Annotated in this window: 418 protein-coding genes, 1 tRNA gene and 7 pseudogenes (2 of these 426 only partly in view); 198 read left to right on the top strand and 228 right to left on the bottom strand. The window is 54.2% G+C overall.

From position 1 onward, the window contains the following. Positions 1-346: the start of an SDR family oxidoreductase gene (locus tag AWR26_RS14145; protein ID WP_064566789.1), read on the bottom strand. 626 nt of this gene lie to the left of the window's left edge; 346 of the gene's 972 nt are visible here — the first part of the coding sequence; its start codon is at positions 344-346; its stop codon lies off the left edge, out of view. 249 nt (positions 347-595) lie between these two features. Between AWR26_RS14145 and AWR26_RS14140 the strand changes: the two genes are divergently transcribed. Continuing rightward, on the top strand, positions 596-844 hold the full coding sequence (locus AWR26_RS14140; protein WP_064566787.1) for a biofilm development regulator YmgB/AriR family protein: 249 nt from the start codon (positions 596-598) through the stop codon (positions 842-844). Between the two features lie 64 nt (positions 845-908). On the opposite strand, the gene AWR26_RS14135 is transcribed toward AWR26_RS14140, so the two are convergent. From AWR26_RS14135 to manA, 3 genes are all read right to left on the bottom strand, one after another. Beyond that, entirely contained in the window at positions 909-1,181 is a 273-nt protein-coding gene (locus AWR26_RS14135) for a hypothetical protein (protein ID WP_064566786.1), read from the bottom strand. Between the two features lie 133 nt (positions 1,182-1,314). Continuing rightward, on the bottom strand, positions 1,315-2,853 hold the full coding sequence (locus AWR26_RS14130) for a YdgA family protein (RefSeq protein WP_064566784.1): 1,539 nt from the start codon (positions 2,851-2,853) through the stop codon (positions 1,315-1,317). Positions 2,854-2,954: 101 nt separating this feature from the next. After that, positions 2,955-4,133: a mannose-6-phosphate isomerase gene (manA, locus tag AWR26_RS14125; RefSeq protein WP_064566782.1), complete on the bottom strand. Its 1,179-nt coding sequence runs from the start codon at positions 4,131-4,133 to the stop codon at positions 2,955-2,957. A gap of 198 nt (positions 4,134-4,331) precedes the next feature. On the opposite strand from manA, the gene fumA reads away from it, so the two are divergent. After that, a complete protein-coding gene (fumA, locus tag AWR26_RS14120) occupies positions 4,332-5,978 on the top strand; it encodes a class I fumarate hydratase FumA (protein ID WP_064566780.1) in 1,647 nt (548 codons plus the stop codon). A 162-nt stretch (positions 5,979-6,140) separates the two neighbouring features. Next, a complete protein-coding gene (gene fumC, locus AWR26_RS14115; protein WP_064566778.1) occupies positions 6,141-7,541 on the top strand; it encodes a class II fumarate hydratase in 1,401 nt (466 codons plus the stop codon). On the opposite strand, the gene tus is transcribed toward fumC, so the two are convergent. From tus to rstA, 3 genes are all read right to left on the bottom strand, one after another. Further along, a complete protein-coding gene (gene tus / locus AWR26_RS14110; RefSeq protein WP_064566776.1) occupies positions 7,538-8,467 on the bottom strand; it encodes a DNA replication terminus site-binding protein in 930 nt (309 codons plus the stop codon). The genes fumC and tus overlap by 4 nt on opposite strands. Positions 8,468-8,546: 79 nt before the next feature. Then, positions 8,547-9,842 carry a two-component system sensor histidine kinase RstB gene (gene rstB / locus AWR26_RS14105; protein ID WP_064566774.1) on the bottom strand — a complete coding sequence of 432 codons (1,296 nt, stop codon included), beginning with the start codon at positions 9,840-9,842 and terminating at the stop codon, positions 8,547-8,549. Between the two features lie 21 nt (positions 9,843-9,863). Next, a complete protein-coding gene (gene rstA, locus AWR26_RS14100; protein WP_064566771.1) occupies positions 9,864-10,580 on the bottom strand; it encodes a two-component system response regulator RstA in 717 nt (238 codons plus the stop codon). A gap of 127 nt (positions 10,581-10,707) precedes the next feature. On the opposite strand from rstA, the gene AWR26_RS14095 reads away from it, so the two are divergent. Then, positions 10,708-11,043 carry a GlpM family protein gene (locus AWR26_RS14095; RefSeq protein ID WP_064566768.1) on the top strand — a complete coding sequence of 112 codons (336 nt, stop codon included), beginning with the start codon at positions 10,708-10,710 and terminating at the stop codon, positions 11,041-11,043. Here the strand turns inward: AWR26_RS14095 and AWR26_RS14090 are convergent. Next, on the bottom strand, positions 11,040-12,422 hold the full coding sequence (locus AWR26_RS14090) for an amino acid permease (protein WP_064566765.1): 1,383 nt from the start codon (positions 12,420-12,422) through the stop codon (positions 11,040-11,042). The genes AWR26_RS14095 and AWR26_RS14090 overlap by 4 nt on opposite strands. Positions 12,423-12,617: 195 nt before the next feature. Beyond that, positions 12,618-13,562, bottom strand: coding sequence for a DUF1471 family protein YdgH (gene ydgH, locus AWR26_RS14085; protein ID WP_064566762.1), 945 nt, complete (start codon positions 13,560-13,562; stop codon positions 12,618-12,620). Between the two features lie 510 nt (positions 13,563-14,072). Between ydgH and pntA the strand changes: the two genes are divergently transcribed. The 3 genes from pntA (at position 14,073) to AWR26_RS14070 (ending at position 18,218) form a co-directional block, all read left to right on the top strand. Continuing rightward, positions 14,073-15,602, top strand: coding sequence for a Re/Si-specific NAD(P)(+) transhydrogenase subunit alpha (gene pntA / locus AWR26_RS14080; protein WP_064566758.1), 1,530 nt, complete (start codon positions 14,073-14,075; stop codon positions 15,600-15,602). Positions 15,603-15,612: 10 nt separating this feature from the next. Next, complete coding sequence (gene pntB, locus AWR26_RS14075) at positions 15,613-17,001, top strand: Re/Si-specific NAD(P)(+) transhydrogenase subunit beta (RefSeq protein ID WP_043953678.1); 1,389 nt, start codon at positions 15,613-15,615, stop codon at positions 16,999-17,001. Between the two features lie 107 nt (positions 17,002-17,108). After that, entirely contained in the window at positions 17,109-18,218 is a 1,110-nt protein-coding gene (locus AWR26_RS14070; RefSeq protein ID WP_064566754.1) for a mechanosensitive ion channel family protein, read from the top strand. 77 nt (positions 18,219-18,295) lie between these two features. Here AWR26_RS14070 and uspE read toward each other — a convergent pair whose 3' ends face one another. From uspE to ogt, 3 genes are all read right to left on the bottom strand, one after another. Then, positions 18,296-19,243, bottom strand: coding sequence for a universal stress protein UspE (gene uspE, locus AWR26_RS14065; RefSeq protein WP_043953676.1), 948 nt, complete (start codon positions 19,241-19,243; stop codon positions 18,296-18,298). Positions 19,244-19,389: 146 nt separating this feature from the next. Then, entirely contained in the window at positions 19,390-20,142 is a 753-nt protein-coding gene (gene fnr / locus AWR26_RS14060; RefSeq protein WP_139227885.1) for a fumarate/nitrate reduction transcriptional regulator Fnr, read from the bottom strand. 208 nt (positions 20,143-20,350) lie between these two features. Beyond that, positions 20,351-20,866: a methylated-DNA--[protein]-cysteine S-methyltransferase gene (ogt, locus tag AWR26_RS14055; protein ID WP_064566750.1), complete on the bottom strand. Its 516-nt coding sequence runs from the start codon at positions 20,864-20,866 to the stop codon at positions 20,351-20,353. A gap of 529 nt (positions 20,867-21,395) precedes the next feature. Between ogt and smrA the strand changes: the two genes are divergently transcribed. Beyond that, the gene (smrA, locus tag AWR26_RS14050; protein WP_035889274.1) at positions 21,396-21,959 is read left to right on the top strand and encodes a DNA endonuclease SmrA; all 564 of its coding nucleotides are present in this window, start codon (positions 21,396-21,398) and stop codon (positions 21,957-21,959) included. A gap of 60 nt (positions 21,960-22,019) precedes the next feature. On the opposite strand, the gene AWR26_RS14045 is transcribed toward smrA, so the two are convergent. Beyond that, the gene (locus AWR26_RS14045) at positions 22,020-22,565 is read right to left on the bottom strand and encodes a hypothetical protein (protein WP_064566747.1); all 546 of its coding nucleotides are present in this window, start codon (positions 22,563-22,565) and stop codon (positions 22,020-22,022) included. A gap of 166 nt (positions 22,566-22,731) precedes the next feature. Next, positions 22,732-23,059 (bottom strand): annotated as a pseudogene (locus tag AWR26_RS14040) (DUF4113 domain-containing protein); the annotation flags it as partial. A 162-nt stretch (positions 23,060-23,221) separates the two neighbouring features. Here AWR26_RS14040 and AWR26_RS14035 point away from each other — a divergent pair. The 4 genes from AWR26_RS14035 to AWR26_RS14020 are packed head-to-tail and all read left to right on the top strand — an operon-like array spanning position 23,222 to position 27,474. Next, positions 23,222-23,857, top strand: coding sequence for a TorD/DmsD family molecular chaperone (locus AWR26_RS14035; protein ID WP_064566745.1), 636 nt, complete (start codon positions 23,222-23,224; stop codon positions 23,855-23,857). Then, positions 23,850-26,147 (top strand): molybdopterin-dependent oxidoreductase, encoded by a 2,298-nt coding sequence (locus AWR26_RS14030; RefSeq protein ID WP_064566742.1) that lies wholly within the window; start codon positions 23,850-23,852, stop codon positions 26,145-26,147. The genes AWR26_RS14035 and AWR26_RS14030 overlap by 8 nt, the downstream gene beginning before the upstream one ends. Next, the gene (locus AWR26_RS14025) at positions 26,144-26,698 is read left to right on the top strand and encodes a 4Fe-4S dicluster domain-containing protein (protein WP_064566739.1); all 555 of its coding nucleotides are present in this window, start codon (positions 26,144-26,146) and stop codon (positions 26,696-26,698) included. Before AWR26_RS14030 ends, AWR26_RS14025 begins: the two co-directional genes overlap by 4 nt. A 2-nt stretch (positions 26,699-26,700) precedes the next feature. Further along, a complete protein-coding gene (locus AWR26_RS14020; protein ID WP_064566736.1) occupies positions 26,701-27,474 on the top strand; it encodes a dimethyl sulfoxide reductase anchor subunit family protein in 774 nt (257 codons plus the stop codon). 444 nt (positions 27,475-27,918) lie between these two features. On the opposite strand, the gene AWR26_RS25760 is transcribed toward AWR26_RS14020, so the two are convergent. Further along, positions 27,919-28,146: a hypothetical protein gene (locus AWR26_RS25760; protein ID WP_035890158.1), complete on the bottom strand. Its 228-nt coding sequence runs from the start codon at positions 28,144-28,146 to the stop codon at positions 27,919-27,921. 395 nt (positions 28,147-28,541) lie between these two features. Further along, positions 28,542-28,760: a cold shock domain-containing protein gene (locus tag AWR26_RS14015; protein WP_007374827.1), complete on the bottom strand. Its 219-nt coding sequence runs from the start codon at positions 28,758-28,760 to the stop codon at positions 28,542-28,544. Positions 28,761-29,040: 280 nt separating this feature from the next. Between AWR26_RS14015 and cspF the strand changes: the two genes are divergently transcribed. From cspF to AWR26_RS14005, 3 genes are all read left to right on the top strand, one after another. Next, positions 29,041-29,253, top strand: coding sequence for a cold shock-like protein CspF (gene cspF / locus AWR26_RS14010; protein ID WP_071892700.1), 213 nt, complete (start codon positions 29,041-29,043; stop codon positions 29,251-29,253). A 75-nt stretch (positions 29,254-29,328) separates the two neighbouring features. Next, entirely contained in the window at positions 29,329-29,499 is a 171-nt protein-coding gene (locus tag AWR26_RS25755) for a YnfU family zinc-binding protein (protein ID WP_319636982.1), read from the top strand. Between the two features lie 156 nt (positions 29,500-29,655). After that, positions 29,656-38,244, top strand: coding sequence for a GH36-type glycosyl hydrolase domain-containing protein (locus AWR26_RS14005; RefSeq protein ID WP_064566733.1), 8,589 nt, complete (start codon positions 29,656-29,658; stop codon positions 38,242-38,244). A 13-nt stretch (positions 38,245-38,257) separates the two neighbouring features. Here the strand turns inward: AWR26_RS14005 and AWR26_RS14000 are convergent, their stop codons facing one another. Then, entirely contained in the window at positions 38,258-38,491 is a 234-nt protein-coding gene (locus tag AWR26_RS14000; protein WP_007374831.1) for a hypothetical protein, read from the bottom strand. Between the two features lie 298 nt (positions 38,492-38,789). Here AWR26_RS14000 and lpxP point away from each other — a divergent pair, with 298 nt between their 5' ends. The 3 genes from lpxP to AWR26_RS13985 all read left to right on the top strand — a co-directional run bounded on the left by lpxP (position 38,790) and on the right by AWR26_RS13985 (position 41,849). Further along, a complete protein-coding gene (lpxP, locus tag AWR26_RS13995; RefSeq protein WP_064566727.1) occupies positions 38,790-39,698 on the top strand; it encodes a kdo(2)-lipid IV(A) palmitoleoyltransferase in 909 nt (302 codons plus the stop codon). Between the two features lie 466 nt (positions 39,699-40,164). Then, on the top strand, positions 40,165-40,584 hold the full coding sequence (locus AWR26_RS13990; RefSeq protein WP_064569021.1) for a translesion error-prone DNA polymerase V autoproteolytic subunit: 420 nt from the start codon (positions 40,165-40,167) through the stop codon (positions 40,582-40,584). 2 nt (positions 40,585-40,586) lie between these two features. Further along, complete coding sequence (locus tag AWR26_RS13985; protein WP_064566724.1) at positions 40,587-41,849, top strand: Y-family DNA polymerase; 1,263 nt, start codon at positions 40,587-40,589, stop codon at positions 41,847-41,849. A gap of 38 nt (positions 41,850-41,887) precedes the next feature. On the opposite strand, the pseudogene AWR26_RS25750 reads toward AWR26_RS13985, so the two are convergent. After that, positions 41,888-42,128: pseudogene (locus tag AWR26_RS25750) on the bottom strand (IS3 family transposase); the annotation flags it as partial. 346 nt (positions 42,129-42,474) lie between these two features. Next, positions 42,475-42,909 (bottom strand): hypothetical protein, encoded by a 435-nt coding sequence (locus AWR26_RS13980; protein WP_064566721.1) that lies wholly within the window; start codon positions 42,907-42,909, stop codon positions 42,475-42,477. 396 nt (positions 42,910-43,305) lie between these two features. Here AWR26_RS13980 and AWR26_RS13975 point away from each other — a divergent pair, with 396 nt between their 5' ends. Then, entirely contained in the window at positions 43,306-44,388 is a 1,083-nt protein-coding gene (locus AWR26_RS13975; protein WP_074922483.1) for an AI-2E family transporter, read from the top strand. Here the strand turns inward: AWR26_RS13975 and AWR26_RS13970 are convergent. Further along, positions 44,382-45,800 (bottom strand): alpha,alpha-trehalose-phosphate synthase (UDP-forming), encoded by a 1,419-nt coding sequence (locus AWR26_RS13970; protein ID WP_064566719.1) that lies wholly within the window; start codon positions 45,798-45,800, stop codon positions 44,382-44,384. The two genes, AWR26_RS13975 and AWR26_RS13970, sit on opposite strands and share 7 nt — an antisense overlap. A 444-nt stretch (positions 45,801-46,244) precedes the next feature. Between AWR26_RS13970 and mdtJ the strand changes: the two genes are divergently transcribed. The 3 genes from mdtJ to AWR26_RS13955 all read left to right on the top strand — a co-directional run bounded on the left by mdtJ (position 46,245) and on the right by AWR26_RS13955 (position 49,183). Next, positions 46,245-46,598, top strand: coding sequence for a multidrug/spermidine efflux SMR transporter subunit MdtJ (gene mdtJ, locus AWR26_RS13965; protein WP_064566715.1), 354 nt, complete (start codon positions 46,245-46,247; stop codon positions 46,596-46,598). Next, positions 46,585-46,914: a multidrug/spermidine efflux SMR transporter subunit MdtI gene (gene mdtI / locus AWR26_RS13960; RefSeq protein ID WP_064566713.1), complete on the top strand. Its 330-nt coding sequence runs from the start codon at positions 46,585-46,587 to the stop codon at positions 46,912-46,914. Before mdtJ ends, mdtI begins: the two co-directional genes overlap by 14 nt. Positions 46,915-47,020: 106 nt before the next feature. Continuing rightward, the gene (locus tag AWR26_RS13955; RefSeq protein WP_064566710.1) at positions 47,021-49,183 is read left to right on the top strand and encodes a putative bifunctional diguanylate cyclase/phosphodiesterase; all 2,163 of its coding nucleotides are present in this window, start codon (positions 47,021-47,023) and stop codon (positions 49,181-49,183) included. 1 nt (position 49,184) lies between these two features. Here the strand turns inward: AWR26_RS13955 and AWR26_RS13950 are convergent, their stop codons facing one another. The 4 genes from AWR26_RS13950 to AWR26_RS13940 form a co-directional block, all read right to left on the bottom strand. Beyond that, the gene (locus tag AWR26_RS13950) at positions 49,185-50,012 is read right to left on the bottom strand and encodes a trypsin-like serine peptidase (protein ID WP_064566707.1); all 828 of its coding nucleotides are present in this window, start codon (positions 50,010-50,012) and stop codon (positions 49,185-49,187) included. 94 nt (positions 50,013-50,106) lie between these two features. Next, positions 50,107-50,190, bottom strand: coding sequence for a small membrane protein YdgU (gene ydgU / locus AWR26_RS25960; RefSeq protein WP_090120058.1), 84 nt, complete (start codon positions 50,188-50,190; stop codon positions 50,107-50,109). A gap of 94 nt (positions 50,191-50,284) precedes the next feature. Next, positions 50,285-50,617 (bottom strand): acid resistance repetitive basic protein Asr, encoded by a 333-nt coding sequence (asr, locus tag AWR26_RS13945; protein WP_064566704.1) that lies wholly within the window; start codon positions 50,615-50,617, stop codon positions 50,285-50,287. 164 nt (positions 50,618-50,781) lie between these two features. Beyond that, complete coding sequence (locus tag AWR26_RS13940) at positions 50,782-52,266, bottom strand: carboxypeptidase M32 (RefSeq protein WP_064566702.1); 1,485 nt, start codon at positions 52,264-52,266, stop codon at positions 50,782-50,784. A 123-nt stretch (positions 52,267-52,389) separates the two neighbouring features. Between AWR26_RS13940 and AWR26_RS25745 the strand changes: the two genes are divergently transcribed. Next, positions 52,390-52,491 carry a KPN_01571 family protein gene (locus AWR26_RS25745; protein WP_227121068.1) on the top strand — a complete coding sequence of 34 codons (102 nt, stop codon included), beginning with the start codon at positions 52,390-52,392 and terminating at the stop codon, positions 52,489-52,491. A gap of 62 nt (positions 52,492-52,553) precedes the next feature. Here the strand turns inward: AWR26_RS25745 and AWR26_RS13935 are convergent, their stop codons facing one another. Then, positions 52,554-53,804 (bottom strand): MFS transporter, encoded by a 1,251-nt coding sequence (locus AWR26_RS13935; protein ID WP_064566699.1) that lies wholly within the window; start codon positions 53,802-53,804, stop codon positions 52,554-52,556. A gap of 119 nt (positions 53,805-53,923) precedes the next feature. Here AWR26_RS13935 and AWR26_RS13930 point away from each other — a divergent pair, with 119 nt between their 5' ends. From AWR26_RS13930 to bioD, 3 genes are all read left to right on the top strand, one after another. Further along, the gene (locus AWR26_RS13930; RefSeq protein WP_064566696.1) at positions 53,924-54,820 is read left to right on the top strand and encodes a LysR family transcriptional regulator; all 897 of its coding nucleotides are present in this window, start codon (positions 53,924-53,926) and stop codon (positions 54,818-54,820) included. 129 nt (positions 54,821-54,949) lie between these two features. Then, positions 54,950-56,170 carry a sugar metabolism global transcriptional regulator Mlc gene (mlc, locus tag AWR26_RS13925; RefSeq protein ID WP_064566694.1) on the top strand — a complete coding sequence of 407 codons (1,221 nt, stop codon included), beginning with the start codon at positions 54,950-54,952 and terminating at the stop codon, positions 56,168-56,170. A 125-nt stretch (positions 56,171-56,295) separates the two neighbouring features. Beyond that, positions 56,296-56,991: a dethiobiotin synthase gene (gene bioD, locus AWR26_RS13920; RefSeq protein ID WP_064566691.1), complete on the top strand. Its 696-nt coding sequence runs from the start codon at positions 56,296-56,298 to the stop codon at positions 56,989-56,991. A gap of 28 nt (positions 56,992-57,019) precedes the next feature. On the opposite strand, the gene osmV is transcribed toward bioD, so the two are convergent. From osmV to AWR26_RS13875, 9 genes are all read right to left on the bottom strand, one after another. Continuing rightward, positions 57,020-58,165 (bottom strand): osmoprotectant ABC transporter ATP-binding protein OsmV, encoded by a 1,146-nt coding sequence (osmV, locus tag AWR26_RS13915; RefSeq protein WP_043953658.1) that lies wholly within the window; start codon positions 58,163-58,165, stop codon positions 57,020-57,022. Then, positions 58,165-58,812 carry an osmoprotectant ABC transporter permease OsmW gene (gene osmW, locus AWR26_RS13910; RefSeq protein WP_064566688.1) on the bottom strand — a complete coding sequence of 216 codons (648 nt, stop codon included), beginning with the start codon at positions 58,810-58,812 and terminating at the stop codon, positions 58,165-58,167. Before osmW ends, osmV begins: the two co-directional genes overlap by 1 nt. Before the next feature lie 9 nt (positions 58,813-58,821). Next, positions 58,822-59,724: an osmoprotectant ABC transporter substrate-binding protein OsmX gene (osmX, locus tag AWR26_RS13905; RefSeq protein ID WP_064566686.1), complete on the bottom strand. Its 903-nt coding sequence runs from the start codon at positions 59,722-59,724 to the stop codon at positions 58,822-58,824. Positions 59,725-59,744: 20 nt separating this feature from the next. Continuing rightward, positions 59,745-60,455 carry an osmoprotectant ABC transporter permease OsmY gene (gene osmY, locus AWR26_RS13900; RefSeq protein ID WP_064566683.1) on the bottom strand — a complete coding sequence of 237 codons (711 nt, stop codon included), beginning with the start codon at positions 60,453-60,455 and terminating at the stop codon, positions 59,745-59,747. A 284-nt stretch (positions 60,456-60,739) separates the two neighbouring features. Beyond that, positions 60,740-61,351 (bottom strand): Tat proofreading chaperone DmsD, encoded by a 612-nt coding sequence (gene dmsD, locus AWR26_RS13895; RefSeq protein WP_064566681.1) that lies wholly within the window; start codon positions 61,349-61,351, stop codon positions 60,740-60,742. A gap of 85 nt (positions 61,352-61,436) precedes the next feature. Next, entirely contained in the window at positions 61,437-62,294 is an 858-nt protein-coding gene (locus AWR26_RS13890) for a dimethyl sulfoxide reductase anchor subunit family protein (RefSeq protein WP_064566677.1), read from the bottom strand. Position 62,295: 1 nt separating this feature from the next. Next, positions 62,296-62,913, bottom strand: a complete 618-nt coding sequence (locus tag AWR26_RS13885; RefSeq protein WP_043953652.1) for a DMSO/selenate family reductase complex B subunit — start codon at positions 62,911-62,913, stop codon at positions 62,296-62,298. Between the two features lie 10 nt (positions 62,914-62,923). Then, the gene (gene ynfE, locus AWR26_RS13880; protein ID WP_064566674.1) at positions 62,924-65,362 is read right to left on the bottom strand and encodes a selenate/tellurate reductase subunit YnfE; all 2,439 of its coding nucleotides are present in this window, start codon (positions 65,360-65,362) and stop codon (positions 62,924-62,926) included. A gap of 154 nt (positions 65,363-65,516) precedes the next feature. After that, a complete protein-coding gene (locus AWR26_RS13875) occupies positions 65,517-65,798 on the bottom strand; it encodes a DUF1161 domain-containing protein (RefSeq protein ID WP_035885791.1) in 282 nt (93 codons plus the stop codon). 283 nt (positions 65,799-66,081) lie between these two features. Here AWR26_RS13875 and AWR26_RS13870 point away from each other — a divergent pair, with 283 nt between their 5' ends. Together AWR26_RS13870 and chrA are read left to right on the top strand one after the other, a co-directional pair. Beyond that, a complete protein-coding gene (locus tag AWR26_RS13870; protein ID WP_175518621.1) occupies positions 66,082-66,792 on the top strand; it encodes a YnfC family lipoprotein in 711 nt (236 codons plus the stop codon). Between the two features lie 257 nt (positions 66,793-67,049). Beyond that, positions 67,050-68,414: a chromate efflux transporter gene (gene chrA, locus AWR26_RS13865; RefSeq protein WP_064566671.1), complete on the top strand. Its 1,365-nt coding sequence runs from the start codon at positions 67,050-67,052 to the stop codon at positions 68,412-68,414. Positions 68,415-68,565: 151 nt separating this feature from the next. On the opposite strand, the gene AWR26_RS13860 is transcribed toward chrA, so the two are convergent. After that, on the bottom strand, positions 68,566-68,904 hold the full coding sequence (locus AWR26_RS13860; RefSeq protein WP_043953649.1) for a DUF1283 family protein: 339 nt from the start codon (positions 68,902-68,904) through the stop codon (positions 68,566-68,568). 148 nt (positions 68,905-69,052) lie between these two features. On the opposite strand from AWR26_RS13860, the gene AWR26_RS13855 reads away from it, so the two are divergent. From AWR26_RS13855 to AWR26_RS13835, 5 genes are all read left to right on the top strand, one after another. Continuing rightward, positions 69,053-69,379 (top strand): YnfA family protein, encoded by a 327-nt coding sequence (locus AWR26_RS13855; protein ID WP_043953648.1) that lies wholly within the window; start codon positions 69,053-69,055, stop codon positions 69,377-69,379. A gap of 116 nt (positions 69,380-69,495) precedes the next feature. After that, complete coding sequence (manD, locus tag AWR26_RS13850) at positions 69,496-70,710, top strand: D-mannonate dehydratase ManD (protein WP_064566668.1); 1,215 nt, start codon at positions 69,496-69,498, stop codon at positions 70,708-70,710. A 14-nt stretch (positions 70,711-70,724) separates the two neighbouring features. Further along, a complete protein-coding gene (locus tag AWR26_RS13845; protein ID WP_064566665.1) occupies positions 70,725-71,741 on the top strand; it encodes a Zn-dependent oxidoreductase in 1,017 nt (338 codons plus the stop codon). A gap of 56 nt (positions 71,742-71,797) precedes the next feature. Then, entirely contained in the window at positions 71,798-73,171 is a 1,374-nt protein-coding gene (locus AWR26_RS13840) for an MFS transporter (RefSeq protein WP_064566662.1), read from the top strand. A gap of 176 nt (positions 73,172-73,347) precedes the next feature. Continuing rightward, the gene (locus AWR26_RS13835; RefSeq protein ID WP_064566659.1) at positions 73,348-74,811 is read left to right on the top strand and encodes a mannitol dehydrogenase family protein; all 1,464 of its coding nucleotides are present in this window, start codon (positions 73,348-73,350) and stop codon (positions 74,809-74,811) included. Between the two features lie 63 nt (positions 74,812-74,874). Here AWR26_RS13835 and ydfZ read toward each other — a convergent pair whose 3' ends face one another. Beyond that, a complete protein-coding gene (gene ydfZ, locus AWR26_RS13830; protein WP_007374899.1) occupies positions 74,875-75,078 on the bottom strand; it encodes a putative selenium delivery protein YdfZ in 204 nt (67 codons plus the stop codon). Between the two features lie 712 nt (positions 75,079-75,790). Between ydfZ and AWR26_RS13825 the strand changes: the two genes are divergently transcribed. Next, complete coding sequence (locus tag AWR26_RS13825; protein ID WP_064566657.1) at positions 75,791-76,627, top strand: DUF1796 family putative cysteine peptidase; 837 nt, start codon at positions 75,791-75,793, stop codon at positions 76,625-76,627. Positions 76,628-76,707: 80 nt separating this feature from the next. Here the strand turns inward: AWR26_RS13825 and AWR26_RS13820 are convergent, their stop codons facing one another. Then, positions 76,708-77,394, bottom strand: a complete 687-nt coding sequence (locus AWR26_RS13820; protein WP_064566654.1) for a GntR family transcriptional regulator — start codon at positions 77,392-77,394, stop codon at positions 76,708-76,710. A gap of 89 nt (positions 77,395-77,483) precedes the next feature. Further along, complete coding sequence (ydfG, locus tag AWR26_RS13815) at positions 77,484-78,233, bottom strand: bifunctional NADP-dependent 3-hydroxy acid dehydrogenase/3-hydroxypropionate dehydrogenase YdfG (RefSeq protein WP_007374903.1); 750 nt, start codon at positions 78,231-78,233, stop codon at positions 77,484-77,486. Positions 78,234-78,420: 187 nt separating this feature from the next. Here ydfG and dcp point away from each other — a divergent pair, with 187 nt between their 5' ends. After that, entirely contained in the window at positions 78,421-80,466 is a 2,046-nt protein-coding gene (dcp, locus tag AWR26_RS13810) for a peptidyl-dipeptidase Dcp (protein ID WP_064566651.1), read from the top strand. 444 nt (positions 80,467-80,910) lie between these two features. Continuing rightward, positions 80,911-81,129: a hypothetical protein gene (locus AWR26_RS13805; RefSeq protein WP_007374905.1), complete on the top strand. Its 219-nt coding sequence runs from the start codon at positions 80,911-80,913 to the stop codon at positions 81,127-81,129. Between the two features lie 675 nt (positions 81,130-81,804). On the opposite strand, the gene mgtS is transcribed toward AWR26_RS13805, so the two are convergent. Continuing rightward, the gene (gene mgtS, locus AWR26_RS13800) at positions 81,805-81,900 is read right to left on the bottom strand and encodes a protein MgtS (RefSeq protein ID WP_035885781.1); all 96 of its coding nucleotides are present in this window, start codon (positions 81,898-81,900) and stop codon (positions 81,805-81,807) included. 107 nt (positions 81,901-82,007) lie between these two features. Continuing rightward, the gene (gene ftrA / locus AWR26_RS13795; protein WP_064566648.1) at positions 82,008-83,012 is read right to left on the bottom strand and encodes a transcriptional regulator FtrA; all 1,005 of its coding nucleotides are present in this window, start codon (positions 83,010-83,012) and stop codon (positions 82,008-82,010) included. Between the two features lie 67 nt (positions 83,013-83,079). On the opposite strand from ftrA, the gene AWR26_RS13790 reads away from it, so the two are divergent. Both AWR26_RS13790 and AWR26_RS13785 read left to right on the top strand, forming a co-directional pair. Beyond that, entirely contained in the window at positions 83,080-83,493 is a 414-nt protein-coding gene (locus AWR26_RS13790) for a rhodanese-like domain-containing protein (RefSeq protein WP_064566645.1), read from the top strand. Between the two features lie 186 nt (positions 83,494-83,679). Next, entirely contained in the window at positions 83,680-84,783 is a 1,104-nt protein-coding gene (locus tag AWR26_RS13785; RefSeq protein WP_064566642.1) for a cobalamin-independent methionine synthase II family protein, read from the top strand. Positions 84,784-84,837: 54 nt separating this feature from the next. Here AWR26_RS13785 and ydeE read toward each other — a convergent pair whose 3' ends face one another. After that, positions 84,838-86,025 (bottom strand): efflux MFS transporter YdeE, encoded by a 1,188-nt coding sequence (gene ydeE, locus AWR26_RS13780; protein ID WP_064569018.1) that lies wholly within the window; start codon positions 86,023-86,025, stop codon positions 84,838-84,840. A gap of 190 nt (positions 86,026-86,215) precedes the next feature. Between ydeE and eamA the strand changes: the two genes are divergently transcribed. Next, complete coding sequence (gene eamA, locus AWR26_RS13775) at positions 86,216-87,109, top strand: O-acetylserine/cysteine exporter (RefSeq protein ID WP_064566640.1); 894 nt, start codon at positions 86,216-86,218, stop codon at positions 87,107-87,109. 67 nt (positions 87,110-87,176) lie between these two features. Here eamA and marB read toward each other — a convergent pair whose 3' ends face one another. The 3 genes from marB to marR are packed head-to-tail and all read right to left on the bottom strand — an operon-like array spanning position 87,177 to position 88,260. Continuing rightward, on the bottom strand, positions 87,177-87,392 hold the full coding sequence (marB, locus tag AWR26_RS13770) for a multiple antibiotic resistance protein MarB (RefSeq protein WP_043953637.1): 216 nt from the start codon (positions 87,390-87,392) through the stop codon (positions 87,177-87,179). 34 nt (positions 87,393-87,426) lie between these two features. Next, positions 87,427-87,807, bottom strand: a complete 381-nt coding sequence (gene marA / locus AWR26_RS13765; protein ID WP_007374914.1) for an MDR efflux pump AcrAB transcriptional activator MarA — start codon at positions 87,805-87,807, stop codon at positions 87,427-87,429. A gap of 18 nt (positions 87,808-87,825) precedes the next feature. Further along, positions 87,826-88,260, bottom strand: a complete 435-nt coding sequence (marR, locus tag AWR26_RS13760; RefSeq protein ID WP_007374915.1) for a multiple antibiotic resistance transcriptional regulator MarR — start codon at positions 88,258-88,260, stop codon at positions 87,826-87,828. A 244-nt stretch (positions 88,261-88,504) separates the two neighbouring features. On the opposite strand from marR, the gene AWR26_RS13755 reads away from it, so the two are divergent. Continuing rightward, on the top strand, positions 88,505-89,179 hold the full coding sequence (locus AWR26_RS13755; protein WP_043953636.1) for a MarC family NAAT transporter: 675 nt from the start codon (positions 88,505-88,507) through the stop codon (positions 89,177-89,179). Continuing rightward, on the top strand, positions 89,179-90,333 hold the full coding sequence (locus tag AWR26_RS13750) for an alpha/beta hydrolase (RefSeq protein ID WP_064566638.1): 1,155 nt from the start codon (positions 89,179-89,181) through the stop codon (positions 90,331-90,333). The genes AWR26_RS13755 and AWR26_RS13750 overlap by 1 nt, the downstream gene beginning before the upstream one ends. Before the next feature lie 12 nt (positions 90,334-90,345). Here AWR26_RS13750 and AWR26_RS13745 read toward each other — a convergent pair whose 3' ends face one another. After that, positions 90,346-91,548: a sugar transporter gene (locus AWR26_RS13745; protein ID WP_064566637.1), complete on the bottom strand. Its 1,203-nt coding sequence runs from the start codon at positions 91,546-91,548 to the stop codon at positions 90,346-90,348. Positions 91,549-91,720: 172 nt separating this feature from the next. On the opposite strand from AWR26_RS13745, the gene AWR26_RS13740 reads away from it, so the two are divergent. Next, complete coding sequence (locus AWR26_RS13740; RefSeq protein WP_064566636.1) at positions 91,721-92,512, top strand: PhzF family phenazine biosynthesis protein; 792 nt, start codon at positions 91,721-91,723, stop codon at positions 92,510-92,512. 206 nt (positions 92,513-92,718) lie between these two features. Here AWR26_RS13740 and AWR26_RS13735 read toward each other — a convergent pair whose 3' ends face one another. Then, the gene (locus AWR26_RS13735; protein WP_064566634.1) at positions 92,719-93,663 is read right to left on the bottom strand and encodes an L-lactate dehydrogenase; all 945 of its coding nucleotides are present in this window, start codon (positions 93,661-93,663) and stop codon (positions 92,719-92,721) included. 152 nt (positions 93,664-93,815) lie between these two features. Here AWR26_RS13735 and AWR26_RS13730 point away from each other — a divergent pair, with 152 nt between their 5' ends. Continuing rightward, on the top strand, positions 93,816-94,271 hold the full coding sequence (locus tag AWR26_RS13730) for a GNAT family N-acetyltransferase (protein WP_064566632.1): 456 nt from the start codon (positions 93,816-93,818) through the stop codon (positions 94,269-94,271). Positions 94,272-94,333: 62 nt separating this feature from the next. On the opposite strand, the gene AWR26_RS13725 is transcribed toward AWR26_RS13730, so the two are convergent. Next, positions 94,334-95,131 carry a helix-turn-helix domain-containing protein gene (locus AWR26_RS13725; RefSeq protein WP_064566630.1) on the bottom strand — a complete coding sequence of 266 codons (798 nt, stop codon included), beginning with the start codon at positions 95,129-95,131 and terminating at the stop codon, positions 94,334-94,336. A gap of 209 nt (positions 95,132-95,340) precedes the next feature. Here AWR26_RS13725 and cfa point away from each other — a divergent pair. From cfa to AWR26_RS13700, 5 genes and pseudogenes are all read left to right on the top strand, one after another. Beyond that, positions 95,341-96,488 (top strand): annotated as a pseudogene (gene cfa / locus AWR26_RS13720) (cyclopropane fatty acyl phospholipid synthase). Positions 96,489-96,569: 81 nt separating this feature from the next. Continuing rightward, a complete protein-coding gene (locus AWR26_RS13715; RefSeq protein WP_064566628.1) occupies positions 96,570-97,289 on the top strand; it encodes a (Fe-S)-binding protein in 720 nt (239 codons plus the stop codon). A 9-nt stretch (positions 97,290-97,298) separates the two neighbouring features. Next, positions 97,299-98,732, top strand: coding sequence for a LutB/LldF family L-lactate oxidation iron-sulfur protein (locus AWR26_RS13710; RefSeq protein WP_064566626.1), 1,434 nt, complete (start codon positions 97,299-97,301; stop codon positions 98,730-98,732). Further along, positions 98,732-99,427: a LutC/YkgG family protein gene (locus tag AWR26_RS13705; protein ID WP_064566625.1), complete on the top strand. Its 696-nt coding sequence runs from the start codon at positions 98,732-98,734 to the stop codon at positions 99,425-99,427. Before AWR26_RS13710 ends, AWR26_RS13705 begins: the two co-directional genes overlap by 1 nt. Positions 99,428-99,535: 108 nt before the next feature. Next, a complete protein-coding gene (locus AWR26_RS13700; protein WP_082934103.1) occupies positions 99,536-99,910 on the top strand; it encodes a helix-turn-helix transcriptional regulator in 375 nt (124 codons plus the stop codon). A gap of 32 nt (positions 99,911-99,942) precedes the next feature. Here the strand turns inward: AWR26_RS13700 and AWR26_RS13695 are convergent, their stop codons facing one another. Together AWR26_RS13695 and AWR26_RS13690 are read right to left on the bottom strand one after the other, a co-directional pair. Further along, entirely contained in the window at positions 99,943-100,977 is a 1,035-nt protein-coding gene (locus AWR26_RS13695; protein WP_064566623.1) for a hypothetical protein, read from the bottom strand. Positions 100,978-101,164: 187 nt separating this feature from the next. Next, a complete protein-coding gene (locus tag AWR26_RS13690; protein WP_139227886.1) occupies positions 101,165-101,707 on the bottom strand; it encodes a GNAT family N-acetyltransferase in 543 nt (180 codons plus the stop codon). 279 nt (positions 101,708-101,986) lie between these two features. Here AWR26_RS13690 and AWR26_RS13685 point away from each other — a divergent pair, with 279 nt between their 5' ends. Then, entirely contained in the window at positions 101,987-102,418 is a 432-nt protein-coding gene (locus AWR26_RS13685) for a hypothetical protein (RefSeq protein ID WP_227121007.1), read from the top strand. A 272-nt stretch (positions 102,419-102,690) separates the two neighbouring features. On the opposite strand, the gene AWR26_RS13680 is transcribed toward AWR26_RS13685, so the two are convergent. From AWR26_RS13680 to AWR26_RS13665, 4 genes are all read right to left on the bottom strand, one after another. Continuing rightward, positions 102,691-102,831, bottom strand: coding sequence for a hypothetical protein (locus AWR26_RS13680; RefSeq protein ID WP_156525211.1), 141 nt, complete (start codon positions 102,829-102,831; stop codon positions 102,691-102,693). A 52-nt stretch (positions 102,832-102,883) separates the two neighbouring features. Next, positions 102,884-103,387 (bottom strand): hypothetical protein, encoded by a 504-nt coding sequence (locus AWR26_RS13675; protein WP_139227887.1) that lies wholly within the window; start codon positions 103,385-103,387, stop codon positions 102,884-102,886. Between the two features lie 257 nt (positions 103,388-103,644). Next, entirely contained in the window at positions 103,645-105,600 is a 1,956-nt protein-coding gene (locus tag AWR26_RS13670; protein WP_064566620.1) for a glycoside hydrolase family 127 protein, read from the bottom strand. 10 nt (positions 105,601-105,610) lie between these two features. Continuing rightward, positions 105,611-107,011 carry an MFS transporter gene (locus tag AWR26_RS13665; protein WP_064566618.1) on the bottom strand — a complete coding sequence of 467 codons (1,401 nt, stop codon included), beginning with the start codon at positions 107,009-107,011 and terminating at the stop codon, positions 105,611-105,613. Positions 107,012-107,250: 239 nt separating this feature from the next. On the opposite strand from AWR26_RS13665, the gene AWR26_RS13660 reads away from it, so the two are divergent. Further along, positions 107,251-108,069: a helix-turn-helix transcriptional regulator gene (locus tag AWR26_RS13660; protein WP_064566616.1), complete on the top strand. Its 819-nt coding sequence runs from the start codon at positions 107,251-107,253 to the stop codon at positions 108,067-108,069. A 279-nt stretch (positions 108,070-108,348) separates the two neighbouring features. Here the strand turns inward: AWR26_RS13660 and AWR26_RS13655 are convergent, their stop codons facing one another. The 3 genes from AWR26_RS13655 to AWR26_RS13645 form a co-directional block, all read right to left on the bottom strand. Next, the gene (locus AWR26_RS13655) at positions 108,349-108,876 is read right to left on the bottom strand and encodes a carboxymuconolactone decarboxylase family protein (RefSeq protein WP_064566614.1); all 528 of its coding nucleotides are present in this window, start codon (positions 108,874-108,876) and stop codon (positions 108,349-108,351) included. A 51-nt stretch (positions 108,877-108,927) separates the two neighbouring features. Then, positions 108,928-110,598, bottom strand: coding sequence for a carboxylesterase/lipase family protein (locus AWR26_RS13650; RefSeq protein WP_064566612.1), 1,671 nt, complete (start codon positions 110,596-110,598; stop codon positions 108,928-108,930). A 71-nt stretch (positions 110,599-110,669) separates the two neighbouring features. Continuing rightward, the gene (locus tag AWR26_RS13645) at positions 110,670-111,446 is read right to left on the bottom strand and encodes a cyclase family protein (RefSeq protein WP_064566610.1); all 777 of its coding nucleotides are present in this window, start codon (positions 111,444-111,446) and stop codon (positions 110,670-110,672) included. A 171-nt stretch (positions 111,447-111,617) separates the two neighbouring features. Here AWR26_RS13645 and AWR26_RS13640 point away from each other — a divergent pair, with 171 nt between their 5' ends. Next, complete coding sequence (locus AWR26_RS13640; protein WP_167351149.1) at positions 111,618-112,211, top strand: TetR/AcrR family transcriptional regulator; 594 nt, start codon at positions 111,618-111,620, stop codon at positions 112,209-112,211. A gap of 206 nt (positions 112,212-112,417) precedes the next feature. On the opposite strand, the gene ptrR is transcribed toward AWR26_RS13640, so the two are convergent. Continuing rightward, entirely contained in the window at positions 112,418-113,293 is an 876-nt protein-coding gene (gene ptrR, locus AWR26_RS13635; protein ID WP_064566605.1) for a putrescine utilization regulator PtrR, read from the bottom strand. A 105-nt stretch (positions 113,294-113,398) separates the two neighbouring features. On the opposite strand from ptrR, the gene sad reads away from it, so the two are divergent. The 10 genes from sad (at position 113,399) to AWR26_RS13585 (ending at position 124,613) form a co-directional block, all read left to right on the top strand. Further along, complete coding sequence (gene sad / locus AWR26_RS13630; RefSeq protein ID WP_064566603.1) at positions 113,399-114,787, top strand: succinate-semialdehyde dehydrogenase; 1,389 nt, start codon at positions 113,399-113,401, stop codon at positions 114,785-114,787. A 100-nt stretch (positions 114,788-114,887) separates the two neighbouring features. Then, on the top strand, positions 114,888-116,477 hold the full coding sequence (locus AWR26_RS13625) for a methyl-accepting chemotaxis protein (RefSeq protein ID WP_064566601.1): 1,590 nt from the start codon (positions 114,888-114,890) through the stop codon (positions 116,475-116,477). 61 nt (positions 116,478-116,538) lie between these two features. Beyond that, complete coding sequence (gene glsB / locus AWR26_RS13620; protein WP_064566599.1) at positions 116,539-117,465, top strand: glutaminase B; 927 nt, start codon at positions 116,539-116,541, stop codon at positions 117,463-117,465. Further along, positions 117,465-117,827 carry a DUF4186 domain-containing protein gene (locus tag AWR26_RS13615; protein ID WP_043953605.1) on the top strand — a complete coding sequence of 121 codons (363 nt, stop codon included), beginning with the start codon at positions 117,465-117,467 and terminating at the stop codon, positions 117,825-117,827. Before glsB ends, AWR26_RS13615 begins: the two co-directional genes overlap by 1 nt. An 83-nt stretch (positions 117,828-117,910) precedes the next feature. Continuing rightward, entirely contained in the window at positions 117,911-119,347 is a 1,437-nt protein-coding gene (locus AWR26_RS13610) for a GGDEF domain-containing protein (RefSeq protein ID WP_064566597.1), read from the top strand. 201 nt (positions 119,348-119,548) lie between these two features. Beyond that, positions 119,549-120,541 carry a sensor domain-containing diguanylate cyclase gene (locus AWR26_RS13605; RefSeq protein WP_064566595.1) on the top strand — a complete coding sequence of 331 codons (993 nt, stop codon included), beginning with the start codon at positions 119,549-119,551 and terminating at the stop codon, positions 120,539-120,541. Positions 120,542-120,645: 104 nt separating this feature from the next. Further along, positions 120,646-121,617 (top strand): sensor domain-containing diguanylate cyclase, encoded by a 972-nt coding sequence (locus AWR26_RS13600; protein ID WP_064566593.1) that lies wholly within the window; start codon positions 120,646-120,648, stop codon positions 121,615-121,617. Between the two features lie 80 nt (positions 121,618-121,697). Further along, the gene (locus AWR26_RS13595) at positions 121,698-121,898 is read left to right on the top strand and encodes a hypothetical protein (protein ID WP_064566591.1); all 201 of its coding nucleotides are present in this window, start codon (positions 121,698-121,700) and stop codon (positions 121,896-121,898) included. Positions 121,899-122,013: 115 nt separating this feature from the next. After that, positions 122,014-123,465, top strand: a complete 1,452-nt coding sequence (locus AWR26_RS13590) for a tagaturonate reductase (RefSeq protein WP_064566590.1) — start codon at positions 122,014-122,016, stop codon at positions 123,463-123,465. Between the two features lie 233 nt (positions 123,466-123,698). Beyond that, on the top strand, positions 123,699-124,613 hold the full coding sequence (locus AWR26_RS13585; protein ID WP_064566588.1) for a bestrophin family protein: 915 nt from the start codon (positions 123,699-123,701) through the stop codon (positions 124,611-124,613). Positions 124,614-124,799: 186 nt separating this feature from the next. Here the strand turns inward: AWR26_RS13585 and pdxR are convergent, their stop codons facing one another. After that, a complete protein-coding gene (pdxR, locus tag AWR26_RS13580) occupies positions 124,800-126,200 on the bottom strand; it encodes a MocR-like pyridoxine biosynthesis transcription factor PdxR (RefSeq protein ID WP_064566586.1) in 1,401 nt (466 codons plus the stop codon). Positions 126,201-126,291: 91 nt separating this feature from the next. Here pdxR and AWR26_RS13575 point away from each other — a divergent pair, with 91 nt between their 5' ends. Continuing rightward, entirely contained in the window at positions 126,292-126,771 is a 480-nt protein-coding gene (locus AWR26_RS13575; protein WP_064566584.1) for a carboxymuconolactone decarboxylase family protein, read from the top strand. Here AWR26_RS13575 and AWR26_RS13570 read toward each other — a convergent pair whose 3' ends face one another. Beyond that, the gene (locus AWR26_RS13570; protein ID WP_064566581.1) at positions 126,772-127,659 is read right to left on the bottom strand and encodes a LysR family transcriptional regulator; all 888 of its coding nucleotides are present in this window, start codon (positions 127,657-127,659) and stop codon (positions 126,772-126,774) included. It lies immediately after the preceding gene. 100 nt (positions 127,660-127,759) lie between these two features. Here AWR26_RS13570 and AWR26_RS13565 point away from each other — a divergent pair, with 100 nt between their 5' ends. Then, entirely contained in the window at positions 127,760-129,178 is a 1,419-nt protein-coding gene (locus AWR26_RS13565) for an aldehyde dehydrogenase family protein (RefSeq protein WP_064566579.1), read from the top strand. Positions 129,179-129,208: 30 nt separating this feature from the next. Here AWR26_RS13565 and AWR26_RS13560 read toward each other — a convergent pair whose 3' ends face one another. The 6 genes from AWR26_RS13560 to nifL form a co-directional block, all read right to left on the bottom strand. Next, positions 129,209-130,774 (bottom strand): methyl-accepting chemotaxis protein, encoded by a 1,566-nt coding sequence (locus AWR26_RS13560; RefSeq protein WP_064566578.1) that lies wholly within the window; start codon positions 130,772-130,774, stop codon positions 129,209-129,211. Between the two features lie 260 nt (positions 130,775-131,034). After that, entirely contained in the window at positions 131,035-132,273 is a 1,239-nt protein-coding gene (locus AWR26_RS13555; RefSeq protein WP_064566576.1) for an EAL and HDOD domain-containing protein, read from the bottom strand. 198 nt (positions 132,274-132,471) lie between these two features. Next, a complete protein-coding gene (locus tag AWR26_RS13550) occupies positions 132,472-132,981 on the bottom strand; it encodes a nitrogen fixation protein NifQ (RefSeq protein WP_043956870.1) in 510 nt (169 codons plus the stop codon). Then, on the bottom strand, positions 132,981-134,387 hold the full coding sequence (gene nifB / locus AWR26_RS13545; RefSeq protein WP_064566575.1) for a nitrogenase cofactor biosynthesis protein NifB: 1,407 nt from the start codon (positions 134,385-134,387) through the stop codon (positions 132,981-132,983). Before nifB ends, AWR26_RS13550 begins: the two co-directional genes overlap by 1 nt. Positions 134,388-134,553: 166 nt before the next feature. Then, entirely contained in the window at positions 134,554-136,128 is a 1,575-nt protein-coding gene (gene nifA / locus AWR26_RS13540; RefSeq protein ID WP_064566574.1) for a nif-specific transcriptional activator NifA, read from the bottom strand. Continuing rightward, the gene (gene nifL, locus AWR26_RS13535) at positions 136,125-137,612 is read right to left on the bottom strand and encodes a nitrogen fixation negative regulator NifL (RefSeq protein WP_064566572.1); all 1,488 of its coding nucleotides are present in this window, start codon (positions 137,610-137,612) and stop codon (positions 136,125-136,127) included. The genes nifA and nifL overlap by 4 nt, the downstream gene beginning before the upstream one ends. Before the next feature lie 357 nt (positions 137,613-137,969). Between nifL and AWR26_RS13530 the strand changes: the two genes are divergently transcribed. Beyond that, positions 137,970-138,500, top strand: coding sequence for a flavodoxin (locus AWR26_RS13530; RefSeq protein ID WP_064566570.1), 531 nt, complete (start codon positions 137,970-137,972; stop codon positions 138,498-138,500). Positions 138,501-138,603: 103 nt separating this feature from the next. Here the strand turns inward: AWR26_RS13530 and nifM are convergent, their stop codons facing one another. From nifM to nifH, 14 genes are all read right to left on the bottom strand, one after another. Next, entirely contained in the window at positions 138,604-139,398 is a 795-nt protein-coding gene (gene nifM / locus AWR26_RS13525; protein ID WP_064566567.1) for a nitrogen fixation protein NifM, read from the bottom strand. Beyond that, on the bottom strand, positions 139,395-139,838 hold the full coding sequence (locus AWR26_RS13520; protein WP_064566565.1) for a nitrogen fixation protein NifZ: 444 nt from the start codon (positions 139,836-139,838) through the stop codon (positions 139,395-139,397). The genes nifM and AWR26_RS13520 overlap by 4 nt, the downstream gene beginning before the upstream one ends. Further along, entirely contained in the window at positions 139,835-140,092 is a 258-nt protein-coding gene (locus AWR26_RS13515; RefSeq protein ID WP_064566563.1) for a nitrogenase-stabilizing/protective protein NifW, read from the bottom strand. Before AWR26_RS13515 ends, AWR26_RS13520 begins: the two co-directional genes overlap by 4 nt. Positions 140,093-140,094: 2 nt before the next feature. After that, on the bottom strand, positions 140,095-141,234 hold the full coding sequence (gene nifV, locus AWR26_RS13510) for a homocitrate synthase (RefSeq protein ID WP_064566561.1): 1,140 nt from the start codon (positions 141,232-141,234) through the stop codon (positions 140,095-140,097). A 10-nt stretch (positions 141,235-141,244) separates the two neighbouring features. Next, complete coding sequence (gene nifS / locus AWR26_RS13505) at positions 141,245-142,447, bottom strand: cysteine desulfurase NifS (protein ID WP_064566559.1); 1,203 nt, start codon at positions 142,445-142,447, stop codon at positions 141,245-141,247. A 15-nt stretch (positions 142,448-142,462) separates the two neighbouring features. Continuing rightward, positions 142,463-143,302: a Fe-S cluster assembly protein NifU gene (gene nifU, locus AWR26_RS13500; RefSeq protein WP_064566557.1), complete on the bottom strand. Its 840-nt coding sequence runs from the start codon at positions 143,300-143,302 to the stop codon at positions 142,463-142,465. Between the two features lie 207 nt (positions 143,303-143,509). Then, positions 143,510-143,974, bottom strand: coding sequence for a NifB/NifX family molybdenum-iron cluster-binding protein (locus AWR26_RS13495; protein WP_064566555.1), 465 nt, complete (start codon positions 143,972-143,974; stop codon positions 143,510-143,512). Beyond that, entirely contained in the window at positions 143,961-145,346 is a 1,386-nt protein-coding gene (gene nifN, locus AWR26_RS13490; protein ID WP_064566553.1) for a nitrogenase iron-molybdenum cofactor biosynthesis protein NifN, read from the bottom strand. The genes AWR26_RS13495 and nifN overlap by 14 nt, the downstream gene beginning before the upstream one ends. Before the next feature lie 10 nt (positions 145,347-145,356). Then, positions 145,357-146,730 (bottom strand): nitrogenase iron-molybdenum cofactor biosynthesis protein NifE, encoded by a 1,374-nt coding sequence (gene nifE / locus AWR26_RS13485; protein ID WP_035885756.1) that lies wholly within the window; start codon positions 146,728-146,730, stop codon positions 145,357-145,359. 155 nt (positions 146,731-146,885) lie between these two features. Next, a complete protein-coding gene (locus AWR26_RS13480; RefSeq protein WP_064566551.1) occupies positions 146,886-147,548 on the bottom strand; it encodes a NifB/NifX family molybdenum-iron cluster-binding protein in 663 nt (220 codons plus the stop codon). 11 nt (positions 147,549-147,559) lie between these two features. Continuing rightward, positions 147,560-147,778, bottom strand: coding sequence for a putative nitrogen fixation protein NifT (gene nifT, locus AWR26_RS13475; protein ID WP_064566549.1), 219 nt, complete (start codon positions 147,776-147,778; stop codon positions 147,560-147,562). A gap of 40 nt (positions 147,779-147,818) precedes the next feature. After that, the gene (gene nifK / locus AWR26_RS13470; RefSeq protein ID WP_064566547.1) at positions 147,819-149,381 is read right to left on the bottom strand and encodes a nitrogenase molybdenum-iron protein subunit beta; all 1,563 of its coding nucleotides are present in this window, start codon (positions 149,379-149,381) and stop codon (positions 147,819-147,821) included. A 55-nt stretch (positions 149,382-149,436) separates the two neighbouring features. Continuing rightward, a complete protein-coding gene (gene nifD / locus AWR26_RS13465) occupies positions 149,437-150,885 on the bottom strand; it encodes a nitrogenase molybdenum-iron protein alpha chain (protein WP_043953578.1) in 1,449 nt (482 codons plus the stop codon). 27 nt (positions 150,886-150,912) lie between these two features. Beyond that, on the bottom strand, positions 150,913-151,794 hold the full coding sequence (gene nifH / locus AWR26_RS13460; RefSeq protein WP_064566545.1) for a nitrogenase iron protein: 882 nt from the start codon (positions 151,792-151,794) through the stop codon (positions 150,913-150,915). Between the two features lie 386 nt (positions 151,795-152,180). Between nifH and nifJ (AWR26_RS13455) the strand changes: the two genes are divergently transcribed. Then, positions 152,181-155,693 (top strand): pyruvate:ferredoxin (flavodoxin) oxidoreductase, encoded by a 3,513-nt coding sequence (gene nifJ / locus AWR26_RS13455; protein ID WP_064566543.1) that lies wholly within the window; start codon positions 152,181-152,183, stop codon positions 155,691-155,693. 80 nt (positions 155,694-155,773) lie between these two features. On the opposite strand, the gene AWR26_RS13450 is transcribed toward nifJ (AWR26_RS13455), so the two are convergent. Next, positions 155,774-156,181 carry a hypothetical protein gene (locus tag AWR26_RS13450; RefSeq protein WP_064566541.1) on the bottom strand — a complete coding sequence of 136 codons (408 nt, stop codon included), beginning with the start codon at positions 156,179-156,181 and terminating at the stop codon, positions 155,774-155,776. Between the two features lie 196 nt (positions 156,182-156,377). Between AWR26_RS13450 and AWR26_RS13445 the strand changes: the two genes are divergently transcribed. Continuing rightward, the gene (locus AWR26_RS13445; RefSeq protein WP_064566539.1) at positions 156,378-157,220 is read left to right on the top strand and encodes an HAD family hydrolase; all 843 of its coding nucleotides are present in this window, start codon (positions 156,378-156,380) and stop codon (positions 157,218-157,220) included. A gap of 150 nt (positions 157,221-157,370) precedes the next feature. Here the strand turns inward: AWR26_RS13445 and AWR26_RS13440 are convergent, their stop codons facing one another. After that, entirely contained in the window at positions 157,371-158,843 is a 1,473-nt protein-coding gene (locus AWR26_RS13440; protein WP_064566537.1) for an amidase, read from the bottom strand. Between the two features lie 14 nt (positions 158,844-158,857). Next, positions 158,858-160,177 carry an MFS transporter gene (locus AWR26_RS13435; protein WP_064566535.1) on the bottom strand — a complete coding sequence of 440 codons (1,320 nt, stop codon included), beginning with the start codon at positions 160,175-160,177 and terminating at the stop codon, positions 158,858-158,860. A 497-nt stretch (positions 160,178-160,674) separates the two neighbouring features. Between AWR26_RS13435 and AWR26_RS13430 the strand changes: the two genes are divergently transcribed. Together AWR26_RS13430 and AWR26_RS13425 are read left to right on the top strand one after the other, a co-directional pair. Continuing rightward, positions 160,675-161,586 carry a LysR family transcriptional regulator gene (locus AWR26_RS13430; protein WP_064566533.1) on the top strand — a complete coding sequence of 304 codons (912 nt, stop codon included), beginning with the start codon at positions 160,675-160,677 and terminating at the stop codon, positions 161,584-161,586. Between the two features lie 27 nt (positions 161,587-161,613). Then, positions 161,614-162,111, top strand: coding sequence for a cupin domain-containing protein (locus AWR26_RS13425; protein ID WP_064566531.1), 498 nt, complete (start codon positions 161,614-161,616; stop codon positions 162,109-162,111). Between the two features lie 58 nt (positions 162,112-162,169). Here the strand turns inward: AWR26_RS13425 and AWR26_RS13420 are convergent, their stop codons facing one another. After that, entirely contained in the window at positions 162,170-163,210 is a 1,041-nt protein-coding gene (locus AWR26_RS13420) for a 3-oxoacyl-ACP synthase III family protein (protein WP_074922486.1), read from the bottom strand. A gap of 434 nt (positions 163,211-163,644) precedes the next feature. After that, positions 163,645-164,373, bottom strand: a complete 729-nt coding sequence (locus AWR26_RS13415; RefSeq protein ID WP_064566527.1) for a metallophosphoesterase — start codon at positions 164,371-164,373, stop codon at positions 163,645-163,647. A gap of 273 nt (positions 164,374-164,646) precedes the next feature. Here AWR26_RS13415 and AWR26_RS13410 point away from each other — a divergent pair, with 273 nt between their 5' ends. Next, positions 164,647-165,183: a hypothetical protein gene (locus tag AWR26_RS13410; protein WP_064566525.1), complete on the top strand. Its 537-nt coding sequence runs from the start codon at positions 164,647-164,649 to the stop codon at positions 165,181-165,183. Between the two features lie 13 nt (positions 165,184-165,196). Here the strand turns inward: AWR26_RS13410 and AWR26_RS13405 are convergent, their stop codons facing one another. Next, a complete protein-coding gene (locus AWR26_RS13405; RefSeq protein WP_064566523.1) occupies positions 165,197-166,087 on the bottom strand; it encodes a LysR family transcriptional regulator in 891 nt (296 codons plus the stop codon). Between the two features lie 97 nt (positions 166,088-166,184). Here AWR26_RS13405 and AWR26_RS13400 point away from each other — a divergent pair, with 97 nt between their 5' ends. Next, the gene (locus AWR26_RS13400) at positions 166,185-167,009 is read left to right on the top strand and encodes an SDR family oxidoreductase (RefSeq protein ID WP_064566520.1); all 825 of its coding nucleotides are present in this window, start codon (positions 166,185-166,187) and stop codon (positions 167,007-167,009) included. Position 167,010: 1 nt separating this feature from the next. Here AWR26_RS13400 and AWR26_RS13395 read toward each other — a convergent pair whose 3' ends face one another. Beyond that, complete coding sequence (locus AWR26_RS13395) at positions 167,011-167,955, bottom strand: zinc-dependent alcohol dehydrogenase family protein (RefSeq protein WP_064566518.1); 945 nt, start codon at positions 167,953-167,955, stop codon at positions 167,011-167,013. A 44-nt stretch (positions 167,956-167,999) separates the two neighbouring features. Here AWR26_RS13395 and bla point away from each other — a divergent pair, with 44 nt between their 5' ends. From bla to glgX, 5 genes and pseudogenes are all read left to right on the top strand, one after another. Further along, complete coding sequence (bla, locus tag AWR26_RS13390) at positions 168,000-168,869, top strand: class A beta-lactamase (RefSeq protein ID WP_064566516.1); 870 nt, start codon at positions 168,000-168,002, stop codon at positions 168,867-168,869. A 17-nt stretch (positions 168,870-168,886) separates the two neighbouring features. Next, positions 168,887-168,970 (top strand): annotated as a pseudogene (locus AWR26_RS13385) (formate dehydrogenase cytochrome b556 subunit); the annotation flags it as partial. A 117-nt stretch (positions 168,971-169,087) separates the two neighbouring features. Next, on the top strand, positions 169,088-170,869 hold the full coding sequence (treZ, locus tag AWR26_RS13380) for a malto-oligosyltrehalose trehalohydrolase (RefSeq protein WP_064566514.1): 1,782 nt from the start codon (positions 169,088-169,090) through the stop codon (positions 170,867-170,869). Then, positions 170,866-173,376 carry a malto-oligosyltrehalose synthase gene (treY, locus tag AWR26_RS13375; protein WP_064566512.1) on the top strand — a complete coding sequence of 837 codons (2,511 nt, stop codon included), beginning with the start codon at positions 170,866-170,868 and terminating at the stop codon, positions 173,374-173,376. Before treZ ends, treY begins: the two co-directional genes overlap by 4 nt. Before the next feature lie 54 nt (positions 173,377-173,430). Further along, the gene (gene glgX, locus AWR26_RS13370; protein ID WP_064566510.1) at positions 173,431-175,497 is read left to right on the top strand and encodes a glycogen debranching protein GlgX; all 2,067 of its coding nucleotides are present in this window, start codon (positions 173,431-173,433) and stop codon (positions 175,495-175,497) included. Between the two features lie 42 nt (positions 175,498-175,539). On the opposite strand, the gene tehA is transcribed toward glgX, so the two are convergent. Then, complete coding sequence (tehA, locus tag AWR26_RS13365) at positions 175,540-176,493, bottom strand: dicarboxylate transporter/tellurite-resistance protein TehA (RefSeq protein WP_064566508.1); 954 nt, start codon at positions 176,491-176,493, stop codon at positions 175,540-175,542. A gap of 219 nt (positions 176,494-176,712) precedes the next feature. Here tehA and yahO point away from each other — a divergent pair, with 219 nt between their 5' ends. The 5 genes from yahO to AWR26_RS13340 all read left to right on the top strand — a co-directional run bounded on the left by yahO (position 176,713) and on the right by AWR26_RS13340 (position 180,801). Continuing rightward, on the top strand, positions 176,713-176,988 hold the full coding sequence (gene yahO, locus AWR26_RS13360) for a DUF1471 family periplasmic protein YahO (protein WP_007374995.1): 276 nt from the start codon (positions 176,713-176,715) through the stop codon (positions 176,986-176,988). Between the two features lie 191 nt (positions 176,989-177,179). Next, positions 177,180-178,364 (top strand): FRG domain-containing protein, encoded by a 1,185-nt coding sequence (locus AWR26_RS13355; protein ID WP_064566506.1) that lies wholly within the window; start codon positions 177,180-177,182, stop codon positions 178,362-178,364. Positions 178,365-178,382: 18 nt separating this feature from the next. Further along, a complete protein-coding gene (locus AWR26_RS13350; protein WP_139227888.1) occupies positions 178,383-179,675 on the top strand; it encodes a hypothetical protein in 1,293 nt (430 codons plus the stop codon). Between the two features lie 110 nt (positions 179,676-179,785). Then, complete coding sequence (locus AWR26_RS13345; protein WP_064566502.1) at positions 179,786-180,235, top strand: hypothetical protein; 450 nt, start codon at positions 179,786-179,788, stop codon at positions 180,233-180,235. Between the two features lie 5 nt (positions 180,236-180,240). Continuing rightward, complete coding sequence (locus tag AWR26_RS13340) at positions 180,241-180,801, top strand: RNA polymerase sigma factor (protein WP_064566500.1); 561 nt, start codon at positions 180,241-180,243, stop codon at positions 180,799-180,801. 45 nt (positions 180,802-180,846) lie between these two features. Here AWR26_RS13340 and AWR26_RS13335 read toward each other — a convergent pair whose 3' ends face one another. Genes AWR26_RS13335 through AWR26_RS13325 form a run of 3 tightly spaced genes read right to left on the bottom strand, consistent with a single transcriptional unit; the run spans position 180,847 to position 183,354 of the window. Next, complete coding sequence (locus tag AWR26_RS13335; RefSeq protein ID WP_064566499.1) at positions 180,847-181,719, bottom strand: hypothetical protein; 873 nt, start codon at positions 181,717-181,719, stop codon at positions 180,847-180,849. 41 nt (positions 181,720-181,760) lie between these two features. Next, positions 181,761-183,059, bottom strand: a complete 1,299-nt coding sequence (locus AWR26_RS13330) for a glycoside hydrolase family 10 protein (RefSeq protein ID WP_082934102.1) — start codon at positions 183,057-183,059, stop codon at positions 181,761-181,763. 4 nt (positions 183,060-183,063) lie between these two features. Beyond that, positions 183,064-183,354 carry a VF530 family protein gene (locus AWR26_RS13325; protein ID WP_043953555.1) on the bottom strand — a complete coding sequence of 97 codons (291 nt, stop codon included), beginning with the start codon at positions 183,352-183,354 and terminating at the stop codon, positions 183,064-183,066. Positions 183,355-183,431: 77 nt separating this feature from the next. Here AWR26_RS13325 and AWR26_RS13320 point away from each other — a divergent pair, with 77 nt between their 5' ends. After that, the gene (locus AWR26_RS13320; RefSeq protein ID WP_074922488.1) at positions 183,432-183,611 is read left to right on the top strand and encodes a hypothetical protein; all 180 of its coding nucleotides are present in this window, start codon (positions 183,432-183,434) and stop codon (positions 183,609-183,611) included. Here the strand turns inward: AWR26_RS13320 and lysC are convergent. Beyond that, on the bottom strand, positions 183,588-184,949 hold the full coding sequence (lysC, locus tag AWR26_RS13315; protein WP_064566495.1) for a lysine-sensitive aspartokinase 3: 1,362 nt from the start codon (positions 184,947-184,949) through the stop codon (positions 183,588-183,590). The two genes, AWR26_RS13320 and lysC, sit on opposite strands and share 24 nt — an antisense overlap. A 689-nt stretch (positions 184,950-185,638) precedes the next feature. Here lysC and AWR26_RS13310 point away from each other — a divergent pair. Beyond that, positions 185,639-187,021, top strand: a complete 1,383-nt coding sequence (locus AWR26_RS13310; protein WP_175518622.1) for a diaminobutyrate--2-oxoglutarate transaminase — start codon at positions 185,639-185,641, stop codon at positions 187,019-187,021. 13 nt (positions 187,022-187,034) lie between these two features. Next, positions 187,035-188,498 carry a pyridoxal phosphate-dependent decarboxylase family protein gene (locus AWR26_RS13305; protein ID WP_064566491.1) on the top strand — a complete coding sequence of 488 codons (1,464 nt, stop codon included), beginning with the start codon at positions 187,035-187,037 and terminating at the stop codon, positions 188,496-188,498. A 52-nt stretch (positions 188,499-188,550) separates the two neighbouring features. Here AWR26_RS13305 and AWR26_RS13300 read toward each other — a convergent pair whose 3' ends face one another. Both AWR26_RS13300 and AWR26_RS13295 read right to left on the bottom strand, forming a co-directional pair. Next, complete coding sequence (locus AWR26_RS13300) at positions 188,551-188,952, bottom strand: cell envelope integrity TolA C-terminal domain-containing protein (RefSeq protein WP_007375014.1); 402 nt, start codon at positions 188,950-188,952, stop codon at positions 188,551-188,553. Positions 188,953-188,976: 24 nt separating this feature from the next. After that, positions 188,977-190,011: a HoxN/HupN/NixA family nickel/cobalt transporter gene (locus AWR26_RS13295; RefSeq protein ID WP_064566489.1), complete on the bottom strand. Its 1,035-nt coding sequence runs from the start codon at positions 190,009-190,011 to the stop codon at positions 188,977-188,979. Positions 190,012-190,323: 312 nt separating this feature from the next. Between AWR26_RS13295 and AWR26_RS13290 the strand changes: the two genes are divergently transcribed. After that, positions 190,324-191,280, top strand: a complete 957-nt coding sequence (locus AWR26_RS13290) for a D-2-hydroxyacid dehydrogenase family protein (RefSeq protein ID WP_064566487.1) — start codon at positions 190,324-190,326, stop codon at positions 191,278-191,280. 33 nt (positions 191,281-191,313) lie between these two features. Here the strand turns inward: AWR26_RS13290 and AWR26_RS13285 are convergent, their stop codons facing one another. Beyond that, positions 191,314-191,862, bottom strand: a complete 549-nt coding sequence (locus tag AWR26_RS13285; protein ID WP_064566485.1) for a winged helix DNA-binding protein — start codon at positions 191,860-191,862, stop codon at positions 191,314-191,316. Between the two features lie 253 nt (positions 191,863-192,115). Here AWR26_RS13285 and AWR26_RS13280 point away from each other — a divergent pair, with 253 nt between their 5' ends. The 3 genes from AWR26_RS13280 to AWR26_RS13270 are packed head-to-tail and all read left to right on the top strand — an operon-like array spanning position 192,116 to position 194,843. Continuing rightward, entirely contained in the window at positions 192,116-192,838 is a 723-nt protein-coding gene (locus AWR26_RS13280) for a DUF969 domain-containing protein (RefSeq protein ID WP_007375021.1), read from the top strand. After that, positions 192,835-193,821 (top strand): DUF979 domain-containing protein, encoded by a 987-nt coding sequence (locus AWR26_RS13275; RefSeq protein ID WP_064566483.1) that lies wholly within the window; start codon positions 192,835-192,837, stop codon positions 193,819-193,821. Before AWR26_RS13280 ends, AWR26_RS13275 begins: the two co-directional genes overlap by 4 nt. Before the next feature lie 26 nt (positions 193,822-193,847). Further along, positions 193,848-194,843, top strand: a complete 996-nt coding sequence (locus AWR26_RS13270; protein WP_064566481.1) for a DUF2891 domain-containing protein — start codon at positions 193,848-193,850, stop codon at positions 194,841-194,843. A gap of 75 nt (positions 194,844-194,918) precedes the next feature. Here the strand turns inward: AWR26_RS13270 and AWR26_RS13265 are convergent, their stop codons facing one another. Then, entirely contained in the window at positions 194,919-196,004 is a 1,086-nt protein-coding gene (locus tag AWR26_RS13265; RefSeq protein WP_064566479.1) for an MFS transporter, read from the bottom strand. 1 nt (position 196,005) lies between these two features. Here AWR26_RS13265 and AWR26_RS13260 point away from each other — a divergent pair. The 3 genes and pseudogenes from AWR26_RS13260 to AWR26_RS25740 form a co-directional block, all read left to right on the top strand. Further along, positions 196,006-196,164, top strand: a pseudogene (locus AWR26_RS13260) (alpha/beta hydrolase); the annotation flags it as partial. Positions 196,165-196,401: 237 nt separating this feature from the next. Beyond that, positions 196,402-196,926: an NAD(P)H-dependent oxidoreductase gene (locus AWR26_RS13255; RefSeq protein ID WP_064566477.1), complete on the top strand. Its 525-nt coding sequence runs from the start codon at positions 196,402-196,404 to the stop codon at positions 196,924-196,926. Positions 196,927-197,105: 179 nt separating this feature from the next. Then, positions 197,106-197,254, top strand: a pseudogene (locus tag AWR26_RS25740) (IS3 family transposase); the annotation flags it as partial. Positions 197,255-197,446: 192 nt separating this feature from the next. Here AWR26_RS25740 and AWR26_RS13250 read toward each other — a convergent pair. Further along, on the bottom strand, positions 197,447-197,824 hold the full coding sequence (locus AWR26_RS13250; protein ID WP_074922493.1) for a nuclear transport factor 2 family protein: 378 nt from the start codon (positions 197,822-197,824) through the stop codon (positions 197,447-197,449). Between the two features lie 185 nt (positions 197,825-198,009). Between AWR26_RS13250 and AWR26_RS13245 the strand changes: the two genes are divergently transcribed. Continuing rightward, positions 198,010-198,984: a hypothetical protein gene (locus tag AWR26_RS13245; protein WP_043953538.1), complete on the top strand. Its 975-nt coding sequence runs from the start codon at positions 198,010-198,012 to the stop codon at positions 198,982-198,984. Beyond that, a complete protein-coding gene (locus AWR26_RS13240) occupies positions 198,985-199,590 on the top strand; it encodes a hypothetical protein (RefSeq protein WP_064566475.1) in 606 nt (201 codons plus the stop codon). 75 nt (positions 199,591-199,665) lie between these two features. Here the strand turns inward: AWR26_RS13240 and AWR26_RS13235 are convergent, their stop codons facing one another. Then, positions 199,666-200,781, bottom strand: coding sequence for an endonuclease/exonuclease/phosphatase family protein (locus tag AWR26_RS13235; protein WP_064569014.1), 1,116 nt, complete (start codon positions 200,779-200,781; stop codon positions 199,666-199,668). A gap of 155 nt (positions 200,782-200,936) precedes the next feature. After that, positions 200,937-202,844 (bottom strand): sigma-54-dependent Fis family transcriptional regulator, encoded by a 1,908-nt coding sequence (locus tag AWR26_RS13230; protein WP_064566473.1) that lies wholly within the window; start codon positions 202,842-202,844, stop codon positions 200,937-200,939. A 235-nt stretch (positions 202,845-203,079) separates the two neighbouring features. On the opposite strand from AWR26_RS13230, the gene AWR26_RS13225 reads away from it, so the two are divergent. The 3 genes from AWR26_RS13225 to AWR26_RS13215 are packed head-to-tail and all read left to right on the top strand — an operon-like array spanning position 203,080 to position 206,569. After that, entirely contained in the window at positions 203,080-204,276 is a 1,197-nt protein-coding gene (locus tag AWR26_RS13225; protein ID WP_064566471.1) for a CaiB/BaiF CoA transferase family protein, read from the top strand. Positions 204,277-204,286: 10 nt separating this feature from the next. Then, positions 204,287-205,204 carry a hydroxymethylglutaryl-CoA lyase gene (locus AWR26_RS13220; RefSeq protein WP_064569013.1) on the top strand — a complete coding sequence of 306 codons (918 nt, stop codon included), beginning with the start codon at positions 204,287-204,289 and terminating at the stop codon, positions 205,202-205,204. An 18-nt stretch (positions 205,205-205,222) separates the two neighbouring features. Continuing rightward, entirely contained in the window at positions 205,223-206,569 is a 1,347-nt protein-coding gene (locus tag AWR26_RS13215) for an MFS transporter (RefSeq protein ID WP_064566468.1), read from the top strand. Between the two features lie 24 nt (positions 206,570-206,593). Here AWR26_RS13215 and AWR26_RS13210 read toward each other — a convergent pair whose 3' ends face one another. After that, positions 206,594-207,505 (bottom strand): LysR family transcriptional regulator, encoded by a 912-nt coding sequence (locus AWR26_RS13210; RefSeq protein ID WP_064566466.1) that lies wholly within the window; start codon positions 207,503-207,505, stop codon positions 206,594-206,596. Positions 207,506-207,636: 131 nt separating this feature from the next. Here AWR26_RS13210 and AWR26_RS13205 point away from each other — a divergent pair, with 131 nt between their 5' ends. Continuing rightward, positions 207,637-209,022: an MFS transporter gene (locus AWR26_RS13205; protein ID WP_064566463.1), complete on the top strand. Its 1,386-nt coding sequence runs from the start codon at positions 207,637-207,639 to the stop codon at positions 209,020-209,022. Here the strand turns inward: AWR26_RS13205 and AWR26_RS13200 are convergent. From AWR26_RS13200 to AWR26_RS13185, 4 genes are all read right to left on the bottom strand, one after another. Beyond that, positions 208,995-209,618: a class I SAM-dependent DNA methyltransferase gene (locus tag AWR26_RS13200; RefSeq protein WP_064566461.1), complete on the bottom strand. Its 624-nt coding sequence runs from the start codon at positions 209,616-209,618 to the stop codon at positions 208,995-208,997. The genes AWR26_RS13205 and AWR26_RS13200 overlap by 28 nt on opposite strands. Then, positions 209,615-210,157, bottom strand: a complete 543-nt coding sequence (locus tag AWR26_RS13195; protein ID WP_206062528.1) for an NUDIX domain-containing protein — start codon at positions 210,155-210,157, stop codon at positions 209,615-209,617. Before AWR26_RS13195 ends, AWR26_RS13200 begins: the two co-directional genes overlap by 4 nt. 2 nt (positions 210,158-210,159) lie before the next feature. Next, positions 210,160-210,642, bottom strand: coding sequence for a GNAT family N-acetyltransferase (locus AWR26_RS13190; protein WP_064569012.1), 483 nt, complete (start codon positions 210,640-210,642; stop codon positions 210,160-210,162). A gap of 174 nt (positions 210,643-210,816) precedes the next feature. Next, positions 210,817-210,984, bottom strand: coding sequence for a hypothetical protein (locus AWR26_RS13185; RefSeq protein ID WP_167351148.1), 168 nt, complete (start codon positions 210,982-210,984; stop codon positions 210,817-210,819). Positions 210,985-211,432: 448 nt separating this feature from the next. Between AWR26_RS13185 and AWR26_RS13180 the strand changes: the two genes are divergently transcribed. Beyond that, positions 211,433-212,053, top strand: a complete 621-nt coding sequence (locus tag AWR26_RS13180) for a response regulator transcription factor (RefSeq protein ID WP_007375046.1) — start codon at positions 211,433-211,435, stop codon at positions 212,051-212,053. Here the strand turns inward: AWR26_RS13180 and AWR26_RS13175 are convergent. From AWR26_RS13175 to AWR26_RS13155, 5 genes are read right to left on the bottom strand one after another with little or no spacing between them, the layout of a single operon-like run. Continuing rightward, a complete protein-coding gene (locus tag AWR26_RS13175; RefSeq protein WP_064566457.1) occupies positions 212,050-217,602 on the bottom strand; it encodes an AAA family ATPase in 5,553 nt (1,850 codons plus the stop codon). The genes AWR26_RS13180 and AWR26_RS13175 overlap by 4 nt on opposite strands. Then, positions 217,599-217,985, bottom strand: coding sequence for a response regulator transcription factor (locus tag AWR26_RS13170; RefSeq protein ID WP_064566455.1), 387 nt, complete (start codon positions 217,983-217,985; stop codon positions 217,599-217,601). Before AWR26_RS13170 ends, AWR26_RS13175 begins: the two co-directional genes overlap by 4 nt. A 16-nt stretch (positions 217,986-218,001) precedes the next feature. Continuing rightward, positions 218,002-218,268: a XapX domain-containing protein gene (locus tag AWR26_RS13165; RefSeq protein ID WP_064566453.1), complete on the bottom strand. Its 267-nt coding sequence runs from the start codon at positions 218,266-218,268 to the stop codon at positions 218,002-218,004. 4 nt (positions 218,269-218,272) lie between these two features. Then, positions 218,273-218,443: a DUF1427 family protein gene (locus tag AWR26_RS13160; RefSeq protein ID WP_071892697.1), complete on the bottom strand. Its 171-nt coding sequence runs from the start codon at positions 218,441-218,443 to the stop codon at positions 218,273-218,275. 57 nt (positions 218,444-218,500) lie between these two features. Further along, positions 218,501-219,187 carry a hydrolase gene (locus tag AWR26_RS13155; protein ID WP_007375051.1) on the bottom strand — a complete coding sequence of 229 codons (687 nt, stop codon included), beginning with the start codon at positions 219,185-219,187 and terminating at the stop codon, positions 218,501-218,503. A gap of 234 nt (positions 219,188-219,421) precedes the next feature. On the opposite strand from AWR26_RS13155, the gene AWR26_RS13150 reads away from it, so the two are divergent. Genes AWR26_RS13150 through AWR26_RS13135 form a run of 4 tightly spaced genes read left to right on the top strand, consistent with a single transcriptional unit; the run spans position 219,422 to position 224,192 of the window. Next, positions 219,422-221,296, top strand: coding sequence for an amidohydrolase (locus AWR26_RS13150; protein WP_064566450.1), 1,875 nt, complete (start codon positions 219,422-219,424; stop codon positions 221,294-221,296). A 4-nt stretch (positions 221,297-221,300) separates the two neighbouring features. Further along, the gene (locus tag AWR26_RS13145) at positions 221,301-221,711 is read left to right on the top strand and encodes a DoxX family protein (protein ID WP_064566448.1); all 411 of its coding nucleotides are present in this window, start codon (positions 221,301-221,303) and stop codon (positions 221,709-221,711) included. Beyond that, entirely contained in the window at positions 221,708-223,333 is a 1,626-nt protein-coding gene (locus AWR26_RS13140; RefSeq protein WP_064566446.1) for an MFS transporter, read from the top strand. The genes AWR26_RS13145 and AWR26_RS13140 overlap by 4 nt, the downstream gene beginning before the upstream one ends. A gap of 37 nt (positions 223,334-223,370) precedes the next feature. Further along, positions 223,371-224,192 carry an alpha/beta fold hydrolase gene (locus tag AWR26_RS13135; protein ID WP_064566444.1) on the top strand — a complete coding sequence of 274 codons (822 nt, stop codon included), beginning with the start codon at positions 223,371-223,373 and terminating at the stop codon, positions 224,190-224,192. A 39-nt stretch (positions 224,193-224,231) separates the two neighbouring features. Here AWR26_RS13135 and AWR26_RS13130 read toward each other — a convergent pair whose 3' ends face one another. Then, the gene (locus AWR26_RS13130) at positions 224,232-226,013 is read right to left on the bottom strand and encodes a thiamine pyrophosphate-requiring protein (protein WP_175518618.1); all 1,782 of its coding nucleotides are present in this window, start codon (positions 226,011-226,013) and stop codon (positions 224,232-224,234) included. A gap of 106 nt (positions 226,014-226,119) precedes the next feature. On the opposite strand from AWR26_RS13130, the gene AWR26_RS13125 reads away from it, so the two are divergent. Further along, the gene (locus tag AWR26_RS13125; RefSeq protein WP_064566440.1) at positions 226,120-226,542 is read left to right on the top strand and encodes a GNAT family N-acetyltransferase; all 423 of its coding nucleotides are present in this window, start codon (positions 226,120-226,122) and stop codon (positions 226,540-226,542) included. A 2-nt stretch (positions 226,543-226,544) separates the two neighbouring features. On the opposite strand, the gene AWR26_RS13120 is transcribed toward AWR26_RS13125, so the two are convergent. Beyond that, complete coding sequence (locus AWR26_RS13120) at positions 226,545-226,874, bottom strand: YciI family protein (protein ID WP_064566438.1); 330 nt, start codon at positions 226,872-226,874, stop codon at positions 226,545-226,547. A 101-nt stretch (positions 226,875-226,975) separates the two neighbouring features. Between AWR26_RS13120 and AWR26_RS13115 the strand changes: the two genes are divergently transcribed. Further along, positions 226,976-227,869, top strand: a complete 894-nt coding sequence (locus tag AWR26_RS13115) for a LysR family transcriptional regulator (protein ID WP_082934100.1) — start codon at positions 226,976-226,978, stop codon at positions 227,867-227,869. 165 nt (positions 227,870-228,034) lie between these two features. Here AWR26_RS13115 and AWR26_RS13110 read toward each other — a convergent pair whose 3' ends face one another. From AWR26_RS13110 to AWR26_RS13100, 3 genes are all read right to left on the bottom strand, one after another. Next, a complete protein-coding gene (locus AWR26_RS13110) occupies positions 228,035-229,606 on the bottom strand; it encodes a GGDEF domain-containing protein (protein ID WP_064566436.1) in 1,572 nt (523 codons plus the stop codon). Between the two features lie 71 nt (positions 229,607-229,677). Continuing rightward, positions 229,678-230,919: a diguanylate phosphodiesterase gene (locus tag AWR26_RS13105; RefSeq protein ID WP_064566434.1), complete on the bottom strand. Its 1,242-nt coding sequence runs from the start codon at positions 230,917-230,919 to the stop codon at positions 229,678-229,680. A 105-nt stretch (positions 230,920-231,024) separates the two neighbouring features. Next, on the bottom strand, positions 231,025-231,672 hold the full coding sequence (locus AWR26_RS13100) for a GntR family transcriptional regulator (RefSeq protein WP_064566432.1): 648 nt from the start codon (positions 231,670-231,672) through the stop codon (positions 231,025-231,027). A 254-nt stretch (positions 231,673-231,926) separates the two neighbouring features. Between AWR26_RS13100 and AWR26_RS13095 the strand changes: the two genes are divergently transcribed. The 9 genes from AWR26_RS13095 (at position 231,927) to AWR26_RS13055 (ending at position 242,883) form a co-directional block, all read left to right on the top strand. Next, positions 231,927-233,291: an MmgE/PrpD family protein gene (locus AWR26_RS13095; RefSeq protein ID WP_064566430.1), complete on the top strand. Its 1,365-nt coding sequence runs from the start codon at positions 231,927-231,929 to the stop codon at positions 233,289-233,291. A gap of 24 nt (positions 233,292-233,315) precedes the next feature. Continuing rightward, on the top strand, positions 233,316-234,638 hold the full coding sequence (locus AWR26_RS13090) for an MmgE/PrpD family protein (protein ID WP_064566427.1): 1,323 nt from the start codon (positions 233,316-233,318) through the stop codon (positions 234,636-234,638). An 11-nt stretch (positions 234,639-234,649) separates the two neighbouring features. Beyond that, positions 234,650-235,405: a sulfite exporter TauE/SafE family protein gene (locus AWR26_RS13085; protein WP_064566426.1), complete on the top strand. Its 756-nt coding sequence runs from the start codon at positions 234,650-234,652 to the stop codon at positions 235,403-235,405. A gap of 155 nt (positions 235,406-235,560) precedes the next feature. After that, on the top strand, positions 235,561-236,607 hold the full coding sequence (locus AWR26_RS13080) for an amino acid ABC transporter substrate-binding protein (RefSeq protein ID WP_064566424.1): 1,047 nt from the start codon (positions 235,561-235,563) through the stop codon (positions 236,605-236,607). 58 nt (positions 236,608-236,665) lie between these two features. Next, positions 236,666-237,886 (top strand): amino acid ABC transporter permease, encoded by a 1,221-nt coding sequence (locus tag AWR26_RS13075; RefSeq protein ID WP_064566422.1) that lies wholly within the window; start codon positions 236,666-236,668, stop codon positions 237,884-237,886. 9 nt (positions 237,887-237,895) lie between these two features. Further along, positions 237,896-238,963: an amino acid ABC transporter permease gene (locus AWR26_RS13070; RefSeq protein ID WP_064566420.1), complete on the top strand. Its 1,068-nt coding sequence runs from the start codon at positions 237,896-237,898 to the stop codon at positions 238,961-238,963. Further along, positions 238,963-239,721: an amino acid ABC transporter ATP-binding protein gene (locus tag AWR26_RS13065; RefSeq protein ID WP_007375069.1), complete on the top strand. Its 759-nt coding sequence runs from the start codon at positions 238,963-238,965 to the stop codon at positions 239,719-239,721. The genes AWR26_RS13070 and AWR26_RS13065 overlap by 1 nt, the downstream gene beginning before the upstream one ends. 488 nt (positions 239,722-240,209) lie before the next feature. Then, on the top strand, positions 240,210-241,748 hold the full coding sequence (locus tag AWR26_RS13060) for a methyl-accepting chemotaxis protein (RefSeq protein ID WP_064566418.1): 1,539 nt from the start codon (positions 240,210-240,212) through the stop codon (positions 241,746-241,748). Positions 241,749-241,797: 49 nt separating this feature from the next. Further along, positions 241,798-242,883 (top strand): mannuronate-specific alginate lyase, encoded by a 1,086-nt coding sequence (locus AWR26_RS13055; RefSeq protein WP_064566417.1) that lies wholly within the window; start codon positions 241,798-241,800, stop codon positions 242,881-242,883. A 5-nt stretch (positions 242,884-242,888) separates the two neighbouring features. Here the strand turns inward: AWR26_RS13055 and AWR26_RS13050 are convergent, their stop codons facing one another. The 7 genes and pseudogenes from AWR26_RS13050 to AWR26_RS25725 all read right to left on the bottom strand — a co-directional run bounded on the left by AWR26_RS13050 (position 242,889) and on the right by AWR26_RS25725 (position 249,799). Then, positions 242,889-243,686 carry a hypothetical protein gene (locus AWR26_RS13050; protein ID WP_064566415.1) on the bottom strand — a complete coding sequence of 266 codons (798 nt, stop codon included), beginning with the start codon at positions 243,684-243,686 and terminating at the stop codon, positions 242,889-242,891. Between the two features lie 30 nt (positions 243,687-243,716). Then, positions 243,717-244,877, bottom strand: coding sequence for an MFS transporter (locus AWR26_RS13045; RefSeq protein WP_064566413.1), 1,161 nt, complete (start codon positions 244,875-244,877; stop codon positions 243,717-243,719). 3 nt (positions 244,878-244,880) lie between these two features. Beyond that, entirely contained in the window at positions 244,881-245,705 is an 825-nt protein-coding gene (locus tag AWR26_RS13040) for a hypothetical protein (protein WP_064569010.1), read from the bottom strand. 738 nt (positions 245,706-246,443) lie between these two features. Continuing rightward, positions 246,444-246,959: pseudogene (locus AWR26_RS25735) on the bottom strand (radical SAM protein); the annotation flags it as partial. Between the two features lie 185 nt (positions 246,960-247,144). Beyond that, a complete protein-coding gene (locus AWR26_RS13030) occupies positions 247,145-248,419 on the bottom strand; it encodes a glycosyltransferase family 2 protein (RefSeq protein WP_064566411.1) in 1,275 nt (424 codons plus the stop codon). Next, on the bottom strand, positions 248,412-249,137 hold the full coding sequence (locus AWR26_RS25730; RefSeq protein WP_244256187.1) for a glycosyltransferase family protein: 726 nt from the start codon (positions 249,135-249,137) through the stop codon (positions 248,412-248,414). The genes AWR26_RS13030 and AWR26_RS25730 overlap by 8 nt, the downstream gene beginning before the upstream one ends. After that, complete coding sequence (locus AWR26_RS25725) at positions 249,110-249,799, bottom strand: hypothetical protein (protein WP_244256186.1); 690 nt, start codon at positions 249,797-249,799, stop codon at positions 249,110-249,112. The genes AWR26_RS25730 and AWR26_RS25725 overlap by 28 nt, the downstream gene beginning before the upstream one ends. Before the next feature lie 393 nt (positions 249,800-250,192). Between AWR26_RS25725 and sra the strand changes: the two genes are divergently transcribed. From sra to AWR26_RS13010, 3 genes are all read left to right on the top strand, one after another. Beyond that, positions 250,193-250,330, top strand: a complete 138-nt coding sequence (gene sra / locus AWR26_RS13020) for a stationary-phase-induced ribosome-associated protein (protein ID WP_064566409.1) — start codon at positions 250,193-250,195, stop codon at positions 250,328-250,330. Between the two features lie 177 nt (positions 250,331-250,507). Then, positions 250,508-252,211: an NAD-dependent malic enzyme gene (locus AWR26_RS13015; protein WP_064566408.1), complete on the top strand. Its 1,704-nt coding sequence runs from the start codon at positions 250,508-250,510 to the stop codon at positions 252,209-252,211. Between the two features lie 305 nt (positions 252,212-252,516). Continuing rightward, positions 252,517-254,223 (top strand): ABC-F family ATP-binding cassette domain-containing protein, encoded by a 1,707-nt coding sequence (locus tag AWR26_RS13010; RefSeq protein WP_064566402.1) that lies wholly within the window; start codon positions 252,517-252,519, stop codon positions 254,221-254,223. 63 nt (positions 254,224-254,286) lie between these two features. On the opposite strand, the gene AWR26_RS13005 is transcribed toward AWR26_RS13010, so the two are convergent. After that, positions 254,287-254,889 carry an inorganic diphosphatase gene (locus AWR26_RS13005; RefSeq protein WP_007375082.1) on the bottom strand — a complete coding sequence of 201 codons (603 nt, stop codon included), beginning with the start codon at positions 254,887-254,889 and terminating at the stop codon, positions 254,287-254,289. A gap of 280 nt (positions 254,890-255,169) precedes the next feature. On the opposite strand from AWR26_RS13005, the gene adhP reads away from it, so the two are divergent. From adhP to AWR26_RS12965, 8 genes are all read left to right on the top strand, one after another. Further along, positions 255,170-256,180, top strand: coding sequence for an alcohol dehydrogenase AdhP (gene adhP / locus AWR26_RS13000; protein ID WP_035885700.1), 1,011 nt, complete (start codon positions 255,170-255,172; stop codon positions 256,178-256,180). 64 nt (positions 256,181-256,244) lie between these two features. Continuing rightward, positions 256,245-256,679: a VOC family protein gene (locus AWR26_RS12995; protein ID WP_064569009.1), complete on the top strand. Its 435-nt coding sequence runs from the start codon at positions 256,245-256,247 to the stop codon at positions 256,677-256,679. A gap of 142 nt (positions 256,680-256,821) precedes the next feature. Then, positions 256,822-258,444, top strand: coding sequence for a TIGR04028 family ABC transporter substrate-binding protein (locus AWR26_RS12990; protein WP_064566400.1), 1,623 nt, complete (start codon positions 256,822-256,824; stop codon positions 258,442-258,444). Positions 258,445-258,454: 10 nt separating this feature from the next. Then, the gene (locus tag AWR26_RS12985) at positions 258,455-259,399 is read left to right on the top strand and encodes an ABC transporter permease (RefSeq protein WP_064566398.1); all 945 of its coding nucleotides are present in this window, start codon (positions 258,455-258,457) and stop codon (positions 259,397-259,399) included. Further along, positions 259,396-260,247, top strand: coding sequence for an ABC transporter permease (locus AWR26_RS12980; RefSeq protein ID WP_064566396.1), 852 nt, complete (start codon positions 259,396-259,398; stop codon positions 260,245-260,247). Before AWR26_RS12985 ends, AWR26_RS12980 begins: the two co-directional genes overlap by 4 nt. Then, positions 260,244-261,851 carry a dipeptide ABC transporter ATP-binding protein gene (locus AWR26_RS12975; RefSeq protein WP_064566394.1) on the top strand — a complete coding sequence of 536 codons (1,608 nt, stop codon included), beginning with the start codon at positions 260,244-260,246 and terminating at the stop codon, positions 261,849-261,851. Before AWR26_RS12980 ends, AWR26_RS12975 begins: the two co-directional genes overlap by 4 nt. After that, entirely contained in the window at positions 261,848-262,837 is a 990-nt protein-coding gene (locus AWR26_RS12970; RefSeq protein WP_064566392.1) for a putative FMN-dependent luciferase-like monooxygenase, read from the top strand. The genes AWR26_RS12975 and AWR26_RS12970 overlap by 4 nt, the downstream gene beginning before the upstream one ends. Before the next feature lie 9 nt (positions 262,838-262,846). After that, a complete protein-coding gene (locus AWR26_RS12965) occupies positions 262,847-263,938 on the top strand; it encodes an alkylhydroperoxidase domain protein (protein ID WP_064566390.1) in 1,092 nt (363 codons plus the stop codon). Between the two features lie 52 nt (positions 263,939-263,990). On the opposite strand, the gene araJ is transcribed toward AWR26_RS12965, so the two are convergent. The 4 genes from araJ to fdnG all read right to left on the bottom strand — a co-directional run bounded on the left by araJ (position 263,991) and on the right by fdnG (position 269,993). Next, positions 263,991-265,163, bottom strand: a complete 1,173-nt coding sequence (gene araJ / locus AWR26_RS12960) for an MFS transporter AraJ (protein ID WP_064566388.1) — start codon at positions 265,161-265,163, stop codon at positions 263,991-263,993. 236 nt (positions 265,164-265,399) lie between these two features. Next, a complete protein-coding gene (fdnI, locus tag AWR26_RS12955; protein ID WP_064566386.1) occupies positions 265,400-266,056 on the bottom strand; it encodes a formate dehydrogenase-N subunit gamma in 657 nt (218 codons plus the stop codon). Continuing rightward, a complete protein-coding gene (fdxH, locus tag AWR26_RS12950; protein ID WP_064566384.1) occupies positions 266,049-266,933 on the bottom strand; it encodes a formate dehydrogenase subunit beta in 885 nt (294 codons plus the stop codon). The genes fdnI and fdxH overlap by 8 nt, the downstream gene beginning before the upstream one ends. A 12-nt stretch (positions 266,934-266,945) precedes the next feature. Beyond that, the gene (fdnG, locus tag AWR26_RS12945; RefSeq protein ID WP_139227889.1) at positions 266,946-269,993 is read right to left on the bottom strand and encodes a formate dehydrogenase-N subunit alpha; all 3,048 of its coding nucleotides are present in this window, start codon (positions 269,991-269,993) and stop codon (positions 266,946-266,948) included. 221 nt (positions 269,994-270,214) lie between these two features. Between fdnG and yddG the strand changes: the two genes are divergently transcribed. Beyond that, complete coding sequence (yddG, locus tag AWR26_RS12940) at positions 270,215-271,108, top strand: aromatic amino acid DMT transporter YddG (protein WP_064566378.1); 894 nt, start codon at positions 270,215-270,217, stop codon at positions 271,106-271,108. Between the two features lie 11 nt (positions 271,109-271,119). On the opposite strand, the gene AWR26_RS12935 is transcribed toward yddG, so the two are convergent. After that, a complete protein-coding gene (locus AWR26_RS12935; RefSeq protein ID WP_064566376.1) occupies positions 271,120-272,607 on the bottom strand; it encodes a SmvA family efflux MFS transporter in 1,488 nt (495 codons plus the stop codon). A gap of 119 nt (positions 272,608-272,726) precedes the next feature. Between AWR26_RS12935 and AWR26_RS12930 the strand changes: the two genes are divergently transcribed. After that, positions 272,727-273,302 (top strand): TetR family transcriptional regulator, encoded by a 576-nt coding sequence (locus AWR26_RS12930; RefSeq protein ID WP_064566374.1) that lies wholly within the window; start codon positions 272,727-272,729, stop codon positions 273,300-273,302. On the opposite strand, the gene nhoA is transcribed toward AWR26_RS12930, so the two are convergent. The 4 genes from nhoA to AWR26_RS12910 form a co-directional block, all read right to left on the bottom strand. Beyond that, positions 273,299-274,141: an N-hydroxyarylamine O-acetyltransferase gene (gene nhoA / locus AWR26_RS12925; RefSeq protein ID WP_064566373.1), complete on the bottom strand. Its 843-nt coding sequence runs from the start codon at positions 274,139-274,141 to the stop codon at positions 273,299-273,301. The two genes, AWR26_RS12930 and nhoA, sit on opposite strands and share 4 nt — an antisense overlap. A gap of 72 nt (positions 274,142-274,213) precedes the next feature. After that, positions 274,214-275,869, bottom strand: a complete 1,656-nt coding sequence (locus AWR26_RS12920; protein WP_064566371.1) for an ABC transporter permease — start codon at positions 275,867-275,869, stop codon at positions 274,214-274,216. 47 nt (positions 275,870-275,916) lie between these two features. Then, positions 275,917-276,882: an ABC transporter substrate-binding protein gene (locus AWR26_RS12915; RefSeq protein ID WP_064566369.1), complete on the bottom strand. Its 966-nt coding sequence runs from the start codon at positions 276,880-276,882 to the stop codon at positions 275,917-275,919. Next, positions 276,879-277,580: an ABC transporter ATP-binding protein gene (locus AWR26_RS12910; RefSeq protein WP_064566367.1), complete on the bottom strand. Its 702-nt coding sequence runs from the start codon at positions 277,578-277,580 to the stop codon at positions 276,879-276,881. The genes AWR26_RS12915 and AWR26_RS12910 overlap by 4 nt, the downstream gene beginning before the upstream one ends. Before the next feature lie 236 nt (positions 277,581-277,816). Here AWR26_RS12910 and AWR26_RS12905 point away from each other — a divergent pair, with 236 nt between their 5' ends. Together AWR26_RS12905 and AWR26_RS12900 are read left to right on the top strand one after the other, a co-directional pair. Beyond that, entirely contained in the window at positions 277,817-279,595 is a 1,779-nt protein-coding gene (locus tag AWR26_RS12905; protein ID WP_064566365.1) for a sensor domain-containing diguanylate cyclase, read from the top strand. A 79-nt stretch (positions 279,596-279,674) separates the two neighbouring features. Next, positions 279,675-280,247, top strand: a complete 573-nt coding sequence (locus tag AWR26_RS12900; RefSeq protein ID WP_064566363.1) for a flavin reductase family protein — start codon at positions 279,675-279,677, stop codon at positions 280,245-280,247. A 354-nt stretch (positions 280,248-280,601) separates the two neighbouring features. Here AWR26_RS12900 and AWR26_RS12895 read toward each other — a convergent pair whose 3' ends face one another. The 15 genes from AWR26_RS12895 to AWR26_RS12825 form a co-directional block, all read right to left on the bottom strand. After that, entirely contained in the window at positions 280,602-280,793 is a 192-nt protein-coding gene (locus AWR26_RS12895) for a bacteriocin (RefSeq protein ID WP_064566362.1), read from the bottom strand. Positions 280,794-280,936: 143 nt separating this feature from the next. Then, entirely contained in the window at positions 280,937-281,173 is a 237-nt protein-coding gene (locus AWR26_RS12890) for a hypothetical protein (RefSeq protein WP_064566360.1), read from the bottom strand. A gap of 120 nt (positions 281,174-281,293) precedes the next feature. After that, complete coding sequence (locus AWR26_RS12885; protein ID WP_064566357.1) at positions 281,294-281,530, bottom strand: hypothetical protein; 237 nt, start codon at positions 281,528-281,530, stop codon at positions 281,294-281,296. Between the two features lie 137 nt (positions 281,531-281,667). Then, a complete protein-coding gene (locus AWR26_RS12880; protein ID WP_064566355.1) occupies positions 281,668-281,925 on the bottom strand; it encodes a hypothetical protein in 258 nt (85 codons plus the stop codon). A 115-nt stretch (positions 281,926-282,040) separates the two neighbouring features. Further along, positions 282,041-282,280 carry a hypothetical protein gene (locus AWR26_RS12875; protein ID WP_064566353.1) on the bottom strand — a complete coding sequence of 80 codons (240 nt, stop codon included), beginning with the start codon at positions 282,278-282,280 and terminating at the stop codon, positions 282,041-282,043. A 418-nt stretch (positions 282,281-282,698) separates the two neighbouring features. Then, positions 282,699-282,938, bottom strand: a complete 240-nt coding sequence (locus AWR26_RS12870; protein ID WP_064566351.1) for a hypothetical protein — start codon at positions 282,936-282,938, stop codon at positions 282,699-282,701. A gap of 330 nt (positions 282,939-283,268) precedes the next feature. Then, a complete protein-coding gene (locus tag AWR26_RS12865) occupies positions 283,269-283,505 on the bottom strand; it encodes a hypothetical protein (RefSeq protein WP_064566349.1) in 237 nt (78 codons plus the stop codon). Between the two features lie 181 nt (positions 283,506-283,686). Next, positions 283,687-285,786, bottom strand: a complete 2,100-nt coding sequence (locus tag AWR26_RS12860; protein WP_064566347.1) for a peptidase domain-containing ABC transporter — start codon at positions 285,784-285,786, stop codon at positions 283,687-283,689. Beyond that, entirely contained in the window at positions 285,779-287,053 is a 1,275-nt protein-coding gene (locus tag AWR26_RS12855; RefSeq protein ID WP_064566346.1) for an HlyD family secretion protein, read from the bottom strand. The genes AWR26_RS12860 and AWR26_RS12855 overlap by 8 nt, the downstream gene beginning before the upstream one ends. Positions 287,054-287,829: 776 nt before the next feature. Then, positions 287,830-288,060 carry a tautomerase PptA gene (pptA, locus tag AWR26_RS12850; protein WP_064566344.1) on the bottom strand — a complete coding sequence of 77 codons (231 nt, stop codon included), beginning with the start codon at positions 288,058-288,060 and terminating at the stop codon, positions 287,830-287,832. Between the two features lie 59 nt (positions 288,061-288,119). Then, positions 288,120-289,163 carry an acyltransferase gene (locus tag AWR26_RS12845; protein WP_064566342.1) on the bottom strand — a complete coding sequence of 348 codons (1,044 nt, stop codon included), beginning with the start codon at positions 289,161-289,163 and terminating at the stop codon, positions 288,120-288,122. A gap of 11 nt (positions 289,164-289,174) precedes the next feature. Next, positions 289,175-289,831, bottom strand: coding sequence for an SGNH/GDSL hydrolase family protein (locus AWR26_RS12840; protein WP_035885677.1), 657 nt, complete (start codon positions 289,829-289,831; stop codon positions 289,175-289,177). A gap of 196 nt (positions 289,832-290,027) precedes the next feature. Beyond that, a complete protein-coding gene (locus AWR26_RS12835) occupies positions 290,028-290,648 on the bottom strand; it encodes a glutathione S-transferase family protein (RefSeq protein ID WP_064566341.1) in 621 nt (206 codons plus the stop codon). Positions 290,649-290,679: 31 nt separating this feature from the next. Continuing rightward, positions 290,680-291,207 carry an AAA family ATPase gene (locus AWR26_RS12830; RefSeq protein ID WP_064566339.1) on the bottom strand — a complete coding sequence of 176 codons (528 nt, stop codon included), beginning with the start codon at positions 291,205-291,207 and terminating at the stop codon, positions 290,680-290,682. A gap of 4 nt (positions 291,208-291,211) precedes the next feature. Further along, on the bottom strand, positions 291,212-292,225 hold the full coding sequence (locus AWR26_RS12825; RefSeq protein WP_035885674.1) for a LacI family DNA-binding transcriptional regulator: 1,014 nt from the start codon (positions 292,223-292,225) through the stop codon (positions 291,212-291,214). A 309-nt stretch (positions 292,226-292,534) separates the two neighbouring features. On the opposite strand from AWR26_RS12825, the gene AWR26_RS12820 reads away from it, so the two are divergent. The 4 genes from AWR26_RS12820 (at position 292,535) to pqqU (ending at position 299,419) form a co-directional block, all read left to right on the top strand. After that, positions 292,535-293,731, top strand: coding sequence for an L-talarate/galactarate dehydratase (locus AWR26_RS12820; RefSeq protein WP_007375123.1), 1,197 nt, complete (start codon positions 292,535-292,537; stop codon positions 293,729-293,731). 80 nt (positions 293,732-293,811) lie between these two features. After that, entirely contained in the window at positions 293,812-295,122 is a 1,311-nt protein-coding gene (locus AWR26_RS12815; RefSeq protein WP_064566337.1) for an MFS transporter, read from the top strand. 447 nt (positions 295,123-295,569) lie between these two features. Next, complete coding sequence (gene ansP / locus AWR26_RS12810; RefSeq protein ID WP_064566335.1) at positions 295,570-297,039, top strand: L-asparagine permease; 1,470 nt, start codon at positions 295,570-295,572, stop codon at positions 297,037-297,039. A 265-nt stretch (positions 297,040-297,304) separates the two neighbouring features. Next, positions 297,305-299,419, top strand: a complete 2,115-nt coding sequence (pqqU, locus tag AWR26_RS12805) for a TonB-dependent receptor PqqU (RefSeq protein ID WP_064566333.1) — start codon at positions 297,305-297,307, stop codon at positions 299,417-299,419. Positions 299,420-299,514: 95 nt separating this feature from the next. Here the strand turns inward: pqqU and AWR26_RS12800 are convergent, their stop codons facing one another. From AWR26_RS12800 to AWR26_RS12785, 4 genes are all read right to left on the bottom strand, one after another. Next, a complete protein-coding gene (locus AWR26_RS12800; RefSeq protein WP_064566331.1) occupies positions 299,515-301,452 on the bottom strand; it encodes a methyl-accepting chemotaxis protein in 1,938 nt (645 codons plus the stop codon). Between the two features lie 194 nt (positions 301,453-301,646). After that, on the bottom strand, positions 301,647-302,303 hold the full coding sequence (locus tag AWR26_RS12795; protein WP_007372109.1) for a GntR family transcriptional regulator: 657 nt from the start codon (positions 302,301-302,303) through the stop codon (positions 301,647-301,649). Between the two features lie 248 nt (positions 302,304-302,551). Then, the gene (locus tag AWR26_RS12790) at positions 302,552-303,589 is read right to left on the bottom strand and encodes an NADP-dependent oxidoreductase (protein ID WP_064566329.1); all 1,038 of its coding nucleotides are present in this window, start codon (positions 303,587-303,589) and stop codon (positions 302,552-302,554) included. Between the two features lie 67 nt (positions 303,590-303,656). Further along, a complete protein-coding gene (locus AWR26_RS12785; RefSeq protein WP_064566327.1) occupies positions 303,657-304,232 on the bottom strand; it encodes a helix-turn-helix domain-containing protein in 576 nt (191 codons plus the stop codon). A gap of 37 nt (positions 304,233-304,269) precedes the next feature. On the opposite strand from AWR26_RS12785, the gene AWR26_RS12780 reads away from it, so the two are divergent. Together AWR26_RS12780 and AWR26_RS12775 are read left to right on the top strand one after the other, a co-directional pair. Then, on the top strand, positions 304,270-304,785 hold the full coding sequence (locus tag AWR26_RS12780) for a GNAT family N-acetyltransferase (protein WP_064566325.1): 516 nt from the start codon (positions 304,270-304,272) through the stop codon (positions 304,783-304,785). Continuing rightward, the gene (locus AWR26_RS12775) at positions 304,785-305,234 is read left to right on the top strand and encodes a DMT family transporter (RefSeq protein WP_064566323.1); all 450 of its coding nucleotides are present in this window, start codon (positions 304,785-304,787) and stop codon (positions 305,232-305,234) included. Before AWR26_RS12780 ends, AWR26_RS12775 begins: the two co-directional genes overlap by 1 nt. Here the strand turns inward: AWR26_RS12775 and AWR26_RS12770 are convergent, their stop codons facing one another. Both AWR26_RS12770 and AWR26_RS12765 read right to left on the bottom strand, forming a co-directional pair. Further along, a complete protein-coding gene (locus AWR26_RS12770; RefSeq protein ID WP_064566321.1) occupies positions 305,235-305,468 on the bottom strand; it encodes a YdcY family protein in 234 nt (77 codons plus the stop codon). Positions 305,469-305,478: 10 nt separating this feature from the next. Next, on the bottom strand, positions 305,479-307,077 hold the full coding sequence (locus tag AWR26_RS12765; protein ID WP_064566319.1) for an ABC transporter substrate-binding protein: 1,599 nt from the start codon (positions 307,075-307,077) through the stop codon (positions 305,479-305,481). A 279-nt stretch (positions 307,078-307,356) separates the two neighbouring features. Between AWR26_RS12765 and AWR26_RS12760 the strand changes: the two genes are divergently transcribed. The 3 genes from AWR26_RS12760 to AWR26_RS12750 are packed head-to-tail and all read left to right on the top strand — an operon-like array spanning position 307,357 to position 313,860. After that, positions 307,357-308,703 (top strand): SrfA family protein, encoded by a 1,347-nt coding sequence (locus AWR26_RS12760; protein WP_064566317.1) that lies wholly within the window; start codon positions 307,357-307,359, stop codon positions 308,701-308,703. 4 nt (positions 308,704-308,707) lie between these two features. Then, the gene (locus tag AWR26_RS12755) at positions 308,708-311,689 is read left to right on the top strand and encodes a virulence factor SrfB (RefSeq protein ID WP_064566315.1); all 2,982 of its coding nucleotides are present in this window, start codon (positions 308,708-308,710) and stop codon (positions 311,687-311,689) included. Continuing rightward, on the top strand, positions 311,686-313,860 hold the full coding sequence (locus AWR26_RS12750) for a virulence factor SrfC family protein (RefSeq protein WP_064566313.1): 2,175 nt from the start codon (positions 311,686-311,688) through the stop codon (positions 313,858-313,860). Before AWR26_RS12755 ends, AWR26_RS12750 begins: the two co-directional genes overlap by 4 nt. Before the next feature lie 56 nt (positions 313,861-313,916). Here the strand turns inward: AWR26_RS12750 and AWR26_RS12745 are convergent, their stop codons facing one another. The 4 genes from AWR26_RS12745 to AWR26_RS12730 form a co-directional block, all read right to left on the bottom strand. After that, positions 313,917-314,678 (bottom strand): alpha/beta fold hydrolase, encoded by a 762-nt coding sequence (locus AWR26_RS12745; protein ID WP_064566311.1) that lies wholly within the window; start codon positions 314,676-314,678, stop codon positions 313,917-313,919. Between the two features lie 66 nt (positions 314,679-314,744). After that, the gene (locus AWR26_RS12740) at positions 314,745-314,918 is read right to left on the bottom strand and encodes a GhoT/OrtT family toxin (RefSeq protein WP_064566309.1); all 174 of its coding nucleotides are present in this window, start codon (positions 314,916-314,918) and stop codon (positions 314,745-314,747) included. A gap of 88 nt (positions 314,919-315,006) precedes the next feature. Further along, positions 315,007-315,180: a GhoT/OrtT family toxin gene (locus AWR26_RS12735; RefSeq protein WP_064569008.1), complete on the bottom strand. Its 174-nt coding sequence runs from the start codon at positions 315,178-315,180 to the stop codon at positions 315,007-315,009. 160 nt (positions 315,181-315,340) lie between these two features. Next, positions 315,341-315,622, bottom strand: a complete 282-nt coding sequence (locus AWR26_RS12730) for a hypothetical protein (RefSeq protein WP_405055570.1) — start codon at positions 315,620-315,622, stop codon at positions 315,341-315,343. A 246-nt stretch (positions 315,623-315,868) separates the two neighbouring features. Here AWR26_RS12730 and AWR26_RS12725 point away from each other — a divergent pair, with 246 nt between their 5' ends. Continuing rightward, the gene (locus AWR26_RS12725; RefSeq protein WP_064566305.1) at positions 315,869-316,306 is read left to right on the top strand and encodes an ECs1072 family phage-associated protein; all 438 of its coding nucleotides are present in this window, start codon (positions 315,869-315,871) and stop codon (positions 316,304-316,306) included. A 56-nt stretch (positions 316,307-316,362) separates the two neighbouring features. Here AWR26_RS12725 and AWR26_RS12720 read toward each other — a convergent pair whose 3' ends face one another. The 7 genes from AWR26_RS12720 to AWR26_RS12690 form a co-directional block, all read right to left on the bottom strand. Further along, positions 316,363-316,584 carry a hypothetical protein gene (locus tag AWR26_RS12720; protein ID WP_064566303.1) on the bottom strand — a complete coding sequence of 74 codons (222 nt, stop codon included), beginning with the start codon at positions 316,582-316,584 and terminating at the stop codon, positions 316,363-316,365. Between the two features lie 271 nt (positions 316,585-316,855). Next, positions 316,856-318,280 (bottom strand): aminobutyraldehyde dehydrogenase, encoded by a 1,425-nt coding sequence (patD, locus tag AWR26_RS12715; RefSeq protein WP_064566301.1) that lies wholly within the window; start codon positions 318,278-318,280, stop codon positions 316,856-316,858. Between the two features lie 24 nt (positions 318,281-318,304). Next, complete coding sequence (locus AWR26_RS12710) at positions 318,305-319,111, bottom strand: ABC transporter permease (protein ID WP_064566299.1); 807 nt, start codon at positions 319,109-319,111, stop codon at positions 318,305-318,307. Continuing rightward, positions 319,101-320,036 carry an ABC transporter permease gene (locus AWR26_RS12705; RefSeq protein WP_064566297.1) on the bottom strand — a complete coding sequence of 312 codons (936 nt, stop codon included), beginning with the start codon at positions 320,034-320,036 and terminating at the stop codon, positions 319,101-319,103. Before AWR26_RS12705 ends, AWR26_RS12710 begins: the two co-directional genes overlap by 11 nt. Before the next feature lies 1 nt (position 320,037). Next, entirely contained in the window at positions 320,038-321,051 is a 1,014-nt protein-coding gene (locus AWR26_RS12700) for an ABC transporter ATP-binding protein (RefSeq protein ID WP_064566295.1), read from the bottom strand. 17 nt (positions 321,052-321,068) lie between these two features. Then, positions 321,069-322,211: a putative ABC transporter substrate-binding protein YdcS gene (gene ydcS, locus AWR26_RS12695; RefSeq protein WP_064566293.1), complete on the bottom strand. Its 1,143-nt coding sequence runs from the start codon at positions 322,209-322,211 to the stop codon at positions 321,069-321,071. 346 nt (positions 322,212-322,557) lie between these two features. After that, positions 322,558-323,964 carry an aminotransferase-like domain-containing protein gene (locus AWR26_RS12690; RefSeq protein WP_064566291.1) on the bottom strand — a complete coding sequence of 469 codons (1,407 nt, stop codon included), beginning with the start codon at positions 323,962-323,964 and terminating at the stop codon, positions 322,558-322,560. A gap of 66 nt (positions 323,965-324,030) precedes the next feature. Here AWR26_RS12690 and AWR26_RS12685 point away from each other — a divergent pair, with 66 nt between their 5' ends. From AWR26_RS12685 to AWR26_RS12670, 4 genes are all read left to right on the top strand, one after another. Further along, the gene (locus AWR26_RS12685) at positions 324,031-324,861 is read left to right on the top strand and encodes a hypothetical protein (protein WP_139227890.1); all 831 of its coding nucleotides are present in this window, start codon (positions 324,031-324,033) and stop codon (positions 324,859-324,861) included. A gap of 196 nt (positions 324,862-325,057) precedes the next feature. Further along, positions 325,058-326,395 carry a cytochrome ubiquinol oxidase subunit I gene (locus tag AWR26_RS12680; protein ID WP_064566286.1) on the top strand — a complete coding sequence of 446 codons (1,338 nt, stop codon included), beginning with the start codon at positions 325,058-325,060 and terminating at the stop codon, positions 326,393-326,395. Further along, entirely contained in the window at positions 326,395-327,405 is a 1,011-nt protein-coding gene (gene cydB / locus AWR26_RS12675) for a cytochrome d ubiquinol oxidase subunit II (RefSeq protein ID WP_064566284.1), read from the top strand. Before AWR26_RS12680 ends, cydB begins: the two co-directional genes overlap by 1 nt. Further along, on the top strand, positions 327,405-327,533 hold the full coding sequence (locus AWR26_RS12670; protein ID WP_064566282.1) for a DUF2474 domain-containing protein: 129 nt from the start codon (positions 327,405-327,407) through the stop codon (positions 327,531-327,533). Before cydB ends, AWR26_RS12670 begins: the two co-directional genes overlap by 1 nt. Before the next feature lie 66 nt (positions 327,534-327,599). On the opposite strand, the gene AWR26_RS12665 is transcribed toward AWR26_RS12670, so the two are convergent. Beyond that, a complete protein-coding gene (locus AWR26_RS12665) occupies positions 327,600-328,514 on the bottom strand; it encodes a LysR family transcriptional regulator (protein ID WP_064566280.1) in 915 nt (304 codons plus the stop codon). Between the two features lie 101 nt (positions 328,515-328,615). Here AWR26_RS12665 and AWR26_RS12660 point away from each other — a divergent pair, with 101 nt between their 5' ends. After that, positions 328,616-329,599: an NAD(P)H-binding protein gene (locus tag AWR26_RS12660; RefSeq protein ID WP_064566278.1), complete on the top strand. Its 984-nt coding sequence runs from the start codon at positions 328,616-328,618 to the stop codon at positions 329,597-329,599. A 122-nt stretch (positions 329,600-329,721) separates the two neighbouring features. Here the strand turns inward: AWR26_RS12660 and AWR26_RS12655 are convergent, their stop codons facing one another. Further along, positions 329,722-330,633: a LysR substrate-binding domain-containing protein gene (locus AWR26_RS12655; RefSeq protein ID WP_064566276.1), complete on the bottom strand. Its 912-nt coding sequence runs from the start codon at positions 330,631-330,633 to the stop codon at positions 329,722-329,724. Positions 330,634-330,769: 136 nt separating this feature from the next. On the opposite strand from AWR26_RS12655, the gene AWR26_RS12650 reads away from it, so the two are divergent. Beyond that, entirely contained in the window at positions 330,770-331,531 is a 762-nt protein-coding gene (locus AWR26_RS12650) for a sulfite exporter TauE/SafE family protein (RefSeq protein WP_064566273.1), read from the top strand. A 58-nt stretch (positions 331,532-331,589) separates the two neighbouring features. Here AWR26_RS12650 and AWR26_RS12645 read toward each other — a convergent pair whose 3' ends face one another. Further along, positions 331,590-332,174 carry a TetR/AcrR family transcriptional regulator gene (locus tag AWR26_RS12645; RefSeq protein ID WP_064566271.1) on the bottom strand — a complete coding sequence of 195 codons (585 nt, stop codon included), beginning with the start codon at positions 332,172-332,174 and terminating at the stop codon, positions 331,590-331,592. 119 nt (positions 332,175-332,293) lie between these two features. On the opposite strand from AWR26_RS12645, the gene AWR26_RS12640 reads away from it, so the two are divergent. Beyond that, positions 332,294-332,689: a RidA family protein gene (locus AWR26_RS12640; protein ID WP_064566269.1), complete on the top strand. Its 396-nt coding sequence runs from the start codon at positions 332,294-332,296 to the stop codon at positions 332,687-332,689. Between the two features lie 174 nt (positions 332,690-332,863). Here the strand turns inward: AWR26_RS12640 and acnB are convergent, their stop codons facing one another. The 11 genes from acnB to AWR26_RS12585 all read right to left on the bottom strand — a co-directional run bounded on the left by acnB (position 332,864) and on the right by AWR26_RS12585 (position 344,736). Then, on the bottom strand, positions 332,864-335,458 hold the full coding sequence (gene acnB / locus AWR26_RS12635; RefSeq protein WP_064566267.1) for a bifunctional aconitate hydratase 2/2-methylisocitrate dehydratase: 2,595 nt from the start codon (positions 335,456-335,458) through the stop codon (positions 332,864-332,866). A 62-nt stretch (positions 335,459-335,520) separates the two neighbouring features. Then, positions 335,521-336,084: an RBBP9/YdeN family alpha/beta hydrolase gene (locus AWR26_RS12630; RefSeq protein WP_064566266.1), complete on the bottom strand. Its 564-nt coding sequence runs from the start codon at positions 336,082-336,084 to the stop codon at positions 335,521-335,523. Positions 336,085-336,118: 34 nt separating this feature from the next. Then, positions 336,119-336,991, bottom strand: a complete 873-nt coding sequence (gene citG / locus AWR26_RS12625) for a triphosphoribosyl-dephospho-CoA synthase CitG (protein ID WP_064566264.1) — start codon at positions 336,989-336,991, stop codon at positions 336,119-336,121. Further along, positions 336,966-337,511: a citrate lyase holo-[acyl-carrier protein] synthase gene (gene citX, locus AWR26_RS12620; protein ID WP_064566262.1), complete on the bottom strand. Its 546-nt coding sequence runs from the start codon at positions 337,509-337,511 to the stop codon at positions 336,966-336,968. Before citX ends, citG begins: the two co-directional genes overlap by 26 nt. Next, the gene (gene citF / locus AWR26_RS12615; protein ID WP_064566260.1) at positions 337,511-339,031 is read right to left on the bottom strand and encodes a citrate lyase subunit alpha; all 1,521 of its coding nucleotides are present in this window, start codon (positions 339,029-339,031) and stop codon (positions 337,511-337,513) included. The genes citX and citF overlap by 1 nt, the downstream gene beginning before the upstream one ends. Before the next feature lie 17 nt (positions 339,032-339,048). Beyond that, the gene (gene citE, locus AWR26_RS12610; protein WP_064566258.1) at positions 339,049-339,924 is read right to left on the bottom strand and encodes a citrate (pro-3S)-lyase subunit beta; all 876 of its coding nucleotides are present in this window, start codon (positions 339,922-339,924) and stop codon (positions 339,049-339,051) included. Beyond that, positions 339,921-340,214, bottom strand: a complete 294-nt coding sequence (gene citD / locus AWR26_RS12605; protein WP_007372056.1) for a citrate lyase acyl carrier protein — start codon at positions 340,212-340,214, stop codon at positions 339,921-339,923. Before citD ends, citE begins: the two co-directional genes overlap by 4 nt. Position 340,215: 1 nt before the next feature. Next, positions 340,216-341,313 (bottom strand): [citrate (pro-3S)-lyase] ligase, encoded by a 1,098-nt coding sequence (gene citC, locus AWR26_RS12600; RefSeq protein ID WP_064566256.1) that lies wholly within the window; start codon positions 341,311-341,313, stop codon positions 340,216-340,218. Between the two features lie 59 nt (positions 341,314-341,372). Further along, entirely contained in the window at positions 341,373-342,236 is an 864-nt protein-coding gene (locus AWR26_RS12595) for a fumarylacetoacetate hydrolase family protein (protein ID WP_007372054.1), read from the bottom strand. A gap of 72 nt (positions 342,237-342,308) precedes the next feature. Then, positions 342,309-343,553: an MFS transporter gene (locus AWR26_RS12590; RefSeq protein ID WP_064566254.1), complete on the bottom strand. Its 1,245-nt coding sequence runs from the start codon at positions 343,551-343,553 to the stop codon at positions 342,309-342,311. Between the two features lie 94 nt (positions 343,554-343,647). Next, positions 343,648-344,736 (bottom strand): 4-oxalomesaconate tautomerase, encoded by a 1,089-nt coding sequence (locus AWR26_RS12585; RefSeq protein WP_064566252.1) that lies wholly within the window; start codon positions 344,734-344,736, stop codon positions 343,648-343,650. 155 nt (positions 344,737-344,891) lie between these two features. Here AWR26_RS12585 and AWR26_RS12580 point away from each other — a divergent pair, with 155 nt between their 5' ends. Both AWR26_RS12580 and AWR26_RS12575 read left to right on the top strand, forming a co-directional pair. Next, the gene (locus AWR26_RS12580; protein ID WP_064566250.1) at positions 344,892-345,818 is read left to right on the top strand and encodes a LysR family transcriptional regulator; all 927 of its coding nucleotides are present in this window, start codon (positions 344,892-344,894) and stop codon (positions 345,816-345,818) included. Between the two features lie 150 nt (positions 345,819-345,968). After that, on the top strand, positions 345,969-347,189 hold the full coding sequence (locus tag AWR26_RS12575; protein ID WP_064566249.1) for an MFS transporter: 1,221 nt from the start codon (positions 345,969-345,971) through the stop codon (positions 347,187-347,189). A gap of 212 nt (positions 347,190-347,401) precedes the next feature. On the opposite strand, the gene AWR26_RS12570 is transcribed toward AWR26_RS12575, so the two are convergent. From AWR26_RS12570 to AWR26_RS12555, 4 genes are all read right to left on the bottom strand, one after another. Beyond that, positions 347,402-347,878 (bottom strand): GNAT family N-acetyltransferase, encoded by a 477-nt coding sequence (locus tag AWR26_RS12570; protein ID WP_064566247.1) that lies wholly within the window; start codon positions 347,876-347,878, stop codon positions 347,402-347,404. A gap of 278 nt (positions 347,879-348,156) precedes the next feature. Then, positions 348,157-348,612, bottom strand: a complete 456-nt coding sequence (locus AWR26_RS12565) for a hypothetical protein (RefSeq protein ID WP_064566245.1) — start codon at positions 348,610-348,612, stop codon at positions 348,157-348,159. A 372-nt stretch (positions 348,613-348,984) separates the two neighbouring features. Then, positions 348,985-349,806, bottom strand: coding sequence for a hypothetical protein (locus AWR26_RS12560; RefSeq protein ID WP_064566243.1), 822 nt, complete (start codon positions 349,804-349,806; stop codon positions 348,985-348,987). Between the two features lie 538 nt (positions 349,807-350,344). Next, the gene (locus tag AWR26_RS12555; protein ID WP_064566241.1) at positions 350,345-351,025 is read right to left on the bottom strand and encodes a nitroreductase; all 681 of its coding nucleotides are present in this window, start codon (positions 351,023-351,025) and stop codon (positions 350,345-350,347) included. 93 nt (positions 351,026-351,118) lie between these two features. Here AWR26_RS12555 and AWR26_RS12550 point away from each other — a divergent pair, with 93 nt between their 5' ends. Beyond that, the gene (locus AWR26_RS12550) at positions 351,119-352,081 is read left to right on the top strand and encodes a LysR family transcriptional regulator (RefSeq protein ID WP_064566239.1); all 963 of its coding nucleotides are present in this window, start codon (positions 351,119-351,121) and stop codon (positions 352,079-352,081) included. 70 nt (positions 352,082-352,151) lie between these two features. Beyond that, positions 352,152-352,406 (top strand): hypothetical protein, encoded by a 255-nt coding sequence (locus AWR26_RS12545; RefSeq protein WP_064566237.1) that lies wholly within the window; start codon positions 352,152-352,154, stop codon positions 352,404-352,406. A 30-nt stretch (positions 352,407-352,436) separates the two neighbouring features. Here the strand turns inward: AWR26_RS12545 and AWR26_RS12540 are convergent, their stop codons facing one another. Next, positions 352,437-354,395, bottom strand: coding sequence for a peptidase U32 family protein (locus AWR26_RS12540; protein ID WP_064566235.1), 1,959 nt, complete (start codon positions 354,393-354,395; stop codon positions 352,437-352,439). 218 nt (positions 354,396-354,613) lie between these two features. After that, positions 354,614-355,207: a helix-turn-helix domain-containing protein gene (locus tag AWR26_RS12535; protein ID WP_064566233.1), complete on the bottom strand. Its 594-nt coding sequence runs from the start codon at positions 355,205-355,207 to the stop codon at positions 354,614-354,616. 76 nt (positions 355,208-355,283) lie between these two features. On the opposite strand from AWR26_RS12535, the gene AWR26_RS12530 reads away from it, so the two are divergent. After that, entirely contained in the window at positions 355,284-356,468 is a 1,185-nt protein-coding gene (locus AWR26_RS12530; RefSeq protein WP_064566231.1) for a benzoate/H(+) symporter BenE family transporter, read from the top strand. Here AWR26_RS12530 and AWR26_RS12525 read toward each other — a convergent pair. After that, positions 356,445-357,320 (bottom strand): helix-turn-helix domain-containing protein, encoded by an 876-nt coding sequence (locus AWR26_RS12525; protein ID WP_064566229.1) that lies wholly within the window; start codon positions 357,318-357,320, stop codon positions 356,445-356,447. The two genes, AWR26_RS12530 and AWR26_RS12525, sit on opposite strands and share 24 nt — an antisense overlap. Before the next feature lie 173 nt (positions 357,321-357,493). On the opposite strand from AWR26_RS12525, the gene AWR26_RS12520 reads away from it, so the two are divergent. Continuing rightward, positions 357,494-358,408: a DMT family transporter gene (locus tag AWR26_RS12520; protein ID WP_064566227.1), complete on the top strand. Its 915-nt coding sequence runs from the start codon at positions 357,494-357,496 to the stop codon at positions 358,406-358,408. 104 nt (positions 358,409-358,512) lie between these two features. Here the strand turns inward: AWR26_RS12520 and AWR26_RS12515 are convergent, their stop codons facing one another. The 3 genes from AWR26_RS12515 to AWR26_RS12505 form a co-directional block, all read right to left on the bottom strand. Beyond that, positions 358,513-359,175, bottom strand: a complete 663-nt coding sequence (locus tag AWR26_RS12515) for a DUF2931 family protein (protein ID WP_064566225.1) — start codon at positions 359,173-359,175, stop codon at positions 358,513-358,515. Between the two features lie 209 nt (positions 359,176-359,384). Then, positions 359,385-360,056, bottom strand: coding sequence for a DUF3313 domain-containing protein (locus AWR26_RS12510; RefSeq protein WP_064566223.1), 672 nt, complete (start codon positions 360,054-360,056; stop codon positions 359,385-359,387). 122 nt (positions 360,057-360,178) lie between these two features. Continuing rightward, a complete protein-coding gene (locus AWR26_RS12505; RefSeq protein WP_064566221.1) occupies positions 360,179-361,774 on the bottom strand; it encodes an ABC transporter substrate-binding protein in 1,596 nt (531 codons plus the stop codon). Positions 361,775-361,880: 106 nt separating this feature from the next. On the opposite strand from AWR26_RS12505, the gene pepT reads away from it, so the two are divergent. Then, complete coding sequence (gene pepT / locus AWR26_RS12500) at positions 361,881-363,110, top strand: peptidase T (protein ID WP_064566218.1); 1,230 nt, start codon at positions 361,881-361,883, stop codon at positions 363,108-363,110. 105 nt (positions 363,111-363,215) lie between these two features. Here the strand turns inward: pepT and tehB are convergent, their stop codons facing one another. Beyond that, complete coding sequence (gene tehB / locus AWR26_RS12495; RefSeq protein WP_007372028.1) at positions 363,216-363,812, bottom strand: tellurite resistance methyltransferase TehB; 597 nt, start codon at positions 363,810-363,812, stop codon at positions 363,216-363,218. Between the two features lie 115 nt (positions 363,813-363,927). On the opposite strand from tehB, the gene ydcK reads away from it, so the two are divergent. The 7 genes from ydcK (at position 363,928) to AWR26_RS12460 (ending at position 370,722) form a co-directional block, all read left to right on the top strand. Beyond that, complete coding sequence (ydcK, locus tag AWR26_RS12490; protein ID WP_064566216.1) at positions 363,928-364,908, top strand: YdcK family protein; 981 nt, start codon at positions 363,928-363,930, stop codon at positions 364,906-364,908. 229 nt (positions 364,909-365,137) lie between these two features. Then, positions 365,138-366,760 (top strand): glycoside hydrolase family 19 protein, encoded by a 1,623-nt coding sequence (locus tag AWR26_RS12485; RefSeq protein ID WP_064569007.1) that lies wholly within the window; start codon positions 365,138-365,140, stop codon positions 366,758-366,760. 244 nt (positions 366,761-367,004) lie between these two features. Then, on the top strand, positions 367,005-367,763 hold the full coding sequence (locus tag AWR26_RS12480) for an SDR family oxidoreductase (RefSeq protein ID WP_064566215.1): 759 nt from the start codon (positions 367,005-367,007) through the stop codon (positions 367,761-367,763). A 108-nt stretch (positions 367,764-367,871) separates the two neighbouring features. Beyond that, on the top strand, positions 367,872-368,924 hold the full coding sequence (locus AWR26_RS12475; RefSeq protein ID WP_064566207.1) for a catalase family peroxidase: 1,053 nt from the start codon (positions 367,872-367,874) through the stop codon (positions 368,922-368,924). After that, positions 368,924-369,463 carry a cytochrome b gene (locus tag AWR26_RS12470; protein ID WP_064566204.1) on the top strand — a complete coding sequence of 180 codons (540 nt, stop codon included), beginning with the start codon at positions 368,924-368,926 and terminating at the stop codon, positions 369,461-369,463. Before AWR26_RS12475 ends, AWR26_RS12470 begins: the two co-directional genes overlap by 1 nt. A gap of 9 nt (positions 369,464-369,472) precedes the next feature. Then, positions 369,473-369,979 (top strand): RNA polymerase sigma factor, encoded by a 507-nt coding sequence (locus AWR26_RS12465; RefSeq protein WP_064566202.1) that lies wholly within the window; start codon positions 369,473-369,475, stop codon positions 369,977-369,979. Next, complete coding sequence (locus AWR26_RS12460) at positions 369,976-370,722, top strand: anti-sigma factor family protein (RefSeq protein WP_064566200.1); 747 nt, start codon at positions 369,976-369,978, stop codon at positions 370,720-370,722. Before AWR26_RS12465 ends, AWR26_RS12460 begins: the two co-directional genes overlap by 4 nt. Here the strand turns inward: AWR26_RS12460 and AWR26_RS12455 are convergent. Continuing rightward, complete coding sequence (locus AWR26_RS12455) at positions 370,719-371,246, bottom strand: nuclear transport factor 2 family protein (protein ID WP_064566197.1); 528 nt, start codon at positions 371,244-371,246, stop codon at positions 370,719-370,721. The genes AWR26_RS12460 and AWR26_RS12455 overlap by 4 nt on opposite strands. Positions 371,247-371,362: 116 nt before the next feature. On the opposite strand from AWR26_RS12455, the gene AWR26_RS12450 reads away from it, so the two are divergent. Then, positions 371,363-372,256 (top strand): LysR family transcriptional regulator, encoded by an 894-nt coding sequence (locus AWR26_RS12450; RefSeq protein WP_064566195.1) that lies wholly within the window; start codon positions 371,363-371,365, stop codon positions 372,254-372,256. Here AWR26_RS12450 and rimL read toward each other — a convergent pair. Together rimL and AWR26_RS12440 are read right to left on the bottom strand one after the other, a co-directional pair. Then, entirely contained in the window at positions 372,253-372,819 is a 567-nt protein-coding gene (rimL, locus tag AWR26_RS12445) for a 50S ribosomal protein L7/L12-serine acetyltransferase (protein WP_064566193.1), read from the bottom strand. The two genes, AWR26_RS12450 and rimL, sit on opposite strands and share 4 nt — an antisense overlap. Before the next feature lie 45 nt (positions 372,820-372,864). Then, entirely contained in the window at positions 372,865-374,520 is a 1,656-nt protein-coding gene (locus AWR26_RS12440) for a glucan biosynthesis protein D (protein ID WP_064566192.1), read from the bottom strand. 330 nt (positions 374,521-374,850) lie between these two features. Here AWR26_RS12440 and AWR26_RS12435 point away from each other — a divergent pair, with 330 nt between their 5' ends. Continuing rightward, positions 374,851-375,915, top strand: a complete 1,065-nt coding sequence (locus AWR26_RS12435) for a methyltransferase (RefSeq protein WP_322788455.1) — start codon at positions 374,851-374,853, stop codon at positions 375,913-375,915. Positions 375,916-375,976: 61 nt separating this feature from the next. Here the strand turns inward: AWR26_RS12435 and AWR26_RS12430 are convergent, their stop codons facing one another. Then, the gene (locus tag AWR26_RS12430) at positions 375,977-376,756 is read right to left on the bottom strand and encodes an ABC transporter substrate-binding protein (RefSeq protein ID WP_064566187.1); all 780 of its coding nucleotides are present in this window, start codon (positions 376,754-376,756) and stop codon (positions 375,977-375,979) included. Between the two features lie 12 nt (positions 376,757-376,768). Continuing rightward, entirely contained in the window at positions 376,769-377,938 is a 1,170-nt protein-coding gene (locus tag AWR26_RS12425) for a pyridoxal phosphate-dependent aminotransferase (RefSeq protein WP_064566185.1), read from the bottom strand. 111 nt (positions 377,939-378,049) lie between these two features. On the opposite strand from AWR26_RS12425, the gene AWR26_RS12420 reads away from it, so the two are divergent. After that, a complete protein-coding gene (locus AWR26_RS12420) occupies positions 378,050-378,901 on the top strand; it encodes a LysR family transcriptional regulator (RefSeq protein ID WP_064566183.1) in 852 nt (283 codons plus the stop codon). On the opposite strand, the gene AWR26_RS12415 is transcribed toward AWR26_RS12420, so the two are convergent. Further along, complete coding sequence (locus AWR26_RS12415; RefSeq protein WP_064566179.1) at positions 378,888-380,396, bottom strand: carboxylesterase/lipase family protein; 1,509 nt, start codon at positions 380,394-380,396, stop codon at positions 378,888-378,890. The two genes, AWR26_RS12420 and AWR26_RS12415, sit on opposite strands and share 14 nt — an antisense overlap. Before the next feature lie 45 nt (positions 380,397-380,441). Continuing rightward, positions 380,442-381,785 carry a 2-oxoadipate dioxygenase/decarboxylase HglS gene (gene hglS / locus AWR26_RS12410; protein ID WP_064566178.1) on the bottom strand — a complete coding sequence of 448 codons (1,344 nt, stop codon included), beginning with the start codon at positions 381,783-381,785 and terminating at the stop codon, positions 380,442-380,444. Between the two features lie 298 nt (positions 381,786-382,083). Between hglS and AWR26_RS12405 the strand changes: the two genes are divergently transcribed. The 4 genes from AWR26_RS12405 (at position 382,084) to AWR26_RS12390 (ending at position 388,945) form a co-directional block, all read left to right on the top strand. Continuing rightward, on the top strand, positions 382,084-383,007 hold the full coding sequence (locus tag AWR26_RS12405; RefSeq protein ID WP_064566175.1) for a LysR substrate-binding domain-containing protein: 924 nt from the start codon (positions 382,084-382,086) through the stop codon (positions 383,005-383,007). A gap of 142 nt (positions 383,008-383,149) precedes the next feature. Next, a complete protein-coding gene (locus AWR26_RS12400) occupies positions 383,150-385,447 on the top strand; it encodes an FdhF/YdeP family oxidoreductase (protein ID WP_064566172.1) in 2,298 nt (765 codons plus the stop codon). 256 nt (positions 385,448-385,703) lie between these two features. Beyond that, a complete protein-coding gene (locus AWR26_RS12395) occupies positions 385,704-388,085 on the top strand; it encodes a membrane-bound PQQ-dependent dehydrogenase, glucose/quinate/shikimate family (protein WP_064566170.1) in 2,382 nt (793 codons plus the stop codon). A 173-nt stretch (positions 388,086-388,258) separates the two neighbouring features. After that, on the top strand, positions 388,259-388,945 hold the full coding sequence (locus tag AWR26_RS12390; RefSeq protein ID WP_064566168.1) for a DUF2076 domain-containing protein: 687 nt from the start codon (positions 388,259-388,261) through the stop codon (positions 388,943-388,945). 58 nt (positions 388,946-389,003) lie between these two features. Here AWR26_RS12390 and AWR26_RS12385 read toward each other — a convergent pair whose 3' ends face one another. From AWR26_RS12385 to AWR26_RS12375, 3 genes are all read right to left on the bottom strand, one after another. Then, positions 389,004-390,689, bottom strand: coding sequence for a methyl-accepting chemotaxis protein (locus AWR26_RS12385; RefSeq protein WP_064566167.1), 1,686 nt, complete (start codon positions 390,687-390,689; stop codon positions 389,004-389,006). A 153-nt stretch (positions 390,690-390,842) separates the two neighbouring features. Continuing rightward, positions 390,843-391,961 (bottom strand): S-(hydroxymethyl)glutathione dehydrogenase/class III alcohol dehydrogenase, encoded by a 1,119-nt coding sequence (locus AWR26_RS12380; protein WP_007372008.1) that lies wholly within the window; start codon positions 391,959-391,961, stop codon positions 390,843-390,845. A gap of 32 nt (positions 391,962-391,993) precedes the next feature. Beyond that, on the bottom strand, positions 391,994-392,269 hold the full coding sequence (locus AWR26_RS12375) for a metal/formaldehyde-sensitive transcriptional repressor (RefSeq protein WP_007372007.1): 276 nt from the start codon (positions 392,267-392,269) through the stop codon (positions 391,994-391,996). Positions 392,270-392,801: 532 nt separating this feature from the next. Between AWR26_RS12375 and AWR26_RS12370 the strand changes: the two genes are divergently transcribed. Further along, positions 392,802-393,143: a hypothetical protein gene (locus AWR26_RS12370; RefSeq protein WP_064566165.1), complete on the top strand. Its 342-nt coding sequence runs from the start codon at positions 392,802-392,804 to the stop codon at positions 393,141-393,143. A 124-nt stretch (positions 393,144-393,267) separates the two neighbouring features. On the opposite strand, the gene AWR26_RS12365 is transcribed toward AWR26_RS12370, so the two are convergent. Both AWR26_RS12365 and cybB read right to left on the bottom strand, forming a co-directional pair. Next, positions 393,268-394,593, bottom strand: coding sequence for an MFS transporter (locus AWR26_RS12365; RefSeq protein WP_064566163.1), 1,326 nt, complete (start codon positions 394,591-394,593; stop codon positions 393,268-393,270). A 221-nt stretch (positions 394,594-394,814) separates the two neighbouring features. Further along, positions 394,815-395,345, bottom strand: a complete 531-nt coding sequence (gene cybB / locus AWR26_RS12360; RefSeq protein ID WP_064566161.1) for a cytochrome b561 — start codon at positions 395,343-395,345, stop codon at positions 394,815-394,817. A gap of 187 nt (positions 395,346-395,532) precedes the next feature. Here cybB and gap point away from each other — a divergent pair, with 187 nt between their 5' ends. Both gap and AWR26_RS12350 read left to right on the top strand, forming a co-directional pair. Then, entirely contained in the window at positions 395,533-396,534 is a 1,002-nt protein-coding gene (gene gap / locus AWR26_RS12355; RefSeq protein WP_007372003.1) for a type I glyceraldehyde-3-phosphate dehydrogenase, read from the top strand. Positions 396,535-396,623: 89 nt separating this feature from the next. Continuing rightward, positions 396,624-397,550, top strand: a complete 927-nt coding sequence (locus tag AWR26_RS12350; protein ID WP_064566159.1) for an alpha/beta hydrolase — start codon at positions 396,624-396,626, stop codon at positions 397,548-397,550. Positions 397,551-397,584: 34 nt separating this feature from the next. On the opposite strand, the gene aldA is transcribed toward AWR26_RS12350, so the two are convergent. From aldA to AWR26_RS12335, 3 genes are all read right to left on the bottom strand, one after another. Then, positions 397,585-399,024, bottom strand: a complete 1,440-nt coding sequence (aldA, locus tag AWR26_RS12345) for an aldehyde dehydrogenase (RefSeq protein ID WP_064566157.1) — start codon at positions 399,022-399,024, stop codon at positions 397,585-397,587. Positions 399,025-399,222: 198 nt separating this feature from the next. Then, positions 399,223-400,023: a YdcF family protein gene (locus tag AWR26_RS12340; protein WP_064566155.1), complete on the bottom strand. Its 801-nt coding sequence runs from the start codon at positions 400,021-400,023 to the stop codon at positions 399,223-399,225. A 265-nt stretch (positions 400,024-400,288) separates the two neighbouring features. Beyond that, positions 400,289-401,290 carry a YopJ family acetyltransferase gene (locus AWR26_RS12335; protein WP_064566153.1) on the bottom strand — a complete coding sequence of 334 codons (1,002 nt, stop codon included), beginning with the start codon at positions 401,288-401,290 and terminating at the stop codon, positions 400,289-400,291. A 589-nt stretch (positions 401,291-401,879) separates the two neighbouring features. Here AWR26_RS12335 and AWR26_RS12330 point away from each other — a divergent pair. The 4 genes from AWR26_RS12330 to AWR26_RS12315 are packed head-to-tail and all read left to right on the top strand — an operon-like array spanning position 401,880 to position 406,694. Then, complete coding sequence (locus tag AWR26_RS12330; protein ID WP_064566151.1) at positions 401,880-403,532, top strand: MFS transporter; 1,653 nt, start codon at positions 401,880-401,882, stop codon at positions 403,530-403,532. A gap of 19 nt (positions 403,533-403,551) precedes the next feature. Next, positions 403,552-404,634 carry an HlyD family secretion protein gene (locus AWR26_RS12325; RefSeq protein ID WP_064566149.1) on the top strand — a complete coding sequence of 361 codons (1,083 nt, stop codon included), beginning with the start codon at positions 403,552-403,554 and terminating at the stop codon, positions 404,632-404,634. Continuing rightward, positions 404,631-406,007, top strand: coding sequence for an efflux transporter outer membrane subunit (locus AWR26_RS12320; RefSeq protein WP_064566147.1), 1,377 nt, complete (start codon positions 404,631-404,633; stop codon positions 406,005-406,007). Before AWR26_RS12325 ends, AWR26_RS12320 begins: the two co-directional genes overlap by 4 nt. 24 nt (positions 406,008-406,031) lie before the next feature. Continuing rightward, a complete protein-coding gene (locus AWR26_RS12315) occupies positions 406,032-406,694 on the top strand; it encodes an O-methyltransferase (protein WP_064566145.1) in 663 nt (220 codons plus the stop codon). 90 nt (positions 406,695-406,784) lie between these two features. Here AWR26_RS12315 and hrpA read toward each other — a convergent pair whose 3' ends face one another. Continuing rightward, positions 406,785-410,687 (bottom strand): ATP-dependent RNA helicase HrpA, encoded by a 3,903-nt coding sequence (gene hrpA, locus AWR26_RS12310; RefSeq protein WP_064566143.1) that lies wholly within the window; start codon positions 410,685-410,687, stop codon positions 406,785-406,787. Positions 410,688-410,885: 198 nt separating this feature from the next. Between hrpA and azoR the strand changes: the two genes are divergently transcribed. After that, positions 410,886-411,491, top strand: coding sequence for an FMN-dependent NADH-azoreductase (azoR, locus tag AWR26_RS12305; RefSeq protein WP_007371993.1), 606 nt, complete (start codon positions 410,886-410,888; stop codon positions 411,489-411,491). A 44-nt stretch (positions 411,492-411,535) separates the two neighbouring features. Here azoR and AWR26_RS12300 read toward each other — a convergent pair whose 3' ends face one another. Further along, positions 411,536-411,967, bottom strand: a complete 432-nt coding sequence (locus tag AWR26_RS12300) for a MarR family winged helix-turn-helix transcriptional regulator (RefSeq protein WP_064566141.1) — start codon at positions 411,965-411,967, stop codon at positions 411,536-411,538. A 229-nt stretch (positions 411,968-412,196) separates the two neighbouring features. Between AWR26_RS12300 and AWR26_RS12295 the strand changes: the two genes are divergently transcribed. Beyond that, positions 412,197-413,111, top strand: a complete 915-nt coding sequence (locus AWR26_RS12295; RefSeq protein WP_064566140.1) for a LysR family transcriptional regulator — start codon at positions 412,197-412,199, stop codon at positions 413,109-413,111. Here AWR26_RS12295 and AWR26_RS12290 read toward each other — a convergent pair. The 3 genes from AWR26_RS12290 to AWR26_RS12280 are packed head-to-tail and all read right to left on the bottom strand — an operon-like array spanning position 413,071 to position 416,247. Continuing rightward, positions 413,071-413,409: a YdbL family protein gene (locus AWR26_RS12290; protein ID WP_064566139.1), complete on the bottom strand. Its 339-nt coding sequence runs from the start codon at positions 413,407-413,409 to the stop codon at positions 413,071-413,073. The two genes, AWR26_RS12295 and AWR26_RS12290, sit on opposite strands and share 41 nt — an antisense overlap. Before the next feature lie 10 nt (positions 413,410-413,419). Further along, a complete protein-coding gene (locus tag AWR26_RS12285; RefSeq protein WP_007371989.1) occupies positions 413,420-413,611 on the bottom strand; it encodes a YnbE family lipoprotein in 192 nt (63 codons plus the stop codon). Then, on the bottom strand, positions 413,608-416,247 hold the full coding sequence (locus AWR26_RS12280; protein WP_064566137.1) for a YdbH family protein: 2,640 nt from the start codon (positions 416,245-416,247) through the stop codon (positions 413,608-413,610). The genes AWR26_RS12285 and AWR26_RS12280 overlap by 4 nt, the downstream gene beginning before the upstream one ends. Positions 416,248-416,418: 171 nt before the next feature. Here AWR26_RS12280 and AWR26_RS12275 point away from each other — a divergent pair, with 171 nt between their 5' ends. The 3 genes from AWR26_RS12275 (at position 416,419) to hslJ (ending at position 418,270) form a co-directional block, all read left to right on the top strand. Next, positions 416,419-416,604 carry a hypothetical protein gene (locus AWR26_RS12275; protein WP_064566136.1) on the top strand — a complete coding sequence of 62 codons (186 nt, stop codon included), beginning with the start codon at positions 416,419-416,421 and terminating at the stop codon, positions 416,602-416,604. 134 nt (positions 416,605-416,738) lie between these two features. Then, positions 416,739-417,728 (top strand): 2-hydroxyacid dehydrogenase, encoded by a 990-nt coding sequence (locus AWR26_RS12270; protein WP_043953528.1) that lies wholly within the window; start codon positions 416,739-416,741, stop codon positions 417,726-417,728. Positions 417,729-417,841: 113 nt separating this feature from the next. Then, complete coding sequence (gene hslJ / locus AWR26_RS12265) at positions 417,842-418,270, top strand: heat shock protein HslJ (RefSeq protein WP_043953527.1); 429 nt, start codon at positions 417,842-417,844, stop codon at positions 418,268-418,270. Here hslJ and AWR26_RS12260 read toward each other — a convergent pair. The 4 genes from AWR26_RS12260 to cspE form a co-directional block, all read right to left on the bottom strand. Next, the gene (locus AWR26_RS12260; RefSeq protein WP_007371984.1) at positions 418,264-418,530 is read right to left on the bottom strand and encodes a putative hemolysin; all 267 of its coding nucleotides are present in this window, start codon (positions 418,528-418,530) and stop codon (positions 418,264-418,266) included. The two genes, hslJ and AWR26_RS12260, sit on opposite strands and share 7 nt — an antisense overlap. A 325-nt stretch (positions 418,531-418,855) precedes the next feature. After that, a complete protein-coding gene (locus tag AWR26_RS12255) occupies positions 418,856-419,065 on the bottom strand; it encodes a hypothetical protein (RefSeq protein ID WP_139227891.1) in 210 nt (69 codons plus the stop codon). Positions 419,066-419,379: 314 nt separating this feature from the next. Next, a tRNA-Asp gene (locus AWR26_RS12250) sits at positions 419,380-419,457 on the bottom strand. A gap of 10 nt (positions 419,458-419,467) precedes the next feature. Continuing rightward, positions 419,468-419,680, bottom strand: coding sequence for a transcription antiterminator/RNA stability regulator CspE (cspE, locus tag AWR26_RS12245; protein WP_043953526.1), 213 nt, complete (start codon positions 419,678-419,680; stop codon positions 419,468-419,470). 918 nt (positions 419,681-420,598) lie between these two features. Between cspE and nifJ (AWR26_RS12240) the strand changes: the two genes are divergently transcribed. The 4 genes from nifJ (AWR26_RS12240) (at position 420,599) to ttcA (ending at position 426,006) form a co-directional block, all read left to right on the top strand. Continuing rightward, positions 420,599-424,123 carry a pyruvate:ferredoxin (flavodoxin) oxidoreductase gene (gene nifJ, locus AWR26_RS12240; RefSeq protein ID WP_064566131.1) on the top strand — a complete coding sequence of 1,175 codons (3,525 nt, stop codon included), beginning with the start codon at positions 420,599-420,601 and terminating at the stop codon, positions 424,121-424,123. Positions 424,124-424,244: 121 nt separating this feature from the next. Further along, positions 424,245-424,457, top strand: coding sequence for a KTSC domain-containing protein (locus tag AWR26_RS12235; protein ID WP_007371979.1), 213 nt, complete (start codon positions 424,245-424,247; stop codon positions 424,455-424,457). Between the two features lie 69 nt (positions 424,458-424,526). Further along, on the top strand, positions 424,527-424,850 hold the full coding sequence (locus tag AWR26_RS12230) for an antibiotic biosynthesis monooxygenase family protein (RefSeq protein ID WP_064566129.1): 324 nt from the start codon (positions 424,527-424,529) through the stop codon (positions 424,848-424,850). Positions 424,851-425,070: 220 nt separating this feature from the next. Continuing rightward, positions 425,071-426,006, top strand: coding sequence for a tRNA 2-thiocytidine(32) synthetase TtcA (gene ttcA, locus AWR26_RS12225; RefSeq protein ID WP_064566127.1), 936 nt, complete (start codon positions 425,071-425,073; stop codon positions 426,004-426,006). A gap of 36 nt (positions 426,007-426,042) precedes the next feature. On the opposite strand, the gene dbpA is transcribed toward ttcA, so the two are convergent. The 4 genes from dbpA to AWR26_RS12210 all read right to left on the bottom strand — a co-directional run bounded on the left by dbpA (position 426,043) and on the right by AWR26_RS12210 (position 430,204). Beyond that, positions 426,043-427,413, bottom strand: a complete 1,371-nt coding sequence (dbpA, locus tag AWR26_RS12220; RefSeq protein WP_064566125.1) for an ATP-dependent RNA helicase DbpA — start codon at positions 427,411-427,413, stop codon at positions 426,043-426,045. A 29-nt stretch (positions 427,414-427,442) separates the two neighbouring features. Beyond that, positions 427,443-427,613 (bottom strand): proline-rich small protein YnaL, encoded by a 171-nt coding sequence (gene ynaL / locus AWR26_RS25955; RefSeq protein WP_455428493.1) that lies wholly within the window; start codon positions 427,611-427,613, stop codon positions 427,443-427,445. Positions 427,614-427,882: 269 nt separating this feature from the next. Further along, the gene (gene zntB, locus AWR26_RS12215; protein WP_064566123.1) at positions 427,883-428,866 is read right to left on the bottom strand and encodes a zinc transporter ZntB; all 984 of its coding nucleotides are present in this window, start codon (positions 428,864-428,866) and stop codon (positions 427,883-427,885) included. 147 nt (positions 428,867-429,013) lie between these two features. Then, positions 429,014-430,204, bottom strand: a complete 1,191-nt coding sequence (locus AWR26_RS12210; protein ID WP_064566121.1) for a methyl-accepting chemotaxis protein — start codon at positions 430,202-430,204, stop codon at positions 429,014-429,016. A 437-nt stretch (positions 430,205-430,641) separates the two neighbouring features. Here AWR26_RS12210 and AWR26_RS12205 point away from each other — a divergent pair, with 437 nt between their 5' ends. Beyond that, a complete protein-coding gene (locus tag AWR26_RS12205) occupies positions 430,642-432,777 on the top strand; it encodes a putative bifunctional diguanylate cyclase/phosphodiesterase (RefSeq protein ID WP_064566119.1) in 2,136 nt (711 codons plus the stop codon). Between the two features lie 96 nt (positions 432,778-432,873). Further along, positions 432,874-434,097, top strand: coding sequence for a GGDEF domain-containing protein (locus AWR26_RS12200; RefSeq protein WP_064566117.1), 1,224 nt, complete (start codon positions 432,874-432,876; stop codon positions 434,095-434,097). A 51-nt stretch (positions 434,098-434,148) separates the two neighbouring features. Here AWR26_RS12200 and AWR26_RS12195 read toward each other — a convergent pair whose 3' ends face one another. Together AWR26_RS12195 and AWR26_RS12190 are read right to left on the bottom strand one after the other, a co-directional pair. Beyond that, positions 434,149-434,337 carry a YdiH family protein gene (locus tag AWR26_RS12195; RefSeq protein ID WP_064566115.1) on the bottom strand — a complete coding sequence of 63 codons (189 nt, stop codon included), beginning with the start codon at positions 434,335-434,337 and terminating at the stop codon, positions 434,149-434,151. A 423-nt stretch (positions 434,338-434,760) separates the two neighbouring features. Next, entirely contained in the window at positions 434,761-436,377 is a 1,617-nt protein-coding gene (locus tag AWR26_RS12190) for a peptide ABC transporter substrate-binding protein (RefSeq protein WP_064566113.1), read from the bottom strand. A 189-nt stretch (positions 436,378-436,566) separates the two neighbouring features. Here AWR26_RS12190 and mpaA point away from each other — a divergent pair, with 189 nt between their 5' ends. Further along, positions 436,567-437,280, top strand: coding sequence for a murein tripeptide amidase MpaA (gene mpaA / locus AWR26_RS12185; RefSeq protein ID WP_064566111.1), 714 nt, complete (start codon positions 436,567-436,569; stop codon positions 437,278-437,280). On the opposite strand, the gene ycjG is transcribed toward mpaA, so the two are convergent. Beyond that, the gene (gene ycjG / locus AWR26_RS12180) at positions 437,271-438,236 is read right to left on the bottom strand and encodes an L-Ala-D/L-Glu epimerase (RefSeq protein ID WP_064566109.1); all 966 of its coding nucleotides are present in this window, start codon (positions 438,234-438,236) and stop codon (positions 437,271-437,273) included. The genes mpaA and ycjG overlap by 10 nt on opposite strands. Positions 438,237-438,352: 116 nt before the next feature. Between ycjG and tpx the strand changes: the two genes are divergently transcribed. Further along, positions 438,353-438,859 (top strand): thiol peroxidase, encoded by a 507-nt coding sequence (gene tpx, locus AWR26_RS12175; RefSeq protein ID WP_064566107.1) that lies wholly within the window; start codon positions 438,353-438,355, stop codon positions 438,857-438,859. A gap of 38 nt (positions 438,860-438,897) precedes the next feature. Here tpx and tyrR read toward each other — a convergent pair whose 3' ends face one another. The 7 genes from tyrR to pspA form a co-directional block, all read right to left on the bottom strand. Then, entirely contained in the window at positions 438,898-440,439 is a 1,542-nt protein-coding gene (gene tyrR / locus AWR26_RS12170) for a transcriptional regulator TyrR (protein WP_064566105.1), read from the bottom strand. Positions 440,440-440,582: 143 nt separating this feature from the next. Continuing rightward, positions 440,583-441,632: a YcjF family protein gene (locus AWR26_RS12165; protein ID WP_064566103.1), complete on the bottom strand. Its 1,050-nt coding sequence runs from the start codon at positions 441,630-441,632 to the stop codon at positions 440,583-440,585. Further along, entirely contained in the window at positions 441,629-443,026 is a 1,398-nt protein-coding gene (locus tag AWR26_RS12160; RefSeq protein ID WP_064569006.1) for a YcjX family GTP-binding protein, read from the bottom strand. Before AWR26_RS12160 ends, AWR26_RS12165 begins: the two co-directional genes overlap by 4 nt. A 40-nt stretch (positions 443,027-443,066) precedes the next feature. Continuing rightward, on the bottom strand, positions 443,067-443,303 hold the full coding sequence (pspD, locus tag AWR26_RS12155; protein WP_007371961.1) for a phage shock protein PspD: 237 nt from the start codon (positions 443,301-443,303) through the stop codon (positions 443,067-443,069). A 10-nt stretch (positions 443,304-443,313) separates the two neighbouring features. Next, positions 443,314-443,673: an envelope stress response membrane protein PspC gene (gene pspC / locus AWR26_RS12150; RefSeq protein WP_064566101.1), complete on the bottom strand. Its 360-nt coding sequence runs from the start codon at positions 443,671-443,673 to the stop codon at positions 443,314-443,316. Next, positions 443,673-443,894, bottom strand: a complete 222-nt coding sequence (gene pspB, locus AWR26_RS12145; RefSeq protein WP_064566099.1) for an envelope stress response membrane protein PspB — start codon at positions 443,892-443,894, stop codon at positions 443,673-443,675. Before pspB ends, pspC begins: the two co-directional genes overlap by 1 nt. A gap of 50 nt (positions 443,895-443,944) precedes the next feature. After that, complete coding sequence (gene pspA, locus AWR26_RS12140) at positions 443,945-444,613, bottom strand: phage shock protein PspA (protein WP_035885550.1); 669 nt, start codon at positions 444,611-444,613, stop codon at positions 443,945-443,947. Between the two features lie 167 nt (positions 444,614-444,780). Here pspA and pspF point away from each other — a divergent pair, with 167 nt between their 5' ends. The 10 genes from pspF (at position 444,781) to pdeR (ending at position 457,749) form a co-directional block, all read left to right on the top strand. Continuing rightward, the gene (pspF, locus tag AWR26_RS12135; protein WP_167351147.1) at positions 444,781-445,767 is read left to right on the top strand and encodes a phage shock protein operon transcriptional activator; all 987 of its coding nucleotides are present in this window, start codon (positions 444,781-444,783) and stop codon (positions 445,765-445,767) included. 98 nt (positions 445,768-445,865) lie between these two features. After that, the gene (gene sapA, locus AWR26_RS12130) at positions 445,866-447,506 is read left to right on the top strand and encodes an ABC transporter substrate-binding protein SapA (protein WP_064566097.1); all 1,641 of its coding nucleotides are present in this window, start codon (positions 445,866-445,868) and stop codon (positions 447,504-447,506) included. Further along, positions 447,503-448,468, top strand: coding sequence for a putrescine export ABC transporter permease SapB (sapB, locus tag AWR26_RS12125; protein WP_064566095.1), 966 nt, complete (start codon positions 447,503-447,505; stop codon positions 448,466-448,468). The genes sapA and sapB overlap by 4 nt, the downstream gene beginning before the upstream one ends. Then, positions 448,455-449,345, top strand: a complete 891-nt coding sequence (sapC, locus tag AWR26_RS12120; protein WP_064566093.1) for a putrescine export ABC transporter permease SapC — start codon at positions 448,455-448,457, stop codon at positions 449,343-449,345. The genes sapB and sapC overlap by 14 nt, the downstream gene beginning before the upstream one ends. Beyond that, a complete protein-coding gene (gene sapD, locus AWR26_RS12115) occupies positions 449,345-450,337 on the top strand; it encodes a putrescine export ABC transporter ATP-binding protein SapD (protein ID WP_064566092.1) in 993 nt (330 codons plus the stop codon). The genes sapC and sapD overlap by 1 nt, the downstream gene beginning before the upstream one ends. Continuing rightward, positions 450,337-451,143: a putrescine export ABC transporter ATP-binding protein SapF gene (gene sapF, locus AWR26_RS12110; RefSeq protein WP_064569005.1), complete on the top strand. Its 807-nt coding sequence runs from the start codon at positions 450,337-450,339 to the stop codon at positions 451,141-451,143. The genes sapD and sapF overlap by 1 nt, the downstream gene beginning before the upstream one ends. Positions 451,144-451,265: 122 nt before the next feature. Beyond that, positions 451,266-452,054 (top strand): enoyl-ACP reductase FabI, encoded by a 789-nt coding sequence (fabI, locus tag AWR26_RS12105; protein WP_007371951.1) that lies wholly within the window; start codon positions 451,266-451,268, stop codon positions 452,052-452,054. A 179-nt stretch (positions 452,055-452,233) separates the two neighbouring features. Then, a complete protein-coding gene (locus tag AWR26_RS12100; protein ID WP_064566088.1) occupies positions 452,234-453,406 on the top strand; it encodes a carboxymuconolactone decarboxylase family protein in 1,173 nt (390 codons plus the stop codon). A gap of 122 nt (positions 453,407-453,528) precedes the next feature. Further along, positions 453,529-455,463, top strand: a complete 1,935-nt coding sequence (locus AWR26_RS12095) for an exoribonuclease II (protein ID WP_064566086.1) — start codon at positions 453,529-453,531, stop codon at positions 455,461-455,463. A 294-nt stretch (positions 455,464-455,757) separates the two neighbouring features. Continuing rightward, complete coding sequence (pdeR, locus tag AWR26_RS12090; RefSeq protein ID WP_064566084.1) at positions 455,758-457,749, top strand: cyclic di-GMP phosphodiesterase; 1,992 nt, start codon at positions 455,758-455,760, stop codon at positions 457,747-457,749. Here pdeR and AWR26_RS12085 read toward each other — a convergent pair. Continuing rightward, positions 457,746-458,615 carry a crotonase/enoyl-CoA hydratase family protein gene (locus tag AWR26_RS12085; protein WP_064566082.1) on the bottom strand — a complete coding sequence of 290 codons (870 nt, stop codon included), beginning with the start codon at positions 458,613-458,615 and terminating at the stop codon, positions 457,746-457,748. The genes pdeR and AWR26_RS12085 overlap by 4 nt on opposite strands. A 192-nt stretch (positions 458,616-458,807) precedes the next feature. Here AWR26_RS12085 and yciZ point away from each other — a divergent pair, with 192 nt between their 5' ends. The 3 genes from yciZ (at position 458,808) to osmB (ending at position 460,310) form a co-directional block, all read left to right on the top strand. After that, the gene (gene yciZ / locus AWR26_RS12080) at positions 458,808-458,990 is read left to right on the top strand and encodes a protein YciZ/DeoL (protein ID WP_043953500.1); all 183 of its coding nucleotides are present in this window, start codon (positions 458,808-458,810) and stop codon (positions 458,988-458,990) included. A gap of 87 nt (positions 458,991-459,077) precedes the next feature. Continuing rightward, positions 459,078-459,836 (top strand): DNA-binding transcriptional regulator YciT, encoded by a 759-nt coding sequence (yciT, locus tag AWR26_RS12075; RefSeq protein WP_064566080.1) that lies wholly within the window; start codon positions 459,078-459,080, stop codon positions 459,834-459,836. A 255-nt stretch (positions 459,837-460,091) separates the two neighbouring features. Next, positions 460,092-460,310 carry an osmotically-inducible lipoprotein OsmB gene (gene osmB / locus AWR26_RS12070; RefSeq protein ID WP_035885807.1) on the top strand — a complete coding sequence of 73 codons (219 nt, stop codon included), beginning with the start codon at positions 460,092-460,094 and terminating at the stop codon, positions 460,308-460,310. A 107-nt stretch (positions 460,311-460,417) separates the two neighbouring features. Here osmB and yciH read toward each other — a convergent pair whose 3' ends face one another. Then, complete coding sequence (gene yciH, locus AWR26_RS12065) at positions 460,418-460,744, bottom strand: stress response translation initiation inhibitor YciH (protein ID WP_064566077.1); 327 nt, start codon at positions 460,742-460,744, stop codon at positions 460,418-460,420. Then, positions 460,744-461,373: the 3' portion of an orotidine-5'-phosphate decarboxylase gene (gene pyrF, locus AWR26_RS12060; RefSeq protein ID WP_064566075.1), read on the bottom strand. It continues 108 nt past the right edge of the window; the window shows 630 of its 738 coding nt (coding positions 109-738); its start codon lies beyond the right edge, outside the window; its stop codon occupies positions 460,744-460,746. The genes yciH and pyrF overlap by 1 nt, the downstream gene beginning before the upstream one ends.

Below are 461,373 nucleotides of genomic sequence, written 5' to 3'. Positions count from 1 at the left end.
CATATACATAGCCCAAATAGGTGACGTCCGTGACGCGGCGAAACTCCTCGTCACTGGTGTCATTAAACGGTGCCAGCACCGTACACATCGCACAGTTGACCCAGACATCGGGCGTTCCAAGTGCCGCGGCAATGTGCTCGGCGGCGCTCTGTAACTGATGGCTATCGGCAACGTCGGCACTCATGCCGATCGCCCGCGCACCATGGGTTTGCAGCGCAGTAACCGTGGCCTGCAACCCGGCCGGGCTGCGCGCAATCACGCCAACGTCATAACCTCGCAGCGCAAAATATTCCGCCGTGGCGCGCCCCACACCTGCTGTTCCTCCGGTAATCACCACTACTGGCATTTTTTTCTCCCGCTGGTCAAAAACTCTCATTCATTTATAGACGCCGTGGCGCAGAAGCCCTAAGCGAAACGGGTTTCAATTCTGGTGGGGGAAATTTGTACCGGTAAAAAATTGTCGCCAGAGAAATAGATAAAAAATTGTTATGCAATAAGTTGCACAGGCGAAAAAGCGTGACTATTTTTTATTGTCGAATCAGAACCCTCCCGCCATACCGTGGAGGCCGGGCTCTCTTTTTTATTCAGGATTACTATGCAGACGACAACCACAGAAGAGCAACTTAATGCGTATTTCGGAGCAGATGTACGCACTTATGAAGCGGAAAAGGAAATAATCCACGATATCATGCATAACCTGCGGTTAAATAATATAGAGGTCAGTAATAAGCATCTGATTCTGGCGCTCATCGGGCTGCTGGAAACAGAAGATGATGTGGTCAGACAGGATATCTATCGCAATGCATTAGAACTGGTCGTGCAGAAAACGCCCGACGATCTGTGATCAAAAAAAGGTGCGTCCTCGATTCGCCTTCGCCTGCCGCGAAGGCGTTTTTTTGCCTGCAGGATTAATGTCTGGGCAGAGTATTTTCTGATGAAAATCCGCTTATGGAAAACGGGTTGCTGCGGCGCGTAGTGTTCGTGTTGCTCTGGTAGTGGTAGACGGCATGGATGGCCGCCTGAAGCGCGTGGCGTCGTTCATCATCACCCGCTACCTGCAGTTGCTGCTGGAGCTGCTGCACAAGCGCGGCGAAAGAGAGGCGACTCTCTGACTCCAGCAATGCCATCACGGCGTCTTTCAGCACTGTATCGACAAGATCTTCATACGGCTTTTTACGCATTCAGCCTCACAAAATCAGCGGCCTGGCAGGAACCTGAAATATATATCACTGCACTGTATGAGTTGTACACGTTGATGCGGAGAAGTATGTGGCTGTCTGGCAAAAATTAACCCCTCCGCAGAGGGGTTAGGGATTACTGCTGCGGCGCTGCTGGTACTTCCGGCACCGGAGGAACGGCGTCGTCCGGCTGCGCAGGCTGAAGCGACGGCAGACCAAACATACCGACAAACTCGTCGAGCGGCATTTTTTCGCCATTCAGCGTCACCTGACCGTTCGCGTATTGCAGGCTGGTGAGAATATTGTTGTTCTCAAGCGTGGTGATACGGAACATCTGGCCCATCGCCGCCAGCCCTTTAACTTGCTGGTTAGCCAGTTTCGCGGCTTCGTCCTGCTGATAACCTTCCAGTTTCGCGACCTGGGTCATCAGTTCAGTCGCCATGTCCACAGGGATCACCAGTTTGCCATCCAGCGATTTCACCGTGCGATCCACTTCGTCGGCCAGCGTTTGCGGCGCGCCGGTAGCAGTGGAGGGATCTTTCAGGAACAGTGACAGATTGAAGGTGGCTTCGCCTTTGGCATTTTTCCAGCTTAACGGCGCAACGGTAATCACCGGTTCACCTTTCAGCAGCAACGGTACGGCATTGAGGAAGGCTTCCGTCGCTTTTTGCTGGTAGAGTTCCGGGTTTTGCACCACTTCCGGCTGCGCCATCAGCGCGCGCGTCTGCGCATTGTACTGCTCGCTGAACTGATGCCACGCCTGGCCGTCGATCTGGCCCACTTTTAGCGTCAGGTTGCCGCTGCCCAGATCCTGGCCCTGAACTTTCAGGCTGTTAAGGGTGTAATCGAGCTGGCTGTTGATGTTTTTCTTGTCATCCGCCACGTCGGATTTGGCCGTTAAGTTCATGCCTTCCAGCACGGCCAGCTCTTTGTTTTCCACCGAAATAGAGAGCTTATCGAGCGAGAGTTTCTGGCTGCCGGTGCGCTCATCAAAAGCCGCGATTTCGCTTTTGCCGTCGGTTTTCAGTTGGTTAAATGACAGTTGCACGCGCTGGCCGTACTCATTCACCGCATCAACCAGCCCGCTCTGCGCCTCTCCGCTCAGGGAGAGCGCGTTGCCATCTTTATCCGCGCTGAAACGGAACTGGCCGCCGCTGAAGGCGACTTTCTCGCCCTCTTTTTCTGAGCTGAGCGGGAGCAGAGTAATATCGCTGCGCGTATCGCCGCCGTAGCCAATGCGGGTTTCGGCATAAAACGGCGATTCCCCTTTGGCGATGTCGAACAGCGCTTTGGTGACATCGTTATTAACCAGTTGCGTATGTACGGAGGCCATTGCCGGGGCCAGGCTGAACGACTTAAGCTGCGCCAGCGGGAAAGGGCCGTGATCGACGGTTTCTTGCAGAACAATGTTCTGGCCCGGTTTCAGCCAGGTATTGGTGGTGCCATCAACTGGCTTGATATGCAGCGTAAAATGGCTGGAGAAGAGGCCGCGCTGATAATCCTGCGCGGAAAGCTCGACGTTGGCCTCCGGCGCGTTGTGCTTAATCTGCGCATTGGCGTCGTTCACGAGCTCTGCCAGACGGCTTTCAAGCTGTTTTCCCGTATACCAGGCACCGCCGGTCCAGACGACACCCAGTGCAACAATGATCCCTGCGGCAACCAACGTTTTTTTCATAGTGTTTATCCATAAAAAATGAAGCCAGGCGGTGGTGGCCGCCTGGACTGTCGAAATAGGTTACTGCAAGCTTAGCAATCCTTATTAAAAAGTTCAGTAACTTAGTTGAGTTTATTGAACACGCGCGCCACTCTTCCGGTGCCGCGGACGGCGACTGGCGATTCATCAGCAGCAATGAATGCCGACTCGCCGGGTTTCAGTACCAGGCGGTCGCTGCCTTTGCTGAGCACCGCTTCGCCTTCGACGCAAAAGACAATCGCCGCACTCTGCTGCGCCAGCGTGGTTTCAGCGGCAGAGAGATCGTGAAGCGAGAACGCAAAATCATCAACCGGGATCGGGAAATCCAGCTCCGCGCCCTGGCGCACCGGTTCGGTGAGCAGCGTGGCGGCTGGTTTCGGTGTGAATTTGACGTTCGCCACCAGTTCCGGAATATCAATGTATTTCGGCGTTAATCCGGCGCGCAGAACGTTATCAGAGTTCGCCATCACTTCCAGCGCTACGCCTTGCAGATAGGCATGCGGCGTTTCGGCGAACAGAAACATCGCTTCGCCTGGATTCAGTTTCACTACGTTGAGCAGCAGTGGAGAGAAGAGGCCGCTGTCATCGGGGTAGAATTCAGCAATCGTGCGGATCGTCTGCCACGGCTCGCCCTGTTTTTCTTCCAGCACGGATTTCAGCACCGCCAGCGCGCGGGATTTTTCGTCACCCTGCATGTTGAGCAGCGCGGCAAACAGCTCGCTCAATCTCTCCGCGCCTGGCGCCTGCAAGAAGTGGGCGATAGCCGGATGCGCGCCCGCGACGGGTTGCAGCAGCGAGACAATGTCGGAGAACTCGCGGAAGGCATTCATAGCCAGGAACGGCGTCAGGGCGAACACCAGTTCCGGCTTATGGTTCGGATCTTTGTAGTTACGTTCCGCGGCGTCCAGCGGAATGCCTGCGGCGTTCTCTTTGGCAAAGCCGATTTCTGAGTTTTTCTTGTTGGGATGAACCTGAATCGACAGCGGCTGGTCGGCGCACAGCACTTTAAATAAAAATGGCAGTTCACCGAAACGCTCTGCCACCGCCTGGCCGAGCAGGCGGTTTTTGTCCTGCTCGATCACCTCACGCAACGCGCGGGTCTGACCGCTGGCGTCCTGCACTTTTGAGCTGCTCTTCGGGTGTGCGCCCATCCACAACTCTGCCATCGGCAGGTTTTGCGGATTCGCCACGCCGTAGAGATCCGTTAACGCAGTTTTACTTCCCCAGGCGTAGTTCTGCACCGAGTTGATGAGTTTTTGCATTATCAAGCCCTTTCTAAGTAATGAAATTCTGGCGTCATTAAAGCAACAAACCCGGCAGAAGTAACCTGTGGGGATAAAAAGTCGTATTAGTCTCAGTTTTTGTTAAAAAATTGTGTAGGATATGGTAACTCGCTTTAACACAGGCAGAGGGAATGGCTGCCTGAACAATAACCAGATCGTGCCGTAAGTGAGAGAACAATGTCGAATAAACCCTTTTACTATCAGGATCCTTTCCCACTCGGAAAGGACGAAACCGAATACTATCTGCTCAGCCGTGACTATGTTTCTGTTGCCGAGTTTGACGGCCAGCAAATCCTCAAAGTTGACCCGCAGGCGCTGACGTTACTGGCGCAACATGCCTTCCACGATGCCGCATTTTTACTCCGCCCGGCGCACCAGCAGCAAGTTGCCGCTATTCTCGACGATCCCGAAGCCAGCGAAAACGATAAATATGTCGCACTGCAGTTCCTGCGCAACTCTGAGATTGCCTCGCGCGGCGTTTTGCCGACCTGCCAGGATACCGGCACGGCGATTATCATGGGTAAAAAAGGGCAGCGCGTATGGACCGGCGGCGGTGATGAAGCGGCGCTGGCCCGTGGCGTCTATAACACCTTTATCAACGATAACCTGCGCTATTCGCAGAATGCGCCGCTGGATATGTACAAAGAGGTCAACACCGGCACTAACCTGCCGGCGCAGATCGATCTCTACAGCGTGGATGGCGATGAATATAAGTTCCTGTGTATTGCCAAGGGCGGCGGTTCGGCCAATAAAACCTATCTCTACCAGGAAACCAAAGCGCTGATCACCCCGGCGAAGCTGAAAAATTACCTTGTTGAGAAGATGCGCACTCTGGGGACGGCTGCATGTCCGCCTTATCACATTGCGTTCGTGATCGGCGGTACATCGGCGGAAGCGACGCTGAAAACGGTCAAACTGGCGTCAACCAAATATTACGACGCGCTGCCGACGGAAGGTAATGAGCACGGCCAGGCATTCCGCGATGTGCAACTGGAGCAGGAACTGCTGGTGGAAGCGCAGAATCTCGGTCTGGGCGCGCAGTTTGGCGGCAAATACTTTGCCCATGATATTCGCGTGATCCGTCTGCCGCGCCACGGCGCATCCTGTCCGGTGGGGATGGGCGTTTCCTGTTCGGCCGATCGTAACATCAAAGGCAAGATCAACCGTGACGGGATCTGGCTGGAGCGGCTGGAGCAGAATCCTGGCAAATACATTCCCGAAGCGCTGCGCCAGGCGGGCGAAGGCGAGGCGGTGAAAGTGGATCTCAACCGTCCGATGAAAGAGATCCTGGCGCAGTTGTCGCAGTATCCGGTCTCCACGCGCCTGTCGCTCAGCGGTACGATCATTGTCGCGCGCGATATTGCGCATGCGAAACTGAAAGAGCTGATGGACAGCGGCGAGCATCTGCCGGAGTACGTGAAAAATCACCCGATTTATTACGCTGGTCCGGCGAAAACGCCGGAAGGTTACGCCTCGGGTTCCCTCGGCCCAACCACCGCAGGGCGGATGGATTCCTACGTCGATCAGTTGCAGTCACAGGGCGGCAGCATGATCATGCTGGCGAAAGGCAACCGCAGCCAGCAGGTGACGGATGCCTGCCATAAACATGGCGGTTTTTACCTTGGCAGCATTGGCGGCCCGGCGGCTATTCTCGCGCAGAACAGCATCAAGCATCTGGAGTGCGTGGCTTATCCGGAGCTGGGAATGGAAGCCATCTGGAAGATTGAAGTGGAGGATTTCCCGGCCTTTATCCTTGTCGATGACAAAGGTAACGACTTCTTCCAGCAGATCCAGTCCGGCCAGTGTGCCCGCTGTGTGAAATAATTCAGACCGCCCCGAGGGGCGGTTTTTTGTTTCCATGATGATCCGGCAGACCGGTTTCAGCACAAAGCAGTAAACAACATCATAAATAGCATCAATACTTTTACTTGTTTGCAGGTGAGCAATGTCAGCACTCAACACCACTTTGTAGCCAAGGAGAAAGTAATGACAACGCATCGCAGTGAGAAAGATTCGATGGGCGCCATCGATGTTCCGGCCGATAAACTGTGGGGAGCGCAAACCCAGCGGTCGCTGGAGCATTTCCGCATTTCCACCGAGAAGATGCCGGTCTCGCTGATCCACGCGCTGGCGCTGACCAAGCGTGCAGCGGCGAAGGTGAACCAGGATCTGGGGCTGTTGCCTGAAGAGAAGGCCCGCGCGATTATCGCGGCGGCAGATGAAGTATTGGCGGGGAAACATCCCGATGAGTTTCCGCTCGCCATCTGGCAGACTGGCTCCGGCACGCAGAGCAATATGAACATGAACGAGGTGCTGGCGAATCGCGGCAGCGAGATCCTCGGCGGCGTGCGCGGTATGGATCGCAAAATTCATCCCAACGACGACGTCAACAAAAGCCAGAGCTCCAATGACGTTTTTCCTACCGCAATGCATGTTGCGGCGGTGATTGGCGTGCGCGAACATCTGCTGCCGCAATTGCAGGTGCTGAAAAACACGCTTGCGGAGAAATCCCGCGCTTTCGCTGATATCGTGAAAATCGGCCGCACTCATTTACAGGATGCCACGCCGCTGACGCTTGGCCAGGAGATCTCCGGTTGGGTTGCGATGCTGGAACACAACCTGAAGCATATCGAATTAAGTTTGCCGCACTTAAGCGAGCTGGCGCTGGGCGGCACTGCGGTAGGCACGGGGCTGAATACGCACCCGGAATATGCAGAGCGAGTGGCGAAAGAGCTGGCGAGTTTCACGCAACAACCGTTTGTCACCGCGCCCAATAAATTTGAGGCGCTGGCCACCTGTGATGCGCTGGTGCAGGCTCACGGCGCGTTAAAAGGGCTGGCGGCATCGCTGATGAAAATCGCTAACGATGTGCGCTGGCTGGCTTCCGGTCCGCGCTGCGGCATCGGCGAAATCGCCATTCCGGAAAACGAACCCGGTAGCTCGATCATGCCGGGCAAAGTTAACCCGACGCAGTGCGAAGCGATGACCATGTTGTGCAGCCAGGTGCTGGGCAATGATGTGGCGATCAACATTGGCGGCGCATCCGGCAACTTCGAGCTGAATGTGTTCCGCCCGCTGATTATCCATAATTTCCTGCAATCGGTGCGTTTGCTGGCGGACGGAATGGAGAGCTTCAACGCGCATTGTGCGGTGGGTATTGAGCCCAATCGTGCGCGTATCGATCAGTTGCTCAATGAGTCGTTAATGCTGGTGACGGCGCTGAATACGCATATCGGTTACGACAAAGCGGCAGAAATTGCCAAAAAGGCCCATAAAGAGGGGCTGACACTGAAAGCCTCGGCGCTGGCGCTCGGCTATCTGACCGAGGCCGAGTTTGACAGTTGGGTACGCCCGGAGTCGATGGTCGGCAGCATGAAACAGGATTAACCCGCCAGATAGAGGTGCAGCCGTGGGATCAACAGCGTCAGCGGCTGCGCCTGCGGTTTGAAACGGTGCTGTATATTGTCGGCGTTGTAATCCAGCAGTTCGCCAATATCCGGCACCATCCCGCCATTTTCCTCTGAAACCAGCACAATCATCGGTGTCGGGCAGGCGTACTGCACCTGCTTTTGCGAACCGGAATACCAGATGCGCGCAATCGGCTGTACCTTCACCGGACGTTTAATTTTCAGCCGCGCCTGTTTGGGCAGTGCGGCAATATCGTTGTACTCCTGTTCGACTTTCGCCAGCCACTGCTCCCGCGTGAAGGCGGAAACAGCGCGCGGCGATTTCAGGCTTTTCTCCAGTTGTGCCAGCACCTCATCGCGGGTGAGGTTTTTGATGATGTGCTTATTGGCCCAGCCGAAACGGATGGTAGCGGGAGAATGAATCAGCGTCAGCGTGCGGTAGGCATTGAGGGTGATCAGACCCGGTAAATGACGATGTACCCACTCAAAACGGGCAGCGGGCACCAGCCCGGATTCCACGGCGACAATCTGTTCGAAGGTCTGTTTCAGCGAATTGATCGCGCTGATGCGCTGTTCCAGCGCCTGACGCGTCGCCTCGTTGGTTTGATAACACAGTACGCCCGGCAGCCGCACTGCGGCTTTGCTGCTGCGGTTTTCCGACTGCTGCTGAATAAACAGATGCGTGTAGTGGTTGAGCGCCAGCTCTGCCGCGCGACGGCCAATATGTTGTTTGACGTGAATAGTTGACAGGGGATCGTGCTCCGCGCCTTTGGCAATTTCCGGCAAAGTGAAGACGCGCCCGGCCATCAGACGGCACTCCGCCAGCGCTGCTTTCAATGCGCCGAGTTCATGTTCAAGCTGACGAAAAGTGGTGTTCAGACGTTCGATAAGATCCAGCGCCGCCATTTTGGTCTCTCCATTAGTTACAACATACTTTTGAATTTATAGCACAGGTGCCCGCATCCGGCTACTGTGTCGCGGCGGTTCAGGAGGGCAGTGAAATGTGGTGGTAGATGGGCCAGCTAAAAGTAAATTGCGCGCCGCCCAACTCGCTTTGCGAGCAGCTGACTTCGCCGCCGAACGCCTGGGCTATTGAATGCACAATGGCCAGCCCCAGGCCACAGCCGCCGGTGGCGCGATCGCGGCTGGGATCGAGGCGGACAAAAGGTTCGAACACACGCTGGCGCTCTTCGGGCGCAATACCAGGACCATCATCTTCCACGGTCATGCTGGCCTGCGAGCCCTGGCGCTGTAAGGTGACTCTCACGGTTTGCTGGCTGTAACGCAGCGCATTGTTTACCAGATTATCCAGCACGCGTTCCATCAGACGCATATCGAGCGCGCCATACTCTTCACCCGGCGTGGTGCTCAGCAACAGCGTGTGTTGCGGGTTCATGCTACGGGCATCATCCATATAGCTGTGAAACCAGGCGGGCAGATCCGGGGTGGTGAGTTTCAGCTCGGTTTGCGGGCGATCGAGCCGGGCATAGGTCAGCAGTTCTTCAATTAATGCTTCCAGTTGCCCAATATCACGGTTCAGCGCCGCATGCTCGGTTTCACTCAGGTTATCGCTCATCTCCAGCCGGTAACGCAGCCTGACCAGCGGCGTGCGTAGCTCATGGGCAATACCGTCAATCAACTGTTTTTTACTGGCGATCAGCGCATTGATGTTATCGGCCATCTGGTTAAAGGCGATGCCGAGCCGCTCAAAGCTGGAGTTACTGTCGAAATGAATACGTTCCTCAAGATGGCCTTCACCAAAACGCTGCGCGGCAGATTCCAGCCGCAGCATCTCCTGCCAGTGCGGGCGCATCCAGATAAACACCGGAAAAGCGAGTGAGATGGCAATCAGCGCCATCAGCGACATATCCAGCAGCCGCGTCTCATGCAGGAAAAAGAGATAGGGCACCGGGCCGACAGCCAGCACGTAATGGCTGCGGGGAATGCGCTGGATAAAGGTATATTCAGAATCCAGCGCCACAATATCGCCTTCGCGCAGCCGTTGGGCTGCGGGTTCTTCAAGGGTGAATTTATTCATCGGTTCAATGCGCAGATTGAACGACAAATTCAGATCCAGCTCCTTCAGCGTCTTGGCCCATTGATGCGGCGGGATCTCGCGCAGTTCGCTGCGCATTAAATAGAGGGAGCTTTTCATCAGGTCGTCCAGCGACTGACGTCCCGCGCGCTCGGCGGTAAATTTGTAAACCAGACCCACCAGCATCGTCATGACCAGAAAACAGACGAACAGCAAAAGGTAAAACTGGACGAACAGTTTTTTCATCGTGACACCTGGTTAAGAGCTTCAGTTGTCCCACGCGTGCGGCGCGAACAGGTAGCCTTTGTTACGGACGGTTTTGATGCGATAAGGTTCGGTGGCGCTGTCGAGCAGCTTTTTCCGCAGTCGGGAGATCGCCACATCAACGCTGCGATCCATACCGTCATAGCTGACGCCGCGCAGGTTTTTCAACAGCGCATCCCGGTCCATGATCTGTCCGGCGTGGGTTGCCAGTTCCCACAGCAGCTCGAAATCCGCCGTTGAGAGCGAAACCTGCTCGCCTGCCAACATCACCTGGCGGTTAACCGGATCGATCGACAACGTGCCGAAGCTGATGGCTTTATGCTGCTTCAGCGACGGGGTCGCGGGTTCCGCCGCGACACCAGTGCGCTGTCGCAAGTGCAACCGCAGCCGGGCCAGCAGCACCGCAGGTGGCGTGGTTTTGAGGATGTAGTCGTTTGCGCCCATCTCCAGCGACAGAATATGGTTCATATCACTGTCGAGCGAGGTGAGCAGCACAATCGGGCCATTCCACTGGCTTCGCAGGTCGCGGCACAGCGTCATACCATCTTTACCCGGCAGCATAATATCCAGCAGCACCAGCTCCGGTTTCTCGCGGGCGATCACCTCTTCGGCGCGATCGCCGCGGGGTTCGACAATGACATCCATATCGTGTTTGCCCAGATAAGCCGCAATCAGTGCGCCGACTTCCGGGTCGTCTTCCACAAAAACGATCTTATTCATATGCCAGTGTTATCGATAAAAACGTAAACATACACCGCCTTGCGGTAAGCTGCCATTACTCTTTTCTAAACGATATGCGCTCAGTTATGCTGTAGGTCGTTGTTGTTAAAGTATTAAAGGGAAAATTATGGGGTTGTTTTTTAAAGCCGCGCTGGGCGCGCTGGTGGTGCTGTTGATCGGCGTATTAGCAAAAACAAAAAATTACTATATTGCCGGGCTGATTCCCCTGTTCCCGACCTTTGCGTTGATCGCCCACTATATCGTCGCGACCGAGCGCGGCGTGGAAGCGTTGCGCACTACCATCGTGTTCGGTATGTGGGCGATCATTCCCTATTTTGTCTATCTACTGTCGCTGTGGTATTTCACCGGTATGATGCGCGTCTGGCCGGCGCTGGGCTGCGCAGTCTTGTGCTGGTGCCTCAGCGCCTGGCTGTTAATTTTTGTCTGGAGCCGAACCCATTAACGCACCAGCATCCAGGTTGCCGGAACAGCGGCAATCAGCAGCAGGCCGATCAGCGCTTTTTCCCGCTGTTTCAGCGCGTCGGTCATTTCGTGCGTGCGACGGGCATACATAAAGACCAGCAGGCCTGGGGCGTAAAGCACCACGGAGAGTAGCAGGTGCATCGGCCCGGAGGCGTACAGCAACCACAGCCCGTACAGACAGGCACCAATGGCGACCGCCTGATGCAGCGGGCGACGGGCCATTTTCAGCAGGAAGGCGCCGACGAGGAAGTAGGGGACCAGAATCATCTCGGAGGCGATGGTCAGCAGCGTGTTGTAATCCGAGCCGGTAAGCCAGATCAGCACCAGGCATACCTGCACGCTGCTGTTGGTCAGCCACAGCGAGGCGGCTGGCGCGCTGTTTTTATTCTGCTGCGCAAAAATCCGCGGGAAGGCTTTATGCGTTGCCGCCAGCAGCGGAACTTCGGCGGCCATAATGGTCCAGCTCAGATATGCGCCGCAAACGGAGATAATCAATCCGGCGGCAATCACCACTTCACCCCAGCTACCGAGCAGCTTGACCATCAGCCCGGCCATTGATGGGTTGCGCATTTCGGCCAGTTCCGGACGTGGAACCACACCGAGCGAAAGCAGGGTGACCAGCAGGTAGACCGTCAGCGCCGCCAGCACCGCCAGCAGAGTGGCGCGACCGACATCCTGTTTATTACGCGCTCTGGCTGAGACGACTACGGCGCCTTCCACACCGATAAACACCCACAGAGTGATCAGCATGGTGTTTTTCACCTGTTCCCAGACGGGAACACCGAGCGCGATGCCGCTGAAGTCCAGGCGGAATTTGTCGAGGTTAAAGGCCAGTGCCGCCAGCACGACAAATAATCCAAGCGGCACCAGTTTCGCCAGCGTGGCAGCGAGATTAATGCTTGCCGCGGTCTGCACGCCGCGCAGGACCAGCGCGTGAACAATCCACAGCAACGCAGACGCACCGAGGATCGATTGCCAGGTATTGCCATCGCCAAACAGACGCAGCGTGGGAGTATCGGTAAAGAAACTCAGCGCGGAAAAGACAATCACCAGATAAGAGACGTTAGCAATCACCGCACACAGCCAGTATCCCCAGGCCGAGCAGAAGCCGATCAGCTCGCCGAACCCTTCGCGGGCGTAGGTAAAAATACCGCCATCCAGATCCGGACGGATACGGGTCAAAATCAGCATCGCAAAGGCGAGCAGCAGTATTCCTGCGCCAGTGATCGCCCAGCCGATGATCAACGCCGCCGGACTGGCGACTTCCGCCATATTCTGCGGCAGGCTAAATACGCCAGCGCCGAGCATGGAGCTCAAAACCAGCGCAGTTAAAGCGCTAAGGCCTAGTTTTTTTTCCATTGTTATCCTGTCAACAAATACGGCTAATCCAGAATAATTATTTTGCCGTGGCGCATAAATATGGTGGATATCACTGAGGCGCGGGATTTTACGGAGTGTCGTGAGGGCATGCAATGCTGTCGGTGACAATTTTGCGAAAAAGCGGGAAAAAAGCGAAAAAAAAGGCGGCCGTAGCCGCCTGATTCAGGAATGCGCTTACTTGTAGAGATCGGCGCTGATGGTCATGTTGTTGCCGCTTTCTGACCACTGGCGCGTGATGTGGTAATACTTCGCGCCTTTCTGCGCGGCGCGTTTAGCAACCTGATAGGAGATTTCCGTCATGTTGCCGTAGTTGCCGGTAAACTTGATGCTGTCGAACGGTACCATCTGCGCAGCCGTGATCTTGTTCAGTTCTTCGACTTTAGTGCCGTCAGGTAACGTGACACTGTAACGCCCGCCGGATGTGGATTGCGTTTCAAAGAAACGGCCAACGCCCACGCCCGGAGTTGCATCGCTGGCAACGCCCGGGATTTCCACTTTCTTCGCTTCTTCACCGCCTTTAGCCAGCGCAGCGCGGCCCGCCTCGGAATCACGCGGAATCGCATCGGCACTCTGGATAACGCGTTTTTTGGCGTCAGCTTTATAGATGAAAGCGGTGATCATCTGATTGCCGCCCTGGTTCGCATCGACCTGGCGAACAATATAGAAAGACGCGGCGCCTTTTGCGCTGGCGGCTTTGGTGATGGCGTCGTTAACTTCCGGCTGCGTGCGGTAGAAGCCCTGAACGGTGACGGTATCGTACGGCTCAAGCGCGATGGCAACATCTTTCGGTAATTCTGTTACGCCGTTGATCACGCGGAAGGCCGGACGTTCTGCTTTTGGTGCGTCGGCTTTATAAAGATCGGCGGTGACGCGCTGGTTGCCGCTGTTGCCCGCATCAGAGGTATCTACAACGTAAAATGCCGCTGCGCCTTCTTTATCCGCGCGTTTGGATGCCGCGTCGACGGCATCGCCAATGGCATTAAAGCGACCGGTAATGACGACGCGATCGTAAGGTTTTACTGCCGCTGCTTGCTCCGGTGTTAACTCCGTGGCCGCGTTCGCTGTCATCACTGTGGCAGATAAAAGAGCTGACGCCAGGAGGGTGTACTTAAGCTTCATAAAAATAGTCCTTCGCCTTGCGCAAACCATAAACTGGTGTTGTTGTTGGGAAAACGTCGGTGATTATTGCATTTAAACAGCGCTACTGTCTGCGTCATTTTTCACTGACTGTGCGGTGAGGAGGCAAATAATGATAACCTTTAGTGATATGTTGAAAAAACAGACGCTTGACCAGCAAAAGCGATATAGCATACAACTTTTAACGTTAATACATTGTTAAATGGCGACTCTTCGCTGGAGATTAATCGTGTTTTGCCGCTTCGCTTGAGCGGAATATCGGCCTGTTATAGCGAATTTAAGGAAAATAACCCTGCCAGAATCCCTCTACCATTCATATTCGCGGATAAAAGCACAATTTCTCTTTTTCGGCTGTGGATCACAGGCGTTATTTTCAGTAGGTTATAGAAAGTTTGTTACTGTTTTATTTTCCGGGGCTTTTGTGAAAACAGAGGTATAACGCCTTCGGGACGACTGACAAACCATCATCTAAATCCGATGGAAGGGAAAACTATGCGTATTGGTGTACCTAAAGAACGGTTGGCCAATGAAACCCGCGTTGCGGCGACACCGAAAACGGTCGAGCAATTGCTTAAATTGGGTTTCAGCGTTGCGGTTGAAAGCGGCGCGGGCAAGCTGGCAAGTTTTGATGACGATGCGTTTACTCTGGCAGGGGCAACGATAGTCGATAGCAGCAACGTCTGGCATTCCGACGTGATCCTGAAAGTGAACGCGCCGGACGATGAAGAGATCGCGCTGCTCAATCCAGGCACGACGCTGGTCAGCTTTATCTGGCCTGCGCAGAATCCTGCGCTGATGGAGAAGCTGGCGGCGCGCAACGTGACCGTGATGGCGATGGATTCCGTACCGCGTATTTCGCGCGCGCAGTCGCTGGATGCGCTCAGCTCAATGGCGAATATCGCGGGTTACCGCGCCATTGTTGAAGCCGCGCATGAGTTTGGTCGCTTCTTTACCGGGCAGATCACTGCGGCAGGGAAAGTGCCGCCGGCAAAAGTGATGGTTATCGGCGCGGGCGTGGCCGGTCTGGCCGCCATCGGCGCCGCCAACAGCCTTGGCGCGATTGTCCGTGCGTTCGACACCCGCCCGGAAGTGAAGGAGCAGGTGCAAAGTATGGGCGCCGAATTCCTTGAACTCGATTTCGAAGAGGAAGCGGGCAGCGGCGACGGCTACGCAAAAGTGATGTCCGAAGCCTTTATCAAGGCGGAAATGGAACTGTTTGCCGCGCAGGCGAAAGATGTCGATATCATCGTCACTACCGCGCTTATCCCTGGCAAACCGGCACCGAAGCTGATTACTCGTGAAATGGTCGATTCCATGAAGCCAGGCAGCGTGATCGTCGATCTGGCGGCGCAAAACGGCGGTAACTGCGAATACACCGTGCCGAATGAAATCAGTACCACGGCCAACGGCGTAAAAGTGATTGGTTACACCGATCTGCCAGGCCGCTTGCCGACGCAGTCCTCCCAGCTTTACGGCACCAACCTGGTGAACCTGCTGAAACTGCTGTGCGTGGAAAAAGACGGCAACGTAGTGGTCAACTTTGATGATGTCGTGGTGCGCGGTGTCACCGTCGTTCGCGACGGCGAAATCACCTGGCCGGCTCCGCCGATTCAGGTTTCCGCGCAGCCGCAGGCAGCGCCGAAAGCGGCAGCAGCGCCGAAAGAAGAGGCCAAACCGGTCTCGCCGTGGCGTAAATATGCGCTGATGGCGCTGGCAATTATTCTGTTTGGCTGGCTGGCGGATGTCGCGCCGAAAGAGTTCCTCGGCCACTTTACTGTCTTCGCGCTTTCTTGCGTGGTGGGTTACTACGTGGTGTGGAACGTGTCGCACGCGCTGCATACGCCGCTAATGTCGGTAACCAACGCAATTTCCGGCATTATTGTCGTCGGCGCGCTGTTGCAGATCGGCCATGGCGGCTGGGTCAGCTTCTTAAGCTTTATTGCGGTACTGATTGCCAGCATTAATATTTTTGGTGGTTTCACCGTCACTCAGCGCATGCTGAAAATGTTCCGGAAGAACTAAGGGGTAACAAATGTCTGGAGGATTAGTTACTGCTGCATACATTGTTGCCGCGATCCTGTTTATTTTCAGCCTGGCGGGGCTTTCTAAGCATGAAACCTCCCAGCAGGGCAATAACTTCGGTATCGCCGGGATGGCAATTGCGCTGATCGCCACCATCTTTGGCCCGGATACCGGCAACGTTGCCTGGATTCTGGTGGCCATGATCATCGGTGGCGCGATCGGTATTCGCCTGGCGAAGAAAGTTGAAATGACCGAGATGCCAGAACTGGTCGCGGTGCTGCACAGCTTCGTTGGTCTGGCGGCGGTGCTGGTCGGCTTTAACAGCTACCTGTACCACGATGCGGGCCTGGCGCCGGTGCTGGTGAACATTCATCTGACCGAAGTGTTCCTTGGCATCTTTATTGGTGCGGTGACCTTTACCGGTTCCATCGTGGCGTTCGGCAAGTTGCGCGGCAAGATCTCTTCTAAACCGCTGATGCTGCCGCATCGTCACAAAATGAACCTTGCGGCGCTGGTTGTCTCTTTTGTTCTGCTGCTGGTGTTTGTGCGTACCGATAGCGTCGGCCTGCAAGTTCTGGCACTGCTGCTGATGACGATCATCGCGCTGGTGTTCGGCTGGCATCTGGTGGCGTCCATCGGCGGCGCGGATATGCCGGTGGTGGTTTCCATGCTGAACTCCTACTCCGGTTGGGCGGCGGCGGCGGCGGGCTTTATGCTCAGCAACGACCTGCTGATCGTGACCGGTGCGCTGGTCGGTTCGTCGGGTGCGATCCTCTCTTACATTATGTGTAAGGCGATGAACCGCTCCTTTATCAGCGTAATTGCCGGTGGTTTTGGTACCGACGGTTCTTCATCCGGCGGTGATGAAGAAGTGGGCGAGCACCGCGAAATCAACGCGGAAGAGACAGCCGAGCTGCTGAAAAATTCGCACTCGGTGATCATCACCCCGGGCTATGGTATGGCGGTGGCGCAGGCGCAGTATCCGGTGGCGGAAATCACCGAAAAACTGCGCGCGCGCGGCGTGAAAGTGCGCTTTGGTATTCACCCGGTTGCCGGGCGTCTGCCGGGCCATATGAACGTGCTGCTGGCGGAAGCGAAAGTGCCATACGACATCGTGCTGGAAATGGATGAGATCAACGATGATTTCGCCGATACCGACACGGTGCTGGTGATCGGTGCTAACGATACCGTTAACCCGGCCGCGCAGGACGATCCGAAGAGCCCCATTGCCGGGATGCCGGTGCTGGAAGTGTGGAAAGCGCAAAACGTGATTGTCTTCAAACGTTCGATGAACACCGGCTATGCTGGCGTGCAGAACCCGCTGTTCTTCAAAGAGAATACGCAGATGCTGTTTGGCGATGCCAAAGCCAGCGTCGATGCTATTCTGAAAGCGCTGTAAGTTATACCGCTTATAAATACCGCTCCCCGGAGCGGTATTTTTTTGCCCGTAACCGGTATGAGCACAGCGACTATACTTCTTTCTTCATGTTCTTATGTGGAGGAAGGATGACGTTTTTGCCTCATTTTGACTTTATATCCTTATTGATGTCGCCCGCATTCTGGGCGGGTCTGGCGACAGTGGTAGTGGTCACGTTGGTGGTTTACTGGCTGTTTACGCGCTTACTGAAGATGGTGATGAAGGGGGCGCACAACTGGAGCGAGAAACAGCGCGGTGTTGGCAAAATGCAGCATGTGCTGGTTGATATGCTCAGCCGTACCAGTCAATTTCTGCTCTTTATTGCTGCATTACTCTTCAGTCTGCGTTTCATCGATCTCCCCGACCGCCTGTTTAACACCCTCGGACACGCCTGGTTTTTAGTGCTGGCGATTCAGATTGCCATCTGGCTTGATCAGGGCGTGGTGTCGTGGATGCGCCATTTGATGTATACGCCTGGCGCAAGCCGAAACCCGGTGACCATGGTGATTGCCGGTTTGTTACTGCGCATGATGCTGTGGACCATCATGCTGTTGTCGATTCTGGCGAACGCGGGGGTCAATATCACCGCGCTGGTAGCCAGCCTCGGCGTGGGCGGTATTGCGATTGCGCTTGCTGTGCAGACTATCCTCAGCGACGTTTTTGCCTCGCTCTCCATTGGCTTCGATAAGCCCTTCGAAATTGGCGATTTCGTGGTGTTTAACGATGTTGCCGGCACCATTGAACATATTGGTCTTAAAACCACGCGTATTCGCAGCCTGAGCGGCGAACAAATCGTCTGCGGCAATGCGATTTTGCTGCAACAAACGCTGCATAACTATAAGCGCATGCAGACGCGGCGTATCGTTTTCACCTTCGGGCTGGCCGTTAGTACGCCACCGGACAAACTGCGGAAAGTGAGTGAAATGGTGCGGGCCATCATTACCGATGTGGGTGAAACGAAGTTTGACCGCGCACATTTTCAGGGATTCGCCGCCGATCGGCTGAATATTGAAGTCGTGCATATCGTCAACACGGCGGATTACAACAAGTACATGGATATTCAGCAGGAAATCAATATCCGCATTATGGAAAAGCTGGCAGAAGAGGGGATCGCGCTGGCGCTGCCGTGTGTGGTGGTAAAAGGTGGGCTGGCGGTAGAAAATCCGGCGGCTGAGCAACGCGGTGAACAGGCAGTATAAAAAAGCCGCCTTGCTGAAGTGAACCCCGAACGTTGAATACGTCAACAAATGGGGTTCACTTCATGGCGGGTTTTTATTTAATCGTCTTCTTCGTCCAGTTCGATCGGGCTTTGGTAATCATCCGGTTTGATGACCAACAGGTCGCAGCGCAGATGATCGATCACCTGTTCGGCTGTATTACCGAGGAACGCCGCAGAAATCCCGGTTCGCCCGATGGTACCCAGTACCACAATCCCGGCCTGTAAGTGCTCGGCCAGGTCCGGGATCACCTCTTCCGGTAACCCTTTCTCTACATGCGTTAATTTTTCATCAATGCCGAATTTCTGCCGCAGCGCTTTCATGGCCAGCAGATGCTGACCCCGAATCGCGTCGTTGTACACGCTGGGATCAAATTCCGGCAGTTCGATGGCGATATTGATTGGTGTAACGGGATAAGCGCCGACAAGATGCACTTCGGTATGGTTGACCTGTTCGGCCAACTGCAACGTCTCTTTGACCAGTTTTTCGTTCAGCGAATTGTGGTATAGCTCTTCACTGGCGAGATTGACCGCCACCACGGCGCGACCGCCTTCCGGCCAGGGCTGATCTTTGACCATCCATACCGGGCAAGGACATTTGCGCAACAGATGCCAGTCCGTTGGGGTGAAAATCACCGATTCCAGCCGATCGTGCTGGTGGGTCATTTTCAGCAATAAATCATGACCGCCGGAAATCACTTCCTGGATGATGGCCTCGAAGGGACGATTATGCCACACCACTTTGATCTCAATCGGCACGCCCGCATCAATGTAGAATTTCGCCTGCTCACGGATCCACGCGGTACGCTGGCTGATAACGCCTTGCCGCATAGCGGTGCGTTCATCGGGGGACAGAAGGGTGGTCATTTCGTAAGAGAAATCATAGATTGGCAAAAAGGCTTTAATGCGGCCACCAATCCGTTGATGCAAATACACAGCACGCCGTAATGCTGGCTGATCGTCCTGGTTAGGGTCGATGGCGACCAACATGTTTTGATACTTAGCCATACAGGGTCTCCTTACATCTGTCACCACAGTCTGTAAATAAAAGATAACCTATAAGCACTGAATGAAACAGGGAAAACCTTTTGCCAGATCAATAAATCACGAAAATTACACAGTCCGGCAAAAGGTCTGAAGGCAGGAGAAAAAACTCAGGCGACGTTGCGCGCGTGGCCAGCCAGCTGCGCCAGCATATCGCTGTTTTCAATGGTGATATATTTCCCTTTCACCGCCAGCATTCCGCTCTTCTGGAAACGACCGAGCAGACGGCTAATGGTTTCTACCGTCAGTCCCAGATAGTTACCAATATCGCCACGGGTCATGGTCAGACGGAATTCACGCGGTGAGAAGCCACGCTGGGCAAAACGACGCGAGAGATTGTAGATAAACGCCGCCAGACGCTCTTCGGCATTTTTCTTCGACAGCAGCAGGATCATATCCTGATCGCCTTTGATCTCGCCGCTCATCAGACGCATCATCTGCTGACGCAGGTTCGGCATTTTGCCGGAGAGATCGTCCAGCGTCTCAAACGGGATTTCGCAGACCATCGAGGTTTCCAGCGCCTGTGCAAAGCTGGGATGATGAGCGGTACCAATCGCGTCGAAGCCGACCAGATCGCCCGCCAGATGGAACCCGGTGATCTGCTCGTCGCCCTGTTCGGTAATGGTGTAGCTCTTAATCGTACCGGAACGAATTGCGTACAGCGATTTCAGTTCATCCCCTGCTTTAAACAGCGTCTGACCTTTCTGGATGGGCTTTTTACGCTCAATAATGTTGTCGAGCTGATCCAGCTCGTGCTCATTGAGAGTAAAAGGGATACAAAGCTGGCTAATGCTGCAATCCTGGCAATGGATTGCACATCCGCCTGACTGAATGCGTCGTATAATTCGCTTTTCCGGGATCATAGGTCTGCTCAAGCCGTAATTGATATTTGTCAATTTTAACATCTTTTTCTTGAGCACGTAAGCCTGGTAAAACGTCAATTCACGATTATTAAAACAGGCGGGCAAGCAGCAACAAGATGAATCTACATCATCTCGTTGAAATTCCTTCACTTCGCTAAGGATTTTATCGCAATGCTTCCTGATAAGAAGCCTTTTTATGCGCTTTTTCTCACAATAGCAGGTAGCCTTCGTGGCGTAACAGCCACTCTTTGCGCTGTACGCCGCCCGCATAGCCGGTCAGGGTGCCATTGCTGCCGATGACACGGTGACAGGGTACGACAATACTGACCGGGTTTGAACCATTGGCGGCTCCCACCGCCCGCGCCGCCGTTGCGCGTCCCAGCGTTTTTGCCAACTGGCCATAATGCACCACCTGGCCACACGGGATCGTGCGCAACGCTTGCCATACCTCGCGCTGAAAGGGGGTACCGGCGGTCGCCGTGGGGAGGGTGTCGATAACAGCCAGATCGCCGTCAAAGTAGTCCTGCAATTTCTGGCTTAATCCACCAGGATCCGTTGCGGCGATGCGCTGATAGCCTTCACCGCGATAATGAATATCCAGTAGCTTATTCATGCGATCGCTGTGCTCTTCCCACTCTACGGCGCGCAGATGAAAATTTTCGTCGCACACTATCCATAGCGGGCCAAGCGGGGTGGATATTTTGTCCTCAAGTAACGTTAACATTTGGCGTCCTTATCCGCGGCAAAGTTTGCCAATCCTAGCAGACGTCTTGCAGTGCCACCATACCCCAAAAGTACGTTTATTCCGCTATGTCAAGGCGGGAAGCAAAATAATAAACAGAGAATGTCTCGTTATTTAATAGATCATATATTATCTCTTTCCAGGGATAAAAAAATAGAGCCTGCCGACATCCGTCAGGCTCTACAGTACACACAATGACGCTTCCTTTCGTTATTTCCTGCAGTGTCCTCCGTGTGCGGTAAATATAGTTATAGCGGTGCTTAAAAATATTTCCAGCATGAAATGGTGATTGATTTCACGATATTTTAACTAAAATCCAGGTCGCTTCTTTGATAATAATTTGCGTTAAGTTCAATTAATACTTGCAGATTTATTATGGTTATTTTTACTGCAATTAAACAGGCGAAAGCATTAACTGTTTGTCAGACTTAAGGTAAATCCTCGCGGGCCATTGTGGGGGCGCTGTACGCCCGTTATAGTACATAAGCAGAAGTTGATGGAGGACTGCCTGATGAACCCTGACGACAAATCGCTTTTTCTTGACGCCATGGAGGACGTTCAGCCCCTGAAGCGCTGTGCAGATGTACACTGGCAGCGAACACCTAATCCTCGCGCGCAGCAGCGTATCGACACCCTGCAGCTCGATAATTTTCTCACCACCGGTTTTCTTGACATTATTCCTCTCGGTACGCCACTGGAGTTTAAACGCGAAGGGTTGCAGAACGGCGTGCTGGATAAGCTACGGCAGGGGAAATACAGCCAGCAGGCAAGCCTTAATCTGCTACGCCAGCCGGTTGAGCAATGCCGTCAAATGCTGTTCCGCTTTATGCACCAGGCGCGGCTTGATGGTTTGCGTAATGTACTCATTATTCATGGCAAAGGGCGGGAAGATGGCTCGCATCCGAATATTGTGCGTAGTTATCTGGCGCGCTGGCTGACCGAGTTTGATGACGTTCAGGCCTTTTGCGCGGCGCTGCCGCATCACGGTGGCAATGGTGCCTGCTATGTGGCGTTGCGTAAGTCGGAGCAGGCAAAGCAGGATAACTGGGAGCGCCACGCCAAACGCAGCCGCTGAGGGTCTGGCGTGATTTGTATGTTGCCTTTCGCTGGCGGGTTTTTGCACGGAACCCGCTGATTAATATAAGTGACTAATATCCGTCATTTTTGCCTGCGCTGGCGAATACTCCGACGGTCTGAATTTTATCCGCTGTCTGGCGATATTCTCGGCCTGCTGATGACCGCCCATAAAATCTCTGGCGTTTCGACCTTCAGTAATCCCGTAACGTCGTTTGTAGTAAAAATTAAATGTTTGGGGAATAACGCCGGAATAGTACTGGGCTGAATATTCAGCGGTGCCGCCCCGGGTTTTTATAAAATTAACGATAGCATTGCCAATATCGCTACTGGGTGAAGAACAGCGCAGGTAACTCTGTTTTCCATCGCCGCCAAAAACCACACCGTGCAGGCTTTTCATCGCGATCCCTTTCTGTTCCAGCGCGCACTGAATATCTTCCAGGTTCTGTTGCAGCGCCAGAGCTGTATCAAAATGCGCACATAGCAGATAATCGTGCTGATCGGATAATGCATACAATCCCAAACAACTTTGTACCGCTGGCATAGAAAGGTCTAAACCTTCGCGTTTAAAAATACCATATTGTCCTTGAAATACGACGACTCTCATCTCAGTAGCTCCATTACGTAGTGAATATTATTTTTCAGATCCACAAATCTTTTTAATAATACAAAGAGTATGATTTTTGTCGCTTAATAAGAATAATATTTATGTCTTTTTTCTCTTAAATAAATAGATTGAAAGAACGTCTGTGTGAATCTATCGGCAGCGTTTTTTATTTGACGATCGGTATATCAACGTAGCGTGTTGTATAACCTGGCGATAGCATTTCCCGCTTCATGGTCCAGCTTTTTTGAATGCCTTGCCCGGCAAACCAGACGGTGCCTCGTGGGAACAGCCAGCCTGCCGCTGGCCTGCGAGTCACAGAAGGTTTTATTTTCGTCATGTGAGCTGGTGCTTATAAAAACGCTTATTACGCAGCAGCGTTTTCTTTCAGCCCGGTGTTTCTCCACCGCGCGCTCCGCATAGGCGCATACCGCCTGATACATATCGTTATATTGAGTGATGCGGTGACCAAATGAGCGGCTACAGATGATCTGCTGAACTTCGACCTGTTCCACGCTTTAATCGTGAGCGCCAGCACACTGCGTGACGATTTATCCCCCAGGCCTTAAAAAAACAATAAAAACGTATTCATGATCAAAAAACATCCTCTGCCGGTAGTTTTACAGTGAGATTATTCTTAAGAATATAGGATATTTCATATGGTTTTTTCGTCAGCCAGGGAAGAGCAGGGTGAAACACTTCCTCCCTCTTTATCAGCCTTACCCGTGTCCTTTTCTCGTGAAGAATGGATAGCCACAGGGATCTGTCTTCGCGACTTTTTTGCTTTCCCGCAATCAGGCTCGCTGGCTGAAATCAGTAACAGACTCCGGGATTTGTGCCTGCCCTATCCGGGGTTACCCGCAATCCCTACCTCCGGGGACTGGCTTGAGGTCGAATACGATTTTAATCGGCTATTTGTAGGTCCCATGGCTTTGCTGGCTCCGCCTTATGCTTCCGTATATCTGCATACAGAGCCGCAAGTCATGGGGAAAAGTACGCTCGAAATACGCAAGTGTTATCACGAACTGGGTTTCGAAGTTTCACTGGAAAATAAATTTCCTGATGATTCAATTAGTTATGAGGTTGAGGCCTGTTTGCTACTGGTATCGTTACCTGAACTGACGCCAGAACAGAGAGAAGTACTGAGCTGGCTGACGCATCAGCACCTGAGTAAATGGTTGCCGAACTTTATTACCCGTATCAAAGCCCATGTATCAACGCCGCTGATTGCCTCAGTTGCTGACGTACTTTCGCTTTGGTTTTTCGATTTACAGCGGAGAATTCTCCATGACTGACACACCTGATTCCCCCGCCAGGCGGCGCTTTATCAAAAACCTTGCCATCGCAGGCGTTGCTACCAGCCTGCCAGGCGGTCTGTTGATCCCTCGCCGGGCTGCAGCACAGCCCCCGATACCTTACAATCCTGATAACTACACCCTTTATCGAAATTCCTGTCCCCGCAATTGCTATGACACCTGCAGCCTGAGAACTCACGTTAAAGACGGTGTCATCCACTATATTGACGGAGCAAAAGAGTCGACTTTCACGCATGGTCAACCCTGCATAAAAGGTTTGACCTATCCCCGCCGGGTCTACAGTCCTGACCGGATTAAATACCCAATGATTCAGGATGGGCGAGGCTCCGGTAAATGGCGCCGCATCTCCTGGGAAGACGCAATGGAACGCATTGCCAGCAAAATTCTGGAGATTAAAAAGAAAGATGGCTCGCTTCTGGGGCTGGGTCTCACGAAATATTCAGGTAATTTGGGCATTCTGAATTACGGTGTTGAAGGCATGATGTCCTCGCTGGGTTACACCACCCGTTTTGTCGGCACTCCCTGCTGGCCTGCAGGAATTGATGCCCAGAGCTATGACATGGGGGATATGTGGTGTAACGATCCCGAAGATATGGTCAAGTCCAGGTACATCATTATCTGGGGCGCTAACCCTGCCTGGTGTTCCATGCATAGCATGAAATACATCTATCAGGCGCGGGAGCGTGGAGCCAGAGTGGTTGTTATTGATCCCCTCCTGACGCAGACAGCAGCCAAAGCAGATTTGTACTTGCGGATAAAACCAGCCTCCGATGGCGCGCTGGCGCTGGGTATGGCTCGCCACTTATTAGACAACGGTCTGGTGGATAAAGACTTTACTACCCAGTATGCCGTCGGTTTTTCTGATTTTGCACAGTATTTAGAGGAAAACATCACCCTGGAGTGGGCAGCGGAGCAGTGTGGCCTTCCTGCCGACACCATTCGTCAGCTTGCAGAAGATTTTGCTGCAGTAAAACCAGCGACTATCTGGATCGGTTACGGTATGCAACGCCATATCAATGGAGGCGCAAATGTGCGTGCCATTGATGCACTGGTCGCCATGACGGGGAATATCGGTCTGGAAGGGGGAGGCGCACGTTATGGTCACCTTTATACCTGGGGATTCAATTATCACGCCATGCTGCAAAAACAACCTGAGGGATCGGTTGGGTTTACTGGGCAGAAAGGACCAAAAGGTGAGTTTGATTTTGCGGCAAAAACGGAAGCCAGCTATACCGACCGCAGTGTGAATATAAACAAAACCGCCCAGGCGATACTGGACACGAATGATCCGCCCATCCGTATGTTGTGGGTGGCGTGTAAGAACCCCCTATCACAGGATTTTGATCATAATAAAATGCTTAAGGCTTTCAAAAAGCTGGAGATGGTGGTGTGCGTGGACCATTTTTTCAATAAAACCGTGGAGCAGGCCGATATTGTTTTACCTGCCACAACTCAAATGGAGGAGTGGAATGTCTCGGTATCGTACTGGCATTACTGGTTAACCATTAACCAGCCGGCGATTAAACCAATGTATGAGTCGAAATCGGATATTGAGATAGCGGCGGCTCTATCCCGAACAATGAATCGCTTGTCCCCGGGCTCCTGTACATTCCCGCAGGAGATTGACAGTAAAGAGTGGGTAGCGAAAGAATTTAACGATGGGATCTACAAACTGTTTGGTATCTCATCCTGGGAAGAGCTGCTCAATGGTCCTGTCAAAGCTAAACTGCCACATCCTGCGGCCTGGCACGACTTCAAGTTCAAAACACCATCCGGTAAATATGAATTTGCTTCGGCGCTGAGTCAGGAGAACGGCCACTCACGCTTACCTGAATATAAACCAGGCAGGGCGAAGACCCATCCATTCCAGCTTTTTACTCCTCATGCATTATTTGGCATCCATTCACAGTTCATTAATCTGGACTGGATGAAAGTGTTTTACCCGGAACCATTTGTTTACCTCCATCCCGCAGCGGCACAACGCAAAGGTATCAGGGAACTGGACTGGGTTCGTGTCTTTAATGGCATTGGTGACGTAACTGTCAGGGCCAGACTTACCACGAACGTACCGAAAGATATGCTGGTGATGTATGAGGCCTGGTTCCCGAAAAAGAGTTTTAACGTTCAGAATGTGGTCGACGATACCTCATCAGATATGGGGCAAATGAAAACCGGTTCACCGGGTTCCGCCATCCATTGTCAGTTTGCTGATATAGAGTTAACAACAATGTCAGCACAGGATAAATCGGTACAAGGAGCAAAAGCATGAGACGTGCATTCTTGGTCGATAGTGAAAAATGTATCGGGTGCCGTGGCTGTGCCATGGCCTGTAAAAGTTTTAATCAACTGGAGCCGGATCTGTTCTGGCGCTATGTCTACCCCCTGGGGAATTCCATCTATCCGCACGAAGAAAGGGCTTTCTACTCGCTGGCATGCAACCACTGCGAGCATCCCGCCTGTCTGGATGCGTGCCCGGTTGAGGCCTATACCCTGCGCGAAGATGGTATCGTCGTACATGATCCTGCTCGCTGTATAGGCTGTAAAAACTGCCTGCGCAGTTGTCCTTATGGCGCCCCCAGATTTAACGAAGTCACTCATAAAGCTGAAAAATGCAGTATGTGTTATGAGCGGTTAGATGCAGGTTTACAAACAGCCTGCATTGATGCCTGCCCTGTCGGCGCATTAACCATGATCGATCTGGATGGAGAGGGTGCCCCCGGAAATGCCATACAGTATCCCCCCGGCTACCCTGTTATGCCATCCCTGAACCCCGGGACCCGCTTCATTATGCCCCGCACACCGCATCAGGCTGGAGAATAATCATGGAACACTATGAGTTACCACTGGTTTTCTTTACATCGCTGAGCCAGACGTCTGTCGGAATGGCCCTGTTTCTTGCCTGGCGGCGCATTTATAACCGTGATATCCCGCAGCGCAGGTCATGGTTTATTACGGGCGTGGTTCTGGGCGTATCCCTGATTGGAGCAACCTTCCATCTGGCCGATCCGTTCCATGGCTATAACGCTTTTATCAACTTAAGACATTCATGGCTTAGCAGGGAAATTCTGGCAGCAAGCCTTTTTGCCGTAACGATTGCGCTGGCACTGTTCACCGATGGCAAAGTCGTGACCGTGATTGCAGCGGCAGTGATGGGGATCATTCTGATTGCAGTGCAGGGGCTGACATATGCAGCACCCGCAATGATCGCCATCAATAACGGGCTGCCGATGATTCTCTACCTGTTAACGGCATGGGTAATGGGGGCGGCAATGCTCCCGTTGCTGGATAAGTCTCCGGCACTTTCCCCCTTACGCCAGGGGCTGGTGTTGCTGATTCTGGCCATGGTTATCGCACCGGTTATCTGGCGCAGCGGTGGGACGATTGCACGTATGACCGCAGAACAATGGAGCACATCTCCTTTTTTCTGGTCCGGCTTAATCTGTTTCGCGCTAACGCTCGTCTTGTCCTGTCAGCGTCAGAAAGTGTCGGTTTCCATTGCAACGGTTATCATTGCACTTTCAGGTATTATCCTGAGTCGACTGACATTCTTTGGTGATACGGTGAGTACTATTATTAATATAGGTCAGCCGTACTGAGCCCGCATCAACCGGCTTTCTGAATTTATACCGGTCATATTTCCTGTGAAAAAGCCCCTGCATTGCTGCAGGGGCTTATATATATGATGCCGGGTGCCTCCCGGTAAGCCTTTGGGTAACCCCCCGTGGCTCGCTGCTTCAGTCGTGCATGATGAGCATTCCAGCAAAAGTGTCATCAGGTTAATTAGCCCCGCCGCTTAGGAGGATTCACCATAAAAGGCAAGATAGCATGAAGGGAATTAGAGCGATATCGACAATTTGTCAGTACGCAAAGAATGATTTTCACTTCTCAGGGTAAGCGCTTATAAAATTTTGAATGTGTTATAAAAAAAGCCTGCAGTTAGCAGGCGATAAAGGTTTTTTACTCATTTTTTTAGTTGTATCTGTTGAATAGGGTAAGTGAGCGTGCGCAATTAAATGTAAAGCAGAGAACTTAATGAAATGCTATAAATATTTCCTGGCAGCATCAAGTATCTCCTGTGAAGTCAATTCCCTGTCAGAAGCCACGTGAACAACACCATGATCTCCGGTCAAAGATGGAAAGCCTGCTGACATAATCCGAAGATGAGTTTCTTCACCGTTTGGATATTCCTGCTTAATAGAGGATATACCTTCAAGAACGGTCATGACCTTACAGGACTCAGCATTAAAAAAAACAAGGACTTTTATCATCTGTTGGTTTTTCCATAAGGCAATCTCTTCGATACAGGAAATAATTTTTTTGTGATCAACCTGCGCCTGCGCCGACTATGTGATATTTACAAAAATCTGCAATTTTCTTTTTTAATTTTGAAGGATGAAGAAAATTAAAACAAAGTAGAATCAAGGACGTGATGCTTTCGGAGGCTGCCTGGCCTCTTACGCACTTTATTATTTAACAAGCAGTTAGCTTCTGCTTTTAGACTTTTCATGCAGCAGACCTGCACTTCATCACATCGGTCAGCACACTCGTAGATGTGCAAAAATATGCTGACCTGATATTAAGAATAAACTGCCTTATCTACATTAATTTATGGATCTGTCTACTCAGGAGTAATCCGTCATCGTTGTCGCAGATCCACAAAGATTTATTTATCGCAAAGTATTACGTTTGCCGCAGCAGGACCTTTGTCTCCACTGTGTATTGCGAATTCAACTTTCTGCCCTTCAAATAAGGTTTTAAAGTTGTCTCCGTTAAGCGCTGAAAAATGAACAAAGATATCTTTGCTTCCATCAAGAGGAGAGATGAAACCAAAACCTTTGTCTTCGTTAAACCATTTTACAAGGCCTTTAATTCTTGAGGTCATACTGATTCCCGTTACAAATTATAATATTGATAGTAAACGTATAGTATTAAACGTATGGACTCAAAAGAGGGGATATCAGCGATAACGCCTGGTAATGAGGACTGCCCGGAAAATGTTTAACGTTCGTTTGTACATCGAACTGATGGGATTCATTAAGGCACGGGAAGTCAGAATAAGCAAATTATATTTTAGCCGTCCAGAGGGCCTGCAAGGAAAATTAAAAGTGGCAAGATAATTTTTTCAGGGTATAGTCTTTGCGTGTTTTCAATAAGGAATTGACTTGTCCCATAAAATGACAGGAATTGTCAAAAGTTTTGACATTCTCAGCGGTAAAGGTTTCATCACCCCTTCAGATGGCAGAAAAGACGTTCTGCTTCATATTTCAGCCGTTAATTCACGCGAATCGGAATTACCCATTCCCGGAAGCCGTATTGAATTTTGTCGGATTCACGGTCTCAGGGGGCCTGTGGCGGCGAACATCTATCTTTCCTGAATTTCAGTGCACCAAAATAAATAGATTAAAACTTAACCAAGTGTGATACGGTGAGGCTCATTCATTGAAAGGTTAATGATTATGTCCATTATCGATTACGCAATGAAACTCTTCAGCGGTGCTTCTACCGCCACTGCCGCCTGCCCTGTTTGTGGCTTAAAATCAGCTCAACCGGTGTCAAAAATCCGTGGCAATCAGGCCATGCTGTGCCCAGGGTGTAAGGCCCTGTTTATCTCCCGACGCTAGTCCGACCGAAAAACCTCAAACAGAGCCCATATTTTATACCTAAGTTAAATTCCAGCAGATGTTAAATCCCTGATGCCTTACGCCCATCCTGAGAGAACGTTTCTGAACTGATTTCGCAACTGCTCCTGCGCGCTAACGTCGCATCAGAGCAACGCTATGAAAATGAACCCCAGAGCGTGGTTTAACCACTCCCGTATTCCTACGAATGACGCCGAAAACATGACGTTTTCTGCGAACGATCCTGACGGTGAAAGCAATCCGCGGTCAGAACTCTTTTCGACTGCCCAGATGGAACGCTACGGTCAGAAACTGGCACGTACACATAAGTTATCGCCGGATAAACTTCCTTATTACCTGCTGAAAAGGCTCGGCGACAATGAGATCGTCATCACGCAAATCTGCTATGAGCTTAACGCGGGTAAAAAGACGAGTATCATGCCCGCCGGGGAATGGTTGCTGGACAATTATTATCTGATTGAGGAGCAAATCCGCAGTGTCCGCCAGCATTTGCCGAAAAGCTTTGGTAAAGGTCTCCCGTCGCTGATGGCACCGCTGAATTGTCCACGAATTTACAATATTGCATCAGAGGCCATTGCTCACGGTGATGGGCGCTGGGATACCGCCAGCCTGACCAGCTACCTCACAGCCTATCAACAGGTGACACCGCTGACATTAGGTGAAGTCTGGGCATTACCGGGGATGCTGCGCCTGGCGCTGATTGAAAATCTTCGTCGTATCAGCATAGAAGTGATAAAAGCTCAGCAGGACAGAAACCTGGCAGATACATGGATAACCAGGATTTTCGAATGTGCAGAGAACGAGCCTGGTGATTTAATCATGGTGGTGGCCGATATGGCGCGCTCTCGTCCTCCGTTAACCAGTGCGTTTGTCGCAGAACTGGTGCGGCGCCTGCAGGGGCATGGCAACGCGCTGTCGTTACCTCTTACCTGGGTTGATCAGTGCCTCCGGGAACAGGGAGTCACCACTGACATTCTCATTCATAGCTTCAATCAACAGCTTGCCGCCAGCCAGCTATCCGTCAGTAACAGCATCGCGGGCCTGCGATTACTGAGCGAAACGGACTGGGCTGATTTCGCCGAAACGATAAGTGTCGTCGAACAGGCATTACGCAATGATCCTGCCGGTATCTATCCCCGGATGCACTTTAATACCCGGGATCATTACCGCCACGTTGTTGAGATCCTGGCCCGAGACAGTGGTCTCAGTGAGCCTGAGGTTGCGGGCAGGGTGCTGGCGCTTTCGGGGGAGAGTGCTCCCGACACACAGGAACATCACGTTGGCTATTATCTGGCGGGCGAAGGTCGACAGCAGCTGGAGATTCATCTGTTGGCAGACACCTCCAGGCTCATACGTTTGCGGCACAGTTTCAACAGAATAACCCTGTTGTCCTGGCTTGGAAGCCTGGCGTTGTTGACAACTGCAACGACAGCGGCAGTTTTGCACGAAACTGCTCTGCAGGGCGCAGACTGGCTGTTGATCGTGGTGGCATTGCCTCTGATTATCGCTTTAACTCAGTTAATGAGTGATTTGCTCAGTGACGCAACCACCCGTTTTCGCGTTCCTCATCCATTGCCAGGGATGGATTTTTCAACCGGCATTCCTGCTGACAGCGCAACCATGATCGCCATCCCCTGCATGCTGACCAGCCACGATAGTTTCAGCAAGCTCCTCACCAGCCTTGAAGTCTGCTGGCTGGGGAATCAAAACGAAAATCTCAGGTTCGCTCTGCTCACTGATTTCGCTGATTCTGAGAATGAACCCTCGCCGGAAAATAACGCTCTGCTCAGACAGGCTATCGCCGATATGCAGGCGCTTAATCGCCGCTATCCCTCCAGCCGCCCACGTTTCTATCTGCTACACCGGCAACCTGAATGGAACCCCTCTGAAGGAACGTGGATGGGCTATGAACGCAAGCGGGGAAAACTGGCGTTGCTGAACAGCTGGTTGCGTCATCCGGGGACTCAATTCGTCAGTGTTGCGGATATACCTGCTCATCTTTTACCGGGTCACATTAAATACGTCATTACACTGGACAGTGATACGGTGCTGCCACGCGATACGGCACACAAGCTGGTCGCGACAATGGCGCATCCGCTGAATAAGCCAGAGTATGATCCGCTACGCCAGAGGGTCATTAAAGGATTCGGCATCCTGCAACCCGGCCTCGCGGAGGAGATACCACGCAACGGTCAGGGACGTTATGCCGCCATACGCAGTAACGTGCCTGGTAATAATCCTTATTCGATGATGTCTTCGGATATCTATCAGGATCTTTTTGGGGAAGGATCGTTCGTCGGTAAAGGGATTTATGATGTCGATATCTTTGTGCTGGCCACTGCCAACACTTGCCCGGAAAATCTGGTTCTCAGCCATGATTTACTTGAAGGGTGCTATGCACGATCGGGGCTACTGAGTGAGGTCTTACTTTACGAACAGTACCCCAATAATTACCTTTCGGACGTCGCGCGTCGTTCACGCTGGATCCGGGGCGACTGGCAACTGCTTAACTGGCTGAAGCCACGCGTCAGAAAAACGGATGGAACCCGGGATAAGAATCCGCTGTCCACACTTTCTTACTGGAAATTACTCGATAATTTGCGTCGCAGTCTGGTCGCTCCTTCTTTACTGGTATTGCTGTTCTTCTCCCTGATTTGGGTACCCAATCCATTTTACTGGCTTGGCGTACTGGCACTGATATGGCTGTTACCTGCCATCCCCAGCATCGTCCACAACTTTCTGCATAAACCTCTGCGTCGTCGTCTGAAGCTGCATCTGTTACTGGTTGGGGCAGGCGCGCTGAAGCGTTTGTCGGGCATCGGCCTTAATTTTGCGATACTGCCGCATGAAGCCGGATATTCGCTCAAGGCGATTGCCGTGACGCTATGGCGACTGGGGGTCAGCAGGCGTCATCTCAGCCAGTGGGTCAGTCACAGCCTGGACAGCAATCAGGACAAACCCTCTGTTGTACGTTTTTATCAGGCGATGTGGCTGAATGTTGCAGCTGGCGTAACGCTTACAATACTGACCGGACAATTTGCACCGCCACTGCTGGCAATTGCTTTGCCGATCGGTTTGTTATGGTGTCTGGCACCGCTGCTGATGAGCTGGCTGAGTCGCCAGCCTGTGCGTAAGGTGTTTTTGCCAAATCAGGAACAAAAACAGTTGTTACGCCAGACGAGTCGTGAAATCTGGGCATTTTTTGAGACCTTTGCCACAGAAAAAGAAAACTGGCTTCCACCCGATAACTACCAGGAAATACCGCAACCGATGGTGGCCCATCGGACTTCTCCTACCAATATTGGCCTTTCCCTTATGGCTAACCTGACAGCCTGGGACTTTGGCTACCTGCCCGGCGGAGAGGTGCTCCGGCGCGTGTCGCTCACCCTCGACACACTGGATAAAATGGAGCATTACCGGGGCCATCTCTATAACTGGTATGACACCCGTACGCTGGTCCCTCTCAGCCCACGCTATGTTTCAAGTGTCGACAGCGGAAACATGGCGGGGCATTTGTTGACACTGCGTGAAGGGCTGTCCGCCATGCGTCATCAGCCCGTTTTAAACACCCAACGGATACTGGCAGGGCTGAACGATACGCTGGATATTCTGGAAAAACAGTGGGGCCAGAACCCGCCTGATAGCCTGCGGCTGCTGCGCAACCACTGCCTGAGCGCGGTATCGCTACCTCCGCAGGCGTTTTTCAGCGAGCTGAAAAAAATGCGCACCCAGTGCAACCATTTGACAACGCAATGTCATCAGGGATCTCCTCTTCAGATGCGCTGGGCAGGGCATCTGGAGCATCAACTGGTACAGCTTTGCCATGAGTGGTCGCTGCTGCTTGGCTGGCTACCTGCCTCCTGGAACGAACAGCCGCTGCCGACGCTGAGCGAGCTTGCCCGTGCGACATTTACCGGTAAGGGAACATCTCCGGCATCAGCGACGAAGCAGGCCCGGATGCGGCTGAATATTATCACCGAGCTTGAACAGCGGCTGAATGAGCATGCCCGGATGGATTTCGCCTTTCTGTACAGCGAAGCAACCAGTCTGCTCAGTGTCGGTTATAACTGTGACACGAATACGCCTGATAAGAGCCATTACGATCTTCTGCCCTCTGAAATTCGCCTGACCAGTTTTCTCGCTATTGCGACTAATCAGCTACCTCTTAAAAGCTGGTACGCGCTGGGGCGGCTGTTTACCACGATTGATAATGAAACTGCCCTGATGTCATGGAGCGGGTCTATGTTTGAATACCTGATGCCGAATCTGGTGATGCCCACCTGGCCTGGCAGTCTGCTCGATGAGATGAGTCAGTCGGCGGTTATGCGCCAGATTCACTGGGGGAAAGAACGCGGGGTGCCATGGGGCGTTTCAGAGTCTGGTTATCATGCTTTTGATGTTCAGCATAATTATCAATATCAGGCATTTGGCGTGCCGGGGCTCGGTCTGCGCAGGGGACTTGCCGATGACATGGTGGTCGCCCCGTACGCCACGCTGCTGGCGCTGATAGTCTCACCACAGAGAGCCTGTGAGAATCTGCTCAGACTGCAAAAAAATGGCGCACGTGGCGAATATGGTTTTTACGAAGCGCTGGACTATACCCCTTCACGCCTCGCAACCGGTCAGCTTTATGCGGTGGTGCAGTCATGGATGGCACATCACCAGGGCATGGCTTTTCAGGCGCTGGCCCATGTGCTGCTTGATGCCCCCATGGCTGAGCGATTCATGTCCAGTACAGTTTTCCGGTCAGCGAGTCTGCTGTTACAGGAGCGCGTGCCGGATGCGGTCGATCTCTACAGCCCACGCCGTCATTTTGAATCTCATGAGGGCAGGGTCAAACCCGTTCGCTATGAACCCCGAATTTTCAATGAGGTGGACACGCCCGCCCCGGATATTCAGTTGCTGTCCAACAGCCATTACCATCTGATGTTGACAGCGGGAGGGGGAGGTTACAGTCGCTGGAATAATATTGCTCTCACGCGCTGGCGCAGTGATACCACGCGCGATAACTGGGGAACATTCTGCTATATCCGCGATATGCAGACGGGCGACGTGTGGAGCAATACCTGGCAGCCGACAGGCAACGCCAGCGAACACGACGAGGAAGTGATCTTCACCGATGCGAGCGCTGAATTCAGACGCACCTTCGCTGGGCTCAGCGTCAAAACTCAGGTTGTGATCTCCCCGGAGGATGATATTGAGCTGCGACGGCTCACACTGATTCATCGTGGTCGCCAGCCCCGGGCCCTGGCGCTGACAACCTATGCCGAAGTGGTACTGGCACCTGATGCCAGCGATCTGGCACACCCGGCATTCAGCAATTTATTTATTCAGACTGAGCTGAATCCTGAGCGTGACGCTATTCTTTGCCACCGGCGCCCGCGCTCACCGGATGAGCCGAGTCCCTGCCTGTTTCACATGATGGTGGTGCATGGCGATAACCGTCATAACGTCTCGTTTGAAACGGACCGGGCAAAATTTCTTGGTCGTGGCAGAACCCCCGCTAACGCCCAGGCAATAGAGGGCGGAGGGGCGCTCAGCAACACGTCGGGGCCAGTACTGGACCCTATACTGGCGATACGCAACACCATCATTCTGCAGCCGGGGCAGCCGGTCACGATTGACATTATTTATGGTGTCAGTGATACCCGTCAGCAGAGTCTGGCGTTGCTGGAGAAATATCGCGATTACCCTATTGCCGATCGCGTCTTTGAACTGGCCTGGTCGCACAGTCTGGTGGTATTACGCCAGATGAACGCCAGTGAAGATGATGCCACTTTGTTTAACCGTCTCGCCAGCGCAGTGCTTTACCCTGTCCAGGAGCTGCGCGCCGAAGGTCAGATGATCAGCCGTAACCGGCGTGGTCAGTCCGGTCTGTGGGGCTGGGCAATTTCAGGCGATCTGCCAATAGTGCTGCTTAGTATTACCAGTGAGGAAAGTATCGCCTCCGTTACCACACTGATTCAGGCACACCGGTACTGGAGACAGAAAGGACTGGATGTTGATTTGGTGATCCTGAATAACAGCCCCGGTGGCTACCAGCAGGGATTACAAAATAAGATTATGGATTTAATTTATGCCGGGTCTGAAGCCAGTCTGCTGGATAAAACGGGCGGGCTTTTTGTCCGTAATGGCGAGCACCTCTCCGCTGAGGATAAGTTGCTTTTGATGAGCGTGGCCTGTCTTTATCTTGATGACCGCGCAGGTGGAATTAATGAGCAGCTTAACCAGCGTATTCATACCCTGAAACCTCCAGCAAGAGCATTCATTCCGCGTGCTGTGCGGGAGCGTAATCAACATACGGACTGGATCCCCGATATCAGTCAGTTAAGTCATTTCAATGGGTACGGTGGATTTTCGCAGGATGGTCGGGAGTATCAGATTGTCCTGCGGGAAAATGCGCTGACACCGGCACCCTGGTCAAACGTACTGGCAAATTCCCGTTTTGGCAGTGTGATTTCAGAGGCAGGACAGGCTTACACCTGGTATGAGAATGCGCATGAATACCGGTTAACACCGTGGGAGAACGATCCGGTGAGCGATCGCAGCGGCGAGGCGTTTTATCTGCGCGATGAAGAGAGCGGTGAGTGTTGGTCACCGACGGCTTTGCCGGTTCGCGGACACGGTGATTATCTGACCCGCCATGGTTTTGGTTACAGCGTTTTTGCCCATCGTGAGAACGGTATAGACAGCGAGTTGACGGTCCTGGTTGCCGAAGAGGCGCCGGTAAAACTGGCGCTCCTGACGCTCAGTAATACGTCGGGACGAACTCGTAAACTCTCTGTCACTGGCTATGTGGAGTGGACACTCGGAGAAGCCCGAACGCGCTCAGCTCCTCACATCGTGACACAGGCGGCCAGTATCCCTGGCGGCTGCGGGGTGCTGGCGAACAATTTTTACGGTGATAACGGTGGCGGGCGTACTGCATTTTTTGCCGTCAGCGGTAATGATTGTTCACTGACAGGTGACCGTCGCGAGTTTATCGGCCGTAATGGTTCCCTGCACGATCCGTCTGCTATGAAACTGCGCAAACTTTCCGGTAAGACGGGAGCAGGGTTGGATCCCTGCGGGGCGGTACAATCGGCGGTCACATTAATTGATGGGGATCAGAGGACGTTTATTTTTATCCTCGGCGCAGATGAGAATCACGCACGTGCTCAGGAGACGCTTGCCCATTATATGAATGAGAATACGGTCCGCCAGGCGCTAAACCGGGTTCACAACCACTGGCACAATGTGCTCGATAAAATCGTGGTTAACACCCCCGACACTTCCGTAAATTTACTGGTTAATGGCTGGCTAATGTATCAGACAGTCGCCTGTCGCCTTATGGCCCGCAGTGGTTACTATCAGTCTGGCGGCGCATTTGGTTTTCGCGATCAACTGCAGGATACACTGGCACTGAGTCATGCCGATCCGAACCGGATGCGTGAACAGATAATACTGTGTGCATCACGGCAATTTATCGAGGGGGATGTGCAACACTGGTGGCACCCTCCACATGGCAACGGTGTTCGTACCCGCTGTTCTGATGACTACCTGTGGCTCCCACTTGCCGTTTGTCACTATGTTGAAACGACGGGGGATAAGGATGTCCTGGAAAGACTCATCCCTTATCTGGAGGGACGCCCGCTTCAGCCTGGTGAAGAGTCAGTCTATGACACGCCGGTCATCAGCGGCACCGAAGAGACACTCTGGTTACACTGCGTCAAAGCGATTCAACATGGTCTGCGGTTCGGAGGGCATGGCCTGCCGCTGATGGGGGCAGGTGACTGGAATGACGGGATGAACCAGGTAGGTATCGAAGGCAAAGGTGAAAGCGTCTGGCTGGGCTTCTTCCTGTACGATATTTTGCAGCGGTTTGCAGCGCTGGCGGAGCGCAAGCAGGATGACACTGTCGCCTCGATGTGTCGTTCACAGGCCCTGCGCCTGCAAAACAATCTTGAAGCCCATGCCTGGGATGGCGAATGGTATCGGCGCGGGTATTTTGACGATGGTACGCCCCTGGGGGCGAAAGCCTCGCAGGACTGCCGGATTGATGCGATAGCCCAGAGCTGGTCTGTATTGTCCGGAGCCGCAAGCCCGGTCCGCTGCTCGCAAGCTATGCAGGCGCTGGATAAGTACCTTGTGGATAATGAGGGGGGATTGATAAAGCTTTTAACGCCGCCTTTCGATGGACACGGTCCTAATCCGGGTTACATTCAGGGGTATCTGCCCGGTGTACGGGAGAACGGGGGGCAGTATACTCATGGCGCTATCTGGGCAGTGATGGCATTTGCCCGGATGGGGAATGCAGAACGCGCCTGGCAACTCTGGTCAATGCTCAACCCGATAAATCATACCCTGAATGCGGACTCGGTCGGGATCTATAAAGCTGAGCCTTATGTTATGAGTGCTGATGTCTACAGTGTCGCTCCTCATACCGGACGAGCAGGATGGAGCTGGTATACCGGTTCCGCAGGCTGGGCCTTGCGTTTACTTACTGAGGAATTACTGGGGATAAAACGCTCCGGTGCTGCCTTTACTGTTCATGCCCGGTTGCCAGATGAGTGGCCGTCTTTTTCTATGAGATATCAATATGGCGAAAGCCATTATCAGATTAGTGTCTCACGCGGCGAAGGAGAATATCGGGTTACGCTGGATGGCGTTCTCCTCCCTGATGACAGAATCCCACTGCGGGATGATGGACAAAACCATTCAGTTGAAATCATTCAGAACGGATACTGATTTCAGACGCGCATTAACGTCTGCCGTTAATGCGCTGATTATCCCTGAGAACATCAATCGCAGTCTGCATAGCGACTTTGTCATCCCGCCTTTTTTGTTTGCCCTGCATAACCTGAAGGTATTCAAGCAACGTTCGGGTATTAATCGGTCGGCCCTGTTTACCCACAGCCAGCACGGCTTCACCAAGAATAATTTTCACGGGCGGCAACTGTGCCGGATACCAATCAAGAGTGTCTTCTGATTTCATCATAAATTTCTCATGGAAGGGTATTGTATCATAAATCAGACATTCACCTTTTCGCTTTTGAGTATCTTGAGGATGATGAATCCAGAGGAGAACTTCCTGCACGTCAATAATCAGCTCATAAATTTACTGGTTCACTATTTTATCCCGGTTCTCCATATCTTTTACCATTACGTGCAGGATTGTTTTATTTTCTGAATTTAAACAGTCTTCAACTGTCTAAAATGATATGTATCGCTAAAGATCAATTCTTCATTATTTTCCTTATGCGTTACAACTTTCATTAGCGTTAAGGAAATTTATGTCACAACCCTTTCATCATAATTTACTCTATCCCCGCTACTGGTTTACCTGGTCTGGTTTGGGCCTGCTGTGGCTTATCGTTCAACTTCCTTACCCGGCCTTACATATTCTGGGCTCTGCTCTTGGGAAAATATCCAGACCCTTTCTGAAGCGCCGGGAACGTATTGCGATTAAAAATATTGAACTCTGCTTTCCCGAAATGACACCTTTTGCCCGAAGCCAGATGGTCAATAAAAACTTTGTTTCTCTTGGTCTGGGGCTGATGGAAACGGGTATGGCCTGGTTCTGGAGCGATGCGAGAATCAAGAAATGGTTTGATGTCGAAGGGATTGAAAACCTGACCAATGCAACCAGAGGAGTAATGGTTGTCGGGATTCATTTCATGTCTCTTGAATTGTGCGGAAGAGTCATGGGGTTATGTCACCCTATGATGGCAACGTATCGCCCACACAATAATCCATTGATGGAATGGGTTCAGACAAAAGGGCGTATGCGTTCAAATAAAGCGATGATTAATCGACGTAATTTATCTGGCTTTGTTCATGCTCTTAAAGCCGGTGAAGCTGTGTGGTTTGCACCTGATCAAGATTATGGGCCTAAGGGTAGCGTTTTCGCCCCCTTTTTCTCCGTAAAAAAGGCCGCCACGACGAATGGAACGTATGCATTGTCAAAACTCGCTGGTGCAGATTTGATCACTCTTAGCATGATCCGACGGAGCGATAAAAAAGGTTATCAGATGTATATCAGTAATCCGTTATCAAGCTATCCCGAGGGCGACGAGGTCGTCGCAGCCGGTTACATGAATAAAATCATCGAAAATGAAATCCTCCGTGCCCCTGAGCAATACCTGTGGATGCATCGCCGGTTTAAAACCCGTCCAGCAGGAGAAACATCCTTATACGAATAATCACATCAACCTGTGACCCACATCGGATACCTCCTTACTGGCAACCGATGGTAGTAGCTGAATTACGAGTCGGTAAAACGGCGTTACGTGTATTTTCACAATATGAGAGCATTTTAAAATGCTTCTTGATTCGATATCCCGCCCTTTCAGCATCAGACCATGCTGCCTTAACCAGCAATTGCTGGTGGAAAACCTATGGTGTGAACCACGCACAATTACCTGGGCGATGCTTCCCGTACTTCATTCAGGGTTCTGAACAGATAAAAATCCAGAAACACGTATATTAGGCGGGAACTGACTCTCCCTGAAGTGTTATGTATACAACCTGATGAAATTAAATGATTTTTATTTAGTGAGGGAAAGGAAATATATTTTTGATCACTACCATAATCGTACCCTTTTCTTGATCTCCGTTATCGATATACAATACTGTATATGCATACAGTGATTGATAATGGTGATTATCATGCAGTTTTTCACACCCGGCGAGCTACGCCAGATAGTGGCATTACCGATGTTTAGTGAGCGTGTTCCCTGCGGCTTTCCGAGCCCGGCGCAAGACTATGTTGAGCGGCGTATCGATCTGAATGAACTAATGATTCAGCATCCGAGTGCAACCTATTTTGTGAAATCCAGCGGCGACTCAATGGTTGATGCCGGAATCGGTGAAGGGGATTTACTGGTGGTGGACAGTTCCCGCAGAGCGGTGCATGGCAGCATCGTTATTGCCGCCATTGATGGAGAATTCACGGTTAAACGCCTGCAACTGCACCCCATTGTTATGCTTAAGCCGGAAAATAGTGCTTATGCGCCGATCATGATCGGTAGCGAAGACAATCTGGATATTTTCGGCGTGGTGACCTATATCGTGAAATCTGTGAGTTGATCATGTTTGCACTCTGTGATGTGAACGCTTTCTACGCCTCCTGCGAAACCGTATTTCGCCCAGACTTGAAGGGCCGACCGGTGGTTGTTTTGTCAAATAATGACGGTTGTGTTATTGCCCGTTCTGCTGAAGCAAAGCCTTTTGTGAAAATGGGGGAACCGTACTTCAAACAGAAAGATTTTTTAAGACATCATGGCGTGGTGTGTTTCAGTAGTAACTATGAACTCTACGCGGATATGTCCAACCGGGTGATGACAACGCTTGAAGAGATGGTCCCTCGTTGCGAAATATACTCAATTGATGAGCTTTTTTGTGATTTGACTGGCGTACGTCATTGCCGCGATCTGACGGAATTTGGCCGTGAGATCAGAAGTACGGTACTCCAGCGTACCCATCTGACAATTGGCGTCGGGATAGCGCAGACGAAAACCTTGGCTAAGCTGGCAAATCACGCGGCAAAACGATGGCAGAAACAGACGGGAGGGGTAGTTGATCTCTCCAGCGTTGAGCGTCAGCGTAAACTGATGGCGGCCTTGCCTGTGAGTGAAGTCTGGGGAATAGGGCGGCGCATCTCGAAAAAGCTGGAAGAGATGGGAATTAAGAACGTGCTGCAACTGGCAGATACCGATATTCGCTTTATCAGAAAGCATTTCAGCGTTGTTCTGGAGAGAACGGTGCGTGAGTTGCGGGGGGAAGCGTGCCTTGAGCTGGAAGAGTTTGCGCCGGTAAAACATGAAATCATCTGTTCTCGTTCGTTCGACGGGCGGATCACTGAGTATGAAGAAATGCGCCAGGCCGTTTGCAGCTATGCCTCCCGGGCGGCGGAGAAACTCCGCGGCGATCACCAATATTGTCGGTTTATCTCCGCCTTTGTGAAAACATCGCCTTTTGGCCCGGAACCGTATTACGGAAACAGCGCCTCGATCAAGCTGCTAACGCCGACTCAGGACAGTCGGGATATTATCAGCGCGGCGATACGCTGCCTGGATGTTATCTGGAAAGACGGTCATCGTTATCAGAAAGCGGGAGTAATGCTGGGTGATTTTTATAGTCAAGGTATCGCGCAACTGAATCTGTTTGACGAAAATGCACCGCGGAAAAATAGCCAAAAGTTGATGGATGTACTGGACCGTCTAAATGCTGAAGACGGACGTGGAACGTTGTATTTCGCCGGGCAGGGCATCCAGCAGCAGTGGCAGATGAAGCGGGAGATGCTTTCGCCGTGTTACACCACACGATATGCCGATCTACTCAGAGTTAAGTGAGATCAGGGTGTTGCCAGGGCCAGAACAGAGTGTCGCGGTCAACAAAAATTGGCCACGGCTTTAGAGTTTTCCAGAACAATCGCTCTGATTCATTCGGCGTCAAACCACCGTCATAGTGATGAGATCTTCATATCCCGTGATGTAATTTGTTATCGCTGTGCTGGCTTCACGAAAGTTTGCGTACCCATATTCTGGCGCCCACTCTATTTTCAGGCTGCTGAAGAATCGATCCATTAGACTCTTATTCCGGCATTTTCCTCTGCGACTCAGGTTTTGCTTTTATCGATAGGCTGCTGGCAGCTAATAAAATTAAGCTCTTTCATTAGCGTTGTTGCTCCTGGCGGCTCAGTTTTACACCTTTGGAATATTACGTGCGTCTGCAGAGCCGTTACTTTCTCTCACGGACAAAGCTGAGTAACGCCGCACGCGTGCTATCAGGTTTCTTTGGCTGCCGCCAGGCCTCTAAAAATTTTATAGAGTCCATATGACTTAGATTATGGGCTTAACGAAGAGAGCAAGCCGCTTGCGGCAGAAAATAATGAAGCTACTGAAGTCATATGAAATTTATGCGGCGGGGATGCCAGACAGTGTTAACCACCGCCTGGCAGCATGTACTGGCGATAGCTTAAAAAATGCGCGTCCAGCGGATATCGTTGGCGGGCGGTACCGCGCCGGAAACCGGATCGCTATGACCAAAAATACGCGTGTTGTGCCAAATCTGATTATTCTGCGCCGCTATCCGTACATTCGCGGCAAATTCTGCGATGCCCGGACCGCAAGAGGAAATATAAATTCTTGCCGGAGCGGCGTTGTTCGCCATATTTCCCTGAACCAGCGCAAGAAAGGTTTCGGCATCAACATCAACAACGCCCGGAGCTGCGTTGCCAATTTCCGTACCATTACCATGGGCAATAACCACAATAGTCTCGCCGTTGATAATATTTAAATTCATGGAACTGACCTGTGCCCACGTATAGCGATTTGTGATGGGGTTCCAGGCGGCATTCAGTTGCGTGTTAACAATATCGGCATCGGTAGACATGAGCATTACAATGGTCATACTGTATCTCCTCTCTGTGAAATATAACCCTTTGATTTAAAGGAACTTCTATGCTTATTGCGGCAATGAACAGAAAACGGATAAAACAACCCGACAATGCGTTACTGCGTCGCCAATATTAACCAACTGATTTTTCCCCACCAGTTAGCCAGATAGCCGATGCACTATTCCTGGTGTTGTCTGGCGCAATTCGGTGGCGTCATCATAAGCGGCAATAGGGCATCGATTTATCGTCTCATTCTTAAATACGCGTTGAGTACGAAAATCCTGATGACGTGCAGTTGATAAAAAAGGGAAAGATTATTCGCGGTGTACAACCATCAGCGCAGGGGATTGTTTTTACAATCAATGGGTAACGCACTACACTTAATGGTTGTTTCTCCATTGGACGGGCCGATGTCAACACTTAAAAGTAATCAGTTCTTTTTCATCATTTTATTATTGCTGGTCAGCGTGGCGTTTTTCGGCCTGATCCAACCCTATTATTCCGCGATTATCTGGGCTGTCATCCTGGCGCTGATTTTCTATCCGCTGCGCATGCGGCTCTCGGTATGGCTGCGCGGGCGTAACGGTATCGCTTCGCTTGTCACCGTGCTGCTGATTTGCGTGATTGTATTTATCCCGATGATGATGGTGCTCTCTTCACTGGCCGTGGAGATCAACAGCCTGTACCAGCGTCTGCAAAATAACGCGACCGATCTGCCGCAGCTATTAAGTAATGGCATTGCACATCTGCCGGACTGGGCGAAGGGCTATCTGCGCGACAATGATTTTGATTCGGTGAATGCGATCCGGGAAAAACTCTCCGGCGTGGCGCTGAGTGTCGGGCGCTACCTGGCTGGCAGCGCGGTGATCATTGGCAAAGGCACGTTGGGCATTACCGTTAGCTTCTGTTTGATGGTTTATCTGCTGTTCTTCCTGCTGAAAGATGGCGCCACGCTGGTGCGCCGGATCTACGAAGTTATGCCGCTGACGGCGACCATTAAGCGTCGCCTGTTCTTGAAATTCGCCGGTGTGGCGCGCGCTACGGTAAAAGGAACGCTGGTGGTCGCCATCGTCCAGGGTGCGCTGGGCGGCATCGGTTTCTGGTTTGCCGGTTTCAACGGCAGCCTGCTGTGGGCGGCGCTGATGGCATTCCTGTCGTTAATCCCGGCAGTGGGAACGGCGATTGTTTGGATCCCGGCAGTGATTTTTCTCTATTCAACCGACGAGTTTGTTACGGCAACCGTGCTGACGCTCTACTTCGTGATCGTCGTTGGCCTCGCCGACAACCTTCTGCGCCCGCTGCTGGTAGGGAAAGATACCCGCATGCCGGATTATTTGATCCTGTTGACCACGCTGGGGGGCCTGCAATTCTTCGGCATTAATGGCTTTGTCCTTGGGCCAATGATTGCCGCGCTGTTTATCGCCTCGTGGAATTTGCTGGCGGAAGCGCGGGCGAGCGTTGCAAAAAACGGCCCGCCAACGCCGCCTCAATAAAGGCGCTGCGCGGTAAAAATGCCGTAATGGGTGCAGGCAAACCGTGGTGGGGCGACCACTGCAGTGGCTGTCAGCGCCCGGATAAAGGTGTCTCCCCACCAGTGGCAGTCATACCGCTTCACTTTTTCCAGCAGTCGGCTGTGCCGCCTTTTACGCTCCGCCAGCGGCATGCTCAGCGCGGAATGTAATGCCTCGCTGATAGCGCAGGCATCGTAAGGATTGACCAGCAGCGCATCGCTTAATTGCTCTGCCGCGCCGGTGAATTGTGAAAGGATCAGTACGCCAGGATCGGCCGGGTCTTGCGCGAGGATAAACGCTTTTGCGCCCAGATGCATGCCGTCAGAAAGCGGGGTAAACAGCGCCACCTGCGCATGGCGGTAGAGGGTGTTAATCAACTGCCGCGAGCAGAGATTATTGTGGATGTAGTTCACCGGATACCATGAAAAATCGCCGTATTGTCCGTTGATTTCCCCGCAAAAACGCTCCAGTTTGCTGCATAACTCTGGCGTGGCCAGTGGGTATTCCTGCAAGGGATCAGCCAGTTGCACTAAGCTGACGTTACGCCGGAATGCCGGGTATTGCGTAAGGAACGTACGCAGCGCATCAAGGCGATAATCGATACCGCTTATATCACTAATCACGTCGTGGCTGATAATGGTGCTGCGCAGGTTATCCGTAGGCACGGCGTCTGTTTGCGGCAGTGCGACGTGCTCATCGCGCGCCCTGTCCGTCGCAATGCCGCAGGGGAAAATACCGACTGTCAGGATGTGGCCGTTGACTTTGAGCGTCTCTTCCGTCAGGCGTTCCGCGCGGTAGTGGCGCAGCAGGTAGGCAATAAAATTGTTCACATCGTTGCTGGACTGAAAACCCAGCAGGTCATAGTGCAGAAAACAGTTAAGTAGCCAGTCGTGCTCGGGGAGCGTGCGAAAAACGTCGCCGGGCGGGAAGGGCTGGTGCAAAAAGAAGCCGCAGCGGTGGGTTGCGCCGGTTTCTCTCATCTCGCGGCCGACGGGCAGCAGATGATAATCCTGTACCCAAATCACATCGTCCGGGCGGGTTTCCGCCATCACCCGTTCTGCCACCATTCGCGTATAGGTTTTGTAGGTAATAAACCACTCTTTCTGGTAGCGGGCTAAGTCGGGACGGTTATGGAAAACCGGCCATAAAACGCGATGCACATAGCCGTGGTAAACATTGTCATATTCGTTGGGCGTCATTTCCCAGCTATGTAGCGTGAAGGTGTCGTACCGCTGCTGCGTCTGAATGCGCTGTTTTTGGTTTCTGGCGACAGCGCCATTCCAGCCAAACCAAAGACCGGGGTGTTTATCCATTACGCCGCGCAGGGCATCTGTTAAGAGATCGCGGGTCTCGGCGGTGGCCGCGCGATTGGCAACAATCACTAACCGTGACATATATTTCCTCATCGTGACTTTTATCGGCTGATGAGGATTATTTACCGCCTCACATAAAGGCGGTATAAAAAGAAAACCACGCGTTGTAAAAATAATATAAATCCGGCGGCAGAGTAAAGAATTGAAAAGCTTTTGAGTAAAATCCTGGGCTGTGATAGAAATAAGCGGTGTTTAACGACTGAGGACAATTTTCATCCGCACGATGAGAAGCAATTCGCGGATAATTGTAATAATATGGACATCCTGTTCAGCTTTTTAAATTCTGTTTTTTCCCGTCACTACTCCTCCTGCTGCCCGCTTGCGGGTGAACAATACTGGCGCTCGGCGCTGTAGTCTCCTCCTGCCTGAGCTGGCGCACTGCGTCCGGCTGATATTACTGTTTTTCCGGTTTTCCGCACTGCGGTAAGCCGCGCAAGGATATTTATTCTCAAGCAGGAGAAAAAAATGATTTATTGGATATTACTGGCTTTCGCGATTGTTGCTGAAATAACCGGCACATTGTCAATGAAATGGGCCAGCGTCAATGATAGCCAGGCCGGGTTTATTTTGATGCTGGCAATGATTGCGCTGTCGTATATATTTCTGTCGTTTGCGGTGAAAAAAATTGCTCTCGGTGTGGCGTATGCATTGTGGGAAGGCGTTGGCATATTATTAATTACTCTCTTCAGCGTATTTCTTTTTGACGAACAACTCTCGCTATTAAAAGTGGCCGGGCTGGCAACGTTGGTGATGGGGATTGTGCTGATTAAATCCGGGACGCGTAAACCGCGTCAGGAGCGAAATCATGCTGCACTTTGAGTGGATCCACGCTCTCTGGCTGGCAATGGCGATTGGGCTGGAAATTGTGGCGAATATCTTGCTGAAATTCTCTGACGGTTTTCGTCGCAAACTGTACGGTTGCGGGTCGCTGTTGGCAGTGCTGGCGGCGTTTAGCGCGCTGTCACAGGCGGTGAAAGGGATCGATCTTTCTGTGGCCTATGCGCTGTGGGGCGGATTTGGTATTGTCGCTACGCTGGCGGCGGGCTGGATCCTCTTCGGCCAGCGCCTGAACCGTAAAGGCTGGTTTGGTCTGCTGCTGTTAATTGTGGGTATGCTGCTGATTAAACTCGCATGATGTGACGCTGCCCGTGTTTATGGGCAGCGAATTTTGCAGTCTGTATTACGCTTTACTCAATAACTAACGAAACGCGACTTTTTCAGGCCACCTCAGGGGGCGGTGAATGTTCAATCCGTTTAGCTGGCGCAATATTCCCAGCGCAAGGACGTTATTTGTCATGACCTTTATGGCGGGGATTGGCTTAATCGTCTCCGTTGTTTCACTGCTTTACCTCTCGTTGCATTTAATCAGCAGCAAAGCCAATGAAATTGATGAACACCGCACTGCGCTGTCGGTGCAGGGCGCGATTCAGACGTCGGTTAACCGAATCCGCTCGCTGGTGATTGATAATGGCGTCTGGGACGATGCGGTGCGGGAAGTTTATCGGCCGCAACTGAATACGCAGTGGTTGTACAACACGTGGGGTGCTGGTTATAAAATCAACAACCTGTATGACGGCACCTTTGTGCTGGATGAGCAATTCAATGTGCTATGGGGCGCGTTTCGCAGCCAACTTTTCACGGAGCGCGATCTCACTTTTTTTGGCCGTGGGTTGCGGGCGCTGATCCGCGGTCATATCCAGCAACTTCAGTCCGGGAAAGAGGTCTACGCCGGAATTACGCAGACCCGGGATGGCGTAGCGTTTATCAGTATCGGGCTGGTGCGTCCGATGGTGGGCCGTCTTGAGGTTTACGACGGCACTCGCCGCTATCTGGTGATTACCCGCCATCTGGATGCGCAGATCCTCAGCGATCTTGGCAAAACCTTCCAGATTACCGATTTACGCCTGTCGCCGCAGAAAACTGCCGCCAGCAGTGTTCCGCTGCGCGACTCGGCGGGCGAGGCGCTCGGCTATCTGAGCTGGACGCCGCGTCTGCCGGGCGCAGAAGCCGCGCAGGCAGCGGCGTCGAATATCCGCCAGATTGCGATGCTGGCGTCCGGGTTGATCCTGCTGTTTATCGTGCTGAGCAGCGCCGGGCTGTACAAACTGGCGCGCGGGGAAAGGCTGGCGCGCAAAATCGCCCTGACGGACTGGCTTAGCCGGTTACCCAACCGCCGGGCACTGATCGAAAATATCGAAAAACTGGGCGCGATGGGCCATCCGGACATGATAAGCGTGGTGTTTATCGACCTGGATGGTTTTAAAGATGTGAATGATATCTACGGGCACGACGTTGGCGACCGATTGATTGTCACCATTGCCCAGACCCTGCGCGAGAAAGTACCGACCGATGGCATGCTGGCGCGGATGGGCGGTGACGAGTTTGCCATGACCCTGAGCGGGCCGTGGTCGGTGGAGAAGGCCACCGACTTTGCCAATAACGTCCTGCAATATCTGAATCATCCCGTGCGTATTGGTAAACGCACCATCCATATTGGCGCCAGTATCGGCATCGCCAGCGGCACGCTGCTGGAGTGCTCCAGTTCCGAGTTGTTTCGCCGCGCGGATATTGCAATGTATCACTCGAAAATTACCGGCAAAGACAGGTTGACGCACTATGACGCGGCGCTGAACAGCGCCCGCGAGCGGCAATTGTTGATTGAAAGTGATATCCGCGACGGGCTGGAGCGCGAGGAGTTTGATGTCTGGTATCAACCCATTGTTGATGCCCGAAGCCAGATGATGGTGGGGATCGAAGCACTGGCGCGCTGGCCGCGCCGTCCTGCCGGAGAGTTAAAACCGGATGAATTTATTCCGATTGCAGAGACCAGCGGGCTGATTTACTCGCTGGGACAGTTTGTCTTGCGCCGCGCTTGCAGCGATTTTCAGTCGATAGAGGATCTGAAATTATCGGTGAATATCTCGCCAGCGCAGTTTCGCGATCCGGAGTTTGAAAACAAAGTCTCCAGCGTGCTGGAGACCTGTCGCTTTCCGGCGCACCGCCTGCAACTGGAAGTGACGGAAACCTACGTGCTGGAAAATCCCGAGCGCGCCCGTTCAGCCATTGCCAACTTAAAAGCGCTGGGCACGGCGGTGGCGCTGGATGACTTTGGGACCGGTTACTCCAGCATTGGCTATCTGCGACGTTTTAATTTCGACACCATCAAAATTGATAAATCCCTTGCCGGTCTGGTGGATGACGATGAGCAGGCGTCGGCGCTGGTGAGCGGAACTATCCGTATCGCCAGCGCGCTGGGCATGCAGGTGGTGGCGGAAGGGGTGGAGAATGAAAAGCAGATGAAACTGTTAAGGCTGGCCGGTTGCGACCAGCTACAGGGATATTACTTCAGTGAACCGATGCCGCTGCACGATATCCTGCAACTTCGTTTGCAGCGGCTGGGCTGAATTACTCGCTCTCTTTGGCCAGCGCTTCCAGCTTGTCACGAAAACCGGTTACGGAGATGGCGCGGTTATCGGCGCGCCAGCGATCTTTTGCCGCCGGCGCCGAGCTTTGGACGGCAATCAACTGCCAGCCTGCATCGGTTTTCAGCATCAGCGGTGAACCGCTGTCGCCGGGCAGGGTGTCGCACTGATGCGACAGCACACTACTTTGCGCCCAGCCGGTGACCGTACAATCCTGGTGGCTGTAGAGCGTATCCAGATGATCTTCCGGGTAGCCTGCCTGCGTCACTTTCCGGTTGGCCGTTTTCAGCGCCGCCGTCAGTTCGTCTTTATCGCCAACAAAGATCGGTAGCGGTGTAATGCCGGACGGCGGATAACGCAGGACGATCAGACCGAAATCCCACGATGCGGCGGCAGAGGGAACGATCCAGCCATCGCCATCGGGTTTCAGACGATGACCGAGCGAGGCGTCAACACGCCCTTCGATACCGTGAATTTCATAGCGCCAGGTCCCTTTTTGCGAAACAAAACGCAGCGCGACGGCTTTGTCTGCTTTCCCGTTCGGCGGCGTCAGCAGGCAGTGTCCGGCGGTCAGCGCCAGATGCGGAGAGATAAGGGTGGCAGTACACAGATTGCCGCTGGCGGTTTCCAGTTGGCCGATAGCATCCCACGGCGCTTTGGTCGGCGTGGGAACCGGGACGCGATCGTCATGACCAAAAAAAAGCGTTTTTACATCACGGGCGTTAACCGCGTCATCCTCGCCATCGTCAGCATGACCAGCCGCGGAAAACAGAAACAGCGATCCCAGCATCAGCACAACAGTTTTTCGCATATCACACTCTGGTGGGTAATTATGATTATTAACGTAAGCCCAGATAAATATAGACGGGACGCGAGGAAAGTGGGAGTAAAATCAGCGTGCTACATCAGTAAAGATAGAAACGGATGGCAATAAGCGCGCAAATAATCAGCATTAACAGAATCAGCTCAAAACGATAACGTCGCAGCATATGCCCTCCAGAGAAAAACGGCGCCTCACCCGAAGGGTTCAGCGCCGACTTGTCACAGCGTACCGTTAAGGACGCCGGAATCAGACACGTTTACTTATGCAGCCGGTTGTGCAGCCGGTTTAGTTGCAGTGTGTTTAACGTGTTTTTTGTGTTTTTTAGCAGCCTGTGCTTTCTGCTCTACTGCCGGTTTAGCTGCTTTTTTGTGATGTTTTTTCACTTTTGCAGCCTGAGCTTTCTGCTCTGCAGCTTTTTTGTGTTTCTTGTGCATTTTTTTAGCCGGAGCTTTAGTTGCGGTAGCAGCCGGTGCAGCGGTGGTAGCAGTCGGAGCAGCAGCCGGAGCCTGAGTGGTGGCAGCAGTGTCAGCAGCGAATGCAACGGAAGACAGACCCATAGCAGCGGCAACGACCAGAGCTAATACTTTTTTCATTCCGATATCCTCGAATTGGTTTCATCATTCAACCCCACTGCGGGGCCGTTGAAAGAACTATATCCCTGTAAATGCGAGGTTTCCGTGAGTGATTGGTATCGGCGTGTAACGGAATGTACAAAGGTGATGTACCGCGCCGAAACGGGGGTTCCGGCGCGACGCCATCAGAGATAACGGCGGATCAAATGCTGGCGGAAATAATCGGCGTTCAACGCTTCACCTGTTGCATTTTCAATGAGTTGCGAGGTGCTGAAGCGGCTACCGTGCTGCCAGATATTCTGCCGCAGCCAGTCGAACAGGGCGCTAAAATCACCTTGCGCAATGGCTTCATCAAGCGCTGGCAGAGCCACGCGTGCCGCATGGAAGAGCTGCGCGGCGTACATGGCACCCAGCGTGTAGGAGGGGAAGTAACCGAATCCGCCGTCGGTCCAGTGAATGTCCTGCATGCAGCCATTGCGGTAATTGCCTTCGGTAGAAAGCCCCAGCCAGGCCTGCATTTTTTCATTCCACAGCGCCGGAATATCTTCCACTTCAATATCGCCGTCGATCAGTGCGCGTTCGATTTCGTAACGCAGGATCACGTGCGCCGGATAGCTGACTTCATCGGCCTCAACGCGGATATAGCCCGGTTTTACCCGCTGATTCCAGGCAATAAAATTACCCTCTTCAAAGGCCGGTTGCATACCAAAGCGCTCGACAATCGCCGGTTGCAGGCGGCGCAGGAACGCGTCGCTGCGCCCAAGTTGCATTTCAAAGAACAGACTTTGCGATTCATGAATCGCCGTGGATCGCGCCAGCGCGATCGGCTGACCGGCCCAGGCGCGCGGCAGGTTTTGCTCGTAGCGGGCGTGACCGGTTTCATGCACCACGCCGAACAGCGCACTCAGTAGCTCATTTTCGTCGTAGCGCGTGGTAATGCGCACATCTTCCGGTACGCCGCCGCAGAAGGGATGTGCGCTGACATCAAGACGCCCGCCGTTGAAATCGAAGCCCAGTTCCTGCATTGCCTGCAATCCCAGCTCGCGCTGCACCGCCTGCGGGAACGGCCCCTGTGGCGCAATCAGCGTCTGCTGCGCCTGTTTCGCCACCGCGCGATTCAGCAGATCCGGCAGCCAGCTTTTCACCTCGCCAAACAGCTCATCCAGGCGGGCGCTGGTCATGTCCGGTTCAAATTTGTCGAGCAGCGCATCATACGGTGAACACCCTTTGGCCGCCGCGCGTAGGCGGGCCTCTTCGCGGGCAAGCTTGACCACCTCTTTCAGGTTGGCGCTGAAACCTGCCCAGTCATTCGCCGGACGCTGCGTGCGCCAGGCGTGCTCGCATTTGCTGCCTGCCAGCGACTGTGCTTCGACCAGCGCTTCCGGGAGCAGCGCTGCCTGCTGGTAGTGACGCGTCATTTCACGCAGGTTTGCCTGTTCAATATCGTCCAGCGTCTCCTGCTTTGCCGCCTGTATCCACTGGCCGACACGCTTATCCGTCAGAATCTGGTGTTGCAGTACGCTGAGTTCAGCCAGCGCTTCGCCGCGTGCGGCGCTGCCGCCTGGCGGCATCATGGTGAACATATCCCAACTGGCGATGGCGGAGAGGTGGGAGAAGCGCGACAGGCGCTGGAAAGTGCGGGTGAGTTGCTGGTAGTTCTGCTTGTCCATAATGCCTCGGTTTTCGTTAGCGTTTTTTCTCTAACTACCTGAAACAGTAGTCCGGCTTTCATTTTGCCAGTTTGTACCATAATAGAAGTATAAGGTTTTTACACCCACAGAAGAGACAACAGAGTGACAACCATAAATCCTTTTATCTGGATCATTTTTGCTCTGATGGCGCTGGATGCCGTGCGTGAACTGGTTGGCGCAACCTCGATTTTTAGCCTTTTTTAACGCACATCCGCACGGAGCAAAAAAAAGCCCCGCATATGCGAGGCTCTTCTTTCGTCGTTGCATTAACGCAAACGGGAGTGGAGCCTGATGCCCACCAGAATGGCAATCAGCAGCATCAACGTAATAAAGCCGCCGACGCCATTCCAGCCATAGCTGTGCCAGAAAAAACCGCCCAGCGTCCCGGCCACGCTGGAACCCAGATAGTAGCTGAATAAATAGAGCGACGAGGCCTGGCCTTTAGCGCGCCGCGCGCGCGGACCGATCCAACTGCTGGCGACGGAGTGCGCGGCAAAGAAACCGGCGGTAAATAACAGCATGCCCGGAAAAATCAGCCACAGCGAAGAGAAAAGGGTCAGCAGCAGCCCGAACAGCATGATGACAGAGGAGCCGATCATCACCGGTCCGCGCCCATATTTGCTGGTCATCGCCCCCGCGCGCGGCGAGCTCCAGGTGCCGGTCAAATAGGCCACTGACAGCAGGCCGACGACCGCCTGGCTCAGCGACCACGGCGACAGCATCAGGCGGTAACCGATGTAGTTAAACAGCGTAACGAACGATCCCATCAGCAAAAAGCCTTCCAGGAACAGCATCGGCAGCCCTTTATCGCGAAAGTGCAGACGGAGGTTGATCAGCAAGGTTTTCGGGCGCAGCGGAGTGGGGTGAAAATGGCGCGATTCCGGCAGGATTTTCCAGAACATCAGCGCCGATGCCAGCGCACAGCAGCCAATCCCCGCGACTGCGATTCGCCAGTTAAAGAAGTCGGTAAACACACCGCTAAGCAGACGGCCGCTCATGCCGCCAATCGAGTTGCCGCTAATGTACAGCCCCATTGAGAAGGCGACAAAGCTCGGATGGATCTCCTCGCTTAAATAGGTCATCCCGACTGCCGCCACGCCGCTCAGCGACAGACCGACCAGCGCGCGCATTACCAGAATACCGTGCCAGCTTGTCATCATCGTTGACAACAGGGTACAGCAGGAAGCGAGCAGCAAGGCGGTAACCATCACTTTTTTGCGCCCGATGGCGTCCGAAAGCGGGCCGGTAAACAGCAGGCCAATCGCCAGCATGGCGGTGGAAATCGACAGTGAAATACTGCTGCTGGCTGGAGAGACGCCAAATTCATGGGACAACACCGGCAAAATCGGCTGCACGCAATAGAGCAGGGCAAAGGTTGCCAGTCCGGCGGAGAAGAGCGCCAGCGTGACGCGCATGAATTGGGGAGTACCACGTTTAATAAATTGTCCCGGCAACGCGACAGGAATTTCGTTGACAACACTTGCCGGTTCGGTGTCAACGGTTGTTGTACGACTCACTAGAGATCCTTACATTTCATACCCGTGATTCTGGCGACGGGCTTACCACAGACATAAGGGTATGAAAGGCGTAATATTCTGTCTAATATATTAATAATCTCAAATAATACTTTTAAAATATGAATATCGAACTGCGTCATCTGCGTTACTTTATCGCCGTTGCCGAGGAGTTACATTTTGGCCACGCTGCGGCGCGGCTTAATATCTCCCAACCGCCTTTGAGCCAGCAGATCCAGTTGCTCGAACAGCAGGTCGGCGCGCGTCTTCTGGCACGTACCAACCGCAGCGTCGCGCTGACGCCTGCTGGCAAACAGTTTCTTGCCGACAGTCGGCAGATTTTAAGCCTGGTCGATGAGGCCGCCGCTCGTGCCGCCCGGCTGCATCAAGGGGAAACCGGTGAATTGCGCATCGGCTTCACCTCGTCGGCGCCGTTTATTAAGGCGGTTTCCGATACGCTCTCATCGTTTCGCCAGCGCTACCCGGATGTGCATATTCAGACGCGGGAGATCAACACCCGCGAACAAATTTCTCCCCTGAATGAAGGCTCGCTGGATCTGGGGCTGATGCGTAATACGCCGCTACCTGAAACGCTGGCATGGGAGGTGATTTTGCGTGAACCGCTGCTGGCGATGATCCACCGTGACCACCCGCTGGCGGCGCGCAAGGCGGTGTCGCTGAAGGAACTGGCGCAGGAGCCGTTTGTCTTTTTCGATCCGCACGTCGGCACCGGTCTGTACGACGAGATCCTCGGGCTGATGCGGCGCTATCAGTTAATCCCCACCATAACCCAGGAAGTGGGCGAAGCGATGACGATTATCGGCCTGGTGGCGGCCGGGCTGGGCGTCTCGATCCTCCCGGCGTCGTTTCACCGGGTGCAGCTCAATGAAATGTGCTGGGTGCCGATTATTGAAGCGGATGCGGTTTCCGAAATGTGGCTGGTGTGGGCAAAACATCATGAACAGGGGACAGCAGCTGCGCGTTTCAAACAGCTACTCCTGCGTGCCGCAATCGGCTGATTTTTACACATAAGTCCTTGCAAAATGTGCTGTAACTCACAAGCCTGGGTAAAAATTTGACGGCAACTATTGAAGTGCTTCACCATAGCAAAACGTTTATTTCGAAGCGCGAAAATAAGGGAGTCAGAGGTGGTTGCTGATAGTCAGCCTGGGCATATTGATCAGATTAAGCAGACCAACGCAGGGGCGGTTTATCGCCTTATTGATCAGCTTGGCCCGGTTTCGCGCATCGATTTATCGCGTCTGGCGCAGCTCGCGCCGGCGAGCATTACCAAAATTGTGCGTGAAATGCTGGAAGCGCATCTGGTGCAGGAGACGGAGATCCAGGAGCCGGGTAGCCGCGGGCGTCCGGCGGTCGGTCTGGTGGTAGAAACCGAAGCCTGGCACTATCTCTCGCTGCGTATTAGCCGCGGTGAAATCTTTCTCTCGCTGCGCGATCTCAGCAGCAAGCTGGTGGTGGAAGACCGGCTTGAACTGCCGCTGGTCGATGAGATGTCGCTGCTGGAGCGCATTATTCACCTTATCGACAGCTTTTTTACCCGCCACCAGAACCGGCTGGAGCGCCTGACCTCAATTGCCATCACGCTGCCGGGAATCATTGATACTGAGAATGGTATCGTTCACCGCATGCCGTTTTACACCGAAGTGAAAGATATGCCGCTGGGTGAAACGCTGGAGAAGCATACCGGCGTGCCGGTTTACGTGCAGCATGACATCAGCGCTTGGACCATGGCCGAAGCGCTATTCGGCGCTTCACGCGGCGCGCGGGATGTGATTCAGGTGGTGATCGACCACAACGTTGGCGCCGGGGTGATCACTGACGGACGCTTGCTGCACGCGGGCAGCAGTAGCCTGGTGGAGATTGGACACACGCAGGTGGACCCTTACGGTAAGCGCTGCTATTGCGGCAACAATGGCTGCCTTGAAACCATTGCCAGCGTTGAAAGCGTGCTGGAACTGGCGCAGTTACGTATGAGCCAGTCGATGAGCTCGATGCTGCATCAGAAGCCGTTAACGGTGGAGTGGTTATGCCAGGCGGCACAGCAGGGCGATCTGCTGGCGAAAGATATCATCAACGGCGTCGGCGCCAATATTGGCCGTATCCTCGCCATTATGGTGAATTTGTTCAACCCGCAAAAAATACTCATTGGCTCGCCGCTGAGCAAAGCGGCAGACATTCTCTTTCCCGCTATTGCCGATTGCATCCGCCAGCAGGCGTTACCGGCATACAGCCAGCATATTTCCGTTGAGAGCACCCAGTTCACCAATCAGGGCACAATGGCCGGTGCTGCGCTGGTAAAAGACGCGATGTATAACGGATCTTTGCTTATCCGTTTGTTGCAGGGATAACATTTTTACACTGTCGCCGCAAAAATTGCGCTACCTCAAGCTGGGTCGGTGATACTTATCTTAGACTTTCTCCACTGAATTATTCTCCTGGTTTATATTTTCGTAGAACAACGGTGGAAATCGAGATGCTTAAGCGTTTCTTTGTAACGGGTACAGACACTTCTGTCGGGAAGACAGTGGCATCCCGCGCGCTTCTCCAGGCGCTGGCTGCCAGCGGCAAAACAGTGGCAGGTTACAAACCTGTTGCTAAAGGAAGCAAAGAGACGCCGGAAGGATTGCGCAACAAAGACGCGCTGGTACTGCAAAGCGTTTCCTCGCTGGATTTACCTTATCAGGCGATAAACCCGATTGCCCTGAGCGAAGAGGAAAGTAGCGTTGCGCATAGTTGCCCCATCAATTACAGCCTGCTTTCCAACGGACTGCTCAACCTGTGCGAAAAGGTCGATCATGTGGTGGTCGAGGGAACCGGCGGCTGGCGCAGCCTGATGAATGATTTGCGCCCGCTCTCCGAGTGGGTGGTGCAGGAGCAGATGGCGGTGGTGATGGTGGTGGGTATTCAGGAAGGCTGCATTAACCACGCTTTGCTGACCGCGCAGGCGATTGCCAGCGATGGCCTGCCGCTGATTGGCTGGGTGGCGAACCGTATCAACCCGGGGCTGGCGCATTACGCTGAAATTATCAATGTGCTGAGCAAAAAACTGCCTGCACCGCTGGTGGGTGAGTTACCTTATCTGCCGCGCGCCGAGCAGCGCGATCTGGCGCAATACATCAATTTGCAGATGGCGACCGGCATGTTAGTTGCCGACCGCATCCTCGCCTGAAAAAAGCCCCTCATCGGAGGGGCTTTTGTTACGCATCATGAATATTCAGTACCCGGCGCGTTCTGCCCGAACTTAAATACTCTGCAATATAGTCCTGCGAAATTTCACCATTATAACGACCATCCTCATCGACAATCGGCATCCAGCTGGTGTTGCTTTCGTACAGCCGTGACAGCACCACGCGCAGGTTATCCTCCGCTTTCCCGGTAATGCGGAACGGATGTAGCAAATCGGAACAACTGCCTGGCGCGTTTCGTGCTTCGCGACGTTTAACAAAGCCCAGCGGTTTACCCGCCGAATCCACGACGGTAATGGCGCGAATATCGTTGTCATCCATAGTGGCAAAGGCTTCCGTCGCCGGAGTCGATTCCCGCACTGTGATCGTCGGCTGTTGATCGGTGACGTCGCCTGCGGAAACCAGCAGCAGCCGCTTCAGCGTGCGATCCTGGCCGACAAACGAACCGACAAATTCATTGGCCGGTTTGGCCAGCAGCTCATCCGGGCTGGCGCACTGTACGATGCGTCCCTGGCGGAACACGGCAATACGATCGCCGAGTTTCAGCGCTTCATCGATATCGTGGCTGACCAGCATGACGGTTTTTTTCAACTTGCGCTGCATCTCAAGGAACTGGTTCTGGATCACTTCACGGTTGATAGGGTCGACCGCGCCGAAAGGCTCATCCATCAGCAGTACCGGCGGATCGGCCGCCAGTGCGCGGATCACGCCAATACGCTGCTGCTGGCCGCCGGACATTTCGCGCGGGTAGCGATGAAGGAATTTTTTCGCATCCAGCGCCACCATCTCCATCAACTCTTCAGCACGGCTTTTACAGCGCGCTTTATCCCAGCCCAGCATGCGCGGCACCACGGTGATGTTCTCTTCGATGGTCATATTGGGAAACAGACCAATCTGCTGAATTACGTAACCAATATTGCGCCGCAGGGTGACGGTATCCATGGCGCTGGTGTCTTCACCATTGATGAAAATCGAGCCGCTGCTCGGTGCAATCAGGCGGTTGATCATCTTTAGCGTGGTGGTTTTACCGCAGCCGGAAGGGCCGAGCAGTACGCACATTTCACCTTCCGGTACAGTCAGATTGACGTTATCGACAGCCTTCACTGTCTGGCCGTTTTTCTGCGTAAATTGTTTGGTCAGATTTTCCAGTTTAATCATTAGCGAATCCCCTTCGGCGTCAGCACAATTTGTAAGCGGTGCAATAACCAGTCGAGCACAATCGCGAGCACGCAAATCATCAGCGCCCCGGCAATTAACATACGAATGTCGCTGCTGCCAATGCCGTTCAGCAACAGCAATCCCAGGCCGCCTGCGCCAATAACGGCGGCAATGGCCATCACGCCGATATTCATCACCACTGCCGTACGGATACCACCGAAAATCACCGGCAGTGCCATCGGAATTTCGACCCAGCGCAGGCGTTGCCAGAAGGTCATGCCGATGCCGCGTCCGGCTTCGCGCAGCCCCGGCGGCAGGCTGTCCAGCGCCGTGTGGGTATTACGCACAATCGGCAACAGTGAATAGAGAAAAACGGCGGTAATGGCAGGCAGGGCGCCAATCCCCTGACCGATCAGCGAAAACAGCGGGATCATCAGCCCGAACAGAGCAATTGACGGAATGGTCAGCACCAGCGTTGCCAACCCGAGAACCGGCGTCGCCAGCCACTTATGGCGCACAATCAGAATGCCAAGCGGAACGCCGATGATAATCGCCAGGCCAACGGCCAGCAGTACCAGCCACAAATGCTGGAAGGTAAGGCTCGCCAGATAGCCCGCGTTGTCCATCATGTAATGAATCGTCTCCATAGGCTCTCCTTACAACAACCCTTTTTCATGCAGGAAATCGTGGGCGACTTGCTGCGGTGTCTGGTGGTCAATATCCACTTTGGCGTTAAGCGTCATAATGGCGTCGTTATTTAATAGCCCCGAAAGAGTATTCAGCGCCTCTTCCAGCCCTGGATTGGCTTTCAGCGTATCTTCACGTACCACGGGCGTGACCGCGTAACTCGGGAAGAAACCTTTGTCATCTTCCAGCACTTTGAGATCGAAGCCTTTTACGCGCCCGTCGGTGGTGTAAACCAGCCCGGCATCGACAAAGCCATCGCGGATGGCGTTATAAACAAGACCAGGATCCATCTGGCGAATTTGCGGGCGATCCAGCGCCATCCCATAGGCCTGTTGCAGGGGTTTCATACCGTCGCTACGCCCAGCGAACTCCAGATCCAGCCCCAGCAGCCAGTTGTGCCTGGGATCGGTTTTACGGATCTGTTCAATTTTCGCCACCATCTGCGACATGGTGGTGATGTGTTCGGCTTCTGCCCGTTTACGCTGCATGGCAAAGGCGTAGGTGTTGTTCATGTTGGCCGGTTTCAGCCATACCAGTCCGTGTTTGGCGTCGAGGCGTTTTACCGTATCGTAAGACTCCTGTGGCGACATGCGCTGGTTAATGTGGTTGAAGATAATCAGCGAGGTGCCGGTGTACTCCCAGGTCATATCAATTTGTTTGTTGATCATCGCATTACGTGAGATCACCGTGGCGATATTGGTCTGCGGCTGTACCTGGAAACCGCGTTTTTGCAGATACTGCACGGTCATCGCCGACAAGATGTTCTGCTCGGTAAAACTTTTGGTCGCCAGAATCAACGGCGCGGCGTGCGCACTGGCGGAAAATAAGGCCGCAGCGGCAAGCGCGCCGAGCAAGCGGGTCAATCGTTTCATCAGGTTCCCTCTTGTTGTTATCAGGCCGTGTGCGGGCTAAGGAAGCGGCCCAGCGCCGCCAGCAGGGTGTCGAGGATCAGGGCGAACAGCGCGGTGGCCGCAGCGCCTAAAATCAGCGTTGGAAAATCGTTCAGGTAGATTCCCGGAAAGATCAGCTCGCCGTAGCTGCTGGCACCAATCAGGAACGCCAGCGGCGCCGTTCCGACGTTGATGGCGGTGGCAATACGCACCCCGGAGAGGATCACCGGCATGGCATTGGGGATCTCCACCTGGCGCAAACGTTGCCATTTGGTCATACCGATGCCGTTCGCCGCTTCAATTAACGACGCAGGCACCGAACACAGCCCGGCGTAGGTGTTACGCACAATCGGCAGCAGCGAGGCGAGGAACAGAGCAATGATCGCCGGTGTATCGCCAATGCCGATCAGCACCATTGCCAGCGCCAGAACGGCAAGCGGCGGCAACGTGTTGCCGACATTAAAGATTTGCATCACATATTCCGCCACGCCGCGTGCCGCAGGACGGCTGAGCGCGATACCGCTCGGAATGCCCACCAGCAGGGCGAAGAACAGTGAGCTGAAGACCAGAATCAGGTGCTGCTGTCCGAGATAAAGCAGATCGACCTGGCGGGTTTTGAGGGTGTCCAGACCAATTCCCCAGGTCAACAGAGCCAGAACAATGGCGATCCCGACGATAAACAGCAGGGCGCGATGAAGCACGGATAGTTGCATTGCAGTGTATCTCCCTGATTGCATGCGTTATGGCAACGGGCGTTGCGTGTTGTTATGCCATGTTTGGCAGGGTGCATGACCTATAGCAAGCGCCTGGGAAGGATTCCAGTTCAGGGGGGATTTCCTTTCCGCCCGGCCGGAGCCAGGTGTGACGCCAGACCTGATGAGGCCACGGTTGCGAACCGTAAGTAATGAATTGTCTTAAAAACGCAGTATCAAAGTGACGTTGTCACATGCAGATGAAAGGGAAGTGTGAAAATCCCGGCGGTTACACCGGGAAAGGATTAACGAAACAGCGGTTTTTGTGCGACCGGAATCAGTAAGTGAGATTGCCACTGCGCGAGCGTCAATTGAGCCAGTTTTCCAGCTGCGCGCCAGAATGGATGCTGCGCTTCGTCGGTAAACACCGTCAGAAAACGCCCGGCCCACGGCAGCAGATGCCAGGCCAGTAGCCGATCGCAGGCGGAGGTATTTCCTTCTTCAGCCAGCCACGCCGCCAGTAACAGCAGAGTGCCGAAGTGATCCTCCGGTTCATTTTGCTGGCTGTCGAAGGCGATATTGTTTTCCCGCATCCACTGGCGCAGCGCCAGTGTGGAATCGCCAAACAGCACAGATTCTTTATCCAGCCATACGGAACCCCACGGCGGCGCAGGCAGCGCCCACGGGCCAATAAACAGGCGCTGCCAGGCTTCAGACAGCGGTTCGTCACAGGGCGCGGCGAACTCAGCCACCAGCGGGGCAAGGTCGGTTTGCGGGAGCGGCCACTGTTCTGCCCAGTCGCCCCGCGTGAACGCGGCAACCAGCGGCTGGCACTGCTCGCTCTGCGGCGGGTAGTAAAACAGCGCGCCCAGAACGCGGGCGGTCACGATAAAATTTTCACTGGTTAGGTCAGTCATGTTTGATCCTGAAAAATTGCCGGATGGCGCAGTGTTTATCCGGCCTGCGCATCATGCGGTACACGCAGGCCGGGTGCGAACATTATCAGCCGGCAACGGCGACGCCCACGGTCATATGCAGCCCATAAAACAGACCGCGCCCGATCACCTCCCCGGCGGCGACCAGCACGATGCCAAGCAGCAGGCTAAGCACCTGCGGCTGTTTACGCATCACCAGCGGGCAGATCCAGCAGCCCAGACCGAGCGCAACCAGCAGCAGTCGCACCACCTGCAACATAGCGTAATCCGGTACCAGCGCGACCGCCTGCTGGACGGAACTGTGGATCTCGCCCAGTTGCTGGCTTTGCAGCATCACTACGGCAATGCTGGCGATAAACGCCGCAACGCTTAACGCGGCGAAGCGCGAGGCGCGAAAACGGATACCCGCCAGACGCAGTAGCAGCGCGGCCAGCAGCGGGCCGCCCACCAGCATGGTCAGGAAAAATGCTGCCGTGGTGTAGCCGTTATGCCAGGTCGGCACGGTGTCGATTTGATAGACCCGCGTCATTGCCCAGACAAACAGCACGCCAAGCAACATGCTGATCGCCAGCCAGATGCGGCTTATAGTGGCGGGCATTTTCCCCAGCCAGCTTACCAGCCACCAGAACCCCCCGACGGCGAAGAACAGAGAACCGGCGGCGATTTCATTACTGAGCGCCGATGCACCGACGCGGTTCAGCGAGTTAAAGGCGCGTAGCGGCGAACCGAGGTGCATCATCGAGGCGATAAAACCCATGCCCATCAGCACCCAGAGGAGAACCTGGCTGCGCACAATGCGCACTTGCCCGATACGATCGTCGTTGGCGTTCATCCAGACGATACCGCTTACAATCAGGCCGCCAGCCACACACTGGCCCAGTACCGTGAACAGTACCAGCGGCCACTCATGCCATCCGTTTCCCATCTTATACCTCCTGCGGATTGGCCAGATAGCCGGTGGTATCACCCGTCGGGCGGCTATTGGCGTTAGGTTTGATCACGATATTCGGCCGGGTAAAGTGCGCTGCCGGGAAAGGGGCGACGGCGGCAAGCGAACCGTGTTGTTTACGCAGTTCCTCGATTGGGCCGAAATCCAGCGCGCGCAGCGGGCAGGATTCGACGCAGATGGGTTTTTTCCCTTCTGCGACACGATCGTGGCAGCCGTCGCATTTGGTCATGTGTCCCTTCGCGGCATTGTATTGCGGCGCGCCGTAGGGGCAGGCCATATGGCAGTAACGGCAGCCGATGCAGACATCTTCGTCCACCACCACAAAACCATCTTCACGCTTATGCATCGCGCCGCTTGGGCAGACTTTGGTGCAGGCCGGATCTTCACAATGGTTGCAGGAGATCGAGAGGTAGTAAGCAAAGACGTTCTGGTGCCAGATACCGTTATCTTCCTGCCAGTTGCCGCCAGCATATTCATACACGCGGCGGAAGCTGACGTCCGGGGTTAAATCTTTGTAATCTTTACAGGCCAGCTCGCAGGTTTTGCAACCGGTGCAACGGCTGGAGTCAATAAAAAATCCATACTGAGTTGTCATCGGTTACTCCTCAAACCTTCTGAATGTCGACCAGATTGGTGTGCTGCGGATTGCCTTTCGCCAGCGGCGACGGGCGGTGGGTGGTCAGCGTATTCACGCAGCCACCATGATCGACACGGTCACCGTCCATGTTGGCCTGGTGCCAGGCGCCCTGGCCCATGGCGCTGACGCCCGGCATGATGCGCGGCGTCACTTTCGCTGCTATGCGCACTTCACCGCGCTCGTTAAAGACGCGCACCATATCGCCATGCTTGATACCGCGACGCTCAGCATCAATAGGGTTGATCCACACTTCCTGGCGGCAGGCCTCTTTCAGCACATCAATGTTGCCGTAGCTGGAGTGCGTACGGGCTTTGTAGTGGAACCCGAACAGTTGCAACGGGAATTTCTCGCGCGCCGGATCGTCCCAGCCTTCAAAGGTTGAGGCGTAAACCGGCAGCGGACTGATGACTTCGTCTTTCTCCAGCTCCCAGCTACTGGCGATGTTCGCCAGTTGGCTGGAGTAGATTTCAATTTTGCCAGAGGGCGTTTTCAGCGGGTTAGCGACCGGATCATCGCGGAATTTTTTGTAAGCGACAAAGTGTCCGTTCGGATCTTTGCGCTTATAAATCCCCATCGCTTTGAGCGCTTCATAGGAGGGCAACTGCGGATCTCTGGCGACCATTTTGGCGTACAGATATTTCAGCCACTCTTGCTGGGTACGGCCTTCGGTGAATTTCTGGTAGATATCCGGCCCCAGACGACGGGCGATTTCGCTGGTAATCCAGTAGATCGGTTTGCGCTCGAATTTCGGCGCGGTGACCGGCTGCAGGAAGATCAGATAGCCCATATTCCCTGCGTAGTCGTTCGGAATAATGTCTTCCTGTTCAACGGTCATGAGATCCGGCAGCAGAATGTCGGCATACATCGCCGAAGAGGTCATAAAGTTCTCAATGACCACAATCATTTCGCATTTGCTGTCGTCCTGCAGGATGTCGTGGGTTCGGTTGATATCGCCGTGCTGATTGGTGATGGTGTTACCGGCGTAGTTCCAGATAAATTTGATCGGCACATCGAGTTTATCTTTGCCGCGCACACCGTCGCGTTTGGCGGTCATTTCCGGGCCGCGGGCAATGGCATCCGTCCAGGTAAAGCAGGAAATCGCCGTTTTCACCGGGTTTTCCGGCATCGGCATACGTTCGATGGTAATGGTGTAAGTGGATTCACGTGCGCCGCTGTTGCCGCCGTTAATGCCCACGTTACCGGTGAGGATCGGCAGCATGGCGATGGCACGCGAAGTTAACTCGCCGTTGGCCTGACGCTGCGGCCCCCAGCCCTGACAAATATAGGCCGGTTTGGCGCTGCCAATTTCCCGCGCCAGCTTAATAATTTTATCGGCCGGAATACCAGTAATGCGCGATGCCCACTGCGGCGTTTTGGCGATACCATCTTCGCCCTGACCGAGAATATACGCTTTGTAGTGGCTGTTGGCAGGCGCATCGGCGGGCAGGGTTTTCTCATCGTAACCGACACAATATTTATCGAGGAATGGCTGGTCGACGAGGTTTTCACTGATCAATACCCAGGCCATGCCCGCGACCAGCGCGGCATCGGTACCCGGACGAATCGGCACCCACTCATCTTCACGGCCGGCAGCCGTATCGGTATAGCGTGGATCGATAACAATCATCCGCGCATTCGAGCGTTCACGCGCCTGTTCAAGAAAGTAAGTGATACCGCCGCCGCTCATGCGGGTTTCCGCCGGGTTATTGCCGAACATCACCACCAGTTTGGTGTTTTCGATATCCGAGGTGCTGTTGCCGTCGTTGGAGCCGTAGGTATAAGGCATCGCGCAGGAGATTTGCGCGGTGCTGTAAGTACCGTACTGGTTAAGAAAACCGCCGTACAGCGCCATCAGACGGGCAATGACCGAGGCGGAGGGCGAAGAGCGGGTAATATTGCCGCCAACGATGCCGGAAGAGTAGTTAATGTAAACCGCTTCGTTACCGTATTTCTGCACCACGCTTTTCAGGCTGTTGGCAATCGTATCGAGGGCTTCGTCCCAGCTAATGCGCACGAATTTGCCTTCACCGCGTTTACCCACGCGCTTCATCGGGTAATTAAGACGATCCGGATGATTGATGCGGCGGCGAATCGAACGCCCGCGCAGGCAGGCGCGGACCTGATGGTTACCGTAAATATCATCGCCGGTATTATCAGTTTCCACCCAGTACACTTCATCATCGCGCACATGTAAGCGTAAAGCGCAGCGGCTACCACAGTTTACTGAGCAGGCGCCCCAGACGACTTTATCGGGTGCGGGTTGCATGGCTTGTTGTACGGCGGCAGCGGCTGAGCGCATGCCGAAAGGAAGGGAGATTGCACCCGCTGCGAGTGCAAGCGATCCCAACGCAGTAGATTTCACCAACGTTCGTCGGCTGATCCCCCCCTGGTGTTCAGTGTCGGACATAGCTCACTCCATTATTATTTATAATAAAAAGAAATTACCCGCTCATATTAAAAGCAGGCTAACGAAGTGCTTATGGTAACTCTTTGGGGGTACGTAATTTTTAACCACGATCAACTGCAGGGGAGACCCCCCAGATATTCAGGGGGGTTATATTTTATTGCGTGCCGGCGCCCTGATCGTTCTGTGGGGTAGCGCCGCTGTTGCGGGTGTAGAGAATTTTGTAGGTGTCATTCGCACAGTGGCCCACCACTTGCGAACCGGCCTGGTCTGCCTGGTCATTCGGTACAATTGTCAGGCTGAATCCCGATTCCGGGACGCCATTATTAATGATGCGCTGCTGGATATCCGCCTTGACCCGCTCGCATGAATCGGGCGCAGCAAAGGCAGGAACCGCGCCCGCCAGCAGTAATGCACATAACCAACGTGAATATTGCATTCTCATCTCCTTCAGTTTTGCCCGCAGTAAGCTTAGCAGTTTCCGCATCAGGTCCGGTTAAATCTCTGAATTATCTGACGATGCGATCGCAGATTCGGCAGAAACGCTATCTGCGGCGGTACACATAGCCGTCGTCGTTTTACGACCGCTCCGGCTACTAAATTTGGTGGGCAGTCGCTATGCGCTGGCCGGTTTTAGGCCGTAAGACAAATAAGTGGTTGCCCGAATATGTAAAGATTTTGCTAAGATAGGCGCAATCCAGAAGAAAAATGTGGTGAACCCATTGAAAAAACAGCTATTGCTCATCGCTGTGGCGGCATTGCTTGCCGGATGTGATGACGCGAAGGAACCGGTATCGTTTACGCCAGAAATGGCGAGCTTCTCCAATGAATTCGATTTTGATCCGCTACGTGGCCCGGTGAAAGAGTTCAGCCAGACACTGTTAAATGAGAAGGGTGAAGTCACAAAACGCGTCAGCGGAACGATGTCGAAAGAGGGCTGTTTCGATACGCTGGAACTGCACGATCTGGAGAACAACAGCGGCGTCGCGCTGGTGCTGGATGCCAATTATTATCTCGATGCGGAAACGAAAGAGAAGCGGCTGCGCTTGCAGGGTAAATGCCAGTTAGCTGAGTTTCCGGCGGCGGGCGTGACGTGGGACACCGATGACAACGGTTTTGTCGTGCTGGCGACCGGGAAAGAGATGGAAGTGAAATACCGTTACGATGAGGAGGGTTACCCGCTGGGCAAATCCACGACCTCGAAGGACGAGCATCTGACGGTGGCCTCTACACCCTCGAAAGACAAACGGAAAAAACTCGATTACACATCGCTCAGCACGCTGAATGACAAGCCGCTCGGCAGCGTGAAACAGACCTGCGACTACGACAGCCACGATAATCCGTTGAGCTGCACGCTGGACGTTGTCGATCTGAGCGTTTCCCCGCAAGTTACCCACAAATACAGCATCAAAAATACCATCGCCTATTATTGATCCAGGCCACCGCCGCGCTGAGTGCGCGGTAGTGGCAGACGGTTCCTGACCGTCATGGCAATGAGCCCCTGAGGCGGTTGGTTGAGGGGCGCGTAACAGTGGTTTTATCGCAAAATAATCTGGCTATTGGCGGAGTTCAGCCACCAGAGGTGGCGGCGTTGAACGGGCAAACATCATGGACGATGACAAGCTGCCGGAGACAGCATCGACACTGTTTGACCGCCTGTAAATGACTTTCCAAATGAGATCCGCGCACCATGAGTAAAAGCCCGTTGCTCGCTATGGTCGATACAGAAAGCCCTCAGCAAGTCAGTTTCCGGGAAGCATTTTTATTCTGGCTGAAGCTGGGATTTATCAGTTTTGGCGGCCCGGCAGGACAAATATCCATCATGCATCAGGAACTGGTGGAGAACCGGCACTGGATCTCCGAACAACGTTTCCTGCACGCATTGAACTACTGCATGGTCCTGCCAGGACCTGAAGCGCAGCAGCTGGCTACGTATATCGGCTGGCTGATGCATCGTACCTGGGGCGGTATTGTGGCTGGGGCATTGTTTGTTCTGCCGTCACTGTTGGTGCTAATCGCGCTTTCCTGGATTTATATCGCCTGGGGCGAGCAACCTGTCGTGATGGGATTATTTTATGGTATCAAACCCGCGATCACCGCGATTGTCGTACAGGCGGCACACCGCATCGGTACCAGAGCGTTACGCAATAATACCCAGTGGGCCATTGCCGCAGCCGCTTTTGTGGCGATCTTTGCTTTCAATATCCCGTTCCCGATTATCGTCTTGTCGGCCGCGCTCATCGGTTTCATCGGCGGGCGTTTCTCCCCGGAGAGGTTCAAAGGGGGCGGTGCGCATAGCGGAACCGACAAATCTTACGGCTCCGCCATGATTGATGATGATACACCGACACCGGAACATGCCGTTTTCAAATGGTCACGGTTGATGTGGATAGTGATTGCTGGCGCTCTTTTGTGGCTGCTGCCGATGGGGACGCTTTATCTCACTCTGGGCCGGGAAGATACCCTAACGCAAATGGGCTGGTTCTTTACCAAAGCCGCGCTGCTCACCTTTGGTGGGGCTTATGCCGTACTGCCTTATATTTATCAGGGGGCAGTCGTTAATTATCACTGGCTAACCCCTACGCAGATGATTGACGGTCTGGCGTTGGGAGAAACCACTCCCGGTCCTTTAATTATGGTTGTCGCCTTTGTCGGATTTGTCGGCGGATATGCCAATACCGTGTTTGGGCCGGAGCATCTTTTCCTCGGGGGCGTGATTGCCGCAATAGTGGTGACCTGGTTCACTTTTCTGCCCTCTTTTTTATTTATTTTTGCCGGTGGACCTTTTATTGAAACAACGCACAACGATATCAAATTCACCGCGCCACTCACGGCGATAACAGCCGCTGTCGTCGGCGTCATTCTCAATCTGGCGCTGTTCTTTGGTTATCATGTGCTGTGGCCACAAGGGTTAGCTGGCCACGTTGACTGGGTGGCGGCCCTGATTGCTCTGGCTGCGGCTATGGCTCTGTTTCGCTTTAAAGCCAAAGTGACGCATGTCATCGCCGGTTGCGCGATTGTGGGCCTGGCTCTTCATCTGCTGTTTCTTTCATAAGCCTGCAGTCGGCAAGATTTTTTACCTGATATCTGGCCTGGTGTAAGCCCCGGCAGTACCACAGAAAAGTTATCAGGCGCCGGGCAACGCGCAGAGATTTATGGGCAAGAGGATGAAGGCGGAAGACGGGCGCGGTGTGCGCCCGTTGCAATTACTGAATTTGGCGACCGGTACGACGATCGAGGCAGCGCTGGGTATTGGGTTCCCAGTACGCGTTAAAGTTGCTGCTTTTCTGGCAGTTGTCCTGAGCGTCAAACGCCACGTCGGCTTTGTCCCACTCTTTTTCGACGCGTTTATTCACTTTATGACGCAGCGTACGGGTGTCATTCCATTGCTCTTTTTCCATCGCCGCAGATTGACGAGTTTGTGCGTTGTCGCCCGATTCGATAATCAGACGGTTGGTTTCTGCCATTGCGGAGGTGGTGTACACGATGGCACCCAGCGTCAGCATTGCGGTCAGGCACAGGCGTTTGCTAAGTGTAGTTGTCATTGCGATATCCTTAAATTGAGGGAGAAACGGGTAGCCCACATCTCTCTATTCTATGCGATCTCAGCCTGCCAGCATACCGGGGCGGCGCTCACTCTCAGAACATTATCGGGTATGATGGTTCAACCAATCCTGAATAATAGTGCCAGAAATGCTCAAAACGACGCTGCTTTTTTTTGCTACCGCGCTGTGTGAAATCCTGGGTTGCTTCCTGCCGTGGCTGTGGTTAAAACGCGGCGCGACGCCGCTTCTGCTGGTGCCTGCGGCGCTGGCGTTGGCGCTGTTTGTCTGGCTGTTAACGTTGCATCCGGCGGCCAGCGGCCGAGTTTATGCGGCTTACGGTGGTGTGTATGTTTGCACGGCGCTTATCTGGCTGCGTGTGGTGGATGGCGTGAAGCTAAGTCTTTATGACTGGCTGGGTGCCGTTGTGGCAATGTGCGGTATGTTAATCATTGTCGCTGGATGGGGGCGTGCTTAGTTTATTCGTTAATATTCTGTGATCGTCTGCGTGTTTTTTGATCGTTATACTTGTATGGTAGTTGCCTGATTGCGTAAGTTTTCCGCATCACATTAGGTTGATGCAAGGAAACCCGCATGAAAATCACTGGCGCTGATGTCTTTGTTACCTGCCCGGGGCGCAACTTTGTCACGTTAAAAATCACCACCGAAGAGGGGATCGTCGGCCTTGGCGACGCCACGTTGAATGGCCGCGAACTCTCCGTTGCTTCCTACCTGAAAGATCATTTGTGCCCGCAACTTATTGGCCGCGACGCGCAACGCATTGAAGATATCTGGCAGTTTTTCTACAAAGGCGCTTACTGGCGGCGCGGTCCGGTGACCATGTCGGCTATCTCCGCCATCGATATGGCGCTGTGGGACATTAAAGCCAAAGCCGCCAATATGCCGCTCTACCAGTTGCTTGGTGGCGCTTCCCGTGAAGGAGTGATGGTTTATTGCCACACCACCGGCCACACCATTGATGAGGTGCTGGAAGATTACGCGCGGCATAAGGAGATGGGGTTTAAAGCCATCCGCGTGCAGTGCGGCGTGCCGGGAATGAAAACCACCTACGGCATGGCAAAAGGCAAAGGCCAGGCGTATGAACCGGCCACCAAAGGCCGATGGCCGGAAGAGCAACTCTGGTCGACGGAAAAATACCTCGATTTCACACCGAAACTGTTTGACGCCGTGCGCAGCCAATTCGGTTTCAACGAACATCTGCTGCATGACATGCACCACCGCCTGACGCCAATTGAAGCCGCGCGTTTCGGCAAAAGCATCGAACCTTTTCGCCTGTTCTGGATGGAAGATCCCACCCCGGCTGAAAACCAGGCGTGCTTCCGCTTGATCCGCCAACACACCGTCACACCGATTGCCGTCGGCGAAGTGTTCAACAGTATCTGGGATTGCAAGCAACTGATTGAAGAACAGTTGATCGACTATATCCGCGCCACGATCACTCATGCCGGTGGCATTACGGGTATGCGGCGCATTGCGGATTTTGCCTCGCTTTATCAGGTACGTACCGGCTCGCACGGCCCGTCAGATCTTTCGCCGATTTGCCATGCGGCAGCCCTCCATTTTGATCTGTGGGTGCCCAACTTTGGCGTGCAGGAATATATGGGTTACTCCGAACAGATGCTGGAGGTTTTCCCGCACAGTTGGCGCTTTGATCAAGGCTATATGCACCCCGGCGATCAACCTGGTCTGGGCATCGGCTTTGACGAAAAACGGGCGGCGAAATACCCCTACGATCCCGCGTATCTGCCGGTTGCGCGGCTGGAAGATGGCACGTTGTGGAACTGGTAACAGAGGAAAGCAAAATGAAAAGTGTGGTGATTGAACAACCCAACCAATTGACGCTCGCTGAACGCCCTTTGCCGCAACCCGCCGCCGGTGAGGTGCGCGTTAAGGTCAAACTCGCCGGGATCTGCGGCTCCGACAGCCATATCTATCGCGGACACAATCCGTTCGCCAAATATCCGCGCGTCATCGGCCACGAATTCTACGGTCTGATCGATGCCGTCGGTGAAGGTGTGTCGGCGGAAAGGATAGGCGAACGCGTGGTGGTTGACCCGGTGATCAGCTGCGGTCATTGCTATCCGTGCTCCGTTGGCAAACCGAACGTCTGCAACGAACTGGTGGTACTGGGTGTGCATCGCGACGGCGGTTTTAGCGAATACGCCACTGTTCCGGCACGTAACGCCTGGGCCGTTCCGGCGGCAATCCCGGATGAGAATGCGGTAATGATCGAGCCGTTTACCATCGCGGCTAACGTCACAGGCCAGGTGAAACCAGCGGAGAAAGACATTGCGCTGATTTATGGTGCCGGGCCGATGGGATTAACCACGCTGCAGGCGCTGAAAAATGTCTACAACGTGCAACAGGTGATTGTTGCCGATCGTATCGAAGAGCGTCTGGTAATGGCGCAGCGCAATGGCGCGGACTGGGTGATTAACAACAGCCAGCAGCCGTTGGCGGAAACGCTGGCAGAGAAGGGCATTAAACCGACGCTGATCGTTGATGCGGCGTGTCAGCCATCCATTCTACAGGAGGCGATTACGCTGGCCTCTCCGGCCGCGCGTATTGTGATCATGGGATTTTCCAGCGAACCCAGCCAGATAATCCAGCAGGGCATCACGGGTAAAGAGCTGTCTATTTTCTCTTCGCGTCTTAACGCGGGCAAATTCCCGGTGGTGATCGACTGGCTGGCTCGCGCCTTGATCGATCCAACGAAGTTAGTGACGCATAAATTTGACTATCAACATGTCACCGATGCGATTGAACTGTTTGAAAAAGATCAGCGGCACTGCTGTAAGGTCTTATTAACGTTCAATTAATTACAACGAAAAATGCGGTTGAGCGGTACGCATACTTCTTTTTCGAGATAGCCATTATGACGCAAGTTAACACTGAAAGAACGACCTCTGATCTGGTGAAAGCCGCCGTTTCCGGCTGGCTGGGTACTGCGCTTGAGTTTATGGATTTCCAGCTTTATTCGCTGGGCGCGGCGCTGGTTTTTCATGAGATCTTCTTCCCGGAGCAATCGGCGGCGATGGCGCTGATCCTCGCAATGGGAACCTACGGAGCGGGTTATGTGGCGCGCATTATCGGCGCGTTTATCTTCGGTAAAATGGGCGATCGCATAGGCCGCAAAAAAGTGTTGTTCATCACCATCACGATGATGGGCATTTGTACCACCTTGATTGGCGTATTACCGACCTATGCGCAGATCGGCATTTTTGCGCCGGTACTGCTGGTAACACTGCGTATTATTCAGGGCCTTGGCGCAGGCGCAGAAATATCCGGTGCCGGAACCATGCTGGCGGAATATGCGCCGAAAGGGAAACGCGGCATTATCTCTTCGCTGGTTGCGATGGGCACCAACTGCGGCACCCTGAGCGCAACGGCGATCTGGGCGGTGATGTTCTTCGCGTTGGATCGCGAAGCGCTGCTCGCCTGGGGCTGGCGGGTGCCGTTTATCGCCAGCGTAGTGGTGATGATTTTCGCCATCTGGCTGCGTTTGAACCTGAAAGAGAGCCCGGTTTTCGAGAAGGTACACGAAGGCGCGTGCACACCGAAAAACCAAAGTGCGGAAATGGGGCTCGGCGCGATGTTCAGCAGCAAAACTTTCTGGCTGGCGACCGGTTTGCGCTTTGGTCAGGCCGGTAACTCCGGGTTAATCCAGACCTTCCTCGCGGGTTATCTGGTACAAACCCTGCTGTTTGAAAAACGCATCCCGACCGATGCGCTGATGATCAGTTCGATTGTTGGCTTTCTTACCATTCCGTTCCTGGGCTGGCTGTCCGACAAAGTGGGGCGTCGTTTACCCTATATCTGCCTCTGTATTTCGGCGATCATTCTCGCGTACCCGATGATGGCGATCATCGTCGATAAGAGCTACAACCCCGGCGTGATTATGCTGTCGATTATCGTCATTCATAACGTTGCCGTGCTCGGGTTATTCGCGCTGGAAAACATCACCATGGCGGAGATGTTTGGTTCGCGTAATCGCTTCACGCGGATGGCTATTTCGAAAGAGGCGGGCGGGTTGGTGGCCGTCGGATTCGGGCCAGTACTGGCGGGGATCTTCTGCAATATGACTGGCTCCTGGTGGCCGATAGTCGTCATGCTGGTGGCTTACTCGCTGATTGGTTTGCTCTCCGCCGTGCTGATGCCGGAAGTGCGCGACCGCGATTTGAATATTCTGCAAGACGCGGCTGAACCGCGTGCGGCGGCCCAGCCGGTGGGCAACCGTAACTATATCTGAACCCCTGTGATCGCCGGAACAGTTCGCTAAGCCAGGGCTAAGCTAAAGGGATTTTGACACATTTGGTTACCATTCTAGTTAGTGTAGTCCGCAAATGCTGTCGTAAATCAACGTCTGATTTGCGACAGCCCGTAATCTATTGAACCACTGTTTCACTTAATAAGATGAGTCCCACCATGGAAAACAGGCTATTAAAGGCGAAAGCCACGTTACCTACTTACGATCGTAACAAACTGGTTCCACGCATTGTACATTTGGGGTTTGGCGCTTTTCACCGCGCTCACCAGTCGGTGTATGCGGATATTCTGGCCGCAGAGCACGGCAGCGACTGGGGTTATTGCGAGGTCAATCTGATCGGCGGTGAGCAGCAAATTGCTGACCTGAAACAGCAGGATAATCTGTACACCGTGGCGGAAATGTCTGCCGACGCGTGGACCGCGCGGGTAGTTGGCGTGGTGAAACGCGCGCTGCACGCGCAGGTTGATGGCCTGGAAACCGTACTGGCCGCCATGTGCGAGCCGCAGGTGGCGATTGTCTCACTGACCATCACCGAAAAAGGGTATTGCCACTCGCCGGCGACCGGCAAACTGATGCTCGATCATCCGTTAATCGTTGGCGACCTGCAAAACCCGCAGCAGCCGAAATCTGCAGTTGGCGTGGTGGTGGAAGCGCTGGCGCGTCGTAAAGCGGCAGGGCTGGCGGCATTCAGCGTGATGTCCTGCGATAACATGCCGGAAAATGGCCACGTTACCCGTAATGTGGTGTGCGCTTATGCCCGTGCAGTGAATGAGGAACTGGCAGACTGGATTGACGCCAACGTGACGTTCCCGTCAACCATGGTGGACCGTATTGTTCCGGCAGTAACGGCGGAAACGCTGGATAAAATCGAACAGCTTACCGGCGTGCGCGATCCGGCAGGCGTGGCCTGTGAACCGTTCCGCCAGTGGGTGATTGAAGATAACTTTGTTGCGGGTCGTCCGGCATGGGAAAAAGCGGGCGCCGAACTGGTTGCCGACGTCGTGCCGTTCGAAGAGATGAAATTGCGCATGCTGAACGGCAGCCACTCCTTCCTCGCTTATCTGGGCTACCTGGCCGGTTATCAGCACATCAACGAATGTATGGACGACGATAACTATCGCCGCGCGGCGCACGCGCTGATGCTGAAAGAGCAGGCACCGACGCTGAAAGTGAAGGGCGTTGACCTTGCGCGTTACGCCGATCTGCTGATTGCGCGTTACAGCAACACTGCACTGCGTCACCGTACCTGGCAGATCGCAATGGACGGCAGCCAGAAATTACCGCAGCGTATGCTCGATTCCGTACGCTGGCACTTAGCGCATCAGGATTCCTTTGCGCTGCTGGCGCTGGGCGTGGCGGGCTGGATGCGCTACGTCGGCGGTGTTGATGAACAAGGTCAAGCGATCGAAGTGTGCGATCCGCTGCTGACGGTGATTCAGGGTGCGGTTAACGCAAGCGCGGAAGGTGAAGCGCGTGTTCAGGCACTGTTGGGCATCGAAGCGATTTTTGGCAACGAACTGCCGAAAGAAGCGGCCTTTGTGGCGCAGGTACAGAACGCGTATCGTTCACTGCTGGAGAAAGGGGCGAAAGCGACAGTGGCAGAATACGCCGCAGCGCTGTAAATCATCGAAAGAATGCCGCCCCGGCGGCATTCTTTTTTGCCGTTATGCGGCCATTTTCACCATTTAGTGCAGACCAAGCCGAATCAGTTCAACCGGTTCGAATTTACCTTCACAACCTTCCACTTCTACCGTTTTGCTGCGACGCAGTTGCGCGGCGTCCAGCCCGGCTGCGTGAATCGCAATAATTTTGCCGGTACGGCCCGTACCATTAATCATTACGCGGCTGCCAGTGGTAATCGCATTACGGTTACGATCATAAGTCACCATGGTGGTTTCTCCTTATTGATATCCAAAAAACGAAACGGGGCAGAAGATGTCCCCGCTACGGACGCCTTATAAATACGCTCCTGAGATAACGAGTTTTTGTTTTTGATCAACATCACACTTTTTTGCAGAAAAAATTTTTGGCATTACGCGATGACAACCGCCTTAAATCAATCTGCTATAGGTAAAAACCTCGCGTTTATTTCCCTGATCCCCTTTTGCTTCATCAATGATAAAAAGCTTTTAAGATTTTCCTGATTACTACCTGCCGCGCGATAACGCGTACACTCTGTAACGATATGTTAGTGACTGTTTCGGATTTTTTATTCTTTTTAGCGCGGTAGAATCCTGCGTCGGGTTTCTTTTGAATAAAAAAGAGGGCGAATGTTTTAAATAAAAACGGAGCGACAGGGGCGTGCAGGAAGCCTGGTTTTGTCGGCATGTGATAAATGCCGATAGATTAATTTGCCGCTGGCTATTCGGTGCTGAATTTTCTGCCAGTAACAACAGAATAAAGATATATCTGGAATTATCACCAGTTGAAATTATTCCATTAATGTCGGCTGTTCATTAACGAACAGGCGAGGCACATGAACGCCTTTTATAATGTGGTTTTATTTTAACTCATTGATGTAAATAACAATTTTAATGGCGATGAGATGTCTTATCGCTTCATTTTAATGGTGTTATAACGATACGGGATGGGGATGACATAATGAAAAGTGAACTCATCAGACAACAGGTGAGAAATCATCTTAAGTCGCTTAAACGCACAATTACGCATCTGCGGAAGAAATGGAAATATCGTCACAGCGGGGATGCGGACGTCTACTGGATTTCCCTCGGAGAAAATTGCCTGCCGGACGATATTCTCCGTCGGCACAACAGAAAATCGTTCAGCTCTATTTTTTCCTCCGGGCGTTCTAATATAGAATATATTCTTCAGATGGAAAAAGATAATTACCAGAATTTACTCGACAAAACGTATTTGCAGCATTTCCCCGATGGCGACCATTCTGTTGTGCGCTCCACCTATTATAAGGATTGCGTGGGCCAGTACAGCGAAAGACATATGCTGGGATTTGAATTTACGCATCACGATCCCCTCGGCATTTCCGCCGATAAGCAGACATTCAAACGGCGCATTGAGCGTCAGCTCGCCTGGCGAGGAAATAAAAATTTTGTCTTCCTTTACCATCACCGCGTCACGGCGAATTCCGATCTTGCTCTACTAAGAGAGCATCTGAATGAGCTGCTGTCGTTGTACAACGCGAAAGGTTGCGAGTGTGAAGTTGTGCTTTTCTATCAGAATATTGTCCCGCAGGAGACACAGAAGCGGATCGATTTCACACCGCATCACTCCGGCTTACTGGAGTTCGCCTGTCATACCCATGAGATCTGGGGTGGAGAGGATCAGGATACATTCTGGGCGCGAAAAGACGATCGCCTGTTTGTCGAAATGTTTGACACCGTAGACCGGTACAATCTGAGCAAAGGCGAAACTCGCCCGGCACCGACGCCCGTCGCGACAGACACCGGAATGCCGGTTTAGCCGCTGACGCGAGATCTATCCAGAGGCGGTGAGCTGCTGTGATGGTGGTTCACCGCCAATGTCTGTGGCCGGCGAGGAGGTTAATCCTCGCTGAACCAGTCGCGATTTTCCTGGCGAATGGTTTTTACTGATTCACTGATCTCCTGCAAGTGCAGGCTCATGGCGTGGTCGACTGCGTCAGGGTCACGTTTTTCCAGCGCGGAAAAGATATCCATATGCTGGCGCAGTAGCATTTCCGGCGGCGAAACGTGGTCAAGACTCATATAGCGTACGCGGTCGATGGTGGCTTTGATGTTTTCGATGGTGTCCCACGCCAGCTGGCAATCGGCGATCAGCGCCAGCTTCTGGTGGAAATTGTCGTCCAGCTCGAAGAAATCATTCAGTTGCTTGCGCTCAATGGCGGTGCGCTGTTGATTGAGGTTTTGCTCAAGCTGGTAGCAGGCGCTGTCATCAATCAGCGCAGCTGCGCGGCGGGCGACGGCGCATTCGATCGCCTGGCGCACGAAACAGCCATTACGCACCTGCGTCATGGAAATTTTGTTAACGTAACTGCCGCGCTGCGGGCGGATCTGAATCAGGCCATTTTCCGCCAGCTTAATAAAGGCTTCACGCACCGGCTGACGCGAAACGTCGAAACGCACCGACACCTCTTTTTCCGACAACGGCGTACCCGGTGGGATCAGGCAATGCACAATATCCCGCCGTAGAATGCGGTAAATTTGTTGATTTACGGGCTGTGTAGGGTTGAGTTGCGTTTCAGCGGCCATTCGCTCTTACTTTTTAAAGGGTTAACCCGGCTACCATACCATTTATTTACGTTACATCCCATACCCGGCCCGCAGGCCGGGTGGGAAAGTTAACCCTGACGGTGAACGCTTAAGCCCGCATACGTCTGGCTTACCGGCATCATCTCAAGGGTGTTGATGTTGACATGCTTCGGCAGCGTCGCCACCCACCAGACCGCTTCAGTGACATCTTCCGGCGTCAGCGCAGTGGTATTCTCGTAGGTTTTTCCAGCTTTGGCGTCATCGCCTTTAAAGCGCACGTTCGAAAACTCCGTACCGCCGACCAGCCCCGGCTCAATATTGGTCACGCGTACCGCCGTACCGCTCAGATCGGTACGCAGGTTAAGGCTGAACTGGCGGACAAACGCTTTGCTCGCGCCGTAGACGTTGCCGCCCGCGTACGGCCAGCTTCCCGCCGTTGAACCGATATTGATGATATGGCCGCGATTACGCTCCACCATGCCCGGCAGCACCGCGCGCGTCATGTAAACCAGACCTTTGTTGTTGGTGTCGATCATCGTTTCCCAGTCATCGACGCTGGCTTTATGCGCAGGCTCAAGCCCCAGCGCCAGGCCAGCATTGTTGACCAGCACATCAATGTCGCGCCACTGTGCTGGCAAGGAAGCCATCAACTCGTCAATTGCCGCACGGTTGCGAACATCGAGCTGCGCGATGTAGAGGTTATCCCCCAGCTCATCTTTCAGCTCCTGTAAACGTTCCTGGCGACGACCGGTGGCGATCACTTTGTGGCCGTTCTGAATAAAACGGCGTGTGATACCTTCGCCAAAACCTGCCGTTGCCCCGGTAACCAGAATAATCATCTCACTGTTCCTCAACGCTTTTTGTGGTGTGAACTCTAGCATGACCGCATGTTTGCGGTAACACAAGTTATCCCGACTTACAGTGTGGCAAAAAACGCGCGCTTGTGCGGCGGCAGAGAGAGAAATGATTGCGATGCGCGCAGCGGATGCCTACTCTGAAAAGATTCACCGTGTTCAGGAGCGAAACATGTCGGTTACCAATCCCTTTTTCTCTGCAAGTCCGCTGCCGTATCAGGCACCGCCGTTTGATGTGATTACTGATGAACACTATCGCCCGGCATTTGACGAAGGTGTGCGGCAAAAGCGTGCGGAGATCGCCGCCATCACGGCGAACCCGGCTGCCGCCGATTTTGACAATACGCTGCTGGCGCTGGAGCAGAGCGGCCACCTGCTGAATCAGGTGACCAGCGTCTTTTTCGCCATGACCTCCGCGCATACCAATGATTTTTTACAGCAGCTCGATGAGGCGTTTTCCACCGAGCTGGCGGAACTGGCGAACGATATTTACCTTGATGATGCGTTGTTTGCCCGCGTGGAAAGCGTATGGTGTCAGCGTGAAGCGCTGGGGCTGGATGCAGAATCGCTGCGCCTTGTCGAAACGACGTACCAGAAGTTTGTTCTCGCAGGCGCGATGCTGAGCGCAGAAGATAAAACAACGCTGAAAGCGCTGAATACTGAAGCGGCGGGGCTGACCAGCCAGTTTAACCAGCGTTTGCTGGCCGCAGATAAAGCGGGTGGACTGGTGGTGGATTATGTCCATCAACTCGACGGCTTAAGTGCCGAAGAGATCGCCTCGGCCGCCGAGGCGGCGAAGGCAAAAGGGCTGGAAAACCGCTGGCTGCTCACGCTGCTTAATACCACCCAGCAACCGGCGCTGGCCGCGCTGCGCGATCGCCAGACCCGTGAAAATCTGTTTACCGCTGGCTGGCTGCGCACCCAGCGAGGGGATGCCAATGATACCCGTGCGATTGTGCTGCGTCTGGTGCAGCTTCGCGCGCAGCAGGCGAAACTGCTTGGCTTTAACGATTTCGCCAGCTGGAAAATCGCCGATCAGATGGCCGGTACGCCGCAGGCTGCGCTGACATTTATGCGCGATATCGCGCCTGCCGCCCGTGCACGCGCCGAGCGGGAGCTGGCTGACATTCAGCAGATGATTGACACCCAGCAGGGCGGCTTTACCGCGCAGGCCTGGGACTGGGCGTTCTATGCCGAGCAGGTTCGTCTGGCGAAATATGCGCTGGATGAATCACAAATCAAACCCTATTTCGCGCTGAACTCTGTGCTCACCGATGGCGTGTTCTGGGCGGCGAGCGAGCTGTTTGGCATTCGTTTCAGCGAGCGTTTTGATATTCCGGTTTATCATCCCGACGTGCGCGTGTGGGAGATTTTCGATGCTGACGGCCACGGTCTGGCGCTGTTTTACGGCGATTACTACGCTCGCGACTCAAAAAGCGGCGGCGCGTGGATGGGCAATTTTGTTGAACAATCGACGCTGAACGGCACGCAGCCGGTGATCTATAACGTCTGTAACTACCAGAAACCGGCCGCCGGGCAGGCGGCACTGCTGTCGTGGGATGAAGTGATTACGCTGTTCCATGAGTTCGGTCACACGCTGCATGGGCTGTTTGCCAGCCAGCGTTACGCCACGCTTTCCGGCACCAATACCCCGCGCGATTTTGTTGAATTCCCTTCGCAAATCAATGAGCACTGGGCCAGCCAGCCGCAGGTTTTCGCGCACTACGCCCGCCATCATCAGAGCGGCGAGCCGATGCCGGAGGCGCTGCGCGAGAAAATGCTGCAAGCCACCCAGTTCAATAAAGGCTACGACATGACGGAACTGCTGAGCGCGGCGCTGCTCGACATGAACTGGCATGCGCTGGCCGCTGGCGCCGGGGTGAATGATGTCGATGCGTTTGAGCGTGACGCTATTCGCAAGGAGCAGCTCGATCTGGCGGCCGTACCGCCGCGCTACCGCAGCAGCTATTTTGCGCATATTTTTGGAGGCGGTTATGCCGCTGGCTATTACGCCTATTTATGGACACAAATGCTGGCCGATGACGGCTATCAGTGGTTTGTGGAGCAGGGCGGTTTAACCCGTGAAAATGGGCAACGATTCCGCGAAGCCATCTTGTCGCGCGGCAACAGCAGCGATCTCGGTGAACTGTATCGGCAATGGCGCGGCCACGATCCGCAGATTGAGCCGATGCTGAAAAATCGCGGGTTAAGTGATTAATTACGGGCGGAAATGCTTTAAAAAGTTACATAACCCGCAGGGTTATTGACCTGTTTCCGCGTGAGAAATACCGTAACAGATGGTGATGAATCCCCCTGCGCGGAGGGGCAACCAGTCAAACCTTTTTGGGATATCGCGGGATTCGTGGGCTGGCGCGAACTCACCGGGAGGCACCCGGCATCACCGTAAACTCCTCAGCCAGAGGCCTGTATCATCGGGCCTCTGGCTTTTTATTTTCCTCTCTCTACCGCGTTCATTGCCGCTTTTTGCCCACTGAGTTGTTAAAGTGTGGGCTATCTCACATTTACTACCGTGGTGTTATGTCGTTCATTAAGCCAAATTAAAGGACCTGATTTGAACGTTAACATTCTGTGGCATAACCCAGGCATTCAGACAATGACTGTGCTAATGTCGAATGCAATTTGAGCAACTGAGGTAACCGACATGACCAAAAATGTAGTGGTAATACGCGCCGGTGGTAAGGTTGAAAACGTGACCGTGGAAGACAATGCAAAATCGGTCACGTTCAAAAATGAGCAGAGCTCGTTTCTCGAAATCCCGATTGAACCCTGGGAACTGGATGGCGAAACCTTCCTGGTTGCCCGTTTCTCCGATCTGGTGAGCCAACAGGAAACCGAACAGGCCATCCGGAAATTTTATTAATTAACGACCGCCTGAGGGCGGTTTTTTTATGCCATGTCGCCGCCAGAATTGAACGTTAGCGTTTTGTGCAAATAGCAGAAAATAAAATGCGGATAGTTTGTGCAGTTAGCTGAATTATCTCGCAGTATGGAAAATATAAAAATCAAAAGGGCCTCAACGAGGCCCATTTACATTACAGGTTTTGGCCAGCGTCTGCGGCGCGGCGTGGATATACAGGTTTTGGCCGTCAGTCGTGTTCCACATACTGAGCAAACTGCGCCATGTGGCTGTTGCCGCTCCTGGCAGAATGTGGTGAATAAAAACTTTTGGCTGCTGCAAACCGGGCACTGAAATTTGAGATTGGGAATAACCCCTCCGGCCTGTGAAGTGGTGATTCGACGTTAACATATTCTTATTGCGCTGAAAGATATATCTTCAATAATTTCAATAGCAAAACGTTTCGCTGGCGCTTTTTTTATCGCCAGTTCAGCTTTGTTTAACCTTCATTGAGGCAGTAACTGCTAGGGTAATCAGCACGGCGTTTACCCATCCCGTTGAGTGAACGTGCAGAATAATACAAAACTATCCATGCAAGCATTGACCGCCGATACGGCGGTTTTTTTTGCGGCATAACGAAAAAAGGCCCCTCACGCATTTACGCAAGGGGCCTTCCCGGTGGGGGATTATCGCTGTTCATCAGTCGTCCCATTTGTGGCTAAAATAAGCAGCAAGGAATCCGGAAAAAAGAATCACTCCCAGTACTGCCATAAAGACATGCATATTTGCCATCATTTTAAACCTCCATCTAATTAACCAACTTGCCTCTCTTACCTTAATTATTTAGCCGCGATGGAGAGATAATAACCTGGTGAACCTCAATAAAGCCTGAATGGCGCGCGTTATTTCGCCGCTTCGGCAAACTTCTTGCGGTACATCGCCGGAGACATGCCATATTGCTGATGAAAATGGTGGCGCAGCGACGCGGCATTACCAAATCCGGCCTGCCCGGCGACCAGATCAATCCCCATGCGTGTTTGTTCGAGCAGCGTCTGAGCGCGCTGCAACCGCGCCTGTAAAATCCAGCGCGCTGGCGTGGTGCCTGTCGTTTCCTGAAAGCGGCGTAAAAAGGTGCGCGGGCTCATGCCCACCCGCTGCGCCAGTGACGCCACGGTATGACTTTCCGCAAGTTGCTGGTGGAGGAAATCGAACAACTGCCCCAACTGGCGGCTCTCGCGCGTGCGGGCGACCGGGCGGATAAGCTGCTGCGTCTGCGAACCATCGCGGTGTGGCTGAACCACCAGCCGCCGGGCGACCATGTTTGCCGCGTCAAGGCCAAAATCCTCACGGACCACATGCAGACAAAGATCGATCCCCGCCGCGCTGCCCGCGGAGGTCATCACGTTCCCTTCGTCGTAATAGAGCGCATCCTCCAGCACCACAATGGCCGGATAGCGCTCGCGCAGGCCGTCGGTATAACGCCAGTGGGTGGTGGCTTTGCGCCCGTTTAACAGGCCCGCCGCAGCCAGCACAAACACCCCGGAACAGATGGAGATAATGCGGCAACCCCGCTGCCAGGCTTGCTGGAGCGCCGTGCATAAATCAGCCGGAACAGGCGACTCTGCGCCGCGCCAGCCGGGCACGACAATGGTCTGCGCGTCGGCCAGCAGCTCCAGCCCGCCTTCGGCCGTTACGCGAATACCGCCGGTTGCCCGCAGTTCTCCGGCATCCACTGCCGCCACGGCGAAGTGATACCAGTTATCGCCCATTTCCGGGCGCGGCAGACCGAAGATCTCCACCGCGACGCCAAACTCAAAGGTACACAGCCCATCATAGGCGAGGGCAACGACGCGATGCGCTGCAGGGGGATGTCGTAAAGTTGTCATTATCCTGGTGTTATCTGGCATAGAACGGTGCAGTGAAGTTGTCCTGTTTTGGTTAGATTACTGTTAACACAAACAAGGAGAAAGCACGATGAGCTACGTTACTGATTTTCCCGTCGCATCCCCTGAACAAGCCACCAGCCACTTTCTGCGCCGCCTGAGCGTTGAAACAGATTGCGCCGATGTGCATGACGCTATCGCCCATGACGACAGAGATTTTGTCCTGCTGCATGTGGTTGGCAGCCCGGAGACATTCGCTCGTCGTCACGTTCCTGGCGCAGTGCATCTGCCGCACAGCATGATGACGGCCGATCGCATGGCGGCCTGGCCGTCGGATACATTGTTTGTGGTCTACTGCGCCGGACCGCACTGCAACGGCGCCGATCGCGCGGCGCTGAAACTGGCGCGGCTGGGGCTGCCGGTCAAAATCATGATTGGTGGCATCACTGGCTGGGAAGATGAAGGTTATGCCTTCGCCAGCGGCCAGCGCGAAGCGGATGTCTAATCGCTTTTTTCATCTTGATGATGCCATCATGAAACTTTCTCATGCATGGTGAAATTTTCTCTGTTGCTGCGCTCTGCCCGGTGTGACATTTTGTTTGGACATTTAGCCATCCAGAAGGCTAAAACATTCAAATTATGAATTATCACGCCGGGTAATCATCTGCTCCGGCGTTCGAGGAGAATAACCATGCAGCGACATCAGGCCCCTTTCCGCGCAGACGTAGTCGGCAGCTTCTTGCGACCGGATGCCATCAAAAATGCCCGCCAGCAGTATGCGCAGGGCGAGATCACCGCACAGCAGCTGCGCAGTGTCGAAGATGAGGCCATCCGTCATGTCGTTGAACAGCAGTGCGCCTGCGGTCTGCATGTGGTGACGGACGGGGAGTTTCGTCGCGCCTGGTGGCACTTTGATTTCTTCGACGGCCTGGAAGGGGTTGAGCGTTACGATTCGGAGAAAGGCATTCAGTTTAACGGCGTGCAAACCAAAGCCCACGGCGTACGCGTCACCGGTAAACTGCGTTTTGGCGATCACCCAATGCTGAATGATTTCCGCTATCTGAAAAGCATCAGCGGCAACGCACAGCCGAAGATGACCATCCCCAGCCCGAGCGTGCTGCACTTCCGCGGCGGGCGTAAAGATATTGATGCGACCGTCTATCCGCAGCTGGATGCCTATTTTGACGATCTGGCGACCACCTGGCGCGATGCCATCCACGCCTTCTATGCCGCCGGCTGTCGCTATCTGCAACTGGATGACACCGTCTGGGCCTATCTCTGCTCTGACGATCAGCGTCGCCAGATCCGCGAACGCGGTGACGATCCGGATGAACTGGCGCACATTTATGCCCGCGTACTCAATAAAGCGCTGGAAGGTAAGCCGGAAGATCTGACCATCGGGTTGCATGTCTGCCGCGGCAATTTCCGTTCGACCTGGATTTCCGAAGGCGGCTACGAGCCGGTGGCAGAAGTGCTGTTTGGCAGCGTCAATGTCGATGCCTTCTTCCTTGAATATGACAACGATCGTTCCGGTGATTTTGCACCGCTGCGCTTTGTTCGTCCGGGTAAACAGCAGGTAGTGCTGGGGTTGATTACTACCAAAAACGGCGAGCTGGAAAACCCGGAAGGCGTGAAAGCGCGTATCGCGGAAGCGGCAAAATATGTGGATATCAACCAGATTTGCCTCAGCCCGCAGTGCGGTTTTGCCTCCACCGAAGAGGGCAACTCGTTAACGCCGGAGCAGCAGTGGGACAAAGTGCGTCTGGTGACTAATATCGCCGCACAAGTGTGGTGAGTCGGTAAACCGCTGTGAGTGCCTGATGGCGCGGCCGCCATCAGGCACGGATATTTATTGCGCTGGCACCGCGCCCCATTGCCGTACCTGCATCCCTTTCACCAGCATCAGCCATGCGATGCCAATGGTGACGATCAGGATCACAAACAGCGACCAGGCAGGCAGGGTGGTGAGAATGATCCCGGTCAGTAGCGGGTTCATTGCTGCACCCAGCCAGCCCAGCGCCTGGGCGGAAAAATAAGTGGCTTTCATCCCCGGCGGCGCGATGTTATCGATCAACAAATATTCACCTGGCGCATAAATCACTTCGCCCAGCGTAAATACCGCAGCGGAGAGCCCCCACAGCCATAAGTTGTTGCCGGAGAGCATAAACCCCACCAGCCCCACTACGAAGCAAAGCGTGCCGAACGCCATGAGCGGACGCAGGTTGGCGGCGGTCAGTTTGCGCCCGACAGCGTATTGCAGCGAGACCACGATAGCGGCGTTGACCGGCAGCACAACGGCCACCACTTTTTCCGCAAAATCGCTGTCCGCTACGGCCATCACGTACTGGGAAAGGCACGAGGCGAAAGAGCCGCAAACGAAGGAAGCAAGCAGGTTCGAGAGGGTAAACCAGCCGAGCGCTTTGTCTTTCAGCAGCACCGACGGCGACCAGGGAACCGCAGGCTCCATGCCGCTGCCCACGGCCACGCGGCGGACAAAAAACTGGATAAAGACCAGCGGGAATGCCGCGCAGACCGCCGCCAGCCAGAACGGCAGATTAATGCTTTGCATCACCAGCAGCGTGCCCAGCGGCGGGCCGACGGTCCAGCCGATGTTGAGAAAGGTGTAGTTAAGCGAAAAGACCTTCGCTTTCGCCGTCGGCGTGAGCGTATCGGCAAAATAGGCTTTCAGCACCGTGGAGAAGACCGAATAAGCGCAGTTGATCAGGGCGAAAAAGAGCACCACCAGCCCGGCGTTATGCGTCAACGGAATGGCGGCGAAACCGGTGATAAAGGCGACGATCGCCAGCAACATATAGCGCTTTTTGTCGAACTTATCCGCCAGCATGCCGAAACCAAGGCTGAAGACAACACCGATAGTCAGCGCGACGGACATAGCATAACCGACCTGATCGACGGCCATGCCGTACTGGCGATTAAGATAGATGGTCATAAACGGCAGCGTTGCGCCGCGACCAATGGTTAATAACAGAGAGGACGCCAGTAGTGCGACGGTGGATCGTGTTTGTGGTGTGGTCATGTTTTGCCCGACATGCTGGTTGTTATAGTTTTTTGTGATGTATACAGCAATAACATGCATAAACCGCTATGTTCAACGGCTCATTTAGCGACAAATGCCCAAACTGACCTACCGAATTTAATGATCTGTCGCTGTACTATTTTTTGCGTTAACGTAAATTTTACAAAAATTGAAACTACAGGGGCGAAGAATGACGCGTAAAGATGTACTGCTGGCAATGCTGGTGGTCGTGGCGTGGGGGCTGAATTTTGTGGTGATCAAAGTTGGCCTGCACAGTATGCCGCCGTTGATGTTGGCAGGTTTACGCTTTGTGTTAGTGGCGTTCCCGGCAATTTTGTTCGTCGCACGGCCCAACATTCCACTGCGTCTGTTGCTGGGTTACGGGCTGACGATCAGTTTCGGTCAGTTCGCCTTTCTGTTTTGTGCCATCAAATTCGGCATGCCTGCCGGGCTGGCATCGCTGGTATTACAGGCACAGGCCTTTTTCACCATTATTCTCGGCGCGGGTGTATTCGGCGAGCGGCTGCAATCAAAACAGCTGATCGGCATTTCGCTGGCGGTAGTGGGGGTGTTGGTGTTGATCGAGTCGAGTCTTAATGGTCAGCACATTCCGCTGGTGGGTTTTGTGTTGACGCTGGCGGCGGCGTTCAGTTGGGCCTGTGGCAATATCTTCAACAAAAAAATCATGCAGCACGGCTCGCGTCCGGCGGTGATGTCGCTGGTGGTGTGGAGTGCGTTAATTCCGATTGTGCCGTTTATGATTGCTTCACTGGTGTTCGACGGCCCGGCGTTAATGCTGCGAAGCCTGGTGAGCATTGATACCACCACGCTGCTGTCGCTGGTCTATCTGGCGTTTGTCGCGACCATTATCGGTTACGGCATCTGGGGCTCGCTGCTGGGGCGCTATGAAACCTGGCGCGTTGCGCCGCTGTCGCTGCTGGTGCCGGTCGTTGGCATGGCGAGCGCGGCAATTCTGTTGGGCGAAACCTTATCGGCCCTGCAACTGGCAGGTGCGGTGCTGGTGATGGGCGGTCTGTATATCAACGTGTTTGGTTTTCGTCTGCGCCGGGCGGTGCAGGCCTAATCGGTTGGTCGGAGAAGGGCTAATCAGGCAGGAAATAAAAAAGCCCCGCTGATGCGGGGCAAAACGATTAGCCGTGCTGATTGTAATAGGGCACGCCTAATGCGTCGGATTTGTCACTGCCCACACCCATATGGTTAAAGTCATACGGCGATGTTTGTTGGGGGGCGGGTAAAATCATCGCGTCGCGGGAATCTTGCGGCGCCGGATGATTGAATTGTTCCGCATAACTCTGGCCGGAAAACAGAACCATCAGCGTGATGGCGGCACAGGCAATACGTTTCATACATTCCTCGATACGTCTTTAAAACAGGCGATAATTAACAAGCATGGTTGAGCGGGTAGAGATACCTTGATTCAGCAGGCATATCTGTCACGCGGAATTTATGTGGCGGCACGTCAAAATAGTTTTTGAACGTGCGGGTCAGGGTTTGTTGCGATTCAAACCCGTAACGCTCCGCCAGATACAGGATCGGTTCGTTGCTCTCCTTGAGCTTTTGCGCAATTTCCGTCAGCTTGCGGCTGCGAATGTATTGGCCCAGCGAATGACCAGTCTCTTTTTTAAACATCCGTTGCAGGTGCCACTTGGAGTAACCTGAACGTTCTGACACTTTTTCCAGTGACAGCGGCGATTCCAGGTTATCCTCGATCCAGTCCAAAATGCTATGAATGGTGATAGCGTCAGTATTGCGTCTGGACATCGTCATACCTCTTTGTTTTTACGGCAATATTTTCCTGAGCAAAGACTCAAGGGTTGCCACTTCTTCTGCCGTTAAGTTTTTTGTTAATTCCTGGTGCAGATCTTTCCCTACCAATTGATGACATTGCTCACAAAGCGCCGCGCCGTCGGGCGTTAATTGCACCAACACGCCGCGTTTGTCATTCGGATTCGGGTTACGCACGATCCAGCCTTTGCATACCAGTCTGTCCAGCATGCGGGTCAGGGCGCCGAGATCGACGGAAAGAATTTTTTTTAGTTCTACCGGGGTGATACAGGTTTGGCAGCGGATAGAACACAGCACCTTAAACTGGGTGGCAGTGATATCCAGCGGCGATAAATAGTCGTTCAATAAACGATCTTTTTTCTGGTTAACCATATGGATTAAGCGGCCTAAAGGAATGATATCGTTAAACAAATCATTCGTGCTTTTCACAATGGTTGCCCCGGCAAGTAGATTAATCACGGCAGATATTATTGCTCAGGCAAATATAAGTCAACAGAATGGATTCCCGGATGCCACTATTTGCTAAAACGTTTCATAACGGTAAAATTTTACACCACGTAAACAACTGAATCGGTTTGCGTTAAGGTGCTGTAGCCAATCTACAACCATCCCATTGCCGCTGTGTTAACGCTATACTGCCCGGGCTTTGACCACACAAGGAGCGTCGCGCATCATGCTTGAATTGTTTAAAGCTATCGGCCTGGGGCTGGTGGTGATACTGCCGCTGGCGAACCCGTTAACCACCGTAGCGCTGTTTTTAGGGCTGGCGGGCAATATGAATAGCGCCCAGCGTAATCAACAAGCGCTGATGGCGTCGGTGTACGTCTTCATCATTATGATGGTGGCGTATTATGCCGGGCAGTTGGTGATGAACACGTTCGGCATCTCGATCCCGGGTTTGCGGATTGCCGGTGGGTTGATTGTCGCCTTTATTGGTTTTCGCATGCTGTTCCCGCAGCAAAAACCGCACGAATCGCCGGAAGCAAAAACCAAATCTGAAGAGCTGGAGGATGAGCCCGGTACCAATATTGCCTTCGTACCGCTGGCGATGCCCAGCACCGCCGGGCCGGGCACTATCGCCATGATCATCAGTTCGGCGTCCACCATTCGCCACAGCTCGACGTTTCCCGACTGGGTGATTGTCCTTGCGCCGCCGCTCGTTTTTGCCGCCGTGTCGGTGATTTTATGGGGCAGTCTGCGCAGTTCCGGCGCGATCATGCGGCTGGTCGGTAAGGGCGGAATAGAAGCGATCTCCCGGTTGATGGGCTTTTTGCTGGTCTGCATGGGCGTACAATTTATCATCAACGGCGTGCTGGAGATTATTACCACTTTCCACGGAGCCGCCTGATGGGTAGAGGGGTTGTGCTGGCGATCGTGATGTTGTTGCTGGCAGGCTGTCAGCATCAGCACACCGCGCCACCGCCGCTGGGGCAGGCAAGTTTTGCCGATTATCAGTTACAAACCCGCGACTATGTACGCGCGCATCGGGCCTTTCAGACGCTGGATAAATCGGCGGAGCTGGCGCTCAACACGCCGCAGGAGTGGCGCCCGTCGCAGCCTGCCCGTAAAGGCATTTTACTGATCCACGGCCTTGGCGATGGGCCTGGCTCGTTTGTCGATATTGCGCCAGCGCTGGCGAAACAGGGTTTTTTGGTGCGCACTGTCCTTTTGCCGGGGCACGGCACCCGGCCCTCTGACCTGCTGAACGTCAGCGTCGAACAGTGGCGGCAGGTGGTGCGCGAACAGGCCGATATCCTGGCAAAAGAGGTGGATACACTGTGGCTCGGCGGCTTCTCCACCGGCGGCAATCTGGCGCTGGAGTATGCCATGACGCATCACGATCGGGTGCAGGGCTTGCTGTTGTTCTCTCCGGCGTTTAAATCCAACACCAGCTACGATTTTCTCGCCCCGACGGTAGCGCTGTTTCGCGACTGGCTGCGCCCACCGAGCGCGATATTCCCGCAGCAGATCGCCACCCGTTATTTACGCGTACCGACGAATGGGTTTGCCCAGTTCTGGCGGACCAGCGCCAGTGCCCAGCGGTGGCTGGCGCGTAAAACCTGGGACAAACCGGCGCTGATTGTGCTGACCGAGCATGATTCCGTGCTCAATACCCGTTGGATCCTCGACCATTTTGATCGCAGCTTTCCCCATCCCGCCAGCCGGCTGATCTGGTACGGCGCACCGCGTCCGGAAGTGGCGAACGTCTCCCGCATTCTGGTGAAAACGGATTTTCTGCCGCAGGATCGCATCAGCCAGTTTTCGCATATGTCAGTGCTGTTTTCGCCGCAAAACCCGCTGTATGGCCGCAAAGGCAGCGTGTTGCTCTGCGCCAACGGTCAGCCTGACGACGCAGCGCAGCGCTGCCTGAAGGGGGACGAGGTGTGGTATTCCGACTGGGGGCTGGTCGAAGCGGGTAAAATTCACGCCCGCCTGACCTGGAACCCGTGGTTTGACTGGCAAACCGCGGTGATGGACAAAATGGTGTCCGAAACGCTGTGATCCGCGAGCCGCTTACATATGGCTGTGGCTTATCTGTTCTTCCAGTTTTACCGGCCAGCGGCGGAAAATCACCACCGCCCATACCAGCGCGGCAATCGCCGGGATGGCACCCGCATAGCCGATGATATCCATCGACCAGTGCAGACTGATCTGGTTGCCAACCAGCGCACCGGCGCCAATGCCAATATTAAAAATGCCGGAAAACAGCGCCATCGCTACGTCAGTGGCATCGGGCGCCAGCGCCAGCACTTTCACCTGCATACCGAGGCCGATAATCATAATCGCAATGCCCCAGAAAACGCTCAGCACCGCCAGATGCATTTCACTGCCGGAAGCGGGCAGCATTAACACCAGCGACAATACCAGCAGGCCAATCGCGCTGCACACCAGACCGGACGCGTGCTGGTTGCCCAACTTACCGAACAAGATACTGCCGATAATGCCCGCGCCGCCGAGGATCAGCAGCAGTACGGTGGCGAAACCGGCGCTAAAGCCCGCCACATTCTGCACAAACGGCTCAATATAGCTGTAAGCGGTGTAATGGGCGGTCACCACCACCACCGTCAGCAGGTAGATGCACATCAGCGCCGGACGACGGAACAGCAGCGGCAGGCTTTTCAGCGAGCCGGAGTGTTCGCTAGGCAGCGACGGCAGCAGTTTTATCAGAGAAACCAGCGTGATGAGCGCGCCAAGACCGATGGCAAAGAAGGTGGTGCGCCAGCCAAAATATTGCCCGACAATGCGGCCAATCGGCAGACCCAGCACCATCGCCAGTGCCGTACCGGTGGCGATAAGGCTCAGCGCCTGCGCGCGTTTACCGGCAGGAGCCAGGCGGATTGCCAGCGAGGCAGTGATCGACCAGAAAATCGCATGGGCGAAAGCAATACCGATGCGGCTTATCACCAGCACTTTAAAGTTCCACGCCAGAAACGACAGCACATGGCTGGCAATAAACAACACAAACAAACCAATCAACAGTTTACGACGCTCGATCTGGCTGGTCAGCAGCATAAAGGGCAGCGACATCAGCGCCACAACCCAGGCGTAGATGGTCAGCATAATCCCCACCTGCGCGGTCTCCATGTCGAAGCTCTGAGCGATATCCGACAGTAACCCCACGGGCACGAACTCGGTGGTATTAAAAATGAAAGCAGCGACGGCAAGCGTCACAACCCGAAGCCACGCGACTTTTCGTGAAACGGTATTCGTAGTCATAAAGTGTTCTGGCTTGGTTAGAAAAAAGAAGAGGAGAAGATCTTAAAGCTTTTGTTGGCGAAAATACAAACATTTTGTGATGTAGATCTCACTTTGCATTCAGTAAATAAATACCGATTGCATCGGTTGCCAATAGCGTTCAGAAACAGAGAACGATAAAGAGGAAACGGCTATGCAAACAATTGACTTTTATATGGTGGACGCCTTTAGCGACCAAACTTTTGGCGGCAATGCCGCTGCCGTGTGCCCGCTTACCGAATGGCTGCCTGACGATCTGCTGCTGAAAATGGCGCAGCAGCATAATCAATCCGAGACGGCGTTTTTTGTCCGCAATGACACCGGGTTTGAGCTGCGCTGGTTTACCACGCAGGCGGAAATTAACCTCTGCGGGCATGCCACTCTTGCCGCCGCGCACGTGATTTTTGAGTATCTGGATTACCCGGCGACGGAAATTCTCTTCGCGACCCGTTTTGTCGGCCCGCTGACGGTCTCGCGTAACGGTGACTGGCTGACGCTCGATTTTCCGGCCTGGGCAACACAAGAGGTCAGCACGCCGCCGGAACTGTTGCTGCAAACGCTGGGTATCAGCACGGCGAAAGAGGTGCGCGTGGCGCGGGATTATCTGGTAGTGCTGGAGAACCAGGTGCAGGTGGAAGCGTTGCGACCGGATATTGCCGCCATGAAGCCGCTGGGAAAAATGGTCTGCGTGACCGCGCCGGGGGATGAGTACGATTTTGTCAGCCGCTTTTTCTGCCCGGGCGAATCGGTGGCGGAAGATCCAGTGACCGGCTCGGCGCACAGCATGTTGATCCCCTACTGGGGCGAGAAGCTGAATAAAACGGTGATGCAGGCGCGGCAGGTCTCAGCGCGCGGCGGCGATTTACGCTGTGAATGGCGCGGCGACCGCGTGCTCATCGGTGGCCAGGCGACGCTCTATCTGCTGGGAAAAGTCTATCTGCGCTAATCGCATTGCTGCGGCGGCTTCGCCTTATCCCGCTACACCAGGACGCCGTGTATTTGTCGCCGCATCAGGCTCTCCATGATGCGCCGCTGCTGGCTGCGAAACGCAGAACGAGTCTGTTCAAGCCGCGAGCGCGAACGCCCGGAGATCCGCCAGCAGCTTGAAGTGTTGCCAGGGCGGCTAACCATTGCCGGTTAACCGCACGGGCTTCAGGGCAGGCGGGCAATATTGGCTTTAATCACCGCGACGGAGTGATTGAATTTCGCCACTTCGTCACCTTCCAGTTGTAACTCAATAATCTGCTGGACGCCGCTTTGCGTCAGCACGGCCGGCACGCCAATCGCCACATCTTTTACGCCGTATTCACCGTCGAGAATGCAGGAGATCGCCAGCGCGCGGTGGCTGCCGGTAAAGATATTGCGGCAGATCTCGGCGATAGTTCCGGCAATGCCGTACTCAGTGCAACCTTTGCGGTTGTAGATCTCAAAGCCGTGGCGGCGCACTTTGTCTGCCAGCGCATCGAAATCCAGGGGTTGCCCGGTTTTGCGCAGGTAGACGTCGGCAATCGGCGAACCGTACACCGAGGAGTGCGACCATACCGGAAACTGCGTATCGCCATGTTCGCCGAGAATAAACGCATCAATACTCTGTGCGCCAATATCCAGTGCTTGCGCCAGCGTGCGGCGCAGGCGTGTGGTATCCAGCCAGACGCCGGTGCCGATCACCTGGCTGCGCGGCAGGCCGGAGAGTTGCCACACCTGCCAGGTAATGATGTCGCACGGGTTGGTGGCGACGAGGAAAATACCGTTGAAACCGTTGGCCATCATGGACGGGACGATGTTTTTGACGATCCGCGCCGTGTTGGCCAGCTCATCCAGCCGCGTCTGGCCCGGCTGTAATGGGCCACCCGAGACGGTAATGACCGCAATGTCGATATCTGCGCACTCTTCCACCGGGCGCGTGGAGATGGTCATCATACCGGGCATATACGCGGCGGCATCCGCCAAATCCTGAACGTGGCCTTCCACGCGCTGCTGATTGAGATCGACGAGGATCAACTCCTCGCAAATGTTCTGGTTCAGCAGAGCATACGCGGCGGACGCGCCGACATTTCCTGTGCCGATAATCATCACCTTTCGGGCTTTGGTATTCATGCAAGTTCCACTATCAGAGTTAGCTATGGGCGTAAATTACCGTTACTTCTCCCCGCGATGCAACGCTGCGCCGGAGATATAAATGATTCCTATGACGGCATTCGGATTTTGCGCGGTTATTTTTACAAGGTGATAACAACAAGGAGCACACGATGTACCGTATTGTCGAGGCGACCGCTTCACAACCCGATGTCATAGCGCTGATTGCCGAGCTTGATCGCTACCAGGCGGCGCTCTATCCGGCGGAAAGTAACCATCTGCTCGATCTGGCCTCACTGCCCGACGAGACGCTGATTCTGCGCAAGATCCTCCATCTGGATCAGGCCGTTGGCTGCGGCGCGGTGGTGCTGAACCACGACGGTAGCGGCGAGATGAAGCGGGTATTTATCGATCCCACACACCGTGGGCAGCAACTGGGGGAAAAACTGATTGCCGCGCTGGAACAGGCAGCAGCAGGGCGCGCCTGCCATACGTTGCGACTGGAAACCGGCATCGAGCAGCATGCGGCGGTAAAACTGTATCAACGCTGCGGCTACCAGATCCGCGATGCCTTTGCGCCGTATCAGCCGGATCCGCTGAGCATTTTTATGGAGAAAGCGCTGCGCTGAACACCTTGCCGTACAGGCATCGGGAAGAGCGGTTTGTGGCGTTGCCGTTATTAACGCCACATCTAATAGCGCGTGGGCGGCACGCCGAACATGGCGCGAAAAGCAAAGGTGAATGCGGCCGGGCTTGAATAGCCAAGATCAAGTGCTACCTGCGTGACGCTACGGTTGTTTTTTAACATCACCACGGATTCCAGCAAGCGCACGCGTTTTTTCCATTCGCTGAACGCCACGCCGGTCTCCTTTTTGAAACGGCGCGAAAACGTGCGCACCGACATCCCGCTACAGGAGGCCCACTGCTCAATGCTGTGCGCTTCACCCGGCGTTTTTTGGATCTGGCTGCATACTTTCATCAGCAACGGTGAGACTGGCCATGATATCGACAGACCGGCATCCGGCAGCCGCCGAAGTAACGAAATCAGTACCTGCACAAGCTGCGCATCTTCGCCTTCATAATCATACTGTTCCGGCACATTCTGCGTCGCGTAGTGGATAAACTCCCGCACAAAATCGCTGACCATCACCACTTTGCTGCCGCTGAAGGCGATGGTCGCGAAATCGGCTTCCACATAGAGGCTTTCCAGCAACACGTCGCTACCGGCGAGAAGACGGTGCGGTACGTGGGCCGGTATCCAGACGCCATAGAGAACCGGAACCACCAGCGTCTTGCCTTCAATTTCCACGCGCATATTTCCTTTCCGCGCATAGAGAAATTCCGCGAACGGGTGCTCATGCCTGTCCACTCCGGTATCGACCGTCAAAGGGTAGCTGCGAAAGTAAACCGGGCGGGGCAAGGTCAACAGTACCGGCGCAGGCTGGCCGCAAATGGGCTGAGGCGGTGGTAACACTAGCTTGGAGCACATAACAACCTGACCTCTATTCGATGAAGTTTGTCTTGATAGCACAGCGCAGGCAGGGCGGGTTTACTGAATAATGACGGGGTCATAAAACGGTTTCGCCCGTCATGAATAATTTACCAGCCATCTGCCTGAGTGCTAAGCCTTTTCGCACATATTGACTGGAGTGATGGGGGGATTTACGGCTGGCAGCAAGCTATGTTGAAGGAAAGATGATGGCTAACGAATGTACCGTCGAGGCGATCGACAAACCAGACCACTGGCAGCGGATCGTGCAGGAACTGCTATCGCAGGCAGGCATTGTGATTAATGGGCCTGAACCCTGGGATATCCGGGTACACGACACACGCTTTTTCAAACGTGTGTTACAGCAGGGGTCTCTCGGCCTGGGCGAAAGTTATATGGAGGGCTGGTGGGATTGCAAACAGCTCGATGCTTTTTTTGACAAGCTGCTCCGCGCCCGGCTGGACGAACAGCGCCCCGCCAGTGTTGCCGATCTGCTGCGAATCGCCTTTGCGCGGTTGTCGAATCCGCAATCGCGCAGACGCGCCTGGCAAGTTGGCGAAGCGCACTACGATCTGGGCAATGATCTGTTTGGCTGCATGCTCGATCCCCACATGCAATATTCCTGCGGCTACTGGAAAGAGGCCGATGATCTGTGTGCGGCCCAGGAGAATAAATTGGCGCTGATCTGTGAAAAACTGCAGCTCAAGCCCGGCATGACGCTGCTGGATATTGGCTGCGGCTGGGGCGGTCTGGCTGAATATGCGGCACGTCATTATGGGGTGAGCGTTGAAGGTATTACGATTTCGGCAGAACAAAAAGCCTATGCCGAGAGCCGCAACGCCGGGCTGGATATTCGTATCTTGCTGCAGGATTACCGCGATCTGGACAAACAATATGATCGTATTGTCTCGGTCGGCATGTTTGAGCATGTAGGCCCGAAAAACTACGCCACCTATTTTAAGGTTGCGGATCGCTGCCTGAAACCGGAAGGGCTTTTTTTACTGCACTCCATTGGTTCAAATAAAACACAACATAACGTTGATGCCTGGATCAATAAATATATATTTCCTAACGGCTGTCTGCCCTCGATAAAACAAATTGCTGAGGCCAGCGAACCTTATTTTGTCATCGAAGATTTACATAATTTCGGCGCCGATTACGATAAAACCCTGATGGCCTGGCATCGCCGCTTTAATCAGGCCTGGCCGCAATTATCCGGCAATTATTCAACGAAATTTCACCGGATGTTCAACTACTATCTCACCGCCTGCGCGGGGCATTTCGCGCCAGAAATATTCAGCTTTGGCAACTGGTATTAAGCCGTGGTGTCGCCGGCGGGCTACGCGTGGCGCGCTAAGTACAATATTTATAAGGCGAACAAAAACGCCATTACCGTCTAAAAAAGCTCTGCCGATATATTCACTGGAAGCGAAATAATATGAACGTTAATTTTTTTGTTACCTGCATTGGCGATGCGCTTAAATCGCGCATGGCCCGCAACAGTGTATTACTGCTCGAACAGTTGGGGTGTCACGTCCAGTTTCCGGAAAAGCAGGGGTGTTGTGGTCAACCGGCCATTAATAGCGGCTACATTGCCGATGCGTTGCCGGGGATGAAAGCGCAGATTGCCGCGCTGGAAATCAACGACGATCCCATTATTTCTCCCGCCGGATCCTGTATGAACGCCATTCGCCACTATCAGGACTGGCTGAGCGATGAGCCTGAATGGGCCACGCGCGCGGCGAAGATTGCCAGCCGGATGGTCGATCTGACCTCCTTTATCGTTAATCAGCTTGGCGTGACGGATGTCGGCGCGCGCCTGCCGGGACGGGCCGTTTACCATCCTTCATGCAGCCTGTTTCGCAAGCTGGGCGTACACGATGAACCGCTGGCGTTGTTACGCGAAGTGCGTGAGCTGGAGATCATCCCGTTTAGCGCCCAGGAAACCTGTTGCGGTTTTGGCGGCACTTTTTCGGTCAAAATGGCCGAGATTTCCGGTGAGATGGTGAAAGAAAAGGTCGCGCATCTTATGGAAGCGAAACCGGATTATGTGATCGGCGCGGATGCCAGTTGCCTTATTAATATTGGTGGGCGCTTGCAGCGCGAAGGCCACAACGTGCGTGTGCTCCACATTGCTGACGTGCTGATGAGCCGCTAAGGAAGCAACATGTTTCTTAAAACCAGTAACCTCCCTTTTTATGATCGGGTTCAGCAGCAAATTGACGATCCGGTGATGCGCCATGCCGTTGCCAACGCGCAGGATCGCATTGGCTCCAATCGGCAGAAAATGATCGATGAACTTGAAAACTGGCCTGACTGGCGTTCACGCGCCGCAGATATCCGCGCCCATGTTCTCGAGAATCTGGATGCTTATCTCTATCAATTGAGTGAAAAGGTCAGCGCGAATGGCGGCCACGTCTTTTTTGCCGACACCCGTGAAGACGCCACCCGTTATATTTTACAGATTGCGCAGCAGAAGCAGGCGCGCAAAATCGTCAAATCAAAGTCGATGGTGACCGAAGAGATCGGGATGAATGCCGCGCTGGAAGGGGCAGGCATGGAGGTCGTGGAAACCGATCTGGGCGAGTATATTCTGCAACTGGCCAAAGATGCACCTTCGCATGTGGTTGTTCCTGCCATCCATAAAGACCGCCAGCAAATTCAGCGCATTTTGCGCGAGAAACTGGGCTATGAGGGCTCCGAAACCCCGGAAGCGATGACGCGCTTTATTCGCCAGAAGATCCGCGCTGATTTCCTCAATGCCGATATCGGCATCACCGGATGCAACTTTGCGGTAGCGGAAACCGGAACGCTTAGCCTGGTGAGCAATGAGGGCAATGCCCGGCTCTGTACCACCGTGCCACGGACGCATATTGCTGTGATGGGCATGGAGCGCGTGGTTCCTACCTTTGCTGAGCTGGACATTATCCTGACCATGCTGGCCCGCAGCGCGGTGGGCGCCCGGCTGACGGGTTACAACACCTGGCTTACCGGGCCGAAAAAAAGCGCAGAAAGCGACGGGCCTGAAGAGTTCCATCTGGTGATTGTCGACAATGGACGCTCGCAGGTGCTGGGTTCGCCTTTTCAGGATATTCTGCGCTGCATACGCTGCGGTGCCTGTATGAATACCTGCCCGGCCTACCGTCATATCGGCGGGCACGGCTACGGCTCGATTTATCCTGGCCCTGTTGGCGCGGTGCTTTCGCCGTTGCTCGGCGGCTATGACGATTTTAAAAACCTGCCTTATGCCTGCTCGCTATGCACTGCCTGCGATGACGTCTGCCCGGTTCGTATTCCCTTGTCTTCATTGATCCTGCAACACCGCCGCACGCTGGCGGAAAGCGGGATGACGCCCGCGATGGAGAGGCATACCGTCCATCTGTTCAATTACGCTAACCGCCATCACTCGCTGTGGAAGGTCGGGATGGTCGCGGGCGCACGCGCAGCGCAACTGATGATTCACAACGGGAAGATGCCTTTTAGCATTGCGGCTATCCGCAAATGGACGGAGGCCCGCGATCTGCCCGAAGCGGATGGCGAAAGTTTCCGCAGTTGGTTTAAAACGCATCAAAAGCAGCGTAAAAACGGGGAGGAAGCATAATGGAAAACCGCGATGCCTTCATGCAAAAGCTTGCCCAACGGCTCGGTCGCGAGCCGCGTCAAATCCCGCAACCACTGCCTGTGATGCACTCTGCGCCGCTGAAAAGCCGCTATGCCGGGCAGATTCAGCAGCAGCCTTGCGAGAGTTTTATGGAATATGCGACACAGGTGATGAAGGCTCACTGTGAACTGGCTCCGCTGGCCACGCTTCCCCAGGTTGCCGAACGGCTGTGTCAACATTACGGCGGCGGCCCGGTAGTGATGAGCGGCGACGCCAGGCTGGCAAAAGCGGGTGTTACGGCGCATTTGCAGAACGCTTTTCCGACAACGTGCTGGGTCGCGCCAGAGAGCGAAGAAAACCTGCGCAACGCCGCCGCCGCCAATATCGGCGTGGTGTTCGCCGAATATGGCCTGTGTGAAACCGGCGGCGTAGTCCTGTTTTCTTCTCCGTTGCAGGGCCGCGCCATTAGCCTGCTTCCGCCAACCACGTTATTTATTCTCTATAAAAGCCGCCTACTGCCTGGCGTCACTCAACTGGCTGAGGTTCTGCAGCAGCGGGTGCAGTCAGCTGAATCTCTCCCTTCCTGTATCAATCTTATCGCCGGGCCAAGTTCGACGGCGGATATTGAGCTTATTAAAGTGGTGGGCGTTCATGGGCCATTGAATGCGGTCTATTTGCTAGTTGAGGATTGTTAAGACAATTAACAGAACGGGCTGAGATTTACCCTCACAATCATTTTTAGTCAGGGATATCTGTTGTGTAATAGTGATATTCCTGACTCTGTCAATAAAAAAGGTGTGGAAATGGGAAAAGAGAGCTCATTATACCTGATGAGTGTAACCATTCAGGATATTCTGCAATGGATCGAGCGTAATATTGCAGAGCCGTTGCCGCTGGGCGTATTAGCGCAAAAATCAGGATATTCCGCGTGGCATTTTCAGCGAGGTTTTAAAAAAATAGCCGGTATGTCGCCAGGAATGTATATACGGTATCGAAAAATGGTTATCGCCCGCGAGTTACTTACCGAAACCAATCGCTCAATTACTGAAATTGCCCTGCATCTCGGTTACCAGCAGCAATCGACATTCTGCCGGGCGTTCCGGGAACATTATCAGCGGACGCCAAGACAGTATCGGCTCCAGGTTCAGACCGGGAGCGTCAAGGCCATCAGAGAATAAGGAGAGCCTGAAGGGCACATAAATGCCGCCTTTCAGGTATTATTCGTAGACATTATCGCCTTCAGGTCATTGGTTATTACCTCTACCCGATTTGCCAAAGTAGCCAGTACGAGGTCTTTCTTATCCTCTACACTAACGAGTGAATAGAAAGGTTCACTATTCGTGCAGGTTAAACGTGATACTGTAAAATCATCATGATGCGGTATTAATGCGCGATAATTTCCTTCAGAAATAAACATAAAACGGGCATCAGGATGCTTGTTAAGCAACATATATTTATTGTTGCAAAAGAAAGTGTCGCGAGTGTCATATTTTAGAGCGAATTCAAAACCGAATTTGATGATAGAAAGCGTCTGTACATTAAATGCAATATACGAAATATAGCCAATAATAAACAATGGGGCGAAAATTGACATTGAATAATTAATGTCAACAGGAGACTTTTTATTTACCTTTTTTGTTTGCAATGTGATAATCGATAGAAAGGAAATGAAAATAAAGTAAATGATATAATAGAAGATAAAAATAAAAAGTAAGGCAGTGACTACCGTTACGAGTTTATTAAATGTCGTGTCAAAAGGAATATCCCATGAATTAGATGTTAGTGAACGCGCGAGATAATATGAAATCAATGACACAATAATCCATGAGTATTTAATTGCAAATTTTACTCTTCGGGCTATGATTTTTTCTTTATTATCGATTGATTTTATATGAGATGCGATAGTGTAGATAATGGATATTGCGGTTATGAAAATTAATGCATTCGGAATGACCATGCTGGTATAGTTAGAAACTTTAAAGGAAATACAGGTCAGAAAAAACAAGAATGCTGAAAGTAATGCCGCTCTTGGCGTTTTTTTATGATGTTTTCGAAAGCGAGTAATAGGTTTAAATGATTTTTCATTCGAGTAATATCGCACGATTAACCCACTGGAAATAATCATGCCCAACCAAATAATCATCGGATATAGCGGTGTTTTCTTCGGTGTAACTAAAAATATTGCCATGTAGAACAATAAAAAATGCGCGACACCAAAGTTTAATGAGTTCCATGTTTTTTTCATCGAAAAACCTTTTTTATAATCAGTTTCATAGCTAATCCTGGGGGCAGGTTACTGCTGCTAGCCCAGGGCAGACAACGCTTTCTCGCTAAAAGTCCGCCAGGAGCGAAAAGAGAGGTTCTGCCGCTTGTACAGAGGTCCGCAACAGTACCACGCTAGTTAAGGACCCTCCCAAAAGGCTGGTCGATAATTACAAAGCCGAGTTGAGCGCTTTCTGACGTACAAGCAAGCGTACCTGCTTACCACGATAGTTAACATAATTTTGAAACTGGAAGCCAAAGCGCTCAGCTAAATAATTTGAACGTTTGTTCTCTTCATCAATAATACAGCACACCGGGGAGGAAAATGTTTTATCGGCCCACAGCAGAATTGCGGCCAGCGCTTCAGTTGCATAACCTTTGCCACGCGCTTCTGGCATTAACGTCCATCCCGCTTCAGGGTATTCCAGTGCAGGGGTAATATCACGATGAGCATCCTGAAAGCCTAACGACCCGGCATAACGGTTTGTTGATTTTTCAAATACTGCCCAATAACCATAACCCAACATCTGCCAGTGCCCGATATCGCGCAATAAACGGGTCCAGACCGTTTCCGGCGTTGGACTCTCTCCGCCATTAATCTTAACCATTTCAGGTGTCGCCCAGCATGCCATGAGCGCGTGGAAATCTTCCAGCGTAAACTGCTTTAAAATCAGGCGTTCTGTTTCAAGTTGTGGCGCTTGCTGTGTCATCAATTGCCCCTTATTTCTTGCTTTAAGATTTTTCTAATTTACACCATGAGCGGATTATTTCCGAACACATTAATAAAAGAGGGCCAGGTCTGTTTTTGGCATAAACCATACAACCTGAAGGGTCACCACGGCAGTTAATAGCGAAAAGTGTATATCCTCAAAGAAAATAGCATTTACCCCTCTTATCGCTACGGTATTTCACAACAGAATATAGTTGCTTGCTTGTTGAACTCATGGTATTAAAATTCACAACTTTTACAAAAAACTAACAATGAGGTTGCAATGAAAAACAGTCTGAAATGTCTTGTTGTGGTTTCTGCGATCCTTTTGAGCGCCTGCTCGTCCATGGGGGGAGGGGGTGAAGATAAGTTCAGCGCCTCATATGTGCAATCGCATATTGTTGAAGGTAAAACGACGAAAGCTCAGGTCCAGCAACTTTATGGTGTACCTGATGACAATCAAAAGTCATCTAATGGTACGACCTGGATTTATTTTAAAAATGCTGACTATAGCAGTGTCTCTTCTCTGGCTGGTTATATTCCTGGCGCGGGGGCAGTTAGCAGCGCTTTAGGTATGGCAAACACTGCCAGCTCAGCCTCATCCACGGCGAGTAAACTTTCAGACAAGAGTAATGGTAATACAGAGATACATGGCGACCGTCTTTATATCACATTCAACCGCAGCGATATTGTAGATTACTGGAGTATTCATTAATTACCCGCTTACAAAGAATGCTCGGTTTTTTATGCGGCTCAAATGAGCCGCATAAATTTATATGAATAACCGGGTTTCCTCTGATTATTTGCATGACAGCATAAAATAACGGGAGTATCCGCGTGTACAGACCGATGGCGTAAATTTTACCCCACGGCGGGGCGTTGCAGGGCGCATCCAGCGCGGAGAGCCAGAGTTTCACCACCGCCACCCACGGCGTACCGTACTGTGGCCCAACCGCAAACTCCTTCGGCTTGGGAAGGCTGTCCACTCTACCAGCCAGCCCACGGCTTCATGAGTCCTTTATCAATCGCCTCCTGGCTACCCATAATTTGCATCGTAAACGGGATATAGCTGGCGTTGGCAACCATCACATTATGCTGCGGATCGACAGAAGCTACGTTATTACCCACTATCCATGGTGGGCATTGTCATTATACCATTATTCGAATAGCGTATATGGAGTTAGCCCCATTCGTTCATAATGCAATTAATTCGTGATGCTGGAATAGGTCCCTGAACATGTACCTCTTTGACAGGAATAAATGCAGCATCAATATTTAACCTTAGTTTATTAGATAAGTATGAAATAAATTCAAAATGACCTTTATTATACCGTCTTAATTTTTTATATTTTCTTTCATTACGTTCAAAAAGAACCTCGGCAAGAGCATAACTGTTTGTGTTTTCATTGAATTTGTAGCCTCGCAATCCATTGGCATTAATTCTGTATATATACGGAAGAACTATACCCTCTTGCAGGGCACTTTTTTTAAAAGAAATCACCCCCTCAAGAGAACTGGAGCAAAACACAGTTTCACTGTCAAAAGAAGCAAAACAATGATTTGTAGATTTTGTACCCAAAAAACCTTCTCTCATGATTGTTGAGGGAGGCCGAGAATCAGCCCTATAATAAAAACCATATAATATTTCACATGGAATCCACTTCTTAGAAAAAATATCATACATATATTACAACCTTCCGTGTAGCAATAATATTCACTGGCATCATATAACAATCAAAACTTAATGCAAATCCCCCGTTTCTGATTGCCGGTATAGTGCCTGAATGCGACATAGCTCGTGTCGTTCTGCCAGGCTTCAGTGAATACATAGGGTTATTAACCCTACGTATTCATTTCGGCTGTTTTTGAAAGGCGTCGCATTTTCCGCTGATTGTGCCGTATTAAGCCAATCGCCACGGAATCGGGCGACGAAAAGAAAATTTACTCTTCGTTGACCCAAATCCTCATCTCTCCCTCTCCTCTGTTGGCCCAGCAAAACCACGGGATAAAGGTTAATGTCTGCGGCTGCCTGGTTGATGGCGAATGATCATAGTGCCAGAGCAACGCGTGTTCGGGATTGGCTGACGTGCGTTTAATGCCCTCGGCCTGAATTAAAACTTTATGCGCAAACAGGCCGCTGCCTGCAAACGTTTTGAAGGTCGCGGTGTGCGGCAACCACAGGTTATGCAGCTCCTCACCGTTATCAGCCTGTTCAAGGCAATACACCAGTGGCCCACGCTGAATCGCCACTTTTCCGGCAACGTGCCGCACCAGCGGATTACCGTATATCCGACGCACTGGCATCGGTAACGTCAGGGTTAAGGTATCGCCTTCCTGCCAGCGCCGGTGAATATGCAGGTAACCTTTGTGAACCGCTTTTTCCACCGCAACGCCGTTGAGCGCGACCTGCGGCGCATCGCACCAGTCGGGCATGCGTAAAGCAAGGGTATGCTGTACCGGCGACGGCGAATCCACCGTAATCACCACTTTTTCTTGCCACGGGAAATTACCGCTGAGGCGCAGCCGCAGAACTTTATCCTCGACGGGTACTTCAATGCTGTTGCCGATATAAAGGTTGATATAGAGCGCATCCGGGCGTGGGGTATAAATGTAATGGCCGAGCGAGGTCAGCAAACGCGCGATATTAGGGGGGCAGCAGGCGCAACCGAACCAGCGCTGGCGAACCGGTTTAACGTGATCATAGATATGATTAAAGCGGAGCGTTTTCGGGTGAACCTCCAGCGGGTTAACGTAAAAGAAGTGTTTACCGTCCAGCGCCATGCCGCCCAGCACCGTGTTATACAGCGCTCGCTCCATCACATCGGCATACTGGCTGTCCGCCTCCATCTCCAGCATACGACGGGCGAACATCATCAGGCCAATGGACGCGCAGCTTTCGGCATACACGCTGTCGTTCGGCAAATCGTAATCGCTGCTGAACGCTTCACCGCTGCTTTGCGAACCGATACCGCCGGTAATATAGAGCTGGCGCTGAGCCATGTTATGCCATAAACGCAGGCAGTCTTGCCGTTTTGCCTCATCGTTGCTGAGCCGCGCCAGGTGCGCCACGCCGGTCATCAGATAGACAAAACGCACCGCGTGACCGATAGCGGTTTGCTGCGCGGCAAGGGGTTGATGCGCCTGGCTGTAGGCTTTGTCCTTTATCATCCATGCCGGGCCATAGGTGTTCCAGTACGACGTTTTGCCACGCTTTTCATATTCGATATCGTAAAAATGCGGCTGCGTTCCGCGCTGCTCGACGAAGTAATTCACCAGCGCCATATAACGCGGCTCCTGCGTGACATCATGCAGGCGCATTAGCGCCAGCTCGATTTCGGGATGCCCTGGATACCCGTGCAACTGTGTCTCACCAGGCCCGAACACGCTGTCGATATGGTCGGCAAGTTTACATACCACTTCTAACAGACGGCGTTTGCCGGTGGCCTGAAAGAAGGCTACTCCAGCCTCGATCATATGCCCGGCGCAATACAACTCATGACATTCCGCCAGGTTAGTCCAGCGCTCGTTGGGGGCTTTGACGGTGAAATAGGTATTGAGATAGCCGTCTTCACACTGGGCGGCGGCCACCAGTTCAATCACCTCATCGGCGGTTTTTTCCAGTTCCGCATTCGGTTGTTGGCACAGCGACCAGGCGACGGCTTCCAGCCACTTCGCCACGTCACTGTCCTGAAACACCATGCCGTAAAATTCTCCCTGCTGTAGACCGGCGGCGATACGAAAATTTTCAATCGCATGGCTGGGATCCGCCTCGGCGATCCGATCGTTCAGCGCATCCCATTGATAAGGGATGACGACATCCCTGACCAGTTGCTGATACTGACCCAAAAAGGGATCGTTAATTTTCAGTTTATGCAGATCGACTTCCATCACAGACATCATCTTCTCCTCAGACCGGAGCATGGCGAACACGCAGCTCGCTGGCTATGCGCGCCATAAGTGGGTTATTGAGTTTGCAGGCGAGAATAGTGAACGCCAGCAGCAAGTGGAATAGAGCAGGCAGCAGGGTTTCCATGCTGGTAATGCCATGCAGCGATGCCGGCGTCTGGTGCCCTACGCCTGGGTGATAAGCGACAAAAATAAACACCAGACTGATGATCCCGGCGCTTGAGGCCCAGGCCAGTTTGATGCAGAAGAGATTAAAGGCGAAGTTCATCCCCGAGGAGCGCACGCGGGTTTTCCACTCGCCGTAGTCATCGGCGAAAGCCATCAGCGCAAAATGCAGCGGCAGGGTGAAGCCAAGAATAATACCGTTGCTAAAGATCACCGCCAGCCAGACAGTCTGCCACGCCGGGCCGGTAGGCAAGAACCACATCACGATTGCCAGCGCAGCCAGAACGATGTTAGTCCAGTAATACAATCTGACGGTATCCACGCGTTTGGAGAGCGGGCTGACCAGCACCGAGCCCAGGATCGAGGCAAACGTCACCATGGTAAAAAACAGCGAAGTGTAAGCCGTACCGCCTTGCAACACATAGGTGATGAAGTACATATAGCCGCCACCCCGAATGTTGAACACATTGATCAGCAGGAACGACATCAGCAGCATCAGCAGTAGCTGATCATTTTGGCGCAACCCCGCCAGATGCTCACGCAGGGTAAATTTCCCCAGGCTGTCCAGTGAGACGCGCTCGTGTACCCAGAAAAAGCAGCACAGAAACATCACCACTGCCACGCTACACAGAAGCCCTACGCCCAGTTGATACCCCTGCGCGGCGTTGCCTTTGCCCAGTATGGATACCAGCCAGGGCAAGCCCACAGAGACCAGAAAACCCGCCACGCCGCACAGCACAAAGCGCCAGGACTGGCAGGCAATCACTTCGCTGTGGCGGCTGGTCATGGTGTTGATAAGCGCGCAGTAGGGCACATTGATCGCGGTATAGCTAATGGAAAGCAACAGATAGGTGCCGAACGCCCAGACGATCTTCATGTTCATGCTGACCTCAGGAGTGGTAAAGGTCAGCACACCGACCACGCCAATCGGCAGTGCAATCCACAGTTGCCATGGGCGGAAACGTCCCCAGCGGCTGTGCGTGCGGTCAGCCACAATGCCCATAATCGGATCGGATACCGCATCAAATACACGCAACGCCATAAACAGCGTCCCGACCAGCGCCGGGGTAAGACCAAATACATCGGTGTAGAAGAATGTCAGAAAATTAGTGATCAGGCAGGTGATTACCGTGCCACCGGCGTCACCCAGCCCGTAACCGATTTTCTCGCGCAGGGAAAGGGCTTCGCTCGCGTCCTGCTGCGTCAGTTCGCTTTGCGTAATCGGGCTAGCAGTCATAATAAACTCCTCATCAGGGTCAGAGTCCATTGCCCGCATCAGGACGGGCTTATTTTCGGGTACGGATATATTTTGCCCGGAATACGGGGTTCAACAAGAGAAGGGAAAAGTATAAAAAGAGAGCGATTCCGACCTGTTTAATAAAATGTGAGCTGGATCGGGCAGTAAACTATTTTATGATTAATAATCAACGAGAAAAGCCAGTTTTTATGACGTAAAAAGCGGAAAGTTGATGATCGATGCTTGAATTATCCATAGCGTTTCCGGTTCGTGTGCAAAATGGCGGGTTGTTCATTTCTCGCGGCATAGGGAGCCATCCCGCGCGCACGCTGACCTCATGGGAAGTTATCTTTGTGGAGCGCGGCGAGCTGCACATCCGCGAAGACGATCACCTGTTTAACGTACAGGCGGGCGAGAGTTTGCTGCTGCGTCCGGGGCATCGCCATGTGGGCGAGGGCGCTTTTCCCGCCGATCTCAAATTCTACTGGCTGCATTTTGACTGGCTGCAAGGCGTGGCCGAAGAAGGAGGGGATGCGGCGCTGCTGAGCATTCCCCAATATACGCGGGTGAGCGATCCGCAATATGTCATTTCCCTGTTTCGCCAGTTTCTCAGCGAGCAGGAAAATATTCGCCGCAACGTGGCGCTGGAGTGTATTTTGCTGCTGATCTTGCAACAGATTGCCGCTCCCGGCCCGCAGGAAAGCGGCAATGACAGCCCCGGAATGGCGCTGGCGTGGAGAGCCAATCAGATCATTCGCACCCAATTCCATTTACCGATCACCACGTCTTCGCTGGCCAAGGAGTTGCACTGCAACGCGGATTATCTGGGACGCGTCTACAGCCGCGTTTTTCGGCTGACGCTGACGGAAGCCATTCATCGCCAGCGCGTACTGACGGCGGAGAAGTTGCTGCTCAATAATTCGCTGTCGCTAACCGAAGTCGCTCGCCAGTGCGGATTCAATGACACCACTTACTTTCGGCAGATCTTCCGTAAACTGACCGGGGTGACGCCGACAGGCTGGAAACGCCTGTACTGTCGCGAGCACGTCAATTCGTAACCCCGGGCAGAAATCAATGACGCCCTGATTTGCTTCCCTGGGATTTATTACCAGGCGTAAAAGTCACGGGCGACAACACGATATTCCGTCGGCAGACCGATCTTAGTGAGTCAGCCTGCATCGGCAGGTGGCTGCGGCGACGCTCCCGTCGTGCAACAACGAGCGATAAAAGATGGGGGCCGTTGAGATAGATTTCACGATGTTATCCGTCAGCCAGAAGCCCGCCAGGCTTTACAGCCTGTGGGCTCCTGCGCTATGACCGGTTTTATTTTCAATGCCTCAGGCCATTTTTTCCCATGACGTCGCTCTCTCATCCAGCTCAACTTCCAGCGTTTCAAGGAAGCGTGCCGTCATCATGTAATGCCCGATCAACAGCGTGATTTCGGCTATTTCCTCCTCGCTGCAATAACACCTGAGCGCATGAAATACCGCGCCCGTCACTTTGACATGATTTACACATTCGTCGGTAAAACGGACTACTGCTTGGGTTTTACCGTCCAGTTTCTGCATATCGCCATTTTCAATGGCGTTGATATTGCTTTCACGCCAGCCGCTCTCTCTGGCTATCCCGATGTGCTGCATCCGCTCATATGCGCTGTGGCTGAGTGCGGAGACCCGTAAAATCACCAACTCTCTGTCTTTGGCGCTAAGATGCCCCTGTCGGAATGAGGCGCCTAGCGTCAGATAGCCATCCGTACACGCGCCGGTGCGCAATAAGGCGCGAGTGAGGTTGGCAGGGAAACGTTGATAGAGATCCTGTTGTTCAGGTGTGAGGGAATCGACTTCGGGTAAGGTAATACGTGCCATGATTGTGCCCCTTGTTGAGGGAAAGACTGGCGATGGCCAGTTTTTCGGCTTTTATTCTTCAAACGCTTGTTTCAGATGCTGGCTCAGCCTTTCTTCAAGCTGGCGTACGCTATCGATGCCTACAGCAGAAAAGTGCTTTTCCTCTTGCTCAAGCAGCCGCTTCTGCGGGACCACCTCTTTGCCGAAACGAAGGATAACCTGATTTTCCTCATCGAATTTCGGCCAGAGATCTTCGCCACCATGCCGGATAAAGGCGGCATAGTAGTTCCCCATGGCCCCGGCACTGTGTTTGAGTTCATCGATATCTATCCCATCGAATGCTGGCCATTGCGACAGCCGCTGCGGGTCGTAATTACGCCACAAAAACGGCATATCGCCGGTGTGGACCGCCCGTAGCTCCCCATTCCACCCCGGGAGATCGTAGCTGAACTGGAAAAGCCAGGTCGGCACACCTAACTGGGTGAAGTGTCTGGCTATTTTCAACGATGAAAACTTAAAGAACTCAAAAGACATAATGTCGGAGAGAATATGTCCCGACTCCCGATGCGCCGGATAGAGTTCTTTATACCCTGCGTACAGTTGCTGAGCGCCGTCACGGCCATAAATCGGCGTCAGGACGTTGAGAACATCCTGTACGCTGCCATGACGTAGGGTTTCGGTATGACCACGGAAAAACTGCCATTCATCTTTGGCGAAACCAATCATCAACTCGTTGACCGTATCGGCTGCCGCGTGGCTGGAGAGATATTCAGCCGGGTGTTCCGGGATCCATTCGCCATCAACCACGCCACCCAGAGGGCGCCAGGCGATATTTTTGTCCGGATGGAAAAAGCGCGTTAAGACATTTTGCACCGCCAGAAAGCGTTCGGGCTCGATGTCGGCGAGCGCTTCAGGGGACGAGATATCCAGTAAGGCGAGATATTTCTCCGCCACCTGGACAGCCTGCGCCTGATTTTGGGTACACCAGACATTGAAAGGGGATAATGACTGGATAATGGCCCGCCGGAAAAATTTCCGCGCCGGCGCATACGTCAGCAGATGCGAGACGGCGGTCGCGCCGCAGGATTCGCCACCGATAGTGACATTATCCGGATCCCCTCCAAATGCGGCGATATTCTCGTGCACCCATTGCAAGGCGGCGAATTGATCTTTCAAACCGAGGTTGATGGCTTCGGGAAACGCATCGCTGATTAAACCAAAATGCACCCAGCCCAGCGCCCCTAAACGGTAATTGGGCCGGACGACAATGATATTTTCCTGCCGGGCAAGATTGGCACCGTCTTCCAGATGAAACGATCCCGAACTGACCGCGTTGGCGCCGCCGTGATAATACACATAGACCGGCAATTTTTTTCCGCCTGCATTCTCCGGGACCCAGACATCAAGGTACAGGCAGTCCTCGCTGATATTTTCGTGATGGTAGGTTTTCCCCACGTAAGCGGGCCAGGCAGGGACGCCCGGCACGCCGGGATCGATGCGCTTAACCTGCGCCATGACGGCGTCTGTGTTGTTCAGGTTCATCTGAAAAGACGCCGGTCCCGAAGCCACCGCGTTTCTGATCCCCTCCCAGGGAGAAAGGGGCTGTGGGTTGCGAAACCGTAGCGAGCCGACCGGGGGCCGGGCGTAAGGGATACCCCGGAAAATATCCAGCGCGTTTTCGCGCAGACCCTGGATCCGGCCCTGCCGGGTAGTGACGATGGGGGAACGCGTTTCTGTATGCATGGAGCACCTCTGTTTTCAATGATGGCGATCTCTCGCCGGTGTCGGCTTGACGTGATGAAGAGAGTGAAGGGTTATTCATCGACCAATGCGATGGTTCTGCACCAACCGGCCGAGGCCCGATGGACTTTTACCGGCAGGCTGAAGACCGTAAATCCGTTATCCGGTAATGAATCCAGCGCGGAGAGTTTTTCAATCTGGCAGTAGGGCGTTTCGTTTCCGGCATAGTGCCCTTCCCAGATCAGGGAGGCGTCGCCCGTTTGCTGATAACGCGCACGGGTATAAGCGAACGGCGCATCCCAACTCCAGGCGTCGGTGCCAACCAGACGTACGCCTTTTTGCGTCAGATAAAGCGTGCCGCTTCGCCCCACGCCGCAGCCGCGTTCAAGGTAATCCTCACGGCCGTAGCGATCGCCAGCCGCCGTGTTGATCAAGACGATGTCTCCCGCAGAGAGGGTATGGCCGATGCGGGCGAATGCTTTATCCAGATCCGCCGGACCAATGACATAGCCGTCGGGGTAGTGGCGAAAATCGAGCTTCACCCCCGGACCGATACACCAGCTCAGGGGGATTTCATCAATGGTCAGCGATTGACCACCATCCTTCATGTGGGAATGGTAGTGCCATGGCGCATCCATATGTGTACCCGCGTGGGTGCTCATATTGACGAACTCCACCGCCCAGCCCTCTTTTTCCGGCAAGTCGTCCGGACTGAGCCCCGGAAACATCGCGGCAAGCTGGAGCGCGCCTGCCGCATGGTTATGGTAATCAATGGCAGGTAAAAACGGCGGCGGATCGGAGAGGATGCCGTTTTGCAGAGTGACGGAAAGATCGATGATGCGCTGTTTCATTGTTGCTCTCCATTTCTCACCAGAACAACCCAACAGGAGACGGAATGCGGTGACGCTATTGGATTATCCCCGGTTTAGTTCTATAGTTGCACTGCACAGTGCAATCGCCAATGCATTGCACTGTGCAGTGCAATTCATAAAAAGTCAAATACAATGGTGAAAAAAAACACAATGGCAACACCGTCTGCTGAAAAAATTCTGGATTCGGCCGTGAACGTCTTGCTGACGCAGGGGTACGACGCGGCAAGCATGGATGACATCGCTGCGGGCGCCGGGGTATCCCGCCGCACTTTGTTCAATCAGTTTTCAACGAAGGAAGTGTTGTTCGAACAGGCTATTGAGTATTTCTGGTCGCGTTTACCCGTTGTACAACTCTCTACCACGCAGGAAGCCATGGCCGATCCGGAAACGGGATTGATGCAAATTGGCCTGGCCATCGCGGATTTCTGGGCGGCGGATACCTCCATAAAACTCGCCCGGATGATTGTTCGCGAGAGCGAACGTTTTCCCTCTCTGGCTAAAAACTATCTGGAGTTAGGTAAAGTGCCCGCCCTGGGTTCGCTCATTCGATACCTTGCCCAGCAGAACGCCGCCGGTCATCTGAAAATGGAAGATACGGATCTGGCAGCCCGTCAGTTCGTAGGAATGATTAATGAGCCTCTGGTGTGGTTTCGTGTGTTAGGGCTTAAGGATGAAGCGAATATCACTCAACGCGAGCGGGTGGTACGGGAAGCGGTCAGGACGTTTTTAAGCCGCTATGCTTAAGCCGCACGCCGCTTAATCAGCATGTCAGTGAGGGTTCAGACTTTCAATGCCGGATGCTGACCTGGCGGGCGAACGACAAAGATGCCAGCCGGAGGGGGTAGATAGCGTGTGGTTTTTGGCACCAGTACGCCCGGGCAACGGGGGCACGCTCTCTGGAAGAGGAAGCGATAAGACAAGGCTTACGGCGTGAATCATGTTCTCGCCCATTATCCGTTCCGCTCCTCAGCGTCGGTGTTAAGCAATGCAATAAACGCGTCGAGATGGCGGGTTTTCGCGCCGCGTCGCCACACCAGCCAGGTGGTGAGCCAGCGCCAGTTCTCCGCCAGCGGCCAGGCTTCTACCTGGTGATGGCCGGGCATACTTTCCAGCATGCTGCGCGGGATCAACGCCAGCCCGGCACCGGCAATCACGCAGGCCAGCATGCCGTGGTAAGACTCCATCTCATGGATTTTGCCCGGCGTTGCGCGATCGGCCTGGAACCAGCTCTCAAAATGGCGGCGGTAGGAGCAGTTAGCGCGGAAGGCATAAATGCTGGCGCCGTTAACCTGTGAGGCGCGGGTAATGGTTTCATGGCCGACCGGAGCGACGATCATCATCTCTTCCCGATAGACCGGAATACCTTCCAGCCCCGGATGCATGATCGGCCCATCAACAAACGCGGCGCTAAGTTGCCCCTCCAGCACGCCGTCGATCATCGTGCCGGAAGGGCCGGTGGCAAGATCAAACTGAATGCGCGGATAGCGCTGGTTATATTGCGCCAGCGTCGCCGGAATCCGCACGGCGGCGGTGCTTTCCAGCGCGCCAAGTGAGAACAGCCCTTGCGGTTCGTCGCCTGCTACCACCATGCGCGCTTCATCGACCAGCGCCAGAATTTGCTGGCTGTAACGCAAAAAACTGTGCCCGGCGGGCGAAAGCCGCAGGCGCTGGTTCTCGCGGATGAACAGATCGACGCCAAGATCGGACTCCAGCTGGCGAATGCGCGTGGTGAGGTTGGACGGCACGCGATGCACCTTTTGCGCCGCCTGGGTAATGCTGCCGGTCTGCGCCACCGCGTTAAACATCTCAAGCTGTGTTAAGTCCATACCATTCTCTCATTGTGAATACTGTAGTTAATATTATTCAGTTTTCAGAAATAACAAACTCGGCCACTATTGTGCAAGTCCTGAACACCTTTTATGGGAGACGTTATGTCAATTTCCGCGACAACACATGCGATTTCAGTCAATCCGGCCACCGGAGAAACCCTGCGCGCAACGCCGTGGGCAAGCCGCGAAGCGGTGGATGCCGCGCTTGAACTGGCCGCCAGCGGTTATCGCCAGTGGCGGCAGGTCGCCGTTGCTGAGCGTGCGCAAAAGCTGCGCGATCTCGGCGCAGCGCTCAGAGCGCGGGGTGAAGAGATGGCGCAGATGATTAGCCAGGAGATGGGCAAACCCATTTTGCAGGCACGCGGCGAAGTGAATAAATCCGCCGCGCTGTGCGACTGGTATGCCGATCATGGCCCGGCGATGCTCGGCAGCGAAGCCACGCTGGTGGAAGAGAATCGCGCCACGATTGAGTATCGCCCGCTGGGGCCGATTCTGGCGGTTATGCCGTGGAACTTCCCGCTGTGGCAGGTGTTGCGCGGTGCGGTGCCGATTTTGCTGGCCGGCAACAGCTACCTGCTGAAACATGCGCCGAACGTGCTGGGATGCGCACAATTAATCGCGGAGATTTTCGTGCAGGCCGGGATCCCGCAAGGGGTGTTTGGCTGGGTGAATGCCAGCAATGAGGGCGTCAGCCAGGCGATTAACGATCCACGCATCGCCGCCGTCACCGTGACCGGCAGCGTTCGCGCCGGAGCGGCAATTGGTGCCCAGGCCGGTGCGGCGCTGAAAAAATGCGTGCTGGAACTCGGCGGCTCCGATCCCTTTATTGTGCTCAACGATGCCGATGTGGAACTGGCAGTGAAAGCGGCGGTAGCCGGGCGTTATCAGAACACCGGGCAGGTTTGTGCGGCGGCCAAACGCTTTATCGTTGAAGAGGGTATTGCCCAGACGTTCACCGAGAAATTCGTTGCGGCGGCTGCGGCGCTGAAACAGGGCGCGCCGGATGTCGAAGAGAACTACCTTGGCCCGATGGCGCGTTTTGATCTGCGCGATGAACTGCATGCGCAGGTTCAGGCCAGTATCAAAGAGGGCGCGAAGCTGGTGCTCGGTGGGGAAAAAGTGCGGGGTAACGGCAACTACTACCCGGCCACGGTACTGACGCAAGTCACGCCAGCGATGACGGCTTTCCGCCAGGAGCTGTTTGGCCCGGTCGCCGCCATCAGCATTGCCCGCGATGCGGAGCACGCGCTGGAACTGGCGAATGACAGTGATTTCGGTTTGTCGGCCACGGTATTTACCGCCGATTCTGCGCGGGCGCAGCAGTTTGCTGAACGTCTGGAGTGCGGCGGCGTGTTTATCAATGGTTTCAGCGCCAGCGATGCCCGCGTCGCCTTTGGCGGGGTGAAGAAGAGCGGTTTTGGCCGCGAGTTGTCGCACTTCGGTCTGCATGAATTTTGCAACATCCAGACGGTGTGGAAAGACCGGCTGTAAACTAAACGCGCCCCGGCGGGGCGCGTCACCTCTGGCTGTCATGGGAGTGTCATGATCCTTTTGTAGACTCACAGCAACTTTGTGGTTATAGAAGAATATCATGAACTTAATGCAAATTTTCCGCCGTATTTTTCGGCGTATTGCTCCACGACAGTTTGGTTTGTTGGTCGGAATTTTTTGTATCATCGGTCTCTTTTCCGCGCTACAAATCACCTCATCCATCGTCCTTTCCGCGTCGTTACGCGACGCACAAACCAGCGAACAACGGAACCAGCAGGCGCATCGGCAACAGGTACGGGTCGATGAAGCCCGCATCGCGCTGCTGACCGCCAGCGATTTACTGAACCGCGCGGGCGTCTATTTTATGCAGGATAAAGAGACCGGCTCGGATGGTAGCTGGCACAGCCTGATGGACGAAACCAAAAAAGCGCTCAACGATTCACAACAAGCCTGGCAGGCCTGGCTGGCGCTCAATCCACCGAAAGACGAGGGGCTGATTAACAGCTACCAGATGTTTTATGGTGCGCTGAAAGAGCAGGCGGACGGGCTGGTAAAAACCCAGTCGATCGACGCGTTTTTCGCCGTACCGGCGCAGGCGTTTCAGGCCGATTTTAACGACAACTACGCCCGTTTCCAGCAAGCCAGCGAAACCCGCGCGGAGCAGGGTAGGCAGGCACTGATGTCAACGCTTGCGCAGTTGCAGCACGTCTTTATGCTGGTTCCCGCATTGCTGCTGGTGATTGCCGTACTGGTGTGGTTTGCCATGTCGCGCTGGGTCATTACGCCGCTGCGCAGGTTGATTGCGCATATCAATGTGCTTGCTGCCGGGGATTTGGGAACGCCGTTGCCATCGGTCCAGCGTTTTAACCGCGAAATCGATCAACTGGGCATGAGCATCGGCACGATGCAGCACGGGCTGCAACAACTGGTGATGCAGGTCAGTGATGCCACCTCTTCGATGGTTGAGACCATTGGCAGCCTGGCGGAAGGTAACCAGTCGCTGTATCAACAGTCGGCGAAACAGGCGCAGGAGCTGATCGATGTGACGGAACATATCGCCACGCTGGAGTCGCATGTCGAGGGCAACAGCGGTTTTGCCGAGCAGGCCCGTCAACAGGCGGATGAAGCGCGCAAAGTGGCGGAGGGCGGCGACCGGATGATGGACACGGTGACACAGTCGATGCGCGAAATCGTTGAACGCTCGGCAGAGATGCGCAACATTGTGTCGATGATCGATGGCGTCGCTTTCCAGACCAATATTCTGGCGCTGAATGCCGCGATTGAAGCGGCGCACGCCGGTAATCACGGCCGCGGTTTTGCGGTGGTGGCGAAAGAAGTCGGGCTGCTGGCGCGCAAAAGCAGCCACTCCACACAAACCATTCAGCAACTGATCAACCACTCATTGCAGGGCATTAACGACGGCACCGCTGCCGTCAGCCGGCTGGAAGATAACCTGCAAAAGGTGACCGGGCTGGTGGCGCATTTAAGCGCAGTGCTGAGCGAAATCTCGGCCGCCACGCTGAGCCAGGGGGAAAGTATTCATAAGATGACGCGCCGCCTGCACTCACTGAACAGCGTCTCCCGCCGCACCGATGAACTGGTCTCGACCGCCACCCAGGCGTCTGAGCAGTTGCATCATGATTCTCACCAGCTACTGCAAGCGGTTGCGCGTTTTCGTCTTCCGGCCTGACGCCGCCAGGTAGCTCTGCTATACTCGCAGGCCATTTTTGGCCTGTGGGCAAGGGGTTAACGTGGCAACGGTGATGGGAAATGAGGTTCTGGAAGCGGTGCTTGCGCAGGTTCGTCCGCTGCTGGGACAAGGCAAGGTCGCCGATTATATTCCGGCGCTGGCCTCAATCAGCGGCAACAAGCTGGGCGTGGCGGTCAGCACCGTTAACGGCGAACATTTCCGCGCGGGAGATGCCGACGAGCGTTTCTCTATTCAGTCAATCTCTAAAGTGCTGAGTCTGGTGGTGGCGATGAACCACTACGCAGAAGAGGAGATCTGGCAGCGGGTGGGTAAAGATCCCTCCGGCCAGCCGTTTAATTCGCTGGTGCAGCTGGAGATGGAGCAGGGTAAACCGCGCAACCCGTTTATCAACGCCGGGGCGCTGGTGGTCTGCGACATGCTGCAAAGCCGACTCAGCGCGCCGCGCCAGCGGATGCTGGAAGTGGTGCGCAAGCTCTCCGGCGTGCCGGATATCGCCTATGACAGCGCGGTGGCCCGCTCCGAACTGGAACACTCGGCGCGCAATAACGCCATCGCCTGGCTGATGAAATCCTTCGGCAATTTCCACAACGATGTCCCGACGGTTTTACAGAACTATTTTCACTACTGCGCACTCAAAATGAGCTGTGCGGAACTGGCACAAACCTTCCTGTTTCTCGCCAATGGCGGCCATGCCGCGCATATTGAGTCCCCGGTGGTTTCCGCGCGGCAGGCGCGTCAGGTGAACGCGCTGATGGCGACCAGCGGCATGTATCAGAATGCCGGGGAATTTGCCTGGCGCGTCGGCTTACCGGCAAAATCAGGCGTGGGCGGCGGGATTGTGGCGGTTGTGCCGCAAGAGATGGTGATTGCCGTCTGGAGCCCGGAACTGGACGCAGCGGGAAACTCGCTGGCCGGTGTCGCCGTGCTGGAGGCGTTAACGCAAAAACTGGGGAGATCTGTGTACTGATGGCTGATTTAGCACCGCTGTTTGCGCGTCTGGGGCGTTCCACTTTTCGCTCCCGGTTTCGCCTGGGTGTGAAAGAGCGACAATATTGTGTGGATAAAGGTGCGGAAGTGATTGCCCGCCATGCGGCCGATTTCGTCGCGCAGCGGCTGTCACCCGCCGAACCGCAAAATGATGGCAAGCAGACACCCATGCGCGGCCATCCGGTATTTATTGCCCAGCACGCAACGGCTACCTGCTGTCGCGGCTGTCTGGAGAAGTGGCACCATATCGCGCGCGGTTACCCATTAACAGAAACGCAACAACAGTATATTGTTGACGTCATTTACCAGTGGCTGGTTATCCAGATGAATTCGCCGCGCTAAGTGCGATCGTGCCAGAGCGCCTCCCGCAGGAGGTAAACGATTCACCGAACGTGGCTCCTGCCAGTGATATGGATTGAGATTAGATGCGTGCATTTTTTTCAACCCCTTTCCGCCCGTTGCGGGAGGAGACTCCGCTCACTAACGCGGTAGTTATTTTTATCCTGACCACTCTGTTCTATTTTCTCGGCGCGATGATGCGCCTTGTCGAAGAGCTGTCGCTGTTCTGGCCGCTCAATGCCGTAATGGCCGGGGTGTTTGCCCGCTACGCTTTTCTCCACCGCTGGCATTACTACCTTATTAGCTATGCCGCAATGCTGGTTTACGATGCGATCACCACCAACTGGGGCATGGCGTCGCTGATCATCAACTTCTCAAACATGGTGTTTATCATCACCATGGCGCAGCTTATTGGCGCAAAACGCCGCCAGATGCTTAAGGCACCGGAGCCGGGCAGTGTACTGATGCTGTTTGGTTATTGCCTGCTGGCCGCGCTGTTGTGCGGTTTCGTCGGCGCGATAGGCTCGGTCGGCATTAACGGTCATGGGTTCTGGTCGTTGCTGGCCGACTGGTTTGGCGAGCAGTTTTCCACCGGCGTGCTGATCCTGCCGGGGGTGCTGACCATGAGCTGGCCGCGCCAGCCGCTGCAATTCTCCCTGCAACGGGGTATGCCGGTTGTCGCCGTTGTCGTCTCGGTGCTTGCGTCGGTGGCGATCGGCGGGGCGGGCAGCCTGGCGTTTCCCTTACCGGCGTTGATCTGGTGTGCGGTACGCTATTCCCTGCCGTTTACTTCGCTAATCACGCTGTTGACCGGCGGCGTGGAAATTATCCTCGTTTCCAGCAGCGTGATTGATATTTCGATCGGTTCGCCGATGGAGATCCCGCATATGCTCTCTGCGCGCCTGGGGATTGCCACCATGGCGATCTGTCCGGTGATTGTCTCCGTCAGCGTCGAAGCGATTAATCGCCTGATGCGCCAGGTCTCTCTGCGCGCGGACTTCGATTTTCTCACCCGCGTTTATTCACGCTCGGGCCTGTATGAAGCGCTGAACCACGATGACAAACGTTTTGCCGATAAGCACTTATCGGTGATGTTGCTGGATATCGACTATTTTAAAAGTGTGAATGACAGCTATGGCCATGAGTGCGGCGACCAGGTGCTGGCCTCCTTTGCGCAGCAGATTCAGAAGGTGTTGGGTCATCGCGGCGTGGTGGCGCGCATGGGCGGCGAAGAGTTTGTGGTGGTGGCGACCACCGTGGATGCGCAGGAGGGTGTACAACTGGCGGAAACGCTGCGCCTTTCTGTGGCGAATCATCCCTTTCAGTGGCGGCAGCAGACATTGCATTTGACGGTCAGTATTGGTATCAGCAGTGGCAAAACCGAAGCCTGGCAGTTAACGGAGAAGTTTAATGCGCTGCTGGCGGCCGCTGATGAAAATCTCTACCGCTCAAAAAAACAGGGAAGAAATCGCACGACCCAGAACGATGTTGCGGTGAAACCTTCCGTGACCGCGCCGGTGTAGCTGGATAATTAACGCTGTGCGCTGAGTCCGGACATTTGATGACAGAAGCAATTAATATCCTTAACTTATTAAATTGCTTGCTACTCATTTTTAAGGTTAATACTATTGACTCCTGTGCGTAGCGGAATGTAACGCGACATGATCGGGTCAGACAATTTGAATAAAAATGAGCGTGTTGCTGGCAGTGGTTTTGTCAGGCGAATGTATCTGATGCGTATTCTGGGAACACTATTGTGCTTTTTCCCTATTCTTTCCGTTCTGCTCGAATTACAGCGTCCGCTGTGGTGTATTCTCCTCCTCGCTGCGAATGCCTTTCTCTGGCCGACAATCGCTTTCCTGCGCGCGCGCAAAGCACATCTGCCGCTGCAAATTGAGCATCAGAACCTGGTGATCGATGCGGGCGCTGGCGGGTTGTGGATCGCGCTGATGGCGGTGAATCCACTGCCATCAGTGGTGATTGCCACCATTCTGCTGACCGATCGTTTATCGGCGGGCGGTTTTGTTCTGATGCGCAAAGCGGCGCTGGCGCTACTGGCCGTATTTATGCTGACCTGGATTGCGCTTGGTACCCCGTTCGATGTGCTGGTTACTCAGCGCACGATGTTCGCCACACTGCCGCTGATTGGCATTTATATGCTGGCACTCAGCGTGCTGACTGACAGCATTGCGGTGAAACTGCGGATAAAAAGCCGCGAGCTGGAGCGCATCGCGATGATGGATCCGCTGCTCGATATCGCTAACCGCCGCCTGCTGGAAAAGCGTATCCAGTATGAGCTGGACAAATTGCGCACCACGCCGGGTCACTCGTCGCTGATGTTTATCGATATTGACAACTTCAAAGAGGTGAATGACCGGTTTGGCCACAAAGTAGGCGATGCCCTGCTGGTGGCGGTGTCGAAGATTTTGCATATCGCCACCCGCAAAACAGATACGCCCGCGCGGCTGGGCGGCGATGAGTTTGTGATTCTCTTGCCGGACACGCCGCAGGAGGAGGCTCATGCCGTCGCAACGCGCATTATGGATGCGGCGGCTGTGATGACAGTTGTGCAGGAATATGCTTTTAAATGCACCTTAAGCATTGGCATTGCCAGCGCGCTGCCGGGCATGAATGACGTAACAGAGTGGTTAAAAGCGGCGGATGACGCGCTGTACCAGGCAAAAAGACTGGGTAAAAACCAGATCTACTCCCACTGACAAACGTGCTGAATAGGCTAAGCTTTACGCTGTATCCCGCGAATTGATCGACAGTTTTTTCTGTTTGCGGAAACGGCCCGAAAAAATGAAGAGATCGGCTTCCTATGCAAATACCTGCTACTCCCGTGGATGAAGAGCAACGTCTTGCTTCACTACACGATTCCGGACTGCTTGAAGGCGGCGTCACTGAGCGGCTTGACCGCTTGACCCGGCTGGCTAAACGCATGTTTAACGTGCAGGCCGCACTGATTACACTGCTGGACGAAGATACCCTGTATTTTAAATCCTGTGATGGTTACACCCGTGCAGAAACCTTACCCCGGAAAATTTCCTTCTGCGGTCACGCCATTTTGCACCCGGAACCGTTGGTCATCCCGGATAGCTCTCTTGATGAACGCTTTGCCGATAATCCGCTGGTTACCAGTGACAAACCGATCCGTTTTTATGCCGGGCATCCGCTGCGTCTGCCGGATGGCGCGGTGGTGGGGGCGTTTTGTCTGGTCGACAAAGTGCCGCGCGAATTAAGCAGTGCTGATCTGGATAGCCTGAAAGATTTCGCCACCATCGTCGAGGATGAATTCGCGGTGATGAGCGCGGCCACCACCGATGAACTTACCGGGTTGTTTAACCGCCGCGGTTTCGACAGCCTGGCGAAGTTTGCTATTTACGGCGCTCGCCGCCGGGCAGAGCCGTTAACGCTGGCGTGGATCGATCTGGATAATTTCAAAGAGATTAATGACACCTGGGGGCATGCCGAAGGCGATGAAGCGCTGAAAGCGATGTCTTCGGTGATGACCGCCAGCCTGCGTGAAGCCGATCTGCGGGTGCGTTATGGCGGTGACGAATTCGCTATTGTCTTTTCCGACACCGACGAGCAGGGCGCGTGGATCGCTATGCAACATCTGGTCGAACAGGTTGAGGCGTGGAATCAGACTTCCGGAAAAGCGTGGAAGCTGCACTTTTCCTGGGGCGTGAGCGAGTTTGATCACAACGGCAATGGCGAGCTGCACCCGTGGATAAAAGACGCGGATCAGAAAATGTACGCCATGAAAATACATAACAACCGCGCCCGTTAAACCTTCACAAAAAGCTGTTGCTGCGGCACGTATGTTGCGGGCAGACAAGTAAGAAAGTGGTTGTTTTATAAGGAAGTAAAATGACCACTTATCATTTTCACGCCATCACGCGCGAGACGCTCACTTCCCCTATTGATTCCCTTTGCGATGTGCCAGACACCGCCACCGGCGAACATTTCTACCCACAATCTGGCTGGCTATGCGCCGGCGAAATGCCTCGCTATGCACTGATTCGGGACGGAAATGTGACGGGTACGACAAATCTTTACAAGTTTATCTAATTTGGTCTAATAAGACGGCCCATTTTGATCAAAACAGGGTTTCATGGTCGAAAAGTCTGGTAAGTTATTACACCAATCTTCCAAGGTTGTATGACTAATCAAAAAGGAACCCACTGTGAACACTTTAAACCGTCGCAACTTTCCCGGCGCTGAATACCCTGAACGCATTATTCAGTTCGGCGAAGGGAATTTCTTGCGCGCTTTTGTTGACTGGCAAATCGATCTGCTGAACGAGCACACCGACCTTGACGCCGGTGTGGTGGTGGTTCGCCCGATCCAGAGTGATTTCCCGCCTTCTCTGAGTACGCAGGATGGCCTGTATACCACGATTATTCGCGGCCTGAACGAGCAGGGCGAAGCGGTGAGTGATGCGCGTCTTATCCGCTCTGTTAACCGCGAAATCAGTGTTTATGGTCAGTACGATGAGTTCCTGAAACTGGCACACAACCCGAATATCCGCTTTGTGTTCTCCAATACCACGGAAGCCGGTATCAGCTACCACGCGGGCGATAAATTCGACGATGCGCCGGCCGTCAGCTACCCGGCAAAACTGACCCGTCTGCTGTTCGAACGTTTCCGGTACTTCTCGGGCGCGGCCGATAAAGGTTGGGTGATCATTCCGTGTGAACTGATTGATTACAACGGTGATGCGCTGCGTGAACTGGTGCTGCGTTACGCGCAGGAGTGGGCGCTGGGCGCCGAGTTCATCCAGTGGCTGGATGCGGCGAACGATTTCTGCTCCACGCTGGTTGATCGCATCGTAACCGGTTATCCGCGTGATGAAGTGGCGAAACTGGAAGCTGAGCTGGGCTATCGCGACAGCTTCCTCGACACCGCCGAGCACTTCTATCTGTTTGTGATCCAGGGGCCGAAATCGCTGGCCTCCGAACTGCGTCTCGACAAACTGCCGCTTAACGTTCTGATTGTTGACGACATTAAGCCGTACAAAGAGCGTAAAGTGGCGATTCTCAACGGCGCGCATACCGCGCTGGTACCGGTGGCATTCCAGGCCGGTCTGGATACCGTCGGCGAAGCGATGAACGACAGCGAAATCTGCGCGTTTGTTGAAAAAGCGATTTATGAAGAGATCATTCCGGTGCTTGATCTGCCACGCGATGAGCTGGAATCGTTCGCCAGCGCCGTGACCGGGCGTTTCCGCAACCCGTATATCAAGCATCAGTTGCTGTCGATTGCGCTGAACGGTATGACCAAATTCCGTACCCGTATTCTGCCGCAGTTGCTGGCAGGGCAGAAAGCGACCGGCAAACTGCCTGCGCGTCTGACGTTCGCCCTTGCCGCGCTGATTGCCTTCTACCGCGCTGAGCGTAACGGCCAGCCGTATCCGGTACAGGATGATGCACACTGGATCGAACGCTACCAGCAGTTGTGGAGCCAGCATGGCGATCGCCAGATCAGCACCAGCGAACTGGTGAAAGCCGTGTTGTCCGTCAGCGAACACTGGGAACAGGATTTGAGCAAAATCGCAGGCCTGGTGGAACAGGTGTCGCTGGATCTGGATGCGATTCTGCTGCGTGGCATGCGTGAAGCGGTAAAACCGCTGTGTTAAGCGGCAAAGTTTGAACAGGAAAACCCGGCTGCGGCCGGGTTTTTTATGGCGAATATTTTGCGTTCATTTTAGTTACAACATACCTATATAGAGTTGTATAACAGGTTTCAGTAACTTCTGTGCCAGTTATCGTCGGCCAGATCGCTTTTTCGTCACAATTCCTTAGCAAACTTGCAACTGTGATTGCGATCACGTTTAATAGCGCAGCGCTTCCATTTACCTGCAACTACATAATGATCGTTCGACCACAACAACACTGGCTTCCCCGTCTTTTCGTCTGGCACGGTTCGGTTCTGCCGAAAATCAGTTCACGCCTGTTCATGAACTTCCTGCTCTCCATCGTCGTCGTGCTGATGCTTCCCTGGTATACCTCGCTGGGCATTAAACTGACCGTTGCGCCATTCAGCATTCTGGGCGTGGCGATCGCTATCTTCCTCGGCTTTCGTAATAACGCCTGTTATGCGCGCTACAGCGAAGCGCGTTTACTGTGGGGACAATTGATGATTGCCTCGCGCTCATTGCTGCGGGAAGTGAAAACCACGCTACCGAATGAAGCCGATATCACGCACTTTATTCGTCTTCAGGTGGCTTTTGCCCACAGCCTGCGCATGACGCTGCGGCGTAAACCGCAAGCGGAAACGCTGGCGAAATATTTAACGGCTCAAGAGTTGCAGGTGGTGCTGGAGGCGCATTCGCCCGCGAACCGCATCCTGTTGATCATGGCGGAGTGGCTGTGCGAGCGTCGAGCGCAGGGGGCGCTTTCCGACATCTTATTCCAGAGCATTACGCAGCGGCTGCATGATATGTCGGTGGTGCTTTCCGGCTGCGAGCGCATTTTTACCACGCCGCTGCCTTTTGCTTACTCGCTGATTCTGCACCGCACGGTCTATCTGTTCTGCATTATGTTGCCGTTTGCGCTGGTGGTGGATTTGCACTACATGACGCCGTTTGTTTCTGTGCTGATCTCTTACACATTTATCTCGCTGGATACGCTGGCAGAAGAGCTGGAAGAGCCGTTTGGCGTCGAGGATAACGATCTGCCGCTGGATGCGATTTGCAATGCTATCGAGATCGATCTGCTGCAGATGCAGGGCGAAAAAACGTTACCGCACAAAATGACCGCAGACAAAAACTATCAGCTAACCTAAACTTTAGGACGTGAGAGTAAGACACATTACGCATTTTTCGCTTTAATGACATTACTCAGCATAAAGAGGGACGCGCGATGGAAAACTCAGACAGAACGATATCGCTGGCCGTAATGTTGGTTGTCAGCTTATCTCTTCTCGCTACGGCGTGGGATCTCTCCTTTGTTAGTAGCTTGCCCTGAACTTCTACTGCCCGCCAAGCAGCGCCCGCGTTTCTTTCGCCGGGCGCTGCAATAACGCTTCTGCTTCCGTATACGAACGCACATTGGTATAGCCAATAATCAGGCCGTAGCGCTTGCTGGTCTGGTTATACCAGCGCGACAGCGGGCTGACCTGTAATTCATGCCGCTGCCAGATCTCCGCCAGCGCCACATCCTGCGTGCTGGTGCGTAAAAACGCGATAATATGCATGCCGCCATCGCTGACTTCCACGCTGAACAAGTGCGGGTAAATGTTCTCCAGTGCGGTCAATACATGCTTTCTGCGCTGCGAGTAGAGCGTGCGCATTTTTTTCAGATGTTGATAAAAGTGGCCTTCGCCAAGAAAGGCGGCGAGAATTTTTTGTGTCAGTACCGGCTGGCCGCTTTCGGTCAGCGCAGCGGTTTCATGGAAACGGGCGAGCGCGGCGCGGGGTAACACAAGGTAACTGATGCGCAGGGCGGGCATCACCGTCTTGCTGAATGTCCCCATATAGATGACCCGATCATCACTATCAAGGCTCTTCAGCGCCGGCAGAACTTTCCGGGTGTAGTGAAACTCACCGTCATAATCATCTTCGACGATCCAACTCTCATTCTGGCTGGCCCACGTCAGCAACTGGTGTTTGCGCGGCAGCGACAGCGTGACAGCAAGCGGGCTTTGATGTGACGGTGTCACAAATAGCAGGCGGGCATCAGGGTGATAACGCTGTAAATAATCGACATTCATGCCTTGATCGTCGACCGGCACAAAGTGCAGGTTGGCGGCGGCGCGTTTCAGCGCCTGCTGACCAAAAAAGTAACCGGGATCTTCGAACAGCACTTTGTCACGGTCTGTCACCAGCGTATTGAGAATTAAGCGCAGGTTATTGCTGTAACCGCTGGTAATAAACACTTGCTCTGCGGTGCAGGATAACCCGCGCGAGACATTCACATAATGGGCGATGGCTTCACGCAGTGGCGCATAGCCCGCCAGCGGGGGATTGGTCATCTCCAGCGGCTGCATGGAGCGCACCGCTTTGCCGCACAGCAGCAGCCATTTCTTGTAGGGAAAGGCATCCAGCGACGGAATGCCGAGGCGCAAAAATCCTTGCTGGTCGCGCAGCACGTCCATCATGGCGGTCGGTTTTTCTGCGACAACGGGTTGTTTCGAAGCCGGTTTCTGCGCCGGCAGAATCAGATCCGGGTTCACCCGCGTACCGCGCGCACCCTGGCTGATAAGGTAACCTTCGCCGACCAGAATCGCCCACGCGGTTTCGACGGTTTTACGCGCCACGCCTAACTCGCTGGCCAGCACACGCACGGAGGGCACTTTGTCGCCAGGCTTCAGTAACCCGCTAACAATGCTGTGGCGATACTGCTCATAAATGCTCTTATAGCCCGGTTTCATGTCCTACCTTTATTTCTGGTTTTTGCATCTTTTTACTATGGCATAAGGCAGTAATATAACCCCGGTCGAACAACTCCACGAGGCAAAAAACATGAGCACCCGCATCAATCTTTTCCAGACCGTTCCGGCGTTGATCAAAACCCTGTCCGATGCCAGCCAGGCGTCACATAGCAGCAGCCTGGATATCACCCTCAAAAATCTGGTCGATATTCGGGCATCGCAGCTCAACGGCTGCGCATTTTGTCTGGATATGCATGTGAAACAGGCCAAACTGCACGGTGAGCGCGAACTGCGTCTTTACCATGTGGCCATCTGGCGCGAGTCGCCGCTGTTCACCGCAAAAGAGAAAGCGGCGCTGGCGCTGAGCGAAGCGTTAACTCAGCCCGATGTCGATGGCGTACCGGATGCGCTGTACCGCGAAGCGCGCGAGCATTTCAGTGAGGTGGAACTGTCTGAACTGACATTTGCCATTGCCATTATCAATGCCTGGAATCGCCTGATGATTGCATCACGCACGCTGCCGGGCGCGCTGGATAAGGCCTACGGCCTGGATCGTGCGCATCTGGAGTGATCAACCCGCCCGGGCAAAGTCGATAAACGCCCGTAATCCCTCCGGGATATGGCGATGTCCGGGATAGTAAAGACACAGCCCCTGAAACGGCTGTGTCCAGTCATCCAGCACACTCACCAGCCGTCCGGCGCGTAAATCCTCTTCAATATAAAACCCCGGCAGAAAGCCGACGCCCAGCCCGGCGCGAACGGCCGTAAGCGAGGTAAAAAAATCGGAGGTGGCAAGCCTGGGGGGGATCGCGAGGGCGTAGTGCTGCCCGTGGCGTGACAGCTCCCAGCGATAAATCCCGCCGTTTGCCATGCGCATGCAAATGCCCTGATGTTGATAAAGATCATCCGGCGTCTGCGGCGTACCGTGCGTAGCGAACCACTCTGGCGTCGCCACTATCTGCATACGGATATCCGGCATTAGCGGAACAGCAATCATATCCTGCGGGACGGATTCACCAAGGCGAATACCGGCATCGTAACCCTCCGCCACAATATCAATCATCCGTGCTTCGCTGGTGATTTCGAGGCGCATCAGCGGATAGCGGGCAAGAAAACGCACCACAATCTGATCGAGAAAAAGCTGGCCAGCGGACTGCGGTATATTGATGCGCAGCGTGCCGGAGGGTTCCGCCGGAAGACTGTGGATCTCATCGGCCGCCTGCTGAATTTCACGCAGCGCCGGGCCAACCCGTGCCACAAAGCGCTCTCCGGCTTCGGTCAACGCCACACTGCGGGTGGTGCGATGAAAAAGCCGCACATTTAAGCGGCTCTCCAGACCGGCAATAGCGTTACTTACCGCCGTTGGCGACATACTCAGCGCCTGTGCCGCCGCGCGAAAATTGCCGAGGCGCATCACCGCCATCACCACTTCCAGCTCAATTAACCCTGAACGATGCATAGATTATCCCGAATTTCGAAACAACCCATGCAGGATAGCGTGGATTATCTGCGCGATAAAGCTGTGCCACACTGAGCCCCTTGTCCTGAAGGAGGTGCAGATGCAGCGGGTAGAACAAATTTCGATTAACGGCGAATGGGTCACGCCGCAGGGTACTGAGCTATTCGACCTGTTTAACCCGGCGACGGGCGAGGTGATTGGTCAGGTGCGTCTGGCCAATGAAGAGGATACGCGGCGGGCGATAGCGGCGGCAAAAGCGGCATTTGCTGGCTGGTCCGCCACGACCGTGGATGAGCGTGTAGCGGCGCTGACGCGGATGCGCGATGCGCTGGCCGCCAGTGAGCAGGTGCTGTTGCAGGCGATCGTCATGGAATATGGCGCGCCGGAAACCCGCGCCGTCTGGATGGCTCGCTACCCGGTCGCGGTAATTGATGAGGCGATTTCTGCGTTAAAAGCCTTTACGTTTCGCTCGCAGATCGGTCTGGCGCAGGTGGAGATGACGCCGCTGGGCGTGGCCGGGCTTATCACGCCGTGGAACAGCAACGCCGGATTTATCTGTGGCAAACTGGCCGCCGCGCTGGCGGCAGGCTGTACGGCGGTTGTCAAACCGAGTGAGATGAGCGCGCTGCAAACGCAGGTGGTGATCAATGCGCTGCATCAGGCGGCGCTGCCGCCGGGCGTATTTAATATTGTCACCGGGCGGGGCGACGTGGTCGGCGAGGAGATCAGCCGTCATCCGGATGTGGCGAAAATCTCGTTTACAGGCTCTACCGCGACCGGAAAAGCGATTCTGCGCAACGCTGCGGAGAGTTTTAAACGCGTAACGCTGGAGTTGGGCGGTAAATCGCCGACGATTATTCTTGATGACGCCAACTTAGCGACAGCCGTGCCGCTGGCGATCCAGGCCGGATTGATGAACAGCGGCCAGGCCTGTATCGCCGGAACGCGGATTCTGGTTCCACTCTCGCACAAAGCCGAGTGCGAAGCCGCGCTGGCGAAGGCGATGGCGGCGGTGAAGGTGGGCGATCCGCGCGATCCGGCAACCACCGTCGGGCCGATGGTCAGCGAAAAGCAGTGGCAGCGCGTGCAATCTTATATTCGTCTCGGCGTGCAGGAGGGCGCACGGTTGCTGGCAGGTGGTGAAGGGCGGCCGGAAAACAGCGGGCAAGGGTGGTTTGTCCGGCCAACGCTGTTTGCCGATGTGCGAAACGAAATGCGCATCGCACGGGAAGAGATTTTCGGGCCGGTGCTGACGGTGATGAGCTACCGGGATGAGGCGGAGGCGGTGGCTATCGCTAATGATACGGAATACGGCTTAAGCGCGCTGGTGCTGGGAGAAGAGGGTGAACGGGCGCAGCGCGTGGCGGCAAAAATCCATGCGGGCCGTGTGCAGGTCAATACGTTGGCACATGAACCGCGCGCGCCGTTTGGTGGCTTTAAGCATTCAGGCATCGGGCGGGAGATGGGAGCGTGGGGGCTGTCGGCGTTTATGGAGCCTAAAGCGATCATCAGTGAATAGCAGGCCCGGCGGGCGGGCCTGCAAGCGGTTTTAGCGTGCCAACTGGAAATAACGCACGGAATCGCGCAGGACTTCGCTCTGCTCGGTCATCGACTGCGCGGCAACGGCGGCCTGTTCCACCAGCGCGGCGTTCTGCTGAGTTACCTGATCCATCTGGTCGATGGCGACGCTGATCTCTTTAATGCCCTGATGCTGTTCGGTAGAGGCGGCCGAAATCTCCGCAACGATATCCGTCACCTTGTTCACCGAGGTGACAATCTCTTCCATCGCCCGGCTGGCCGTGTCGGCGTAGCGCGAGCCGTCGGTGATTTTCTCCACCGTTCCTTCGATCAGTTGCTTGATCTCTTTTGCGGACTCGGCGCTTTTCTGCGCCAGGTTGCGCACTTCACCGGCGACCACGGCAAAGCCTTTACCCTGTTCTCCGGCGCGGGCGGCTTCAACGGCGGCGTTCAGCGCCAGAATGTTGGTCTGGAAAGCGATACCTTCAATCACGGAAATAATGTCGACAATTTTCTGCGAGCTGGCTGAAATTTCATGCATACGTTTCAGCATGTCATCCACTTCTTTCCCGCCTTTGACGGCGGTTTGCGACGTCTGACGGGCCAGGTCGCTCGCTTTACGGGCGTTTTCTGCGTTGCTCTTCACGTTCTCCGTAATTTGCTGCATGTTCGACGACGTTTGCACCAGAGACGCGGCCTGTTCTTCGGTGCGCTGCGACAGATCGTTGTTGCCTTCGGAGATTTCGCTGGCGGCGTGGGAAATAGATTCACTGCCGTCGATAATGCCGTTAATGATCCCGGCCAATCGGGCATTCATAAAGTTGATGGTTGCCAGCAGACTCTGGGTATCGTTGTCGCGCAGTTTGACCTGCGTACCCAGATTCCCTGCGGCGATTTCTTTCATGATCGACACCGCATAAGCCGGTTCACCGCCAAGCTGGCGCGCCAGGTTACGCGAGATAAACAGGGCAATCACGCCGGTTGCAATCAGCGCCAGCAGCAGTAAACCGCTCAGTATATAGATCGCCTGTTTATAAGCCGCCTGCGAGGCTTCACCGGCGTCATTGCCCAGCGCGACTTCCATATCGACCAGCGTAGCCAGGTCTTTCATCAACTGCGTACGGTATTTCGCCGACACCGCGCCGCTGATTTTAGCGGCTTCTGCGGCGTTGCCGCTTTTCATCTCTTCGATAACTTTGGCGTTCACATCGATAAAGTTTTTAAAGTTATCGACCACCGTGGTGAAGAGGGCGCGCATCTCTTGTGGATCGTGCGCGGAGATATTGGCGTAAGCCTGCTGCGCGCGCAGGAATGTTTCCTGATTTTGCAGCAATTCGCCGCGATGCTGCTCCAGCGATTCCGGTGTTGTAGAAGCGATGTACTGCACCTGCTGCAAGCGCATTTCAGCTAAGACGCCACGCATTTCAAGGGTATAGCGCACGCCCGGCATGCGGTTTTTACGGAACTGATCAATGTGATCGTTGCTCATATTGAGCTGATAAATGGACACAACGCCCAACAGCAACATCATGACAATAAGGATGGAGAAACCGATAAGCAATTTAGTCAATACGGTGGCTTGTGATAATTTTTTCATAATTCAACGCTGTGTAAAGGAAGATAGTATTAATAACGGCAGCTTTTAGGATTTTATTGATTTATTTATCTGATCAATATCACAATTTACTGAGGTAATTGTGCAAAAGCCCACATCACAAAGCGTAATTTAGGATAAAACTATTTATGGCGGTTAATAATGTAAATGATTTGTATTCGTGCAGATTGAAATAATGTTTCACATGAGCGGATCATGCGGAAGAAGATTATTTTCTGCACGCTGAAGAAAGAGGGTGAAAATTAATGCGACAGGCTTAATGGCAGTTCATCTGCCCATTTTGTCGCCTGGTTCATTAACTCTGCGACGGCGGAATTGGGCAGGCCAATTTCGTGGCTGATATCGCTGGCTTCTTCCCATCTTCTCAGTTCGAAAAGACGCGCAAGTTGCACAAACGGATAGAGCTTACCGCTCTCTTTTTCCAGCGCGGTTGCGACTTCCGGCGACACGGCGATTTGCCCCATTAACTCTTCGAGCGGCAAACCGAGAATCACATCCAGCAGTGAAAACAGGCCGACCATAAAGGCATCATTGCTGAGACGGGAGGCGGAAGTCCGTTCTGCAACCAGCTCGCAGAATTTAGCGCGGATCAGGCTCAGATAATAAATTTCCGTATTGGTCACGTTGTCGAAGGAGGTCAGACAGGCCATCAACACAAAGCGGCGCATTTCATTAATGCCAAGATAAACAACAATATCGCGCAGCGACTGGCTACGGAAACCGCTCACGCCACGGGTGTTATAAAGAATATTTTGCGCATAGCGCATAATTTTAAACGACAACGTGACATCGCGTTTTAACAGTTCTTCAATCTTATTAAGATTTGGCGATTCAACGTTCACTTCCTGCATTAATTTCAGGGCAAAAGCCTGGTTCTGTACCAGTTTATTCCGTTTGGTAACGACCGGCTTGCTGAAAAAATAACCCTGAAAAAGATGAAACCCCAATTTTTTATAGGATTCAAATTCATCATAGGTTTCTACTTTTTCTGCCAGTAATACGGCATGACGCAACGCCTCGCGGTTACTGCGAATATAATGGCCGATTTCCTCGTACGGGCTTCTCCTTATATCAAATTTAATCACGTCGACATACGGAATAAAGGCATCCCATTCGTTACCGGGACTGAAATCATCCAGCGCGACGCGAAAGCCGAGGGTATGCATACGTTTTACCGCTTCCAGCAATGAGTGATCCGGGCTGGCATCTTCGAGTATTTCAATCACCACGCGGTTCTTGGGTAGGGTCTCCGCCAGCCCCTGAACCAGCAACTGATAGGGGAAATTGACATATACGGTACTGTGGTCATTTTTACGCCCCAGCGGAGCGCTAAGAAATTGCTCTTCAATCAACTGCGTAGTGGCCTGCTCGGCGGAAACGTCCGGGAACCGGTTATCCATACTGTTCCTGAAGAGCAGTTCGTAACCGACGGTATTCAATTGGTTATCAAAAATCGCCTGTCTGGCTACAAAAGAGTACATTTGCCACCTCGCGCGCCTGCGTACTTCTTATCTTCGTTACGCAACTATATAAGTAACATTAACATCACGGCTACATGATCCCTGTGATTGTTGCGGGATATTTCACCTTCAACGTTAAAAAATATAGGGCAACAAATAAGAAATGCACGGCAGAAGTGGCCCGTTTCACTTAAGGTTAGCGGGCCGCGTGAAATATTTTCAGGAAGGGGCAAAACAGAATGCGCGTTCGCAGCAGGCGTCGCAACTTGGGGAACGGCAAATAAGTTCGCCAGCAGAATGCAGGCAGCGCTGACGATAAAAAAACTTTTTCCAGCGCATATTTTCGCTGTTCATTTCCACCAGCAGAGGAAAACAGTCGCTCATTAATTCGCGCAACTCCTGGCGCGAGCTTAGCCCCAGATCCTGCCACAGGTGATTAAATGCCAGGGAAACACTGGCGATAATGTTGTGCATCGGCGCCGCGCCTGGCGCCATATAGCCCGCCAGCCACTGCGCCAGTTGTTGCTGTTCGTCGCTACGGGTGGCATTCAGCTCGCTCATCAGCTTTTGCCGCAACAAACAATCGGCGGGCATCGGCTGCGTAGGGGGATCGAACTGCGCCTGCAGGGCGTCCCATTCGGTTGCCCGCAAGCCCATCATCAGCGGATAACAGCCTTCGCCGTGTGCATAGAGCCACAGCAAACGCCGCAGCCAGTCGTGAACAGACATCATGCTACCCCCTGTGACGCGGGATCGGGCTGCGCATTTTTCCGCCACTGCTGCCACCAGCCGGTCAGCGCCTCGTTAACCGGCTGCCAGGCGTGATCGACACAGGGTTGAATGCCGCGCGCTTCCAGCTTTTGCCACGGCGCGTAGCCGATACGGGCGCAAAACACCGCTTTCACATCGGCCAGCAGATCGAGAACTGCGGCCATCCGCGCCTCGCTGTCCTGCGGTTCACAGTTGTCGCTTCCCTGACAAAATTTCGGCGTAAAACGCTCGTTGACCAGCACCGCGCCCGCCGCCGACAGGCTGTAAATGCGAAAGCGATCGGCATGACCAAAGTGGCAATCAATCGCATCGCCACGCGTGGAGGCGACCGCCACCAGGCAGGCATCCGGCTCTTCCGATTCGCCGCGCGTGGCAATGCTGGCATGCAACTGCGCCCGGCGGTAAAGCGTTGGCAACCATGGCTGCGGCGACTCGTCAACCGGCGTCAGGGCAAACTGCTGGCTGCGATCTTCGCCGAGCATGCCAATCGCGTCAGCGCGGCACTGCTGGCAGTGCGTCATCTGCGGCATCACCTCGCCGCAACGCTCGCGTACCTGGGCTACCATCTGCGCATCCGGCTCCGGCTGGCCGTTCAGGCCGAACACCGTACCGTGCTCCGGGCGGGCGATCAGCGGCATAATATTGTGAATAAAGGCACCGCTGGCACGCAGTTCACGGCTGACATCGCTGAGGACGCCATCATTAATGCCGGGGATCAATACCGAGTTGATCTTCACCAGTACGCCTTTCGCCGTCAGGCGACGCACGCCTTCAAGCTGGCGGGCAATCAGAATCTCACCGGCCTCACGCCCGCTGTAGCGTTCTCCGTCGAGCCACAGCCAGGCGTAAATTTGCGCCGCGATATCGGCATCCAGCGTATTGATCGTCACCGTGACATGATCAACGCCAACATTCACCAGCCGCTCTACCGCATCCGGTAACATCAGCCCGTTGGTGGAGAGGCAAAGTTTCAGGTCGGGAAGCTGTTCGCGCACCATTTCCAGGGTGGTGAATGTGCGCTGAATATTGGCCAGCGGGTCGCCAGGCCCGGCGATGCCCACCACGGATAATTGCGGGATCGCCGCGGCCACATGGCGCACTTTGGCTACCGCCTGTTCCGGCGTCAGCAGCGATGACGAGACGCCGGGGCGCGATTCATTACTGCAATCAAATTTGCGGTTGCAATAGTTACATTGCAGGTTACAGGCAGGCGCGACCGGCAGATGCATACGGGCATAGCGGTGATGACCGTTTTGCGAGTAGCAGGGGTGCGACGCCACCTTACCGGCAACGACATCAGATAAAGGTTCGCGCTGCCCGGTGTGACAGCGTGAACCACCAGCGGCGGATAAGCAGGAAGTCATGGGCGTACCTTGGTTGTGTGGTCATAACCTCCTGCTGCAAAACCTGTACCGCTTATCCTTACTGTAACTTACTGAAAATTAATGTTTTAAATTCACTGTGTCGTCGTCTGTTTGTCGAGTTTGTGGCGTTTGGCTGACAATGTGCCGAATGTCACAAAAACCTGCGCTACATTCTCGGCATGGTAATGTCCATGGTCTGAATACGGTAAGCCACCTGGCGCGGGGTCATTCCCAGCAGACGCGCAGCTTTTGCCTGTACCCAACCGGCTTTCTCCAGCGCGGCGATCAATCTTTGTCGCTCATCGAGATTCTGATCGAGCCAGCTCTCTTCGCGCGGTGCGCTGGGCTGCGGCGGTTTTGGCAGATTTTCCCGGTGGTGAAATAAAATCACGTCGCGATCGATGAGTCCGCTTTCCGACATCACCGCCGATCGCTCAAGGCAGTTTTCCAGTTCACGCACGTTTCCAGGCCAGCTATAGCTCATCAACAACCGGATCGCGCCATCGCTGATGCGCAGCGTGCGGTTCTGGTTTTGCGCGATTTTGCGCACCAGAAAATGCGCCAGCTCGGCAATGTCCTCCTGGCGCTCGCGGAGCGGGGGCAGGGAGATCGGCATCACATTGAGGCGATAGTAGAGATCTTCGCGAAAATTTCCCAGCCGCACTTCCTCTTCCAGATTGCGGTTGGTGGCGGCAATGATCCGTACATTCACCTGCAGCGTTTCGTCGCCGCCGACGCGTTCCATTTCGCCTTCCTGCAAGATACGCAGCAATTTCGCCTGAAACGAGGCGCTACTTTCGCCGATCTCATCAAGAAACAGCGTACCGCCGTCCGCCAGTTCGAAGCGGCCTTTACGCTGACGCACCGCGCCGGTAAACGCCCCTTTTTCGTGGCCGAAGAGTTCACTCTCCAGCAGCGTATCGGGCAGCGCCGCGCAGTTGAATTTGACGAACGGCGCAGCGGCGCGCGGTGAATTGTGGTGGATAGCATTGGCTATCAGCTCCTTACCGGTTCCGCTTTCGCCACGCACCAGCACGGTGGTGTCCCAGCGCGAGACCTGGCGAATAATTTCCAGCGTCTGGCGCATGGCCGCGCTTTTACCGACCATGTTTTCAAAGCCAAACGCTCGCGACGGCGCGCACCCGCGCTGGCTGGCGATCTGCGCGGCAGCAGCACGGGGTGAAGGCGCGACGCTGGGCGGCGTCATCAGGCGGACAGTTTGCGCCACCAGATTGGCGACAGTTTCCAGAAAACGCGTGCAGGCGGGCAGGCGTTCCTCGTAGCGGGCCATTGGCTGGGCGGCCAGCACGCCGATGGGCTGTGAGTTTGGTCCCATCAGCGGCACGGCGATAAACGGCAGGCTGTAATCATACAAGCCAAGGCGATCGAGAAAACGCTGATCGTCGGAGACACAGGGCAGCACCAGCGATTGTCCCTGCGACAGCACTGTGCCTACCAGCCCTTCACCTGGACGATAGCGAATCTGCGAACTGCCGGGAATAAGCTGCTGATCGGCCTCCTGCAAGGCTTCAATGTTAAGGATCGCTTGCTGGCTGTCGTACAGACAGATCATCCCGTGCTGCATAAAAGCATCGTTGTGCAGCACGCACAGCACTTCCTGTAGCGTCTGCCCGACCTCCGTCGCCCGGCTTAACACCACGCTGATACGCTGCATGGCGGTAAACTGCTGGGAGAGGTCAAAGCGCCAGACGGTTGTACCCGACTCGGTTCGCTGAGTCATAGTGAGCCTCCGGTCAGTGAATGAAATAACGGGAAACGCAGGGTCAGGCAGGTGCCTCCCTGAGGGCGGGAGGTCAGTTCTATTGCGCCGCGATGGTGGGCGACCAGCGTCTGGATCAGCCGCAGTTCCATGCCTTTACCGGGCGCATTGAGCGCATCGGGGGAATGGGTATAGCGCACCTGAATCAGCGGCACATTGTCATTTAAATAGAACGACAGCCAGCCGCTCTCTTCGCGGGCGTAAAGCTGAGTCTGCACCGTGAAATCACGTAGCTCAGCGGCAATATCCAGCGTTCTGTCGAGCCACAGGCTCAGGCAGGCAAGCAGTTGTGTTCGCTGGCCAAAGCCCACCAGATCGGGAGATTCCAGCTCAATTTGCAGGTTTTCGCCCTGGTTATAGCGGGTGTGATACAGGGCGCGCAGATCGTCAAGGAACGGCTGGAGCGGCCAGACCGCCGGGCTTTCCAGCTCCAGCGACGGACGGCAGCGTTGCAGCCGCGCCATCGCTTCTTCACCTTCACGCCAGGCGGCATCCAGCGCCAGATTGTTATGATCGTCGCCATTTAAACGACGCGCGGCGGCCAGCATATTGATCGGGCAATTGAGTTGCACCAGCGCGGCGTCCAGCGATTCGCGGATCGCCGCCAGCAATTTACCGCTGGTTATCTGCTGCTTCAGACGATCAAGGCGCCCCTGTTCCTGTTGTTGCTGCTGCTGGGTATTGTCGGTGATCACCACCAGCGTGCGCGGCACGGCGCTATCAATAAAGTAGCGGCCCGCTTCTTCACTGACGCCCGGCAGTGCCCAGCAAGTGACGGACAACCAGCGCACTGTGCCGCGCAGCGCTACCGGCAGCACCAGGCCCTGCGCCAGCTCCGCCTTATGGGCGGAAAAATTAAGTTCGGTGAGCAGCTCTTTACCGCCGCAATCGGCGCAAAAGGTTTTGTAGGCGAGGTTATCCATCACCACCTGATCGCGTTCATCCACCACCACAACCGCTGCCGGAATGTTATTCAAGACGGCTTCGGTCAGCGTCATATGATTGCGCAGCCGTTGCTCCAGCGCGTAGCTGGTGCTGATGTCGCGCTGCATGGCCAGGTAATGTTCGAGTTTGCCGAACGCATTAAACAGTGGGGTAATGTCGATCTCCACCAGAAACAGGCTACCGTCGCGGCGACGATTAATCAGTTGCCCGCGCCACGGCCGGTGTTGCAGCAGGGTGTGCCACATATCCTGGTAGATTTCACGCGGCGTCTGTTTACTGGCAAGCAGGCGCGGGTTTTGCTGCAACAACTCTTCCAGCTCATACCCCGACTGGCGGCAAAACGCGGGGTTGGCGTAGAGAATGTGGGCATCGGCATCGGTCAGTGAAATCGCGACGGGAGCCTGTTCAACCATGGTGAAAAACAACCCGGGATGCTGTTGTGAGAGCGCCCCGGCGATCTCGGCGGGCGCGGCGGCGTCCATCATCATATTCAGGGTCATCACAAACTCCTGTGGTCAACATGGGAATGTCGCAGTTATGACAATTTGTGCCACCTGTCGACTTTCGTCCGAACATAAACGGACGCTTATTAACCATGCAAAGGGTGCGCCTTTGGCCCTTGTTACTCGCCGTAAGATTGATCCAGATCCCTGTTTGCCGCCGATTTTTACCCTTTTGCCCTCTGGCTGTGCGCGGCGCCGTATAAACGGGTGGATAAAAAAGCGCCGCTCTGGTGCAGAACTGGCCAATACGGTGCAGTTATTGCACGGCAAAAAAACTGGCACAGCCTTCGCAATATCTCCGGTGATAGCCGCCTGTTCAGGGCGGATTCACACTTTTTCTCACAGGAGCACGCGATGGCTAACATTGGAATTTTTTTCGGTACCGATACGGGCAAAACCCGCAAGATTGCCAAAATGATCCACCAAAAACTGGGTGCGGCGGCCGATGCGCCGGTGAATATCAACCGTACCGATCTCGACACCTTTCTCTCTTATCCGGTTCTGCTGCTGGGAACGCCGACGCTTGGCGACGGGCAACTGCCGGGGCTGGATGCGGGCTGTGAAGAAGCGTCATGGGGAGAGTTTGTCGCTCAGCTTGATAGCAACAGCCTGAGCGGTAAAACCGTGGCGCTGTTTGGCCTTGGCGACCAGGTAGGTTACCCGGATAACTTCGTCAGCGGCCTGCGCCCGCTGTATGAGGCGCTGAAAAACAGCGGCGCGCAGATCGTCGGCCACTGGCCGAATGAAGGCTATGAATTCAATGCTTCATCGGCGCTGGAGGCGGATAAATTTGTCGGCTTAGTGATCGATCAGGACAATCAGTATGACCTGACCGACGAGCGCCTGGATGCCTGGCTGGAAACGCTTAAGCCGATATTTTTGTAAGTGATATAGCCGGGTAACGCGCTTTACCCGGCAACATCACCGGTTCGCCAGGAAGGCCGGATAAACATCATCGCCATCCGGCATTGCTGTACTAAAGATGAAATTAATCCGCCATCACGCTGCGGGTTAACGCTGCCAGCCACTGGCGCTGGTACTGCTGCTGGTTTTGACGAACCAAATAGCTTCGTGCTTTTTCCAGCGCTTCCGCCTGCGGCATCGGCGCGGCGTCACGGATCGCTTCGCACCATAACAGATGCCAGCCGAGGCGGGTTTCGATAGGGGCGCTGAGGCCATTTTCCGCCAGCGCAAACAGCGCGGCGTCGAGTTCGGGATAGAGCAGCCCCTGGCTTATCCAGCCCAGACGTCCGCCTTCCAGCGCGCTGGGGCAGTGGGAGTAGCGCTGCGCCAGCCGGGCAAAGTCCTGGCGCGAGACGCTAATATCCTGATGAAAACGGTGGATCTGGCGCTGCACTGCGGCATCGTCGTTATCGACCGTCAGCAACAGGTGAGATGTCAGCCGCTGCGGCGGGCGCATAAACTGCGCCTGATGTTGTTGGTACCAGGCCAGCACTTGCAAGTCGTCCGGCAGCGGGGCGCGCCCGGCAACCTCGGCGAACTGCCACTCCATGCGGGCATGATGCCGGATCACCATCTGCCGCTCGTCAGCAGAAAAATGCCCCTCATCCAGCCAGCTTGCCAGCGAGGTTGCGACACTCTGCAACACGCTATCCGGCAGGGATTCACCGGCAGTGACCTCTACCACCGCCTGTTCCAGTTGGCACTGGCGGGCGAAGGCGTCGTCGAATGCGGTTTGCTGATCGGCAGGAATGTGTTCCGGTTCGCACTGCCAGCGCGTTACCGCCAGCCGCCGCCGGGCGAAGCGTTGCCACGGTGTCATGCGTCGGCCTCCAGCAGAATCATGGCGCTGGCGGGAACCTGGAACCAGCGTCCGGAAAATGTGACAGTGTAACTCTCTCCACCTTCGCCCTGGTCTGTTCCTTCAATACGGCCATGCTCTCCGGCGGCGATCACCACTTCGCCATTTACCGACAGCGCGTGGCGGCAGGCGACCCGATCGCCATACTGAAATTGCCCGGCGTGCCACGGCACGGAAAGCGGCAGCAGCTCCTGCTCGCGGCAGCCAACCACCAAATCATCATCGAGAAAATGCACCTGATAGATAATCTGATCCATCAAAAACGTGCCCCATTCGCGGACAAAACCGGTACTGCCGCGACGAACCAACAGGTCGCCGCGCGCAAAGCCGCGCATGGTGCCGTCATTGCGAATGGCGCGGGTAACACGCACCTCTTCGCCAAAATCGAATTTTTGTCTCATGAGGTACGCTCCGGAAGGTAGTGCTGATAGCTCTCCGTCAGCAACCGGCGCGCCAGCAGCCACGGGGCGCGGGGCGCCTCTTCAAGCAGATTGCGCAGCGGTACGTTTTGCCGCAGCCGCTGGTGAAACTCCCGCAGCACCGGCAGACAGCAGTGGCGCAGCACCAGCGGGTCATACGGCACGCTAAAGAATTCAAAAAAGGACTCGGCGGTATCGAGCTCATCCACGCCGGGGATTTGATAAAACCACTCCATCGTCAGCCCCTCGCAAAGTGTGCAGATTCCCCGCACAGCGCATCGTAAAGTGCCACCAGCTCATCTTCTTTCGGCGTGCGTTTCCAGCGCTCGGCAAAGCGGCGGATCGCCGGCAGCAGCAGATCGATTTGCAGAGTATCGAGGTGATACCCCATGCGGGCGAAGACGCCATCCACCGCCTGGCGACCGGAGTGTTTGCCCAGCACCAGCCGGTATTCTCGCCCCATCAGCGCCGGATCAATCGCCTGATAGCTTTCGCGATCGCGCAGCAGCGCGGCGACATGAACGCCGGATTCATGGGTGAACACCTGCGCACCGACCAGCGGTTGCTGCGGGTCAATGGCCCGTTGTGTCGCGTCGGCCACGGTCTGGCACAGGGACGGCAGGCGCGTAAAATCAACGCCGCAATCCCGTTGCAGACAGCGGCTCAGGCTCAGCGCAACGGTTTCCAGCGCGGCATTGCCTGCGCGTTCGCCCAGCCCCAGCACGGTTGTGTTGACGCTGGTGGCTCCGGCGCGTACCGCCGCCAGCGTATTGGCGGTCGCCAGCCCCAGATCATTGTGGGCGTGCATTTCGATTTCGCCCGGCCAGTATTCGCCAAGCGCCTGAATGCGGGTGGTGGTGGTAAAGGGATCGAGCAGGCCGAGGGTGTCGGCGAAACGCAGCCGCTTCGCGCCCGCCTCGCGGGCGATATCGGCAATCTGGTTCAGCGTCTGATCGCTGGCGCGCGAGGCATCTTCACAGCCGACACAAACCTGCATGCCCAGCGTCCGCGCTTGTGCAATCAGCGCGCCCAGTTTATCGAGCAACTGCGGCAGCGGTTCGCGAAGCTTGTACTGGCGCAGCTTATCCGAAGCGGGCAGGGAGATATCCACCCAATCCATACCGAGATCCGCGCTCTGGCAGATCTCGTCGCGGTTCATCCGGCACCAGGACATCAGCGTTGCGGCGGGCAAATGCTGGCGCACCTGCAAAATGCGCTGGCGCTCTTCGTCACCCATCGCGGGCGTGCCGACTTCGAGCGCGGTAATGCCTGCCGCAAACAGCGCCTCGGCGATGGCGATTTTCTCGCTGGCGAGAAACGCGACGCCCGGGCTCTGTTCGCCGTCGCGCAGGGTGGTGTCGTTGATCAGCACATTCATGCTCGCCGCCTTAGCCGTATAACGGCGCAAATGCTGATTCAGCTGCCCCGGGTTTTCCCTCCTGCCAGTAGGGCGAGAGCATCCGCAGGCGGGCAATAATCGTTGGCAGGGTATCGATCACATAGTCGATCTCTTTTTCACGCGTGTAGCGCGACAGCGAGAAACGAATACTGCCGTGCGCGGCGGTGTACGGAATGTTCATCGCCCGCATAACATGCGAAGGTTCCAGCGAACCGGAGGTACAAGCGCTGCCGCTCGACGCCGCAATGCCCGCCTGGTTCAGCAGCAATAAAATGGCTTCCCCTTCGATAAACTCAAACGCCAGATTGGTGGTGCCCGGTACGCGCGGCTGGTTGCCGCCCATCACCATCACCGAAGGCACCTGCGCGATAAGCCCTTCCTGCAGCCGATCGCGCAGTTGCGCCAGCGAGGCGGCTCCCGGCAGATGGATTTGCGCCAGTTCGCAGGCCGCGCCCATGCCGACAATCCCGGCGATGTTTTCCGTTCCTGCGCGGCGTCCGCGCTCCTGATGGCCGCCGCGCAGCAGCGGACGAAAACGCGTTCCGCGCCGCAGATAGAGGCAGCCGACGCCTTTCGGCCCGTGCAGTTTGTGCGCCGAGCAGGAGAGCATATCGATCTGCGTGCGGCCAATATCCAGCGGAATTTTGCCGACCACCTGCACCGCATCGCAGTGGAACAGCGCGCCGTATTCCTGCGCCATGGCCGCCATTTCAATCACCGGAAACAGTACGCCGGTTTCGTTGTTCGCCCACATTACGCTGACCACCGCCACCCGGGAGCTGAGCGCCTGGCGGTACTGCTCCATATCCAGCGCGCCGTCGCTATTCACGCCAATGCGGTGGATCAGGTAACCCTGGCGCTCCAGATGTTCGCAAACGGCGAGCGTGGCCGGGTGTTCAACGGCGGTGGTGATGATTTCCCGGCGCTCCGGCATCAGTTCAACGCAGGCGTGCAGCGCGGTTGACGTGGCTTCGGTGGCGCAGGAGGTGAAAATAATCTCGCTGGCATGATCGGCGCCAAGCAGGGCGGCAACCTGCTGGTGCGCGCGCTCAAGGGCCGCGCGGGAAGGCGTACCGAAATCATGAATCGAAGAGGGGTTGCCATAATGCTCGGTCAGAAAGGGCATCATCGCTTCCAGCACCATCGGATCGATTCGCGTGGTGGCGTTGTTATCCAGATAAACCTGTTTCATGTTCTTCCCCCTCTGTTAATACGCTGCGGCTTCAGCGGCCACGACTTCCATATAACAGCCGGTGCGTTCCATCAGTTTTTGCTGTAACCAGGCGAGCGTCATGTCGGTCATCATGCAGCCGCTACAACTGCCGGAAAGACTGACCGTGACTTTATGGTTTGCCACGCTGAGCAGCGCCATATCGCCGCCATCGGCCTGAATATGCGGGCGCAGTTCGGTGATGGCATCAACCACTTCCTGCCAGTGCGGATCTTTGCTTGTTGCCACCGGCGCGGCGACTTGCGGGTGCTGCGCGAGAATATCGGCCAGCGCCAGCTCGATTTTTTCATGGCACGAAGTACAGCCGCCGCCCGCTTTGGTGTAGTTGATCACCTCTTCCAGCGTGGTCAGCCCGTTATTCAGCACCGCGCGGCGAATCTGTCCTTCATCCACGCCAAAGCACTTACAAATCAGCGCGCCTTCTTCGTGGTCATCTTCCAGCGTTTCACCACGGTAGTTGGCGATGGCAGCGCGCAGCGCTTCCTGGCCCATGACCGAGCAGTGCATTTTTTGCGGCGGTAAACCGTCAAGATAATCGGCAATTTGTTGGTTGGTGACCTGTTCGGCCTGCGCCAGTGTGCGGCCAATAATCAGTTCCGTTAAGGCGGAAGAAGAGGCGATTGCGCTGCCGCAGCCAAAGGTCTGAAACCCGGCCTCAAGAATGGTTTCATCTTGCGGATCCACTCGCAGCATCAGCCGTAACGCATCGCCACAGCTTAACGATCCCACATCACCCACGGCGTTGGCGTTTTCCACCACCCGGGCGTTACGGGGATTAAAAAAATGATCTTTCACTTTCTCGGAGTAATTCCACATGCTTTTGGCTCCCAGTATGTATGACGGAACGCGCCGGAGCGCATTACACCGCGTCAATCAACAGCGGGTAATATCGTTGAAGCAAAAGCAGTACCAGAAGATGAAGTCGTTATATTTCAATGAGATGATTTTGACGCCTGACATAAAACCGCGAACTATGTCGCAGTTTTATGTTGGCTTTGTCACAGAGCTGACACAGAAAAGGCATCAGCGCTCATCCTCTTCCTGCCACTCATCTTCCGCCAGCAGCCCGGCAAAGCGATCGGGATTGCGGCTGCGCGCGCTTCTTCGCTGCTCTTTGTCGTACCAGTAGTGTTGGATTTCCTGCAACAGCCCGACAATCGTCGTCTCTGCTGGAACGCGCACCGCGCGCACGCCAACCTGCAAAAGCTGGCGAAACACCGCCTCGCCGATCGCCACGCAGTAGAGCGTCACGCAATCCTCCAGCGCGTTAATCCGGCTGGTCAGTTTCTCCTGCTGATGGCCGGGCAGTACCGAGAAATCCACCACCCGCAGCAGGGTGACGTCATCCTCTTTAACGCCGTACACCACCAGCCGCGGCGTCGCGCCGAAATGCTGATCGACATGGTGGTAATCGGAACTGGCAAAGGCCACTCTCATCGACCATTCACTGTCGCAGATGGTGCTGAATTGTCGGCTAACATGTTGCATAGTCACCTCCCGAAGATGCGGGTTCGTAAAAACGCTGGCGCAGCGGCGAGTGATAAGCGGCAAGATGATGGTGGCGATCGCGCAGCGCATTCGCCAGCTCAAACAAGGTGTCGCGCATCCCGGCGTAACCCTGGCGCACGCGGCGAAATTCGCCCAGACGGTCGAACAGGGGGAAACCGGCGCGCACCAGCGGAATGTTGAACTGGCTGGCCAAATCAACGGCATGAGAATTGGACACCAGCAGCGATGCAGGCGTATCGCACAGCAGATCCTGCATATCCTCCAGATCGCCGATGATCACTTTTTCGACCGGCAGATCCTGCAACCCTTTCTGGCTCACCGGTGCCACCACCGGGCCGGGAACCATGCCCATATCGCGGGCGAAATCGCACCAGGCGGCGAGCAGATCGCCCTCGGCGGCCAGCGCGACGGGCGCGCCCTGCAACCACATATGACAATCGATCATCGCATCCTGCAATTGCCCGCGCTGGCGCTCGATCCACGCCGGCACATCGCGCCCGGAGAGGCGCTTCAGTTGGTGAATAAACGTATCGCACTGGCTCATGGTCATCAGGTGCGGCAACGTGACGACCTCCGCATGGCTGCGCTGCGCCAGCAACTGTGCGGCACGGGAGAGGGAAACGCCAATGGCGAAGGTGCCGAGGCTCTGTCCCATCTGTTCAATCAGCCGCAGGCTGCTGCCGCCCTGGGTAATCGGCGAGAAATCCCCGCTGGCGAGATGGCCATCCAGCGATTGGGAGAGATCCGGCACAATCACCGGTTGCAGGCCAAATGCCTCGACATAGCTGCGCAGCAACTCGACGTCGCCCGGCGTCAGCAAATGGCTGAGCAGCAGGTTTACGCGGCGATTGCGCACGCCCGGCTGCGGTTTTTCCGGCACCCATTGTTCAACCATGCTCTCCAGCACCGCGCTGTAGCCGTTTTCCAGGCTGCCGTAAAAATCCGGTGTATTAACGGTCAGCAGCGCCACCCCTTTATGGCGCGGGAATTCATCGCGGAACTGGCGCACCACGCGCGAAATATCGCTACCCTGCGCCTCGGAAAGGCCGGTGCTCAGCAGAACAATCGCTTTCGGGTTGTTGCGCGAGCACAGTACATTCAGCGCGGTAAAGATGTTCTCATCGGCACCCATAATGGTGGATGTCGGGTCCATTGCCGTCGATTGCAGCGGGATCGGATCATGAAAATGCTGGATAAAAAAGACCTTCGCGAAGGCGCTGCACCCCTGAGCGCCATGAACCAGCGGAATGCTCTGTTCAAAGCCCATGCTCGCCAGAATCGCGCCCAGCGGCTGGCCGCTTTTTACCGGGCTGACGGCCAGCGGCTTTTTACTACGGATAATTTCTGCCATTGCGGGCTCCTTATTGCCACGGTGCGCGGGAATGGGTTTGCGGCCAGACCGGGCTTTCCATGGTCAGGCAGAGCTGTTCGGCCAGCGTGACAATGCCGCGGTAACCGGCAAAGGCGTGCTCGCGCTCCTGATTGATATCGAGGAACGGCAGCCGCGCTTTGTAGGCGGTATACATATTGCGTCCCCCGGCGATCATCATGTCCGCCTGGTAGCGGTAAACCACGTCCAGCAGCGAGCGGGCGTTGCCTTCATCAAGCATCAGCGCGTCGGCACCCATCAGTTCGCGGATGCGCTGTTTATCCTCTTCGGTGGATTTGCGCGTACCGGTCGCCACCACTTCCATGCCCAGATCCTGAAGCGCCGAGACCACCGACCAGGATTTCACGCCGCCGGTATAGAGCAGCGCTTTGCGCCCGCGCAGCCGTTCACGCAGCGGGGCCAGCGCCTGCTCTGTTCGTTGTTCTTCACGGGCAATTAGCTGTTCGGTGCGCTGCATCAGATCGCGGTCTCCGGTCAGCGCCGCCAGTTGCCGCAGAGCGTCAGAGGTGGCGCGTACGCCATAAAAACTGCCTTCAAACCACGGCGTGCCGTAGCGCTGCTCCAGCGAGCGGGCGACGTTGATCAGCGCCCTGGAGCAGACCAGCATGTTGACCTGCGCCCGGTGTAGCGTCTGGATTTCACTGAAGCGCCCGTCGCCGGAGAGGCTGCCGAGCACGCGAATACCCAGCTCATCAAGCAGCGGCTGAATGTGCCAGAACTCCCCGGCAATATTGAATTCGCCAATCAGCCCGATATCGTGGCGATGCGCCGGGGCAAACGGCGTATCTTCCGGCCACGGCGCGGGTTCACGCCCGCCAATGACCTTTTTCACCATCACTTCACCGGCCAGCCGGTTGCCAAGATTTTTGCTGCCGTAAAACCCGGCGACATCAACGGCAATCACCGGTACGCCGGTGGCGGTTTCTGCCGCCTGACAGACGGCTTCGATATCGTCGCCCTCCATCGCGGGGACGCAGGTGTTATAGATAAAGACGGCGGCCGGATGGTAGCGGTTGACGATATGGCGCACGGCATGGAACAGGCGGCGTTCGCCGCGCCCCATAATCACATCCTGTTCGCTCAGATCGGTGGTAAAACCCAGCCGGTTGATCGTCGGGCCGGAACTGAAGCTGCCACGGTTATCCCATGAGCTACCGGTACAACCAATGGGGCCGTGTACCAGGTGGGCAACATCGGAGAGTGGCAGCAGGGTGATCTGCGCACCGTCAAAGGCGCAGCCGCCCGCCGTCGCGCCGGGTTTCGGCGCGCTGCAGCCGGATTTCTGTTTATGGTTGTGCTCGCAGGCAGGTTCATCGAGCAAAGCCAGGATCTCGTTCCCCTTCATCATCACCTCATCATCTGGTTGGGTTGTAGCAGCAGGTGCAATTCGCGAGCCAGCAATGAGTGATTGATTTTTAAGAGAAAAAAAGTGTCGGTTTTGCAACAAAGCAGACAATTGGCGCAATGTTCACGCAAAAAAATCCCCCGAAGGGGATGAATTCAGAACACCCGTTCTTCCAGCGGGTTGGCGCGCTCAAGGCGTTTTGCCAGCCACGGCGGCAGTTGCCCGTTGAGGAGCGTTTTGATGGCGTCGCACTGCGAGCTAATGGTCTGGCCGGGGGCGACTTTCATCGGATGGATATTGTGGCGGATCAGGCGGGCAGCGGCGGGGCCGCCAATCGCTTCGCAGAACAGCAGATGGCAATCGCCGAGCAGTTGCGCGCGGCTCTCGTTGGGCTCTTTGTCCTGCGGACTGGCGGCGTAACGGCGTAAGTCATACAGCCAGCCGCCCTGGTCATCAAAGGCATAAATAAAAAACAGCCGCCCCTGGCCGAAATGGCCGTTAATTGCCAGCCCATCCTGCGAGCAGAAGGCGACAATCAACTGCGGGCGACGCGCCGCGTGGTCGATCACGCGCAAATGGGCGGGTAGATCGCCTTTCAGGCACGCTTTCACCCGCGCCCAGCGCCCGGCGGACATTAATGCGTCCTCATGAGGAAAGCGCTGCTCCAGACGGCGTTGATCCAGCGAGGCCAGCAGCTCCGGCGTCAGCGCCTCATCGCAGTCGCCGGTCAGCCACGCCATGATTTGCGCGGGTTGCAGTTCCGGCAGCGCCTGGAACAGCGCCAGCATCCGCCAGAAAAGGGTATCGTTGTCGGACATGGCTCATCTCCTTATACCAGGGCGTCGCGGGTGGCGCGCAGGCTAATGGGAAATGAGGGCCGTCCGGGTTGCAGATTGACGTAATAGCGGCGACCGCCCTCAAGAGAAATCGCGCCGCCCCAGCGTTCCGGGGAGTCGTGCTCAACGTCCAGGATTTTCGCTTCCAGATCCTGTTTGGCGATATAGCAGTAGAGATCCGCGCCGCGCTGGCGAATAGTAACGACCGGCATAGTGCCTCCCTGAGCCCCGCGCAAGGCGGGGCTGTGATGGTTAACGGATAAGATCGAAGCTGTAGTCGGTTTTGCCGAGCTTGATGGTCTCTCTGTCGACTTTCTCCAGCACCGCATTAACCAGCGTGGTGAGGATACTCATGGCCCCTTCGTAACCCCAGGTGGTCTGGCGGTGCAGATGGTGGCGATCGAACAGCGGGAACCCAAGGCGGATCAGCGGCACTTCAAACTGTTCACCCTTCGCCAGCGTATCGCGCTGGATAAACTTGGCGTAGGAGTTGCCGATCATAAAGTCCGGCTGACGGGTAAACATCAGCGAGCGGAAATGCCACAGATCGCAGTTGATAAAGACTTCGCTCTCTTTCCCGTACGGCGAGGCTTCAAGCATTTTCTTCATCGCTTTCTGCCAGCGCTTGCTGCCGTTATGGCACAGAATCACCGTCGGTTCGCAGCCCAGTTCCAGCAGGAAGCGGGTCAGCCCCATGACAAAATCCGGGTCGCCGAACAGGCCAAATTTCTTGCCGTGCAGCCAGGTGTGGGAGTCGAGCATCATGTCCACCAGCCGACCGCGCTCCAGCGCTAAGCTATCCGGAATGGCTTTGCCGGTTAACTGGCTTACCGCCATCAGCAGTTCGTCGGTTCCGGCCAGTCCCATCGGGATTTGCACCTCGGTAGCGGGCTGGTTCCAGCTTTCCTGCACCACTTTTTTGGTTTTCACCAGTTGCCAGGGTTGCAGCAGCAGGGTGTCGATAGCATCAGGCGCTTCGCGCATCTCCTGCTGGGTCGTACCGCCGGCATACATGTGATAATGCCCGTCAGCCGGGGTATCCAGCACTTCGGAGGGATCGGAAAGCAGGCTGCACGGCACCTCCATTTGCTCCATCATGCGTTTCAGCACGCGGAAATTGCCGAGATAGGTTTCAAATCCGCTGACCAGGTTGATACGCGGTAACTTGCCCGGTTGCCCGCTGTAATCGGCGGTAAAGGTACGGGCGAAGCCCTCGAACATATTGTCCCAGCCGGTGATATGGCTGCCGATAAAGCTTGGCGTGTGCGCGTAAGGCACCGGGATCGCCGCATCGACAAAACCGTCTTTTTTGGCGTTAGCAATAAACGCCTGCAGATCGTCGCCGATGACCTCCGCCATACAGGTGGTGGAGACGGCAATGATTTCCGGCTTGTAGAGAGCGCTGGCGTTCTGCAACCCGGTGTTCAGGTTGTTGTTGCCGCCGAATACTGCCGCATCTTCCGTCATCGAGTCGGAAACACAGGCAATCGGCTCTTTAAAGTGACGGTTAAAATAGGTGCGGAAATAGGCCACGCACCCCTGGGAGCCGTGAACATACGGCAGGGTATTGGCAAAGCCCAGCGAGCACAGTACCGCGCCCAGCGGCTGGCAGGCTTTGGCCGGATCGATGGTCAGCGCTTCGCGTTGAAAGTTAAGCGCTTCATACTCTGCGGTGGTGGTCCATTGAAAGACCTCCTGCACGCGCGCCGGATCGTGGGCCTCTTCCAGTTGCCGTTTATCTTTAAACAGCATCTGGTACGCATCCTGTTCAAACAGCGGATGACAGTTTTGAATTTTCTCAGCACTTTGGCTCATGGTGTTCTCCTCCCGCGCCACAAATCGGTGAACAGACGGGATAGCAGGATTAAAATCAGGCGGATTTCAGCCACGGCGCAGTCAACTGGCCCCACGCGGGGTTATTGAGCGTCATATCCATATCGCGGGCGAAGATGGCAAAGCCGTCATAACCGTGATAGGGGCCGGAGTAATCCCAGGAGTGCATCTGGCGAAACGGCACGCCCATTTTCTGGAAGATGTACTTCTCTTTAATACCGGAGCCGATCAGATCCGGCTTCAGCGCTTTGACAAAGGCTTCCAGTTCATAACTGCTGGCATCGTCGAACAGCAAGGTGCCTTCTTTCAGATCCGGCAGGGTGCGGTCGTAGTCATCGTTGTGGGCGAATTCATAACCCGCAGCGATAATTTCCATCCCCAGATCTTCATAAGCGCCAATCACATGGCGAGGACGTAAACCGCCCATATACAGCAGCACTTTGCGGCCTTCCAGACGCGGACGGTATTTGGCGATGATGGCGTCGTTCTGCGCCTGATATTTGGCGATCACCGCTTCAGCGTTGGCGCGAATGGTGTCATCAAACATATCGGCGATTTTGCGCAACGACTCGGCGACTTTGGTCGGGCCGAAGAAGTTGTACTCCATCCACGGAATACCGTGTTTCTCCTCCATATGGCGGGAGATGTAGTTCATCGAGCGGTAGCAGTGCACAAGGTTGAGTTTGACGAACGGCGTGTTCTCCATCTCAACCAGCGTGCCGTCGCCGGACCACTGCGCCACCACGCGCAGGCCCATCTCTTCGAGCAAAATGCGCGACGCCCAGGCATCGCCGCCGATGTTGTAATCGCCGATGATCGCCACGTCATAAGGACCGGCTTCAAATGGCTTGCCTTCGCGGTTATCCAGTACCCAGTCGCGGATCACGTCGTTGGCAATGTGGTGGCCGAGCGACTGGGAAACGCCGCGAAAGCCTTCGCAGCGCACCGGAATGACCGGTTTATTGATGGCTTTGCGGCTGGCGTTGGCAACGGCTTCAATGTCGTCACCAATCAGGCCGACCGGGCATTCGGACTGAATGGAGATCCCTTTAGTCAGCGGGAACAGCGTCTCCATCTCTTCAATCAGTTTGGTCAGCTTTTTATCGCCGCCGAACACGATATCGCGCTCCTGAAAATCAGAGGTGAAGTTGAGCGTACCGAAGCTATCAACACCGCTGACGCCGGTGTAGTAGTTACGCCGTCCGGCGCGGGAGTACTGACCGCAGCCGATCGGGCCGTGGGAGATATGGGCCATATCTTTGATCGGCCCGAATACCACCCCTTTAGAACCGGCGTAAGAGCAACCGCGCACGGTCATCACGCCGGGCTGCGACTTACGGTTGGAGATGATGCATTTCCCGACGCTTTCCATCTCCGGGTCGCTCACCATCATGTGCTTTCTGCGTTCTTTGCGCGTTTTTTCCGGAAAGATCTCCAGCACTTCCTGGATGATCTCCAGATTACGTTCGCCTGTTGCATTGCTCATAGTCGTCTTCCTGTTGGCGGGCGTGCATCAAACCGCGTTTTCTTCTGCGGCGGTTTTACCGATAATGCTGGCGTCTTCCACATCCATAATGCCGAATTCCATCAACAGCGCTTCCAGTTCATCCATGGTGATCGGCGTTGGCACCACCATTTTGGTGTTGTTGACGATCTTGTTCGCCAGCGAGCGGTATTCGTTGGCCTGGTTGCACTTCGGATCGTACTCAATCACCGTCATACGGCGGATTTCAGCGCGCTGTACAATGTTGTCGCGCGGAACGAAGTGGATCATCTGGGTGCCGAGTTTTTCCGCCAGCGCCATGATCAGCTCATCTTCGCGGTCGGTCTGACGGGAGTTACAGATCAGCCCGCCAAGGCGTACTTTGCCGGATTTGGCGTATTTCACGATGCCTTTAGAGATGTTGTTGGCAGCGTACATCGCCATCATTTCGCCGGAGCAGACGATGTAGATCTCCTGCGCTTTGTTTTCGCGAATTGGCATGGCGAAACCCCCGCACACCACGTCGCCCAGCACGTCATAAAAGACGAAATCGAGGTCGGGAACATAGGCGCCTTCTTCTTCCAGGAAGTTGATGGCGGTAATGACCCCGCGACCGGCACAGCCAACGCCGGGTTCCGGGCCACCGGATTCTGCACAACGTACGTCGCCGTAACCGATTTGCAGCACATCTTCCAGTTCCAGGTCTTCCACGGAGCCGACTTCAGCCGCCATCTCCATAATGGTGTTCTGCGCTTTCGCATGCAGGATCAGACGCGTGGAGTCCGCTTTCGGGTCGCAGCCGACGATCATTACTTTCTTGCCCATCTCCGCCAGCGCGGCGACCAGGTTTTGCGTGGTGGTGGATTTACCGATACCACCTTTGCCGTAAATGGCGCATTGACGCATGGTCATGGTGTTTCTCCTGTTGGTTGTGTGAGTGGCAATTGCCTCACTCTGTGGTGCAGGGAACATACCAGCCGTGCCATTTTATTTAATCAATTGATTTTAAAAGCATTGCTGTTTTCGCTGTCGCAAAGGGAGGGACAAAGAGTAAACAATCGCCTTACCAATTGTGCGAAACAGAACAATTCCGCACACCGTTTCTGTACGTCGGGGTACAACCCACGGCGTGCGACACTTTGTCGGCAGTTCAACAGGATGTCGCGTCCACTGTCTTGTTTCATGCAACCGTTTTGTTGCGGTTACCTTTAATGCATTGTTTATAAAGGGATAAATGAGCTGGCACAGGCTGTGCAACGGCGACAGGGAGATGACCTCTTACAGTCGAGGAATGAGCAATGTCCGGAAAGATGAAAACAATGGATGGCAACGCGGCAGCGGCATGGATTTCGTATGCCTTTACTGATGTCGCCGCGATTTACCCCATTACCCCCTCAACGCCGATGGCGGAAAACGTCGATCAGTGGGCGGCAGACGGCAAGAAAAACCTGTTTGGCCAGCCGGTGCGTTTAATGGAGATGCAGTCCGAAGCGGGCGCGGCCGGTGCCGTACACGGCGCGTTGCAGGCCGGGGCGCTGACCACCACCTATACCGCTTCGCAGGGGCTGCTGTTAATGATCCCCAATCTGTACAAAATCGCCGGTGAGCTGCTGCCCGGCGTGTTTCACGTCAGCGCCCGCGCGCTGGCAACCAACTCGCTGAACATTTTCGGCGATCATCAGGATGTGATGGCGGTTCGCCAGAGCGGCTGCGCGATGCTGGCCGAGAGCAACGTTCAGCAGGTGATGGATCTCTCGGCGGTGGCGCACCTTTCTGCCATTAAAGGCCGCGTGCCTTTTATTAACTTCTTTGATGGTTTTCGTACTTCTCACGAGATCCAGAAAATTGAAGTGCTGGAGTATGACGATCTGGCACCGTTGCTGGATACCGACGCGCTGAACCGCTTTCGCCGTAACGCCCTGAACCCGGATCATCCGGTGATTCGCGGTACCGCGCAAAACCCCGATATCTATTTTCAGGAGCGGGAAGCTGCCAACCGCTACTACGATGCGCTGCCGGAGATCGTCGAAAACTATATGGCGGAGATCTATCGCCTGACCGGCCGCGAATACCACCTGTTTGATTACTACGGCGCAGACGATGCGGAACAGATCATCGTGGCAATGGGGTCGGTATGCGACACCATTTCCGAAGTGGTGGACGCACTGATCGACAGCGGTGAAAAAGTGGGCCTGGTGACGGTACATCTGTTCCGGCCGTTTTCGCTGTCGCACTTCTTCGCCAAAATTCCGAAAAGCGTCAAACGTATTGCGGTGCTCGATCGCACCAAAGAGCCGGGCGCGCAGGCAGAACCGCTGTGCCTGGATGTGAAAAACGCGTTTTATCACCAGCATGACGCGCCGCTGATTGTTGGCGGGCGCTATGCGCTGGGCGGTAAAGATGTGCTGCCGGGGCATATTGTCTCGGTGTTTGAGAACCTGAAAAAACCGCTGCCGAAAGATGGTTTCACGGTGGGGATTTTCGACGATGTCACCCACACGTCGCTGCCGGTGCCCTCTCATGAGGTCCACGTTTCCCGCGAGGGGATCACCGCCTGTAAATTCTGGGGGCTGGGTTCCGACGGTACGGTCAGCGCCAACAAGAGCGCCATCAAGATCATCGGTGATAAAACGCCGATGTACGCGCAGGCCTACTTTGCCTACGATTCGAAAAAATCTGGCGGCATTACCGTTTCGCATCTGCGTTTTGGCGAACGGCCGATTACCTCGCCGTACCTGATCCACCGCGCGGATTTTATCGCCTGCTCGCAGCAATCCTACGTCGATAAGTACGATCTGCTGGAGGGGCTGAACCCCGGCGGCACATTCCTGCTGAACTGCACCTGGTTTGGTGAAGAGCTGGAAGCGCGGCTGCCAAACAGTATGAAGCGTTATATCGCCCGCGAAGGGATCCGTTTCTATACCCTCAACGCGGTGGATATCGCCCGCAAGCTGGGGCTGGGCGGGCGCTTTAACATGCTAATGCAGGCGGCATTCTTCAAACTGGCGGGGATTATTGATCCGCAAGCGGCGTCTGATTACCTGAAGCAGGCGGTCGAGAAATCCTACGGCAGTAAAGGGCAAAAAGTGGTGGATATGAACAATGCCGCCATTGATCTGGGGATGGAAGCCATCCAGGAAGTGATGGTGCCGGAACGCTGGGCGACGCTGGAAGATGACACGGTGGAAGAGACGCGGATGATGCCGGATTTTATCCGCGACATTCTCGAACCGATGAACCGGCAGAACGGCGACAAACTGCCGGTCAGCGCCTTTGTCGGTATGGAGGACGGGACATTCCCGACAGGAACCGCAGCGTGGGAGAAACGCGGCATTGCGTTGCAGGTGCCGGTGTGGAACCCCGAAGGCTGTACCCAGTGTAATCAGTGCGCCTTTATCTGCCCGCATGCCGCCGTTCGCCCGGCGCTGCTGAATCAGGAAGAGCGCGATGCGGCCCCGATAGCGTTGCTGAGTAAAGCGGCGCAGGGGGCGAAGGATTACGACTATCATCTGGCCATTTCGCCGCTCGATTGTTCCGGCTGCGGCAACTGTGTCGATATCTGCCCGGCGAAGGGCAAAGCCCTGACCATGCAGCCGCTGGAGAGCCAGTTAGCGATGCAACCGGTGTGGGATTATGCGCTGGCGCTGTCGCCGAAAAGCAATCCGTTCAACAAAACCACAGTCAAAGGCAGCCAGTTTGAAACCCCGCTGCTGGAGTTTTCCGGTGCCTGCGCGGGCTGCGGCGAAACCCCGTATGCGCGGCTGGTGACGCAGTTGTTTGGCGATCGCATGATGATCGCCAACGCCACGGGATGTTCGTCGATTTGGGGGGCCAGCGCGCCGTCAATTCCGTGGACCACCAACCATAAAGGGCAAGGCCCGGCGTGGGCTAACTCGTTGTTTGAAGATAACGCCGAGTTTGGCCTCGGGATGATGCTCGGCGGGCGTGCGGTGCGTGAACAACTCGCCAGTGATGCGATGGATGCACTGGCTGCGCCGCACAGCGAGGCGTTACAGCAGGCGTTGCGCCAATGGCTGGAGAACAAAGATCGCGGTGAAGGCACACGCGAGCGCGGTGAGCAACTGAGTGCGCTACTGGCGCAGGAGAAGGGCGACGATCCGCTGCTGAACCGCATGTACCAGAACCGCGACTATTTCGCTAAACGTTCGCAGTGGATTTTTGGCGGCGACGGTTGGGCGTATGACATCGGTTTTGGCGGCCTCGATCATGTGCTGGCCTCCGGCGAGGATGTGAATATCCTGGTGTTTGATACCGAGGTGTACTCCAACACTGGCGGTCAGTCGTCGAAATCGACGCCGGTTGCGGCGATTGCCAAGTTTGCCGCCGAAGGCAAACGGACGCGCAAAAAGGATCTCGGCATGATGGCGGTGAGCTACGGCAATGTGTATGTCGCGCAGGTGGCGATGGGCGCGGATAAAGCCCAGACGCTGCGGGCCATTGCCGAAGCAGAGGCATGGCCTGGCCCGTCGCTGGTTATCGCTTATGCGGCCTGTATCAACCACGGTCTGAAAGCCGGGATGGGATGCAGTATGCGCGAAGCAAAACGCGCGGTGGATTCCGGTTACTGGCATCTGTGGCGTTATAACCCGCAACTGATGGCGAAGGGCAAGAATCCGTTTATTCTCGACTCCGACGAACCCGAAGAGAGTTTCCGCGACTTCCTGATGGGCGAAGTGCGTTACGCCTCGCTGGGTCGCACCGCGCCGGAACTGGCCGATCAACTCTTCGAGCAAACTGAGCAGGACGCGAAGCAGCGTTTCGCGCAGTATCAGCGAATGGCGGGGGAGTAAACGGTAAATTTTACCCGGTAATGTTGCGTTTACCGGGTATTCGGACAACGGAGAGACGCCATGTGTATTCGCGCATGGCGTTATTTTTTTGTGTTCCGGTATATCTGCACCACGACGTTATTGGGGGAGGTGGTGTTGTAGAGCGTGACCACATCTTTCGACTGCCCGCTTCGCCAGCATTCCGCTTTTGTTTCACATCGCGTTTGCGGTTTGTAACCCGCAGCGGCCAGATACTCACGAATTTTCTGCATATCGGTCGTATCTTCAAACCGTATGCCATACACAAAAGCCTGAGGGCCACTGATATTCATATACTGAAACGTGTAGCTGTCGGAGATGCGCGGCATTCGCTTCAGCAAATCTGGCGTGTAGAACGCATACGCTTTTTCGTCGTTCTGCGTGTAATAAGCACTGCTTGCGAATTCCATTTTCACGTAAGGCCAGGCAAAAGCGGCGATAATAATGGTAATGATCGTCCTGATAACCATCCCTGTGACTCCATATATTAAAACTAATCATCCGCTGCTATTCTGTAGTCCACAATTATGCTTTGTTCTAAGGTTATCAGATATTCTTTTGTGTCCTGAATTGCCTTAAATCTCTTTTCCCGCCGGAGTTTAAAGACCATCAGGATGAGGCAAAAATAGATAAACTGTACTTTCATTGGGTTATAAGGAATATATTATGAAGTGTGCATTGGTTTATGACTTTGATGGCACTTTGGCTGACGGAGATTGTGCGCAACACGGTCTTATGCCTGCTTTAGGGATCAATGATGTTGGCGCGTTCTGGCAGGAGGTAAAACAACGCGCAGCAGAAAATGATGGCGATGAAATTCTTTCTTATCTTGGGTTGTTAGTTGAAAAAGCATCACAGACAAATCCACAAGAGCTGAGCGTCAATAATCTCAAAAGACATGGTAAATCCATTCCGCTATATCCCGGTGTCGCGGGTTGGTTTGACCGGATTAACAAATATGCGGATGACAATGGGCTGGAGCTCTACCATTACATTATCTCCAGCGGGCTGGATGCGATGATTCGCGGAACGGCAATTGGTGACAAATTTCGCATGATTTTCGCCTGTAAATATCACTATTCCGCCAATGGCACTGTAGCCATCTGGCCCGCTCAGGCGATTAATTACACGACAAAAACACAGTTTCTTTTTCGCATAAACAAAGGGATTGATAATTCCTGGAATAATGAAGCGGTAAACAGATTTATCGAGCCTGAACTGCGAGAGATACCGTTTCAGCGAATGATTTATTTTGGCGATGGTGATACGGATATTCCGTCAATGAAAATGGTGCGCTATCAGGGCGGTGTCTCACTTGCTGTTTTTGACCCGGATAAATGGAAGACAACCAAAACGCAGGGAAAAGTTGAAAAATTGATAGCAGAGGAACGCGCTAATTATGTCGTGCCTGCCATTTATGAAGAGGGCAGCCAGTTAGATGTCACGGTGAAAGGGCTGCTGCAATTGTTTAAGCGTAAATACGCTAGCAAAGAGTCGTTGAGTAAATAATCAATTTAATATGTGCTGCGCCGTCAGGAGGTTCTGATCCCGATCCAGGCCGGATGGCGTGACGCTTATCAGGCCTGGGGTTGACGGCAATATTTGTCGGCCCGGTAAGCGTCACGCTACCGGGCATAGCGATGAGCTAACCGCCAATATTCACCGGCTCACGTGTACCTGCGGCACCGTGTTGCGGATAAAGCTGCCGCCGAGCGCGCGTTCAAGCTGGGCGGCGAGCTGTAACAACTGGCCGTCGTTGGCCTGGCGGGTTTGAAAATGCATGCCCAGCGGAATGCCGGACTGCTGCCAGGAGAGCGGGATCGAGATCCCGGCGGTTCCGGTCAGGCTGGCGAGCGGGGTGTAAGAAAAGATATCCCACAGGTTATAGAACCAGTCCATCACATCCGGGTTATCGCTCAGCGTCAGGTATTTTTTCTCGCCCAGCAGTGGCGTCGGTTTGGAGAATGTCGGCGTCAGGATCATATCCCACTGCTGGAAAAAACGCCCCAAATCGCGCGATACGGTGTTAAAGGCGTCCTGCATTTTCCAGCGTTCGCTGTAGGACATATCAATGCCTTTCTGCCAGAGACGAATGTTGATCGGCTCCACCAGATCCTCCGGCGGCGAACTCAGCCCTTTTTTCTCCAGCAGACGCTGAATAAACTGCGCAAAGTTGCTGATATAGCAGGTCGTTTGCGCCTCAAACGCCAGCGCGAAATCAACCTGCGGCGTTACCCATTCAACATGGTGGCCCAGCTCTTCCAGCAAACGCACGGTGCGCTCCAGCTCGCTGACAAAATGTGCATCGGAACGGTAGTTGCCCCACTCGTGGGAGACGGCAATACGCAGCGGTGCAGGATCGTGCTTAATCATCTCGCTGTAGGGCTGTTTGCTTTCCCAGTAGGGCATAAACTCGCCCGGTGCGCCGCCCCGGCAACTGTCGATAAACCGCGCCGTGTCGCGAACGCTGCGGCTGACGCAGCCCTGCGTGGAAACAAAGCCGGTAATATCGGAAAGCGCCGGGGCGATGGATAACACGCCGCGCGAACTTTTTAGCCCAATCAACCCGTGGGAACCCGCCGGGATGCGAATCGAGCCGCCGCCGTCCGTAGCATGCGCCAGCGGTACGATTCCCGCCGCGACTGAGGCGCAAGAACCGGCCGACGAGCCGAAAGTGGTATAGGCCGGGTTCCAGGGGTTGCGGGTCACATAAACTTCTGGGTTTTCCACCGAGCCGCAAACGCCAAACTCCGGCGTAGTGGTGCGGCCAATAATGTTCAGCCCGGCGGCGCGGATTTGCGTGGTGAGAAACGCATCTTCCGCCGGGCGGTTGCCTTGCATAAATTTCGAGCCTTGCTCCTGCAAACGGTTTTTCACGCCGGGGCCGAGATCTTTCATCAGAAACGGCACGCCGCGAAACGGGCCGTCGAGCCGCGTGCCATCGGTCTGCGGCGCGGCGATCGCATCAGCAAACAGTTCCACCACGGAACCGATTTGCGGGTTGATCAGGCTGACGGCGGCCTGCGCCTGCTGGGCCAGTTCGGCGGCGCTGATCTCACCTTGCTGCACCCGTTCTGCCAGCGCAGTGGCATCGTGCGCTGCCCATTCTTGCCAGTTCATGACGGTTTTCATGGCTTCCTCCTTGATTACTGAACGGTGGTGCGACGGCGTGCCAGCACAGGCTGCGGAGCTTTACGCTCTTTCAGCAACACGGTGGCGGCCAGACAGAGAATATTGGCGGCAATCAGGTAGTAACCGGGAGAAACCGGGTTGCCGGTCACTTTGATCAGCCATGAAAAGACAATCTGCGCAGTGCCGCCAAACAGCGTAATGCCAAAGGCAAAGGCGATAGAAAAGCCGGTGGATCGCACATATTTCGGGAAGTTTTCGCACAGCACGACGAGCACGCCGGAACCGCTGATGCATTGCAGGGCAGCAAAGACGGTGATCACGCTGTAGAACACCATTTCGCTGCGCCAGGTGTTGATGATCTCAAGCCCCGGCAGTAACAACAGCAGCAGGATCAGACGTGGGGCGATGATGGTCATCTTTCTGCCAACGCGATCCGCCATCCAGCCGCCGACCAGCGAAAAGACCACCACGCAGACGCCAATCAGAATCGTGGACGCCATGGCGCTGCCCGGCGTAAACGCCAGTTCGTTGAGCGCGTAAGTGGTCATATAGTTGAGAAAATATTGCGTGATGGTGCTACCGGAGAGGATAAAAATTCCGGTCAGCACCAGCCCGCGATAGTTCTTCACCACTTCACCGAGCAGGCTGCCGGTGGAGTGGCTGGCCTCGCTGTTGTCAGACTGATAAGTCTCGCGCAGATTGCGGCGCAGATAGATGGCGATAGGCAGGATCAACAGTCCGAAAGCGAACGGCACGCGCCAGCCCCAGGCGGCGAGATCGTGCGGTGACAGCAATACCGTGAGCATATAGCCAATCACGCCCGCGCTGATGCCTGCCAGACCCTGGGCGACAATCTGCCAACTGGTGTAGAAGGCACGTTTGCCCGCGGGCGCGGCTTCCATAATAAACGTGGTTGCCGGGCCAGCTTCGCCGCCCCAGGCCAGCCCCTGCAACATACGCACCAGTACCAGTAAAACCGGCGCAGCCATGCCAATGGTTTCATATCCCGGCAGGAAGACCAGGCCACCGGTGCCGATGGTCATAAATACCATGGTTAATAACATTGCCGGTTTGCGCCCAACGCGGTCGGCGTAGCTGCCAATAAAAATGGCGCCCAGCGGTCGGACAATAAAGCCGATGCCAAATACCGAAACGGACAATAACAAACTGGTAAATGGATTATCCGAGGGAAAGAAAACATGGCCGATCATCACTGCAAAGGTGGCGTAAGCGCTGAAATCAAAAAACTCGACGGCGGCACCCAGGACAACGGCGATCACTTCTTTACGCGTCGCTTTTGGCGGCGTGGCTGCGGGGTTTATTTCGTTTGCCATAAACAGTCTTCCTCAGGGGTTGAGACGAATTAACAACATGGCTGAGATATAACAAGCACAGATAATGTTCACTATCACAATTGTGCAGGAGCAGTGCGTAAAAAATGTGCTCACTGGAGGGCGGGGAATATAAATAAGAAAATAGTATTACTTTGTCTAATTTTTTGAATTGTCTGATATTTTTATTTTCATCCGGCGATCTGTATTGACTGACAGAAAATAAGTTTCCTGGCTCTGCACTTAAACCGTGCTTTCATTTCGTTAGCAGTGCGCAAATATTTTTCGCAAAAGATATATCATCCTGATGATTATTAAACTGTTTTTTCTCCCTGCAAGATAAAAACCAATCTTGTTTTTGCACGATTATTGTTCGTCGTGCCTGTTTACAGTGCAGCGGAAAGAAAAAATAGAGGATTGCCCCGCTGATTTGTCAATCCGAACACCAACGTAATAAGGTGACAAAGGGTGTAATAACGGCAATACAAGGTGGGGGAAATATGCAATTACGCGCGCTGCGCTATTTTAGCCAGGTAGCGAAATCCAGTTCGTTGCGTGATGCCGCTGATAAATTGTTTGTCGCGCCGGGGGCCGTCACGCGGCAAATCGATATTCTGGAACACCACTATGGCGCACCGCTGATCGAGCGCACGCCGCGCGGTATCAAACTGACGCGGGAAGGGGAATTTCTCGCCCAGGCCGTGGATGCCACCTTACGCGAACTGGATGCGGTAAAAGAGCGCATCTCCAGCACGCAAAGTGTGGTGTCCGGCACGGTGCGTATCTGCGCGGCAGAGAGCCTGATCGCTGCGTTTATCGCGCCGGTTATCTGCACCTTCCGCCAGCGTTATCCTGCGGTTTCGTTTGACATTGATATTGGCAGTGCGCCGCATGTCGCCGAACAATTAATCAGCGGTCATGCTGATGTGGCGCTGGCGTTTTATATGCCGGTCAGCGCGGAGCTGCAGGTGACGCACTACTGTGCGTTGCAGCACAAAGTGTTGATGGCAGCGCACCATCCGCTGGCGAAGAAAAGCCTGCTGACGCTCACCGATCTTGCCCGTCATCCGCTGGCTATTCCGCCTGCCAGCTATGCGGTGCGGCAACTGCTCGAATCCGCCGCCCGGCGGGAGAATCTGCATTTTGATTTGTGTTATATCGCCAGTTCGCTGGAAGTGCAGAAAGCGCTGGCGCGGCAAGGGCTGGCGCTGTTGATCCTGCCGCAACTGAACGTTAACGACACCACCGGGCACGAGGATTTTGTCGCCGTGCCGCTGGCGGATCCGCTGATGGGCACAGTGAAAGTGGATCTCTGCCTGCCGCGCCAGCGCACGCTGTCGATGGCGACGCGTATCTTCCATCAAATGCTGGCTGAACAAATTGACAGGCAGAATGGGTCGTTCCAATACTGAGGTGTCACCTTATTTCAGGAACTGCTTATGAGTGCGAATACCGCTGTACCCTTTGTTATCCGCAACTTTAATACCATTGAGATGGAACATTTTGTTCGCCCGCCGCTGTATGAATCCCTGGGCGGTTCGCTGACCAAAGGCACCGCCGCCAGCAAGCTTGGCGCGTCAATCGATACGTTGCCGCCGGGTAAACGCTGCTGCCCGTTTCATCTGCATCATGCGCAGGAAGAGATGTTTATCGTGCTGAACGGGCGTGGAACACTGCGTATTGGCGAGGAGGAGCGGGCGATTGAAGAGGGTGATGTGATCTGTGTTCCACCGGGAAAGGCATGGCCGCATCAGATTATCAACACCTCCGATCAACCGTTACGCTATATCTCGATCAGCACCATGGAAAGCCCGGAAATTTGCGAATACCCCGACGCTGATAAATTCCTCGCCAGAGCGCGCATTAACGGGAAAGAAGATTTTCGCCGGGTTGATTTTCGCGGCGAGGGCGTGGATTACTGGGAAGGGGAAAAGTAAAGCGAACGCCGGAGGCTTTACCCCGGCGCACGATGTAACGGCACTTCTGTGTATTCGCTTATTCCCAGATTAGCCCCATATGGCTGCCAACAATTCCGCTGCCGCCACCGACGAGAACCACTTTGTCACCCGGTTTAAGCTGCTGGCGCTCTGCCAGTATGTGCAGCCCAACGGTCGCATTGCCGCTGATCAGGTTGCCCATGGTGCTGATGGTTTCCACAAACAGGGCCGGGTCCACATCCATATAACCGGCCATTCTCTGGATTTGCGAGGTTGAGGCCTGGTGTGAAACGCAGGCTTTAATTTCGTTGCGGCTCCAGCCGAGATTATCCATAAACGCCGGAAACATCGCTTCGCCCATGCTGATGGCTTCGTCCACCAGCGGCGTCATCCACACCTTTAATAAATGATCGGAACAGGCCGGGCCGCTGGTGCTGTAGTGATAATAGTGCGAGCGGGATTCTTTCATAAATCCCATAAAGCCGACATGCGGATCTTTTTTCGCCCCGACGATCATTGCCGCGCCGCAATCACCGACATTTAACCCTGCACAAAGCTCCATAAAAAGTTCGCGGTCGGTGGTTTGTTGCAACCTGTTTATCGCTTCATGGCGCATGCGATAGCTGGTTTCGCCGGTGACAATTAAGCCATATTTAACCTGGCCCGCCGCAATGAGCCCATCCATAATATGCAGCGCGTCTTCAAAACTGTGGCAGGCATTACTGACATCAAACGCGGTGGGAATATTTGCGCCGAGCTTATGTGCCACAATATGCGCAGTTGCCGGTTCGTGAAAATCGCGGAATACACCGGCAAAAATCAACGCGTCAATATCGTCTAATTTGATTTCGGCACGCGCCAGCGCATCACGCACGGCACGCACGGCCAAATCGGAGGGTTGCAGATGATCAGCGGCGACGCAGCGCTCCCGCACGCCGGTCAGCCGCGCCAGCCAGTTGCGATTCAGGCCGAAGCGCTGCGGTGAATCGAGTTGTTCCATCAGCTCCCGGGAACTTACCCGGCCTTCCGGGAGATAAACCCCGGTACTAATAAGACGCGCGTGACCGGGTGAGCAGGTATATTTTGGATGGATGCTCATTAAATAATTCCTCCATAAGATAAAGATGAACGGGATATTTATTCCCTTATCCCGCCAGTAATTAAAATAACCGTAAAGTGGCGTTTTTCTTTTTATAATATTTCAGTGGTAATGCAATGTTTTATTTCCTGAAAAAATCCTAAAAAGATTATTGGTATGGCGAGTGCCAAAAATGGCAAAGGCGTATGTATTGACAAAGAATGGCGCTATCTCATTATCAGTATTTTCGTAACGATGATATTTGCAGGTGCATCAATATCAGGGCTACGGAAATTGATAGAGATGTGCGGTAACGGGAAAGCATAAGTTGTCGAACATAGAACGATCTCAGCCCGGAAACCTTCTTTTCCTCACCGGCAGGTGATTTGCAGGGATGGCAGCCAGGGCTGGCCTGAACCGCAGCGCCGTCTGTTTGCTGAGACGGCGGCCAGGCGCTAAACGCTAACAAAATGGCTTACCAGCCGGCGCTCGCGGATCTGATGGATCATCAGCGCTGGCGGATCGCTCACTGGTGGCAGGTGCTGCGCATCCAGCATCAGTGGGTTCGCCGGGCAGATGGAGCCGCAAATATAAGCCGGAATTCCGGCAAAGGTCGCGCTCATCGGCCGGTGAACGTGCCCGCTGCACAGCGCCAGCGGCGGAAATGGCAGGGTGTTAAGCAACTGGCGCAGTTCCTCTGCGCCATCACACATCGCGCTATCGAGCGGCGCGATGCCGCTGGGGAACAGGTGCTGATGCAAAAACAGCAGTGCCGGTTGCGGGCTGGCGGCGAGTGCGCTTTTCAGCCACGGCAGATGCGGGCGGATATCGCCCCGGCTTTCGCCCGCGACGGTCACATCCAGGCCAATGACCGCCACACCGTCAAGCTGCTGGCAAAAGTGCATGGCGTCAGTGGCGCGATGACGGGCAAAGGCGGGCAGGCTGGCGCACATCACCGCTTTATCGTCGGCATTGCCGGGGATAATGTGTGTGCGGCAGTGCAACCGTTGTAGCTCTGCGGCAATCGCCAGATAGCCTTCGTGCCAGCCATCGTCGGTTAAATCCCCGCTGACCACCAGCAAATCAGGTTGCAGGGCCAGCAGCCAGTCAATGGCGTTATGCAGCCGTGCGAGATTGTCGTTATCAGGCGCGGCGTGAATATCAGTGAGCTGAGCAATCAGCATCTCTCCTCCGGTGTGGTTCTGTGCCGCCTGAAGTATGGCAGGCGGGCGCGGGCAAACGCACGAAATTTGCGAATACAGGCGTATCAGATGTACCGAAGCGATGATTGGCGATCTTTTTTATTTTAATAAGAGAGATAACGCAGCTTCCGGTGTCTTAATATTATTAACGTCTTGCCCGGTTTTGCTCCCCATTGCTAATATTTGTTCAGAATATACTTAAGGTTGCAGGTCTCTGTGGCAACGCCTTTAACAATGGAATGTAACGAGGTTTACATGTATTTGATTGAATTAAATGATGACGATCTGGAGAGCATTATTACAGATTCGGAGTATTTTACCGCCAGTGAAGACGAGTATTTTACTGCCGATGAAAACAATGCTGAATCGGTGAGCAGTTTTTCACATTCAGTATATACCGCGCCGTCATCTTCACGGCACTCCTCAATATCCGGCTCGGTTAAACATTACCGAAAGCATGTCAGTAAATCAGGCACGATCGGTGAGAGTAAAATATGGATAGTTGATGAAACGGAGCCAAGGAGCAAATACCGGCTCAACAAACATATCCACGTTGAGCCGCTGTACATGAAAAACTACTATATGTGGCGGCGGCTTATTCGTGCCGGAAACCATCCACGAGATGCAGCTAAATTGATGGGCAGTAAATTTTGTTATAAACAGGTCAAACAGAAAAGAAGTATCCAGCTCTTCAGCATCCGCTTAAGTGACGAAGACCGTGTTTTTTTTATGATTCAGGAAAAAGAGCGGATTGTGAAAATACTCAATATTGGCGGTCACTCTTTCGGTTAATACAAAAAAACGATTACGCCACGGCACGGATTGCGGCAATAAACGCCCTGAGCGTCGCCGGAACGTGCCGGTGGCTGGCGTAGTAAAGGCACAACCCCGCAATCGGCGGGCACCACGTTTCAAGAACCTGCACCGCCAGCCCGTCGTTGAGCGCCTGGCGGGCATACGGTTCCGGCACATAGGCGATGCCCAGCCCCAGCACGACCGCTTCCACCATCAGCGCACTGTTATCCAGACACAGCGTGCCGGGCACATTCAGCGTTAACGGCTTACCGTCGCGCATAAACTCCCAGCGATAGCGTTTGCCGCCCGGCAGACGCTGCGCGATGCAGCGGTGCTGCAATAAATCCTCCGGCGTTTGCGGCGTTCCTGCCTGTTCAAGGTAAGCGGGCGCAGCGATAGTGATAAAGCGGATGTCACCGCCAAACGGTACGGCAATCATGTCGCGCGGCACCGCTTCCGCCAGCCGGACTCCGGCGTCAAAACCGGCAGCCACGATATCCACCAGACGGCCATCGGTAACCAGATCCAGCTCCACCTGTGGATGGGCGCGTAAAAAGTCCACCACCACATGCTGTAACAGCCAGCGGGCGCCGCCTTCATTGGCGTTGATGCGCAGCGTACCGTGCAGCTCCTGCGGCTGAAAACGGGTGCTGTCGAGCACATCGTCCAGCGCATTCAGCAGCGGATCGAGCCGTTGCAGAAAAGCCGCGCCTTGCTGAGTCAGTGACACGCTGCGGGTCGTCCGGTGCAACAAGCGGACGCCCAGCCGGGTTTCCAGCGCGCGCATGGCGTGGCTGAGCGCCGAGCGGGAAACACCCAGCTCACCCGCGGCCTGCTGAAAACTCTGCAAACGGGCCACAAGGAGAAACGCTTTCAAATCGCTAAGGCTGACATTTTTCATTGTTGAATTTTTTGCACCACTTCATGTCGATTGGTGAGTCTTATTCTAGCACCGGCGGCGGTGTAGGCTACAGATCCACTCACTTCAGGAGGTCACTATGTTGACATGGCTGATTACCGGCGCGTCTTCCGGGCTGGGTTTATCAATGACGCAAAAATTACTGGCGCGCGGCGACCGCGTTGCGGCCTGCGTTCGTCGTGCTGATGCGCTGAGCGATCTTCAGGCGCAGTATGGCGGGCAGTTGCATCTTTGCCGTTTTGACATGACAGATACCGCGGCGCTGCGCGTGGAAATCGACCGCGCCTTCAGCACGCTCGGCCGAATTGACCGGGTGGTGAGCAATGCTGGTTACGGGCTGTTTGGCGCGGCGGAAGAGGTCAGCGATGCGCAGATCGAACGGCAAATCGCCACCAATCTGACCGGCTCAATTCAACTGGTGCGCGCGGTGCTGCCGTGGCTGCGGGCGCAGGGCGGCGGGCGCATTGTGCAGGTTTCATCAGAAGGCGGGCAGGTGGCCTATCCCAATTTCAGCCTCTATCACGCCAGTAAATGGGGCATTGAAGGTTTTCTTGAGTCGCTGGCGCAGGAAGTCAAACCTTTTGCGATTGATGTGGTGATTGCCGAACCCGGCCCGACACAGACCGGTTTTGGCGGCGGCCTCGATCATGCCCGGCCACTGGAAATTTATGATGCCACGCCCGCTGGCGATGTGCGGCGCGGCATTGCCAACGGTGATTTCGCCATTACCGGCGATGCGGATCGTACAGTAGAGGCAATTATCGCCGTCGCCGACCGGCAAAACCCGCCGCTGCGGGTGCCGCTCGGCAGTATTGCTTACGATCATTTAGTGGCGACGCTGGGCGCGCGGCTGCGTGAAATCGAAGGTCAGCGTGAGTTGGCCTACTCCGCAGACCGCATATAAATCAGCGCATCGACAACAGCGGTTTTGTTATCCGGCCCGGCTGGTGGTAAAACGCGATAGCTTGCTGCCAGTCGGCAAACGGGAACAGCGTGACGTCTGCGGGCGGGTTTTTGCGCAGCCGCGCCCAGATATCGCTAAACGTCTGCTGCCAGGCGCTGGCGGAAAGCGAGTCGAGATGGTTGCGGATGTGGAACCAGTGCACCACTGGCAGGCGGCGCTGGATGCCGAATGGCTGCCCGGAGAGCAGGCCATAGCTGATAAACTGCGCGTGGGTCAGCAACGCCTGCAATAACTGCTCGGCCAGCTCGCCGCCGGTGGCGTCATACACCACGCCCGCTTTCGCCGCCGCCTGGCGAATGGCGGCGCTGTCCGTTTCAGGAAGAGGGATCACTCCGCTTGCGGCCAGCCTGCTGGCATGCACAGCGGAGCGATAGATCCCGGAAACACTTTTCGCACCGCGCTGTCTGGCCCACTGCGCGAGGTAGCCTGCGCATTCGGAACCGGCGGCGGTCACTATCACATGCTGGCCTTGCGGCGGATAGTGCGTCAGCATCATCTGCGCGGCCAGCGGATTAATATAGGCGCGGGCGGCAAGGGCATCGTCGATATCATCGGGAACCGGCACGGCCAGCTCCGCCGGGCAGTCAACATACTGTTGCCAGGTGCCCTGGCCGCGCAATGGCAGCACGCGTTTTCCCTGTAAATGCGCGGTTTCTGGCGTGGTTTCGCACACCACGCCAACGCCTTCATACCCGGCAATCGCAGGCAGGGTAATGCGGTGGCTGTAGGCACCGGAAATCGGGATCAGATCCGAGGCATTGACCGGTGCCAGTAACATTTTGACGCGAAGCATGCCCGGCGCGCAGGGCAGCAGCGGGGTGGTTTCGGCGCACAGTGTGGTTGAAGGGTCTCCAAACGCGCGGTAGCGTAATGCTGTATTATTCATCTCTTCATTCAATGTATCGCTTCGCATAGTCAGGGATTATATCTATGTTTTTCTCACCGAAATCAATTTGTTCTCTGCTGTTGGTTTGTTTGCCGTCGGTGCATGCCGCTGGCATGGACTCTGCCCGGCTGGCTGAGGTTGTACGTTTGCAGGAGCAGCAGCTTGGCGCGCGCATCGGCGTGGCCGTGGTGGATACCGCCAGCGGCACAACGGCGAGCTACCGTGGGGATGAGCGTTTCCCGCTGAACAGTACCCATAAAGCGTTGCTGTGCGGTGCTTTACTCAGCCAGGTGGATAAAGGCGAGCTGGCGCTGACGGACACCACGCAATTCCCGCGTTCGGCGCTGGTGGTGTACTCGCCGGTGACGGAGAAGTTTGTCGCTCCGGCGCGCATCAACTGGCAGCAACTGTGCAGTGCGGCGGTCAGCTACAGCGACAACACGGCGGCGAATCTGCTGACGCAAAAGCTCGGCGGCCCGGCGGCTATCACCCGTTATCTGCAAACATTAGGTGACAGTGTCACGCGCATGGACCGTTTTGAACCCGAACTGAACAGTGCGATACCTGGCGATTTACGCGATACCACTACGCCGCTGGCCGTCAGCCGCACGCTGCAAAAACTGACGCTGGGAACGGCATTGAAGCCTGATTCACGCGCGCAGTTAATCCAGTGGATGCGCGAGGATAAGGTCGCTGATACGTTATTGCGTTCAACGCTGCCTGCCGGGTGGACTATTGCTGATAAAACCGGCGCCGGGGATTTTGGTTCGCGTTCAATTATCAGCGTGGTGTGGCCGGAAAATAACACTCCCCGTATCGTAGTTATTTATATAACAAACACAAAGGCGACACTAAAACAGAGTAATGCGGCCATTGCCAGCCTCGGAAAAACGATATTTTCCGCGATCAAATAATCCGCCGACAGCGGAATAAAGTGAGCCGTCGCCGGGCGAAGAAACATCACCCGCGTTGGTATCGCGAAGTGGAGGCCGCGGAGAAGAAACCGCAGCCGTAATCCCGCCTGGCCGGAGGTAATCCGTTCTCCGGCCACACTCCCTCAGACCGCCGCTCCGCTGGCTTTTCCGAATATCGTCTATGATTGTTTCTCGTGACATCGTGGAGAGGAGAAGGCATGGAGTCGAAATCTTTTGCGAAAAGCTGGGGCGCCGACGACATCGGCGAAGGCACGGTGCGCTTCCGTTTGTGGGCAACAGGCCAGCAGAGTATCACGCTGCGGCTTCCTGCTAACGATATCGCGATGCAGCCGGTCGGCAAAGGCTGGTTTGAAACCACAGTTCCCGGTCTTGCGCCCGGAACACCTTATCAATATGTGCTGGAAGACGGCAGAGCCATCCCCGATCCCGCCTCGCGCGCGCAGCAGGGGGATGTGAATGGCCCGTCGCTGGTGATCGATCCCGCCCACTACCGCTGGCAACATGCGCACTGGCAGGGTCGCCGCTGGGAAGAGGCGGTTTACTACGAACTGCATATCGGCACCTTCACCCCACAGGGCACCTTTCAGGCGGCCATTGAAAAACTGCCGTACCTGGCGGAGCTGGGCATCACGGTGATTGAAGTGATGCCGGTTGCGCAGTTTGGCGGCGATCGCGGCTGGGGTTATGACGGCGTCTTGCTCTACGCACCGCATGCGACCTACGGTTCGCCGGATGATTTCAAAGCGTTTGTCGATGCCGCGCACGGCTATGGCCTTGCGGTGGTGCTCGATATTGTGCTCAACCACTTCGGCCCGGAAGGCAACTATCTGCCGCTGTTGTCGCCGGATTTTTTCCACCCGGAACGCGAAACGCCGTGGGGCGAGGGCATTGCCTATGAAGTGGACGCCGTACGGCGCTATATCGCGGAAGCACCGCTCTACTGGCTGACGGAGTTTCACCTCGACGGCCTGCGCTTTGATGCCATCGATCAAATCGAAGACAGCGCAGAGCACCATCTGCTGGTGGAGATTGCCGAACGCATTCGCGCAGCGATCCCGGATCGCGCCGTGCATCTCACCACCGAAGATTGCCGCAACATTATTGCCCTGCATCCGCGCGGCAGCGCGGGCGAGATCCCGCTGTTTAGCGGCGAGTGGAACGACGATGTGCATAACGTCGCCCATGTGTTAGCCACCGGCGAAACGCACGCTTACTATCAGGATTTTGCCGATCGCCCCGAGCAACTGCTGGCGCGGGCGCTGGCGGAAGGGTTCGCTTATCAGGGCGAAGTTTCGCCGCAGAGCGGTGAGCCACGCGGCGTTGACAGCCGCGGGCAGCCGCCCACCGCGTTTGTCGATTTTATTCAGAACCACGATCAGGTCGGCAACCGGGCGCAGGGTGAAAGGCTGTTGAGCCTGGCGGGAGCGGATCGCACCCGCGCGCTGCTGGCGATGCTGCTGCTGTCGCCGCATATTCCGCTGCTGTTTATGGGCGAAGAGTATGGCGAAACGCAGCCGTTTCTCTTTTTTACCGATTTCCACGGCGATCTGGCGCAGGCCGTGCGCGAAGGCCGGGCGAAGGAGTTCGCGGGCCATGCCGGACACGGCGAAACGGTGCCCGATCCGAATGACCCGACCACGTTTGCCCGCTCGAAGCTGAACTGGCAAACAGTGCACAGCGCAGAGGGCAAAGCGTGGCTGGCGCTGACAAAGCAACTGCTGGCGCTGCGTCAGCAGCATATCGTGCCGCTGCTGGCAAAAGCGGGCGGCCATCAGGGCGAGGTGTTGGTTACCGCGCCCGGTTTTCTCGCTGTCTGCTGGCGCTTTCCGCTGGGGACGCTCTCGCTGGCGCTGAATCTGGGCGACACGCCGCAGCCGCTGCCAGCGATGCCCGGTAACACGGTGTTTGCCTTGCCGCAGGCGCAATCTGAGTTAGCGCCCAATGCCATTATCGTTCGTCTTGCAGGGAGAGAAGCATGAGCACGCCCACCGCAACGTACCGTATCCAGTTTCGTAATGGCATGACCTTTGAACGGGCGATGGCCCGCATTCCCTATCTTAAACGGCTGGGGATCAGCCATCTTTACGCTTCGCCGATTTTTACCGCCACCCGTGGTTCAACGCACGGCTACGACGTGACCGACGCCAATGAGATCGATCCGGCGCTGGGCGGCCGCGACGCGTTTATGCGCATGGCGGCGGCGCTGAAGGGGGCCGGGATGGGGTTAATTCTCGATATCGTGCCCAATCATATGGCCGCCTCGCTGGAAAACCCGTGGTGGCGCGATGTTATCGCACAGGGGCAGAACAGCCGGTACGCGCGCCATTTCGATATTGACTGGTCGCGACCGCTGACATTGCCTTTCCTCGGCGACGATTTCGCCACGGTGGTAGAAAAGGGTGAACTGAGCGTTCAGGCCGATCCGCAAACCGGCCATCCCGTTTTTGTCTATTTCGACAATGTTTACCCGCTGGTGGCGGAAAGCTGGCAGGGGCGCGAAACCGAAGTGCTGGCGCTGCGCGATAGCCGCGATCTGATTGCGCTGCATGAGCTTCAGCCGTGGCGCTTAACCTGCTGGCGCACGGCGGCAAGCGATCTGTCGTACCGGCGCTTTTTTGAGATCACCGGGCTGGTTGGCGTGCGGGTTGAAGATGAGGCGGTATTCGACGACAGCCATCGCCTGATTCTCGAACTGGTGAACAGTGGTGTCGTTGACGGTCTGCGCGTCGATCACGTTGACGGGCTGGCCGATCCGCTGGGGTATCTGCGCCGTTTGCGCCAGAAAACCGGTCCGGAGTGCTATATCACGGTGGAAAAAATTCTCGGTAAAGGGGAGCAACTGCCCGCCGACTGGCCGGTTTCCGGTACGACCGGCTATGAGTTTATCGCCGCGCTGTCGGATGTGCTGGTGGACGATGAGCAGCTCGACGATTTGCGTAAAGCCTGGCATCAGGTGACGGGCAAAGCCGTCGATATGCATGCGGAGTTACGCGCCGCAAAGCGGTTAATGGTCGATCGCAATTTCGCCGGGGAGTTCAACACGCTGGTGCGGCTGGCGGTGGAGATTGGTCACGCTGAAATTCCGGTGCCGCAGGCCAAAGCGGTGCGCCAGGCGCTGCGGGAATTGCTGATCGCTTTTCCGGTTTATCGCACCTATGGCACTGCGCAAGGCCTGACGCCCGCCGACGCTGAGCGGCTGGCGAAAGTGGTCGCCTGGGTCAGGGAGAGCGAACATGCGCCGGAACCGGACGCACTGGATTTTATCACCCGCATTCTGCATGGCGACGTGGCAAAAAGCATGCTGCAGCAGGCGGCGCATTTTCGTACCCGTTTCCAGCAACTGACCGGGCCGCTGATGGCGAAAGCGGTGGAGGATACGCTGTTCTTTCGCCAGAACATGGATCTGGCGCTTAATGAAGTGGGCGCAGAACCGTTGCCGCGCACCTTTTCATTACAGCGTTTTCACCGCGAGATGCAGACACGGCTGGAACAGCAGCCGAATGCGCTGTCGGCAACCTCCACGCACGATACCAAACGCGGAGAGGATGCCCGCGCCCGGCTCTATACGCTGACCGAAGCGCCGCAGCAGTGGGCGGATTGCGTGACGCGCTGGCGTCATCTCAACCGTGAAAAAGTGGTGTTGCTCGACGATGGCCCGGCACCAAGACCAGCAGTGGCCTGGATGATCTATCAGGCGCTGGCGGGTGTCTGGCCAGCCACATTACAGGCTGATGATGCGCAAGGGTTACAGGCGCTGGAGTCGCGGTTTATTGAGTTTCTGGAAAAGGCGCTGCGCGAAGCGAAGCAGCGTACCGACTGGATCGAAACCAACGATGCCTACGAAAACGCGGTGCTCGATTATGCCCGCCATCTGCTTTCCCCGGAAAATCAGGCGTTTTTGCAGGATTTCACCGCCGCTTTACAACCGTTTATTCGCGCCGGGCTGGTCAATAGCCTGACGCAGACCTTAATCAAACTGGCCGCGCCGGGTGTGCCGGATATCTACCAGGGCAGCGAAGCGCTGAACTTCAGCCTGGTCGACCCGGATAACCGGCTGGAGCCGGACTATGAGGAGCTGGAGCGGCTGCTTAGCGATGAAGAGCAGGCCGATCCGCATTCGCAGGAGAGCTGGAACAGCGGGCAACTGAAGCAGTTTTTTATCGCCCGGTTGTTGCAGTTACGCCAGCAGAAACCCCGGCTTTTTCAGCGTGGCGACTATCTGCCGCTGACCACTTCCGGCCCGCAGGCGGACAACATCATTGCTTTTGCCCGCCAGGATAACGACGCGGCGTTAATTGTACTGGCGCCACGCCTGTTGTTCGGCGCGCTGGAGGGCAGCCTGGCCGGTGCGGTGGTGTCGCTGCCTGCGGGGCTGGCGAACCGTCGCTGGCGCGACATTCTCAGCGGGGAAGAGTTCGCCCTGAGCGACAGCGTCCATCTGCGTTCTATTGGCGGCTACACATTCGCGGCGCTGGTGAGTGCGTAAAGCGGTATTCAGCATTGTGATATCAGGTAACACTGTTAAAACAGAGAGGGAACCATGTCTGATTTTTACATTACGGCAGGGCACGGCCAGCAATTGGGAGCAAATTTCGATGGCGAGGGAGTTAACTTCGCGCTTTTTTCGGCGCACGCCGAACGCGTAGAACTCTGTTTGTACGATGCCACTGGCAAGACGGAGATCGCCAGGCTGACGCTACCGGAAAACACGCATGAGATCTGGCACGGTTATGTACCCGGTCTGCAACCCGGCGCGCTGTATGGCTATCGCGTCTATGGCCCGTTCGATCCGGAAAATGGCCACCGCTTTAACCCGCATAAACTGCTGATTGATCCTTACGCGCGTGAGCTTGTTGGCGATATCGAGTGGAATGCGGCGCACTTTGCCTATGATCTCAACCATGAAGATAAAGATCTGACCTTCGACGAGCAGGACAGCGCGCCCTTTACGCCAAAATGCCGCGTGGTCGATACCCAGGCGTTTGACTGGCAGGATCAGAACCGCCCGAATATTGCCTGGCCGCGTGCGGTGATCTACGAAACCCATGTCAAAGGCTTTACCCAACTTAACCCGGCGCTGCCTGCGGAACTGCGCGGCACCTTTGAAGGCATGGGGCATAAGGCGACGGTGGATTATATCCGCAGCCTCGGCATTACCAGCGTTGAACTGCTGCCGGTGCACTGGTTCCCGGACGATCAGCATTTGCTGGATAAAGGGCTGCGCAATTTCTGGGGCTACAACACGCTCGGTTTCTTTGCGCCAGCCTCGCGCTACTACGGCCCGCGCGGTATTCAGGGCTTCCGCGAGATGGTGCGGGCGTTTCACGACGCCGGGATCGAAGTGATCCTCGATGTGGTTTATAACCATACGGCGGAAGGCAACGAGCTTGGCCCGACGCTCTCTTTCAAAGGTATCGATAACTTCTCTTACTACCGCACGTTGCCCGATCAACACCGTTACTACATCAACGATACCGGTACCGGCAATACGGTGAATACCTCGCACCCGCGCGTATTGCAGATGGTGATGGATTCCCTGCGTTACTGGGCGGAATCGATGCATATTGACGGTTTTCGTTTCGATCTTGGCACCATTCTCGGTCGCGAACCGGAAGGGTTCGATCAGCGCGGCGGATTTTTCGATGCCATGACGCAGGACCCGGTATTGTCGAAGCTGAAACTGATCGGCGAACCGTGGGATATCGGCCCTGGCGGTTATCAGGTCGGCGGTTTCCCGCCGGGATGGGCGGAGTGGAACGACAAATACCGCGATACGCTGCGCGAATACTGGAAGGGCGATAATGTCTCGACGGATTTCGCCGCGCGTCTGCTCGGCTCAGGTGATTTGTACGATCAGCGCGGTCGTCGTCCGTGGGCAAGCGTCAACTTTATTACTGCGCATGATGGTTTCACGCTGCGCGATTTGGTGTCGTATAACGACAAACACAATGAGGCCAACGGCGAAGACAATAACGACGGGCATAACGACAACCGATCATACAATTATGGCGCGGAAGGGCCAACGGACGATGAAGGCATTCTCGCGGTACGCGCCCGCCAGCAGCGGAACTTCCTCACCACGCTGTTGTTCTCGCACGGTACGCCAATGATCCTCGCGGGCGATGAGTTTGGCCGTACCCAGCAGGGTAATAACAACGGTTACTGCCAGGATAGCGAAATCTCCTGGATCCATTGGGAGGAGATTCAGGGCGAGGGCGAGGCGCTGCGAGAATTTACCCGCCAGTTGATTGCGCTGCGCGCGTCACAGCCGCTACTGCGGCGGGAAAACTGGCGCGACGGGATGGAGATTGCCTGGTTTAATGCCGGCGGCGGTTTCCAGCAACCGGAGCAGTGGGAAGAGGGAACCACGCTGGGCGTGCATATCGGACGCGCCGATTTGCAGGGGCAGGAAGGGATCTGGCACGACGTACTGATGCTCTTCAACCCGTTCGAAGGGACGGTGCCGTTTCGTATTCCGCAGTTCGGTGAAGGCGGCTGGGTGCTGGAGCTGTCAACGTCTGAGAAGGTTAAACCCGGCGTGGTGATTACGCGCGAGAAGGATTTTGAACTCGATGGTCGCAGTATTGTGCTGTTCCGGCGGCCTTAAACCTCAGGGCGTCAGCGGGTTAACCGGCTGACGCCCGGCCGTTTAGCTTCGAACCAGCAGTTTTCCATGCAGCAGCAGGGAAAACGTTTTGACAATCAACAGGCCAATCACCAGATTGGCAGCAATAAACAGCGGGAATGAGATCCAGTAGAGTGCGCCGCCGGGCGCGGCATGTCCCAGCCGGATAGAAGTCGTAGCGAGTGAGGCCACGCCGAAGGAGAAACTCCAGAACGACGGGTTGAACGGTTGGGCGCTGTACCACGGGATCAGGCGGATCATAAACAGCATTTGCAGCAGCCCGTAACCAAACAGCAGTTTCGCGAACACATCAACCTGGCCGCCGTTGACGCTGAGCCATGCGCTACAGGCGACAAACGCGGGCGCCATCTGAATGCCCAGCGAAGTACGCACCGTAGGGGACATCTCATCAAGGTTGCGCAGGCGGCTGAGGATCGCCGGTTCAAGGCTCAGCCAGGAGAAGAGCCCGGCGCCGAGAAACAGCATCCCGACATCGTTAAAACCGAGCGCACCGCAGGCCATGGCGCTGATAAAGTTATTGGCGACGGTTGGCAGATAAAGCCCCGGCGTGGTGGCTTCTTTCGGATGGGTGCCGCGCCATAATCCGGCGGTTTGCCAGGCGGCATAGGCAAGCTGGCAGATGACGGCGGGCAGAAAAAGCGCCAGTGCCATCGGGTAGCTCCAGGGTGTCAGACCGATCGCCACCAGCATGGAAGTGGCGGGCAGCAGGCTGACAAAACTGCTCTTTAGTGGATGGGTAATCTCTTCGAGCAGTGTGCCGGTGTGGCGCAACAGGCGGATGAAAAATGCCAGCGTCAGCAGCACCCAGATAACAATGGCCAGAATAATCAGCGTATTCGCAGGCCACAGCGTGACTGGCCAAAGCGTGGCGGCAAAGCGCCAGGAAAAGCCCAGCCCGATAATACCGAGCACAATACCAAAATAACCAGCGGGAAGGTTGAGGGGGGCATTTTTCATCACCAGGCTCCTGCAGATACCACGGAATAAATTGCGGAGTATTGTATATGATATTTTAAATGCCTGTTTTATTTGTTTACCTGACTCAGTGCGCTAAAAACATCCATTGAGTGGTTATATTGTAATCTTTTTTTCTTCGACTACTTTTATAGAGTAAATGATCGACTGTGCTTTTCCGTTATTTACAACAATCTCATAAACGATCTGGAGAATGCGGTGATGAATAAAAAAAGCTTAGTGATTATTAGCGCGTTAACGTTATTAGCCAGTAATGCCTGGGCCGCGAAATTGATGGAAAAGGCAGACTTTGACAAAGTTTCTTCGCAGTATGAAAAGATTGGCGAAATTACCACCTCTGATGAGATGTCGCCAATGGACGCCCGTCATGCGCTGAGTAAACTGGCGGATGAAAAGGGTGGTGATATCTATATTGTCACGTCGGATCAGACCAGGAAAAAGATCCATGCCACCGCTGATGTGTACAAGAAAAAATAAACGCATTGTCACAGCCCCCGGTACACCGGGGGTTTTCTCGTTATCGCGGTTTTTGCTTGTTTGATAAATTTCGTATCGCTCATAAATCCCTTGATTTTAACAATGTTTTAGAAAAGACTTATCTGCCATAAGCAGTAAGGAAGTTGATTTTTATAAAACACAGTACAGCAATTATTATAAGGATATTTATAATGAGCGGTAAATTTAATTATGGCCACTGGCAATATTATTCCGATACATTTGACTGGAATGAAGAACCTCGTATGCCACTGGCAGAAAAAGCATTATCAATAGATGCTTTTAAAAGAAACGGACTCACTGATACTCAAGCCAATGATTTATTTGATTCTGGGTATTTTTGTTATGAAGATACTGAAATCATTATTGATCGTTACTATGGTGGAGCGCTGCTCTCTCGGGACATGGTTTCTCGCTTTGGTTATGATGAGATACAGAATCTTTTTGCTAAACCTTGTTCTCAGGTATGGAGTAAATCAGCCTCATCGCTTACTGAGATGTATAAAATTATCGATGAAGCACAGCAATGGGCAACTCGTCCTTTGTTGTTTCGCGGTCAGAGTCAACACTATTTTATTGACCGCAAAATAAACAACCCCAACTTTACCATTGAGGGTTTAGGCGAGATCTCCTTCCTGTCCTCGTTTTGGCGCAAAGTACTCGCCAATAATAAAAACGCTTACCTGGATTTTCACTCTTTAGAGTTGTTAGAGTGGTCCAAAGTGTTCTATTCCACGTTTGACATTGCGGATATAGAACGCCGCCACCAACAGGCGCTGGATAATGGCGAGCATATGTATTCAATGCAGGATATGGCTGACTCTGATGATCCGGTGCTCAGTGAGTTCGGTCATTATCGGCTGGATCTGGTGAAGGGATTGGATCATTATTTGGCCGATCTGTTAACCACGATGTTGCAGCATTATGGGCTCTATTCTCCGGTCATCGATTTGACGACCTCTCCTGATGTGGCGCTTTTCTTTGCCACCCATAAATATGCTGTGGAAAATGGACTGTCACGTTATACCTTCAATGGAACGAATAATGGCAAAGCTGTTTTATATCTGCTTCGCGATGGCCGTGGCGAATTTGTTCCCTATAAAGACGATCCGTTCCTGAAAAATCTTCCCCCTGAAAGACCTATCCGCCAGCACTGTGTGGTTTCACGATCTAATGCTTACTGCGTGAATCTGCCGGGTTTATTCCTCGAGGGTATCATCAACCTGGATTTTACGCTGAATGAGTCTGAATTGCCGAAAACACAGGCTAATCTGTTTCCGGGTGAGCAGGATGATAAATTCCTCCGCGCACTCCGACGTCATCTGCTTAACCCTGAAAAAGTCAGCTTTTTTGGCTAAATGATCCGGAGAGTCAATATGACTGTATCCCCTCCGCCAGAGCTTGTGACAGCCGTTGCTGGCGTCTGGTCTTTGCCTGCACAAACAGAGTTGAATATGCTGACGGCAAGCGCGGAATTTCGCACATTAATCCAGTATTGTATTCAGCATTATGACGCGATGGTTGCAGGGCAATTTTCTGAATTTCCTTTTGTCAGGGCACTACGTACGCTGGGGGCACCCTGTTTTTTTACCCCCGAACAACACTATTTGGTCAGCGATCCGCTTGAAGCCGCCAGCTTATTGCACCATGAATTAGACAAGAAAAAGACCACCAAAATTTACCTGTGTCCTCTGGATTGTGCGGCGAATATTCAGCCTGCCACCTTTGGTCATGCGGAAATCAATATGTTTACGCCGCAGGAGCTGCGTCAACTTGTCAATTTCGCGCAGCTCAGCCGCCGCTATCCCCATAAAACTGACGATATCGATCGTCTGACGTGCTTTACCTGGCTGGTGGTGCGAGAGGAAGTGAATCTTGAGAGAGAGATTCCTGCACGGACTTACCGTTTTCTACGGGATGGCTTTAAAGACGATTATGGCGCGATCACGCCTTATGAGCATCGCTATCCAAAAGCGGTAGAGGACGCTATTTTTGCTCTGTTGTTAGCGCCGTGGGAATCGTGGCGCGAAAAGATCAACATTGAATGGCGCGCCTTTACGATCCCCTGGGTTTATACCGTTGAGAACGACATTTTCGCCGATCAACAAGCGCTGCCTGGGGCGGAAACACTGACCTGGGATTATCAGGCTTTCCCGGATGGTCACGGCAAAGTGATAGATCGCGAAATCCCCCTGGAGCTGCCGCTTTCGCATGACGATGGGTTACAGCCCTGGCTTGCGCAACAGCAACTCGACAATATTCCGCTGGCGATACACAACGGTTTAATCAATGAAGCGGCCAGGCACCATTTTGTGAAAGCGTTTCTCTCACAGGGGATTGATGAATTCCTTGCTCATATGATCGTGATTGATGCCTGTATGGGTGAACGACGGGCAACGAGCATGCAATTAAAGCAACGCCTGGCGGGAGTATTGGGGGATCTCTCTGTCGTGGAGGAGATGAATGCGCTTTATAATTTACGCAGCGAGTATGTCCATGGCCGTGAGATGACCACTATTTCACACCAGCATAAAAACAGAGCCCGCATCCTGGCCAGAAGAATGCTGGCTGAAATTGTGGCGATCGCCGATCGCGAGGAGATGTCCAGCCGTCGGGCATTCCTGGATGCGATGCAGAAAAAAGGAGGGGGGCTGAAGTCCCCGGCCTAAAAACGGTGCCTTTGTTTCGCCTTTTTCCATTTTTTTAGCAATATTTTTACCGCTCATTCGTCTACTTCATCGCAAGCATTTATTCGCTAATCTGATGGAGTAATAAAATAATGAGAGATTTTGATATGCATGGGCACGATCGTGGACACGGTTTTGGCCGCCATCGCATGGTGAAACATGTGATTTTCGGTGTGGCGCTGGTGGTCATCCTGGGGCTGCTGGTGATGTCGCTGTGGAATGCGCTGCTGCCTGCGATCCTCGGGGTAAAAAGCATCGGCTTCTGGCAGGCGCTGGGCGTGCTGGTGCTGTGCCGCATTTTGTTCGGCGGGCTCGGTTTTCGGCCGGGGATGTTTGGCATGGCGCGGGCGCATCGCCGCATGCATGAGCGCTGGATGCAGATGACGCCGGAACAGCGCGAAGAGTTTATTCGTCATCGTCGCGACGGTTTTGGCCGTCACGGGCATCGCGGCCACTGCGGCTGGCGCGGATATCGCGATGAGCAAGCGGAAGATCGCGCTCAGCCTGACGATAACCGCCCGAAAACGCCGGACGCAGAGTGAACACAATGAAAGCCGGAGTGGCGGGAGAATCGCTGGTTATGGCCGCGCTTAATGCCTGCCGATCGCGGCTGAAAGCCTTTATCCGTGGTCGCACTGCGGTTCGGGACGATGCCGATGACATCCTGCAGGAAGTGACCTATCAACTGATGCAGGTGGAGCAGCCGGTGGAGAATGTCGCGGCCTGGTTGTTTCGCGCGGCGCGCAATGAAATGACCGATCGGGCGCGAAAAAAACGGGAACTGCCGTTATCCCGCTTTTTCACTGACGACGAGGGAGATACTGCCGAAGATGAACTGGCAGAAACGCTGTTCGGTGTGCCGCAAACCCCGGAAGAGGAATACCTGAAAACGTTGCTGTGGGAGGAGCTGGAGCAGGCGCTGGCCGAACTGCCGTCCGCACAGCGCGAGGTGTTCGAGAAAACGGAGCTGTACGGTTACAGCTATAAAGAACTGGCGGAAGAGAGTGGTGTCAGCCAGCAGGCGTTACTTTCCCGCAAACACAAAGCCGTGCTGTATCTGCGCTCGCGCTTGCGTAGCGTTTACGAGGCGCTGACGGAAGAGCCCTGAAACGCCGTTCGTCCTTACGGCAAACCGGCGAACGCGCGTCAAGGCTTAAAAACTGAGGTGCTGCTTTATTTTGCTGAGGAAATAGTAATATTCCCGCAGCTCATATTGTTGCAGTTCGTACTCTAATGATTCATAACCACTTTGCATGAGCCTGTCTGAGTTTTCATATTCCTCATTGCAACCGCGAATTTCTGATAAAGGTTTTTGCGGCGTTAAAGCGGTCGCAAGATTTTTATACAGATCGACAGGCGCAAGAACCGTGAAATCCGCAAAGCGATAATATTTAAAATGGCTCAATTCACCTGCCCTGAGCCGTTTCCAGTTGGCGCTTTTTACAAAATCGGTATCGAGATTAGATAAGTGTAACGAAAAGGAGAAATACCAGATTTCGCTGTGACCGGAGTAATCCGTAATTTCGATATAGCTGTGGTATCGGTTGAGTTTTCTGTCTACCGGGTTGGCGGATACCGCATGTTTACCGCTGGCTGAAAACCAGGCGAAAAACGGCGAGCTATTAAAGCTATAAAGATCATCGTGGGCATAACGGCGCGGAAATTTTATTTTCCGCGCGCGTTTAAATGCCGGATAGATCGTTTTGCTGATGCCGAGATTATTGCGGTTTTCGAGGCCGTCAAAAATCTGCGCCCGGCGGATACCGCCGAGCAGCGGAGTGATATGAATTTTATGGTCGAGCTCGATAATATCGGATAAGGCGGAATTATAGATTTTTACGCTGAAGCCAGAGGAGGTGAAAAATTTTTTCAACCCCGCGATCTTGCTGAAATAGACACTATAGTTCCCGCGTGAATTGTAGCTGGTCATGCGGGAGGTCTTTCTATTCAGCGTCAGCGAGAGGGCGGCCACGCATAATGAAATGACTGACACCAGGACACTATTTTCTTTGATTAAATCCAGCATGCAACGCCTCTTCGTGGACTCACCCTCTTAACCAGCGGGGGTTATTCCCCCCAGCGCTCCCGCAAATAGTTGACCGCTTGCTGCGTCTGCGGCCGGTTCAAGTAATCTTCGCGGAACAAAATGGTGCCGCTAATCTGCGGCAGCGATTCGTTTAAATCGAGCTGTTTTTTCAGCTCCGGTACGCCGCCGTTGACCATCCAGTCCGGCTCCATCTTCGACGGTTCACCCACTTTATACAGCGCGATACCGATATACAGGCGCGTATGGGTGGGTTTGACGACATCGGCCCACCATTTTGCCAGCACGTCATATCGTGCAGCGCTGCGTGAGAAGGGCCAGTAAATTTGCGGGGCGATATAGTCCAGCAATCCCTGCTGCACCCAGCGACGCGTATCGGCGAAGGATTCATCGTAAGCCGCCGCGCCGCGCGTGTCGGATCCCGCAGCGTCGAAAGAGCGGTTACGCCATACACCGGCGGGGCTGACGCCAAATTCGACGCCCGGTTTCAGTTGTTTAATGGTGCGGGAAACCTGCTCAATCAGCAGCAGGGTGTTGTTGCGCCGCCAGTCCGCTTTGGTGCTAAAGCCCTGGCCATATTGCTGAAATGTCTGGTTGTCATTCAGTTGCGAACCGGGCGTTTCGGTATAGAAATAGTCATCAAACTGCACGCCATCGACCGGGTAATGGGCAACCACTTCAGCCACGATGCTGGTGATCCAGTCGCGCACATCGGGAATGCCAGGATCGAGCACCAGCCGGTCACCGGCGGTGCGGATCCAGTCGCGATGCAGCACAAAGACGCTGGCCGGGTGTAAAGGGAGCGTGCGGTTAAGTGCCGCGATGGTTGCAGGCTGCGTGTTAACCGCCACGCGGTATGGGTTAAACCAGGCATGCACTTTCATGCCGCGTTTGTGCGCTTCATCAATCACAAACTGCAACGGATCGTAGCCCGGATCCTGCCCAATCGTACCGGTCAGCATATCGGACCACGGCAAAATTTTAGAGGGCCACAGCGCGGTGCCGTCCGGCTTCACCTGGAAAAAGACGGTATTTATGCCAAGGCTTTTGAGTTTATCCAGTTTTTGCACCAGCGCCTGCTGCTGCATGCGAATGCGCGTCTCGGCGCTGCTGACATTCACCGAGTTGACCGGCGGCCAGTCGAGGCGGGAAACCGTCGCCAGCCAGACGCCGCGAACCGGCTGTGAATTTTTTCCCGTTGCAGGCAACGGCTGTTTCGCCACCGGCGGCAGCGGCGTGACAAGAGATTTAGGTGGTTTGGAGGAACAACTGACCAGTAAAAGCGCAGTAGCAAAAAGGACGACTGACTTTTTAAGGGACATCTTCTTAGCTCTTATTGATGATTCGACTGCGGGTCCACGGATTGAAGGTGGGCTCATCCTTGTTGACCGGCGCGGTATCATCCAGAGAATCCAGATACAGCGCCTCGACTTCTGCGCGCGCCCAGGGCGTCCGGCGCAGAAACTTGAGACTGGATTTAACGCTGGGTTCGTTTTTAAAGCAATTAATATTGATGCGCTTACCCAGTTCGTTCCAGCCGTAACGGGCGACCAGCGCGTTGATTTGCATCTCCAGAGTGACGCCATGCAGGGGATCTTTCGACGTGTGAGCAGCCATGTGAAGTCCGGTATTTCTGCTTTTCAACAGGTGAGATAAGTTGTAGGGAAGGGTACAAGAAAGCCGGTAAAGCGGCAATGCCCGATGAGTTGTTCCCCGGCATCGTTTACAGCCCGGGTTCGCTGAACGTCCGGGCGGCCAGTGGAACAGGCCGTGCCTTATTTTTCGTGCTGGCAGAGCGGGTTGTCTGCCAGCACAAAGCCGGGCTTAAGCGCCGGGTTTATCCATCGCCGTTATTCAAACAGACGGCGGTGTAAGGCTTTTACCGCGTCGTCTGCGGCCTCTGCAGGCAGCAGGAAACCGAGGCTGTGGCGCGACGCACCGTGGCAAATCAGCCGCACGGGATGATTTGCCAGCCCGGCGAACACCTCATGGCAGACGCCTTCAGCCTGTGACAGCGAATTACCGATCAGGCTGACTAAAGCAAGCCCGGTTTCCACCTCCACGCGGCAATGCGACGACAGCTCGGTGAGCAGAGAAGTGGTCAGCAGGTTCGATTCACCGGAGGTGGCACAGGAGGCGTTCAGCAGCAGCGCGATACTGGTTTCTGAGGTGGTGATGGAATCGACCGACACATCGTGGCGCGCCAGCAGCGCGAAAGTATCCGCTAAAAAGTGGCAGGCGGACTGCCCCTGCTCGCAGTGTAATTTCATCAGCGTCTGCTGGCGGCGAATGGCCAGCGCGCGGTAACGCGGCGGGTTTTCGGCATCGCGGCAGACCAGCGTACCGCCGGCGGAAGGTTGTTTGCTGGAACCGACAAAGACCGGGATATTTTTGCGCATTGCCGGCAATAGTGTCGCCGGATGCAGCACTTTTGCACCAAAGGTTGCCATTTCGCTGGCTTCGGAAAATGAGATCTGCTCGATGCGCTGCGCCTTAGAGACGATACGCGGATCGGTGGTGTAGATCCCGGCGACATCGGTCCAGATATCCACGCGCGCCGCGTGTAACGCTTCACCCAGCAGCGAGGCGGTGTAGTCACTGCCGCCACGGCCAAGCGTGGTGGTTTGACCGTTCGCTTCGCGGCCGATAAACCCCTGCGTAACCACTAATGCCTGCTCGGTACGCGGACGCAGCCGTCTTTCAACGCGTTCTGCCGTGGCATCCAGCACCGGTTCTGCGCAACCAAAGTTATCAGTGGTGCGAATAACTTTGCGGGCATCAAACCATTCGGTTTCGACATCGCGCTCGCGCAGCACCTCGACAAACAGCAGGCTGGACATCAATTCGCCGTGGCTGACCAGCGCATCGCTGAGCGCGGCCGAGCGGGCAGTACAGGCTTCTTCCGCCAGGCGGCTGATGTTGTCGAGCAGGTGGTCGATCTCCTGGCGAATAGCATCCTGCTGTTTCAGGCGGGAGATAATGTTGTACTGAATGGTGCGCAGGGTTTCGATTTTGTCCAGGCGTTCGCGGCTTTCCAGGCCGGCAGAAAGCTCGACTAAAATATTGGTCACGCCCGCAGAGGCAGACAGAACAACCAGACGGACATCTTTATCGGCAAGAACGATGGTGGCGCTACGGCTCATCGCGTCAAAGTCAGCAACACTGGTGCCGCCGAATTTGGCAACGACGATGTGTGGAAAAGTGCGAGTCATAACAATCTCATATCAGGGCGCCATGAATTCATGGCAAGAAAATTTTCATTCTCGGCATAAGGTGAAATAACCAGTCCGGTTGCCCGGTGGTATTTGCCTTACGAAATGTCCGCCCGCGAACATTTCTGATGACAACCCAGGATTTGCTCCCGTTGTCGATAACCGGTATTGCCTGTCACAGGTTATCGGGTGATGCGCTCTATAGCTTAAATCGGTGACTTCCTGGTTACAGTGCGCCGCACATTGTTCAATGTTTCTCCGCACAGGGAAATTTGGAGCGGGCATATTAAGTGATTTGCCCGGCTGAATCGATATTTTCCTTACACTTTATGCAGCAGAACTGAAAAATAACGCATTAGCCGTTAATTTTCGCCGTTATTAATGGCGATACCGCGCTTTGCAGGATAAAAAGCCAGCGCTTAGAGCCATAATTTCAGGCCTTTACTCCTCTGTTAGTGCTCCGCTTTGGTATTTGTAACAGAATTGCTTACAATTGAAGTAACGCAAATTCTGCGCAGGTGTTATTTTTCTTATTGATTTTAAAGGTAATTGTCGATAAATGCCTTTAAAAATAAAAGATTGAGTCCGGCGTTAAAAAAACATATATTAGCCGCGTTTTTTTTTGAGCAAATCCCATAAACCATTATTCAATCAGAGTGAAACATCGCGCTGGTTGTAGGAGTGATATGATGACGGATAAAGTCCGTATTGATACTTTGAATGCAAATTCATTACCTCAGAACAATGAAACCTTCCTGGCACGACAAGCCGAGTTTGAATCCAATGTAAGGAGCTATCCGCGTAAATTGCCTCTGGCAATTGCCAAAGCGCAGGGCGTCTGGATCACCGATGTCGAAAATAATCAATATCTTGACTGCCTCGCAGGTGCAGGAACCATGGCTCTGGGTCATAACCATCCTGAAGTTCTGCAAAGCATCCAAAGTGTCATTACCAGCGGCTTACCGTTACATACACTGGATCTGACCACGCCGTTAAAAGATGAGTTCTCTGCTTATCTGCTGTCGCTGCTGCCGGGCCAGGGCAAAGAGTATTGCCTGCAGTTCACCGGTCCTTCGGGTGCGGATGCGGTAGAAGCCGCGTTGAAACTGGCGAAAAAAGTGACCGGCCGTTCCGGCGTGATCAGCTTCTCCGGCGGTTATCATGGTATGACCCACGGCGCGCTGGCGGTGACCGGCAACCTGTCGCCGAAAGAAGCGGTTAACGGCATGATGCCGGAAGTGCAGTTTATGCCTTACCCGAACGAATACCGCTGCCCGCTGGGTATCGGCGGCGAAGCCGGCGTGAAAGCGTTAACTTACTACTTCGAAAACCTGATCAACGACGTTGAAAGCGGCGTGCGTAAACCGGCTGCGGTGATCCTCGAAGCCGTGCAGGGCGAGGGCGGCGTGAACCCGGCGCCGGTCGAGTGGTTACAGCGCATCCGTAAAGTGACGCAGGAACATGGCATTGTCCTGATCATCGACGAAGTGCAGGCGGGCTTTGCCCGTACCGGTAAACTGTTCGCCTTCGAACACGCCGGTATCGAGCCGGATATCATTGTGATGTCTAAAGCTGTTGGCGGCGGTTTGCCGCTGGCCGTACTGGGTATCAAAAAACAGTTCGACGCATGGGCGCCGGGCCACCACACCGGGACGTTCCGCGGCAACCAGCTGGCGATGGCGACCGGTCTGACAACGCTGAAGATCCTGAAAGACGACCGTATTGCCGACAAAGTGGCAGCGCAGGGCGTCTGGCTGAAAGAAAAACTGGCCGCGCTGCAAAAACGTTACCCGGTTATCGGCCACGTGCGCGGTCTGGGTCTGATGATTGGTATTGAAATCGTCAAGCCGAACGAAGCGCAGGATCACATGGGTTGCTACCCGGCAGACGGCGAGCTTTCTGCGCTGCTGCAGAAAAAATGCTTCGAAAATGGTCTGATTCTGGAGCGCGGCGGCCGTAACGGTTGCGTGCTGCGCCTGCTGCCATCGCTGCTGATCAGCAATGACGAGCTGGAAATCTTCCTCGACAAGTTTGAGAACGCGTTGTTGGCAGCCGGCGTTAAGCCTGTTTAATCGGAGCAATTGAATGTCTGATGTAAATCCGATTCTTTCAGGTTCTGCGCAAAGTATTGCCGCCTATCAGGATGCCATTGAGCAGAGCACAAAAGCGGTTGTGCAGTGGCTGAAACAACCTGAGATGTACCAGGGCAAAACGGTTGAGCAGCTGCGTGAGCGCATCAATTTAGAATTTACCTCTCAGGGCCTGGGCAACCAGGCCGCGATTGAGCGCGCCGTTGAGTACTTCCTGAAAGACAGTCTTTCTGTGCATCACCCGCAGTGTGTTGCGCATCTTCACTGCCCGAGCCTGGTGATCAGCCAGGCGGCGGAAGTGCTGATCAACGCCACCAACCAGAGCATGGATTCGTGGGATCAAAGCCCTTCAGCCACCATCATTGAGATCAAGCTGATTGAATGGCTGCGCACCCAGGTGGGTTACCAGCCGGGCGACGCCGGGGTGTTTACCAGCGGCGGCACCCAGAGCAACCTGATGGGGTTAATGCTGGCTCGCGATGCGTTTTTTGCGCGCCAGGGCCACTCAGTTCAGCAGGATGGCTTAACGGGCGATCTGAGCAAAATCAAAGTATTATGCTCTGAAAATGCCCACTTCTCCGTGCAGAAAAACATGGCGCTGATGGGGCTGGGTTATCGCTCCGTGACGCTGGTGAAGACGGATGAATTCTCCCGCATGGATCTCAACGATCTGGCGGCGAAGCTGGCGCAGGCGAAAGCCAACGGCGAACAGGTTCTGGCGATCGTTGCAACTGCGGGTACAACGGACGCCGGGGCTATCGATCCGTTAGCGGAGATTGCTGCGCTGGCGGCGGAATACCAGACCTGGATGCACGTGGATGCGGCCTGGGGCGGCGCACTGCTGCTGTCTGAGAAATTCCGTCACTACCTGAATGGCCTTGAGTTGGCGGATTCCGTCACGCTTGATTTCCACAAGCAGTTCTTCCAGACCATCAGCTGCGGCGCGTTCTTGCTGAAAGATCCGCGTCACTATCAACTGATGCGTTACCAGGCGGCTTACCTGAACTCGGACTTTGACGAAGAGCATGGTGTACCGAACCTGGTATCGAAATCTCTGCAAACCACCCGTCGTTTCGATGCGCTGAAACTGTGGATGGGCCTGGAAGCGCTGGGTAAAAAGCAGTACGCCGAAATCATTGATAATGGCGTAACGCTGGCGCAGCAGGTGGCAGAATTTGTCGCGCAGGAGCCGCAGCTGGAACTGGTGATGCAACCTCAGCTTGCCAGCGTGCTGTTCCGCTTCCGCCCGCAAAACGATGATATGTCCGCCGTTGCGTTGCTGAACCAGCGCATTGGTGATGCGTTGCTGGCCTCCGGGGCAGCGAACGTTGGGGTAACGGAAGCTGATGGCATTACCTGCCTGAAGTTGACGCTGCTGAACCCGACGGTGTGTCTGCAGGATGTTAAAGTTCTGCTGGCAAGCGTAAAAGCCTGCGGAGAGCAACTGCTCAACGCTTAACGTGTAAGCAGTATTAAAAGCCGACAATGTTGTCGGCTTTTTTTATCCTTTTTTAGTAGCCCTGCATATTCCAGCGTGCCGAGCTCATCACATCGTAGACTTTTTGATCGGTGAAAGGTGGGAAGACGGCTTTTTTAGCCGCCGCTTCCAGCGCTGCGCAATACTCTTTATCGCCACCTCTGATAACCATATTTTGCAATTTACCGTCATAGTTAAAATCGAGATGCACAGTACAGGTTTTGCCTTTCCATGCATGGCGATCGGCGAGGGCAGAATCCAGCGCATTTTTAATTCCGGCCGCTTGTTGACCATAAATATCCGTATCGGTAACGTTGCCGGAACGATTATAAGCGCAGGACTCTAAGGCACTTTTTTTCAGGCAATCCGTGGGGTGAAGCGGCGTGCACCCTGTCGCAACGCTGACCAGCAGCGCCAGCATCATTAACTTCTCCATTGTTATTATTTCCTTTATTTCTGTTTACAGCGGTGTTTGTTGATCCGTAAAAAGCGCATCGTAACCTTTCCACCGATAGTTCAGCACAGAAAGTAGCCAGCAGAGAATAAACAATCCGACCACGAAGAACCCGGCGTTACTCAGGTTATCATTCATCACGGCGATGATATCCCAGAATTTACCATGTAAATCAAGCTTATCCACGATCAACCCCAGCGCTTCGCTGCCACCGATAAATAACGCGACAATAACCGAGGTGCCGGTAATGGTCATATTGTAATAGAGTTTGCGTTGCGGTTTGTTGAATGCCCAACCATAGGCTTCGACCATCAGGATATTATCCAGCGTATCGATTAACGCCATGCCGCTGGTAAAGAGTGCCGGAAATACCAGAATAGACCATACCGACATGCCATTTGACGCGCCGGCGGCGGAAATACCCAGTACGCCAATTTCAGTGGCGGTATCAAACCCCAGGCCGAATAAAAAACCGACAAGGTACATATGCCAGCTTTGCGACACCAGGCGGAATGTGCGGTGAAAGATCCAGCTCATCACTCCGCCAGAGGCAAGATTTCCCTCGGGAAGCGATGTGTCACCATTTTTTAATTGCCGGAAAGCGCGCCAGACATTGCTGAGAATAAGTAAATTCACCAGCGCGATAACGATCAGAAAAAAAGCCGACACGCTGGTACCAATTATGCCGCCGGTTTCATGCAGCCACGCCATATGATGGCTAAACGCCGTGGCGGTTGCCGCAATGGCAATGGTGGCAAGGATAACAATCGTCGAATGCCCCAGCGAGAACCAGGTGCCGACGCTGCACGATCTTTTCCCGTGCTGCATCATTTTACGCGTGACATTATCGATGGCGGCGATGTGGTCGGCATCCACCGCATGGCGTAAGCCATAGCACCATGCCAGCAGGCATGCCGCCATGAGTGAGGCGCTATCGCCAAAGGTGAAAAATGCCCAGCCCCAGGCTGCAATATTCATCAGCAGCAACATAAGGATCAACAGGCAAGCGCGTGGATTCCTGAAGAGTAAAGCGGAAAACATTTAAGGCCTCAAAGAGTTGTGTCGTTATGCGGCCAGGACATTTTGTAGCATCGCGCGGGCGGGGATGTTGATATCGATCTATCCAGCGGCGGTTCACCCATTCTGCCGATGATGGAACCGGCGAAAGTCTACGAATTAATGCGGATCCATATCGATAATGGATGGCTGATCGAAAAACCCGGTTCCCGCGCGTAAACTGTCGATACTCTATCCGCATCGCCATATCTCACCGAAAGTGCGCTGGCTGGAGGGGTTATTACTGCAGGTGTTGCACTGAGCGGTTGGTACATCATTCAACATTGAGAGGGCAGAATGGCTATTCAGGTGTTAATTCCGGACGACTATCAGCTTGCCACGCAGCAGCTCAGTTTTCTGCGGCAGAATGATAAATTCCATTGTTCTGCGCTGGGCGATTTAAGCAAAGAGACGCAGGCAGAGAGCGCGTTATTCAACGCCCAGGCATTAATCCTCATCCGGGAAAGAACCGTTGTTGATGAGGCGTTTTTGCGCCGCACACCGAATCTGAAGTTAATTAGCCAAACGGGTAAGCTGGCAAGAAATGTGGATATTGACGCCTGCACGCGGGCCGGTGTCGCTGTTGTCGAAGGTGTCGGTTCTCCGGTGGCACCCGCTGAATTAACGTGGCTCTTGATTATGGCATCCAGAAGAAAATTCGTTTCTTCGGTGAATGCCATGAAAGAGGGGCGTTGGCAAACGGAAATCGGATCGGCGGTGAATAAACAGGTTTTAGGGATCCTTGGATACGGCAAAATCGGTAAGCGAATTGCCAGCTATGCGCAGGCATTTGATATGCAGGTTCAGGTGTGGGGAAGTGAACGCGCACAGCAAGAGGCTCGTGCCGCCGGGTTGCGGGTGCCGGAAAATCGCGAGCAGTTTTTCGCAACTTCTGATGTGATTACCGTGCATCAACGTTTAGTGGCGCAAACGGAAGGCAATATTACTTCCGCCGATCTCGCACTGATGAAAACGGATGCATTATTCGTCAATACCAGCCGCGCAGAACTGGTTGCCGGAGGCGCGCTTTACCACGCGCTGCGCCAGGGGCGCCCCGGATATGCCGCGCTGGATGTCTACGAACAAGAGCCTGTATACGATACGCATAACCCTTACCTGGAAATGCCGAATGTGCTCTGTACGCCGCATCTGGGTTATGTGGAAACCGCCAGCTATGAGTTATATTTCAAAACGGCCTTCGATAACGTGGTGCGCTTTTTCGCCGGTGATACCTCACAGGTGATAAACCGCTGAAAACGGCCTCTCCATCTGGAGAGGCGGGCAATTTCACAGCGACGCGGCAGTGCGGGCGGCCGTGTCGTAAAGGGAGGAGATGGTGCGTAAAAGCTGCGCCGTTTCGCCAATGGATTGCCCCGGGATCCCGCTTTCCGCATGAATACTGATCAGGCAGGCTTCACGCACATCGCGGTATTTCATGCATAACGCTTTTCCTTCATCGGTCGTGGAGAAAAAGAGTTCCTTTCCGGCTTTTTCGCTCGTCACGTAGCCTGCTTTGATCAGCTTTTTCAGGGCGTAGGTCACCACATGCGTATCTTCTACGTTCAGAACAAAACAGATATCTGCCAGTTTTTTCTTACGATTGCGATGATTCACATGATGCAGAAGTGAGACATCAAAAGCCCCCATATCAGGTTCACCTGCTGCGGTCATACAGCGCACCATCCATTTGTTGAAGGCGTTGCTGGTCATGATCAATGCATATTCCAGCTCCGATAATTCAGCGCAGCGTTCGGAAACCAGATGGCGTGAAGAGACGATACGGCCATCCGCAATATCGTCGCTAGTTGTTGATGTGGCGCTCTTTTTTGAGTTCATAACGTTCCTTACGGGAGTGTGACTCTTAGCCAAAAATGTAAACTGAAAACGATAAAATAAGAACATTTTATTGATAAATCGTTTACATATTTTTGCGGTTCAGATATAGCTTTTCATACCGGTTCTGTGAACACCGCAGGGCTGTCGCAATACACAACATCGCTCGCCGCAATGCACCACGCTTCGTTTGAATACGAAGTATTAAAAAAATCGCCATCGGCGCGCAACGCTCACTTTAGATAGGGTAAACGTTATGGACGGTTCTACACTGCTGCCACTTATCGGCATACCGATAGTGGTTATTGGTTTTGCACTGCGCTTCAACCCGCTGTTGGTGGTCGTTGTTGCAGGGTTGACTACCGGATTGTTAGTGGGAATGGATTTCGGGACGCTGCTGGAAACCTTTGGCGAAAAGTTCGTCAATAGCCGCTCGCTGGCCACTTTTATTTTGATCCTGCCGGTTATCGGACTGCTGGAGTATTACGGTCTGAAAGAGCGAGCGCAGGCCTGGGTGGCAAAGATTGCCAGCGCGACATCGGCACGGATTTTGATGCTCTATTTTGTCGCGCGTGAGGGAACGGCGGCGCTGGGCTTGATGTCGCTTGGCGGGCATGCGCAAACGGTTCGTCCACTGCTGGCGCCAATGGCCGAAGGGGCCGCGTTGAATGAATACGGCGAATTACCCCAGCATATCCGCGACAAAATCAAAGCGCATGCTGCCGCGTGCGACAACATTGCGGTCTTCTTTGGTGAAGATATCTTTATCGCCTTCGGCGCGGTGTTACTGATCGATGCGTTCCTGAAGGAAAACGGTATTGAAGGGATTGAACCGCTGCATATCGGCTTATGGGCCATTCCCACTGCGCTTTCGGCATTGATTATTCATATGACGCGCTTGCTGCGTCTGGATGCCAGCATCCGTCGCGACGTGATGGCATGGAAAGCAGAGCAGGGCGCGCAGGAGATCGTTCAATGATGACGTTGATGACCATTAACCGCGTTTATTACCTGATCGGTTTTGTCGTGATGCTGCTGGTAATCATGACATTACGGGATCGCGGCAATCCTAAGCGCTTTACGACGGCGCTGTTCTGGTTTTTGTTCGGCGGGATTTTCCTGTTCGGCGATCTGATGGTTCAGGAACTGGGTAAATCGCTGGCCTACCGAATTATTGGCGGCGGCGTTATTGTCATCGCACTGCTTGCTGGGTTTGGCCTGGTAGGAAAGGGGCATTACAAAATGTCTACCGAGGCTGAGCGCATTGCCTCCTCGGATCGCTTGAAAAACTGGCTTTTCTTGCCAGCGCTGATGATCCCGTTAGTAACAGTGGTGGGGACGTTATTTCTGAAAGGCGTTGCTGTCGGCGGCGTTTATCTGCTCGACCAGAAACAACTCACGCTGGCTGCTTTATGCGTCGCCTGCGTCGCCGCGATCCTGACGGGCTGGTGGCTGACGCGCGGAACGCCGCTACATGCTATTCGCCAGTCCCGGCGCCTGGTGGATACGATTGGCTGGGCGGTGATCCTTCCGCAAATGCTCGCCATGCTGGGCGGCGTATTCGTGGTGGCTGATACAGGCCAATCGGTGCAAAAGGTGGTAAGCCTGTTTGTGAACCCGGATAACCGTTTCATGCTGGTGGTGATTTACTGCATTGGCATGGCGCTCTTCACCATGATTATGGGCAACGCCTTCGCTGCTTTTCCGGTATTGAGTGCCGGTATCGCCTTGCCGTTCCTGATTAATGTGCATCACGGCAACCCGGCCCCCTTGCTGGCGATTGGTATGTACGCAGGATATTGCGGCACGTTGATGACGCCGATGGCGGCGAATTTTAATATCGTCCCCGCCGCGTTACTGGAACTGAAGGATAAATACCAGGTGATTAAGATTCAGATCCCGACGGCGTTAACCCTGCTGGTGGTTAACGTGTTCTTAATGTATTTCCTCGTGTTTCGCTAAGCGCGGCAACGACTTAAGGAGCAGTTATGCAATTAACTCAACATCAGGCAGAAGCCTTTGCCCGCATGCCGTTAACCTATTTACGTCAGGAATACCCGAATCACATTATGCATTTGCTTAATGATGATGGTGATGTCTTGCCGCCACGAGAACTGCATCCCATCTTTTACGGCTGCTTTGACTGGCACTCCGCGGTACACGGTTACTGGCTGTTGCTGCGCTGCGTGCGTCTTTACCCGGATCTGGCGTGCAAATCGGAGATCACCGCGCTTTTTGATGAGCACCTGACACAAGAGAAGGTTGCGCAGGAAGTGGCCTATTTTAACGCGCCGTTCCGCGCCTCGTTTGAGCGCCCTTATGGCTACGGCTGGCTGCTGGCGCTGGCTCAGGAGCTGAAGCACTCATCACTGCCGCAGACGCAAGGCTGGCATCAGGTACTGGAGCCTTTAACCCAGGATATTCGCGTCAGGCTGATGGATTATCTCAGCAAGTTGACGTATCCCATCCGTGTTGGCACGCATTACAACACGGCGTTTGCGCTGGCACTGGCGCTGGATTACGCCCGCGCGCTTGCGGATCGGCCGCTTGAGCAGGCCATTCTGGATGCTGCAAACCGCTATTACCTGGCTGATACCAATTATCCTGCGCACTATGAGCCAGGCGGCGATGAGTATATTTCGGGTGCGCTGACCGAAGCGCTGTTAATGAGTAAAGTCACCGCCGATTTCCCGGCCTGGTTCGATGCGTTCTTACCGGATGTGGCGTCGGTTTCGGCGCTGATGAATCCGGCGGAAGTCAGCGATCGTACCGATCCGAAAATTGCCCATCTTGACGGGCTAAATCTCAGCCGCGCCTGGTGCATGAAACATATCGCGAAGGCGTTACCGGAAAATCATGCCGGGCAAAAAGCGTTAAACGATGCTGTGAAACGCCATCTTGCGGCAAGCGTAGAACATGTGGTGGGAAGTCATTATAGCGGCGGCCACTGGCTGGCCAGTTTCGCGCTGCTGGCGCTGGAATAAAGGGTAGGTGGGTGCAGCGTGATAGTGCTGCACCCAAGCCGCTGTTGAAAAACGTTTGCATCAGCATCTCACGTTTTAACGCATTATTTTTTGCTTCGATGCCCACCGAGTCAACACTGCTGAGATGATAAGTATCCCTGCGCTCAGTCCGAACGTGCTCTGAAAACCAAACTGGTCAAACAAAACCCCACCCAACGTAGAACCTAGCGCAATCGAAAACTGGACTGTAGCAACCATCAGACCTCCACCTGATTCAGTATCAGATGCAGTCGCATGAGCAACCCAACTCCACCATCCTACCGGTGCAGCTGTTGACAGCACACCCCATACCCCCAATAAAACACATACTGCCAGTACGTTGTTACCCATGGGGATAAGAATCACTGCAACTGAAGCCATAACCAGCGGTATTGTAATGAGTGTCTGATAGAGGCGGTTTTTGATCACAAACCCAATCGCCGTCGTTCCCACGACTCCTGCTATTCCAATCATTAACAATATCAGCGTTACTGCGCCTGAATTAACTTTAGTGACATTCTCCAGGAAAGGTCTGACATAGGTAAAAAGAGTAAATTGCCCCATAAAAAAGATACCGGCGGCGCACATACCCATTGCGACATTTTTCTTCCGTAAAAGCGAGGCAATGGTTGAGCCAGTATTACGGGACTTGCCAGTTTCCATGGAGGGGAGGCTTACCCATTGCCAGACGAACGTGACCATAGCTACAGGCACTAAGCACAGAAATGCACCTCGCCAGCTGATGACAGCCGTAAGATAGCTACCAAGTGGAGCGGCCACTACCGTCGCCAAGGCATTTCCGCCATTGAAAACGGCCAGCGCACGCGGAACGTGGCTGATATGTACCAGTCTTACAGCTGTGGCGACAGACATTGACCAGAAGCCGCCAATCACCACACCGATCAGCGCGCGGCCCAACATATAGACAGCAAAGTTAGGCGCCAGAGCGACGATCATGGCCGATATGCCCATCAGGGCGGTTAATGCCAGTAAAAGAAACTTACGGTTCAGCCCTCCAGCGAGCCTGCGTACGGTAAGACTTGTCACGACGGCAAAGACCCCCGAAATCGTCATTCCCTGGCCGGCAGTGCCTTCAGTGATCCCTAAATCTCTGGCAAGCGGCGTTAACAGACTGACGGGCATGAATTCGCTTTATTTCTCCAAAACGGCATATGAAGCGGCGAATCAGCCAAAAGAGCTTCTGATTGTTAAAGATGCCACTCATGTTGATTTGTATGATCGTATGGATAAAATCCCGTTCAATGATATAACAGCATTCTTTAATAAATACCTTAACAAATAAGCAATAATACCTTCCGGTGTTCTCTGATGCGGTGGCCGAAAATATAGGCCATTGCATTGTTATAATCTACGATACTCAGATGGCAGAGCGCATTAAAAATATTCATGCGTTAAATGTGGGGGAAGGTATTACCGTATGGATATTCAGTCCGCTATTAACTTATCATGAGTTAATAGCGGGTAATAGATAATTCTATGTCATCAATTAATAAATTGAAGATTGATAAAAGGTATCAATATGAAAACCTTAGTGATTGTTTCTCATCCTTATCCCGAACATTCCCATGTTATTAAAGCGCTAAAAGAAACAGCAGAATCGATGGTGAATGTTGTTGTCCGGGATCTCGAAGCTATTTATGCTACACGGGACATCGTATTTAATATTGCTGAAGAACAAGATGCGTATGATGGCGTTGACAGGGTCATATTTATGTATCCGACACACTGGTTTAACCTTACCCCCAATCTCAAATCTTATTTAAACGAGGTCTGGAGTTATGGGTGGGCATTTGGTCCTGATGGTCATGCACTGAAGAACAAGGAAATGATGGTAGTCACTTCAGCCGGTGCCGCGGAGCAAATGTATTCAGCAGACGGACTTATTAAAAGTAGCATGGCTGACGTACTGGCTCCGATGAAAGCCTCTGCACTATATGTAGGAATGAAATATCTCCAGCCACTGGTGATTTATAATGCCGTGAATGTTTCTCCCGAAAGAATGAATCATTTGAGTAGCGAGTTAGTCAGCCATTTATCTGCCTGAGTGCTATAAGCGAAATAGACGCGATTTTATTTACTTATCCGCATGTATTGACAAGGTCTAATTATGCAAAATTTTATTTTTCATAAAAACTGAAAGAACACGGCCATGTCGCCCTGGGTGAGCATGCGAATATTACGACAGAGAAAGTAGAGGAAATACTGAAACTGGCGTTGTAATAATTCTATACGTGGCACATGAAATACGGCGGCATTTCTCCCTCTGAGCTGAAGCACCTGCGCCAGTTGGAGAGGAAAATCTGCGGCTGAAGAAACGGGGGGCCGATCTGAGCCCCGAGAAGGCGATGTTGCAGGACGTGCTGGCAAAAAGAACTGACGCTGGCACGCCTGCGTGAATGGGGCCGGGAGTGTAGCCTGGGTTTATGAAGTTACTAACCCATACATGCAATTTAACATAATATACATTATGCGTACTGACATGTAATCAGGCAGAATCCAGCATTTCGCACCTGTGATTGTGTTGCCTGTTTTATCCTTGGTTTCCGGCTTTTCAGGCAGACCGCTCAATCCGCTTCAGGCGTTCCCTGATGAAAAATCATTTGCCAGCGACCATCTTCATTTCTGACCCATAACGATGTGCGCAATGTGCGGTGCGTTTTCTCTCCCGACGGACTTTGCCTGAACGTCCGGTATGTCAGTAACAGCGTTCCGCTTTCGATCTGCGTTAATGCGAATTCCTCCGACGCGATTTGCTGTCGGTCTGTTTCTGCCAATAATGAATCGATAACTTGCTGCCTGTCGTATCGTTTTCCCGAACGACCAATCTCGAAAAAATGTCTGTGCAGCAACTTCTCAATGGCAATCTTCTGGCTGCGAATTTCTGGTCGATGAAGCTGCCGTTCGTATTGCACAATCTGCGGTTGTAAATCCTCTGTCATCATTCACCTTTTCCATTTCCGCCAATAAATGCCGCACTGCGCGTTTTCACTCCGGCACCCGATCTGTAAGCTTCATCCATTTATCGGCTGTATATAATTCATTCAGATTATTCTTAATTGTTTACCACGGTATGCCATTTATTCTTAACATCTCAAACACATAAGAACATTAACGATGGAGCGACTCAATGACCTTCCCCGGCCAACTCTCTGGTAATAACCTTCCCGATTACGGTCTTGCACGCAGCCTGGGCCTGGCCCCCGGTGATGACTTTGACTTTACTTCACTGGGTAATCAACTCGACTGTACCCGCAGTTTTCACCAGGTTGGCATTATTTATTCGGACGGTCCGCGTCAATGGCTGGTACGTCCTTCGCGGCGGATCGCCACGCCAAATCAAAGCACCGTCAGCCATGTTATTGTTACAAAAGTCAATTCTCAATCCACCTACAGTGCCGCTCAAGCGATCAATACGACGATTCAGGCACCTTCACTGGCAAATGAAATTACGTCGACGGCCATTTCTTGCGGAGCCGCCGTTGTCACCGGCGTTCTCGCACTGGGCGCTGGCGCTGCCGTACCGTTGACGGCCGGGGCTTCAGGCGTGGTGGCGGCGATCATTACTGCCGGAACGGTAGCCACCGTGGCGCAATGCGCGATCGGGCTGGGCCGCATCTCACTGATCGCCACCAATAATGACGAAGTGGTAACCTGGCTGGACAGTGAATCGTGGTATGTCACGACCAGCACAGCACTGGATATTCTTTCCCTGGCTGGTGCCGGGGCCGGATTAAAAAGTACCCTGGAAACCTACAAGCTGATGAAAGGCGCAACCTCTTCCAGCGTAACAAACTGGCTGAAGAATTTAAGCCGTGCAGAACGTAAACGCATCACCGAGGAAATTATTCGCGCGCAAAACCCGGGAATATCCAACACCGGCGTAAAAGCCGCGATGAAAGCAGGATTTTACCCGAAACGTTATCCTTCCGAAGCGTTACAAACCGCGTTGCAGCGTGAACTGACGGCGGCACTGGTTAATACCTCCGCATTTGCCGGTAGCGCGTTAACTGGAACGATCCGCAATCCTGGCAATATGAAAACCTCTGGGCAGTACATTATTGGTCTGATACAGTCATTTTCCTTTACAGGAAGTAATTGGTAGATGATGAAATATATAAAAAGAAGCCTTACGTTAAGTGCGGTGGTGGCAGAGAAAATAAAAACGAACGATCCGGAACGGCTGGAAAAATTAAAGGATCGTTTAAAGGATCGGCTGGGAATTCCTGCGGGTTGGCATATGATGGGCCTGCCGTTGATTGCCAGCATGATCCTCGCAGTGTTTAGTTTCGCCCTTCCCCAACCCTTTATCTGGCTGGCGATTTTTAGCTGGCTGGCGTTGCCGCATTATGCCGTGATGGCCGCGGTGATCCCTGTATCACTGCTCTATAGCGCCATTATTATTATCGCTATGGTCTTCATTTCTCGCGGTTTTTTATCGGCGATGAAGGTTTATCTGTATACGCTTTTTGTGACGTCGCTGGTCGCCATGATATTCTTTCTGACAGCCTTTGTTCCGGCACTGTTTGGCGCTGAACGCCAATTGTGGTTTGTTATCAGTTCATTATTGGGGTTAATTTTCATTGGTGGTAGCGTTAAATGCCTTAATAGCGCCATGTTTTTCCGCACCAATGCGTTATATTTGCACAACCGGGTCTGGCGCAAGCAATTGAATATTCAGCGTCAGAATATATCCTTTTCAAAACGATAAAATAAAGCCGCTGCGATTATTATTCCGCAGCGGCAATACCGCATTTAAAATATCAGCTTCGACGCCTCCTGCGCCTTATACATCCAGTTCAACCCACACAGCGGCATGATCCGAACCGGCATTGACCGGTTTTTTCAGCTCGGCGTAGGTTTCCCACTTCGCCGGACGCACGCCGGGCCACATCCCTTTACGGTACACGCCGCCCTGCTTTACCGTTTCCCATAACGCCGGTGACAACAGGATATAGTCGATTTTGTTATTGGCGGTACAGCTTCCCCACGTTCCCGGATAGCCGCCATTATCAAACTTTGCATGGGTGAAAATATCGCGCAGATCGGTATCTTTCAGCAGCGGCGCAAGCGGTTGGCTGTCTGGCGTGTCGTTAAAATCCCCGACAATCGCAATCAGCGTTTCGCCCTCTTTAATGCGTTGCTGATAAATCGCTTTCACCCGTGCGGCTTGCTCCCGGCGGCGAGCGTCTGAGCTGTTTTGCGATCCATAGCCTTTACTCTTCAGGTGATTCACTAACACATGCAGCGTTCTGCCATCCTTCAACGGGATGGCAAACTCCGGGCAATCGCGGGAGAAAATCAGCGCGCCATCGGCATCTTTGTCATCAACATGGCTGCGGATAGTCTCAATCGGGAATGCGCTGGCGGTCATTAAACCGACATCGATCCCACGTTCATCATTGCCATCAATCACCATCACATGCTCAAACGGCTTGCCATTACGGGCGGGAATGATTTCGCGGTTAAACGCCAGCAACGCCGGTCGGCTTTCCGCTTCGACGACAGCCAGAATATCGGCCTGCAGATCAATCATCACCTGCGCGGTCAACAGCATGGCCGTTTCATCCACCGGTGCGGCGCGTAGTTCCAGCGAGCCGACCCAGTCGGCCCGCCCTTCGGCAATAATGCGGATCTCCGAGCCATCTGTCGGCCGCGTCAGCAGTTTGCCACGGTTACGGCGCAGGATCACAAACGGGCCAGTATCAGACTTTTTCAGCCCCAGATCGTTAAGCAAAACCACCATTTTTCGTTTCATTTCAGCGGTATAGGTTAATTCGCCGAGTAACGCATTCAGGGCGGCAAACTTTTCCAGAATCGGTTTGCCTTCGTCCCAGTCGGCCAGATTCATGGCCTTCGCGCGGTCGAATAAGTTTTCCACATTGTAAGACGCCAGCCGCATCATTCACCCTCCCCTTGATTTCAACCGCTTCTGTGGCGATCGCACAGGCAGTTTCCGCTCATCGGTTAAGATTGTAGTCGTCGGCTGTGTCTTCAGCATGACAGAAAACCCCCTGCTTTCCCCCGGCCAGGCTGGCGCAAAATGATGGCTACGCGTCAATCATCCTGTAATTTGCGCCACAGACTCATTTTGCTGATCCCCAAATGGTGGGCCACTTTCTGCTGGTCGTTATTGTATCGCCGCAGATAAAGCGCGATCACCTGACGCTCAATATCGCGAACGATGGCCTTCAGCGTTGTTTTGTTCAGATCCACGACGACATTGTCATTAACCGTTGTGGGCCTGGCGCTATCCACCAGCGAAAAGCCGGTAAGCGTCAGCAACTCGTACAGGGAACTGCTCGGGAACTCACCGGATAATAAAGCCAGCCGCTCAAGGATAAACCGCAATTCACGAACATTGCCCGGCCAGGGCCAGCCGCTAAAAAGATCGAGAAATTGCGTCAGTAAGTGCTCGGCATTGAGTTCGCAAAGAAACATTCCGGCCAGATAGCGAATATCCTCCGGACGTTCGCGCAGCGGCGGAACCGCCAACGGCAGCACATTTAGCCGATAGTAGAGATCGCGACGAAACGTCCCTTCCTCGCTCATTTTTTCCAGCGAACGATTTGTGGCACCAATAATTCTGACATCGACGGGGATCACCTCTTTACCACCGATATGCATGATCTCATACTCCTGAAGCACGCGTAATAAGCGGCTCTGGATAGTCATCGGCAGCTCGCCAATTTCATCGAGAAACAGCGTGCCCTGATGTGCCAGCTCAATAAGCCCCGCCTTTCCTTCCCGTCTTGCGCCGGTAAACGCGCCGCCTTCGTAACCAAAAAGTTCACTCTCCAGCAGGCTCTCCGGGATCGCCGCACAGTTGATGGCGACAAAAGGCCCGTGGTTGCGCAGGCTGTGATTATGCATGCTCTGGGCAAACAGCTCTTTTCCGGTACCGGATTCCCCGTAAATCATGACCGGAGAATCGGTGCGGGCATAAATTTGTGCCAGCTTCTTTATTGCCTGCATGTCACGGTTGGCAGTTAAGATATGATCAAAGGTGTAGCGGGCAGTAAGCCCCTTTTTCTTCAGCTTGCCGCGAACGATGCGCTCGGCCTTCTCTATCTGCGGTGTATCGGTAAAAGAGCAGACCACGCCAATGCAGCGTTTTCCCATAAAAATGGGCACCCGGCTGGTGATAATCGACGTGTTATCCAGCTCCTGCAACTCACGGATCTCCGGCGCGGCGGTCAACAATACCTGATTAATACGTGTATTTTTAATAATATTATCAACGGGTTTGCCAATCACCTGCGCGGCGCTCAGCCCGAAAATCTTTTCTGCGCTGTGATTAAAAAACTGAATCTCGTTGTTGTCGTTGGTAACGATAATGCCTTCCGTAATGGAGGAAAGGATAATCTCCAGCCTGGCGGTATCACGGGCTTTGCGTTTTGTCGTTTCCACTATGGCCAGCGCTTCACGCAGCGCACTGTTCACCGATTCGATCCCGTTTTCAATCAGGATGCCCTGCATGGCGTACTGTTTGGCACTATTGGCGACCGGAAAACCGCCGGTCACCGTGGCATAGCGGCGGCGCCGACACTGTTCCAGTTGTTCGGTCATATCCTGGTGGGATAAAAAAACAAACTCATCGATAGTGATATTCAGCGCCTGTGCAATAAGTAACACATCAGTTAAATAATTCTGGTAATTGAAGAAGGCGATATGCTGCGAATGATTTTTCAGCGGAATGAGGGATTTCAGTAAATCCGCCGTGGATGTCAGTATTTTCACTACCGGAATAGCGGTTGCTTTTTCAATATATTCCGCCGTTCCTCCCCGGCTAAGAATAACATCGTAGTACTCAGCATCAAGATTTCTGGCGATGTTGGCCGCTTTCTCAAGGCTGCCATGATAAACGTGGCAGTTAAATATACCCGTACATTGTGTAGCGACTATTTCGCCCAGTTGTGGGTAAGGGGTAATTAACGCAAGGTTGGGTAGAGTATTCTTGTTCATGGCGCTTTTTTCAATGTTGCTGTTTTATTAAATCAATATCAAAGTTGGTATCTATAACGAAATTGATATTGATCGCGGTGTTTTGTTGTTTATTTCACTTTCCGTAAAATTCTTAACATTCAATAAGTTGCTTGTCCTCTTTGCAAATTTAATTTTTGGCACGCTGTTTGATTAATAACGTTTGTGTGAAGCATTTTTCTTCCACGAAAACTATTTTAGCTTACAAGGAAATTGAATGAACAATAAGACAGGTGTATTAAGCGGCGTCCGCGTTCTGGATCTCACTCGTGTGCTGGCTGGACCTTATTGCGGAATGATGTTAGCCGACTTTGGCGCTGACGTGATTAAGATTGAATTACCGGGTAAAGGCGATGATGCCCGTGCAAATGCGCCACAAATAAATGGTGAAAGCGCCTATTTTATGAATCTTAATCGTAATAAACGTGGTATTACGCTCAATCTCAAGTCTGAGCAAGGGCGTAATATTTTCCTGAAAATGGTGCGCAACAGCGATATTGTGCTGGAAAATTACCGGCCGGGCGTGATGGAAAAGCTTGGCCTTGGTTATGAAGATCTGCGCAAGGTGAATCCAGCCATTATTTATGGCGCGGTATCGGGTTTCGGCCACACCGGGCCTTACTCCCGGCGTGCGGGATACGACATTATCGGCCAGGCGATGAGCGGCCTGATGAGCACCACGGGCTGGCCCGATACGCCTCCCACCCGCACCGGAACGGCCATTGCGGATGTGGTAGGCGGTATGAGCTGTGCCATCGGCGTGCTCGCGGCCTATGCCAATCGCCTGAAAACCGGCGTCGGCGACAAAGTGGATATCGCGCTGGTTGATGCGATGGTCTCGTCGCTGGAGATCATCAATATTATCTACCTGAACACTGGACGTATTCCGACGCGTATCGGTAACCGTTATGAAGCGATTTATCCTTACGATTCATTTCAGGCGCAGGACGGTTACGTCATCATCGCCTGCGGCAACGATAAGCTGTTTGGTCTGCTGAAACAGACGCTGAAAATCAGCGAGCTGGAGGATGCCAGATTCAGCACCAATATTGCACGTGTTACCCATCATGCTGAACTGAAAGCCATCCTGGAGCGCTGGACTTGCGAACACCCGATTGACCAGATCGTTGAGCTGCTGCTGGCGGCAGGCATTCCGGCCGCGCCAATCAACACCATCGACCGCGTAACCAAAGATCCGCATATTGCCGGGGCGCGCGAAATGTTTGTCGATATTGAACATCCGGTCGCCGGAAAAATTACCATGACCGGTAATCAGGTTAAATTCTCCAACAATAAAACCTCCATCAGAATGCCCGCGCCGACGCTGGGTCAGCACAACCACGAAATATTAAAAGAACTGCTTAATTATTCCGATGCGGAAATAGAGCAGCTTATCAACGATGGTATTCTTTAAGGCCAACACCATGGGAAAATTTATTCAACTTACCGAAGTCGGACCGCGAGACGGCTTCCAGAATATTAAGCAGCCGATTCCAACTGAACTGAAAATTCGTATTATCGATCACCTGATCGCTGCCGGTGCGAAAAACATCGAAATAACGTCGATGGTCAGCCCGAAAGCGATCCCGCAAATGTCGGATGCGAAACAGGTCATTGCCCATGTGCTTGAACATCACCCGACGATAACGCCCTGGGTGCTGGTGCCGAATAACCGGGGAGCGCAATTAGCCGTGGAGAATCACATCTCGCACGTCAATTATGTTATCTCCGTCAGCCCGGCGCATAACAGCGCCAATATTAACCGTACGCACCAGCAATCGCTGGATGAGCTGGCCGTCATTCGCCAGGCGCATCCGGATCTGGAGATTTCGCTGTCGCTTGCCACCGCGTTTGGTTGCCCTTTTATCGGCGCTACCAGCACTGACACGCTGCTGGAGATGATCCATTTTGCCGGGGATCTTGGCATTCACCACATTACGCTGTGCGACACCATCGGCGTGGCGAATCCGCTGCAAACCGCAGATCTCCTGCAACGCGTCAGCGCCCGGTTCCCGCATCTCGATATCGGCCTGCATATGCATAACACGCACGGTATGGCGCTGGCCAACATGATGGCTGGTTTGCAAAACGGCGTGACGCGCTTTGAAACGGCGGTTGGCGGTCTGGGGGGTTGTCCTTTCGCGCCGGGTGCCGCCGGAAATGCCGCGACAGAAGATGCGGTAAATATGTTTTCCCGCATGGGGTTCGATTGCGGAATATCACTCGATGCGCTGCTGGAAGTCTCTGCGTTAATTCGCGAATCGATTGAGCCAGCATTATTAAGCAGTTTATCGCGGGCAAGAACGTACCGGGAGTTTGATTTTTACCCACCGCAACGCTGAATACTCAGGGAATACACCATGAACAATAACAGCGGTAAACCCACCATGACGCATTACAGATGGTGGGTAATGAGCTTTATTTTTGTCATTTATACTGTTGCAAATGCCGATCGGGCAAATATCGGTTTTGCCCTACCCTTTATTCAGGAGGAATTTAATCTCTCCAATACTCTGGCCGGGTTATTAATTAGTTTGTTCTTTGCTGGCTATGCGCTATTTCAAATTCCGGCCGGGTATGTCATTAAAAAATATGGTATGCGGAAGGCGTTTGCGCTCGGCATGTTTCTGACCTCCTTTTTTACCGCCTTAATGGGCGTGGTGAATAATGTGCTGGTGCTGAAATTGCTGCGTTTCTTTGTCGGCGTCAGCGAAGCGCCGGTGGTGATCGGCTCGACGGTGACCATCAATCAGTGGTTTCCGGCGAAAGAAAAAGGCACTGCTACCGGTCTGTTTCTTGCGGGTTCAAAGTTTGGCCCGCTGATTGTTCCCGCCCTGTGCGCGTGGATCATCATGACGTGGGGCTGGCGCTATATCTTTGTCTTTTTCGCCATCCCCGGGCTTCTGTTGTCTATCTTCTGGTATTTCATGGTGCGCAACACTCCAGAAGAGAGCCGCTTTGTGAACAAACAGGAGGCGGCATATATTCGCGACGAGTTACCGGGTAAGGCGCAACAACCCGGAGAGGCGCCGCAGAAAGCCCGCTTCCGCTACTGCTGGCTGGACACGCTGATCCGCACCCGCCAGGTGGAGGAACTCACCACCTCGAAGCAGGTATTCAGGTGCTGGGATATTTACGGTGTGGCGTTAGGCTACTTCTCAATGGTTGGCATTGTCAGCGTACTGATGTCGTGGCTGCCGAAATACTTGATCACCGAACGCGGCTTCGATCTTACCAGTTCCGCCGCGCTGGCCGCCGCGCCTTTTCTCGGCACTGTGCTGGGTAATTTTCTCGGCGGTGTGCTTTCAGACCGGGTACTGAATAAAAGGCGTAAGCCGTTGATGCTGCTGAGCGCAGGCGCGACGATTTTCACTATGTATTCGCTGGTGTTTGCTCCTGAAAGCAAGGCTGTTCTTTCGCTGATGCTGTTTATGCTCGGGCTGATGCTCTCTCTCGGTTATTCCGCCTATTCGGTGTATGCCATGGGCCGCGCCAGTAAAGAGATCTATCCCGTTGCCTACAGCGTGATCAATATGGGCGGACAACTCGGTGGCATGTGCATGCCGCTGATTGTCGGTGTCATCCTTGATCGCTGGAACTGGGATGCGGTGTTTATCGCCATGACCGGCTTCTGCGTGTTGTGTTTTATACTCGTTGCCACGGTGATTGAACCGTTACCGAAAGAGGTCACGGTGGTGCGCCGTTAAACATCGGGGGCGAAAGCCCCCTTTTCACTCTGGCCGCAACGTGCGGCAAACGTTCAGCACAAACTGCCGCAGCCAGCGGTGCGCCGGGTCAACTTCCGAACGCGGATGCCAGAGCTGTGAAACGGTGATGCCGCGGGTTTTGACCGGCAGTTCAAACATCCATAACCCCTCGCTTGTCGCCTTATTCATCAGGAACGAGGCCGGAACCAGCGCGATCAAATCAGTAGCGCGCGCTACCGCCAACACCGCCGGAAAACCCGGCACCACGGCGGCGATGTTGCGCTGCAGCCCGGCATCGGCTAGCCCTTCATCCACCGGCCCGCTCAGCAGCCCGCGCCGTGAGGCGATAACGTGCGCAAACGAGACATACTGTTCGGCGCTCACTGTCTGCTGTTGCGCCAGTGGATGGCCGCTTCTGACCACACCGACAAAACGATCGCGAAACAGTGCCTGCACGCGGATTTCCGGCCCCATTTCCCCCAGCACGCCAATCTCCAGATCGACCCGCCCTTCGCGTAGCGGTTTATCGCTTTTCTCTGCTTTCGGCGTAAAGCGCAGCGTTACGCCTGGCGCAATGGCAGCGGCTTGCGCAATCAACGTCGGGCCAAAGGCTTCAACAAAACCGTCATTGGCTCGTAGCGTAAACATCTGGCGCAGGCTGGCAATGTCCAGCAACGGCGTTGCCGGGCGCAATACCGCCCGCGCTTCGAAAACGGCGTTTTGCGTGCGTTCGCGAATGGCTTCGGCATAAGGCGTCAGCACCATTGTCCGCCCCGCCCGTACCAGCAGCGGATCGCCGGTAGTTTCCCGCAGGCGGCTCAGCGTGCGGCTCATCGCCGATGCGCTCAGCCCCAATCGTCGGGCGGCGGCGGCAACGCTTCTTTCGGCCAGCAGAATATCCAGCGCAAACAGCAGATTCAGGTCCGGTTGTGTCATAGCAGGTTGTTTTCCATAGAGAAGAAGTAGATATGGCGTTTGCTGCACTATATCAATGCAACTGCTGCGTCTTCCGCCATGTATCCCGCGAAAGTAGAGTTAATGCAAGCACAACTTATTCTGAGGTCATGATGGAATTGTTTACAGATTTGCCGGGCGATGAAGGGTTAGCGGGTCGCCAGCGCGCGCTGGCGCTGATTGCGCTGATGACCAGCACCACGATGGCCGTTTTTGATGGCGCGATGGTGAATATCGCCCTGCCGCAAATCGCCCGTTCTCTGCATGTCTCTGCCGGGGACGCCGTCTGGGTAGCGAATGGCTATCTGCTTTCTGCTGCGATGACGCTGGCTATTTTTGCTGCGCTGGCCGCCCGCATGGGGTTTCGTACGCTGTTTGCCAGTGGGTTACTGCTGTTTACGCTGGCGTCGCTGGGGTGCGCGTTATCCCCATCGCTGCCGATGCTGGTGACCATGCGCGTATTGCAAGGGATTGGCGGCGCGGCCACGCTCAGTATTGCACCGGCCATCCTGCGTTCAATTTTTCCCACTCGTCTGCTGGGGCGCATTCTCGGCATCAACGCCCTGCTGATTGCCACCAGCACGGCTGTTGCACCTGTCATTGGCGGCGCGCTGCTGAGCGAGCTGAGCTGGCAATGGTTATTTGCCATCAATATTCCGCTGGGCGCTATCGCACTGGCATTTGCCCTGCGCGTCATTCCAGGAAAAACTGCCAGCGTCAGCGGGCCGTTTGATGTGCAGGGCGCGCTGTTCTCGGCGCTGATGCTGGGGGCGGCCATCATGGCGTCGACGGCCACATCCTGGACGGGCACCGCTTTTGCTGTGGTTGCGGTGGCGAGCGGGCTGGCGTTTGTGCGCCGTCAACAGCGAGCGCCGCAACCGTTGCTGCCGCTGGGGCTTTTTGCCTCGTCCCGTTTCTCTCTTGCCGCACTCACCTCGCTGGCCTCGTTTATCAGCCAGGGCGTGACTTTTGTCGCGCTGCCGTTTCTCTTTCAGAATGTTTATGGCTACAGCGCCTTTACCTCGGCTTTGCTGTTTACCGCCTGGCCAGTCGGCATCATTCTGGTGGCACCGCATGCCGGGCGGCTGGCAGATCGCTATGCGCCCGCAAAAATTGCCACTGCCGGGTTACTGCTGTTCGCCGTTGGATTGCTGCTGCTGGCGCTGCTACCGCAAAATGCAGCGGCGTGGGATATCAGCCTGCGTGGGCTGATCTGCGGGATGGGCTTCGGCTGTTTTCAAAGCCCGAATAACCGGGAGATGCTGGCCAGCGCCTCACGCGAACACAGCGGCTATGCTTCCGGCGTATTAGCCATTGTGCGCACCTTTGGACAGTGCCTTGGCGCGGCACTGGTGGGCGTGATGCTGGCGCTCTGCTCGCCAACGCAGGAAGCGCTGGCGATACGGCTGGGATTGTGGCTGGCGATGATGGCGACGCTGCTGGCAATCGCCTTCAGTCTGAGCCGCCTGCGTCAGTTGTCGGCTCCGGCCGTGCGCTGAGCCAGCCAGACCGTGTGGCCGCCGCAGTCGGGATCTTCCGCCCGCATCTCCAGCACGCGAAAGCCGATTGCCGCCAGTTGTTGCCGGTACTCTTCAGGCGCGAGGCTGGCGTGATACAGCGGCTCGCCCTCAAATTGTCCGATGGCGATACCGTCCTCCGGCCCGCTGGTAAACATCAGCACGCTGCCAGGATGGCTGTGGCGGGCAAAGCGGGCAAACATGCTGCGCTGATCGTTCTGCGTCAGATGGAAAAAGCTGTCCCAGGCGATCAGGCCGTCGAAGGTTTGCGCCAGCGCAAGCTGGCGCATATCCTGGTGAACCCAGCGCGCAGACGGAAACGTCTGCCGGGCCCTTTCCAGCATCGCTGGCGCGCCGTCCACGCCGGTGAGATGAAAGCCCTGGGCGATAAACCATGCGGCGATGGGTTGACCGTTGCCGCAGCCAATATCCAGAATCCGCCCATTCTCCGGTAAGCACGCGGCGAATTTCTCCAGCCAGCTTTTTTCAAACAGCGTTTGCGAACGTTGCTGCGCGAACGCAGCGGCGTGGCGTTGATAGAGGGAAAGAATGGCGCTGGCGGCCTCAGAGCGACTCATGACAGCATCCCTTTCAGCTTCGCCAGCAGATACGCAGTAACCGACGTAGCGTCGCTGACTGCGCCTTCGGCGATCAGCGCTTCAAATTCGCGCAGTGTTATCTTACGCGCCGTCAGGCCGACTTCTTCCTGATCCAGCGAGGTTTGATGCTGGGTCAGATCTTCTGCGAGAAAGATATGGTAACCCTGGCTGGAGTAGCCCTGCGCCAGTTTTTGATAGCCGACATGGCGCATACGCCCGGCCACCAGCCCGGTCTCTTCCTGAAGTTCCCCGGCGGCGACGCGCAGCGGATCTTCGTCAGGCGCGCACTCCCACGATCCCTGCGGCAGTTCGAGAGTGCGTTTGCCAATCGGGTAACGGTACTGCTCAACGATGTACAGCGCATCGTCCTCGCGGGCAATGATCACCACGAAGTCGGGTTTCTCCACCACGGAATAGATCCCTTCATTGCCGTCGGCGCGCAGAATACGGTCTTCACGCAGGCGCATCCATTTATTGCGGTAAACTTCGGTGCTGGCGAGGGTTTTGATGTCGGACATCATTATTCTCCTGGGATCAGTTCGCATTCCATATCGAAGCAGCGCAGATCGGCTCGCGCCATTTTTGAGTGATACCGGTTTTCCTGGATAACGCGAAAGCCCTGCTGCTGATAGAAACGGCAGGCATTCGGCGTTGATGCCAGCGTCAGGCGGGTAAAACCGCGACGTCGCGCTTCCTGCTTCAGCGCAGCGATGATGGCCGAGGCCAGACCTCTGCCGCTCCACTGCGGCAGAGTGAAAATGGCTTCCACACTGCCGGTGCGCAGATCGAGATACCCGCTGGCAACGGGGATATTCTCCGGCGTGACGGCAACATAGAACGGGTTCTCTTCGATCACCACGCGGTAATTGTCCGGCATGGCTTGCGGTGTCCAGGCCTCGATCACCTCCGGTGAATAGACCGCTTTACACCCCTGCTGGATCGCTGCGTTGCGAATGTGCCACAACGTTTCGGCTTCTTCAGGCACTGCCAGTCTGATCGTCATAGGCGCTCCTTTGCTGAAAATGATATTTACCATATCAATACCAGCCTGCGCTGTGTTCGGTTTTTTTTCGCCCGCAACATTCAGGGAAAGGCGTCTGCCAGAGAATGCAGCACCCAATAAAAAGGAGATGGCGCCTGAATTTGCCATCTCCTTCGGGGTTACGGCTGGCGGCAATCAGGGAATGAGATCGCAGTTGCAGGCAGCTCCGCCTTCACCGGCCAGGCAAAGGATATGACACACCTCGTTCCAGTCAGGTTCGCTGCTCCTTTCCGGGGGCGCTGCCGCGATATTCATCGATAATCCAAATAACAGAATTGAGAGTAATGCGTTGAATTTTTTCATAATACATCTCCTTTTGTATTACGAGTTTCATGGTGCCCTGTGAAACCTAACATGGAACCGTAGCCTGAAAACATTATGGCTATCTGATTCGCTGTGTTTTGCGCTGTACTGGCGTAAGGGTTGTCAGCGTAGGATTAATCTTATTTTTTTGCGGTGAGATGGTAAAGCAGGAGATGATTGCGTTGGTTGACAGTAACGCCATTTACGCAACATTTGATTAAACGATGTGCAACATTCAATGCCTTAGCGCAAATTTCATTCGAAAGTCGCGCTGAGAAACGATGCCGTCAACTAGCGTGAAAAATCGCTGTTTACCTGAATAAAAATCACACAGTTTGTAAGGAATTTCTCGTTATTTCATCCGGTTAAAAATTATGTTATCAGTATCAGCCTGCAAACTGAAAGACGTGCATTTTCAGGCTCGTCGCCCCTGTGAGGCCGAAAGATCATGGAACCTGTCGTTTATGTTGTCGATGATGATAATGCCGTCAGAAAATCAATTGTCCGGCTGTTGGCATCCGAAGGTTACCGCGCCATCGACTTCGCGTCTGCGGAGTCATTTCTCTCTCATCCCCTTGTCGGCGTTCCGGCCTGTTTGATCCTCGATTTAAACATGCCGGTGGTGAATGGTTTTGATGTTGCCAGCGCGTTAAAAGATCGCGGGCGCGAGCTGCCAATTATCTTTCTGACGGGGTTTGGCACCATTCCGCTAACCGTTCAGGCAATGAAAGCCGGTGCGCGTGAGTTTCTGACTAAACCGGTGGAGCCGGAGCGTTTGCTGGCTGCGGTGGTGGATGCCCTGAAAGGCGCCGAGCAGGAGTTTGAACAGCAGCAGGCGAACTTCGCGCTCAAGCAGCGCCACCTCTCTTTAACGCCGCGCGAACAGGAAGTGTTTGAACTGGCGATCAGCGGCTTGCTGAATAAGCAGATCGCCGCCGAGCTGGGCGTCAGTGAAATCACCGTCAAAGTGCATCGCCGCCGGGTGATGGACAAAATGCAGGCCCGCTCGCTGGCGGATCTGGTGCATGCCGCCGGAAGCCTGCAAATCGCCAAGTCCCGCAGCCGTTAATCGCTGGCGGGCAAGGTAAAGGAGAACAGACTGCCAAACGGCGTTCTTGCCTGCGCGGTCAGTTTCCCCTGATGCCGTTCAATAATGGTGTAACTGATGGTCAGCCCCATCCCCATTCCCTGCGCTTTAGTGGTGTAGAACGATTCAAACAGCCGGGCCTGCACTTCGGCATCCATTCCGCTGCCGGTATCGGCAATGGCGCACAGCAGTTCACCCGGCTGCGGGTTCTGCGTGCTGAGCGTCAGCACCCGCGGGCGCGAATCCACCTCGGCCATCGCTTCAATGGCATTCATCACCAGGTTCAACAGCACTTGCTGGATCTGCACGCTGTCGCCGCAAAACAGGCTGTTGGCGGCCTGTAACCGGTAATCGACAGCAATATGCCGCCGCTCAAGTTCGCTGCGCGACAGGGTCAGAATATGGTGCAGCAGCGCGTGCAGATCGAGGCGTTCAAACACCGGCGGCTGGCGGCGCGTCAGAGATTGCAGGCTGCGGATCACCTCGCCTGCGCGTTGCCCTTCACTAATAATTTCCTCCAGCCCGCTACGGATGTTTTCAATCGGCAGCGGATCGCGGTTAAGCCAGCGCAGGCTGGCACCCGCATTGGAGACAATTGACATCAGCGGCTGGTTAATCTCATGGGCAATTGACGAGGTGAGTTGCCCGACGGTGGTTGCCCGCGAAACGCGCGCCAGTTCGGCCTGCGCCACGCGTACTGCATCTTCATTTTGCCGTTGGGCGGTGATATCGGTAATGGTGCCAAAGTATTCATGCACCGTTTCACCGCTGGCCGCTACCGGATCGCCAATGCCGAGAATATAACGCACCTCGCCGTCGGCGCGGATAATACGGAATTCCGCCTGCATGGTTAACCCCTGCGCGACGCTGCGGGTCACCAGCGCACTGATGTGCGCGTGGTCGTCAGGATGCACATAGGTGAGAAACTCGGCCATCGAGATCAGCTTGCGTTTCTCCGGTAGCCCCAGGATGCGTGCATACTCATCCGACATATGCATCAGATCCTGCTCCAGCTCCCAGCGCCAGGTTCCGGTGTGGCTAATCTGCTCGCCGAGCATCAACGAGGTCTGGCTGGCACGCAGCTCTTTTTCCACCCGGCGGCGCTGAATATTCTCCTCCAGTAGTTCGGCGTACAGACGCGCCGTTTCCAGCGAAACCGCTGCATGTGCGCCAAGCAGGTTTACCACCCGGGAGTGCCCGGCGGTAAACACGTCTGGCATCAGGCGATTTTCCAGATAGAGCGCCCCCACCAGCCGAGCCTGTTTAAACATCGGCACGCACATTACGGCCGCGCCAGAGGTCACCAGATAGGGATCCTGGCTGAACGGGCTGTACTCTTCCGGCCTGCCGGTGCGGATCTCCTGCCCGGTGCGGATCACCGCCGCCAGCACCGACAGCGGTAAATCCGTTGCCAGCGGCGTTTCGTTTAGTACCTGTACGCGCACCCCTTCGTTGCTGGTGTGCGCGCTGGCTTCAATCAACGGGATAGTGTCATCCAGCACGCGGATTAACAGGCCGCGCTGTGCACCTGCCCGCTCCAGCAGCATGGTCATCAGGATCTGGATCAGCCGCTCAAGATTGATCTCTTCGGAGAGTGCGCGTGAGGCCTTGATAATGCTTTGCAGATCGCGAATTTCATCATTTTGCGCAAAAGCAATGGTGTCATACGGCGTGCTGGCCGCTTTCGCGACAAGGTGCGGGTGCGTCTGTTCGAGCTGGCGCACTTTGCCGTGCGCGCCGACGCGGCCCCAGGCGGCGATTGCCCCGCGAAACCAGGCATCGGCAATCGTAGGATAACCGCAGGTGCGGGCAAAGTGCCCGGCCAGTTCGTGCGCCAGCGCGTTGCTCGGGTTAAAGCCCGCTTCGCGCGACAGCTTGATGGCTTTCTCATACTGACCAATGGCGATACTGTTCATCCCATCGAGCCGCACGATCTCGGCGTACAGCAGCGCCTCTTTGTCGCTGAAGGTCGACGGATTGAGTCGCGCCCAGCGTGCGATCGGGTTGTAGTGCTGATTAAGACGCTGGCGGTGCGCGGCGGAAAAGGTATCCGGTGTCAGTTGCATCGACAGCGACAACGCGCTGTAGAGATGGTAATCGAGCAGATTGACGTGTCCGGGCGCGGCCCAGGCGAAGCGCCCCGCTTCCAGCAGGCTGCTTTCCGCCTGCGCATATTCCCCGGCAAAAAAGTGTGCCATTCCGCGATAAAGCCAGAACCAGAACAGCATGGGCGGCGGCGGTGTTGCCGGTAGCAGAGACTCCGGGAGCACCGCTTTACCGCTAAATACCTGCTGGGGTGTTCGCAGGTATTCAACAAAGTGACGTTGTAACAGCAGGATGGTATCCATATCCGAAAAACGCGTCTCGTGTATGAACGCCAGCCCGCGCTCTATATGACTCAGTACCACATCAAGCGGGTCGCCGCAGACCAGGCTGTTGGTGACCTCACGGAAGGAAGCGAAACAGGCAATGGTGAGATCGCCATGCGCAACCGCAGCGGTGAAACAGTTTTTGGCGCACTGGACGGTATACGACAACGGCTGGATCCAGACGCTGCTGCGCCCCAGCGCCACCAGAGTTTTAGCGGCGTAATCATGAAAACCGTGGCGCGTGACCAGGTCCTGCGCCAGCGTGCCGTAGCGAAAGCCCTGCTCATACTCGCCATAACGCTCGCCGATCATGACGCCAAACCACGCCAGCGCGACGGTGGATGCGCCCGTCAGCCCGCGCTCCAGCGTCAGTTGCAGTATCCGGCAGAGCAGCAGGAAATGCAGGCGAGGACAGATAAAACTGGCGTACAGACTGGCGCTTCCCAACAGGTTCATCAGCACATCCGTTTCGCGGTGGTTCATGCGCGGCAATGCCATAAACGTGCTGATGGGGTGCGTTCCAATAAGGGAGGAGATCTCCTGCCAGGCGTCGTCGCACTCGGCATCGTCCGGCTGTCGGCTTATATGAATACCGAACACGGAGAGCCAGCTCAGCGTGGTGTCGAGCGCTGGTGAATAGCTGGAGCGGCGGATATGCACTTCCGCCAGTACGCTGGCGGCATGGGCTTTTTCCACCAGCCCGCCCGGCGAGGCCAGCAGCGTTTCGCACGATGCGCGTGCGGTAGCGAGATGGCCCAACAGAAGTTCGCACTCTGCCCGCTGTAAATCGATCGCGAAGAGATCGTCGCTGTCGGCGCTGAGCGCGCGTGCGGTCTGTAAATAGCCCAGCGCGGAAGCGTAATCCCCGCTGCGTCTGGCCTGTCGGGCAGCAAGGGCGCAAAGTTCGCTGAACTTCTGCCGCTGTGGCGCAGGCTGGATATTGTCGATCGCCGCCGTGACATGGTGGATGGTGCGAAACAGGATCTCGTTACCAGGGGTTTGTCGCGCTTCATCGGCCAGCAGGCTGGCGGCCCGCAGATGTAACTGACGGCACACGGACGAAGACAGCAAGGCGCTTGCCGCCTGCTGAATGCGCTCATGGGTAAAGGCGTATTCGTCGGCGTTGAGGGTAATTAACTGCACGGACACTGCCGGGTGCAGGTGCAAACGTATCTCGCCAGGCGTCCTCTCCAGTATGCGGCTTGCCAGTAACACTTCGCCTGCGCTGCCAAGACAGGCCAGATGAGCAAGCAGCGTACGGGTTTCCTCCGGCATCTGTTCCAGTTGTTGCAGCACCAGGCTAATGACGTTTTCACTGTAGTAACGGGCGCGAATCGCCGCCAGATCGTAGTGCCAGCGCCCCTGATAGCTGTTATGACTCACCAGCCCGTCTTCAACGATGCGTTTAAAAAATTCATGGGCAAACAGCGGATTACCGCCGGTTTTTTCATGGATCAGTTTGGCCAGATCAACGGTCGATGCCGGGCGGGTCTGAAAAACGATCGCCAACCAGCGCGCCACGGCTTTGGCGGAGAGCGGTTGCGGCTCGCACGTCATCGTTCGCCGGGCGACGCTGCGCAGGCGTGCGAGCGTGGCGGCAAACTCCTCATCCCCGAGCGACGGCAGATCGCGGTGCGATACCACCATCAGCAGCGGCAAGGCGTGGCTGTGCTGCAACAGATACTCCAGCAGTTGCAGGCTGGCGTCATCGATCCAGTGCAGATTGTCGATCAGTATTACCAGCGGGCAACCGGGCGAGGCAAACACACTCACCAGGCGCAATACCATATGATTAAAGCGCGCGCGGGCATCCAGCGTGACGCTGTCAACGAAAGGCGCGGGTTTACTCTCCAGCAACAGACCCAGTTCCGGCGCGAGACTTACCGCCAGCCCTTCATACCCGGCCAGCGCGATGGAGAGCCGCGATTTCCAGCGCGCCACCTCTTCGGCGGGCAACCCCAGTAAATGCAGTGCCAGCGAGCGAAATGCTGCCGTTAACGCGCCAAGCGGCAGCACCGCGCTGTACTGCTCCACTTTGCCAAGCGCGATCAGCGTCGGGCGTTGCAGAAACAGTTTCAGCGCTGAGGCCATCAGCGATGATTTACCCATCCCGGACGGGCCGCTAAGGGTGACCAGCATCTGTTTGCCGCTGTGGTTGACCTCTTCCAGCGCCGCAACCAGCTCGCCCGCCTGCGGATGCGCACGGTACAACGTATTGGCAAAATGCAGCGACGGGGAACGATCCTGTAAACCGGGCGTAAACGCCGGAATGCCCTGCTCCGGCGTCAGCGTGGCCTGGCAGCGGCGCAGATCGGCGATCAGACCATCGATGGTCTGGTAACGTTTCTCCGGCGATTTGGCCAGCAGCTTCAGCAGGATGGTTGACAGCATCGGCGGTAGCCCTTCCCGCAGGCTGTGCGGCGCGGCAGGTTCAGAGGCAATATGATGCAGCGTCCACTCTGCCTGCCCGCCTTCGGACAGATCGAACGGCAGCACGCCGGTCAGTAATTCATACAGAACAATGCCCAGACTGTAGAGATCGCTGCGGCTGTCAACGGCATGATGGGTGCGGGTGGTGTGTTCCGGTGACATATACGCCAGCGTGCCGCCGGAAAGCGGCAGCCAGTTTTGCGCCTGCGCTTCACTGCTGCTGGTGGCAAGGCCAAATCCGCCGAGACGGCAGCGCTCCCCGCTGAGAAAAATGTTTCCCGGCTTGATATCGCCGTGAATGAGATTGCGGCGATGCATCTGGCGCAGCGGCGCGCAGATACGTAAGGCCAGCGCCAGCCAACTGGCGATGGAGGCCATTGGCAGAGCGATCATCCGGGTGAGCGTTTCAAAAGCAAATGCCGGATAGACCAGCGCGAAACGGCCATGATATTGCGCGCTGGCGACGGGCGTGACCGCCCAGCTACTCTCCAGTTGCGCGCGCAGCGCCAGCTCATTTTTCAGCAACTGGCTGGCGCGCGGTTCGGCTTCGTCGCTGACGGCGGTGGCAAGGATAAAGGCGTCACTGGCCCACGGGTAATGGGCATTCATCCAGGCTATGCATCCTTCCTGCGCCAGCGGCGTATAGATGGCGTCATCCTGCACAGTAAAAGGCTGTCCAGCGTTGTGTTCTCCGGTTTCCGGCCACAACGGAAGAGGTGAAGCGTCGCTCATGGATTATCCTCACTGTTGCTCAGCACACGCTGAACATATTCAAGGAGGATATCGATATCGATGGGTTTGCGCAAAAAAGCAACGGCACCGGGTTTGCCCGCGTACCGTTGCCAGGTTTCGTCGTCGTGGCCGGAGATAAAGATCACCGGCGGCGGTGCCGGGCTAAGCTGCAATCTCTCAAACATCATTGCGCCGCTCATGCCTTTCAGTTTGAGATCCGCGATCACCAGCGCAATCGCAGGCCGCGCCGGGCCGTCGTTGAGAAACGCTTCCGCCGAGGGAAATGCTATCGTGGCGTAGCCCTCCGATTGCAGCAAATTACTCAGTCCGCTACGGACGGAAGGTTCATCATCAACAATGGCAATACGCCGGGGTTGCGTCATGCGATTTCCTCTGGCCTCAGGTATCCTGGCGCGGCGGCGAGTCTGGAGGTTCAGGCTGCGGCGCACCGCTAATTTTCGGTACACACTCATGGCGGAACCACGCCATAGTCAGCGGCTGTCGGGCCAGCAGACGGCGGGTTATCGGTACGAGTTGCTCCCCCACCAGCATGCCGAACAATCCGAGTAGAGCAACCACCGGCGGTGCGGGTGAGCGAACCCCCAGTAAAGCATAAATAACGCCAGCCAGAAGACCGACCAGGAGAGAAACGATCCAGGTTTTCATGGGTTTACCCCGCCATTGTGTGGGTCATTAACGTGGCGATCAGCCCTTCACCCACCAGCATGCCGAGCAGCCCAACCAGCGCAATCGCTGGCGGCGCAGGAGAACGTACCTTCAGCAGCGCGTACATCACGCCAATCAGCACGCCTGCGGCAAAGGAAATCAGTCCGATACTCATGGCAAACTCCTGCCGAAAAGGGAAATGCTGACCGGCAAATACCGGCCAGCGTGCTGCTTAGCGTGCCGGAACCGGCGCCAGCGTGCGGTGACCCGCTTTGGCGCGGGACGGCGCTTTATGCACCATGGTGTAGGCGTAATCCACGCCCATGCCGTAGGCGCCGGAGTGCTCTTTGACAATCGCCATCACTGCGTCATAGGTTTCGCGGTGCGCCCAGTCGCGCTGCCACTCCAGCATCACCTGCTGCCAGGTTACCGGGATCACGCCCGCCTGGATCATGCGCTGCATTGCGTAGTCGTGCGCTTCTTTTGAGGTGCCGCCAGAGGCGTCCGCCACCATATAGATTTCGTAATCGCCTTCCAGCATCGCGCACAGGGAGAAGGTGTTGTTGCACACTTCGGTCCACAGGCCGGAGACCACCACTTTGCGTTTGCCGTTGGCAGCCAGCGCGTCACGCACTTTCTGATCGTCCCAGGAGTTCATAGAAGTACGTTCCAGAATGTCCTTCTCCGGGAATACATCCAGCAGTTCCGGGTAGGTATTGCCGGAGAAACTCTCGGTTTCAACGGTGGTGATGATGGTCGGGATGTTGAACACTTTGGCGGCTTTCGCCAGCGCAACGGTGTTGTTTTTCAGAACCTGGCGGTCAATGGACTGTACGCCAAAGGCCATCTGAGGCTGGTGATCGATAAAGATTAACTGACAGTTAGCCGGGGTCAGGACTTCAAGCTTTGAGGTTGTCATATTTACACCCATTAGGTTAAAGGAGCTGGAGCTACGTTCAGACAGCAAACGACAGGGCTTCGCTATCGGTGGCTGCATGGTAGGCTGCGCTCCCCCGGCCCGACTATTATCTGATGGTATAACTATCCTTTCGTATACCTATACTTTGGTACAACTGGTCTTTTCTCCGCCGCGCTTTACATAATTCATTCCAGATGCTTATCGGCTCAACAGGGCCGCCAGACTGGAGGAAGTATGGATTTGCTCGCACATGCAGAACTGATATTGCTCAATGGCCAGTTTCACACCGTTGATCGCGAAAACCCGCTCGCCGACGCGGTCGCCATCCGTGACGGAAAATTCGTTAAAGTGGGCAGTGAAGCCGAGGTGATGGCATACCGCGGCGAAGGCACCAAAGTTGTCGATTTACACGGCCATACGGCGATCCCCGGATTAAACGACTCGCACCTGCACCTGATTCGCGGCGGGCTTAACTACAACCTCGAACTGCGCTGGGAAGGCGTTCCGTCGCTGGCCGATGCGTTACGTATGCTGAAAGAACAGGCATTGCGCACGCCGTCGCCGCAGTGGGTGCGCGTAGTGGGCGGCTGGACAGAGTTCCAGTTTGCGGAGCGCCGTATGCCGACGCTGGATGAAATCAACGAAGCTGCGCCTGATACCCCGGTCTTTATTCTGCACCTCTACGATCGCGCCCTGCTCAACCGCGCGGCGCTGAAAGTGGTGGGTTATACCCGCGATACGCCAAACCCGCCGGGCGGCGAGATCCAGCGCGACAGCAACGGTAATCCGACCGGCATGCTGATTGCCCGCCCGAATGCGATGATCCTCTACGCCACGCTGGCCAAAGGGCCGAAATTGCCGCTGGAACAGCAAGTTAACTCCACCCGCCAGTTTATGCGCGAGCTGAACCGTCTGGGGCTGACCAGCGCCATTGATGCCGGCGGCGGTTTCCAGAACTACCCGGAAGATTACGCGGTGATCGCCGAACTGCATGAGAAAAAGCAGATGACGATCCGCATCGCCTACAACCTGTTTACGCAGCGCCCCGGCCATGAACTGGAAGATTTTGAGAAATGGACCGACATGCTGACGCCGGGCCAGGGCAGCGATTTCTTCCGCCATAACGGCGCGGGCGAAATGCTGGTCTTCTCGGCGGCGGATTTTGAAGATTTCCTCGAACCGCGCCCGGATCTGGCGCCGGGAATGGAAGAGGAGCTGGAGCGCGTGGTGCGTCATCTGGTTGAGCACCGCTGGCCGTTCCGTCTGCACGCGACTTATAACGAATCCATCAGCCGCATGCTCGACGTGTTCGAAAAAGTGAACCGCGAGATCCCGTTCAATGGCCTGCACTGGTTCTTTGATCACGCGGAAACCATTACCGAAGCCAATATCGAACGTGTAAAAGCGCTCGGCGGCGGTATCGCCGTTCAGCACCGCATGGCGTTCCAGGGCGAATATTTCGCTGAGCGCTACGGCCAGCAGGCCACCAAACAGACGCCGCCGGTGGCGAAAATGCTGGAAAACGGTGTACCGGTTGGTCTGGGCACCGACGCCACCCGCGTGGCGAGCTACAACCCGTGGACGGCGCTCTACTGGCTGGTTTCCGGCCGTACCGTCGGCGGCATGCAGATGTACGATCACAGCGCCCGCCTCGATCGCGATACCGCCCTGCTGCTGTGGACGCAGGGTAGCGCCTGGTTCTCCAGCGAACAGGGGAAAAAAGGCCAGATCAAAGCGGGTCAACTGGCGGATCTCGCCATTCTGAGCAAGGACTACTTCCGCGTGCCGGAAGAGGAGATTAAAGGGATTGAGTCGGTACTGACGGTAGTGGGCGGCGATATTGTCTATGCCGCAGGTCAGTTTGGTCCGCTGGCTCCGCCCGCTATTCCGGTGGTGCCAGAGTGGTCGCCAGTGGTCAAGGTACCGGGTCATTATCGTAGCGCACCGCCGCAGGCGGCCCGTGTGGGTCTGGCCGCGGGTGTTCATCACTGTTCCGGCCCGTGCGGAGTTCACGTTCATCAGCACGATATCGCCCGTGGCAATGCCATGCCGGTATCCGATGAGAACGCGTTCTGGGGAGCGCTCGGCTGTAGCTGCTTTGCGTTCTGACATTATGAAAACATCAACTGACTTTGCGCCCCGTATTGACGCGGGGCTGTTCTTCCTGCGCCTGGCGGGCAGCCTGTTACTGTTGTATGTGCACGGGCTGCCGAAGGTGTTCCATTTCAGTGAAGAGCTGACGCGTATCGAAGATCCGTTTGGTCTCGGGCCTTATATGAGCCTGCTGCCCGCGATTTTCGCCGAGGTGATCTGCCCGCTGTTTATTATTGCGGGCGTGGCGACACGACTGGCCTGCGTGCCCATCATCGTGGTGCTGCTGGTGGCGATGCTGGCGGTGCATCCTGACTGGTCCATTGCCGAAGGGCAGTTCGGCTGGCTGCTGCTGATCATCTTTACTACGCTTTTGCTGACTGGCCCTGGTAGCTGGCGAATCCGACGGACTGCAAAAGGAGCGATTGCATGACCCAACAAAACGAACTGAAAGCAGCGGTGACAGTGTCACCGATTCAACCTTCCGCCTCTGCGTGGCAACCGTTGCATCAGCGCGTTTTTCGCATGCTATGGATTGCGACCGTGGTCTCCAACATCGGCTCATGGATGAGCGATATCGGCGTGAACTGGACGATGCTCTCGCTGAGCGCCGATCCGCTGGCGGTGGCGCTGGTGCAGGCCGCCAGCAGCCTGCCGATGTTCCTGTTTGTCCTGCCCGCAGGCGTGCTGGCCGATATCATCGAGCGACGCAAGATCCTGCTCTTCTCTCAGGTGTGGTCGTTCTGTGCCGCTGCCGGGCTGGCCCTGCTCTCTTTTACCGGCAATGTCACGCCGGCAGTGCTGCTGGCGGCAACCTTTTTACTCAGTACCGGCGCGGCGCTCAGCTCGCCCGCTTTTCAGGCGATTGTGCCGGATCTGGTCGATAAGCAGGAGCTGAGCCCGGCGATTGCCCTCAACTCGCTGGGCATCAATATCAGCCGCGCAATTGGCCCGGCGCTCGGTGGGTTGATCCTGTCGTTTGCCGGTCCGTGGATGGTGTTCCTGCTTAATGCCCTGTCGGTGGTCGGTGTGGCGGTGGTGTTGCACCGCTGGAAACCGCAAGCCACCGTGCAGCGCCTGCCGCCGGAGCACTTTTTCACGGCCATTCGTGGCGGCCTGCGCTACGTTCACGCCGCGCCGGTACTGCAAAATGTGCTGGCGCGCACCGTGGCGTTCTTTCTGTTTGGCAGCGCTGGCTGGGCGATGTTGCCGCTGGTGGCGCGTCGCGAACTGGGCCTTGGCCCGGGCGGTTACGGCATTATGCTGGCCTGTATTGGCGTCGGGGCAATTTGCGGCGCGGTACTACTGCCGAAATTGCGCAAACGGCTGAATGCCGATCAGATGATGGTGGCGGCGAGCCTGCTGTTTGCCATCACCATGCTGGCGCTGGCGTTTATCCGCCACGTCTGGTTGCTTAATGCCTTTGAATTTTTCACCGGCTTTTCCTGGATTGCCGTGCTCTCGACACTGAATGTCGGTGCGCAACGCAGCGCCGCCCGCTGGGTGAAAGCGCGTGCGCTGGCGGTGTATCTGACGGTGTTCTTTGGTTCGATGACCGTCGGCAGCGCGATCTGGGGGAAACTGGCGTCGGAATTCGGCGTGGCGTGGTCGCTGTGTGCGGCCACCGTTGGTATGGTGCTGGGCGCGACGACGGTCTTACGCTGGCGGCTGGAAAAAGATGCCGCGCTGAATCTCGATATTCTCGATCCGGCAGGCGGCACGGCGAATATCACCATCCCCCACGAGCGTGGGCCGGTGATGGTGAGTTGTGAGTACCGCATTGATCCGCAGGACGCCCATGAATTCACCCTTGCGATGCAGGATATGCGCCGCGTCAGACGCCGTACCGGCGCGATGGGCTGGGCGGTGTATGAGGATGCGGTTCAGCCAGGTGTGTTTGTCGAAACCTGGGTGATGGGATCGTGGATAGAGCATTTACGTCAACACGAGCGGCACACGGTAAACGATCAACGTATCCGCGAGCGCGTGCTGGCTTTTCATCAGGGCGATGAACCGCCGGTTGTCCGGCATCTGGTTGCGCCCGCCGGGCGATAAACGGTATTAACCCACTACTTAACAATGAGGTAAGCAGATGAGCACAATCAAAACGCAGGATGGTACTCAGATTTATTACAAAGACTGGGGTGCGGGTAAGCCGGTTCTCTTCAGCCACGGCTGGCCGCTGGATGGCGATATGTGGGATAGCCAGCTTAATTTCCTCGCTGAGCGTGGTTATCGCGTTATCGCTTTTGACCGTCGCGGTTTTGGTCGTTCCGATCAACCGTGGAACGGCTACGACTATGACACTTTTGCCTCCGACATTAACGATCTGGTTACCACGCTGGATTTGCAGGGCGTGACGCTGGTGGGGTTCTCGATGGGCGGTGGCGATGTGACGCGTTTCATCGGCCGTTACGGCACCTCTCGCGTGGCCGGGCTGGTGCTGCTGGGCGCGGTCACGCCGATTTTCGGTAAAACCGCCGATCACCCGGAAGGTGTCGATAAGAGCGTATTTGATGGCATTAAAGAAGGCCTGCTCAAAGATCGCGCGCAGTTTATCAGTGATTTTGCTACCCCGTTCTACGGCCTGAATGCCGGGCAGAAAGTTTCCGACGGTGTACTGACGCAAACGCTGAATATCGCCCTGCTGGCGTCACTGAAAGGTACGCTGGACTGCGTCACCGCCTTCTCTGAAACCGACTTCCGCCCGGATGTGGCGAAAGTGGATGTCCCGACGCTGGTGATCCACGGCAGCAACGATCAAATCGTACCGTTCGAAGCCACCGGTAAACTGTCGGCGCAACTGATTAAAGGCGCGGAACTGAAAGTGTACGAAAACGGCCCGCACGGTTTTGCCGTTACTCATCAGGATCAACTGAATGAAGACCTGCTGGCGTTCCTGAGCAAACTGTAACGTCTGAAAGAAGAAACCGGGCCTCAGCGCCCGGTTTTTTTACGATTTTTTGTGGAACAACTGGCTGGCTGTATCGCTCAGCACCTGCACCGCGCCCCGATCGCCCTTCACCATCGACGCCATAAAGGCTTTGGCCTGTTTCAGGGTGATATGCGGCGGTAACGGCGCGACTTCCGGATCGGTTTTCACCTCCAGCACTACCGGGCGATCTGCCTGTAACGCCTGTAGCCAGGCGGCCTTCAGCGCCTCTGGCGTATCGACAAAAATACCCTGCAAGCCCAGCGAGCGGGCAAACTCTGCATAGCGAACATCCGGCACCTGTTGCGAAGCTTCAAAGCGCGGGTTGCCTTCCATTACCCGCTGCTCCCATGTCACCTGGTTAAGATCCTGGTTGTTGAAGACGCAGATAATCAACCGCGGATCCTGCCACTGCTGCCAGTATTTCTGCACGGTAATCAGCTCGGCCATGTTGTTCATCTGCATTGCGCCATCGCCGACCAGCGCTACGACGGGCTTTTCCGGCGCGGCAAATTTCGCCGCGATGGCGTACGGCACCGCCGCGCCCATACAGGCTAACCCGCCGGAGAGCGACGCACGCTGTCCCTGCTTCACGCGGTAATCGCGGGCGAACCAGTTGGCGCAGGAGCCGGAATCGGAGGTGACAATGGCGTTTTCCGGCAGCAGCGGCGACATTTCCCACACCACGCGCTGCGGGTTAACGGGGTTGGCAGGTGCCATCGCGCGCTGCTCCATCACCTGCCACCATGCCTGCACCTGGCGGGCGATCTCCTCCTGCCAGCTACGGTCTTCTTTGTGCGTCAGCAGCGGCAATAGCGCCTGCAAAGTTTCGGCGGCATCGCCGTGTAGCGCCACCTCGCAGGGGTAACGCAGGCCGAGCATCGCCGGATCGATATCAATTTGCACGGCGCGCGCCTGGCCTTCCGGCGGCAGAAACTCCGTCCACGGGAAACCGCTGCCGATCATCAGTAGCGTGTCGCACTGCTGCATCAGTTTCCAGGATGGCTCCGTTCCTAATAGACCAATCGAGCCGGTGACAAACGGCGCATCATCCGGCAGAACGTCTTTACCAAGCAGCGCTTTGGCGACGCCTGCGCCCAGCACATTGGCGGCCTGAACCACTTCCACGGCGGCATTGCGTGCGCCCGCGCCGATCAGAATGGCCACTTTTTTCCCGGCATTCAGCACCTCTGCTGCGCGTTGCAGATCGCGGTCATGCGGGATCACGCGCGGGCGCTGATAACCGGCGGCCGAATGGGTAAACCCGTGCGTATGTGCCGGTGGCTGCCACTCTTCATCCTGGATATCTTTTGGTAGGATCACGACGCCAACGCCGTTCTGCGCAATGGCAATGCGCACGCCACGATCCACCAGATGGCGAACCTGCGCCGGTGACGCCGCTTCCTGCACGAAATTCGCTACATCAGCAAAGACGCGGTCGAGGTTCATCTCCTGCTGATAACTGGCACCGCGCGCGGTGCTTTCTGCCTGGCCGCTGATCGCCAGTACCGGGGCGTGATCCATTTTGGCGTCATACAGCCCGGTTAACAGATGCGTGGCGCCAGGCCCGCCCGTCGATAAGCAGACGCCCAGCTCACCGGTGAATTTGGCATGGCCGACCGCCATAAACGCGGCCATCTCTTCATGGCGAACCTGGATAAATTCGATGCCGTCTCCGGCTTTGTTGGCGCGCTGGATAGCCCCGAGCACGCCATTTATGCCATCGCCAGGGTAACCGTAAATGCGCGTTACGCCCCACTCTTTCAGGCGTTTGACAAAGAAATCGCTTGTTTTCATGCTCACTGAAATGTTCTCCTTGCGCGTGGATAACCGTCTTTAAAGGTAGACGATGACAGGTGCGGCTCTGGCGGTTATCCGCTGAACAAACGCGGGAATAAGGAAGAAACGGATGAATCTTATCGTTAAGCACGAAGTGACTGAGCAGGACCAGAGCGAGCTGTTTGCCGGTTTACGGCGTTACAACCAGCAGTTTGTTAATCTCAGCGAGTGGTCGCATCTGGCAGTCTATTTTCGCGACGACAGCGGCGTGATGCAGGGCGGCCTGATTGCCCGCCAGGAAGGGGAATGGCTCAATATTCATTATCTCTGGGTGCATGAATCGCAGCGCGGCAACGGGCTGGGGCGCGAGCTGATGCTGCGGGCCATGCAGGAAGCGCTGGCGCTCGGCTGTCGCCACGCGCTGGTCGATACCTTCAGCTTTCAGGCGTTACCTTTCTATCAAAAACTGGGATTTGCAGAGCAGATGACGCTGGCGGATTTCCCGCATAAAGGGATGCAGCGTCATTACCTGACCAAAGATTTACTGGCCTGATGTCAACCCGCCAGATCTTGCAAACTCTCAGGCGCGGTTCCGCTGGAGTATGCCGAAAGCTGGCCAAACAGCGGATCCCACTGCGCGATCTCCAGCGACGCAATTAGCCCCTCGCGGGAAAAGGGATCGGCTTCCACCATCGCTTTCACTTCGCTGATGTCGCGGGCGCGAAACAGGATAAAACCGCTGCGCAACGCCGCGCCTTTTATCGGCCCGGAGGCGATGATTTTCCCCGCGTTGATAAGCCCTTTCAGGTACAGCACATGCTCACGGACATGCGTATCCCACCCTCTGCCGTCCGGGTGTGACATAGTGACGGTATAAACATTCATTCAATGATGCTCCTCTCTGCTCAGTGAAAATCGAGTGTAGTCATCCCTCATGGTATTTAAAATGGGCTGGTAATGGCTTCAGAAACAACCAGGAGTAGTGAATGCTGGATAAAATCACTGGAATGCGCGTTTTTGTTAGCGTGGTGAAAAAAGGATCCTTTGCCGCGGCGGCACAGGCGTTAACCCTCTCTCCGCAAATGGTGGCGCGCCACATTGCGGCGCTGGAGCAACACCTGGCGACGCGGCTGTTAAACCGCACGACGCGTAAACAGAGCATAACCCCTACCGGGCAGGACTATTTCTACCGCTGCGTAGCCATACTGGATGCGCTGGACGAGGCCGAGCGGGCCGCGCGCGGGACGGCGCTGCTCCCCTACGGCACGCTCAGGCTGAACGCTCCCGTCACTTTTGGCCGCTACGCGCTGGCCCCGTTTCTGACGGCGTTTCTGCAACGTTACACGCAACTCCGCGTGGAGCTGACGCTGACGGATGCGCTGATCGATCCGTTGGAACATGGCATTGATGCCGTGATCCGCATTGGAGAACTGGCGCCTTCCCTGCGGCTGGCGGCCAAACCGCTTTCACCCTACCGCCTGATTGCCTGCGCCTCGCCGCGCTATCTGGAAAAACAGGGCACGCCGCAACATCCCGACGAACTACAACAACACAACTGCCTGGGTTTTACGCCCTGGCTGCACGACAACGCCTTCCACTGGCCTTTTACTCATGGTGATGATCGGGGGGACGTTCAGGTCAGCGGTTCGTTAACGATCAATGACTGGGGCGCGATGCTGGAGGCCGCGCTGTGCGGCGGCGGCGTGCTGCTCGGCTATGAGCTGGCATTATCTGAACCGCTGCGCCGCGGTGAACTTGTCCGTTTACTGCCGGAGTATGCGTTTCCGCAAAAAGCCATGCATCTGCTGTATGACCCGCGCCGCGCAGGCGAAACCCGTTTACGGGTGCTAATTGATGAGCTGTGCGCCCGCTTACCCTGAGCCGCTCGGGAAAACGCCCTCCGGAGTGAGGAAAACCAGCGGCGCGCAATTATTCGCAGTAGTAGCAGTGATTACGGGGCTGCGGTGGTATATGAACCGGTCACATGGGTAACACTTTCTGATTTAATCGGCCCTGATTATACGATGGTTTCGTCTGGCATCCGTTTATGCCTTTTGTAGCATCGCGTCGGTGGCCGCTACCGCGCGGTTACGCCCCTGCACTTTCGCCTGATACAGCGCCTTATCCGCGCCCTCTTTCAGCCGCTGCGCTTCGTCGGCGTTCAGTTCGGCGGTGATGCTGTAACACCCGGCGCTGATGGTCAGCGTGCCCTGCGCGCTACCGGTTTGCTCATGCGGTATTTGGGCACCGCGTACGATGTTAACCGCCTGGCGCGCGACGAAAAGCGCCGCTTCCGGGCCGGTATCCGGCAGGATAATGGCGAATTCTTCACCGCCGTAGCGGGCAATCAGATCGCGCGTGTTCAACTGCAGTTTATGCAGAATTTCGCCTACCGCCCGCAGGCAGTTATCACCCGCGACATGGCCGTAATAGTCGTTATAGTGCTTGAAATAATCGATATCGATCATGATAAGCGAGACCGGTTTTTGCTTCAGCGCGGAGGCTTTCAGGCTTTTTGCTAAAAAGAGATCAAACTGCCGACGGTTAGCCAGGCCGGTCAGCCCGTCGGCCAGCGCCATTAGTTGCAGAGTGTGGTTGATGCTGGTCAGTTCATCACGCAGTTCGGCAAGTTCGTTCTGGTTGCGAACGTTCATGCGCACCTGGCGGAAAATAATCGCCCCCATCAGCAGCGTGCCCACCAGTAGCAGGGCATTCAGCACCAGATCCGGCAGGCTCTCTTTCACCCAGGATGCCCACAGCGCCGGTTTGTCATACCCTGCGGCCACCACCAGCGGATAGCGCTCCAGCCGTGCAAATCCGTAAATGCGCTCAACATGGTCCAGCGCGGAAACCCAGGTGCCGTTGCCGCGATCTTTTTTCTCCAGTTCCTGCGTAAATAGCGGGCTGGCAGAGAGGTTACGGTTAATCACATCATCCGCAAAGGGCCGCACATACAGGGTGTTGCCGTCGGTATTTAACAGCGCCAGCAGGTCGCGGTTTTGCAGCTCAAAATAGCTGTAAAAATGGCGGAAATAGTCGAGTTTCACCGTTGCCAGCAGTACGCCGGTAAAGCCGCCCGCGCTGTCACTGATACGTAAAGAAACCGGGATCACCAGATCGCCGGTCGAACGGCTGCGGATCACATGCCCGATATGAATACTGCCGTGGGCGTTACGCCGGTGATAAATAAAGTATTCGCGGTCACTGTTGTTGGACTGAGCCGGAATTTTGCCAAACGACGTGGCAATCATATTGCCCTGCGGATCGTAGACCATGAGCCCATGCAGTTGTGGAATATGTTGCTGGAGTTCGGACAGATAGTTATTGAACTGATGGTTATTGATGTCGTTGATGCCCGTGGCGGGCAGATTACGCCTGATGTCCCGCAGGGCCGTTTCTGCCTGCAGAAACGTGTCTTCCGCCTGGCGCGCCTGCGAAACCGATAAGTTAATGGCGTCGCGTTCGGTATCCGCCACTTCCTTTTGCCATGAACGGGTCAGTGTCCATGCGCTGGTTGCGATACCCGCCACCAGCAGCACAACCATACAGAATGTAATACTACGGCCGAGAGAAGAGTTGAGCGCCAGCCCACGAGCGACCTGTTTCCTGAAATTCATCGTCTCCCCTTCATCACGTCTCCTGATATGCAATTAATCATAGAAGCGCGATGATTTTTAAACCAAATAACTCAGACTTTTTTGCGGCTCGTCAGCGATGGCGAGATGCGTTGGGGCCAGTTAATGGGGGAAACGCCATTGAGTACCGGGCGGGCAAACAGGAACCCCTGGAAGCGCTGAACGCCTACCGCTTCCAGCCAGCACCACTCTTCGATTTTTTCGACGCCTTCAGCCACCACGGTGATTTGCAGTTCGGCGCAGCAATCGAGAATCGCTTTCACAATCGCCTGCTTCGGGCCGTGCAGATGAATGTCGGTGACAATGGTGCGGTCGATTTTGAGTTTGTCGGGCTGGAATTTTGCCAGCAGCGACAGCCCGGCAAAACCGGAACCAAAATCATCAATCGCCAGGCCGATTCCGGCGGCGCGAAGCTGGCGAATGGCCCAGGTGAACTCTTCGTAGCCGGAAATGACCTCATCTTCCGTCACTTCCACGATGATTTGCCCGGGGTTGAGCTGATTGCGAGTGATGTGGTTGAGCAGAATGTCCACCGCGCCGGGAATTTTCACCAGCGACATCGGTAACAAATTGATGGCCACCTTGTGGTTGCCAATTCCCAGGCGTCTGGCCATCGCCAGCGCCCAGCCTTTGGAAGCAAGATCCGCTTCATGCAGTTTGTTGGGCGCAATGGTGGCGAAATACTCCTGCGGGCTGCCGCCGTTCGGCCCGCGGATCAGCGCTTCCAGCGAGGAGATATTGCCGCGCAGCGGTTCAATGATCGGCTGGAAAGCAAACTGGCACGGCTGCTCTGCAGTAATCGGCGCGCTGACGTTATTGAACGGCGAGGTTTTAATGGTGAAAGACCACTGCTCCGGCTCGGTATTGCGTATCCCGCCATTGCTCTTCGGCGAGGCGATAAAATTGCGGATAAATTTGTAAACCCGATCATTGCTTGCCAATTGATACTTCAGCGTGCCGAAACGCAGAATCGCACGCAGCACGGCGGGCGCTGTCATCGCGCAGAGATCAAACAGCATCATGCCGCGATCGACAAACCGGCGGCGCGGCGCATAATCACGCAATAATTCAACCACATGGCTGTGGCGGTTATCCCGGTTTATGCGTTCGTAGACCACATTTACTGCGGCCAGCGGCCCTTCAAGAATCTGTAAGAAATGATCGCCATCGAACAGTAAAATCCCCGTGACCTGCAACTGTGAATTGCGCAGATTTGCTCGCTCGACAAGTGACGTCAGCTGAGAGGGATCTAATGTGCAATTCAGGCGGCTACGGTAAATCAAAGTCGCTAACACAAGAAGTTACCCTCAGAATGCCTGGAAAAAAAACAATTAGATGATGCAATCGCGCGATCTTAGCAAGATTGCAAGCATTCAGTTCGTTGATTAAGGGCCATTCTGTTAGCGTTCTCGCTGGCTTAAAATGGTGAGTCGGGCACGATAACCGTTACGAATATGTTGACAAGCCGCTTCTTGTGCGGCAAGGCGGTCCCGGCGCGCCAGCGCATCAACAATCGCCTGATGCTCGCGCTTCGCCTCTTCGGTCCGCTCTTTTAGCTCGTAGGTGGTGCCGCGCAACAGCGACAGATGGATGCGTAAATTATCCAGCATTTCGTTCAGATAGGGATTGTGGGTGGCGCGGTAAATCTGGCGGTGGAACATCCGGTTATGATCGTGCAGCGCTTTACTGTCGGTAAGCGTCGCTTCTTTGTTGATCATCTCCTGCAATAGCGCAATCTCTGCGTCTGACGCGGCGGAAACCGCCAGATCCATGGCCAGACGCTCCAGCCCTTCGCGCACATCAAACAACTGGCGAAGACGTTCATAGCTGATATGCGCAATGATCAGCCCGCGTTGCGGACCCGGTTCGGCAAGACCCAGCGTTTCCAGCCGGTGCAGCGCTTCACGGATGGGCGTACGGCTCAGGCCAAATTGCTCCGCCAGCCGCGTTTCCTGCAAACGTTCTCCGGGTTGCAGTTCCCCTGCTTCAATGGCGGAAAGCAATATCTCAAAAGGCGTCAAGCCCGCATCGCGACCCGTTGATTTCACGTTTTTAGCTCCGTTTAACTGTTCTTTTATTGGCCTTAATTAAGGCTGTGCACCCTGCCGTAGCATCTTGCCACAGGAAAGGTAACGCTTTTGCTTTTTTTGTTCTGAGCTTATCTAAAAAATATCTTTTGACGTTTGTCGGATGGCTGATATGGTTAATTTACATTCATTGTATACAAATGAATTCAATATAAAACAAAACGAATTTCTGACATTTTTATTTGTAAGCCAACACCAGGAAATCTTCTTTCACAATGACAAAGAACGCAGATGTTGACCTAACCCGTGGAGAACAGCTAAGCCATTTTATCAGCCATGCTAACCAACTCACCGTGCCGCCAGCCGTGCGGCATGAAGCTAAACGCGCACTGATCGATTTTCTTGGCGTCGCGCTCGGCGCCGTCAATGATGATGCGGTTAATGCGGTTCGCAAGGTGGCGAAAACATGGAATGCTTCCGGTGAAGCGCGCATTTTCCTTTCCGGTACGACCACCCCCGCACTTGCCGCACTGATTAACGCCACCATGGCGCATGCCGCCGATTACGACGATACCCACCCTGCTGGCGCTGGTCATCCGGGCGGCCCTTGCTGGTCTACCGCGCTGGCGATGGCGCAGGCGCATCCGCAGGATGAAGAGCAGGTGCTGCGGGCCTTTATCGCAGGCTTCGAAGTGATGGCGAAACTCGGCGGCGGCTGGGTGCCGGGCGTTGGGCGTAATCTGCAACGCCGTGGTTTTCATCCCACTTCCGTGGTCGGACGCGCCGGTGCTGCGGCCGTTGCGGCGGTAATTTTGCAGCTTTCACAAGAACAGGTGCGCAACGCGCTCGGCGCGGCAGCCACCATGATGGGCGGTTTGCAGAAATCGTCCGGCACGCACGGCAAACCCTTCCATGCCGGTAAAGCGGCAATGGATGGCATTCTTGCGGCGCAACTGGCGGCTGAGGATTTTGTTGGCGCACACCATTTTTATGAAGCGGACGGCTGGGTAAAAATCTTTATCCAGGACGGCAGCGCCGAGATCCCTCCTCTCGATTTCGGCGAAAGCTGGGAACTGCTGACCAACGGCTACAAGCTGTACGCCAGTTGTCGCGGCACGCACGCCTCCATCGAAACGGCGCGCAAAATTTACCCGCAATTACAGGGACGAAAAATCACCCGTATCGCGGCGAAAGTCCACCCGATGGGGATGGTGAATGCCGGGATCATGAATCCCCGCACGCCGCTGGAAAGTAAATTTAGTATTCCACATTGCATCACACTTGCCCTGAGTGGTTATGCGCTGACCGACACCGATTTCACCCAGACCACGATTGACGATCCCCGCCCGCGCGCCCTGCTGCCGCTGCTGGAGGTTGAGGCGGTGGACGGGCAATCCGCCAGCTCGGCATTTATCGATGTCTGGCTGGACGACGGTTCGGTTATCCACGCGCATACTGATGTTTATCGCGGGCATGCACAAAATCCGCTGAGTGATGAAGAGTTACGCGCCAAGTTTGACTCGCTGACGATCCCCGTCCTCGGCGCGGAACGTAGCGCTGCTCTGTATGACGCTGCCGCCCATTTTGAGCGCCCGGGTTCTCTGGCGCGGATCACCGGACTGCTGGCCGGCGATCGCTGATTCATTTTTGTACAGGACATTATCATGACCATTGCCCGACAACTTGCCGGTAATTTGCTGGCGTTCTCCCGGCAGGCTTTCCCGCAAGCGGCGTATGCCCAGGCCCGCACCGCGATTATTGACACGCTCGGCGTGACGCTGGCCGGTGGCGTGCAGGACGGCGCTGTGAAACTGCGCAGCGTTATTGTCCCGAGCGCCGCCAGCGGCCACAGCCGCGTATTCGGCACGAACCTGCAACTGAACGCGCTGGATGCCGCGCTGCTGAACGGTGTCTCTTCTCACCTGCTCGATTTTGATGATTCCAATTCATGGCTGCACGGCCATATTTCCGTGGCGGTTTTGCCTGCTTTGCTGGCGCTGGCGGATGAACAGGATCTGAATGGCGATGCGGTGCTGCGTGCCTATATTACGGGTTATGAAACGGCGGTACGCATGGGTAAGGCGGTCAGCCCTTTCCAGTATCGTCACGGCTGGCATCCGACGACCACGGTCGGTGTGTTTGCGGGCGTTGCCGCCTGTGCGGTGATCCTCGGGCTGAATGAAGAGCAGACGGCTACCGCGCTGTCGATTACCGCCTCGCTGGCCAGTGGCATCAAATCCAATTTCGGCAGTGAAACCAAAGCGCTGGCGGTGGGCCAGGCGGCACGCAGCGCGGTAATGGCCTGCAAACTGGCACAAAGCGGTTTTACCGCCGGGCAACGCGCATTCGAACAACACCAGGGTTACTTTCATGTCTACAACGGCGTGGAGAATGTGGATTCGCTGCCGCTGACCGAAAGCTGGAATGAAACGCCCTTTATTCTCGATACGGTGAAAAGCAATAATTACAAATACTTCCCTTGCTGCTACGCTATTTTGTCACCGCTTGATGGGGTACTGGCATTGCGCGAAGAGACCGGCCTGCAACCGCACGAGGTTGAGCGGATCGCTGTACAGGTTCACCCGATTCGTTTTCCGCATATCAATATTCCTGAGCCGGTCAATCCGCTGGCCGGGAAGTTCAGCCTGCACTACTGCGTGGCGCGGGCGTTCGTGACCGGTTCGCTGACGCTGGATGATTTTATTGATGATGCGCTGTTCGCCGATCCGGCCACGCAAACGTTAATGCGCAAAGTGACGCTGGAGCGCCATGATGAAGAGATCACCCATAGCGCGTTTGTGACGCTCACTACCACCGACGGGCGTGAGTTTACACGGCGCGTTGCCGGAGCGCGGGGTTCCAGCCCGGCTATTCCGCTACCGGATAATTTGATTGAACAGAAGTTTCTTGACTGCGCCAGCCGCGTGTTGACGAAAGAGGCAGCGCAGGCGCTCTATCAACGCCTGCTGCACGATGATTTTCGCTAACGGGATGCAAAATGGTCCTGACGTTAATTCCACCTGAGATCACACCGCTGTTTGCGGCAGTGATGGTATTTTGCAGTTTCCTCACGTCTGCACTGACAGCGGCAATGGGATTGGGTGGCGGTACGGCCCTGTTGGCGATCATGGGGCTGGGTATGCCGGTCAGCAGCCTGATGCCGGTGCATGGTTTGGTGCAACTCGGTTCGAACCTGAGCCGGACGCTGATCCAGCGTATGTATGTCGTGTGGCCACTGGTGCTGTGGTTTTTGCTTGGTTGCGCCGTCGGCATTGCTGTTGGCGCGCCGGTGGCTGCGGTGATCCCGGACAGCGTTGCGCGCATTGCGCTGGGGCTGTTTATTCTCTGGTCGGTGTTACGCAAACGCGGCGAACAAAAACCGCTCAGTCGTCCGTTTTTCATTATCGGCGGCGGGATCAGCAGCCTCGGCACAATGATCGTTGGCGCGACCGGGCCTATGGTGGCCGGGCTTATCAGCTCGCAAGGGTTGAAACGCCAGCCGCTGATCGCCACCCATGCCACCTGCATGGTGCTGCAACATGGGCTGAAAATTCTGGCGTTCGGGCTGATGGGTTTTGCGTGGGCTAACTGGCTGCCCTTGCTGGCGGCGATGATTATCAGCGGCGCGCTTGGCACCTGGCTGGGAACGCAGGTGCTGGATAATGTGCCGGAGCGGCTGTTCCGCATTCTGTTCCGCCTGACCATGATCCTGCTGAGCGCGCAGTTGCTGTGGCAAGGTGTACAGAGCTGGTAATAATTCTTTCGGCAGCCTGTGAATATGCTTTACTGAATTCGTTCTTTGCTAAATGCGCCATGGATGGCGAACATAGGTATACAAACGGACACGCTAGTAAAATCGTAATAAATACAGTCAATTAATCGGATAGCCACTTTTAAAAAGGATAACCCATGCTGAAAAGAACCCATCTTGCTGCGTCAGTTCTGCTGCTGGCGCTGAGCAGTTTGTTGATGCCAGCCCAGGCGGAAAATGCCCCTGTCACAAATGGCGATACCCTGAAGAAAATCAAAGCCCGTGGTGAACTGGTTTGCGGTGTTCACCCTGCCCGCCACGGTTTTGCCGCCATCAACAGCAAAGGTCAGTGGGAAGGCCTGGATGTTGATTTCTGCCGTGCGCTGGCATCGGCGGTATTTGGCGATCCGTCAAAAGTCCGTTTCACTCCGCTGTCGACGGCGCAACGTTTTATGGCGCTGCAATCCGGCGAAGTGGACGTGCTGTCGCGCAATACGACGGCGACATTAACCAATGACGTTGCGCTGGGCATCAGCTTCGCGCCGCCTAACTTTTATACCGGCACCGGTTTTATGGTGCGCGCCAATAGCGGCGTGAAGAAAATTGAAGATCTCGACGGCGCAACCGTTTGTGTCACGCCGAGCAGCACCGAGCGTAACGTGGCGCAGATTTTTGGTTCGCGCAATTTGCACTACACGCCGGTGGTTATCGAGAACAACAAAGAGTATGTAGCGGCCTATCTTTCCGGGCGCTGTGACGTGATCGCCCGCGATAAAGTGGCGCTGCCGGGTATTCTGGCGTTTGATACCGACAAGCCGCAGGATCACGTGATCCTGCCGGGGATGTACTCAAAAGAGCCGCTGGCAATGGCCGTACGTAAAGGCGACAGCCAGTGGTACGACATTGTGAAATGGGTGGTTTACGCCACTTTTGATGCCGAAGAGATGGACGTCAACCAGAGCAACGTTGATGAAAAACTGAAGTCCACCGATCCGGATGTTCAGGCGCTGCTGGGCGTGACCGGCGGTTTTGGTCAGAAACTCGGGCTCGATGACAAATGGGTGTACAACATCGTCAAACAGGTGGGCAACTACGGTGATATCTACAACCGTCATTTTGGCCCCAACAGCCCCGAACCGCTGGCTCGTGATTTAAATAATCAGTGGAACAAAGGCGGCTTGCTTTACGGTTTGCCGATCCGCTAACCGCAAGGCTGCCCTCATCCGGGGGCAGCCCCTTTCACCCCGCGAAGAACAACGTTTAATGATGAAACAGTCTGACAATTCCGGTGCTACGGTGATGGCGTCTGCCACCACGCAACCGGCCGCCGCGTTTCGCCTTTTCACCTTTTTCGGCGGCAAAACCGTACGTAGCTGGTGCTATCAGCTGCTGCTGGCGCTGCTGTTAACGGGTTTTAGCTACTGGCTTTACAGCAATGTGGTGGCGAACCTGCATGCGCAACGCATTGCGACCGGTTTTGGTTTTTTGCACCAGAGCGCGCAGTTCGCCATTGGTGAAACGCTGATTAACTACACGCCGCAGGACAGTTACGCTCGCGCACTCGCTGTCGGCCTGCTCAATACCCTGTATGTGACGCTGTGCGGCATTGTGCTGGCAACCGTGCTGGGGTTTATCGTCGGTATTGGTCGCGTCTCGAAAAACTGGCTGTTGGTGAAAATCTCGGTCACCTACGTTGAAATGTTGCGTAATGTGCCGGTGATTTTGCATGTGATTTTCTGGTCGATGGTGATCCGCAACCTGCCCGCGCCGCGTGACGCCATTGTGCTGCCGGGCGGTTTTTTAACCAACCGTGGATTAACCTTTACCGTGCCGGCCGCTCACAGCGGTTGGCTGTGGGCTTTTGTTGCGCTGCTGGTAGCCTGCACGCTCAGTTTGCTGCTTTCGTTGGTGGCGCGCCGCTGGCGTGAGCGTCACGGCAAAATGCTGCCCACCGGGCGTATTCGGCTGGCGTTGATTATCGGCCTGCCACTGCTGGCGTGGTGGTTGTGCGGCGCACCGCATGAACTGAATCGCCCGGCGCTGCGCGGCTTCAATTTCCGCGGTGGGTTTAATATCACTCCGGAGTTTACCGCCCTGCTGCTTGGCATTGCGCTCTACTCATCTTCCTATATTGCCGAGATCGTTCGTGCGGGCATTCAGTCTGTGCCGAAAGGCCAACTGGAAGCGGCGCGCGCCCTGTCGTTTTCGCCGTGGCACGTGATGCGCCACGTGGTGATCCCGCAGGCGATGCGGGTGATGGTGCCGCCGCTGGCGAGTAAGTATGTCAGCCTGGCGAAGAACAGCTCGATTGCCGTGGTTATCGGCTATCCGGAACTGGCGAATATCAGCAACACCATGATGAGCCAGACCGGCCAGGCGCTGGAGGCGATCGCCATTATGATGGTGGTCTATCTCATCATCAGCGGAACGACCTCTCTGCTGATGAACCTGTTTAACCGCTACGTCGCCATTAAAGAGCGCTAAGGAACCGTTATGCAAAATGCCGTGGTTTTCTGGCTGCGCCGTAATTTGTTCAGCAGCGTTGCGCAGACGGTACTGACGCTGCTGCTGTTAACCGTAATAGGGCTGGTTGCTTCAACGCTGATCCGCTGGGGCATTATCGACGCCATCGGTTTTCATGGCACGGCAGAACAGTGCCGGGCCGCCACCGGGGCCTGCTGGGCGGTGATTGGCGAAAAGTATCGCCCGATCCTGTTTGGTCTTTATCCCTATGATGAGCAGTGGCGCGCAGCGCTGGCGATGCTGGTGTGGTTTGTCACCGTTGGTTTATCACTCTCGCCAATGTGCTGGCACTCGCGCTTATTGTGGCCGCTGTGGCTGGTATCGATTGCGCTGATGTCGGTGTTGATGAGCGGCGGTTTTTTTGGGCTGAAAGCGGTGCCCTCATCTGACTGGGGCGGTTTGCCACTCACCCTGCTGCTCTTTTCCGGCACTGTAATCATCGGTATGCCGGTTTCGGTCATCCTCGCGCTCGGACGCCGTTCGCCGCTGCCGTTTCTGCGCGGCCTGTCGGTCATTTTTATTGAAAGTCTGCGCGGCGTGCCGCTGATCACCATTCTGTTTGTCGCGGTGAATGTGTTCCCGCTATTTTTACCGGCAGGCATGGAGGTCAATAAACTGCTGCGCGTGATTATTGGTATTGCGCTGTTCTTTGCCTGTTACCAGGCGGAAGTGATCCGTGGCGGTTTACAGGCGGTGCCGCGCGGCCAGTATGAAGCTGCTGCCGTGCTGAATCTGGGGTACTGGCACACCACCACGAAAATCGTGCTGCCGCAGGCGCTGCGTATCTGCCTGCCAGCGGTGACCAACCATATTATTGCGGCAATGAAAAACTCGTCGTTTGTCATCATCATTGGGTTGTTCGATGTGCTGACTGCCACTACTGCTGCGATGCAGGATCCGCAGTGGCGTCGCTACTACATCGAAACCTACGTGTTCATTGCCGGTCTCTATTTAGTGTTTGGCTTTTTGCTTTCCCGTTATGCCGTGTGGGTAGAAAAACGCATTGATGCCAGCCGTAATCCTGAAGGAGTTTCGTGATGCAAGCCACTTCGCCCGCGCAAGACGCGATTATTCAATTAACCGGTGTCAGTAAATGGTACGGGAAATTTCAGGTGCTGGATGAGGTATCGCTCAGCGTGAAAAAAGGGGAACGCGTGGTGATTTGCGGCCCTTCTGGCTCCGGAAAATCAACGCTGATCCGCTGCATTAACCGGCTGGAAGAGCATCAGAAAGGCCAGATTCTGGTGAACGGCATCGAAATGAACGACAACGTGCGTAATATCAGTCGTATCCGTCTGAGTATTGGCATGCTGTTTCAGCAGTTTAATCTGTTTCCGCACTTAAGCGTGCTGGATAACCTGATTATCGGCCCGACACTGGTGCGCAAGATGAGCCGCGCGCAGGCAACGGAACTGGCGATGCATTATCTGGAAAAAGTGCAGATTGCCAATCAGGCGCATAAGTTCCCGCTGCAACTCTCTGGCGGCCAGCAGCAGCGTGTGGCCATTGCCCGCGCACTCTGTATGCAACCAGAGATAATGCTGTTTGATGAACCCACTTCGGCGCTCGATCCGGAGATGATCAAAGAAGTGCTGGACGTAATGCTCGATCTCGCTGAAAGCGGTATGACGATGATTGTGGTCACCCATGAGATGGGGTTTGCCCGCACCGTTGCGGATAACGTGGTGCTGATGGCCGACGGGCGCATTGTCGAATCCGCCCCGCCAGAAACCTTTTTTACCCAGCCTGCGCATCCGCGTACCCGCCAGTTTCTCGACCAAATCCTTAGCCATTAATTATTGCGCGGCGCTACTTACGCCGCGCAGTATTCCCATTTCCCTATTCGCTGTCTGTACAATTCCCCTGCAAAATATAATGTTTTTTTGACTGTTGTTGAGGCAATATTTAACGAATGCTGCTGTTTTGCTGATATTTGGCTGCGCAAAAATGTAAACACATTAGCCCGCTATGTTAATGTTTCTATTTTTCGTCGCTTAATTTTCAGGCTTTTATGCATGGCTGGCTGGTAATTTGGCTTAAGGATTTACTTATCGCTGGTGAATTTTCACTTCATCATTTTTCTTTCGCAAAATCATAACAATATTTATCAACGGAACGGTAAGCCTGACTTAAAAAATATTTATCACAGCTACTTTCCGTCAGCCCCAGGTTTGTGGAGAATGCATCGGTAATAACAACAAATCGACTGGCCGGTAAATTATAAAAAAAGCCATTACCGCGTCAGCAATACTTTTTTGATCGCGGTATATTGTGGGGAATATTCATGAAGCGTAACACTCCTGTTACACAGAAAGAGTTTTTGCTTAACGATGGCACGACGCTGTTGTCGACCACTAACACACACAGCCATATTACTTATGCTAACTCCGCTTTTATTGATGCCAGCGGATATAGCGAAGATCAACTTATGGGTGAGGCGCATAATATAATTCGTCACCCTGATATGCCGCCTGCGGCATTTAGCGATATGTGGTTCACTATTCAGCAAGGAGACAGTTGGACCGGGATCGTTAAAAACCGCCGTCTCAATGGCGATCACTACTGGGTTCGCGCCAACGTCACTCCGGTATATCAGCAAGGAGAGCTCACCGGTTATATCTCGGTGCGAAATATCCCAACCCGTGAAGAAATTGACGCCAGCGCTGAACTTTATCAGCAGGCGAATGAAAACAAGCTCCGCGGACATCGTTTTTATAAAGGACTGGTTGTTCGCCGTGGTTTATTTTCTTTTTTCTCCATCTTCCAGCGAATCAGTGTTTCAAAACGCATAAATGTTGGCACGATTATTACCGCCGCCCTGCTCGTTGCGCTGCAATTTGTTCCTTTCGATGCCGCAGAAAAAGCCGGAAGTGCAATTATTATATTAGGTTTGTTGTCAGTTTTTTTGCACAGCCAAATATCTCGTCCGCTGAAAATTGTGCTCGAACAAATGCAGAAAGTGGTTTCCGGCCGCCAGGGCGATTATGTGCGCTTTAATCGTGTGGATGAAATTGGTTTATTGATGCGTCTGGTTAACCAGGCCGGGTTAAATCTCAGTTCGCTGGTGGGCGATGTCTCGACGCAAATCAACGGTATCCGTGTGATCAGCGGGCGTATTACCAGCGAAGGCGAATCCCTGCAACGCCGCACGGAAGAAACCTCCGGCGAACTGCATCAGACTGCCGCCGCGGTAGAAGAGATTGCCAGCGCCGTGCGCCAGACAGCGGAAACCGCTGCCGAAGCGATGGTCAGAGCGGATGAAGCCAGCGCCAGCGCGATGGAAAGCGGTAATGTGATGAAAAAAACGATCGGCATGATGCAGTCTGTTTCTGCGGATAACAGCAAAATCGTCGATATCATTAGCGTCATCGACAGTATCGCCTTCCAGACCAATATCCTGGCGCTGAATGCGGCGGTGGAAGCGGCGCGTGCCGGAGAGTCCGGCCGTGGCTTTGCCGTGGTTGCCGCCGAAGTGCGCAATCTGGCGCAACACTCGGCCTCCGCCGCGCGCGAGATCCAGACGCTGATTGAGCATAACGTGGCGAACGTGAAGAACGGTGTGGAGATGGTTGCCAATACGGAAACGCATCTGACGGCGATGATTGACAGCGTGATTAACATGTCCACGATGATCAAAGAGATTAGCACTGCGACCAACGAACAGACGCAGGCGCTGGAGCTGATTAACCAGTCCGTTTCCCGTATCGGGACCATGACCCACAACAACACGTCGATGGTGGAACAGGTAACCAGCGCGGCGGAAGATCTTTCAGAACGCGCAGCCCGCCTGCATCGCGCGGTACATGTGTTCGGCGGTAGCTGATCAACACATGCTATAGTCGTTGCGGGCATTTTTGTGCAAAAGGCGAAGCATGATGTTACTCAGAGCTGTGCTGTTTTTTATCCTGACGGCGGCCACCTGTGCCGCCGCTTCTCTCTCTCCTCCCGCCGGATTTATGCAGCCGCCGGAACAAAAGGCTTCAGGCGATAAAACCGTAAAATGCCCGAATGTTCCCGCGCCGTTTACCGGCGTGCTCGATTTCCCCAGCAAATATGCAGGCTCCGACAGCGCCCGTGCCACGCTCAATCCGCAGGCCGATGCGGCGTTTCACCAGCAGACGCTGCCTATCACCGATATGGAGCGCTATATCAGCCGTCAGGTCACCGCCTGGGCGCACAGCGGCAATGCGCAATATGTTGCCTGCACGGTGGCCGCGCTGGATCAATGGGCCAGCGCGGGCGCGTTAACGGAGCGCGCCAATAATCATACCGGCAGGTCAATGCGCAAATGGGCGCTGGCCACCTTCTCCTCCGCCTGGTTGCAACTGGAATACGCGCCGCAGCATCCGCTTAACGCTTACCCGGCGCAGCAGCAAAATATTCAACGCTGGCTGGGGCGTCTGGGGGATTTGACCGTGAAAGAGTGGCATGATTTGCCGCTGGAGAGGGTTAACAACCATAGTTACTGGGCGGCCTGGGCGATCATTGCCACCGCCGTGGTAACGCAGCGACAGGATCTGTTCACCGCCGCGCTGGATATCTATCGCACCGCCATGCAGCAGGTGGATGATGAAGGCTTTTTACCCAATGAGCTGCGCCGCCGCCAGCGCGCCCTTTCCTATCATAATTACGCGCTGCAACCGCTGGTGATGATCGCGCTGTTTGCGCGGGCGAATGGCATTGATGCACTGGCAGAAAATCACGGCGCATTAAAACGCCTCGGCGTGCGGGTGATTGGCGGCCTGGATGACGCCAGCGCATTTACACAACGCACTGGCGTAGCGCAGGATAGGGCTTTTTTGCAACATCCGACGAACCTGGCCTGGCTTGACGCCTGGTGTTCGCTGTATGTCTGTGACAGTGCGTTGAAACAGCGGTTGGCCAGTTTGCGTCCGTGGCAAAATACGCGTCTGGGCGGCGACCTGAGCCGTCTGGCCGGTGTCGCCAGAGTTGAGTGAATCAATTATTGCCCATTTCCGGCAATCGCCAGGTAGTCCGTATAGAGTTGCGGCGCACCGGAGAACGAGGCCAGCGTGCGCCATTCGTCATACATGCGTTCTGTATCCTGGTGCGCTTTTACGAAGCTCAGCGCCTTTTCCGTGGAAACATCGAGCTCCGGATGAAATGAATTCAGCGAATCGAGGCTTTCGATTTCCAGCATTACCGCATACTGCTCCTGTCGGTTGCCGCCCTGACCTTTCAGTAAATGAAACTTCCAGCCGGGGTAATCTTCCACGCGGTGAATGTTATCGATAATAAATTGTTCAAAAGTTTGCGGTTTTACGCCAGCACGTAAGGCCAGATTATGAATGCCCACCACGCGCGAGCGCGTTTTTTGCCCGGCGACAACCTGATAATTGGGCCCTTCCGCCAGTGAGCTGTTGGTGTTTTCCGCGACCAACGAATAGGTGGTGAAAAGGGTCGGCAATTCGGCGAAGGTGGCATAGGTTTTCCACTCGGCAATCAACGCCAGCGCCTGTGGATGCTGTTGCCAGAAATTTTGCGCCTCTGCCGTTTGTTCGCCGTTCTCTGCAACATAACGGGAATAGAGCGGCAAACTCGGGGCTTCGTACAGCATCAGATACTGGTTTTCTCTCTCGCCGCGCAACCCTTTCAGGAGCGTCCAGCGCCATCCAGGATAAGCCGGGATCTGCACGCCGCGCTGGCGGACAAACTCTTCAAAATCAGCCTCAGTAACGCCTTTCTTTAAATTCAGGCCGATGTAATGCAGGCTAAAAATAGCCTGAGCTGCATTGTTCATAAAGACTCCTTTCTTCAGTTTATTAATCAACTACCGTGTAATGGCGCGTGCCAGCAGGCTTATCGCGATCAGGATCGCCACCCCGGCGCTGAACACCGTGACCAGGCTGGTATGCTGCGCGAAAACGCCAATTAACGCCGGGCCGCTTAACAGCCCGGCATAGCCAAACAGTGTCACTGCGGGCAGCGCAAAGTGCGATGGCACCGGCTGATTCCCCGCGATCGAGAAAAGAATGGGCACGATATTCGCCAACCCTGCGCCTACCAGCGCAAACCCCGCCAGGGAAACGGCTGCACTATCAACCGACACCACCACCAGCAATCCTGCGGCGGCGCTTATCGCGCTGGCAATCAGCATTCTCAGATGGCCATAGCGATTAATCAGGCGATCGCCGTACAGCCTCGCCAGCGCGATGGCGACGGAATAGAGCGTGAAACCAAACCCCGCCTGCTGCGTTGCTACCCGCCGCTCGCTGTGGAGAAAAACCGCAGACCAGTCGAGCATTGCGCCTTCGATCATAAAGATGAAAAAGCACACGATAGCGATAAGCCGCATACCCGGATGTGCCAGCGCCTGGCATGTGCCGCCAGCCGCGCCGCTGTGCTGCGGGCGTTTTGCTAACAAATGCCCCGAGGCTGCGAGGACGATAACCGCCATCGCAAATGCCACCAGAACGCTTGCATAGCGTGGCGGCATATTTGCCCACAGCAGCAGGCTGATGCTTCCGGCACCGGCAATACAGCCGAGACTAAAAAAGCTGTGAAACCCGGCCATTCGCGCCTGTCCGGCTTCGCGCTCAACCACGACGGCCTGGCTGTTCATTGAGACATCCAGCAGGCCATTTGCCGCACCAAATAGCAGTAAAACCCCGCCCATAGCGGCGGGGGAAGTGACAGACAGCAGTAGCGAAAGGCAGACGCACAGCAGCAACGCGCAGCACAGGATCAACGCCCGGTAGCCAACGCGGTGGATCAAGCGGCCGTTGAATGGCATCGCCAGCATCGATCCAGCCGCCACACAAAACAGCAGTAAACCGAGCTCGCCATCGTCAAGCTGAAGCCCGCGCTTGACCAACGGGATCAGCGGCGCCCAGGCCGACACGCCCAAACCGGCAACCAGGAAAATCGCCCGCGTCGAGCGTTGTTGACGCAGATTTTCCGACGGAAAAATTCCAGAGAAATGACGCGTCATGGCTCACACTCCCCTGTTCTCTTCGTCGGGCTGACTTTCGGCAACTGCCAGGTAATCGGTGTAGATTTGCGGCGAGCCGGAAAACGAAGCGAGCTGCTTCCACTCTTCGTACATCTGCTTGGTATCCCGGTGCGCTCTGGCAAAAATGGCCGCTTCATCGGTGGCGATATCAGGTTGCGGGTAGAACTGATCCAGCGCCACCAGGCTGGCGATCTCCATCATCACCACATATTGATCGAGCCGGTTACCGCGTTCACCTTTCAGCAAACGAAATTTCCAGTCAGGGTAGTCCTCAATGCGGTGGTGATTCTCGGCGATGAAGGTCTCGAAGTCCTGCGCTTTAACATCCGGACGCAGCGCCAGATTGTGAATGCCAATAACCCGGGCTTCCGCCTCTTCACCGGGACGCTCGCGATAGCGCGGACCCTCGGTGACGGTGCTTTTTTTATTTTCTGCCAGCAGACGGTAATCGGTGTAGAGCGTTGGCAGCGCGCTAAATGTTCCCAGACGCTGCCACTCACGCAGGATCGCTTGCGCCTGCGGACGATCGCGCCAGAATTGGCGCGCCAGCGGCGTGAGATTGCCATCGGCGCGCTGATAGCGATCGCGGCATTCCGCGCTTTCAATTTCGTACAGCATCATAAATTGCCCGGCACGCTCACCGCGTAAACCGCGCAGCAATGTCCAGCGCCACCCCGGATAACAGGGGATCTTGCACCCTTTTTCGCGGACAAATTCCTCAAACTGCGCGTTGGTAACGCCAGCTTCGGTGTCAATCGCAATGTAATAGAGGCTAAAAACCGGTGCTGATACGTCCGTGTTTGTCACTGGCAACCTCCTGCTGTCGCCGGAAGAAAATTGGGTGTTGATGATAGCTTCAACCAGCGTCACGCCGTTTGGCGTGAGCGTGACGACATCATCGCGCACGGTGAGCAGGGTTTTCGAGGTTAACGTCTTCAGCGCGCGGCAGATAAACGGATTGCTGAAAAAACTACGCCCGTCAAAGCGTTTCCTGAATTCGTGATTGCATACCGGACGTAAGGTCGATAACGCCATTTTGAACGCATTCACTTCGCGCTGAAGCGGAGAAAAACCCTGGCTGCTGTCGATGGGCAGTTGTCCTTCGTCCAGCACCGCCTTGTAGCGCCGGTAGTCGGTGATATTAATGGCTTCCGCCAGCGAACATTTTGAACTGCCGCCGAGACCAATGGCCACTTCCGGATACTGTTTATCCAGATCGGTAATCAGCCCCTTCCATTTTTCTGCGTGTTGCGTGTTGCGGTGGAAATACATGGTGGGATGTTCGCGGTAATCCGCGGCGAGATAGCGTTCAATCAGTTCCCGCATCTGGTACTGCTTACCCAGCCCCGGGAACGCCTCGCTGTTAGCCCCCTTTTTCTGCCATAAACTTTGCCGTTGGCCGGAAACGCCCGTGCGTTGCTTCATAAACTCCGCAAGGTGCAGTTTGGTGCAGACGACATGAGAAATCGCCAGTTCACGGCATTTTTCCATATCATATTTCACGTCATCAACGCTTTGCCCCGGCAGACCGTAGATCAGGTCGATGCTGATCCAGTCAAAACCCACTTCGCGCGCGTTCGCGATGGTCTGTTCGCAGGTTTCGGCCGTATGCCTGCGCCCGCAAGCGGCGATGATGTCATTGTTGAACGACTGAACGCCGAAACTGATTTTGCTGAACCCCAGCGTTTTAAGTCGCTCCAGATAGGATTTGGTCAGCGTTGCCGGTTCGCCTTCAAAACGCAGCGTGGCGGCAGAAAGGTTGAAGTGCTGCTGGTAAAACGCCATCAGGCGCTGTAGCTCCGCCGCGGGTAACAGCGACGGTGTGCCGCCGAAAATATTAAATTCCCCTACTTCCGCTCCGGCAAGCGTGGGCACCTTGTCAAGCCACAGCGTGGCCTCCTTGATGTTGTAATCCACCAGTTGGCGAAAAACCGCCTGTGAGGGCGCGCTCTGCGGGTTGAGGATAATGGTCGGGAACTGACAGAAATGGCAGCGGTAGCGGCAGGTTGGGATCGACACCCAGAGGTGGATCTGCTTCGCCTGTGCGATATCGTGCGCCATGTCCTGGAAATACGCTTCCAGCGGGTAGTCTTTAATGTCGCCAGGAAAAACATGGCAGCCGAAGGGGTCGCGGTAAACATACTCGAGGATGTCGCGGTTTTCGGGCGAAGCGAGAAAATCGTACACCTGTGGAACCGGATAACGCGGATCGAGATCGTTGAGCGAGTCGAGCAGAATATCGTTCATCAGAACACCCCTCCGTTGGCGAAGTAGTTGTGCGCCATGCCCGATTCGCGATCTTCGCTGAAATAACGGACAAATCGCTGAAAATCTTCGCTTTTAACGTTCTCAAAACAGGCCGGAAGCGGCGGTGGGAAACCAATATCCTCGCCTACCGCGCGGCGCAGTGCGCTGAAAATATCGTCACGAAACTCGAAATAGAGCCGGTAGGCGGGCGTTTTGTAGGCATGAATCGGGCTCAGGTCGATCAGACGCATCTCATGGAGAATTTCATAGATACGCCGGAACAGACGTTCGGCGACCTGGGGGGTAAAAAATTCACGAACGGCGTGATTGTCCAGCAGAATCTGCGGGTTGAGTAACGCCGGCAGCACGATGTTTTTCGGCACATAATCCTTGATCGAATAGTGCCAGGCCTGCAATGACTGGGCGGGCGTGGTATCCCTTAACACCGGTTGCTGTGTATTTTCCGGACGGACATCTTTCATGATGATGACGCCATCCTGCCCGTAGGCGATGCCAGTTATCACCTCTTGCAGAATGGTATCCACGCGGCGACTGTTAATTTCAACCCGGGAGTGGTGTGCGTAAACGGGTTTTCCGCCCGCCGCGATCACCCGAATACCGAAATCCCAGTCATCCGAAAGGTGTTCGACAAACCGGCCCTTATCAAGCTGATAAAAGATTTCGATACCGCCTACTTTGTCGTAAAGCGCGCGTTCAACAGCGAACCCTTTGCCGTCGGGAAAGCCGCCAAACAGCGAAAATGAGACCTCTCGGCAACGCAGCGTTTTCTGAATCTCCGCAAACAGATTGGGGCGAAGCCGGAACGCGTTCTCGTTGTAGTAGTAGTTACAGGTGCCTAAATCGCCATTTTCCGCGATCATTTTTTCAATCAGTGAGTGTAGCCACCAGCTATCAACGGTGCAGTCGGCATCTGCCGAGACGATGTAGTGTTTGCGGCTAATACCCAGCCGTTTGTCTCTCGCTTTTGAGCGCAGCGATGCGTAATCCATACCACATTTTCGCGCCGAGGAAACACCCTGCGTGGGTTCTTTAATAATATGAATATCCAGCGCCGGATGCAGACGCTGAAATTCGTTGATTTTAGCAACGGAATCATCGGTAGAATTATTATCCACAACGATCAATTCATACTTTTCATGCGACAATATATTGTTACATGTTTTTTGATTAAATAACGAAGTGAGAACCGCATCGATACGAGCACTTTCGTTATAGACCGGCAAAACAATTGATATGTAAATGTCCTTACGCATACAACCTCCCTGAATGATTACTATCTGAATCGCTGTTCTTATCGATAAGCACTTTCTTGCCAATTAAAAAGTTTCGATAAGCAATTTCTTTCATAAGTGATTTATTGGTGATGAGTTTAAAAACGCTGGAAATAAACGCATCGTCCGGATAACCATCATGTTCGGCAGTGATATTCATTATCGGCGCCTCAAAGTCGTACTGACCGTACACCTCATCGTAATATTCATAACGTGTCGAAATGTAACAGCGGCGGTGGCTAATGGCTTCACCAATCGGATTACCATAGCTGTCGTAATCCCATGAAGTCAGAAAAGAGACAAGGTCACAGGAATAATACAAATCCTCAATGGTGTGAGTGTTATAACCAGGCGGCATGTAATTGTGCTGCAGCCAGCCAATAAAATGAGTAAAAGGCTCTACCTGTAATTGAATCGACAGATTGACCAGTTGCTGATAACAGGTTGGCGCCTCATTAATATCGCCAGCAATGACGAGATGAACACGCTGTGCAGAATTGTGCTGCTGAAAAAGTTGGTTGAGTCGCCAGACGAGGTAAATGTCGCGATCCAGGCGTTTTTGCGGAATAAGGCGCGTGGTTCTGGCAATAAGAATGTCATCGCTGCTAATGCCAAGGCTGTGCCTGATATCGCTGCCATTTCCTGTTTCTGTAAAATCATATGTATTCTTTTTTACTTGTACTTCAATGGTATATTGCACCACTCCTCCAGTCTGTCTTTTAATTCCTGATTAAGCGTCACATAGCGTATATACGGAGAGTTAACCGGTTTGATGGCATAAGGCCAGGGGTGCGTGCCATATTTCTGTACGCTCTTTTCGCTATTCCACATCAGATCATGGTCACGCCAGGTAACAAAATCAGCTAAATTATAACGCTTGCCATATATATCAATTGCTAAATATATTGCTTTTGTATATATAATATTCTCTGGCAATGTGCCATTTTCAACGAAAAGATAACCAATATTCAGGTGTTCCCATTGTTGCACCATTTTTTCAGCCAATACTTCAGCCGCGATATCAATTCTCGTCAGAATAGTGTTCAACTCTGTTTGTGGAACAACAGTTTTCTGGCTTATCAATACATTGTGCGCATAATTTATAAATTCAACGTTGTAATTCGGTACGCTGGTAATGTCATCTATTCGCACTAATATAAAAGCATCTTTGTATATCGATTTCTCCCATTCGTATGGTTTATTGAATTTTCCTTTATCCAGCTTTATGTCATAACCAAGATTAAGATAATTTTTCATCCCATTTTGTGAAAGTAACCGTGCGGTTTTAAATGCCTCAACCGTAATTCCTGAAAAGGCAACGCCATCGAATGATATAAACATTGCTCCATTTCTCTCGTCCATGAAATATCTCCTGTCATAGATATGGCTTGTGAAATTTTTAATTATCCTTTCGTTAAGGAGAACATATATTTTGCAGGGATTAACGAGACCTGAATCGTATCAATGGATATATTCTCGGGATTCTAAAGGTGTTTCCGGATGTTTGCCGTTTGCTTGTTTTTATTGCGATCCATTTCCATTTCTTTTTCCCAGAAATTTTCTCCAGATGCGAAGCATCGGCTGGTTGAATTAAGATAATCCTGAAATTCCTTTTTTCGATTGCGCTTTACGTCGCAATGATCGAGGATGACGGCTCGGTATGTTTCTTGTACCGATGCAATGATGAGATTGAATTTCGCCCGGCACTGTTACCGGGCTTGTCCTTGAAACATTGAACTGGATTAAGGAGTAAGCATGAAATCGAACCGTCAGGCACGCCACATCATGGGGCTGGATTACAAAGTGTCAAACACGCGTAAAGTTGTTACCAAAGACAATCAGGAAGAGACGGTGGTCGTTCATCGCTCCGGGCGTCATCGCCGCGCGGGTTAAGTTTTCCACCCTGAACCACCCCAACCGGGGTGGTTTTTTGTTTTCCCTCCTTGATAACAATTCATCAACGAAATCCGCGAACAAGAAGTATTTGCTGACAGCTTGTTTTATACTCTCGCCCGTCGCACACCCCCCGCGAAACGCTCTCGCAGGGATCGTTGAACAAGGAGCTGTAAAATGAATGCCAAACATAATAAAAACCGATCGTTATATATTCCTTATGCCGGGCCGGTGCTACTGGAGTTTCCACTGCTGAACAAAGGCAGCGCCTTCAGTATGGAAGAGCGCAGTAATTTCAACCTGCTGGGTCTGTTACCGGAAGTGGTTGAAACGATTGAAGAACAGGCCGAACGCGCCTGGCTGCAGTACCAGAGCTTTAAAACCGACATTGATAAGCACATCTATTTACGCAATATCCAGGATACCAACGAAACCCTCTTCTACCGCCTGGTGGAAAACCATCTCGATGAGATGATGCCGGTGATCTACACCCCGACTGTTGGCTGGGCCTGCGAACGCTTCTCTGACATCTACCGCCGCGCTCGTGGCGTGTTTATCTCCTGGCAGAACCGCAGCAGTATGGACGACATTCTGCAAAACGTGCCGAACCACAATATCAAAGTGATCGTGGTGACCGATGGCGAACGTATTCTCGGCCTTGGTGACCAGGGGATTGGCGGCATGGGGATTCCGATTGGCAAACTGTCGCTCTATACCTCCTGTGGCGGCATCAGCCCGGCTTACACTCTGCCCGTGGTTCTGGATGTGGGCACCAACAACCAGCAATTAATTAATGATCCGCTCTATATGGGCTCACGCCACCCGCGTATTACCGGTGAAGACTATTACGCTTTCGTCGATGAATTCATTCAGGCGGTGAAACAGCGCTGGCCGGATGTGCTGCTGCAATTTGAAGACTTCGCGCAGAAAAACGCGATGCCGCTGTTGAATCGCTATCGTGATGAGATCTGCTGTTTTAACGATGATATTCAGGGTACGGCAGCCGTAACCGTCGGTACGCTGATTGCCGCCAGCCGCGCGGCGGGTAGCCAGTTGAGCAACCAGAAGATTGTCTTCCTCGGCGCGGGTTCTGCCGGTTGCGGTATTGCTGAGCAGATCATCGCCCAGACGCAGCGCGAAGGCCTGAGCGAAGCAGCGGCTCGCCAGAAAGTCTATATGGTCGATCGTTTCGGCCTGCTGACGGACGAAATGCCGAACCTGCTGCCGTTCCAGAGCAAACTGGTGCAGAAACGCGAAAACCTGCAAAACTGGGATACCGGCGCGCAGAATGAAGCGCTCTCCTTGCTGGATGTGGTGCGTAATGTGAAGCCGGACATTCTGATCGGCGTTTCTGGCCAGACCGGTCTGTTCACCGAAGAGATCATCCGTGAGATGCACAAGCACTGCCCGCGTCCGATCGTGATGCCGCTCTCCAATCCGACTTCCCGCGTGGAAGCTACGCCGCAGGACATCATTAGCTGGACCGACGGTATGGCGCTGGTCGCCACCGGCAGCCCGTTCGCGCCGGTACAGTGGAAAGAGAAAACCTACCCGATTGCCCAGTGCAATAACGCCTATATTTTCCCGGGCATTGGTCTTGGCGTGATCTCCTCCGGCGCGTCGCGCATCACCGATGAAATGCTGATGGCGGCCAGTGAAACGCTGGCGGAATACTCGCCGCTGCTGCTCAATGGTGAAGGCCTGGTGCTGCCGGAACTGAAAGATATCCAGTCCGTTTCCCGCGCCATCGCGTTTGCCGTCGGTAAAATGGCGCAGCAACAAGGCGTGGCGGCGAAAACTTCGCCTGAAGCGTTGAAGCAGTCGATCGACGACAACTTCTGGGAACCGAAGTACCGCAGCTATCGCCGTACCTCTATCTGATCTTCCCACGCCCGGCGTCCTTGTGCGCCGGGCGATTTTCCTTGCTGGTAAAACATTCATTTCCCCGCTAAACTCCTTTTCACCCATCAACTTACTGAATATATAAGGAGGCTAATTATGCTGTATTGTGAACTGTTCAATGTTTCACATACATTTGGCGATCGTGCCAGCTCAAGCGTTATCGGTATCGTGCTGCGATAACTTCGGCTTGAGCGAAGCTTAAAACCCCCTTCTCTCGGGCTTACCGGGTTATCGTCAGCGATGTTTGACGAGGCACTCTCGTGCCTGTAACTCTTGAGTAAGCAATGAGCACATTACTATCTGCACAATCACTCCGTGTTGAAACGGCCTTTGGCCCGTTATTCTCCGATCTCTCCTTTACCCTGCGAAAAGGCGATCGCCTTGGACTTATTGGCGACAATGGCTGCGGCAAAAGTACCCTGCTGAAAGTGCTGGACGGCTCGCTGTCTCCGCTTTCCGGCAACGTTACGGTTGCGCACCACTGCCTGCTGGCGCGCGTGGAACAACATCTGCCCGACGATTTGCTGGCGATGACGTTGCTGGATGCCGTGCTGGCGCAGTTGCCTGGCAGCGAACGCGACAACCAGCGCTGGCGCGCCGAATCGCTGCTTGCCAGCATGGGGTTGAGCACGGCGGAAATCGCCCTCACCGCGGCAACCCTCAGCGGCGGACAGCATACCCGCTTGCTGCTGGCGCGGGCGCTGATCCGCGAGCCGGATCTGTTGCTGCTGGACGAACCGGGTAACCACCTTGATCTGCCGACATTGCTATGGCTGGAGCAGTTTTTGCGTAGCTGGAGCGGAAGCTTTGTGATGGTTTCGCATGATGCCGCCCTGCTGGATGCTGTTACCAACGGCAGTTGGATCCTGCGCGACCACACGCTGCACCACTTTGCTTTACCGTGCAGCCTGGCGCGCCAGGCGCTGGAAGAGCGTGATGCGAGCGACGCGCTGCGGCACAAAGCGGAACAAAAGGAGATCGACCGCGTGACGGCAAGTTCTAAGCGGCTGGCTATCTGGGGACGGGTCTACGACAACGAAGATCTGGCACGCAAGGCAAAACAGATGGCGCGGCAGGTGGAGCGCCTGAAAGAGAGCCAGACCACGCTAACCGAAGGCAGTGCCTGGCGGCTTTCACTGCATGGTGAAGCGCTACCTGCGGATCGACTGCTGGAGATGGAACAGCTTGCCGTGCCGCCCGCAGCGGGGTTGCCCGCCCTGTTCCATGTTCCGATCGCGCGGCTGAAAAGCGGCGATCGCGTGGCGGTGATGGGACGCAACGGCTGCGGGAAATCATCGCTTCTGCGGTTGATCTGGCGGGCTTTGCACGGTGAAGCGTCTACACTGCGGCTGCATCCGCGTCTGCATGCGGGATATTACGACCAGACGTTACATCAGCTAGCGGATGATGCCACGCTGTTCGACGCGCTGGAGCCGTTTGCCCCGATGCCCGCCGATCGCAAAATGGCGCTGATTGGCGCCGGTTTTGCCTGGACGCGTCACGGGCAACGGGTGGCGACACTGAGCGGCGGCGAGCGTTCCCGGCTGCTGTTTGTGGGCCTGTCGCTGGCGCGTTTTAACCTGCTGTTACTGGATGAACCCACCAACCATCTCGATATGGCGGGCAAAGAGGCGCTGGCCGAAACCCTGCAACAGTTCAGCGGCGGTTTTCTGCTGGTCAGCCACGATCGGCAGTTGATCAATGCCTGCTGCAATCGTTTCTGGCTGGTGGAAAACGGCGAGCTGAACGAGTGGCATGACGCTGAAGCGGTTTATGATCGCTTACGGGAAAGTGTCGCGGTTTCTGCCACTCAATCGCAACCGCCAGCGGTTGCGGCTGATGACATGGATGACGACGATGCCCTTCTTCTGCGTCTTATCGAACTGGAGACGCGGTTAGCAGAGGATCTGGCGCGTAAGGAGAAACATCAGAAACCGCAGTTGCAGGCGCAGTGGCGCGAGGAGATCGAGCGAATCCGCCTCATCCTGTAGGCCGGATATGCGCAAACTCGCATGGTCACTTAACGCAAACAGGCGCCGAAGGGCGCCTGTTTTTTACTGCTGCGGATTTTTTGCTTTCCAGGCTTCCCATGCCTGTTTGATTTCTTGTTTGGCGGTGGCGGCGTCGTTAAAGCCGTTCAGCTCCACTTTCTTGCGACCATCCGGCAATTGTTTATAGACGCGGAAGAAGGCTTCCAGCCGCTCCTGCTCGATCTTCGGCAGATCGGTGATGTTCTTGATGTCGTCATAGGTTGGGTCAATTTTGCTGGCCGGAACGGCAACAATTTTGTCGTCGGTCTCGCCGCCATCAATCATTTTCAGCACGCCAATCGGACGCAACTTGATCAGCGTTCCCGGAGCCAGCGGCGCGCGGGTATAGAAAATCACATCCAGCGGATCGCCATCCCCGGCGAGCGACTGGGTCAGCGAACCGTAGTTCGCCGGATAAGCGACCGGCATTGACTGGAAGCGATCGGCGATAATAAAGCCGGTTTTCGCGTCCGTTTCATATTTGATAATGCCGCCCGCCGGGATCTCCGTTACCGCATAAAACTCGTCCGGGTTGTTTTCAGGCTGCGGGAATTCGAGGATATTTTGCGCCTGCACGGAAGCCGAAATCAGTACGCTCACCGCGAGGATTTTTTTCACCAGATGCATTGTTGTTCACCCTTTTGTTATTAGAAAGCAACAATCTGGCGACAATAGATGACAGCCGTATGACATTCCTTTCCTGCCCACCAATAGCCTTATTAATAAGATGGTTATAGCATTTTTTGCCCCTACCTGAATTGGGGAATTTCCCACTGAATGTTTACAGTATGTTGCCAGCCTATTGAATTCACTGCCTAATCTCTTAATCCTTGAGGATATAGATAACGGTTGAAGCCGAACGCCACACCCGGATCTCAGTTCTTATGCTTATCAAAGGAGAAACACCATGAAAGCTGCTGTAGTTACGAAAGATCATCAGGTTGATGTCACTGAAAGGACACTGCGTCCGCTGAAACATGGCGAAGCGTTACTGAAAATGGAGTGCTGCGGGGTATGTCATACTGACCTGCATGTAAAGAACGGTGATTTTGGCGATAAGACCGGCGTTATCCTCGGTCATGAAGGTATTGGCATTGTGGCTGAAGTTGCAGAAGGCGTTACGTCGCTGAAAGTGGGCGATCGCGCTTCTGTCGCCTGGTTTTTCCAGGGCTGCGGCCACTGTGAATACTGTAACAGCGGTAACGAAACCCTCTGTCGTGAAGTGGTGAATGCCGGGTATACCGCTGATGGTGGCATGGCGCAGGAGTGCATCGTGGTGGCGGATTATGCGGTAAAAGTGCCGGATGGCCTTGATTCCGCGGCAGCCAGCAGCATCACCTGCGCGGGCGTCACCACCTATAAAGCCGTTAAAGTCTCACAGATCAAGCCTGGCCAGTGGATTGCTATTTATGGCCTTGGCGGCCTCGGAAATCTTGCGCTGCAATATGCGAAAAATGTCTTTAATGCCAAAGTCATTGCGCTTGATGTTAACGATGAGCAACTGAAGCTGGCGGCCAGCATGGGCGCAGATCTGACCATCAACTCGCGCAGTGAAGATGCGGCGAAGATCGTGCAGGAAAAAACTGGTGGCGCGCACGCTGCGGTCGTGACGGCGGTGGCGAAAGCGGCGTTTAACTCTGCGGTCGATGCGGTGCGTGCCGGCGGCCGTGTGGTGGCGGTTGGCCTGCCGCCGGAAGCGATGAGCCTCGATATTCCGCGTCTGGTGCTGGACGGTATTCAGGTGGTGGGTTCACTGGTTGGCACGCGCCAGGATCTAACGGAAGCCTTCCAGTTTGCCGCCGAAGGCAAGGTGGTGCCGAAAGTGGCGCTGCGTCCGCTCGAAGATATCAACGCCATCTTCAAAGAGATGGAACAGGGCCAAATCCGTGGCCGCATGGTGATCGATTTACGCCATTAATGATCTGCTATTGCCTATAATCACGGGGGCGCTGATGCCCCTTTTTTATGACGCAGAGGTAATGATGACCACGACGATCCCCGGGCTTGAGGTGTTATTTATCGCCGGCTTTGGCCCTGTTCCGCAAAATGTGGCTGCCAGCCAGGCGTTTTATCAGCACACGCTTGGGCTGCCGCTGAAACCGATGGAAGGCACCAGTGACTATCTGGTCGCCGAACATGACGCACTGGACGGCGCGAAACATTTTGCTCTTTGGCCGTTGCATCATGCCGCCGAATCCTGTTTTGGCACAGACAAATGGCCGGATTCGCACCCTATTCCCCAAAGCTGGGTTGAATTTGAAGTCAAAGAGTTAGCGAGCGCCACTGATGTGCTGGTCAACAAAGGTTATCAGTTGCTGGTCGCGAATCGCCTGGAACCCTGGGGGCAACGTGTCACCCGTCTGCTGGCGCCGGAAGGCGTTCTGGTGGGACTGACGATCACCCCCTGGTTGCGTTAGTACTGCTGCCGGACCAGGGCGTCTATCACGCCCGGTTTTGCGCTTTTCTGAAAAGCTTATCTCAATTCCTTGGTTCCTTTGTGAATGTCTGCGCCGGATGATGAATCCGCCATTAAGACAATAGATAACAAAGGAATTCACCATGCACATCCCTTTTCGCTTGCCATTATTGACGGTGCTGATGATGGCCACGTCCGTTCACGCCTGGGCGGTGGAGACGCCGGTAAAAGGCGGAACGCTGATTTATCTTGAACAGCAGGCGCACACCAATTTGTATCCTCCGGCGGGCGGTTTTTACCCCAACGGAGGCATTCTGAATCAGATCACCGATAAGCTAACCTGGCAGAACCCGAAGACGTTGCAGGTTGAACCGTGGATTGCCGAAAGCTGGACGTCGAATGCCGATAAAACCGAATACACCTTTAAAATTCGCCCCGGCGTGACCTTTTCCGACGGCACGCCGCTGGATGCCAATGCGGTCGCAAAAAATTTCGATACTTACGGGCTGGGTAACAAAGCGCAGCGTTTACCGGTATCGGAAGTGATCAATAACTATGATCACAGCGAAGTAGTGGACGCGCAGACGGTGAAGTTCTACTTCAAAAAGCCGTCGCCAGGCTTTTTACAGGGCACGGCCACCATTGGTTCCGGGTTGGTTTCACTGAGCACGTTACAACGTAATTTTGATGAACTGGGCGATGCGCGTCATATTATCGGTTCCGGGCCGTTTGTCGTCAGTGATGAAAAGCTGGGGCGCGAAGTGACGCTTGCGAAGCGTAAAGATTATCAGTGGGGGCCGAAGAATCTTACCCAGCAAGGCCCGGCCAATCTCGATGGCATCAAAATCATCGTCACCCCGGAAGACAGCGTGCGCATTGGCGCGTTGCTGGCAGGCCAGGCCGGATTTATCCGCCAGGTGCAGGCTTACGATGAAAAGCAGGCCACCGACCAGGGTTTTCAGATCTACGCCGCTCCGACGCGCGGCGTGAATGACAGCCTCAGTTTCCGCCCGGATAACCCGCTGGTCGCCGACCTGCGCGTGCGCCAGGCATTGCTGCATGCGACCAACACCAAACAGATTGTCGATACCCTCTTCTCACCCAACTACCCGCAGGCCACCTCGGTTATTGCCCGCTCTGCCGCAGGTTACACCGATCTGAGCGACAAACTGACCTTTGATCCGGCCAAAGCTAACCAGTTGCTGGATGACGCAGGCTGGAAAGCAGGCAGCGATGGCATTCGCGCCAAAGAGGGCCAGCGTCTGGCACTGACAGTTTACGAATCCCTGCCGCAGCCGCAAAACAAAGAGGTGCTGCAACTGGTGGCGCAGCAGTGGCGACAGGTCGGCGTTGCGCTGAACGTTAAAGCTGGCGACGCCGGAAGCCGCACGCTGGATAACCTCGATCCGCTAAAAACGCCGCTAACCGTTTCTGAGGTTGGGCGTGCCGATCCGGATGTCGTGAAAAGCATGTTCTACCCGGCAAACCGCGATGCGCTGCTGCAAAAAGGCGGTTCCAGCGACAAGGTAAAAAGCTTCCGCGACGACAAACTCAACGATCTGCTGGTCTCTATTTCTGCTGAAGTCGATGCAAAAAAACGTCTGCAACTGACCGGCGAGGCGCAGCGCTATCTGCTGGATAACGCTTATGTGATCCCGATTTTTGAAGAGCCGCAAGTCTTTGCCGGTGCGCCGTGGCTGAAAGGCGCGACCTTTGAAGCCGTTGGCCGTCCGTCATTCTACGGCGCGTGGATCGCGAAACAGTGAGGAGGCTGCAATGAGCCACTATCTTCTGCAGCGTGCCGGGCAAGGTTTGCTGGTGCTATGGGCGGCGTTTACCCTCTCTTTTGTGCTGCTCCAGGTGCTGCCGGGCGATGCGGTATTGATTAAGTTTCAGAACCCCGACCTCGGGCTTAGCCCGGCACAGATTGAGGAAATGCGCATTGCCTATGGGGCGGACAGCCCGCTGTGGCAACAATATTTCCATACGTTGTTTGCGATGTTGCGCGGAGATTTTGGTTATTCGGTACAGGCCGGTGTGGCGGTGAGCGAGTTGATTGCCAGCAATCTCCCCGACACGCTGCAACTGGCCGTGCCGGCATTCGCACTCGCTGTGGCGCTGGCTTTTGTGCTGGCGTTTGTCTCGCGATTGCCCGCATTACGCTGGCTGAGTAATGCCATTCAATCTTTGCCAGTACTGTTTATTTCGCTGCCCACCTTCTGGCTGGGCATTGCGCTGATTCAGCTTTTTTCCTTCCAGCTGCGGCTGATCCCGGTCATTAATCCCTCCCCGTTGCAGGGGTTGATCCTGCCGATTATTACCGTGGCGATCCCTATTTCCGCTCCGTTGGCGCAGATCTTGTTACGCAGTATCGATCAGGTATCGGCTCAGCCATTTGTGGGCGTGGCGCGCGCCAAAGGGTTGAGCGAAACCGGCGTGCTGTGGCGGCACGTTATCGGCAATGCCCTGCTGCCGGCGCTGAATATTGCCGGGCTGTTGTTGGGGGAATTGATTGCCGGTGCGCTGATCACGGAAACCGTCTTTGGTCGTGGCGGGCTGGGACAACTGACGCAGCAGGCGGTAAACAATCAGGACATTGCCGTGTTGCAGGCGGTAGTGATGATCTCCGCGCTGGGGTTTGTCCTGATCAATCTGCTGGTGGATCTGCTGATGCCGTGGTTTGACCCGCGGCTGAAAACCGTTACCGGAGGTGCAATATGAGTCTGGTCGATTACGCCACCGCCGCGCGTAAACGCGTTCCCGCCTGGCGCCCGCACGCCTGGCAGCCGGGATTATGGCTGGCCTGGGCAGTGGTTGCGCTGGCGGTAGTTGCCGCTTTTTTCCCTGCGTTGCTCACGCCTTACAGCGCGGTTGAAGGTATCGCCGGGGCTCAGCGGCTGGCTCCACAAGCCGGTCACTGGCTGGGTACCGATCAACTGGGGCGCGATCTTTTGGCGCGCATTGTCTATGGTGCTTCACATTCGCTTTCCGCCGCGCTGGCGGCTGTGGCGATGGGACTGTTTGCCGGAACGCTGATCGGCGTGATTGCCGGAGCGCTCGCCGGGCGCGTGGAATCCCTCCTGATGCGGCTGGTGGATGTGTTGCTGTCGATTCCGTCGCTGTTGTTGTCGCTGACGGTGATTATTTTACTTGGCTTTGGCACCGTCAATGCAGCCATTGCCGTGGGGGTGGCTTCGATTGCCAGCTTTGCCCGCCTGGCGCGCGGCGAAGTGGTGCGTATTCGCCACACCGAGTATGTCGAAGCGGCCTGGGGCAGCGGCGGTACTTTCTGGTCGGTGCTGTGGCGGCATATTTTGCCCAACTCGCTCACCGCCGTGCTGGCCTTTGCCACGCTGCAATTTGGTCAGGCGATCCTTGCCCTCTCCACCCTGAGTTTTCTCGGTTACGGCACGCCGCCGCCGGTGCCGGAATGGGGATTGTTGATCGCCGAAGGGCGCAACTACTTATCCACCGCCTGGTGGCTGACCACCTTCCCCGGTCTGGTGGTGATCGCCGTGGTACTGGCGGTTAACCGGCTCAGCCGTCAGTTCAGTGGAGGTCGCGTATGAGCGTGTTGTCGGTAGAAAATTTAACCCTCAGCTACCACAGTAGCGGCGTCTGGCGCGAGGTGGTTCATGGCGTGAGTTTTACCCTGCAACGGGGGGAAATGCTGGCCTTTGTCGGCGAATCCGGTTCCGGCAAAACCACCACTGCGCAGGCGATTATTGGGCTGCTGGCTGCCAATGCCCGACGCGACAGCGGCACGATTGTGCTCAACGGCGAAACCATAAGCACGTGGTCGGAAAAACGGCTTGATGCCCTGCGCGGCGCGCGTATCAGCCTGGTGCCGCAGGATCCCGGCAATTCCCTCAACCCGGTACAAACCATCGGTACGCAAGTGGGCGAAGTCCTGCAACTACACAGTAAATTGCGTGGCCGTGAGCGCGATGCTCAGGTGCTGGCGCTGTTAACGAAAGTGGGCTTAAGCCACCCGGAACAGCGCATGAAACAGTACCCGCACCAGCTCTCCGGTGGGATGAAGCAGCGGGTGTTGATCGCGATAGCCATTGCGCTGCAGCCGGATGTGATCATTGCCGACGAGCCAACCAGCGCGCTCGATGTGACGGTGCAAAAGCGCATTCTCGATTTACTCGATGTACTTCGACGTGAATCCGGCACGGCGGTGTTGTTTGTTACCCACGATCTGGCGCTGGCTGCGGAGCGCGCCGATCGGCTGCTAGTGTTTCGCCACGGTGAAATTCAGGAGCATGGCGCGACGGCGGATATTCTGCGCGCGCCGCAGCATGCTTATACCCGCCAGCTACTGAGCGATCTCCAGGGCCATGCGCTGACGATTGCGCCGGTTTCCGGGCGGCCGCTGGCGTCTCCGGCGATCCGCGCCAGCGGTATCAGTAAGCGTTTCTCGTTGGGCAAAGGCCACCAATTGCAGGCACTTAATGACGTCAGTTTTGCCGTGCAGCGCGGCAGCACGCATGCGCTGGTTGGCGAATCCGGTTCAGGCAAAACCACGCTGGCGCGCATTCTGCTTGGCTTTGAGCAGGCCGACAGCGGCCGGGTGACGATTGATGATATCGAGGCCACGCAACTTAGCCAGGAGGCGCGCCGCCAGTTGCGCCGCAAAATCCAGTTTGTCTATCAGAACCCCTTCTCTTCGCTCGATCCTCGCCAGACACTGTTTGAGATCATCGAAGAGCCGCTAAAGAACTTTGAACGCATTGAAAAAGCTGAACGTAAAGCGCGAGTGGAGAATGTCGCCCGGCGCGTTGCGCTGCCGCTGGAGTTGCTCGACCGTACGGCACGTGAGCTTTCCGGTGGCCAGCGCCAGCGTGTGGCTATTGCCCGCGCGCTGATCCTCGAACCGGGCATTCTGGTGCTGGATGAAGCCACCTCCGCACTGGATGTTACCGTGCAGGCGCAGATCCTCGCCCTGCTCCAGCAACTGCAACAGCAACTGGGGTTGACCTACCTGTTTATCACCCACGATCTGGCGACGGTGCGGCGCATCGCGCACAGCGTTACGGTGCTGCGCAATGGTTGTGTGGTCGAGCAAGGTTCCGTGGCAAGCCTGTTTGCTGCGCCGCAAAACGACTATACCCGCGAGTTAATTCACGCTATTCCCCATCTTTCACCCGCTACGGAGGAGTTCGCATGACGCGAAAACGCCTGGGTTTTTTTACCCGTCTGCTTGACGATGCTGCACCCAAAGAGCGCTACCGGTTGGCCACGGAGCAGATCCGCCATGCGGAACGGTACGGCTTCGACAGCGCATGGATTGCGCAGCACCACTTTCACGAACATGAAGGTGGTCTGCCTTCGCCGCTGGTCTTTCTGGCGCATGTCGCGGCACACACGGAAACTATTCGTCTTGGCACGGCCATTATCACCCTGCCGCTGGAAAACCCGTTGCGCGTGGCAGAAGATGCCGCCGTACTCGATCTGCTGGCCGATGGACGGCTGGAAGTGGGGTTTGGCTCGGGGGGTACGGCGACCTCTTTTCTGCCCTTTGGCCTGACAATTGATGAACGGGCGACGGTATTCGCTGATGCGCTGCACCTGATCCAGAGTGCCTGGCGCGGTGATTCGCTGACGCACCCGGATAACCACCTTTACCCTCCAGCGCCACAGTTGGCTGAACGGGTGTGGATCGCCACCTTTTCCGTTGACGGCGCAATCCGTGCAGGCCAGAGCGGACACGGACTGATGCTGTCCCGAACTCAGCCGCGCCCGGCCGATAACCCCTCGCTCACCCTCGATGCCATTCAGAATCCGATGGTGGATGCTTACCTTGATGCGCTCCCGGCGGGCGTTGCGCCGCGCATACTCGCTTCGCGTACGGCGTTTGTCGCCGACAGCCGCGACTATGCGCTGAAGGTTGCCGCACCGGGCTTGAGCCGCCAGGCCGCGCAACATCGCACAGCAGGCCATGCAGTTTTAGGTGACAACGTCACGGATTATATCCGCCAGTTTGATGCGCATATCGGCGATGTGCAAACGGTGCTCGCATCGCTGGCGCAGGACACCATTCTGGCGCGCGCCACCGATATCTCTTTTCAGGTGCATTCCGTCGAACCGTCGCACCGCGACACGTTACGTTCCATTGAACTGATTGCTGAGCATATCGCTCCGCGCATTCTATAAGGAGCCTCTATGGCGCTAAGTCTGGATATTCTTGCTGAACTGGCGGAGATCGCCGCCGGTTCGGAACTGCAACGTGCGCGTGAAACGCGTGATGCGGCCACCCGCCATGCTCAGGGCAGCTATGAAGCGCTGTTCGGTGACCAGGAGCACCCCTTTGCGCTGGATGAACGCTTTATTGTGGCGGCGAAAGTAGCGAAGTGGCATGAAGCCAACGATCTGGCGGCCCACTACGCCAGTTTTGGCCTTGCCGACCCGACGTCTGCCCGCCTGACACCAGCGCTGGAGTTTGCGCGGTTGCTGACTTTTTCCCCGGTAGAAGCGACGCCGCAGGCACTGAAAACGCTGACGGCGGCGGGCTGGAACAAAGAGAGCATTGTTACGCTGGCGCAACTGGTGGCGTTTGTCAGCTTCCAGAGCCGTCTGCTGGCCGGGTTACGTTTACTCAATGGCAAGCCCGTTTCCGCCAGCGAAAAACCGGTGGTGGCAGGTATCTGGCATACCACACCGACAACGCAAACCGGGAAACCTGCGCCGGTGCAGTTTACTCAGCAGGAACTGGGCTGGGAGACGTGGATTGCCGCAAAACCGCTGGCGGAGTTTACGGCAGCCGAACAGGCGATTCTGGCGAAATTCGGCCATAGCGATTCTGACTATTTCCGTCTGTTAGGCCGTAATCTCCCGGTGCTTGAGCAACGCACGTTGACGGATAAGGGCATCTTCTACACCCTTGGCGGTTTGCCGCGCGCCGAGCGTGAGCTGGCGGCAACGGTCACCAGTAAAATTAATGGCTGTATCTATTGCGCTTCAGTCCATGCGCGCAAAACCAGCCAGTTGTCGAAGGACGATAATGCCGTAGAGACACTGCTTGCTGTGCAACCAGGAGAGATCCTGAGCGCCGGGCAATCAGCACGCTGGCAGGCTGAAATTGATGCCGCCGCCGCCCTGTCGGTGACGCCTCCGGCGCTGACCACACAGCATCTGGAGAAGCTGAAGGAACAGGATCTGGACACTTTGCAACAGCTTGATCTGCTACAGTCCGCCGCGTTTTTTGCCTGGGCCAACCGTCTGATGCTTACGCTGGGGGAACCCTGGTTGCCCTGAGGGTGCCGCCGCTATTCTCAGGCCGGGTAAGCGTCGTGCTTACCCGGTTTTTTTATGCCTGCGCGACAGATTCGGTTTTCAGCTTTGTTTGCAGACGGCCATAGACCAGCAATGCGCTCATGGCGGCAAAGGTCAGCACCGCTGCTGGCAGCGTAAGATAGCGATAAGTCAGACCGAAAGTGATGATCAAGCCACCGAACCAGGCGCCCACCGCGTTACCGAGGTTAAAGGCCATTTGCCCCCCGGCGGCGCCCAACATCTCACCGCCCTTCGCATTTTGCAGCAGCATAATTTGCAGCGGCGCGGAGAGCGCAAACAGGCCAGCGCAGCAGATAAAGCCGAGCGACAGCGCCCCGACGCTGTTTTCACCGGCGACAAACAGCGCCAGCATCGCCAGCATAATGAAAAACTCAGTTGCCGCCGCAATGCGTAAGGGGCTGAACTTAACGGAGAGCTTGCCGGAAAACATATTTCCCAGCACCATTCCCAGCCCCATCAACGTCATGATGAAGGTCATCGAGGCTTCCGAGAAGCCAGAGACAGTGACCATGTAGGGTTTCACGTAGCTGAACCAGGCAAATACACCGGCATTGCCAAACATCGTGGCGGCGAAAATTAGCCACGGTTCGGGTTTTTTCAGGAAATGAAACTGTTCGCGCAGGCGGCTTTCGGTGTTATCAAACAGCGCCGGAACCCAGAAAATCACCGAGACAATCACGGCGATGTCGAACAGCGAAATCAGCAAGAAGGTATAGCGCCAGCTAAAGCTGTGACCGATCCATGTACCCAGCGGAATACCGATCAGGTTCGCGACGGTCATACCGGCGATCATTCCTGCTACTGCCATCGTTACCTTGCCGGGAGGGGCAATTTTCGACAGGATAATGGCGCCGACGCCAAAGATTGCCCCGTGCGGAAAACCGGAAATTAAGCGGGCAATAATCAGCATTGGATAAGCGCTGGAGAACGTGAACATGGCATTACCGATGACGCACAGCGCCACCAGAAACAACAATATGTTTTTCAACGAAAACCGGTTGGAAACAAGCGCCATGATTGGCGCGCCGATCACTACGCCAGAGGCATAAGCCGAAATCATATGTCCTGCCGACGGAATCGAGATACCGACATTGGAGGCCAGCTCCGTTAACACGCCCATAATGCCGAATTCCGCCATTCCCAGACCAAAGGTCGCAAGTGCCAACGAAAAAATCGTTTTTTTCATACTACAAACCACTTGTTAAAAGAGTGTTGCGGGCATTATTGACCATTCAACCACGGCAGACCAGACGAAAAGCCGTGCCTGACACATTAATCCATAAAATCAGATAACAACCTGCAGCCCGCAGGATGATGTCGGTCATTTGCGCAGGGAAAGGCGCGGTGTTGTGAGTGCCATTGATGCGCCTGGTGAATAGATAAGAAAACCGCTCCGAACGGGCGTCCGGAGCGGGGGTAAGATCACTTGATCCCTTCGGTGCTCTCTTGTTTCGCTTCCAGACGCTCTACGTCGTTATACCAGCGGGGATGGTGCTTCTGTGCCCAGCGACGACTCACCTTCCCTTCGATCATGCCTTTAATCGAGCCTTTCACCCAGAAAGCCATATACATATGGATGAGGATGGCATGAATCAAAATAATGGCGGATGTGGCGTGCAGCAGCAGGCTGTAGCGGATCACCTGAATCGGGAAATACTGTGCAAAGTAAGGACGCCAGATGATGACGCCGGTCACCAGAAGCACGGTTATCATGCTCATGATGGTCCAGAACATCATCTTTTGTCCGGCATTGTATTTTCCGACTTTAGCGACCTTGTGCTCATTCCCCTTTAACACTTCGACGATGTTTTTCAGCCACGGCAGATCTTTCTTATCCGGGATGTTGTGATGCACAAAGCGCACAAACATCAACATTAGCGCGAAGAAGATCGCCACACCAAAGAAGGGATGCAGAATGCGCCCCATCTGCGGCGTACCGAAGGTTTCCGTCAGCCACTGTAACGTCGGGAAGAAAAACGAGATGCCGGAGAGCGCAACCAGAAAAAAGCAGATCACCACTGTCCAGTGACAGGCGCGATCGATAAATTGGGTGCGCACAATCATTTTTGACTTACTCATGATGATCCTCTTCGTCGTCATCCACTTCTTTGTTCGGTCCAATGCCGATGTAGTGGTAAATCAAACCGGCGAACGTGGCGAGGAATCCCGCCGCCGATAGCGGTTTCAGCACCCCTTTCCACAGATTGACCGAGGTATCGATACGCGGATTTTCCGGCAAATTGTGGTAAAGCTGCGGCTGGTCAGCGTGGTGCAGCACATACATCACGTGCGTTCCGCCGACGCCCTGCGGGTTATAGATCCCCGCGCTGGCGTAACCGCGCGCTTTCAGCTTCTCTACCCGCTGTTCGCCCAGCGTCAGCATTTCCGCTTTAGTACCAAAATGGATAGCGCCGGTCGGGCAGGTTTTCACGCAGGCAGGCTCCTGTCCGACGCTGACCCGATCGACACAGAGCGTACATTTATAGACCCGGTTATCCTCTTTATTGAGGCGCGGGACGTTGAACGGACACCCGGCGATACAGTAGCCGCAGCCGATACAGTTATCCTGCTGAAAATCGACAATACCGTTGGCGTACTGAATGATCGCGCCCGCAGACGGACACGCCTTCAGGCAGCCCGGCTCGGCACAATGCATGCAGCCATCTTTGCGGATCAGCCACTCCAGCTTGCCATTCTGCTCGGTTTCGCTAAAGCGCATCACCGTCCAGGATTTGGCGCTCAAATCGGCCGGGTTGTCGTAAACCCCGACGCAGTGCCCCACTTCATCGCGGATGTCGTTCCATTCTGAACACGCCACCTGGCAGGCCTTGCAGCCCACGCAGGTGGAAACATCGATAAGCTTGGCAACTTCAGCCTTATCATCACGCGCCCGTGGGGGCGGCGTGATTGGGTTGGTCGCGGAGCGCTTAAGGATGTCCTGAGTTTCCATCGCCATAATCTCGCTCCCTTACGCTTTCTCGATATTCACTAAAAACGCCTTATATTCCGGTGTTTGCGAGTTCGCATCACCCACGTTCGGCGTCAGGGTATTGGCGATGTAGCCTTTTTGCGCCACACCTTCAAAACCCCAGTGCAGCGGAATACCAATGGTCTCCACCGGCTGTCCATGCACTTGCAACGTGCGCAGTCGACGCGTGACAACCGCCACCGCGCGAATAAAGCCGCGCTTGCTGCTGACCCGAACGCGATCGCCATTGCTGATGCCTTTCGCCGCCGCCAGCGTTTCGCTGATTTCAACAAACTGCTGCGGCTGGGCAATCGCATTCAGGCGCGCATGCTTGGTCCAGGTGTGGAAATGTTCCGTCAGACGATATGTGGTACCGACATACGGGAACTGATCCTTTTTCCCCAGCCGTTTCACATCGTCCTGATAGATGCGCACAACCGGGCTGGAGACGACATTCGGATGCAACGGGTTGGTTCCGAGCGGGGTTTCCATCGGTTCGTAATGCTCCGGGAACGGCCCTTCTGCCAGCTTATCGAGGGCGAACAGACGCCCCAGCCCTTCCTGCTGCATAATAAACGGCCCGGTATTGCTGCCCGGCGGCGCGGTGTTGAAGTCCGGAATGTCGTTACCGACCCACTTCGCACCGTTCCACTGAATCAGCATCCTTTTCGCATCCCACGGTTTGCCCTGAACGTCAGCCGACGCGCGGTTGTAGAGCACGCGACGATTGAGCGGCCAGGCCCATGCCCACCCCAGCGTATTACCCAGCCCGGAAGGATCGGCATTATCGCGGTTGGCCATCTGGTTACCCTGCTCTGTCCAGCTACCGCTGTAGATCCAGCAGGATGATGCCGTTGAGCCGTCGTCACGCAGCAATGCAAAGCTGTTCAGCAGTTGCCCTTTCTTCGCCAGCAGTTGTCCGTTGGCATCATAAAGATCCGCCAGCGCGTAACCGTTGTTCTCTTTCGCCACCTCTTCCGAATGCGGATTGTGCGGCTGGCTGTAGTTCCAGCTCATCTTCAGCAACGGCTCTGCGCCTTTACCGCCTTCGGTGCGGTACATTTCACGCAGGCGGTGGTAAATCCCGGCGAGAATTTCACCGTCATTCAGCGCTTCACCCGGCGCATCCTGGCCTTTCCAGTGCCACTGTAACCAGCGACCAGAGTTGGCAATGGAGCCATCCTCTTCGGCGAAACAGGTTGACGGCAAACGGAACACCTCCGTCGCAATGGTTGCTGGATCGACATCATTCATTTCGCCGTGGTTCTGCCAGAAGTTCGCGGTTTCGGTCACTAACGGATCGATGACCACCATGTACTTCAATTTGCTCAGCGTACTGACGACTTTGTTTTTGTCCGGGAACGAGGCCACCGGGTTAAAGCCCTGGCAGATGTAGCCGGTCACTTCGCCTTTCGCCATCATATTGAAATACTTGATAACGTCGTAAGACTGATCCCACTTCGGCAGCCAGTCAAAGCCCCAGTCGTTCTCTTTCTGCGCCGCATCGCCATAGAACGATTTCATCAGGCTGACGAAAAACTTCGGATAATTGCTCCAGTAGTTAACCTGATCCGGCAACAGCGCTTTTGGCGTATTGGCCGACAGATACTGTTGCAAATCGGCCTGTTTTTCCGAAGGCAGCGTCAGGTAGCCCGGCAGGCTGGTCGAGAGCAGCCCTAAATCCGTCAGCCCCTGAATGTTCGAGTGGCCGCGCAGCGCATTCACTCCGCCGCCCGCCATCCCCATATTGCCGAGCAGCAACTGGATCATCGCCATGGTACGAATGTTCTGCGCACCGACGGTGTGTTGCGTCCAGCCGAGCGCGTACAGGAACGTGGTGGTTCTGTCTGCCGCGCTGGTTGAGGCCAGCACTGCACACACTTTCAGGAAGTCCGCTTGCGGCGTACCGCAAATGTTTTCGACGGTTTCCGGCGTATAGCGATCGACATGCTGTTTCAGCAGATTCCACACGCAGCGCGGATGGTTGAGCGTGTCATCACGTCTGGCATAGCCGTTTTCATCGAACTGATAGTTCCACGAGGTTTTATCGTACTGGCGCTTTTCTGCGTCGTAGCCGCTGAACAGACCATCTTCAAAGGCAAAATCATCGCGCACCAGTAATGCGGCGTTGGTGTAGTGTTTGACGTATTCGGCGTTGATCTTGTTGTTTTCGATCAGATAGCGCAGCACACCGGAGAGGAAAGTAATATCCGTCCCGGAGCGTATGGGCGCATAGATGTCCGCCACTGATGCCGTGCGCGTAAAGCGCGGATCGACAACAATCAGCGTGGCATCATTGTTATTTTTGGCTTCCATCGCCCAGCGGAAACCGACCGGGTGGGCTTCAGCGGCGTTACCGCCCATCACCATCACCACATTCGCGTTTTTGATATCAACCCAGTGGTTGGTCATCGCACCGCGACCAAATGTTGGAGCAAGACTTGCTACCGTTGGTCCGTGTCAGACGCGCGCCTGGTTATCTACCGCCAGCATGCCGAGGGAGCGCACAAATTTCTGCGTCAGCATGCCGGTCTCATTACTGGCCGCCGAAGCGCAAAGCATACCGGTGGAAAGCCAGCGATTGACTTTCACGCCCGCGGCGTTGTTTTCTACGAAATGCGCGTCGCGATCGTCTTTCATTAACCGGGCGATGCGGCTAAACGCCTCGTCCCAGGAGATGCGCTGCCACTTGTCGGAGCCCGGCGCGCGGTATTCCGGGTAGCGCAGACGGTTTTCACTGTGGACGTAATCAAGCAGGCCAGCCCCTTTCGGGCATAACGCGCCGCGACTGACCGGATGATCCGGGTCGCCTTCAATGTGATAAATCGCTTCTTTGGCGTTCTTCGCGCCATCACCCAGGCTATACATTAATAGCCCGCAACCCACGGAGCAGTATGTGCAGGAGTTTCGGATCTCTTTTGCGCGCAGTAATTTATAATTTCGCGCCTGAGCCAGCGCCATTTTCGGGGCGAACCCTAATGCGGCAACTGTGGTTCCGGCCATACCGCCCGCGCAGATTTTGAAAAATTGTCTGCGGCTGACGTCCATTGCTTTCCTCATTATTTGTCTTCGACTGCGGCGGGAAACTAAACATTCCGGCAGGCGAAATAATTGCGGTAAATCAATAACGCCGGATGGCTGACCCCTAATAGTCGCACTTATCGGATTTTATTAAGCCATAAGGAGTAGATAACGCGGTGATGAATTCGCGCCAGGTTATTAATCCGTGTTATAAGCTGAGGTTTTGTTTTTCCCGATAAAGTGCAGCAATGAACAGAAAACGTGCAACGTTAATTGGTTTACTGGCGGTATTCTTATGGAGCACCATGGTCGGTTTTATTCGCGCTGTCAGTGAAGGCCTGGGACCGGTGGGCGGCGCGGCGCTGATCTATACCCTGAGCGGTATCCTGCTGATCTTCACCGTCGGGTTTCCCGATGTGCGCCGCTTCCCGCGCAAATATCTGCTGGTCGGCAGCCTGTTATTTGTTAGTTATGAACTCTGCCTTGCCCTGTCGTTAGGATTGGCCGCCACCCGCCAACAGGCAATCGAAGTGGGCATGGTCAATTATTTATGGCCGAGCCTGACCATTCTGTGCGCCATATTATTTAACGGACAAAAATCGACTTTCTGGGTTATTCCGGGGCTATTGCTTGCATTACTTGGCGTTTGTTGGGTGCTTGGCGGCGAGAACGGCCTGAATATGACTGACATCCGGGAAAATATTATTTCCAGCCCGCTCAGTTATGCGCTGGCATTTGCCGGGGCATTTATCTGGGCGATTTATTGTACGGTAACGGCCAAATATGCGCAGGGCGCCAATGGCATTACGCTGTTCGTTCTGCTGACGGCGGCGACGCTATGGGTAAAATATGCCAGCTCACCGCAACCGGAGATGGTTTTCAGCCTGTCGGTAACGGTGAAATTAGTCATGACGGCGGTGGCGCTGGGCTTTGGTTATGCGTCGTGGAATATCGGTATCCTGCACGGTAATGTCACGGTGCTGGCCGCCGCTTCCTACTTTACTCCGGTGCTCTCTTCGGCGCTGGCCGCCGTGATGCTGAACGCCCCGCTCTCTTTCTCCTTCTGGCAGGGCGCCGTGATGGTGTGCGGCGGGTCGCTGCTCTGTTGGTGGTCGACCCGCCAGGTAGCCCGCACGGCCTAAGCGGGCTGCCACTATTTATGCTTCACCTGCGCAAGGCTAAACCAGATGCCGATCGCCAGCAGCATGAGTAATGCGCCTGCGGTACTCAGCGCAACGCTGTGTGAACCGGTAAAGGCCGTTTTGGCGGCGCTAATAATTTGCTGCGCCATCAGCGGTTGTGCATCCTGCGCCAGGCGAAACGCCTCGCCAATCGATGAGGAAGCCTGGGCGGCCTGCGTGCTACTCAGCCCTTGCGGTAACTGGATCGAGGCGGCGAAACTGCGGCTCAGGATCAGGCCGAACACGGCGATCCCCAGACCTGCGCCAAGCTCATAGGCCATCGACTCTATTGCCCCGGCCGCCGCCGCTTTCTCTGGTGGTGCGGCCGCCATAATCGCGGCGGTAGAGGCCAGCAACGCACTGGCGGCGCTGAATCCCAGCAGCGCCATCAGGCTTCCGGCTTGCCACGGTTGGGTGGCGAAATCAGTCATCGATAAGCCGAGAAAACTTAGCGCACTGAACGCCATGCCGCCCGTCGCCACGCGACGCAGGCCGAGTTTTGACACCAGCACGCCAGCTATCGGTCCACTAAACCCGCTCGCCAGCATCAGCGGTAGCATAAACATTCCGGCGGCGAAGGGCGTAAAGCCATGGACAAATTGCAGCTCCTGCGCCATCAGCAGTTCAAAACCAACCAGCGTCACCATGGCGGTAATCGCCATCAACGCGCCGGTCAAAATCACGCGATGAGTAAAGAGGCGCATGTCGATCATTGGCGTGGCGGCGGCAAGCTGGATACGCACAAACCCGGTCAGCAGCGCGGTGCCGCTAATCAGCGTGCTGGCAATCATCCACAGCGGTAACGTCCCTTTCATCGCTGTTTTTGCGCTCCACACCAGCAGCAGGATGGCGACAATCAGCACCAGCGCCTGGTTCAGATGCAGCGGCTGTTCGGCACGCCCGGTCTGGCGCGGCACATAGCGGGCGGTCAGGATCATCACGCCGATCACAATCGGTACGTTGAGCAGAAAAACCGATCCCCAGTAGAAATGTTCCAGCAATATACCGCCAATCAACGGCCCAAAAGCCGCACCGCCAGAACCGATCGCCGCCCAGACGCCCAGCGCGGTATTGCGGTGCCGCGCTTGCGAAAAGGTGGTGCGAATACCGGCTAATGTTGCCGGAACAATCATCGCCGCGCCGACGGCCAGCAGTGCGCGCGCGGCGATCAGTTCGCTGGCGCTGGTGACCAGCGCAGCCAGCAGCGATGCGCCGCCAAACAGTGCGCTACCGATGAGCAGCAAGCGTTTAAAGCCGATTTTGTCGCCCAGTGCCCCCATCGGCAGCACCATGCCCGCCATCACCAGTGAGTAGATATCAATAATCCACAGTAGCTCATTTCCGCTGGCGTTCAGCTCCGCGCTGAGCGTTGGCGCGGCAACATGCAGCACCGTTGCATCAATCGCTACCGGAATATAAACCAGCACAATAATGACCAACGTTAACCACTGACGAAACATAACTTCTCCGTAATTGTTTAATCCTGGACGCGCGTCCAGAAATGGCGATCCTACGCAATGTTGAACGCATGTCCAGCTTTTTGTTACACTCCGTTTCGCATCCATTGAACCGAGGTTATATGCGCTATTTAAACCGCGACGATCGCCGGGAAGAGATCCTCAAAGCCGCCATGCGCGTCGCGTTAGCGGAGGGATTTTCCGCCATGACAGTGCGCCGCATCGCCACCGAAGCCGGAGTGGCGACCGGGCAAGTTCACCACCATTTCGCATCGGCAAGTGCGTTAAAGGCGCAGGCTTTTATTCGTCTGATTGACGAACTGCTGAATGTGGAGCTATTGCCTGCCAGCGCGCCGTGGCGCGATCAACTGCATGCCATGCTGGGCAGCGATGAAGGTGGTCTTGAGCCCTATGTGCATTTGTGGCGCGAAGCGCTGCTGCTGGCGAATAAAGATCCGGAGTTCAAAGGGGCTTATCTGACCACCCTCGACATGTGGCATGTCAAAGTGGTTCACTTGATAAACCTTGGCCGCGCAGCGGGCGCGTTTTCCGACAGCGACAGCGCCGAAAATATCGCCTGGCGTTTGATTGCGCTGGTCTGCGGCATGGACGGGATTTGCATGCTGGGCATGCCAGATGTCGATGAAGCGGCCTTCAATCGCCATCTGGCGGTAATGATAGAAAAAGAGCTGTGTTAAGCGTGTTCGCCGTGTAAGTCGAAGCGGCTCATCACCTCTTCGAGTTGCTGGACGCTGAAGCCGTACTGCGGATCGCTGACGCCCAGCCCGAAACGCGTTTGCAAGGTTTCGTACAGCGCCGGAACATCCGCCAGCACCTTATCTTCCTCAACCTGCCCTTTATTCCAGTGCGTGAAGTGGAAATTGGTCAGCGTCAGCTTTTCGCCGTCCGGCAGATGGCGGCACATCAGCAGATGGTGGCGAAAATGCGATGCGGGCCAGTGGGCGGAGTGGAAATTACCCATCACGAAATCAGCCTGGTACTGCGGCCCGATTTCAAACTGATACATCGATTGCCAGCGCTGGTGATGGCGGAACTGCAATACCCAATCTTCCCCTGCGCGTTGCAGCCGATAAAGACCGTGTGGCGTTGCCTGTTCCACCTCCGCCAGCAGACGAATCGGCGCAGTCAGGGTTTGCCCGCCAAAACCGACATCGGCAATCCACTGCTCTCCCTCGAGGGTAACCAGCAGAACGCGATGGGTGCGCGGCGGCATCTGTGGCGGATTGGAAATGATCACCCGCCCTAACAGGCTGCGTACCGTAAAACCGACCTCTTTCAGCGCACGTTCAAACAGCCCGTTCTGCTCAAAGCAGTAGCCGCCGCGCCGGGCGACGACCAGCTTTTGAAAGAGAGCTTCATCGCTGAGTTCGATTTCGCGTGGCAAAACAACATCAAGATTTTCAAAGGGAATGGCACCATTATGCTGCAAATGCAGCGCCCGCAGCGTTTCAAGTGAGACATCGGGCGTCAGATTCCAGCCAATCCTGGCCAGATAAGCGGTCAAAAAAGGGGTCATACAGGCTCCTTGTGCGTGGTGTCCCTTTGTTATACCGCATTTTTTTGCGCCGACAGGCGATTTCGTGCCCTCTTAATGCTTTGTGTTGCGCTGCAGGAGCCACAGCGCTGTCAGCATTAACGCCAGCCCGACGATCAGCGTCAGCGTGGCCATTGCCATTCCTTGCCCTACCGAACCCTGCTCAAATTGCCGCCAGATAAACACCGCGACGGTTTGCGTTCCTGCGGGCGACAGCAGTAGCGATGTCACCAGTTCGCGTGAAGCAATCGCGAAAACCATCAGCATGGCTGCCAGCATCGCCGGGAAGATCAGCGGCAGCACAATCAGACGCAGCGCCTGAAATGCGCTGGCACCGTGTACGCGTGCCGCTGGTTCGAGGTTACCGCCTAACTGACGCATGGCGCTGCCGATGTAGCGCACCGGCCACGGCAGCAGCAGACAACAATAGGAGATAAGCAAAATCCCCCAGGTGTTGTATGGCGAAACCGGCCAGAAACTGCGGTTCCACAACAGGATCAACCCGACACCCACCACCACGCCGGGCAACGCCGCCGGCATCAGCGACAGCGCATCGATCACCGCGCGCCCTTTTATCTTCTGCATCACCACCAACCAGGCGGCGCACAGCCCGAGTAGCCCGGTGAGTAGCGCCGCGCCCAGCGCCAGCGACAAGCTGGTGCCGAGCGCAGGCAGTGCATCACCACGCTGGGCGAAGAGCGCCGCAAAGTTTTTAACCGTCAGATTGTCCAGCGTCAGCCCGCCGGAAAGCGTCGCGCTAAAACCGCTTACCGCCATCGACAGGCCCGGCAGCACCACGGCCAGAAACCCTACGCTACTCATTACCAGCAGTACCGGCAGCGTGAAAAAACCCAGTTTCGCGCCCACATGTTCGGTGGGTTTGCCGGAGACGCTGGTCACGTCTTGATCGCCCGTCAACAGACGTTGCAGCCACCAGCCGCAGAGCGCTATGGCGATCAACATCACCGACAGGATCGATGCGCCGGGCAAGTCGATCGGCCAGTCTGCCAGCTTCTCTTCAATGCCGACGGTCAACATCACCACGCCCGCACGGGAGCCAAGCGCCGCCGGAACGCCGAACTCTTCCACCGCGAGGGTAAACGCCAGCAACGTACCTGCCGCCAGCGCCGGAGAAAGTAACGGCAGCGTAATATGGCAAAACGCCTTCCACGGTGTCGCGCCATGAACGCGGGCGACTTGCGCCAGCCGCTGCCCGCTGGCCAGCAAACTGCGCGATACGGCAAAATAGACCACCGGAAAAATATTCAGCGTCATGACCAGCACGATACCGGTTTTACTGAACAACAAATTATTGAGATCGATCTCGGTAAGCTGCATCAGATAGCCCTGCGTTTGCAGGACCAGCATCCACGATAAGGCGGCAATATAAGGCGGCGTTAAAAATGGGATCAGAAACAGCAGATCCCACGCTTTTGGCCACGGCAGATCAAACAGCCCGCGCGCCACGCCGAGCGGCAAGCCGATGATCACACTCAGCAGTGCCACACCCGTGGCGATTTGCAGCGTGCCGCCAAGCATTAACGGCAGTTGCGGCTCCGCCAGCAGGAGCGGAATACCGGAGAACGCACCGCTAAAGATCCCGGCGCTAAACTGCGGAAACACCGCCTGCAAGAGAATAAACAGTAACGGTAGCGCAACCAGTATCAGCAGCAGCCCTATCGTCACCCGCGCAATCAGTTTCTGGTTCACAGCAGGTATCCTGAAAGCGGGGTTGCCCCCGCGATAAATGGCGAGGGTTACTTCGTAAACAGGGCGTTAAAACGCTTCAGAACGTCGCCGCGCTCGCTGGTGCCGCTGCTTTGCGTCGGCAGAATCTTCAATTCGCTAAACAGCGGGCGTTTTGCTTCCACATCCGTGCGCGCAGGCATCAACCAGGCATCGGCAACCATATTCTGCCCTTCCGGCGACAGGACGTAATCGATAAACGCTTTTGCGTCATCGGCATGCTGGGTGGTTTTGAGGATCATCATTGGGCGCGGCGCAATCACCGTGCCGCTGGCCGGGAAGATCACTTTCAGCGATTCGCCCTGCGCGATATTGCCATAAGTGACGTAATCAACCGCGCCAAAGACGGCGGCTTTCGCCCCCTGCATTACCGGCGTTACCGCCTGCGCGTTCGGGCCGCTGACCACCATGCCGTTGCTTTTCAGTTCATCAAACAGTTGCCAGGCTTTCTCACCCATACCGTTTTGCAGACCGATCAGCAAATCCAGCGAGGCGCCGGACAGCGCCGGATCGGGCGTAGTGACTTTATCTTTGAAGGCTGCTGACGTCAGATCCTGCCACTCTTTCGGTTCCGGCGTGCCGCTTTTGGTATTCCAGACAATGCCCAGCGCCGAGACGCCCTGTGCAATGTAATCCGCGCTTTTCAGCGCAGCCGGAACCTTATCCGCATTGGCGCTGGCAAACGGCAGCAACCAGCCGCGATGATGCAGATCTTCCGCCGTATCCCAGGAAGCTGAAATCAGAATATCGGCCTGCGGATTGGCCTGTTCAGCTTCCAGGCGCGCCATCACTTTGCCGGTGGTGGCCTGGAAAATGTTGACCTTCACGCCGGTTTTTTGCTCGAAACCGGTGGCCAGGCTTTTCGCCAGCGAACCGGGGCCTGCGGTATAAACGGTTAGCGCGTGCGCGCTGGACATCATGGACGACAGCACCATGGCTAAAGCGACTCCTTTTTTCACGGACAGTAAGGCTTTCATGCGATTTCCCCTGAGGATGAAGTGATGTTTCTGACGGATTCCACTTTTCCGGATGCTAAATGCACGATGCGATCGGCGAGCCATTCGGCTTCGCGGCGATCGTGCGTGACATAAACGGCTGTTGTACCGAGCTGGCGCAGCAGGCGGGACATCTCATGACACAAAGATTCGCGCAGTGCGCTATCGAGATTGGAGAGCGGCTCATCGAACAGCAGCACGCCAGGTTCGGCGACTATCGCCCGCGCCAGCGCGACGCGCTGCTGCTGGCCGCCAGAAAGCCCGGCCGGTTTGCGCTGGGCCAGCTCCGCCAGCCCGACCATACTGAGCGCCTGCATGACACGCTGTTCGCACTCGCCGCGCGGTACGTTGCGCATCTTCAGCGGAAAAGCGACATTTTGCGCCACGCTCATGTGTGGCCACAGGGCGTAATCCTGGAAAACCATGCCGATATCGCGCGCTTCCGGCGGGAGCGACCAGCCCGCTTTCGCGACCAGCCGATCGCCAAACCAGATTTCACCTTCCGCCGGTTCGCTCAACCCTGCCAGCAATCGCAATAGCGTGCTTTTGCCGCAGCCGGAAGGCCCAAGCAGCGCAACGATGCTGCCAGGCTGGATATGCAAATCGATGTGATTAAGAACGGTATGTGTGCCAAAGGCGTAGGAAACACCTTGCAGCCGGATGTCAGTGAATGCGAACATCAGCGCCCTCCGCAGCGGGAAGCGGTGATCCACCCGTCGGTTTCTGCCAACGGGGCGCATCCACCTGCACTAAAGTCAGGGGAGCAAACATCTTGTTATCCTCTTTGGGATTTGATGCGGCTGACTATAGGCAGGGATTATGACGAAGAAATGACGTCATTATTGCGCGTTGATTTTTAACCAAATGTCTAAACTGAAAGGCATAACATCTTCACCGTCTTTAAAAAGGGTTTCTCGTGCGTATCGCAACGATCACTAATTATGCTTACATCGCGACAGTGGTACTGACATTGACCTCCGGCGTTGCGTTGTTTATGGCTTCAGGCGCCGAACACAAAGAGCGCGACACGGTGGCGCAAAGCCGGACGTTTGATACCTTGATCGACGATCTGGAGAGAGAAGCCTTTGCGCTCAGCGATATGGCGCGCGATGCGGTAATCAAATTTACGCCGGAAACGGTACAGAGCTGGAAAACCCGACTTGAACAGGACGTCAATCTGGAAAACCGGCTGGTTGCCCTGCGTGATAGCGGCGCATCCGATGAAGAAATTCTGATTCTGCGCGATGGGCTTACCACCCTCGACCAGCTTGAAGAAGAGCAGCGTATCGCCATTGAGGGTGTGCAAAACGGCAAAGCCGTCGACGGCGTTAATCTGCTGTTCAGCGGCAGCTACGAAGAAAAGCTCGAAGAGGCCGAATACCGCTTTGCCCATTTTCGCAGCCTGGTGGATCAGCGCACGCAGGCTACCATCAAAGAAGCGACAACACTCTCGCTGCGTCTGCGTACTTTATCGGAAGTGATGGTCGGCGTGACCGCGCTGCTGTTCTTGTTTGTGCTCGGCTTTATTATCAAACACCGTATTCTGCGCCCGGTGGTGACGCTCAGTGATGTGGTGAACCGGCTGGCGACGCAGGATTACAACGTCGAAGCGCCGGTGCTGGCGCAGGTGGATGAGATTGGCGATATGGCGCAGGCGATCCATATTTTCCGAGAAAATGGCCTTGCCAGGCAGCGGCTTGAGCAAGAACGCGACAAGGAATGGGCCACGCGTACCCTGCTGGCGCGCATGACTCAACGTTTGCAGGGTTGCGATACACACAGCGCTATTTTCCGTGTGGTTGACCGTTTTGCGCCGCAAATCATCCCGGAAATGGGCGGTCGGCTTTATGTGCTGAATACGCGGACTAATCGTATGAAATGCGTGGTGCGCTGGGGGTTGCCGCCCGGCGAGGATGCCACCTTCCCTGCGGAACATTGCTGGGCGCTGAAGCGCGGGCAACTGCATAGCCCAGGCAAAGACACCGTGGATATGCCGTGCGAACATATTTTGCCGGAACTGGCGTCGCGGGCAATCTGCGTGCCGCTCAATGCGCAAAATAAGAGCATTGGCTTGCTGACCTTTGATAATTACACGCCGGGCAAAGAGCCGCCATATGCCTATCTGGAGTTACTGGCGGAAACGCTGGCGCTGGCGCTAGCCAACCAGATCCTGCGCGATACTCTGACAGAAAGAGCGACGTATGATTCACTGACTGGCCTGCGCAACCGCTACAGCCTGGATGAGACGCTGCGGAATATGATCGATCAGGCGATGGTGGAGAACAGCACGCTCAGTTGCCTGATGCTCGATGTCGATTACTTCAAAAAGCTCAACGATCAGTACGGCCACGAAGCCGGTGATAAAGTGCTGCGCGAAATGGCGAAACTGATCACCGAAACGCTGGATGAGAACAGTATTGCGTTCCGCTATGGCGGCGAGGAGTTTCTGATTATTTTGCCGGGCGTCGATGAAGCGCAGGCGAAAATTGTGGCCGAAGCGCTGCTGCATAATGTGTTTAATCACCACATGCTGTATGAATCACAGGATATTGGCCCGGTTTCAGTCTCGATTGGGCTGGCTACCTGGCCGCGCCACGCCCGGGCCGATAATCTGGTGCGCGCCGCCGATCTGGCGCTCTATATGGCGAAAGAACAAGGGCGAGGGAAAATTGTCGTTGCCAAAAGCGCCGGATAACCCTTTCCCCTGGTCTGCGCTTGCTTTGGTAGCAGAACAGTCATTTAATGCCGGAAAATCACGCATCAAGGAGCTGCTTATGAGCTATTTTCGTCCGGTGGCATTAGAACACGCCAGCCGCCTGTTAAACCATGGCCCGACGATTTTGATTACCAGCCGTGATGAGCAGATCGATCGCCGTAATGTGATGGCGGCGGCCTGGTCGATGCCGGTGGAGTTTTCCCCGCCGCGTATTGCGATTGTGGTGGATAAAAGCGCCTGGTCGCGCGAATTGATTGAACGCAGCGGCATGTTCGGCATTGTGGTGCCGGGTGTGGCGGCGACTAACTGGAGTTATGCGGTCGGCAGTGTTACCGGGCGCGATGAAGATAAATTCAACTGTTATGGCATTCCTGCTTTTGCCGGCCCGGTGCTTGGCCTGCCGGTGATTGAAGAGAAATGTCTGGCGTGGATGGAGTGTCGCCTGTTGCCACCCACCGCGGCGCAGGAGAAATATGACACGCTGTTTGGCGAAGTGGTTTCTGCGGCTGCCGACGAACGGGCGTTTTTCAACGGCCGCTGGCAGTTTGATGACGACAAACTCAATACCATTCATCATCTGGGCGGCGGAAATTTTGTCGCCAGCGGCAAACGCCTTACCGCCGGCGAGTAGCGTTTAATCTGTTGCGCGATTGGGTTATTGCCGCGCTCAAGCTGTGCGTAACTGACCGGGCTGTTTTCCGCGCCCTGCTTCACCACCTGGCCCGGCGAGAACATCTGCAGCGGAGGCCACAGCGATGTGTGCGGTCAAAAGCATGGCGAGTGTGGTTATTTGAAGTATCCGGAACATAAGTCTCTCCCTGAGGAAAATACTCATGTAGCATTAAGTTGAGGAGATAAAACTGAGCTACGCTACAAAGCGATGTTTCATTTATTTCGAAAAAAAGTGGCACTCTATATGCAGTGCCACTTAAAAACTACCATGTAAAAACTAAAGACGGATTGCTGCCAGTAATCTGGTCAGAGATCAGTTTTTGCCAAAAAAGTCTTTATTAATCAGGTTTCCGATAATAGACACGCCTTTGGCGATCATATCACCCAGCCCTTTTGCAACAGCGTTAGTGATCGGTTGAAAAACATCGCTTACTGTATCAAAAATAAAGTCGAACAGACCGGCACCAGAAACTGCCTGCATTTCATTTTTGTTTAATTCTTTCATCAAAAAATTCCTTCTATTCTAAAATAAACCGAAGCAAAACTTCGGGCCTCTATGACCATCAGTGATAATTCAGGAAAATATCACCGACGGCCGGTTACTTAAAAATTGAGATATTTTTCTGTCAGAAGCGCCTGGCAGATTAATTATGCTTTGGAGCCGAACAGGCCACCGAACAGATTTTTAATCATGCCAAAACCGGATTCGACGAAACCAGCAACAGCCTGGCAAGCTTTACGGCTCAAATCTGCGAAAGTAGTTTTGTCGCCACCCAGGATTGCATCAACAACGCCGCCCAGAGCGCCACCGATCATACCAGCGGTATTAGACAGAAAACCTGCGCCAGAAACGGCCATCATTTCATTGTTGTTCAGTACTTTCATGATATTTCCTTATATTTTAAAATACGGAGCGTTAACTCCGAAACTAACTTCCCCGGATGATATTCCAGTGGAAATATCATCCATGTGGATTTACTACGGATGGAATTATTAATCTGTCAATTATGCTTTGGAGCCGAACAGGCCACCGAACAGATTTTTAACGATACCAAAACCAGATTCGATAAAGCCGGCAACAGCCTGGCAAGCTTTACGGCTCATATCAGCAAAAGTGGTTTTGTCGCCACCCAGGATAGCGTCAACAACGCCACCCAGAGCGCCACCGATCATACCAGCGGTATTAGACAGAAAACCTGCGCCAGAAACAGCCATCATTTCGTTATTGTTAAGCTCTTTCATAAATACTCCTTTTTATGTTAGGGGGGGTAGAATAATCACCCCATCCATTAAAACTAGTTGCGTTATTCCGGCAGGAATACCACTCCCGGTCAGTAAATAAAAATAGAATCTATTATCTTTCAGGAATGTTTGGCAGATTATTTATCTTTACCAAACATCCCTAAAATTCCGCCGAACAGGCCGCTAATCGCGTTTTTGGCCATGTCATAGCCTGATTCAAAGACGCCTGCGATGCTTTCGCAAATGCTACGGCCGGCATCAGAGAACGTGGTTTTCTTACCACCCAGGAAAATGTCAACGATGCCGCCCAGGCCACCACCAAATGCACCAGCGGCATCTGATAAGAAACCAGCGCCAGAAACTGCCATCATTTCGTTATTATTAAGCTCTTTCATAAATACTCCTTAGTATTGTTAGAAATCGAAGGAAACCAACGATTCAATGATCAAAAGTGTTACCCGATATGGAATGACACGCTGGATCTGTTAATTAAAAATATTTTCACGATTATTAGCCGTTGTTACGGCTTAATAAATTACTCAGTATGACGCCAAATATTCCCAGAGGATTTTCAGCTATTGCACCAATAAACCGACCAATAGTCTGGCACGCGTCAGTCATGAGTGTGCTTTCACCAGGAGTAATAGCATCAAGGATACTACCGATACCTGCGCCAACCATGCTACCAGCAGTCGATAAAATGCCAGCGCCTGAAACCTCTTGCATTTCAATTGCGTTGAGTTCTTTCATGCTTATCATCCTTAATCTTAATGCACTTTATAATATGCAACAGGAGTTTATAGAATTAATTCCACACTGCTCATGAAAGTTATTTATAAAGGTTTTTTAAACTCTGTTTTATTCGTTGAGTAAAGTATCTCTTAAAACACTTCGCGCTGTCTATAAAGAGTGTGAGATATTTTTCCTAAAACAACATGCCGAAATTACAGTGGAAATTGAAAACCCAGCCCTACCGATAAATATATGCTAGTCATATGGTATCGAAAAAGGAAATTAACATGATGCACACAATGAACGCAGAGAGTACGTTATTTTAGATTATTTAGGAAAGGTGTCGTACGGTCAGATAAAAATAAGTGATATCCCGACTGGAATATCACTTATGAGAAGAGCTACCAGAGTATTAATAAATGATGCTTAGCGGGGATTATTCGCCTTTTTTACCGAACAGACCGCCGAAGAAAGAGGTAATTGCATTGATGCCGGCTTCAACAATACCGCCAATGCCTTTCCCAATATTACGGCCTGCGTCAGCTGCTGCGGTGTTTTTGCTACCCAGAGCCAGGTCAACGATAGCACCGATACCGCCACCGAGCATGCCTGCGGTATCAGTTAAAAAACCGGCGCCTGAGACTTCTTTCATTTCTACAGTATTGAGTTCTTTCATGACTATTATCCTTAATTTTTACTTATTTAAATGCGAAGCAGTAATCTAAAATTATTACTATCGCTTTCTCTTGTTATTATTTCTAATAACGACAAACGTTATACTGACTTGTTAAAGGAAATTATCTGCTGAAATTATTTTTCTGTCCAGCGATTGTAAGTGATAAATTTCCTAAAAAATACCCGTAAAAATAGCAATCCACAGAGTTATTTGTAAGAGGAAGAATATTTTCCACAGTATAAATAAAAATGGCATTCCATAAGGAATGCCACCAAACATAGAAATCAAATAATAACTAATGGCGCTTAGCTATCAGAGGGTATTAATAATTTATTTTTTCTTGCCGAACAGGCTGTTGAAGATATTGTTAATAATACCGAAGCCAGATTCAACGATAGTGGCGATGCTTTCAGCCATGTTGCGACCAAAATCTGCACCTGTTGTGCTTTTACCACCCATAGCCATATCAACAATAGCGCCGATACCGCTACCGAGCAGACCAGCCGAATCTGACAGCAGGCCAGCACCAGATACTTCACGCATTTCAATAGAGTTAAGTTCTTTCATAAATATTATCCTTAATATTTTACTGCATTTTAGTTAATTGCATTTTTAACTTGTTTCTCTTGCACAGGTATTCTTTATAACCTGTGAAGAAATTATCTATTATATGCCGCTTTATCGTCCAGAAATAATTAGAAATATTATTCCTAAAGTAAACAAAGCGGCATGCAGGGTGTTTATGAAATTACAGGTTGATAACGCGATCCGCTGTTGCAATAGTTGTTGCACGGTGTGCGATAATAACGCGAGTAATATTCAACTGTTTGATAGCATTATTTACGCAGGCTTCGCTTTCATGATCCAGCGCACTGGTCGCTTCATCCATAAAGAGCAATCCAGGCTTACGATAAAGCGCACGCGCAATAAATACGCGCTGCTTCTGCCCGCCGGAGAGCCCCTCGCCCAGTTCGCCAATGAGCGTTTCATAGCCCATTGGCATCGCGAGGATAACATCATGGATATGGCTTGCTTTGGCGCACTTCACCATCCACTCCTCATCCGCATGTTCAGCGAACCCACAGATATTTTCCCGCAAAGAACCGGCGAACAGCTTGTCATCCTGTAGCACGCAGCCAATCATTTTGTGGTAGTTATTTATCCCGAGTTGTTTGATATCCATACCATCAACCAGCACTTTACCCGCATCGGGTTCAAACAGGCCGCAAAGCACTTTCATTAATGTCGTCTTTCCGGCGCCGGAAGCGCCAACCAGCGCTACGCTCTCGCCCGGCTCAATTCGCAGCGCCAGATCATTAAATATCGGCGCCGACTGGCTGTCGTAACGATAACTCAGCCCGGTGGTTTCAAGACCGAGAGGACGCATTTCCGTCGTTGCCGGTAAATCCGGTTTTCTCGGCTCGCGTTCGTGCAAAGCGATATCGGAAATACGTTCGTTATGCAAACTCATCATTCGCAGTTGCAGTAAGAATTCAACCAGCGAACCGACACGATCGGAGAACTGGCCACGGAAGGCACCAAAGGCGACAAACATACCGATGGTCATCTGATTGTCGATCACCAGACTGGTACCGAGCCACAAAATCGCGACCTGATCGCAGGCGGCAATAAACGTATTAAGGCCGTTAAAAAAGAAATCCAAACGGGTAAGTTTAATCCCGGTATTGATGGTATCGACCTGCAAATTTAGCCAGTGAGTGCCGCGACGCTCGCTCATATCCTGCATTTTGACCGTCGCGATACCGTACAGCGTCTCCATAAAATAGGAGCTGGCGCGCGCGCCTCTGACCAGGCGTTCTTCAGAGAGTTGGCGATAGTAGTTATACGTCAACAGACGGATCAGCACATAAACCGCGGTAAAACCAAGAACTACCCATGTCAGCCAGCCGCCGTACAACACCAGCATTATTAATACGCCAACCACCATGATGCCGTCCATGATGGCGCCGACGACGCTACTGGTAAAGGTTTCACGCAGCGTATCCAGTGAGCCGAAACGGGATTGAATATCCCCCATTTTACGCCGTTCAAAATAGCCCAGCGGCAGTTTAATCAGGTGCCGGAATAAGCCCGATTGCCACTGCACATTAATGAGCGTTGACATCACCAGCGATGTCCAGGCGCGCAACATGCTGACAGAGGCCCGCAACATAATAAAGAAAAACAGCCCGATACAGATAAGCGACAGCAAACCGCGATCGCCCGCCGGAATTGCATGGTCCATGACCAACTGCGTGCCCACTGGCAGTACAAGGTTGATCGCTTCAATGACGATAGAAAGACAAAAGATCTTTGCCAGCGTGGCTTTAATCCCGTGAACGCTACCGACCAGCGAGCGCAGGCGTACGCGATTTTTTACTTTTTCCTGGGTAAATTCACTGCCCGGCATGGCTTCCAGCGCGACGCCGGTAAAGTATTGTGACATCTCCGCCTGGCCGACGGTTCTGCGTCCGCGTGCCGGATCGTTAATCACATACTTATTGCCTTTGACGGCGACGAGCACGACAAAGTGGTTGAAATCCCAGTGCAGGACGCAAGGAGTTTTCAGCAACTTCAGCTCGTGCATATCCAGCGATAATGCGCGGGTGGCAAGGCCAAGCTGGCCCGCAATTTCATTCAACCCAATCAGCGTGGTTCCCCTTGCTGAGAGGTTAAACTGCTGACGCAGGCTTATCAGGTCAATATTTTTGCCATAGTGGCCGCAGATCATGGCCAGACTCGCCAGACCACACTCCGAAGATTCGGTCTGGTGTACCATCGGAACGCGTCGGAACCAGCTTAAATCCAGCTTGCCGAGCAGCGCGGAAAATAGACTTTTATTACTCATTTACAGGTCCTGTTGCGCTGTGCTTCATGTCGTAGAACGGGGAAAGCATCCATTGATAAATTCTTCTTTTTTCGAGAAACAGCGTGCTCTGCGCCTTCATGCCATTTTCCAGAGAAATACGTTTTCCGTCGTACTCCACCACTTCGCGATCGGGTTTAATAACGACTTTGTAATAAGGGATCGATGTACCCTGGACATTTTTCGGCGCACCAGGATAAGTCATCATTTCCTGCGTTGAAGCCGGTGTTTTAGATATCTGGCTGATGGTTGCCGAAAACTGGCCGAATTTTTCGGCAGGGAAAGCTTCATAACGGAGATTGACTTTGTCGCCGACGGCGATATACGGCGCCGCATCGTTTGGCACCCAGGCCACCAGTAGATAGTGATCGATAGATTCGGGGATAATCTGCAACAGGCTGTCGCCGGTATTCACCATTTGCCCGGCGGTGACGCTCAGGGAGTCGATTTTGCCGTCAGACGTTGCGCGGACAATCACATCACCGCTGATATCGGCATTCAGACGCTCTTTTTGCAGGTCGTAACGCTGAAGTTCCATCTGGTAAATACGGTTGTCGAAATCTGCCGCCTGCGTCTGAATTTCACTCTCGAGGCTGGTCACCTGCAGCGCATTTTGTTCACTCTGGCTGCGCAGACCTAACAGATCATTCTGCTGCTGATAATAGAGCGTCACATGGTTCGTCAGTTGATCCTTGGTGATAAGACCCCGGGCCTGATAACGACGATAATTTTCCATGTTCTCTTTCATCAGCTTGACGCCCTCTTCTGCCCGGCGAATAACATCGGTCGAAAATTTAAGCGCTTCGCTATATTGCTGCTTTTGCTTCTCAAGCGTTTTCAGCGTGGCATTTTTACTCTCCTGTAGCCCGGCGATAATATTTTCCACACGGGTGATTTGTTGCTCGATGTCATTGCGCTGATTGTCGCTGACCACGCCGCTATGGGTGCTTCGGCTGACATCAATCAGGTATACCGGATCGCCTTTTTTTATTTTTTGACCTTCGGTAACGTAGGATTTAACAATAAACCCCTGCACATTCGAATAAATATTGACCGGACGTGGCCAGGTGGTAATTTCTCCACTGACGTTTACCCTGCGCATATATGTGCCATCAATTACAAAGGTCAGAAAAGCGGCCAGAAAGCAGACACAGAACATAATAATTAGCCAGAGCGGGACGCCCGGCAGTAAAATTGCGCGTCCGCGCCATCTCATTTTTCGGTTTTCAAGTGCTTCCTTTCTAAACATTACCCCCCTCCTTAGTGGGATATTTTATCGGGTCTTATTTAGTTGCTATTTATCACTAAATAAAAATACATTCACAAAGAAAATAATTACGTGGCATTGTTTTAACAAAAACAATCACATGCAAGATTCGACATTAATAATATTGAAGGTGGCAAGCACAATTTAAATGATAACAGATATTGGTAGAATTTCATTCGCCGGTAACGTATATGAACAGCAAATACAAATGCTCAATATATGTTTTGCGCCAGAGTCATTATAAATTTAATCAACCAGGCATAGATTCAGTCGAACTTTATATTTTTGATGGACAACTTGCAAATCTGAAAGTTCCTAAATTGATTAAAGACGTAATAAAATAAACGCAAAGTGTATAATAAAAATGGCTATTAATAAAAACATGAATACATATAAATAATGCGTCAGCACGGGCGCATTATCATCAGGAGTAATTAATTAACGTCGGACGATGGCGTGAATAACATCCCGGTAACCTTGTGTGGTCGCTTTGCTTCAATATCGCCCTGCCGTTTTGCCAGAGTATATAGTACGTGAACGCCAGCGGAAATCACTTCCGGCAATACCATACGCAGGAAGGGCAACTATAGAATAGGTTTCCGCGGATGCCTCCCTGGCAGCGATGTACTGACGAGTATGCAGATATCCCGTGGGTAATCATCGGCGGGGAATCATACAAAAAATGCAATAACAGAAATGGCGATAACTCGCGGGCGGTTAAAAAAAAGCCCACACAGGCGGTGTGGGCAGCCGGGAATTTACATACTGTAGCCCGGTTTTTTGATCAGTTGCTCCATTTGCGGCGCAATTTCCGTATCCCAGACCTGCGCTTTCCACTCTTCCGGCGCGAACTCATTCAGCGCAACGCTGATGGAACTCTCTTTGCTGTTCAGATGACGAATAATCACTCCGGCGATATCCTCCGCCAGCGCGGTTTTCTGCTCATCGCTCAGATCGCGGGGAAAACATTTGATATCAACGTGCGGCATAGCAAACTCCTTGTTTTCAAGAGAGTGTCACAGTAGCACAACGCGTTCGCACCGATTTATCAAAGTGTGACCAGCCTGGCCGTTACCCGGGTACGTTTGAGCAGCGTACAAAGGCCGTAAGAAAGAAGAAAAGCCAGTAACGAATAAAACAAAATATAGAGGTATGTGTCTGTAATCCCCGTCATACGCAACAGCCTTTCATGAATAAATGCATTGTGTATCTCGATAACAAAAATATTATGCACGAGGTAAATTCCCAATACATTTTCACTGAGGTGATTCACCCAGGCTGGTGAGGTATTAATGTTTAAACTGGTCATAAAAATAAACAGACCTACCGCCGCCGTGAGCAACAGTAAGTTGTAAAATTTACCGTAGAAAATAGCGATCCCGACGTGGGAGGAAATAAGTGACAGCGCAATTAACGCCGCGATAGCCGAGAACAATGCCGCTAAATGCGCGATGCCGCAGGGCCTGAAGCCTGGCTTTACCAACCCGAGATAACCGCCAACCAAAAAACAGATTAATCCTTCAGGTTGAAACGGTATCAGCAAATTGAACGGGAAAATGGCGAAGGAAAAGTAAGCCCCGGTCAATGCGTTCACTAACGTCAGATTAGAAATCACCACCATCAAAATGAGGATTTTCAGGATCTCTGTGGCATGCTCCTTTTTAAACGAATATCGAAATAGCGGCGTAAACACGTAGAGCGGAATGACGGCAAAGATAAACCACAGCGGTGTGGCTTCGGTGTTTGCATTACTGACATTGAGATAGTTGAGGAAACCAATATCCGGAATAGCGGTAAATCTACTGATGAACTCGTTGTCATAAACGTAATAAAATACCAGCCAGAAAATCAGCACGACCACGATGCCTTTGATCTTGCCAATGACGTAATTTGCCTGGTTTTCATGTTTGTTATTTAATAAGAAATAACCGCTACACACGAAAAATAGCGATACGCCAAGTAACCCGGCCTGCCTTAAAAAACATAATATGACATCATTACCATTGCGATTGAGAAAAAACAGCGTGGTGTGTGCCATTACCACAAAGAAGATCGAAAATATCTTCAGAATATCAATGGTTGCAATCCGCATTGCTGGCTCTCCTAAAGCGATAAGATAAAATGCGTGATTTTACTCGCTAATCTTTCCATGCCTAATTTTGAAGGGTGCAGCCCGTCGGAAACTGTTCCAGCGGTGTTGCTGGTCATAATATTCATATTGAGTTCGTTGAAGCCGGAATTCTTTTGTAAGTCCAGATAAGGAATGGAGTATTGCTCACACATCTCACGGCAAACATGACAGTAATCGGTAAGATAATATCCTTTAGCATTTTTTTGATCTCTGCCACGGGCAAAGGAAACCGGTGTAGTGACAATGAATCCGACGCGCGCCAACGGATATTTTTTAATGACGCCAGCCAGTAATAAATTCATCGCGCCATAAAATGTCAAGGGCGTGTTATCTTTGATTTTTCCTATTTCTGTACCGCCCTCGGAACCGAAGTTAAAGCCAAAGTCATTTCCTCCGCCCCAGATGGTAATCAAATCAGGGTTCTCCCCCATCTGGTTATATCGTAAACACATCGCGGTATTATCATGTTGGTTTTTCTGTGCAATACAAGTTCCACCAATACCATAGTTTGTCCACTCAGCAAGCCCCAGATTTTTGGCGACAATGGGCTGATACCATCCGCGTTCTGTTATGCTATCACCCAGAGTAAACCACGAACCACCGACCAAATACGAATGAATATATTCCATTACTCTCATCCCGTTAGTGTTAATATGATATTTCCATCTTTTATTGCCATCCGGAAATATTATCTCAGGACATCGCCCCGGTAAGAGTTGTCTCACAGAAAAGGGGCGATATCAATTAATTTTCGCCCCTTAATTCTATATAGCCTTTCAATTTATATGATGCTCTAAGAATATTTAAATACCCAGCAATAATCCGTTACGTCAGGATGTCATTATTTCGCAGTACCTCCTGAAGGGCTGGCACGCAACAAACCGCATCGGCAATGGCGCTGAATTTCGGCGTATGCTCCTTAAACCACGCATGGCGCGGTCCCCAGGTTCGCATTACGCAGATATAGATATCAAGTAACGTCAATGTTTCGCCAAATGCGTACGGCGTGGCTTTTAGCTGACTCTCCAGCCACAAATAGAGCGATTTACGGTATGCCTTGCAGTTTTCCTGTAATTGTTCCGGCGCGGCGCTAGCCCAGCGTTCCGGATAATCAGCATAGGTAAATGTGGGATAAACATTGGCGACCAGCCATACCAGTAATCGCCAGAACTGTTGTCTTTCCGGCGTGCCGACGGGCGGCGCTAAATCCGGGCGCTGGTCGAGGATCATCAACGCCACGGCGGCCGATTCGGTCATAATGCTGCCGTCATCAAGCTGCAGCGTCGGTACCTGGCCCAGCGGGTTAAGTTTTTTCAACCTCTCCTGCTGTGCGCCAGGCTGGTCAAAGCCGTCAACATTGACAAAGCGATAAGGGATTTCCGCCAGCGTCAGCATCACTTCACTTAGCGCCGATCCCCAGCCGGGGACACCATAAACAGTGATCATAAGGGCTCCTTACAGAGGATAAGCCCTAATTTTAGGTCAGAGTGGCGAGAAATTCGTCAGCCTGCTGTGGGCTGGTAAGACGCACAAAACGCAGATGCTGGTAGCGCGGGTCAGCCATATCCTGCGCGTAACGCAGGCGATTCACGCGCCAGGTCTTTATCGTCCAGATAATGATCGACTCGCGGCTGAAGAATGAACGGCGGAAACTTTCACAGTTTCCGGTGCCCGGCCATAACTCCTGTTTGTGCCAGGCGCGGCGCGCAGCGCGCAACACGGCCTGACGCAACGTGCGCCAGAAACCGTAATCAACCCACACAACAAGATCGACATGCCGCCATTTTATATCCCGGCTGCGATTGTAGTTGCCATCGAGTACCCAGCCCGGCTGCGCCAGTAACTGTTCAAGGCGGGAATACAACTCCTCATCCGGTGTTCCCTGCCAGTTGGCCCGCCAGTAGAGCCTGTCCATTTCGATATACGGCAAATTAAGCTTCGCGGCGATGCGTTTCGCCAGCGTTGATTTTCCGCTGCCGCTGGTACCGATAATATTAATTTTCATGGAGTTATGCGGATTCCCGCTCAACAAAATGGAAGCCAATATCGACAATAGGCGCATCAACTTCGCTGCCTTCGATACGATCGGCCAGCATCGTTGCCGCGCGCTGACCAATAATTTGCCGATCGACGCTGACCGTGGTAATGGCAGGCTGATTGCCGGCGGCAAAATCGAGATCGCCAAAGCCAATCACCGCCAGATCGCGCGGCACCTGTAAACCGCGCGACTGCGCTTCAATAATTGCGCCCTGCGCCAGCGTGTCGGAGCTGCAAACAATCACATCGAAATCGCCCTGCTCCAGTAGCTGCGCTAGCCCCTGGCGCCCCGAGGTGAATCGCGCCGGTAAGGCCACATCGACACTGCCGGGTTCGCTGATGCCGTTACGCTCCAGCACTTCGCGCAATCCGGCTTTACGCTGCGCGGCGCGTTTGTCCACCGTCCACAGCAAACCCGGACGGCGATAGCCTTTACGCAGCAGATACTCGGCCGTCGCCTGGCCGACTTTCTCGTGGGAGAAACCCACCAGCATATCCAGCGGCGTCGGGGTTAAATCCCAGATTTCCACGACCGGTACGTTGGCATTGAGGAGCACTTTTTTCAGATCGGTCGAGTGATGGATCCCGGTCAGGACGATACCGTCCGGGCGGCGCGAAAGCAGCGCGGCAACCAGATCGGCTTCGGTTTGTTGCGTGTATCCGGCCACGCAGAGCAACATATGGTAACCGCGCACCGCCAGCTCATCGCTGATGGCCTGAATCGTGTCGACGAACATGTTGTTGTTAATTTGCGGCACCACCACAGCAATCAATTTACTGCGGCGCGAGGCCAGTCCACCGGCCAAGGCATTGGGGATATACCCTGTCGCTTTGACCGCCGCGATGACTTTTTCTACCGTTTTGGGCCGTACCAGTTGCGGCGTGTTAAGCGCCCGACTTACGGTCATGGATGATAAGCCAGCGGCGCGGGCAACATCTTCCAGCGTGGGCGCACGCGGTGGGACAGAACGAGACGTTTTCGACATGTTCACTCACAGAGCATTCAGCGTTTTTATGATTCTCGCATTGTATTATACGCATTTCTCCCTTCATTGCCGCCGTGCCTCAGAAATCAGTGCGTTAGCAGGTATTTCCCTCCTTTTATGTTATCGCTATCATTTATGCGACTGCCGCTTTTTCTGCAACCCTTAAATGCGATGTTATTCACAGATGCTCTCTCTTTAACGCCATAATTTGTGATCGATTGTACATAATCACACCCTTTTTCTGGTTATTGATTTATTGCGGATCTACAAATGTTAGCGCAAACATTTTGTTGTTCACAGGAGCTAATCATGACCGTAAGTGCGAATTCCGATGCCGTGACCTATGCCAAAGCCGCAGGGGCAAAAACCGCCGCTGAAACCGGCGATCGTATTGCGTGGGTAAAACTCTCCCTCGCCTTCCTGCCGCTGGCGACGCCAGTAAGCGATGCGAAAGTGCTCACCGGCCGTCAGAAGCCGCTCACCGAAGTGGCGATTATCATTGCGGAGATCCGTAGCCGTGATGGCTTTGAGGGTGTCGGTTTCAGCTATTCCAAACGCGCCGGGGGCCAGGGGATCTATGCGCACGCCAAAGAGATTGCCGATAACCTGCTGGGCGAAGATCCGAACGATATCGACAAAATCTATACCAAACTGCTGTGGGCAGGCGCATCGGTTGGCCGCAGCGGCATGGCAGTGCAGGCCATCTCCCCTATCGATATTGCGCTGTGGGATATGAAAGCCAAACGTGCAGGTCTGCCGCTGGCGAAACTGCTGGGCGCGCACCGCGACTCGGTACAGTGCTACAACACCTCTGGCGGTTTCCTGCATACCCCGCTGGATCAGGTGCTGAAAAATGTGATTATTTCCCGTGAAAACGGCATCGGCGGCATCAAAATTAAGGTCGGCCAGCCGGACACGAAAGAAGATATCCGCCGTCTGACCGCCGTACGTGAAGCGCTGGGCGATGATTTCCCGTTGATGGTTGATGCCAATCAGCAGTGGGATCGCGAAACCGCGATTCGCATGGGCCGCCAGATGGAGAAATTCAATTTGATCTGGATTGAAGAGCCGCTGGATGCCTATGACGTTGAAGGCCACGCCCAGCTCGCTGCCGCTCTGGATACGCCAATCGCTACAGGTGAAATGCTGACCAGCTTCCGCGAACATGAACAACTTATCCTCGGCAATGCCAGCGACTTTGTGCAGCCGGATGCGCCGCGCGTCGGTGGGATTTCACCGTTCCTGAAGATCATGGATCTGGCCGCCAAACATGGCCGTAAACTGGCGCCGCACTTTGCTATGGAAGTTCACCTGCACCTCTCTGCCGCTTACCCGCTGGAGCCATGGCTGGAGCATTTCGAATGGCTGAACCCGCTATTTAACGAACAGCTTGAACTGCGTGATGGACGTATGTACGTCTCTGATCGCCACGGGCTTGGTTTCAGCATCAGCGAACAGGCCCGCGCGTGGACGCAAACCAGCTGTGAATTCGGTAAACGCCCATAATAATGACATCCTGACGGGAGAGCCCTCCCGTCTTTTTTCTGTTCCCTACACCACATTCAACCCTGTTTCGAGGAGTTGCGATGAATACAATAATTAAACGCACCAATGTGCGTTACAGCATTCTTGTTTTCTTATTTCTTGCCACCGTATTTAATTATGCTGACCGCGCGACTCTTTCGGTGGTCGCGCCAATCATGAGCAAAGAATTAGGTTTTGATCCAGAGGCCCTTGGTCTCGCCTTTTCGGTATTTGGTATTTCTTACGTGGCCCTGCAAATTCCCGGCGGCTGGTTGCTGGATAAATATGGTTCACGTCTGGTGTATGGCTGCGCGCTGATTGGCTGGTCGATAGTCACCATGTTTCAGGGCACCATCTACCTCTACGCCAGCCCGCTAATTGTGTTGGTGGTGCTGCGTCTGCTGATGGGCGCGATTGAGGCGCCTGCCTTTCCGGCCAACAGCCGCTTAAGCGTGCAGTGGTTCCCGAATAAAGAACGCGGATTTGTCACCGCCGTGTATCAGGCGGCGCAATATATTTCGCTGGGTATTATTACGCCGCTGATGACCATTATTTTGCACAATCTGAGCTGGCATTATGTTTTTTATTATATTGGCGCGATCGGTGTTGTACTTGGCATATTCTGGTTGGTGAAAGTTCGCGATCCGTTAGCGCATAAAAGCATTAACCAGCAGGAAATTGATTATATTCGCGACGGTGGCGGTGAACCGTCGCTTGGCAGTAAAAAAGGCCCGGCAAAAATCAGCCTGGCGCAGATCAAAAGCGTCTGTATTAATCGCATGATGATCGGTGTGTATATCGGGCAATTTTGCGTCACCTCGATTACCTGGTTTTTCCTGACCTGGTTTCCGACCTATCTTTACCAGGCCAAAGGAATGTCGATTCTGAAAGTCGGTTTTATTGCCAGTATTCCGGCGATCGCCGGGTTTATCGGTGGGTTGCTGGGCGGCGTTGTTTCCGACTGGCTGCTGACGCGCGGTTACAGCCTGACGACGGCGCGCAAATTCCCGGTGATCTGCGGCATGCTGCTCTCCTGCGTGATTGTGCTGGCCAACTATACCGACTCAGAAGTGGTAGTGGTCGCGGCAATGAGCGTGGCGTTCTTCGCTAAAGGGTTTGGCAATCTGGGCTGGTGCGTGTTGAGTGATACGTCGCCGAAAGAGGTGCTCGGTATTGCAGGCGGCGTGTTCAACATGTGCGGTAACCTGGCGAGCATTGTCACACCGCTGGTCATTGGCGTGATCCTCGCCAATACCCACTCCTTCGATTACGCCATTCTGTATGTCGGCTCAATGGGGCTGATTGGTCTGTTCTCGTATCTGTTTATTGTTGGTTCGCTGGAGCGCATTACGCTCACGCCAACGGCGGCCTGAGTCTGATTCTGGCGTCCCGCTAACGCCGCGCTGCTCCGTCACCCTGTACTCCCGGCGGAGCAGCTTTTTTTACATTAATAAGCAAAAAAGTAGCAAAGTCGGCGCGGCGGTCATTATGCATGCTTATGGAATCAGGCTATAACCTTGCAAAATTGTCAGGTATTTACCGGTTTATGGCTGGTTTTTTCTGTTGCTTTTATCTTCTGGTTGAATCATTTACGCTGCTTGTCTCCTTTCACCTCACAATTTCTGCTAATAGTCCCATCACTGGCGGCGGGTATGTTTTGCGTCATTTGCCGATTGCGGGTAGGATGCTGCGCCATGTTTCTCTTATCCATACGTAGAATCACTGGAAAGGCAAACATTTACCGCGGGAGCAATCGTTTGGCTTTTGCTCACGCAGGTTGAGGAATTCCGCAAGGTTCAGACAGGTTAACAGGTAACGAGATGAAAACAGACAACAACAGCGCCACGGAGCATCACGCGGCGAAACGACGCTGGCTTAACTCTCATGAAGAGGGCTACAACCGGGCGATGGGTAATCGCCAGGTACAAATGATCGCCATTGGCGGCGCGATTGGGACAGGTTTATTTTTGGGCGCAGGCGCACGATTACAGATGGCGGGGCCATCGCTGGCAATCGTCTATCTGGTTTGTGGTCTCTTCTCTTTCTTTATCCTCCGCGCACTGGGCGAACTGGTACTGCATCGCCCTTCCAGCGGCAGCTTTGTTTCCTATGCCCGCGAGTTTCTGGGCGAAAAAGCCGCGTTTGTCGCCGGCTGGATGTATTTCATTAACTGGGCGATGACCGGTATCGTCGATATCACCGCTGTTGCGCTCTATATGCACTATTGGGGCGCGTTTGGCGATGTGCCGCAGTGGGTCTTTGCGCTGGCCGCGCTGGCGGTCGTCGGCACCATGAACATGATTGGCGTGAAATGGTTCGCCGAAATGGAGTTCTGGTTTGCGTTAATCAAAGTGCTGGCGATTGTAGTGTTCCTGATTGTCGGGACCATCTTCCTCGGCAGCGGTAAACCGCTGGACGGCGGCACAACCGGCTTCCACTTGATCACCGACAACGGCGGTTTCTTCCCGCACGGCTTGCTGCCAGCGCTGGTGCTGGTTCAGGGCGTGGTCTTTGCGTTTGCTTCTATCGAACTGGTCGGTACTGCCGCCGGTGAGTGTAAAGATCCGCAGACCATGGTGCCAAAAGCGATCAACAGCGTGATCTGGCGTATCGGTTTGTTCTACGTCGGCTCGGTGGTCCTGCTGGTGCTGCTGCTGCCGTGGAATGCCTATCAGGCAGGTCAAAGCCCGTTTGTGACCTTCTTCTCCAAACTGGGCGTGCCTTACATTGGCGACATCATGAACATGGTGGTGCTGACCGCTGCACTTTCCAGCCTGAACTCCGGGCTCTACAGCACCGGCCGTATTCTGCGTTCGATGTCGATGGGGGGTTCTGCGCCGAAGTTTATGGCGAAAATGAGCCGCCATCATGTGCCTTATGCCGGTATTCTGGTCACCATTTGCGTCTATATCGTCGGGGTGTTCCTCAACTATCTGGTGCCGTCGCAGGTGTTTGAAATCGTGCTGAACGTGGCCTCCCTGGGCATTATCGCCTCCTGGGGCTTTATCGTGATTTGCCAGATGCGTCTGCGTAAGGCGATCAAAGAAGGCAAAGTGGCGGATGTCAGCTTCAAAATGCCTGGCGCGCCGGTCACCTCATGGCTGACGCTGCTGTTCCTGCTGAGCGTACTGGTGCTGATGGCGTTTGACTATCCGAACGGCACTTACACCATCGGTTCTATCCCGCTGATTGCCGTGCTGCTGGTTGCAGGCTGGTTTGGCGTACGTAAACGCGTACATGAAATTCACAGCACTGCGCCGGTTGCGCCGACGGAGAACGCCTCGCGCTAAACGGGCGGCAGTAAACATTAAGGGAAGGCTCTGGCCTTCCCTTTTTTATGACGAATAACATCATCCGGTACGCTGACATACCGCGTTTTGCCCTCTCATTAATAACAATAAAGCGCAACACCAAATGGTGCAGAAGCGCATCTGGCAGGCAGGGACTACACTGATTCTTAACTTAACGTGCGTTTAATGTTTTCAAAATATTTACATAACCTTTAACATATTGGCGCATGTTCCATTTGGTTCGTTTTTCTCACTCGGTTCCGATATGACTATTCTTTCTGCCACGAAGGCCACACTGCCGGCGTTATTACTCCCGGTTGTCCTCTCTCCGTCTGCTTCTGCCGCTGACAATGAACAAACGATGATCGTCAGCGCCGCGCCACAGACAGTCTCTGAACTTGATAGCCCTGCCGCCGTCAGCGTTGTACAGGGCGACGATATCCGCCAGGCGGCACCGCGCGTCAATTTGTCGGAATCGCTCAACAGCGTCCCCGGCTTGCAGGTACAAAACCGGCAAAACTATGCCCAGGATCTGCAACTTTCCATCCGGGGTTTTGGTTCGCGTTCCACTTATGGCGTGCGCGGTATTCGCCTGTATGTGGATGGTATTCCTGCGACAATGCCGGACGGTCAGGGGCAAACGTCGAATATCGATCTCAACAGCGTGGAGAGCATTGATGTGCTGCGCGGCCCTTTCTCGGCGCTGTACGGCAACGCTTCTGGCGGGGTGATGAATGTCACCACGCAGACCGGGCGTCAGCCAACAACCATTGAAGCCAGCAGCTATTACGGTAGCGACGCAAGCTGGCGTTACGGCCTGAAAGCAACCGGTGCGGTAGGCGACGGTACACATGCGGGCGACGTGGATTACACCGTTTCCAGCACCCGCTTCGTCACCGGCGGCTACCGCGATCACAGCGGCGCGCGCAAAAATCTCGCCAACGCCAAACTGGGCGTGCGCATTGATGATGTCAGTAAGCTGAGCCTGATCTTTAACAGCGTTGATATCAAAGCCAACGACGCGGGCGGCCTGACCAAAGAGGAGTGGCAGGATAATCCGCGCCAGTCGCCGCGTGCTGACCAGTACAACACCCGCAAAACCATCAAACAAACGCAGGCCGGGCTGCGCTATGAGCGCCAGATGAGCAGCCAGGATGATTTAAGCGTGATGATGTACGCCGGGGAACGTGAAACGACGCAGTATCAGTCGATCCCGCGCGCGCCGCAGCTTAACCCGGCCCATTCAGGCGGTGTGATCGATTTGACGCGCCATTATCAGGGCATCGACACGCGCTGGACGCACCGTGGCGAGTTGGGCGTGCCGGTGACTGTCACCGGCGGTCTGAACTACGAAAACATGAGCGAGAATCGCAAAGGTTACGAAAACTATGTGATGGATGGCTCGACGCCGATCTACGGCGAAAAAGGCAATCTGCGCCGTGACGAACGCAACCTGATGTGGAACCTCGATCCGTACGTGCAAACGGCCTGGCAACTGACGGATAAACTCTCTCTCGATGCGGGCGTGCGCTACAGTTCAGTGTGGTTTGATTCCAACGATCACTATGTCACGGCCGGTAATGGCGATGACAGCGGTGAAGCAAGTTACCATAAGTGGCTGCCAGCGGCCTCGCTGAAATATGCGCTCACCGATGCATGGAACGTTTATGCGGCAGCCGGGCGCGGTTTTGAAACACCGACCATTAATGAACTCTCCTATCGTTCCGGTAACCAGAGCGGGCTGAATTTCGCGCTGAAACCCTCCACCAATGAAACCGTGGAAATCGGTAGCAAAACGCGAATCGGTAACGGCCTGCTGACCGCAGCGCTGTTCCGCACCGATACCGATAATGAGATTGTGACCGACACCAGCAGCGGTGGACGCACCACGTACAAAAACGCCGGGAAAACCCGCCGCCAGGGCGCAGAGTTGTCGCTCGATCAGCAATTCGCCGGAAACTGGCGTGCCAAAGTGGCATGGACTTATCTGGATGCCACGTACCGTAGCGAAGTCTGTACCGACAGCGACTGTAATGGTAACCGTATTCCGGGTATTGCGCGCAATATGGGTTATGCGTCGCTGGGCTGGATCCCGGATCAGGGCTGGTACGCGGGTGCCGATGTGCGCTATATGAGCGATATTATGGCCGACGATGAAAACAGTGCGAAAGCGCCCTCCTACACCGTTACGGGCATTAACACTGGCTACAAATTTAGCTACGGCAACTGGATGATGGATGTGTTTGGCCGCATCGATAACCTGTTTGACCGTGAATATGTTGGCTCAGTGATCGTTAATGAATCGAATGGTCGTTACTACGAACCCGCTCCGGGACGTAACTACGGCGTCGGTTTGTCTATCGCTTATCAATTCGAATAATCCTCGCCAGCCGCCTTCACCGGAAGGCGGTTTTAATCGACAAAAAAGCCCGGAAGCTGATGCTTACGGGCTTTTTTTATCGCGTTAAAACGCTATCAGAAGGTGGTCCAGCCTTCATCGCTGCTTTGTGTTTCACGCACTGCAGCAGGCGCTTTCGCCGTTGGCGTGGCTTTGGGTTTTCCCGCTTTCGCTGCGCTTTTGGCTTCGTTTTGCTCCAGACGGAAGGTAGCCACCAGCTCTTCCAGCAGACGCGCCTGCTCTTCCAGCGAACCTGCCGCGGAAGACGATTGGCTCACCAGCGCCGCGTTCTGCTGCGTGGTGCTGTCCAGCTCGCTCACTGCGCGGGCAATCTGCTCGATACCACGGCTCTGCTCTTCCGATGCGGAGGAAATTTCACCCATGATATCGTTAACACGCGTTACCGACTGGACAACCTGGTCCATGGTTTCACCGGCTTTGGCCACCAGTTCACTGCCGACATTGATACGGGAAACCGATTCGCTGATCAGTTGCTCAATATCTTTTGCCGCCTGCGAACTGCGCTGAGACAAGCTGCGTACTTCGCTGGCCACTACGGCGAACCCACGGCCTTGTTCACCGGCACGCGCGGCTTCCACTGCGGCGTTCAGCGCCAGAATGTTCGTCTGGAACGCAATGCTGTTAATCACTGCGGTGATATCAGCAATTTTGTTAGAGCTGCTGTGAATATCGCCCATCGTGTTCACCACTTCGCGCATCACTGTACCGCCTTCGCCGGCCGTCTGCGAGGCCTGCGCCGCAAGGCTGCTGGCGTTACGGGCGTTGTCGGCGTTATTTTTCACCGTCGCGGTTAACTCTTCCATGCTGGCAGCCGTTTGCACAACCGCTGCGGCCTGCTGTTCTGTACGGGAAGAGAGATCGGTATTACCTTCGGCAATTTCGGTTGCCGCGCGGGAAACCTTCGTCACGCTGTTACGCACTTCGTGGATCATTGCCCGCAGTGTGTCGTTCATCCGCCCCATTGCTCCGGTCAGTTGCCCCAGTTCGTCGGTACTTTGTGCGCGGATTTGCGAGCTGAGATCGCCGCTGGCAATACGTTCCGCCAGGGCAAGGTTGCGGTCAATCGGACGGGTAATCTGGCGGATCACCCACCAGGAGACAATCACACCCAGCAAAATGGCGATCGCGCCGATAATGGCGGCGATGGTACTGGAGCTATAGGCCAGCTCATCGTTGTGCGCTTTTACCAGCGTAATGATCTGCTTCAGCGCCGCGCTGCTGTTATCACCACCGGTTTTAACATGATCTTCTGCGGCCTTCAGCGCCTGATAAGCGGTGAAATAGTTGCGGCTCAGATCGTGGTATTTAACGGTGTTGTCCCATAAAGCCTGTAACGGCGCTTGCAGTTCGCCAGGCAACTGGCTCGCCAGCGCTTGTACACTTTTTTGCGTGTCGCTGAAATGGCGCTCCAGCGCGTCGCTGCTCTCTTTGCCTGGGCTATAGCGGACAACCAGCGCCGCGTCACGCACTGCACTGATAGCAAATAATTGCTCATAAACTTGCGCCATCAGGCCCGGATCGGCAACCGGCGTACGCACGAGTGTGGTGTAGCTGGCGGCAAGATCTTCAGCAGCGAGTTTATCCAGCGCATCACGCACAGCGTGAATATCACTGGTCGCTTTTTGCATCTCGCCAATGCTGCTCTGGAATTTCGCCAGATGATCGGCGACATCGCTGATGATCTGCTTTTCGTTGGTTGACCAGCTCATACTGTCAGCGCTGGCCGTCAACTCTGAAGCGTGGCGCACGTAATCAGACATCACCTGACCAGATTTATCATCACCATAGAAATATTTCAGGCGGTTAATTTTTGCCTGAAACACTTCGATGTTGATGTTGTACAACAGATTGGTTTTTTGGTAGACGTCGCGGATTTCCTGAAAGCGCAACACACTGAGGATAGAAGCAACAGCAACCAGAAACAGAACTAACCCAAATCCTACCGACAGCTTTCTACTAATTTTTATATTGCTTAACCGTTGGTTAAATGACATTCCCCGACTCCTCGCTGGACACCAAATGTTAGCGCCTAACTACGCGCTAAAAGGTTATCGGCAGCGAATGCGTGGATTACAGGTATTAATTGGTCTTATAAATGCAAAACGTGATATGGATGTGCCCCAATGACAAATTTTTGTCGGGCAACATCCATGATTTAGCTTAAGTGTTTGTATTTAAGAAAAATTGCTCAGCGATAAAATTGCTTATGGATAATGTTTGCGCCCTCATCGATGGCACGCCATATTCCGCGCTCGCTGGCAAAAGCATCACCTTCTTCCAGTGCGGCTAATAGGTCTGAATAATCGTGGCTGCGTGTTAAATCATCCGAATGTGGATAAAGATAATTAAAACATGGGCCAATGCGTACCCATAATTGCTCAATGAGCGCTGTCAATGTCGGCATACCTGCCTGCTGGTAAATCGAAAAGCGAAAAATCCGATTTGCCTGCAACATCTGCTCGGTATGACCACTTTTTAGTGTTTCGTGAAAAGCCGCAGCCAGCGCACGCAACTCCCTGATCCTCTCTGGGGTCATACTTTGACTGGCGGCACGGGCTGCCATCCCTTCAAGGTTTTTGCGTATCTGGTTGATTTCGTCATAGCGTTCGAGGCTGACCTCTGGCACTAAAAACGCCTGCGCCGGTGTGGCATGCAGCGCGCCTGCGGAAACCAACCGCAAAAGCGCTTCGCGTACCGGAGTAATGCTGGTACCCAACTGATCTGCTATTTCTTTCGTGATAAGCCGCGCGCCAGGTTTTAGCGCACCGATAATAAGCGCATTCTTCAGACTCGCCTCCACTTGCATAGTGAGGCTGGTTCGTTGCGCTTTTTCCAAATCAAGCATGTTTGCGTCCTGTATCATTTCTTATTTATTTTCAGCCTGGTAGCGTGTCCGTAATCATTCAAATATATTATATAAACATGCCTGGTATTGGATTGTCGCGTAAAGATGTAGCTAATAATTAGTTATTATGCACAACTACCAGGAACCGCCTTCACAAGGTTATCAGTTCCTTATGCTTGTCTAATTAAAGACGTTTTTTCAGATTTTGCACAATAGTGATGGCGGTTTTTTTCGCCGCCATCAATCGTTTAGCGTGGCGCTCCAATTTGCACCACCACCTTGCCGAAATTTCGACCTTCCAGCATACCGATAAAGGTCTCCGGCGCTTGCTCAAGACCTTCTGTTAGTTGCTCACGGTAGTGAATAATTTCCTGTTTTACCCATTTCCCCATTTCTTGCTGGAATTCGTTAATTCGGTGACCATAATCCTGCGTAATAATAAATCCCTGTAACCGGATTCGTTTTTTAAGCAGCGTTTCCATTAATAACGGAATACGATCCGGGCCGTCAGGAAGTTTAGTGGCGTTATAACCGCTGACTAATCCACAAAGCGGAATTCGCGCCTGAGTATTTAATAATGGCAGTACGGCATCAAAGACCTTGCCGCCGACATTTTCGAAATAGATATCGATCCCTTGCGGGCAGGCCGCCGCCAATTGTTGGGCAAAATCCTCCGCGTGGTGGTCGAGACAGAGATCAAAACCGAGCACCTCCACGGCATGACGGCACTTCTCTTTGCCTCCGGCGACCCCGACAACGCGACAGCCCTTAATTTTACCGATCTGCCCGACCGTTGCGCCGACCGGGCCGGTTGCAGCGGCAACGACCAGCGTTTCCCCCGCTTTCGGCTGACCGATATCAAGCAATCCCATATAGGCGGTAAACCCCGGCATGCCGAGAATACCCAGTGACCAGGAAGGATGCTGCGGATCTTTCCCAAGGTTAATCACATCGTCGCCGTTAGCGATGTCGTAATCCTGCCAGCCGCTATAGGCCAGCACCCAATCGCCTTCGGCAAAATCCGGATGCAGTGAACTGACCACGCGGCTGACCGTCGCGCCACACATCACTTCGCCGATTTTTACCGGCGGCGAGTAGGACGGCGCATCACTCATGCGACCACGCATATAGGGATCTAACGAGAGGTAAACCGTCCGCAGTAACACCTGGCCTTCGCCGGGCGTTGCGATGTCGTCCTCTTCAAGGCGGAAATTGTCGGTAATGGGCGCGCCATGTGGGCGGGAAGCCAGCACCCAACGGCGATTGCGGTGAGAAGATTGGTTCATCGTGCTCTCCTGTGCATGAAAGACTAATTACTGATACTAGTCGTTTCCTGCCAGCAGCGCGTTAACATTATGTCCCGGCGTGATTGAGGCGCACCACCAGATAGCGGCAAGGTGCGCTGCTCTCATTGATAAAACGGCAATCATTTGGCGGCCCGAGTTCCAGGCAATCCCCCGCTTTCATTTCGTGCCGCGTATCGCCTTCGACAAACACCAACTCGCCTTCCTGCAACCAAATTAACTGCCGCGCTAAGGCATAAGAAGAAGCGGGCATCGGAATATCGCTGCCCGCTGGCAGGTCGATTTGCACCAGATCGATAGGCAGATCGCTGCGCGGCGAAACGTGGCGGCGCAGGTAGTGGCTTTGCGGATCGCGCCATACCGGCTGATCGGCGTAGCGCAGCAGCTTTCCTTCCTGCATTTCGGCGCGGGCAATCAGCGTTGACATGCTGATGCTGAATGCGCCGGAAAGCCGCGCCAGCAGCGCCGCCGTCGGGCTGCTCTCGCCGCGTTCGATTTTGTGGATCATCGCCCGCGAAACGCCCGCGCGTTCGGCCAGTTCGCTCAATGACCAGCCACGGGATTCACGTTCTACACGAATTCGGGCACTGATCCGTTGATTTATATTGTCTGAGATAGTATTCATATCGTAATACTATAGTGTACAAATCTGAGGTTCAACCATGAATATTCGTTTTGCCGGGAAAGAAGATTGTGCCGCCATCGCGGAGATCTACAACCATGCAGTGGTGAACACCGCCGCCATCTGGAACGATCAAACGGTCGATGTCGGGAACCGCGTTGCGTGGTTTGAAGCGCGCGCCAAACTGGGTTATCCGGTGCTGGTCAGTGAAGAAAATGGCGTGGTCACTGGCTACGCGTCGTTCGGTGACTGGCGCGCTTTTGATGGTTTTCGCCACACCGTCGAGCATTCGGTATATGTGCACCCGGAATATCAGGGTAAAGGGCTTGGGCTGGCGCTGATGAAACGCCTGATTGAAGAAGCGAAACGTATTGGCAAACATGTGATGGTGGCGGGGATTGAGTCGCAAAACCACGGCTCTATTCATCTGCACAGTAAACTGGGTTTTGTCACCACCGGGGAAATGCCGCAGGTCGGCACCAAATTTGGCCGCTGGCTCGATTTAACCTTTATGCAACTGCAGCTCGATAACCGTACCGATCCGGATGCTATCTAATGAACCAGTCGCTGACCCTCACCTTTCTGATCGCCGCCGGAATTGGCCTGGTGGTGCAAAACACGCTGATGGTGCGCATTACACAGTCGGCCTCGACGATCCTTATCGCTATGCTGCTCAACTCGCTGGTGGGGATCGTGCTGTTTGTCTCGATTTTGCTGTTCAAGCACGGGATGAGCGGGTTTCAGGAACTGTACGCCAGCGTGAAGTGGTGGACATTAATTCCCGGTCTGCTGGGTTCATTTTTTGTCTTTGCCAGTATCAGCGGTTATCAGTACGTTGGCGCGGCAACGACCATTGCGGTTCTGGTGGCAAGCCAGTTGATTGGCGGGCTGGTGATGGATGTGGTGAGGAGTCAGGGGATCGCGCCGCGGGCACTGATTGGCCCGGTGTGCGGCGCGGTACTGCTGGTGATTGGCGCCTGGTTGGTAGCCAGACGCCAGTTCTAATTACAGGATGGTGCCACCTTTGGTGAGCTGGTCACGGCGCGCTTCCATATCTTCTTTATGCTGGCGGCCGTGATGCGCAATCGCCGTTCGCAGGCGCTGCTGCTGCGCGTAGCGCTCTTCCCGGCTTAGCGCGGCGTCATCGCTGAGTTCAACCAGTAATTCGTTCATACCGCTAATAACGCTCTGTTCAATGGCCGCATCAACGCGCGCGACAACCTCATCCAGATGTGACATATCCACTCCTTTAATTCAATTTCGCTTTCGAGAAATCACTGCCCATCAGGCTGACCTGGTAACCGGTCACATTGCTGCGCGTGGCGTAGAAGGTTTTGCCGTTCGCCAGCGCAATCCACGGCGCCTGCTGGTAGAAGATATCCTGCGCCTGTACGTAGAGTTTGGCGCGGGCCGCCGGATCGCTGACTACTTTGGCTTTCTGCACCAGCGCATCATAGCCTTTATCGCACCAGCGCGCGGCGTTGGCGCCGTTTTTGATGCTGTTGCAGCCCAGCAGCGTATCGGCGAAGTTATCCGGGTCGCCATTATCCGACATCCAGCCGAACAGTGCCGTATCGTGCTCGCCTTTACGCATTCCGGCCAGATACTCACCCCACTCGAAAGAGACAATCTTCGCTTTCACGCCCACTTTCGCCCAGTCGCTCTGGATCATCTCAGCGATACGGCGCGAGTTCGGGTTATACGGACGTTGTACCGGCATTGACCACAGTGTGGCTTCAAAGCCTTTCTCCAGGCCTGCCTGTTTCAGCAGCGCTTTGGCTTTTTCCGGATCGTAGTTGTAATCCTTCAGATTTTTGTTATAGCCCAGCATATTGGGCGGCAGCGGCGATTTCGCCACGCTGCCGGAGCCAAGGAACACGGCGTTAACGATCGCCTGCTTATCGGTGGCATAGTTCAGCGCCTGACGCACCAGTACGTTATCAAACGGTTTTTTCTCGGTGTTAAACGCCAGATAACCGACGTTCAGCGCATCAATGGTATGCAGCGTCAAATCTTTGTTATTTTTGATCTGATCGAACTGCACCGGTGACGGTGCCGGAATGATCTGGCACTCGTTGGTTTGCAGTTTCGCCAGCCGCGTCTGCACATCCGGGGTGATAGAGAAGATCAGGTGTTTGGTCGGCACCGGGCCTTCCCAGTAGTTCGGGTTGGCAAGATAGCGGATTTGCGCATCGGTTTTGTATTGCTGCAACACATAGGGGCCAGTACCGATTGGCCAGTTGTCGACGTTTTCCGGCGTGCCTTTTTTCAGCATCGCATCGGCGTATTCCGCAGAGAGAATAGAGGCGAAATCCATCCCCCAGTCGGCAAGAAATGCGGCGTTCGGTTCGTTCAGCACAAACTGGACGTGGTAGTCGTCCACCTTTTTCACCTCTTTAATCAGCTTATCAAGGCCGACATCGGTGAAATATTCGTAATTACCCTGCGAAACATTGTGATACGGATGTTTCGCGTCCATCTGCCGCATGACGGAGAAAATCACGTCATCGGCGTTGAAATCACGCGTCGGTTTAAAATATTTATTGCTGTTGAATTTCACCCCCTGGCGCAGCGTAAACGTCCAGGTTTTGCCATCTTCCGACACTTTCCACTCCGTCGCCAGCGACGGAATCGGGGTATTTTTCACCGGATCAAAGGTGACCAGGCGGTTATAAAGCACCTGCGAGCTGGCAACAAAAGTTGGCCCGGAACTGGCAATTTGCGGGTTAAAGGATTCAGGCGACGCTTCGGAGCAGTAGATGATGGTGTCGTTAGATGCGGCCCATGCAGCACTTGCCGGTAACAGTGTGCTCAGCGCGAGGGCGAGCAGCGTTTTCCCTGTAGACATTATCAGGAACCTTCTTATTTATATGGAGTAGTAATCTCAGCACAGCTCAGGTGAACTGGCAAATAGTGAATCTCTATCAGGTTATGCTAAAGCAGTTGATTTCGCTGAAATATCAACCATCATTACGATTAAAATTTATCTTAAATAATTATCGTGGCGTCAAGTCTGATTGATGTCATCTATGCATCGAGAATTCAATGGTTTTGCAGTCTCCTCTTCCTTTTACTGGCGACAAGTTTGCGTATAGTAGACGCGTAAAGAAGCCTATGGGATGAAAACGTGGCAAAAACTCTCTTACGCAGCGGCGATCTGGATGATTTCCAGGCCGTGGGCGGCGGCGGTCAGGCCGTATTTGATTCGGCATTACAAATTCGTGAAGCACTGCGTCTGCGTAAACAGCAGGCGCTGGTTGACTGTCTGGCAATACCCCAGGTTAATGATGAAGGCGATCGTGTCGACTGGTATTCCCCCATCGACGGTCGTTCTGTTTCGTGGAAAGCCGCCGATGAAGAGGCGCGAAGCCGCGCCCGCGAGCATCTCGAAAATATCCTCGACAGCGCTTATGCCCTGAGCCGCAAATGCCTGCAATCGCAGAAAACAGCGCAGCAACTGTTTGGCTCACTGCTGGAAAAAGCGCTGCAATTTCCCGGTGAAAACCACGTTTTCCTCGTCGATGGCAAACCGGTCATCACCTTCTGGGGGTTCGTCAACCTCAATGAAAGCGCGCGTGAAAATGTGCTCGACTGTCTGCGCGAACCGGAACCCGAAGTACCGGAAATCACCCTGTTGCCGGAACCGGAGCCAAAAGAAGAGCCTGCCGTTGAAGTCACTTTCAGCCAGGCGGATGCGCCGCTGTTAAGCCCGCAGCCGGAAATCAAATTGCAGCCTGAACCGGTTGAAGCGCCGCCTGTGCAGGCCGCGCCGACGCCAGAACCCGCGCCGGTTGCCGCGACGCCTGCGAAAAAACGCCGTCGCTACGGTCTGTGGGCGCTGCCGGTTGCAGCCGCCGTTGCGGCGGCGATTGCCACCCCGCTGCTGCTGAAGCAACAAGAAGTTCCGGCGCCCGCGCCGGTGAATGCAAAAGCTGAACCGATCGAGATTGCGCCGCCCGCCATGCAGGCCGCGCCAATTCCTGCGCTGACGGCGAAGCTGCCGCTGCACCAGGCGGAAGTCTCGGCCCCTGCTGAAACCGTAGCCGAGAAACCGGCAGCGAAAGAGCCGGTGGTGATTTCCGCCATCCCGAAAGGCGCGCTGGTGATGGATGCTGTCGAAGTGAAAATCGGTTCAACCAAATTCCTTAACGGTAACTGGCGCGTTGATCTGGATGTCAAAGATCCCGTGACCGGCAAAGCGCCAGCGGTGCGTTATCAAATCCAGAACAACAAAGGGTCGGCGCGCATTGTTCACGGTAAGAACATTACCTGCCGCGCAGATCTCTTCTCTGGCCTGCACGAAACCGGCGAACTGCTGATTAAAAGTCGCGGTAACGCGCGGTGCAGCGACGGTACCCGTTACCCGATGCCGGACATTTCCTGTAAAGCAGGCAGCAACGACGTAGCCGAGTGCAGCGCACGTTTTGACGCCAAAACCACCGTTCCGGTGACGTTCAGAAAAACAGGTGACTGAGTTTATGCTGGTTAATCTTTGCGACTACAAACAGAGCGTGACGCTGATTGCCAACAGCGGCGTGCAGTTTCTTGATTTTGGCGTGACGCCGCAGGATTCGGCTAACAGCGGCCGTTTTGTGCGTAAAACGGCCAACGGCCCGCTGCTGCGACTCGATTTTGATGTAGTGAACGAGCGTTATACCCTGCCGAACCGCGATGGCGGTCAGCCGGAAGTGGTCAAGCCGGAAAGTACCCACGCGTTACAGTATTCGCTGTCGATCCTTGATGGCGTCTGGCTGCCGGTACCTTTTTTGCGCTTTAACCCGCCGCGTACTTTTGTTGAAGGGCCGGATAACTGGGCGCGGGTGCAGATCCGTAAATTGAGCGAACCCGACAGCGCAGGCAATACGCACCGTATCGCGCTGGCGCTCGACAGCCAGATCAACGACAACTCTCCGGCGTCTCTGGCGCCTCAGGAAAACGACATCCTTAACGGCACGCGCTTTGCGCTGGCCTGGCATGATGATGAAGTCGCCGATTTCCTCGATCAAACCTGGGTTGACGGCTGGCTGCGCGAAGCTTTCTTACACTACATTTCGCAGCATGAAAGCCGCAGCGAGCGGGAAATCACGCAGGCGCTGCGCGGTTTTGAATACCAGGCGCACTGGTTGAACCTGATGACCCTGCTCGGCTCGCAATTGCAGGTTCCGGAAGTCAAAATCGTCACCCACACGCTAAGCACCCCGGCGATTCCGGTTGATCTAATCCTCGATGTTGGTAACACCCACACCTGCGGCGTAATCATTGAAGATCATGGCGATGCCAACGATGGTTTGCGCCAGACGGCAGAGTTGCAGGTGCGATCGCTCAGCGAGCCGCAATTCCTTAACGAGCCGCTATTTACCAGCCGCCTGGAGTTTTCGGAAGCGCGTTTTGGTAAGCAGCACTTCTCGGTGGAGAGCGGGCGCGAAGATGCATTTATCTGGCCGTCGATTGTGCGCGTCGGCGATGAAGCGCGCAAACTGGCGATGCAGCGCGTCGGAACTGAAGGCAACAGCGGGATCTCCAGCCCGCGCCGTTATCTGTGGGATGAAACCCCGGTGTTGCAGGACTGGCGTTTTAGCCAGATGAACAGCAAAACGCAGCGCGAACCGCTGGCTACCGCTTTCCCGCTGATGAATCTGATGAATGATGAGGGCCAGCCGCTCTACAGCCTGCCGCTGGATGAGCGTTTGCCGGTCTTTTCGCCGCAGTACAGCCGCAGCACGCTGATGACCCATATGCTGTGCGAATTGCTGTCGCAGGCGCTGGGGCAAATCAACAGTGTGGCGACGCGTTTGCGCCTCGGCTTCCCGGCGTCTCCGCGCCAGTTGCGCACCATTATTTTGACCCTGCCTTCCGCGATGCCGAAGCAGGAGCGCGAAATCTTCCGCCGCCGCATGTTTGAAGCCATCGCGCTGGTATGGAAAGCCATGGGCTGGCATCCGCAGGATGAAGACTTCGCCAACCGCAAGCAGCAGGAAAAGAGCGTGGTGCCGGTGCCGCATATTCAGATGGAGTGGGACGAAGCGAGCTGCGGACAACTGGTATGGCTGTATAACGAAGCGATCTCCCGTTTTGCCGGGCAGACAGAAACCTTTTTTGCTTCCCTCGCCCGCCCGGATCGCGCGGAAGCGCCCGGTGCGGTGAAAGGCCGTTCGCTGCGCGTCGCCTCTGTCGATATTGGCGGCGGTACCACCGATATGGCGATCACCCATTATCAGCTTGATGATGGCACCGGCAGCAACGTCAAAATCACCCCGCAACTGCTGTTTCGCGAAGGGTTTAAAGTGGCGGGTGATGACATTCTGCTGGATGTGATCCAGCGCTGCGTGCTGCCTGCGCTGCAAACGCAGATGCAAAAAGCGGGCATCAGCGATGCGGCGGCGATTATGGCGACGCTGTTTGGCGATTCCGGGCGTATTGATACGCAGGCGGTGTTGCGCCAGCAGACCACGCTGCAACTGTTTATGCCGATCGGCCACGCGATCCTTGCTGCCTGGGAAGAGAGCGATATCAACGATCCGCTGGCCGGCTTGCATGCGACCTTCGGCGAACTGCTCAAGCAGCAACCGACGCGCAATGTGATGAATTACCTGCGTCAGGCAATTGATCATGCGTTGCCGTCCGGCTCAGCGGAATTCGACGTGCTTGCCGTGCCGTTGCAGGTCAATTTCCGCGAATTGCAGGACGCGATGCTGAACGGGCAATTTACGCTTACCGCCCCGCTGCATGCGGTGTGCGAAGCCATTTCCCACTACAGTTGCGACGTGTTGCTGATCACCGGCCGTCCGGGCTGCCTGCCGGGCGTGCAGGCGCTGATCCGCCATTTGCAGCCGGTGCCGGTTAACCGCATGATCTGGCTGGATAAATACCGCGTACATGAGTGGTATCCCTTCAGCCAGCAGGGCAAAATCGGTAACCCGAAATCAACCGCAGCGGTCGGCGCGATGCTGTGCAGCCTGGCGCTGGATCTGCGTCTGCCGCGCTTTAACTTTAAGGCGGCTGATATTGGCGCTTACTCCACGGTGCGCTACCTCGGTGTGCTGGATAACGTGGTTAACACGCTGCGCGACGAAAATATCTGGTATCACGATATCGATCTCGATAAACCGGGTGCCAAGCTGGATGCGAAGCTGCACTTCCCGCTGCGCGGCAATGTAACACTGGGTTTCCGTCAATTAGCTAACGCCCGCTGGCCCGCCACACCGCTCTATACGCTGAGTATTAACTCGCAGGAGCTGGCGAAAACCATCGCTGGCGACGGCGTGTTAAACGTGCGTCTGGCCTTTAGCGGCGGCAACAAACATCACGGCCCGGAATCCTTCACGCTGAGTGAAGCCTGGTTGCAGGACGGCACGCCGGTGCCTGCCGACGCGTTAACTTTTAAACTGAATACGCTGGCCGACCGCCGCCATAGCGGTAGTCACTACTGGATCGACAGCGGGAGTGTGTATCTGAAATGAGTGCGAGCGTAAACACCACCCAGGCGTTGAGCGCATGGATTAACGAAAACCGGACACTTTCACCGTTACTGGATGATGATGCCGACGCGCTGCTGGCGCGCCTGAATACGGCCGCTGCCGGAGAAACCGCGCTGCGCGACGCCGTTGACGCGCCCTGCACCATCGGTCTGTATGGCCATTCGCAGGCGGCGAAAGCCCATCTGCTCGGCGCGCTGTGCGGTAGCGGCAACGGGCGGCTGGATGTGCGTCCGGGCGATAAAACGCTGGATTACTTTACCCACATCAATCCGGGGCACGCGCTGACCAGCATGGCGCTGCGTTTCACCCCGGATCACTCGCCGATGGATGACAGCTTTCCGCTCTGTTTGCGCATTATCAGCGAAGCCGAACTGGTGCAGTTATTTATTGCCCATACCCAGCAGCAGCCAGAATTGCGCGCGGCAGACAAAGCGGTGATCGAAAGCCGGGTCGCGAAATGGCGCGCCCTGCGCCAGCCGAATCCGGTACCGGGGATCACCGCCGAAGAGATTGGCGGCATTGCCCGTTTCTGGCGCTCGGTTGTGCCTTCTTCGCAGCAGCAAATGGACGATGCCTTGTGGTATCAGTTTGCCAGCCTGCTGCCGCAACTGGATCTCAGCGCGCGGGCCAGCGCCTGGTCGTTATTATGGGGCGAGCAACACGAGCTGACGCAGCAGTGGCTGGCACTGGCGCACACCCTGCACCAGACCGGCAATGCCAGCGAACTGGCCGCGCCGTTAAGCGTTCTGGTCGATAGCTTCGCCCTGCCGACAGACGGATTTTTAACCCCGGCGGAACCCGGCAGTGAAGAGATTCATGATGAAGTGGTGGTGCATCCCTGGGCCAACGATCAACGGCTCAATGCGGTCAGTATTCCGCTGGCGACGCTGGCGCTGATCACCCGCGAACTGGTGCTGCCGGTGGAAAACAGCGTGCTGCCGTCAGTGGATATTCTGGATATCCCGGCGCCCGGCCCGGAGGACGGTCAACCGCTGTGGCGCAGTAAATGCCGCTGGCTGCTGGAGAGCTATCGCCAGCGTTTGCAGCCGGACGTGCTGATGATCTGTAACGCCACGCTGGAGCGTTCGACCACCGCCGCCACTGCCCGCGCCCTGCTCAACTGGGTAAAAGAGACACAATCAGGCCAGGAAGCCGCGCTGCCAGGTCTGGTTTGGGCCATTACGCCGCACGATGCGCGTTTCACGCTGGCGCAGAATCTGGATGAAGCGGTCCAGCAGTTGATTGGCAAACCGGGCCAGCACTGGGGCACATTGCAGGCGCTGGATGCCAGCAGTCTGCAACGCTTGTTGGCATGGTTAGCGCAGGCCACCGCGCCGGATCTGCGTCAACAGCGTTTAAAAGCGCTGGTAGAACGCCATCAGCATGCGCTGCGCGAACTGCTGCAAACATGGCTTGTCAGCCCGGAGCAGGATGCGGCCGCCCAGCGCACCCGTGCTGAAGCTGTCGTGCGCGAATTGCAGGGCCAGGCCTCCCGTCATGGTGAACTGCTGGAAGGTTTGCAGCCGGATATGCAGCAGTTCGACACGCTGTGGAAAGTACAGCAGCCGCGCGAAGAGAAAGTCAGCGGCCTGTTTAACGATGCAATCGATCTGTTTGCCGAATCGCCGGATAACGCGGAACAGCAGCCGCAAAACAAAGATGTCGGTCAGCAGGCGCATGCGCTGTGGGTTAACCATGTTCGCCAGTGGAGCCGCAACGACGACAACGCCGTGCGTCTTGGGCTCAGCCCGGCAGCCCTGCGCCAGATGGCGGAAATTGTGATTGTCAGCAGCTACCGCCTGAATCTGCCGGAGCAGCTACAAGCCATCATGCAGCGTGATACCGCCTGCGCCGCGCAACTGCATGCTGCGATTGGCAACTTTGTCGCCTGGCTCGGTTATGCATCGGTGGCGGAAGCCGATCGTCCGGCCAGCCGCGTGCAGAAAGATCGCGCCATTTTCGCCACCGGTTCGGCAGAAGCGAGCAACACGCGCCTGACCCGGCTGAGCGAGCAGCCGGTTCACGCCGCCACCCGCTATGTTTACGACTGGCTGGTTGCGCTCTATCACCGGGCAACGGAAAACATTGGCTACCACCACCCGCTGGATGTCACTCCCGCGGCGCGCAAGAAGCTGAAGTCTTTACTGCGATAAGCGAAAACGGATGCAGCACAAACAGAAACCCGGCCGCTATTGCGCGCCGGGTTTTTTTATTCGTGTTCCGCAATAAAGCGATTTAGCGCCTGCGCCAGCGCGGCGGGCTGCTCCCATGACATCGAATGCCCAGCATCGGCAAGCACCTGTACCGGGATCCCCTGTTTCCGTACTGCCTCTTCGTCTTTATCCGGCAGTGAAAGCGCGCCAAAGATCAGCGTTTTTGGCTGCGGGAAATCTACAAACAGCGTCATCCATGTTGGCTCAATACCGTCGACCAGGCTTTTTGCTCCGCGCCAGACCGCCCACGGCGCATTACTTTGCAGGCACCCGGCCCACGCGGTTTTCTCCTGCGCCAGCATTGCTGCATAACCGCTGGTGACAAACCCCGCTTCATCCTGGCTGGCAATCTCACGGCTGAACATACCGCCGCCGGGATAGAAATTAGGTTCTGATACCGCCAGCCCGTTCACTCGTTCGGCCATCTGCGCCGCCACCTCAATCGCAATGCTGCCGCCCATGCTGTGGCCATAAAGCCAGAAGGCCTGCAGATCGAGCTTATCCAGCAGCTCGACCACCACTTTCGCCTGATCGCTGGTGCGATAGGAGAAACTGGCTGGCCGTTCGCTGTAACCACTGCCGGGTAAATCAATAAGAATGGCGCGCCTGCCGCCAAATGCGGGATCGGCGACCACGCGCGGGTATTCAAACGATGATGCGCAGCCCAATCCGTGGATAAACACCAGCGGATCGCCGTGCCCCGGCAGATCGTGCCAACGCACCTGCCCCTGGGCATAACGTGAATAGAATGTGTTCATGAGGTTTCCCTTTTATCGGAGCACTGTAATTATATACAGTATTGCGATAAAAGGGAGAGATCGCGATCAAAAGAGTGAAAACAGTAACGCGACAGGAAAGCTGATGGGCCAGGTAGCACCAATGAGTATTGCGCTGAGGAGTCGGACTTTGCGGTTGTCGCGGGCGAGAAAGTAGGTTGCCATAGCGGAAATTACCGCCATTACCACGTAGAAGATAAGCAGTTTTGTGTAGAGTTCCAACGTATGCCTCCTGTCCTTAGGTAAACATTCAGCTAACATGTTGCCCTAATTTTCAATAAGGTATCGTTTTATTCGTCACGCTTTATGATCAGAAAATTGAGAACAACAACGCCACGGGAAAACTCATTGGCCAGGTGGAGCCGACCAGAAAGGCGCTCAGCAAGCGAATGCGTTTACGATCGTGGGAAAGGAACCAGGTAATCAGTGCGCAAATCAACGCCATCACTGCGTAGAAAACCAACATTTTTTGATATAACGACATAACAAACATTAACCCGGAAATAACAAAACGTGCGCAATATGCTCTAATTATTGATATTTATCAAGTTTAATTGCATTTGTAACAATCCGGGCTATCAGTAATTTTGATTTAACTTGCTGAAGAACATAAAAAAGCCGGGATTTCACCCGGCCTGTCAATTTTACGGCTGCTGGCGCTCGCGCCAGGCTTTTACCTGCTCTTTACTGACATCATCCGGATAACAAAGCGGTGAATAGCCCCCCTGTTTGCTCCAGGCGCTGCGTCTGCCGCAGGCACTGCCGTTGCGCGCCTGATTGTACGGGCAGGCGCAGGGACCGGGATACTGCGCAATGGATTCCGCAATGATCGCTTTTTTAACCTGCGCATCGGACAGCGCCTGCGTTTTGGCAACCCCTTCTGTTGCGCCCAGCCATGAGACCGCAACAACCATCCCCCACATCATCGAACGAATTCGCATTTTTGTTATCCTGGAAAAGGTATGAATTTGCAGATTATTATTCTTGCAGCCTGTGAATATTGATTAAACACAAATTACGCTGACCCTTTTCTTTTTTATGGTGAGATTTAACTTAAGTCTCAATTTAAGCTTCAGTAGCATTAACGTAAGCATCGGGAAATTTGGCGGCGCACAATCTTCTCTGATATTGTCTCTTTGCAAGGAATACTTCGGATTAAACAAGGTAAGGTTATGCAGAAATATGACGACCTGTGGCAAGCCATAGAAGTTCGGGTGCGTGAAAACAACGACATAACGCACATCGATATGACCACTGACACACCGCGCGGACAAGCAGCACGCCAGCGCATCGCACAGATTTTTATCCTTGAATATCTGCTTGCGCGCCACCGTGAAAAATACGCCAGCAGCTTTGTTCCGTTGGCAGGCGAAGAAGCGCTTTATCATTTGATTTTTAAACGCACCGGCTGGAAACCCTTTGAAGTAAAACAGTTATCTTTTATTGATACGCTGTTTGTACTGGCAGAATTATTTCGTGATGAAAACCTACCGGCGGAAGTTCGCGCCGTTATTCGTTCTCAGGGCGTAAAAGACGAGTCTTACCCGACCTATGATTTTTCAGAGAAAGATTGGGCGCCGCGCGAGAATGAAGCGTTTTTAAAACGATAAGCAGACAAATTAATTAAGTAATTAAATAAAAAAGGGCCCCCGCTGGAGCCCTTTTTTTAATTAAACGATGCTGAGGCGATTTCACTGCTGGAAAGATTTTCCACGCGCGCAAAATAAAACTCTTCGCCTTCGCAGTAGTAGGTTTCGATGGGTAACAAACCGGTTTGCGCTCCGCTGCTACCGTTACCAGTAGCCCACGAGACGGCGGTTTCGCTATCATCAACCGTCAAAAACTCAGACGCGCCCCCGGGTACGAGCACGACCACGATTTTACTCATTATGGGTTTTCCCCTGCCTGTTTTTTTATAAAAAAGCCAGTCATTATCTTCTGTCGCAATGACTGTCTGTTGTCGAACCGATGACACTCATATGACGGGCAGAGGAAATGCTGGTGCGCGGTATTATTTGATTTAGATATTTCGCCACTCCGCTGATGGCTGAATATTATTAAATCAGTTTTTCATGAATAACAACACAGATAATTTACTATGAGATTTGCCTCATGTTTTATAAGGCTTTTTAAAAGCCGTCCGTGGCTTTATTTAGCGATTAATGTTTGATCATTACGTGACGAACAACCGTGTAATCTTCCAGCCCGTACAGCGACATATCTTTGCCATAACCAGAGAGTTTCTGCCCGCCGTGCGGCATTTCGCTGACCAGCATAAAGTGGGTATTCACCCAGGTGCAGCCATATTGCAGACGCGCGCTTAAGCGGTGCGCCCGTCCGACATCACGTGTCCAGACCGATGATGCCAGCCCGTACTGTGAGTCATTCGCCCAGCCCAGCACCTGCTCTTCATCATCAAACACCGTTACGCTGACCACCGGGCCAAACACTTCGCGCTGCACAATGGCATCTTCCTGTTTCGCCCCGGCCAGCAAGGTTGGCTGATAGTAATAGCCTGCGCCCTCGCCCTTTTTCCCGCCGGTGACCACGCTGATGTGGCTCAGCGCTTTTGCCTCTTCAACCGCTTTACTGACACGCGCCAGATGAGCGGCAGAACTCAGTGGCCCCAGTTCGGTACTTTCCTCTTCCGGCGCCCCCATTTTCAGGCTGGCGACGGCGGCGCCGAGTTTTTCTACCAGCGCATCGTAGATCCCTTTTTGCGCGTAAATCCGGCATGCTGCGGTGCAATCTTGCCCGGCGTTATAAAAACCAAAGGTACGCACGCCCTCGACGACCGCGTCGAGATCGGCATCATCAAACACAATCACCGGCGCTTTGCCGCCCAGTTCCATATGGGTGCGCTTAATTGACGATGCAGTATGACCAATAATGTGTTCGCCGGTGGCAATCGAACCGGTAAGCGACACCATACGTACTTTTTCGTGGCCGGTTAACGGATCGCCAACTGTCTGACCGCGACCAAACAGTACATTCAGCACACCAGCCGGGAAGATATCTTTTGCCAGTTCGGCCAGTTTCAGCGCCGTCAGCGGGGTAATTTCCGACGGTTTGATCACCACGCAGTTACCCGCCGCCAGCGCCGGACCCAGTTTCCATGCCGCCATCATCAGCGGGTAGTTCCACGGCGCGATGGATGCCACCACGCCCAGCGGATCGCGACGGATCATCGACGTATGCCCTTCCAGATACTCCCCGGCCGCCAGCCCGTTCAGGCAGCGCGCCGCCCCGGCAAAGAAACGGAACACATCCACCACCGCCGGAATTTCATCATTCAACACGCAGTGGTAGGGTTTGCCGCAGTTGAGGGATTCGAGCTGCGCAAAGGTTTCGGCGTTGTCTTCAATCACCTGCGCCAGTTGCAGCAGGCATTCGGCCCGCGCCTTCGGCGTGGTTTGCCCCCAACTGGCAAAAGCCTGATCGGCGGCCTGCACCGCCGCATCGACCTGCGCGGCGGAAGCTTCGGCGATCTCCAGCAACACCTCGCCGGTGGCCGGGTTGTAGACAGCCTGTTTCTCGCCTTCGCCGTTAACCAATTCTCCATTGATAAACAAGTGATGTTGCATAGTTCTGTCCTTTAGCTGGGTGTGTTATTTGCCGGTTCCGGCAACGGTGTCGGTATCGCGTGTCAGCCACCAGGCACCGAGAATAGGTAGCATCGTCACCAGCATCACCAGCAGCGCCACCACATTGGTCACCGGCACATCGCGCGGGCGGCCCAACTGGTTCAGCAGCCACAGCGGCAGAGTGCGCTCATGGCCTGCGGTAAAGGTGGTGACGATGATTTCGTCAAACGACAGCGCAAATGCCAACATTCCCCCGGCCAGCAGCGCCGAACCGAGATTCGGCAGCACCACATAGCGAAAGGTCTGCCAGCCGTTGGCGCCCAGATCCATTGAGGCTTCGACCAGGCTCCACGAGGTGCGCCGGAAACGGGCGATGACGTTGTTAAACACCACCACCACGCAAAACGTCGCGTGCCCGACCACAATGGTGAAAAAACCCGGCTCCAGATTGACCGCTTTGAAGGCAGTCAGCAGCGCCAGCCCGGTAATGATCCCTGGCAACGCTATCGGCAACAGCAGCAACAGCGAGATCGCGCTCTTGCCAAAAAACTCGCTGCGCCATAAGGCCATTGCAGCAAGTGTGCCAAGAATCAAGGCGATAGCCGTCGCCAGTGCTGCAATCTGCAGTGACAGTGTCACTGCATCAAGAATATCCCCGCGTGCCGCCGCGACGCTGAACCAGCGCAGCGTAAAGCCCTGCGGGGGGAAACTGAACGCCGCGTCCTCGGTATTAAAAGCATAGATGGCAATGACCAATAGCGGGAAATGGAGAAAGATAACGCCGCCCCATGCGGCGACTTTGAGAAAAAACGGTGCGCGGTCAGAGTGCATCGAATGCTCCCAGACGTTTCACGAACGCCAGATAAAGGGCAATCAACACGATCGGCACCAGCGTAAAGGCGGCGGCCATCGGCATATTGCCAATCGCGCCCTGCTGCGCATAGACCATGTTGCCAATGAAGTAACCCGGCGGCCCCACCAGTTGCGGCACGATAAAATCACCCAGCGTCAGCGAGAAGGTGAAAATCGACCCGGCCGCCACGCCCGGAATGGCCAGCGGCAACACCACATAGCGGAAGGTCTGGCGCGGATGCGCGCCCAAATCGGCCGATGCCTGCAACAGCGAGGGCGGCAGCCGTTCCAGCGCCGCCTGGATCGGTAAAATCATAAACGGCAGCCAGATATAGACGAACACCAGGAAGCGCCCCAGCCCTGACGTGGAGAGCGTATTGCCGCCGACGGCGGGCAGCGTCAGAAAGGCCGTTAACAGCGGCTCCAGCCCCAGATGGCTTAAAAACCACTGTGCCACGCCATCTTTTGCCAGCAACAGCGTCCACGCATAGGCTTTGACAATATAACTGGCCCACATCGGCAACATCACGGCGATATAGAAAAACGCCTTCCATTTCCCCTGCGCATAACGCGCCATATACCACGCCATCGGGAACGCGATGATGGCGCTCGCCACGGTAACGGTAATCGCCATCATCAGGGTACGCACGATGATGTCGTAATTTGCCGGGTTAAACAGCGCTTGCAGGTTGGCCAGCGTTAAATCCGGCGTCACCGACATGGTGAAATCGTCGAAGGTATAAAAGCCCTGCCACAGCAGTGTTAGCAGCGAACCCAAATAGACAATGCCGAACCACATCAGCGGCCCCAGCAACAAGAGCAGCAGCCCAAGCAGCGGTTTGCGCCAGAACACCCCGCTCAGGCTGGCACGTCGCCGGGCGGTTAACGGAATACTCATTGCCATGTCACCCCGCTCCCTGCAACGGCACCATCGCGTCCCGCGACCATGAAATCTGCACCTGCTGCCCCGGCGTCAACGTTTCGGTCAGCAACACGCCGGAGAGATTCGCCTGGCTGACCATCACTTTCTCCCCCTGCGCCAGCAGCAGCTCGAAACGTGTCGCCGCGCCCTGATACTGCACCGCCTGCACGACGGCGTTGACTTCAATTTCCCCTGGCGCGTTCAGGCGAATATGTTCCGGGCGCAACGAAAAGGTGCCCTGCATACCGCACAGTTTGCTGGCAAGCTCCTGACTGAAGACGTTTGATGTACCAACAAACCCGGCGACAAACGGCGTGCGCGGGCGCAGGTAAAGTTCGCGCGGGGTATCGATCTGCTCAATGCGGCCATTATTAAACACCGCCACCCGATCCGACATTGACAGCGCTTCGCCCTGATCGTGAGTGACGAAAATAAAGGTGATGCCGAGATCCTGTTGCAGTTTTTTCAGCTCCAGTTGCATCTGTTCGCGCAGTTTTAGATCGAGCGCGCCAAGCGGCTCATCCAGCAGCAAGACGCGCGGCTCGTTAACCAGCGCACGGGCGATCGCCACCCGTTGCCGCTGCCCGCCGGAGAGCTGCGAAGGTTTGCGCGTATGGACAAAGCCGAGCGCCACTTTTTCCAGCGCCTCACGGGCGCGGGCGTGACGCTGTTTTTTGTCCACACCTTTCACCATCAGCCCGTAGGCCACATTGTCGAGAATCGACATATGCGGAAACAGCGCGTAGTCCTGGAACACGGTGTTGACGTCCCGCTCCCACGGCGGCAGTTCGCTGGCTTCACGACCAAAGATGCGGATTGCGCCGCCGCTCAATTGCTCAAACCCGGCAATCAGCCGCAGACAAGTGGTTTTGCCGGAGCCGGATGGCCCCAGCATGGAGAAAAACTCCCCGTCGTTGATGGCGATAGTGACGCCGTCAACCGCCCGGACGTCGCCGTATAACCGCGAGACATCGAGAAATTCCACTGCATAGGTCATGCTCAGCTCCTGGCAGGTTAACGGCCACCCATAATGGCGATGTAATCCTGTGTCCAGCGGCTGTACGGCACATATTTGCCTCCCTCAGCAACCGGGGTTTTCCAGAAAGCGATCTTGTCAAAGAAGCGGTAACCGTTGGTTTCGCAGCCTTGCTCACCCAGCAGCGTGCTGGCTTTGCACCCTTCCGGCACCACCGGCAGCGAACCAAACCAGGCGGCCACGTCGCCCTGAACTTTTGGCGTCAGCGACCAATTCATCCACTTGTAGGCACAGTTCGGGTGTTTCGCATCGGCGTGCAGCATCGTGGTATCCGCCCAGCCCGTGACGCCCTCTTTCGGGAATACGGTGGCGATCGGCTGGTTTTCACCTTTCAGGGCATTCGCCTGATACGGCCAGGCGCTGGAGGCGACAACGCCTTCGTTTTTGAAGTCGCTCATCTGTACCGTGGTGTCATGCCAGTAGCGGTGGATCAGCAAGTGCTGATCGCGCAGGGTTTTCAGTACCGCCTGATATTGCGCTTCCGTAAGCTGGTAGGGATCGTCAATGCCCAGTTGCGGCTGGGTGGCTTTCAGGAATAGCGCCGCATCGGCAATGTAGATCGGGCCGTCATAGGCCTGTACGCGCCCTTTATTGGTTTTGCCATCCGGCAGGTCTTGTTGCACAAACACCACCGACCAGCTATCCGGCGGCGTCGGGAAGGTTTTGGTGTTATACATCAGCAGGTTTGGCCCCCACTGATACGGCGTGCCATACACTTTGCCGCCAACGTTAAACCACGCGCCGTTAACCAGTTTCGGGTCGAGGGTTTTCCAGTTCGGGATAAGCGCGGTATTAATCGGCTGCACGCGTTTCCCCATAATCAGGCGCAGCGAGGCATCGCCGGAAGCGGTGACCAGATCGTAGCCGCCTTTCGCCATCAGGCTGACCATTTCATCGGAGGTGGCGGCGGTTTTGACGTTCACCGCGCAACCGGTGTCCTTTTCAAAGGCGGTAACCCAGTCATATTGCTTGTCGGTCTGGCCGCGTTCGATATACCCCGGCCAGGCAATAATATCCAGACGACCTTCCCCTTTTCCCACTTCGGTGGGTTCGGCGGCGTGCGCGACCATCATCGTCATGCTCAGCGCACACAGACTGCTGCGGGCAAATTTCTTGCTCATTGTTTACTCCTGTCGCAATGAAAAAAGTGCGGCAGCCTTGCCGTAAATATATCTCCCTTAATAAAAATAGACGGCACGCGGACGGCCAGAATGTCGCCCGGCGTAAATTTCGCCAGGATGTGACACATAACGCATTACGTTTCGAATGAAAATGATAACCGACCGTCTTTTTGAGTATAGACAAGGGGTTAGTCGGTATGGGGTTAATCTGTGTTGCTATTCACATTTCCTATGAATACACAAAACAAAAGCACAGAAAATAATGACGGTGCCCTGCAAGTTTTTATCGTCACTATTTTTAAAATGAGAACAAGATATTCAGAAAATAAGAATGAAATAAGCGAGTTTATTTCATCATCTGGCGAATCAATTCCCCTAAGCGAATTGCCGCACGTTCCTCTTTATCACCCCACGCCCAGGCGCAATTAAAGCGGAAAAAGGATTGCCAGCGGTCAGACGTGGAGAACATTTTCCCCGGCGCAATGCTGATATGGTGCGCCAGCGCCTGCTGGCTGAGCGCTCCGGCATCCAACCCGGCGGGCAGCTCCAGCCAGAGAAAATAGCCGCTCTCATTGCGGTAAATTTTTACCTCCGGCGGAAGATGGCGCAGCAGCGCCTGCCAGGCCAGATGCTTGCGCTCCGCCAGCACGCGTCGCAGGCGACGCAGGTGCGCGTCATAGTGATGGGTGGAGAGATAATCGACCAGCGCCAGTTGCAGCGGCGAACTGGTGGAGAGCGTACTCATTAACTGCAGTTGCTGAATGCGCCGCGCGTGGCGGCCTGCCGCCACCCAGCCAACGCGGAAACCGGCCACCAGACATTTGGAGAACGACGAGCAGTGCAGCGTCATATCCTGCTTATCCCAGGCTTTTGCCGGTAACGGCTGTTCGCGGCCGTAATAGAGTTCGCTGTAGACATCGTCTTCGATAAGCGTGACGTGATGTTCCGCCAACAGCGCCACCAGACGCGCTTTTTTCTCCGGGCTCAGCGTAAAACCGAGCGGGTTCTGGCTGTTGGTCATCAGCCAGCAGGCTTTTACCGGATAATCGGCTAATGCCTGCGCCAGCGCATCAAGATCGATCCCCTCTTTCACATCCGTCGGCACCGACAGCGCTTTCAGCTTTAAACGCTCCAGCGCCTGCAACGCGCCGTAGAAGCATGGGCTTTCAATGATCACCCAGTCGCCCGGTTCGGTGACCGCCTGCAAACTGAGGTTCAGTGCCTCCAGCGCTCCGGCGGTAATGACAATTTCGTCCGGGGAGACGTTCATCCCCTGACGAGCGTAGCGACGGGCAATGGCATGGCGCAGTTGGCTGTTACCCGGCGGCAGATTTTCAATCACGCTCATGGCGGTGGCGCTTTTACTGACCTTCGCCAGCGAACGGTTAAGCTGCGGCATCGGAAACAGTTTCGGATCGGGAAACGCTGAGCCAAACGGCAGCACCGAGGCATCGCAGCTGGCCTGCAACACATCGAAAATATAGGTATTAATATCCACCGCTTCATCACGGGTAACCTGCGCCGCCGCCACGCGCGGCACGCCGGAAGCCGGCGCGACAAAGTAACCGGATTGCGGCCGGGCAATCACCCGGCCCTGGCTTTCCAGCAACTGATAAGCGTGGCCCACCGTCATAAAGCTCAGCCCGCTGCTGGCGACCTGCTCGCGCAGCGACGGCAGTTTCTCCCCCGGACGCCAGACGCCAAGCTCAATTTGTTCGCTGATTTGTTGCGCCAGGCGCTGGTATTTTTTCATGCATATTCACCGGGTTGAGGATGGTGAATATGATGGCACGGGAGACGCATCCTCGCTATATCAGTAATGAAAAAGATGGTGCTAAAAAAAACTGTTATACCTCTGGCTGTCGCGCTGTGTTTGGGCCGTCCCGGCGTGCTTTCATGGAGTCATGCATACCTACTGGAGATAATAGTTTTCACTGCACCTGCCTGGAGATATGCTGCCTGGTCGAATTTTATGGTGATTACACATGGAGTTAGCAAGATGACTAAAGAAAGAGATGTGTGGGATATTATTATTGGCATCGTGCCAATCTTTATTAGTCTGGCAACAGCTTATTTGACGTATACGCTCAGTGTTAAGCAGACGATGATTTCAAAATTAGAATACGCCCCGATTTTTATCCTGAAAAACAGCTTTGATTATGATGAGCAAAATAAGATTTATCATACCGAAAGGCTTTCCGTTTATAACGAGGGGTATCCGATTCAAAACTTTAAAAAAGAAGCTAAGTCTTATGTCACATTGACATATTCAACCAATAAAGACAAACGTCAAATTGTGGTGCCACTGTCCTATTATTGGGTCAACTACACCGCCACCGGAGGGAAAGGAAAACTCACTGAATTAGTGGGTTTAAATAATAACAGCCATGCATTTAACCTCTCAAATGAAGCGCTTGATTATAATGCGCAGCATCCGGACGTTATCGTATTAATCGATATATCAACAACACTTGAACTGAGCTATACGGAAGTGGATGGCGAGGTAAAAAAAGCGTTCTATGTAAATAGAGAGTTGACCAGCGAGAATGAATTCAGAAAATTGGGGAATGAAGCATTAAAGATACCTCCGTTCAATATCGAAACGGTGAAACTGGATGATCTGCTCAGTTTATTAAATCAGCCGCACTAATACGTACGGACTTCAAGGCAACGCCGCCTGATTTACCCATGGCCCGGTAGTAGGTTTGCTGTCTCCATCTATAACAGAGCCCATTTTTATGGGCTTTAAATTTAACTGTTATACAAAAATTTCGCCAATCTGTTTCTGCAAGTTCCGGCTCGCGCTCATTACCATACCCCTCACAGCAGTTGATCTGAGGTTGTCCATGTTTGGTTTAGATGCGTTTCACCTGGCGAGAATACAGTTCGCCTTCACCGTTTCGTTTCACATTATTTTTCCGGCGATCACTATCGGGCTGGCCAGTTTTCTTGCAGTGCTGGAGGGGTTATGGCTGAAAACCCGTAACCCGGACTGGCGCACGCTGTACCACTTCTGGTCGAAGATTTTCGCCGTTAACTTCGGTATGGGCGTGGTTTCCGGGCTGGTGATGGCCTACCAGTTTGGCACCAACTGGAGCGGCTTTTCCCAGTTCGCGGGCAGCATTACCGGGCCATTACTGACCTATGAAGTGCTGACCGCGTTCTTTCTGGAAGCCGGTTTTCTCGGCGTGATGCTGTTTGGCTGGAACCGAGTCGGGCCGGGGCTGCACTATTTTGCCACCTGCATGGTGGCGCTGGGCACGCTGATGTCCACCTTCTGGATCCTCGCCTCCAATAGCTGGATGCACACGCCGCAGGGTTACATTATCGAGCGGGGCCAGGTGGTGCCGGTGGACTGGCTGAAAGTGATCTTCAACCCATCCTTCCCTTATCGCCTGATGCATATGACCATCGCCGCGTTCCTCAGCAGCGCGCTGTTTGTCGGTGCCTCTGCTGCCTGGCATTTGCTGCGCGGTAACGATACGCCCGCGATGCGCAAAATGTTCTCGATGGCAATGTGGATGGCGCTGATTGTCGCGCCGATCCAGGCAATGGTGGGCGATATGCACGGGCTGAATACGCTGGAGCATCAACCGGCAAAAATTGCCGCCATTGAAGGCCACTGGGAGAACCCGCCTGGCGAAGCCACCCCGCTGTTGCTGTTCGGCCTGCCGGATATGCAACAGGAACGCACCCGTTACGCGGTTGAGATCCCGGCGCTTGGCAGCCTGATCCTCACTCACAGCCTGGATAAACAGGTTCCGGCGCTAAAAGAGTTTCCCAAAGACGAGCGCCCCTATTCGCCGCTGGTATTCTGGTCATTCCGCGTGATGGTTGGCCTCGGCGTGCTGATGATCGCCCTTGGTGTCGGTGCGCTGTGGCTGCGCTACAAACAGCGGCTCTATCAGTCGCGGCCGTTCCTGCATTTTGCCCTGTGGATGGGGCCTGCCGGATTGATCGCTATTCTCGCCGGTTGGGTCACCACTGAAGTTGGCCGCCAACCGTGGGTCGTCACCGGGTTGTTGCGCACGGCCGATGCGGTTTCGGCTCACGGCGTGATGCAGATGAGTCTTAGCCTGCTGACATTCTTCGTGGTTTACAGCGCTGTTTTCGGTGTCGGCTACAGCTATATGGTGCGGTTGATCTGCAAAGGCCCGCAAGCCTGGCATGAGGAGGCAAAATAATGGGTATCGATCTTTCGCTGATCTGGTTTGTGATTATTGTCTTTGCCACCCTGATGTACATCGTGATGGATGGTTTTGATCTGGGGATCGGCATTCTGTTTCCGCTGACCCGCGATGCTCACGATCGCGATGTGATGGTGAACAGCGTTGCGCCGGTCTGGGACGGCAACGAGACCTGGCTGGTGCTTGGCGGCGCGGGGTTGTTCGGCGCATTCCCGCTGGCCTATGCGGTGATTGTTGATGCGCTGACCATTCCGCTGACGCTCATGCTGCTGGGGCTGATTTTTCGCGGCGTGGCGTTCGAGTTTCGTTTCAAAGCCACACCCGCACATCGCCCGTTCTGGGATAAAGCGTTTATGGCAGGTTCCGTGCTGGCGACCTTTACTCAGGGCGTGGTGGTGGGCGCGGTGCTGAATGGTTTTTCGGTCAGCGAACGGCGTTTTAACGGCGGCGCGCTGGACTGGCTAACCCCCTTCACCCTGTTCTGTGGTGTCGGGCTGGTGATGGCTTATGCGCTGCTGGGTGCAAGCTGGCTGGTGATGAAAAGCGGCGCGCCGTTGCAGGATAAAATGCGCGCAGCGGCGAAGAAATTGCTGCTGGTTTTACTGGTGGTTATCGCGGTCATCAGCCTGTGGACACCGCTGGCGCACCCGGCGATTGCTTCCCGCTGGTTCAGCCTGCCAAACCTGCTGTTCTTCGCGCCGGTACCGCTGCTGGTTATTGCGCTCAGCGCCTGGTTGTGGCGCAGCCTCGGCAATCCGCAGCATCATGCATTACCCTTTGTGCAGACGCTGGGCCTGATTTTCCTCGGTTTTAGCGGGCTTGGCATCAGCATCTGGCCACACATTATTCCGCCGGATATCACCTTCTGGCAGGCTGCCGCACCGCCGCAAAGCCAGGGCTTTATGCTGGTCGGCGCGCTGCTGATTATCCCGATTATCCTGGTCTATACCGCCTGGAGCTACTACGTGTTCCGCGGCAAAGTGCAACCTGGCGAGGGCTATCACTGATGAAACATTCGTTTTTCAACCGCCTGATGTGGCTGATACTGATTTGGGGCAGCAGCGTGCTGGCGTTGGCCGCCGTAAGTATGGTGTTCCGCCTGCTGATGTCGGCGGCCGGGTTTAAATCCCACTGATGTATGCAGAGTTTGCTGTGGAAACAGCAAACTTTTTAAGCCCTGCTCTGCTTACAAAGGCGTTAGCTAAGCCGAGTGACTTGCTTTATTGATATAAGACTGTAAGCCCTCGGCAAGAATATTAAACACCGTTTTACAGGCCTGGCTGTGGCGCAAGTCCTCGTGCATCACCAGCCAGGTATCGAGATAGAATGCAAAGAAATCAGCCATCAATCGCTTTAATGGGACAGGAAAATCGGCCAGTTGAACCTGACACATCCCTATGCCCGCACCTGCGCGAATAAGGTTCAACTGCGCTACATCACTGTCTGTACGTAAGGTAAATGTTTCACGATTCAACTGAGGATAGTGTTTCAGCGCCTGTAAAATAAACGGCGTCATTTTATCAAAGCCCACCAGCGCATGCGTGAACAACGCGTCAATACTTTCCGGTTCACCATGCCGGGCCAGATAGGGATGTGATGCATGCAGACCAATTTCAATACGGCCCAATCGGCGTGCAATCAGTTGCTCCTGCACCGGTGTGGTCATGCGTACGGCAATATCCGCTTCCCGGTTTAATAAATCCTGCATTCGGTTAGACAGAACCAGTTCAATGGTAAGCTGCGGATAATCCTCTTTAATTCGTGCAATCAGGGGTGGAAGCACCTCCGTGCCGATAATTTCGCTCGCAGAAACGCGCACCACGCCATGCAACCCGGCGGTGTGGAAACTAAAGCTGGCAGCCGTTCGCTCAATCATGCTGGCCGTATTTTCCATCGCTTGCGCATGATCCTGGATGGCGACCGCTGCATCCGTGGCCTGCAGGCCAGTCTGAGAACGTGTAAACAAAACCAGACCAAGTGCGGATTCCAGTGCCGCTATGTGGCGCCCTGCTGTGGGCTGGGTAATGGCAAGCATGCGGGCTGCCCCCGACAGAGAGCCTTCTTTCATCACCGCCAGGAAGGTTCGATACCATTCCCATGGAATATTTGTATTCATACAAAAATGCATACCTGCTATCTGATGTTATGCAATTACATTTAGCTTGCGCCAGCACTACGATGTCAAGCATCAAGCAGACATCCGCTAAAGGTAAGAGAATGAAAAACAGAAACAAGGTACTCATATTGGGCGCAACAGGCGGAATCGGTGGCGAAGTTGCGCGTAAACTCGTTCGTGAAAAATGGGACGTTCATGCATTGCGTCGCAACGCCCCGCAAAATGAAGAACACGCAAATATCACGTGGATAACGGGCGATGCGCTGAATGCTGAGCAGGTCGCGGCGGCGGCGTCAGGGTGTAGCGTGATTGTCCATGCCGTTAATCCGCCGGGTTATCGAAACTGGGAACAACTGGTTCTGCCCATGTTACAGAACACCATCAATGCCGCAGAGCGAAATGGCGCATTAATCGTTCTTCCGGGCACTGTTTACAATTATGGTCCGGACGCCTTTCCACTCTTGCGGGAGGATTCACCTCAAAATCCCGTCACCAAAAAAGGGGCTATACGGGTGCAAATGGAGAAGGCACTGCTCGCTTACGCGCAGCGTGGCGGAAAGGTGTTGATTTTGCGGGCAGGTGATTTCTTTGGCCCTGATGCAGGTAACAACTGGTTTTCACAGGGATGGATCACTCCAGGTCAACCTCCCCGGACCATTAAAAACCCGGGTAAAGCCGGAACAGGCCATCAATGGGCCTGGCTGCCGGATGTCGCCGAAACACTCGCTGCGCTGTTGGCGCGTCGGGACCAACTCGAACCGTTTGCCTGTTTTCATATGCGGGGGCACTGGGATGCCGATGGTACGGCGATGGCAGCAGCCATAAAAAGTGTCGCACAACTTGCGGGGATTAAAGCGAAGGTAACCTCTTTTCCCTGGTGGCTTATCTTTGCGATGGCACCGTTCAATACCACGCTGCGTGAGATGCGCGAGATGCGATATTTGTGGGAACAGCCAATACAGATGGACAATGCAAAACTGATCGACTTTTTAGGCCATGAACCGCATACCCCACTGATTGAGGCCGTGCGAACCACGTTAATCGGCCTGGGCTGTATTGATCACGCGTTATTCGCGCCTTCGTGAACGGAGGGCGATTTTGGGTGTATCAATGAAGAACTAAGCCGGAGATATCCGGCTTAGAAGCCAGAATTAAATGCTCATTCCGCCAGGTATGATCAGGCAGGCCTGCACACGCGGCAGGCCAATTAATCAGGCTCGCCTTTCTGATCCTGAGAAGCTAGCGCAACCAGGTTGAGGTAGTTAAGGATCCTCATATTCCTCTCTTCGCTTCGCGTCACCAGCGCCATACATAACTCCGCATCGTCATCCGCCAACGGGATGAACACCACCCCGCCAGGTCTGAGGTTGTCAACCGGTCTGGGCAGAACAGAAATTCCCACACCCGCCGCGACCAATCCAATGTGCGTCAACACCTCTGCGGCTTCCTGGACAATGGTTGGCGTGAATCCGGCCCGTTGGCAAAGCCGTCTGACCAGCGCAGGAACTGCCGCTCCTGATGTTTCCGGGTAAAAGATAAACGACGCGTTACGCATGGTAGCAATGGGCAGAGAATCGGCCGTCGCTTGAGGATGATCTTCGGGCAGAACAACGCAGAGCCGGTCACGCCTGAGGATGCGGATGTCGAGCCCATCCTGCCGGGTGCCGGGGGTAAGACGCACGTAGCCGATATCAATTTCCTGCTGAAGAAGCGCGTCAAACTGCTGGCGGGAATACATCTCGCTCAGAGAGATCCTGACGTCAGGATAATGACGTCGGTAGGTTTTAAGCGGCTGGCTGAGCTCATCCACAAATAAACCGGTGGTGGTAAACCCAATTCGCAACTCCCCCCGTTTACCCTGCTCAATATCACGTAATTCAGCCTGCAGATTACCGCTTAAGCGTAATATTTCCTTCGCCTGAATAACGAGATGCTCACCAGCTTCCGTCAGCGCCACACTGCGTCTCGTCCGGTTAAAGAGTTTTACACCCAGCTCGCCTTCAAGTGACTGGATCTGCTGCGACAGCGGAGGCTGGCCAATGTTGAGTTTTTCTGCGGCGCGCGTGAAGTGCAGTTCTTGTGCGACGGTCAGAAAATAGCGGAGATGACGAAATTCCACTTATATGTCCGGATATATAAATTGATGCTTATTTATATATTGGACAGTAAAACAAGGCAATCCTACCATGGCTGCCGCCAGCAAATATGACGTCAATGCAAACACTTAGCGCCTGACATTTCAGCAAGGAACACCAATGCACTCCGAACTTTACCTGCTGCTTCCCGTCGCATTTATTGCCGGGATCATTAACGCGGCTGTCGGCGGTGGCGGACTGATCACTATTCCGACCTTTTACAGCGCCCTGCCACATTTCACGCCTGCGCAAATTATGGGGATCGACAAGCTCTCTTCTGTTATGGGGCACTTGATGGCTGTCAGGCAGTTTATGACAAGATTGCGCCTGCCCTGGCCATTGATTCTGCCCACTGCAATCAGTGCGGTTGTCGGCGCTTACTCGGGGATCCGGCTGCTGGACTTTATGCCCTCCGCGTGGATGCGCCCGGTTGTTATCGTCGTGCTGGCGGTGATGGTGGCCTACACCTGGTTCAAACCCCAGTTCGGTCATCTTGATACCAGCCAGGCACCTACCCGGGCCGATCTCATCAAAGGTGCTTTCCTGGGCTTTGCTATCGGCTTTTATGACGGATTTATTGGTCCGGGAACGGGAAGTTTTCTGCTGTTCTTGTTTATCCGTTTCTTCCATTTTGATTTTTTACGGGCAACCGCCTGCGCCAAAGTCGTCAATTTTGGCACCAACTTCGCGACGTTGTTTTTTCTTATTCCACACGGTCTTATTGATTATGGGCTGGCTATTCCGCTGGGGATCGCGGCCATCAGTGGCTCCTTTATCGGCGTACAGATTGCGCTCAAGGGAGGAAATCAATGGATACGCCGACTTTTCCTGTTACTGGCGTGCAGCCTGCTGATCAAGCTGTTATGGGAAACGATCCACTGAATTAAACAGCAATGAATTACGGGGCTGGCGCGCCAGTGAAAGTCGGCAAACGCTGTGATTAATTGCGTAAGCCGCTCGCCAGTAGCGTAAACACCTCGATATAGTTGGGGAGTGCTTTTTGTGGATCGTCGCTGGCGGCAATCGACAGTGCGGCATTCATTGCCGCACCATTTAACATCTGCGCAGCAGCATCGGCGTCCACCGGTTTGAGGATGCCGCGTTCGATCATTTTCGTCACCGCCTGGCGGGTGGACTCCAGGCAGCGATTCTGGCTTGGCCACTGCGCCGGGTCGCCGAGAAACGCCGGACCATCGAGCAAAACAATGCGCTGCACTTCCGGGTCGAGAGCCATTTTGATATAGGCCATCCCTTCGGCCAGTAACCTCTCCCATTCATCGTCGGCAGTGGCCGCAACCGCTTTTGCGCGTTGTGCCATTTCACCGTCCACTTGCGCGACAACCGCAGCAAGTAACCCTTTTTTATCACCGAAGTTGTGATAGAGCGCACCGCGCGTCAGGCCTACGCTGGCCGTTAATTCATCCATTGATGCGGCAGCATAGCCTTTTTCTGCAAACGCCTTTCGTGCTGCACCGATCAACCTGGCCCGGTTCTCTTCCATCGTTTCGCTACGACGCTTGATCATACGATCTCCTTTTGACATACGCGGCGTATGTGATATTAATTTAACATACGCCGCGTATATTAAACGATTTGTCAGCCCCCTGCTTCTCGTTTTCAACATTCACTGAAAAAGGAAACCCTATGATCAAGCGAGAACCCGTTTTCCCGGCTAACCGCCATGCGCTTTATGAAGAACATGGTTATTCCGCCGCCATCCGTTCCGGAGATTTGTTGTTTGTTTCCGGCCAGGTCGGTAGCCGCGCCGACGGTACACCGGAGCCGGATTTTGCCGCGCAGGTGCAACGGGCATTTGATAATCTGCAAGCGACGCTTGCCGCCGCAGGTTGTACGTTTGATGATCTGATTGATGTCACGACCTTTCATACCGATCCGCAAAACCAGTTTCCGACAATCATGCAGATAAAACAGGCGATTTTCCCGCAGCCCCCCTATCCAAACTGGACTGCCGTAGGCGTTACCTGGCTTGCCGGATTCGATTTTGAAATTAAGGTTATTGCCCGAATTCCTGCGCGATAAAAACAGGAACGCGCATGTTGATGCCGGTATTGGTGTCGTTCATGCTTCGCGCGCATGGCCGGGCAATGCCGACACCAACCCGACGTTGTCACTCTGATCTTAATCGGCAAAAGATTTACGCCGATTAAGATCATTCACACCAGGCTATCAGGCCAGCAGCAAGCACCGTGAAGCTTAAATCGTTACGACATCAATGCGTTCATTTCCCGCTGTTTGATACTCAGCTAACTGATGGAAATTTAAGTAACGATAAGTATCTTCCCGGGTATCATTGATCCTGTCCATGTGCCAGAGATACTGTTCAACGGTTGGCATTTTGCCAAGCATTGCGGCAATCGCACTGAGCTCGGCTGATGCCAGGAAGACTTTTGCATCGGTACCAAGACGGTGCGGAAAGTTACGGGTTGATGTGGAGACAACGCTGCTCCCTTCTTTAACCCGAGCCTGGTTGCCCATGCAAAGTGAGCAGCCAGCCGGTTCAATTCGCGCTCCGGAGCGGATGAGCTTATTAAAATACCCTTCGCTGGAAAGCTGCTGTGCATCCATTTTGGTTGGCGGAGCAATCCACAGCCGGGCAGGAATCTCTTTGGACTCTGCCAGCAATTTCCCGGCAGCCCGGAAGTGACCAATATTTGTCATGCAGGAGCCAATGAAAACCTCCTCTACTGGCGTGCGGGCGACATCGGACAGTAAACGGGCATCGTCAGGGTCATTTGGCGCACAAACAATCGGCTGCGTAATTTCAGCCAGATCGATTTCAATGATTGCCGCGTACTCAGCATTTTCATCTGCACTCAGTAATGACGGATTCGCCAGCCATGCTTCGATCTCGGCAATGCGTTTTTCAAGCGTTGGCGCATGCTGATAACCCTGGTCAATCATCCAGCGCAGCAAAGTGGCATTGGAACGCAAATACTCCGTAACGTTCTCTTCTTCGAGACGTAACACGCAGGCAGCAGCAGAGCGCTCAGCGGAGGCATCGGCCAGTTCAAAGGCCTGTTCAGCTTTTAGCATTTGCAAACCTTCGATTTCCAGGATACGGCCGGAGAAAATATTGCGCTTGTTTTTCTTCTCGGTCGTCAACAACCCTTGCTTAATGGCGTAGTAAGGAATCGCATGCACTAAATCGCGCAGAGTGATCCCTTTTTGCATTTCACCCTTAAAGCGGACCAGCACAGATTCAGGCATATCGAGAGGCATAATTCCAGTGGCCGCCGCAAAAGCGACCAGTCCGGAACCGCCAGGGAATGAGATCCCTAATGGAAAGCGCGTATGTGAATCAGCCCCCGTCCCCACTGTGTCAGGGATGAGCATACGGTTAAGCCATGAATGGATAATTCCATCGCCCGGTTTAAGTGCAACGCCTTTTCTGCTGGTAATGAACTGAGGCAGCGTCTTATGCAAATTAACGTCGACAGGTTTTGGATACGCGGATGTGTGGCAAAACGACTGCATGACCAGATCGGCAGAAAACCCTAAGCATGCAAGATCCGTCAGTTCATCGCGCGTCATCCCGCCGGTCGTATCCTGCGAACCCACCGTGGTGATTTTAGGTTCACAATATTGACCAGGGCGAATACCTTCAACCCCGCACGCTCTGCCGACCATTTTTTGCGCCAGTGTAAATCCTGCAGAAGAAGGTTCAGGCACCTTTGGTTTTCTGAAAATGGACGTTGTTTGCAGCCCCAGAGACTCCCTGGCTCTTGCTGTTAAGCTACGGCCAATGATCAACGGAATGCGGCCGCCTGCCTGTACTTCATCCAGCAAAACTTCAGTTTTCAGGCGAAATGAGGCAATCAGCGTTTGATCGTGATGGTTGCGGATCTCGCCCTTGTACGGATAGAGATCGATCAGCATCCCCGTTGATAAACCAGAGACATCCAGCTCAATGGGAAATGCACCGGAATCCTCCAGGGTATTGAAAAAGATAGGCGCAATTTTCCCTCCGAAGACAAAACCCCCGCAGCGTTTGTTCGGCACAAAAGGAATATCCTTGCCGATATGCCACAGGATTGAGTTCGTCGCAGATTTTCGTGAAGAACCGGTCCCCACCACATCCCCGACGTAAGCAAGAGGATATTGCTGGTTTTTTAATGCCTGTATCTGAGATATCGGGCCGCATTGTCCCGGCTGGTCAGGATTCACCCCTTCCCTTACAGAACTCAGCATTGAGAGCGCATGCAGGGGAATATCCGGGCGTGACCACGCCTCAGGTGCCGGAGAAAGGTCATCCGTATTTGTTTCACCGGGGACTTTAAATACGGTCAGGGTGATTTTTTCATCAAGCCCGGCGCGTTCGGTAAACCACTCGGCATTAGCCCATGATTCAATAATCGCTTTGGCATGAGTATTTCCATTACCGGCTTTCTGCTCGATATCGTTAAATTTTTCAAAAATAAGAATGGTGTGGCTCAGTTTAATAGCCGCTAAAGGAGCCAACTGGTCGTCATCTAACGCATCAATAAGAGGTTGAATATTGTATCCACCCTGCATAGTGCCAAGAATATTTATAGCGTCTTCGGGAGTAATGCCGTATTGATTTGTTTTTTCCTTAATGATTTTATCAAGAAATTCCGCTTTAACTTTCGCAGCGGCATCAACGCCAGGAGAAACCTGATTAATTAACAGATTAATTAAACATTCTCGTTCCTCACACTGTTCATTTTCGAGGAGAGTAATTAATTCGCTGGTCTGCTGAGCGGTGAGCGGCTTTGCTGGTATGCCATTTTTTGCCCGTTCAGCGACATGTATTTTATATGCTTCAAACATAGGATTTCGACCTTATAACAGGAAATTAAAAATGTGTCAGGGTGTCATCTACATTAAAAAATTCATTTGTCTGTTTTTAATAGCATCTCTCCAAATTCTGATACTTTTTCAAGGCCATATTCCCACTCGCCAAATCCGGATTCAGAATTAATATGACCAGCATCGCCGACATCTATCAGTTCGCATCCCCAACTGTCAGACCAAAATACAGCGCGATTGAATGACATAAGCGGGTCATTGTGACTGGCAAAGACCATTCCGGGTATTTTTAACTTCGACGCAGTGACAACGTCTTCAAGTTCAAAATGTGAAGGTTCAGCAGGCGCAACCATAACAATCCCGGCAACATTTACCGCTCTGCTCTGGACCTGGTACCAGGATGCAAGCGCGCCAAAACTATGCCCAATCAAAATAACGGGCAAAGTACAGGTGGCTAATTCTCTGCGAATCGCTGCGCCCCAATTTTCAATATCCGGCTGCAACCAGTTTCGTTGGCTTATTCTTTTCCAGCGAGGTAAACGACGCCCCCAGCAGGTTTGCCAGTGGTAATCGTCGCTATCTCTTAATCCTGGAACAAGAATCGTGGTGAAAGAATCATCCAGCTTTAACAGACGCGGTATGGTCATAGTAAATTCCATCAGTCCTTAATTTTCCAGCCTTTCAGGCCGGAAAATTCGCCAGCAGCCAGGTGACGGCCAGCAGATCCGCACTTCCTCCCGGACTTAAATTTCGGGCAATGAACGCGTTGTCCATATTTAAAAGCGCCTGCCTGAACCGGCTGCCGGTGAAGTGTTTGATGCGCAGGATTCTGGCCGCATATCGCTGTGCATAGCGCAACCCTTTGAGGTCTCCACGCGCGAGGATATTGGTATCCGGATTGTGAGCCATTAATGAAAGCAAAACCCGCAGTAAAGACTCCTCGGGCGAATAACCCGCGTTAATGGCGTTTTCCCATACGGGTAATCCATGAATCCTTACCGTCGCAAAGCCACTTTCAGCCTCCCCACGCGCTCCGGTAAAGCCATAATCGCGAAACAGTTGTTCACCTTTGGTTTTCACATCGCCATTGTGTTTCAACTCCCGGCTCACCATACCGGCGCAGATCAGGCTAACTTCCCGGCAAAGTGCTCCGCGATTGATAACTTCGCCCTTACCTTTCAGCCGCCCGGCAGCAGAACAAAACAGGCCCAGCGAAAAGATTCCCCCTTTGTGGGTGTTGATCCCCCCCGTCGCTCTGAACATTGCCTGCTCACAAGCAAGCCCCACAGGTCGGATGGCAAGGAGTGTCTGCCTGGGCTCTTGCTTAGCTGTTTGTCGGCCTTTTGCAACAAACAACGCGAACCAGGGGGCAATTGCTGCGATACTGGACATGAACAGGTTGAAATCCATGTCGGTATGCGACCCATTATTATGACGGTCTACCAGCCCTGGTTTGGGTGTCAGAATGACTTCGCGGTACATCCCCTCCGCAGCCAGCTCTGCAATGTTAAGTTCATGAATGAACGGTTCATTTCTGATGGCAGAAATAGTCATCAATCATATCCCCCATAACTGCTTGTAAGGCGTGGAGCGAATGTCGCCGCATTCGTGAACAGACATGTGCCGGCTCATCACAGATGAAACAGCGTCTTTTGTTTTCACCGACAGATGTGCGGCTCAATAAACCGGTATCCGGGCAAAACACATCGATATCCCACAACCTTCCCAGTGGATGGCTCTCTTCCAGGTGTATTGTGGCCTTTTTTACCTGTGATGCGGGTGCGCTGACGGACCAGAATGACTCTGGCCCGGTAACAAAATGGCGAGCGTCGTGCCTGATGATTTCCCAGCCATTGGTGGCGATCAGCGCAGTGAGTGCTTCATTTGCTGCCACCATGACAGCCCTTGATTCAGGCGTATCTTTTACCTCACCTGGCCAGACCAGGGTTGTAGAAATCAGGGTTTGTTCCCAACGGGTCAACCAGAGTTGTTGCTGGTACGAACGAGCTTCTCTGGCTGCCAGTAACTGATCCAAAGAAATGGGTGTGCACGATACGCCTGCCATAGTGTCCATTACTCTTTAACCTGCCGCACAACGTCAATGACGCTTCCATCGCGGTAACGAACAACGCCCACAATTTTGGACGTAAATTCGATGGCTTTTGGATGACCGGAGATTTCCAGCGCACGCTGATATAAATCTTCAATACTCACGACAGGTAACCCTTTATCCACCAGTCGCTGATAAATTTCAGGACGTGAAGGGTTTACCGCAATACCGTGGTCGGTAACTAATACATCGATACTTTCACCCGGTGTAACGCATGTTGTAACGTGCTTCACAACGGTCGGAATTCGGCTGCGGATCAGCGGCGCAACAACCACTGTCAGGTTCGCTGCGGCAGCAACATCACAGTGACCGCCGGACGCGCCGCGCATCACACCATCCGATCCCGTCAGCACGTTAACGTTGAAATTTGTATCAATTTCAAGGGCGCTTAAAATCACAATATCGACCCGATCGCAGCATGCCGCTTTCGATGCCGGGTTAGCGTAAACGTTGGTTGAGATTTCAACATGGTTTGGGTTTCTGGCTAAAGAGGCAGCGGCAGCGCTGTCAAAACTCTGGGTATCCAGCAGTTTTGCGATCAACCCTTTCTCATGAAGATCGACAATACTGCCGGTGATACCACCCAATGCGAAACTCGCAGTAATGTTTTTATTTTTCATGCGCGATTCTAAAAAGCGCGTACATGCCGTTGAAGCCGCGCCTGAACCTGTCTGGATTGAAAATCCTTGTTCGAAGTAACCCGAATGCTCAACCACATCAGCCGCTGAACGCGCGATCATTAACTCACGAGGATTACTGGTTACGCGGGCGGCACCGACGCTGATTTTTGCAGGGTCACCAACACTGTCAATTTTAACAATGTAATCGACCTGATCCTGAACAATGCTCGCAGGCATATAAGGGAAAGGTTCAATGGATTCTGTCAGCAGTACAACACGTTTCGCGTATGTTGCATCAACCATTGCATAACCCAGAGAGCCACAGCGTGACTTACCACCACTACCACTGGCATTGCCATATTCATCGGAACAGGAGACAGCCAGGAAGGCGACATCAATATTAATTTCACCTTTCTGAATGAGATTAACACGACCGCCATGCGAATGAATTTGTACCGGTTCCGCCATCAGACCATGAGAAATAGCATCAGCTAACTCCCCACGCATACCGGAGGTATAAATTTTCGTAATCACCCCATTACGAATATGATTAATTAAAGGGGCATTACAGGTCATTAATGAACTGGATGCCAGGGTAATCCCTTTCAGACCCAATGAGGCAAGTTTATCTACCACGAGATTGATAACTTTATCACCTTCACGGAAGGCATGATGAAATGAAATTGTCATACCATCATGCAGTTCGCAGCGGTCTAAAATTTCATCCAGACTTTCACAAAGCTTACGCTGATATTTTTGTTTAGCATCTGCAAGATAAGGCGTTGCGGCATTGGCATGAGTAAATGCAACATATTTTTTTGAATGCCCGGCCTGCTCTTGTAAAGCTTCAATTAATTTGCTCATCTTTATTATCCTGTCAATTAGTGGCGAATGCCTGATGCTTTTCTTCTCTCAAGAACCACTCTGGCGTGATTGATTATTGGCGCGTCAATCATTTTGCCATTCAGAGAAATCACACCCAGTCCACTACGCTCACCTTCTTCGGCAGCAGCAATTACGCGTTCTGCGTAATCAACCTCTTCCTGGGTTGGTGCATAGGCATTGTGAAGCAGCTCAATTTGCCGGGGATTAATTAAAGATTTACCGTTGAAGCCCATGCGGCGAATTAAATCGACTTCTTTTAAGAAGCCTTCTTCATCGTTAACATCGCCATAGACAACGTCAAAAGCATCGATACCAGCCGCACGCGCCGCATGTAAAACCGCACAACGCGCATAGAACAGTTCAGTACCATCCCCGCGCTCTGTTTGCATATCCATTACGTAGTCAAATGCGGCTAATGCAATGCCCATCAGGCGATCTGAAGAGCGGGCAATTGCAACAGCATTGATGACGCCAACAGCAGACTCAATAGCCGCCATCAGCTGCGTGGAACCGACTTTACGGCCACAGCTTTCCTCAATGCGTACAATTTCACGTTCAAGCTGGTGAATATCTTCCGGCGTATCCGTTTTAGGGAGTCGAATGACATCGACCCCGGCACGCACAGCCGCCTCAAGATCTTTCAATCCAAAGGGTGTATTCAGAGGATTAATCCGTACAACCGTTTCAATACCTTTATACATGGGGTGCTGGAGCGCATTGAAAACCAAAATACGCGCACTGTCCTTCTCCCTCAAAGAAACCGCATCTTCAAGATCGAACATGATCGAATCGGGTTTATAAATAAAAGCAGTAGATAACATGGCAGCACTTGAGCCTGGTAAGAAAAGCATGCTACGACGTAATTTTTTCATTGTAATTTCTCCCAGTTAATTTCATCGCTGCATGTTCCTCGCATAATGGCAACTTGCATGCGGGAGCGAATAACACAATCAAGCGCACCTTTGTCATCCACAATAATTTGTCCATGAGTGACGTTAAATGCCGTTAACGTTTCTTTGACCACTTGAGTAATTTGTTCGCCAAATTGCTTCATTACTTCGCTGTTAATAACAATATCCAGCCCGGCGTCCGAAGGGCTAACTTTAACCATTAGATCGCTCGATTCCAGCGTACCCGCCAGAGCTGCCTGTACAATTTTCATTTTAATGTCCTACGCTAATACTCATGAGATTCCCTGCCAGATGGGGTTCCGGCAAGTCATGGTGATTTGCTCTCAGCCAGTTATGTAAATAAGGCATAGTGCTTTCTGGTACCATATTTCTTGCAACTGACAGTTTGTTTTTATTCAAGAGGGAACGAACAGCCGATGCTGATATGGGATAATTATTCGCATCAGTTTTTCGATCTATTTCATGAACCGTAATAGCATTAGAGGGAATGACGAATTCATCTTCAAGCCAGTGGTGCATTGCCTGGTTGTATTGGGCGGTAACTTTACAATATGGCTCAGTGCCAACGAAACGATGTGTAATCCCCAGCGATGGCGCAATGTAACGCCGAAAAATAATCAAATCGATTGCGGAATACACATCATTAACCACCTGTTTTTCTTTTAAGAAATAGCCGGGAAACGTGCCGCGAGAAATAATGTATCTGGAACCAGGGTGTACCGTTACATTGACGAGATGTTTCACGCCATCACGTACCATTGCAATACGGTCATTAAAGGAAAACTGAGACAAATTTTCTTCGACAACAAAAACATGCAGCCAATGACAGGCCCGGGAAGCTTGTTCAATAAGAAATTGATGGCCTAACGTGAACGGATTCGCATTCATCACGATTCCGCCAATGTTGTCTGCCGGGATGAAATAATCAGCACGCAGTTTCTTGCAGTAACGATGGATGCCAACTGGGGTGTTTTCCATCAACGTCGCTTTATTCTCAAGGGTGGCTAAGGGATAGAAGCCACATCCACGGAAAGATTTGACATTATCAGGACAGGTTAAAAGGAACAGATGATGATCGCCATTTTGGTTTGCCAGATATTCAGCTTCACGGATCAACTGCAGCCCCAGGGATGTTCCGCGCCATTCAATGTGAACGGCAATACACTTTAATGTATTGCCCGCGAGGCCAGCACAGGCAATTAATTCTTTGCCTGCACGAGCAATAACGAACTGCTCGACATCATCATCTATTCCTAATCCATTACTTTGCAGAAACCGGATAATCTCGTCTTTGAGAACACCGTTGCTCGTTTCAACAGTATCGAATTCTGGCATTTTTTCGGCGTACATCTGAATGGTTCCTGACCTGATATTAATCGACACTGAGTTGTGTATTTATTGTGCGTAAATTAAATGGCTAATAGATTTGATTGCGCTGTTGATTCAACAATTGTATTAGTCAGTCGTCCCAATTTTTCGATTGTCACTTCAACACAATCCCCTTCGTGCATGAACAGAGGTGGATTACGTTTTTTTCCGACGCCACCCGGTGAGCCAGTAATAATGACATCGCCAGGGCTAAGCGTAGTGAAGGTGCTGATATATGAAATCAGATCGGCAACTTTATGAATCATACTGGCTGTTGAATCATTCTGAACCAGCATGCCGTTTAAATATGTCTGAATGGATAAAGCGTGCGGATCCGGGATTTCATCGACAGTCGTCATATAGGGCCCAAAAGCACCGGTTTGACGCCAGTTCTTACCCGCTGTAAACCATGCGTGCTGCCAGTCACGAACAGAGCCATCCATGTAGCAGCTATATCCTGCGACATGACTCAGCGCATCACTGCGAATAATATTTTCGCCCGCTTTTCCGATGATAACGGCAAGTTCGCCTTCGTAATCAAATTCTTCAGTAATATTCGGTTTGATTACCGGTCTTGCATGCCCGGTTTGAGAATCCGCGAAACGAATAAATAATGTCGGCGCATTGTTCGTTTCAGCGAACTCCTTTCTTTTTTCTGCATAATTCATTCCCACGCAGAAAATTTTCCCTGGCTCCTCAATAACCGGTAAAAAAGTAATATCTTTATCAGTAATATCCGCCGGATAATCAACATACTGTTTTGCAACAGCGAGAGCATCCCATTGCAGAAGATCTTTCAATGTAGGATATTGCTGACCAATTTTTTGACCAAGATCGATAATACCGGCTTCAGTATAAATGCCGTAACTTTTACGACCGTGATGGATATAACTTGCAAGTTTCATAATGACACCTAATGACTATTTAGCTTTACCCCCTCACGCCAATTTTGGCCGTGAGGGATGTAATTATTACGGTTACTTTGCAGTTTCTGCTGGAACAAGATTCGCCTTAGTCCCTGAGGCAAGGTGTGTCGCCACAATCATGCCCAGCACCAGCAAAGCAATAATAAATGCTGTCATGCCAGCCCAGCCGGTAGCGTGGAAAACAAAGCCATTGAAGAAACCAATCACTGAGCCGCCCATGTAGTAGAAGAATAAATAGAGAGCTACTGCCTGCCCGCGTGCATGTGTGGCGTTTTTACTCACCCAGCTCAGGCCGATGGAGTGGCAACCGAAGAAGCATGCGGTGAAGATGACTGCGCCTATAATGAACGTGATTACGTTCGGGGTTAATGTCAGTAACATGCCCAAAGACATGATGGCGAATAACGCGCGAAGAACATTCATGCTGCCATATTTAGCGGATAAACGACCAGCTTGCGGCGCAGTGAAAAAGCTCAATGCAAAGCTGAATGAGAGTAGCCCGGCGTTCGCAGGAGAGATATGGAACGGTTCACCCTTAAGGAAAAATGCCAGGTAGTTGTAAAGAGAAGTGAAAGTACCAAAAATGATGAAGCTAATGACAAAAGCGAGGGCGAGTTTTTTATTTTTAAAATGTGAGGCGGCTCCTTTCACCACCCGAAAAACATTCAGGTTTTCAGTAGGTGTGAATTTTTTAGAGGCTGGCAGAGTGAAGAATACCAGCGCGGCAACAATAATCAGGCTTGCTGCAAAACCATAGAAGATGGTGTTGATGGAAATATGGTCGATCAACTGGCTGGCGACGATACGGCCAGACATCCCGCCCATCGAGTTCCCGAAGACAAAGTAACCCGTTACCACACCCGCAACGACCGGTGCCACTTCCTCGCTAATATAAGCTGTTGCCGCCGCGGCAATGCCGCTCAATGCCAGCCCAATCACTGCTCGCAACGCCACCAGCATGGCCCACGACTGTACCAACGGACAAAGAGCCGTCAGAAGCCCGCCAAGCAGTAAGGAGACGATAATTAGTCGCTTACGACCATAGTGATCGGAAAGCGTACCCGTGAACAATAAACCAATCGCAAGCAAGGCAGTTTCTGCCGAAAGAATAATACTTACCTGATGGACAGGAACATCATATTCAACAGCAAGCACAGGTAACAAAGGCTGAATAAAAAATAAAGAAGCTAATTCAGCCAATCCTGAAAGTGCTAAAGCAAAAATCACACGGATGTATTGACTTGCTTTAACATCTCCAGTACCACCTGAATTATTTTTAACATTAGTTATAGCCATAATATCCTCAACTTTATATTTCTGGTACAGAGTTTCTTAACCCTTGCGGGCTAAAGGTATTAATACGTTCAGATTTTCAAAGGCTGGCTAACGTTTAGATAACTTCCGCTAAGGCGATTTCCGGAACACAAACATTACCCTCGAATAATTTACGAGTCGTTCTGATTACAGCAGCACGGGTATTTTCTATTTTATTTCCGCACCTTAATAAAGAAACTGTGATCTTGCCGCTCGGATGCTCAATGTTAACAATATTGGTAAATGCATCTTTGGGTTGGTCGCTAATGATCTTCTGCGCAACGGAACCGTCGATTATCGTTGCAGTAGAAATACCAATAGAGCCAGTAATAGCAAGTGATTTATGGCAATTATGCGGCATGAAATAGCGAACCTTAATCGTACCACCTGCCGTGGGTTTGCTAAGAAGGACGGGTTTAGGAATAACTTTGTTGGTTACATCGCCAAAACCCATCGCCTCACCTGCTTTGAGACGGATTTTTTCGAGACGTTGCATAAACGCCAGATCAGAATCCAGATCAGCCGGTGATTCACTGCCGGTTTTATCCATCTGATGTGCATCGATTAAGATCATCGGCATTGCCATATCAATGCATGTGACTTCAACACCATCAAACACATCCGTTGTATTACCGGTCGGAAGCAACTTACCGGTTTTGCAGCCTGCGGAATTCAGGAACGTCAAACCGACAGGAGCAGCAGTACCCGGCACGCCATCAATCTGCGTATCGCCCTCGTAACTCACCCGGTAATCAGGCGTCTGCACTTCGGCATCAACGAATGTTCCCGTGTTGAGATTGCGGATACGTACTGTTGTTACCGGATTTTTAGGCGCAACCAGTCCCTTTTCAATGGCAAAGGGGCCAACGGCACATAACATATTTCCACAGTTTGGCGTTGTATCCACTCGCCGCTCTTTCACCATGACCTGCGCGAAAAGATAGTCAATGTCCGCATCGGGGCTATCCGAAAGGCTTACAATCGCCACTTTACTGGTTTGTGGGCTCCCCCCACCGATACCATCAATTTCCAGTTCATGGCCTGCCCCCATCAAAGACAGCAGAACTGCGTCTCGCTCCTGAACGTCGGCGGGTAAGTCGCTCGCCAGAATAACCGGTCCCTTAGACGTGCCACCACGCATCAATACGCAAGGTATGTTGAACATAGGTTTTCTCTTCCCACATGTTGAATGATGTAGTAAGCGTCCCATAAGCGGATAAATAACTCTAATGTCAAAAAACGAAGGATTGATGCGTTTTACACATTAATCAGCCTTCGGCTAAGATGGCTAAATGACAGGGCAACCAGAAGGTTTGAAAAATGCAGCATGAATTACAGGGCGTTCAAGCTTTTGTTAAAATTGCAGAAATTGGATGCTTTACAAGAGCGTCACAGTTTTTACACATCTCTCAGCCAGCATTAACAAGACGAATAAAAAAGCTTGAAGAAAGTTTGGGTACAACGCTATTTGAGCGTTCAACCCGGCGAGTAAAACTTACCGCAGTAGGAAGAGACTTCCTGCCTAAGGCAAAGAATCTCTTAGATTTTTATGAAAGCTCGATACTCAGTATCAAAGAAATGGCGACGCATCAGACAGGCGTGATTACGCTATCCTGTTTACCCACCGCAGCCTTCTATTTCTTGCCCGCCGTTATTCGTGATTACAACGAACATTACCCAAATATTCGCATCCGCATACTTGAGCATAGTGCCAACGACTGCCTCGAAGCTGTGCTTAATGGCGATGCAGATTTTGGAATAAATATGATAAATATCACACACCCGTATATTGAGTTTACCCCGCTGGTCAATGAGCCTTTCGTTCTCGCCTGTAAACGAGACCACGAACTGGCAAAAAAATCGCTTGTGATGTGGGAAGATCTTGCCGGGCTCAGGCTGATTGGCGTCCGTAAATCGAGTGGCAACCGGCTGCTGATTGATCAGGCGCTGGAAGGATTTGACTGGCGACCAAACTGGTTTTACGAGGTAAGGCATCTTTCCACCTCTCTTGGGATGGTTGAGGCCGGTTTAGGTGTGGCCGTGGTTCCCAGCCTGGCAATGCCGACAGATGAGCATCATGTTCTGGTGAGTCGGCCGCTTATTGAGCCGGTTATCCGCAGAACTCTTGGCTTAGTTGTCCGAAGGGGAAATTCGTTGAGCCCTGCGGCGGAAAAATTTCGCGAAATGTTGATGAAGCTGTGGTCTCAGGATAACACCAGCCCCTGGATTGGAAAATTTAGCAATTAAAGCCATAGAAATCAGAGGCGAAACTGTTGTTTCGCGCGACATCTTATTTTCATCAAACGCCGATACACTTAATGAGAATAATTTGCTGAGTTTTGTTGAGGCATATGCCATTGCTAACAGAGTGAGTTAACTATGCTAAAGGCCGGAAATATGTCTCTTCGTTCCCTGAGGGCGCTGTGCCTGACGAGTTTTTTTATTGCTGATGTCCGCGATGGTCTCGGCCCTTTTCTGGGGATATTTCTCACCCAGCGCCACTGGCAACCGGATGATATCGGCTTGCTGATGACGCTGGGCGGCGTGGCAGGATTATTAGCGACGCTTCCGGCAGGATTTATCACCGACACGTCCAAAAACAAACGGACTCTGCTGGCCCTGCTCTGCATAATGATTACCGCAAGTACACTTCTGCTCTGGTTCAGCCAGCAAAACAGCGTTGTCGCGCTTTCGCAAATAGTCAGCGGAATATGTGCGGCTTTTGTCGGCCCGCTGATCACGGGGATTACGCTGGGCCTGACAGGGCAACGCGGCTTTAATGCGCAAATGGGTAAAAATGAGGCATTCAACCACGCCGGGAATTTCTTTACCGCGCTGATTGCCGGAGGCATTGCCTGGTACTGGGGCGTCGGCGGTATTTTCCTGTTGATGGCCTGTACGACCGTGTTAACGCTGTGTGCGCTGCTGGCGATTCGCAGTAAAGATATCGATAACGATGCGGCGCGAGGTATCCAGTCCTCTGTTCCCCAACCGCTGCCGGGGCTCTCGGTACTCACCCAAAACCGGGCACTTTTGATTACCGGATTGACCCTGATGCTGTTTCATCTGGCCAATGCCGCGCTGTTACCCATGCTCAGCATGCGCGTCGCTGCCACGCCAGGCGCCATGAATCCCGGTTTATATGCTGCCGCCACGGTGATTATTTCTCAGGCGGTGATGATTCCGGTGGCCATTTGGGTTTCCCGGCGAATCGATAAGTACGGTTACTGGCGATTAATTATGCTGGCGTTGCTGATAATGCCTCTGCGGGCCGCGCTGGCAGCAACCTCGGCTGCCCCGCTGATGATGGTGCCAGTGCAAATACTGGATGGCGCGGCTGCGGGTATCCTCGGCGTGGTGGTGCCCGGTTTTATTGTGGCGCTGCTGTGCGACAGCGGGCACGTCAACGCCGGGCAAAGCGTGGTGATGCTAATGCAGGGAGTGGGTGCGTCAATGAGCCCGGCATTAACAGGGATGATTGCCGGTAATTACTCCTTTGCCACCGCGTTCAGCGTGCTGAGCGCCATTGCGCTTGTGGCACTGCTTATCTGGTGGCGATATGCGAGCGTACTTATTGAGCATGCATCCGCACGGGCATTAAAGGCGGGGGCGGACTGAGCCGCACGCTGGCCCAAATGGCTTTCGGATGAGCTGCAGCGGCCTGCTTATCTTGCTTCCCGCAACCACCCTATCCAGACTCGTTATCAGGCTTGCCAGATTCGATGTTGAAATTAAGGTTATTGCCCCGGTAGACAAGAACGCACAGTGCCGATGGAGAAGTTATCCCGGCACTTTTGCGCTACTGCGTAGGTGATGCAATATGCGTGTATCTACTCTTTTATACTCTTGCTCATGTTGATTCCTGTCACGCCAAAACCGATGGCTTCATATACGTGCCGGGCACGATCGTTGTCGCCGGCAACGCGAAGCCTGATCTGTTCAACGCCTTTACACCGCATCTCATGCTCAAACGTCCGGAGAGCAAGTTTACCCAAACCTTGCCCCTGCAAGGCGTTGAAAATATGAAAATCGTAGATGAAGACGGTACGCATGGCAGCATCGGGTTTATACCAGAGGTAACCGACATGCTTATCCGTTTTGTCTGATTTGGCAATCAGACACAGCAAAACCTGGCCTGGTGTATTTACTCCCTCAGGAAGATCTTCCTCGATTTCCTGCTTTGCTCTTGCCAGAGAATCTTCCGCAGAAAGCCGGTAGTTTGACGCAATTTCCCGCGCATAATCCGTAATGAAATATTCCAGATAACCAGGATATTCATCCTCGCGCATTGGGCGAAATTCAATCATTCGTGTTCCCTTTATTTTGGTGTGTATTCTGCAATAACTAACGGTACTTATTGTTTTTATCTGACTGTATAGCAAAGATAAATTGTCTCTGTGGTTCTGTCAGCATAAAACACACACTCATGTTGGTCTTTATGGCGCGTTGAATATCTTGCTCAGTAAAATGCGCAACCCATTTTGACAGGCGGAGATGAGTGTTACTGGGCTATGTGGTTTATATCCCCTGACATCTGCACAGAGTTTGCTGCGATATGCAGCAAACTCTTCATCCACGACAGGATTTAATTCAACGCGTCCAGCGCAATAATCCCCTGCCCGGTTTTTATCCAGCGCGGCGCTTTCAGGCGCTCAGCAAAAAATGTTACCAGCTCCAGCAGCAAATCCCCCATTACGCGGGACTGATCAGTGGACAGCGAACCATTAATCAGCAACCGCGTTAGCTCCTCGCAATAGCGGCACAATGCATCGCTTTCCGGTGCAAACTCCGGGATATAAGGTAAAAACTCGACGGTCAGAGATTCAGTTAAATGCGCGGGGATCGGTTCGTGTAATGTCGTGCGTAATAAGTTAAGGCAGGAAGAAAGTTTGCCGCAGAGCGCTAGTTTTTCCGCCGGTTCATGCGTTTCAACCAGCACTTCGGCAAATCGTTCGCAGTTATCAGCCAGCTCGGTGAAATCGGTTGAACAGGAAAAAGGAAGCGCTAACAGAGAATGAATGTGGTTGGGAGTTGTAGCCATAAGGCAGCCTCACTAAGTGTGTTTTTAACTTCGACCATCACTAAGTTTGAACAGGAGGCTAACCCCGACACCTGATTTTGCAGGTGCCGGGAAAAGATATGATGAGACGAGACATAGGGCAATGGGGATTATTGGGAAGTACCGCTCATAAAATGAAGAAAATATATGAAACATCATATGGAGTTTCTGGAAAACAACTAATCAGCGGTGATAGATGTAAGTCAGTTGTGAGCTTGGAGAGGCCATTGCCCTCTCAAATACGCATTGTGCATTCTTGGCGCGAATATGTTTTTTTGATGAACTATAGCTGTTCATAATTCATCGATAACGTTACCAGACTTTAAATTTTAATAACATGCTGATGTCGCTAATTTATTTATATTGTTCCATTACTTCACGAAGATTATCAAAAGTACGAGAGTTTTCATAAGTATGAAGGAGGACAATTGTTTCATTACTACCTCCAAGTATCATTGCTTGAGAGCTATCTAAATAATTTTCATCCGGGTCTAATGTAATATAAGCGACCAATCCATCTAAATATAATCTACAGACAGTGTAATTTCTTATTCCAATAGGAAAGCCAAAATCAATAGTATCTTCTTCAATAATGGGAGTTCTATTGTGAGTGAATCCTTTGTCAGCTATTTGATATAATCGTATTGGGAATTCCCTCGCCGATAATGAATCGTAATTCAATATGGCTATACGTAACTTTTCGAGTAAACTTCCTGGAATAGTAACAGTATCCATTTCCTCTCTTTCTGATGCCGCCGAACGCCAGAGAAGACTCAATATGAATAATTTAATTGGTTTCCAATTTAAGTCTTTAATAACTCTGAATCCATATTTTTGTCCATTATTTTTCGCAGGTATTACAATATCAGATGTATCTAGCTCTATAACATTAGTCGGCCATCCACTCCAAATAAGAAGGTTTTCCCTGAGTACCCTTATCCCTTTATCATCTATTTGACTTAGTATGTGTTCGCCTTCAGAAATACATAATTGATTGTCATACCATCCCTGGAAACGTTTTTTTAGCGGAATCTTCAGCGCGACTTGTATTGCTTTCTCACCGGTTTTACTCAGAACTGTGAGAGCTTTAGGTAAAATATGTGATTCAACAAACTTACCTTTCCTTAAAGTTAATTTACAGATACCTTCAGGTACATTTTTTTTCTTCTTTCTCATTATTGAAACCAATTTCTTATTGAATGTATCTCAAGTTTGTTGTTGCTTTTCAGTGTTGTCAACCTGTCATTATGTAAATAGAGCCGTTTTAGTTCCATCCATTTTTTGAGATCCCGGCCAGATAATGTTGTAGTCGGAAGTGAATGTCATGATGTCGCTCAACAGTTGAGGGCCAAACCATTAACAGCAATGTCCGCTCCTTGCACATAGCAGCCTCTTACTTGACGTAACCGCCGAGAAATTGCTCCTGCGTTTTACGGTGGTGACATATACGTTAGGTTCTCACTTGCGCGCGGAAATTTTTATTTATTGCCCTACTGCGAAGGTAAAACTGCTGTCGAGCCCGGTTAGCGGCTGGATAAGCCGCCGCAGGTAACAGACAGTGCAGCGGCAATTGCGCGTTGATAGCCAGATGGCGGCGTGGCCTTATCAGGCCTGCGAATTTGACCGCCATTAGATGAATGGCGGCGCTGGTTTCAATATATTCGGCAGTGATCGGCCTGACGCAGGACAGAATTCACCTGCCCCGGCCAACATCTTACCCGTGCATCACCACGCTGCTTTCCACCGGTATGCGCGGCATGCGGGTATTGGCCGCAGCGGCGCTTTTATCAGCATAGCCAAACGAGATACCAAACAGCAGACGATACTCGTCGGAAACGCCCAGCTCGGCGCGGATCATATCGGCATGGAAGCCAAGCATCGTTTGCGGAATACCGGCAAAACCGCGCGCAGTCAGTGACAGCAGAAAACTTTGCGCGTACATGCCGATGTCCGATGCGACGCGGATGTTATCGCCAAAAGACGGCATAAACAGAAACGCAGCGTGCGGCGCATTAAAGAACTGGTAGTTGCGCAGGTAGGCCTCTTTGCGGCGAACCTTGTCGTCGCGATCAATGCCGATAGCCTCGTAGTAAAGCCGCGCCTGTTCGTATGCGCGTTCAATATAGTCGCCGTGGAAATCCTCATAAGAAAAAGTGAAATCCGGCGTCTGCAGCCCTTCCAGGTCGTTAGCCGTCATCATTTTCGCCAGCCGATCTTTGGTCTCGCCGGAAACCACATGCACGTGCCACGGCTGCGTGTTGCAGTTCGACGGTGAGTATTGCGCATCCTGCAATACCGCGCGGATCTGCTCATCAGTCAGCGGTGTGGGTAAAAATGCGCGAACGGACGAACGCGAACGGACGGTTTCATCGAAAGCTAAAACATTATTCATCATACTCTCCGGTGATTATCGTTCGCGTAGCTTAGCGATGAACTCTGTGCGTAAAAACACTACAATGCGCTATGGACCATTGCAGATTACGCAAAGATGAAATCACTCAGCCAGATTAGCGCCCGTTCGATGCACCTGTTTCTTGCCATTGTGCGCGAAGGGAATTTGTCCGAAGTGGCACGGAACGAAGGGCTTGCCGCCTCATCGCTTTCCCGCGTGGTTCAGCAACTGGAACAGGCGCTGGAAACGCAACTGCTGTATCGCAACACCCGCGCGGTGACGGCCACCGATGCCGGTCATATCTATGCCGAAGCCTTTCGCGTCATGCTCCAGCAGCTTGCCGATGCGCAAACCCAGGTCGGCGAACGGCGCAACGAACCCGGCGGTCGCATTCGCATTAACGCCCCAACCTCCTTCGGTTTACGGCATATCGGGCCGCGCATCAGCGAACTGAGTGCGCGTTATCCGGCGCTGTACATCGAGCTGAACCTGAATGATGACTATATCGATCCGTTTGCCGACGGCACGGATCTGCTGCTGCGCATCGCCTCGCTGAAAGATTCAGAACTGCATGGCCGTTTGATCGCCAGCCAGCGCTGTCATCTGGTGGCAACGCCCGCCTATCTTCGCCGTCACGGGCGGCCGGAATCACCGGAAGCGCTACAACAGCACCAGTTGCTGGCCTATCGCGGAAAAACCGGGTTGCAGCGCTGGCGCTTTCAGCAAGGCGATCGGCAGTATCAGTTTTTCCCGCAGGCAAAAATCGTTTCTGACAATGCGGAATTGTTACTCCAGGCGGCAAGAAATGACGCCGGAATACTGCTTTATCCGGACTGGCAGATAGGCGAGATGCTGAATCGCGGTGAACTGGTCGATTTGCTACCGGAATTTTCGCCAACCTATTCCGCCGAAGCGCAATCATTGTGGTTGCTCTATCCGGGCGGTAAATACCCGTCGCTCAATACCCGCGTGGTGATCGATTTCTTACTGGCGAGTTTCGGTTCACCGCCCTACTGGCGCTATCTGCCGTCATCTTCCAGGAATATTCCAGAAGGTTAATGACTCCATAAAATCTTCACTTTTTTGGCGTGAAATCAGCGCCACGCAATAGCGCGTGTAAGGACGTAATATGAAAAAGATTGCACTGATGTCTGCCATTCTGGCCGTGAGCTTCTCTTCAATGGTATTTGCTGACGATCGTCCGCCGGTACCGCAGGATCAATACCCGACCGGCGAACACCATAAAGGTGATAAGAAGCCGTCGCGCGAAGTGCCGCCGCCGAAACACAAGGGCGATAAAGCACCGCGTCATGATGAAAAACATAACGACAAGCACAAAGACGATCACGGTAAAAAACCGCCGCTGCCGGAAGATAAGCGCTAAAAAAAACGGGTGGCTAAGCCACCCGTTTTGCTATCTGTTTTTCGGTAACGTCTTCAGCAAATCATCCGGGCTGATGGACGCCACCACGCTGCCGGAAAGCGGCATCTTCAGGATGTGGTTTTTAATTTTCCCAATCACGTGCATTTCGCACGGACGGCAATCAAATTTCAGCGTCAGCACTTCATCACCGTGCACCAGTTGCATCGGTGTGGCGCGCCAGCTTTTGATATTGCCTTTCGCCTGTTTCGGGCACAGGTTGAAGGCAAAACGCAGACAGTGCTTGGTGATCATTACCGGCACGTCGCCCTTCTCTTCATGCGCTTCAAACGCGGCATCAATCAGCTGTACACCGTAGCGATGATAAAATTCACGCGCTTTATGGTTATAGACGTTAGCAAGGAATGAAAGATGCGTTTCCGGGTAGACCGGCGGCGGCGTGGCTACCGCTTTACGGCTGCCGCGCTGGTAGTTAGCCAGACGCGCCTCTTCCAGCATCTCCACCGCTTCACGGCGTAACTGGTTAAGCTGGCTGTTGGGCACAAACAGCGCGCCTGGCAGATTGACCTGAACCTCTTTGGCGTAGTAGCGAGTTTGCCCCAGCTTCATCAGGCCATCTTTCAGGTTATCCAGCGCTTTTTGCACGTTGTTGGCTTCGTCGAATTGCCCTTCCAGCGTATGCGTTACCGACACGCCATCTTCGCTGGTCAGCGTTAACACCAGTTGCTCCTGCCAGCCGCCCAGCTCAATATCCACCGCGATACGGCGTTCGCTGGAAGTTTTCAGCAACGCCTGCTGCCAGTTGTGATCGAGGTTGCGGTTCAGCGGATGATGCGGACGCAGGGTTTTCAGCACGTCCGGCATTTCGTTCGGGAAAACGCGATAACGGTTTTCAGCGGTTTTCTCGGCAACGTTGACGCGAAAACCGACCACTTCACGTTTCACCAGCACGTTCAGGCCATCACCGTTCGCCAGCGGCTCGGTAACTTCAACATCGAGATGATCTTTGCCCACTTTCAGCACTTCACCCACCGGCAGGCCGATAAATTTCGGTGAATCGAAGGCGCCAATATCGCCTTTGCGCGCATTAACAAAGTAGTCGGTGCTGCCGCGGTGAAACGTTTTGTCCGTCGAGGGAATAAAGAAGTGCTCGGTACGCCCGGCGGAAGCGCGCGCGAGGTCGCCACGATCTTCAATGATCGCATCGAGCATCTGGCGGTAGTGCGCAGTGATATTTTTCACGTAGCTCATGTCTTTGTAACGCCCTTCAATCTTGAAGGAGCGCACGCCCGCATCGATCAGCGCCGCCAGGTTGGCGGTCTGGTCATTATCTTTCATCGACAGCAGATGTTTTTCATAGGCCACTACGCGCCCCTGATCGTCTTTCAGGGTGTACGGCAGACGACAGGCCTGCGAGCAGTCGCCACGGTTGGCGCTGCGCCCGGTTTGCGCATGGGAAATATTGCACTGCCCGGAATACGCTACGCACAGCGCACCGTGAATAAAGAACTCGATGGTGGCATCCGCCGCATTGTGAATGGCGCGGATCTGCTCAAGGTTAAGTTCGCGCGCCAGAACGATCTGGCTGAACCCCACATCAGAAAGGAATTTGGCTTTTTCCACGCTGCGGATATCGCACTGGGTGCTGGCGTGCAGTTCAATCGGCGGAATATCCAGCTCAAGAATGCCCATATCCTGCACAATCAGCGCATCAACGCCCGCCTGGTAGAGTTCGCCTATCAGGCGCTGCGCCGGTTCCAGTTCGTCATCGTGAAGGATGGTGTTCAGAGTGATAAACACTTTCGCGCCGTAGCGATGGGCGAACGGCACCAGTTCAGCGATATCCTGCAGGCTGTTACCGGCATTGTGGCGAGCGCCAAAACCTGGCCCGCCAATGTAGACGGCGTCCGCACCGTGCAGGATAGCCTCACGGGCAATGGCGGCATCGCGGGCCGGGCTTAACAGTTCAAGATGATGGGGTTGCAGGCGCATACAATCGTCGTTATCCATTATGTACAAAATGGCGGCTATTGTAGTCACAACCGGGGCGTTTCACCACCTGCCGCAGGGGGAATTTGCGTCAGGTGGTAATGCAATGTCGAAATTGCTATTTCCGCTGCGTTTCGCTTAACAGTAAGGTGGTGACTCGGACATTCCTCGTCACGTTGTTAACCCGTCATACTTCAGGTTGCAGGAGGCTGCTCCCCGAATTATTCAGGGTTGTCTGATTCGTTAGTCGTCGTCGTTTTTGCCGCAGGCTTGCCTGCGGCTTTTTCTTTTGGGTAATGGATAAGCGAGTGGAAGTGCGTCGTTTGCGCCGTGCTGTTGCGGTAGGCGTGCGCTTCATCGCCGGCAAAACGCAGGCCGCTGCCCGCTGCAATGGTTCGCCACTGCCCGTCAATGCACATATCCAGCACTCCGCTAATCACAATCACATGCTCGATAACCCCGGCTTCGTGCGGCGTGGATTCGCTGAGAGCGCCAGGCGCGAGATTAATCGAGAAGAGATCAAAGTGCAGCTTTTCATCCCACGGGAAAATCGGCGTGACCACCATCGCCTGCTGCTGCGGATCGTACGCCCGCGGCGTTTCCTCTTCCGGCGGCGCAATAAAGGTGGAGAAAGGAACATTCAGGCCGGTGGCGATTTTCCATAACGTCGAGACGGTCGGGCTGGATTCGTTGCGTTCTATCTGCCCGAGCATCGCTTTGGAAACGCCCGTCTCCTCTGCCAGGCGGGAAAGGCTCCAGCCGCGACCCTGACGCAGGCTTTTCAGCATAGTTGCCAGATAAACGGTGAGATCCATTATTCCTCCTGCTTACTTGTACGCTATAGCGCACGATGCTAAATTATCCGAATGCTATAACGCACAAGGAGCGCCAATGCGTCTTGCCACGTTTTCCACAACCTCTTCGCTGCCGTTTACCAGCATTCTGGCGGGCTTCGTCGCCGTGCTGGTCGGCTACGCAAGCTCTGCCGCTATTATCTGGCAGGCGGCCTCCGCTGCTGGCGCAAGCCCGGCGCAAATCGCCGGATGGATGACCGCGCTTGGCTTCGGCATGGGCATCAGCACGCTGGCGCTGACGCTCTGGTATCGCATGCCGGTGCTCACGGCCTGGTCAACTCCTGGCGCGGCGCTGCTGGCGACCAGCCTGCAAGGTGCAACGCCCGGAGAAGCGGTCGGTATCTTTATCTTTGCCAACGCGCTCATTGTGCTGTGCGGCGTCACCGGGTTATTCGCCCGGTTGATGAAAATCATTCCGCACACGCTGGCGGCCGCGATGCTGGCCGGTATTCTGCTGCGTTTTGGCTTGCAAGCCTTCACCAATATTGAGGGCCATTTTGCGTTGTGCGGCAGTATGCTACTGGCCTGGCTGGTCTGTAAAGCCCTCGCCCCACGCTATGCTATTGTTGCAACATTAATTATTGGTGCGCTGGTCGCCATAATACATGGTGACGTTGTCACGGATCGACTGACACTTTCCGTCGTTGCTCCGGTTTACACCGCGCCGGAGTTTCGCTGGACATCGCTTATCAGCATCGGCATTCCCTTTTTTCTGGTGACGATGGCCTCGCAAAACGCTCCCGGCTTCGCCACGATGCAGGCTTCCGGTTACACCATTCCGGTTTCACCGCTGATTATTTTTACCGGCGCGCTGGCGCTATTGTTCTCACCGTTTGGTGTCTATTCGATCTGTATTGCGGCGATTACGGCGGCCATTTGCCAAAGTCCGGATGCGCACCCGGACGCCAGCAAACGCTGGATGGCAGCGGCGGCGGCAGGCCTGTTTTATCTGCTGGCGGGAATATTTGGCGGCTCGATCAGCGGGCTGCTGGCCGCCCTGCCGTTGAGCTGGATCCAGACGCTCGCCGGGCTGGCGCTTCTGGGCACGATCAGCGGTAGTCTGCATCAGGCGCTGGTTAAGGAAACGGATCGCGATGCGGCTATTGTCACCTTCCTGGTGACCGCAAGCGGCGTCACGCTGCTGGGCATTGGTTCGGCATTCTGGGGATTAGTGGCAGGCGGTGTCTGCTACGGCGCATTAACGCTGGCGCGCCGCGCGTAGCTGTGACGGCGTCAGCCCTTTTGCTGCTTTAAAGCGGTTGCTGAAGTGGCTGGCGGAACTAAAACCACAGGCCAGGGCAATATCGGTCAGCGGAAGAGTGCTGTTGAGCAACAGATCGTTCGCCCTGACCATCCGGCGCTGCATCACAAACTGGTGCGGCGCAACGCCCATCGACTGGCGGAACATGCGGGCAAAGTGATATTCACTGAGCGCAACCTGCGCCGCCAGATCCGACAGCAACAACGGCTGCGCCAGATGCGCTTCGATATAATCCAGCACATTACGCAGCGCCACTGGCGCCAGACCGCCATTCACCACGGGCAATTGCCACTGCACATTGCTGTAGTGCTGCACCAGATGCGTCAGCAGCAGTGTTGAAGCGGTGCTCAGCGTAAGCTGGTTGGCATTTTGTTGCCAGTCGCAACCCAGCAGAAACTGGCGATAAAGCGCGGTGATGCGCGCATCCTGCGAGAAGGTTTTCTCATCAAGGGTGAACGCGGCCGGGCTGCGATCCCAGACCTTCTCCCCGACGTCCCGCAAATGCTCATCGGTGCAGTAAAGGTGGACGAAGGTCAAATCATCGCGAATATCCCACACCGATTCGCTCTCTTTCGGCATCAGACAAAAACGATCCGGCCCACCGCCGTTTTTCCAGCCATACGCAGTTTTGTGGTAACTCTCGTAGCCATCGGCCACGTACAGGCTCAGCGTATGGTGGTTGCAGTACTGCGTAATGTTGTCGCGTTTGTTCGACCAGACGGCCAGTTGAATGCCAGAGTGCAGCGCCACCGAATTGTGCAATACGGTGTTGTGTTTGCTCAGATTTTCAAAGGCTTCGTAGTGGTCAGGCATTCGCGGAATTTATCATTGATCAACCAGAACCCCAGTCTATGAATAGCTGAAGCCGGATTCCAGCGTTGTGTGAAGAAAAGCGCAAGAATATGCAAGTCCGGCGCAACCCCGTGCAATCGCCCCTGCCCGCTTTTTGCCACACTCAGGGTTCGTTTTTCGCATCGGAAATGACTATGAACGCATTGCTGTACGGTCTGGTGGTGATTATTTGGGGAACAACGTGGATTGCGATTTTTCTGCAACAAGGCCCGGTGCCCGCGCCGGTGTCGATTTTCTGGCGTTTTGCGCTGGCAACGGCGGTAATCATGCTGGTGCTGCTGGTTCGCCGCAAACTGCGTGGTTTACCGCTGCGCGATCACCTGTTTTGTCTGCTGCAAGGCAGTTGTGTCTTCGGCTTTAACTTCTGGTGTTTTTATACCGCCGCCGCGTGGATTAACACCGGGCTGGAATCGGTGATCTTTTCGATGGCGGTGCTGTTTAACGCCGTTAACAGCTACCTGTTTTTCGGGCAAAAACCGCCTGCACGCTTCTTTATTGCTGCTGCGCTGGGGCTAATCGGTATTGTGACGCTGTTCTGGGAAGATCTGGTCACCAGCGGCTGGAGCAGCTCGCTGCTGCTGGGTATTGGTCTTTCGGCGCTGGGGACGCTGGGCTTTTCGTTTGGCAATATGATAAGCCTGCGCCATCAGCGTAAAGGGCTGGAAACCCTGACCACCAATAGCTGGGCGATGCTCTACGGCACGCTGATTATGGGCGCAATTGGCCTGCTGCGCGGCGACGATTTTACGCCGCAGTGGACAACAAGCTATCTCGGCGCACTGGTTTATCTGGCACTGTTTGGTTCGGTTATCGGCTTTGGTGCCTATTTTACGCTGGTTGGCCGCATTGGTCCGAGCAAAGCCGCGTACAGCACCTTGCTGTTTCCGCTGGTTGCGCTGAGCATTTCGACCTTTTATGAGGGTTACGTCTGGCATCTGAATGCGATTGCCGGTTTACTGCTGATCCTCACCGGCAACCTGGTAATGTTTGCCCGCCCGGAAAACTGGCTGGGCGGTCGCGGATGGCGGCGTAAAGCTAACGTTTGCTGATGCCCCAGTTGGGCACAGGAAAATATTGACCGTCCATCCGTCTAAAAAATTAATGGTGATGCCCCAGGGATCTTAATGCGATCCCTGGGGATTACCTGTTTTCGCTACCAGCGGCCATAGGGGTATTTTTTCCCTTTAATAAAAACCTCTGTATCTCCGTAATATTTATACCCATCAGGATGTTTGGTTATTCCTTTGCAGATATCCAGCTTATCCCCGGACAGCGTATACAGAACTGACGGTGTGACGCGGTAATTCGGCTCAGAACCGCTTCCCTGTAACCAGACGGCTATTTTCCCTCCCGGAGCCAGCCCGATCTGCACTCTGTCGTAATATGCCGTATCCCCCTTATAATCCTTATATTCACTTGGCCTGAGCATTTTTTCGAGGATCGGTTTAGGGATCGTCAGATGGGTCTCATATACCTTTTTATCGATCACGGAGTCCCAGCAAAAAATAATATGCCGGGGAGGACGGTTCACGTGATTCCAGTAACCACCAGCAACCCGATCATTGTCATTCCACTCGCCGATAACGCCAGGCATGTCGGGGGTACTGTTGAGCGTATTAAAACGATAAATAGCCCCATCAGCATCCTGAACAACGGCAAAAGTCACCAGAGCGGGCAGTGCTTTGGGCGTGAAAAAATCAAAGGTCCACTCTGCGGGCGCATCGTTTTTAACAGCTGAAGAACCGGCCCGGCCTGCACTGTGGCAGGCAGTCAGAACCAGCAGTGAAAGCAACCCTGCCGTGCGAATTATTTCCATATTTTATTTCCTTCCATATTGTAAACAGTCCACGCAGTTCCAGTTGGCCGAATAGTGGGGCCCGCATTCCGATTTCCGGGGTAGTAAATCCAGGGGCCGATATTATCAGGCCAAACAATAAAAAAACTGGCTGAAAGGGAGTATTGTCCTTCGCAGCCAGTTGATTTCAACTCATTCTAGAATTTTTATTAATTCACAATGCGTTACGTTTATTTTGCCGAGCTTATATCAAACATTGTGGCGTCGGTCGCCATATCGTCAATCACCTGTTTCAGGGAGTCGACGGTGACCTGCGCCTTTTCATTGCTCACATCTTTGCCCTCGCCTTTGCGCACCACTTTCAGTACCGGCGCATTGGTTTGGGCATCAATCAGCTCACCTTCAAAGTAGAGATGCGTATTCATGGTGCGGTGGCCGGTTGCCATCTGCGTGCCCGCAACCACCATCGCCACCGGAATCACTTCGTAGAACTGCAACCCCTGTTTGCTGGCGTCAACGCCGGTGATAGCACCACGGAAAATCAGGCTATGTGCCCCCGGCGAAGTGACCAGAGGTTTACGCGCCGCCGCAGCGGCTTTCAGTTTGCTGTTGGTGTAATTGAGTACGCCATCCAGCACCTGCTGATTTACCTGGCTGGTGGGTTTGGCTACCGGATAATAGGTTACCGGGTGATAAACAATGCTGTCATATTTTGCCGGGTCAAAGCCCGGAGCCACCCAGCGCAGCACCGGTTTGCCGGTTGCTGAAGTGGTTTCCTGCAGGCCGGAATAATCTTTCAAAAAGCCGGAGTATTTTTCCGGCGCGGTCACTTTTGAGGCACAGCCAGATAACGCCAGCAGACCGGTCAATACGGCAACGCTAACCAACGCATGTTTACGCATAAGAAATTCCCTGTGAGTGCACGATTGCCATTAAGTTATAGCAAATGCATTCACAGTCCGACGGGGCAAAAAACCGCGCGAGATCAAAAAATTGCCGCCTGAGCAAGCCAGGCGGCAAACGCTTATTTTTTCAGATCCACCTGCCAGAAAATATGTTTGCCAAACGGATCGATTTCATAGCCCTGCACCTCTTTGCGTACCGGTTCGAAAATCGTTGAATGGGCAATCATCACCGCAGGCATCTGGTCATGCATCATCTGCTGTGCCTGTTTATAAAGCGCCACGCGTTTCTCATGATCGGTGGTGGCTTTCGCTTCGGCGATCAGGTTATCAAACGGTTTGTAGCACCATTTCGCCGAGTTGGAGCCGCCATTGGCCGAGGTACAGGTAAACAGCGGGCCGAAGAAGTTATCCGGGTCGCCGGTGGCCGTCGTCCAGCCCATCAGCGCCGCCTGGTGCTCGCCGCTCTTCACGCGTTTCAGGTATTCGCCCCACTCATAAGTGACGATTTTCGCCTGCACGCCTACTTTCGCCCAGTCCGCCTGAATCATCTCCGCCATACGTTTAGCGTTCGGGTTATAGGGACGCTGAACCGGCATCGCCCACAAATCGATGGTGGTACCTGCCGGTAGCCCGGCCTCTTTCAGCAGCGCTTTCGCTTTTTCCGGGTCGTAATCGTAATCCTTCAGCTCGCTGTCAGCGCTCCATACGCCCGGCGGCAGCAGGTTTTTCGCTGCGGTGCCCGTGCCCTGGAATACCGCCTGAATGATGGCCGGTTTATTGATGGCCATCGCCAGCGCCTGGCGTACTTTGACATTATCCAGCGGCGCTTTTTGCGTGTTAAAGGCAAGGAAACCGGTATTCAACCCGGCTTTGCTCAACAGGGTGATATCTTTGTTCTCTTTCAGGCGCGGCAGATCCGCCGGATTGGGGAACGGCATCACCTGACACTCGTTTTTCTCCAGTTTTGCCAGGCGTACTGACGCATCCGGGGTGATGCTGAACACCAGGCGGTCGATTTTCGCTTTGCCCTGCCAGTAGTTATCAAACGCGGTGAACAGAATGCGCGAATCTTTCTGATACTGCGCCAGACGGTACGGCCCGGTGCCGATCGGGTCCGTATCCACCCGCTCCGGGGTGCCGGCTTTCAGCATCGCATCGGCATATTCAGCAGAAAGCATCGAGGCAAAATACCAGCCCAGATCGGCAACAAACGGCGCTTCCGGATGCGCCAGCGTAAAGCGCACGGTATGGTCGTCGAGTTTATCGATGGCGGTGATCAGCGAACCGAATTGCAGGCTTTCAAAGTTGGAATAGGTACCGTTAGAGACGTTGTGGTACGGGTTATTGGCATCTTTTTGCCGCATAAACGAGAAGATCACATCGTCGGCATTAAAATCGCGCGTCGGCGTGAAGTATTTATTGCTCTGGAACTTGACCCCTTTGCGCAGATGGAAGGTATAAACCTTACCGTCTTCGCTCACGTCCCAGCTTTCCGCAAGGCTCGGCTGCAACTCGGTGGTGCCGACTTTAAAATCCACCAGCCGGTTGTAAACCGGTACGGCGCTGGCATCCACGCTGGTGCCGGAGGTGTAAAGTTGCGGGTTGAAGTTCTCTGGCGATCCCTCTGAACAATAGACCAGGGTCTTAGCGGCGACAGAAGAACTGACTACAAGCGAAGCCAATGCCAGAGCAAGTGTTGTCGGTTTGCTAATCATAGTTTTTCCTGTTGTTTTCTTTTAAATGCTTGTTGTTTGCCCTTTCATAAATAACATTAAAGTGAATTTGCAAACACCTGATAATTCAAATAAAGAAGGAATCACTATGCCGTCGTCTCTCGCCAGTCAATTAACTCATCGCTTCTTTCGTTACCTCTCTATCACCAGCCAGAGCGATGCCACTGCGACAACACTGCCAACCACCGTCGGGCAGTTTGATATGGCGCGCGAGCTGGCGAATGAGCTGAAAACACTGGGGCTGGATGAGATCGTGATTGATGATCATGCGACAGTGACCGCCGTGAAAAAAGGCAATGTTCCGGGCGCGCCGCGTATCGGTTTTATTACTCATATTGATACCGTTGATGTCGGTTTGTCGCCACATATTCATCCGCAAATCCTGCGTTTTGAAGGTGAAGATCTCTGCCTGAATGCCCGCAAAGATATCTGGTTGCGCGTGGCGGAGCACCCGGAAATTCTGGCTTATCCCAATGAAGAGATTATTTTCAGCGACGGCACCAGCGTGCTCGGCGCGGATAACAAAGCGGCGGTAACCGTTGTTATGACGCTGCTGGAAAACCTCACTGCCGAACATCGCCACGGCGATATTGTGGTGGCTTTTGTGCCGGATGAAGAAGTCGGGCTGCGCGGGGCGAAAGCGCTGGATTTAAAACGCTTTGACGTTGATTTTGCCTGGACCATTGATTGCTGCGAGCTGGGCGAGATCGTCTATGAGAACTTTAACGCCGCCAGCGCGCAGATCCGCTTTACCGGCGTGACCGCGCACCCAATGTCGGCGAAAGGCGTACTGGTTAACCCGCTACTGATGGCGATGGATTACATCAGCCATTTTGACCGCCAACAAACGCCGGAACATACCGCTGGCCGCGAAGGTTATATCTGGTTTAACGGCATCAATGCGGTACAGGGGCATGCCGATCTGAGCGCCAGCATCCGTGATTTCGATAGTGAAAGTTTTGCCCGCCGTAAGCAGCAGATCGCCGACGTTGCCGCCAAAATCGCCGCGCAATACCCTACCGCCAAAGTGGAATACAGCATCAGCGATACTTACAGCAATATCAGTAATGCTATCGGCGAAGATCGCCGGGCGATCGATTTGATATTTGAAGCGATGGCATCGCTGGGCATTACGCCGAAACCGACGCCGATGCGCGGCGGCACCGATGGTGCGGCGCTGTCGGCCAAAGGTTTGCTGACGCCGAACTTTTTTACCGGTGCGCACAACTTCCACTCGCGCTTCGAATTTCTGCCGCTAAAAGCGTTTGAAGCCTCGTATAACGTGGCATTGCAGCTTTGCCTGCTGGCAGCGCGTTAACGTACCTTATTGCTTTTTCGCACATTAAAGGCCGGTTCCAGCGCCCTCATACGGCGAACAGCGAGCAGAAATCGCGGGCAGAGATTGCCCGCGAGCAGGACGGGATCAAGCAGGTTTGCGCGCCAGTATGGTGGCGAAACGCAGTTTAATGCGGTTACCGTTGGCGTCGGTGCGGTGTAGTTCACCGACATCTTCGTTGTATTTCAGCAACTCCCAACCGGCGTAGTATTCGCGCAGTTCACCCTCTTTAAAGGCAAACGGGAAACCGACCGTGCACGGGAAATCCGCCGTATCCATCGCCGCCACAATCAGGTTATAACCACCCGCTTTGGTGCAGCGCTGCATGTTATTGATAAGCCCGGGAATGGTTTGCGCTTCGAGGAACATCAGCACCACGGTAGAGAGAATAAAATCGTATTCACCGTCGAATTGCAGGGTGTTTAAATCCGCCGCATCTATGTGCAGATTTTCCAGCCCTTCAGCATCGCGAATCGCTTTCAGATTGTTAAGGCTGTTCGGGTTTTTATCCCAGGCGGTCACCTCAAAACCCTGGCTTGCCAGCCACAGGCTGTTACGGCCATTGCCGCAGCCGAGATCCAGCGCCTTCCCCGGCTGGATATATTTCAGGGCGTTCAGCACTTCGGAGTGCGTCGCGGTCAGCGCATATTTTTCCGTAAAATAGTTTTCAGGGCGATTCGTCATGGTCAAGTCAGTACCTTTAATGTGCATTTGGCATGCATTTTATGAATTTCATCCGCCGATAGCCAGCGGCAGAAAATTTGCTACGTTTAATTCAGGCTGACGGGAGATACGTGGCATGAATAAATATCGTCTCAGTGATGAGTCGCGCACATTTAGTTATCAGATTGGTGGCGAGAAGAAAACGGTCGCGCTGCGCCAGATTATCGCGCTGCGTGATTTTAATGACGTCAAAGCGGGCAGTTATGGCGGCTGGGTTGATGAGGAAAATGTCGTCGATCAGCAAGGAAACTGCTGGATTTATGATGAAAACAGTATGGTTTTTCTCGGCAGCCGTATTAGTGGTAACGCGCGGCTCACGCAGCCCTGCGTTATCTGTCATGAGGTGGTGATCAAAGATAACGCCTGGGTGGACGGCTGTGAAATCAGCCACGGTGCCGAATTAAGTGACAACGTCACCGTACAGTTTTCGACCGTGCGCGGAGAGTGCCGTTTGCGCGGTGATGCACGTATTCTGCATGGTTGCAATATCTTTGCCGCCAAAGGGTTAACACCGGAACGTGAGCAGATCCTGCAAATTTACGACCGGGCCACCGTTAGCCATTCGCGCGTGGTGCATCAGGCGCAGATCTATGGCGACGCTATCGTGAATTACGCTTTTATTGAACATCGGGCGGAAATTTTCGATTTTGCCCTGCTTGAAGGGAATGAACTGAACGACGTCTGGGTGTGCGACTGCGCCAAAGTTTATGGGAATGCCAGAGTGGTTGCCGGTGCCGGAGACGATGACATTCCAACATTACGTTACAGCTCGCAGGTGGCAGAAAACGCCGTGGTGGAAGGCAATTGCGTGCTCAAACACCATGTGCTGGTCGGCGGCAATGCGCGGTTGAGTGGCGGTCCACTGCAACTCGACGAAAAAATTGTGGTTCAGGGCAACGCGCGCATTCAGGGAAATGTGCTGATCGAGCATCAGGTGACGCTGAGCGACGATGCGGTTGTCGAAGCGCTGGAGGGCGAAAATATTCTGCTGCGTGGCCCCAAAGTTATCAACAACGATCAACGTATTACCCGCACGCCGCTGGCTGGTGCGATATAAATATTCCCCCGCAATTATTCCCGCTGGAAAGATAATTTCCCGGCGGGAACAGAATTATCCATAAAGGGTAATGAACATTCCCCCACGAAATAAAAATTGATCTGCATCTAATGAACCCACCCTTTATTTTGTTGAAATCCGTCGCGGAAAAACGATGACATTTCACACTGCCTTTACTTATTTTTTATTTTTTAAAACGTTGGTATTTCAAGATCATGGAGTGATTCTTATGAATCTATTTAAGGGAAAGTTTGCTTTATCGCTTATTGCTACTGGAATTATTGTTTCCTGTAACGCATTTGCTTATCCGCAATATGACATCAGTAAAGCCTATCTGGGCGGTGAAAAAGTCACCGATAATAAAATAGATTATGAAGCACAATGGTATGCCAACCCGGGCGAAAAACCGAACCCGTCCGTGCAGAATACCTGGGAAAACGTCTGGAAAAAAATTGGTGAATCCACCGGTACCGATCCAGAGCCGGAACCACAGCCTGAACCTGAGCCGGATCCAGAACCGCAGCCGGATCCGACGCCCTCTGAATACCCGCCTTTCCAGGCCGGTCACGCGTATAAGCAGGGCGATATCGTCAGTAACGCAGGTAAAGATTATGTCTGTAATGTCGCTAACTGGTGCAGCAGCAGCTCGGAAGTTTACATGCCGGGTACGGGTTGGGCGTGGGAAAGTGCCTGGTCTCTGCTGAACGGTACGCCGGAAGCGGGTTTAGAAGTCACGCAGGCCGATCTGGACGCGAAGGAAGCACAACTGACCGATTTCCCGCAATTGGTAGCGGTAAAAGATGCGCTGAAGACGCTGGACAACGCTCTGGTTGAAAAAATTCAGCCGGGTGCCTCCACAAACCCGGCGAACGTAAAACGCGTAGAACAGTTGATTACCGCTGAAAAATGGGATCTGTTCTTCCCGCATCGCGATCCGGCTTATACCTACGACAATTTCCTGAAAGCGGTGGGTAAATTCCCGATTCTTTGCGCCGATCATACCGATGGCAAAGATGCGGACGCCATTTGTAAAAAAACGCTGGCGACCATGTTCGCCCACTTCGTACAGGAAACCGGTGAGCACGCGGCGCAAAGCGACGTGGCGCAGTGGCAGCAGGGTCTGCACTGGGTGCGTGAAATGGGTATGTCCGAAAGCGCTTACGATCAGTACACCGGCGCAACCTGCGATCCGACAACCTGGCAGGGCAAAGCCTGGCCTTGTGCGACGGACGCCAACGGCAACAAGCTGAGCTACTTTGGCCGTGGCGCCAAGCAGTTGAGCTACAACTTCAACTATGGTCAGTTCTCGCAGGCGATGTACGGTGACGTCAATGTTCTGCTGAAGCAGCCGCAACTGGTCGCGGATACCTGGCTGAACCTGGCAAGCGCCATCTTCTTCTACGTTCAGCCGCAGCCGCCAAAACCGAGCATGCAGGCGGTTATCGATGGTAGCTGGCAGCCGAACGATGCCGATAAAGCCAACGGTCTGGTACCGGGTTTCGGCGTGACAACGCAGATCATCAACGGTGGCGTTGAGTGCGGCGGCAGCACCGAGATTGCGCAGTCATTAAACCGCATCAGCTACTACCAGGAATTCGCCAAACAACTGGGCGTACCGGTACCGGCAAATGAAGTGCTGGGCTGTAAAGGTATGAAGCAGTTCACCGAAACCGGCTCTGCGGCGCTGAATCTGTTCTGGGTGAAAGATGACAGTTATGTCGCCAGCAACCCGGGCGGTAAATCCTACGCCTGTAAACTGGTTAACTGGCAGGAAAATGATTTCAGCGCGTTGGTCAAAGGCGACTACACCCGCTGTGTTAAAGCCAGCTTCCCGGATATCGTGATCAAATAATCCTCTCTGTGCCAGGCGCTGAATCTGCCTGGCACCCTCCTCTTGCCCGCTGTAAAAGTGCTGTTTATACTCAGTGGGCATTTCTCCTAATGCCGTAGGCGTTACCGTCATCCAACGCGCCCGGGTTCCCAGGGTCTCAGCAGAGAAAACAGGGGCCACTATGGCGCGGCACTCGACAACTTTCCCCTTAGCCCGTTGTGGCTGTCGTCGCCTTTCCGTTATTAATGGCTGGAGAGGATATTCTGTGAAAATTAACGGCAATACGATTCTGATCACCGGCGGCACTCGCGGCATTGGCCGTGCGCTGGCGCAAGCGTTCCATCAACGGGGCAACCAGGTGATTATCACCGGGCGTCGCCAGACGCTGATTAATGAGATGCTGCGTGAGAACCCCGGCATGGCCGGGTTTTGCCTGGATGTTGGCAATGACGCTCAGCTTGCCGGCCTGACGCAATACGTCAGGGCGCACTTTCCCGGGCTGAATGTGCTGATAGCCAATGCCGGGATCTCGCAGACGGAGGATGTCACGCGCGATAGCTGGAGCGCGGAGGTGGCGCAGCAGATCGTTGACACCAATATTATGGGCGTGATCCGTACAACGGCGGCGCTGCTCCCCCTCATCAAACAGCAGCCGCAGGCAACATTGATGGTAACCAGTTCCGCGCTGGCTTTCGTACCGCGCGCCGATTTCCCGACCTATTGCGCCAGTAAGGCCTTTTTGCACACCTGGCTGCTCTGCCTGCGCCATCAGCTTAAGCACATTCCGCTGGAGGTTCTTGAACTCTCCCCGCCCTATGTGCAGACGACGTTAACCGGTCGCGAACAGGCTACCGATCCGCGCGCCATGCCGCTGGCAGACTATATCAATGAAGTGATGCAGCTTCTTGAGCAGCAGGCGCATCCGGACGGCGAGATCCTGCTTGAGCGCGATAAACCCCGGCGCCGGGCAGAAAGAGAGGGAACTTTTGCGCAGATTTTTCAGGCCATGAACCCCGACGTTTAACCCCTTTTTTCCGGCAATTTTTCGCTGACTGAACTTTTTTTTCGCCTGGCGGGAATAAACCTCCCGCCTGTTCGTCTTATCTGCTCATTGTTAGCAGGATGAGCGAAAATGACCCAAACTCCCTTTACTCCACGCCAGTTAATCACGCGCCTTGCCGTCATTGCACTGGTTCCGTTGCTGTTTATCGTACTGTTTTTATGGGGCGGCGGCTGGCTGTCGCCTCAACGGCTAACCTCCGACAAGCTGGTCGGCGTATTGCAACAAGCCGGTGGCGAACATCCGGGGTTTCGCCGCAATCATGCCAAAGGTATTTGTGTGATCGGGCGTTTTATCTCTAATGGCAATGCCAGCGCACTTTCACGGGCTTCGGTATTCGCTGCGGGAGAAACACCGGTGATCGGGCGTTTTGCCATTGCTGGCGGGAACCCCTCCGCGCCGGATTACGCCGTGCCGGTTCGTAGCCTGGCGCTGGCCTTTCAGCTGGCAAACGGTGAACAGTGGCGCACCGGAATGAATGCCATGCCGTTTTTCCCGGTTTCGACGGTAGAACAGTTTTATGAGCTACAAGTCGCTTCGCTGCCGGACCCGGCAACCGGTAAGCCGAACCCGGAAAAATTCAAAGCGTTTGTGCAGAAAAACCCCGAGATTATGCCGTTTCTGGCGTGGGCAAAACAGAACGTCCCCTCCTCAAGCTGGGCGAGCGATCGCTTTAACAGCCTGAATGCCTTCCGCTTTATCGACAAATCCGGCGCGGCGCATCTGGTACGCTGGAGCGTGGTGCCGCACACCGCTTATCAGCCGATCGGCGCGGCGCAGAAAAACGATAACGATTTTCTGCAAAAAGATATCCAGCAGCGCCTGGCACAAGGGCCATTACAGTGGGATCTGCTGATCACCGTGGCCGCAAAAGGTGACGACGGCAGCCACGCATCGCAAGTCTGGCCCGCCGATCGTCAGACCATCAATGCCGGAACGCTGGAGCTGAGTCAGGCCACTGCCCAGCAACAAGGCCCGTGCAATGACATCAACTATGATCCGCTGATCCTGCCCGATGGCATCGCCGCCTCTGACGATCCATTACTGAATGCGCGTTCGGCGGCCTACGCCAAATCGTACAACGCGCGCACCCGCGAACAAGCCGCACAGACAGGAGCCCACTGATGAAACAGGTTGCTTATTTTCACCCGGCGCTGCGCGTCCTGCACTGGCTGATGGCGGCAGCGATCATCGCCATGCTGTTTATTGGCGTGCTGATGGTCTCAACCATTTCGTCACTGCACAGTTTGCTGGTGTCAATTCATAAACCGCTGGGTATGATGATTCTCGTCCTGGTGGTCGTGCGTTTGTGGCTGCGGTTTTATACTGCCACACCAGCGTTACCGGCATCGCTGCCCGCCTGGCAGCGCGCAATGGCGCACCTCTCGCACTGGGCGCTCTATGCAATGATGCTGGCGCAACCGCTGATCGGCTGGGCAATGCTGTCGGCGGCAGGCTACCCTGTATCATTAGGTTCAGGCTTCGTTTTACCGCCCATTCTGCCGGTAAATAATGACTGGTACGCGATCCTGCGTCCGCTGCATTCTTTGGTCGCGTTGGCGCTATTTATTACGGTGATGCTGCATCTGGCCGCCGCCTTATTACACGCGTTAATACTGCGTGACGGGGTATTTGAAAGTATGTCCGGAACCCGCAAGCGATAAAGGCTATCTATGCAACTGACCGATGATCAAATTCGTCAGGTGATGCCGCATTTGCAGCGTTTTGCCCTGTGGCTGACCCGCAATCCGCACAGCGCGGATGATCTGGTGCAAAACTGCCTGACGAAAGCGTTGACGCGCAGGCCGGATAACACCGAGGCGGAAAGCCTGCGCGCCTGGCTGTTCGCTATCCTCTACCGGCAATTTATTGACGGCGAGCGGCGACGCAAACGCTATATGAAGTTGCTGAGCTTTTTTACCGGCGAGGAAGCGCTTAGCAACTCGTCGGAGTCGCTGGCAATTGCCGACGATACGCTGGCGCTGTTCGCCACCTTGCCCACCGAGTATCGCGTCATTCTGCTGCTGGTGAGCGTTGAAGGGCTGAGCTATAAAGAGGTGGCCGCCACGCTGGATATTCCGACCGGCACCGTAATGTCCCGCCTGTCGCGGGCGCGCAAAATGTTGCATGAGAAATTAGAAGGTAAGGTAACACCGTTACCGCTGAGGAGACTGAAATGACGCTGCCACCTGATGAATACGATCTGCATGCCTGGATGGATGGCGAAACCGATGAAGCGACCTCAAAGCGGATTGAACACTATCTGGCGCAAAACCCGGCGGCAGCCGCACAAGTGGCGGGATGGCGGCGAGACGCGCAGCAGTTGCGCCAGGCAATGCAGCAGCAACCTGTGCAACTGGAAAGCCCCGAACCGCACTATTTTCGTCGCCAGGTGCGGCAGCAACGCCAGTGGAAACTGGCGACGGCATTTGCGCTGATGCTGGCGCTGAGCGTCGGCGGTTTCACCGGCTGGCAGATGAAAGAGTCGCAAATGTTGATGACCCATCAGCCGATGGAAGACGCGGTACAGGCTTATAAGCTGTTTGACAATACCGCCGTCACGCCGATGGATGTGGTTGCCACGCAGCAAACGGAGCTAACCCGCTGGGTGTCGCGCTATTTCATAAACGGTCATCAGCCGCCGAACCTGGAGCAGTACGGCTTTACGCTGGTTGGTGGAAGGTTGATTGCCACCGCGCAGGGACCCGCCGCGCTGATTATGTATCAGGGGCCAAGCGGCACGCGGGTTGGCTGGTACATTCGCCCGCTCAGCCCGGTGAAATTACCGCATGGTGAACGTCAGGCAGACGATGTCATGGCGCAGTACTGGAGCGATGAACATTACAACTACGCGCTGGTGACACCGATGAATTCCGCCGCCGTCAACGGATTGCGTAAAGCGGTTTCACAGGCGACCAGCTAGTTTTGCGATTGAAGAACGCTGGACAAACCGCGGGCTAACAGTTGACGCGGTGCGTCGCTGCCATCCACAGGAAGCAGCGTTCTGCTGCGTATTTTCCAGCGCCCGGCATGGCGTTCAAGCAGCCAGCGGTTAACCACAACCCGGTGAATACGATACCCGGTTGACACGCCATGGTTGGCGAGTTCCCGACGCTCGCCCTGCTTATCCAGCGCGATGATCTGTAAATATGAGGTCACGGTGGCGCGGTCACCGCGCAAGTCGATAAGCGGCAAGCCAGCAAAATGCGCCAGCCCTCCCCGAATCGCCTCTTCATGCTCCGGGCGGAGGATAAAGGCGGCGATCGCCTCCGCGCCCTGAGCACCGTCCAGACTCCCGCCGCGATCAAATACCCCGTCCGGCATATAAACCGATGCGGTGTAATCGGCAAGGGCGGTATCGGCACTCGGTGGGTGTGAGGCAATCAGTTCGTAAATGGCGAGCTTGTCTTCGATTATTTGCAGTCGCTGCGTAATCGCATCAGTCATGGTCGATTTCTCCGGTTATGCACTGACCGCGACTATAACTGTTCTGATGAACTCTATAATCAGCTCATTATTGGATGCAGTGATTAGCTGAAGTTAACAATGGTGTTGGGGAACGGATGATCAGCAGCAGCGATTTTGTCGCCTTAAAAACGTTTTTGATGGTAGCGGAACAACTTAACTTCCGGGCGGCTGCCGAACAGTTGGGCCTCTCCGCATCCGCCGTCAGCCAGCAGATCGCGGCGCTGGAACAGCGGTTAGGCGTGCGGTTGTTCAATCGCACAACGCGTTCCGTCAGCCTGACCGATGATGGACAGGCACTCTATCAGCACGCTGCGCCATTACTGGAAAACCTGACGCAGGCGCTTGGCAATGCGCAGTCCCGCAGCCATTCACTGCGGGGAACGTTACGCATTCACGCGTTTCGCTCGGCGGCGCAGCGTTTCCTTGATCGAAAAGTCCCTGGCTTTTTGGCCACCTGGCCTGATGTGCGTATCGATATCACCACACAGGATGCGCCGATTGAATTGGTGTCCGGCGGGTACGATCTTTCACTGCGGCTGGGCGAGGTGCTGGATCCGGGGTTGGTTGCCGTTCCTGTGGGAGGCCGTTTGCACCAGATTGTGGTCGCCTCACCTGCTTACCTGGCGTCACATGCGCCGATCCGCCACCCCAACGATTTGCGCCAGCACAACTGTATCGGCTGGCGCTGGCCGGGTGCTGTATTGCCCGCCACCTGGCAATTTCGGCACAACAACCAGACATTGACGCTGCCGCTATCGGGGAATCTGGTGGTAGATGATCGTGAACGCCAGTATCAGGCGGCCATTGCCGGGGTTGGCTTTGCGCAAGTCACCGCAGAACGGGTTGAAACGCACCTGGCTTCCGGTGCGCTGGTGCGGATTCTGACCGCGTGGGAAATGGAATTTGACGGTTACTATCTGTGCTGGACGGCGGGAAAAACCATGTCCCCGACGATGCGCGCGTTTATTGACTGGCTGCGCGCAGATTAAGCGGACTGGTCGTGGGTGACAACTTTTGCCCAGATGTTCTGGTCGTCATAGTGGCCGTTGAGAAACTCCGCCTGTTTCAGGCAGCCTTCCAGCGTAAAACCATTCCGTTTCGCCACCTGATTACTGGCGTGATTCGCCACCCGGCATTTGATGACAAAGCGCCGCACATCGCCCCGGCGGGCATAAAACGCCATCAGTGCCTGCAACGCCTGCGACAAAATCCCCTGCCCCTGAGCCTCTTTATCCAGCCAGTAGCCGATATAGGCCGTCTTGTTGAGCGGTTCGATGGTGTTAAACGCCAGCACGCCAGTGACAACTTCATCAACCACGATCATAAAGGTCTTCGCGTAGCCACGCTGGTGCAACAGCATATTGCTTTGTAGCGTTTTACGGGTATCGTCCACCGTGCGCACATACTGCGGCCAGTCGAGAAACTGCTGCAAATAGTCGCGATTCTTTACGATCAGCTGGTATAAATCATGCACAAAGCGTTCGTCTGCGGCCTGCAGGGTAATATGGTCGTTTACGGGAATGGTGGTATCTGAGTGATGTTCCGTTGCCATTACGCCTCCGGAAAGCATTCGCCCCCAAACGGGGGCGAAGGAAGATTAACGCATCACGCGGTCGTCAACGTAGTTACGCTTGTCCGCCGCGGGCGGGAAATATTGATACAGCCAGGTTTCACTGATGGCATCGCCCTGACAGCGCAGGAACATGCGCATCTCCACCGGATCGGTGGAATCATTGGTCGGATACCAGTCGAAGAGAATACGGTAACCGTCGAACGGTTCCACATACAGGATTTCAATCTGTTTCGCTTCGCCGCTGGAGAGCGTGATCACCGGCTCAATGCCTTTCGGCGCGGCCGCTTTCAGATCGCCGCCGACGAAATCGATGGCAAAACGACGCGCCCATTTCTCCGGATAATGCTCACCCGGTGCCCAGCCTTCCGGGAAGCCGCCCATTCCGGTGCGGGTCGCGTAGACACGCGCCAGCGGTGAACGGACCGGCGGCATCGCGCTCCAGTACAGACGATACTGGAAAGCAAACTCATCGCCCGCTTTCACCGGTTTTTCCGGCTGCCAGAAGCACACAATGTTATCCAGCGTTTCGCCAGTAGTCGGGATCTCCATCAGGCTTACCGCCCCTTTGCCCCAGCGGTTGCGCGGCTCGACCCACAAACTTGGGCGTTTGTTATACCAGCCCATAACATCCTGATAATGGGAGAAATCGCGGTCCAACTGCAACAGACCAAAGCCTTTCGGGTTTTCATCCTGGAAAGCGTTGAACTGCAATTTCTGCGGGTTATTCAGCGGACGGCAGATCCACTCGCCGTTGCCGCGCCACATTGCCAGACGGTCAGAATCGTGAATTTGTGGATGAATGGTGTCGCAAACGCGACGCTCATTGTTGCCGCAACTAAACATACTGGTCATCGGCGCGATGCCGAGCTGTTTGATGTCTTTGCGCGCGTACAGGCGGTTATCTACATCCATGATCACCTGGCTCTCTTCGCAGTGGATCACGAATTTGTATGCCCCGGTGATGCTCGGGCTGTCCAGCAGTGCATAGACGGTAAAGGTGGTATCAGACGGTTTCGCGGTTTCGAACCAGAAGGCGGTAAAGTCCGGGAACTCTTCCGGCTGATCGGTAAAGGTGTCAATGGCCACGCCGCGCGCGGAAAGGCCATACTGGAAGGTGCTGTCCACCGCGCGGAAATAGCTCGCGCCGAGGAATGAGACGATATCGCGGCGCGCCAGTTCCGGCGCTTTAAAGGCACGGAAACCGGCAAAACCGAGGTCGCTCTGGCCTTCCAGTTGTTTGGTATCCACGCCCGCATCGTGATAGTTGAACAGCTCCGGGCGGAAGTGGATTTCACGCGCCTGATGCGTTTCCTGATCCAGCGAGAACATGCGCACGCGGCGGCGGAAACCCATGCCGACATGGAAGAACTGCACATCCAGTTGACGCCCGTCGACGTTATTCCACAGCGAGTGCTGCGCATCATACTGGATGCTGTTGTAAGCCTGCGGCGTCAGGTTTGCCAGCGTATTCGGCAATGCTTTCGGCGCACCACCCCACGGCTGCTCCGACAGATCGTGCGCCATTGATTGCAGCACAGAGAAGTCAAAACGGCGGCTCTGCCCATCGGCAATATCCGTCTCCGCCGCAAACGCCGCGCGGGAGAAAAGAGATGCAACACCGGTGGTGCCGTAGGTGGCTGCAAGGGCCATGGATGCCTGAATAAATCGTCTGCGGTTCATGCCTGGTAACACGTCCTTCTGGTCGTAGAATGGCATTTCGCAATTGTGCGAAATAGCGACAAAAGCATTTCTTTATTGAACGCACACTCTAGACAAAATTCATTGAGAATCCAATTGTTGGCAGTTGAGAATTTACTCAAAACCGAAAATATTTCCTGTCGTTCGGATCAACCCGAAAAGAATGTAAAAGTCACCCCAGCTCTGTGCGCATTTTTTAGCGGGCAATAACCTGTACAGATTGTCCACTTCGCTGGACAGACGCCGCGTTGTCCACTTCCGGGCACTATGCCCACAGCTTATATACTTGAATCGCACGAATGGATTGTGCAGATGGCGATCGAGACGCTAATGTCTGAGAGGATTTCACACATGTTAACCAAAGATAGACACGCTTTTACTGGTGAGAAAGAGGCGTTGGCTTTATTAGAATTCTCCATGGGTTTTGTCTGGCAGGCGGCACTACGTACGGCGGTTATTTTAGGCGTTGCCGAACAATTAACGACAGAAGCGAAAACGGTGAAGCAACTTTCCGCCGCACTGAACACTGACAGTGGCCGATTGCGACGTATTTTGCGCATTCTGGCATCGCGCGGTCTCTTTCACTGCGCAGAAAACGATGTTATTTCCCTGACGCCAATGGCGGAATTACTGCTCGAGGATCACCCCTGGTCGTTACGTCATGCCATTCTGATGCTGACGGATAAAACCTTCTGGTGGCCCGCACTGGAACTGACTGAGACGGTACGTGGCGGTGATGCTTTTCACAGGCTTTTCGGCAGCGCATTCTATGATTACTGGGCGCAACAAGATCAAACGAATAACGTCTTTCACCGAGGAATGTACTCGATGTCACGGGTTGAAAATGAGGTGCTGGTACGCGCTTATGATTTTCCACCTCAGGTTACCGTGGCGGATATTGCCGGAGGGTATGGAAATTTATTGCTTAATATATTGCGTCATAACCCAACCACGAAAGGTATTCTTTTTGACCGCGCAGAGGTATTAGCCGGGAATATTTTGCACCACCTCAATGATAATTCCCGCTGGTCATTAATAGCGGGCAATTTTTTTGAAACCTGCCCGTCCGCAGATATTTACGTATTGAAGTACATTGTTATGGATTGGGTCAGCGAGAAGGCGCTGCAAATATTGAAAAACTGCCGTAAGGCAATGCCTGCGCAGGGCAAAGTGCTGTTACTTGAACCCTGTATCGCCGCAGCAGACAATGACCCGGGCAGTTACGCCGTTGATCTGCTGCTGCTCAGCAGTTTTGCCGGTGGGCAAGTCAGAACGCCGGCCGAACTCAACGCGTTGTTTTCGGCCGCTGGGTTAAAACTGAATCGCATTATCCGCACCGAGAGTTGGTTATCCATCATTGAAGCAGTCGCTGCGTAGCGCGCAGAAAGAAAAAAGCCCCTGCCGGACATCAGGCGGCAGGGGCCAGAGTAGTGAAACGTTATTGTGCGCTCACGCTAACATCAATACCGGGGAAATATTTTTCCGCCAGATTTTTGATGGTGCCGTCAGCACGAACTTTATCAATGGCGGCATCAAGCTGTTTTTTCGTCGCATCGTCACCTTTGCGCAGCCCAAAACCGATGCCGCTGCCGAGGATCGTATCGTCCGATACCGGTTTGCCGATAAAGCCAAACCCTTTCCCCTGCGGCTTGCTGAGGAAACCTGCCTGCCCCGCCGCCGACATCACCAAAGAGGCGTCAATACGGCCGTTCAGTAAATCTCCCCACGCCATATTCTGATCTTTATACGACACCACCGTGACACCGTGCTTTTCCCAGTGCTCTTTGGCGTAAGTTTCCTGAATGGAACCCTGCAACACGCCGATGGTTTTCCCTTTCAGCCCTTCCGCAGTGGCTTCCATCCCATCGCCGCTTTTACCGACCAGTTGTGAAGGAATGCGGTAAATTGGTTGCGTGAAATCGATGCTTTTACGCCGTTGTTCGGTGATGTTCATCGCCGAGTTAATGGCATCAAATTTTTTCGCCGTCAGCCCTGGGATCAGCGCATCAAACGAGGTCTCCACCCAACTGCATTTCAGTTGTGCGGCTTTACAGATGGCGTTTCCCAGCTCGATATCAAACCCTTCCAGCTCGCCTGCGGCATTGCGGCTTTCGAACGGCGGATATTCCGCCTCAACGCCGTAACGCAGTTCGGTTGCCGCGAATGAAGAGAGTGAGCAGAGCAAACCCATCCCCAGACAGAGTGCTTTTAGTTTCATTATTAACGCTCCTTAGCGTGGCTTAACACGACACAGGGCCTGCGCGCCTGCTCTTAATGTGGCCTCATCTTTGGCAAAAGAGAGGCGAATGAGTTTGTTATCTGTCCCGTCTGTATAAAACGCCGACAGCGGTATGGTCGCCACACCGTACTCAGTAATCAGGCGTTTGACCATCTCGCTGTCACTCTCATCGCTGAACGCACTGTAATCCGCTAACAGGAAGAAAGAACCGGCGCTGGGTAACAGGCGGAACGGTGAATCAGCCAGCAGTGTTTGCAGCAGATCGCGCTTGCGCTGATAAAACGACGACAGCATCAGCCAGCCTTGCGGATCGCGCATCTGCTCGGCAAACGCGTACTGCATCGGGGTATCGGCAGAGAACATCAAAAATTGATGTACCTTGCAGATTTCATCCATCAATTCAGCGGGAGCAACGCAGTAGCCAACGCGCCAGCCGGTAACGTGATAGGTTTTCCCGAAAGAAGAGACGATCACGCTGCGCTCCGCCAGTTGCGGGTGCGTCGCCATGCCGTGATGCGGTTCACCGTCAAATACGACGTGCTCGTACACCTCATCCGAGAGGATCACAATATCCGTATTACGGGTTAAGGCGGCCAGATGATCGAGATCAGCGCGGGAGAAGACCTGCCCGCTGGGGTTGTGCGGGGTGTTAACGATGATCATCCGCGTGCGCGGCGTAATTGCGGCCTGCACTTCATTCCAGTTAACGGCGAAATCCGGCACCGTCAGCTTAATGGCAATCGGTGTGGCGCCCTGCAAACGAACAATCGGCGCATAGCTGTCAAACGACGGCTCAAAGTAGATCACTTCATCGCCCGGATGCACCAGCCCGCTAATGGCGGAGTACAAACCCTGGCTGGCGCTGGCGGTGATCAGCACTTCGCTGTCGATGTCGTAATGCGTGTGGTAGAGATCGGCAATTTTCTGCGCAATACGCTCTTTCAGCGAACGCAGCCCGGTCATGGGCGCGTACTGGTTGTGATTCTCCTGCATGGCGCGGGTAACACCGGCAACCAGTTGCGGATCGCAGGGGAAATTGGGCGCGCCCTGAGAGAGGTTAATCGCGTTGTGCTCGGCGGAAAGCTGGCCAATCACGGTAAAAATGGTGGTGCCGACATCAGGTAATTTAGAGCGGGTTCTCACCGGCGTGCGCAAAGTCATTGTTCATCCTTTCGCTAAAAAGTGCATAAGCATTCAAACCAAAAGCACGCTGTCGCGACAATCGAATTGTTGTCATAATAGCCATGATAAAAACACATAGCTGGAGTTGCCATGTCGCACCGAACCCTGCCGCTGAATGCCATTGACGCCTTTCTGGTCACCGCCCGCCATCTCAATTTGACGCACGCTGCGCGTGAGTTATGCCTGACGCAGGGCGCGGTCAGCCGCAAGATCGCCACGCTGGAAAGCTGGTTTGGCTTTCCATTGTTTGAGCGCCACGCCCGCGGGCTGCACTTATCCCCACAGGGCAGCGCCCTGCTGCCGGAACTACGCAGCGCCTTTGAGCACCTGTTGATGGTTGCCGACCAGGCACGCGCGCAGCAAACGGTGGTGCGCCTGAAAGCGCCAACCTGCGCCATGCGCTGGCTGGTGCCGAAGCTGTTGCACATTGAGCAGCGCTATCCGGAACTGCAGGTTGCGCTCACCACCACGACCGATCACACCATCAATTTCAAAACAGAACCTTATGACGCAGCGATTGTGTTCGGCACGCAGTTAAGCGCCGGGGATTTGCTGTTTGAAGAGGCGCTGACGCCGGTACTTAACAGTACACTGGCCGCAAAAATGCCGCTGGAGAAAGCGACGCTGCTGCATCCGACGCGGGATAAAACCGACTGGTCACTGTGGCTGGCGAAGCAGCAGGATTTCCAGCCGGCTATGAGGAAAAATCAACACTTCGACACCATGGATCTGGCGATTACTGCCGCCATCCAGGGGCTGGGTATAACCATTGCCGACGAGACAGTTGTGGCAGAGGATATCCGCGCCGGGCGGCTTCAGCGGCCGTTTGCGCTGAGTATTAAGACCGGCGCCAGCTACCGGCTTGTCCTGCGCCAGTCGGGCAATAAAGCCGACGGGCTGGCAGCGTTTCGTGAGGGCTTGCTGGCGGCTAATCCAGCTTAACGTGATGGCGCATCACCCGGCGGAAGAAGCTCAGACGCGTACGCATAAAGCGATTAACCAGGCGAAATCCTGCATGTTTATTCAATCCGATGCGCAGCAGCCTGTCGCGCCCACGCACGCAGGCCAGCCAGTTCACCGGACCGGCAAGCGATTCACAATGACGGCTGGCATGATGGGCAAACTGCACCCAGTAATCGGCAAGATGTGCGGCAAACGCCAGATCGCGCGGGTTAACGTAGCTGCGCGAGGGCTCCGAAAGCATAAGATTGTCGAATACGTACGGCACTTCGTTACCGTGCCACGCGCCGTTGACGTAAGTGTCATGCGCGGCTTCCGCAACATAATCAAACCAGTAGCGCCAGCAGGGTTGCCGCACCCGTTGCTGCGCCTGCATCACCACCAGCCCGAGCGTGGTAAATGCCATATCGCGGCACACCTGGCGGCCGAGCTCGGCATCGCCCTTCACTCGCGGATAAAGCAATTTAATCAGCCCTAACCCGAGGCGCTGCTCGCGGCGAATTTTCTCGATCTGCCCGGCAAGATCGACGCCAAACTCCGCCATCACGCTGGCTTCATCGCTGTTCGAGCCAATAAGCACCGGCATCGGATGCTGCCTTGCGGCAAAAAACACATCCAGCGTCGGTTCCGGCAGCACCTCGTCGCCGACAATCGGTGCGGGGGCAATTTTCAGCGGCGCACCCAGCGGCCAGCACGCATCGGCCGGGATCGCCCGCAATTGCTCCGCACTGGCGTTTGTCAGGCCAAAATGCGCAGCCACCGCTTCGCCTTTTGCCAGAGCCGCTTCCCGCGGCGTATCCGGCAAGGTATAGCTGCTCTGAATAATGCTTTTATGAAACAGCCCTTTTGCCCGTGGAGAAGCCATCAGCGCCATCACGCTGCGCGCCCCGGCCGATTCGCCAAACAGCGTAACGTTTTCCGCATCGCCGCCAAACGCGGCAATGTTCTCCTGCACCCAGCGCAAAGCGGCGATTTGGTCGAGCAAACCGAAGTTATATACGCGTTCACCCTGTTCGGCTTCCAGCGCCGGATGGGCGAAAAAGCCGAGATGACCGAGCCGGTAATTGAGCGTCACCAGCACCACGCCGCGCGCGGCCAGCGCTTTGCCGTCGTAGGGCGGTAGCCCGCCGGAGCCAATGGTAAACCCGCCGCCGTGCAGCCAGACCATCACCGGCAGCGGTTTTTCGCGTTCGGCGGGCGACCAGACGTTAAGGTAGAGGCAATCTTCAGAGAATTGCCCCGGATCGCCACCGCCAATCTGCTGACAAGACTCGCTGTTTTGCCAGCTGGCGGCAGAAAAACGGTCGGCGCTGCGCACCCCTTGCCAGGGTTCCACCGGCTGCGGCGCACGCCAGCGCAGCGGACCAACGGGCGGCGCGGCAAACGGAATACCGCGCCAGACATTAAAGGCCGCTTCGCGACAGCCCAGCACGCTGCCGTGGCGGGTATGCGCCAGCGGCGCGGAAGGATTCTCCATAGCAACATCATCCAGAAATAACTGATTTCTGGATGATTACCTGTTTTACAGCAGACCGCAACGTCGTTTGCTGCGCTCGGAGGCCTCCTGATAAAGGGTGAATTCGTCGAGTACCGGGCAACCGAGCGCCGCTTCAAACTGCGCTTTGCTGGCGTTGCCGTGGCTGCGCGCCTGGGTTTCATTACCGAGGTTGGACTGGAAAATCCCCGCCGCGCTGACCGGGAGAAAATCTTCGTAGGTGATGGGCTGCGCCACTACCCAGCCGCGTTCGATCAGCGGTTGTGGATCGTCACCGGGACGGATCGCCTGGCGATGCGCTTCGCCGGTCGGCGTCAACCGGTAGCGGAACCATGCCAGATCCTGCTTGCGCAACAGCATTTCGCTGTCCGGGAAGGCTTTGAAGACATCCTGTAAATGCAACTGGTGCGTGAGATTGTCTTTGCCAGTGCCCGCCTCTGCCAATAACTGATCGTACAGCGCCCGCCCTTTTGGCGTCAGCGCCACGCCGCGCTGCTCGATTTCGCCGAAGCGCGCAGTATGCGTTCCCTGATGTTCACCGTTGAACAGCACCGGTTCATCCAGCGCTTTGAAGCTGGTCTGACGCAGTAAAATCGGCACATCGCGGCGCGGTGGCCCTTCGATCAGGATCTTCGGCTCGATACCGTATTTAGGCATCAGCGCCTGCACACGATCGATATCCAGTGTGCGCGGCGTTAAGTGATTGATATGGCAGCCGGGGAAACAGACCACATCGGCAATCAGCCGGTGCTCGTTGTGCAGCGCCTGGTATGTTTGCTCATCGACCGTGGCATGACGATGCCAGCGGAATGTCTCCAGCGCTTCCTGCACAAAAGCGTTGGCCTGCGGCTCGGTAAAACCGCCGTTCAGTTCATGCAATTCGATCAACTGGCGGCAAGCCGGGGTAAAGATATCGCGCTTCGCCAGAATCGCCGCCGCTTTGTTGCGCAACGACTCGTTCTCTATCAACTCCAGCCGCAGCAGCGAGGTAAAAATGCGAAACGGATTGCGCGCCAGCGCGGCGTCATCCACCGGACGAAACGCGGTAGAGTGCACCGGTACGCCCGCCTGCGACAGGTCGTAATAGCTCACCGGGTACATCCCCATGACGGCAAACATTCGCCGCAGCCAGGATAACTCTTCCGCAGTGCCCACCCGAATCGCGCCGTGGCGCTCAACATTAAGCCGCGCCAGTTCATCCGCATTGACCAGTTGTTCATGCAATCGGGGATTGTGTTCCAGAACGGCGAGGTTCACATCAGCAACCAGTTCCAGCAGCGTGCCGTATTGCGGAACTTCCTGCTGGTACATTGCCGACATGGCTTGTGAAAATTGTTCGCGTATCTCATCGGCCGTGATGTTGTAACCCATTTCATTTTCCTTCCTGTGTGCTCTCTTCTGGAGTGTAGGAAGCTCATTCACATGCGTGATGGGAAATTTACAAAGTGTGATCGTGGCAGGAAACGGACGCCGCTGAAGCACAAAAAACATAACGAAAGATTATGGAAACCGTCGAAGAAAGCCATACAAAGTTGCTGGTTTCGTCACACTGCGCGGAAAATCTGTTTGTAACTCAAATAGATTAGATGTTAAGAATACTTTGCAATCAAGTTATTAAAATAAACAACTTTTCTTGTCACCGAATCCGCTTAGTTTTTAACATCATCTTATGGAAAAAAATGGTCTCTTTTCACAGCGCATTCGCCTGCGCCATTTACATACCTTCGTGGCCGTCGCTCAACAAGGAACTCTGGGGCGCGCGGCTGAAACCCTTAATTTAAGCCAGCCAGCGCTGTCGAAAACGCTGAATGAACTGGAACAACTGACCGGCAAGCGTCTGTTTGAACGCGGCCGTCTCGGCGCACAGTTGACGCATGTCGGCGAGCAGTTTCTGACGCACGCGGTGCGGGTGCTGGATGCCGTCAATATTGCCGGGCAGTCGCTGGATCATAAAACGGAACAGAAAAGCGATCTGATCCGTATCGGCGCTCTGCCGACTGCCGCGCTGGGTATTTTGCCGGCGGTGATTGGCCAGCTTCATAAACAACAGCCGGATCTTAAGATTCAGGTCGCTACTGCCCATAATCCGATGCTGCTGGCCGGGCTGAAGTCCGGCGAGCTCGATCTGGGCATTGGCCGGATGTCAGACCCGGAACTGATGAGCGGCCTTAATTACGAACTGCTGTTTCTGGAATCACTGAAACTGGTGGTGCGCCCAAATCATCCCCTGCTGCAAAGTACCATCACATTGAGCCGGGTACTTGAATGGCCGGTGGTCGTTTTACCGGAAGGCACCCCTCCGCGTGATAGCGCAGAAGAACTGCTGTCCAGCCAGAATTGCAAACTGCCCGCTGGCTGTATCGAGACGCTCTCCGCCTCGCTGTCGCGCCAGTTAACCGTCGGCTTTGACTACGTCTGGTTTGTGCCGTCGGGCGCGGTAAAAGATGATTTGCGCCTCGGCTCGCTGGTCGCCCTGCCGATCCCACCGCTGGGAATCGGCGATCCGGTCGGCATTATCACGCGTGTCGATACGCCGCTGCCACCTGCTGCGCATACGCTTATCAGCGCGATCCGTAAAATCATGCCGGGTTAATCTCCCGGCACTTCATTCGGTTCTTCTTGTTGCGCAAATGGTAAACATCTCGTTAATTGTGTGATAAAAGGTGGTTGTTGATTAAGGGTTGTTGTTACACGAGCCAGGATAACGCTGTAACAACCCGCATCCGGAAGAACCAATGAAATTTAAAACAGCAATTAAACCCTACCACGCCGCTGCCGGTGGTCTGGGCTCTCTGGAAGCCACCACTCGCTTCGTCATTGACAGCAAAAATGCCCTCAAAAATTTGCGCAACCTGTTGCGCATGAACAAAGCCCGGGGCTTCGACTGCCCCGGTTGCGCCTGGGGCGATGATAATAAAAGCACCTTCAGTTTCTGCGAAAACGGTGCGAAAGCCGTGACCTGGGAAGCCACCCGTCGCCAGATCGACGCCACGTTTTTTGCACAACACAGCGTCAGCGCACTTAACCGCCAGAGTGATTACTTTCTTGAATATCAGGGACGCCTGACCGAACCGCTGCGCTATAACCCGCAAACCGACCACTATGAACCGATCAGCTGGGATGATGCGCTGGCGCTGATCGGCGAACATATTCAGGCGATGGATAACCCCAACCAGCTTGAGCTGTACACCTCCGGGCGCGCCAGCAATGAAGCCTCTTACCTGTATCAGTTGTTTGGCCGCATGGTCGGTACCAACAACTTCCCGGACTGCTCCAATATGTGCCACGAAGCCAGCGGTGCCGGGCTAAAACGCAGCATTGGCGTCGGTAAAGGCACCATTCATCTGGTCGATTTTGATAAAGCGGACGCTATTTTTGTCTTCGGGCAAAACCCCGGCACCAACCATCCGCGCATGCTGCATAGTCTGCGTCACGCCGCCGATCGCGGCGCGCGAATTGTCACCTTTAACACCCTGCGCGAACGCGGCCTTGAGCGTTTTGCCGATCCGCAAAAACCGCTGGAAGTGGTCACGCCAATGGCGGGAACCATCAGCTCTTCCTACTATCAGCCGAATCTCGGCGGTGATATGGCAGCGGTACGCGGGATGGCCAAAGCGTTGCTGGAAACCCAGCGTCAGCGCCTTGCTAACGGCGAAAGCAGCATCTTCGCGGATGATTTTATTGCTGAGCACACCCAGGGTATTGAAGCGTGGTTTGCGCAAATCGATGCCACCGACTGGCAAACCATTGAGCAGCAATCCGGCCTCAGCCAGCAGCAGTTGCGTGATGCAGCGGCAATATGGCAGACCTCAGAACGGGTGATCTGCACCTGGGCGATGGGCATTACCCAGCACAAACACTCGCTGGATACGGTGCGGGAAATTACCAACCTGCAACTGCTCGGCGGCCATCTGGGTAAACCGGGAGCCGGGCTGTGTCCGGTGCGTGGTCACAGCAATGTGCAGGGCAACCGCACGATGGGGATCGATGAAAAACCGCCGCAGGCCCTGCTCGACAGCCTTGCCCGCCACTTCCATTTCGAACCGCCGCGCGAGCACGGTCACCATACGGTTGACGCCATTCAGGCGATGCTGCGCGATGAAGTGAAAGTGCTGCTTGCGCTCGGCGGTAATCTTGCTGCTGCCGCGCCGGATACGCCGCTGACCTGCGAAGCGCTGCGCCGCTGCGGGCTAACGGTCTATATCAGCACCAAACTCAACCGCAGCCATTTAATGCCGGGGAAACAGTCGCTTATTCTGCCAACGCTGGGCCGTACCGAAGAGGATGTGCAGGCCTCAGGCCGCCAGTTTGTCACTGTCGAAGACTCCTTCAGCATGGTGCATGCTTCCGAAGGGATCGGCAAACCGCTGGCGGCAACGCAGCGCTCGGAAACAGCGATTGTCGCCGGGATTGCCCATGCGACCTTAGGCACAGCGCAACTCGACTGGCTGGCGCTGGCCGCCGATTACAACCTGATTCGTGACCATATCGCCGCTACGATCCCTGGCTTTCAGAATTTCAATGCCCGTTGCGACGAACCCGGTGGTTTCTGGCTGGGCAATGCGGCGGCGGAGCTGCGTTTCAATACGCCATCCGCGAAAGCGGAATTCAGCGCTGCGGCGCTGCCTGACGCGGTCTGCCCGGAAATCACCGCGCCGTTTGTGTTGCAGACGTTACGCTCGCACGATCAGTACAACACCACCATTTATGGCCTCGACGATCGTTATCGTGGGGTTTATGGTCAGCGCGATGTGCTGTTTATGCACCCGGACGATATTGCTGCGCTCGGCCTGAGCGATGGCGCTCGCGTCGATATTGAAACCCTGGCCACGGACGGCGTGGTTCGCCGCGTGGAGGATTTCCGCCTTGTCGCCTACGATATCCCGCGCGGTAACCTCGCGGCTTACTACCCGGAGACGAACCCACTGGTTCCCCTGACCCGTTTTGGCGACGGCACCGGTACGCCCACCTCAAAATCGATCCCGGTTAGCGTCACTCCGGCGCAAACACGCGCAACCCTGCGTATTGCCTGACCTTCCAGCCCGCTTTCGGCGGGCTTTTTACTTATTACCCACGCCGGGTTTTAACAACTTCGAATAATAATTTAACAGAATCATCATACTTTCTATTCACCACATGGTTCATTTATGTTTACAATGTTGCTTCGTTTTGTAGCAAAGAAAGTAAATAACCCTTCATTCATAACTAAATCCCTATAGAAAATTATCCATTTGGTTCGGCCAGCGGCCGTTTGCCGTTCCGCACACGAATGGGTTTCAGGAGAAAAACATGGCACCTGGTAAGACGCCACGCGGGATGGTAAACGTCCTGAAGTGGTTGCTGGCCGTACTGATGATGGTTATCGGTCTGGCGATTGGCATTCTCGGTTATCAACTTGTCGCCGTCGGCGGCAGCTTCTACTTCCTGATCATGGGTATCGTGATGGTGGTGGCGGCAGGTTTGATTATCACAAACCACCTCAGTGGTATTCTGCTCTACGCGCTGGCATTTATCGTTTCTCTTTTCTGGTCCGTCAACGATGCAGGCTGGTCATTCTGGCCGTTATTCTCGCGCCTGTTTACTTTCGGCGTGCTGGCCTTGCTGGCCGCACTGCTGTGGCCGCTGCTGCGTGCGCAACAACGCGCGACGCCGCTGCGCAAATCCTCGTTCAGCCTGGCTGGCGTGCTGGCAGTGCTGCTGTTGGTTAGCGCAGGCGGCATGTTCAAAACCTGGAATGTGATCGCACCAACGGAAGCGATTCCGGTGAAACCAGTTGCCGCCGGGACGGCGCAGCAGGACTGGAAACACTGGGGCAACACCACCCACGGCGATCGCTTCGCCGCGCTGGATCAGATTAACAAGCAGAACGTTAACCAGTTGAAAGTGGCCTGGGTTGCGCACACCGGGGATATTCCGCAGAGCAACGGCTCTGGCGCGGAAGATCAGAACACCCCGCTACAGGTTGGCGACACGCTGTATGTCTGTACGCCGTACAGCAAAGTGCTGGCGCTGGATGTGGATTCAGGCAAAGAGAAATGGCGCTACGATGCGAAAGCCACTGCGCCAAACTGGCAACGCTGCCGCGGTCTGGGCTATTACGAAGAGAGTCAGGCGCTGGCATCTGCGGCACAGAGCACCTCGCCTGCTGCCTGCCCGCGTCGTCTGTTCCTGCCCACCACCGATGCACGCCTGATTGCAATTAATGCCGATAACGGCAAAGTCTGTGATGACTTCGGCGACCACGGCGTAGTCGATCTGGGCGTTGGCATGGGCGAAATCAAACCGGGTTACTACCAGCAAACCTCAACGCCGCTGGTCGCCGGGAATGTAGTGGTGGTCGGCGGCCGCGTGGCGGATAACTTCTCCACTGGCGAACCGCCGGGCGTTGTGCGTGCGTATGACGTTCACAGCGGGAAACTGGCGTGGGCGTGGGATCCGGGCAACCCGGCGATCACCGGCCTGCCGCCGGAGGGCCAGACTTATACGCGCGGTACGCCGAACGTCTGGTCTGCGATGTCGTATGACGCCAAACTGAACCTGATCTATCTGCCAACCGGCAACGCCACCCCGGATTTCTGGGCCGGTGAACGTACCGCGCTCGACGATAAATACAGCTCGTCTGTGGTTGCCGTAGATGCCACTACCGGTAAAGTACGCTGGCACTATCAGACTACGCACCACGATTTGTGGGACTTCGACCTGCCTTCGCAGCCAACGCTGTTCGATCTGCCGGATGGCAAAGGCCACACCACGCCGGTACTGGTACAGACCAGTAAACAGGGCATGATCTTTATGCTCAACCGTGAAACCGGCGAGCCGGTGGCGAAAGTGGAAGAGCGTCCGGTTCCGGCGGGCAATGTGCAGGGAGAACGTTATTCCCCGACGCAACCCTACTCGGTTGGCATGCCGATGATCGGCAACCAAACGCTGAAAGAGTCTGATATGTGGGGTGCGACGCCAATCGATCTGCTGTTGTGCCGTATCGCCTTTAAATCGATGCGCCACCAGGGCGTCTTCACCCCGCCGGGTCTCGATCGTTCCCTGCAATTCCCAGGCTCGCTGGGCGGGATGAACTGGGGTAGCGTTTCGCTCGATCCGAACCATAACCTGATATTTGTTAACGATATGCGCCTGGGGCTGGCGAACTATATGGTGCCGCGCACGAACGTTGCGAAAAACGCCAGCGGCATTGAGATGGGGATTGTGCCGATGGAGGGTACGCCGTTTGGCGCGATGCGCGAGCGTTTCCTCTCGCCGCTGGGTATTCCGTGTCAGCAGCCGCCTTTCGGCACGATGTCTGCGGTTGATCTCTCCACCGGTAAACTGGTGTGGCAGGTTCCGGTCGGCACCGTAGAAGATACCGGCCCGCTGGGCATCCGCATGCATATGCCGATTCCCATCGGTATGCCGACGCTGGGCGCGTCACTTTCTACCCAGTCCGGCCTGTTGTTCTTTGCCGGTACCCAGGATTTCTATCTGCGCGCATTTGATACCGCCACCGGGAAAGAGATCTGGAAAGATCGTCTGCCGGTGGGGAGCCAGTCCGGCCCGATGACCTATGTGTCACCGAAAACCGGTAAGCAATACATCATTATCAATGCGGGCGGTGCGCGTCAGTCGCCGGATCGCGGCGACTATGTGATTGCTTATGCGCTACCTGATAAACAATAAGGTGTAAGTGTTATAAAAAGGTCCGCTGATGCGGGCCTTTTTTCATCCCGCAAGCAGAGTGAGTTTCAGCCAACCTGCAACCAATCTTAAACAAACATTTCACTCGCCAGACACAGATTGTCGCCGCTGATAAACTAGATGGTATCCACCCTGGAGAGCGGAAGGTTATTGTCATGCAATATGAAGAACAGCAGCTTATCAACGGCCTTTTCGAACGTCTGAAACAGACCGGACAGCAAAACAGCCAACGGGATGCAGAGGCAGAGCGTCAGATCGCGGAATTCGTCAGACAGCAGCCTGCGGCTCCCTACTATATGGCGCAATCGATTTTGATTCAGGAAGCGGCGCTGAAACGCCTGCAGGCGCGGGTTCAGGAGCTTGAAAGCGAATTGGCCGCGCAAAAAAGCAAACCCGCAACGGGCGGCAGTTTTCTCGGCGGCCTGTTTGGTGGCGGGAAAAGCAACCCGCAGCCGGACAATAGCTGGAATGCCCAGCCGCAGCAGCCACCGGCACAGGATTATTCCCGTGCGGCAGCGCCAGCTTCGGCTCCCCGCAGCGGCGGTTTTATGGCTGGCGCGCTGCAAACTGCCGCTGGCGTGGCCGGTGGCGTTGTGCTGGCCGAGATGCTGACCAATATGTTCCATCAGTCGCGACCGGAAGAGATCGTCAATATTATCGAAGACCCGGCAACGCCTGCCGGTGGCGAGCCGTTTGTCGGTAATCAATACGGCGACTTTAATAACGTCTCTGACACCCGTTTCCTCAACCAGGACGATCCGTTCGGCAATAATAACGACGCCTGGCAGAACGACGATGTTGATGACAACGACTACAGCAATGATGACGACAGCTTTATTTAACGAGCTAAGCGTTGGATAAAAAAAAGAGGCCTTACGGCCTCTTTTCTTTTGCGGGTTATCAGAAGGTTTCCCAGTTATCGCCATTTGCCAGCGCAGGGCGCTGCGGTTTAAACGGTTTTGCCGTTGGCGAAGACGTGCTGTTCTGGCGCTGCGGCGCAGCACCGGTCAGGCGGAAGGCCCCTACCGCTTCGGTCAGACGCGCGGCCTGCTCTTCCAGCGAGGCGGCGGCGGCGGACGCTTCTTCTACCAGCGAGGCGTTTTGTTGCGTGACGTTATCCATTTCCGTGATCGCCTGGCTCACCTGGGTGATACCTTTGCTCTGCTCATCGGATGCCGCTGCAATTTCCAGCATGATATCGGTTACGCGTTTCACCGCCGTCACGATCTCATCCATCGTTTCACCCGCAGAAACCACTTCACCGGAACCTTTCTCAATCAGGCTGACGGATTCACTGATCAGCGCTTCGATCTCTTTTGCCGCCTGCGCACTGCGACTCGCCAGCGTGCGCACTTCACTGGCCACCACGGCAAAACCGCGCCCCTGCTCACCGGCACGCGCCGCTTCTACGGCGGCGTTGAGCGCCAGGATATTGGTCTGGAAGGCAATGCTGTTGATCACCGCAGTAATTTCAGAGATTTTGCGTGAACTGCTGGTGATATTGCCCATCGTCTGCACCACGCCGGAAACAATCTGCCCGCCTTTGGTCGCTTTGCCGGAGGCGTCGCGCGCCAGGCCGCTGGCATGGTGTGCGTTGTCGGCGTTCTGTTTCACCGTTGCGGTCAGCTGTTCCATGCTGGCGGCCGTTTCTTCAATTGCCGCCGCCTGCTGCTCGGTACGCGAAGAGAGATCGGTGTTACCGGCGGAGATTTCACTGGTGCCACGATAGATCTCTTCCGCGCCCTGGCGGACCGTGGCTACGGTGGTGACCAGCGAGTGCTGCATCGCCTGCAAATCACTGCTCAGACGGCCAATCTCACTGCGGCCAGTCGGTTCATCCTCAACGGTCAAATCACCGGAAGCAATGCGCGCAATACGCTGCGCCGCACGTTGCAGCGGGTTAATCACCACGCGGCGCAGTACGATGAAGGTAATGACGGTCAACACCAGTGCAAAGGCGAAGGCAGCGGCCATAAAAGTAAGACCTAACTGCGTACGGCTGTGCGCCAGCTCGGTCAGGTGTTCTGCGCGTTCGGTACGGATCTTAATCGCTTTCAACAATACGACGTTATACGCGGCATCAAGCTGGCGCGCCTGTTCGCTTTCGTGGTTGATGATGGCTTCAAACATGCCGTTTTTCGCGTATTTCAACATCGGCTGCATGCCTGCGATGTAGGCGTTAAACAGGCGAGTCAGATCCTCATCCAGCGCAACGTCCTCCGGCGTTTTAACTTCACGCGCCATATAGACTTTGAAACCATCCTGAGATTGTTGAATACGTTTTTCCGCTTCTGCGACGTTATTTTTCATGTCGTCCATTTCGGCGATACGGCTTGCCGCGCCGGCATGGATCAGATTAAGACGAGCTGTGCGTAAGTTGTTAGAACTGTTAGATAATCCCATGCGAACCTGGATTTCCTGCGTCACATCACGCTGATCGCGATCCGCTTGCATCATAAAATATCCCGCCAGGCCGGAGCTGAGCGCAAACAGCACCAGAATACCGCTGAGAATGGAGGAAAACAGGGGAACCAATCGAATATTGTGCATAAATCCAATGCGTTGCATTGCTGCTTTGTTATCCATGGCTATCGACTCTCATATTTGTCTAATGCATTCATCACGATGATATATATGCATCGGCAATAATTGGATTTTTCTTATGGAGAAAAGCGCAACAGCGGTCACAGATTTGGACATTGGTAGCGCCAGCGGTTGCACCGCTGGCGTGAAGCAAGGTTAGTTATCGCCGAAATGGATAACGGTACGGATAGATTTCCCTTCGTGCATCAGATCAAACGCGTCGTTGATCTGCTCCAGCGGCATGCGATGGGTAATGAACGGATCGAGGCGAATTTTGCCCGCCATTGCATCTTCCACCATGCCCGGCAACTGGCTGCGCCCTTTCACGCCGCCAAACGCCGAACCGCGCCATACGCGCCCGGTGACTAGCTGGAACGGACGGGTGCTGATCTCCTGGCCTGCGCCCGCAACGCCGATGATCACGCTTTCGCCCCAGCCTTTATGGCAGCACTCAAGCGCAGAACGCATGACGTTAACGTTACCGATACATTCAAAGCTGAAATCAACGCCGCCGTCGGTCATCTCAACAATCACATCCTGAATCGGACGGTCGTGATCTTTCGGGTTGATAAAGTCGGTTGCCCCCATCTCTTTCGCCAGAGCGAATTTGTCCGGGTTGGTATCGATAGCCAGAATCCGGCCAGCTTTCGCCTGAACGGCCCCCTGAATCGCCGCCAGACCGATACCGCCGAGGCCGAAGATCGCTACGGTATCGCCCTCTTTCACTTTCGCCGTGTTGTGCACCGCGCCGATACCGGTGGTGACACCGCAACCGAGCAGACAGACTTTATCCAGCGGTGCTTGCTCGTTCACTTTTGCCAGCGAGATTTCCGCGCAGACGGTGTATTCGCTGAAAGTACTGGTGCCCATATAGTGGAAAATTGGCTCGCCGTTGTAAGAGAAACGGGTGGTGCCGTCCGGCATCAGACCTTTACCCTGCGTGGCGCGTACGGCCTGGCAGAGGTTGGTTTTACCGGATTTACAGAACTTACATTCGCCACACTCTGCGGTGTACAGCGGAATAACGTGATCACCCGGTTTCAGACTGGTCACGCCCTCGCCGACTTCAACCACAATTCCGCCGCCTTCATGGCCGAGCACCGCCGGGAAGACTCCTTCCGGATCGTCACCGGAGAGCGTAAACGCGTCGGTATGACACACCCCGGTATGCGTGATACGTACCAGCACTTCGCCCTTTTTCGGCGGCGCAACGTCGATTTCGACGATTTTAAGTGGTTGACCCGGCCCGAAGGCAACGGCTGCACGTGATTTCATATCTCTCTTCCTTTTTGTGAATACCTTGATGCTTATTTTAGATAAGAGCGCAAAAGATGACCGACTTCCGCCATGCGAACCGCACGCTGCTCCGCAGTGGTGTCGCCGTTGACCAGCTCATCTTTCAGGTGAATTTCAACCATTTCGCCCATCAGGCCGTTGGCTGCGCCGCGCACGGCGGCGATTTGCTGCAAAATGGCGATGCAGGGCTCGCCGCTTTCCAGCGCACGTTCCAGCGCATCAACCTGACCACGGATGCGTCGCACCCGCGTCAAAACGCGTTTCTTGTCTTCTGGTGAATGGGGCATGTGACCTCCTGCATACTATAGGGGGGTATGGTAATAGCAGTGACGTAACAGTGTAAACACTGCGTTTTATGCGGGTATCAGGCGCGAACGATTTAGGGGAGTGACACGATTAGTTTCTAAGCGTTTTGCTGCTGCTAGTCGTGCAACGTAACAGGATGATGCTGGAGCACTATTCGCGGCAGTTGCGATAAAAAGGGCCAACAACCCAATAAACCACACCTGTTTTTATCTGATCTTCTCAATAGATATATTATATAAAAGCCATCACGCTTTTCGTGGTGATTTTTTCGCAGGTTGTAATTAATCGCGAAATTATATCAGAATGTTATTAACGCCCAACATTTAAATATCGTTTTGACAATAGATAAAACCGGACAGATTTTGTTTTATATCAAGACTCAGCCAGGAACTTTATTAGATATATTTTCCCGTCAGCGGCATGCATTAAATACATTAATTTTAAGTATGTTCTTATTATATTCTTTGTTAAGATTTTCCTATTAGGAGATTAAATTAGCCGCAAGGAGCAAGTATGCGCTGGAGTATTACGGAAATGCTGGTATCACCGACAACCAAAACTGCCTTTGCGCTGGCCCGCAACACGCCAGAGCTGGCAGTGATTTTCTGGTATAAGGGTAATTATTTTTTACGCCCTGATAACATATTACATACGTACCAGGAACACTACGTCGTTAATGGAAAAGCATGTGATTTTAACATTATTCATACCCTTCCCTTTTTCCCTTCTATCTGGCAAACGCTAAAAAAAGGCTGTCACTGCCCGGGCAATGAGGATATTTCGTTAAGGACGTGTGACCATCAAAAAACCTGCGAGTTTGATCTTTGTCCCTACGGTATAAAAATGATCAAGTGATTATTTAAAAATTTAATTATTATCCCGCAATCGAATAATGTTTATGGGGCGTGGACTGCTACGCCCATCATATTCAACCACCTATGCATAAAAACCCCGGTGGAGAGTCTCACCGGGGCGATATTCAACGTTTCAGCGGCAACCCGGCCGTTTCCCGGGCGCGCAACACAGTAAGGAAGGTAATCAGCGCTGCGGCCATCACGTAAAAGGCCGGTGAGAATTTATCGCCGGTGCTGGTAATCAGCCACGCCGAAAACCACGGGGTGATGCCGCCGAAAAACGCAACCGCAAAGTTATAAGCAATGGACAAGCCGCCGTAACGTACGCTGGTCGGGAACAGTTCCGCCATCGCCGCCGTACAGGCGCCGTCGAAGGCGGCAATAAATGCGCCGAGCATCACCATCGCCAGCACCGCCGAAAGCACGTCCCCGTGCGCCATCACCATCATTGCCGGATAACTGAGCAGGATAAACCCGGCGCAGCCCGTCAGCATCAACGGCTTGCGACCATATTTATCCGACAGATAGCCCATAAACGGCACCAGCACCGCAACGGAAAAGAGCCCGATGGTGGTGATGGCATAGGCATTGAGTTTGGAAAAATGGAGTTCGGTCGCCAGATAACTTGGCATGAACGTTTGCAGCGTCCAGTGCCCGACGGCCTTGATCACCACAAAACCCACGCAGAACAGCAACGCGCCCCAGGCGGTGGTCACCGCTTTGCGCAGCGGCGCACTGGATGTTTGACCGCTCTTCATGGCGGCAAGAAATTCTGGCGAATCTTCCAGATGTTTTCGCAAATACAGCCCCACCCAACCCAGCGGCCCGGCAATCAGGAACGGGATACGCCAGCCCCAGTCGCTCATTGCGCTTTCGCCGAGCGTTGCGGTTAGCAGAAAAACCAGCCCGGAACCGACCACGAACGCCATAAAGCCAAAGTTATCGATCCAGCAGGTAAAGTAACCGCGGCGTTCTGTCGGAGCGTATTCAGCCAGGTAAGTTGTGGCTCCGGAGCTTTCGCCCCCGGCGGCAAAGCCCTGCACCAGGCGCGTGATCACCAGCAGCACGGTGGCGGTGATGCCTACCTGGTGATAAGTGGGCAGCAATCCCATCACGAATGTCGCCCCGGAAGTCAGCAGGATCACGGTTGCCAGCACTTTCTGCCGCCCTTTGCGATCGCCCAGCGAGCCGAAGAATAATCCCCCCAGCGGGCGCATAATAAAGCCCGCGCCAAATACCGCGAATGATGAGAGCAACGCGACGCTCGGATTGCCGGACTGAAAAAATTGCAGACCGATAATCGCGGCCAGCGTGCCGTACAAGCCGAAATCAAACCATTCCACAAAATGGCCGATCCCGGTGGCGAGTAGCACTTTGCGTAATTTTCGCGCCCCGGCCATCTGCTCCTCTCCAGCAACCCGTTCGAAAGCGTCCTGTACAGGCTGTGTCATATCCCCTCCACCCATCAAAGTGTTTCTATAATAGATATACTATCTATACGGGTTGTACGAATTCAGCACAGCACCGATGACGTAAAATGTGATTTCCACCCTGCTTTTCTCGGCGAAAAACCCGGCAGGATCACATTTTTGCGCCATAAAAAAGCCCCGCATCGCGGGGCGAAATACGTTGTTTTAACCCGCTAAGCTTAGCGCTAACGGGCTGATAACCCTTAGTGGCGTTTTTTCGGCATCATCCGCAATAGCGTATTGTCTTTATAGAAGTAATGATGCACCAGCGCCGCCGCGGCATGCAGGCCAATAATAAAATAGCCCAGATTAGCCAGCAATTCGTGGTACTCCTTCAGCGTATCCACCAGATCAAAGTTAGACTCTGACGCATACGGCATCACCATGCCGAACGCGATCCACGGCTCACCACGGTTGTACATCATCAGCAGGCCAATAACCGGCAGAACAATAAACAGCAGATAGATGACCAGATGGCCCAGATGTGCCAGCCCGGTCAGCATTGGTGAGGGTTTGGGTACAATCGGCGGCGTCGGGTTTTTTAGCCGCGCCAGCAAACGAGCGACCATCAGAACAAGAATAGAAATACCGCAGGAGACATGCACCATGTTAAACCACGGGCGGTAGCTACGCGGCGCAAATCCGCGAAACTCCATGGCGCTATAAGCGGTTACGATTAACAGAAACACCAACCAGTGAAGGGTGATTTGCACGGAAGAATATTTACTGCGCATAAGGCGATCCTGAAAAAATAACAGAACGCCAACATAGCCGTATTTCCTTAAAAATTCATTAACTTTTCCTGTTCATTATTCAGTCACTTACTCTTCATTACCCGCTATTCATTTGCCCAACAATCCCCACCAGGCTATCACTGAGGAGTGTAATAACGTGATCATGACCTAAAAAGCGGAGTGAATTATGAGCAAAATTGGCATCAATGGATTCGGGCGTATTGGACGCCTGGTACTGCGTCGTCTGCTGGAAACCAACAGCAGCGCGGAAGTTGTCGCAATTAACGATCTCACCTCACCCAAAGTGCTGGCCTACTTATTGAAGCATGATTCTAACTACGGCCCATTCGGCTGGAGTGTGGATTTCACCGAAGATTCGCTGATCGTCAACGGTAAAAGCATCACTGTCTATGCCGAGAAAGAGGCGAAACATATCCCGTGGCGCAGCGCCGGTGCCGAGATCATCGTTGAATGTACTGGCTTCTATACCTCGGCTGAAAAATCACAGGCGCATCTGGAAGCCGGTGCGAAAAAAGTGCTCATCTCCGCGCCTGCCGGTGAGATGAAAACCGTGGTCTTTAACGTCAATGATGAAACCATTAATGCTGAAGACACCATTATTTCGGTCGCCTCCTGCACCACCAACTGCCTCGCGCCGATGGCCAAAGCGCTACAGGACAATTTCGGCATCAAAGCCGGGACCATGACCACCATTCACGCCTATACCGGCACGCAGGCGCTGGTCGATGGGCCGCGCGGTAAAGATCTACGGGCCTCGCGCGCAGCAGCGGAAAACATCATCCCGCACACCACCGGTGCGGCAAAAGCGATCGGCCTGGTGATCCCGGCGCTAAGCGGCAAACTGAAAGGCCACGCGCAGCGCGTTCCGGTGAAAACCGGTTCGGTAACCGAACTGGTATCGGTTCTGGAGAAGAAAGTCACCGTCGATGAGATCCACCAGGCGCTGAAAAAAGCCACTGAAAATAATGAATCCTTCGGCTATACCGATGAAGAGATTGTTTCGTCCGATGTTATTGGCAGCCACTTTGGCTCAGTGTTCGATGCCACGCAGACAGAAATCACCGAAGTCGGCGATCTGCAACTGGTGAAAACCGTCTCCTGGTACGATAACGAGTACGGTTTTGTCACCCAACTCGTGCGCGTCCTGGAAAAATACCGCGCACTTTAACGTTCACATAAGCCGGATGACGCAACGTTTATTCGGCCTGCGCTGATTGCAGGCCGAATAAGCACAAGCGTTATCAGGCGAGGCGAGACATGAGAAATATCAGCCCGGAAGATTTATTGACATTGATGAAGGTCGCAGTGCAACACGCCAGTACGTTTCCCGTCTGGCCGCAGGGAGAAGCGCCAGGCGCCGCCGCCAGCCCGGTGCGTTTTCAACTCGAAACGTTTCACACCGGCCCAACGCCCTTTGACCGCTCAGTCACCGGCGTTCGCGCCCCGGAAATCACCGTTTACGCCCCGCAAAACCCCAACGGCGTTGGGATCCTTATCACGCCTGGCGGTTCTTACCGTCGTGTGGTTCTGGATAAAGAAGGTAGCGCGCTGGCTCCCTGTTTCAATGCCAAAGGCTATACCCTGTTTGTGATGACCTACCGGCTTCCGGCAGATCAGCATGCAGAAGGCGCGGATGCGCCGCTGGCGGATATACAGCGCGCTATGCGCACGATCCGCGCCCGCGCCGGGGAATGGCGGCTGGATCCCGCAAAGCTCGGCGTGATGGGCTTTTCCGCTGGCGGTCATGTCGCCGCCAGCCTCGGCACGCGCTATGACGAAGTGGTTTATCCACCGTCTGACGATATCGACCGCCAGAGCGCGCGCCCGGCGTTTATGGCGCTGGTCTATCCGGTTATCACCATGCAAGCCGAAATCGATCATCCGATTTCTCGTCAGCAACTGCTTGGCGAGTCACCGACTGACGAACAGGTGCGTCATTATTCCCCCGAACAGAATGTTAACAGCGAAACACCGCCGGTTTTCCTGTTGCATGCGGTGGACGATCCGGCGGTGAAAGTGGAAAACAGCCTGGTGATGTTTACCGCGCTGCGCCGTCTTGGCGTACCGGTAGAGATGCATCTGTTTGAGCAGGGAAAACACGGTTTTGGTATTCGTGATGCGCTGGGGTTGCCAGCCGCCGTCTGGCCGGAGTTGATGATGGCATGGATAGCGACCAAAGTGTAAATGCGCCCCCGCGTCTGGCGGGGGCCATACATCATCAGGATTGCAGATACACCATCTGAGTTTGCAGATATTCGTTCAGGCCGTGACGCCCATCCGCCCCGCCGATCCCGGACTTGCGCCACCCGGCATGGAACCCCTGCATCGCTTCAAAGTTCTCCCGGTTAATATACGTTTCGCCGAATTTCAGCCCGCGCACGGCCTTCATCGCCGTATTCAGATCTTTGGTATAGACGGAAGATGTCAGACCGTAATCGCTGTCATTGGCCATTGCCAGCGCGTCATCGAGCGTGTCGAATGCCACCACCGGCAGCACCGGCCCAAAGGTCTCTTCGTGCATGATCGCCATTTCCTGGCGGACATCCAGCAGCAGCGTTGGCGGATAGAAATAGCCTTTCCCTTCCGGCGCTTTGCCGCCCAGCACCACGCGCGCGCCTTCTGCCACCGCACGTGCCACTTTCTGCTCCACACGCTCCCGTGCGGCAGCGTTGATGAGCGGCCCCATGGCAATGTCGTTACGCTGCGCCGGATCGCCAAACTGCACCGCTTTCATCGCTTCGCCAAGACGGTTAACGAAACGGTCGTAAATCCCCTTCTGCACATACACCCGCTCGGCGCAGTTACACACCTGCCCGGTGTTGATGATGCGGGAATCAACAATCGCTTTCACCGCCAGCTCAAGATCCGCATCGTCCAGCACAATGGCTGGCGCTTTCCCGCCAAGTTCGAGACACACTTTGGTGATATTTTTCGCCGCCGCCGCCATGATTTTCTCGCCAGCGCCAACACTGCCGGTCATGCTGACCATCGCTACTTTCGGGTTGGCTGCCAGCTCCTGGCCAACCGTTTCGCCGCGTCCTAATACCAGGTTAAAGACCCCTTTTGGCAATCCGACATCATGCACAATTTGGGCAAACGCGACGGCGTTGTTGGGCGTGAACTCGCTGGGTTTAATCACAATGGTGTTGCCGGTAATCAACGCTGGCGCCATTTTGCGGGCAATCAGGAAGAACGGAAAATTCCACGGCAAAATGCCGGTCGTCACGCCAAGGGCGCGCTTAAAGACAAAGATATTTTCATTGGGCCGGTCGCTTTGCAGGATCTCCCCTTCATAGCGGCGCGCCCATTCGGCCATATAGTCGATGTAGTCGGCGGTAAAGGAGACTTCCACCTCAGCCAGTTGCTGAATTTTGCCGCCCTCAGCCACAATTAATGCGCTGATTTCATGCGCTTTCTCGCGAATCCCTGCCGCGATTTTACGTAACCAGCCTGCGCGTTCTATTGCTGGCAAGGCTTCCCAGGCAGGCTGGGCGCGTTCCGCCGCCGCAATCGCTTTACGCGCATCTTCCGCTGTGCCATCAGGAATGCGCGCCAGAATCTCTTCCGTCGCCGGGTTGACGACATCAAGCCAGTTGTCGCCCTGCCAGCTGATGAATTGACCATCGATAAACATCGGGTGTTGCACGGGTGCCGTCATGACTTGCTCCTGTAATAGCATTGTTTTTAACAAGTGAACTTATTGTTAAAAATCTATCCCCGCGCAGGGCATTGCTCAGGCGCTGCATTGGCTTTTGTGAGTGAACTCATAAAAAATGGCGCGAGATCGCAACAAATAAATGGCAAGCGTAGAGGAATAATGCCCGTTTGCCGCATCTTTAGCGCAAACGGGCATTATTCACAGTGAACGGCTGGCGAGCACGGCGGCAAGAGTCTCATCGGCAATCAACACCTGCCAGGCCGCTTCCACGGCGGGAGGAAAATCAACATGAACCAGGAAATCACGCCCTTTCGGCCCGTAACCCGTGGCATCATCGCGCAGGCGAGGAACTTCACCCATCATCAGTGACAGATAGCGATCCACGGGCCACAGCCCCTCCTGCTGCGGCTGGAAGGCCAGCCCGGCCGCCGTATTGCATAAGCGTGGCGTAAAGCCCGGCCAGCTTAACCAGTGCGGCGCGTCGGTACACTGCTGGCTGACGCGGGCAAACGTGGCGACGGTACGGCGCTGCATGGTCGGGTCCTGCACCACCATTGCCGTTTTCGGTTTTATCCCGTGCGAAAGCAGCAAATCAACGCTGAAACGCGCATTTTCGCCGCAGTTTCTTGATTTATCTTCAATCAACAGTTGCGACTCATCAAGATTCCAGAAGCGACGCCCGATATCCGCCATGATCGCCGCCTCGCTACGCCCGGTGGTACGCAGCACGTTATAGCGCGGATGACGCGCAATGGCGGTATAGAGGAAAGTGGTGGAATGCCCGACACCGCCGGTGAGCAACAGCGGCGTGTTCTGCGCCGCTGCCAGCGCGCATGCTGCATCGATAGTCGGCATCACTGCATTACCCGCGAGGATCACCACATCCGCACGCACCGGCGTGGGTTTACCGGCAAAATCATTTTGCGCCAGCCATTCACCCAGCATATTCGCCGCTGTCAGCGTGGCTTCCGGCAAGGCGGGAAATGTTGTTATCTGCATCAAAACCTCCTTTGCTACACCCGTCAGAGACTAACGCCTCTGGTGGTACTGAACAGGGGATCACTCCGAATCATCACCGGTTGCACGCGGTAGCGCCAGTAGCGTTTAATTATTTCCTCTGCGCAACGGCCGCTACTCTGCTGTTCAGTGATTTTTTCAGCAAGGTTGAGCCGGTGAAGGGGTAATTCTCTCATACCGCCTTTTTAAGGAAAATGCCCCAATACCAGCGAACGCAGCATTATGACGGGAACCCATTCGTCAATAATCAAATGACTTGTTTGACTTTTTCCTGGTAATAACGCACCGCGGCTTCAATCTGTTTTCTGCGAAAGCAATCAATGGAATTGCTATAGTTTATCTGTTTTCCTGACGAAATTTTCTTTACATTAAAATCTGCATGATGTTGAAGAAGCGTTTTACCATCACTGAGCAATTCACTCTTCTTCTCAGGAAGCATCAACTTCAATCTTGTCGAAGATTGAGCATGTTTATAATAATTCACATTTAATATCTGCTCCGTTTCTTTAACATCCAAAGAATAACATGTATCCTTGTTAAGATACTTTGCATTCTCAATATTAAATATGTGTTGAGCTATTAAAGCAGGATCTTTTATGGCTCTTCTTGCAAAATGCAGACTGAAAAATTTGCAACCCAGCCCACTTTTCTGCACATCAGTATGAAGGTTCAACGCTGATAATCGCCCACTATTTTCAAATTCTTTAAACAATTCCTCTGTAAAATCGCTGCCCCAACCCATCCCAGCACTCAGTGAATCAATAGTAATCGCTGATATATTATTAAACTCATCTTTAAAGATGTCGATGTAAATAGCATGACCATCATCATAAAAAATAAATTGTTTTCTTCCGGTTGTACAAGATCTAATTTTATTAAAAATATCCGCACCCTTAATTTCGTAACGCAGAGCACTTCCACTTATGTTATTGACAACATTAACAACCAAAGGGAATATTTTTTTCTCCAGCTCCTTTAAGATACCTAAAAAACTAGAATCCGGAACTTTCGTTTGATTAAAAAGTATATTATTACTTGTGGCTAAGTATGATTTCAACGCATAGGCTCTTTCGGTTCCCGAATGGCAAAGATCTGGCATTGATTCAGCATCCGGTAGCATTAAATCAGTGCGAGCCTCATATTTACTGTAGGCATATTTAATGCGTTGGAATTCACCGCCTCGTATTTTTCTTTGCAACGAAGTCGATGGCTTCGTTAGGTCAACTTTAGCGGAATTATAAAGCGGCATATATCCAGACTCCTTGTAAAATGAACGAAGATGCTCCTTGCGGCAACAACACAGTAAGCTCTGCTATTAACCTCAAGTAATTTCAGTGTGTCACCCTGGAAACTTTCTGGGCTTCGAATTTAGGCGCGGAATACTGTATTCTGGTTTACGTAAATTGTATTCCATTACCTCATTAATTAATATTATTCTTCCATATATCTCAGCAGAGATAGAGAACCTGATTAATTTAAATAGCACGCACATCAGATTATTCTAACATGATATAAAATGTCTCAAGGAGAGAGGCCTGGAACCTGCTGCCAGCGCCCGATTGCATACGCACTTTTCCATATGACAAGGCAGGGTATCGTCATTTGTGACAGCGTCACCTATGGTCGGTTATTTTTATCACTTAAGCAGATCGCCGTGCGAAGGTAATCTATATTTTTCTTATACACTTGCATCAGCTTTATTTGCACCGGTAATATCATTAGCCCCCTAATCATTCAGTGGATGAAATGATTTTCAGGGATAACTGCGAACTTCGCTGCCTTCAGCACCGCTCTCCGACTACAACAAAACGCAGGGAAGCCTGCAAAGCGAGGTTAAAATGCGTTTGCCGAAAAGCGATCCTTATACTCCGCGCGAATGGGCCGCTCACGAAAAGCCCATGTTGCTGGGCTCTCCCTCAACGCCTTACCACAGTACGCCGCGCCGTATAGCCTACGGTATTGTTGGCTTGCTGGTCTGCCTGACCGGCGCGCTCGGCAATGCCATGGTGACAGCCAACCTGCAAAACCTTCAGGGCACGTTTGCAGCCTGGTCAACGGAAATCGCCTGGCTGCCTGCGGTGTATGTGATGACCAATATCTCTATCAACCTGCTGTTGGTAAAGTTTCGCCAGCAGTACGGGCTACGCGCCTTCACGGAAGGGTTTCTGGTGCTGTATGTGCTGGTGACCTTTTTTCACCTGTTTATTAACGATCTCAGTTCGGCGATGTTTGTGCGCGCCGCGCACGGCATGGTTGCCGCCGCGCTCAGTTCGCTCGGCATTTACTACCAGATCCAGGCGTGGCCGGCGAAGCATCGTCTGAAAGCGTTAACCATTGGTATTACAGGATCTTCACTGGCGATCCCGATGGCCCGCCTCTTCTCCAGCGAACTGCTGCAACTCAATGAGTGGCGCGGCCTTTACCTGTTTGAACTGGGGCTGGCGCTTATCTCCCTGGGCTGCGTGATCGCCCTGAAATTGCCGCCGGGAGATCGTAAAAAAGTGTTCGAAAAGAAGGATTTCATCACCTTCTTTTTGCTGGCGCCGGGCATGGCGCTGCTGTGCGCGGTGTTATCGCTCGGTCGTCTTGACTGGTGGTTCGAAGCGCCGTGGATCGGCTGGGCGCTGGCGGCTGCGGTAGTGCTGATCGTTTCCGCCATTACGCTTGAGCATAATCGCAGTAACCCGTTGCTCAATACTCGTTGGCTCTCCAGCGGCAGCATCGTGCGTTTGGGGCTGATTATGTTGTTGATCCGCATCGTGCTGGCGGAGCAGAACACCGGTGTTTTCGGCTGGCTGCAATATGTCGGACTGCAAAATGAGCAGATGACAAAACTGGCATGGTCGATCCTGGCGGGGATTGTCTGCGGCATTGTCGCCAGTTGCCTGACTATCAAGCCTCAGCGGCTGGTGTGGCCGATTGTCATCTCGCTGGTGTTAATGATTATCGCCTCGCTGATGGACAGCCACTCCACCAGCCTTACGCGGCCTAACCAGCTCATCATCAGCCAGTTTTTACTTGGTTTTGCCAGCGCCTTTTTTATTGCGCCAGCGATGCTCGCAGGCATTGGCGGCGTGATAGCGGAGCCGCGTAACCTGGTCAGCTTTTCGGTGCTGTTCGGCATGAGCCAGAATATTGGCGGCCTGCTGGGTTCGGCAATCCTCGGTACGTTCCAGACATGGCGCGAGAAATACCACTCCAGCCTGCTCGCCGACCAACTCACTACCCTTAATCCGCTGGTGAATGAGCGATTGCAGCTCTACAGCCAGATGTACCAGAGCATGCTCGGCGACAGTTCGCTGCTGAGCACCCAGGCCGTGACGCAACTGCAAACGGTCTCCACGCTGGAAGCCAACATTCTGGCCTACAACGATACCTATCTGCTGACGGCCAGTATCGCCGCCGCCACGCTTATCTGGATTTTATGGCGTTTGTTGCGCCTGAATATTACCGCACGCCTCGCCTTAAAGCGGGCGACTGGGACCAAATAATAATGTTACTGGAGTGTTTATGAGCCAGCAGGATGCCGCTAAAGAGCGCGCCAGCACCCGCAATAATGTTCGCATCGTTTCCCTCTTTACCGCCGCCGCCATTGGCCTCGTCGGTGTGCTGGTGATCCTCTACGCGTGGCAATTGCCGCCGTTCACCCGCCATACCGAATTTACCGACAACGCCTATGTGCGCGGGCAAACCACCTTTATCAGCCCGCAGGTCAACGGGTATATCACCGAGGTGCCGGTGCAGGATTTTGTCTGGGTGAAGAAAGGCGATCTGATTATGCAGATCGACGATCGCATTTATCGCCAGCGGGTGGATCAGGCCAAAGCAACGCTGGCGATGAAAAAAGCCGCGCTGGCCAATAATCTTCAGCAGCGTAAAAGCGCAGAAGCGGTGATTGAACGCAACAAAGCGGCGCTGGCCAGCGCCAAAGCGCAGGATCTGAAATCGCAGGCGGATTTAAAACGCGTCAAAGCGTTGACCGCTGACGGTTCGCTGTCGATTCGCGAGCGTGATGCCGCCCTTGCGACGGCGGCGCAAAACACCGCCAGTATCGCGCAGGCTGAAGCGACGCTGGAGATGTCGCGCCAGGATCTGCAAACCACAATCGTCAATCGCGCTTCGCTGCAAGCGGATGTGGAAAACGCCGAGGCCGCGCTGGAACTGGCGCAAATCGACCTGCAAAACACCCGCATTGTTGCCCCGCGCGACGGGCAACTGGGTCAGATCAGCGTGCGGCTTGGCGCGTATGTCACTGCCGGTACGCACCTCACCTCGCTGGTTCCGTCGCAGCGCTGGGTGATCGCTAATCTCAAAGAGACGCAACTGGCCGATGTCGTCGTCGGCCAGCCGGTACGTTTTACGGTGGATGCACTGGATGGTCGCAGTTATCACGGCCGTGTCGAGAGCCTCTCTCCGGCAACGGGCGTTGAGTTCAGCGCCATCAGCCCGGATAACGCTACCGGTAATTTCGTTAAAATCGCCCAGCGTATTCCGGTGCGCATTCAGGTTGAGGGTAACGATGATGACATTGCCCGCCTGCGTCCGGGGATGTCGGTACAGGTGTACATTGATACCAGGGAGACGCAAAAATGAGGCGTCCCCCGCTCTTTCTTGCCCTCGCCTTTACGCTGGTGGGCTGCCAGTCTGCTGATGTACAACAGGCCCAACCGACACTGCAAATCCCTGCCGCCTGGCGCAGCGCCAGCGGCCCGATCGGTAAAACGGATAGCGTCTGGTGGCGCAGTTTTCATGACAGCCAGCTTAACCGCTATGTTGATCAGGCGCTGCGCTATAACAGCGACGTGCTGATTGCCCGCGAACGGGTCAATGAGTACCAGGCACAGGTTTATGCCGCTAACAGCGCGCTGTTCCCGGAGCTTGATGCCGGGCTTTCCGGCACGCGCGCACGTTCGCAATCGGCAGCGACCGGTTTACCGATTCACAGCACTCTCTATAAAGGCAGCCTGACGGCCAGCTACGATGTCGATATCTGGGGCGCGAACCGCAGCGCCGCGCGTGCGGCGGATGCCTCGCTGGAGGCGCAAAAAGCGGCGGCCGCTGCCGCTGATTTGACCGTCGCCACCAATGTGGCTTCCGGTTATCTCACCCTGTTGTCGCTGGATGAACAATTACGCGTCACGCAAGAAACACTCAAAGCCCGGCAAGAAGCGTGGAATCTTGCCCGTCGCCAGTACGAGACTGGCTATACTTCTCAACTGGAGTTGATGCAGGCGGATTCCGAACTGCGCGCCACCCGTGCGCAGGTACCGGTGTTACAGCACCAGATAAACCAGCAGGAAAATGCCCTGAGTCTGTTGCTCGGCAGCAACCCTGGCGCGGTCAGCCGCAACACTTTTGCGCAACTGACGCCGCTGAAACTGCCATCGCAATTACCCTCTTCGCTGTTAAACCGCCGTCCGGATATTGTGCAGGCACAGCGCCAGCTCGTCGCCGCCGATGCCTCGCTGGCCTCAAAGCAGGCGCAACTGCCGCCGTCGCTCAATCTGACGGCGACCGGCAGTATGCAGGACAGAACCCTGCCGGGTCTGCTCGATAATCCATTACGTTTGTGGAGCCTTGGCGGCAGTATTCTCGCCCCGTTGCTTAACCGCCAGGCGCTGAACGCGCAGGTGGATATCTCTATGTCGCAGCGGAATCAGGCGCTGTACAGCTATGAAAAAACCGTGCGTAACGCCTTTAAAGAGGTCAATGATAGTCTGGACGCCATCACCCGCCTTGGCGAGCAACTGGCCGAACTTGAGGGGCAGCAGCAGGTCGCGCAGGAGACGCTACGCATTGCGCAAAACCGTTACAACAATGGGTATTCCGCCTATCTGGATGTGCTGGATGCCCAGCGCACCTTGTACTCTGCGCAACTCAGTGCGGTGCAGGTGAAAAACAACCTGCTGCTGGCGCAGATAGATCTCTACCGGGCACTGGGAGGTGGCTGGTCCGGAATTGAGTGATTTTTGATAACCAGGAGTGATGTTATGCAGCAAAAGTGGTCCGCAGTTGATGAATACTTAGTGCAAAAACTGATCCCGCAAGATGAGGTATTAGAGCAGGTGCTGGCAAATAACCAGCGCGCCGGGCTTCCGGCAATTGATGTCTCGCCGATGCAGGGACAATTACTGGCGCTGTTAGTCCGCATGGTACGGGCAAGGCGAATTCTGGAAATCGGTACGCTTGGTGGCTACAGCACGCTGTGGATGGCGCGCGAACTGCCGGTAAACGGCGAACTGTTAACCCTGGAGGCTGAACCGCTGCATGCGGCGATTGCCCGCGAAAATCTGCATTTTGCCGGCGTGGCGAATCTGGTGACCGTCGCTGAAGGCCCGGCATTACAGACGCTGGAAAGTCTCGGCGAGCGTCCGCCGTTCGATCTGATCTTTATTGATGCTGATAAGCCCAATAACCCCAGCTACCTGAAATGGGCGCTGCACTATTCTCGTCCCGGTACGTTGATTATTGGCGATAACGTGGTGCGCAACGGGGAAGTGACCAATCCAACCACCACCGACGCCAGCGTGCAGGGCGTGCGTAAATTTATTGATATGTTGGGCAATGATCCGCGCCTGACGGTGACGGCCATGCAGACCGTCGGCATGAAGGGTTGGGACGGCTTTACGCTGGCGTGGGTAAACGCCATCTAAAAATGCCGGATGGCGGCTAACGCCTCAGGCCTACAAAAGCAAACCGTAGGCCTGATAAGCGCAGCGCCATCAGGCTATTTCCGAATGCACTCAGGCGCTGATTTGTTCCATCGCCTGCAAAATGCGCTTATCGGAGATGGGATACGGTGTTCCGAGCTGCTGGGCGAAATAGCTGACGCGCAGCTCTTCTATCATCCAGCGGATCTCTTTCACATCATCATCATCGCGGCGAGCGGGCGGCAGCTTATTCAGCCACTGCTGCCACGCCTGCTGCGTCTGCTCCACTTTCAGCATCTGCGCGCGGTCACGATGCGGATCGACCGCCAGTTTCTCCAGCCGTTTTTCGATCGCCTGTAGATAGCGCAGCGTATCGCCCAGACGGCGGAAACCGTTGCCGGTCACAAAACCGCGATAAACCAGCCCGCCCATCTGCGCTTTGATATCCGACAGCCCCAGCGCCATGGTCATATCGACGCGCCCTTTCAGACGCTTGTTGATATTGAACACCGCAGTGAGGATCTGCTCGACCTGTTTGGCGATCTCAACCACCGTTTCGTTCAGTTCGGCGCGCACTTTTTCATGCAGCGCGGCAAAACCCTCTTCCGTCCATACCGGGCCGCCCGCTTCATCGATCAGCTTATCGACGCCGCAGGAGATACAGTCATCAATCAGATCCAGCACTTTGCCGTACGGGTTAAAGTAGAGGCCCAGCTTGGCCTTATTCGGCAATTTTTCATGCAAGTATTTGATGGGCGACGGGATATTGAGCAGCAGCAGACGGCGGATTCCGCGCCACATTGCCTGTTGTTGCTCCTGCGGATTATCGAACAGCTTGATCGCGACACTGTCACGTTCATCCACTAACGCCGGCCAGGCTTTCACCTTATAGTTGCCGCGCTTCTGCTCGTAGCTTTCCGCCAGCGTGCCGAAACTCCAGATATGCAGCCCGCTCTGCTCGATGCCGTCATCGGCCACCGCCGACAGCGTTTCCTGCACTTTACCTTTCAGGCTCTCTTTCAGTTCCGCCAGCGAGCGCCCTTCCAGCAGCTTCTTGTTTTTGTCATCCACCACGCGGAAGCTGATTTTCAGGTGATCGGGCACCTGATCCCAGTGCCAGTCATCGCGGTCAACGGTCACGCCGGTCATACGGCGTAATTCGCGCTCCAGCGCATCCAGCAGCGGCAGCTCCAGCGGCGTCACGCGACCAAGAAAGGCTTCGGCATAATTCGGCGCCGGAACAAAATTGCGCCGCGTCGGTTTTGGCAGTGATTTGATCAGCGCAATCACCAGCTCGCGGCGCAGGCCGGGGATCTGCCATTCAAAACCGCTCTCGTCTACCTGGTTCAGCAACGGCAGCGGGATATGTACCGTCACGCCGTCCGCATCCGCGCCAGGCTCGAACTGATAGCTCAGCCGCAGCTTAAGGTTGCCCTGATGCCAGAAGTTCGGATAGTCGAGTTTGCTGACATTCTCCGCGCCCTCTTTAATCAGCATGCTCTTTTCAAAGTTGAGCAAATCCGGCGTTTCGCGGCTGGCCTTTTTCCACCAGCTATCAAAGTGACGGGCCGAAATCACCTCATGGCTGATGCGCTGGTCGTAAAACTCAAACAGCGTCTCGTCATCCACCAGAATGTCGCGGCGGCGGGATTTATGTTCCAGCTCTTCCACTTCAGCACGCAGTTTCAGGTTTTCGCGGAAAAAGGCGTGACGGGTTTGCCAGTCGCCTTCCACCAGCGCATGACGAATAAACAACTCACGGCACAGCGCCGGATCGATCTGGCTGTAGTTCACCTTGCGCGCGGCGACAATCGGCAGCCCGTAAACGGTGACTTTTTCTGTCGCCATCACCGCGCCCTGCGCCCGCTCCCAGTGCGGCTCGCTATACGAACGTTTGATCAGATGCTGCGCAACCGGCTCCACCCACTCCGGATCGATGCGGGCAGCAATGCGCCCCCACAAACGGCTGGTTTCCACCAGCTCCGCAACCATGGTCCATTTTGGCGGCTTTTTAAATAAACCCGAACCGGGGAAGATGGCGAAACGGGCATTGCGCGCGCCGGTATACTCCTGCTTTTCCGCATCTTTCATGCCGATATGCGACAATAGCCCGGTCAGCAGCGCGATATGAATTTCGCGGTACTCTGCCGGTTCGCTGTTCACCGGAATGCCTAACTCTTTCACCACCTGGCGCAGTTGGGTGTAGATATCCTGCCATTCGCGCACACGCAAATAGTTGAGATAATCCACCCGGCACTGACGGCGGAACTGATTCGACGACAGCGCTTTTTGCTGCTCACCGAGGTAGTTCCACAGGTTTACAAAGGCAAGGAAATCAGATTCTTTGTCGTGGAAGCGCTGATGTTTTTCATCCGACGCTTGTTTTTTGTCCAGCGGACGTTCGCGCGGATCCTGAATCGACAGCGCCGACGTGATGATCATCGCTTCACGCACGCAGCCATGTTTCTGCGCTTCCAGCACCATCCGCGCCAGACGCGGATCCACCGGCAGTTGTGAAAGCTGACGGCCCAGCGGCGTTAGTTTATAGGCGGTTTGCTGCTCGTCGGTCGTAATGGCCCCAAGCTCTTCCAGCAGACGCACACCATCCTGGATATTGCGTTTATCCGGCGCTTCAACAAACGGGAATGCGGCAATATCGCCCAGCCCCAGCGCTGTCATTTGCAGAATGACCGACGCCAGGTTGGTACGCAGAATCTCCGGATCGGTAAATTCCGGGCGCGACAGGAAATCATCTTCCGAATAGAGACGAATACAGATCCCTTCCGAAACGCGTCCGCAGCGGCCTTTGCGCTGGTTAGCAGAAGCCTGCGAGACTGGCTCGATCGGCAAACGCTGCACTTTGGTGCGATAGCTGTAGCGGCTGATACGCGCCGTACCTGGATCGATCACGTATTTGATGCCCGGCACGGTCAACGAGGTTTCTGCCACGTTGGTCGCCAGCACGATGCGCCGCCCGCTGTGCGGCTGGAAAACGCGGTTCTGTTCGCTGTTCGACAAACGCGCATACAGCGGCAGGATCTCGGTATGGCGCAGATCGCGTTTGCTCAGCGCATCGGCGGTATCGCGAATTTCACGCTCGCCGCTCATAAAGATCAGAATATCGCCCGCGCTTTCACGGCCGAGCTCATCAACCGCATCAAAAATCGCCTGTAACTGATCGCGTTCCGTGTCATCCGCTTCTTCAACAATTGGACGATAGCGCACCTCCACGGGATAAGTACGACCGGAAACTTCAATGATTGGCGCATTGTTGAAATGGCGCGAAAAGCGTTCCGGATCGATCGTCGCAGAAGTGATGATGATTTTCAGATCCGGGCGCTTCGGCAGCAGCTCGCGCAGGTAACCGAGCAGGAAATCGATGTTCAGGCTGCGTTCGTGCGCTTCATCGATGATGATGGTGTCGTACTGCATCAGCAGACGATCCTGCTGGATTTCCGCCAGCAGGATACCGTCGGTCATCAGTTTGACCATCGTGTTATCACTGACGTGATCGCTAAAACGGACTTTGTAACCGATGCAGCCGCCCGGTTCCGTTTTCAACTCTTCAGCAATACGGTTCGCCACGGTGCGCGCCGCCAGACGACGCGGCTGCGTGTGGCCAATCAGGCCTTTCACGCCGCGCCCCAGCTCCATGCAAATTTTCGGTAGCTGGGTCGTTTTACCGGAACCGGTCTCACCGGCGACGATGACCACCTGGTTATCGCGCACCGCTTCAAGAATGGCCTGTTTCTTCTGGCTGACCGGCAGGTTGTCCGGATAATCAATTTGCGGACGTGCCGCTTCGCGCAGCGTGACTTTTCCCGCCGCGTCGGCAATCTCCTGCGCCAGTTGCCGCAGCAGTGCCTGTTGAGATTCAGGATTTTTAACTTTCTTGCTGCCGTGAAGGCGGCGAGAGAAGCGTTGTCTGTCGCGCAACATCAGGGTGTCGAGACGCGGCAATAGATCGGAAATTGTTAAGGTATGTTGTTCTGTCATAACGTTATTGGGCAGAGCACTGCCGGGAAACTGCGTAAGTTCTTAATGGACGTAGAATATCACATCGTGGCACGGCTTGCCTTGTTCAAGAAATTCGAACATAGGATTCGATATATTGCGCTATTCATCGCAGAATTTTGTGCATACAGTGTCACGAATTACGGGGCGACCCCATATCAATACAAAAAGGAACCACCCATGAGTAAAGTGTTAGTTCTTAAATCCAGTATTTTGGCAGGGTACTCACAGTCTGGCCAGTTGGCTGACTATTTCGTTGAACAGTGGAGCGCGAAACACGCCGGCGATCAAATCACCGTTCGCGATCTGGCTGCAAACCCGATTCCGGTGCTGGATGGCGAGCTGGTTGGCGCGCTGCGTCCGAGCGATGCTCCGCTGACACCGCGCCAGCAGGAAGCGCTGAAACTCTCCGATGAGCTGATCGCTGAATTGCAGGCTCATGATGTGATCGTGATTAATGCCCCGATGTACAACTTCAACATCCCGACACAGCTGAAAAACTACTTCGACCTCGTCGCTCGCGCTGGCGTGACCTTCCGTTACACCGAAGCGGGCCCGGAAGGCCTGGTGAAAGGCAAACGCGCGGTGATCCTCTCCAGCCGTGGCGGCATTCACAAAGACACCCCGTCTGACCTGGTAGCGCCATACCTGAAGCTGTTCCTCGGCTTTATCGGCATTACCGATGTGAACTTTGTGTTCGCTGAAGGCATCGCTTACGGCCCGGAAGTCGCTACCAAAGCGCAGACCGACGCCAAAGCGGCGATCGACAGCCTGGTCGCTGCATAAGATATTCCCCCTCTCACCATCCGGTGGGAGGGTTTCTCCCCGCTCTACTCTGCCGTATAGCGCTTTGTCGCTGCCAGGATCGTTTGCAGTAATTCATCAAACTGTTCCATCTGCCCGGGGAAAATAGTGTGAAACAGCGGCTGTAGCGCCTGCTGGATCTCGTCATACATCGCCACGCCTTGATCGGTGATTTTGATGGCGTATTTGCGCCGGTCACTGGTATTGACCGCCCGCACCAGCAATTTCTGTTTCATAAGCTGTTTGATCAGCTCGCCGACGCTGGGCTCCTTCAGCCCCATGCGCAGCGCGATCTCCCGTTGCGTCACAATCTGCGGTTCGTTACGAATACAGACGAGAAGCATCCAGCCATTAAAACCGATGTGGTTGTCTTTAATTTTTTGATCAATCAGCAGACGCAAATTATGCGACGCCAGGTACAACAGGTGTACACGCGATAAAAGCCCGGCATTGTCCATAAGGGATCCTGAAAAAAGCAGAACTGAGGAGTGGTGCCGGGTGCCTCCCGGTAAGCTACGTTTGATCCCGTAGCCTGCGCAGCAATGTTCTTCACGATCAAAAGCGCCCCGCCGCATAGGGGGATTCACCACGTTAATCTGGGCTGTACGCTAAGCAGATGGACAAGCCTATACTGGGCTAATTATAATGAAAATAGGCATTTCCTTATGAACTCTATAAATATTCATTATGTTTAACCCACAGCTTTTACGTTCATTTAGCGCCCTGATTGAGGCCGGATCGTTTACCCGTGCAGCCGATAAGCTTGGCATTACCCAGGCGGCGGTCAGCCAGCATATTCGCCAACTGGAACAACAAACCGGCCCGCTGATTTTGCGTGGCAAAAGAACGCTGGAGCTGACGCCGCAAGGCAATGCGTTACGCGACTATTGCCAGGAGCTGGAACAGGCGGATAAGCGTTTGCAAAATCGTCTGGAAGATAAAGATAAAGCAGGCGGCGAAATCAGTGTGATATGCCCGAGCAGCATCGGGTTGCGCATCTACCCACTACTGCTCAATTTGCAGCAGCAACGGCCTGAGCTGACCATTCGCCTGCGCGTGTCGCCCAATCACTCGGTGATCGCGGAAGTGCTGGCCGGCCGCTACGAGTTAGGGCTGGTCACGCAGCAACCGGATGACACGCGTCTGACAGCGCACAAATTCACCGAAGAACCGCTTGAACTGGTGCTTCCCGCTGGCTGTACCGCCAATAGCTGGCAGGATCTGCAAGCGCTGGGTTTTATCAGCCATCCGGATGGACATGCGATGGCGACGCGGCTGCTCAGCCGCCGTTTCCCCGGCAATCCGGGCATGCAAAGCATACGGGTGAGTGGTTTTATTAACCATATTGGTTTGATACCGGAACCCGTTTCACGCAGGCTAGGCTTTACTGTATTACCGCGCTATGCGCGGCTGGCCTTTCCGCGCCAGGCGCTGTTGCAGGTTGACAACCATCCGGTCAATGTTGTCGATACGCTGTGGCTGACTCACCGCGCGGAGTGGCCGATAACACAGCGGGCGGAACAGGCGCTGGCGTGGTTACGCCAGCACCTCAGTGATGATATCAATGCACCGCTGACGATTTCTTCAGCCATTTACCGTTAATGCCCTGCACATATTCACCGGGCCGGGCGCGATCTACCAGTTTCTGACCCGCCATCTTCGCCACATCGTCAACGGGAATGTTGTTGCTATCGGCCAGTTGCTGGTAGCTTTCGGCACGCGCTTTGTTAATGCGCTCCACCAGCGCCAGCGTCTCTTTATCGTGGCTGACGGGTGCAATGTAACCGGTTAAGGTTTCCCCCACCCGCCCTTGTGAACGGGCTTCGTCCAGCGTCAATGCTTGCGCGGTTGTGCTGGCGAGGCTCAGCGCCAGCAATGCCATCAGCAGTCGTTTTTTCATCATGATGGCCTCAGAACAGATCGCTGCGTGATTTCAGCAGAGTTTCGACATCTTTATCCACTTTGATGTGGATTTCATGCTCGATCTTCACATTCATATTGATGGTGATCGGCTCTTTCGGTGCCGCCACCTCGATGCGTGGCGTACAACCAGCCAGCAAGGTGGTTATTGCCAGCACCGGCACGGCTATCGGGGTTTTCATTGTTTTTCCTCACACTTTTCGCCCTTCGCACAGCGCACCTGGGGAAGCGCGGCATGTTGCTCAAGCCATGACTGCAAATTGTCGCCAAAACGTAAACTGCGCCATAAGGTAAAGACGTTTTCCTCATGGGTATAGTTCAAATTCACGGTGCTGCTCTTGCCTTCAACATAGCTGGTGCCGCGAATGGCAGCCTGCATTTTTAACACGCCAAGATTATCCAGATCTATCTTTGTCCAGGAACGGGAAATTTCCATATAGCGCAACCAGTTGATCGCCGCGCCCGCCGCCATGTTGTCCTTCACTACCGCATCTGCGGTATCTTTGTCGATACGCAGCGTCATCGGGCCCGGGTTGTGCAGCCAGCCGTCCTTAATTATCCATTGCGGATTATCCAGCCATAGCGGCAGCGCGCCGTCAAAAGGCCCGGAAAGCGCAAATTGCTTCGGGTTCACCGCGCTGATCAGCTCGCTGGAGGAAATATGGTTGATGCGCACCAGCGCCGGATCGTGCTGCGGCATGCGTAGCTGCTGCATAGTGACTTTGCCGCCGAGCACATCAACGCTGACATCGCTCAGAATGAGCGGGTTTTCTTCGCTCCACGGCCAGGCCCCCTGCAAATCAGCAGTGATATTTTTGGCGGTCACCTGGTTAACAATTTCGCCAATGCGCAGCGATACCGGCCTGCGGGTACCCAGTTGCCAGGCGGCATTGCGATAGCGGAACGGCAGCACAAAATCGACACCGCTGATTTCATTATCCGGCGTCCAGACGCTGCCGCTTTTCAGCACGCCGTGCCCACCGGCTTCAAAACCTTGCCCGGCCGCCGCAGAAAACGCCACCTGAGCGTAGAGCGAGCCATTAAGCAGCTTCATCTTCCAGTCTGGTGGGATCAACGGCTGGAAAACGCTGAGCGACTGACGCGGCCACCAGGCCTGCCCGCGCAATCGTTCGCCGTCCCAGCGGCCATTCACCTGCACAGGGCCAATCGCATCAGCACTCAGGGCCCCTTTAAACTGAAAATCGGTGGGATTGGTGCCATCGACGCTGAATTTGAGTTGCGAGGCGGGCAAATGGCTGCCGCCGCTAAAAGTCGTTTGCCCGGCATCCAGCGTCAGCGCGCCGCTGAACTGAGGCTTCTCCTCATCCCGCACCCATTTCACCGGGGCATCCAGCACCAAACGGGGCGCGCTAATTTGCATGGTGCCGTACTGAAGTTGATCAAAACCGGTTGAAAGATCGGTCAGCGTGATGGTGTTGTCCTGCCACTCACCGCGACCGGCAACGTCCCAGCGCGCATTCATCGGCGTAAAATGACCATCACCCCAGTAACGCCAGCGCCACTCGCCATTATCCGGCAAAAAATCCTGCGCCTGCCCGTCGAGATGCAGACGAAAATCGCCCATCACATTCTCGTGCGCGCGAAGAATCGCCTGCAAACGGCCGTCGATGCCCTGCCGGGTCAGTTTTACGCCCGCCAGCGGCCAGCGTACCTCATCAATATTCAGTGAATCGATCACCCGCCCGCGCGAACGCAGCAGCGCGCCGGGCGTAAACGCCAGTTGCGGGTCATCAAAACTGCCGCTCAGTTGCGCCGGTAATACGGCGTAAAACACCAGATCGCCCTGCTTCGCTTCTCCGGTCAGTTGCAGCGGCATGGCGCTGTCGGTCATGCTTAGCCGCCCCGGACCTATCGTCAGCACGGCATTGCCTTTACCGGCTTCACCCTGCGTCAGCACGTTCAGCCGACCACTTATCTGCGCCTTATCCAGCCCCTGCTGCCAGTTGTCGATCTTCAACCCGACGCGCCCACTCAGCGGAAAACCGGCATACGGCCAGTTCCAGCGGCCATCGCTGATGGCGAGCTGCTCGCCGGTCACCTGCCAGGGTAAGTCGAGCAGCGGATCGCTGCTGTCGCGCGACATAACAATCGTCTGCCCTTCATTTTCGCGCCACTCCATATCAACATCCACCAGGCCAGGTTGCTGTGGCAGAGTGAGCGTACTTTGCATATGGCCATTAACGGGCCATCCATCCGGAACAGCGGGCAGAGTAAATTCGCCACCGAGCGTGAATGGCGGCTGGTTATCAAACAGATGTAGCGCGAGTCGGTTAACGTTCAGCGCCTGCCCGTGCAGACGGGCTTCAAGCTGCACGCGCTCACCGTTGTAACTCAATTGCTGAATGTCAGGGGTCAACGCCAGCGACAATTTGCCGCTCCATGATTGCCACGGCGAAACGGTTAACCGATCCACCGTAAGCCAGGTGTAAGGCAGCATCGCTTGCCATTCGCTCAGCGTTCGCGGCGCGGTTGATGGCGTGTTGTTTGCCGGCAGCTTATTAAGACAGGCGCTATTGATCGTCAACGCGCCCGCATGTAACTGCCAGCGGCTGGGGCGGGTAAGCTCAGCATTCTGCAGCCACGCCAGTTGGCAATCGTCAACCCAGTAGCGCAGATCGGGAATGTTCAGGGAATGGCGGGTAAAGCGCGGGCGCTCTTCCAGTGCGATGCGCGTACCGGCCGGTAGCCAGATCCCGGCAAGGGTCGGCACCCATTGCGCCAGCGTCATCAGTAACGTTAGCGGCAGCAGTACAAATAATAAAACCAGAGCGATGGCGGCTTTGTATTTACCCTTCATGGGCAGCTAATATCCTGATTTATCGTGTGATTAAGCCAGTTATGCCGGATATTGTGACATGTTTAACCGCCCTGTTAAAAGCGTGAGCCGCTTTAATCATAGTCTGGCTGTTGCATTTTCAGTAACAGAGGACGATATTGCTGCGAAATTATTACGCGATAGGTTTAAGGAATGTTCACAAAAGGTTCTCTGATCCGCGGTTGGTTTGCGGGCGCCACCATTTTCACCTGTTTTACGTTTGGTGATTATCTCAGTGCAAATGTGTTTCACGACTCGAAAATCCCCTGGATTATCAGCGTGCTGCTGGCTTTTATCATTAACTGGAGCGCTAACAGCACGCTCAAGCAGCTGCGCTAATACTGTCGGCACTGCAGCAGTTATACTGAAAGCAGACACATTCATCAGGCCTATGATTATCAATAAAATTTGAAGGTTTACATAATAATTTTAAACAGTGATAATGTAGGCAGGAAACCGTTGGAGAAAGCCTTATGAAACTCGCGATATATAGCACAAAGCAATACGATAAAAAGTATTTGCAGCAGGTAAACGAGCATTATGGCTACGATCTTGAATTTTTCGACTTTTTGTTAACGGAAAAGACCGCCAAAACCGCCAACGGCTGTGAAGGTGTCTGTATTTTCGTCAATGATGACGGTAGCCGCCCGGTACTGGAAGAGTTGAAAAAACTGGGCGTGAAATTTATCGCGCTGCGCTGTGCCGGGTTCAACAACGTCGATCTTGATGCAGCCAAAGAGCTTGGGCTGCAGGTGGTGCGCGTGCCAGCTTACTCACCGGAAGCGGTGGCGGAACATGCGATTGGCATGATGATGACGCTCAACCGTCGTATTCACCGAGCTTATCAGCGTACCCGTGACGCTAACTTCTCGCTCGAAGGTCTGACCGGCTTTACGATGTATGGCAAAACGGCTGGCGTGATTGGTACCGGCAAAATCGGCGTTGCGGCACTGCGTATCCTGAAGGGGTTCGGTATGCGCCTGCTGGCGTTTGATCCCTATCCGAGTGCGGCGGCGCTGGAACTGGGCGTTGAGTATGTGGATCTTGATACGCTGTTTTCCCAGGCCGATGTTATCTCCCTGCACTGCCCGCTGACGCCGGAAAACTTCCATTTATTGAACCGAAGTGCGTTTGAACGCATGAAAGACGGCGTGATGATCATCAACACCAGCCGCGGCGGTCTGATCGATTCGCAGGCGGCGATTGATGCGCTGAAGACGCAGAAAATTGGCGCGCTTGGCATGGACGTGTATGAAAACGAACGCGATCTGTTCTTTGAAGACAAATCCAACGATGTGATTCAGGACGATGTGTTCCGTCGCCTGTCGGCATGCCATAACGTGCTGTTCACCGGCCACCAGGCGTTTCTGACCGCCGAGGCGTTGACCAGTATTTCTGAGACCACGCTGGAAAACCTGCGCCAGTTACGTGACGGTGAAAGTTGCCCGAACGCGCTGTTCTAAGCGGTCTGTGCGGTTCCCCGGCCTGGGGAGCCGTTTTAAGATTAAAGCCCAGTGACACCCGGGCGAACCCTGTTAAAATCCCCGCCCTGAATGGAAAATTCTTAGAGGAAGAGATGAAAAAAATTATCCCTTTAATTGCGTTGAGCGTTGCCCTTTCCGCCTGTGTCAGTTCCCGTACTGATACCCTTAAACCGGAGCAACTGGCTAACCAGCGCTTTGTACTGACTACCTTTAACGGCAAAGCAGTGACGGCTTCTGACCAGAGCCCGGCGCCGGAAATCCGTTTTGACAAGGATCTGCGCGTCTCTGGCAAAATGTGCAACGGCTTTATGGGCCAGGGAAAACTCTCTGACGGCGCATTAACCGTGAAGCACATGGGCATGACCATGATGATGTGCGTAGATCCGCAGCGTAACGAGCTGGATCATACTATCCAGGCCATGCTGAATAATGGCGCGCAGATCGATTTGACCGGCGACCAGTTAACGCTGGCAACCGCATCGCAGACGTTGATTTATACCCGCGCGAATAACGTTCAGTAATTACCGCAGCTTCCGGTGGCAAGCGACTGTTCGCTACAGCGTTTGCCATTCGGCAATGCACACATTCCCACCATCGAACCGTCAAGCTGACGCGCGACAGATAATGATCCGCCAATCATTGCGCAATTTGCCTGACCGCTGTTAGACATCGCGGCCTTTATACCTGGCACAACGTGAGCAGCCGTAGCCTGCTGCACAGGTTCACTACTGCATGCCGACAGCAATAAAACGGCGCACCCCACCCAAAACGCTGAACGCATCTCTTCTCTCCCTTTATTAAAGCGAAACCCAAGCATCATATGCAGCACAACGCAATACGTCGAGAGCTGAAAGTCATCTTTATGCGACGCAGAAACATTTTTTTGCGTTTTTATCGCCTGATGCAGGTAATGAATGGAATGCTCCTCACTTCAGCAGCCATTTTCTGTCCTCACAGCAAGCCCTTTCCAGAGTCTTCCTGGCTCCTGGATGGAAGTAGTAGCGGATCCGGTTGTAAGAATTTATGCAGCGGCCACCGCAGCCTGAAATAAAAAAACCTGCCCAGTGGCAGGTTGGCGATAGCGTGCTTTTATAAACAGGAAGAATTTAACTCTGTATCCTGCGGAAGAATTGCTCAGTCGATTCCCGGACGTGCTCGTCAGGATTCTCGGCAATATCCCCCTCTCCTGAAGAATGTCGAACATAGCTACTTTTTTGCCCGTGAAGCAAGGCAGGAGAAGAACCTGCATAGCCTGCAACTGAGAAAAAAGACAGAAACAGTAGAAACCATGCAGTTCTCAGCGTCTTACTCATCATTCATAATCCGTATGTGGTGGGTATTCAAAAACATAGTGGCGGAATGAAAGTAAAATGCTGTATGCAATATTTAAACGTATCCAGGAAGCTATGAACAATTACGTGGATTGAAACGTAATAATAAACACAGCATACACTAGCGGGTGCTTAATATTTTAACGTTCATGACTGTGTATTATGAAGAGAAAGGGTTGCTTACACACCTGACCAACAGAACTTAACTGCGCTGTTTTTTTATTTTGCTTTACAGAAGAGATAGCCAAACGCTGAAAATAAATAACCCTGCCAGATTGGCAAGGTTATCTTGTTAAACCTGGGCCGCCATCGAGGGCTCGAACCCCGACCCTACTTCCTGATAAAGCAATGCTCTAACCATGCTGAGCTAATGGCGGACGGGAGTACTTATATTGCGAAAACATTCCCTGCGGACGGGCCTTTTTGCCCATCTTCAATGGTGAATTCGACTTTCTGACCTTCATTCAGCGTCTTAAAACCGCCGCTCTGGATAGCAGAAAAATGCACGAATACATCTTTGCTGCCATTGTCAGGCGTGATGAAACCAAACCCTTTGGACTCATTAAACCATTTTACTAAACCAGTCATTTTGTTAGACATAAATATTTCCTCAATATACAAGAGCCTTTCGGCGAAAAGGGTTTTCGCACAGAATTAAATTTTTAACGATAAGGAGGCTCAAAAAGAAGAATTATCTATGGATAACACTTGTGATGAGAACTGCTTTACTAAACCGCTTTATTACATCTGTGGAACAAACCTACCCCTCATTAATCACACATATATCAACTGATAGCAAGCTTTATTTAAGATTGATAACCCGCGACGCGAGATGTCTTACAGGTAAAACAACGTTCAATGCCAGAGGAAACCCTGTTGACCAGCACCCTGATCGCCGCGGCACAATCGCGCTCTCACCGGCAGGGTTGACAGGCCGTTCCCCCATCTGTGCGCCAGAGTGACAGGATGTTTTTTGCAGGATTAGCCCCCGCAAAGCCAGGAGTGCTACTTACGGGAAAATAGTAGGCTGCATTTCAGTGTATTTTTCCGTGATAGTGCAAGGTAGCGGTAAATCGGTTATCACAAACATGACAGATGCGCTTTTTGTTCGCAGTGTTCGGCTGCTGGAGAGCAATGCGTTGAAAAATCAGCCAATAAATCCTTTCGAACGTATTGTGTTGATGAAGAAAGTAAAACCGGATCCCCCGAACGGAACGAATTCATTCACATGATAAATACAGCCCAGACACATCAGATCAAATATCTATGTTCTCTGGCTGTTTATACTGGATAAAGGCATGGCGAGCATATTGACCGCTGATACTCAATGCCACGTACGCGTATACAGGGTTGCATGACCTTGCTGATGGGCGACAACGTCCTGGGAAGCGAGATTAATGAGCACAATGCTGATCGGCCAGACAGACTAAATTAAAAATGGCTTTCTTCTGCCCTGCGTGGAAAGCGTCAGCGCACAACTTGTTGTAAATCTTATAATTAAGTAATGAGAGCATTCATATGATCACGATTGACGGTAATGGCGCAGTGGCCTCGGTGGCCTTTCGTACCAGTGAAGTTATCGCCATATATCCCATCACTCCCAGTTCAACGATGGCTGAGCAGGCTGATGCCTGGGCCGGTAACGGTCTGAAGAATGTCTGGGGCGACACGCCCCGCGTTGTTGAAATGCAGTCGGAAGCCGGGGCTATTGCTGCTGTCCACGGCGCACTGCAAACCGGGGCACTCTCAACCTCATTTACCTCATCGCAGGGGCTACTGCTGATGATCCCGACGCTGTACAAACTGGCCGGGCAATTGACGCCCTTTGTACTGCACGTCGCAGCACGTACCGTGGCTACCCATGCTCTCTCCATTTTTGGCGATCACTCCGATGTGATGGCGGTGCGCCAGACCGGCTGCGCCATGCTCGCTGCGGGTAGCGTGCAGGAAGCGCAGGATTTCGCGCTGATTTCGCATATTGCTACGCTGAAAAGCCGCGTGCCGTTCATTCACTTTTTTGATGGTTTCCGTACTTCGCACGAAATCAACAAGATTACGCCGCTGGCGGACGACACTATCCGCAATTTGCTGCCACAGCAGGAGATTGACGAACACCGCGCCCGCGCACTGAACCCGGAGCATCCGGTTATTCGCGGTACATCGGCTAACCCGGATACTTACTTCCAGTCTCGTGAGGCGACCAACCCGTGGTACAACGCGGTCTACGCTCACGTCGAACAGGCAATGAACGATTTTGCCGAAGCGACCGGGCGCAGCTACAAACCGTTCGAATACTATGGCCATCCGCAGGCCGATCGCGTGATTGTGCTGATGGGGTCAGCGATAGGTACCTGCGAAGAGGTGGTGGATGAGTTGCTGACGCGCGGCGAGAAAGTCGGCGTGCTGAAAGTTCGCCTCTATCGCCCGTTTAGCGCCGCGCATCTGCTGGCGGTCTTGCCGGAAAGCGCGCGTACTGTCGCTGTGCTCGATCGCACCAAAGAACCAGGCGCGCTGGCGGAACCACTTTATCTTGATGTGATGACCGCTCTGGCGGAAGCCTTTAATCACGGTGAACGCGAAACCCTGCCGCGAGTGATTGGCGGGCGCTATGGTTTATCCTCCAAAGAGTTTGGCCCGGAATGCGTGCTGGCGGTGTTTAACGAGCTACGCGCGGCAAAGCCCAGACCGCGTTTTACCGTCGGGATCTACGACGACGTTACCAATCTCTCGCTGCCGCTGCCGGAAAACACCCTGCCATCGCACGCGAAACTGGAAGCGCTATTTTACGGGCTGGGCAGCGATGGCAGCGTCTCGGCGACCAAAAACAATATCAAGATTATTGGTAACTCCACGCCGTGGTATGCGCAGGGTTATTTTGTCTATGACTCGAAAAAAGCGGGCGGCCTGACAGTTTCGCATTTGCGCGTCAGCGAAAGACCCATAAATTCCGCGTATCTGGTTTCGCAGGCGGATTTTGTCGGTTGCCATCAGTTGCAGTTTATCGATAAGTACCAAATGGCCGAACGGCTGAAGCCTGGCGGTATTTTCCTGCTCAATACGCCCTACAGCGCAGAGGAAGTGTGGTCGCGGCTGCCGCAGGAAGTTCAGGCGGTGCTGAATCAGAAAAAAGCCCGTTTCTTTGTGGTTAACGCGGCGAAAATCGCCCGCGAATGCAGCCTCGGCGCGCGTATTAACACCGTTATGCAGATGGCGTTCTTCCATCTGACAAATATATTGCCGGGCGACAGCGCGCTGGCTGAATTGCAGGGCGCGATCGCCAAAAGCTACAGCAGCAAAGGTCAGGAGCTGGTTGAGCGCAACTGGCAGGCGCTGGCGCTGGCGCGTGAATCACTGTTCGAAGTGCCGCTGGAGCCTGTTAATCCACAAAGCGCGCACCGCCCGCCAGTGGTTTCCGATGCGGCTCCGGATTTTGTTAAAACTGTCACCGCCGCTATGCTGGCGGGCCTTGGCGATGCGCTGCCGGTCTCCGCCCTGCCGCCTGACGGCACCTGGCCGGTTGGCACTACCCGCTGGGAGAAACGCAATATCGCTGAAGAGATCCCCATCTGGAAAGAAGATCTCTGTACCCAGTGTAACCACTGTGTTGCTGCCTGCCCGCATTCGGCGATCCGCGCGAAAGTGGTTTCTCCGGCGGCGATGGAAGAGGCTCCCGATACGCTCCATTCACTGGACGTGAAATCGCGCGATATGCGCGGGCAGAAATACGTCTTGCAGGTCGCACCGGAGGATTGCACCGGCTGTAATCTGTGTGTTGAAGTCTGCCCGGCGAAAGATCGTCAGAACCCGGATATCAAGGCCATCAATATGATGTCGCGCCTTGAACATGTGGAAGAAGAAAAAGTGAATTATGACTTCTTCCTCGGTCTGCCGGAGATCGATCGCAGCACGCTGGAGCGCATTGATATTCGTACTTCGCAACTGATCACCCCGCTGTTTGAATATTCCGGTGCGTGTTCCGGCTGCGGTGAAACGCCGTACATCAAACTCCTGACCCAGTTGTATGGCGACCGGATGATGATTGCCAACGCTACCGGGTGCTCATCCATTTACGGCGGTAATCTGCCTTCAACGCCGTATACCACAGATGCCAACGGGCGCGGGCCAGCGTGGGCGAACTCGCTGTTTGAGGATAACGCCGAGTTTGGCCTCGGCTTCCGTCTCAGTGTCGATCAGCACCGACAGCGTGTGATGCGTCTGGTGAAGCAATTTGCCGACCATATTCCGGCGGAACTGCTTGCCGCACTTCATCAGGAGGCCTCGCCGGACCTTCGCCGCGAGCAGGTTGCCGAACTGCGCAACGCGCTGGCCAATGTTGAGGGTGCACAGCAACTTCTGACCGATGCCGATGCGCTGGTTGAGAAATCGATCTGGCTGATTGGCGGCGATGGCTGGGCCTATGACATTGGTTTCGGTGGGCTGGATCATGTGATGAGTCTGACCGAAAACGTCAATATTCTGGTGCTCGATACCCAGTGCTACTCCAACACCGGCGGCCAGGCATCAAAAGCCACGCCGCTGGGCGCGGTGACCAAATTTGGCGAACACGGTAAACGTAAAGCGCGTAAAGATCTGGGCGTCAGCATGATGATGTACGGACATGTTTATGTGGCGCAAATCTCCCTTGGCGCACAGTTGAACCAGACTGTGAAAGCCATTCAGGAGGCGGAAGCCTATCCGGGGCCATCGCTGATCATCGCTTACAGCCCGTGTGAAGAGCATGGCTACGACCTGGCGCTGAGCCACGATCAGATGCGTCAGCTAACCGCCACCGGCTTCTGGCCGCTTTACCGTTACGATCCACGCCGCGAAGAAGAAGGCAAAATCCCGCTGGCGCTGGATTCACGTCCGCCGTCTGACGCGCTGGCGGAAACCCTGCTCAATGAGCAGCGCTTCCGCCGTCTGAATGCGCAGCAGCCGGAAGTGGCAGAGCAATTGTGGAAAGATGCCGCCGCCGACCTGCAAAAACGCTATGACTTCCTCGCGCAACTGGCCGGAAAAGCAGAGAAAAACCCGACAGAGTAAGCGAACTGCCTAAAAAGCCACCGGTTAACGCCGGTGGCTTTTTTAACGCATGGATTTCGCATGACACCATCCGCAAGCTGCGTTAATAATCAGTTTTCCCGGGCGGCAAGGAGCGAACAGCATGCGACATCATCCCGTAACCTCATCACGCATTTCATCCATTGGTTATGACAGCCGCAGCCTCACGCTCGAAATCTGTTTTCACGATAAAAGCATTTATCAATATCAGAACGTTCCGGAGCGGATCTTTACGGTGTTTCTGACCGTCGTCTCGAAAGGCCGCTTTTATGATGGCGTGGTCAAAGGGAAATTCCCCGAAAAAAAAGTCGCCTGAACAGGTAGCTGCCCGCCGTTCTTCTAATCTGTCAGGATAAGGTTTTTCACCCTTATAACGGAAACCACGATGTCAAAAAATAGCCCTTCCACGCCCTATTACGCCGTGATTTTTACCTCCGTGCGCACCGCGGTTGATGACGGTTATGGCGCAATGTCCGATCGCATGATGGAACTGGCGGTTAACCAGCCAGGTTTTCTCGGTGTCGAATCCGCACGCGAGGAAGTGGGAATTACCGTCTCATACTGGGAGTCGCTTGATGCGATTAAAAACTGGAAAGCAAACGCGGAGCACGTGCTGGCGCAAAAAAGCGGACGGGAAAAGTGGTATCACTCCTTCACCACGCGCATCTGCCGGGTTGAAAAAGAGTATTCGTTTCAGATGCAGGAGTGAGCGTAATTAATTGTGAGCCACATAATCTTCTGCTGCGTAAGATTCAGGCGTGCTGCCCTTGTGCCGCCTGGGCAACATCCCGCAGCAAATCCGCACACTTGATCACTCAAAATGAAAAATGCCTCCGCGGCAAATCATTGCTACAATCCAGCCCTAATAGCGTATGTCTGTCAGCGGTGCCTTGCCGGCTGGCGCTAAAAACCGGAATTGAGCCTTTTTCATGTCGCAAAATCAAGAAATTAGCAAAAAAGAGCAGTACAACCTGAATAAACTGCAAAAACGTCTGCGCCGTAACGTCGGCGAAGCCATTGCCGACTTCAATATGATTGAAGAAGGCGACCGCATCATGGTCTGTCTTTCCGGCGGCAAAGACAGCTACACGATGCTGGAAATTCTGCGTAACCTGCAACAAAGCGCGCCGGTCAATTTTTCGCTGGTGGCAGTCAACCTCGACCAGAAACAACCGGGTTTCCCGGAGCATATTCTGCCGCAGTATCTGGATTCGCTCGGCGTTGAGTACAAAATCGTGGAAGAGAACACTTACGGCATTGTGAAAGAGAAGATCCCGGAAGGCAAAACCACCTGTTCTCTCTGTTCACGCCTGCGTCGTGGAATTCTCTATCGTACGGCGAGCGAACTGGGCGCGACCAAGATTGCGCTGGGCCATCACCGCGATGACATCCTGCAAACGCTGTTTTTGAATATGTTCTACGGCGGGAAAATGAAAGGCATGCCGCCGAAGCTGATGAGCGATGACGGCAAGCACATTGTGATCCGCCCGCTGGCTTACTGCCGTGAAAAAGATATTGAGCGTTTCTCAGAAGCGAAAGGTTTCCCGATCATTCCGTGCAACCTTTGTGGTTCGCAGCCGAACCTGCAACGCCAGGTGATTGCCGATATGCTGCGTGACTGGGACAAACGTTATCCGGGGCGCATCGAAACCATGTTCAGCGCCATGCAGAACGTGGTGCCGTCGCATCTCAGCGATGTCAACCTGTTTGATTTCAAAGGCATTACGCACGGCTCGGAAGTGGTCAACGGCGGCGATCTGGCGTTTGACCGCGAAGAGATCCCGTTGCAGCCGGCTGGCTGGCAGCCGGAAGAAGATGACGCGCAGCTCGATGAACTGCGTCTTAACGTCATTGAAGTGAAATAAATCACCGCCTCTCTGCTGCGTGCAGAGAGGCGGATTTTACAACAGCCGTACGCGGCAGCTTTTGCCTTTAATCTTCCCGTTCTGTAACTGCTTCCACGCCTCACGCGCCACGCTCCGGCGAACAGCCACATACACATGCGACGGATGCACGGTGATTTTACCGATGTCCGCGCCATCCAGCCCCATATCGCCGGTCAGCGCGCCCAGCACATCGCCGGGACGCATTTTGGCTTTTTTACCGCCGTCAATGCACAGCGTGGCCATTTCTGCTTCCAGCGGCACCACTTTGACGTTAGCCGGTGCGTTGTACCAGTTCAGCTTCAGTTGCAGCATTTCCGCGAGAATGTTGGCGCGCTGCGCCTCTTCCGGCGCACAGAAACTGATGGCAAGGCCGCTCTTACCGGCGCGCGCGGTACGTCCGATACGGTGCACGTGTACTTCCGGATCCCACGCCAGCTCGTAGTTCACCACCAGCTCCAGCGATTTAATGTCGAGACCACGCGCAGCGACATCGGTCGCTACCAGCACGCGTGCGCTACCATTGGCAAAACGCACCAGCGTTTGATCGCGGTCGCGCTGTTCCAGATCGCCATGCAGCGCCAGTGCGTTCTGCCCCGCGGCGTTCAGCGCATCGCACACCTCCTGACAATCTTTTTTGGTATTACAGAACACCACACAGGAAGCCGGACGGTGCTCGCTTAAGAGCTTTTGCAACAACGCGGCTTTGCCCTGACGGGAAACCTCAAAGAACTGCTGTTCAACGGCGGGCAGCGCATCGACGCTATCGATTTCAATGGTTTCCGGGTCGCGCTGGACGCGGCCACTGATGGCGGCAATCGCTTCCGGCCAGGTGGCTGAAAACAGCAGGGTCTGCCGTGAGGCAGGCGCAAAACGGATAACGTCATCAATCGCCTCGCTGAATCCCATGTCGAGCATACGATCGGCTTCGTCCATCACCAGCGTTTGCAGGCTATCCAGGGTAACGGTGTTTTTTTGCAGGTGATCGAGCAAACGCCCCGGCGTGGCAACAATAATGTGCGGCGCATGCTGTAATGAATCGCGCTGCGCGCCAAATGGCTGGCCGCCGCAGAGAGTCAGCACTTTGATATTGGGCATATAGCGTGCCAGGCGGCGTAACTCGCTGGCGACCTGATCGGCCAGCTCACGCGTCGGGCATAAAACCAGCGACTGCGTCTGAAAACGGCTGGCATCAATATGTTGCAATAAGCCCAGCCCAAACGCCGCTGTTTTGCCACTGCCTGTTTTTGCCTGCACGCGAACATCTTTTCCGGCGAGAATGGCAGGCAGTGCAGCAGCCTGGACGGGAGTCATAGAGAGATAGCCCAGATCCTTAAGATTCTCGATCTGGGCGGCGGGCAAAGCATTTAAGGTTGAAAAAGCGGTCACAGTAAAGTCTCGCGATAAAAAGGCTGAGATCAGCAGGCGCGTATCCTCTCAGATCTGCCCTGTTTTCGCGACATCTTAATGGGTTCTTCATCCGGCGGTGGGTCCGGCATCGGTTGCGGATGTGGAATAGGATCGGGAATCGGGATCGGATCGGTCGGAACCGGATCGCTGAGATATGAGGAATTGCGTGTAGTCATCATCGCCTCCTTTACGTGAGATACCTGTTAAGGGTAGACGCAGGTAAAAAAGAGGCAAAAAAAAGCCGACTCATTAAGTCGGCGTCGTACGAATCAATTGTGCTATGCAGTAATTCAAAAAAGGAAGTAAGACAATATGGAGCGCAACGCCCATCGCTTGACGTTGCATTCACCTGCGAGGGAAATATTGCCCTGAATAGGTATTGTGTTTATTGACCTCGCTCAAATTATCTGGCGTTTTTATGTTCAAAAAATGTTAAAAAAGTGAAATTTTACAGCCAGTTACTACGATGCAACCACCAGGTAACACCGCCGATCAGTACCACCAACATCACACAGAAGATTGAAAAGCCAAATTGCCAGCCGCCGCCTGGAATGCCGCCCAGATTGACGCCAAACAAGCCGGTAAGAAAGGTGCTCGGCAGAAAAACCATTGCCATCAACGACATGGTATAAGTGCGTCGCGCCAGCGACTCCTGCATCACCTGTGTGATCTCATCGGTCATCACCGCCGTACGTGCAATGCAGGCATCGATCTCATCCAGGCCGCGCCCGAGACGATCGGCGATATCCTGCATCCGACGGCGCTGATCGTCGCTCATCCACGCCAGGCGTTCACTGGCCAGCCGGGAAAAGACATCGCGCTGCGGCGCCATATAGCGGCGCATAACAATGAGCTGTTTACGCAGCAGCGCCAGAATTCCCCGCGGCGGAATTTGCTGATCGAGCAGGTTATCTTCCAGATCGATTATCCTGTCGTGCAAGGATTCAATAAATTCGCTGGCGTGATCGGTCAACGCATCGCAAACATCCACCAGCCAGGCGCCGGTATCCGTCGGACCGGAACCCTCTTCCAGATCCCTGACCACATCATCCAGCGCCATGACCTTACGTTGACGCGTAGAGACAATCATCCGCGAATCCATGTATAACCGCACGGCCACGAGCTGGTCGGGGCGTTCATCGGTGCTGCCATTAATACAGCGCAGCGTAATTAACGTTCCCTCGCCCAGCCGGTTGACGCGCGGACGCGTACTTTCGCCGGAAAGCGCATCACGCGCGCTGTTCGGCAGCAATGGCGTGGAGGCCAGCCATTGTGCGCTCTCCTGATTGGTGTAATTCAAATGCACCCAGCACGGTGTTTGCTCAGTAATCGTGTCATTATCTTCGAGCGGCTTAACGCCGCCTTTCCCATCCAGCCGCCACGCAAAAACCGCATCCGGGACATTCACACCGGAGCCTTTTAGTACTTCCACAGCGCCTCCAAAATCAGCAAGGTATTGCTGTCAGTCTAGCCGGATGAGAATCTTAAGCAATCATCACGCTGAATTTGTTAACAAATTCATGCACACTGCAAATAAAAGACCCGGTTTCCCGGGCCTTGTTGTGCAGTGCGAATATCTTCAGAAGGAGTGCCAGTAATTTTCCTGGTTACGCAAAATCGGCGTTTTGACGCGCTGGCGCTGTTTTTCCGGCGGCAACGCGATCTCTGCAGCCATTTGTGCTACCGGAGCGCCCTCGATGAGACGGAATTTACCGGTCCGTTTTTGTAACTCCTCGACCTGATGTTTCAGCACGTCAGAGGAACCGGCGAGTTCATCAACCGTGGTGACGTTGCTCTGTGTCACTTTTTCCAGCTCCGCCAACGCCAGGGTGATCTGCGAAATGCCTTTTTCCTGTTGCAACGTCGTGACCGCAATTTCATCCATCAACTTACTGACCACGCTCGCGCCAGAAACAATATCATGCATGTTTTGTTCTGCTTCGTTCACCACCGTCGCCCCCTGCGTCACGTTATCTGTCGTTTCGGCAATCAGGGATTTGATATTTTTCGCCGCCTCAGCGCTGCGATGCGCAAGGCTACGCACCTCACCGGCCACCACGGAGAACCCCTTCCCGTGATCGCCTGCCCGCGCCGCCTCTACCGCCGCATTGAGCGCCAGAATATTGGTCTGAAAAGCGATACCGTCAATAATCGAAATAATCTCCGTCATCTGATTGGCGCATTCAGTAATTGACTGCATATTTTTCGCGACCTGCCCCATTAAATCCCCACCTTTTAACGCACAGCTTGTCGCCTCTTTCGCGCGGGAGCTGGCGATACGCGTATTGTCAGCATTGTTTTTGGTGCTGGAAGCCATCTGTTCCATGCTGGAGGCGGTCTGTACCAGCGCGGCAGATTGCTCCTCGGTTTTAACCGAGAGGTCAGCGCTGCGCGTGGCCAGTTCAGCCGAAAGATTGAGGGCAGAATCTGAAGAGGAGCGAATTTCTCTGACTAAATTAGCGATGCTGGCACAAAGTGAGTTGATTCCGGGTATTAAGCGACCGGCGCAGTTATTTCCAAATTCAGGAATAACAATTGAAAGATTTCCTGAGGTTACTTCTTCTATGCTTTTTTTAACGGTATTAATCGGCGTCACTAAATATTGCGTCATATACAGCCAAAGTAATGTGAGCGAAGCAATTGAAACGACTGAGGTAGTCATAAGTAGGGTGACATTTTTTGAGAGAAGGATCACCAAAACTTCCATGAGAATAAAAGAGGAGAGCAAAAATAAAATAATAAAAGTCCTTACACTAATATGCCTTAACATAGTGACACCCACCAAACCGCGGAAGAAGGTAAGATCGTTATAGCATCCGGAATATACTTTTACACGGCGAAATTGATACTGCGCAATGTTCACGGCTAAATGACATTAATTTCGATTAAGTCATAGCACTCATCTACATACCAACATCTCACCCAACACAAACAGCCTTATAATGCTCTGAAACCGGAATTCACCACCCAAATATATCATATAAAAACAGCGTCACTCACAGCATATTTCTTAATTTAGTTTTAGCCTTGCTTAAATCACTCATTTTTTTAAGTTCCTGCTGTTAATGTCGATAAATAAAGGATGATCCATGTTTATTAATTTGTCCTTGCAATAATAAACTCAGCGCAACCATTAAATTCATCAGGTTAGTTGCTAAAATTAGTGCCAGGATTACATATCAACTCTTTTGCCTGCGTGGATGATATATGCTCTATGTTTCGTGGGACCCTATTCTGGTCGGCATCTCTTTTTTGGTGGCATTCATTGCCTCATTTGTCGCACTGGATAGCGCAGGTAAAGTGCTGAACTCAGAACCTCGTAGCGCCCTGTTCTGGCGGATTTCTGGTGGAGCCACTTTGGGTATGGGCATCTGGTCAATGCATTTTGTCGGTATGCTGGCGATGAAAATGCCGATAACGATGCATTATGATTTTGAATTAACCACCCTCTCATTTGTTATTGCTTTACTGGCCTCCACGCTGTCGCTCAATATCGCCGTTAGCGGCCATACCTTGCCGATAAAACGCCTGTTTTTCGCCACTCTTGTCCTCGGCAGCGGCGTGGTGTCGATGCATTATATCGGCATGGCGGCAATGATGAGTTTCGTCAGTATTTACTGGAACATACCGCTGGTGGTGCTGTCGCTACTGATTGGCATTGCCAGCGCCTGGGTCGCACTGTGGCTGGCGTTCAGCCTGCGGCAAAATACACATGGCGTCTTTATTAATCGCGTTTTTGCCTCACTGGTGATGGGTATTGCCATTTGCGCCATGCACTATAGCGGCATGAGTGCCGCAACCTTCAGTAATGATGGGCTCGGCATTATCGTGCGTAGCGATGCGATACATATCATGAGCCGCGGCGTCGGTGAGCAAGAGTTGTCGCTGTGGGTTGCCACGACAACGCTGGTGATTTTTGGCATCATGCTGTTTATCTCGATGATCGATTCTCAATTGCGGACAGCACGCCTGACCGACAGTCTGCGCCAGTTAAACCTGCAACTGGAGAAACAGGCGCATTATGATCCCCTCACCGGGCTGGCGAACCGTATCCAGCTCGATATTTTGCTGGATTCCTGCCTGAATCGCGCAGCAGAAGAGCAGACGACCTTCGCGCTAATTTATATGGATCTGGATCGCTTCAAGCTGGTGAATGACGCCTGGGGGCACCATATTGGCGACCGGCTGCTGGTCGCGGTGGCAGAACGGCTTTCGGCCTGCATTAATGACAAAATGTCACTGGCCAGACTCGGCGGCGACGAATTTACGCTGCTGGTGCCGCAGACCAGCGAGGAAGAAATTGACGCCCTGATTCGCCGCCTGATCGCCACCATTCAGCACCCTTTTTATGAATTAAGCCACGTTATCAATGTATCGCTTAGCGCCGGGGTGAGCTTTTATCCTGAGCACGGTGAAAATGCCCATGAGCTGAAGCTGAAAGCCGACACCGCCATGTACAGCGTTAAGCAGGAAGGTCGCAACGGCTGGGCGATTTATCATACCGGAATGGCGCAAAAAACCGCCGATGCGCCACAGTTCTTGCAAGATTTATCGCAGGCGCTGACGCGCAATCAGTTTGAACTCTGGTATCAGCCGCAATATACCGCGCCCGAACAAACCCTTGCCGGATTCGAAGCCCTTCTGCGCTGGCGTCATCCGCAACAAGGGGTTTTGCTGCCAGCAGCGTTTCTACCGATGCTGGAAAAAACCGGGCTGATTATCTCTGTTGGTCAGTGGGTGATCGAATCGGCCTGTCGCCAGTTACATTACTGGAATACGCAGGGGTTCCCCAATCTGAAACTGGCGATCAATCTCTCGCCCAGCCAGTTTGAAAAACATGATATTTATGAACAGGTTACCGATGCTTTGGCCCGTTACCATGTCAACCCGACCCATCTGACGCTGGAAATCACCGAGAACGCCGCGCTGAAAAACCTTGAGCGTAGCGTTCATCTGCTGACCCAGTTCGCGCAGTTGGGGATCACGGTGGCGATTGATGATTTTGGTACCGGTTATTCCAATATGCTGATGCTGAAAAAATTGCCTGCCACTGAACTCAAAATTGATAAAAGTTTTGTGAAAGATATTCGCGAAAATAGCCGCAACGTGAAAATCGTCTCGACGATAATCGACATTGCCCACTCGATGAATATGCGTGTGGTCGCCGAAGGAATCGAAACGGCGGAACAGCATGCGCTGCTCACCAATATGGGCTGTGCTTTTTTACAGGGTTTCCTGTTTGCCCGTCCGCAACCCGTCGAGAAGATTTCAGCGCTGCTTAAACATAAATCTTTCGCGTTGTCATTGGAATGTTCAGAGTCGTCACAAAAAAAACCTGCATAAGGTTCTACATTTCATGTGTGTTGCAATAAAGTTAGTAAATTGCCGCAACGTTTGGCCAGCTGCGATATTGCAACCTGCGCGATAAGTGGAGTAGCCATGCTTAAATATCACCTGGATGCGCTGAATGTCCTTTCCACGCCGGTTTGGGTGGTCGCCCCTGACACGGAAACGTTGCTATTTTCTAACACGCAGGCGCAGAAGCTGGCGGCCGGCCGTTCATTGCGTGAAATGCGCAATGGCCTCTTTTCTGCCGTTGCACAGACCAGCCTCGCAATGTATTTACCCTGCCTGCAAAATCACGAAGATGTGGTTGAAATCTGGAGTATTTGCCCTTCCGGTGAAGAGAGCACGATCGGTTGCCGCGCCGTGCTGCGCAAGCTAGAAACTGTCGGCGAAGTGCTTATTTTCGAAGGTATTTCCGGTGGCGCCGCTGCTGCCACGCTCAAAGCCAGCCACTCCTCCTCTTACCGGCCACGCAAGCAAGGGTTCTACGCCCGTTTTTTCTATACGACGTCGGCTCCAATGTTGCTTATCGATCCCGTTCGCGATGGTCTGATCGTGGATGCCAATCTCGCTGCTCTGCGCTTTTATGGTTACGATCATGAAGAGATGTGCCAAAAGCACACATGGGAAATTAACACCATGGGGCGCAACGTCTTGCCGGTGATGTCAGAAATCGCCAGGCTGCCTGGTGGACATAAGCCACTCAATTTTATTCATCAGTTAGCCGATGGTTCAACGCGGCATGTACAAACCTACGCCGGGCCAGTTGAGATATACGGCGAACGGCTGATGTTATGCATTATTCATGATATTACCGAACAGAAGCGGCTTGAGCAGGAGCTGGAATACGCTGCGCACCGCGATGCCCTCACCGGGCTTTTGAACCGCCGTCAGTTTTACCACCTGACAGAGCATATTCTGCCGGCCGTACTCGATTTTTGCGTCATGCTGGTCGATGCCGATCACTTTAAACATATTAACGATCAATTCGGTCATCAGTGCGGGGACGAAGTGCTGCTCGAACTTGCACGCACGCTGGAAGCCAACAGCCGCAGTGGTGACTATGTCTTTCGCTGGGGCGGCGAAGAATTTTTACTGTTGTTGCCGCATACCCGCATAGATACCGCGCTGGGCGTAGCGGAAGCCATCCGCCTGGCGGTAGTGAATATCGCCAGGCCCGGTCTGCCTGGCTTTACTGTCAGTATCGGCGTGGCGCGCCATATGCAAAATGAAAGCCTCGATACTCTGTTCCGTCGCGTTGATGAAGCGCTTTATCGCGCAAAAAATAACGGTCGTAACCGGGTGCTTGCCGCCTGAATAGAGGCAAAAAAAGCGCCCGCTTTCGGGCGCTATGGCGTTATTACGGTATTAATGAATGCCCAACCGCCAGGCAAAATCGATCTCTTCTTTCAATTCTGTATGCGAAAGGGTCAGCAGATCCGCAAACTCCAGCCGGAGTTGTTTGAGTTTTTTGAGGTACTCGGCCGGTGTCATCACACTGCGATCGCGACGCAGATATTCGATAGCCAGTTGGGTTGGGTCTAATTCAGTCTCCATAACGTCCTCTGAGGTAGTAAACACTTTTCTATTATACCACTGAATGCTGTCTGTTTTTTGACCATAATCGTAAAAGAGCTGGGTTTATCCGCGGAAAATGCCGCTCCGGACGACCTTACAAAAAAAGGGGTTGCGCGACTAAATGATAAAGATTATCTTTCTCAATACTGAATAGTTGAGTTAAATACTCAGGTATTCAGTACGACATTGCTCACATTGCTTCCAGTATTTTTCGCCCGCTCAACGTAGCGGGCTTTTTTTGCCAGTACCGGAGAACAACCATTCACATTCCCGCAACGCTCCTTATTTCCTCCATTGTCCCTTCACATTCCTTAAGTAAAATTCTTAACACTCCTGCTAAGACAGGAATCATTCCGTAATCAATGAGTTTCCCCTTACTTCCCGTGACGTAAGGGGATTTTTTTAATGCTTAATAATGTATAGCGTGCGGCTGTATGCGACATCTTCCGGGTTGTTAATCGGGTATCCCTTCAGCCACGGCTTAATTAAGCGCCCATTGGTGTACTGATAAATCGGTGCAATCGGTGCTTTTTCGGCAATAAGATGTTCCGCCGCGTTGTAGTCCACGTTACGCGCTTTGGCGCTGGTTTCCTGCGCCGCCTGTGCAATCACTTTGTCATAGCTTTCATCACTGAAGCGCGAAATATTACTGCTGCTTCCGGACGTCAGTATCGACAGGAACGTGGACGGTTCGTTGTAATCCCCCACCCATGACGCACGGATCACATCAAAATTGCCGCTGTTACGACTGTCGATATAGGTTTTCCACTCCTGGTTTTGCAGCGTCACATCCGCGCCCAGACTCTGTCGCCACATTGAGGCTACCGCGATGGCAATCTTCTGGTGACTTTCCGAGCTGTTATACAGCAACCGAAGTTTAAGCGGCCGCTGCGGGCCGTAACCTGCCGCCTGCAATAGCGTTTTCGCCTGCGCGTTCAATTCTGCCTGGCTCATTGATTCAAACTGAGAACGTTCCGGAGTGAAGCCTGCCGTCACATCCGGCGTTAAACGCCATGCGGGTTTCTCGCCGGTACCCAGCACTTTTTGCGCGATCACCTGGCGGTCGATCGTCATACTCAGCGCCAGACGCACGCGAGGATCGGACGTTGGGCCTTTTTGCGTATTAAATGCGTAGTAATAGGTGCCCAGTTGCGGCGGCGTGTAGACCTGCCCCGGGATATCTTTCAATAATTTCTGGTAGAGGTTTTTCGGGAAAGATTCGGTAATGTCGACGCCATTCGCCAGGTAACGTTTAGTGGCTGCCGACTCCTGGTTGATGGGCATAAACGTCACCTTATCGATCACGGTTTTGCCGTCATCCCAGTAGTGCTTGTTGCGGCTGAGCACCAGCTTTTCGTTCACCACACGATCGCTCAGCACAAACGCACCGTTACCAACTAGATGCCCTGGACGCGTCCAGTCTGCGCCGCTTTCAACATTCGCTTTTTGTACCGGATAGAGCGCGAAACTGGCGGCAAGACTCGGGAACCACGGTACGGGACGAGAGAGTTGCACCCGCAATGTGTGCGCGTCCACCGCGCTAACGCCGAGCTTATCCGGCGTCGCTTTACCCTCGGTAATCTCCTGCGCATTGGCAAGCCCCGCCAACGCCGCAAAGCTGGCAAAAGGCGAGGTCATTTTCGGATCCACCAGACGCTGCCAGCTATAAACGAAATCCTCTGCGGTCACCGGCGAACCATCAGACCAGCGGGCGTTGTCGCGCAGGGTAAAAATCCAGACGCGATTATCATTGCTCTGCCATTTGCTGGCGACGCCGGGAATAATGTTGCCCTTCTCGTCCTGATTCACCAGCCCTTCGAACAGGTCGCGCAGCACCTGAATCTCCGGCAGACCAACGGCTTTTGCGGGATCCAGCGAGGCGGGTTCATCTTTCAGATGACGCACAACTTCCTGCGTTGCCGCCAGTTGCGTACCTGGAGGAACGTCTGCAGCAAACGATACAGAAGAAAAACCGCACAGCCAGAGCGCGCAGCACAGCGTGGAAACTCGATGCGTCATGGGATCCCCTTTTGATGTGTCATTTCCCGGCAATAGAAGTGTAATTATTTGTTTTAGCATAGCGGAATGCAAACCTGGTCAGTCAAAAAATTGATGATGGACAGTAATTTAACCTCCATGGCAAGATTTGCGTCACACCGATTTTTGCTCAACACTTGCTGTAAGCAAATGCCAGAACAGAGGAAGCTTATGCCTGTCACACGTCCACGTCCGCAGCGGGGCCGTTTTGCCCCTGGAAGCGAAGAGTTTGGCCGCTCATTGCTTGGTGCGCCACTGATCTGGTTTCCGGCGCCAGTCGCCACGCGCGAAAGCGGTTTGATCATCGCCGGGACCCACGGTGACGAAAACTCCTCGGTCGTCACGCTTTCCTGCGCCCTGCGCACGCTGAAGTCCGATCTGCGCCATCATCATGTGGTCCTCGCGGTCAATCCGGACGGTTGCCAGCTTGGCCTGCGCGCGAACGCCAACGGCGTCGATCTCAACCGGAATTTTCCTTCTGCCAACTGGAAAGCAGGCGAAACAGTTTATCGCTGGAACAGCGCCGCCGATGAACGGGATGTAGTGTTACTGACCGGTGATGCGCCCGGTTCAGAACCGGAAACGCAAGCGTTATGCCAGTTGATTCATCGCATTCACCCGGCATGGGTGGTGACATTCCATGATCCGCTGGCATGTGTGGAAGATCCGCAGGAAAGCGTGCTTGGCCACTGGTTGTCCGGCGCACTATCCCTGCCGCTGGTCACCAGTGTGGGTTACGAAACACCTGGCTCTTTTGGAAGCTGGTGCGCAGATATCGGTCTGCACTGCATCACCGTTGAGTTTCCGCCGATCTCCGCCGACGAAGCGAGCGAAAAGTACCTCGCGGCGGTGACAGAATTACTGCACTGGGATCCTCAAAGGTGAAGCGTGCCGGTGGTAAAGTGCAGCGCCGGTTCGACATCCACCGCCAGCCACGTCGGGCCATCCAGATCGGCGAAGCGCACACGGTTTGCCAGCGGTAATGCCGCGCTGATGGCGCGCGACGTGCAGATCATGCAGCCCAGCATCAGCGTAAAACCCTGCTTTGCGGCCTCGTCGGCCAGCGCCAGCGCTTCCGTCAGACCGCCGGTTTTATCCAGCTTGATGTTCACCATCTCGTAACGCCCGTGCAATGACGCCAGGCTTTCCCGCGTATGGCAACTCTCATCAGCGCAAATGGGCAACGGGTGGATAAAGTTGGCCAGCATCTCATCGTCCCCGGCGGGAAGCGGTTGTTCCAGCATCGCCACGCCTAAATCCGCCAGCAGCTGACAGCGCGCCGCAAGGCCTTCGGCATGCCACGACTCGTTGGCATCGACAATCAGTGTCGCCGTGGGCGCGGCGGCGCGGATCGCTACCAGCCGCTCACTGATCAAATGATCGTCAAGCTTCACTTTCAGCAACTGAGCGCCCTTCTCGCTGAGCGCCGCCGCGCTGGCTGCCATCTGCTCCGGCGTACCGATCACCACGGTCTGCGCCGTAGTGACATTTTGCGGCAATGTTACGCCTGCATAGTGAGTCAGGGTCTGGTTTGCTTTGCGCGCTGCCAGATCCCAGAGCGCAGAATCCACGGCGTTGCGCGCAGCGCCGGGCGGCAGGAGCGTCTGCAACTCCTCGCGGCTGAGCCGGTTTTCCAGCTGCGGCACAATGGTGAGTATCTGCGCCATGACCGACGCTTCGCTCTCACCGTAACGCGGATACGGCGTACATTCACCGGAGGCTTTAATGCCATCTTCTTCCAGTTCAACCACCACCACGCGCGCTTCGCTGCGGGCGCCGCGCGAGATCACGAACGGAGTGTGCAGCGGCCAGGTTTCCTCATAAACTTTAACGTTGCGCATTCCTCTCTCCTCTGCCGCAATGTAAACCAGTATAGATATGAAAATTGGTTTGCCGTGGTCTCGGCGGATGGCATACACTAGCCCCGACGTTAACTATTTGTAAACAGGAAGATATTATGTCACAACTCGTTCATTTTCAGGGCAACCCGGTTCCCGTTGCAGGCGCAATCCCGCAGGTTGGCGCACAAGCCAAACCGTTTACGCTTGTGGCTAAAGACCTGTCTGACGTCTCTCTCGCGCAGTTCGCGGGCAAACGCAAAGTACTGAACATTTTCCCGAGCATTGATACCGGTGTTTGCGCAGCTTCTGTCCGCAAATTCAACCAGTTAGCTACTGAAATTAGCAACACAGTGGTACTGTGCATTTCTGCCGATCTGCCGTTTGCGCAATCCCGTTTCTGCGGCGCGGAAGGCCTGAGCAATGTGGTTACACTGTCAACGCTGCGCAGCGCTGATTTCCTGGAAAACTACGGCGTGGGTATTTCTGAAGGTGCACTGAAAGGCCTGGCAGCACGCGCTGTCGTAGTACTGGATGAAAACGATAAGGTTATTTTCAGCCAGCTGGTCAATGAAATTACCACTGAGCCGGATTACACCGCAGCACTTGACGTACTGAAAGCCTGATATTTTTCGGCCCGGCAGCGAACGCTGCCGGGTTTTCTTTACTCTTCGCTTTTCTTCTGGCTTAAACCATATTCCCGCAGCTTATTGGCAATCGCGGTGTGCGATACGCCAAGCCTGCGCGCCAGTTTACGCGTACTGGGATAGTTGCGATAAAGCTGCGTCAGCACTGAACGCTCAAACCGACTGGTGATCTCATCCAGCGAACCTTCCATGGCATCTTCACCCACGGTAACACTGGCCGCGTCGTAATCCGGCAACAGAATATCCTGCGCGCGCAGTTCATAGCCTTCCAGTTGCGTTAACGCGCGATAAATGGCGTTTTTCAACTGGCGGACATTGCCCGGCCAGCTATAGCGGTTCAGCAGCGGCGGCAGATCCTGTGATAATTTCGGCCGTGGTACGCCCTGCTCATCGGCGAAACGGGCAACGAACAGTTCCGTCAGCGGCATGATGTCCTGCGGACGTTCGCGCAGCGGCGGCAAATTCAGCGTCAGGACATTCAAACGATAATAGAGATCCTCGCGAAACAGCCCTTTCTGTACCAACTCCACCAGGTTACGTTGCGTGGCGCAAATCACTCTGACATCAACATGTACTTCATGATCTTCACCAACGCGGCGGAAAGTACCGTCGTTGAGGAAACGCAGCAGTTTGACCTGCATACGCGGCGACATTTCGCCAATTTCATCCAGCAGTACCGAGCCGCCGTTCGCCTGTTCAAAAAAGCCTTTTTTCCCTTCTGGCGCATGACCGAAAAGTTCGCTTTCGACCGATTCTTCCGGGATCGATGCACAGTTCAGCGCCAGATACGGCTTCGTCGCTCGCGGACTGGCAAGGTGACAGGCATGCGCCAGCAAATCTTTCCCTGTGCCGGTATCGCCGGTAATCAACAGCGGTGCGGTCAGCGTCGCCAGTTTGCGCGCCTGCTCGACGACATGCTTCATTTTCTGGCTGGCAGCGACAATCTGACTGAAGGTGCTGATATCCTGCGGGTTAATATTCTGTAACTGACGTCCCATGCGCACGGTGGAACGTAGCATAACGACGGCGCCGGTCAGCATCGGTTCGCCGGTTTCTCCTTCCAGATGCACCGGGGTAATTTCCATCAGGAAGTTTTGTCCACCGATCACCACATGTTCGCTATGCGAGTTACGCGGGTTCCCCTCCAGCCAGCGCTGGAAGTTAAAACCGGGGATCAGTTGTGCGGCATTGTGGTTGCGTAATTTATCGATATCTTGCGTGAAAAGCTGGCAACTGGCCGGGTTTGCCAGCTCAATTTTACTTTTCATGTCCAGCGACAGTACCGGCTCCGGCAGTGCTTCCAGCAGCGCGCTCAGGGCGCGGTGCTCACGCTCAGAAGGCATCCACGATACGGTGCGAACGTCGGTAACGCCGGGAATGCGACGAATTTCGGCCATCAGGCTACTGAATGTATCGAACTGAAGCGCGGCGAAATTGAGGTAAATACGCCCGATCGGGTCAATTTCGATGCCGCGCAAATCAATGCCGCGCAGCACCAGTAAATCGAGCAATTCACGTGTCAGACCAAGACGATCCTCGCAAAAGACTTCAAGACGCATGGGAATAACCACCCTTTTTTCATTCACGTAATAAAAGGATGATAAGACACTTCCAGGCTGGCAGGAAGATGTCTGTCAACAAATATTGACAGCCTGCCGGAAAAAGCGGCATTACGCTGTAAAGATAAGCGCGCAGCGCCATTTTACTCCGCAGGCCGCTTTTGCAGGGTCTCTTTAAGCTGACCAATCAGCTGGCGACGGAAATCGCCGAGCCGGGGTTTATCATCATCCAGCCACGGCAAAGGGCGGCACAATTCCATGGCCTTAATTCCCAGACGCGCCGTCAGCAACCCGGCGCCAATTCCCTGTGCGGCGCGTGCAGAAAGCCGCGCCGCGAGATCCTGCGATAGCCAGTCCATTCCCACTTCGCGCACCAGTTCGCTGGCACCGGCAAAGGCAATATTCAACAGTACCAGGCGGAACAACCGCAAGCGGCTGTAATAGCCGAGTTCGATACCATAAAGCGTGGCGATACGATTGATCAGCCGCAGGTTGCGCCAGGCGATAAATGCCATATCCACCAGCGCCAGCGGACTGACCGCGATCATCAACGTGGATTCTGCCGCCGAACGGCTGATTTCGCGCCGCGCCTGCGTATCCAGCACCGGTTGCACCAGATGAGCGTAAAGGCTGACGATTTCACGATCGCTTTGCGTTTCGTGAATGGCGGCATACCAGCGCTGCATGGCCGGATGTGCATGATCGATGCCCGCCTGCTGCGCCAGTTTTTCGCAAAACGCACGGCCTTTTCCGGTGGCATGGCTATGCAGCAAATCACGGGCTTCATCACGCTCCTGCGCTCGCTGCCGCAAACGCCAGAGCCGCCGCCATTCGCTGGCGACCGAACCGACACCTGCGCCGATGATCAACGCGCCGGCCGCACAGCCGCCGAGCGCGACCCAGTCCTGGGTCTGCCAGGCATTCATCGCCCACTGCACGCCCTGACCGATAACGCTCACGCCAAATAGCGCCAGCCCGGCGCTGACCATTTTGCGCCACAGGCTGCGCTTCGGGCGCAGCGCGGATTCCACTACGGCTTCCGCCTGCCCCTCAGCAGGCGAATCGTCAGTGATGAGCGGCGAGAATTTTTCCGCCTGCTGCGCGTCAAAAGTTTGCGCGCCTTTAAACTGCGCGTCGGTTTCCGCTTCCAGCGGCCCGGCGAAATCGATTCTTGGCTTTAGCGGCTCGCTCATCGCAATTTATCTCCAATTAAAAACTCCAGCGCGGCATCGAGGCGAATATGCGGCAGCGGCGTATCTACATCCATCACCTGCGGGCGGAAGGCTTCGAAACTGAAACCCTGCTTATCCCAGAACGCCTGCCCCGGCAAACGCGCGGGCACTTCACCCGGATAAAAGGTCAATGGCGTACCGTCACTCAGACGATGCCCGCGTAAGGCCGGGATTTTCTCGCCATTCACCTCAATGATGCCGCTCTGCGTCGCCTGCACCGAGGCCAGCCCCATACAATCCATGCTGATACCTTCAAAGGCCGCATTCTGCCAGGCATCCTGGATGAGCTGTTGCAGCAACGACACCATATTGGCGTGCTGATCGAGCGTCACATGGTCGGCTTTGGTGGCGGCAAACAGCAATTTATCGATCACCGGCGAAAACAGACGGCGGAACAGCGTGCGCTGACCATAATGGAAACTTTGCATCAGTTGAGTCAGCGCCAGCCGCATATCATTGAATGCCTGCGGACCGTTGTTCAGCGGTTGCAAACAATCCACCAACACAATCTGGCGATCGAACTTCAAAAAATGATGTTTGTAGAAACCCTTCACCACATGTTCGCAGTAATAGTTGTAGCGCTCGCGCAGCATCCCGGCATTGGTGTGTTTATCGGCCTGCGCCAGTTTCGTTTCGCCGTGGCCATCGACATCCGGCCACGGGAAAAATTGCAGCGCGGGCGCACCCGCCATATCGCCCGGCAGCACAAAGCGACCTGGCTGAATAAAGTGCAGACCTTCACGTTTGCATTGATGCAGATAGTCCGTCCAGGCTGCGGCAATCTCCGCCAGACGGTTCTCATCGGCTGGCGCAAGCGGATCGAGATCGGCGCACAACGCGCGCCATTTTTGCGACCATGCCTGCCGTTGCCCCTGTAAAAGCCCGGTCATTTGTCGCGACCAGCTCAGGTAATCCTGCGCCAGCATCGGTAAATCCAGCAGCCACTCGCCGGGATAATCGACAATTTCCAGATAGAGCGTGGAGGTCTCTTTGAAATAGCGCAGCAGCGAATCATTCGAGCGGAAACGCAGCGCCAGACGAATTTCGCTGACGCCGCGCGTTGGCGTCGGCCAGGCGGGCGGCGTGCCATAAAGCTGAGCCAGCCCTTCATCGTAGGTGAAACGGGGAATGCCAAAATCGCGCTGGGGGACGCGTTTCACGCCCAGCAACCGCTCTTCGCGCACGGCGCTTAGCAGCGGCAATCGCGCGCCAGCATGCAGGGTAAGAAGTTGATTGACCAGCGCCGTGATAAACGCCGTTTTTCCACTGCGGCTCAGGCCGGTGACCGCGAGGCGTAAATGCCTGTCCATGCCGCGGTTCACCAGCGCATTCAGTTCATTCTTAAATCGGTCCATCGCCATGCTGCATTGCCCTTAGGGTGAAGCCGTAAATCACTTATTTTACATGCCTCTCGGCCATAAAGCGGCGAGAAAATTTATCCGCTGCCCGCTTCAGCAACGGTTCCAGCGCAAATGCCAGCAGTACTCTTGCCGGACGGCGGGCCACGGATTTAACCGCCCAACCAGCGACGCCCGCCGGGCCATAACGCAGCGCGGTGAGCAAAACCAACTTACCGGCAAATTTCAAACCCGGTTTGACATGCTGGCGTGCCTGTTGCCAGTGACGATTCATGATTTACCTCTTATAGCTGACGGAAGCGGCTGCGCAGCGAGAAGCTGTCGGAAGTGACATAGCGTTCCATCTGACGCAGGCGATGTTCCCCTTCAGCCAACTGCGCATCGACGGCATCGAGCAGTTCGCTGCTGGAGGGGAGGCTTTCCCCTTCCGCGTAATCATCCGGCAGCGGATCGAGGACAAAAAACAGCACGATATAGGCGGCGACAACAAAGAAAAACAGGCCGAAAAACATCGCCAGGATCGCCAGAATACGCACCATTTTGACTTTGATATCCAGATACTGCGCAATACCGGCACAGACGCCGCCCAGTTTGCCGCGCTGCGGGATACGCCATAATTTTTTATTCAGATCTAACGTTGCCATCAGCGATCCCTCCAGTTCGGGTGCTCAGCATCAAGAATATCTTCCAGCGCCTGAATACGTTCGCGCATCCGCGCGGCTTCGGCGGAAAGTTGCTGGAGCCGCTGCTGCTCGTTCTGATTCAGATCGCCGCGCTGGCGATTGTTGTAATGCAGCCATAACCAGACGGGCAGAACAAACAGGATAAATAGCGTCAGCGGTATAGCCAGAAAAAGCGTGCTCATGTGTACTCCTTACAGCAAGTGAGGCGGCATCTTCTGATACCGCCTTATTATTATTGGTTGTCCTGTTTCATTTTGGCTTTCAGTTGCGCCAGTTGCTCGCTGATTTCGTCATCCGCACGCAGTTCGGCAAATTGCTGATCCAGCGATTTTTGTTTACCAAAGCCGTGGCTTTCGGCTTCCGCTTCCATCTGATCGATACGACGTTCGAAGGATTCAAAACGCGCCATCGCCTCATCCAGTTTGCCGCTGTCCAGTTGACGGCGCACATCGCGCGAGGAGCTGGCCGCCTGATGGCGCAGGGTCAACGCCTGCTGACGAGCACGGGTTTCGCTGAGTTTATTTTCCAGCTCGCCAATCTCTTTTTTCATCCGCGCCAGGCTTTCATCCACCAGCGTCACTTCCTGGCCCAGGGTCTCAATCAGCGCGGTGACTTTCTGTTTTTCAATCAGCGCCGCACGTGCCAGATCGTCTTTATCTTTACGCAGCGCCAGTTCGGCTTTCTCCTGCCACTCTTCCTGCTGGGCGGTGGCCTGCTCAATACGGCGCGTCAGCTGTTTCTTTTCCGCCAGCGCACGCGCGGAAGTTGAACGCACTTCAACCAGCGTATCTTCCATCTCCTGAATCATCAGGCGCACCAGTTTCTGTGGATCTTCCGCCTTTTCCAGCAGCGAGTTAATGTTGGCGTTCACGATGTCGGCAAAACGAGAAAAAATACCCATAATCTATTCCTCTTCCTGGTTCTGTTATCGGGCGTGGCCCTGCTACATGACTACATAGCTCTGCTATTACAATCTTCGTGCCAGGTTTTTATTTGATTGATTTTTAAGAGATTGAATAATTTTACCGCAGCGGCATTTTCATTTAGAGTGGTTAATAAAACCAACTAATGGTGAATTTCATCATGTCAGAATACAAGGATAACCTGCTCGGTGAGGCCAATAGCTTTATCGAGGTGCTGGAACAGGTTTCGCGCCTTGCACCGATCGATAAACCGGTACTGATCATCGGCGAGCGCGGCACCGGCAAGGAGTTGATTGCAAACCGTCTGCACTTCCTCTCCTCGCGCTGGCAAGGGCCATTTATCTCGCTTAACTGCGCGGCGCTGAATGAAAATCTGCTGGATTCCGAATTGTTTGGCCACGAAGCCGGCGCCTTTACCGGCGCGCAGAAGCGCCATCCTGGCCGCTTTGAGCGTGCCGACGGCGGAACACTGTTTCTCGACGAGCTGGCCACCGCGCCAATGCTGGTACAGGAAAAACTTCTCCGGGTCATTGAATATGGCGAACTCGAACGCGTGGGAGGCAGCCAACCTTTGCAGGTCAATGTACGGCTGGTCTGCGCTACTAATGCCGACCTGCCGCAGATGGTGCAGGACGGCACCTTCCGCGCCGATCTGCTCGACAGGTTGGCCTTTGACGTGGTGCTGTTGCCACCGCTGCGCCAGCGTCAGAGCGATATCATGCTGATGGCCGATCACTTTGCCATTCAGATGTGCCGTGAACTTAAGTTGCCGCTGTTCCCCGGCTTTACCGAACGTGCCCGCGATGTGCTGATGAATTACGCCTGGCCCGGAAATATTCGCGAGCTAAAAAACGTGGTGGAACGTTCAGTCTATCGCCACGGCCGCAGCGATGAGCCGCTTGATACCATTATTCTTGATCCGTTTAACCGTACGTTAAGTACATCGAAGGTTGAAGAGCCTGGCGCAGTCTCCCTGCCGTTGGATCTACGTCAGTTTCAGCACCAGCAGGAAAAGCAGCTATTACAGCAGAGTCTGCAACAGGCGAAATTTAACCAAAAACGCGCGGCGGAATTGCTGGGGCTGACCTATCACCAGCTACGGGCGCTGCTGAAAAAGCATCAAATAAGCTGAAATCGCCGACAATAACAGCAGTCGTTTGCAGACATTTGTACGAAGCCATAGCAAGTGCGATACACTTTGTTCATGAATTTAAACACGTTGAATAAATCATGCGTCCGGTTCTCTCCTCTCTGCTGTTGACCGCAAGCCTGTTCGCAGGCATCGCCCAGGCGGCAGTTACGCCTGCTCCGCTGACGGATATTCGCGACAGCGGTTTTGTTTATTGCGTCAACGGCCAGGTCGATACCTTTAACCCGCAGAAAACCAGCAGCGGTTTGATTGTTGATACGTTGGCCGCGCAACTCTACGATCGCTTGCTGGACGTCGATCCCTACACTTACCGGCTGGTGCCGGAGCTGGCGGAAAGCTGGGAAGTGCTGGATAACGGCGCAACTTACCGTTTTCGTCTGCGCGATAACGTTGCCTTTCAGAGCACGCCCTGGTTCACCCCGCACCGCGCATTAAATGCCGACGACGTGGTATTTACTTTTCAGCGTATCTTCAACCGCAACCATCCCTGGCATAACATCAACGGCGATAGTTTTCCGTACTTCGACAGTTTGCAGTTTGCCGATTCCGTCGACAGCGTGCGCAAGCTGGACAACCGCACCGTCGAGTTTCGCCTGAAAAAACCGGATGCCTCGTTTTTATGGCATCTGGCGACGCATTATGCCTCGGTGATGTCGGCGGAATATGCTGACGAGCTGGCGAAAAAAGATCGCCAGGAACAGATCGATCGCCAGCCGGTCGGCACCGGTCCCTATCAGCTGGATGAGTATCGCGCCGGGCAATATATTCGGTTACAACGTCACGAAAAATTTTGGCGCGGTAAACCGCTAATGCAGCAGGTGGTTGTCGATTTAGGCTCCGGCGGTACGGGCCGTTTATCAAAATTACTGACCGGCGAATGTGATGTGCTGGCGTGGCCAGCCGCCAGCCAGTTGACCATTCTGCGTGACGATCCGCGCCTGCGCCTGACGCTGCGTCCGGGGATGAACATCGCCTATCTGGCGTTTAATACCAACAAACCGCCGCTAAATAACCCGCAAGTGCGCCATGCGCTGGCGCTGTCGATCAATAACCAGCGTCTGATGCAGTCGATCTACTACGGCACAGCGGAAACGGCGGCGTCAATTCTGCCCCGCGCCTCCTGGGCTTATGATAATGAAGCCAAAATCACCGAATACGATCCGGATCAGGCGCGCGAACGGCTGAAAGCGCTGGGGCTGGAAAATCTCACATTACAACTGTGGGTGCCGACCAGTTCACAGCCCTGGAACCCCAGCCCGCTGAAAACCGCCGAGCTTATCCAGGCTGATATGGCGCAGGTCGGCGTTAAAGTGGTGATCGTGCCGGTGGAAGGCCGTTTCCAGGAAGCGCGATTGATGGATATGAACCATGATTTGACACTCACAGGCTGGGCGACGGACAGTAACGATCCGGACAGTTTCTTCCGCCCGCTGCTGAGTTGCGCGGCGATAAACTCGCAGACCAACTTTGCGCACTGGTGCAACCATGAATTTGACGATGTGTTGCAAAAAGCGCTTGCTTCACAGCAACTTGCTGCGCGCATCGATGATTATGACGAAGCCCAGCAGATCCTCGCCCGCGAATTGCCGGTGCTGCCGCTGGCCTCCTCGCTGCGCTTGCAGGCGCATCGCTATGATATTAAAGGGCTGGTGCTGAGCCCGTTCGGCAGCGCCTCGTTTGCCGGTGTCTCGCGGGATAAACAAGAGGTGTCGAAGCCATGATTATCTTTACTTTGCGTCGTCTGCTGCTGCTATTGGTGACCCTCTTTTTGCTGACGTTTGTCGGCTTCAGCCTGAGCTATTTCACGCCCCACGCGCCGTTGCAGGGCGCCTCGCTGTGGAACGCGTGGGTGTTCTGGTTTAACGGTTTGTTGCACTGGGATTTTGGTGTATCCAGCATTAACGGCCAGCTTATTTCAGAACAGTTAAAAGAGGTATTCCCCGCCACCATGGAACTCTGCCTGCTGGCTTTTGGTTCCGCGCTGGTGATCGGTATCCCGGTCGGGATGCTCGCCGGGGTGATGCGCAGTAAATGGCAGGATTCACTGATCAGCGCCATTGCGCTGCTCGGTTTTTCCATCCCGGTGTTCTGGCTGGCGCTGCTGCTGACGCTTTTCTTTTCGCTCAACCTCGGCTGGCTACCGGTGTCCGGGCGCTTCGATTTGCTCTATCAGGTAAAAACAGTGACCGGATTCTCGCTGATTGATGCCTGGCTTTCGGACTCGCCGTGGCGCGATGAGATGATGGAAAGCGCTCTGCGCCATTTAGTATTGCCGGTCATGACGCTGGCGGTAGCGCCAACGACGGAAGTCATCCGCCTGATGCGAATCAGCACCATTGATGTGTTCGACAAAAACTACATCAAAGCGGCGGCGACGCGCGGTCTTTCACGCGTAACTATTTTGCGCCGCCATGTACTGCATAATGCTCTGCCGCCGGTGATCCCGCGCCTTGGGCTGCAATTTTCCACCATGCTGACGCTGGCGATGATCACTGAAATGGTGTTCAGCTGGCCGGGCATTGGGCGCTGGTTGATTAATGCCATTCGCCAGCAGGATTACGCGGTGATTTCGGCTGGTGTGATGGTGATTGGCTCGCTGGTCATTATTGTCAACGTGCTGTCGGATATTCTGGGTGCGCTGGCGAACCCGTTGAAACATAAGGAATGGTATGCCTTACGATAGCGTTTACAGCGAAAAACGCCCACCCGGCGCGCTGCGCACAGCCTGGCGTAAATTTTATGGCGATACCACCGCGATGATCGGTCTGTACGGCTGCGGCGCGCTGGCGCTACTGTGTATTTTTGGCCACTGGTTTGCGCCTTATGGCATCGACCAGCAGTTCCTCGGTTATCAGCTTTTACCGCCATCATGGTCGCGCTATGGTGATGTGTCGTTTTTCCTCGGCACGGACGACCTGGGCCGTGATGTGCTGAGCCGCCTGCTGAGCGGCGCAGCGCCAACGGTAGGCGGTGCATTTATCGTCACGCTGGCCGCCACCCTGTGCGGGCTGGCGCTCGGTGTTTTTGCGGGCGCAACCCACGGGCTGCGTTCCGCCGTACTGAACCATATTCTCGATACACTGTTATCACTGCCGACGCTGCTGCTGGCGATTATTGTGGTGGCGTTTGCCGGCCCGCATCTTATTCATGCGATGTTCGCCGTCTGGCTGGCGCTGCTGCCGCGCATGGTGCGCTCGGTCTACAGTATGGTGCATGACGAGCTGGAGAAAGAGTATGTGGTGGCCGCCCGGCTTGATGGCGCGTCAACGAGTAATATCCTCTGGTACGCCGTGCTGCCCAATATTACCGCCGGGATGGTGACGGAAATCACCCGTGCGCTGTCGATGGCGATTCTGGATATCGCTGCGCTGGGCTTTCTTGATCTCGGCGCGCAGCTTCCCTCTCCGGAATGGGGTGCGATGCTCGGCGATGCGCTGGAACTGATTTATGTCGCGCCGTGGACTGTGATGCTACCGGGTGCGGCCATTATGATTAGCGTGCTGCTGGTTAACATCCTCGGCGACGGGATCCGTCGTGCGATCGCGGCGGGAGTCGAATAATGCCACTTCTTGATATCCGCAATCTGACCATTGAAGTGAAGACCGGCGATGATTGGGTTAAAGCCGTCGATCGCATCAGCCTGACGCTGGCAGAAGGTGAAATTCGCGGGCTGGTGGGCGAATCCGGTTCGGGTAAGAGCCTGATCGCAAAAGCGATTTGCGGCGTCACCAAAGATAACTGGCGCGTCACCGCCGATCGCATGCGCTTTGACGATATCGACCTGCTGCGTCTTTCGGCGCGCGAGCGCCGCAAGCTGCTCGGCCATAACGTATCGATGATTTTCCAGGAGCCGCAATCCTGTCTCGATCCCTCGGAGCGCGTCGGTAAGCAGTTGATGCAAAACATTCCCGGCTGGACGTGGAAAGGCCGCTGGTGGCAGCGCTTTGGCTGGCGAAAACGCCGGGCTATTGAGTTGCTGCACCGCGTCGGGATTAAAGATCACGAAGATGCGATGCGCAGTTTCCCCTACGAGCTGACCGAAGGTGAATGTCAGAAAGTGATGATCGCCATCGCGCTGGCTAATCAGCCGCGCCTGCTGATTGCCGACGAACCGACAAACGCGATGGAGCCGACGACCCAGGCGCAGATCTTCCGCCTGCTCGACCGTCTTAACCAGAACAACAACACCACCATTATGCTGATCAGCCACGATCTGCAAATGCTCAGCAAATGGGCCGACCGTATTAATGTGATGTATTGCGGGCAAACGGTGGAAACCGCGCCCAGCGAGGAGCTGGTGGCTACACCGCACCATCCGTATACGCAGGCACTGATCCGTGCGATTCCGGACTTTGGCAGCGCGATGCCGCATAAAAGCCGTCTCAACACCATGCCCGGCGCCATTCCGCTGCTTGAGCAACTGCCGATTGGTTGCCGCCTCGGGCCGCGCTGTCCGTATGCGCAGCGCAAATGCGTCGAAACACCGCGTCTGACCGGTGCGCGAAACCATCTTTATGCCTGCCACTTCCCGCTGAATATGGAGAGCGAATGATGGTTGAGACCTTGCTTGAAGTACGTAACCTGAGCAAAACCTTCCGCTACCGCACAGGCTGGTTCCGTCGTCAAACCGTGGAAGCGGTTAAACCGTTAAGTTTTACCCTGCGCGAAAAGCAGACGCTGGCGATTATCGGCGAGAACGGTTCCGGGAAATCTACGCTGGCGAAAATGCTGGCGGGCATGGTGGAACCCTCTTCCGGCGAGCTGGTGATTGACGACCAGCCGCTGCATTTCGGCGACTATACTTTCCGCAGCCAGCGCATTCGCATGATTTTTCAGGATCCCACGACATCGCTCAACCCGCGCCAGCGTTTGTCGCAAATTCTTGATTTTCCGCTACGTCTGAACACGGATCTGGAGCCGGAAGCGCGACAAAAGCGCATTCTGGAGACGCTGCGCATGGTGGGTTTGTTACCGGATCATGTCAGTTATTACCCGTACATGCTGGCGCCAGGGCAAAAACAGCGCCTTGGCCTGGCGCGCGCGCTGATCCTGCGGCCGAAGGTAATCATCGCCGATGAAGCGCTGGCCTCGCTGGATATGTCGATGCGTTCGCAGTTAATTAACCTGATGCTGGAATTGCAGGAAAAACAGGGTATCTCTTATATCTATGTCACCCAGCATATCGGGATGATGAAGCACATCAGCGACCAGGTGCTGGTCATGCATCAGGGCGAAGTGGTGGAGCGCGGCAGCACTGCCGATGTGCTGGCCTCTCCGCTGCATGATTTAACAAAACGTCTGATCGCCGGGCATTTTGGCGAAGCGTTAACCGCTGATGCCTGGCGTCAAGACCGCTGATTGACGAGATTCAGTGGTCGGATTAACTCATTCGGCGACTCATGATAGAATCGCCGCGTTTTAACGACGAGCGCCCCACGAAGAGGACGTTCGCCACAACAATGAATATAAGGATTAAAGCTATGGGTTTTCTTTCCGGTAAGCGCATTCTGGTTACTGGCGTCGCCAGCAAACTCTCCATCGCATACGGCATCGCACAGGCAATGCATCGCGAAGGCGCTGAGCTGGCATTCACCTACCAGAACGACAAGCTGAAAGGCCGTGTTGAAGAGTTTGCCGCCCAGCTGGGTTCCAGCATTGTTCTGGAATGTGATGTTGCTAAGGATGAGAGCATCGACGCCCTGTTTGCGGACCTGGCGAAAGTCTGGCCGAAATTTGACGGTTTCGTTCACTCCATCGGCTTCGCGCCGGGCGATCAACTGGACGGCGACTACGTCAACGCGGTAACCCGCGAAGGTTTTAAAATCGCACACGACATCAGCTCCTACAGCTTCGTGGCAATGGCTAAGGCCTGCCGCCAGATGCTGAATCCGGGCTCTGCGCTGCTGACGCTCTCCTACCTGGGCGCTGAGCGTGCGATCCCGAACTACAACGTCATGGGTCTGGCTAAAGCCTCTCTGGAAGCGAACGTGCGTTACATGGCGAATGCCATGGGCCCGGAAGGCGTGCGTGTTAACGGTATTTCCGCAGGTCCGATCCGTACGCTGGCGGCGTCCGGTATTAAAGACTTCCGTAAAATGCTGGCGCACTGCGAAGCGGTTACCCCAATTCGCCGCACTGTAACCATTGAGGACGTCGGCAACTCCGCTGCGTTCCTGTGCTCCGATCTCTCCGCCGGTATCTCCGGTGAAGTGGTTCACGTAGACGGCGGCTTTAACATCGCTGCGATGAACGAACTGGAAATCAAATAATTTCCTCTTGCCCCTTCTTCTGAAGGGGCTTTTCCCTCGATATGCCATTCTGATATTTATTATCACCTAACAATCTTTCATCCCAAACTTGCCATGCGCCAGGATAAAGCAGCAAAAAAGATCCGGCGTATAGACCTGACGTCGAATCCGGATCGCCACTTTCAGACCAAGGAACGACCATGGAACGACGCCGGACAGAAGGCAAAAACCACTGGTACCATGAGACCCAGTCGAGTGCCAGCCGTGCGCAGGCGCTACCGCTGGTTCCCGAAGCCGCCACGGTAAATGACCCTTTCCTGCTCGATATCGCCCTGCCTGAAGACCAGGCTGCCAATCTTGACGGTATTGTGACACCCGCCCGCAAGCTCTACGCCCTGCTCTTTCCGCAGCGCGTGACGGTTAATCGCCTGCGCACCTTCAGCACCTACGATCGCCTCAGCACTGCGCTTACCGTGGCGCAGGTTTTTGGTATTCAGCGGCTATGCAACCACTATGCAGCGCGACTCGCACCGCTGCCAGGCCCGGATTCTTCGCGTGAGAGTAACTACCGGCTGGCGCAAATCACGCAATATGCCCGCCAGCTTGCCGCTTCACCGTCAGTGATTGACGCCCGCGCGCGGCAGCAACTGGAAGGTGTCGGTTTAACGCAGTATGACGTAGTAGTGATCACGCAAATTATCGGCTTTGTCGCTTTCCAGGCCCGTGTGTTAGCGATATTGCAGGCCGTTCTCGGCCAGCCTGTGCGCGTGATCCCTGGCATGGAGATACAGCAGGAAGCCGATGCCTCGCTGTTCGCTGATGCCGACATTACGTGGGAGCCTGCTATTGATGCCGTGGATTTGCGCATTGCTAATGCACCGCAGATGGAGTCGCTGGCTCACTGGCAACCGCTGCCGGAACTGCGCCTGCTTGCCCCGCTGCTGGCACATGAACATTTGCAATTAAATGCGCTGGGCGAGATTTGCGACAAGCTGACCAGAGCGATGCCGAATAAACAGCTCGCCGGGCTTACCGCGCTCTATACTGCCCGCATTAATGGCAGCGTCGGTTGTTTCGCCGAAGCGCTACAACGTACTCCGCAAGAGAGATCGATGGAACACGCGTTGCGCAGCGGCGAGCGCGAGATTAATCGTGAAACGGCCGATAATCCGCAAATCAAAGCATTGCTGCAGTCCGTGCAACTGCTTACCTGCGCCGCCGATCGCTTCAGCCCGCTGCACTTTTCGCTGCTTGTTGAGCAAGGTTTCACCCGGCAGGCGGCGGTGAGTCTGCTGATGGGCTGCGCCCTGAATGGCTGGCTTAACCGCCTGAAAATCGCCCTCGGGCAAACCACCTTCCCTGAAACGGAATAACGCAACGGCAAGCGGCTTTACTGCCGCTTGCCCACACAGATTTTGCTGAAACAGCGCTTGCCGCAACCCGTAGAATCGCGTAAAACTGTCAGCCGCTCTTTTAGCCACGAAAATACATAACTATGTTTCAGGACAACCCGCTGCTAGCGCAGCTTAAACAGCAACTTCATTCCCAGACACCGCGCGCGGAAGGTGTTGTAAAAGGCACGGAAAAAGGCTTCGGATTTTTGGAAGTCGATGCGCAAAAAAGCTACTTCATTCCACCACCGCAGATGAAGAAAGTGATGCACGGCGACAAAATCATCGCTGTCATTCACAGCGACAAAGATCGCGAAAGCGCAGAGCCTGAAGAGCTGGTCGAGCCGTTTCTGACCCGTTTTGTCGGCAAAGTGCAGAAGAAAGACGATCGTCTTTCCATCGTACCGGACCATCCGTTGCTAAAAGACGCCATTCCCTGCCGCGCGGCTCGCGGTGTGGAACATGATTTTAAAGAAGGCGACTGGGCCGTTGCGGAAATGCGTCGCCATCCACTCAAAGGCGATCGCGGTTTCTATGCCGAACTGACGCAGTTTATTACCTTTGCGGAAGACCATTTTGTTCCGTGGTGGGTCACCCTGGCGCGCCACAATCTGGAAAAAGAAGCGCCGAACGGCGTGGCGACGGAAATGCTTGATGACGGGCTGCAACGCGTCGATCTGACCGCGCTGGATTTTGTCACTATCGACAGCGCCAGCACTGAAGATATGGACGATGCGCTGTTTGTGGAAGAGACTGCCGACGGCAAGCTGCAACTGACTGTTGCTATCGCCGATCCTACCGCGTGGATTGCTGAAGGCAGCAAGCTGGATGATTCCGCCAAAGTGCGCGCGTTCACCAACTACCTGCCGGGCTTTAATATCCCGATGCTACCGCGTGAACTCTCCGACGATCTCTGCTCTCTGCGCGCGAACGAAATCCGCCCTGCGCTGGTTTGCCGTATGACGCTGGATGACGAAGGTAGCATCGAAGAGGATATTGAATTCTTTGCTGCCACCATCGAATCGAAAGCCAAACTGGTTTACGACGAAGTGTCCGACTGGCTGGAAAATACCGGTTCATGGCAACCGGCGAATGAAGCGATTGCCGCGCAGATCCGTCTGCTGCATCGCGTAAGCCAGCTTCGTTCACAATGGCGCCAAACCCACGCTCTGGTGTTCAAAGATCGCCCGGATTACCGCTTTGTGCTGGGTGAAAAAGGCGAAGTGCTGGATATCGTGGCCGAACCGCGTCGTATTGCGAACCGCATTGTCGAAGAAGCAATGATTGCTGCCAACATCTGCGCCGCTCGCGTTCTGCGCGACAAGCTGGGCTTCGGTATTTATAACGTGCACCTTGGTTTTGATCCGGCGAACAGCGAGCAGCTGGCCGCTATGCTGAAAACCCATGGCATGCATGTCGATGCGGAAGAAGTGCTGACGCTGGAAGGCTTCTGCAAACTGCGTCGTGAACTGGATGCTCAACCGTCCGGCTTCCTCGATAGCCGTATTCGCCGCTTCCAGTCGTTTGCTGAGATCAGCGTGGCACCAGGCCCGCACTTCGGTCTTGGCCTCGAAGCGTATGCCACCTGGACTTCACCGATCCGCAAGTACGGCGATATGGTTAACCATCGTCTGCTGAAAGCGATTATTAAAGGTGAAACGCCGAAGCGTCCGCAAGACGAAACCACCGTACAGATGGCTGAACGTCGCCGTTTGAATCGCATGGCTGAACGCGATGTTGGCGACTGGTTGTACGCCCGTTTCCTGCAGAACAAAGCCGGTACGGATACCCGTTTTGCGGCCGAGATTATCGATGTCAGCCGTGGCGGTATGCGCGTGCGCCTGGTCGATAACGGCGCAGTCGCGTTTATTCCGGCCCCCTTCATTCACGCGGTGCGTGATGAGCTGGTTTGCAGCCAGGAAAACGGCACGGTGCAAATCAAAGGCGAAACAGCGTTTAAAGTGACGGATGTTATTGATGTCACTATCGCCGAAGTGCGCATGGAAACCCGCAGCATTATCGCGCGCCCGGCCCTGTAAAAACCTCTCCAGCGGCTCCTTCCCCATCGAAGGAGCCGTTTTTCGCTGCGATCCCTCCCGCATTTTTTTCAATTCCTCCCAAAAACCGCTAAAAACAGCCACAATAAAACCAGGGCAACTTACTGTTTCGCCCCGATTTATACATTTTCGCGCCAGCTCTGCTGATACCCGGACTCGCGTTAATGGCATAGTCTAAGAAATACAACGCGTTCGTCCTGATGGCCCTTTAACCTGGGCGGTGTTACGCCCGTCAAATGAGTACCCGTTGTGCTTTTAGGTGGGTTGGGAGATAGCATGAAAGACTCGCAGGAACAGAATCTGCTGTTTCGTTACCTGGGTTCGAATAGCCCATTCTGGCGATTGAGCGCCGATAGCAACGCCCTGCACTTTGCCCCCGATGAAACTGCCGATATCAGCCAGGTGGTGCCTCTGACTGATGAGCAGGCGAAACAGATCCGCGAAATGACGGTGATCACTTCCAGCTTAACCTTGCATATTTCCGTTTACGGTGAAGAGATGACTATCCATCTGGTCGGGCGCAAAATTTCCCGCCGCGAATGGGCTGGCACCGCTTCAGCCTGGGACGATACGCAGTCTGTCGCCCGTGACCTGGTTCAGGGGCTCTCTTTTGCCGAACAGGTTGTTTCGGAAGCCAATTCAGTGATCGTGATCCTCGATCGCCTCGGCAATATCCAGCGCTTTAACCGGTTGAGCGAAGAATATACCGGGATGAAAGAGCAGGAAGTGATCGGGCAAAATGTCTTTAAGCTGTTTATGAGCCGTAGTGAAGCCGCCGCCTCAAAGCGCAATATCACGCAATTTTTTAGGGAAGGTTCATCCTATGAGGTGGAGCGCTGGATCAAAACGCGCAAAGGCCAACGCCTGTTTCTGTTTCGCAATAAGTTCGTCCACAGCGGCAGCGGTAAAAACGAGATCTTCCTGATTTGCTCGGGCACGGATATTACCGAGGAGCGCCGGGCGCAGGAACGATTGCGGGTGCTGGCGAATACTGACACCATCACCGGTTTACCTAACCGCAATGCCATTCATGAGATGATCAGCGACGCCATTGCCCATCGGGGCGATACGCAGGTCGGGATTGTGTATCTCGATTTAGATAACTTCAAAAAAGTTAACGACGCGTATGGCCACATGTTTGGCGATCAGCTGTTACAGGCGGTTGCACTGGCTATTTTGAGCTGCCTTGAAGAAGGCCAGGTGCTGGCAAGGCTCGGCGGCGATGAATTTATCGTGCTGGGGACGAACACTTCGCAGAGCACTCTCGAAGCAATGGCTTCCCGCATACTGACACGCCTGCGTCAGCCCTTCCGTATCGGGCTTATCGAAATTTATACGGGGTGTTCGCTGGGTATTGCGCTTGCGCCGCAGCACGGTACCGATCGCGAAAGCGTGATCCGCAACGCCGACACGGCGATGTATACCGCCAAAGAGAATGGTCGCGGGAAATTTTGCGTCTTCTCGCCGGAGATGAATCAGCGTGTTTTTGAATATATCTGGCTGGATACCAACCTGCGCCGGGCGCTGGAAAAAAACCAGCTGGTCATTCACTATCAACCCAAAGTGACCTGGCGCGGCGAAGTTCGCAGCCTGGAAGCGCTGGTGCGCTGGCAATCGCCGGAGCGTGGATTGATCCCGCCGCTGGATTTTATTGCCTATGCGGAAGAGTCCGGGCTGATTGTTCCGCTCGGGCGATGGGTCATGCTGGAGGTGGTGCGTCAGCTCGCGAAATGGCGAGACAAAGGGATCAATTTGCGCGTCGCGGTCAACGTTTCAGCGCGCCAACTCGCTGACCAGACGATTTTTAGCGATCTGAAACAGGCGCTTCATGACCTTAATTTTGAACACTGTCCTATTGATGTCGAACTGACCGAAAGCTGCCTGATTGAAAACGCCGAACTGGCGCTGTCGGTTATTCAGCAATTCAGCGCATTAGGCGCGCAGGTGCATCTGGATGATTTCGGCACCGGCTACTCGTCTCTGTCGCAGCTGGCGCGTTTTCCCCTGGACGCCATTAAGCTCGACCAATCTTTTGTCCGTGAAATTCATAAACAATCCGTTTCGCAATCGCTGGTACGTGCGATTGTCGCCGTGGCGCAGGCGCTGAATTTGCAGGTGATCGCCGAAGGGGTAGAGAGCGCAAAAGAAGACGCCTTTCTGACCAAGAACGGCGTCAGTGAGCGGCAGGGGTTTCTGTTTGCCAAACCGATGCCCGCTGCCGCGTTTGAGCGCTGGTTTAAGCGCTACCAGGCGCGAAAGACGCGCTAGCTGGCATCACGTAAGCTCACCGCAGTATGCCGGTTTTGCAGTAGCACCAGGCGTTCCATATAGGCGATATCTTTAGGCTGGACACAAAACGCCGCATCTACCCAATCTTCTGTAATATCCATCAACTCGCTGCGCGGCAGTTGCAGTACCCGCTGCCGTGCACGTAGCATTGCGCGAACACCGTTCAGACGGGGCTGGAGCGTATCGATAAAAGTACGTACCGCTATAAATCCCTGCCCGACGTCAAAGGTCTGATCCACCAGCCCCTGCTGTTCGTACCACTCGGCGGTATGCGACTCGCCTTTGTAGATCAGATCTTCTGCCAGTTTCATGCCGGAACGACGAACGACCAGCGAATAGGCCCCCATACCGGGGAAGAGATTAAAGGCTATTTCGGGGAAACCCATACGGGCATCACGTTGCGCTAACAGAAAGTGGTGCGCCAGCGCCGCTTCGAAACCGCCGCCGAGTGCGCTACCTTCGACCATGGCCAGTGAAATCGCACCGGTGTCAAAGCCGCGTGACGCGGCATGGACACAGTCCACGCAGGCACGGGCATAGGCGCGTAACGCTTCGCGTCGTCCGTTTTTAATGCATTCAACAAAGAATTGTAGATCTCCACCGGTGTTGTACATACCGGGAACCAGCGAACCTGTTACCCAGAAATCCACTGCGAACCCTGCCCGTTTAACGAGCCAGGTGATATTCATGATCTCTTCAATCAATGCGTGGTTGAAGCAAGGGCGCGGCCTGGCGCGCAGCATCATCCACACGGTACGTCGCTCCTCCTCATAGTATCCAGAAAGTTGCGTAAAACGTTCATTATCAGTAAACAGTTTGCACGTAGCCTGGTTGATAACAGTCATTGCTTTATCCTCCGGTAAGAAAAGCGCATTGCGCGCACTGCAAGACTAATCCACGCCAGAACCGGGCTGCGTATGGCATAATGAATATATGCTGAGTGTTTATAAGAATTTGAGATTTCGTTTTTTTTCTTCTCTTTTTACACTCTTTTCTGCATCATTAATTTTTTCATTTTTCGATATATAGGTGAAGGTATGGCAGACATTGACCTTAAACTCCTTGCCGGCCGGATCGATACCGTTCTGGACATACTGGTTGCCGGAGACACACAATCCGCAATTCGCAATCTGGAGATCCTGAAAGCGGAATTATTGGATCTCGACAGTAACGACAAGGCCTCCTCTTCCGGCGCACCGAAAACGCCCTGGGAAATTTGATCTTTATTTTCACCATCACGCGGCAGCAGGATGCGATAGCCGCAGTGGTGATGTTCGAATTCAATCCCTGATTAAAACGACATGACTATGAATTCCCGACAACAAATTATTCTGCAAACGGTGATTGATAAAGGCCAGATGAGCGTCGCCGATCTGGCCCGCATGACTGGCGTTTCTGAAGTTACGATTCGTCAGGATCTGAATACGCTGGAGAAACAGAGCTATCTGCGCCGCACACACGGTTTTGCCGTACCGCTGGATAGTGATGATGTCGAAACGCGCATGATGAGTAACTACACCGTCAAGCGCGCGCTGGCAGATTTTGCCGCCTCTCTGGTTAGCCCTGGTGAAACCGTATTTATTGAAAACGGCAGCAGCAATGCGCTGCTCGCCCGTAAGTTAGGCGAACAGCGCGACATCACCATTATTACCGTCAGCAGCTATATCGCGCACCTGCTGAAAGAGTCACTGTGCGATGTGATTCTGCTTGGCGGCATCTACCAGAAAAAGAGTGAAAGCATGGTTGGCCCGCTGACGCGGCAGTACATCCAGCAGGTGCACTTCAGCAAAGCGTTTATCGGTATTGATGGCTGGCAGCCGGAAACGGGTTTTACCGGTCGGGATATGATGCGTACCGATGTCGTTAATGCGGTGCTGGAAAAAGGCAGCGAGGCGATTGTGCTTACCGACAGCTCCAAATTTGGCGCGATGCATCCTTATACGCTCGGCCCGGCTGAACGCTTCCAGCGAGTGATTACCGATGAAAAACTCTCTTCCGAAGCGCATCAGCAACTTCGCCAGGCTGGCCTGATCGTGGATATTGTTAAACCCGGTATTACTGATTAATTTTCCGCCCGCGAAAGCGGGCTATCTTACTTATATCTGGGACTATTCCGACGCGTTGATTAAGACTTTTTACCTGTCTGACTTTCTGCCTCCGAGTAAAATTAATATTAGCGATATAACAGGAAGTGACTATCACTCACGTGATTGTATTACACCTGCGCAGCAAGGTTTCACGGAAGTGCTTTAAGGCGGGCTACAGCCTCTATACTTAAAGAGAACATTTTTCCGTGAATCGATAATTCAGGAGAAAGTATGATGATGTTAACAAGTAAAAAAATGGCCACCGCACTTCTCACCGTAACCCTGGCAATGTCCCTGAGCGCCTGCGGTCACTGGGATAAACGCTCTCGTAATACTGCCATCGGCGCAGGTGCGGGCGCGCTGGGTGGTGCTGTACTGACTGATGGTAGCACGCTGGGTACATTAGGTGGCGCGGCTGTCGGCGGTATTATTGGCCACCAGGTTGGTAAATAATTGGTCATTAAAACGGCGACAACAAGAAAATAAATATACTTTCTTTTCAGGTCTGAGTTACGCAGTGTAAAAATAAGGCCGCGATTTATATCGCGGCCTTTCTGTTTTTATCCACCGGCAAGTTTGACTTTCATTCCTTTGGCTTCCAGCAGCGATTTTAATAAATCACGCTTGTCTCCCTGGATCTCAATGACACCGTCTTTTACCGCACCGCCGCATCCACATTTTTTCTTCAATTCAGCGGCCAGCTTCGCCAGTGTTTCATCATCAGAATCGATACCGGTGATCAGGCACACGCCTTTGCCTTTGCGCCCGCTGGTCTGACGTTGAATACGTACAATGCCATCGCCTTTCGGGCGTACGGCGACCTCTTTGGGTTCGTCAATACGCCCGGTTTCCGTGGAATAAACCAGACGGCTGTTGTTGTCGCTCATTAAGCCCCCTTACTCAACGAAGCGTTGATAGCTTTCAGGGTTGCGGCAGGATCGGCAGATTGTGTAACCGGGCGGCCAATTACCATATAGTCCACGCCCGCAAGCTGCGCCTCCTCCGGCGTCATAATACGGCGTTGATCGCCCGCTGCGCTGCCCACGGGACGAATGCCCGGCGTCACCAGTTTAAACGCCTTACCCAATTCGCTTTTGAAACGTACGGCTTCCTGAGCAGAACAGACTACGCCATCAAGGCCACACTGCTGCGTCAGGCGCGCCAGACGCTCTGCATGCTCTGCCGGTGAGGTGTTGATGCCCAGATCCCGTAAATCGCTGGCTTCCATGCTGGTTAACACGGTTACGGCGATCAGCAGCGGCGCATCGGCGCCAAAAGAGGACAACGCCTCTTTTGCTGCCGTCATCATCCGCGCCCCACCTGAGGCGTGAACGTTAACCATCCACACGCCGAGTTCGGCCGCCGCTTTCACCGCATGCGCCGTGGTGTTAGGGATGTCATGAAATTTCAGGTCGAGGAAAATATCAAAACCACGCTGTTGCAGATCGCGCACCAGTTGCGGCCCGAACAACGTAAACATCTCTTTGCCCACTTTCAGGCGGCAATCGCGGGGATC

Origin of the sequence: Kosakonia oryzae, from assembly GCF_001658025.2 — a bacterium.
In the GTDB taxonomy this organism is placed as follows: Bacteria; Pseudomonadota; Gammaproteobacteria; order Enterobacterales; family Enterobacteriaceae; genus Kosakonia; species Kosakonia oryzae.
This window is presented reverse-complemented; position numbering and strand designations above follow the sequence as displayed.

What these genes read in the sequence shown, in the direction of transcription:
- AWR26_RS14140 (WP_064566787.1), top strand. Translation starts at nt 596, where the DNA reads ATGCAGACGACAACCACAGAAGAGCAACTTAATGCGTATTTCGGAGCA.
- AWR26_RS14135 (WP_064566786.1), bottom strand. Translation starts at nt 1,181, where the DNA reads ATGCGTAAAAAGCCGTATGAAGATCTTGTCGATACAGTGCTGAAAGAC.
- AWR26_RS14130 (WP_064566784.1), bottom strand. Translation starts at nt 2,853, where the DNA reads ATGAAAAAAACGTTGGTTGCCGCAGGGATCATTGTTGCACTGGGTGTC.
- manA (WP_064566782.1), bottom strand. Translation starts at nt 4,133, where the DNA reads ATGCAAAAACTCATCAACTCGGTGCAGAACTACGCCTGGGGAAGTAAA.
- fumA (WP_064566780.1), top strand. Translation starts at nt 4,332, where the DNA reads ATGTCGAATAAACCCTTTTACTATCAGGATCCTTTCCCACTCGGAAAG.
- fumC (WP_064566778.1), top strand. Translation starts at nt 6,141, where the DNA reads ATGACAACGCATCGCAGTGAGAAAGATTCGATGGGCGCCATCGATGTT.
- tus (WP_064566776.1), bottom strand. Translation starts at nt 8,467, where the DNA reads ATGGCGGCGCTGGATCTTATCGAACGTCTGAACACCACTTTTCGTCAG.
- rstB (WP_064566774.1), bottom strand. Translation starts at nt 9,842, where the DNA reads ATGAAAAAACTGTTCGTCCAGTTTTACCTTTTGCTGTTCGTCTGTTTT.
- rstA (WP_064566771.1), bottom strand. Translation starts at nt 10,580, where the DNA reads ATGAATAAGATCGTTTTTGTGGAAGACGACCCGGAAGTCGGCGCACTG.
- AWR26_RS14095 (WP_064566768.1), top strand. Translation starts at nt 10,708, where the DNA reads ATGGGGTTGTTTTTTAAAGCCGCGCTGGGCGCGCTGGTGGTGCTGTTG.
- AWR26_RS14090 (WP_064566765.1), bottom strand. Translation starts at nt 12,422, where the DNA reads ATGGAAAAAAAACTAGGCCTTAGCGCTTTAACTGCGCTGGTTTTGAGC.
- ydgH (WP_064566762.1), bottom strand. Translation starts at nt 13,562, where the DNA reads ATGAAGCTTAAGTACACCCTCCTGGCGTCAGCTCTTTTATCTGCCACA.
- pntA (WP_064566758.1), top strand. Translation starts at nt 14,073, where the DNA reads ATGCGTATTGGTGTACCTAAAGAACGGTTGGCCAATGAAACCCGCGTT.
- pntB (WP_043953678.1), top strand. Translation starts at nt 15,613, where the DNA reads ATGTCTGGAGGATTAGTTACTGCTGCATACATTGTTGCCGCGATCCTG.
- AWR26_RS14070 (WP_064566754.1), top strand. Translation starts at nt 17,109, where the DNA reads ATGACGTTTTTGCCTCATTTTGACTTTATATCCTTATTGATGTCGCCC.
- uspE (WP_043953676.1), bottom strand. Translation starts at nt 19,243, where the DNA reads ATGGCTAAGTATCAAAACATGTTGGTCGCCATCGACCCTAACCAGGAC.
- fnr (WP_139227885.1), bottom strand. Translation starts at nt 20,142, where the DNA reads ATGATCCCGGAAAAGCGAATTATACGACGCATTCAGTCAGGCGGATGT.
- ogt (WP_064566750.1), bottom strand. Translation starts at nt 20,866, where the DNA reads ATGTTAACGTTACTTGAGGACAAAATATCCACCCCGCTTGGCCCGCTA.
- smrA (WP_035889274.1), top strand. Translation starts at nt 21,396, where the DNA reads ATGAACCCTGACGACAAATCGCTTTTTCTTGACGCCATGGAGGACGTT.
- AWR26_RS14045 (WP_064566747.1), bottom strand. Translation starts at nt 22,565, where the DNA reads ATGAGAGTCGTCGTATTTCAAGGACAATATGGTATTTTTAAACGCGAA.
- AWR26_RS14035 (WP_064566745.1), top strand. Translation starts at nt 23,222, where the DNA reads ATGGTTTTTTCGTCAGCCAGGGAAGAGCAGGGTGAAACACTTCCTCCC.
- AWR26_RS14030 (WP_064566742.1), top strand. Translation starts at nt 23,850, where the DNA reads ATGACTGACACACCTGATTCCCCCGCCAGGCGGCGCTTTATCAAAAAC.
- AWR26_RS14025 (WP_064566739.1), top strand. Translation starts at nt 26,144, where the DNA reads ATGAGACGTGCATTCTTGGTCGATAGTGAAAAATGTATCGGGTGCCGT.
- AWR26_RS14020 (WP_064566736.1), top strand. Translation starts at nt 26,701, where the DNA reads ATGGAACACTATGAGTTACCACTGGTTTTCTTTACATCGCTGAGCCAG.
- AWR26_RS25760 (WP_035890158.1), bottom strand. Translation starts at nt 28,146, where the DNA reads ATGATAAAAGTCCTTGTTTTTTTTAATGCTGAGTCCTGTAAGGTCATG.
- AWR26_RS14015 (WP_007374827.1), bottom strand. Translation starts at nt 28,760, where the DNA reads ATGACCTCAAGAATTAAAGGCCTTGTAAAATGGTTTAACGAAGACAAA.
- AWR26_RS25755 (WP_319636982.1), top strand. Translation starts at nt 29,329, where the DNA reads ATGATTATGTCCATTATCGATTACGCAATGAAACTCTTCAGCGGTGCT.
- AWR26_RS14005 (WP_064566733.1), top strand. Translation starts at nt 29,656, where the DNA reads ATGAAAATGAACCCCAGAGCGTGGTTTAACCACTCCCGTATTCCTACG.
- AWR26_RS14000 (WP_007374831.1), bottom strand. Translation starts at nt 38,491, where the DNA reads ATGAAATCAGAAGACACTCTTGATTGGTATCCGGCACAGTTGCCGCCC.
- lpxP (WP_064566727.1), top strand. Translation starts at nt 38,790, where the DNA reads ATGTCACAACCCTTTCATCATAATTTACTCTATCCCCGCTACTGGTTT.
- AWR26_RS13990 (WP_064569021.1), top strand. Translation starts at nt 40,165, where the DNA reads ATGCAGTTTTTCACACCCGGCGAGCTACGCCAGATAGTGGCATTACCG.
- AWR26_RS13985 (WP_064566724.1), top strand. Translation starts at nt 40,587, where the DNA reads ATGTTTGCACTCTGTGATGTGAACGCTTTCTACGCCTCCTGCGAAACC.
- AWR26_RS13980 (WP_064566721.1), bottom strand. Translation starts at nt 42,909, where the DNA reads ATGACCATTGTAATGCTCATGTCTACCGATGCCGATATTGTTAACACG.
- AWR26_RS13975 (WP_074922483.1), top strand. Translation starts at nt 43,306, where the DNA reads ATGTCAACACTTAAAAGTAATCAGTTCTTTTTCATCATTTTATTATTG.
- AWR26_RS13970 (WP_064566719.1), bottom strand. Translation starts at nt 45,800, where the DNA reads ATGTCACGGTTAGTGATTGTTGCCAATCGCGCGGCCACCGCCGAGACC.
- mdtJ (WP_064566715.1), top strand. Translation starts at nt 46,245, where the DNA reads ATGATTTATTGGATATTACTGGCTTTCGCGATTGTTGCTGAAATAACC.
- mdtI (WP_064566713.1), top strand. Translation starts at nt 46,585, where the DNA reads ATGCTGCACTTTGAGTGGATCCACGCTCTCTGGCTGGCAATGGCGATT.
- AWR26_RS13955 (WP_064566710.1), top strand. Translation starts at nt 47,021, where the DNA reads ATGTTCAATCCGTTTAGCTGGCGCAATATTCCCAGCGCAAGGACGTTA.
- AWR26_RS13950 (WP_064566707.1), bottom strand. Translation starts at nt 50,012, where the DNA reads ATGCGAAAAACTGTTGTGCTGATGCTGGGATCGCTGTTTCTGTTTTCC.
- ydgU (WP_090120058.1), bottom strand. Translation starts at nt 50,190, where the DNA reads ATGCTGCGACGTTATCGTTTTGAGCTGATTCTGTTAATGCTGATTATT.
- asr (WP_064566704.1), bottom strand. Translation starts at nt 50,617, where the DNA reads ATGAAAAAAGTATTAGCTCTGGTCGTTGCCGCTGCTATGGGTCTGTCT.
- AWR26_RS13940 (WP_064566702.1), bottom strand. Translation starts at nt 52,266, where the DNA reads ATGGACAAGCAGAACTACCAGCAACTCACCCGCACTTTCCAGCGCCTG.
- AWR26_RS13930 (WP_064566696.1), top strand. Translation starts at nt 53,924, where the DNA reads ATGAATATCGAACTGCGTCATCTGCGTTACTTTATCGCCGTTGCCGAG.
- bioD (WP_064566691.1), top strand. Translation starts at nt 56,296, where the DNA reads ATGCTTAAGCGTTTCTTTGTAACGGGTACAGACACTTCTGTCGGGAAG.
- osmV (WP_043953658.1), bottom strand. Translation starts at nt 58,165, where the DNA reads ATGATTAAACTGGAAAATCTGACCAAACAATTTACGCAGAAAAACGGC.
- osmW (WP_064566688.1), bottom strand. Translation starts at nt 58,812, where the DNA reads ATGGAGACGATTCATTACATGATGGACAACGCGGGCTATCTGGCGAGC.
- osmX (WP_064566686.1), bottom strand. Translation starts at nt 59,724, where the DNA reads ATGAAACGATTGACCCGCTTGCTCGGCGCGCTTGCCGCTGCGGCCTTA.
- osmY (WP_064566683.1), bottom strand. Translation starts at nt 60,455, where the DNA reads ATGCAACTATCCGTGCTTCATCGCGCCCTGCTGTTTATCGTCGGGATC.
- dmsD (WP_064566681.1), bottom strand. Translation starts at nt 61,351, where the DNA reads ATGACTGACCTAACCAGTGAAAATTTTATCGTGACCGCCCGCGTTCTG.
- AWR26_RS13890 (WP_064566677.1), bottom strand. Translation starts at nt 62,294, where the DNA reads ATGGGAAACGGATGGCATGAGTGGCCGCTGGTACTGTTCACGGTACTG.
- AWR26_RS13885 (WP_043953652.1), bottom strand. Translation starts at nt 62,913, where the DNA reads ATGACAACTCAGTATGGATTTTTTATTGACTCCAGCCGTTGCACCGGT.
- ynfE (WP_064566674.1), bottom strand. Translation starts at nt 65,362, where the DNA reads ATGTCCGACACTGAACACCAGGGGGGGATCAGCCGACGAACGTTGGTG.
- AWR26_RS13875 (WP_035885791.1), bottom strand. Translation starts at nt 65,798, where the DNA reads ATGCAATATTCACGTTGGTTATGTGCATTACTGCTGGCGGGCGCGGTT.
- chrA (WP_064566671.1), top strand. Translation starts at nt 67,050, where the DNA reads ATGAGTAAAAGCCCGTTGCTCGCTATGGTCGATACAGAAAGCCCTCAG.
- AWR26_RS13860 (WP_043953649.1), bottom strand. Translation starts at nt 68,904, where the DNA reads ATGACAACTACACTTAGCAAACGCCTGTGCCTGACCGCAATGCTGACG.
- AWR26_RS13855 (WP_043953648.1), top strand. Translation starts at nt 69,053, where the DNA reads ATGCTCAAAACGACGCTGCTTTTTTTTGCTACCGCGCTGTGTGAAATC.
- manD (WP_064566668.1), top strand. Translation starts at nt 69,496, where the DNA reads ATGAAAATCACTGGCGCTGATGTCTTTGTTACCTGCCCGGGGCGCAAC.
- AWR26_RS13845 (WP_064566665.1), top strand. Translation starts at nt 70,725, where the DNA reads ATGAAAAGTGTGGTGATTGAACAACCCAACCAATTGACGCTCGCTGAA.
- AWR26_RS13840 (WP_064566662.1), top strand. Translation starts at nt 71,798, where the DNA reads ATGACGCAAGTTAACACTGAAAGAACGACCTCTGATCTGGTGAAAGCC.
- AWR26_RS13835 (WP_064566659.1), top strand. Translation starts at nt 73,348, where the DNA reads ATGGAAAACAGGCTATTAAAGGCGAAAGCCACGTTACCTACTTACGAT.
- ydfZ (WP_007374899.1), bottom strand. Translation starts at nt 75,078, where the DNA reads ATGGTGACTTATGATCGTAACCGTAATGCGATTACCACTGGCAGCCGC.
- AWR26_RS13825 (WP_064566657.1), top strand. Translation starts at nt 75,791, where the DNA reads ATGAAAAGTGAACTCATCAGACAACAGGTGAGAAATCATCTTAAGTCG.
- AWR26_RS13820 (WP_064566654.1), bottom strand. Translation starts at nt 77,394, where the DNA reads ATGGCCGCTGAAACGCAACTCAACCCTACACAGCCCGTAAATCAACAA.
- ydfG (WP_007374903.1), bottom strand. Translation starts at nt 78,233, where the DNA reads ATGATTATTCTGGTTACCGGGGCAACGGCAGGTTTTGGCGAAGGTATC.
- dcp (WP_064566651.1), top strand. Translation starts at nt 78,421, where the DNA reads ATGTCGGTTACCAATCCCTTTTTCTCTGCAAGTCCGCTGCCGTATCAG.
- AWR26_RS13805 (WP_007374905.1), top strand. Translation starts at nt 80,911, where the DNA reads ATGACCAAAAATGTAGTGGTAATACGCGCCGGTGGTAAGGTTGAAAAC.
- mgtS (WP_035885781.1), bottom strand. Translation starts at nt 81,900, where the DNA reads ATGATGGCAAATATGCATGTCTTTATGGCAGTACTGGGAGTGATTCTT.
- ftrA (WP_064566648.1), bottom strand. Translation starts at nt 83,012, where the DNA reads ATGCCAGATAACACCAGGATAATGACAACTTTACGACATCCCCCTGCA.
- AWR26_RS13790 (WP_064566645.1), top strand. Translation starts at nt 83,080, where the DNA reads ATGAGCTACGTTACTGATTTTCCCGTCGCATCCCCTGAACAAGCCACC.
- AWR26_RS13785 (WP_064566642.1), top strand. Translation starts at nt 83,680, where the DNA reads ATGCAGCGACATCAGGCCCCTTTCCGCGCAGACGTAGTCGGCAGCTTC.
- ydeE (WP_064569018.1), bottom strand. Translation starts at nt 86,025, where the DNA reads ATGACCACACCACAAACACGATCCACCGTCGCACTACTGGCGTCCTCT.
- eamA (WP_064566640.1), top strand. Translation starts at nt 86,216, where the DNA reads ATGACGCGTAAAGATGTACTGCTGGCAATGCTGGTGGTCGTGGCGTGG.
- marB (WP_043953637.1), bottom strand. Translation starts at nt 87,392, where the DNA reads ATGAAACGTATTGCCTGTGCCGCCATCACGCTGATGGTTCTGTTTTCC.
- marA (WP_007374914.1), bottom strand. Translation starts at nt 87,807, where the DNA reads ATGTCCAGACGCAATACTGACGCTATCACCATTCATAGCATTTTGGAC.
- AWR26_RS13755 (WP_043953636.1), top strand. Translation starts at nt 88,505, where the DNA reads ATGCTTGAATTGTTTAAAGCTATCGGCCTGGGGCTGGTGGTGATACTG.
- AWR26_RS13750 (WP_064566638.1), top strand. Translation starts at nt 89,179, where the DNA reads ATGGGTAGAGGGGTTGTGCTGGCGATCGTGATGTTGTTGCTGGCAGGC.
- AWR26_RS13745 (WP_064566637.1), bottom strand. Translation starts at nt 91,548, where the DNA reads ATGACTACGAATACCGTTTCACGAAAAGTCGCGTGGCTTCGGGTTGTG.
- AWR26_RS13740 (WP_064566636.1), top strand. Translation starts at nt 91,721, where the DNA reads ATGCAAACAATTGACTTTTATATGGTGGACGCCTTTAGCGACCAAACT.
- AWR26_RS13735 (WP_064566634.1), bottom strand. Translation starts at nt 93,663, where the DNA reads ATGAATACCAAAGCCCGAAAGGTGATGATTATCGGCACAGGAAATGTC.
- AWR26_RS13730 (WP_064566632.1), top strand. Translation starts at nt 93,816, where the DNA reads ATGTACCGTATTGTCGAGGCGACCGCTTCACAACCCGATGTCATAGCG.
- AWR26_RS13725 (WP_064566630.1), bottom strand. Translation starts at nt 95,131, where the DNA reads ATGTGCTCCAAGCTAGTGTTACCACCGCCTCAGCCCATTTGCGGCCAG.
- AWR26_RS13715 (WP_064566628.1), top strand. Translation starts at nt 96,570, where the DNA reads ATGAACGTTAATTTTTTTGTTACCTGCATTGGCGATGCGCTTAAATCG.
- AWR26_RS13710 (WP_064566626.1), top strand. Translation starts at nt 97,299, where the DNA reads ATGTTTCTTAAAACCAGTAACCTCCCTTTTTATGATCGGGTTCAGCAG.
- AWR26_RS13705 (WP_064566625.1), top strand. Translation starts at nt 98,732, where the DNA reads ATGGAAAACCGCGATGCCTTCATGCAAAAGCTTGCCCAACGGCTCGGT.
- AWR26_RS13700 (WP_082934103.1), top strand. Translation starts at nt 99,536, where the DNA reads ATGGGAAAAGAGAGCTCATTATACCTGATGAGTGTAACCATTCAGGAT.
- AWR26_RS13695 (WP_064566623.1), bottom strand. Translation starts at nt 100,977, where the DNA reads ATGAAAAAAACATGGAACTCATTAAACTTTGGTGTCGCGCATTTTTTA.
- AWR26_RS13685 (WP_227121007.1), top strand. Translation starts at nt 101,987, where the DNA reads ATGAAAAACAGTCTGAAATGTCTTGTTGTGGTTTCTGCGATCCTTTTG.
- AWR26_RS13675 (WP_139227887.1), bottom strand. Translation starts at nt 103,387, where the DNA reads ATGTATGATATTTTTTCTAAGAAGTGGATTCCATGTGAAATATTATAT.
- AWR26_RS13670 (WP_064566620.1), bottom strand. Translation starts at nt 105,600, where the DNA reads ATGTCTGTGATGGAAGTCGATCTGCATAAACTGAAAATTAACGATCCC.
- AWR26_RS13665 (WP_064566618.1), bottom strand. Translation starts at nt 107,011, where the DNA reads ATGACTGCTAGCCCGATTACGCAAAGCGAACTGACGCAGCAGGACGCG.
- AWR26_RS13660 (WP_064566616.1), top strand. Translation starts at nt 107,251, where the DNA reads ATGCTTGAATTATCCATAGCGTTTCCGGTTCGTGTGCAAAATGGCGGG.
- AWR26_RS13655 (WP_064566614.1), bottom strand. Translation starts at nt 108,876, where the DNA reads ATGGCACGTATTACCTTACCCGAAGTCGATTCCCTCACACCTGAACAA.
- AWR26_RS13650 (WP_064566612.1), bottom strand. Translation starts at nt 110,598, where the DNA reads ATGCATACAGAAACGCGTTCCCCCATCGTCACTACCCGGCAGGGCCGG.
- AWR26_RS13645 (WP_064566610.1), bottom strand. Translation starts at nt 111,446, where the DNA reads ATGAAACAGCGCATCATCGATCTTTCCGTCACTCTGCAAAACGGCATC.
- AWR26_RS13640 (WP_167351149.1), top strand. Translation starts at nt 111,618, where the DNA reads ATGGCAACACCGTCTGCTGAAAAAATTCTGGATTCGGCCGTGAACGTC.
- ptrR (WP_064566605.1), bottom strand. Translation starts at nt 113,293, where the DNA reads ATGGACTTAACACAGCTTGAGATGTTTAACGCGGTGGCGCAGACCGGC.
- sad (WP_064566603.1), top strand. Translation starts at nt 113,399, where the DNA reads ATGTCAATTTCCGCGACAACACATGCGATTTCAGTCAATCCGGCCACC.
- AWR26_RS13625 (WP_064566601.1), top strand. Translation starts at nt 114,888, where the DNA reads ATGAACTTAATGCAAATTTTCCGCCGTATTTTTCGGCGTATTGCTCCA.
- AWR26_RS13615 (WP_043953605.1), top strand. Translation starts at nt 117,465, where the DNA reads ATGGCTGATTTAGCACCGCTGTTTGCGCGTCTGGGGCGTTCCACTTTT.
- AWR26_RS13610 (WP_064566597.1), top strand. Translation starts at nt 117,911, where the DNA reads ATGCGTGCATTTTTTTCAACCCCTTTCCGCCCGTTGCGGGAGGAGACT.
- AWR26_RS13605 (WP_064566595.1), top strand. Translation starts at nt 119,549, where the DNA reads ATGTATCTGATGCGTATTCTGGGAACACTATTGTGCTTTTTCCCTATT.
- AWR26_RS13600 (WP_064566593.1), top strand. Translation starts at nt 120,646, where the DNA reads ATGCAAATACCTGCTACTCCCGTGGATGAAGAGCAACGTCTTGCTTCA.
- AWR26_RS13595 (WP_064566591.1), top strand. Translation starts at nt 121,698, where the DNA reads ATGACCACTTATCATTTTCACGCCATCACGCGCGAGACGCTCACTTCC.
- AWR26_RS13585 (WP_064566588.1), top strand. Translation starts at nt 123,699, where the DNA reads ATGATCGTTCGACCACAACAACACTGGCTTCCCCGTCTTTTCGTCTGG.
- pdxR (WP_064566586.1), bottom strand. Translation starts at nt 126,200, where the DNA reads ATGAAACCGGGCTATAAGAGCATTTATGAGCAGTATCGCCACAGCATT.
- AWR26_RS13575 (WP_064566584.1), top strand. Translation starts at nt 126,292, where the DNA reads ATGAGCACCCGCATCAATCTTTTCCAGACCGTTCCGGCGTTGATCAAA.
- AWR26_RS13570 (WP_064566581.1), bottom strand. Translation starts at nt 127,659, where the DNA reads ATGCATCGTTCAGGGTTAATTGAGCTGGAAGTGGTGATGGCGGTGATG.
- AWR26_RS13565 (WP_064566579.1), top strand. Translation starts at nt 127,760, where the DNA reads ATGCAGCGGGTAGAACAAATTTCGATTAACGGCGAATGGGTCACGCCG.
- AWR26_RS13560 (WP_064566578.1), bottom strand. Translation starts at nt 130,774, where the DNA reads ATGAAAAAATTATCACAAGCCACCGTATTGACTAAATTGCTTATCGGT.
- AWR26_RS13555 (WP_064566576.1), bottom strand. Translation starts at nt 132,273, where the DNA reads ATGTACTCTTTTGTAGCCAGACAGGCGATTTTTGATAACCAATTGAAT.
- AWR26_RS13550 (WP_043956870.1), bottom strand. Translation starts at nt 132,981, where the DNA reads ATGTCTGTTCACGACTGGCTGCGGCGTTTGCTGTGGCTCTATGCACAC.
- nifB (WP_064566575.1), bottom strand. Translation starts at nt 134,387, where the DNA reads ATGACTTCCTGCTTATCCGCCGCTGGTGGTTCACGCTGTCACACCGGG.
- nifA (WP_064566574.1), bottom strand. Translation starts at nt 136,128, where the DNA reads ATGACTCAGCGAACCGAGTCGGGTACAACCGTCTGGCGCTTTGACCTC.
- nifL (WP_064566572.1), bottom strand. Translation starts at nt 137,612, where the DNA reads ATGACCCTGAATATGATGATGGACGCCGCCGCGCCCGCCGAGATCGCC.
- AWR26_RS13530 (WP_064566570.1), top strand. Translation starts at nt 137,970, where the DNA reads ATGGCTAACATTGGAATTTTTTTCGGTACCGATACGGGCAAAACCCGC.
- nifM (WP_064566567.1), bottom strand. Translation starts at nt 139,398, where the DNA reads ATGACACCGTGGCAACGCTTCGCCCGGCGGCGGCTGGCGGTAACGCGC.
- AWR26_RS13520 (WP_064566565.1), bottom strand. Translation starts at nt 139,838, where the DNA reads ATGAGACAAAAATTCGATTTTGGCGAAGAGGTGCGTGTTACCCGCGCC.
- AWR26_RS13515 (WP_064566563.1), bottom strand. Translation starts at nt 140,092, where the DNA reads ATGGAGTGGTTTTATCAAATCCCCGGCGTGGATGAGCTCGATACCGCC.
- nifV (WP_064566561.1), bottom strand. Translation starts at nt 141,234, where the DNA reads ATGAATGTGCTGATCAACGACACCACCCTGCGCGACGGCGAACAGAGC.
- nifS (WP_064566559.1), bottom strand. Translation starts at nt 142,447, where the DNA reads ATGAAACAGGTTTATCTGGATAACAACGCCACCACGCGAATCGATCCG.
- nifU (WP_064566557.1), bottom strand. Translation starts at nt 143,302, where the DNA reads ATGTGGAATTACTCCGAGAAAGTGAAAGATCATTTTTTTAATCCCCGT.
- AWR26_RS13495 (WP_064566555.1), bottom strand. Translation starts at nt 143,974, where the DNA reads ATGCAACATGTTAGCCGACAATTCAGCACCATCTGCGACAGTGAATGG.
- nifN (WP_064566553.1), bottom strand. Translation starts at nt 145,346, where the DNA reads ATGGCAGAAATTATCCGTAGTAAAAAGCCGCTGGCCGTCAGCCCGGTA.
- nifE (WP_035885756.1), bottom strand. Translation starts at nt 146,730, where the DNA reads ATGAAGGGGAACGAGATCCTGGCTTTGCTCGATGAACCTGCCTGCGAG.
- AWR26_RS13480 (WP_064566551.1), bottom strand. Translation starts at nt 147,548, where the DNA reads ATGTCCGACAACGATACCCTTTTCTGGCGGATGCTGGCGCTGTTCCAG.
- nifT (WP_064566549.1), bottom strand. Translation starts at nt 147,778, where the DNA reads ATGCCGGTCGTTACTATTCGCCAGCGCGGCGCGGATCTCTACTGCTAT.
- nifK (WP_064566547.1), bottom strand. Translation starts at nt 149,381, where the DNA reads ATGAGCCAAAGTGCTGAGAAAATTCAAAACTGTCATCCGCTGTTTGAA.
- nifD (WP_043953578.1), bottom strand. Translation starts at nt 150,885, where the DNA reads ATGAGCAATGCAACAGGCGAACGTAATCTGGAGATCATCCAGGAAGTG.
- nifH (WP_064566545.1), bottom strand. Translation starts at nt 151,794, where the DNA reads ATGACCATGCGTCAATGCGCCATTTACGGCAAAGGTGGTATCGGTAAA.
- nifJ (WP_064566543.1), top strand. Translation starts at nt 152,181, where the DNA reads ATGTCCGGAAAGATGAAAACAATGGATGGCAACGCGGCAGCGGCATGG.
- AWR26_RS13450 (WP_064566541.1), bottom strand. Translation starts at nt 156,181, where the DNA reads ATGGTTATCAGGACGATCATTACCATTATTATCGCCGCTTTTGCCTGG.
- AWR26_RS13445 (WP_064566539.1), top strand. Translation starts at nt 156,378, where the DNA reads ATGAAGTGTGCATTGGTTTATGACTTTGATGGCACTTTGGCTGACGGA.
- AWR26_RS13440 (WP_064566537.1), bottom strand. Translation starts at nt 158,843, where the DNA reads ATGAAAACCGTCATGAACTGGCAAGAATGGGCAGCGCACGATGCCACT.
- AWR26_RS13435 (WP_064566535.1), bottom strand. Translation starts at nt 160,177, where the DNA reads ATGGCAAACGAAATAAACCCCGCAGCCACGCCGCCAAAAGCGACGCGT.
- AWR26_RS13430 (WP_064566533.1), top strand. Translation starts at nt 160,675, where the DNA reads ATGCAATTACGCGCGCTGCGCTATTTTAGCCAGGTAGCGAAATCCAGT.
- AWR26_RS13425 (WP_064566531.1), top strand. Translation starts at nt 161,614, where the DNA reads ATGAGTGCGAATACCGCTGTACCCTTTGTTATCCGCAACTTTAATACC.
- AWR26_RS13420 (WP_074922486.1), bottom strand. Translation starts at nt 163,210, where the DNA reads ATGAGCATCCATCCAAAATATACCTGCTCACCCGGTCACGCGCGTCTT.
- AWR26_RS13415 (WP_064566527.1), bottom strand. Translation starts at nt 164,373, where the DNA reads ATGCTGATTGCTCAGCTCACTGATATTCACGCCGCGCCTGATAACGAC.
- AWR26_RS13410 (WP_064566525.1), top strand. Translation starts at nt 164,647, where the DNA reads ATGTATTTGATTGAATTAAATGATGACGATCTGGAGAGCATTATTACA.
- AWR26_RS13405 (WP_064566523.1), bottom strand. Translation starts at nt 166,087, where the DNA reads ATGAAAAATGTCAGCCTTAGCGATTTGAAAGCGTTTCTCCTTGTGGCC.
- AWR26_RS13400 (WP_064566520.1), top strand. Translation starts at nt 166,185, where the DNA reads ATGTTGACATGGCTGATTACCGGCGCGTCTTCCGGGCTGGGTTTATCA.
- AWR26_RS13395 (WP_064566518.1), bottom strand. Translation starts at nt 167,955, where the DNA reads ATGAATAATACAGCATTACGCTACCGCGCGTTTGGAGACCCTTCAACC.
- bla (WP_064566516.1), top strand. Translation starts at nt 168,000, where the DNA reads ATGTTTTTCTCACCGAAATCAATTTGTTCTCTGCTGTTGGTTTGTTTG.
- treZ (WP_064566514.1), top strand. Translation starts at nt 169,088, where the DNA reads ATGGAGTCGAAATCTTTTGCGAAAAGCTGGGGCGCCGACGACATCGGC.
- treY (WP_064566512.1), top strand. Translation starts at nt 170,866, where the DNA reads ATGAGCACGCCCACCGCAACGTACCGTATCCAGTTTCGTAATGGCATG.
- glgX (WP_064566510.1), top strand. Translation starts at nt 173,431, where the DNA reads ATGTCTGATTTTTACATTACGGCAGGGCACGGCCAGCAATTGGGAGCA.
- tehA (WP_064566508.1), bottom strand. Translation starts at nt 176,493, where the DNA reads ATGAAAAATGCCCCCCTCAACCTTCCCGCTGGTTATTTTGGTATTGTG.
- yahO (WP_007374995.1), top strand. Translation starts at nt 176,713, where the DNA reads ATGAATAAAAAAAGCTTAGTGATTATTAGCGCGTTAACGTTATTAGCC.
- AWR26_RS13355 (WP_064566506.1), top strand. Translation starts at nt 177,180, where the DNA reads ATGAGCGGTAAATTTAATTATGGCCACTGGCAATATTATTCCGATACA.
- AWR26_RS13350 (WP_139227888.1), top strand. Translation starts at nt 178,383, where the DNA reads ATGACTGTATCCCCTCCGCCAGAGCTTGTGACAGCCGTTGCTGGCGTC.
- AWR26_RS13345 (WP_064566502.1), top strand. Translation starts at nt 179,786, where the DNA reads ATGAGAGATTTTGATATGCATGGGCACGATCGTGGACACGGTTTTGGC.
- AWR26_RS13340 (WP_064566500.1), top strand. Translation starts at nt 180,241, where the DNA reads ATGAAAGCCGGAGTGGCGGGAGAATCGCTGGTTATGGCCGCGCTTAAT.
- AWR26_RS13335 (WP_064566499.1), bottom strand. Translation starts at nt 181,719, where the DNA reads ATGCTGGATTTAATCAAAGAAAATAGTGTCCTGGTGTCAGTCATTTCA.
- AWR26_RS13330 (WP_082934102.1), bottom strand. Translation starts at nt 183,059, where the DNA reads ATGTCCCTTAAAAAGTCAGTCGTCCTTTTTGCTACTGCGCTTTTACTG.
- AWR26_RS13325 (WP_043953555.1), bottom strand. Translation starts at nt 183,354, where the DNA reads ATGGCTGCTCACACGTCGAAAGATCCCCTGCATGGCGTCACTCTGGAG.
- AWR26_RS13320 (WP_074922488.1), top strand. Translation starts at nt 183,432, where the DNA reads ATGCCCGATGAGTTGTTCCCCGGCATCGTTTACAGCCCGGGTTCGCTG.
- lysC (WP_064566495.1), bottom strand. Translation starts at nt 184,949, where the DNA reads ATGACTCGCACTTTTCCACACATCGTCGTTGCCAAATTCGGCGGCACC.
- AWR26_RS13310 (WP_175518622.1), top strand. Translation starts at nt 185,639, where the DNA reads ATGACGGATAAAGTCCGTATTGATACTTTGAATGCAAATTCATTACCT.
- AWR26_RS13305 (WP_064566491.1), top strand. Translation starts at nt 187,035, where the DNA reads ATGTCTGATGTAAATCCGATTCTTTCAGGTTCTGCGCAAAGTATTGCC.
- AWR26_RS13300 (WP_007375014.1), bottom strand. Translation starts at nt 188,952, where the DNA reads ATGGAGAAGTTAATGATGCTGGCGCTGCTGGTCAGCGTTGCGACAGGG.
- AWR26_RS13295 (WP_064566489.1), bottom strand. Translation starts at nt 190,011, where the DNA reads ATGTTTTCCGCTTTACTCTTCAGGAATCCACGCGCTTGCCTGTTGATC.
- AWR26_RS13290 (WP_064566487.1), top strand. Translation starts at nt 190,324, where the DNA reads ATGGCTATTCAGGTGTTAATTCCGGACGACTATCAGCTTGCCACGCAG.
- AWR26_RS13285 (WP_064566485.1), bottom strand. Translation starts at nt 191,862, where the DNA reads ATGAACTCAAAAAAGAGCGCCACATCAACAACTAGCGACGATATTGCG.
- AWR26_RS13280 (WP_007375021.1), top strand. Translation starts at nt 192,116, where the DNA reads ATGGACGGTTCTACACTGCTGCCACTTATCGGCATACCGATAGTGGTT.
- AWR26_RS13275 (WP_064566483.1), top strand. Translation starts at nt 192,835, where the DNA reads ATGATGACGTTGATGACCATTAACCGCGTTTATTACCTGATCGGTTTT.
- AWR26_RS13270 (WP_064566481.1), top strand. Translation starts at nt 193,848, where the DNA reads ATGCAATTAACTCAACATCAGGCAGAAGCCTTTGCCCGCATGCCGTTA.
- AWR26_RS13265 (WP_064566479.1), bottom strand. Translation starts at nt 196,004, where the DNA reads ATGCCCGTCAGTCTGTTAACGCCGCTTGCCAGAGATTTAGGGATCACT.
- AWR26_RS13255 (WP_064566477.1), top strand. Translation starts at nt 196,402, where the DNA reads ATGAAAACCTTAGTGATTGTTTCTCATCCTTATCCCGAACATTCCCAT.
- AWR26_RS13250 (WP_074922493.1), bottom strand. Translation starts at nt 197,824, where the DNA reads ATGATGACAGAGGATTTACAACCGCAGATTGTGCAATACGAACGGCAG.
- AWR26_RS13245 (WP_043953538.1), top strand. Translation starts at nt 198,010, where the DNA reads ATGACCTTCCCCGGCCAACTCTCTGGTAATAACCTTCCCGATTACGGT.
- AWR26_RS13240 (WP_064566475.1), top strand. Translation starts at nt 198,985, where the DNA reads ATGATGAAATATATAAAAAGAAGCCTTACGTTAAGTGCGGTGGTGGCA.
- AWR26_RS13235 (WP_064569014.1), bottom strand. Translation starts at nt 200,781, where the DNA reads ATGCGGCTGGCGTCTTACAATGTGGAAAACTTATTCGACCGCGCGAAG.
- AWR26_RS13230 (WP_064566473.1), bottom strand. Translation starts at nt 202,844, where the DNA reads ATGAACAAGAATACTCTACCCAACCTTGCGTTAATTACCCCTTACCCA.
- AWR26_RS13225 (WP_064566471.1), top strand. Translation starts at nt 203,080, where the DNA reads ATGAACAATAAGACAGGTGTATTAAGCGGCGTCCGCGTTCTGGATCTC.
- AWR26_RS13220 (WP_064569013.1), top strand. Translation starts at nt 204,287, where the DNA reads ATGGGAAAATTTATTCAACTTACCGAAGTCGGACCGCGAGACGGCTTC.
- AWR26_RS13215 (WP_064566468.1), top strand. Translation starts at nt 205,223, where the DNA reads ATGAACAATAACAGCGGTAAACCCACCATGACGCATTACAGATGGTGG.
- AWR26_RS13210 (WP_064566466.1), bottom strand. Translation starts at nt 207,505, where the DNA reads ATGACACAACCGGACCTGAATCTGCTGTTTGCGCTGGATATTCTGCTG.
- AWR26_RS13205 (WP_064566463.1), top strand. Translation starts at nt 207,637, where the DNA reads ATGGAATTGTTTACAGATTTGCCGGGCGATGAAGGGTTAGCGGGTCGC.
- AWR26_RS13200 (WP_064566461.1), bottom strand. Translation starts at nt 209,618, where the DNA reads ATGAGTCGCTCTGAGGCCGCCAGCGCCATTCTTTCCCTCTATCAACGC.
- AWR26_RS13195 (WP_206062528.1), bottom strand. Translation starts at nt 210,157, where the DNA reads ATGTCCGACATCAAAACCCTCGCCAGCACCGAAGTTTACCGCAATAAA.
- AWR26_RS13190 (WP_064569012.1), bottom strand. Translation starts at nt 210,642, where the DNA reads ATGACGATCAGACTGGCAGTGCCTGAAGAAGCCGAAACGTTGTGGCAC.
- AWR26_RS13185 (WP_167351148.1), bottom strand. Translation starts at nt 210,984, where the DNA reads ATGAAAAAATTCAACGCATTACTCTCAATTCTGTTATTTGGATTATCG.
- AWR26_RS13180 (WP_007375046.1), top strand. Translation starts at nt 211,433, where the DNA reads ATGGAACCTGTCGTTTATGTTGTCGATGATGATAATGCCGTCAGAAAA.
- AWR26_RS13175 (WP_064566457.1), bottom strand. Translation starts at nt 217,602, where the DNA reads ATGAGCGACGCTTCACCTCTTCCGTTGTGGCCGGAAACCGGAGAACAC.
- AWR26_RS13170 (WP_064566455.1), bottom strand. Translation starts at nt 217,985, where the DNA reads ATGACGCAACCCCGGCGTATTGCCATTGTTGATGATGAACCTTCCGTC.
- AWR26_RS13165 (WP_064566453.1), bottom strand. Translation starts at nt 218,268, where the DNA reads ATGAAAACCTGGATCGTTTCTCTCCTGGTCGGTCTTCTGGCTGGCGTT.
- AWR26_RS13160 (WP_071892697.1), bottom strand. Translation starts at nt 218,443, where the DNA reads ATGAGTATCGGACTGATTTCCTTTGCCGCAGGCGTGCTGATTGGCGTG.
- AWR26_RS13155 (WP_007375051.1), bottom strand. Translation starts at nt 219,187, where the DNA reads ATGACAACCTCAAAGCTTGAAGTCCTGACCCCGGCTAACTGTCAGTTA.
- AWR26_RS13150 (WP_064566450.1), top strand. Translation starts at nt 219,422, where the DNA reads ATGGATTTGCTCGCACATGCAGAACTGATATTGCTCAATGGCCAGTTT.
- AWR26_RS13145 (WP_064566448.1), top strand. Translation starts at nt 221,301, where the DNA reads ATGAAAACATCAACTGACTTTGCGCCCCGTATTGACGCGGGGCTGTTC.
- AWR26_RS13140 (WP_064566446.1), top strand. Translation starts at nt 221,708, where the DNA reads ATGACCCAACAAAACGAACTGAAAGCAGCGGTGACAGTGTCACCGATT.
- AWR26_RS13135 (WP_064566444.1), top strand. Translation starts at nt 223,371, where the DNA reads ATGAGCACAATCAAAACGCAGGATGGTACTCAGATTTATTACAAAGAC.
- AWR26_RS13125 (WP_064566440.1), top strand. Translation starts at nt 226,120, where the DNA reads ATGAATCTTATCGTTAAGCACGAAGTGACTGAGCAGGACCAGAGCGAG.
- AWR26_RS13120 (WP_064566438.1), bottom strand. Translation starts at nt 226,874, where the DNA reads ATGAATGTTTATACCGTCACTATGTCACACCCGGACGGCAGAGGGTGG.
- AWR26_RS13115 (WP_082934100.1), top strand. Translation starts at nt 226,976, where the DNA reads ATGCTGGATAAAATCACTGGAATGCGCGTTTTTGTTAGCGTGGTGAAA.
- AWR26_RS13110 (WP_064566436.1), bottom strand. Translation starts at nt 229,606, where the DNA reads ATGAATTTCAGGAAACAGGTCGCTCGTGGGCTGGCGCTCAACTCTTCT.
- AWR26_RS13095 (WP_064566430.1), top strand. Translation starts at nt 231,927, where the DNA reads ATGACAAAGAACGCAGATGTTGACCTAACCCGTGGAGAACAGCTAAGC.
- AWR26_RS13090 (WP_064566427.1), top strand. Translation starts at nt 233,316, where the DNA reads ATGACCATTGCCCGACAACTTGCCGGTAATTTGCTGGCGTTCTCCCGG.
- AWR26_RS13085 (WP_064566426.1), top strand. Translation starts at nt 234,650, where the DNA reads ATGGTCCTGACGTTAATTCCACCTGAGATCACACCGCTGTTTGCGGCA.
- AWR26_RS13080 (WP_064566424.1), top strand. Translation starts at nt 235,561, where the DNA reads ATGCTGAAAAGAACCCATCTTGCTGCGTCAGTTCTGCTGCTGGCGCTG.
- AWR26_RS13075 (WP_064566422.1), top strand. Translation starts at nt 236,666, where the DNA reads ATGATGAAACAGTCTGACAATTCCGGTGCTACGGTGATGGCGTCTGCC.
- AWR26_RS13070 (WP_064566420.1), top strand. Translation starts at nt 237,896, where the DNA reads ATGCAAAATGCCGTGGTTTTCTGGCTGCGCCGTAATTTGTTCAGCAGC.
- AWR26_RS13065 (WP_007375069.1), top strand. Translation starts at nt 238,963, where the DNA reads ATGCAAGCCACTTCGCCCGCGCAAGACGCGATTATTCAATTAACCGGT.
- AWR26_RS13060 (WP_064566418.1), top strand. Translation starts at nt 240,210, where the DNA reads ATGAAGCGTAACACTCCTGTTACACAGAAAGAGTTTTTGCTTAACGAT.
- AWR26_RS13055 (WP_064566417.1), top strand. Translation starts at nt 241,798, where the DNA reads ATGATGTTACTCAGAGCTGTGCTGTTTTTTATCCTGACGGCGGCCACC.
- AWR26_RS13050 (WP_064566415.1), bottom strand. Translation starts at nt 243,686, where the DNA reads ATGAACAATGCAGCTCAGGCTATTTTTAGCCTGCATTACATCGGCCTG.
- AWR26_RS13045 (WP_064566413.1), bottom strand. Translation starts at nt 244,877, where the DNA reads ATGACGCGTCATTTCTCTGGAATTTTTCCGTCGGAAAATCTGCGTCAA.
- AWR26_RS13030 (WP_064566411.1), bottom strand. Translation starts at nt 248,419, where the DNA reads ATGCGTAAGGACATTTACATATCAATTGTTTTGCCGGTCTATAACGAA.
- AWR26_RS25725 (WP_244256186.1), bottom strand. Translation starts at nt 249,799, where the DNA reads ATGGACGAGAGAAATGGAGCAATGTTTATATCATTCGATGGCGTTGCC.
- sra (WP_064566409.1), top strand. Translation starts at nt 250,193, where the DNA reads ATGAAATCGAACCGTCAGGCACGCCACATCATGGGGCTGGATTACAAA.
- AWR26_RS13015 (WP_064566408.1), top strand. Translation starts at nt 250,508, where the DNA reads ATGAATGCCAAACATAATAAAAACCGATCGTTATATATTCCTTATGCC.
- AWR26_RS13010 (WP_064566402.1), top strand. Translation starts at nt 252,517, where the DNA reads ATGAGCACATTACTATCTGCACAATCACTCCGTGTTGAAACGGCCTTT.
- AWR26_RS13005 (WP_007375082.1), bottom strand. Translation starts at nt 254,889, where the DNA reads ATGCATCTGGTGAAAAAAATCCTCGCGGTGAGCGTACTGATTTCGGCT.
- adhP (WP_035885700.1), top strand. Translation starts at nt 255,170, where the DNA reads ATGAAAGCTGCTGTAGTTACGAAAGATCATCAGGTTGATGTCACTGAA.
- AWR26_RS12995 (WP_064569009.1), top strand. Translation starts at nt 256,245, where the DNA reads ATGACCACGACGATCCCCGGGCTTGAGGTGTTATTTATCGCCGGCTTT.
- AWR26_RS12990 (WP_064566400.1), top strand. Translation starts at nt 256,822, where the DNA reads ATGCACATCCCTTTTCGCTTGCCATTATTGACGGTGCTGATGATGGCC.
- AWR26_RS12985 (WP_064566398.1), top strand. Translation starts at nt 258,455, where the DNA reads ATGAGCCACTATCTTCTGCAGCGTGCCGGGCAAGGTTTGCTGGTGCTA.
- AWR26_RS12980 (WP_064566396.1), top strand. Translation starts at nt 259,396, where the DNA reads ATGAGTCTGGTCGATTACGCCACCGCCGCGCGTAAACGCGTTCCCGCC.
- AWR26_RS12975 (WP_064566394.1), top strand. Translation starts at nt 260,244, where the DNA reads ATGAGCGTGTTGTCGGTAGAAAATTTAACCCTCAGCTACCACAGTAGC.
- AWR26_RS12970 (WP_064566392.1), top strand. Translation starts at nt 261,848, where the DNA reads ATGACGCGAAAACGCCTGGGTTTTTTTACCCGTCTGCTTGACGATGCT.
- AWR26_RS12965 (WP_064566390.1), top strand. Translation starts at nt 262,847, where the DNA reads ATGGCGCTAAGTCTGGATATTCTTGCTGAACTGGCGGAGATCGCCGCC.
- araJ (WP_064566388.1), bottom strand. Translation starts at nt 265,163, where the DNA reads ATGAAAAAAACGATTTTTTCGTTGGCACTTGCGACCTTTGGTCTGGGA.
- fdnI (WP_064566386.1), bottom strand. Translation starts at nt 266,056, where the DNA reads ATGAGTAAGTCAAAAATGATTGTGCGCACCCAATTTATCGATCGCGCC.
- fdxH (WP_064566384.1), bottom strand. Translation starts at nt 266,933, where the DNA reads ATGGCGATGGAAACTCAGGACATCCTTAAGCGCTCCGCGACCAACCCA.
- yddG (WP_064566378.1), top strand. Translation starts at nt 270,215, where the DNA reads ATGAACAGAAAACGTGCAACGTTAATTGGTTTACTGGCGGTATTCTTA.
- AWR26_RS12935 (WP_064566376.1), bottom strand. Translation starts at nt 272,607, where the DNA reads ATGTTTCGTCAGTGGTTAACGTTGGTCATTATTGTGCTGGTTTATATT.
- AWR26_RS12930 (WP_064566374.1), top strand. Translation starts at nt 272,727, where the DNA reads ATGCGCTATTTAAACCGCGACGATCGCCGGGAAGAGATCCTCAAAGCC.
- nhoA (WP_064566373.1), bottom strand. Translation starts at nt 274,141, where the DNA reads ATGACCCCTTTTTTGACCGCTTATCTGGCCAGGATTGGCTGGAATCTG.
- AWR26_RS12915 (WP_064566369.1), bottom strand. Translation starts at nt 276,882, where the DNA reads ATGAAAGCCTTACTGTCCGTGAAAAAAGGAGTCGCTTTAGCCATGGTG.
- AWR26_RS12910 (WP_064566367.1), bottom strand. Translation starts at nt 277,580, where the DNA reads ATGTTCGCATTCACTGACATCCGGCTGCAAGGTGTTTCCTACGCCTTT.
- AWR26_RS12900 (WP_064566363.1), top strand. Translation starts at nt 279,675, where the DNA reads ATGAGCTATTTTCGTCCGGTGGCATTAGAACACGCCAGCCGCCTGTTA.
- AWR26_RS12895 (WP_064566362.1), bottom strand. Translation starts at nt 280,793, where the DNA reads ATGAAAGAATTAAACAAAAATGAAATGCAGGCAGTTTCTGGTGCCGGT.
- AWR26_RS12890 (WP_064566360.1), bottom strand. Translation starts at nt 281,173, where the DNA reads ATGAAAGTACTGAACAACAATGAAATGATGGCCGTTTCTGGCGCAGGT.
- AWR26_RS12885 (WP_064566357.1), bottom strand. Translation starts at nt 281,530, where the DNA reads ATGAAAGAGCTTAACAATAACGAAATGATGGCTGTTTCTGGCGCAGGT.
- AWR26_RS12880 (WP_064566355.1), bottom strand. Translation starts at nt 281,925, where the DNA reads ATGAAAGAGCTTAATAATAACGAAATGATGGCAGTTTCTGGCGCTGGT.
- AWR26_RS12875 (WP_064566353.1), bottom strand. Translation starts at nt 282,280, where the DNA reads ATGAAAGAACTCAACGCAATTGAAATGCAAGAGGTTTCAGGCGCTGGC.
- AWR26_RS12870 (WP_064566351.1), bottom strand. Translation starts at nt 282,938, where the DNA reads ATGAAAGAACTCAATACTGTAGAAATGAAAGAAGTCTCAGGCGCCGGT.
- AWR26_RS12865 (WP_064566349.1), bottom strand. Translation starts at nt 283,505, where the DNA reads ATGAAAGAACTTAACTCTATTGAAATGCGTGAAGTATCTGGTGCTGGC.
- AWR26_RS12860 (WP_064566347.1), bottom strand. Translation starts at nt 285,786, where the DNA reads ATGAGTAATAAAAGTCTATTTTCCGCGCTGCTCGGCAAGCTGGATTTA.
- AWR26_RS12855 (WP_064566346.1), bottom strand. Translation starts at nt 287,053, where the DNA reads ATGTTTAGAAAGGAAGCACTTGAAAACCGAAAAATGAGATGGCGCGGA.
- pptA (WP_064566344.1), bottom strand. Translation starts at nt 288,060, where the DNA reads ATGCCGCACGTTGATATCAAATGTTTTCCCCGCGATCTGAGCGATGAG.
- AWR26_RS12845 (WP_064566342.1), bottom strand. Translation starts at nt 289,163, where the DNA reads ATGCGGATTGCAACCATTGATATTCTGAAGATATTTTCGATCTTCTTT.
- AWR26_RS12840 (WP_035885677.1), bottom strand. Translation starts at nt 289,831, where the DNA reads ATGGAATATATTCATTCGTATTTGGTCGGTGGTTCGTGGTTTACTCTG.
- AWR26_RS12835 (WP_064566341.1), bottom strand. Translation starts at nt 290,648, where the DNA reads ATGATCACTGTTTATGGTGTCCCCGGCTGGGGATCGGCGCTAAGTGAA.
- AWR26_RS12830 (WP_064566339.1), bottom strand. Translation starts at nt 291,207, where the DNA reads ATGAAAATTAATATTATCGGTACCAGCGGCAGCGGAAAATCAACGCTG.
- AWR26_RS12825 (WP_035885674.1), bottom strand. Translation starts at nt 292,225, where the DNA reads ATGTCGAAAACGTCTCGTTCTGTCCCACCGCGTGCGCCCACGCTGGAA.
- AWR26_RS12820 (WP_007375123.1), top strand. Translation starts at nt 292,535, where the DNA reads ATGACCGTAAGTGCGAATTCCGATGCCGTGACCTATGCCAAAGCCGCA.
- AWR26_RS12815 (WP_064566337.1), top strand. Translation starts at nt 293,812, where the DNA reads ATGAATACAATAATTAAACGCACCAATGTGCGTTACAGCATTCTTGTT.
- ansP (WP_064566335.1), top strand. Translation starts at nt 295,570, where the DNA reads ATGAAAACAGACAACAACAGCGCCACGGAGCATCACGCGGCGAAACGA.
- pqqU (WP_064566333.1), top strand. Translation starts at nt 297,305, where the DNA reads ATGACTATTCTTTCTGCCACGAAGGCCACACTGCCGGCGTTATTACTC.
- AWR26_RS12800 (WP_064566331.1), bottom strand. Translation starts at nt 301,452, where the DNA reads ATGTCATTTAACCAACGGTTAAGCAATATAAAAATTAGTAGAAAGCTG.
- AWR26_RS12795 (WP_007372109.1), bottom strand. Translation starts at nt 302,303, where the DNA reads ATGCTTGATTTGGAAAAAGCGCAACGAACCAGCCTCACTATGCAAGTG.
- AWR26_RS12790 (WP_064566329.1), bottom strand. Translation starts at nt 303,589, where the DNA reads ATGAACCAATCTTCTCACCGCAATCGCCGTTGGGTGCTGGCTTCCCGC.
- AWR26_RS12785 (WP_064566327.1), bottom strand. Translation starts at nt 304,232, where the DNA reads ATGAATACTATCTCAGACAATATAAATCAACGGATCAGTGCCCGAATT.
- AWR26_RS12780 (WP_064566325.1), top strand. Translation starts at nt 304,270, where the DNA reads ATGAATATTCGTTTTGCCGGGAAAGAAGATTGTGCCGCCATCGCGGAG.
- AWR26_RS12775 (WP_064566323.1), top strand. Translation starts at nt 304,785, where the DNA reads ATGAACCAGTCGCTGACCCTCACCTTTCTGATCGCCGCCGGAATTGGC.
- AWR26_RS12770 (WP_064566321.1), bottom strand. Translation starts at nt 305,468, where the DNA reads ATGTCACATCTGGATGAGGTTGTCGCGCGCGTTGATGCGGCCATTGAA.
- AWR26_RS12765 (WP_064566319.1), bottom strand. Translation starts at nt 307,077, where the DNA reads ATGTCTACAGGGAAAACGCTGCTCGCCCTCGCGCTGAGCACACTGTTA.
- AWR26_RS12755 (WP_064566315.1), top strand. Translation starts at nt 308,708, where the DNA reads ATGCTGGTTAATCTTTGCGACTACAAACAGAGCGTGACGCTGATTGCC.
- AWR26_RS12750 (WP_064566313.1), top strand. Translation starts at nt 311,686, where the DNA reads ATGAGTGCGAGCGTAAACACCACCCAGGCGTTGAGCGCATGGATTAAC.
- AWR26_RS12745 (WP_064566311.1), bottom strand. Translation starts at nt 314,678, where the DNA reads ATGAACACATTCTATTCACGTTATGCCCAGGGGCAGGTGCGTTGGCAC.
- AWR26_RS12735 (WP_064569008.1), bottom strand. Translation starts at nt 315,180, where the DNA reads ATGTCGTTATATCAAAAAATGTTGGTTTTCTACGCAGTGATGGCGTTG.
- AWR26_RS12730 (WP_405055570.1), bottom strand. Translation starts at nt 315,622, where the DNA reads ATGATGTGGGGGATGGTTGTTGCGGTCTCATGGCTGGGCGCAACAGAA.
- AWR26_RS12725 (WP_064566305.1), top strand. Translation starts at nt 315,869, where the DNA reads ATGCAGAAATATGACGACCTGTGGCAAGCCATAGAAGTTCGGGTGCGT.
- AWR26_RS12720 (WP_064566303.1), bottom strand. Translation starts at nt 316,584, where the DNA reads ATGAGTAAAATCGTGGTCGTGCTCGTACCCGGGGGCGCGTCTGAGTTT.
- patD (WP_064566301.1), bottom strand. Translation starts at nt 318,280, where the DNA reads ATGCAACATCACTTGTTTATCAATGGAGAATTGGTTAACGGCGAAGGC.
- AWR26_RS12710 (WP_064566299.1), bottom strand. Translation starts at nt 319,111, where the DNA reads ATGCACTCTGACCGCGCACCGTTTTTTCTCAAAGTCGCCGCATGGGGC.
- AWR26_RS12705 (WP_064566297.1), bottom strand. Translation starts at nt 320,036, where the DNA reads ATGGCAATGAGTATTCCGTTAACCGCCCGGCGACGTGCCAGCCTGAGC.
- AWR26_RS12700 (WP_064566295.1), bottom strand. Translation starts at nt 321,051, where the DNA reads ATGACCTATGCAGTGGAATTTCTCGATGTCTCGCGGTTATACGGCGAC.
- ydcS (WP_064566293.1), bottom strand. Translation starts at nt 322,211, where the DNA reads ATGAGCAAGAAATTTGCCCGCAGCAGTCTGTGTGCGCTGAGCATGACG.
- AWR26_RS12690 (WP_064566291.1), bottom strand. Translation starts at nt 323,964, where the DNA reads ATGAAAAAATACCAGCGCCTGGCGCAACAAATCAGCGAACAAATTGAG.
- AWR26_RS12685 (WP_139227890.1), top strand. Translation starts at nt 324,031, where the DNA reads ATGAAAAAGATGGTGCTAAAAAAAACTGTTATACCTCTGGCTGTCGCG.
- AWR26_RS12680 (WP_064566286.1), top strand. Translation starts at nt 325,058, where the DNA reads ATGTTTGGTTTAGATGCGTTTCACCTGGCGAGAATACAGTTCGCCTTC.
- cydB (WP_064566284.1), top strand. Translation starts at nt 326,395, where the DNA reads ATGGGTATCGATCTTTCGCTGATCTGGTTTGTGATTATTGTCTTTGCC.
- AWR26_RS12670 (WP_064566282.1), top strand. Translation starts at nt 327,405, where the DNA reads ATGAAACATTCGTTTTTCAACCGCCTGATGTGGCTGATACTGATTTGG.
- AWR26_RS12665 (WP_064566280.1), bottom strand. Translation starts at nt 328,514, where the DNA reads ATGAATACAAATATTCCATGGGAATGGTATCGAACCTTCCTGGCGGTG.
- AWR26_RS12660 (WP_064566278.1), top strand. Translation starts at nt 328,616, where the DNA reads ATGAAAAACAGAAACAAGGTACTCATATTGGGCGCAACAGGCGGAATC.
- AWR26_RS12650 (WP_064566273.1), top strand. Translation starts at nt 330,770, where the DNA reads ATGCACTCCGAACTTTACCTGCTGCTTCCCGTCGCATTTATTGCCGGG.
- AWR26_RS12645 (WP_064566271.1), bottom strand. Translation starts at nt 332,174, where the DNA reads ATGATCAAGCGTCGTAGCGAAACGATGGAAGAGAACCGGGCCAGGTTG.
- AWR26_RS12640 (WP_064566269.1), top strand. Translation starts at nt 332,294, where the DNA reads ATGATCAAGCGAGAACCCGTTTTCCCGGCTAACCGCCATGCGCTTTAT.
- acnB (WP_064566267.1), bottom strand. Translation starts at nt 335,458, where the DNA reads ATGTTTGAAGCATATAAAATACATGTCGCTGAACGGGCAAAAAATGGC.
- AWR26_RS12630 (WP_064566266.1), bottom strand. Translation starts at nt 336,084, where the DNA reads ATGACCATACCGCGTCTGTTAAAGCTGGATGATTCTTTCACCACGATT.
- citG (WP_064566264.1), bottom strand. Translation starts at nt 336,991, where the DNA reads ATGACTATTTCTGCCATCAGAAATGAACCGTTCATTCATGAACTTAAC.
- citX (WP_064566262.1), bottom strand. Translation starts at nt 337,511, where the DNA reads ATGGACACTATGGCAGGCGTATCGTGCACACCCATTTCTTTGGATCAG.
- citF (WP_064566260.1), bottom strand. Translation starts at nt 339,031, where the DNA reads ATGAGCAAATTAATTGAAGCTTTACAAGAGCAGGCCGGGCATTCAAAA.
- citE (WP_064566258.1), bottom strand. Translation starts at nt 339,924, where the DNA reads ATGAAAAAATTACGTCGTAGCATGCTTTTCTTACCAGGCTCAAGTGCT.
- citD (WP_007372056.1), bottom strand. Translation starts at nt 340,214, where the DNA reads ATGAAAATTGTACAGGCAGCTCTGGCGGGTACGCTGGAATCGAGCGAT.
- citC (WP_064566256.1), bottom strand. Translation starts at nt 341,313, where the DNA reads ATGTACGCCGAAAAAATGCCAGAATTCGATACTGTTGAAACGAGCAAC.
- AWR26_RS12595 (WP_007372054.1), bottom strand. Translation starts at nt 342,236, where the DNA reads ATGAAACTTGCAAGTTATATCCATCACGGTCGTAAAAGTTACGGCATT.
- AWR26_RS12590 (WP_064566254.1), bottom strand. Translation starts at nt 343,553, where the DNA reads ATGGCTATAACTAATGTTAAAAATAATTCAGGTGGTACTGGAGATGTT.
- AWR26_RS12585 (WP_064566252.1), bottom strand. Translation starts at nt 344,736, where the DNA reads ATGTTCAACATACCTTGCGTATTGATGCGTGGTGGCACGTCTAAGGGA.
- AWR26_RS12580 (WP_064566250.1), top strand. Translation starts at nt 344,892, where the DNA reads ATGCAGCATGAATTACAGGGCGTTCAAGCTTTTGTTAAAATTGCAGAA.
- AWR26_RS12575 (WP_064566249.1), top strand. Translation starts at nt 345,969, where the DNA reads ATGTCTCTTCGTTCCCTGAGGGCGCTGTGCCTGACGAGTTTTTTTATT.
- AWR26_RS12570 (WP_064566247.1), bottom strand. Translation starts at nt 347,878, where the DNA reads ATGATTGAATTTCGCCCAATGCGCGAGGATGAATATCCTGGTTATCTG.
- AWR26_RS12565 (WP_064566245.1), bottom strand. Translation starts at nt 348,612, where the DNA reads ATGGCTACAACTCCCAACCACATTCATTCTCTGTTAGCGCTTCCTTTT.
- AWR26_RS12560 (WP_064566243.1), bottom strand. Translation starts at nt 349,806, where the DNA reads ATGAGAAAGAAGAAAAAAAATGTACCTGAAGGTATCTGTAAATTAACT.
- AWR26_RS12555 (WP_064566241.1), bottom strand. Translation starts at nt 351,025, where the DNA reads ATGATGAATAATGTTTTAGCTTTCGATGAAACCGTCCGTTCGCGTTCG.
- AWR26_RS12550 (WP_064566239.1), top strand. Translation starts at nt 351,119, where the DNA reads ATGAAATCACTCAGCCAGATTAGCGCCCGTTCGATGCACCTGTTTCTT.
- AWR26_RS12545 (WP_064566237.1), top strand. Translation starts at nt 352,152, where the DNA reads ATGAAAAAGATTGCACTGATGTCTGCCATTCTGGCCGTGAGCTTCTCT.
- AWR26_RS12540 (WP_064566235.1), bottom strand. Translation starts at nt 354,395, where the DNA reads ATGCGCCTGCAACCCCATCATCTTGAACTGTTAAGCCCGGCCCGCGAT.
- AWR26_RS12535 (WP_064566233.1), bottom strand. Translation starts at nt 355,207, where the DNA reads ATGGATCTCACCGTTTATCTGGCAACTATGCTGAAAAGCCTGCGTCAG.
- AWR26_RS12530 (WP_064566231.1), top strand. Translation starts at nt 355,284, where the DNA reads ATGCGTCTTGCCACGTTTTCCACAACCTCTTCGCTGCCGTTTACCAGC.
- AWR26_RS12525 (WP_064566229.1), bottom strand. Translation starts at nt 357,320, where the DNA reads ATGCCTGACCACTACGAAGCCTTTGAAAATCTGAGCAAACACAACACC.
- AWR26_RS12520 (WP_064566227.1), top strand. Translation starts at nt 357,494, where the DNA reads ATGAACGCATTGCTGTACGGTCTGGTGGTGATTATTTGGGGAACAACG.
- AWR26_RS12515 (WP_064566225.1), bottom strand. Translation starts at nt 359,175, where the DNA reads ATGGAAATAATTCGCACGGCAGGGTTGCTTTCACTGCTGGTTCTGACT.
- AWR26_RS12510 (WP_064566223.1), bottom strand. Translation starts at nt 360,056, where the DNA reads ATGCGTAAACATGCGTTGGTTAGCGTTGCCGTATTGACCGGTCTGCTG.
- AWR26_RS12505 (WP_064566221.1), bottom strand. Translation starts at nt 361,774, where the DNA reads ATGATTAGCAAACCGACAACACTTGCTCTGGCATTGGCTTCGCTTGTA.
- pepT (WP_064566218.1), top strand. Translation starts at nt 361,881, where the DNA reads ATGCCGTCGTCTCTCGCCAGTCAATTAACTCATCGCTTCTTTCGTTAC.
- tehB (WP_007372028.1), bottom strand. Translation starts at nt 363,812, where the DNA reads ATGACGAATCGCCCTGAAAACTATTTTACGGAAAAATATGCGCTGACC.
- ydcK (WP_064566216.1), top strand. Translation starts at nt 363,928, where the DNA reads ATGAATAAATATCGTCTCAGTGATGAGTCGCGCACATTTAGTTATCAG.
- AWR26_RS12485 (WP_064569007.1), top strand. Translation starts at nt 365,138, where the DNA reads ATGAATCTATTTAAGGGAAAGTTTGCTTTATCGCTTATTGCTACTGGA.
- AWR26_RS12475 (WP_064566207.1), top strand. Translation starts at nt 367,872, where the DNA reads ATGACCCAAACTCCCTTTACTCCACGCCAGTTAATCACGCGCCTTGCC.
- AWR26_RS12470 (WP_064566204.1), top strand. Translation starts at nt 368,924, where the DNA reads ATGAAACAGGTTGCTTATTTTCACCCGGCGCTGCGCGTCCTGCACTGG.
- AWR26_RS12465 (WP_064566202.1), top strand. Translation starts at nt 369,473, where the DNA reads ATGCAACTGACCGATGATCAAATTCGTCAGGTGATGCCGCATTTGCAG.
- AWR26_RS12460 (WP_064566200.1), top strand. Translation starts at nt 369,976, where the DNA reads ATGACGCTGCCACCTGATGAATACGATCTGCATGCCTGGATGGATGGC.
- AWR26_RS12455 (WP_064566197.1), bottom strand. Translation starts at nt 371,246, where the DNA reads ATGACTGATGCGATTACGCAGCGACTGCAAATAATCGAAGACAAGCTC.
- AWR26_RS12450 (WP_064566195.1), top strand. Translation starts at nt 371,363, where the DNA reads ATGATCAGCAGCAGCGATTTTGTCGCCTTAAAAACGTTTTTGATGGTA.
- rimL (WP_064566193.1), bottom strand. Translation starts at nt 372,819, where the DNA reads ATGGCAACGGAACATCACTCAGATACCACCATTCCCGTAAACGACCAT.
- AWR26_RS12440 (WP_064566192.1), bottom strand. Translation starts at nt 374,520, where the DNA reads ATGAACCGCAGACGATTTATTCAGGCATCCATGGCCCTTGCAGCCACC.
- AWR26_RS12435 (WP_322788455.1), top strand. Translation starts at nt 374,851, where the DNA reads ATGGCGATCGAGACGCTAATGTCTGAGAGGATTTCACACATGTTAACC.
- AWR26_RS12430 (WP_064566187.1), bottom strand. Translation starts at nt 376,756, where the DNA reads ATGAAACTAAAAGCACTCTGTCTGGGGATGGGTTTGCTCTGCTCACTC.
- AWR26_RS12425 (WP_064566185.1), bottom strand. Translation starts at nt 377,938, where the DNA reads ATGACTTTGCGCACGCCGGTGAGAACCCGCTCTAAATTACCTGATGTC.
- AWR26_RS12420 (WP_064566183.1), top strand. Translation starts at nt 378,050, where the DNA reads ATGTCGCACCGAACCCTGCCGCTGAATGCCATTGACGCCTTTCTGGTC.
- AWR26_RS12415 (WP_064566179.1), bottom strand. Translation starts at nt 380,396, where the DNA reads ATGGAGAATCCTTCCGCGCCGCTGGCGCATACCCGCCACGGCAGCGTG.
- hglS (WP_064566178.1), bottom strand. Translation starts at nt 381,785, where the DNA reads ATGGGTTACAACATCACGGCCGATGAGATACGCGAACAATTTTCACAA.
- AWR26_RS12405 (WP_064566175.1), top strand. Translation starts at nt 382,084, where the DNA reads ATGGAAAAAAATGGTCTCTTTTCACAGCGCATTCGCCTGCGCCATTTA.
- AWR26_RS12400 (WP_064566172.1), top strand. Translation starts at nt 383,150, where the DNA reads ATGAAATTTAAAACAGCAATTAAACCCTACCACGCCGCTGCCGGTGGT.
- AWR26_RS12395 (WP_064566170.1), top strand. Translation starts at nt 385,704, where the DNA reads ATGGCACCTGGTAAGACGCCACGCGGGATGGTAAACGTCCTGAAGTGG.
- AWR26_RS12390 (WP_064566168.1), top strand. Translation starts at nt 388,259, where the DNA reads ATGCAATATGAAGAACAGCAGCTTATCAACGGCCTTTTCGAACGTCTG.
- AWR26_RS12385 (WP_064566167.1), bottom strand. Translation starts at nt 390,689, where the DNA reads ATGGATAACAAAGCAGCAATGCAACGCATTGGATTTATGCACAATATT.
- AWR26_RS12380 (WP_007372008.1), bottom strand. Translation starts at nt 391,961, where the DNA reads ATGAAATCACGTGCAGCCGTTGCCTTCGGGCCGGGTCAACCACTTAAA.
- AWR26_RS12375 (WP_007372007.1), bottom strand. Translation starts at nt 392,269, where the DNA reads ATGCCCCATTCACCAGAAGACAAGAAACGCGTTTTGACGCGGGTGCGA.
- AWR26_RS12370 (WP_064566165.1), top strand. Translation starts at nt 392,802, where the DNA reads ATGCGCTGGAGTATTACGGAAATGCTGGTATCACCGACAACCAAAACT.
- AWR26_RS12365 (WP_064566163.1), bottom strand. Translation starts at nt 394,593, where the DNA reads ATGACACAGCCTGTACAGGACGCTTTCGAACGGGTTGCTGGAGAGGAG.
- cybB (WP_064566161.1), bottom strand. Translation starts at nt 395,345, where the DNA reads ATGCGCAGTAAATATTCTTCCGTGCAAATCACCCTTCACTGGTTGGTG.
- gap (WP_007372003.1), top strand. Translation starts at nt 395,533, where the DNA reads ATGAGCAAAATTGGCATCAATGGATTCGGGCGTATTGGACGCCTGGTA.
- AWR26_RS12350 (WP_064566159.1), top strand. Translation starts at nt 396,624, where the DNA reads ATGAGAAATATCAGCCCGGAAGATTTATTGACATTGATGAAGGTCGCA.
- aldA (WP_064566157.1), bottom strand. Translation starts at nt 399,024, where the DNA reads ATGACGGCACCCGTGCAACACCCGATGTTTATCGATGGTCAATTCATC.
- AWR26_RS12340 (WP_064566155.1), bottom strand. Translation starts at nt 400,023, where the DNA reads ATGCAGATAACAACATTTCCCGCCTTGCCGGAAGCCACGCTGACAGCG.
- AWR26_RS12335 (WP_064566153.1), bottom strand. Translation starts at nt 401,290, where the DNA reads ATGCCGCTTTATAATTCCGCTAAAGTTGACCTAACGAAGCCATCGACT.
- AWR26_RS12330 (WP_064566151.1), top strand. Translation starts at nt 401,880, where the DNA reads ATGCGTTTGCCGAAAAGCGATCCTTATACTCCGCGCGAATGGGCCGCT.
- AWR26_RS12325 (WP_064566149.1), top strand. Translation starts at nt 403,552, where the DNA reads ATGAGCCAGCAGGATGCCGCTAAAGAGCGCGCCAGCACCCGCAATAAT.
- AWR26_RS12320 (WP_064566147.1), top strand. Translation starts at nt 404,631, where the DNA reads ATGAGGCGTCCCCCGCTCTTTCTTGCCCTCGCCTTTACGCTGGTGGGC.
- AWR26_RS12315 (WP_064566145.1), top strand. Translation starts at nt 406,032, where the DNA reads ATGCAGCAAAAGTGGTCCGCAGTTGATGAATACTTAGTGCAAAAACTG.
- hrpA (WP_064566143.1), bottom strand. Translation starts at nt 410,687, where the DNA reads ATGACAGAACAACATACCTTAACAATTTCCGATCTATTGCCGCGTCTC.
- azoR (WP_007371993.1), top strand. Translation starts at nt 410,886, where the DNA reads ATGAGTAAAGTGTTAGTTCTTAAATCCAGTATTTTGGCAGGGTACTCA.
- AWR26_RS12300 (WP_064566141.1), bottom strand. Translation starts at nt 411,967, where the DNA reads ATGGACAATGCCGGGCTTTTATCGCGTGTACACCTGTTGTACCTGGCG.
- AWR26_RS12295 (WP_064566140.1), top strand. Translation starts at nt 412,197, where the DNA reads ATGTTTAACCCACAGCTTTTACGTTCATTTAGCGCCCTGATTGAGGCC.
- AWR26_RS12290 (WP_064566139.1), bottom strand. Translation starts at nt 413,409, where the DNA reads ATGAAAAAACGACTGCTGATGGCATTGCTGGCGCTGAGCCTCGCCAGC.
- AWR26_RS12285 (WP_007371989.1), bottom strand. Translation starts at nt 413,611, where the DNA reads ATGAAAACCCCGATAGCCGTGCCGGTGCTGGCAATAACCACCTTGCTG.
- AWR26_RS12280 (WP_064566137.1), bottom strand. Translation starts at nt 416,247, where the DNA reads ATGAAGGGTAAATACAAAGCCGCCATCGCTCTGGTTTTATTATTTGTA.
- AWR26_RS12275 (WP_064566136.1), top strand. Translation starts at nt 416,419, where the DNA reads ATGTTCACAAAAGGTTCTCTGATCCGCGGTTGGTTTGCGGGCGCCACC.
- AWR26_RS12270 (WP_043953528.1), top strand. Translation starts at nt 416,739, where the DNA reads ATGAAACTCGCGATATATAGCACAAAGCAATACGATAAAAAGTATTTG.
- hslJ (WP_043953527.1), top strand. Translation starts at nt 417,842, where the DNA reads ATGAAAAAAATTATCCCTTTAATTGCGTTGAGCGTTGCCCTTTCCGCC.
- AWR26_RS12260 (WP_007371984.1), bottom strand. Translation starts at nt 418,530, where the DNA reads ATGCGTTCAGCGTTTTGGGTGGGGTGCGCCGTTTTATTGCTGTCGGCA.
- AWR26_RS12255 (WP_139227891.1), bottom strand. Translation starts at nt 419,065, where the DNA reads ATGATGAGTAAGACGCTGAGAACTGCATGGTTTCTACTGTTTCTGTCT.
- cspE (WP_043953526.1), bottom strand. Translation starts at nt 419,680, where the DNA reads ATGTCTAACAAAATGACTGGTTTAGTAAAATGGTTTAATGAGTCCAAA.
- nifJ (WP_064566131.1), top strand. Translation starts at nt 420,599, where the DNA reads ATGATCACGATTGACGGTAATGGCGCAGTGGCCTCGGTGGCCTTTCGT.
- AWR26_RS12235 (WP_007371979.1), top strand. Translation starts at nt 424,245, where the DNA reads ATGCGACATCATCCCGTAACCTCATCACGCATTTCATCCATTGGTTAT.
- AWR26_RS12230 (WP_064566129.1), top strand. Translation starts at nt 424,527, where the DNA reads ATGTCAAAAAATAGCCCTTCCACGCCCTATTACGCCGTGATTTTTACC.
- ttcA (WP_064566127.1), top strand. Translation starts at nt 425,071, where the DNA reads ATGTCGCAAAATCAAGAAATTAGCAAAAAAGAGCAGTACAACCTGAAT.
- ynaL (WP_455428493.1), bottom strand. Translation starts at nt 427,613, where the DNA reads ATGATGACTACACGCAATTCCTCATATCTCAGCGATCCGGTTCCGACC.
- AWR26_RS12210 (WP_064566121.1), bottom strand. Translation starts at nt 430,204, where the DNA reads ATGTTAAGGCATATTAGTGTAAGGACTTTTATTATTTTATTTTTGCTC.
- AWR26_RS12205 (WP_064566119.1), top strand. Translation starts at nt 430,642, where the DNA reads ATGCTCTATGTTTCGTGGGACCCTATTCTGGTCGGCATCTCTTTTTTG.
- AWR26_RS12200 (WP_064566117.1), top strand. Translation starts at nt 432,874, where the DNA reads ATGCTTAAATATCACCTGGATGCGCTGAATGTCCTTTCCACGCCGGTT.
- AWR26_RS12195 (WP_064566115.1), bottom strand. Translation starts at nt 434,337, where the DNA reads ATGGAGACTGAATTAGACCCAACCCAACTGGCTATCGAATATCTGCGT.
- AWR26_RS12190 (WP_064566113.1), bottom strand. Translation starts at nt 436,377, where the DNA reads ATGACGCATCGAGTTTCCACGCTGTGCTGCGCGCTCTGGCTGTGCGGT.
- mpaA (WP_064566111.1), top strand. Translation starts at nt 436,567, where the DNA reads ATGCCTGTCACACGTCCACGTCCGCAGCGGGGCCGTTTTGCCCCTGGA.
- ycjG (WP_064566109.1), bottom strand. Translation starts at nt 438,236, where the DNA reads ATGCGCAACGTTAAAGTTTATGAGGAAACCTGGCCGCTGCACACTCCG.
- tpx (WP_064566107.1), top strand. Translation starts at nt 438,353, where the DNA reads ATGTCACAACTCGTTCATTTTCAGGGCAACCCGGTTCCCGTTGCAGGC.
- tyrR (WP_064566105.1), bottom strand. Translation starts at nt 440,439, where the DNA reads ATGCGTCTTGAAGTCTTTTGCGAGGATCGTCTTGGTCTGACACGTGAA.
- AWR26_RS12165 (WP_064566103.1), bottom strand. Translation starts at nt 441,632, where the DNA reads ATGAGCGAGCCGCTAAAGCCAAGAATCGATTTCGCCGGGCCGCTGGAA.
- AWR26_RS12160 (WP_064569006.1), bottom strand. Translation starts at nt 443,026, where the DNA reads ATGGACCGATTTAAGAATGAACTGAATGCGCTGGTGAACCGCGGCATG.
- pspD (WP_007371961.1), bottom strand. Translation starts at nt 443,303, where the DNA reads ATGAATCGTCACTGGCAACAGGCACGCCAGCATGTCAAACCGGGTTTG.
- pspC (WP_064566101.1), bottom strand. Translation starts at nt 443,673, where the DNA reads ATGGCAACGTTAGATCTGAATAAAAAATTATGGCGTATCCCGCAGCGC.
- pspB (WP_064566099.1), bottom strand. Translation starts at nt 443,894, where the DNA reads ATGAGCACGCTTTTTCTGGCTATACCGCTGACGCTATTTATCCTGTTT.
- pspA (WP_035885550.1), bottom strand. Translation starts at nt 444,613, where the DNA reads ATGGGTATTTTTTCTCGTTTTGCCGACATCGTGAACGCCAACATTAAC.
- pspF (WP_167351147.1), top strand. Translation starts at nt 444,781, where the DNA reads ATGGTGAATTTCATCATGTCAGAATACAAGGATAACCTGCTCGGTGAG.
- sapA (WP_064566097.1), top strand. Translation starts at nt 445,866, where the DNA reads ATGCGTCCGGTTCTCTCCTCTCTGCTGTTGACCGCAAGCCTGTTCGCA.
- sapB (WP_064566095.1), top strand. Translation starts at nt 447,503, where the DNA reads ATGATTATCTTTACTTTGCGTCGTCTGCTGCTGCTATTGGTGACCCTC.
- sapC (WP_064566093.1), top strand. Translation starts at nt 448,455, where the DNA reads ATGCCTTACGATAGCGTTTACAGCGAAAAACGCCCACCCGGCGCGCTG.
- sapD (WP_064566092.1), top strand. Translation starts at nt 449,345, where the DNA reads ATGCCACTTCTTGATATCCGCAATCTGACCATTGAAGTGAAGACCGGC.
- sapF (WP_064569005.1), top strand. Translation starts at nt 450,337, where the DNA reads ATGGTTGAGACCTTGCTTGAAGTACGTAACCTGAGCAAAACCTTCCGC.
- fabI (WP_007371951.1), top strand. Translation starts at nt 451,266, where the DNA reads ATGGGTTTTCTTTCCGGTAAGCGCATTCTGGTTACTGGCGTCGCCAGC.
- AWR26_RS12100 (WP_064566088.1), top strand. Translation starts at nt 452,234, where the DNA reads ATGGAACGACGCCGGACAGAAGGCAAAAACCACTGGTACCATGAGACC.
- AWR26_RS12095 (WP_064566086.1), top strand. Translation starts at nt 453,529, where the DNA reads ATGTTTCAGGACAACCCGCTGCTAGCGCAGCTTAAACAGCAACTTCAT.
- pdeR (WP_064566084.1), top strand. Translation starts at nt 455,758, where the DNA reads ATGAAAGACTCGCAGGAACAGAATCTGCTGTTTCGTTACCTGGGTTCG.
- AWR26_RS12085 (WP_064566082.1), bottom strand. Translation starts at nt 458,615, where the DNA reads ATGACTGTTATCAACCAGGCTACGTGCAAACTGTTTACTGATAATGAA.
- yciZ (WP_043953500.1), top strand. Translation starts at nt 458,808, where the DNA reads ATGGCAGACATTGACCTTAAACTCCTTGCCGGCCGGATCGATACCGTT.
- yciT (WP_064566080.1), top strand. Translation starts at nt 459,078, where the DNA reads ATGAATTCCCGACAACAAATTATTCTGCAAACGGTGATTGATAAAGGC.
- osmB (WP_035885807.1), top strand. Translation starts at nt 460,092, where the DNA reads ATGATGTTAACAAGTAAAAAAATGGCCACCGCACTTCTCACCGTAACC.
- yciH (WP_064566077.1), bottom strand. Translation starts at nt 460,744, where the DNA reads ATGAGCGACAACAACAGCCGTCTGGTTTATTCCACGGAAACCGGGCGT.